Raw genomic sequence first — 461,373 nt, 5'->3', positions numbered from 1 at the left:
CGGTCGGATTGGTATTCAGCCCGACGCTTTCGGCCAACTCGCCATCGCTCGGTTGCACCAGCGCCTGCCCGCCGGGGGTGATCACGACCGGACAGATGTTCGGATCGGCGCCAGCGGCCTCCAGCAGCCGTGCGCCTTCCGGCTCCTCGGCCAGGTACCAGCGGTAGGGCAGCTGATTGCGGGCCAGGAATTCGCGCACCTCCGACGATCGCGGGGACCAACGGTTGCCGACCACCTTGGTTTCGGTGACGGGTTTGTGGTCGTTGCTGCGCCAGGCCTCCAGCAGACCGTCGAGCACCGGATAGAGCTTCTCCTCCGGCGGATCCCACGGCTTGAGCAGATAGTGGTCCAGGTCGACGACATTGATCGCGTCGATCGCGGCACTGGTATCGGCGTAGGCGGTCAGCAGTACGCGGCGCGCGTACGGATGCAGGTCCATGGCCTGCTCGAGGAATTCGATGCCGTCCATACCCGGCATCCGATAATCGGCGATCAGCACCGCGACCGGTTGGCCGCGCAGCTTCATCTCACGCAGTGCGTCGAGCGCACCCGCGCCCGACTCCGCGCGCAGAATCCGGTACTCGGCCCCATAGCGGCGGCGCAGGTCGCGTACGACCGCGCGGGAAACGCCCGGATCGTCATCGACGCTGAGGATGGCCGGTTTCGTAGCAGCGGGTGCAGTCACCTATCGAGTATGGAACGCTCGTCAAACGCGATGCTCGCGCACCAAGTCGAGTTCGGTGGGCGTGAGCAGACGCTCGAGTTGTTCGTCTATGGGGTGGACCAAGCGCGGCGTGGAGATGTCTCGAATTGCGGGTGTCTCGGGTGCGATGGCGGGAAGCAGCGGAACCTGATCCAGGTGGCGCCGATGTAAGAGCGAGCGCAGTTTCACGGCCGATCACCTCACGCTTGATGGAAACGCTTGTGGCAGTGTCTGATGCTTCGTCTATCCGACATTGTGCGCGCGCCATTACACGGCCGGGTGATCAAATCGCGAAAAAGTGACACATTTGTCTTCCAACAGCCGCCGACTAGGCTGTTTGCCAAACCGACAAGACGTGCTAGTCGGACATCCGTCACACAGTTCCCCGGAGGCAGCTTTGCCGAAAAATATCGAAGCCACGATCGAGATCGCGGCACCGCCGGAACAGGTCTGGGCCGTTGTCGCCGATCTCGAGCGGATGTCGGAGTTCAGCCCGCAGTGCGTACGGATGCTCGCGCTCGGCACCCCGAAGGCGGGCACCTGGACCATCAACCTCAATACCGACGGCAAGAAGTACTGGCCGACCACCGCACGCATCGTGCGCTATGAGCCCAACCAGGCCTTCGCATTTCGGATCAACGAGAACCGCAGCATCTGGAGCTACACGCTGGAGCCGACCGACACCGGCACCCGGCTGATCGAACGCCGCGATGTGCCCAACGGCACCAGCTGGTTCTCCCGCAAGTCCATCGATGCCGCGATGGGCGGCGAGGCGCTGTTCGAGGAAGAGCTCGAGCGCGGGATGAAAGTGACGCTCGACAAGATCAAGTCCGCGGTCGAGGCGGCCGCATAGGCCTGCGTTGCGTCCACGGCTCGGGCCCGTCAATCGTTGCCCTCGCACACCTTTCGTGCACCTCGCACACCGACTCACCCCACGAAACGCCGCGTCCCAACCACGAAGGTATGCGAGAAGTAGCTCCCTGGCAGGTCGACTCGATCATTCGTGCCAGCTGGGAAGGGGCACCCGCCGGTGAAGGTGGGTTACTGCCAGTTGGGCAGCGTCACGACCTGCGCGGCGTAGGAAAGGCCCGCACCGAAGGCGATCAGCAGCGCGGTATCGCCCGGCTTCGACTCGCCCTTGCGCAGCAGCGCCTCCATGGCCAGCGGAATCGAGGCGGCCGAGGTATTTCCGGTCTCCTCGATATCGTTGGCGAGCGCGCAGTGCTCGGGCAGCTTGAGCACCCTGGCCATGATCTCGATGATCCGGCCGTTGGCCTGGTGCGGGATCATCGCGTCCAGGTCGTCGGTGGATAGGCCCGCGCGATCAATGGCATCGCGGCAGACCTTCTCCAAGGAATGCGCGGCCCAGCGGAACACCGCCGTACCCTCCATGGCGAGGTAGGGCCGTACCGCGTCCAGGCCCTTTTCCTCGATTTCGGCGAAGAATTCCATCCAGTCCTTGTCCTGGCGGATCGCGTGGTGCTGCGTGCCGTCCGACCCCCAGACCGTGGGTCCAATGCGCTGCTCCTCGGACGGTCCGACCACGACCGCGCCCGCGCCGTCGGCGAACAGGAAGGCGGTCGCGCGGTCCTTCGGATTGACGGTGTTGGTCAATTTCTCCACGCCGATCACCAGCACATGTCCGGCGGTTCCGGCGCGAACGAGATCCGAGGCGAGCGCGAGCGCGTGACAGAAGCCCGCGCATCCGGCCGAAATATCGAACGCCGCCGTGCCGTTCATGCCCAGTTCGGTCGCGATCTGCGGCGCGGCCGCCGGAGTCAGCAAGAGGTGGGTGGAGGTGGCGACGATGACGCAGTCGACCTGATCGACCTCGACTCCCGCGGATTCGAGCGCGCCGCGAGAGGCCGCGACGCTCATGCTCTGAATCGTCTCCTCCTCCGAGGCGAAGCGCCGCGTTTTGATTCCGGAACGGGTGCGGATCCACTCGTCGCTCGAGTCGATGGGTCCGGCGACCTCGTCGTTGGTGACGATTCGAGCGGGGCGGTAAACGCCGAGCCCGAGGATCGCCGTGTGCTCAGCCCCTGTTGTCTGGGCGATTCGAGCAGCCATGATGCGTCTCCTATGTACCTGCGGCGGCGCCGCCGGGTTGTACCCCGAAAGCAACGAAATGAGTCCCTCATCGGCCGGCCGCCTACGTCACCGTAGACATGAGGCCCCCTCATATTAGCCCGAGTTGGGCACGTTGGGCGTGCGTATTCTCACATTTGGCGGGTATATCCACGAAGCACGCCCTGTGGTGCGGCGCTGCTCCAACTAGTGATTCGAGGTCACCATGCTCGGACTCGGGATTATCGGGTGGATCATCATCGGAGGTCTGGCCGGCTGGATTGCCAGCAAGATCATGAAGACGGATGCGCAACAAGGCATTCTCCTCAACATCGTGGTCGGCGTGGTCGGCGGCCTCCTAGGTGGATTCCTACTCAAGGTGCTCGGCGTGGATGTCGAGGGCGGCGGACTATGGTTCAGCTTCTTCACCTGCCTTGGTGGCGCGGTGATTCTGCTGTTCCTCGTGCGCTTGTTCACCGGGCGAAAAGCCATGAGCTGACCGCTGTGTCGCCAGGTGCGGCGTTTGCGGGCCCTACGGGCCCTACGTGGGCTACCAGGCTCCCGCGGGCCTGACGCAAACGCCGCCGTGCCACAGACTCGGTTCCCGTAAGGTGTGAACGCTTGCGCCGACCTATCGTTGAGGGGCGCAAACCGTCTGCATCGAGCACGAAAGAGGAGCCTGTGGCACGCCGTCCCACCCCGCCCGGCACGCCCGAAACGACCGGAGTCGGCCATGTCGTCGATCTGGTCCGGGCCGCGATTCCCCCACTGCATCCCGCCGGGCTGCCCTTCGTCGCGGCACCGCTCGCGGTGGCGGTCATCGGGGGCAAGCGCAAGTGGGTGCGCCGTACGGGCCTGTTTGCCGCTGCGGCCTGCGCGACCTTCTTCCGGCATCCGAACCGGGTGCCGCCGAATCGGGCGGGCGTGGTCGTCGCACCGGCCGATGGTGAGATCGCCCTGGTCGATACCGCGACGCCGCCCGCCGAACTCGGCCTCGGCGATGCGCCGCTGCCGCGCGTGAGCATCTTCCTTTCAGTGCTCGATGTGCACGTGCAGCGCACACCCATTTCCGGCACCGTGCGTACCGTGCTGCACCAGTCCGGTCAGTTCCGTTCGGCGGATCTGCCCGAGGCCAGTGCGGTGAACGAGCGCAACAGCATGGTCATCGATACCCCCGGTGGCGCGCAGCTCGTGGTCGTACAGATCGCGGGCCTGCTGGCGCGGCGCATCGTCTGCGACGCGCAGGTCGGTGACAAACTGACCATTGGCGACACCTACGGCCTGATCCGTTTCGGGTCCCGAGTCGACACATACTTCCCGGCGGGTACCGAATTACTCGTCGAACCCGGACAGCGCACGATCGGGGGCGAGACCGTGCTGGCCGTACTTGCCACCGACTCATGATGGAGCAGGCCCTGCCGACACCACAGCGAAGGCGCCGCAGCATCCGGCTGTTGCCGAGCATCGTGACAATCCTGGCGCTGTGCGCCGGATTGTCCGCGGTGAAGTTCGCCTTGGACGACAAGCTCGACATCTCCTTGGCGATGGTCGGCGCGGCGGCCGTACTGGACACCCTCGACGGTCGGCTGGCCAGAATGCTCGACGCCACCACCAAGATCGGCGCCGAACTCGATTCGCTCTCCGACGCCATCTCCTTCGGTGTCGCGCCCGGTCTGGTGCTCTACATCGCGCTGCTGGACAGCAATAGCGCGGGCTGGATCATCGCGCTGGTTTTCGCGGTGAGCATCGTGCTGCGCCTGGCCAGGTTCAACACCCTGCTCGACGACGACACTCGACCGGAATGGTCGCGCGAGTACTTCGTCGGCGTCCCCGCCCCGGCAGCGGCGCTGATCGCGCTGGTGCCGATCGGGCTGTACGTGCAGTTCGGTGATGGCTGGTGGGTCGGCTATTACGAGGTCGCGGCCTGGACGATCTTCGCGGCGGCCTTGGCGGTCAGCACGATTCCGACGCTGGCCATGAAGTCGGTATCGGTGGCGCCGCAGGCCGCGGCCGGACTGCTGGTGTTGACCGCGCTCGCGGCGGCGGCGCTGGTCACCTATCCGATCGTGCTGCTGTTGGTGCTGGTCGCGCTGTATCTCGGACATATCCCGTTCGCCTGGCATTCGCAGCGCTGGGTCGCCGCGCGTCCGGAAACCTGGCAGCACAAGCCATCCGAACGGCGGGCCCAGCGGCGGGCGCAGCGGCGACGGCCCGCACTGCGGCGTCCGGCGATCCGCGGGGCGAGCCGGCTGCGGCTGCGCAGTCCGGGCAAGGAACGTCGGGTGGACGACCTGCAACTCTGAGCCGTTGCGGTTCGCCAGGTATTCCTTAAGGAATCATCTAGGTGCCGCGGGAATGCTGCGGTTATGAGCGGCGTTGCGGCACTTGGTGGTTTGGGATTCTGGGGATTCGACCTCGGTCGGGTTTTCGGTGGCGAGCCGACCATCGGATCGGCGGGCGAACTCTCGAAGGCCGGGAGGTTCGCGACCGGTACCGTCATCTTCGGCGGCCGAGCACGGAAGAAGGTGGCGGTGGAACCGGACGGACTGCGCGAATTCCAGGCGCATCGCCCGCGCCTGTTCGCGCTCGCCTATCGGATGCTCGGCTCCGCGACCGAGGCCGAGGACGCGGTGCAGGAGACCTACCTGCGCTGGGACGGCACCGACCGCTGCACGATTCGCTCTGCCGAGGCGTGGTTGACCACCACGGTCGTGAATCTCTGCCGCACCTGGCTGGTTTCGGCGCGGGCCCGCCGCGAAACCTATGTCGGCCCCTGGTTGCCCGAGCCGGTGCCGACCGCGCGCGGTGAGCTCGGACCGCTCGAGACAGTGGAGGAGCGCGAGCTGGTATCGCTGGCGCTGCTGACGGCATTGGAACCGCTGAGCCCGATCGAGCGGGCGGTTTTCGTACTGCGCGAGGCGTTCGGATATGCCCACCGGGAGATCGCGGACATGCTCGCGGTATCCGAGGCCAATTCGCAGCAGATTTTCCGCCGGGCCGGTATCCGGGTGCGCGAGGGGCGACCGCGCTTCGATGTTCCGGCCGATCAGGCCCGTGAACTAATCGAACGCTTCCTGAAGGCGGCGCGGATCGGCGATATCGAGGCGTTGGAGCGGATGCTCGCGGACGATGTCGTCTCGACCGCGGATGGCGGCGGTCAGGTCACCGCGGCGCGGCGGCCGGTTGTCGGGGCTCCCGCGGTCGCGCGGTATGTGGCCGGACTGTTCCGCTGGGAAGTGCCGGGGATGGTGATGGCGCTGGAGGAGATCAACGGCGCGCTCGCGGTCGTCGTCCGGTTGGCGGGCGAGCCCGCACTCGTTGTCGGCGTGGACACCCTCGACGATGCGGTGACCGCGCTGCGCTTGATCGTCAATCCGGAGAAGCTGACCCGTATCGGGCGGGAGTGACGCGGGTCATTATCCGAGGCTGTCATGGATCGCGGGGCTGTCCAGTCCGAGGGGTGTCGGCCGATCGAAAGGTAGGGCCACATCATGACGGACAGCATCGAATCGTCGTTCTGGGCGCCGGATACGCGGGGTTGGCGGCGGCCCGCAGGTTGGCGCGCACCGCCCGCGACGCCCATATCACCGTTGTCGACGCCCGGGCGAGCTTCATCGAACGGGTGCGGTTGCACCAATAGGGTGCGGGGCAGTCGATTCCGGAATGGGATCCGCGAGAGAGTCTCGGTCGCCGCGATGGCGTCATCCAGTTTCTGCACGCGGACGACTCGCCGGGACGGACCGTGCTCACCGGGCGGACGGCGGCCTGGGTCAAGGAGCGGATCGGTGCGTGGCGCGGCCGGAGCGGCGCGTCCCTAACTATCGTCAACTAGTGGTTGACGAAGCCGAATCGTCAACTTATGGTTGACGCATGACAATCAACGTACGACTCGACGACCTGATCGAGGGCATCAAAAAGGCACGTCCGGACAATGTGCTCGACCAACTCTCCGATGCCGTGGTCACGGCCGGGCATTTCGGCGAAGTGGCCGATCATCTGATCGGTCACTTCGTGGATCAGGCCCGCCGCTCCGGCGCCTCGTGGACCGATATCGGCGCGAGCATGGGTGTCACCAAACAGGCGGCGCAGAAGCGGTTCGTGCCGAAGGGGCCTGGTGATCCGGCGGAGGCCGCGGCCATGGATCCCAGTGCGGGTTTCGCGAAGTTCACCCCGCGCGCACGGCAGATTGTGGTGGCCTCCCAGGAGGCGGCGCGCAACTCCGGTCATCCGGAGATCGCCGTCGGGCATCTGGTGCTTGCCCTGCTGTCCCAATCGGAAGGCCTCGGCGCCAGGGAGATCGTCGCCCAAGGGGTGGAACTCGACGCGGTCCGGGATGCGGCGACAGCCGCCATCGCCCAAAAACCCGCCGACCCGGCGAATCTGCCCGCACTCATTCCGTTCGGGCCCGAGACCAAGAAGGTGCTGGAACTGACCTTCCGTGAGGCACTTCGCTTGGGACACAACTACATCGGGACCGAGCATGTTCTGCTCGCACTGCTCGAACAGGAGAACGGTTCTGGGATCCTGTCCGAGCTCGGCGTCGATAAGGCGAAAGCCGAAGCCGAGCTGGCCGAACTGCTGTCGGTGATCGCCGCCGAGAAGTCATGAACGCCTGGGCCGCGTTCGTCGCCGGACGACGTGGAATTGCCTGGATGGTCCTCGGCATCCGATGCGCACACGCGGCCAGGGCACGGCAGCGGCGGGCCATCCGATCGCGGGGGACGTCGGCGCCGCGCGGCTCACGGATACCGCTCGAATACCGTGAGCCCGTTGCGGCGTGACGGCGGTTCAGTGCGGTGGCACGTTGCGGGCGAGTTCGTCCAACCAGGCGGCGGCGGAGGCATCGCTCGGCGCACGCCAGTCGCCGCGGGGTGAAAGTGAGCCGCCCGAACCGACTTTCGGGGCATTGGGCAGGGTGGAGCGCTTGAACTGGCTGGTCTGGATGAAGCGGCGCAGGAATTCGGCCAGCCAGTGTTTGATGGTCGGAAGGTCGTAGGCGTTGCGCTGGTCGGCCGGAATGAGGTCCGGCCAGCTGCCACGGTCGCGCTCGGACCAAGCGTGTCGAGCCAGATAGGCGACTCGGCTCGGGCGATAGCCGAAGCGCAGCAGGTAGTAGAGGTGGAAGTCCTGCAGTTCATAGGGGCCGACGGTGGCCTCGGAGCTCTGGCCCGGGGTGGTCGAATCGTGGCTGGGCACCAGCTCCGGCGAGATCTCGGTCTGCAGGATCGATGAGAGCACCCGGCCTGCCTCGGGGCCGAACTGATGGGTGTCGACCGCCCAGGCGATCAGATATTTGATCAGTGTTTTGGGGACGGAGGCGTTCACGCTGTAATGCGCCATATGGTCGCCGACGCCGAAAGTGCACCAGCCCAGTGCGAGTTCACTGAGATCGCCGGTGCCGACCACGAGTGCGTTGTGCTGGTTGGCGAGGCGGAACAGATGCGAGGTGCGCTCACCTGCCTGCACATTCTCGTAGGTCACGTCGTACTGCGGAATACCTTCGGCGGCAGGGTGATTCAGGTCGCGCAGCATCTGGGTCGCGGACGGCCGGATATCGATCTCCTGCGCGGTCACGCCGAGCGCGTCCATCAGCGCGTGCGCGTCGGTGCGGGTTCGGGAGCTGGTCGCGAAGCCGGGCATGGTGTAGGCCAGCACATTCGTGCGCGGCAGTCCGAGCCGGTCCATGGTTTTGGCCGCGACGATCAGCGCCTGGGTGGAGTCCAATCCGCCGGAGACGCCGATGACCAACCGCTGACTGCCGGTCGCGCGCAACCGGGTACTCAGGCCCTCGACCTGGATGTGATGTACCTCGGCACAGCGTTCGTTGCGGGCGGCCGCATCGCTGGGAACATAGGGGAAGCGCTGGATTTCGCGGCGCAGGGCGATGGCGTTCGCCGGAACCGGCAACTGCACCTCGATGCGCCGCATTCGCATCAGGCGATCGCGGTGATCATGCACATTGTCGGCGAAACTGGTGGTGCGGATGCGGTCCGCGGCCAGCCGCTGCAGATCGAGATCGGCGGTGATCAACTGGGGATGGTCGCAAAACCGCTCGCCCTCGGCGAGCAGGTCGCCGTTCTCACATACCAGTGCCTGCCCGTCCCAGGCCATATCGGTGGTCGATTCACCATGTCCCGCAGCCGAATACAGATATGCGGCCAGATACCGTGCGGAATGCGAGGTGCACAGCGCGCGCCGGTAGTCGGCCTTGCCGATGACGATATTGCTCGCCGACAGATTGACCAGCACGGTCGCACCGGCCAGCGCGGCATATCCGCTGGGCGGCAACGGAACCCAGCCGTCTTCACAGATCTCCAGGTGGAATACGAAGCCGTCGAGATTGGTCGCGGTGAACAACAGGTCGGAACCGAACGGCACACGCTGACCCGCGATCGTGATGTGGTCGTCCAATGTCTCGCGCCCCGCCGCGAACTGGCGCTTCTCGTAGAACTCGCGATAGTTCGGCAGATAGCTCTTCGGCGCGGCCCCGAGTACTTTGCCGCGGCAAACCGCGATTCCGCAGTTGAAAAGCCGACCCTGGGTCCGCACCGGCGCACCGACCAATAGCACCGTGTCGATTTCCGTGCTCGCCGCGACTATCCGCTCGATCGCCGCGCCGACCGCATCATCGAGCGCATCCTGGTGGAACAGATCGTCGGCGGTGTAGCTGGCGAGTCCGAGTTCGGGAAACACCGTCAGCACAACGCCGTCGGCGGCCGCTTGCCGGGCGAGCTCGAGTGTCTGCTCGACATTGAACGCGGGATCGGCCACGCGGATCCGCGGCACCGCGACCGCCACCCGTGCGAACCCATGCCGATAGAGCGAATCGAACGGCAGTGCGGGCACGGGCTTCCCCTTTCGGGATGGTTGATCTTCCTCCGCTTCGAAACTACGCCCGCCCACGCAGCCCGCCGCCCCAGCGCGGCCATTTCGCCTTGGTCTTCGGCTCCTCCATCAGCGGTCCGCGCCCGATATCGGTGACCAACAGCGGCAGCCGTGGCGCGAGTTCGTCGAGCACGGCCTGGGTGTGCCCGCCCTGCGCGGTCCGGTACTCCGGCATGGTCAGGCCGACGATCTGGAGGAACTGCACGCGCCCGTGTGGTGTGTCTATGGTGCCGAGCTCCGGGTCGGCGGTGAAGGCAACGGCCTGGATATCCGAATCCGGATGGTCCGCCGCGATGGGGCCGTTGGGCTTGATGGTGTGGCCGGGTTCGAACCAATTCCCGGACTGGAACACATACCGGGCCAGATTCTGCAGGAAGTTCGCGGGCCAGACCGGCGGCTTCTCATCGGCCGGGGCGCGCAGCAGCCGGAAGGTGAATTCGAATCCCCAGCCCGATTCGTCCGGGTTATCCCATTCCTTCTCGTACAGCTCGGTCATGCCATAGCTGATGTAGTGCCAGTGCGGGACCGGTTCGGTGCGCGGATAAGCGCTGATGCCGTCCAGTGGATCGGGCCCGCCGAGCGACCAGGGGACGCCCGTCCCCCAATGGCTGGGTGCGGTGTCGTGGTACAGCTGTTCCAACGCCGCGTCGATAGCGTTCCAGCCGGGACTTTCACTCACCTGGACACCATAAGGTCGGCGTCGATCATGCGTCGCGCCACACGGATAGTCATTGGCGGGCAGCCCTTTGCTGGTCGCGCGATCCGGGTCGGCGCCGCGGGTTCCGGACTGGGCGGCCTGTCGGGAAAGGGCTGCTCCGCCGCACCGGTAAGCTATAGCAATGGCGGATGACACGGATTCCGACCTGGTTGCGGGGGAACGACGCGCTGATCTCGAGCGCGCGCTGACCTATGTCTCCACCGAGTCGCAGCCCGACGGCAGCTACATCATCAACGGCGACCTGCCGCCCGATGTCGCGCCACCGTTCATTCGGGCGATCATGCGGGTGGAGGCGGAGTTGCTGCTGAACGACGCGGAACTCGTAACGGTCGATGAGGGTGAACCACGCACGCCCGAGGAGCGCCGGGCCGATGCGTTCGTGGCATTGATACTCCGGGTGGACGACCGCAGCTCGGCCTGAGCTGCGCGGCGGACCTTGCACTCGATACCCCTGAGTGCTAAAAAGGGCTTGGCACTCTCGACGTGTGAGTGCCAGGTCGGGACGGTGAGACCGGGTTCCATCGACACCCTCGGTCGTCCGTCGCGGGCACCGAACCTGGCCAGCGTAAATGGGGCGATCCAACCTGCGATCGTCCTGTGTGTCAGCCATATACATGTGGAGGATCTCAACGCAATGGCCAAGACAATTGCGTACGACGAAGAGGCCCGTCGCGGCCTCGAGCGGGGCCTCAACGCCCTCGCCGACGCGGTCAAGGTGACGCTGGGGCCCAAGGGTCGCAACGTTGTCCTGGAGAAGAAGTGGGGCGCCCCCACGATCACCAACGATGGTGTTTCCATCGCCAAGGAGATCGAACTGGAGGACCCGTACGAGAAGATCGGCGCCGAGCTGGTCAAGGAAGTCGCCAAGAAGACCGACGACGTCGCGGGCGACGGCACCACCACCGCTACCGTGCTCGCCCAGGCGCTCGTACGTGAGGGTCTGCGCAACGTGGCGGCCGGCGCCAACCCTCTCGGCCTCAAGCGCGGCATCGAGAAGGCCGTCGAGGCCGTCACCACCAAGCTCCTCGCCACCGCCAAGGAGATCGACACCAAGGAGCAGATCGCTGCTACCGCTGGTATCTCCGCGGGCGACTCGTCCATCGGTGAGCTCATCGCCGAGGCCATGGACAAGGTCGGCAAGGAAGGCGTCATCACCGTCGAGGAGAGCAACACCTTCGGGCTCCAGCTGGAGCTCACCGAGGGTATGCGCTTCGACAAGGGCTACATCTCCGGTTACTTCGTGACCGACCCGGAGCGTCAGGAAGCGGTCCTCGAGGACCCGTACATCCTGCTCGTCGGTTCCAAGGTTTCCACCGTCAAGGACCTGCTGCCGCTGCTGGAGAAGGTCATCCAGGCCGGTAAGCCGCTGCTGATCATCGCCGAGGACGTCGAGGGCGAGGCCCTGTCGACCCTGGTCGTGAACAAGATCCGCGGCACCTTCAAGTCCGTTGCCGTCAAGGCGCCGGGCTTCGGTGACCGTCGCAAGGCGCAGCTCGCCGATATCGCCATCCTGACCGGTGGCGAGGTCATCAGCGAAGAGGTCGGTCTGTCCCTGGAGACCGCCGGCATCGAGCTGCTCGGCCAGGCCCGCAAGGTCGTCATCACCAAGGACGAGACCACCATCGTCGAGGGCGCGGGTGACGCGGAGGCCATCAAGGGCCGCGTCGCGCAGATCCGCACCGAGATCGAGAACTCGGACTCGGACTACGACCGGGAGAAGCTGCAGGAGCGTCTGGCCAAGCTGGCCGGCGGTGTTGCGGTGATCAAGGCCGGTGCCGCGACCGAGGTCGAGCTCAAGGAGCGCAAGCACCGCATCGAGGATGCCGTGCGCAACGCCAAGGCCGCCGTCGAGGAGGGCATCGTCGCCGGTGGTGGCGTGGCTCTGCTGCAGTCGGCTCCGGCCCTGGACGACCTGAAGCTCACCGGTGACGAGGCGACCGGCGCGAACATCGTGCGCGTCGCGCTGTCGGCTCCGCTGAAGCAGATCGCCTTCAACGCGGGCCTCGAGCCCGGCGTTGTCGCCGAGAAGGTCTCGAACCTGCCGGCGGGTCACGGCCTGAACGCCGACTCGGGCGAGTACCAGGACCTGCTGGCCGCTGGTGTCGCCGACCCGGTCAAGGTCACCCGTTCGGCCCTGCAGAACGCGGCCTCCATCGCGGCCCTGTTCCTCACCACCGAGGCCGTTGTCGCCGACAAGCCGGAGAAGGCCGCCGCTCCCGCCGGCGACCCGACCGGTGGCATGGGCGGTATGGACTTCTGAGTCCCGCCTCCCACTTCTAGACCCGAAGGCCGGTCCACCATTGGTGGACCGGCCTTCGGTCTATTTTGGTCTGGTGGGTTTTCAAGGGGCGCAATGGGTTTGCTATCGATTGTGCGTCGGCCGTTATCGGAGGGGAGATTTCGGTATCACGGCTTTGCTGATCGAGCGGGTTGAACGGAATGTCGAAGCGAGTGGGTCAAAGCTTTGTAGCGACTGATTCGGTGGAAGTTGTTGGGGCGGGGGTTATTTCGATGCTGCGATCGGCTGTTTTGGTGGTGCCGTTGGTCGCTGGGGTTGGGGATTCGATTCGTTGATCGGCGGTTGCCGCGGGGGCACTGTCGACCATCGGATCCGCGTCGAGACCCGGCGTGCGTGGATCGGATTCGGCGGCGGCCGGTGTGATGGTGCGCAGTTCGGGTTCCGCTGGTTCGATCGCGGCTGATTCGGCGGCGGATTCTGCTGCGGCGGCCAGGCGTAGGCGTTCGGCGAGCTCGTTGAAGATATAGAAGTTGGGGATCTGGCCGACGGGGGTGAGCGAGACCCAGTTGCCGTCTACCTTCATGCGGACCAAACCGCTTCGGGCGTCGATCAATTGGATCTGTTCCCAGGCGTAGGCCCGGCTGCGGAAATAGAGTGCGGCCAGGTCGAGGGCGATTTCGCCGAAATGGACGGTCGCGCCGTCATCGATGGCGGCCACGGCGCGGGGGAGTTGGGCCAGGGTGACGGCCGACTGGATGGCCCTGCCCCATTCGCGCGCCTCGCCGAACAGGGTGTCGTCGAATGCGGCCTCGGCGCCGTCGGGGCCCGACATCCGCAGTGAGTACTCGGTGTGGGCGGAATTCTGGAAAGGGATGACCTGTTGGCGCACTTCGGCACTGTTCCAGCGGAATCCGGCCACCTGCTCCCCGGAGCGATACACGGTCATGCCGAATTCGAATAGGTCGAGCCGCGCCGTGCGGTGCCGACGATTGCGCCGCCCGCGAAAGAATGCCAATGACGTGGGCACCAGGGCGAGCAGACCGATCGCGAGCGCACCGGGATATGCCCCGACCGTCACACAGATAACTCCGACTGCCGCGAACCCGCCCGCGACGATCCCATAGCCGCGCACGAGGCTGTCGCTCGCCGGCGCCGGTAGAAACGTCTGTCGGTGCGTGCCGAGCTTCTGATATTCGGCCATCAGGTGGATCAGCTGCGACAGTGGAACCTTTTGTGGCCCGCCGGTTCCGACATCGCCATGGCTCGGAGTGGTCAATTGTCCCTCCATGAGGCGGTTTTCCTCCGCGGCGAAGCGTATGACACTCGCCCGAAGGTCGCCACCCCAGCCGCGTGCCCGGTTAGTCGGCCGAGCTTACGCCATCGCGACGACATACCCGCGATGGGTGCGGGCGTTTCGTCGTGATTTAGACCAAGTTGTCATGCCGCGAATAGGCCGATGGCCGGTCCGCTGAACGGATCGGCCACGCGGCGGTATCAGATTCCGTCGACCATCAGAACGGCGAAAGGCATGGTGGGGGTGCCGGGCCCCATCGGCCCGCCCTTATCGAATTGGGAAGAGACGACCAGTGTTCGATCACTGCTGCGCACCAATGTGGTGGGAATTCGCAGGGATTCATCGGTGACCTTGCGGTCCAGCTCGACGGTCGCGCCATCGTCGCTGATCTTCCAGCGGGTAATGGTGTTGCTGGAATTCTGGGCCGCCCACAGCGTGCTGCCGTGCAATTCCAGTCCGTCACCGTATTTCAGGTCGGCGCCGCGCATGGTCACCTTGCGAATCGAATCCGGCGAATTCGCCGCGGTCGCAACGCGATACAGCTCGCCCGAGTTCATATCCACGATCAACAGATAGCGGCCGGAATCGTCGGAGGCGATGCCGTTCAAGGTGAATGCGTCCGGCGCATGCGGGCTGATGGTGGTGCTCAGGTCGAATCGTACGGTCAGATCCGCCTTGCCGCCGTGGGCCGCGGTGACCTGCTCCGGGGTGACCCGGTAGACGACCGGTCGCAGGCTGTCGGTCAGGTACGCGCTGCCGTCCGGTGTGATGGCCAGATCATTGACCAGCCTCGGTCCAGTGTCGGCGATATCGAAGCGGGCGATCAGCGCACGGCTGCCGGTGTCGTACACCGCGACTCCGACCGTCGAATCGATAACCCACAGTCGCCCCGCCGCATCGACTTTCAGCCCATTGGCGGTCTTGCGGCCGTCGGCCCCCTCGGGCAGGAAGATTTCGGCCCGTGCCGCGCCGGGTGTCGCGCGGTAGACGGCGCCGTTGGCGTAGGAGCCGACGTAGGTGTCACCGGTGCGCGGATCGACCGCGATGCCCTCCGGATAGACCCGATCACCGGGCAGTTCGTAGGCGGTGCTGATGCGGATGGTCGGTTGGCTCACGGCCTCGGTCGCCGTGCCGCATGCCGCGACTGCGGTGCAGGCAATGGCGATGGCCATGGTCGAGATGGTGCGGAACATGCTCGCGGCTCCTGATAGTCGAACATCCAGATGCATTCACATCTTGAAACGTGCACTAATGTAGATTAGAGCTCTAATCGACATCAAGAGTCTAACGAGCAGACGGGCAGTTACCATGCGGATATGACGTCCATGCACTCCTCCGAGCGCCTCGGCTCGTATCTCAAGCGCGCCGAACAGGCCCTCAACTCGGCGAAGAGCGCGGCGCTCAAACCGGCGGGGCTCACCGTTCCTCAGTACGGGGCCTTGCTGTTCCTCATCGAAAACCCAGGCATCAATGCCGCCGCGCTGGCCCGGCTCTGCGGGGTGACCCCGCCGACCATGAATACGATCCTGACCAATCTCCAGGATCGCGGCCTCATCGAGCGCACCCCGCACGCCTGGCACAAGAACGTCCTGGAGACTCGGCTCACCGAAGCGGGCGCGGCGCTCGCGCAAGAGGCGGACGTGAGTGCTGTGCACGTGGAACGCGCGTTGGCCGACGAGTTCACCGAGGCCGAACACGCCGCGCTACGCGAACTGCTCACCCGCTGCGCCGACCTACTCGACTCCATTCGTCCCGAATCCGCGCCGAAAAAATAGCTCCCGAGAATCCGGGAGCTATTGGAGTGCTGGCGATTTCACGCCGGGGCGACCACCGCTGTTTCGATGCGAGACGGTCTGCGCAGTGTCGCGACGCCGAGCGCGAGGGCGAGGAAGCCGACCGCGGCCGAGGTCCACGGCAGCCAGCTCGCGCCCGACGAATCCAGCACCGTGCCGCCCAGCAGTGAACCGATGCCGCTGCCGAGGTAGATGGCCGAGCCATTGAGTCCGAGCGCGACGGTCGGCGCGTCGTGCGCGATGGCGAAGAGCCGGAACTGTTGCGGGATGAGGATCGCGGATCCGAAGAGACCGGTCAGGCCGAGTACCGCGAAGACCGCCCAGTTGGCGTGGGTGGCCGGGCCGAGCAGGAGTAGGCCGATGAGGCTGCCGACGAGTCCCACGGTCAGCGTGCGCGCCGGGCCGAAGCTGTCTACCGCGCGGCCCGCCTGCGAGTTGCCGACGACCTGACCGATGCCCATGACCAGCAGCAGCCACGCGAGTTGCCCCTGCGGCACCGATGGCGCGATGACGACCGGCAGATAAACGACGGTCGTATAGACCGCGGTCATCTGCAGCGTCGTCACCAGCAGGACCCGTAGTACGGCGGGCCGGGCCAGTACGCCGACGCGTTCGCGCAATCCGGTGCTCGGCAACGTGACGCGCGGCAGCAACACCACGAGCGCGGCCGCGATGGCGCCGCCCGCGGCAATCGCCCAGAGCACGCCGCGCCACCCGATCCAGCGCTCCACGAAGATGCCGATCGGCACGCCCGCGACGGCCGACAGCGTGATTCCGGCGGTGACGACCGATAGTGCCCGGCCGCGGTGCGCATCGTCGGCGACTACCCCGGCCACGGCGAAGGCATTGGCCTGGAACGCCGCCGCGCCGATGGCGGCAATGGTGCGCGCCCCGGCCATCACTGAAAAGTCCTGCGCCGCAGCCTGTCCGATCATGCCGAGGACGAAAAGAACCGCACCGCCGCCCAATACCCAGCGCCGGTCCCAGGATCCGGTGGCAGCCGCGATGATCGGTGAGGCGATGGCGTAAGTCCAGGCGAACATGGTGGTGAGCTGGCCAGCGGTGGCCACCGACACGTCCAGGTCGCGGGCGATGAGCGGGAGCATGCCATTGAGGACGAAACCGTCGGTACCCAGCACGAAGGTGCCTACGGCGAGCGGAATAAGGGACCGATACAGATCATTCGATGGTTGTCGAAGCATCTTATGATGCTGAGATATAATTCGATGGTTGTCAAACGATCGGAGGATGAACGTGCGTCAGCTACCGCAGCCGAGCACCGGCGACCTGGATCTGATCCGGGTGCTCAGCGCCATCGCCGATCCGATCCGGCTGGAGCTGATTCGTGCGCTCGCGGGGGTCCGCGAACCGCTCAGTTGCGCCATCGACAAATTCGATGTCGAAATCACCGCCGCGACCGCATCGCATCACTGGAAGGTGCTGCGCGACGCGGGTGTCACGACCACCTACGTCTCCGGCCGCAACCGGCTCGTCGAACTGCGGCGCGACGATCTGGACGAGCGTTTTCCCGGCCTGCTCGATGCGATCATCAACGGCGCGCAATCCTGACCCGGCAATCGTTCACCCATATCTGGTCTCGGTGAACCGGCGTACCCGCTGAGTGCCGTCCGTTGAGCGGTTCAAAAGCCCCAAAAGTACTGGCTTTACACGCGGTCCCGTAGCGGGTGCACTTGGTGTGAGGACTCGAACGTCACTCAGGGGTGGGGACAATGGACGGAATCTTTGTCGTGATCGGTTTCCTGGTGCTGTACGGCACGATCACGATCATCCATTACGCGAACCGCGGCAGTCGGGGGCGCCGCAACCACCGCAGACGAAATCGATGGGCCGCGGGCAGCGGTGGCGATGGCGGCGGCGGTGGTTGCGGCGGCGGCTCGAGTTGTGGTGGTGGATCCAGCTGCGGTGGCGGCTCGGGCTGTGGTGGTGGCGGTGGTTGTGGCGGTGGCAGCTGAGTCAACGTCGTTTCGGCAGGAGACTCTCGAATGCGCTGTCCACCAATGCTCTTCGCTGCGCTTCCGTGGTGGGGATCCTGTCGGGGGAAACGCGGGACAGTTGGTTGAAGCCGTGGTAAATGCTCACGGCGACAACCGCTCTGGTCCGCGCCTGCCCGGCGGTCAGCCCCAGTTCACACAGCAGTTCCGCGACGTATTCGATGCGTCGGTCCGCGACTCGGCGCAATGTCGCGGCGACCGATGGCTGGTCTGCCGAGGCCAGTAGCGCCAATTCGATGCGTCCGGTGGCCGCGTAATCGATGACCTGGCCGAAAAGTCGATGCAGCCGCTCGGCCGGGTCTGTCTCGACGGCGATCTCGGCGATCACATCGTCGGTGCTGCGCTGCTCCCAGCGCACCAGCGCCGCATCGATGAGGGCCGCGCGGTCCTTGAAATGCCAATAGAAGCTGCCCTTGGTGGTGCCGAGCCGCTTGGCGATGGGCTCGACGGCCACCGCCGCCAGGCCGCCCTCTGCCAGCGCGTCCAGCGCGGCCTGTGCCCAATCGTCGGCGCTGAGCCGTGCCTTCGCATCCCCTTGTGCCATTCCCGTACGCTACCGTATGGTTATTCCATACGCTCCCGTAAGGGTTATCGGAGGAATGCGATGCCGACTTATGAGATTCCCGAACGAGCCACCCTCGCGCGCTCGTCGGAAATCGATTGGGATTACATCGATTCTTATGAAAAAGCGTTGCCGTCCGGCGCTCCTGTTGATCCGCGGGAATGGACTCGAAAGATTTTCTTCGGCAAGCCTTTTCCTGATCGCGAAAGCGACGAGCATGAGCACGTGACCGCCGATGCGATGGCGGTCCTCGACTTTGTCGTCTCTGTTCTGGTCGTCGACGGTACGGTCACCATCACGTCTCTGGTCAAGTATCGAAATCGCTGGGGTAGAAGGTATTTCGCCATTGTGCGACCATTCCACCGTCGGCTCGTGCCATGGATGCTCGAGCGAGCCGCCCGCGGTTTCACCCGCTGACGCGCGATATCGAACGGATGCGGCGGACGACTCGACGGTCGTAGGCTGAACCCATGTCTGGCGACATACGCGGTGTGCTCTACGACATCGACGGCGTGCTGGTGACCTCATGGCGCGAGATCGATGGTGCGGTCGAAGCCGTGCGCCGCGTGCGTGAAAGTGGTTTGCGCCGAAGATTTCTCATCAATACCACTTCCCGCACCTGCGATGAGATCGCCGAGCGGCTGCGGGACGCCGGATTCGATGTCGATACCGCGGAGATCGTCACCGCCGCCCGGCTCACCGGCGAATACGTGGGCCACCGCTACCCGAATGCGGCGGTGTGGGTGCTCAATCATGGCGATATCGCGGCCGATCTCGCCGAGCTGACTCTCGAAGACGACAATCCGGACGTCATCGTAATCGGTGGTGCCGGTGCGGAATTCACGCACGACGCACTGAGCCGGGTGGCCGAGCTGATGCTCGACGGTATACCGGTCGTCGCGATGCACAGCGGCCTGGCCTGGGCTACCGATACCGGGCTCCGCATCGATGCGGGCGCATACCTGCCGGGTCTGGAGGCGGCGGGCAATGCCGAGATCACGGTGGTCGGTAAGCCTGCGGCGGCCGGATTTCGAACCTGTGCGGACCTCATGGGCCTCGATCCGGTCGAGGTGCTGATGATCGGCGACGATCTGCATTCCGATGTACTCGCCGCCCAACGGGTCGGTATGACCGGAGTTCTGGTGCGCACCGGCAAATTCCGGCCCGCCGTTCTGGCGACGGCTTCGGCCACACCGGATCACGTCATCGATTCCGTCGCGGAACTGCCCGCGTTGATGAAAGGTCTGTCGAAAGAATAATTCTAAAAAAGTCCTTCAAAATACTTTCGGCGCGCCGAACGTCTCGGCATCCTCTGGTGTGGCAAACAATCAGTGACAACCACCGCATGGGCAGCTAGATCGGAGAGTGGCCTACCGTAAGCGCAATAGCAACCGCCCGGCCAACTTTCGGCTAACGCCTGTTTCGTCGAACGTTGAGACGAACAGCCCGATCCATGACGAGGGGTTCGGGCCCTTCGGTATTGTCTGCCCCAATGTCACAGGATGCGAATACGGGACGAATGTATGCCGGGCAACCCGTAGAGGACCGGCAACGTCAGCGGCGTGCGCGTTTTCTGGAATCAGGCCTTACGGTCTTTGCGCGCGACGGCTACGCCAATAGTTCGGTCGGCGCTATCTGTAAGGACGCCGGACTCTCCTCGAGGCAGTTCTATGAGGAGTTCACCGGTCGCGAATCCCTCCTACTCGAGCTCTACGAGCAGATCGATAAGGAATCGCGCGAAGCGGTGACCGCCGCCCTGGAGAAGAAATCCGATGCGACCGCGCTGGAGAGCATCGTTGCCGCGGTGCGCGCCTACGTCGAATCCATCGGCTCCGATCCGCGCAAGGCGCGGGTGGCGCTGGTAGAGGTCGTCGGCGCCGGGCCGAAGGTGGAGAAGTTCCGGCTGGAGCTACGTCGCGTCTGGGGTTCGCTACTCGCCAGCGCCGCGGAGGATGCCGCCTTGCACGGCGAAATCCCAACGGGCGACTACGAGATGCGGGTGCTGGCCATAATCGGCGCGGTCAACTACGTGGTGGATTCGTGGAGCGGTTCCGATCCGCGACCACCACTAGACGACGTGATCCGAGTGCTCAGCCGCGTGATCATGGGCGCGGTCGGCGCGTAGTTCCGCCAGCCGTCGGCTAGCGTGCGCTCTATGGAGACCGTTCCGATCCAGATGCCGGACGGCACCACCGTGCCGGTGCGGCTGTTCGCGGCGACCGGTGCGCATCGGCATCCGGTGCGCCCGGATGCGCCGCGTCCGGTGGTGGTGATGGTGCCCGGTCTCGGTGTTCCGGCCGGGTACTACGAACTGTTCGCCCAGGGGCTGGCCGAGCGCGGCTTCGATGTCGCGATCGGTGAGCTGCGCGGTGTGGGTGACAGTCGTCCGCGTCCGAGCGCCGCGAGCACGTTCGGCTACCACGAACTGGTCTCGGTCGACTTCCCGGCGATCTTCTCGGTGGTGCGCGACAGGTTCCCGGACAGCACCCCGTATCTGCTGGGCCACAGTATGGGCGGCCAGCTCGCGGTGCTGTACGCGTCGCGGATCCGCGGGCGCTTGGGCGGGCTGATCCTGATCGCCTCCGGCACCCCGTATCACCGTGGGTTCCGCGGCATTTCGGGTCCGGGCATGCTTGTCGGCACCGTGGCCATGTCGCTGACGGCCAATCTGACCGGCTTCTGGCCCGGCGACCGGATCTCGCTCGGCGGCTTCGGACGCCAGTCGAAGGTGCTGATGTCGGACTGGGCGCGGCTGGCCCGTACCGGCCGCTTCGCGCCGGTCGATGCGGATATCGACTACGAGGAGCGGATCGCCAGACTGAAGCTGCCGGTGCTGTCGATCACCATGACCGGCGACGATCTCGCGCCGAGCAGTTCGGCCGCGCACCTGCTGGCGAAGATGCCGAAGGCCGAGGTGACCACCTGGGTGCAACCGGAACCGTTGGGGCACAACGGTTGGATCCGTCAGTGCGGCAGCACGGTCGATCAAATCGAGAAGTGGCTGCGGGACCGCTAGACGGCGACGTCTGCGCTACGACGAGGCGTAATCGCGCAACCCGTCATAGGCTGGTGTGCGTGTCGAATGAGCAACGGCGGCAACTACATCTGGATGTCATCGCGGAATTCCGCGCCAATGCGGGAAAGGTCGGCGGACAGTTCGCGAACATACCGCCGCTCCTGCTGACCACCACCGGTGCCCGCACCGGCGAACCCCGCACCTGGCCGCTGGCATATCAGCGCGACGGTGACCGGGTAGTGGTCTACGCCGCCAACGGTGGGCGGCCGAATCGTCCGGGGTGGTACCACAATCTGATGGCGGATCCCGAAGCCGTCGTCGAGGTCGGAATCGAATCTCGGCCCGTGACCGCATCCTTCGCGGAAGGTGAAGAACGTTGTTGAAATGACTCATGCGACCAACCCTGTGGCAACAGAAGCATTGCGCGCCCAGCTGGCCCAGTGGCGACCTGACAACTTCAAGCTGCCTTTGTATATGGTGCGCCCGATTTCTAACTGACGGGCAAATGAGAAGCTCCAAAGTCCTTGGTGGACAGTGTATTCGAGAGTCTGCTGCTGAAAGGGCAGTGAATCAGCTGCGACCTTCGGAAGGTCGGCGATTTCGCCGAGATGGTTGCTGAAGCCGCCAAGCATCGCCGTGAGGCCGATATCGAAGTGGTCGGAGTCGGCGGCGGCGAGGGTGTTGTAGTCGGGGGCGTTCGAGGTGAGTTTTCGGCTGCGCTGGGATGGTACGGCGGTGGCCTACAGCGTAGACATACCGCCGCGAGAATTCGGCCCGGTGCGGGATGCACCGGGCCCGGTTGTACGTGATTACCGCTCCATCAACATCTGCGTGAAGAACTCGTAGATGAGTCCGGCCTGGAATGCCGACTGCTTGTTGTCGGCCGCGCCGCCGTGGCCACCTTCGATGTTCTCGTGGTACCAGACGGTGTGCCCCTGCTCCTCGAGCAGCGCGGCCATCTTGCGGGCGTGGCCAGGGTGGACTCGGTCGTCGCGGGTGGAGGTGGTCAGCAGGATCGGGGGGTAGGCCGCGTCGGCGCGGACGTTCTGGTAGGGCGAGTACTTGCTGATGTATTCCCACTCTTCCGGCTTATCCGGATCGCCGTATTCGGCCACCCAGGACGCACCGGCCAGCAACAGGTGATATCGCTGCATATCGAGCAATGGGACCTGGCAGACGATGGCGCCGAACAGTTCCGGATAGCGGGTCAGCATGACACCCATGAGTAGGCCGCCATTGCTGCCGCCGACCGCGCCCAGCTGTTCATGTGTGGTGATGCCGCGGGCCACCAGATCCTTGGCGATCGAGGAGAAGTCCTCATAGACCTTGTGCCGGTTGGCCTTCTGCACCGAGGTGTGCCATTGCGGGCCGTATTCACCGCCGCCGCGGATATTGGTCATCACCCAGGTTCCGCCGCGTTCCAGCCAGCCCATCCCGGAGGCACCGCTGTAGGCCGGGGTGCGGGATACCTCGAAGCCGCCGTAGCCGGACATCACCGTGGGGCCGGGGGTGCCCTTGCGGTCGCGGTGGCGGATTACGAAGTACGGCACCATGGTTCCGTCGTCGGAGTGCGCGAAGAACTGCTCGGTCTCGATGCCCTCGGCATCGAAGAATCCGGGTTCCTGCTTGAGTTGTTCGGTCCGGCCGCCGACCGCGCTGGCGAGCAGGGTGGCCGGAGTGGTGAATCCGCTTGTGGTCAGCATGAATTCGTCGCCGCCCTCGAGCGGGTCGAGATTCATTACGCTGGTGGTCGCCATCGGCGGGGTATCGGCGAGCGGCTCCTTGTGCCAGCCATCCGGGCCGGGCGTGAGGACGTAGAGCTTGGTCTGCACGTCCTCGAGGGTGATCAGCAGCAGATGGTTCTCGGTCCAGCCGTAGCCGTGCAGCGAGGTGTGCTCGTCGGGGGTGAAGATCACCTCGAATTGCCGTGCACCGGAAAGGAATTTCTCGAAGTCGAGGGCCAGCAGCGCGCCGGCGGGGTAGGTCCTGCCGCCGATCTCCCACGGCGACTTCAGTCGCACCAGGAACCAATCCTTGTACCAGGATTCACTCGCGTCGGTCGGTACATCGAGATGCCGCAGACTGCCGTCGTTTTCGAGCAGGTACACCTCTTCATTGAAGAAGTCGGTGGCGCGGCCGACGAAATGCCGTTCATAGCCGGGAGTCCGGTCGTATCCGGCGGAGACCGCGACATCGCCTGCCTCGCCCTCGAATACCGTTTCTGCCTCGGCGAGCGGCGTGCCGCGCCGCCAGCGCTTGGCGATTCGCGGATAGCCGGAATCGGTGAGCGAACCGGGACCGAAGTCGGTGCCGACATACACCGAGTCGATATCGATCCAGCGCATCTCGGATTTCGCCTCGGGCAGGAAGTAGCCGTCGTCGGCGGAATCGATGAATTCTCTTGTCTCGAGATCGAATTCGCGCACGACCTTGGCATCCGCGCCGCCGCGGGACAGGCTGATGAGTGCACGCGACTGCTCCGGCCGCAGCACCGCGGCACCGCCCCACACCCAGTTCTCGCCCTCCGCGGCGCCGAGCGCGTCCAGGTCGATCAGCACGTCCCAGTCCGGCGCTTGCTCGGCGTATTCGGCGAAGGTGGTGCGCCGCCACAGCCCGCGCGGATGTTCGGCATCGCGCCAGAAGTTGTAGAGCCAGCGGCCGCGCCGACTCGGGTAGGCGATCTTGGTATCGGTGTCGAGCATGTCCAGGATGCGGCGCTCGAGCTCGGTGAACCGATCGGAGCTGGCGAAACGCTCGACAACCACCTCGTTGTGCGCGCGGGCGAAGTCGAGGGCCCGCTCATCGGTCACTTCTTCGAGCCACAGGTAGGGATCGGTCACAGTTTGCTCAACGCCCGTCATGTCCACATTGTTGCCGAGAGGCTTCAAAGGTGAGATATCACTCGGTGAATCGGGCAATTCGGGCGCGCTGTTACTCGACATCGAGTCAAGGTCTGACATCCGTACCGGTCGGCTCAGTAGGATCGCTGCTCCGATATCGAAGCGAGGCGGAAGGTGGCCGGTTTGCCACAGTTTCTCTGGGAGCAGCACTGCTGCCTGCCATTACTGCATTCCGCGCGGATCGCGGACCTGGCCCGCTATCCGCTCGGGTCGTATTTATCGGTGAACGTCGGATATTCGCGCCAGTCGACCGAGGATTCGCTGGCGCTGCTACACAAGTTCCGCCGCGATGCGCTGGATGATGGCCGTTTCCGGTTGATCGAGCGGTTCGCCGATATCGTTGCGGACGATACCATTTCGCTGGCCTTCGACCTGGAGGACTCCGGGCCGCTGGGCGGCGACCCGGAGAACCTCGAAATCTTCTACGAACTGGGCGTTCGTTCAATGCTGCCGACCTACAACCACGCCAATGCGGCCGGTTGCGGTTGTCTGGATACCGATGACACCGGACTCACCGCCTACGGCCGAGACCTGGTGCGCAAACAGAACGAGGTCGGCATATTCGTCGATGGTTCGCACTGCTCCCGGCGCACCGGACTCGACTTGGCCGAATGCACCGAAGTTCCGATGATCTACAGCCATTCCAATTTCGCCGCACTGTGGGCGCATCCGCGCAATATCACCGATGAACAGGCGCTGGCCTGTGCGCGGACCGGCGGGGTTATCGGTATCAATGGCGTGGGCATCTTCCTGGGGCAGAACGCGATCGATGGCCGAGCCGAGCGGGTCGCGGCAATGGCCGCGCATATCGAATACGGTGCGGAACTCGTTGGAATCGAACATCTCGGCATCGGGTCGGACTACTCCTTCGATGCCGAGGATTTCAATGACATGCTCACCCAGGATCCCGGGGCGTTTTCCGACGCGTATACGGAGTGGGGACCGCTGCAATGGGTGCCGCCGGAGGATTTGCTCGGACTCAACGAACTGCCCGGACTGGATGCCGAGCTCGCCGATCGTGGTTTCAGTTCCGGGGACCGGGCGGCGGTATTCGGTGGCAACTTCGCCCGGATCGCACAGCAGGTCTGGCGTGACTAGCGCGGTGCCTCAGTCACCGAGGTGCGCGGCGGCGACGCGCTTGGGGACGACCATGCGCCACGCCTCGATGACCAGTTCCGTCAACTCCGTCACGTCGATGGCATCGAGCCGCACCCGGACCCAGTTGTATCGCTCGTCGCGCGGCAGCGGCATCAGGAACTTATCGGGCTCACCCGCGACCAGTGCCGCCCGCTCTTGCTTGGGAAAAGCGAAACCCATGCGGGTCTCGTCCGTGGACAGCGCCAGGTACACGATGCGGCCCACCCGGAACTTCACCCGATCTCGCACCAGCGCCTCGGTCGTTCGCGGCAGGCTCAGCGCGATCCGGCGTACGTCATCGGAGGTCACCACCGGACCGATTATCGTCAGCCGAGCCGAATCGGCTAGGGCCGCCGTCGTGTAAATAATGTTCACCGGACCGACGCTTCGGTCTGGTGCGCGCACCGATGGGTGCCTATCCGGCTCGAGAGCCGATGCCTATCAATGCTGATGGCCGGCCCGAGGGGTTTAGTTCATCGCTGCCGTGTGCCGCAGCCGCCAGCCGAGGTATCGCAGCCCCGCGCAGCTGCCTGGTCGCACGAAAGTCGCGGCACCGTGTGGCGCGCATCTCATAGTTGCGGGGGGACGGTGGGTGAAGTTCGCCCGACAGAGATAGGCTCGACGTCGTGACTTCCCATTACGACGTTGTCGTTCTCGGTGCCGGTCCTGGCGGTTATGTCGCCGCCATCCGCGCGGCACAACTTGGCCTCCGTACCGCGATCGTCGAGCAGAAGTATTGGGGTGGTGTCTGCCTCAACGTGGGCTGCATCCCTTCCAAGGCGCTGCTGCGCAACGCGGAACTCGCGCATATCTTCACTAAGGAAGCCAAGACGTTCGGCATCTCCGGCGACGTGAGCTTCGACTTCGGTGTCGCGTTCGACCGCAGCCGCAAGGTCGCCGACGGCCGGGTCAAGGGCGTCCACTTCCTGATGAAAAAGAACAAGATCGACGAGTTCGACGGTAAGGGCACCTTCACCGACGCGAACACCCTCTCGGTCGCCCTGTCCAGCGGCGGCACCGAGACGATCACCTTCGGCAATGTCATCATCGCCGCGGGCACCGTCACCAAGCTGCTGCCGGGCACCTCGCTCAGCGCGAATGTGGTGACCTACGAGGAGCAGATTCTTACCCGCGAGCTGCCCGGCTCGATCCTGATCGTCGGCGCCGGCGCGATCGGCATGGAGTTCGGCTACGTCCTGAAGAACTACGGCGTCGACGTGCGCATCGTGGAGTTCCTGGACCGCGCGCTACCGAACGAGGACGCCGACGTCTCCAAGGAGATCACCAAGCAGTACAAGAAGCTCGGCATCACCATCACCACCGGTGCGGCCGTGCAGTCGATCGACGACGACGGTTCGAAGGTCACCGTGTCGATCAAGGACAACAAGACCGGCAACCTGGAGACGGTCACCGTCGACAAGGTGTTGCAGGCCGTCGGCTTCGCGCCGCGGGTGGAGGGCTACGGCCTGGAGAACACCGGTGTCGCGCTCGAACGTGGCGCCATCGTCATCGACGACAACATGCGCACCAATGTGCCGCACATCTACGCCATCGGTGACGTGACCGCGAAGCTGCAGCTCGCCCATGTTGCGGAGGCCCAGGGCGTCGTAGCCGCGGAGACCATCGCCGGAGCGCCGACGGTCACCCTCGGCGACTACCGGATGATGCCGCGCGCCACCTTCTGCCAGCCGCAGGTCGCCAGCTTCGGCCTCACCGAGCAGCAGGCCCGCGACGAGGGCTACGACGTGAAGGTCGCCACCTTCCCGTTCACCGCCAATGGCAAGGCGCACGGCCTCGGCGATCCGACCGGTTTCGTCAAGCTGGTCGCCGACGCCAAGTACGGCGAACTGCTCGGCGGCCACCTCATCGGTCCGGACGTTTCCGAGCTGCTGCCCGAGCTGACCCTGGCCCAGAAGTGGGACCTGACCGTCAATGAGCTGACCCGCAACGTCCACACCCACCCGACGTTGAGCGAAGCCCTGCAGGAAGCGTTCCACGGCCTCGCGGGCCATATGATCAACTTCTGATCCGTGTCGAAGTCGGTGGTGTTCGGGCCGTAAGGTCCGGGCGCCACCTTTTTCATTGGAGCGCAATGATGCGACGCAAGTGGTTGATCGGTGGTGCGCTGGTACTCGTGGTGGTGTTGGCGCTGGCGGTCGGCGGCTATTACCTGATGAACTCACGCATCTTCCAACTGGCGGGGCGGTTGGTGAACCGGGTCGATACGACCGACAAGGTGGTCGCGTTGACCCTGGATGACGGTCCGACCGACAAAGCGCCCGAAGTGCTGAAAGTTCTTGCCGAAGCCGGGATTCCGGCCACCTTCTATCTCATGGGCCGTGACCTGGCCGCGCATCCCGAATACGGCAGGGCAATCGCGCAGGCCGGTCACGAAATCGGTAATCACACCTACAACCACCGCCGCATGGTGCTCGTCTCCGGCGATACCGTCCGCGACGAGGTCGAACGAACCGACGCGGAAATCACGAAAACCGGTTACCAGGGCCCGGTCACCTTTCGCCCGCCCTACGGCAAGAAGCTCTGGGCCCTGCCGAAGTACCTGTCCGACCACGACCGCACGACGATCACCTGGGATGTGGAACCCGATTCGGGCAAACATATGAGCGCCGACGCCATCGTCACCGAAACCGTGGCCAAGGTCCGGCCGGGCTCCATTGTCCTACTGCACGTCATGGGGGAGTGGAACGAATCCCTGGCCGCCATTCCGCGCATCGTCAGCGAACTCCGTTCCGCCGGTTATCAATTCGTCACCGTGTCGGAGTTGCTGAAGCGCTGAGCTCGTCAGAGCATGCCGTAGGCGTTGGTGGGTGTCAGACGGACGAGGGCACGGCGGTCGGTGACCATGGCCTTGCGGTATTCGTCCCAGTCGGGGTGCTCGCCTGAGGCCGCTCGGTAGTAGGCGACCAGTTCGTCGACGGTCTGATCGTGCGGGTCGGCGGCCACTGGCGTCAGGTCGACGGTGCCCTCGATGACGGCGTAGGCGAAGAAGTCGTCGCGGGTGACGTGGATCGCGGCCCACGGATCGCGCACCAGGTTGTGGTACTTGGCCCGGTCGGCGGTGATGGAGATGCGGATGATCCCGTCGTCACCGACGACATGCAGCACATTGGACAGCTGTGGGCGACCATTACGCCGAATCGTGGTGAGCACGGACCGCTTGGTGGTCCGCGCGAAATCGACAGCCGAGGAAATTTCCATACCCACACCAACCCCCCACAACCTTCCGACCTTCCCGCTGGCCAGTTGAGCACTATGTGGTTGCGGCATCGGCCGAGAGATCAGTGCACGATGATCTTCGCGTCTGGTCAGTCGCGATGGTAGCTGGCTTGGGCCTCGTGGACTCGGGGCATGTTGATCTCGATGATCTGGATGAGGTCTTCGAGGCGTTCGGCGACTTGGGCACCGAGGTCGGTCAGGGTGTATTCGACTCGCGGGGGGATGGTTTCCTGCACCTCGCGGTGGACCATGCCGTCGCGTTCGAGGGCCTGGAGGGTTTGGGAGAGCATGCGCTCGCTCACACCGTCGACGCGGCGGCGCAGGGCGCTGAACCGGTACGGCCCCTCGCGCAGCGCGACCAGGGCGAGGGTGCCCCAGCGGCTGACCACATTCTGCAGCACCGGACGTGACGTGCAGTTTCGGGCGAATACGTCGGCTTCCAGCGTCGGATCGTCGGTATCCACCAACGGGGTGCGCTGAGTGGTCATGGGATCGATAGTACCCAACTTGACCAAAGTGGGTTAGGAATGCATAGTACTTACTAATAGTTAGTGCTTGATGAACCGTATGAACCGTGGAGGTAAGTCATGACCGTCGCCGTAACCGGAGCAACTGGGCAGTTGGGCCGTCTCGTTATCGAGGCGCTGCTGCGCGATGGGACCACGCCGGTGGTCGCGATCGTGCGTGATCCGCAGAAGGTCGCCGATCTGGCCGAGCGGGGCGTCGAGGTCCGACAGGCCTCTTATGACGACGCGGAAGCGCTCGACCGCGCCTTGGCCGGTGTCGACCGGGTGCTGCTGGTCTCCGGTAACGAATTCGGTGCGCGAGTCGCTCAGCACACCAACGTAATTCGGGCCGCCGAGCGCGCGGGTGTGAAACTGCTCGCCTACACCAGCATTCCGCGCGCCACCGAGAACCCGCTCATCCTGGCCCAGGAGCACCGCGGCACCGAGGAGGCGCTCGCGAAATCGACTGTCCCGCATACACTCCTGCGCAACGGTTGGTACTGGGAGAACTACTTCGGTGCGCTCGGGCACACGGTCGAGTCCGGCGTGCTGCACGGCGCCGCGGGCACCGGCCGGGTCGCCGGTGCCGCGCGCGCCGACTACGCCGAGGCGGCCGCCAAGGTGCTGACCACCGACGGTCACGCTGGTCGGATCTACGAACTCGGCGGCGATGAGCGCCTCACCTATGCCGAACTCGCCCAGGTGATTTCGCAGGCATCCGGCAAGCCGGTGCGTTACGAGAACCTGTCCGAGCAGGACTACAGCGCGGCGCTCGAGCAGGCCGGTCTACCCAGCGACTACGCTGCCGTACTCGCTGATGCGGACGCTGGAGTCGGGGACGGCATCCTCGATGTGGACTCCGGCGACCTCCAGAAACTGCTCGGCCGTCCGTCCACTCCAGCGGCAGAGGTCTTCCGCGCCGCCCTCGCCTGACGCATTCGAGGGGGAGTTCAACGGGCTTGCGCGCCGCAGCCGCACCATAGGGATGCGGCGTGCAATCCCGTCGTACTTCGAAGAACTGGCTAGTGACACGTCCAGATAGGTTGCCGCGCTATCAGTTCCGGCTCACTCGGCGAGCGCAGTCGAAACGCGGCACGACACGCCCCACGGGCACCGCTATATGACTGCGCTCGACGGATCTCAGTGACCTCAGAAGCTATCTGGACGCGGCACCAGCCGACGTGCCGAGACCGCACGCCGCCGCGGAGTGACACATCTAAGGGGAAGCCCACGCTTGCACGCCGCGGCCACGAAAGTTGCCACGGCGTGCAATGCGTAGGGTGCGGCGCCCGAGGTCGCATGCCGTGCTTACGGACCTGCGACCTCGATCCGTATCAGACCCACTGCACCAGCTGCAGGATGATGCCGTTCGGATCGGCCGTCTGGAAGTAGCGCTCACCCCAGGGCTCGGTTTCGATCGGGGTGACGATCGGTACGCCCTCGCGCTGGAGCCGTTCGTACTCGGCATCGATATCGTCCACGACGAATGCGACGAGTAGGCCCTCGCCCGCGCTCCCGGCCTTATCTTTCGGCTTGAAGCTGTCGAGACCGGTGCGCAGGTAGCACAGGGTGAAACCGGCATCGGGGCGGGCGACCGAGACGAAACCGTCGGCCGACATCTGCTCGGTGAAGCCGAGGTGGTCGATGGCGAACTTCGCCGAGGCCTGCGGATCGGCGACATTGAGCGAGATGGCGGAAGCGGTGATGTGCACAAGGTCCTCCTCTGGAGCCGGATTCAAATACTATACAAAGTACTGTGTACTTTGTATAGTGATATCTGACCGGACGCACTGCCGCGCGTATCGCGCCGATACGATCGGCTTTCGCATACGGAACGAGGAGGCGGCATGGCCAAGCAGTCGCGGGACCGCAGCAGCGCGGGCGATCCCGTGCGCACCTTGGAACTGCTGTGGCGAGTGCCTGTGGCGTCGGTCCGTGGACCGAAGCAGCGCAGCAGTGTGGATGCCGTGGTCGCGGCGGCCATCGAAATCGCGGATGCGGATGGGATCGGCGCGCTCACCATGCGAGCCGTCGCCACCGAACTGGGGCTGACACCCATGGCCACTTACACCTACGTACCGGGCAAGGCGGAACTCGTCGACCTCATGCTCGATGCGGTCTACCAGCAGATGCCGCGTGCCGATCTGGCCGAACTGCCCTGGCGTGATCGCGTGGCGAAGATCGCCGCCGAGAATCGCGCCATGCTGGTCCGCCACCCGTGGGTCGCCTACCTGCCGACCACGCGGCCGCCGCTCGGTCCGGGTATCGCCGCCAAATATGAACACGAGCTGCGTGCCTTCGACGGCCTCGGCCTCGATGATCTCGAGATGGACGCCGCCGTCACCTACGTCCTCGGCTTCGTCACCTCGGTGGCGCGCATCGCCATCGACACCGAACGTGCCGCCGCCGATAGCGCCATGTCCGACCGGCAATGGTGGGAGCGCGCGGCCCCGCTACTGGCCCAATTCTTCGATGCCGAGCGCTACCCGCTCGCCGCCCGCATCGGCGCGGTCGCGGGGCAAGCGCACGACTCCGCCTACAGCGCCGACCACGCCTACGAATTCGGCCTGGCGCGAGTCCTGGACGGACTGGCACAGATCATCGAAAACCGCTGAGTCGCAAGGCTACTGATCGCCGGTCTCATTGTGCGATTTCGGATGCCGTGCGGCGTCCGGACTGTCGGGAAGCATGAAGCTGGTGATCACGATGGATAGAAGGATGAATCCCGCCACGATCAACACGAGGCTGACGGTCATGACGGCCCCTTTCTCCTGTCGAGCCGACAGCTAATTGTCAGCTAGCTTGATGGAGGGGTTTCCGATCCTGGTGCCGCCACGCTATGGCATGCGACACACATCGGTCATTGTCTCGAAAGCTGAGGTTGCGGAATGACGACCGTCACGAGAGCCGTCATTCTGTGCGTGTCGCGTTTCAGTTTAGGGGCCATCGATGGCGATCGCTCTGGAATTGCTAAATCGAGAGCTGACGGCAGTGGCCAGGGAAGAACTGTGCGCCCGACGCCGCGGTCGGTCAGATTCCGTCGCGCTGGATCCGCAGCGCGGTTATGGTCGCGGCCAGTCCCTCGTACTGATTGATGAGCAGCACGATTTCGATCAGAGTGCGCTCGTCGTAATGCCCGGCAAGTGCGGTCCAGGTGGCGTCGTCGATATCGCGGGTTTCGACGAGTTCGTCGACCGCGGTGAGCAGCGCTCGATGTTTGCCCGACCATCCGTCGGCGGCGGGGCCGGTGCGAACCCGCTCCAGAATCTCCGGCGTGACGCCCGCTCGCCTGCCGAGGCGAATGTGATGGTCCATCTCGTAGGCGCAGTCACGCAGTTGGGCGACGCGCAGGATCACCAGCTCCGATTCGTGCCTGGGCAGTCGGCCACCGGGCATCAACCGTCCGGAGAAATGCAGCCAGCCCCGGAATAGTCCCCTGGTGCGGCCAAGAGTGCTGAACAGGTGCGCGTCGTCCGTTCCCGCCGCACGCGAAAGTATCTGCCAGACAACCCAATTGACGGGCCCGAGCTCTCGGAGCCGACCGGGTGAAATGCGTGGTTGCAACGCCGAAACCATGCCTATGCCTCCTTGTCCACTGCCGGTGGCGGGATTCGTCTTCCCGGACCGAATCCGAGCGTACTAGTGGGTAGGTCCGCGATCGGCGGGTCGGCGGCACCGAGTTGGGCTTTTCGGTGGTCTTCGTCGCGACGGCGGGTCATCATCAGTACCGGCGCGGTGGATGTGGGGCGCCGGGGTGAACCGGATGAGGGTAGGGAATACGCGATGCTGGTGAAGATCAAGACCGGAGCGAATCTGTCCGGGGCCGAACAGGAGTTCGTGGAATGCCTGCGGTTATATCCGACGACCGCTGTCGCATTGGTCGGCATGGAGATCGGCGACCATGGATCCCGTCGGGTCGACGCGGTCATCCTGACCCCGCGCGGCATTACCGTGGCCGATATCAAGGGCTTCCGACGCCGCCAGAGCGGGATTCTGAATATCGCGGGCGACGGTCGATGGACGATCAGCGCGGAGCCTGCCGACCTGGACGAGGAGATCTCCGGCAATCCGGTCGATCAGCTGGAACACAGCGTGCATGCGGTGAAGACCCGGCTGGAGCGGGCGCTGATCGATCCGGGCCACATCTGCGGCGCCGTCGTACTCGTGCCGTTCCGCGGGGTCGCGGTGCGGCCCGCGCGGACCAACCTGCGTCCGGGTATGGACATCCTCGTCTCGAATGCCCGTGACGCGACCGAACTCCGCATCTATCTCGAGGGCTTTTCCGCCGGACCGCGCAGCTGGACCGCGGATCGGATCGTCGCCGCCTGTGACGCACTCGGCATCACCGAAAAGCCTTCGCGCGCCGAGCTACTCGCCGATGGCTTCGACGAGGTGCAGCCGAAAGCGCCGTCGCCATCGGCGCGGGAGCTGCGCCAGCACGTCATCCCCGCGCCGCTGCCGCCGAGCAGGCGCCAGACGGCGGCGGGGTGGACGGTCTTCGCGGTTGCCCTGATCGGAATGGTCGTGGTCCTCATCGTGATCGCGAGTTCGCTCGCCAACGATTCGGCCGATCCGGCCCGCGAACCGGATACCTCGACAACGAGCGTAAAGCCCTCGCCGCCGCCGTACCGTCCGACTGAGTGCTGGCCCCTGCAGACCAACTGCTGATTCAGAACGCGGCTTCGTCCAGCTCCATGATGTCGTTGTCGATCGCGGCGATGATGTTCTTGACCGCGGTCAATTCCGGTAATGCGTTCTTCGCGAAAAAGCTTGCGACAGCGACCTTTCCGGAATAGAACGCCCGATCCTTCGCCGGTGCTTCAGCGGCCGATGCGGCAGCCGCGATCTCGGCCTGCACCAGCAGTCGCCAGGCGATGAGCAGATCGCCGACCGCGAGCAGGAAGCGCACCGAACCGAGTCCGACCTTGTACAACTGCTTCGGATCCTGTTGGGAGCCCATCAGATAGCCGGTCAGCGTGGCGGCCATCGCCTGCACATCCTCGACCGCGGTGGCCAGCAGCGCCCGCTCGGTCTCGAAGCGGCCGGTCTTCGCCTCCAGGAAGGCGGCGATCTGCCCGTTGACGTGCGCGAGCGCCACACCCTTATCCCGAATGATCTTGCGGAAGAAGAAGTCCTGCGCCTGGATCGCGGTCGTGCCCTCATAGAGCGAGTCGATCTTCGCGTCGCGGATGTACTGCTCGATCGGGTAATCCTGCAGATAGCCCGAACCGCCGAGTGTCTGCAGCGATTCGGTCAGGTACTGGTAGGCCCGCTCGGAACCGACACCCTTGACGATCGGCAGCAGTAGATCGTCTACCCGGTGCGCCAATTCGGCGTCCGCGCCCGAAACCAGTTGTGCCACGTCGGCATTCTGATGGGCTGCGGTGTAAAGGTAGACCGCGCGCAGACCTTCGGCGTAGGCCTTCTGCATCGCCAGCGAACGGCGCACATCCGGGTGGTGGGTAATGGCGACGCGCGGGGCGGCCTTATCCGTCATCTGGGTCAGGTCCGCGCCCTGCACGCGCTGTTTGGCGTAGTCGAGCGCGTTGAGGTATCCGGTGGACAGGGTGCCGGCGGATTTGATGCCGACCACCATGCGGGCGTTCTCGATCACCTGAAACATCTGCGCGATGCCGTTGTGCACCTCGCCGACCAGCCAGCCTTTGGCGGGCACATCGGTCGCGCCGAAGGTCAGCTCGCAGGTGGGCGAGGACTTCAGACCCATCTTGTGCTCGACGCCGGTCACGTAGACGCCGTTGCGGTCGCCCAGCTCCAGCGTCTCGTGATCGAACAGGAATTTCGGCACGTAGAACAGCGACAGGCCCTTGGTGCCGGGACCGGCGCCTTCCGGACGAGCCAGTACCAGGTGGAAGACGTTCTCGGCGGTCTCGCCGACATCACCGCCGGAGATGAAGCGCTTGACGCCCTCGATATGCCAGGAGCCATCCTCCTGCTCGAGCGCCTTGGTGCGTCCCGCGCCGACATCGGAACCGGCGTCGGGTTCGGTCAGCACCATGGTGCCCGCCCAGCCCCGGTCGTACCCCTTCGTTGCCCATTGCTTCTGCTGTTCGGTGCCGACGTTGAACAGCACCGAGGACATCACCGGGCCCATATTGAAGAAGCTCGCCGACGGATTGGCACAGGTGAGCATCTCATTGATCGACCAGACCACCGCGGCGGGAGCGGGCGTGCCGCCCATCCCCTCCGGCATGCCGAGCCGACTCCAGTCGGCCTCGTGCACGGCCTGGACGGTCTTGCGTAGCGGCTCGGGCACCGAAATCGAGAAGGTGGCCGGATCGTAGACGACTGGGTCGCGGTCGGCCGCTGTGAAGGATTCCGCCACCGGCCCCTCGGCCAGCCGCTTCACCTCGGCCAGGATCTCGCGCACGGTTTCCGAATCGAGATCGCCATAGGCACCCGTATCAAGGAGTTTGTCCAGTCCCAACACCTCGAACAGGTTGAACTCGATATCCCGAACGTTCGCCTTGTAGTGACCCACCGGTCCTCCTCGGACTCACGCCTCCGCGACCGGGCAGCCGCGGAATCGGCGTTTTGACGTTGTACAAAAAGAGCGTGCCGTACCGCTGTCTTGCTACGCAACCGTAGGCAGGACGGGGGCCTCACGGCAGTTTGCCGAGCGATTTCGGCGAACGTTCACACTGACGAAACGTGCGCAACGGACTCGTCACCGAGAGATATTCCGGCGCAACAACTCCTGTCTAACGTTCGCACCACGAATACAGCCGCTGTATACAACCCGGTCTACAGCCGTGACCGGGGGAAGGCGGGCGTATTCGGCGCGGCGCACGCAGCGCCGCCGAATACCTGATGAAGTGAGAAGGGTGGCGCTCCATGCCAGAATCCCGTGATATCCCTCGATCGCGTTCGCGCCGCGTCAGCAAGGCGCTGGTCGCGCCGACGGCCGTCGCACTCGCCGGTCTGTTGCTGACCGGCTGCGGCGCCAAGGATGACGCGTCTAGCAGCGGCTCCAACGCCTCGTCCTGCGTCGACACCTCGAAGGACTCGATCAAGATCGGCTCGCTGCACTCGCTATCGGGCACCATGGCGATTTCCGAAGTCACGGTGGCCAATTCGACCAAACTGGCGGTCGACCAGATCAATGCCGCGGGCGGTGTTCTCGGCAAGAAGCTCGACCTGGTCCTCGAGGACGGCGCCTCGGATCCGAAGACGTTCGCGGAGAAGGCCGAGAAGCTGATCAGCTCCGACTGTGTGGCCGCGGTATTCGGCGGCTGGACCTCGTCGAGCCGCAAGGCCATGAAGCCGAAGTTCGAGAGCCTGAACTCACTGCTCTATTACCCGGTCCAGTACGAGGGCCTGGAGGACAGCAAGAACATCTTCTACACCGGCGCGACCACCAACCAGCAGATCCTGCCCGCGCTGGATTATCTGAAGCAGAAGGGCATCAAGTCCCTCTACCTGGTCGGCTCGGACTATGTCTTCCCGCAGACCGCCAATCGCGAGATCAAGGCCTACGCGGCGGCGAACGGCATCGAGATCAAGGGTGAGGACTACACCCCGCTGGGCTCCACGGACTTCTCCACAATTGTCAACAAGGTCCGTAATGCCAAGGCGGGCGCGGTATTCAACACCCTCAATGGCGATTCGAATGTGGCGTTCTTCCGCGAGTACACCAATGCGGGTCTGAAAGCCGCTGATATGCCGGTGGTCTCGGTATCGATCGCCGAGGAAGAGGTCGCCGGTATCGGCGCGCAGAATATCGCAGGACAGCTGACCGCGTGGAATTACTACCAGACGGTCGATACTCCGGTTAACAAGAAGTTCGTCGCGGACTACAAGGCCGCATTCGGTGCCGACAAGCCGACCTCGGACCCGATGGAGGCCGCCTACACTTCGGTCTTCCTGTGGAAGAACACCGTCGAAAAGGCGAAGTCGTTCAAGGTGGCCGACATTCAGGCCGCGGCCGACGGCGTGAGCTTCGATGCTCCGGAGGGCTCGGTCACCATCGACGGTTCCAACCACCACATCACCAAGACCGCCCGCATCGGCGAAATCCGCCCGGATGGCCTGATCTACACGGTGTGGGACTCGGGCAAGCCGGTGACGCCGGACCCGTACCTGACGTCCTACGAGTGGGCCAAGGGCCTGAAGTAGTCGACTAGCGCCGGATGCGGGCTCTACGAGGGGGAGCCCGCATCCGGCAAACCCCGTTAGGAATCCAAATATGGACGTGTTGATCGGCCAGCTCTTCACCGGGCTGAGTCTGGGATCCATACTTCTGCTTGCGGCGCTGGGCCTTTCGCTGACCTTCGGTCAGATGGGCGTGATCAACATGGCGCACGGCGAATTCATCATGGCCGGGTGCTACACGACCTATGTTGTGCAGAAGGTCATCTCGTCGACCGGGGTATCGCTGGTCGTTTCCCTGCTTGTCGGTTTCCTGGTCGGCGGACTGCTCGGGGCGGCTCTGGAAATGGGTCTGATCCGGTGGATGTACGACCGGCCGCTGGACACCCTGCTCGTCACCTTCGGTGTGGGACTCGTGCTGCAGCAGGCCGCGCGTGACATCTTCGGCGCGCCCGCCAAGAACGTGCTCGCACCCGATTGGCTCAGCGGCGGTGTCACGATCGTCGGTGCGGTGGTGCCGAAGACCCGCATCTTCATTCTCGTGCTCGCGGTCGTCGCGGTGACCGCGCTGGCCACCGTGCTCAAGACCACCCCGCTCGGTCGGCGCGTTCGCGCGGTCGTGCAGAACCGTGGTCTGGCCGAGACCAGCGGCGTCTCCAGCCGCGTCACCGATATCAGCACCTTCTTCATCGGCTCCGGCCTGGCCGGGGTCGCGGGCGTCGCGCTGACGCTGATCGGTTCGACCAGCCCGACCATCGGACAGAGCTATCTGATCGATGCCTTCCTGGTCGTCGTGATCGGCGGGCTCGGGCAGATCAAGGGCACCGTGATCGCGGCCTTCGCGCTCGGCCTGCTGAATTCGTATATCGAATACTCGACGACGGCCTCGATCGCGAAGGTGATTGTCTTCGTCATCATCGTTATTTTCCTGCAGGTTCGTCCGCAGGGGCTATTCACCGTTCGGACGAGGAGCCTGGCATGACCACACTCGGACAACGTTGGCGCGCAAATTCTTCCGTGACCGCGTGGGGCGGCTTCATCGTCGCCGCGATCTTGCTGTTCGCGGTCGCGCCCGCCGTGCTCAGTGACTTCCGGCTCAACCTGCTGGCCAAATTCCTGTGCTTCGCGATCGTGGCGGCGGGCATCGGATTGGCGTGGGGCCGTGGCGGAATGCTTACGCTCGGGCAAGGTGTGTTCTTCGGCATCGGCGCATACATCATGGCGATGCATCTGCAGATGGCTGATGCGGCCCGGTTGCACAATGAGGTGCCCGAGTTCATGGAAATTGCCGGAATCCGTGAATTGCCGTCGTTCTGGCGGCCTTTCGCGTCGGCTCCGGTCGCCCTCATCGGCATTCTGGTGCTACCCGCGCTGATCGCGGCGGCACTCGGTTACGGCGTGTTCAAGCGCCGGGTCAAGGGCACGTATTTCGCGATCCTGAGCCAGGCTTTGGCCGCGGCGCTCGCGATCCTGCTGACCGGACAGCAGAAGATCGGCGGATTCACCGGACTTTCGGACTTCCGCGCCTTCTTCGGCTTCAAACTCTCCGATCCGGTGAACCGGCAGATGCTGTTCTTCATCGCGGCGGGCACCTTACTGCTGGTAGTCGCAGCGGTCCGCCAGCTCATGCACAGCCGCTACGGCGAATTGCTTGTCGCCGTGCGCGATCAGGAGGAGCGGGTGCGCTTCCTCGGCTACGATCCGGCCAATATCAAGATCGTGGCGTATGTGGTCGCAGCATTCTTCGCTGGCATCGCGGGTGCGCTGTTCACCCCGATCGTTGGTATCATCTCGCCCGCCGATATCGGCGTGGTGCCGTCCATCGCATTCATTATCGGTGTGGCGATCGGCGGGCGGACGACACTGCTCGGTCCGGTACTCGGCGCGATCGGTGTCGCCTGGGCGCAGACCGCGCTCTCGGAAGAGTTCCCTTCCAGCTGGACCTATCTGCAAGGCGTGCTGTTCATCGTGGTCGTCGGGTTCATTCCGGCGGGTCTGGCGGGGGTGTGGCCGATGGTGCAGGGGTGGCTGGGCAGTAAGTTTCGTGCGGCCCCCGCGCATGCTCGGGCAGTTGTGGATGAAACGCTGCCCGAAGTCGTGACCGAGGAGAAGGTGGAATCGCGATGAGCGCACACGACCCGAAGCCGGGCGGCAACGCGGGTATGTCCAGTGAGTACCTCGAAATCCGCGGTCTCTCGGTGAGCTTCGACGGGTTCAACGCGGTATCGGATGTGGATCTCACTGTGCTGCAAGGTGATCTGCGATTCTTGATCGGTCCCAATGGCGCAGGTAAGACCACGCTCATCGATGCGATCACCGGCCTGGTGCCCGCTACCGGATCGGCACAGAAGTCCGGCGTCGAATTCCTCGGCAAGAAGGTGCATCAGATCGCCAGGCTCGGCATCGGCCGAACCTTCCAGACGGCAAGCGTTTTCGAGCAACTCAGTGTGCTGCAGAATCTCGATATCGCGGCGGGTGCGGGGCGTTCGGCGCTGACGCTGTTGCGCCGGAGAAAGTCGGTCTTGCCGAGTATCGAAGAGGCGCTGGAGATCACCGGTCTCGGCGAGCTGCGCGACAAGCCCGCCGGTGTGCTGGCGCACGGGCAGAAGCAGTGGCTGGAAATCGGCATGCTGCTGGTGCAGAACGCCTCGGTGTTGCTGCTCGACGAACCGGTGGCGGGGATGAGCGCCGAAGAGCGCGAGGAAACCGGAAATCTGTTGCGGCGCATCGGCGGTGAGCGCATCGTCCTGGTGGTCGAGCACGATATGGATTTCATGCGTTCCTTCGCGAGCTCGGTGACCGTGCTTGCCGCGGGCAAGGTACTCAGTGAGGGCACCGTGGAACAGGTGCAGGCCGATCCGAAGGTACAAGAGGTCTATCTCGGCACCGCCGCTGCCATCGGCACCGAACTCGAAGACGCGCAGAGCGCGCAGGAGCTGACCGCAAAGGAGTCCGCCGATGCTTGAACTCATCGACATCCATTCGGGTTACGGCCGGACCGAGGTGATCCACGGCGTCTCGATCACCGTCGCGGATGACAGCGTGGTGGCGATCATGGGCCACAACGGCGCGGGCAAAACCACGCTGTTGCGCACGGCCGTCGGTCTGATCGGCAGCAAATCCGGACAGATCAACTTCAACGGTGAGGCGATCACCAAAATGTCGCCGTCGCGTCGGGTCAAACGCGGTATCGCGTATGTGCCGCAGGGGCAACAGAGTTTCCCGCAGCTCACCACCGCCGAGAATCTGCAGGTCGTCGCCGACGGCCGTAAATGCGGTAAGGCCTTGATCGACGAATCGCTCGATCTGTTTCCGGCATTGCGTGAACTGTTGAATCGCAAGGCGGGCCTGCTATCCGGCGGTCAACGACAGCAATTGGCGATCGCGAGGGCGCTGATCACCGAGCCGAAGCTGCTGATTCTCGATGAGCCGACCGAGGGCATCCAGCCGTCCGTCGTGGCCGAAATCGAGCGCATCATCATCGAATTGACCGGTCGTGGCGGACTCAGCGTGCTGCTGGTGGAACAGCACATCGGCTTCGCACTGCAAGCGGCGCAACGCTATTACGTGCTGCAGTCCGGCCGTGTGACATCCACCGGTGAAGGCGGAGCGGGCGCGGAGACCTCGGTTCGCTCGGCGATGGCGATCTGAGCTGGCCGCCATGACGCGCAGGGGGCGGGTGCCGCTCAGCGAGCGGGTTTACGAATCGCTGCGGCGGGACCTGGCCACGGGGTCGATCGTGCCCACCGAACGGCTCGGCGAGGAACGCCTCGCCGAGACCTACGGGGTTTCGCGCACCCCCGTGCGGGAAGCACTCGCCCGGCTGCAGGCCGACGGGCTGGTGGAGCGGCACGCCGACGGGCTCTACCCGTATCGACCGCGATTGGAGGAGCTGGGCAATCTCTACGAGCTACGGATTGTTTTGGAGACCAGGGGAATTCAGCGCGTCATCGGTATCGTCGGCGAACCAGCACCAATGCACGACTCGTCGCTGGTGCGTGCGGAACTCGATGTCTGGCGCGGATTTCGCGACGATCCGCCCGAGCCGGGACCCGCGCTGGTCGCCGCGGACGAACAGTTCCACACGAGTCTGCTCGCGGCGGCGGGCAATGCGGCGCTGGCGGACGCACTGACCGGCGTGTACGTCCGGGTCCGCCCGGTCCGCACCCTGGACCTGCCGACGCCGGAGCGGATCGCCACCATGACCGCCGAGCACATCGCTATCGCCGAACACCTGCTCGCGGGTGATCCGAATGCCGCGCTGCGCACCCTCACCGCACACATCGGAAGCTCGCGAACGCACGTACTCGCGCGTGCCCAGCAGGCGATCGAGTTCACGAAACTCTCACGTGCCGTGCGGGATTGACTCTTCGGTCAGTAAGCATTTCACGATCGGCGCGAGCGCGTAGCGCGACCGCGACATGAGGCCGCCGATGATCACGGCGGGTTCGCCGAAGTCGGGTGAGGTGTTCGCCACGATCGCGATCGAAACCCGCCGCGCGGCCCAGGCGACCATCCCGTACACCAGTGCTAGGAGGGTGGCTTTGAAGCCGAGTTGTCGCAGGTATGGCCAGATCGGAAATGCGATCAGTCGGCTAGAAGCTTCAGGACGACAGGGCGGGACAGGGTGCCCGAGACCTGACGGGCGAGTTGGTTGGCGCTGGTGCCTTCGGCGTGGGCGTCGCGCAGTGCGGCGGCGAGTTCGTCGCGGGCCGCATCGGCGGCGGCCTGGGCCGCGCGTAGCCGTTGCGCCGCGCGGTCTACGGGATCGACGCCCGTGGCAGCGCCGTCAACCCCGCTGTCCGATTCGGTGGTCAACTCATTGACCGGCTCGCGGTGCGGGACCGACTTATCCGTTCGCATCGCCGCCCTGGCGAACTCCATCATGAATTCGCGGGTCGCACCCTGATTCTCGGCATCCGCGCCGAGCAGCAGCCGGGTGGTCTGCGGGACCGCGAGGCTCCAGTTGGACAGGCCGCACAGGGCCAGCAGCAGGCGGCCCGCGTGACTGGCGTCGACATCGAACTGCTCCTTGGCGCGGTCGAATTTCCGCAGGTAGTGCTGGGCGCGCCAGCCGTCGATATCGTGCGCGTCGGTGCCGCGGTGCAGTCCCTCCCAGAGCAGAAGCCTGAGTAATTGCGGATTTTCGCGGTGATAGTCGAACAGCTTGCCCACATACTCGCCGGGTTCGGTCTCGGCAAGGGGTTGGACCACATCCAGGAATTCGCGCATGGTGTCGATCAGGATGACGTCGAAGAGTTTGTCCTTGCTGCCGAACAGGCCGTAGATGCGCTCCTTGTTCACCCCGGCCGCTTCGGCGATCCGGTCCACCCGCGCGCCGGCCAGGCCGTATTCGGCGAATTCGTCGCGCGCGGCGCGCAGCAAGGCCTGCTTGGTCGCGTCGCTGCGTTTCATGGTGACCGTCATGACCGCGACTTTACCATCCCATTAAACCAACTATTTGGTTGACAACCACCGTGTCATGGGCCTAACTTCGTCCACATGGCAACGCCGACTCTTCAGCTTCCGGCCGATATCCCGGCTCGGGCACGCACTCGCAGCGCGTCACCACGCGCGCACACCGGGCGCACCCTCCCTGTTTTCGTTCTGTCCGCTCTGCTGGCCACCGGCCAGATGTACATCCCGATTCCCCTGTTCACGGCGATGAAGGCCGACTGGAATGTGGGCGCGGGCGTAATGACCTGGATCATCAGCGCCTTCGCCTTCGGCTATGCGGGCGGCTTCGTGCTGTTCGGTCCGCTCTCGGATCGGTATGGCCACCGTCGGGTACTGGTCACTGGCATGATCGTCGCTGCGGTGGTCACGCTATTGACCGGCTTATCGGTCAGTGCGCCGATCGCGGTCGGTCTGCGCGTCGCACAGGGACTTGTCGTCGGTTCGATACCGCCCGCGATCATGGCCTATATCGCCACCCGCATCGCACCGACGCATCGCGCGGTAGTCACCATGTCGGTGGCCACCTCGTTCCTGGCCGCCACGGTGCTGGCGCAGATCGCCTCGCAGGCCGTCGTCGCCGCGTTCCCGTGGCGCACCATGTTCATCGGTTCGGCGGTCGTGTTCGTGGCGCTCGCATTCGTGCTGCGTGCGGTCATGCTCGATGACGCTCCGACCGGCCGCGACAAGCCACTCGTGCACAGTTACGCCGCGATTCCGGCCGTGCTGCGCATCAAGGCGCTGCTGCCGATGCTGGCCGCGGGCGCGCTGGCCATGGCGGTCATGGTCGGTGTCTACACCGGCATCGAAATCACTGGATTGGTCAGGGGTTCCGGTGAACTGCTCGCACTGCGTGCGGGTGCGCTGCCGGTGATGTTCGCACTGCCGCTGTTGGCCATCCCGCTTTCGCGCCTGACCAAGCCGGGCCAGATGGTGCTCGGCGTGTTGGTCGCAGCGACCGCCATGGTGATCGCCACTTTCGAAGGCACCCACCTCGCGGTCCTCACCATCCTGCTCGCCGTGCTGGTCGGCGGGCTCGGCGTCATCGCGCCCGCGGTCTTGCAGTCGGCGGGGGAGCTGGGCGGTGAGGCTCGCGCCGCCGCTTCCTCGGTCGCCATGTTCAGCTTCTACGTCGGTGCCACCGCCGGACCGCTGGTGGCCGCGGCCGCCGCGCCCCACGGCTTTTCGGTGCTGGCGTGGACCCTGGCCACCCTGCTGGTCGCGGCGCTCGGCCTGACTCTGTTCGGGGTACGGATCCAGCGTTCGTCGCCGCCTGCTTAGTCGAATGCGCTCGGCCGACATCGGATTCGCCGATGTCGGCCGAGCGCTCGCCGCGCCGCCTCCGCCTGGTATGCCGGACCGCGAGGGTTCCGATACCGCGTAGGCGGCACCGCCTCACTTGAGGACGTACGGGGAAACCGAGCTTCGATGCTCGCTGATATCGAGGACTTTGCCCAGCGGCGGGAACGCACGCTGCGGGCAATTGGCGCGTTCGCAGACCCGGCAGCCCGCACCGATCGGCGTTGCCTTCGCCTCGTCCAGATCGATGCCGTCGGCGTATACGACGCGACCAGCGTGGCGCAGCTCGCAACCCAGTCCGATCGCAAAGGTCTTGCTGGCCTGCCCGTATCGGGTCGCGCGGCGTTCGACGGTGCGGGCGACCCACAGGTACTTGCGCCCGTCGGGCATCTGGGCGATCTGCGTCATGATCTTGCCCGGATAGGCGAAGGTCTCGTAGACATTCCACAGCGGGCAGGTGCCACCGCTGGAGGAGAAGTGGAAACCGGTGGCGGACTGGCGTTTCGACATATTCCCCGCGCGGTCCACGCGCACGAAGGAGAACGGCACGCCGCGCAGTTTGGGCCGCTGCAGGGTCGATAGGCGATGGCAGATGGTCTCGTAACTCTGGGTGAAGAAGGCCGACAGGCGCTCGATGTCGTACCGGAAATCCTCGGCGACCTCGTGAAAGTGTGTGTAGGGCAATACGGTTGCCGCGGCGAAATAGTTCGCTAGTCCGAGCATGGCCAGCTTGCGGGTGTCCTCGGTGGCGAAATTGCCCTCCTCCACCAGCTTTTCGAGCAGATCCCCGCATTCGAAGTAGGCGAGTTCCGCGGCGAGTTTGAAGGTGCGCTGGCCGCCGGACAGGTGTGGCGCGATTTCGAGGCGCTGGGTCTGTGGGTCGTAGCGGTGCAAGACGCCCTCGCCGAGATCTATGCGCTCGACAATGCTCACATCGTGGGCGCGCAGCAGGCGGGCGATCTCACTGTTCACATCCCCGCCGTGTAAGCGGATGCGGGCGGTGAGTTCCTCTGCGGCGGTATCCAATTCGTGGATGTAGTTCTGTCGCTGGTAGAAGAAGTCGCGTACTTCCTCGTGCGGTTTGCTGATCGCCGCGCTGCCGGAGCCGTCGGCGAAGCGGTCCTCGGTGGCGGCGGCCAACTGCGCGGAAGTGTTGCGGTACCGGTTGTGCATATTGACCAGTGCGCGCGCCATGCTCGGATGTGCGGAGACCATATCCGCGATTTCCTGGGTATCGGCCTCGATGCCGAGCTCCTGGTCCATGACGACCTCTTGAAGTTCGGCAATGAGCCGGGTGTCGTCCTGGGAAGAGAAAAAGGTCGCGTCGACGCCGAACACTTCGCTGATCCGCAGCAGTACCGGTACGGTGAGCGGGCGCACATCGTGTTCGATCTGGTTGAGGTAACTCGCCGAGATCTCCAGCTTCTGGGCGAGTGAGACCTGGCTCAGCCCGCGTTCGGTCCGCAGCTGACGAAGCCGCGCCCCGACGTAAGTCTTGGCCATATGTCCAGTTTATGAGGGATTCGCAAACCTGCCAATGGGTAATTAGCAGCAGAGCTGAGCGATATGTCACAGGGGCGGGTTACCTTCGAGTGATGCTGTTCTCGGATGTCGTGCAGGCCTCGGAGACCGTCCGGGCGACCCGGTCCCGCAAGACGAAGATCGCGACGCTGGCCGCGCTGTTGTCCGCCGCTGCCCCGGATGAGCTGGAGCCAGTGGTCGCATGGGTTTCCGGTGAACTACGGCAGGGGCGCATCGGCACCGGCTGGCGCACCCTTACCGCACTCGAATGCGAGCCGAGTGAGCTTGCGACGCTGACGGTTTCGTCGGTGGACAACACACTCAGCGAATTGGCCACTACCTCAGGCCCCGGCTCGACGAACCGGCGCAGGGCATTGCTGCGCGGTTTGTGGACCGCCGCGACCGCCGACCAGCAGGCCTTCCTGATGCGGCTGCTCGGCGGTGAGCTGCGCCAAGGCGCGCTGACCGCAATCGTCGCCGAGGCGGTCGCGGTGGCCGCTGCGGTCCCGATCGAGCTGGTCCGCCGGGCGTACATGCTGTCGGGGCAGCTGCCGGTCACGGCCGTCGCCGCGCTGACCGGTGGGGCCGAGGCACTGAGCGAATTCCGGCTCGAGATCGGCCGCCCGATCCAACCCATGCTCGCCTCGCCCGGTGCGACGCTGGACGAGGCGATGGCCGAATTCGGTGACGAGGTGAGCGTCGAGCACAAACTGGACGGCGCGCGTATCCAGGTGCACCGCGAGGGCTCGCGGGTATGGGTATTCACCAGGACGCTGCGCGATATCACCGCCGGTGTGCCGGAACTGGTCGATCTGGTCGCTCAGCTCAATTGCGCGAGTGTGGTGCTGGACGGAGAAACGTTGGCGCTCAACGATTCCGGAAGGCCGCGTCCGTTCCAGGAAACGATGAGCCGCTTCGCCGAGGTCAGCTCGACCAGGGAATTGCTGCTGCATCCGTACTTCTTCGACTGTCTGCATCTCAACGGCGAGGATCTGCTCGACGCCCCGCTGCACAAGCGCCGTACAGCGCTGACCAGTGTGGCGGCCGCGCACAGCATCCCGGCGCTGATCCGACCCGACGCCGAGGCGGCCGCGGAATACTTCGACGGCGCGCTGGCCGCCGGACACGAGGGCGTCATGGTCAAGTCGTTGAGCGCAAACTATGCCGCGGGCCGCCGCGGCCGGTCCTGGCTGAAGATCAAGCCGACACACACCCTCGACCTGCTTGTGCTCGGCGCGGAATGGGGTTACGGCCGTCGCACCGGATATCTGTCGAATCTGCATCTCGGCGCGCGTGATCCGGAGACCGGCGATCCGGTGATGGTCGGCAAGACTTTCAAGGGCCTCACCGATGCGCTACTGCAGTGGCAGACCGCGGAATTCCCGAGGCACGAGCGTGCCCGCGACGAATACACCGTCTACCTCTGGCCGGAACTCGTGGTGGAGATCGCTCTCGACGGCGTCCAGGTGAGTCCGCGCTATCCGGGCGGCGTCGCACTGCGCTTCGCCCGCGTCGTGCGCTATCGACCGGATAAATCCGCCGCCGATGCCGACACCATCGAAACGGTCCGCGCGCTCCTGCCGTAACCGAATCGGCCTCGTAGCCGCCCGTCCGCCGAGTTGCCGGATCCGAACTCGGGCGGATTGTGTGGCACCCGAGCACCATCGCGTCGGGCGCAGTCGAAACGCGGTGCCGGACGGCGCGACGAGACGCGTTTCGACTGCGCTCGGCGCGCAGCCGGAGCTGATAGCGAAGCAACCTCTCTGGACGGGGCACCGATGGTTGTTCGGTCGAGTGTCCGCCGCCAACAGAATTGTTATGCCGACCGTGCCGTCCGGTTCCCGGTGTTCGAGCTGGTCATAGGCCAGACTGGCTCCGGTTCAGTCCGGTACACGCGCGGAAACGGGGACTCGGCGTTGCTCGGTACAGCACGAAAACAAGAGACGGGGTCGGCCATCGGTCGGCCGATGCGGAAGGTCCTCGGTGCGGTGACTTGTATCGGGGTGGTAGCGGCGGTCGGTATGGCGGCGCCGGGAACGGCTGCGGCGGACCCGAACCCGACGGCCGATTTCCTGCATCCCGCGCGTGATCCCGCCTCGGTCATGCCCACCCCGCTGGATGATCCCTTCTACACACCGCCGCGGGGTTTCGAAAACCTGCGTCCTGGCGCGGTGGCCGCGGCCCGTGTCGTCGATATCGGGTTGAAGCCGACGCCGCTCACCGCCACCGAACTGCTGATCCGATCGACCGATGCCAAGGGCCGTCCGGTGCCGGTGGTCGCCACCTTGCTCGTGCCATCGACACCGTGGCAGGGTTCGGGACCCCGCCCGCTCGTCGCCAACAATGTGCCGATCGATTCACTCGGCAACCTCTGTGCGCCGTCGCAGCAGCTCAAGATGGGACTGGCGGCCGGTCTGCGCTCGGTGCAGGTGCCGCTGTCGAAGAACTACGCGGTGATCGTGCCCGATCACCAGGGCCCGCGACAGGCATATGCGGCAGGTCGCATGGCCGGACATGCCGTGCTGGACTCGATACGCGCTGCCGTGCAGACGCAGGAGTTGGGGCTGTCGCCCGATGCGCCCACTATCGTGGCCGGGTACTCCGGCGGTGCCATCGCCTCGGGCTGGGCGGCGCAACTCGCACCGGTGTACGCGGGCGAGCTGAATCTCGTCGGTGCGGTGGTCGGTGGCGTGCCCGCCGACTTCGGCATGTTGATCGACACGATGAACGGCGCCAATGCCGCCACCGGTGTATTCCTGGCCGCAACCCTCGGGCTGGCCAGGGAGTATCCGGAGATGATGGCACTGTTCAACGACAACGGTTGGCGGCTCTCGCACTTCGCGAAGGATCTCTGCTTTCTCGACGCCGCATTGCTCGGTGCGCTCGCGCCGATACCCGCGGAAACACTCACCGACGTGCCGCACCCGACGAAACTGCCGATGATCAGGGAGATCCTGGCCGAGAACCGCCTCGGCACTGCCGCACCGCGGGTGCCGGTCTTCCTGTATCACGGCATCAACGAGTTCTGGCTGCCATTCGCCGGGGCCGAGCACCTCTACGACGACTGGTGCCGGTTGGGGGTTGCGGTGCGCTTCGAGGCCTATCCCGGCGAGCATCTGATCGTCGGCAATGTCGGGGCTCGGGCCGCCGATTCCTGGATCGATCAACGCTTCGCGGGTGCGCCCGCCGCGGTCGGCTGCTCGAAGATCAACAGGTAGAGCGAAGATTCACGGTAACCGATCGGAAATGCGTCCCGACAAGCGGCAACCGCATGGCAATCCGGATCGCGAGTGCCGCACACTGGAGGGGTGAGCGCGGACCTCTTGGTACTCCTTATCGTCATCGTCACGGCACTCGCATTCGATTTCACCAACGGCTTCCACGACACCGCCAATGCCATGGCGACCTCGATCGCCACCGGCGCGCTGCGGCCACGGATCGCGGTCGCGGTATCCGCGGTGCTGAATCTGCTCGGCGCATTCCTGTCGGTCGCCGTCGCCGCGACGGTGGCCAAGGGCATCGTCCGGCTCGATGCGGTGCAGGGCGAAGCGCTGCTCATCATCGTGTTCGCTGGTCTGGTCGGCGGCATTCTGTGGAATCTGCTGACGTGGCTGTTCGGCTTGCCGTCGAGTTCCTCGCACGCATTGTTCGGCGGCCTGATCGGCGCCACCATCGCCGCACTGGGCTGGGGCGGGGTGATCTGGGCGCACGGCGCGGACGGCGTGCTGACCAAGATCGTGTTGCCCGCCCTGCTCGCGCCGATCGTGGCCGCACTGGTCTCCGCCATCGGCACCTGGGGCATCTACCGGATCACCGGAAAGTCCGATCCCGACAAGGTGAACGAGGGCTTCCGCTGGGGCCAGATCGGTTCGGCGTCACTGGTCTCGCTGGCGCACGGCACCAATGACGCACAGAAGACCATGGGCGTGATCTTCCTGGCACTTGTCGCGCACGGCACATTGACCAAGAACGACGAAATGCCGCTGTGGGTGATGGCGGCCTGTGCCGTCGCCATCGCGGCGGGCACCTACCTCGGCGGCTGGCGGATCATCCGCACCCTCGGCAAAGGGCTGGTCGAAATCGACTCGCCGCAGGGGCTGGCCGCCGAATCCTCCTCCGCCGCCATCATCCTCACCTCGGCTCACTTCGGCCTGCCGCTGTCGACCACGCAGACCGCGACCGGATCCATTCTCGGCACCGGGCTCGGCAAGGGTGCGGAGGTGCGCTGGGGTGTGATGGGCCGGATGACGGTCGCCTGGCTGTTGACGTTGCCGCTCGCCGGTGTGGCCGGTGCCATCTGCTGGGCGATCGCGCATTTCATCGGCGGATTGCCCGGTGTGCTGGTGGTATTCGCACTCCTGATCGCGCTGTCGCTGGTGATGTATCTGCGGTCGCGGCGGGATCCGGTGGACACCACCAATGTCAACGAGTGGCCGGGCGACACGCCGGACTCCGGCACCGAGGTCGCCAAGGACACCGCGCCGGTCGCGCAAGACGGGCGCTCGCCGCGAGGCGGATCGCCCGCGCAGGGAACCGATGCGACCGCGCAGGGGCACAACGCGACCGCGCCGGGACCCAATAGTCGTTCGGCGCAGGTCTGAGGAGCCATATCGTGCACACACTCGTCACGAATCTGAACGCGCTGTGGAAGGTGACCGTCGCGGGTCTGGTGCTCGGTGCCGGTCTGCCGATCGTCTTCGCCGTCGGGGTTCGGCTCTGGTCGGTTGCCGAGACCGTGCCCGCGGAAGGTGGTGGCGCCCAACGCCATTATCCGGCACTGGCCGGTGCCTACGCCTGCTTCGCGCTGATCGTCGTCGCGATCGTCACTGGAATTCTTTACACCGCGAAGGCATTCCTTGCGGCAAAATTCGGTATTCATCTGTTCGGCGCATGAGGAGGGCGAATCGTGACTGATCCAGCGAAATCCGCTCAGGTCCGGCCGAATCTACTCGGCCGGGTCATCGGCTGGCTGCGCGCCGGTTATCCACAGGGGATTCCGCGGTCGGACTATGTCGCCCTGTTCGCGGTGCTGCACCGCCATCTGACCGACTACGAGGTGGTGGCGATCGCCGAGGAGCTGGTGGACTCCAATCCGGACAGCGAGATCAGCCATGCCGATATCGAAGCGGCGATAGCGCGGATGGCGAAGGAACAGCCGGATGCGCACGATATCGCCAGGGTCGCGTCACATCTGGCGGCGGGCGGCTGGCCGCTGGCCACCCCACTGACCGATCCCGAAACCGCCGATTAGCGCAAGGGCAGCCGAGTCGCGGGCACACCCGTCAACCGGCGGGGTGATCGGTTCCCAGCCGATTCACAGCTGGATTGCCAGCATTCTCGAGGTGATCGGAGCAGGATGATCGGTGTCGGCGAATGAGAAGCGGCTTCCAGTGAATAAGGGGCCTACCCCACGGCTTCCAATTCGCTCGACCCCGGCGGTTCACTGCTCGGACCGTCTTCCCGCCGACCGGCGGCGCCCACCCCTCGCTCGCGCCGCCGGTCCGGGAACTCCTCGTCGGGCGGCTGCGCAGCGGTCGGCCGGAGCGGAATCAGCCAGACGATGGCGGCGATCAGCGCGATGGTGGCGAGCAGGGCATACGAATCACCGAGCAGGAATTGCCATAGTGTCCAACGGAATTCGCGGCCCTCGGTTTGCGGTACCTGCCAGATCAGCCCCTGCGGCAGCAGTGGCAGGTCCGGATCCCATGCGCCGAACCGGTCGGACCGCAGCGGCCAGGCGAATACGAACAGATAGATGAGCGCGGGTACGGCGATCCGGACGGCGAGCCGACGATGGCGCAGCACGTGGATAACCCACAGCAGGGCGGGCGCGATCCACACCCAGTAGTGGGTCCAGGAAATCGGCGAGACCAGCAGCATTACCGTGGCCGCGAGCAGTACGCCGAGCAATTCGTCACCGCGCAGGTGGGCGATCCGCGCCGCCGCCATTCCGGCCAGCCCGAGCAGTCCGGCGCAGACGAACGAGGATGTGGTGTCGTTCCAGGTCGACCATTCCAGGCGGCCGAACATGCCGTTGATCGACTGATTCTGCACATAGGCGAAGCCGATTCTGCTCTGCGAGGTCGTGGTCGTGGTCCAGAACTGCAGCGCCTGGGTCGGCCGATACCAGAAGCCGATCGCCACCGTGGCGCCGAAGGTCGCGGCGGCCATCGCGGCGGCCCGGAACTGGCGGGTGATGAGCAGATAGACGATGAAGACCGCCGGGGTCAGCTTCAGTCCGGTCGCGATGCCGATGAGGATGCCCCGATATCGGCTCTGCTTGGGCATGGCGAGATCCGCCAGGACCAAGGCCATGAGGATCGCGCTGAGTTGACCGAATCGGAATGTCTGCTGGACGGGCTCCAACCAGATCGCGGCGCCGGTGACGGCGATGCTCAATGCCAGCAAACCGGTTCCACGGCGGATCCGCTGAAGTCTGGCGGCGCTCCAGACGCTCACGAACAGGGACACCATGGTGAGCACCGTGACGCCGGTCCCGATGTAGTTGATCGGGAATCGCGACAGTTCGGCACAGATCCACGCGGCGAAGACGGGATACAGGAAGGGCAGGCCGAGCGGTCCGCGGCCGTCGTACAGCAGCGCGGGATGAGTCGCCGCGGCCGCACCGCCCCACATATAGACCTGGAGATCGACTTGGTGCCAGTACATCTGCCAGTTGGGCCGCAGAAATAGCAGCCAGGCGCCGATGGACAGGGAGGCGAATACGATTGCGGCACTGAGCGTTGAATTGTGCGAGACCTTGGGTTGCGTCCCCGCACCGGCAGCGCGCTGTTCTCCTGTTTGCAGGATGACAGCCATGGAGTTGTTATTCCTTCATCAGGTGATACAGCTCTAGCGGACAGCAAATCCTTAGCTAAACTAAAGGCAATCCATCGTATCATCGCCGCCCAACAACGGCTGCCCATAATTTTCGGGGTCGGCGAGAACTACCCGGCCAGCACTCGCAGCAGATGTTCGACCTCGGACTGGATCGCATCGCGGGCGGACCGCAGGTACCTGCGCGGATCGGCAATGGTGGGACTGTCCGCGAGCACGGTCCGGATCGCCTCGGTGGCAAGGACATTCAGCCTGGTGGCGATATTGATTTTGGTCATGCCCTGCGCGACTGCGGCGCGCAGACCCGCATCGGGGACGCCGGAGGAGCCGTGCAGCACAAGGGGGACGGGAACTTTCGCGGCCAGTCGGGCAATCAGGTCGTTATCGAGTTCGGCCGTGCGGGTTTGCATGGCGTGCGAGGAGCCGACGGCCACGGCGAGGGCGTCAACGCCGGTGGCCGCGACGAATTCGACGGCCTCGTCCGGATCGGTGCGCACACCGGGGGCGTGTGCACCGTCCTTACCGCCCACCTCGCCGAGCTCGGCCTCGACGAAGACATCGCGGTCATGGCACCAACTGACGATATCCGCGGTGGCGGCGACATTTTCGGCGTAGTCGAGAGTGGAGCCGTCGTACATTACCGAGCCGATGCCGAGATCGACCGCGGTGCGGATGAGTTCGAACGAGGTGGCATGGTCCAGGTGTACGGCGATATCCGCGCTGCTGTCAGCGGCAATACGTAGGCAGGCCAACGTGATCGGGGCCAGATTGCCGTGGTAGTGCACCGTATTCTGCGAAAGTTGAAGCAGTACGGGCCGTTTCGCCGTCTCGGCGGCCGCGGCGATGGCTTCGGCATGTTCGATGGTGATCACATTGAAGGCGCCGAGACCTCCCGGACTGGCGGCCGCGATAAGGTCCGCGACGGTTCTAGAGGTCATGGTGCGGTCTCCTGCGGGGTAGCTAGTCGTTCGACGATCACCGTCGGTGCGATCTGGGTGCGCACCCGGCGATCGATTTCACCGGCGACTGGGATGACCACCGCGGCGGCCGAGGTCGCGACGGCGTCGACGAGCACGTCGGACCAGTCCGGGGTGTCTTTCGCATCCGAGAGTGCCGCGATCACCGCGGCGGTCGCTGAATCACCCGCGCCGGTCGGATTTCCGGCGAGCGGTTCGGGCAGCGCCGCCGACCACGCGCCATCGGCGGTCACCACGACCATGCCCTCGGCGCCGCGGGTGGCGATGATCGCGCGCACTCCCCGTTCGATGAGCGGCAGTGCGGCCGTGACGACTTCGTCCGGCGTCACCGGAACCCGTCCGGTGAGCCGTTCCAGCTCTTCGGTATTCGGCATCAGCACGATGCCGGGTACTTGCGCGGCCAAGCGCAATGCCTCGCCGTCGACATCACAGATGGTCGGGACACCGGCGGCGATGGCGGTGCGCGCGATGTCGGCCGGCAGGCCGTGGGCGATACCGCCCGGCAGTGATCCGGAGATGACCAGGCCGTTGATATCGGGCAGCATGCCCGACACACGGACCGAGAGCTGCTCGGCGGCATGTGGATTCGAGACGCGCGCTCCGGGCTCCCACAGTGCGGTCGCGGTTCCGTCACTGGATTCGCTGATCACCACCGTGCGCCGGACCCATGGCAGTGCGTGCACGAAGTCGACCGGCATTTCCAGCTCCGCGGCGGCGGCGAAGGCATGGTCGGAGAAACCTGTTGCCCTGGCGTATTTTCCGATCTGATTGAGCACCCGCGTCACATTGATGCCCTTGCCGCCGATGCGCTGCTCGACCGAACGGACCCGATGGGCCTGGCCGCGCTCGAAATGCTCTACCCGGTAGGTCATGTCGTAGGCGGGATTCATTGTCACGGTGAGGATCACGTCAACAACTGTCCACGTCTGAGCACCCGGCGCAACTCTAGGTTGTCATCGACTATCAGCAGGTCGGCGAAATGGTCGGCCCTGAGGTCGCCAACATCGGTCAGTCCGGCCGCCGCGGCGGGCACGGACGTGGCGGCAAGCACGGCCTCGCGCAATGGCACACCGCATTCTCTGACCGCCCAGGCGAGGCATCGCAGCAGGTTGGCGGTGCCGCCCGCGATGGATCCATTGGATATCCTGGCCACGCCATCGACGACGTGGACGACTTGCGGACCGAGCTGATACTCGCCATCAGGCATACCCGCGGCCTGCATCGCATCGGTAATCAGCGCGACCTGTCCAGGTGCGGTCGCGAAAACCAATGCGCCGAAACCGGAGTCGATATGCACTCCGTCGCCGATCAGCTCCACGACGACCTGACGCCGCGCCGCGGCGACGAGTCCGGCGGCCACCGGGCCTGGCGTTCGGTGATGCAGTGGCGGCATTCCATTCGCCAAATGCGTGACCAGACTGCCGAATCCGTTGGGTCGCAGTGCCTGCTGGAACCGGGTGAAGTCGGTGTCGCTGTGGCCGAGCGACACCACCACATCATGTTCGGAAAGACGTTGGGCGACTGTATCGAATCCAGGCAGCTCCGGGGCGAGCGTCATGACCCGCAGATGGCCGTCGGCGGCGGCGAGCAGGCGTTCGGTCAGCTCGAGATCGGGATCGCGCAGATATCGGGGGTCCTGCGCACCACATCGTGCGGCGGCCAGGAATGGTCCCTCGGCATGGATCCCGGCGACGATGCCGTCCGCGGCCAACGCACGCAGCGTCGCGACCTGCGCGATCATATCGGTCGCGGGGCCGGTGACAACGCTGGCGAGCACGGTGGTGGAGCCGCGTCGGTGATGAAACTCCGCGGCCGCACGGGCTTCCTCAGCGTCGACGGTGTCGAAGCGGTGGCCGAATCCGCCGTGGTTGTGAATATCGACGAGGCCGGGCAGTACGGTGCCGGAAAAGGGTGGCACGGTCGAATCCGGATGCGCGACAGTCCAGTCCGTCAGCGACCGCACCCGCTCGATCCGGCCTGCCCGTACGGACACGACGCCGTCGTCGAAGATGGATGTCGCCGATACGATCCGTCCGCGAATCTCGAGACTCATGCGGGCACCCTCGCATGGGTCAGCCCCACCTCGCCGATGCGCGTTTCGTAGCGTGCGACCGAACCCATCGGCTGAACGCATTGACCTGCACTCGTTTCGACGCGAGTCATATGAGCCCGCCCTGTCTGGCGAACAGGGCCGCGCCCATGACCCCCGCACGGGCACCGAACTCGCCGAGCACCACTCGCGGTGCGGGCACCACGCGCAGGCGTTCGGCAATGGTGTGGTGCAGGGGCTCGGTAAGAGCTGGCCCGGCCCCGGCCAGGCCACCGCCAAGGATGATCAGTTCGGGACACGCCGCGTGGATCAGGCCGAGCAGCCCGTCGGCGAGTGCGCTGATCGCTTCGTCGACCACGGCTTTGGCATCGGAATCGGTATCGAGTATCGCGAAAACATCGGCTGCGCTGGCTGTTTCGCGTCCCGTGCGTTTCGCGTAGGCCCGGGCGATGGACGCACCCGATGCCACGGTCTCCACGCAGCCGATATTGCCGCAGGGACAGCGCAATCCGTCCGCATGCCGAACCGGAATGTGTCCGTATTCGCCGGTCTGTCCATAGGCGCTGCGCATCAAACGGCCGCCGACGGAAAGGGTGCCGCTGATGCCGGTGCCCAGAATGACCACGCAGACGTCATCGTGACCGCGACCGGCGCCGAACCGCCATTCGGCCCAGCCTGCCACCGCGACGTCGTGCTCGATCAGCACCGGCATACCCCACCGTCTGGTGAACCGATCACCGATGTGCACATCGCGCCAACCGACATTGCTGCTGAATACCGCGATCGAACGGACCGGATCGACAATGCCCGGCAGCAGAACCGCCGCGCGTGCGACGCGATCGCGCTGGTCATCGGTCAATTCGGCGAGCAACTGATCACCGAGTGCGCCCATGGTTTCGAAGGCCGCCTCGCCCTGCGGTGTGGCCACCACACCCGCGGCGAGCACCGTGCCCGCGGCATCGGTGACCTCGCCCTTCATCGTCGTGCCGCCGACATCGAGGCCGAGTACCAGCAGATCATCGGTCAATGCCGTGACCGGCTGCTGTTCCGTTCCCATATCCGCACAGTAGTTCCTGGTAGCGACCGGTCACCGATCCAGAACGACGGAACGGTTCAGGTTGCGCGGATGGTCCGGGTCCAGTCCTTGGTCGGCGGCGCGCAGCACGCAGAGCTGGTGCACGCGGACCAGGTCGGCCATCGGATCGATATCGCGGTGTTCGAAATGCGCGCCGGTGACGGCCACATCCTCGGCGAAATGGGGGACCAGCGGCCCGAACGCCCAGACGGCGCGGCCGGGGGTGGAGATACTGATCGGACCGTGCCGGTATTCGGTCTGCAGATACGACTCGGTCCAGGATTGGCAGGATTCGCGCAGCTTGAGCCCCGCCTCCTCGGCGATCGCGGCCGCGAACCCCATCCCGACGAAGCTGATCTGCTCGGCACGACGCACGTCGGCCAGTGCCGTCGCCGGGTCTTCGGCGAGTACGGCCCTTGCCTGCTCGATGGCCGGGCGCAGCTCCTGGCCAAGATGCCAGCGCAGGATCGCGAGCGCGGTGGTGGCGAAACGGGTCTGCACCACCGACTGCTCGTCGACCTCCTCGATCAGGATCGGATCGCCCAGGTCGAGCACCGGGGTGCCCGGACTGCTGCAGATGACGGTGCGCGGAATCCGTGCCGGTATCGCCCGCATGGCATCGACCACCTCGGTGGTGGTGCCGGAGCGGCAGATGACGAGGTAGCGGTCGTAGTCGCGACTGGCGCGGACCTCACTCGCGGGCCAGGCGTCGGTAATGCCGTGACCCGAGCTCTCGCGCAGTGCCGCGATGGCCCTGGACATGAACAGCGAGGTGCCGCAGCCGATGACGGCGACGCGCTCGCCTAGTTGGGGCAGTACGGCGCGGTGTTCGGCGGCGGTGGTCTCGGCGCGCATCCAGTCGTCCGGCTGGGTGGCGACTTCGGCGGCCAGATGAGTCACGGGGGCGGGGTGAGCGGAGATCGGCACAACAACAGAATCACCCCAGGTGATCGTTCATGTCAAATTTACGATCAAATCAGTCACATATGATCACGATTGGGTCTAGCCTGTTGGACAAGCGATTCGTTCGCTCCATCATCGGCGCTTCGGTAGCGCCCGGAGTGAAAATTTGAAAGGTTCTGCTCGTGAAAAGACCCCTCCATGGCGTCCTCGCGGGGATAGCGCTGGTCACCGGCCTCGCGCTCGCCGTCACGTCCTGTGGTTTCGGCTCCAAGGATTCGGCCGACTCCGATAAAACGATCAACTTCCTGGCTCCTACCTACAGCGACGGTGCCAATGGCACGAAGGCGCTATGGGACCGGATCATCGACGACTTCCAGAAGCAGAATCCGGACTACAAGGTCAATCTGCAGATGGAATCCTGGGAGTCGATCAACGATGTGGTGAAGACCAAACTGCAGTCCAAGTCCACCACCCCGGACCTGCTGAATATCGATGCCTACGCCAGCTTCGCCGGTGACGGCATGCTCTATCCGGTCTCCGAGGTCGTCTCCCCGAACGTGCTGGCGGACGTGCAGCCCGGCTTCGCCAAGAATGCCTCGCTGAACGGCACGCAGTATGCGATGCCGCTGTTCGCCTCCACTCGCACCCTGTTCTACAACACCGACCTCTTCGCGAAGGCCGGGGTGAGCACGCCACCCAAGACCTGGGCCGAGCTGACCGATGCCGCCAAGAAGATCCAGGCGCTCGGTGGCGGTGTTTCCGGCTATGGTCTGCCGCTGGGCAGTGAGGAATCGCAGGCCGAAACGTCGCTGTGGACCTTCGGTGCGGGCGGCAACTGGTCCGATGGCGACAAGATCACCGTGGATACTCCGCAGAACCTGGAGGGGGTCAAGGCCATGCGGGAGATCTTCGACGCCGGTGTCACCCAGCCGAATCCGGGTGCGACCAACCGCAAGGACGTCATCAATTCCTTCATCCAGGGCAAGATTGGGATGATCGAGGGTCTGCCGCCCACCATCGCCCAGATCGCCGATAAGAATCCGGGTCTTAAGTACGCCACCGCGCCCACGCCGACCAAGGACGGTGCGCCGGTCACGCTGGGCGTTGCCGATCACCTGATGGCCTTCAAGAAGGACGGTACGAAGGCCGAGACGATCAAGAAGTTCCTCGACTTCTTCTACTCGGCGAATGTGTACTCGAACTTCGTCAAGAACGAGCACTTCATCCCGATCACTACCAGTGCGACCGCGGTGCTCGCCGACGATCCGGTGACCAAGGCCTTCGCGGCGACCCTGCCGGTGGCCAAGTTCTATCCGAGCAATAACCCGAAATGGGCAGCGGCGCAGGGCGCCATGCATCAGCAGATGGGCACCATCGCGCAGGGTGCGGACCCGGCTCAAGTGTTGCAGCGGATTCAGGAAGCAGCGAAATAGCGTGGGGCGCACAGGTACCCGGGTACTCGTGGGGAAGAATTCGGCACTGCGGGCCGTGCCTTGGATCGGGCCGTCCCTGGTGCTGATCGCGGCCATCGTCGCGTTCCCGGTCGGCTACATGGTCTGGACCAGCACCCGGGACCTGAGCGCCTACGGCCAGGACCGCGGTCCCGCTGGGCTGGCCAATTACCGAAACCTGTTCGACATCAGCGAACTGGGATCGGTATTGGCGCACACCGTCGTCTGGGTGATCAGCGTCGTGCTGATCACCCTGGTGCTCTCCGCGGGACTCGCGCAGTTCCTGAACAAGGATTTCCCGGGACGCACCGCGGTGCGCATGGCGATTCTGGTGCCGTGGGCGGCCTCGGTCGTGATGACGACGACCATCTTCTATTACATGCTCGATCCCGATGTCGGCATCGCCAACCGATTCCTGGTCGATATCGGGCTGCTGGATCGGGGCTACGGTTTCACCAAACAACCGACGCCCGCATTCCTGGTGGCGATCGGTGTCGCGGTCTTCGTCTCGATCCCATTCACGACCTACACGATTCTGGCTGGCCTGCAATCGATTCCGGCCGAGATCGATGAGGCGGGCCGGGTGGACGGCGCCAGTGCGTGGCAGCGCTATCGGTATCTCACACTGCCGCAATTGCGTCCGGCGATCGCGGTCGCCACCATCATCAACATCATCAACGTGTTCAACTCGCTGCCCATTCTGCAGGTGATCACCGGCAGCATCGCGGGCTTCGGTGCGGATACGACAACGACATTGACCTTCAAGCTGATTCGGCAGAATCAACAGCTCGACACCGCCGCTGCCATGAGCGTTTTGAACTTCGCGCTGATCGTGGTCATCATCGCGATCTATGTGAAGATCATCAAGCCGACTCAGCAGGTGGACGCATGACCACACAGGCCGACATCCACATCGAGGGTGTGGAAATCCCGCCGGACACCACGGTTGTCGAAGCCCCGAGCGGGCGACCTCGGCGACGGCGTTGGGAGCTCACCGCGGTAGGTGTGGTGCTTGCCGTCATCTTCCTGACCCCGTTCGTAGTGATGGTGCTCGGCTCGCTGAAGAGCCGCGCCGAAATCCTGCGCATCCCACCGACCTATCTGCCCGAAACCTGGCATCCGGACAACTACGCCACCATGTGGGACACCCCGGAGACGCCGCTGCCCTACAACCTGGCGAGCACGATCATCATCTCGTTGTGTGCCACCTTGCTGGTGCTCTTCGTGGCCATCCCGGCCGCGTATTACACAGCGCGGCACAAGTTTCCCGGACGCGCGGTATTCCTGGCATTGGTGCTGGTCACCCAGATGTTGCAGCCGACGGTATTGGTGACCGGTTTGATCCGGGAGTTCTTCACCCTCGGCATCAATGACACCTGGCTGGCCATGATTCTGGTGAATGCCGCGTTCAACCTCTCGTTCGCGGTATGGATCCTGCACAGCTTCTTCGCCGCCATTCCGGTGGAGATCGAGGAGGCCGCGCAACTCGATGGTCTGAGTCGCTGGCAGATCCTGGTCCGGGTGAGTCTGCCGTTGATCTGGCCGGGCATTGTCACCGCGACGATCTTCGTGGTGGTGGCCTGCTGGAACGAATTCGCCGCGAGCCTGGTGGTATTGACCACTCCCGAGAATCAGCCGCTGTCGGTGGCGCTGACCAAATTCGTCGGGCAATACGACACGGCGTGGCAGTACGTCTTCGCGATCTCCACGGTCGGCATCGTTCCGGTGGTCATCCTGTTCGCGTTCATCGAGAAGCGCTTGGTCGCGGGGCTCACCGCAGGCAGCGTCAAGTAATCGCCGACAGCGACGGGTGGCTGTGTGTCACCCGCTCTCCGAACTGTTGCCGCCCTTGGCGCAAGCCCCTGGTCGGACAGGCTGTCGGCGCGCGGAAGCAGCGGTCATTCAAATGTCCGTGCCCCGGGGTAGTCGCTTCCGGCCGGTAGCATCGAATCCGTGGCACGGCAGGATGACGAAACCAAGGAGGGCCGCAATTACGGCGGGCTGTCCAAACAACAGCGGGTAGCCCAGCGGCAGGCGCGACTCATCGATGCCGCGCTGGAATTATTCGGTACCCAGGGCTATGCGGCCACCTCGATCGAACGGCTGTGTGCCGTCGCGAATGTTTCCACGCGTAGCTTCTACGAGGATATGGGAAGCCGCGAGGCATTGTTGATCGCGCTGGTCAATCGCATTACCTCGCATGCGGTCGAACGCGCGCTGGAAAGTATGGCAAAGACCGCGGGACAACCGCTTTCCATACGGGTCATCGATGCTTTCCGCGCCTATCTCGAGGTGACCTGTGCCGATCACCGTTCGGCGCGGGTGTGTTATGTCGAAGTCGTCGGCGTCAGTTCGGCAGTAGAGGATTGGCGTAGGCAGCAGCGCCGCCTGCTGTCATCGCTGCTGATCAGCGAGGCGGAGCGAGCCGTCGAGCGCGGTGAGACCAAGGCGCGCCGGTTCGATCTATTCGCACTCGCGGTAATCGGCGCGGTGAATTCACTGGCCCAGGAGTTGGTGCGGACCACACATCCCGATACCGAGGTGTCGCTGGATGAAATATGCGAGGAAATAGCATATTTCGTGAATTCTGGACTGGCGTTGAACTGATCAGCCAACCAAAATGGTTCGGGCCCAACCGCTATGGTGAGAGCAATGGTGTTCGAGGGATTCGTCGGGTTCGATATCGAGACCGCCGAGGGTCGCGTGCATGGGCGGCGCGGTGGTGACGGGCCGCCCGTCTTGTTACTGCACGGGATACCCGAGACGCACCTCATGTGGCATAAGGTCGCGTCGCGGTTGGTCGAGCGATTCACCATCGTGGCAACGGATCTGCGGGGATTCGGCGACAGCGCCTCGCCGCCGAGTCGGCCGGACCACAGTCCGCACAGCATGCGGGCCATCGCCGCCGAACAGGTCGAGGTGATGGCGAGCCTCGGCCATGATCGGTTCAGCGTGGTCGGTCATGATCGTGGCGCGCGGTGCGCGTATCGGATGGCGCTGGATCATCCGGAAATAGTTACGCGGCTGGCGGTTCTGGATATCGTGCCGACCGCTGACAGCTTCCGTGCGGCGGATATGGACTTCAGCCTCGGATTCTGGGTGTGGTCCTTCCTCGCCGCACCGGCACCGATTCCGGAACGACTCATTGCCGGTGATCCGGCGATTCTGGTGAATCATATGCTCGATAGCTGGGCCGAGGATCCCGATGTTTTCTCGGATGAAATCCGCACGGAATACATCGAGAAATTCCGCGACCCGGATACCGTGCATGCGATTTGCGAGGAATATCGGGCCGCCGCGACCCTCGATTACGCGCATGACGAGGCTGACCGCGGGCAACGGCGGATCGAATGCCCGCTGCTCGTATTGTGGAGTGTCACAGGCGCTGTCGGCAGTTGGCATAGGCCGCTGGAGGTATGGCGCCGCTGGGCCGACGATGTCCGTGGTGGTCCGCTCGACGTCGGACATTTCCTGCCGGAGGAAGCCCCGGAGCAGACCGCTCGCCACCTCCTGGCGTTCCTCTGACGCCTATTCGGGACTTCGAAGTCCCCGCCGCGCTAAACCACGTCCACTCGAACCCCGGCAGCTCGAATCGTCGCCACCGCGGCCGGATCCGCATCCGAATCCGTCACCAGCACATCGACCTGCTCGATCCCGCAGATCCGGGCCAGCGCTGAGCGCTCCAGTTTGTCCGCGGTGGCGACGACCATCACCTGACCGGACCGCCGGACCATCTCGGTGGTCACCCCGGCTTCGTCGATATGCCGACACTGCGCGCCGCCCTCGGCGGAAATCGCATTGACCCCGAGAACCAGTGCGTCCAAACGCAATTCGGCCAGTGCTCGCTCGGCCAACGGACCATGCAACTCATAGGACTCCCGGCGCGCCACCCCGCCGAGCACGATTGTGCGCATATGTGGCCGCAACACCATCTCGCCCGCGATATTGAGCGCGTTGGTGACGATGGTCAGTGGGTCACCGGCGGCATTGGCCAAATCGGTTCGTCCGGCCAATGCGCGTGCTACGGCGGTCGTCGTTGTGCCACCGTTCATTCCGACTACCGCACTCGGTTCGATAAGTCCCGCAGCGTGTTCGGCGATCCGCTGTTTCGGCTCATCCGCGCCCTGCCGGTAGCGCGCGGGTAGGTCGTAGGCGACCGAAGTCGCGACCACACCGCCGTGTGTCCTGGTCGCCAACTGCTGTTCGGCGAGTGCGGTGAAGTCGCGGCGTACCGTCGCCGGGGAAACCCCGAGGCGTTCGGCGGCCTCCTCTACCGAAAGCCGCCCGGTGTCGGCGAGCAGTTCCAGCAGTCGGTTCCAACGCTGCGGCCGGTCCGTCGGTCCGGTCATGTCAAGCCTTCCCGTCCACGCGAGCGACCTGCTGGTTTTCCATGCACGCGAACAATCTGAGCACAGGCACGTGCCGACCGTAGAGATTCGGCCGCCGTATTACCAAGTCGGACACCTTCATCACCGCGCCCGCAATCCATCGAGCACGAGATCGACCACCCGACGGACCGCGTCCGCATACGACTCACCGGCCCGGGTGTAGATCTGCATGGTCATCAGGCTGGCCACCTCGCCGGGCTCGATATCGGCGCGCATGGCTCCGGCCTGCTGCGCCTGCCTGGTCATCCGCGAGACCGATTCGACAATCCGCCCGCGCACCTCGTGCAACCGCGGATCGGCCTGTATCTCGGCGTGCAGATTCGGCTCGATCGCCGATGCGAGCGCCCCGACCCGTCGCTGCGCACATTCGTGCAGAAACCGCGCAAGCGCGGGCCACGCCGCCTCCTCCTGCTCCAATGCGGTCGCCGCCATCTGGGCCAGCTCCGCGAGGTAGGACTGGGCAGTCTCGGCGATCAACGCATCCCGATCCGGGAAGTGCCGATACAGCGTGCCGACACCCACACCCGCCCGATCCGCGATCTCCTTCATCGGCACATCGACGCCTTGCTCACGGAAGGTCACCAGCGTCGCGGCAATGATCTGATCCCGGTTGTTCCTGGCATCAGCCCTCTTCGGACCGGTCGTCGCCCTCACCTCCGAGTTCAAGTGGACGAAATCCTTCCGCTTACTGTACGCTCTCTTTAACCGGACGAAATTCGTCCACTTAGCCAAAGGTGTTGTCATGAACGAGACGGTCCTGATCTCCGGCGCGGGCATCGGCGGTGCGACCCTGGCGTACTGGCTGGCCGACCGCGGCTTCCAGGTCACGGTGGTCGAGCGGGCGACAGGCCAACGCTCCAGTGGAAATCCGGTCGACGTAAAGGGACCCGCCATCGATGTGGCCGAGCGCATGGGCCTCATGCCGCAACTGCGCGCCGCGAATTCGGCTGTGTCCCAGATGAATTTCGTCAACGCGAGCGGCCGCCGCATCGCCGGGGTCGATCTGAAGGCCTTCCAGGGATCGGCGGGCGACCGCGAGGTCGAGATCCCCCGAGCCGATCTCGCCACGATCCTGCTCGACGCCAGCCGCGACAGCGCCGACTTCCTGTGGGGCGACACCATTACCGGCCTGTCACAGCACACCGACGGCGTCGATGTCACCTTCGAACATGCCGATCCGCGCCGCTTCGACTTCGTGATCGGCGCGGACGGCCTGCATTCGGTGGTGCGCCGCCTGACCTTCGGCGATGAATCCGAATTCGTCCGGCATATGGGCATCTACATCGCGACTATCCGAATCGATGAGCCATTCGGCAGCGACCGCGAAGTCCTCATCTACAACACGCCGGGACGGGCACTGTCGGTGCACCCGTCGAAGGGCCGCGCCCTCGCGGCATTCATGTTCCGGCACAAGGGTGTTCCCAGTTTCGACCATCGCGACATCGAACTGCACAAGCGCCTGGTCATCGAGGCCTTCACCGACCAGGGCTGGCGGGTTCCCGAATTGCTGGACCGCGTCCGCGACACCGACGACCTGTTCTTCGACGCCGTCAGCAAGGGCGAACTCCCGCGCTGGTCGCACGGACGCATCGCGCTGCTCGGTGATGCCGCATCCTGCGTCTCACTGTTCGGCGACGGCTCCACCCTCGCGATCGCCGGGGCGTACACGTTGGCGGAGGAACTGGCCAGCGCACCGGAGGACCACCAGGCCGCGTTCCAGCGCTACGAGACCCGGCACCGGGTGCTGGTCGATCCCAAACTCAATGGCGTGGCCACTGCGGCATCGATGCTCATACCGGCGACGAAGGCCGGAATCGCACTGCGCAATACCGCAACTCGCGTCCTTCCCGCTGTCACGGCACTCCGCGATCGGGCCAGGTGCGCCGCTTGAAAGGCGCCGTTCGCCACTGGCGATACCACCGCAAATTTCGGCATCCGGTCGCGGAGAACAGGCTCGGCGTTGTCCCTTCGCCTCCCTGTTCAGAGGGTGCTAGGGAGCCCGAAGCCAGGGAAGAGGGTGGCGTCGAGGAAGACCGTGATTCGGTCGATGGCTTCGTCGCGGAGGGTGAGTAGGTGGATGGAATGTGCCTGGTAGGTGTCGTTTTGGTCGCGGCGGTAGTAGGCGATGGCGGGTTGGGTGTTGGCGGAGGTGGGGATTGCGCGCCAGAGGTCGGGGGTGGAACCACATCTGTCGGTGAAGAAGGCGACGACGTGGGCGCGTCCGGCGAACCAGAGCAGGGCGGGTGGCATTTCGAGGACTACATCGTCGCGCAGGAGTTTGGCGAAAGCAGCCATGTCGGCGTTGCCGAAGGTGGTTACGTAGCGGTCGATCATCGCGCGTTCGTCCGGGCTCAACGATTCCGATACGTGGTCGAGCATGGGGGCGTCTTTCTCCAATTGGGCGTGCGCGCGTTGCAGTGCGCTATTGACTGCGGCGGTGGAGGTTTCGAGTAGGTCGGCGACTTCGGCCGCGGACCAGGCGAGTACGTCGCGCAGGATCAGGACCGCGCGCTGTCGGGCGGGTAGGTATTGCAGTGCCGCGATGAATGCGAGTCGGATGCCGCTTCGGGCGGCGACCACGGTCGCCGGATCATCGGACGCGGTGCCGAGCAGTGCACCGGGAATCGGTTCCAGCCAAGGGATTTCGGGATGCCGCCGCGGTTTGGTGACCAGGGTATCGCTCGGTCCGACCAGTCCGGTCGGCAGCGCCCGCCTGCCGCGCTGTTCGAGCGCGGTCAGGCAGACATTGGTGGCGATTCGATACAGCCAAGTGCGCAGCGACGCGCGGTCCGCGTCATAACGGTCGGCCGAGCGCCATGCCCGCAGCATCGTCTCCTGCACCAGATCCTCGGCATCGTGGATCGAGCCGAGCATCCGATAGCAGTGCGCGAGCAGTTCGGGCCGGTAGGGCGCGGTGCGCGCCGCGAAATCCGCACTGACCGTCATGGGTGCCAAACCTACCGAGGATGTGCTGGTCATGCCTGCACCCCGCTGCGGTCGTCGCCCGCTGCCGAGGCGGCCATCCCAGCGCCCGGTCTGCCCGCAGGGCCGGCCGCAACCGGCTCGGTGGCGTTGGGCGCACCGGCCGGAATCAGCAGGCCGATCGCGGCACCGAGCAGCGCGAGCACGGCAGCGGTGGCGATGGCGGCCGCGAAACCGTCACTGAAGGCCCGTGCGCTGGCGAAGCCGCCAACGGCAGCGAAAACCGCTGCGGGGACGGCGATTCCAAAGGCTCCACCGAGTTGGCGCAGGGTGTTGTAGGTGCCCGATGCGGCCCCGACAGCGGGCATCGGAACGGCCCGAAGTACCGCGCTCTGCGCGGCGGGAATCGCCATCGACACACCGACGCCGGAGATGATGAAGGGCGCGATCATCGGCGCATACGACAGGTCCGGTCCGGCGGTGAGGGCGATCCACCCGTAGCCGATGGCCTGCATGAGCAAACCGGTGACAACCAGCGGACGCTCACCGAACCGGTTGACCTGCTTACCCGCGATCGGTGCCACCAGGAACAGCGTTACCGTCCACGGCGCCAAACGCAGTCCGGCGCCGAGCGGGCCCTGCTGCTGCACGATCTGCAGGAACTGAGCGAAGAAGAACGCACCACTGAAAATCGAGGCGGCCAACAGGAACCCGACCGCATTGCCGGCGGAGAAGGCGCGAGAGGCAAAGAAACGCATCGGAATCAGCGGAGCCGTCGTGCGCAGCTCCCAGCGCACGAATCCCACTGCGGCCACCGCGCCGATCAGCAATGCGGAGACGACTTCCGGACTGGCCCAACCGGATTCATTGCCCCGAATCAGACCCCAGACGATCCCGAAGGCGGCGGAGCTCACCAACACGATCCCGGGAAAGTCCAATCTGCGTGCCTCGCCCACACTTTCGGCCAGTCGCGTGCGCGCCAGCGGGATCAGCACTGCGCCGATCGGCAGGTTCAACCAGAAGATCCACTGCCAAGCCAGGCCCTGCACCACCGCACCGCCGACGAGCGGTCCGCCGAGGGTGGCCAATCCGGTGGCCGCCGCGAATAATCCGAGCGCCTTGGTCCGCTGCTCCGGCTGGAACGCCGCCGAGAGCAAAGCCACCGCAACGGGCATGATGGCGGCGGCCCCGATGCCCTGTGCCGTCCTGGCGGCGATCAACAGACCGAGATTCGGTGCCAGCGCACATCCGGCCGAGGCCGCGCTGAACAGTGCCAGCCCAGCGACGAGCACCCGTCTGCGTCCGTAGCGGTCACCGAGCGCCGCGCCCGCCATCAGCAGCACGGCGAAACTCAGGTTGTAGGCGTTGATCGTCCATTCCAACTCGCCGATCGATGCGCGCAGATCCAGCTGGATCGCATGCATCGCGGTGGTGACGACCAGTGCGTCGAGCACGATCATCAAGCCCGCCAGTGATGTCAGCGCCAGCACCCAGCGCTGCCCCGTGGTCATCTTCATTGCATTCCTCCGATGGGTTGTGCGGGTACATACCGGCGCCGCCGCGCGGATTCATCGGAGGTTGCGAAAAAAGTTTCTAGGAACGCGAAGGCACGAGATCAGCGACGACAGGGGCTTTGCGCAGGGTGCGCACCCAGACGGCGAAGCCCCACGCGACGAAGCCCGCATAGATCAGATACAGCGTCGCCGACGGGTAATAGCCCGCCTGCAACAGCAATGGCACGCCGACGAGGTCGACGGCGATCCAGATCAGCCAGAATTCGGCGAGCCCGCGCGCCATCCCGTAGGTCGCCAGCACCGATCCGGTGAAGATCCATGCCTCCGCCCACGGTCCATAGGAACCGATCAACGCGAACAATCGAGCGAATGCGGCCGTGCCGACCAACATGGTCGCCACCAGCACCAGCCGCTCACGCCCGCTTGCCCAGCGCGGCATGACGCCGCGGTGCTCGAGTCCGGTTTCGGCGTGGGCATGCTGATACCAACTCCACCAGCCGTACACGCTGACCGCGATGAACATCAGCTGACGACCGGCCTGCCCGGCCATATTCAAATGCTGTGGCGTATGGAAGATTCCGCCGACGAAAACGGTGAACAACAGCGCATTGCCCGCGATCCCGATCGGCCATGCCCACACCCGCCGTCGCATTCCGCCGACCGCGGAGGCCAGCCCGAAGCCATTGCCGATGATCTCGCGCCAGAGGATCTCCGAGCCCGCGATATGCAGCTTCGCGTCGAGCAGCGCGAAAAATGGGTTCACCTTCGCTTCAACCCGAGCACCTCGACTTCTCATCCCACAGTGCTCGCGGTGTCTCACGCATACCTTCGCGTTTCGGCGACGGCGTTTCGTGCGGCGGGTCGGTGTGCGAGGTATGAGAAAGGTCTGCGACGCGGGTGTGCGTAACGATTGCGCAATCTGGGGTGGCGATTCGCAATATCCGCGCAACGACCTGCTCCTAGTGTTTTGGTCATGACGGCGAGCGGTACCGAGGAGCCCATCGGCGGGACGGGCATCCACATCAGCGGTTTGACGAAGACATTCCGGGTCGGCCGGAAGACGGTGCAGGCGCTGGATGAAGTGGAGCTGCATACTGAACAGGGCGCGTTCTTATCCCTGCTCGGCCCCTCGGGCTGCGGCAAATCGACGGTGCTGCGCATCCTGGCCGGACTGGAGACACCGACGGCGGGCAAGGCGCTCATCGACGGTGAAACCCCCGCCCAACTGCGCAGCCGCCACGAACTCGGCATCGCCTTCCAGGATTCGGCACTGTTGCCGTGGCGTTCGGTGGAATCCAATATCAAGCTGCCGCTGCAGGTCGCGGGCATCTCACCGGATCCGGGACTGATCGCGGATCTGGTCCGGCTGGTTGGCCTCGACGGCTTCGAGAAGGCCAAACCGGCGCAGCTGTCCGGTGGCATGCGCCAGCGTGTTTCGATCGCGCGCGCCCTGGTCGTCAAGCCGACCGTGTTGCTGCTCGACGAGCCGTTCGGCGCACTCGACGATATGACCAGGCAGCGGCTGAATCTGGAATTGCTGCGGATTTGGACTGAGAAGCCAGCGACCACACTGATGGTCACGCACGGCATCGCGGAGGCCGTATTTCTTTCCGATGTCGTCGCGGTGATGAGTCCGCGGCCGGGCCGGGTGCTGGAACTGGTGAAGATCGATCTGCCGCGCCCGCGCACGCCGGAGATGATGCGCACACCGGAATTCCACAAGTTGCACGATTACCTCTCCGAGCTGTTGTTCGGAAAGTCCGGCAAGGGCGGTGTCGCATGAGCGAGCGAATCATAGTGTCGCGCAGCTTCGGAACGGTCCGCGAGGTACGGCGATGAATGACAATCGCGAGCCGCGCTCGCATGAGGTGACCAGATGCCTGTCTCGCGCGCGCCAGGGGTACCAGCAGGTCAGCGGACAGGATCAGCCGCGACCGTCGGTGGCATGCCGCCGCCGTCGAGGGGATGCGGCATGAAACGGATCGGCGGACTGATCGGCGTACTCGGATTGATCGCGATCTGGTGGCTGCTGGCGGCACTGGAGGTCGCGGGTGGCACGATCCCGAGTCCGTGGACTGTCCTGCACACCATGTACAGCGACGGTTGGGATCTGTACGGACCCAACTTCCGGATCACGGCGCTCGGCGCGCTGAAGGGATTCATCTGGGGTAATGCGCTGGCCATCGGTCTGGCGTTCCTGATCGTGCTGATCCCGTGGATCGAACCGCTCGCGACCCAGCTGGCCATCCTCAGCTACTGCATCCCACTGCTCGCGCTCGGGCCGATCATTCTGGTGGTCTTCGGCGGACGCACCCCGACGGTATTCCTCGCGGCGATGTACTGCTTCTTCACCACCATGGTCGGCACGGTCACCGGACTCCGCTCGGCCGATGTCACCAGCCTCGATCTGGTGCGGGCCTACGGCGGCGGCCGCTGGCAACAGCTCTACCGGGTGCAGGCGATCGCCGCGCTGCCGAATATGTTCGCGGCGTTGAAGATCGCCGCGCCGTCCGCTGTGCTCGGCGCGATCATCGGTGAATACCTCGGTGGTGTCGACAGCGGCATCGGCGTCGCGCTGACCGCCGCGCAGAGCGCCTACAACGTGCCGCGTACCTGGGGGATGGCACTGGCCGCCGCCGCACTCGCCGGGCTCGGCTACGCGATTGTCGCCCTGGTCGCCCGATTGGTCGCCCCTTGGACCGCGCAGGAGCCGACATGAGTTGCGCCTCTCATGCAGACAGCTTGCTCGCCGAGGGTAGTGATAGGGCGGTCGAATGCGGCATTGGCGACCACCATTCGACTCCGCTCGGGGGAACTGGCTGGGGCCGGGCTCGACACGGCCGAAGCTATCGCGGCACTCGACGTCCGCGTGCGCAGTCGCCCGATAGCGTGCGGCGAGTTGGTGTGCGTCGGGCAAAGCAGTGCGCGTCGGGCGTGTCCGCGCGCGGCCGGGTTGGAGGAGTGCGATGACTGACGAACTTGTGCCGATGGACAACATGACCGCCGCCGGGCCGCCGCCTGTGGAGGTGAGCACGCGGCCCCAGCGCAGCGCGGCCGCCGGAATGCTCAATGTCCTCACCCGCATCGGCCGCTTCCTGTTCCCCCTGGTCACCGCGTTATTGCTGATGCTGGTGATCTGGTACGTCTTCCTCCATGCCTTCCCCCAGGTCGGGCCGCGAGTAGGCAAAACACCCAGCGACATCTGGAAGTACCTGTTCAGCTCCTCCGGCGCACACACCGCACGTCAGGCCATCTTCGACGACCTACAGATCACCCTGCGCGACGCCGCGATCGGCTTCGGCGTCGGTATGCTCGCGGCACTCGTCGTCGCGGCGCTGTTCGTCTCGTTCTCCGCGGTGGAACAGACATTCATGCCGGTCGCCATGCTGTTGCGTTCGGTGCCCCTGGTAGCGCTGACCCCGATCATCGTGCTGGTGTTCGGGCGCGGACTCGCCGGTGTGACGGTGCTCGCGGCGATCGTGGTGTTCTTCCCGGCACTGGTCATGATCATGGCCGGTCTGCGCAATGCACCGCGGCAGGCGATGGACCTGGTGGCCGCGTACGGCGGCTCCCGGTGGACAGGACTGCGCATGGTCGCCGTGCCCGCCGCCCTGCCCTCGGTCTTCGCGGCGGCGCGAATTTCGGTGCCCGGTGCGCTGATCGGCGCATTACTCGGTGAATGGTTGGGTAGTGGAACCGGATTGGGGGCCAGTCTGATTCGCGCTATCCCGACCTTCCAATACAGCAAGCTGTGGGCCTCGATCGTGATCGTGACCATCGTCTCGGTGCTGCTGTACGCGATTGTCGGGGTCATCGAGAATCTGGTGCTGGCCCGCTTCGGGCCCGAGGCGGGCCGCCGCTGACCGGTCAGTTTTCGCAAAATCAATGCTCGGAACGCCAAAGTAAAGAAATCGAAACGGAATCCCCCTAGATTCGGCCCATGAACCCCGTACAACGCTCTTCGTTCGGGCCGAACCTGAACCGGCGATCCCTGCTTCGTTACTCCGCGCTGGCCGGCGCCGCATTGGGCGGCGCGAGCCTGTTGGCCGCATGTGGCGATGATTCGAAAGACTCGTCGGGCGGGTCGGTGGCGGACGGATCCAAGTACGGTTCCGTCGCGGTCCAGCTGTCCTGGCTCAAGAACATCGAATTCGCGGGCGAGTACTTCGCCGATTCCAAGGGCTACTACAAGGAGGCCGGATTCGGTTCGGTGAATTTGATCGCCGGTGGCGCGGCGAGCACCTCGGTCGAGGCGGGACTGGATACCGGCAAGGTCTGGCTCGGCACCTCGGCCCCGCAGACCACCGCGCCCGCGATCCTGGAGGGACTACCCGCCAAGATCGTCGCGACCACCTATCAGAAGAACCCGTTCTGCATCGTCAGCTCCGCCGCCAAGCCGATCAAGACCCCGCAGGATATGAAGGGTCGCAAGATCGGCGTCCAGGACACCAATCAGCTGATCTTCAACGCACTGTTGAATGCCAATGGCATGAAGCCGAGCGATGTGACCATCGTGCCGGCGCAATACGATCCGACCCCGCTGGCCAACGGTGAGGTCGACGGCTGGGTCAGCTATGTGACCAATGAGCCGATCACGTTGACCGCCAAGGGATTCCCGAATACCAACTTCCTCTTCGCCGACTACAACCTGCCGCTGGTGGCCGAGACCCTGACGGTCAAGCAGTCCACCATCGATAAGGAACGCGACAAGCTGAAGGCATTCCTGATCGCCGAGATCAAGGGCTGGAAGGATGCGGTCGCGAATCCGGCCGAATCGGCGCGTCTGGCGGTCGAGGTATACGGCAAGGATCAGAAACTCGATCTGAATGAACAAACCCAGGAGGCGACCGCGCAGAACGGCCTCGTCGTTTCGGCTGATTCGACCGCCAATGGTTTGCTGACCATGACCGATCAGTTGATCGAGCAGAATATCGCCGCGCTGCGCAATGCCAAGATCGATATCAAGGCCGACCAGCTTTTCGACCTCTCGGTGCTGCGCGAGGTGTACGCGGAGAACCCGGGCCTGAAGTAGAGCTAGAGCGCCACCGGGGCGTTGGCCGGTAATTCCCTGAATTGTGGTTCGGCGCTCCGGTTTTCGGAGATCCGCTGCCCGGCTCCGGATCGGGCGACAAGCAGTTCCGCGGCGATCGAAACCGCTACCTCGGCGGCGGTGCGTGCCCCGATATCGAGACCGGCGGGGGAATGCAGGCGGGCCAGCGTCGCGTCGTCGAAACCGCCCGCTCTCAGGTCTTCGATGCGTCTCAGATGTGCGGACCATGAGCCGTTTGCGGCGAGGTAACCCAGTTCGGGTAGTCGCAGTGCCACAGTGAGCAGCGGGATTTCGAACGTCGGATCGTGCCCGAGTACGACAATCGCCGTGCTGCTATCGATTTCGCCCGCCGCCGAGAGGGTGTTCAGGTATCGGTGCGGCCAGTCGACGACCACCTCGGCGCCCGGGAAGGCATCCGGCGTTGCGAAGGTGTCGCGGGAGTCGCAGATGGTGACGCGGTAGCCGAGCAGTTTGGCCTGTACGGACAGGGCTGCGGCAAAGGCGTTGGCGCCGAAGATGATCAGCCGCGGCGGCGGTGGGAACGAGGCCACGAACACGTCGGATTCGGGCAGCGCGACCAGTTCCGTCGCATGTCGCTGCGGGGTGATCAGATGCTGTCCGATCAGATCCGGGTCCGGGTTCCACACCACGGTGAACAGGGTAACCCTGCGGTGCGCGGCGATTTCCGCGGCGATGGACGGGAATTCCGGGAAGTCCCGGCGTGAGAACGGCTCGACGAAAACATCGACCATGCCGCCGGAGTCCAATCCGGGCTCGCCCGGCGGGACGCCCAAGCGGTGCAGTCCGCGTCGACCGCTGCGCGCGGCATCGGCGGCCGCCTCGATCACGGTCGTTTCGACGCTGCCGCCGAGGAGCGAACCATAGACCGCGCCATTGGCATCTACCAGGATCGATGTCCCCACCGGCAGTGGCCCGGAACCAACAGTTCGCACGACGGTGGCCAGTCCACCTGTCCGGCCCGAATGCCACACCCGCAATAGGTCCTCGACGATGTCCCGCATCTGTTCAGCTCCGCTCACGCGTGCGGCGCGGCCGGGAAGTCACGATCATCGCCTGTCGCCAAATCGTCGCACGTGACGCACACCATATCCTTATTGCCGACCAAATAGGTGCGCCCCCCGGAATCTCTAACGGCTGCTTGATACACCGAGGTCCAATGCTTGTGGGACATCACAACCGGATGCCCTGGTGTGTTGTGGAACACAGCTCTCGCGAGGCCGCTCGGTGCCGCGGCGGCCGCGCCGAGTACCCGGGCGACCACATCAGCTCCGACATCGGGGGTGTCCACCGGCATGATCGCGGCGTACTCGGCGGGCGTGCGCGCGACGGCTCGCAAACCCGCCCGCACCGAGGCCCCGAGTCCGGTCGCCCAGTCGGCTGCCCACACATGATCGACACCCTCAGGTAGGTCGACCGCGGCCGGTGCCGGACCGGTCGCGCCGAGCACCACGATCACCGGATCGCAGCCGCCGTCGCGCAGTGCCGCCACCGCCGACCGCAGCCAGGCGCCGCCCTCGGCCAATGCCTTGGGCATCCCGTAGCGCGTCCCGGCTCCCGCGGCCAGGAGGATGCCCGCGCAGACCGGTTCGGGCGATGCAGCCATGAAAAGACGGTAGCCCGGTCACGTAGCCGGTGGGTTACGGAAGAATGCTGTGACGTCGACAGTCGGACGCTGACGACACGCCGGAAGTGATCTATCCCTTTCGACTGGCGACCGGGTCGGTCGTATTCGATGCTGGTTCGATGACAGACGACGGGTTGAGCCTCGCGGAATTCAACGCGTTGCCCGAAGCGGAGGCGAATGCGGCCTTGCTCGCGTGTTGCTCGTCGCCGGAATGGGCGCGTGCGCTGGTCGCCGGGCGGCCGTACCCGAATATCGATGCCCTCTTCGATGCTGCCGACGCGGTGCTGGCGGAGTTGTCCGAGGCGGAGATCGATCGCGCACTCGATGGACATCCCCGTATCGGTGCCCGACCCGATACTGCGGCATCGGTGCGCGAGCAGGCGGGGGTGGCCAGGGCCGGGGATGCGGTGCGGGTGGGATTGGCCAATGGCAATCTGGCCTATGAGGAGAAGTTCGGCCATATCTATCTGGTGTGCGCGACCGGTAAGTCCGGAGACGAGCTGCTCGATTTGCTCACCGCCCGGCTCGGAAATGATCCGAAGACCGAAAGGCGGGTTATGCGAACGGAATTGGCGAAGATAAATCGGATTCGGTTGGCACGGCTGCAGTCATGAGCACGCTCGGTACACATGTGCTCGACGCTGTCGCGGGTGCGCCGGCGGCCGGTATCGCGGTGGTGCTCTATCGAGATAGCGAGGTGCTCGGTTCCGGAACCACCGATGATGATGGCCGGATCGCCTCGCTCGGTGCGGCATTGTCACCCGGCACCTATCGGCTGGTGTTCGACACCGGCGCATATTTCGCCGCGCGCGAGGTCGAATCGTTCTATCCGGAGGTCTGCGTCACCTTCGTCGTCATCGAAGAGCGGCACTATCACGTGCCATTGTTGTTGTCGCCCTTCGCCTTTTCCACTTACCGAGGGAGCTGAGCCATTCATGGAGCTGACCGGGCCGATCGTGCTGTCCGACAACCGGTATGGAAAGGCGGAGAACCGTATCGTCCGGATCTACCGGGACCAGCCGCGTCACGAGATCCGCGATGTGAACGTCTCCACGGTGCTGCGTGGCGATTTCGCCGACGCATATGTCGCCGGTGACCAGTCGAAGGTGCTGCCTACCGACAGCCAGAAGCAGACCGCCTATGCGTACGCGAAGAAACCTGGGCTGCAACCGATCGAGGACTATGCGCTCACGCTCGCCGCACATTTCGTCGACGAGATCGCACCGGTCGACAGCGCGCGCGTCGAGGTCGAGGAGTATGCCTGGCAGCGGGTTACCGTCGACGGCAGCGAGCACGATCACACCTGGGTGCGGCAGGGGTCGGAGGTGCGGACCGCGACGGTAACGGTGTCGGGTAAGGGCGAGCGGCAGCAGGCCTGGGTGATCGGCGGGGTCAAGGATCTGGTGATTCTCAAGTCGACCGGCTCGGAGTTCGCCGACTTCCTCTCCGACGACTTCACCGTGCTCGCGCCGACGCATGACCGGATGCTCGCGACCTCCCTCGTCGCGCAGTGGCGTTTCGCCGCCGCGACCGGTGTGAACTGGGATGCGGTATATGCCGGGGTCCGGCAGCGGATGATCGAGGTCTTCGCGACGCTGCATTCCAGGGCTATGCAGCAGACGCTGTTCGAAATGGGCAAGGCCGCGCTCGAGGCATTTCCTGTGCTCGCCGAAATCCGGCTGACCGCTCCGAATAAGCATCATTTCGACTACGACCTCGCTCGATTCGGCATCGAGAACCACGGCGAGGTCTTCCACGCCGACGACCGGCCCTACGGACTCATCCATGCCACTGTGCAGCGCGAAGATGCCCCGGAAGCCGGACCCGCATGGCTACCGTAGGTGCCATGACGACAACGACGGTCATCGACGGGTGCGCCGTGGCGACCGTCGATCCGAACGGCACCGAATACCGTCGCGGGCATGTGACGGTGCAGGGCAACCGGATCACCGCGGTCGGTGCGGGTGCTGCGCCCGATCTCGGCGCGGATGCGCACCGCATCGATGGCCGTGGCTGCCTGCTCACGCCCGGATTGGTCAACACCCATCACCATCTCTACCAGTGGATCAGCCGAGGGCTGGCCGCGGACAACACGCTTTTCGAATGGCTCACCACGCTCTATCCGATCTGGGCGGGCATCGATGAAGACGCGGTTCGCATTGCCGCGACCGGTGCGCTCAGCGCGCTGGCTCGTACCGGTTGCACCACGTCCACCGACCATCACTATGTATTCCCGCGCGAAGGCGGTGACCTGCTCGGCGCGGAAATCGCCGCGGCCGCCGAGGTCGGCTTGCGATTCCATCCGACGCGCGGCTCGATGGATCTCGGCCGGAGTTCGGGCGGGCTGCCGCCCGATGAGGTGGTGGAGACTCTCGACGCCATTCTCGCCGCGAGCGCGGATGCCGTTGCGCGCTGGCATGATCCGTCCTTCGATTCGATGCTGCGGATCGCACTCGCACCATGTTCACCGTTCTCGGTGACCACCGAGTTGCTCCGCGAATCCGCCGTGCTGGCACGTGATCTCGGCGTACGGCTGCATACGCACCTGGCCGAGACGATCGATGAAGCGGAGTTCTGTGCGGATAAATTCGGCTGCACACCAGCGCAGTACATGGAGCACCTCGGCTGGCTGGGCACGGATGTCTGGTACGCCCATGGCATCCACCTCGACGATGTCGCCATCGAGACCATGGCGAAAACCGGTACCGGAGTGGCACATTGCCCAACTTCGAATGCGCGGATCGGCGCGGGTACAGCGCGCACGGCGGAGCTCGTCGCGGCGGGGGTGCCGGTAGGGCTCGGCGTGGACGGTGCGGCGAGCAATGAATCCAGTTCGATGATCGAGGAGCCGCGCAATGCGCTGCTCTATGCCAGGGCCAAGGGCGGACCGCGCGCGATCAGTACTCGAAAAGCCTTGGAGCTGGCCACTATCGGTGGTGCGCGGGTGCTGGGGCGAGCAGCCGAAATCGGGTCGATCGAACCCGGCAAGCTTGCCGATCTCGCTTTGTGGCGGCTCGATACGCCCGCCCACGCGGGCATCGATGACCCGGTGACGGCATTGATTCTCGGTTCGGCGCCGCCGCTGGCGGCGTTGATGGTCAACGGGCGCATCGTTGTTCGGGATGCTGAGGTGCGCACGGTCGACGAGGAGAAAGTCGGCGGCGAGGTCGCGCGGGCGCAGGCGGCGCTGGTCGCGAAGGCGGGCTGAGTCGCGGTCCGGGCCCAACGCCGCTCGAGCAGTTCGGAGCCCGCGGCGAGCAGCGGGCTGGTTGCCCGCTCGTATCCCCGCTGTCGATTGGCCTTCTTCGCGGCCGCGGATGTTCGCCGATCGGACGGTCCGAGGAGTAAACGGCTTGTCCGGCGGGGCCGCAAGTTGCCGCGGATCAAGGCGAATGACCTGATCAGGCGGATTTGCTGAATACTGGAACAGAGATGTCTCGGACTGTGCGGATCCGCGGGCACGGGATGCTCGGTTCAGCGGGTAACGACCGCGCAACCTGGGGCGGTTGTCGCGCAACATCGCGGCAACCCACGGCTTCTACTGTGTCGGCAGCGGTAGTGGAGCGAGGTGTGGCGTGGATCTGGACACGATTCGGGATGTGGTTGTGGCTCGGGGGCGGGCTGACCTGGCTTTTGTCGGTGGGAGTTGTGGAGTTCTCGCTGGGGGGACGTTTTTGTTTTCCGAGCCGCAGGACGGGTTGGAGCGGCTGGTCGATATCACTGGGCTCGGGTGGGCGGCGTTGACTGTGACGGGGGAGGGCTTGGAGATCGCGGCCACCTGCACACTGGCGGAGTTGGCGGGGGCTGGCGTGGGGCGGGAGTTGGGGGTGGAGGTATTGCGGGCGCAGTGGCCGGGGACCGCGTTGTTCGCGCGGGCGTGTCGGGCGTTGGTGGCCTCGCACAAGATATGGCGGACGGCGACGGTGGGTGGGAACGTGTGTTTGTCGTTGCCCGCCGGGGCGGTGTTGGGGGCACTGGTGGCGTTGGACGGTGTAGCGCTGGTGTGGGCGTCGGATGGTTCAGATCGTCGGATCCCGTTGCGTGAGTTCGTGCTCGGGCCGGGACGTAATGTGCTCGGCTCGGGTGATGTGTTGCGGTCGATTACTATCCCGACTCGAAGTCTGCACGCACACACGGCATTTCGGAAGATCTCGCTTGCTCCGCTCGGCCGTTCCGGTGCGGTTGTCATGGGTCGGCGGGCGGCTGACGGTCGCACCGCGCTGACCATAACCGCGGCGACGACCCGTCCGATCGTGCTGGATTTCGCTGCCATACCAGATGATGCCGAGGTGCGGGGCGCGGTGGCCGCGATCGACCCGACGCTCTGGTTCGACGATCCGCATGGCGCATCGGACTGGCGTCGCCATATCGCCGGTGTGCTCGCTCGTGAGGTCGCGACCGAGCTCCGCGAAGCCGGTGATGGGCAATGAGATTCGAGATCGACGGCCAGTCGGTGCAGGCCGAACCGCGTCCTGGCCAATGCCTGCGCACGTTATTGCGCGAACACGGCCATTTCGCGGTGAAGAAGGGTTGTGATGCGGGCGATTGCGGTGCGTGCACCGTGCAACTCGACGGAATCCCCGTGCACTCGTGCATCATTCCCGCCTACCGTGCCGCCGACCGCACCATAACCACCGCATCCGGTCTCGGCACCGCTGAAGAGCCGCACGCTGTCCAGCAACGTTTCGTCGATTCCGCCGCCTTCCAATGCGGCTTCTGCACCGCGGGCATGGTGGTCACGGCCGCGGGCCTCGGCTGCGGCGGCCCTACCGCCCCGGATCCCGAGGCGCTACCGGAGCTCATGAAGGGAAATCTCTGCCGCTGCACCGGATACCGCGCGATCGCCGATGCGCTCGGCGCGGCTTCCCACACAGACCCGGATGTCGTCTCGGCGTGTGGTGCGACCGCATCCCTGAACCCGGTTTCGGCGCCGAGCGAACGTGCGACTTCTGGTCCCGAATCGCCGAGCGACCAACTCCGCGCCAATGGAGATAGGTCACAGGCCAGCGCCGAGGACTTGGGCGCGGATCCTGATGCCATCTCGGCGCGTGATGCGGACGCAACCGCATGTCCGAGCCTCGACAGTATGGATGGGAAGCAGGTCGACTCCAATGCTCGGCACATCTCATCGGACGAGGCCGCCGGACGAGCGGGCACCGGTGCCGGCGCACCTGCCGGACCCCGAATTGTCACGGGCACAGAGCCCTTCACCTTCGACGTCGGCACCGAGGGCGGGGACGCACCGCCCACGACCCCCCTGCATATCGCAGTGCTACCGAGCCCACACCCCCACGCGCGAATCGTATCCATCGACACCTCCGCCGCCGAAAACCTACCGGGCGTGCACGCAGTGCTCACCTACGCCGACGCTCCCGATATCGCCTTTTCCACCGCACGTCACGAAATTCGGGCCGACGATCCGGACGACACCTACGTGCTGGATCGCACGGTGCGATTCATCGGACAGCGGGTCGCCGCAGTAGTGGCGGAGAGCCTGGATATCGCCCGCGCGGGTTGCCGAGCACTAAAGGTCGAATACGAAATCCTGCCAGCGGTATTCGATCCGGCCGAGGCATTACTGCCGGAAGCGCCGAAACTGCATGACGGTAAACCGGATACGGCTCGCATCGCCGATCGCGAACGCAATCTGATCGCCGAGATCAATGGCGAGGTCGGTGACGTCGAGGCGGGCCTCGCGGCAGCGGCGAAGGTGGTCAGTGGTGTCTGGCATTCGCCGCGCGCCCAGCACGTACACCTGGAAACCCACGGCGGTATCGGCTGGTTGGACGCGGACGGCAGGCTGGTCATCCGCTGCAGCACGCAGGTACCGTTCCTGGTGCGCGACGAACTGTGCCAGATATTCGGAATGCCGCGTGAACGGGTCCGCGTATTCGCCAAGCGTGTCGGCGGCGGATTCGGCGCCAAACAGGAGATGCTGGCCGAGGATCTGATAGCGCTGGCGGTCCTGCGCACCGGCCGTCCCGCACAATACGAATTCACCCGCTCCGACGAATTCACCAGTGCCACTTGCCGTCATCCGATGCGGGTAGCGGTGACCGCGGGCGCGAATGCCGATGGCGTATTGACCGCACTGTCGATCGACGTGCTCGCCGATGCCGGTGCCTACGGCAATCACAGTGCGGGCGTGCTGTTTCACGGCGTCGGTGAATCCATCGAGGTCTACCGCTGCGCGAATAAGCGCGTCGAGGCGAAGACGGTCTACACCAACAACATTCCCTCCGGCGCATTCCGCGGCTACGGCCTCGGACAGATCATCTTCGGCATCGAATCGGCGATGGATGAACTGGCGCGCGCACTCGATATCGACGCGTTCGAATTCCGCCGCCGCAATGTCATCGTCCCCGGCGACGCATTCGTCGGCGCGCAAGTGGGCGACAGTGATCTGGACTTCGGCAGCTACGGCCTCGATCAGTGTCTCGACCTCGCGGAACGTGCACTACTGCGCGGCAATGCGGTTCGCGCGCCAGGGCCGGAATGGCGGGTCGGCACCGGTATGGCGCTGGCCATGATCGCCACCATCCCACCGCGCGGCCACCGCTCCGAGGCAACCGTCACCCTGCTTCCCGACGGACGCTACGAACTCCGCGTCGGCACAGTCGAATTCGGCAACGGCACCACAACGGTGCACGCCCAACTCGCGGCAACGGCACTGCACACCGACGTGCGCCGGATAGTAATCCTGCAATCGGACACCGATATCGTCGGCCACGACACCGGTGCCTTCGGATCCACCGGCCTCACCGTCGCGGGCAAGGCCGCCTATGCCGCGGCCGTGGCATTGCGCGAGCACATCCTGGTTCGGGCCGCCAAACTGACGGGTCGCGCCGAAGCGGAATGTGTCCTGGTGGCCGATGGCGTCCGCTGCGGCGATCGACTGATCGGCGCCACCGAGCTCTTGGCCGACGGCGAGTTGTCCGGACACGGCGCACACGCGGGCAGCCCGCGCTCGGTCAGCTTCAACGTGCAGGCATTCCGGGTGGCCGTGCAGCCCGAGACCGGGTTGGTGCGCATCCTGCAATCCGTCCAGGCCGCCGACGCGGGCACGGTGCTCAATCCGGTCCAGTGCCGCGGTCAAGTGGTCGGCGGCGTCGCACAGGCCATCGGCACCGCACTCTACGAGGACATGCGATCGGCACAAGGCGAGGTAACCACGCGAACGCTGCGGCACTATCACATCCCACAGTTCGCCGACCTCCCACACACCGAGGTCTACTTCGCCGAAACCGCTGATGACCTGGGCCCACTCGGCGCCAAGTCGATGAGCGAATCCCCGTACAACCCCGTCGCGCCCGCACTGGCGAACGCCATCCGCGATGCTGTGGGGGTACGACAGACCAGTTTGCCGATGACGGCGGACCGGATCTGGCGCGCCCTTCAGGAAGGAGACCGGGTGTGAGCACCCAGCGTCGTGAGCATCGGGCCCGGAGGAGGCAGCGTGCGTAACCACGGAGGGCCGGGGAGCGGCGCGAATCGAACACAGCTACCCGAGAATGTCCGCGCCCGCATCGAAGCGATGCTCGACACGGTCGATGCCGAGTTGCGGACCCGGTACCCGGGCACGGGCGGTCGAGTCCAGCCGATCCACACCGCCTACGTGCCCGCCGACCGGGCAACCGCCGCGACCCCCGCCGAATGGGGTGCGGCGGCGCTGGAGCTGTTCGATCGCCACCACGAACTCCTCGCCGGAATCGACGGCACCGACGAGCTGCCCGCCGTGCGCAACCAACTCGAGCAGCGGCCGATTCAGGATCTGCGCATCGACTTCGAGGACGGTTACGGATTCCGCGCCGACGCCGAGGAGGACCGGGCCGCCGCCAATGCGGGTGCGGCACTCGCCGAGTGGGCGCGGCAACCCGGTGGGCCGACCAGCTTCGGCATCCGGATGAAGGGTTTGGCGGGTATCGAACGCGGTCGCGCCATACGCACCCTGGAGTTGGTGTTGGATGGCGCGGGCGGTGTGCCGCCGGGTTTCGTCTTCACCGTCCCGAAAATCCGTGCGGCGGAACAGGCTTCGGCGTTGGCAGTGCTGTGCGACGGACTGGAGCGCGGCTCCGGACTCGATGCGGGCACCCTGCGATTCGAACTGCAGATCGAGAGCCCGCAGGCGATTATCGCCGCCGACGGCAGCGCCACGGTCGCCAGGATGCTTCACCTATCCGAAGGCCGTTGCAGCGCTTTGCACTTCGGCACCTATGACTACACCGCCGCGTGCGGTATCGCCGCGCCCGATCAGGCGCTCGACCATCCGGCGGCGGATTACGCGAAGTCGATCATGCAGGTGGCCGCTGCCCAAACCGGGGTGTGGATCTGTGACGGCTCCACCCAGATCGTGCCGGACCGCGATCCGGAATCGGCACTGCGCAACCATCATCGGCTCGTCGGCCGGGCGTTGCGCCTGGGTTACTACCAGGGCTGGGATATGCATCCGGGCCACCTGATCACCCGCTGGCTGGCCACCTACGAATTCTTCCGTCGCGCCATCGATGTCGCGGTACCGCGTCTGGTCGCCTACCTCGACCGGCGTTCCAGCAGCGTCATGGACGAGCCCGCTACCGCCGAAGCCCTGGCTGCCACCGTGCTACGCGGCGTGAACTGCGGCGCGCGCACCGCCGACGAACTGCGCGCGCTCGCGCCGGTACTGACGCCGGAGGTGCTGCGGGCACTCGTCGCGCGCGAGCCGATTCCGCAGGAGACGTTGTGAACGACTACGCAGGAGGTGTCATGAGCGGAAGCGATTCCGTGGACGGTGCTGGTCGGGCGACGGGTGGGCTCGACCCCACGGATTTCACCCTGCTGCCCGACCTTGCCGTCCGACCGCTCGGCGGCTCGGTCATCTGGGCCGACGACGAATTCTTCGCCGAGAAGGAGAATTTGATCAATCCCGGCCCTTCGGAATACCGGCCGTCGACCTTCGGGCACAAGGGTCAGATCTACGACGGCTGGGAAACGCGCAGGCACCGCGGCCGCCCCGGTGACGATTCCGCCATAGTTCGCTTGGGCGTACCCGGCGTCATCCGCGGCATCGTGGTGGACACCGCGTGGTTCAAGGGCAACTATCCGCCCGCGGTTTCGGTCTCCACACTCGAGATCGACGGCTATCCACCCGCGGAAACCATTGCCGAGCGCGACGATTGGGTGCCCCTGATCGACCATGCCCCGGTAACCGGCGACAGCCGCAACCGATTCCCGATCGAGAACGAAAACCGTTGGACCCACGTGAAACTGACCATGCACCCGGACGGCGGCGTCGCCCGGCTGCGGGTACACGGCGAGGGCAGGCCCGACCCGAATCTGCTCGGTCTGGGCCCGCTGGACCTGGCCGCACTGGAAAACGGCGCCCTGGTGCTCGACTGCTCCAACCGCTTCTACAGTTCGCCGAACCAGCTGCTCTATCCGGGTCTGGCAGGAAAAATGGGTGACGGCTGGGAAACCGCCCGCCGCCGCGACGACGGCAACGACTGGGTGCGGATCCGACTGGCCGGACCCGGGCTCATCCGCCTCGCCGAGATCGATACGTCGTACTTCCTCGGCAATAGCCCGGGTTCGGCCCGGCTCACCGGCCGTACCACCGACGGCACCGAACTCGAATTGCTTGCGCGCATCGACCTGCTGCCCGATACCAGGCATCGCTTCGCGATCGCGCCGATGGCGGCCTCGGTCGAGGAGGTTCGCCTCGATATCTACCCGGACGGTGGGCTGGCACGACTGCGCCTCTACGGCGAACTCGGGGGCTGAGCGGCATGGGCGACCGAGATTTCGTCGGCTACGGCGCGACGCCACCGGATCCGCAGTGGCCCGATGCTGCGAAGATCGCGGTCCAGTTCGTCCTCAATTATGAAGAGGGCGCGGAGAACAATGTGCTCGACGGCGATCCGTATTCGGAGACGTTTCTCTCGGAAATGACTCCCGCGCAAGCGTTTCCGAATCGGCACATGAGCATGGAATCGCTCTACGAATACGGCTCCCGCGCCGGACTGTGGCGGGTGCTGCGCGTCTTCGAACGCCGTGACCTACCGCTGACCATTTTCGCCGTCGCCCGTGCCATGCAGCGAAATCCGGAGGCGGTGGCCGCCTTTGTCGAACTCGGTCACGAAATCGCCAGCCACGGCCTGCGCTGGCAGTCCTACCAACTCACCGACCGCGACACCGAGCGCGCGCATATGGCCGAGGCCGTGCGCATCCTCACCGAACTCACCGGCGCGGCCCCGCTCGGGTGGTACACCGGCCGCGACTCCCCGCACACCAGGGAATTGGTGGTCGAACATGGCGGTTTCGTCTACGACTCCGACTCTTACGCCGACGATCTTCCGTACTGGGTCACCGTGCACGGCCGAAACCACCTGGTCGTCCCGTACACCCTCGACACCAATGACATGCGCTTCGCCTCGCCCGCGGGCTTCCCCAGCGGCGAACAATTCTTCGCCCACCTCCGCGACGCCTTCGACGTGCTCTATCGCGAAGGGGCGGAGGGGAATCCGAAGATGCTGTCGATCGGTCTGCACTGTCGTCTCGTCGGCCGTCCGGCTCGATTGGCCTCACTGGAGCGCTTCCTCGACCACGTCCAGTCGCATGGCGACGTGTGGGTCGCGCGTCGCATCGATATCGCCGAACACTGGCGACGGGTGCATCCGGCGGTCGGCTAGGCGAAAAGATTCCGCACGAACGGCAGCGAATCCGGCAGCGACCCATTGACCGCTCCGCTGTGATCATCCGGATAGACATGCAATGTGACCGGCTGCCGATTGACCGCAAGCACTGCCGCGAACCGCAGCGTCTCCGGCGTGACCACATCGGTGTCGAGCAGTCCCTGACCCAGGAACAGCGGCTTGTCGTAACCGGATTCGGGCAGGCCGAGGTAGCGGGTCAGCAACCCGTGCAGATCCGGGATCTGTAGCAGCGGACGCGCGAACAGGTCACCGGCGACCACGCCATGGGCCGTGAGTTCGTCGCGCAGCGGGGTGACGCAGGCCTCGCGGGCCCGCGCGAGCCAGTCACGACCCGAATCGTTCAGGTACGACTCGATGTCCAGGTCCGGGTAGGTGGTGCGCAGGCCATTGAGGATGTACAGCACATAAGCGGTGGTGTAATCCGACAGCCGCACCGGCGGCACATGCGGCCCGAGCAGGGGCACGACATCCTCGACATAGGCAGGCACACCGGTGGCGACCGCGCCCCGGTAGTCGAGTTCAGGTCCGCCGAACTCGGTCGCGTAGCGCGCGGTGTAGACGGCCGCACCGCCGCCCTGTGACTGTCCGACGACCGCCCAGCGCTTCGCCAGCGTGGCGTATTGCCCGGTGGCGGCCTTGACCGCGTCCACGATGTTGTGCGCTTCCACGAGCCCGTTGATGTAGGGGTGTTCGCCCGCCGAGCCGAGTCCGGCATAGTCCGCCGCCACGATCGCATACCCCTGCCGCAGCCAGGTCCCGAGATAGGCCCAGTCCCGCTCGACCGCGCTCGGCCCGGCGATGCTGTATGCGCAGTCGTCGCCGAGTCCGACCGTGCCGTGCGCCCACGCGATCACCGGCCAACCACCCACGGGGGCTTCCCCGGGCGGGAAGTAGACCGCGGCGCTGGCTACCGTCGGCACATCGTTCGCGGTCGACGTCGTGTAGAGGATACGGCTGGAATTCACCGCACCCGGCAGCGTCGCCGCCGTGGCCAGCGGCGCGACGGATTCCACCGTGCCCGGATCGGCGCTCGCCGCGGGCAACCGCAGGCCGAGACCACAGACGACGGCGACGGTGAACCACATTTTCCGCATAAAAGCTCCTACTCGGACGCTGAACGTCTGTCCGCGATGACTCGGTCCGTCAATCGAACCATCGGCGCCCAGCCGAGGTGGCGGAGACCACACAGACGGTTGTGAAGGTGCTCACAACCCGGAATGTCCGGCGCCGCGGATGGTGACCCAGGGGGTGATCACAAACAGTACGAGCGTTACGCTAAAACCGCATGTCAGGGCTACCGGCGGGTAGGTTGCATCCTTGCAATTTGCGGGCAAATTTCGCAGAGTTAGCAAAGACGGTTCGAAAGCTAGCTCGGATTCACACTTGCAACAGGTAGACGGCTATTTCCTGGTGTGCCATCGTGTGGAAGTACACCCCATGGGCCTAGCAAGCCTGCAAATTGCCGCCACAGCAGTCCGAGCGATGCTCGACCGTGGGGCATCGAAACGAAGAAGTGGAGTCAGAGATGTCGAACGCCGGCACCCCGAAGACCGCTGCGGAGATCCAGCAGGACTGGGACACCAACCCGCGCTGGAAGGGCGTCACCCGCAACTACACCGCCGACCAGGTGTCGAAGCTGCAGGGCACCGTCGTCGAAGAGGCCACCCTCGCCCGTCGTGGCTCGGAGATCCTCTGGGATCTGGTCAACAACGAGGACTACATCAACTCCCTCGGTGCCCTCACCGGTAACCAGGCGGTCCAGCAGGTCCGCGCCGGCCTGAAGGCCATCTACCTGTCCGGTTGGCAGGTCGCCGGTGACGCGAACCTGTCCGGCCACACCTACCCGGACCAGTCGCTGTACCCGGCCAACTCGGTCCCGTCCGTGGTGCGCCGCATCAACAACGCGCTGCTGCGCGCCGACGAGATCGCCAAGGTCGAGGGCGACACCTCGGTGTCCAACTGGCTGGCCCCGATCGTCGCCGACGCCGAGGCCGGCTTCGGTGGCGCACTGAATGCCTACGAACTGCAGAAGGCCATGATCGCCGCCGGCGCCGCCGGTGTGCACTGGGAGGACCAGCTGGCCTCCGAGAAGAAGTGTGGCCACCTGGGCGGCAAGGTGCTGATCCCGACCCAGCAGCACATCCGCACCCTGACCTCGGCTCGCCTCGCGGCCGACGTCGCCGACGTGCCTTCGGTCATCATCGCCCGCACCGACGCCGAGGCCGCCACCCTGATCACCTCGGACGTGGACGAGCGCGACCGTGAGTTCCTGGACGGCACCCGCACCGCCGAGGGCTTCTTCGGTGTGAAGAACGGCATCGAGCCCTGCATCGCGCGTGCCAAGGCCTACGCCCCCTACGCCGACCTGATCTGGATGGAGACCGGCGTGCCGGACCTCGAGGTCGCGCGCAAGTTCGCCGAGTCCGTCCGCGGCGAGTTCCCGGACCAGCTGCTGGCCTACAACTGCTCGCCGTCCTTCAACTGGAAGGCGCACCTGGACGACGCGACCATCGCGAAGTTCCAGCGTGAGCTCGGCGCGATGGGCTTCAAGTTCCAGTTCATCACCCTGGCCGGCTTCCACTCGCTCAACTACGGCATGTTCGACCTGGCCTACGGCTACGCCCGCGAGGGTATGACCGCCTTCGTCGACCTGCAGGAGCGCGAGTTCAAGGCCGCCGCCGAGCGTGGCTTCACCGCCATCAAGCACCAGCGTGAGGTCGGTGCCGGCTACTTCGACACCATCGCCACCACCGTGGACCCGAACACCTCGACGGCGGCCCTGAAGGGCTCCACCGAAGAGGGTCAGTTCCACTGATACATGGCGGCGCTCCGCGCCGCGTGTTCGCGGCCCCCAAGGCTCGCTTCCGAGCACTCGAGACTCGCGCCTTCGGCGCATGCGCTTCGAGTACTCGGAAGCGAGCCGGCCGCGAACGGGCTCGTCGTGCTCGCCCCGTACGGGGTTGCGAAAGCACTCGATGTCGCCACACCGTGTTCGCAGAGGGAATGAGGTTCCCGACGTGAATACCGCTAATCCTCTACTCCAGTAGGGGTGTACCGCCCTCCTGGTTGAACAGCCCCAGCCGGGAGGGCATCCCTATACCTTGGACCCTCGAAGGTCGGCTCTTATCGGAGCACCCTTCCATCAGCCACCCGACAGCCAGACCAAACAGCAGGAGCGGGACGTGAGCAGCGACAAGATTCAGCGCGTCGGCATTATCGGTGCCGGCCAGATGGGTGCCGGCATCGCCGAGGTGTGTGCGCGGGCGCATATCGACGTGCTCGTCTACGAACAGACCCGGGAGCTAGCCGCCGCAGGTCGCGCCCGCATCCTGCGCTCGCTCGACCGCGGCGTGAGCAGCGGCAAGATCACCGAGCGCGAACGCGAACAGGCCGCGTGGCGGCTGCGGTTCACCTCCGACCTCGGCGATTTCGCTGACCGCCAATTGGTGGTCGAGGCGGTGCTCGAGGACGAGAAGGTGAAAACGGCCATCTTCGCCGAACTCGACAAGGTCGTCACCGATCCGGACGCCGTGCTGGCCTCCAACACCTCCTCCATCCCGATCATGAAGATCGCCGTCGCCACCGCCAACCCCGAGCGCGTCGTCGGCATGCACTTCTTCAACCCGGTGCCGGTGCTGCCGCTGGTCGAGCTGGTCACCACGCTGAAGACCAGCGAGGCGGTGTCCGGGCGGGCCGAGGCCTTCGCCGGCGATGTGCTCGGCAAGCAGGTCGTGCGTTCGGCCGACCGTTCCGGTTTCGTGGTGAACGCGCTGCTGGTGCCGTACCTGCTCTCGGCCATCCGGATGGTCGAATCCGGCTTCGCCACCAAGGAAGACGTCGACAAGGCGATGGTGCTCGGCTGCGCCCACCCGATGGGTCCGCTGGCGCTGACCGACCTGGTCGGGCTCGACACCGTGAAGTCCATTGCCGACTCCATGTACCAGGAGTTCAAGGAGCCGCTGTACTCGGCGCCGCCGCTGCTGATGCGCATGGTCGAGGCTGGTCTGCTCGGCAAGAAGACCGGCGCAGGCTTCTACCAGTACAAGGTCTGATATCTGTGTTTAATGGCCGCGCCTTCGGCGCGGCGTGTTCGCGGCCCCTGGTGTCTCGCGTCCGAGCCGTCGAGACTCGCGCCTGCGGCGCATGCGCTTCGACGGCTCGGACGCGAGACGGGCCGCGAACGTCGCTCGTAAGACTCGCTCCGTGGTGGTTGCTCAGGTGTCAACGGTCACCTGAGCGCTGGAGTCTTACCCTGCCGATGCTGTCAGCGGCATAGGCTGCAAAGAAGGTCGGGCCGTGACCAGCGGCTCGGCCGGAATACCGAGAGCGCAGCGCTGCTGCGGAGTCTGTGTCGAGGACTCCGCGCAGGTGATCGAAAGGGAGTGGCCCCGCTCATGGTCAATGTTCACGACGGTTACGGATCCAGCATTCTCGGCTATCCGAGGATCGGGCCGCACCGCGAACTCAAGCGGGCCCTCGAGGGGTATTGGCGTGGTGGGGTCTCCCGCGACGAACTGCTCGCGGTCGGGCGCGATATCCAGCAGCGGCAGTACAGCGGGCTGGCCGCCACCGGTCTGACCCAGGTGCCGGGCAACACCTTCTCCTTCTACGACCACATTCTCGACAATGCGCTGCTGTTCGGTGCGGTGCCCGCGCGATTCAAGCCCTACCAGGACGAGCTGCATCCGCTGGACTTCTACTTTCTGATGGCGCGCGGTCGTCCGGATCTGCCGCCGCTGGAGCTGGTGCGGTTCTTCGGGACGAATTACCACTACCGCCAGCCCGAACTCGATGAGAACACCGAGTTCTCGCTGCACCCGGAGGCATTGCTCGACGAATGGGACCGCGCCAAGGCCAGTGATATCGAGCTGCGCCCGGTGGTGCTGGGACCGGTGTCATTGCTGCTGCTGTCCAAGGCGGGCCACATACCGGGTGAGGCAGGTGGTTTCGACACCCTCAGTCTGCTGGACAAGCTGCTTCCGGTCTATGAAGAGCTGTTCGAGATCCTCGCCAAGCGCGGGTCCACCTGCGTGCAGTTGGACGAACCGTGCTTCACCGGTGAGCGCACTGCGGCCGAGTTGGGCGCGTTCGAGCGTGCCTACCAACGACTTTCGACCTCGGCGCTGCGGCCGCGCATGCTGGTCACCGGGCAGTACGGCGATTTCGGTGAGGTGTTGCGCATTCTGGCCGAAACCAATGTCGAGGCAATCGGGTTGGATCTGGCCAGCTATCGGATCCAGCCCGAAGAGCTCGCGGAGATTCCGGGCATTCGACGTAAGCGCTTGTACGCGGGCGTGATCAGTGGTCTCAATGTGTGGCGCGCGGATCGCTACGTGACGCTGGAATACCTGAACGAGCTGGCCAAGGTGTGCCCCGACCTCGTGGTGTCCACCGGCACGACACTGCTGCACGTGCCCTATGACGTGCTCGCCGAGTACGACATCGAGGGCAATGTCGCCGACCGCCTCGCCTTCGCGCAGCAGAAGGTGGGCGAGGTTGTTTCGCTCGCCAAGGCACTCACCGAGGGTCCCTCGGACAAGTGGCGCAAGCGGCCGACCGAGGTGCACTTCAAGCAGAAACATGCGGTGCGGCAACGGGTTTACGCGATCACGCCCGGTATGCGCTCGCGCGAGCCGTACGAGGCGCGGCGAGAAGCTCAGCAGCGCAAGCTGAATCTGCCGCCGGTGCCCGCGACCACGCTGGGTTCCTTCCCGCAGACGAATAAGATTCGTCAGGCCCGCTACGACCTCGGCGAGGGCAAACTGTCCTACGACGAGTACCGCAAGAAGATCGAGGCCGAGATCGAGGCCACGATCCGCCTGCAGGAGGACATCGGCCTCGATGTCCTCGTGCACGGTGAGCACGAGCGCAACGACATGATCCAGTACTTCGCCGAGCTGCTCGACGGCTTCGCGACCACGCACTTCGGCTGGGTGCAGGTGTACGGATCCCGTTGTGTGCGACCGCCCATCATCTACGGTGATGTGTCGCGGCCCGCGCCGATGTCGGTCGAGTGGATCAGCTATGCCCAGTCGTTGACCGATAAGCCGGTCAAGGGCATGGTCACCGGTCCGGTCACCATGATCGCGCGTTCCTTCGTGCGCCAGGATCAGCCGCTGTACGAGACCGCCGATCAGGTCGCGCTGGCCATTCGCGATGAGGTCGTGGATCTGGAACGGGCCGGGATTTCGATCATCCAGGTCGACGAGCCCGCGATCCGCGAGCTGCTACCCATGCGTCCGCAGGGACGCGCCGAATATCTGCGGTGGGCGGTCGCGGCATTCCGCCTGGCCACCTCCGGTGTGCAGCCGGAGACCCAGATCCACACGCATATCGGTTATTCCGGTCGCACCGAGGTGGTCGATGCGATCGAGGAGCTCGACGCCGATGTCACCGCGATCGTGGCGACGCGCTCGATCGAATGGGTGCTCAAGGCGCTCAAAGAGGACTCCGGGTCCGGTCACGGCCTGAGTCACGGTGTCGGTCCTGGTGTCTACGAGAGTCGTTCTGCGCGGATTCCGGATATCGATGAGCTCGACGAATTGCTCACGGCCGCAGCCGAAGCCATCAGTCCGGAACGCCTGTGGGCGAATCCGGACGGCGGGCTGAAGACCCGGCACTACTGGCAGCTGGAGCCCTCGCTGCGCAATTTGGTCGCGGCCGCGCGCCGCGTTCGTCGGCGGGCCACGCCGACGGAGTAATACCCGAAGACGAAGGCCGCCGCCATGTCTCGGATGTGGCGGCGGTCTTTTGCGGCTCGGGCGATGGATGCCATATTAAATCGGTACAGTGCGTACTGTATCGTTGAGGCATGGCTGAGCAGACATGGCCCGAGTCGTTGCCGGTGGCCCAGGTTCGAATTGCCAGGCCCACCGATCGGTTGGTAGAGGTCGTGCGGTTCTACGTCGAGGGGTTGGGACTGCGCGAGCTCTACCGATTCGAAAATCACGCGGGCTACGACGGGGTAATGCTCGGACTGCCGGGCACCGGATATCATCTGGAGTTCACCACCCACGTGGACGGCAGTCCCGGCGACGCGCCGAGCGCGGAAAACCTACTGGTGCTCTACTTTTCGACCGAAACCCAGATGTACGACGTGGCACAGCGACTCGGTGAATTCGGTGTGGAGCCGGTCCCTGCCGAGAATCCGTACTGGGCGGCCAACGGTGGCTTGACCTTTCCGGATCCGGATGGTTGGCGAGTCGTGTTGATGCCACGTCCGGTCTTCTGATGCCGGGACGCACCCGCGAGGACCGCATTGATATCGCGGTGCTCGCCGCGGCGCGAGAGCTGTTGGACGAGAACGGTTATGCCGAACTGTCCATCGGCCAGGTCGCGGCCCGAGCCGGTCTGCACCGCCCGGCGATCTATCGCCGCTGGCCCTCCAAACGCCACCTGGTTGTCGATGTCGTCGCCGAGCTGCTCGGTTCGCAACCGACACCGAATACCGGCGACCTGCGCGCCGACCTGACCATCGCAATGCGCAATCTGGTTGCCGCACTGCGCGATACCTCGCTGAACCACGCACTACCCGCCCTCGTAGCGGATCTCGCCAACGATCCTGAACTGCGCGCACATTTCCTGGCAACGGTTTTCGAACCACGCAGGCGAACCACCGCGATCGCCCTGGAGTCGGCCATCCAGCGCGGCGAGATCGATCCCGGTCTCGATCTCGGTTTCGTCCTCGACGCGATCGCCGCCCCGATCTACTACCGCGCCCTCTTCGGCCATCTACCCCTGACCGACCCGCTGGCCGATCAGTCCGTCGATGCCGTCCTGCGCGCGATCGCTTGTTGACCACCCGACTGCGCGCCAGAATCGTCGAGCGACTCCCGGTGAGATCCGATCGACCGGGCACCCCGTCCATCAGCCAGGCACCCGCCTGGTGAACAGAGGGAGTGCCCGGCGTCACCTCCGTCAGGAACAACGGAATCGGGAGTCGATGCCATGCCCTTGGGGAAGTAGTCGGCGAGCGGAGCGGCCCTCGGGTCTCTCGCGCCGCACCGATTGTGGCCGGACAGTGCATTCGAACTCTAAGGAGGAGCTGTCGGCTGACGCTGTCTGGTCGTCAACTGAGGGCGGACACGGCGAGCATGAATGTCGCGCCGGTGACCGTGCAAGCGAGGGTCAGGCGGGACGGGTGTTCGGCGTGGGCCTCGGGGAGGATATCGGCGGTGGCGAGGTAGAGCAGGAATCCGGCGAAGTAGCCGAGGTAGAGGCCGACGGTCCCGGCCGGAACCCGGATGACGGTGCCGATCACCGCACCGGCGACCGGGGCGATGGCGTCCATGGCTAGCAGGGTCAACGCGCGTCTGTGGGCTGAGCCGTAGAGCGTGGTGATGGTGAAAGTGTTGAAGCCGTCGGCGAAGTCGTGGCAGATGACGGCGATGGCGACCGCGATGCCGACGGTGGCTCCGGCTTGGAAACCCAATCCGATGCCGAGACCGTCGAGGGTGCTGTGGAAGATCAACCCGGCCGCCGCGACCAGCCCGACGGATTCGAAACCGTGCTTGTGTGCACCGAATTCGCCTTCATGGCCGGTGTGGATCGCGACCGCGCGCTCGATGACGTGGATGGTGACAAAGCCGACCACGGTGGCGATGAGTGCCGCCGGGACGCCGAGCACGATATCCCCCGACTGCTCCAGTGCCTCCGGTAGCAGGTCGAAGAACACCACCCCCAACATGACGCCGGCCGCCAGCCCGAGCACCAGATGTTTGCGGTCGCCGATCCGCACCGCCACGAGCCCGCCGACCAAGGTCGAGCACATCGATACCAGCGCCAGCAGAATCGCCATCGGTCCAGCATCTGTCACTTGTCGCCAGCGCGAAGCGATTTCCGGGCAGTACGTTGCTGTCTATTCGCGATGCTAGGGCGTGCGGTCATCGGCAGCGGACGTATTCGGGCGCGCAGAGCGCGTTACGCCTGCCTAGCGGACCGGGATGCGTAGCCGAGCGGTACCCGGGCGCGGGGAAGCGGCGGCCGAGCGGATTCCGCGCGCCGCCGAGTTGCGCAGGCAAGCGACTGCGGTGCCGTCCGCACGTGCGGAGTTCGGGATACAGCGCACTGAGGTGAGCGCCCCGGGCGGCCCGGGCGCGCGGAAGCATGCCAGAGCGACCATCCGGCGGCTATATCCCGCTGTCAGCTGGGAGCAATGCGCCGAGAGTGCGCAGGCCTGTGGTGATATCGGCAGCGGTAGGGGCATTTTCTGGGTCGACCAGGTGTTGGATCAGCAGCCCGCCGATCATGGTTTGCAGAACGGCACCTAGTTGCGGGTGCCGCGCGCCAGGCCCGAAGAAGTCGGACAGTTCGGTGCGCGCGCGCTCCTGGGCGGAGCCCAGTTCGGCACGTAGTTCGGGGGAGTGCAGTGCCTGGGCCAGACTTTCGCCATTGGCGGTCCACAGGGCGTGATCCTCGGTGAACGAGGTGATCAGCTGCTGTAAGAAGTCGTGCAGTCGCGCGGCCGGATCCGCCGCGTCGCGGGCGGGGAGTGAATCGAGAATCCGCTGGACCGCATCCGCGCTCGACTCCATCATCGCCTGGTTGAGGAGCTTGTCGCGGGTGCCGAAGTGGTAGTTGATGGCGGCCAGATTGGTGCCGGAGGCGGCCACGATATCCCGCACGGTGGTGCGTGCGTATCCGCGTTCGGCCAGGCACTGCTTGGCCGCCGCGAGCAGATCATCTCGTGTTCCCACCCTCGCACCTTATCAGCGCGGCATACGACTGTTTGTGACAAATGTTTCAAACGCCAGTCTGTGACAAGTGTTTGAAACGTATGTATGTTGAGGGCGTAGCCCGCTCCGCCACACGGAAGTACGAGACGACCATGACCGCACAGCGACCGCTTTCTTCCTTCGAGCTCATCTACTTCGGCTCCGAAACCCATCTCGGCAGCGTGCCGACCGGCGGTATGCCGCTGTTCATCGGTTCCACCGTGCACGGCCTGCTGGATGTCGAAATTCTGCGCCGGGTACTCGACGAACTGGCGGCCCAGCATCCACTGCTGCGCAGTAGGCCAGTGGCCGATGCCGACGGCACGCTCTATTTCCGCCGGGACGACGCCTACCGGCCGCGCCTGGAAATCGCCGATGGCGGTGAAGCCGAGTACCTGGATCTGGTGAACGCACCGCAAGGTTGGCACGACGGGCTGTTCCGCGCCCATCTGCTCCGCGACGGTGACCGCGATCGAATCGTCCTGGTCATCCATCACGGAATCGCCGATGGCAGATCGGCTTTCGCGCTACTCGCGCAGCTGTGGCAGCGCTACACCGCACATGCGACCGGAACCGCACTGCCACAGCCGGATTCCGATCAGGAACTGCCGGAGGCCATCGATATCCAACTCGCCGAGGTCGTCTCGGATGCGGAGGTCGCCGGGTGGCTCGACCAGATCCGGGCCGGGGCCGCGATGATGGGTCCGGAATCGGCTCCGCGGACCTTACCGCTGGACGGGATCGATAACGATCCACTCGGCCGGTTCGCGGTGCAGCGAATCGAGTTGGATACCAACGAGACCCAGAACCTCGTCGACACCGCTCGCGCGCAGGGACTTTCGGTCAACAGCCTGCTCAGCGGCGCCGCACTCGTCGCCGTCCGCTCCCAACTCGAACCCGCGACGGGAAAGCTCCCGATGTTCTGCGGCCACGCCGTCGATCTGCGCTCCGAGCTGAACCTGCCCGCTCACACGATGCTGAATTGCGCTTCCGGCGTGGGCACCTTCGCGCTCGTCCCCGAGAGCGCGAAGCTGATCGATACCGCACACGAGGTGGCCGCGGGCATGCTGGCCGCGAAGGAGCAGCGCGAAGCCCCCATATTCCTGCTCGCCGCGCAGCGCGTCCAGGACGAGGTGACCGCCGCGATCCTCGCGGCCGCACCGACCGTCGCCATCTCCAATATCGGTCGCCTGCCAGCACATTCGACTCCAGACGGTATCCGCCACATCCGCGACGACATCTACGCCATGGGCCCCGGCATGCCGCCGAAGCTGACCGTCTTCACGATCGGAGACCGCCTGACCATCCAGGTCGAATACGATACGGCCCGGCACAGCCGCACCAGGATGGGCAAGGTCAGCCTGGCGCTGATCGATGCACTGCGGGGCACTGCCTGATCACTGCGGTGGCCGACCGCTGCCGCTGAGGCGAATGGTCAACTGGCGCGTCCATTTTCGATATTTCTTCGGCGGCCGCTCGGCCTTGTCGGTATCGCTGTCGGTGACCTCGTAGCGACGGATGTACGCACCCGCGAAGGCCTGTGTCGTCGCGGTGACCGGAATCGCCAACAGCGCACCGGTCGGGCCGAGTATCGCCGCACCCGCTATGACCGCGCCGAATGCGACGGCCGGATGCATATCCAGCGTGGTCGCGGTGATTCTCGGTTGCAGCACATAGTTTTCGAACTGCTGATACATCACGATGAAGCCCAGAATCCACAGCGCGGTGGACGGTCCGTGCACCAGCGCGACGAGCACGGGCAGCGCACCGGCGAGATAGGTGCCGACGGTAGGTATGAACTGGGAGACAACACCGACCCACAGCGCGAGTGCGAATGCCGATGGCACATCGAGGATGCGCAACGCGACATAGTGCGCGATCGTCGAGCACAGCGCGAGCAGTCCGCGCGAATAGATATAGCCGCCGGTCTTGTCGACGGCGATATCCCAGGCGCGCAATACATGTCGCTGGTGGCGCGGCGGCAGCAGCGAGCAGACCGCGTTGCGGAAGCGCGGTCCGTCGGCGGCGAAGTAGTAGGTGAACAACACCACGCCGAGGGACTGGAAGATGGCCCCGATCGCGGCGGTGCCGACACCCCAGGCATTACCCGCCAGCCCGACCAGATAGCGGTCGATCGTGGAACTCCACTCACCGAGGTACTTCCGCAGATCATTGCCGGACAGATCCGTCTCGAAGTTGCGATTGACCCAGTCGACGGCCTGATCCGCATTTGCGGGCGCGTTCTCGACCAGCGTGGTGACTTGGTCGACCAGCAGCGCGCCGAGCGTCCACACGAATGCGACGGTGCCGACGGTCAATACCAGGAACACCAAACCGGTCGCCAGTCCGCGCCGAACCCCGCGCGCGGCAAGCCAATTCACCGCTGGCTCGATGGCAAAGGCAAGGAACAGCGAAACCAGCAGCACCAGCAGGAAACCCTGCAATTTCTGCAGAATCCAGAAGCCGCACACCAGTCCGGCCACCGTCGCCGCCGCGAGCAAAAAAGCTCGCAACAGCCACGGCGGCGGCCCCGCGGTCACATCGGCGGTGACCACCGCGGTTTCGGCGGGTGGGGATTGCTCTTCATCCGCGGACACATCGCCAAGCTAGCGAACCGGCGACGAATCGGCGCAACGACACGAACTAGATCGTCGAGGCGTCGATCACGAACCGGTACCGCACATCGCTGGCGACGACCCGGTCATAGGCACCATCGATTTCATCCGCCGAGATCAGCTCGATCTCCGCACCGATTCCGTGGTTGGCGCAGAAGTTCAGCATCTCCTGGGTCTGCGCGATACCACCGATCATCGACCCCGCCAGCGCCCGCCGGTATCCGGCGATGGTGAAAGGCCTGATGCTCATCGGGTTCTCGGGCATGCCGAGGATCACCAGGGTGCCGTCCAGCCTCAGCAGGCGCAGATAGCTGTCGATCGGCAGATCGGCCGAGACGGTATTGAGGATCAGATCGAACCGGTTGCGCAGATCGCGGAAGGTTTGCTTATCGGCGGTCGCGTAGTAGTGGTGCGCGCCGAAGCGTTTGCCGTCGTCCTGCTTGCTGAGCGAATGACTCAGCACGGTGACCTCGGCCCCCATCGCCGCGGCGATCTTCACCCCGACGTGTCCGAGTCCACCCATGCCGATGATCGCGACCTTCTTACCCGGTCCGGCATTCCAGTGCCGCAGCGGGGAGAACACCGTGATGCCCGCGCAAAGCAGCGGTGCCGCGACATCGAGTCCGATGCCCTCCGGAATCGACAGAACGAAGTTCTCGGTCACCACGACCTGGCTCGAATAGCCGCCCATGGTGTGCCCACCCGGCTGGATGGACGCGTCCACCGGGGTGTTGTAGGTCATGGTTGCGCCGTTGTCGCAGTACTGTTCCTCATTGGCCAGACAGGGACCGCAGACGCCGCAGGAATCGACCATGCAGCCGACGCCGACGCGATCGCCGACCCGATGCTTGGTCACCTCCGGACCGACCGCCGCGACAATGCCCGCGATCTCGTGTCCGGGGACGCACGGGTATTTGGCGCCGCCCCATTCGTCGCGGGCCGTGTGGATATCGGAATGGCAGATGCCCGCGTATTCGACATCTATCAGCACATCGCGCCGTCCGAGCTCGCGCCGCTCGATCGTGAGCTTCTCGAAATGCCCATCGGGCGCGGACATCGCATACGCAGCAGCAACGCTCATGCCCGCGCCTCGCTGGCGCTCGGCTTCGGCCTGCGCGTTGGGCGCCACGCCATAATTCGCTCACTGCGTTCGCTCATGCGTACATGCCTACCGCCGCAGCGCAGGTTTGCCAAACGCACCGCCGAATATTGATCTCCGGCCACAATGGAATTGGTCAAGGGCCCAGCCGGAGGCGGGAGAGCGGCATGGACGACGAGCGGCACCGCATGCCCGAGGAGCAGCGAGGCGGTGGCGGGCGAGCGTTGGCCCTGTTCGCGGCCATCCTGCTCGCCGTCGCCGCATTCTTCGGCTTCCGCGGTGAACTGCCCGACTGGTCGTCGCCCTCGGGTGCGGACAACTTCCAGCCCGCCCTGCTCGAGCCACTGCCACCGCTGGATCCGATGGCGGTCGCCCAGGCCGTGGAACCGGCACTGGTGAATATCAGCACGTCCTCGCGGCCGTTCGGACTCGGCGCGGCCGGATCCGGGATCGTGCTCACCACCGACGGGCAGGTGCTGACCAGTCACCATGTGGTCAAGGGCGCCGAAACCGTGACGGTCACCGATGTCGGCAACGGCGCCGTCTACGACGCGAAGGTGCTCGGCTACGACGCCGGCGCCGATATCGCGCTGCTCGAACTCACCGGCGCCGCCGATCTGACGATCGCGCGCATCGGCCGCTCCGCCGAATTGCGTGTGCACGAGGATGTGCTCGCCATCGGCAATGCGGGCGGTGCGGGCGGGACGCCGACCTCGATCCAGGGCAATATCACCGATCTGAACAGCTCGATCGTCGCCCTCAATTCCTCCGATCTGACCCGCAAAGCGCTGACCGGAATGGTGGAGATCGCGGCGCCGGTCACTGCGGGGCAGTCCGGCGGTGCGCTCGCCGATCCCGGTGGCACGGTGGTCGGCGTGATCACCGCCGCATCGGGCGAGACCGCACGCGAGGTCGGGCGCACGCCCAACGGCTATGCGGTGCCGATCGACACCGCGATGCGGGTGGTCGGCCAGATTCGTTCCGGCACGCCCACCGAAACCGTGCACATCGGGCCGACCGCGACGCTCGGCGTATTGATCTCCGATGCGAAACCGAGCGGGGCACGAGTCGATGTCGCACTGTACGGATTACCGGCCTACACCGCCGGGCTCGTCGATGGCGATGTGATCACCTCGATCGACGGCCGTGACATCACCACCGCGACGGCATTGCGAGCCGCGATCAATGTGCACAAACCCGACGACACCGTGCGACTGGGTGTCCTCGGTGTCGGCGGAATGCAGCGCACAGTCACCGTCGTGCTCGCGCTGGGCACACCGAACTAGACCAGCGACAGCCAGTAATCCTGGAACTTCAGGAAGATCAGCAGCAGCACCACCGCGTAGAACACCGCGACGAAGGTCCAACGCCACTCGACGACGATCCGCATCGGCCCGCGCGCACCCGCCCACACCTGCTCGGTGGCCACCGCAAGCAGCGGCGTGATGATCGCCCACACCACCATGCAGTACGGACACAGCGCGCCGATCCGGTACAGGCTCTGGAAGATCAGCCAGCAGATGAAGACCGTGCCGAGCACGGTCCCCACCCACAGCCCGACCCAGATCCAGCGCGGAAAGCGCACATTGGCGACAGCGAGCACCGCGAGTGTGACGACCACCGAGAAGCCGACGATGCCGATGATCGGATTGGGAAATCCGAATCTGGCGGCCTGTTCGGTGGTCATTACGCTGCCGCAGGACAAAATCGGGTTGATGCTGCACGAGGGCCGGTAGCTCGGATCGGTGAACAGCTTGAACCGCTCGATGGTCAACGTGACCGAGGCGAGCCACCCGGCCAGCCCGCCGATCAGCAGTACCCAGGCGGCCCTGGATGTCGCGGTGTTCACTGGCCCGCGGCGGCGGCGATCGCGGGTGCGAGGCCGCCGGGGACCATCAGTTCCTGGCTGGACTGCAGCTGCTTGCCATTGACGAAGACCGTCGGGGTGGATTGGATTCCGCTGGTCAGCATGTCCTTGGTCTTGGCCCCGATGTACTTGTTGTAGCTGTTGTCCTTGATGCACTGCCCGACCGAATCGGGAAGGCCGACGCCCTTCGCGATGGTGATCAGCTGGTCATCGCTCAGACCCGCGCTGCCCTCGGCGGGCTGCTGCTCGAACATGGTGGACAACCAGCCGAGGTACTTCGACGGATCCGCCTCGGCGACGCAGTAGGCCGCATTGGCCGCGCGCGAGGAGTACTTCGTAGTGGAGGCCTTGTCCAGGAACGAAATAATGTTGTATTCGACGATGGCCGTGCCCTTGTCGACGGCATCCTTGATGACCTGGGCATTGGCGGCTTCGAATGCCTTGCAGGCCGGGCACTGCAGGTCGGCGACGACACGGACGGTCACCTTCGCGTCCGGCTTGCCGATGCGGACCGCGCCATTATCGGTGATGGTCGCGGCGGCCCCATTGGGCAGCTGGCTCGCGGCGGCGGCGATGGACGGGGTGGCACCGAGATCGTTCTTGTCGGCATTCTTCACCGCGATACCGATGCCGATCGCCGCGATGAGCCCGACAAGCACGACGGCCACGCCCACCTGGATGAGGATCTTGCGGTTGCGGTCGGCGCGCTCCGCCGCCGCGAGCGGATTCGTTTTACCACCCGGTTTTTTGCTCACCGTGCGTTCACCACGCCTTTCGCTTGCCTGCCGGTTTCCTGCCGCCACGATGGTAGATCCGGAACACCCCCGGGGCGTGGACGGGCACGGCCACATCATCCGTGCTCAACCTGAGAGGAACCTTGGTCAGGCTCGCGTGAGGCGACGCTGCTGCTCCTCGACGTCGAATTGGGCCGGTGGCCAGTCGAGTTTCAGCCCCTCCAGCGCATCGATGAGCAGTTCGGTGACCGCGAGACGGGTGAACCACTTGTGATCGGCCGGAATCACATGCCATGGGGCGTGGTCGGTCGAGGTGCGGTCCAGCACCACCTGGTAGGCCTCCTGATAGGCGGGCCAGTAACTGCGTTCATCGATATCTGCGGGATTGAACTTCCAGTATTTGTCCGGGCGATTCAGCCGTTCGCGCAGCCGTTTCTTCTGCTCGTCGAGCGAGACGAACATGGCGACCTTCACCAATGTGGTGCCCTGGTCGACCAGTTCCCGCTCGAAGACGTTGATCTCGTCATAGCGCGGCTCCCAGACCTGCGGCGGCACCAGATCGTGCACCCGCACGACCAGCACATCCTCATAATGCGACCGGTCGAAGACACCGAGTTGACCGGCACGCGGCAGTGCCTTGCGGATGCGCCACAGGAAGTGGTTGCTCTTCTCCTCCTCCGTCGGGACGCCGAAGGAGGCATGGTCGACGCCCTGCGGATCCACCGAACCGATGACGTGGCGGACGATACCGCCCTTGCCCGCGGTATCCATCCCCTGCAGCACCAGCAGCACGTTACGGGTATCGCCGGAACGGCCGTTGGCATAAAGCTTTTCCTGCAGATCCGACAGCACCGCGGTGCGTTCGGCGAGCAACTTCTGGCCCTGCCTCTTGTCACCTTCGAATCCGGGCGTACCGGAGGTGTCGAGATCAGCGATGCGCAAGCCATCGGCCCGCAGGGCCTCGACGGCTGGCAGAGACCATTTCTTCGCCATCGATATATCTTAATGTGGCTGTGTCTGATTGCGGCGCCTGCGGCGCCGCGGGTTCGCGGCCCCCTGTGTCTCGCGTCCGAGCCGTCGAGACTGGCGACTTCGTCGCATGCGCTTCGACGACTCGGACGCGAGACGGGCCGCGAACGGTCGCTCGTAAGACTCGCTCCGTGGTGGTTGGGGGTGGCGGGGGCGTTCGGCACTTGGTGCGCGCATGCGGGAAGGGTGAATCCCGCGCCTTGCGGGCGCATGCACTACGACGGCTCGGAAGCGAGACGGGCCGCGAACGGTCGCTCGTAAGACTCGCTCCGTGGTGGTTGGGTTTGGCGGGGCGTTCGGCACTTGTGCGCGCATGTGGGAAGGGTGAGTTCCGTGCCTGTGTCGCATGCGCTTCGACGGCTCGGACGCGAGACGGAGCCGCGAATTCCTCGCTCGTAGGGCTCGCTCCGTTGGGGGCGCGGATGCTGCGACCGCCACTGCCTGGCGGCGGGGTCAGCGGATCTGGGCTAGGCGGAGCAGTTGGTCGGCGAATTCCTCGTCGGTGACCGGGGTCAGGGTCAGTTCGTGCGAGGTGGTGAGCAGATAGCGTCCGTCGCCGGTGAAATCGAGCCAGCTGCGGTGGCGGGTGGGCGGCGACATCGGGTTTTCCGGTTCCACGGTTACGGTGATGAAGCCGCGACCGTCCACCGGTTTTCGTAGGGTCTGGCGGAACCGAGCCGCACGGCGATGGCCGTTGGTCGCGCTGTCGCCTTCGTCGGAATTCAGCACCGCGTCCTGCGGCTCCCCCATGGGCGCCAGTTTGCCCGGCTGGGTCGAGCCGATGATGTCGACCAGAATTTTGCCGAGGTTGCGGGCATGGGACATGCGCACCGTCACCTTGTCGATGTCGGCGATCAGAATGCCCGCGTGGTTGTGCACCACCGCGGCGAAAACAAGGATCCGCTTGGCCCCCGACTCACCGGAGACGGTGATGGTAGTGGCGTCGGTGCGTGCGCACAGCATGAGCGCCGCGGCCAGATCGGCATCGGCCTGGCGGGCGAAGCGCTGGGGTAGTCGCAGTGCAGCGTATTCGGATTCGGTGCGGACGGTGGCGGCGGGCGCCAGATTGACCGGGTACGGGCGGCGGTCCAGACTCGTTTCGTTCTCCCAGACATGTGTGAATTCGTCCAGGGTGAATACCCATTTCACCGTGCGCCCCCGGCATCGGCCCGCGCGATCTGTGGCCCATCGGGCGGTGGGGTGAATCGGGGGACACGGTCGCCGGATGCGGGCATGATCGGGGTGTAGACATAGGTCATCGTGTCCTGGACATCGGCCTGCGCCGTAGCAGCGGCCATATCGTGGTCCATCCTGCGTTGTCCGCCGTGGATCGCCTCGGCGGCCGGATCTTCCAGAGCACGATACTGCGGCGGCGGCGGAATTGCCGCTCGGATGGTCTGTGCCGCATCGGAATTGAGCTCCATCAGGCGCTGTACCGCGCGGCAGATATCCTGCGCCTCGGTACCAGCACGGACGAATTCGCGGGTTGCGCGCAGTGCGGCATCGGCGGAACGGCCTGACCAGTGCGCGAATTCGCGATTGGTGGCATCGGAAAAGGCCTGGAATGCCTCCGCGACCGCGGTGGCATTGGCGCGCCAGGCATCGGCGACCCGGCCGAGGGCGGCTGGATCGATGACCTCGTGCACCAGATCCCAGATCTCCTGGTGCGTGTAGGCGCCGAATAATTCGCGCTCAGGTGCATACGGGGGATCGGTTCCGCCGCTTGCCGATCCGGCGGAGGCGGCGACGGCACGCTGCTGGACCCGGATGGCATCCGCGGCTGCCCTGGTGACGGAATCGGCCATGGCTCAGCGGTTTCCGTCGGCCTGTTCGTCGCGCGGCGACTCCAGGTAGTTGGTGATCAACTGTAGCGCGGCGCGGTTGGCGGCCTCGGCATCCTCGAAACGTTTACCCGCGGCCAGATAGGCGGCCTTGTACAGCAGGGCGGTTTCCTGGAATGCGGTGACGGTGTCGAGGAATTGAGTGCCCTTGTCGCCGAAGCCTTTTGCCAGGCGGTGGCCCGTCGGTAGGTTGGGAAATCCGGTTACCTCGGTGACGAGATGTCCGGTGGCCGTGGCCTTTTGCAGATCATCGACGAGCTTGTCGCAGGCGGCGGCCAGGTTTTCGGCGACATCCTCGGCTAATTCGAAGGGTTCGCCGCCGCTGGTTCCGGTGGCGGCCGCATACAACTGTCTGGCCATCCGCTGACCGGTATCCGGTACCGCCATCTGGGTCGCCCCCTCACGTTCGGTCCACCCACCGCTTGCGGGAACTTTACCGTTCGGCTCCCACCGGTGTAAGCCGCTTGTGCTCGTCCACGACGTCGCGCCGATGTGATGTGGCGCACGACAGTGTGGGGACTAGAGCGGCCGAGTGGCGCTGATGTACTGCAGGAGGCGATGGACCTGTTGATCTATATCGATCAGCCCCGCTTCGGCGAACAGCTTCGGGAAGGTTTCGTCATCGAACACGCGCAGACCGCTCCACCCGCCGACGACCCTGCTCGCGTGGCCGAACGGATTGTCGCCACGGTGACTTGTGGTGATGGCGATACGGCCACCAGGGGCGAGTACGCGGATCATTTCGCGGGTCGCCGCGATCGGGTCCGGAATCAGGTAGAGCGCGCCGAAGCAGCAGACAGCGTCGAAGGTGCCCTCGGCGAAGGGCAGGGTGCGCGCGTCGCCGCGAAGATAGCCGACGCGCGGGCCCGCGTTATCGCTGACGGCTCGGGCCAGCATCGGTTCGGAGTAGTCGAGACCGATGGCATAGCCGTCGCCATCGAGGGCATTACTCAGATAGCGAGTGAAGTTGCCTGGGCCGCAAGCGATATCGAGCACCTTCTTGGATCCGCCGAGTCGCAACGTGGTGATGGCGTCACGGCGGTCCGCGGAAGTGGTGCGCCCACTGGCCAGGTAGAACAATGCGGGCCGCCAAGCCTTTTCGTAGATCGCAGCGAGCGCGGGGGCGTTCATCGTGCGTCGAGCGAGGTTCACCACACCGTCCTCGCTACCTCGGAACCCCGCCCGACTCCTCCAATTGGCCAACTCATTCGCGCTCCTCATCATTGCGGAGTTCCGACCACGTCGAGCACTAGGTCTCGCAGAGCTTCGTGTTCCTGATGCGGTGTGTCGCGCGGAGAGTCGATGTGCGAGGACTGCAAAAGGTCTGCGGCGTGCGTGCGGAAGGTAGGTAGGTAGGTAGGTAGGTAGGTAGGTAGGTAGGTAGGTAGGGCGGCGGCCGGATGGACGCCGCCGTGTGGTCGCTACGTGCGCTCGACCTCGATGGTCATGCCCGCGGCGCGCAACCGGTCGGTGAGCGCATCGCCCATCGCGGACGCGGGGGTGAGGATGCCCGCCAATTCGGGCTGCTTCGCAGCGTCGAATGCCAGGCACAGTCCGGCCTGTCCGAGCATGACGGCCGTGGCCTGGTAACCGGGATCGCCGGTACCGGAGAAGGTCGCCACGTATTTCGCGCCCGAAGATGTGCGCGCGTAGGTCTTCATGGTGAACCAGCCACTGGTGCGTGCCTGTTCGCTCGGTCCCGTGCCGGGCTTGGGCACGATCCGGTCGAGCAGCTTGCGCCCCACCGAGATCCGAGACAGCAGCGCGCCAGCGGCCATCGTCGCCACGATGCCGCCCGCCATACCGGCGGCCACCAGCGGTGCCGTTGCCGACTTACCCGCGTTCATCACCTCGCGGTAGCGGAAATTCTTGCCGTAGACCCAGCCGAGCAGGCCATTGGTGCGACGCACGATCTTGGTGTTGTGCGCGGCCATGACGAAGGTGCCGACCCACCCGTCCAGGCTGGGGTCGATGGTGCTGGCCCGCTGCAGCGCCTGATCGGTCTGACGGCCGACATCGGGTTCCATCGACTTATCCGGGCTGAGTGAGTACGGGTGGCTCATCACCGAACCCTTGGCCGGATCGGCCGCGATGGCCTCCATCATGGCCCGGCCCGAGTCGATGGTGCCGCCGCTCACCCCGCCCTTCAGCGATGCGATCAGCGTGGTGTCCTCGAGCTCGCCGGTATTGTCCGCGACCGTGCGCTTGTAGAGCTGGTACACGCTCAGATCCGACGGAATCGAGTCGTAGCCACAGGAATTCACGATCTTCGCGCCGGTCTGCACGGCCTGCTCGTGATACTGGTCGATCGCGTCCCGGATGAACAGCGGTTCACCGGTGAGGTCGGCGTAGTGGGTCCCGGCCTTGGCGCACGCGGCGACCAGCGGCAGGCCGTAGCGCAGGTACGGGCCGACCGTGGTCACCACGACAGTGGTGCGTGCGGCCAGTTCGTCGAGCGCGGCCTGGTCGGTCGAGTCGGCGACCACCAGACCCCAATTCGCGGCGGCTGGGCCGAGTTCGGCGCGGACCGTGGTCAATTTGTCGAGCGAGCGACCCGCCAATGCGATGCGCGCCTCGGCGGGCGCCGCGCCGAGCAGGTATTCCGCGGTGAGCTTGCCGACGAAACCCGTTGCGCCGAACAGCACTAGGTCGAATTCTCGATTGTCTGCCATGGTCTTCCGTTCGATAGCTGCGGTGATGGACTATTTGGTGCCGGAGCCAGGCGTGCTCGGTTTCTTCGCCCGAGCCCGCGGTTTCTTGGTTGGGGTCGGCTTGCGCTCGATCAACCACTCCCGATGCGCCTTACCCAAATCGGTGACCGGCTCCTCGCCGTAGAGCCATTCGCGGGCGATCTTGTGCCAGTTCGCGGTGCATTCGAGCTGGCCGAGCATGCCGAAGGTGAGGAAGTCGGCGCGCCGGGAGAACAGGTGCTCCGGCGGCAGATTCTGTTGCTTCATCCCGGCGAATTCACTGGCCCGCGGATCTACTGCGAGCAGAAACGCACCACTGGCCAGCTCCGGGGTAATGGTCAGTTCCTCGTCGAGCAGACACCATTCCGAGGCGGAGAGCACATACTCCAGGCATTCTTCGGCACCGATCTCATCCGGCGAATCGATCACACCGCGCTGGATCATCAACTGCCGCAGGTCTTCTGCCCGATCCTCGGCCGCCGCGCGCAGACAGATCGTCTCGAACCGCACATGTTCGGCATCCATCCGGTTGAACAGGCCGAAATCGAGGAAGCCGACCCGACCGTCGTCGGCCAGCAACACATTTCCCGGATGCGGGTCACCGCAGAATTCGTTGAAGCTGAACAGCGAACCGATATAGAAGCGATAGATGATCTCGCCCATCCGATTGCGTTCGGCCGCGGGCAGCCGACGGATCTCCTCGAATCCCCTGCCCGCCACATATTCACTGACCAGCACCCGCGTGGTACTGAGTTCAGGCAGTGAGCGCGGCACCATGATGAACGGATGTCCGGCGTAGAGTTCGGCGATCTGGAGTTGGGTATCGGCCTCGGCGTGATAGTCGAGTTCGCTCTCCATATTCAGCCGCAACTCATCGAGTACCGCGGGCGTCACCCACGGCATCGCCGATTGCAGTACGCGCCGGAACATGGCCAGATTCTTGAGATCGGCGCGGACCGCCGCATCGATGCCCGGGTACTGCACCTTCACCGCGACCTGACGTCCGTCGTGCAGCCGCCCCAGGTACACCTGCCCGATCGAGGCTGCCGCAATGGGCTCCGGCTGGAATTCGGCGAATACCGCGTCCAGGCGCTGCCCGAAGTCCTCCTCGATCACCTGTCGCATCGATTCGAACGACACCGTCGGCGCGGCATTGCGCAGCACGGCGAGTCGTTTCTGGAAGCGTTCGCGATGGCTCTCGGGCACCAGATCCAAATCGAGCACCGACATCATCTGGCCGAGCTTCATGGCCACGCCCTTCATGGTCCCGAGGACCGTGACCACCTGCTCGGTAGTGCGGATCATGGACTCCTCGGCCATCTTTGCCCGTACTGCCTCGGATCTGCCCCGCATCGATAGGCGTGTGCGCTGGGTTCGGATTACCGAACTGGCTGCCACCGCACCCAGCTTGGTGCCACGAGCAAGCCGAGAAGTCGGCACTTGCTTCGCCATCGAGGTACCTCCATTGGTGCCAGCGGTCGGCGCGCCGGGCGCGCAGGCGGTAGCTTGCGTAACCACGTAGTGACCCGCGCGGACCGCCATCCGGCGGAGCGTGGTGACGTGGGACACCCGCGTACCGCTGGGCTTCAGAGTAGCCAACCTCGCGGCAATGTCGAGACCGCCGTCACTATTTCAGCTAGCGGCCCAGCTAGCGGCCTGTTAGCGCGTGAAGTCGGGCGATTGATCGCCTCGGCGCCCACGAGCTAGCGCTCAGGCGCCGGCCTGCGGAGGGGTAGGCAGGATGTGCGGCTGGGCGTTGAAGATCTCCCGGGAGCCGCCCGCGCGGGCCATGCCCTCGATGGCGCTCCATGCCATCATGGTCAGATAGTCGATGACTTCCTCGCGCCCCATCGCCTTATCGGTGGTCCACCAGTGCGTCGCCAACTGGATGCCGCCGACCAGCACGTATGACCACAGCAGCGCACCCTCGGTTTCGAAGCCGTGCTCGGCGCCGCGATCGATGATGACCGTGGTGACGACTTCGGCGAAGAGCTTCTCGAATTCGGCAAGCGAGGACTGATCGGTCGAGCCGTTGCCCATGATGAACCGGTAGACCTCCGGGTCCTCGTCGACCGTGCCGACGTAGGCGGCCAGGGCCGAACGGACCAGGTGGTACTCGTCCGCGTCGAGGCTGATCGCCTCGTATACCCGCGGCATCAGGGTGGTCTCGATGAATCGCTGCATGGTCGCGTGGACCAAGTCGTTCTTATCCGAGAAGTAACGGTAGAGCACGGTTTTGGAGACGCCGATCTCCGCGGCGATCTCGTCCATGCCCGCATTGCTGCCGCGCGTGCGAATAGCCGCGAGGGTGCCATCGACCAGCTCTTCGCGGCGGTCGATCTTGTGCTGCCGCCATCGGCGCTTGCGGCCGTCCGTCCGGCCGGTGCGCACCGCCGCCGGTCGTTCGGCAAGCTCGCCGACATCGACAAGGTCATCGGTGGACAGCGTGAGCTCCCTCGTTTGTATGGGTTCGTGGACCACCAGCTTAGGTCCAGGCAACGACCCACATGCGCGTTTGGGTGTCGGTTGCGACAGGTTGCACATAATCGGGCCATTCGGCGTCGGTTGCGTGTCGCTCGAGATCGCCCCGAGGGGTCGGTCGGTAACACACAGCAGAATGGGTGTCATGGAGAAAGCTCCCGGCAACACGGCGGCGCGAGCGACGGGCCAGGAGGCGGTAGCGGAGCGTAACCACGAAGGGCCCCGCGAACGCCACCGATCCGATGCGGCGGTGCTGGATGCGCCCGCGGCACCGACGAGTTTCGCGGCCTTCGTCGACGAGGCGGGCAAGCGCCGCGATCTGTTCAAGATGAAGGCGCTGGCCACCGGATTGTTGGCGTTCGCGACGGTGATCTATCTGTTCTGCCGCTGGCTGGAATCACGCGGGGCGGGCGATGATTGGGTCGGTTACCTGCGGGCAGCATCCGAGGCGGGCATGGTCGGCGCACTCGCCGACTGGTTCGCCGTGACCGCGCTTTTCCGCCATCCACTCGGCCTGCCGATCCCGCATACCGCGATCATCAGGAGGAAGAAGGATCAGCTCGGCGCCAGTCTCGGTGCCTTCGTCGGTTCGAACTTCCTTGCTCCGGACGTGGTCTCGGCGAAGGTGAATTCGGCGCAGGTTTCCTGGCGGGTCGGGCGCTGGATGGCCGATCCCGGACATGCGGGCCGGGTGGCGCAGGAGAGTTCGACCATTCTGCGTGCGGTGGTCGGGGTGCTGCGGGACGAGGATGTCGAGCAGGTGATCGACAACACCATCGTCAAGCGGATCGCGGAACCGCTGTGGGGTCCGCCGATCGGTCGGGTGCTTGCCGAACTGCTTGCCGACAATCGGCAGTTGCCGCTGCTCGACATGCTTGCCGAGCGCGCGCATCAGTGGGCGCTCGGTTCGCAGGAAACGATCGATCGGATCGTTTTGCGAGACGCGCCGCAGTGGGCTCCAAAATTCGTAAACATTCTGCTTTCAGAAAGGATCTATCGGGAACTCGTCGAGTTCACCTGGAAGGTGCGCTCGAATCCGGAGCACGAGGTGCGGCTCGCGGCGAATCGGTTCCTCGAGGAATTCGCCTTCGACCTCCAGCACGACGACGCCATGATCAAAAAGGCCGAGCGGATCAAAGCGCAGATCATGGGCCGCGAAGAGATCACCGGCATGGCCGAGGCGACGTGGCGCGCGGCCAAGCGATTGATCCTGGAATCGGCCGACGATCCGAACTCCACGCTGCGGCGCAAGGTCGCCGAGAATGTGCAGCAGCTCGGGGAGCGGCTGCGTGACGATGCCGAGATGCGTGCCAAAGTCGACGATTGGATCGATCGCGGCGCGCGGTATCTGGTGGAAAACTATGCGGGGGAGATCACCACTCTGGTCACGGATACGGTTGCCAGGTGGGATGCCGAGGAAGCTAGCAAGAAGATCGAATTGCAGGTTGGGCGTGATCTGCAATTCATTCGCATCAACGGCACGGTCGTAGGATCGCTGGCAGGGCTGGTGATCTACACGATTTCGCAATTGATGTTCGGCGGCTGACCGCAACGCCGCTGAATGTTTGCTGGAAGAGTGCTTACAGCGTGCTTGCAATAGCTAGCACCCTGCTTTAGAATCGGAAACGTACAACCGCCAGAAGGTGAGTGATGGCAGACCAGCCCGAAGGTTCCGCCGAGTACACCGACGAGTCGCAGGAGAGATCCAGCGGCGTCGGCGAAAAGGCGGCGCGTGTGGCCAACGCGGCACACGACATCGGAGGTTTCATCAGGGCACAGCGAGAAGCCGCGCAAGTCTCGTTGCGTCAGCTCGCCACCCTGGCGGGAGTGAGCAATCCATACCTCAGCCAGATCGAGCGCGGATTGCGCAATCCGTCCGCCGAAGTGCTCGCGCAGATCGCCAAGGCACTGCGGGTCTCTTCGGAGGTGTTGTACGTACGGGCTGGCTATCTCGAGCAACGGCCGCACAGTCCGGTCCGGGATGCCCTGCTTGCCGATACGTCGATCAGCGAGCGGCAGAAGCAGGTGCTGCTGGAAATCTATGAATCGTTTCGCCGGGAAAACGGAGGAAGCGAACCAGGGGGGAACGAGTGGGACAGCGACGTTCCGAGCACACCACCAACTCCGCCACGCCAGGAGAACGAAGAATGACCGAAAACGCAACCATCAAGCCACTGTTCGCAACTGTCGGTGCCGGTGACGCCGTGTACGCCGCGGTTGTCGACGCCGTCAGCCAGGTGCGTGAGCGCGCCGCCAGCGCCGATGTCAGCGGTCGCGTCGACGAGGCCCGCGAGCGGTTCGCCAATGTGCCCGCCGATGTCCGGGCCCAGTTCGAGACGCTGCGCGAGCGGCTGTCCGGACTGCCTTCGGAGCTGCCGGAGGACCTCGCCGAACTGCGCGAGAAGTTCACCGCGGAGGAGCTCAAGGCGCTCGCCGAGAAGTACTACACCCAGGTGCTCGACCTGTACGCGGACCTGGCCGTGCGCGGTGAGGAGACCGTCGAGCGGCTGCGCGCCAACCACCTGGTCGAGGATCAGATCGAGCGCGTCGAGACACTGTACAAGGATGCGGCCAGCCGCGCCGAGGACGCCCTCACCAAGGTCAATGAGCTGATCGGTCGTCCGGCGAAGGAAGAAGAGCTCGCGGCCGATGTCGAGCCGGTCGTCGAGGCCGAGGTCGTCGATGTGACCACCGAGACCGCGCCCGCAACCAATGGCGCCGCCCCCAAGAAGGCTCCGGCCAAGAAGGCGCCCGCCGCCAAGAAGGCTCCGGCGAAGAAGGCAGCCCCCAAGAAGGCCTGACGCCTGCACCTTCCCACGCTGACGACCCCGCACACGCGACGTGTGCGGGGTCGTTGCTTCTATGATGGGCTGGTGGACACAGCGCACGGATTGGCCAGCTGGATCTTGTACGGGCTGCGGCTCTTGGCGCTCGGCGCGACGATTTTCGCGCTCATCCACGCCATCCGTCAGCGCCCCGACGCCTTCACCGCAGTGGACAAGCTGACCAAACCGATCTGGATCGCGATCCTCGGTGCGGCGCTGCTGTTCCTCTTGCTCTCACTGAGCGTCACGAGTTTGCTTGCGCTGGTGTCGATTATCGCCACCGGCGTATACCTGGCCGATGTGCGGCCGAAGGTGGACGAGGTTCAGCGCGGGCCGCGCTGGTAACAGCGGTTCGCCGACTACTCTCCGGAACGAATGATCTCATCGATATTGCGCTCGGCCAGCGCACTGATCGTCAACGATGGGTTCACGGTTCCGGTGCTGCCCGGCACAGCTGCGCCGTCCATCACATACAGGCCTCGATAACCACGCACCCGACCGTATTGATCCGTTGCGCGTCCGATCACCGCTCCACCCAACGGATGTGAGGTGAATGAGGCGTCTGCCTCCAAGGCCGGTTGTGCGAGGGACGGGCAGTCGCAGGTCGCCTTGTTGTTGACTTCCCGCGCTCGGGCGAGGTAGCCGGCAGCGCCGTCGGGTGGCCACTGCAGTTCAACGCTCCCATCGGTCGGGTTGTAGACGAACCGGCCGCGGGTGTCGTCGAGCACTATGCCCAACGACGCGACAATGCCGATGTCGAAGGGCGTCGTGCCAGGGACGAACCAGTTCTCCAGCGACACGGGTGCGCCCGCCTCGTCCAGAATCCGGCTCGCGGATGGCGTGCCCTGCGTACCGATCTCGAACGAGCTGGCGGGCCGTGCCAATGCGACATCCCCGTTGCTGCCCCAGCCTTCGCCGATGTGCTCGTTCAGGTTCGGCAGCGCGCCCGTCGCCCGCGCGCGCACCAGCAGTTCGGCGGTACCGACCGATCCCGCGCCGAGGAACAGCTTGTCGCAGGTCAGCGTGCGGATGCCGAGCACCTCGCCGGTGGGCGCGAGTTTGGTCACGGCGACGGTATAGCGCCCCGAGGCTCCCGCTTCCTTGCCGATGGCGTCCACGCGATGGCCGGGAAAGATTCGGGCACAGCCGGTGTCCTCGGCATAACGCAGGTAGTTCTGGTTCAGATCGAACTTCGCGCCGTTGGAATTGCCGAGATTCGAGCAGCCGATCGTCGCCGAGGGCAACGATCGTCCGGTCAGCTCGTCGCGGATGACGTCCCAATTCCAACTACCGTCGGTGCGCTGCGGTGTATAGCCGGCCGCACGGAACTGTTCGTCCCAGCCGCGCGAGTGGGCGAACGCGACGGAGTTGTAGATATCGTTCGGTATCGGACTCAGCCGCAACATATTTCGGGCTTTGGGGTAGTAGACGTGGTGCATCTCGCGGTAGTCGACCACACCCTGGAACACGTAGTCGAAGAACCGCTGCTCTGGCTCGATCATCACTCCGGTGAACACCACCGAGCCACCGCCGACACACGCACCGCGCCATACGTCCAAGCCCGGGTAACTGGAAACGTCGAGAACTCCGCCGAACGGATCGATCTGCGCCGGAATCCTGTTCACGCCGGTAAAGGTGGTGCGATGCCAGAAGCCGCGGCCATCCGGAAGTGTGTCGACCGCGAAGATGTTGCGCCACGGATCGTTCGGCCAGCGCGAACCCCGCTCGAGCACCGCAACCTGGATCCCGGACTGCGCAAGGCGCAGCGCGGTGATCGAGGCCCCGAATCCGGATCCGATGACGATCGCGGGCAGATGATCGGCCGGATCCGGCAACGGCGCGAAGATCTCCGGCACCAGCGTGCGGTATATCGGGGATCTCGGGCTCGGGCTGTATTCGTCGGCCCACGCCGCAAGTGTGCTTTCACTAGCAAAGCTCAGCATCGCCGCCAGGGCAGCGCCCTTGACGAAACCGCGCCTGTCCATGGTGCCTCTCAGCTGATCAGGAAGCCGCCCCAATATCGCCCATAGCGACTATCTATCATATGTAAGGATGAAGGGGGAGGTGGCAAACATGCGGATACGTGTATGGATCCGATGGCTGATGATGCATGGCGTGCCACGGTTCTACCTTCTGTGGGCGGCGCGTCGGGGAAATCCCCTCGGGCAGATCGCGGTCGGTCCGGATCGTTTGCTCGGCTCGTCGCGGTACATCGAGGAGATCCGCCGGCGGGGCCGGATACCCAAGGTGTCGGGTCTGCACGTGACCGCGGATTACGAACTGTGCCGACTCATCCTGCGAGACCGTCGCTTCAGCGTTGTCACGCCTAACCATTCGACCTTGCCGAAGCCCGTCCGCTGGGTGATGACCAAAACGGATCCGGAGCTTCCCAACCTCGCGGAGCCGCCCTCGATGCTGGTGACCGATCCGCCCGACCACACCCGGTACCGACGTCTGGTCGGGCAGGCATTCACCCCCAAGGCGATCGCCAAACTGCGGGAGCGGGTTGTCGAAGTGACCGATGACCTGCTCGAACGCCTGGAATCGAAGCCGCGACCGGATCTGATCGTCGAGTTTTCCGCCCAGTTGCCGGTCGCGATCATCGCCGAGATTCTCGGTTTGCCCGCGCATATGCATTCGACCCTGCTGAAGTGGGGAGATTCCGGTGCACCGCTGCTCGAACGCGGCCTCAGTTGGGGCACCTACCGCCACGCCATCGACGACTTGGCCGAAGTTCAGCGGTACTTCGACCAACACCTCGACGGACTCACCGCCCAACCGGGCGACGATGTGCTCAGCATGCTGGTGATGGGTGGCGAGCTGACTCGCCGCGAGCAGATGGCCAATGCGGCGCTGCTGCTGGACGCCGGATTCTTGACGACGGTGAATATGCTCGGCAACGGAATCGCCCTGCTGACAAGCCATCGTGACCAACTGGAACTGCTGGCGGCGCGGCCGGAGCTGTGGCCACGTGCGGTCGAGGAAATCCTGCGCTACGACGGACCGGTGCGGATGACGGGCCGAGTCACGAACTGCGAGGTCTACCTCGCTGATCAGCGCGTCGAATCCGGATCCCTGGTCCTGCTGTCATTGGCGGGTGCGAATTACGACCCGGCAGTCTTCCCTGATCCCGATAGATTCGATGTGACCAGGGCCAACGCAGCGGATCATCTCGCGTTCGGCGGCGGCGTGCACGGCTGCCTGGGCGCCACGCTGGCCCGGTTGGAAGGCTCCATCGCGCTGCGAGCCCTCTTCGAGCGGTACCCGGATCTGTCCCTGGACGGTCCGCCGATCCCGCACCCTCTCCGCAATCTGCACGCATACCGTTCCATGCCCGTCAAACTGCGTGCTTGAGGCGGGCGCGGCTGCGGTTGGGGGCGACGTGATGCCGATCGAGCGCTTGCGGTCTGCGTGCGCTGGTCGGCTGGGCGGGAGATTCGGCTGGGTCCCGAGGTAGCTTCTTGCTATTGACGGCAGGTTCGGCTCTTCGATCGCTTGGGTGGATGGCCCGGATTTGTGATCGGTCACAGGAGGGCGGAGAGAAGTTCGGATAACTTCTGGGGTGCTTGCACTAGCAAGCACGGCGGTTTCTAGTTAGTGTATCGGGGAGTAACACAAAGGAGTGTCCGATGCGTGCAATGCCGCCTGCGCTGGTGGGCTTCCCTGGGCGGGTCCGGGGGTTGCTTCACACACGCCGCGCCAACCTCCGGTCGCGTACCTATGCGACCGCGGCGTTCAATCCGCCAGCCGGGCCGTATGAGGTCGTTCCGGTGGTCACTCGGGATGGCGCGCGTTTGCGCGTACACGTCTACGGACCGGCCGACGCGCAGACGATTGTGCTGGTACACGGCTGGACCTGCGCCATCGAATACTGGAATGCGCAGATCAACGAATTCGCCGATCGGTACCGCGTTGTCGTCTACGACATGCGCGGCCACGGCGAGAGCGAACTCGGCTCCAGCCCGTTGACCGCCGATCTGCTCGCCGACGATCTGGCCACTGTGCTCGATGCCACACTGCGCCCGCGCCAGCGGGCGGTTGTGGTCGGCCACAGCCTCGGTGGCATGACCCTGCAGGCATGGGCCGGACGCTATCCGGACCGAGTCGCGAAGCAGGCGTGCGCAGTGCTGTTGACCAATACCGCGGCGGGGCAACTGATCGCCGAGACGACCGTCCTTCCGCTACTCAATGCGCCACTCCCATTGCTGAATTGGCGCATCGCGCTGCCGTACGCACTCGGCCGCCTCGGTCTGGGCGCCGCGCTCGTCTTCCCGCCGATCGCCCCGGTGAAATGGGCTTTCACCCGCCAGATCATGAGCTTGCGCTCCACCGGCGATGTTGTCGATTACAGCCTCGCGGTCGTGCGCTCCTGCCCCGCTCGCGTCCGTGGGAAATTCGGAATCCTGCTCGCCGAACTGGATCTCGGCGAATCGGCCCGCAACTTCGTCGTACCGACCACAGTCCTGGCCGGCGAATTCGACGATATGACCCCGCCGGTGCATGCCGAGCGAATCGCCGAAATGCTCAGGGAGACCGGCAGCTTGGTCAAATACGAGGTGCTCCCGCAGGGACATTTGGGAAACATCGAGATGTACGAGCGGTTCAACGAGGAACTGGCTTCGATCCTCGATTCGGTGCGTCAGCCCGCCAAAGCAGTCGGGTAAGTCCCTAGGAGAAGACCACGGTTCGGCGTCCGTGGACCAGGACGCGGCCCTCGAGGTGCCAGCGAAGGCCGCGGGCCAGGACGACGCGTTCGATATCGCGGCCCTGGCGGACCATATCGCGGACCTCGTCGGCGTGGTCGATGCGGATCACGTCTTGTTCGATGATGGGACCGGCGTCGAGTTCGGCGGTGACGTAGTGGCAGGTCGCACCGATCAGTTTGACGCCGCGGGCGAAGGCTTGGTGATACGGGCGGGCGCCGACGAACGAGGGCAGGAAACTGTGGTGGATATTGATCGCCTTGCCTGCCCAGTGTTCGCACAGCTCGGCGGGCAGTACCTGCATGAAGCGGGCCAGGACGACGGCGTGCGGGTCGTGGGCATCGACCAGCGCGCGGACCACCTCGAAGGCCGGGCCGCGTTCGGCCGGATCCTTCGGGAAGGGCACGTGGTGAAACTTCACGCCGTGCGCCTCGGTCATGCCCGCGAGGTCCGGGTGATTGCCGATGACCGCTTCGATAGTGGCGGGCAGTTCACCGCTCGCGGCACGGCCGAGCAGGTCGTGCAAGCAGTGGCCGTCCTTGCTGACCAGTAGTACAGCCCGGCGACGCTCACCGGAGTCGAGCAGCTGCCACTCTGTCTCCGTGCCGAAGTCGGCCGCGACGCCGGCGAACCGGTCGCGCAGTTCCGCGATGCCGAACGGCACCGTCGACGCCTTGATCGCCTGACGAGTGAAGAACCAGCCGATATCCGGATCGGAGTGATAGCCCGCTTCCACAATGGACCCCCCGAACTCGGCGATGAAGGAGGTGATCCTGGCAATGATGCCGGGACGGTCCGGGCACCCGAGGGTGAGCACGAAGCGTCGGTCGTCCGAGACAGGTGGAGCGGAACTCATGGGCTCATCCTCCCAGGTCGACTATGTGCTATTCGCACCACCTGCGGCCCCAGGTGTTGAGCAAGTGTGGTGCGGAAGCCGACAATAGGGATGTGACGCGGGTGAAGTTCATACGACAGCTCGACGGGCTGACGTACGAATTCGTGCGCGAGGGCTGGGCCTACGGCTACCCGTCGTACAAGCGAATCGACCGCGATCTCTGGTGCCGCCGCCTCCCGGACTTCGGCTGGTCCATCTGCACCGACTCCGGCGAAGTCGTGAGCCGCCCCTTCGACGACCCCGGCCAAGGCAACCTGCCTCCAGAAGGCGCCTGGGTCTCCCGCAAACACGAACGCTCCTACGTCTACACCATGCTCCACCACTCCTGACCCGGCGCGCCCCGACCTTGCCCGAAGCTCCCCGAAGCGCGGCCTACAACTCGTAAAACGGCTCCGCATAACGGAATTCACCAGTGATCTGCGAGTCATACGCCGACAACCTGCGAACCTGGAAGTGGGAGACCCAGGCCGGTTCATCCGGCGTTATGCCGAGGCGGGCGGCGGGGAGGAAGCCGAACTGGGGGTAGTAGTCGAGGTGGCCGAGCAGGCCTATCAGGGGTTCATCGAGAGCGTCGGCGGCGCCGAGGGCGGCATGCATCATGGCCGCGCCGACGCCATTGCCTTGATGTTCTGCCAGGACGCCGATCGGACCGAGGGCGAGCACCGGGAACGGGCCGACACCCGCCCGAGTGAGGCAGACATGCCCGATGACGGTGTCGTGTTCCACCGCGACCATCGACAGGGTCGGGATCCAACCGGAGTCGCTGCGCAACCGGGTGACGAGGTCGACCTCGGGTGGATCATCGGCGAGTTGGGCCGTCTCCCTGTCGTTATCGGCGTTCGCGTACTGCGATCCGAAGGCGCTGCGGTGGACGGCCGCGATCGCGGCGGCATCGTCGGCACGTTCACGACGGATCAGCACGGTGTCGTCTCCTCCTGAACGATTGGGCTATCCGCGACTGCGCAACACCTCGGCCGTGCAGTCGCAAGCGCTGTCTAGCTCCACCGATAGTATCGAGTGTGCGCGATGTGTCCGAGGCACGCAACGGAATTCGCCACCGGTGTGCCAGACTCTCACCTTGTGGCAAATTCCGCGTCGCTGACCAGGGCCGAAGTGGCCGCCATGATCGATCACACGCTACTGGCGCCGGAAGCGACGGCCGCACAGGTGGACGCGTTGGTCGCGGAAGCACGCGAACTCGGCGTGTACGCGATCTGCGTATCGCCGTCCATGCTGCCGATTCGGGCATCCGCAGTGGTGGTCGCGACGGTCGCCGGATTCCCTTCTGGGAAGCATCATTCGCTCGTCAAGGGCGCCGAGGCGCGGCTCGCGGTCGAGCAGGGCGCGGCCGAGGTCGACATGGTGATCGATGTCGGAGCCGCGCGCGCAGGCGATTACGGCGCGGTGCTGTCCGATATCGTGACGGTGCGTGAGGCGATAGAGGATCGTGCGGTGCTCAAGGTGATCATCGAATCGGCGGCGCTGTCCGATGCCGCGATTGTGGAGGTCTGCCGCGCCGCCGAACGTGCCGGCGCCGATTTCGTGAAGACCTCCACCGGATTTCACCCCACTGGTGGTGCCAGCGTGCACGCGGTCCAGCTGATGGCCGAGACTGTCGGCGGACGCCTCGGTGTGAAGGCCAGCGGTGGCATCCGCACCTGCGAGGCCGCCGCCGAACTGATCGCCGCTGGCGCGACCCGTCTCGGACTCTCGAAATCCCGTGCCGTGCTGGAGGGATTCCCGGCCTGATGCCGAGCCCGTCGTCGGAGCATGCCGAACGTGCGGGCTGATTCCGCTTCCGGCACAACGCGCCCACCCGATACAACGAGTGTCGCGCCTGTGCCGCCTCAGCAGCTGACGTCGCCGTTTTGCGCGGGCAGTTCGGTCCGCCCACCAGCCAACTTCACCACCACACCGTTATCGGTGACCTTGACGTCGGTGGCCTTCAGGCCTAGCGGGTAGCTCTGCAGACTCTGTGTGAACACTTCGACGATGCCCGACACCACGTCGGTCGGTATCCCCATGCCGAGCAGCGCCGCCGACTTCGTCTCGATCTGCACGGTGCCGTCCTTGATCACCGGCTTCACCTGCAACTGCGCGAGTCCGCCGAGCACATCCAGGGTCAGCATCCCGGTCGATGATGCGGACGACACGCCGCTGACCAGGCCGCCGAGCGTCTCCCGGATACCGTCGTTGCCCCAGGTGACATCGGCCGAGGAGCTGCCGATGGTGCTGCCGCTGTTATTGCTGACCTCGAGATCGTTGAACTTGGCGTGCACCACCATGCCGACAGCCGGACCGAATTTGGAATCGTCGCTGTTCACCTTCACCTGATCGACCTTCCCGTCGATCCAGGTGATCAGCATCGGCTTGGCTCCGAAGCTCACATCGATCTTCGAACCCATATCCTTCTCGAACTGTGAACTGATGCACCGGGAAACCTGGTGCCGCGCGTATGCCTCCCCACCGACCAGCACGGTAGCGAGCAGAATCGTGACCACGACGAGGGCGATCACGAGTGCCCGCCGGTTGCCCCGGGGTGGTGGGCGCTTCGTAGCTGCGTTGATCTCGCTGGGCTGGCTCATGCGCTCGATTCTTCCCGACCTTTCTGTGCTCGCTCTGAGGGCGCGGTGAGGGGTTCGATTGTGACATCTGACACAGAGTTCGAGCGTAGCCTGGTCGACATGGCTGGCGATGCGGCGGGCCGCGCACACGATTCCGCCGAGCACGGGTGGCGTGTACTGCGGCGATTGGCCGGGCGCCATGCCGGGTTCTTCACCACCAGACAGGTGCTGCGCGCCGGATGTGAGACGCACGTTCGCGCCGGTCTCAGTGACGGCTCGGTGACGCGAGCCGGGGTCGGGCTGTTGCGGTTGGCCGATTGGCCCACCGGCCCACTCGACGAATACGCCATGTGGGCGGCCTGGTTCGACGGGGCCGCCGCGGTATCGCATCAGAGTGCTGCGGAATTGCACGGCCTCGGTCGACTGCGGCCGCGATTCCTGCATATGTCGGTGGGTTCGGGACGGCCGCCGGTCACCCCCCGATTGGTGGTGCTGCGTCGCCCGCTGATTCCGGCCGATCTGGAATCCGCGGGCGCATTTCTGGTGACCACGCCGGTGCGCACGGTGCTCGATCTGGCCGAGGCCGATATCGGGCAATCCGCATTGGATGAGGTGGTCGGCGATGCGGTAGCCATCCATCGCTGCGAGAGCGAGGAAATCCGTTCCGCGAGTGTGCGACTACCCCCGCGTGCGGCGGCCCGGGTGCGCCGGGCCCTCACCGCCGCGTGATCGGCGCGGTGAAGTCGCGAATGATCCGATTCGGCTATCAATTCGCTCGATCTCCGGTTTTGCCCGGCGCGCAATCATGGCAGGGTGACTGACCATGGGGACGGTAGGTCAGGGCAAGTGGGATCTCGTCTTTCCGTCCGGAGCGCCGGAGCGCATCGGCGATATGTTCGCCACCGCCGTGGTCGCCGACGCGGTCCGCAGATATGACGCCGACCTCGCACAACAGGTCGAGACCTGCCGGGACTGGCACTGCGGCTACCGTGGCATCTTCCGCGGCCTGACCGCGCTGGCCGCGAGCTCGTCAGCGGTGTCGGTGGGGATCGCGACCGACGGTTTGCGGGCCGCACGCCAGCTGCTGTGTTTCGTGACCGGGCACACGACCGCACCGCTGCACAGCGTCGACATCGATGCGATCGCCACACCCGATGGACTCCGAACCGGCCGAATCGACGGTACTGCGAGACCGGCACCTCGACTCGAAATCCCGTTCCGTGGAGAACTATTGGCCGAAGAGGCGCTGGGGCAGCAGCTGACCGACTGGTGTCGCCGCGGCATAATCGAGCCCGCCTTCGCCGCAGCGGTGGAGCGGGTGATCGATCATCCAGAGTGGTTGTCGCTTCCCGGTTTTCGGATAATCGTGACCGGTGCGGCGGCCGAACTCGGTCCGCTGCGGCCGCTATTGCGTTGGGGCGCTGATGTTCTCGCGATCGACCTACCCGGACCGCATCGATGGCACGAGATTTCGGATATCGCGAGGGCGGGAGCGGGTCGGCTGCGCTATCCCCTCACTGCCGAGCCCGGCGCGGATATCACCAGGCAGTTCCCGGCATTGCTGCACTGGATTCGCGCGCAGTTCGACCACGACGCCCTTCCGGTATTCGGCCTGTACGCGAATGCTCCCGGACCACAAGGAGTTCGGCTTGCCGCCGCGCTGGATGTCCTCGTCGAGGATCTGCTCGAGCACCGCGACGACGCGGCCGTCGCATATCTCGGCTCGCCGACCGACTGCTATGCCGTCCCAGAGGACGTCATCGCGGACGCCCACGCCCGCCTGCGTGAGCGCGGCGTCGGCCCGCACCTGTTGCGCATGCTCACCGCATCGGCGCTGTACCGGCCCAACTACCGCACCACGAATCCCGATCACCTCGGCGCGACCTGGAGCGTCGCCGACGCATTGCTCCCAGCCCAGGGCCCGAACCACGCACTGGCCCAACGCCTGCTGCGCTGGCGCACGGTCCTCGCGCACACCGCGGGCCGCACGGTCTCATGCGTCGTCGCCCCACCGGCCACGACGAAAGCCCTACGCGCCCAACGCTCCCTCGCCGCCTCTTACCGCGGCGCCCGCCACTTCGGCATCGAAGTCTTCGCCCCCGACACCGCCCGAACCCTCTTGGCAGCCAAGCTCGTCGCCGACCTCTTCGCCCCACCCGAACCCGACCCGAACCCCGAGGGCATCTTCGTCGCCGGTGCCGCCCACGGCGGCCTCTGGCGTCACCCCTTCGAACCAACCTCGATCCTCCCCCTCGCAGCCCTAACCGGCCACTTCCAAGCCCTACTCACCCGCCCCTGACCACCGCACAGCGCCCCACCGCCCCCGCCCCCACCACACCCCAAACCAACCACCAGTCGGCGCGTGCCATAACCCCGATTTCAAGATCAGGTGGCAACTATGGCGGCATCGCTCGAAAAGCCCCGCCACCAGTGCCACCTGATCTTGATCTAAGGCCTTGGGTTGGGGGCGACGGTCGGCCAGGGGACCGAGAGCACGCAGTCGCGCATGCGGCGGCGGTAGATGTGGATTGGGAGACCCTCTTGGCGGAGGTGGTCGGCGGCTGCTCGCCAGCGCGCTCGTGGGCCGAAGGGGGCGAGTGGTGCGGCGCGGGACCATGCGCGATCGGCGGCCGTCAGCAGGGCATGGATCGGTTCGCCGGGGATGTTGCGGTGGATCAATACCTTCGGCAGGCGCTCGGCGAGGTCGGATGGACGGTCGACCGTGAACGGGTCCCATGCCAGGGTGAGCGAGCGCGGTCCGGACCGATCCAACAGCACCCAAGCGCAACGTCTGCCCAGCTCGTCGCATGTGCCGTCGACGAGTAAACCAGCTGGATCCATCCCGGACAGAATGGTGGCCCAGGCATCGGGCACGGCCGACTCGGGATATTGCCGCAGCACGTTGAACGCCCGCACCAGCACCGGCCGCAGTCCGGCCAATTCGAAGCCGCCGCGCGCGAAGGTGACGCCGGCGCGGCCGGGCACCACCCGTTCCGGATCGATCTCGAGCCCGACCACCCGCACGTCCGCGCGGACGGTGCGCAGCCGGGCCGCCAACTCCAGCGTGGTCCACGGACTCGCCCCATAGCCGAGATCGACGACCAGCGGATCGGCCGCGTCACGTAGGCGCCCGGCGACCAACTCGTCGTGGATCAGCCAGCGGTCGCTGCGTCGCAATCGGTTGACGCCGGTGGTGCCCCTGGTGATGGTGCCGACCGGCCTCAGCGGGTCGGGTTTTGCTCTTCCAGCCACTTCACGGTCTGCTCAGCCTCGCCGCGGAACAGGTCGACCAGGTTGACCAGCATCAGCTGTTCGAGTCGCGGGCCGACCATCGGGATGAACACCTTGGCCTCGGAGGAGAATCGCATGGTGCAGCCGGTATCGGTGGGGAACAGCCGAATGGTGCCGCCGAGGCTGCCCGGCCCGGCCGGAATGGAGGCCGAGAACTTGCCGACGGACTCGTTCTCGTCGAACGGCCCCCAGCTCTCCTTGCGGGTGATGACCATGTCCTTGCGCATAACCGTCTGCGCGATCTCCGGCAGCATGTCGCGCGGCAGGATGTGGTTGAGCACGATATCGATACCGGAGTCGTTGACCTCGAGGCTGACGATTTCGTTACCGGGCGCTAATTTCGACATCTCCGCGCACCGGTCTTCCCAGTACTCCCGGGTCGACAGCGCCGCGTACAGTTCCTTGGTGGTGTGCAGCGGAAAGCGGGCTGAATAGTCCAGTCGGCGAGCCATGAGGGGTTACGTTACCGGGACCGCTCCCTGCCGCATCGTTCGGCGGTGGGTCTGGGGATCCGCCACAACCCCACGCCAACGCCACGCGGAATCCACACATCGTCGCGAGACGACAGCGGTGCATGGTCGCATGAACAGTTCCGATCAGCCTCGGTGCTTGCCGATCCAGCTGTTGGTGAACTCTTCCTCGTTCGCCAGCAGTTCGGTCAACCGTTCGGCGATCGCGGCCTCGATCTTCCCGCCGAACAGCGGAATCTTTACCTCGATGGTGCCCTTCGTCTGCGCTACCGAACCGGCGCCATCGGCCGTGAGTACGATGGTTCCGTGGACCTCGGCGGGCGCACCCTCGACCCGCGCGGTGAAGGCGGCCGAATCGCCGGTCCAACTCTCGGTGCGCGGGATGAGCAGATCGCCTGGTCGCACCGCGGTGATCGCGGGCGGCAGCAGCTCAGCGGCGATGACCTGCACCATCTCCACCTTGACCTGGTCGCCGTCGACGGTGACCGAATCCAGCCGGGCATTATCGCCACCCACCTCGGCGACGCGGTCCTTCCAATACTGCTCATCGGCGAAGGCCGCGCGTACGGCGGCAACCGGAGACGAGTAGCGAGCCGTATACGCCAGGGGTGTAGCCATGGTCGAACAGGCTACCGTCTGGGGCGTGCGAACTTCACGGGTGGTGTCGGCGGACCAGCTGCGCGAACTGCTGGTCGATAGCGGTGCGCGGCTGCGCGAATCGGTCCGGCTGGCCGAGCTGACCACATTGCGGGTCGGCGGTCCGGCCACGGTCGCGGAGTGCGCGACGACCGAAGCGCTGGTCGCGACGGTGCGGACGCTGGACGCCGCGGGCATTCCACTACTGCTACTCGCGGGCGGATCGAACCTGCTCATCGGCGACGACGGCTTCGATGGTGTCGTGGTCCTGGTGCGCAACGAGACAGTCGAGATCGGCGCGGGCAGTGTGGCTGCCGAGGCAGGTGCGAACTGGGACGCGGTGGTCGCGGCCACGATCGAGGCCGGTCTCGGCGGGCTGGAATGCCTGTCCGGCATCCCCGGATCCGCCGGTGCGACGCCGGTACAGAACGTTGGCGCGTACGGCGTGGAGGTCGAGAGCCTGCTGCGCCGGGTGCGCCTGCTGGATCGCGCGAGCGGTGAGATCCGCTGGGTCGAGCCGGCCGAACTCGGCTTCGGCTACCGCACCAGCGCACTCAAGCATCGCGATACCGCCGTGGTGCTCGAGGTGGACTTCGACCTCAATCCCGACGGTTCGAGCGCACCGCTGCGCTACGGCGAACTCGCGAACGCACTCGGCGCGGGCAACGGTGACTCCCGTCCCGCCGATCAGGTCCGGGCGGCGGTGCTGAAGTTGCGCGCGGGCAAGGGCATGGTGCTCGATCCGGCGGATAACGACACCTGGAGTGCGGGCTCGTTTTTCACTAATCCGGTCGTTGCGAACCATCGTGTCGAGGAAGTGAAGGCTGCGATCATCGCCCATGTGGGCGACGTCACGATCCCGACCTATCCGGCGCCCGACGGGGTGAAATTCTCGGCGGGCTGGCTTATCGAGCGAGCGGGTTTCGCCAAGGGATTTCCGGGCCCGCACGCCCCGGCCCGGCTGTCCACGAAACATACGCTGGCCTTGACCAACCGCGGTAGCGCGAGCGCCGCCGATCTGGTCGCACTGGCACGCACGGTCCGTGACGGTGTCGCCGAGCGATTCGGCATCCGGCTGGAACCGGAGCCGGTACCCATCGGGGTGGCTCTTTAAACGGGTGAAACGGACACCACACTCTTCGCTGGGCGGTCGACCGGTTTTCCCCGCGTAAATTCGATGAAGTGAGCCATCGTCCAGTCATTCTCAGACCGGCCGCCGCCGTTTCCGCTGTGCTGCTCGTGGTAGTCGCGCTGGTGGCCGGATGCACGTCCGACAAAGGCGGTAAGAGTGACTCCGCCGAAGACAACGCCCCCGTCGCGAAGGTCACGCTGGCACCTGCCGGCGACGCCAAGAACGTCAATCCGACCGCACCGATCTCGGTTACCGTCACCGACGGCACCATCGATCAGATCGCGCTGACCAATGCCAACGGCAAGCAGGTCGCCGGTGAACTCGCCGCGGACAAGCACAGCTACCGGGCGACCGAACCACTCGGCTACGACGCCAAATACACCTGGTCCGGCACTGCGGTCGGCCCCGACCACAAGCCGGTCCCGATCGAGGGCACCTTCACCACCCTGGCGCCGAAGAACTCCTTCCCCGCGACGCTCAATATCGCCGATAACCAGGAAGTCGGCATCGCCGCGCCGATCATCTTGCAGTTCAAGGGATCTGTGCAGAACAAGGCCGCGGTGGAGAAGGCGCTCACCGTCACCACCAATCCGCCGACCGAGGGCGCTTGGGCCTGGTTCCCGGACGACAACGGCGGCTCGCGTGTGCATTGGCGGCCGAAGGAGTACTGGGCACCCGGCACCACTGTGCACGTCGCCGCGAAGCTCTACGGTCTGGATCTCGGCGGCGGAAACTACGGATATTCCGATCTGACTTCGGATTTCCGCATCGGCCGCAGCCAGATCGTCAAGGCCAACGCACCGAGCCATCGTATGCAGGTCGTTCGCGATGGACAGGTCGTCTTGGACTTCGCGGTCAGCTACGGCCAGGGCAATGAAGCGCGTAACGTCACCCGTTCCGGTGTGCACGTCGTCACCGAGAAGTACGAAGACTTCATGATGTCGAATCCGCCGTTCTACACCAACGTTCGCGAACGCTGGGCCGTACGCATCTCGAATAATGGCGAATTCATTCACGCCAACCCGGAATCCCTCTCGGCACAGGGCTCTTCGAATGTCACCAACGGCTGCATCAACCTGTCACCGACCGATGCGCAGGCCTTCTTCCCGACCGCTCTCTACGGCGATCCGGTCGAGGTAACCGGCACATCGATCGCGCTGTCGGCCGCCGACGGCGATCTCTACGACTGGACCATCGATTGGAATACCTGGACGGGGCTGTCGGCATTGCAGGGCGAGCCCAAGAATCCGGTATCCGCGACACCCGTGCCGCCGCTGCCGGCCGGTGGTCGCTGAGCTAGGCAAACTCAGCGCGACATGCGACGATCGGTCAGGTGACCAGCAAACCAGCCACGGAGGACCACCTACGCGAGCTCGCGCGCCTGCGTCGCATCCGTGACCGGATCGACCGGGAATACGACCAGCCGCTCGATGTCGAGCGGCTGGCTCGCGACGAGCACATATCGGCCGGTCACCTGAGCCGCCAGTTCAAGCTCGCCTACGGCGAGTCGCCGTACTCCTACCTGATGACGCGGCGCATCGAGCGCGCGATGTCGCTGTTGCGGCGCGGCGATCTCAGCGTGACCGAGGTCTGTTTCGCGGTCGGCTGCCAGTCGCTGGGGACCTTCAGCACGCGGTTCACCGAGCTGGTCGGGATGCCGCCCAGCGCCTACCGGGAGCAGGCCGAACACGCCACGGTGGACCTGCCGACGCTGGTCGTCAAACGGGTGACCAGACCGATCAGGAATCGAGAAGCGCGGGTCACCTAGCAGCAATTAGCGTGAAAGCCATGGACATCACCATTCAAGCGAGCTTCCTTCCACAGGACGACCCGGAGGCCGCCCTGACCTTCTACCGCGACGCCCTCGGCTTCGAGCTGCGCAAAGACGTCGGATTCAACGGAATGCGCTGGCTCACCGTCGGCCCGGTCGACCAGCCCGGCACATCCATTGTCCTGCACCCACCGGCCGCCGATCCGGGCATCACCGATGAGGAGCGCCGCACCATCGCCGAGATGATGGCCAAGGGCACCTACGCCAGCATCCTGTTGGCTACCAAAGATGTCGACGCTACCTTCGAGAAGGTGCAGGCCACCAATGCCGAGGTCGTCCAGGAGCCGACCGATCAGCCATACGGGGTCCGCGACTGCGCCTTCCGCGATCCCGCCGGAAATATGGTCCGTATCCAGCAGTTGAGCTGAGTGCGATCGCCGCGCTCGACACCGGTGACTACCGCGGGTCACCGGCGTCGAGCCAACGGCAAGCCAATTGCCACGACTCCCGCCGTAGAAGAACCGAAACGCACTGCTCGAAGCTGATTAGATCGAGCCAGTGGACTCCGACGGAGACCGCGCAGGCGGCCCGCGCAACCAGATGGAGAACCGATCGGCATGGCCAAGAAGACGGACACGCAACCCCACGCTGCCGACAGCCACGATCTGATCCGCGTGCTCGGCGCACGCGTGAACAACCTCAAAGACATCAGCATCGAAATCCCGAAGCGCCGGCTGACGGTGTTCACCGGTGTATCCGGCTCGGGCAAGAGTTCGCTGGTATTCGATACCATCGCCGCCGAGTCGCAGCGGCTGATCAACGAGACCTACAGCAGCTTCGTGCAGGGCTTCATGCCCACACTGGCGCGGCCCGAGGTCGACGTGCTCGACGGGCTGACCACCGCGATCATCGTCGACCAGCAGCGCATGGGCGTCGACCCGCGCTCCACCGTCGGCACCGCCACCGATGCCAATGCCATGCTGCGCATCCTGTTCAGCCGACTCGGCAAGCCGCATATCGGCTCGCCGCAGGCCTTCTCGTTCAATGTCGCCTCTATCAGCGGCGCGGGTGCGGTCGCGATCGAGCGCGCCGGGAAGACGGTCAAGGAGCGCCGCAGCTTCAGCATCACCGGCGGCATGTGTCCGCGCTGTGAGGGCCGTGGTGCGGTCAATGACATCGACCTGACCCAGCTCTACGACGACACCAAATCGTTGAACGAGGGCGCGCTCACCATCCCCGGCTACAGCATGGACGGCTGGTTCGGCCGCATCTTCACCGGTTGCGGTTTCTTCGATCCGGACAAGCCGCTCGAGAAGTACAACAAGCGCGAACTCAACGATCTGCTCTACAAGGAACCGACCAAGATCAAGGTCGACGGCATCAACCTGACCTATGAGGGCCTGATCCCGCGGATCCGCAAGTCGATGCTGTCCAAAGACGTCGACGCGCTGCAGCCGCATATCCGCGCGTTCGTGGAGCGGGCGGTCACCTTCCAGACCTGTCCTGAATGCGATGGCACCCGGCTCAGTGAGTTGGCGCGATCGTCGAAGATCAAGGGGATCAGCATCGCCGACGCCTGCGCCATGCAGATCAGCGATCTGGCCGAATGGGTCAGCGGGTTGCGGGAACCGTCGGTGGCGCCACTGCTGACCTCGCTGCGGCACACCCTCGACTCGTTCGTGGAGATCGGGCTCGGCTACCTCTCGCTGGAACGGCCCGCGGGCACGCTGTCCGGTGGTGAGGCGCAACGGGTAAAGATGATCCGCCACCTCGGCTCCTCGCTCACCGACGTCACCTATGTATTCGACGAGCCCACCGCCGGTCTGCATCCGCATGACATCCAGCGGATGAACGAACTGCTGCTGCGGCTGCGGGATAAGGGCAATACGGTGCTAGTGGTCGAGCACAAACCGGAGACGATCGTCATCGCCGACCACATCGTCGACCTGGGTCCCGGTGCGGGTACCGGCGGTGGCACCGTCTGCTTCGAGGGCAGCGTCGATGGGCTGCGCGACAGCGGCACCATTACCGGCCGCCACTTCGACGACCGGGCCGCGCTGAAGGAGACGGTGCGCAAGCCCAACGGCGCGTTGGAGATTCGTGGGGCATCGACGAACAACCTGCGTGATGTCGATGTAGACATTCCGCTCGGCGTGCTCGCCGTCATCACCGGTGTCGCTGGCTCGGGTAAGAGCTCACTTGTGCATGGTTCCATTCCGGCTGGCGCCGATGTGGTGTCGGTCGATCAGGGCCAGATCCGCGGTTCGCGGCGGAGCAACCCCGCGACCTACACCGGTCTGCTCGACCCGATCCGCAAGGCATTCGCAAAGGAAAACGGCGTCAAACCAGCGCTTTTCAGTGCCAACTCCGAGGGCGCATGCCCCAATTGCAACGGCGCGGGCGTCATCTACACCGATCTGGCGGTCATGGCCGGTGTCGCGACCACCTGTGAGGAGTGCGAGGGCAAGCGGTTCCAGGCCGCGGTGCTCGAGTACCACCTCGGTGGCCGCGATATCAGCGAGGTGCTCGCGATGTCGGTGACCGAGGCGCAGGGGTTCTTCAGCGACGGCCCGGCGCGCACACCGGCCGCGGAGAAGATTCTCGACCGGCTCGCCGATGTCGGGCTCGGCTACCTCACGCTGGGCCAGCCGCTCACCACGCTGTCCGGCGGTGAGCGGCAGCGGCTCAAGCTGGCCACCCATATGGCGGAGAAGGGCGGCATCTACGTCCTCGACGAGCCGACGACCGGGCTGCACCTCGCCGATGTCGAACAACTGCTCGGCCTGCTCGACCGGTTGGTCGATTCCGGTAAGTCGGTGATCGTCATCGAGCACCACCAGGCGGTCATGGCACATGCCGACTGGATCATCGACCTCGGCCCCGGCGCGGGCCACGACGGCGGCAAGATCGTCTTCGAGGGCACGCCCGCCGACCTGGTCGCCGAGCGCGCCACCCTGACCGGCGAACATCTGGCGGCATACGTCGGCGCATAAACGAAAATCGCCCCCGCTCGGACCAACGTGCGGGGGCGAACTCGGGGCGATTACCGCGCATTCTCCTTGACGAGCGAACCGTCCTTACCGAACGATTCGGCGTCGAGCACCGAGTCCTTCTGCTGTTTGGCGAGCAGATCGCGAATCTCGATGAGCAATTCGATCTCGGTGGGCTCGGCCACCTTCGCGGTGCCGAAACGATTCTTCAGCGTCTTCATCGGCACCATCAGCACGAAGTACAGCACACCGGCGACCAGCATGAAGTCGATGAGTGCGGTGATGATCGGCCCGATCGCGATGAAGGTGGCCGGTTTACCGGAGACCAGCTGAACGCCGAGTCCCAGCTCATTGGTCTTTCCCAATACCGCGAGCAGCGGATTGATGATTCCCTTTGTCACCGCCGTCACCACCGCGGTGAACGAGGTACCCATGACGACCGCGACAGCGAGATCGATAACGTTCCCGCGCATCAGGAAATCTTTGAAACCTTTGAGCATGAGCCGAGCTACTCCAATCTGGGCTTGTCCGCCTCCCGGCGCCTTTGCCAGTAGTCGGGGCCACTCGAGTTCATATCCGGGTCGGCGGCCTTATGTCAGCTAGGTTGTCGGCGTACCCGGTGAGTAACCCATGTACTCGGGAAATCGGTTGTCGCCTCGTCGGAGACTACCGATGCCGATCCCGTCAGCTACGGCGAGCGAAGCGACCCGGACCGGCCTGATCACGGGGCTTGACGATGATCTGGTCCAGATTCACATGTGACGGTCGCGACGCCACGAACCCGATGATCTCCGCGATATCCTGCGCGACCAGCGGATCGATACCCTCGTACACCTTGGCCGCACGCTCCTCGTCCCCGGCGAACCGCACCAGCGAGAACTCGGTTTCCACTGCGCCGGGCGCGATTTCGGTGAGCCGCACCGGCTCGCCGAGCAGTTCGCCGCGCAATGTGCGGTGCAGTACGGCCTGTGCGTGCTTGGCCGAGGTGTAGCCGGAGCCATTGTCATAGGCCTCGAAGGCGGCGACCGAGGTGATGGTGACGATGAGTCCATCACCCGAGGCGATCAGCTTCGACAGCAACGCCTTGGTTACCCGCAGCGTACCGAGCACATTGGTTTCCCACATCCAGCGCCAGTCGTCCAGCTCCGCCTCGGTCACCGGGGCCAGACCCTTCGCGCCACCCGCATTATTGACGAGCACATCGACGTTCTCGATCGCATCGGTGCACGCGCGCACGGAATCTTCCGAGGTCACATCGAGTTCGAGTGCGGTGCCGCCGATTTCGTCGGCGAGGCGCCGCAGCCGATCGAGCCTGCGCGCGCCGACGACCACGTGATAGCCCTGCTTGGCGAGTTCCCGTGCGGTGGCTTCCCCGATTCCCGAACTGGCTCCGGTGACGACGGCAGTGCGAATGCTCATAGTGCGATCGTAAATGCACAGAATTTGCCGAAGACCGCGGCCGTGTGCGACGCAAGCGCTGATCGCGCGCGGACTTGGGTAACTCGCCGGGTACGTCCAGAAGCCAGCCGGGCGCTGACCGCCGGACCGCTACGGGAAGTCAGTGCGCCTACGACCAGCACGGGAGGCGGACTAGCCTCGGTGACATGGCTATTCGGGAAGCGGTCAGTGCGGACGGAACGAACATCGTCTATCGGGTCAGCGGCCCGGCCGATGGCAGGCCGCTGGTGCTGGTGCACGGTTGGTCGGCCAATCTGCAGTGCTGGGGCGCGGCCGCGGACGAGCTGGCCGAGCGCTTCCAGGTGCTCGCCGTCGACCTGCGCGGCCACGGCTACTCCGGCGCTCCGGAGACCGGCTACGACGATCCGAAGAATTGGGCCGCAGATATCGCCGCCGTGCTCGCCGCCGAGGGCATCGAATCCGGTGCGGTGCTGCTCGGCTGGTCCTACGGCGGCATCGTGATCAGCGACTACCTGACCGCCTATGGCACGGGATCAGTCGCGGGCGTCATCTACTCGGGATCGATGGCCAATATCGGTCGCGCACCCGGCGCGGAGACCGGTTCGGCCATGCAGGAGGCCATTCCCGGTGTCTTCGAGGAGAGTGCGGGGCGTGCCCTGCGCGCATTCGGCGCCTTCGGCAATGCCAATACCGGACCCGGTCCGGATAAGGGCGTTGACGCGCAGCGCATCTTCGGCGCGAGCCTCGGCACGCCGCCTCGCGTGCGCAAGGCGCTGTTCTACCGGACCGTCGACAATACCGAAACGCTGCGGACCCTGGACATTCCGGTGCTTGTCCTGCACGGAACCAAGGATCCGGTCGTGCCGATCGAGAACGGTCGCTACATCCTCGACGTGGTGTCCGACGGCCGCGGCTCGTTCTGGGAGGACGCGCAGCATGGGCTGTTCATCGAGGATCGCGCCCGGTTCGTCGCCGAGGTCAGCGCATTCATCGAAGGTCTGGATTAGACGTCCGAAATTCGCTGGCGCCATACGCTCGGCTCGAGCAGACTTGGCGTATCTCGGCGGATAGTGCACCGCGCGTGAGAACCCTCACGAAACTGCTGTGACGACTGTCACTTGGCCCGGTTACGGCGTCTGGGTTGGGCAATTCAACGTGCACTATGGATGGTGTGAGTCAACGCCCGGACCTACGGCCGAATCGGATCGCCGTGTTATCGGTGCACACCTCACCACTTGCTCAACCGGGCACCGGTGATGCGGGCGGCATGAACGTCTATGTGCTGCAAACCGCCATTCAGCTGGCCCGGCGCGGCACCGAGGTCGAGATTTTCACCCGCGCCACCTCCTCGAACGTACCGCCGGTCCAGGAGGCGGCCCCGGGAGTCCTGGTGCGCAATGTGGTGGCGGGCCCGTTCGAGGGCTTGGACAAGCACGACCTGCCGACCCAGCTGTGCCCGTTCACCGCCGAGGTGCTGCGCCAAGAGGCCAGACATCTGCCCGGTCACTACGACCTGGTCCATTCGCACTACTGGCTCTCCGGGCAGGTCGGCTGGCTGGCGCGCGACCGCTGGCGGGTGCCGCTGGTGCACACCGCGCACACCTTGGCAGCGGTGAAGAACGCGGCGCTGGCCGAGGGCGACTGCCCCGAACCCGCGACCCGCGAGATCGGCGAGAAGCAGGTGATCGCCGAGGCCGATCGGATGGTCGCCAATACCGCGGAGGAGGCGCGCCAGCTCATCGAGCTGTACGGCGCCGATCCCGAGCGCATCGATGTGGTGCCGCCCGGCGCGGATCTGACTCGCTACTGTCCCGGTGAAAAGGCCGTGGCCCGAGCCGAATTGGGTCTGGCGACCGACGAGCGGATCGTCGCGTTCATCGGCCGCATCCAGCCGCTGAAGGCCCCGGATGTCCTGGTCCGCGCGGCCGCGGAGCTGCTCTACCGCGACCCGTCGCGCAAGCTGCGGGTGCTCATTGTCGGCGGACCGTCCGGCACCGGACTGGAGCGCCCCGACGCATTGATCGAACTCGCGGCCGCACTCGGCATCGCCGACCACGTCACCTTCTTGCCGCCGCAGCCGCCGGACCGCCTTGTGCAGGTGTATCGGGCCGCCGACCTGGTCGCGGTGCCCAGCTACAACGAATCGTTCGGTCTGGTCGCCATCGAGGCGCAGGCCAGCGGCACCCCGGTGCTCGCGGCCGATGTGGGTGGGCTCGGCACCGCCGTGCGGCACGGTGAGACCGGCCTGCTCGTCCCTGGACATCGGACTCCGGATTGGGCCGATGCCCTCGGCCACCTATTCGACGACGGTGACCGACTACGTCGGATGGGGGTGCGCGCCGTCGAGCACGCCGGACATTTCTCCTGGGAGCACACCGCGGACGGATTGCTCGCCAGTTATTCGGCGGCACTGGCCGATTTCCGTGCGCTTCGTGCCGATCTCGGTGCGGGCCGGCGCAAGGTCTTCGAGGCCGCACGGGCCGAGTCGCCCGGGGAACGCGCTAGCCTCACCGGGGAACGCAGTGCTGTTCTCCTCGGCGAGATCAGCCAGGCCAGATCGCGGGCGCTGTGGCGGCGCCGGACGGGAGCGCACCGATGAGCACGGCAGCCGCGACCGCACAGCTGATCGACGAAACGCTGCGCGAGCGCGAAATCGAGTACACCCATCCCAGCCAGGAGACCTTCGTGGTCATCCTGCCCGGTGAGCGCAAACTCAAGACCACCGTGATGCTCACCGTCGGCAAGCACGGATTGCGAATCGAATCGTTCGTCTGCCGCAAGCCCGACGAGAACTTCGAGGGCGTCTACAAATTCCTGCTGCGCCGCAACCGCCGCCTCTACGCCGTGGCCTACACCCTGGACCGCGTGGGCGATATCTACTTGGTCGGCCGCATCGCCACCCCCGCCGTAACCCCCGACGAACTGGACCGGATCTTCGGCCAGATCCTCGAGGCCGTCGACGCCGACTTCAATACGCTGCTGGAACTCGGCTTCGCCGAATCCATTCGCCGGGAATGGAAGTGGCGTGTCTCGCGCGGGGAATCCCTGCAGAACCTGCGCGCTTTCGAGCATCTGGTGGAAACCGCCGACCAACCCTGAGCTCGTCCCCGTGCGCGCGTGCAGACCTGCCGTCGCGAGCCTGGGATTGTGGGTGCAGTGGGGTACAGGCCTTGGACCGGATCCGAGCAGGGGTTCGTTGCGGTCGATCCGACACCGGCGGGCCCGCCGTAGGCAACAATCGCGCTGTGGAATGGGGCCGCAAGGTACAGGAGGGACCCCGGCGATGATGGTTCTTGCTCTGGACATCGGTGCGACGAAATTCGCCGCCGGGGTGGTGTACGGGGGCCGGAAGGTACGCGATGTGCGACGCGTCGATGTGCCTCGGGAATCGGTGTGGGCCGCATGCCGCGAGCTGTTGCTGGAAGTGGCCGGCGGCGCGATGGTTTCGGCGATCGGGATCGGTTCGGCCGGACCGGTCGATGTACGAACCGGTGTCACCAGGCCGCTGAACATTGCGGAATGGAAGCCGGGTTTTCCGATCGTCGCCGAGGTGCAGCGGCTGTTCCCTACCGCCGCAGTGCGGTTCGCTATCGACGGAGCCTGCCTCGCACTGGCCGAACATCACGTCGGCGCGCTGCGCGGCATTCCGAACGGCCTGGCCATGACGGTTTCCTCGGGCATCGGCGGTGGCATAATCGCCGACGGTCGGGTGGTTCTCGGGCGCACCGGCAATGCCGGACACGTCGGCCACATCGTGGTGCCGGGTTGGGATGTGCCGTGTGAATGCGGCGGCGTCGGGTGTGTCGAGGCGATCGCGAGCGGCATGTCATCGGTGCGTTGGGCACGCGAACAGGGTTGGCGTGGCGAGACCGGCGCGGGACTGGCGAAGGCCGCGCACACCGGCGATGAGATCGCACTCGCCGCGCTGCACCGGGCCGGAACCGCACTGGGCACGGCCATCGCCTCCGCGGCCGCGGCGCTCGATATCGATCGGGTGGTGATCGGCGGCGGCTTCGCACAATCGGGCGAACTCCTGTGGGAACCGCTGCGCGCGGCGGTGATCCGGCACGCTGGTTTGGACTTCCTGCGTGAGCTGCGGGTGGTCCCGTCGCGAATCACCAATGGCGCCACCCTGGTTGGCGCCGGCGTGCTCGCAGCGGGCCACGATACGGCCGATGTCATCTCCTGAGCAGTGGGAACGGATGCGAGCCCGGTTCGGGTACATGCCAGAATGGCCTGCATGACGTACACCCTCGTGTTGCTGCGCCACGGCGAGAGCGAATGGAATGCCATGAACCTTTTCACCGGTTGGGTGGATGTGCACCTGACCGATAAGGGCATCGCCGAGGGCAAGCGCGCCGGGGAACTGCTGGCCGAACACGGCATCCTGCCGGATATCGTCTACACCTCGGTGCTGCGTCGGGCGATCAGCACCGCGAATATCGCCCTGGACGCCGCCGACCGGCACTGGATCCCGGTCGTGCGCGACTGGCGCCTCAACGAGCGCCACTACGGCGATCTGCAGGGCAAGAACAAGGCGCAGGTTCGCGACCAGTACGGCGACGAGCAGTTCATGCTGTGGCGGCGTAGCTACGACACCCCGCCGCCGCCCATCGACCCGGCCAATGAGTACAGCCAGGACAGCGACCCGCGCTACGACGGCATCGACGTCCCCAAGACCGAATGCCTGCTCGACGTGGTGAACCGGATGGTGCCGTACTGGGAGTCGACCATCTCCAAGGACTTGCTCTCGGGTAAGACCGTTCTCGTTGCGGCACATGGCAATTCGCTGCGCGCGCTGGTCAAGCACCTGGACGGGATCTCCGATGACGATATCGCCGGGCTGAATATTCCCACCGGTATCCCGCTGCGCTACGAGCTGGACGAGAACCTGCGCCCGGTTCGTCCGCGTGAATACCTGGACCCCGAGGCCGCCGCCGCGGGTGCCGCGGCCGTCGCCAGTCAGGGCGGCAAGTAAGCAACAGATCGACGCGCCGCGACCGGCTTCGGTCGCGGCGTTGCTGTTTCCGGCGGTGACCCGCCGTTTGCCTCGATCGGAATCGGAACTGGGGCGCGAGTCGCGATCGGTTAGCTGCCCGACCCTGGGTTAGTGTTCATTCTGCAGGTGGGCGTGGATTTCTCCCGTCTTGCGCAGGCGTTATGTGGTGCCGGTTGCTTTATGTGAACCAACATTCGACCCGCAATTGGTGTAACCCAGAGTTCGAACCTACTCGTCGGTATGTAAGCTCTGGTCGTTCGACCAGTCCGAGAGGCGGATCACCCCTGATGCAGAGAATGTTGCGTGCCACAGTGGCGGCAGTCGCCACGGCGGTGCTCATTCCATTCGTCACCCAGAGCGCGATCGCCGCGCCGGAGCCTTCCGGACCCGACGGTGGCGCGGCCGGTGCCGCATGGGTCGCGGCCGAGGACGGTCCCCAGCAGTTTCCGAATGTGAACATCCAGTGGGATGTCCCGATCACCATGAGCGACGGCACCGTCCTCAAAGGCAATGTGTACCGTCCGGCGGATGCGGCGGGGCGCCCGATCGACACCCCGACACCCACGGTGGTCAACCTGACTCCGTACACCAAGCTGGTCTCCAACATCGCCGACAGCGCGATGTCCATTCCGGGTTTTTCCGATGCGCTCATCGAACTGTTCCGACAGATCGACCTCAGCGGCACCCCGCTCTCCGGCGTCACCGATCTGACCAAATCCTTCGGCGGCGGCGAACTACGCAATTTCGCGGTCGACCGCCAGCTCATCAAGAGCGGTTACACCCAGGTCGTGGTCGACGTGCGCGGCACCGGATTCTCTCAGGGCATCTGGGACATGCTGCGCCAGCGCGAACAGCAGGACACCTATGAGGTGATCGACTGGGTCGCGAATCAGCCGTGGTCCAACGGACGCATCGGTATGAACGGACTGTCGTATTCGGGCATCAACCAACTCCAGGTGGCCGCGATGCGACCGCCCGCGCTGCAAGCGATCTTTCCGGTGGTGCCCGGTAGTGACCTGGTCAATGATGTGCTCGCACCCGGCGGCGGCTTCGGGTTCAACTTCATTCCGCTGTGGTTGACCGCCATCAACGGCCTCAAGCTGGTTCCGGATGTCGCGTCGATACTCAACGGACAGTTCGATATGAAGTGGCTCGCGGATCGGGCAAAGGATCCGTTCACCTTCATGGATGTGCTGCTCAATGTCTACAGCACCACCCGGATCGAGGACTTGGACCCGCGGGCCAAGGAATTGTTGACCGCTTCGTCGACCTCGCGCGCGGCCTGGCTCGGTGATCCGGGCAAGATTCAGGTCCCCACCTTCGTCACCGGGGGCTGGCACGATCTGTTCACTTACTCGGAATCCAAGATCTACAACGAGATTCCACTGCCCGCGGGCCAGAAGCAGCTGTTGATGGGCAATACCTACCACGTCGGCTCCGGCAACGAATACGGTAAGCCCGGTCTGCCGCCGCGTCTGGACGTGCTGCAGCGCGCGTGGTTCGACAAGTGGCTCAAGGGCATTGACAACGGTATCGATCAGTACGGCCCGATCACCCTGCGTCAGCAGGGCGGCGGCTGGATCACCACCGACTCGTTCGCTGATCCGCGGACCGGATCCCAGGATGCCGAATATCGCCGGATGTATCTGTCCGCCAACCGAAGTGGCACCGCGAACAGCCGGTACGACGGATCGTTGCTCGCCGCGGCGAGCCCGGACTCGGCGCGGCTCACGGTCGCGCCAGGCCTGACTACCCTGTGCTCCAACGACGCAGCGCAGGGTAGCGCGGGTTTCCTCTCGATCATCGATGGCTGTGCCAAGGACTCACGGGTCGCGGAACTCAACGGGCTGACCTTCACCAGCGACCCGGTCGCGGAGCCGACCACCATCTCCGGGCGAATCGCCGCGCACCTCAATACCGTTCAGGATGCGACCGACGGCTACTGGGTGGTCACGCTGAACGATGTCGCGCCGGACGGCCAGTCCACGGTGCTCTCCTCGGGCCAATTGATGGCGTCGCTGCGGCAGGTCGACGAGGCGAACAGCACCCGTTCCGCCGGTGGCGATTACACCGACCCGCGTGCCTGCACCTCGCTGGACCTGCGGCAGCCGACCGTGCCGGGGGAGGAGACGACCCTGGATATCGCTTTGCCCGCCACGGAGGCGATGCTGCGGCCGGGCCATCGTCTGCGCGTGGATGTCTTCGCGGGCAATTTCCCCAAGGGCCTGCCGGTGCTGCCGATGCTGATCGATACGGGTCTGAATCCGCAGCACATCCAGTTGGATCCGGATCGGCCGAGCTTCGTCAACATTCCGGTGCGGGGCAGGCCTGGATGGTGAAGCTGATCTGACAGCAGAGTTGGGCTACCCGCTCGGGTAGCGGCGCCGCCTCGGCTTTATCCGAACGCGCCGAGTTTCGTGAATAACGAGTGCGGACGAACGCGGGCTGGTAAGCCGTATCCGGCCCGAGCGTGCACCTCTCGCGCATTCATGCTCGAACCCGCGGGGTATGGGCGATTGGTGCACGCTCGGACCGTTCTCACCGGCTAGTCGGCCACGGCGAACGCCGCGTCCAATGGCGGGAAGATCGCGCGGGCGTCCGCGCCGGAGAACCAGAGACCGACGGTGAATACCGAGGTGGCCTCCAGGTACTTGGCGCGATGCAGGCCGCCCGCCGAAATCGGTTGGAGTTTCAGATCTTGCGCCAGCGCCGCGACCTGTTCGACGGCGGCAGCGTCGTCACCGCAGATCGGCACCGCCAGCCTGTGGTCCTCGAAGACACGAGTCTCCGATTCCCAGACCTCGGCCGCGCAGACATTGAACGCTTTCACCACATGCGCCTGGGGAACCGTCGCCGCGATGCGAGCGGCGACCGCCTCCTCGGATAGCACGAATGCCGGAACTCCTTCCGGCGCGGCCTCGTCCGGCAGGAACGCATTGGTGCAGTCGATGACCGTCCGCCCGGCGAGTCTTCCGCCGATTTCACCCAGTACCTCGTCAAGGGCGCTTACTGGAAGCGCTAACAGCACGACCGCACCGAATTCGGCAGCCGCGCCGATGCTTCCGGCTCGCGCTCCGTATCCGATGGTCGCTGCCAGCGCATCCGCGCGGGACCGTGCGCCGATGAGGACCTCGTGCCCGGCCGCGGCCCAGCCACCGCCGAGTGCCTTCGCCATCGCGCCCGCCCCGATGATTCCGATTCGCATATCAAACTCCTAGCTCGGATGTATTCGGCACCGACGCTAGGGATTTCGATAGGCACCCGAAGGTGCGCGATGAAGATGGCAGGCTGATGGCATGACGGCCGAACATGCCGAACCGGTGGAATTCGCGCCCTATGGCGACTACGAGGCCGACTGTCCGGCCCGCCTCGGCGTCGATCTATTCGGCAACCGCTGGCTCGCGGTCATCGTCTACATGCTGCGCGACGGCCCGATGCGCCCCGGCGACCTGCGCGCCGCAATCGGCGGCGTCAGCCAGAAGATGCTCACGCAAACGCTGCGCCGGATGCAGACGATGACACTCATCGAGCGCCACCGCTACGCCGAGGCCCCGCCACGCGTCGAATACGAACTGACCGAAGCCGGGCGCGATCTGCTCATTCCGATCTATGCCCTCGGCGAATGGGCCGACCGCCACGGCGACTCGGTGCGGTCGGCAATGTGGGATTCCCAGGAGTGAAAGCGATCCGGACGCTGGTGCGCGAACAACGCGTAAACAAGTGGCTAACGGGCCTGGAAGTGCCCATGACCTGCGCGAAACTTCGCATACCCCGAGTTGGGTTGTCAGTTGGCGACCGTACGATTCAAGTGTGAGTGTTCCCCAGGCCGTGCTGCTGGCAGTCCTCGCGGCTGTCGTCGGCCTGGCCGTCGGCGGGCTACTGATCCCGTTCATGAACGCCAGGCAGGCCGCCCGCAGACAGGCAGATTCCGGTCTCACCATGTCGCAGGTGCTCGACCTGATCGTGCTCGCCTCCGAGAGCGGAATCGCGGTCGTCGACGAATACCGCGATGTGGTGCTGGTCAATCCGCGCGCCGAAGAACTAGGCCTGGTCCGCAACCGGCTGCTCGATGAACGCGCCTGGGCCGCGGTGGAGAAGGTGCTCGCCACCGGCGAATCCACCGAATTCGATCTCACCGCGAAAAACCCGATGCCCGGCCGCAGCCGGATAGCGGTGCGCGGGGTGGCCAGACAGCTATCGCGCGAAGAGACCAGTTTCACCGTGCTGTTCGCCGACGACGACTCCGAGCAGGCCCGTATGGAGGCCACGCGACGCGATTTCGTCGCCAATGTCAGTCATGAACTCAAGACCCCCGTAGGCGCGATGAGCTTGCTGGCCGAAGCCATGCTGGAATCCGCCGAGGACCCCGAGGCCGTTCGGCACTTCGGTCAGCGCGTGCTCGGTGAATCCAGGCGCCTGGGCAAGATGGTCACCGAGTTGATCGCCCTGTCGCGACTACAGGGCGCCGAAAAGCTACCCGAGCTCGAGGTGGTCGACGTCGACACCGTGGTCATGCAGGCGGTCGATCGCTCGCGCACCGCTGCCGAGGCCGCGGGCATCACCGTCAGCACCGACCGCCCGAGCGGACTCGAGGTGCTCGGCGATGAAACCCTGCTCGTCACCGCACTGTCCAACCTGGTGGAGAACGCCATCGCGTACTCACCCGCCGGTTCCCACGTTTCGGTGAGCCGCTCACTGCGCGGCGATCATATCGCGATGGCCGTGACCGATCGCGGCATCGGCATCGCCAAAGAAGACCAGGAGCGCGTCTTCGAACGATTCTTCCGATCCGATAAGGCGCGCTCGCGCGCCACCGGAGGTACCGGACTCGGCCTGGCTATCGTCAAGCATGTGGCGGCCAACCACAACGGTGAGATCACGCTGTGGAGCAAGCTCGGCACCGGATCGACGTTCACCCTGCGAATACCTGCCCATCACGAATCCGGCGGCGAAGAAGAGGTCGACGGTTCCGCAGTGAGTATGAGAGAAACACACCCGCGTCCCTCGGGGCCGGGCAGACCCAACGGTGTGGAGGCACGCAGATGACGAGTGTTCTGATCGTCGAAGATGAGGAGTCGCTGGCCGATCCGCTCGCGTTCCTGCTGCGCAAGGAGGGCTTCGAGGTCACCGTCGTTGGTGACGGACCATCCGCGCTCGCCGAATTCGACCGCTCCGGCGCCGATATCGTGCTCCTCGACCTGATGCTGCCCGGTATGAGCGGCACCGATGTGTGCAAACAGCTGCGCACCCGCAGCGGCGTCCCGGTGATCATGGTTACCGCGCGCGACAGCGAGATCGACAAGGTGGTGGGCCTGGAGCTCGGCGCCGACGACTACGTCACCAAGCCGTACTCGGCGCGCGAACTGATCGCCCGCATCCGGGCCGTACTGCGCCGCGGCGCCGGCGATGAACTGGACGGCGGCAATGAGAGCGGTGTGCTCGAGGCCGGACCGGTCCGGATGGATGTCGACCGCCACACCGTGCATGTCAATGGCAGGCAGGTCACCCTGCCGCTGAAGGAATTCGACCTGCTCGAATATCTGCTGCGCAATTCCGGACGAGTGCTCACCCGCGGCCAGCTGATCGACCGGGTCTGGGGCGCCGACTACGTCGGCGACACCAAGACCCTCGACGTGCACGTCAAGCGGTTGCGCTCGAAGATCGAGGGCGATCCGGCCAAGCCGGAGCACCTCGTCACCGTCCGCGGCCTCGGCTACAAGCTCGAGGCTTGACCGTCTGCCCGAATAGGATTCGCAGCCGCCGAGGCCCCGACAACCTCGGCGTCTGCTGCGTGCGTCCGGATCAGGGCAGGTAGACCCAGGTGGGGCCGAGGCCGGGGACGTCCTGCTTGTGCAGGGTGATCCAGCCGAGATCGTCTTCCTGCATGCATTCGTAGACATCGGCCGCGCTGGTGCCGCGGCAGGCGATGGTGCGCGAGACGCCGTACGGGCTCATGATCAGGTTCTTGCCGTTGGCCTGGGCGTTGATTGCCTCGGGGGTGTTGGCGGGCAGGAAGTCGGCGGTGAAATCGGCGTATTTTGCCGGGTCACCATTGGGCTCGGCGTGCGCGGCGCCGGTCAGCGCGGCGGTGGCGCCGAGCGCGATGGCGGTCAGAGTCAGGGCTTTCTTCAACATGACCGCACATCCAACCGCATCCGAGTAAAGCCTGCATGGCGAGCAGGTGAATCACCCGCTATGCAAACCTCACCGCTCGTCCGCCGATAGGTCACGCCGACTGGTCTGCGACGTGGTCGTCGGATCTCATTCGATTCGCATGCACGGTCGCCGGATGGATCGCGATGAGGCCGAGTCCTTCGCGACGCTTGCAGTGTCTGGCCAGTTCTTCGTAGGCGGGCGCGCCGAGCAATTCCCGCAGTTCGGGAGCGTAGGACTGCCACACCGGACGGGCGCCGACATGGGCGTCGGGCGAGCCCGAGCAGTACCAATCCAGATCCTCGCCGCCGGGGCCCCAGCCGCGTCGGTCGTATTCGGTGATGGTGGTCTTCAGGATCTGCGCGCCGTCCGGGCGCTCCACCCAGTCCTGGGTCCGCCGGATCGGCAGCTGCCAGCACACATCCGGCTTCACCTCGAGCGGCTCGATGCCCTTGCGCAGCGCCATGGTGTGCAGCGCGCAGCCGACGCCGCCCGCGAAGCCGGGGCGGTTCAGGAAAATGCAGGCGCCGTCGAAGCGACGGGTGCGCAGCGCGGGCTCGTCCTCCAACTCGTCGAGCTCGAGATAGCCCTTCTTGGGGATCTTGCCGTCGGCGTCGGTCGCTTCGTCCATCAGCTGCCAGTCGCTCGGTGTGAGCATTTTCACAGCATTGGTCAGACGTTTGCGGTCGTCCTTGTCGGAGAGGAACGCGCCGTGCGAGCAGCAGCCGTCATCGGGGCGGTCGCTCAGAATTCCCTGACAGGCCGGCGTCCCGAAAACACACGTCCAGCGCGACAGCAGCCAGGTCAAATCCGCGACGATCACATGCTCGTCGTTTGCTGGATCCACGAACTCGATCCATTCACGCGGAAAGTCGAGATCGACCTCCGGTGCCGGATCGATCTTCCCCGCTGGTCGGGGCCTCGTGGAGCCGCTGTCCGTTGCGCCTACCGTCACACTTGAGGACGCTAACAGTTCAGTCGCCTAGCCTAAAGGGCCGGTGCACCCAGTACCGTATTCATGTGCGGCTTGGGGTACTCGATGTCGGAAGCAATACCGTCCACCTGCTTGTGGTGGACGCCCATCGCGGTGGTCACCCGATGCCGATGAGCTCGACGAAGGCCACTCTCCGGCTATCGGAGAATATGGATTCCGATGGTTGCATCACCGTTCAGGGGGCCGAGCGGCTGATCGCGACGGTCGCCGAATTCGCCAGCATCGCCGAGACTTCCCGCTGCGTCGAGTTGATGCCATTCGCGACCTCCGCGCTGCGTGAAGCCGCCAACTCCGATGAGGTACTCGCCAGAGTCCGCGCCGAAACCGGTGTCGAACTGCAGGTGCTCTCCGGTGTCGACGAGGCCCGGCTGACCTTCCTCGCCGTGCGCCGGTGGTACGGCTGGAGCGCGGGCCGGATCCTCAATCTCGATATCGGCGGCGGCTCACTGGAAATGACCATCGGCGGCGACGAGGAACCCGATCTCGCGGTCTCGCTGCAACTCGGCGCCGGACGGTTGACCAGAGAGTGGCTGCGCGAGGATCCACCGGGCAAACGCCGCATCGCGGTGCTGCGCGATTGGCTCGACGCGGAACTCGTCGCACCCGCGAAACAGCTGCTGGACGTCGGTAAACCGGATCTGGCGGTCGGTACCTCGAAGACATTTCGATCGCTTGCCCGGTTGACCGGAGCGGCACCCTCTTCGGCCGGGCTGCGGGTGCGCCGTACACTCACCAGCTCAGGTCTGCGCCAACTGATTGCCTTCATCTCGAGAATGACGGCAGCGGACCGTGCAGAATTGGAAGGCGTAAGTTCCGATCGGTCACAGCAATTGGTGGCTGGCGCATTGGTCGCGGAGGCGAGTATGCGGGCACTATCGCTGGATACCCTCGAGATTTGTCCGTGGGCACTGCGCGAGGGGCTCATCCTGCGCAAACTGGATACCGATATGAACGGTGGACCGAGGGCTACGGCATTGCCGGGTGTCGTGGTGGAAACGAGCGGTAAGCCGGTGCCCGGCAGCGGTCTATCGGGCCCGATCGAAACGGTGTCGTCATGAGTGAGGATTCCAAGCAGCTATCGGTTGCCGAGCTGCTGGCACGCAATGGCCAGCAGGGCGCATCCGCCGGTGGCGGCGGACGGCGTCGGCGCGGCGGTCGCGGCATCTCGGTGGCCGAGCTGACCGGTGATCTGCCCGCCATTCCGGCCGGCGGCGGCGGTGGCCATTCGGCGCACGCCGCACCCGAGGACGACGAACCGGCGTACGAACCACCCGCATACGAAGCCAACGGGTACGACGCATCGGGTTACCAACCTTCCGGTTTCCAGTCGGGGGGGTATGCGGCCGGTCTCGAAACACCTGCGCCGGAACCCAGTTCGTATGCCGCGCCGGACCCGGCGCCCTACGCCGCACCCGACTTACCCAACTACTCGCCGATGTCGGGGCCGATCACCCGATACGACCCACTCTCGGCCTACGCCGCTCCGGAAGCACCGGCCGATCCGCTGGCCGCGCCGGGATATTCGAGCCGGATCATGCCGGGGCGGGAAATGCCGGGCGCGGACTCGTCGCGGCATGCCGCGCCCGCGGCTCCGCTGTCCGCGCCGATTCCGGATCTGTATGCTCCGGCGTCCGACCCGTACGCTCCCGCGTCCGACCCGTACGCTCCGGCGCCCGACCCGTACGCTCCGGCACCGGATCCGTACACGAGGGATCCGCTGGCCGATGGGGTGGCCGGCTCCGGACGCACCGGCCGCCGACATCGGCACGCCGAACCGGCGGAGGAGACCACCGACGTACGGCCGCTGCGCGATCTCGGCCACAACATGGGTGCCCCGCCCGAAAGCCCACCGAACGGATCGAGATCCGGCGGTCGGGCCGCCCGGCGACGTGCGGCGGAGGCAGCCGAAGCCGAGGCCAACAATGCTGGACCATCGACCGCGCCATGGTCGCCGTCCACCAATGGCTTCGCACCGGAATCCGCGCCGTTGCCGATGTCCCCGCTGCCGGACGGTCCCGCGCACGGCGCCCGTCCCGAGCCGGCGGACCAGCGAAGATCCGCACGGCGCGATGGCCAGGCCGACGGCGCTCTGCCCGCTTGGTCGGCGCGAAGAAACGTACCGCCCAAGAATGGCGTGCCCGAATCCGAGAGCGTCCCCACCGCCGCGTGGTCACTGGCCAGCCAGGATCAGCAGCTCGTCTCCGGTCAGACCGTCGCGGGCGACCTATTGCGCGACGAAGTCGAACGCGCCGAGGCCCAGCGGGCGAACGGCCGAGCAGCCGAGCGCAACGGTCGTGGTCGCCGTGGCCGATCAAAGCTCGAGCCGGATGATGTGTACGACGGTCTGACCGACGTGTACGAACCGTTCCCGACCGGCGATGTCCTCGACGACGAGGAGGATTTCGACGGCGACGATGTCGATTCGGACCATTCGTTCGCCTCCCGCCTTTCGCCGAGACGCGCTCGCTCGCGGATCGCACGCGGGTCCGAGTACGACGCCAATCGCCGCCAGTGGATGATTCTCGGCGGTCAGAGCACCGGCGCCGCGGTCGCCGGAATGTTGCTGTTCAAGGGCTTCGAGCGCATGTGGGAAATGCTGCCCTGGGTGGCGCTGTGCCTGGCGATGATCGTGATCCTGGGCTTGGTGGCGCTCGTGCGAATATTGCGGCGCACCGATGACATCCTCAGCACGGTGATAGCCGTCGTCGTCGGCATCTTCGTCACCCTGGGCCCGCTAGCCTTTCTACTCAGTACGAACTGAGCAGGGAGCGGCTGTGGGGAATATCGGGCAGGCGGACGACACCAGGACGGCGAGCGCGGCCAGCGGACGCGCTCCCGATCCCGACGTGCGCACCGAACCCCATTCGCCGGTCGAATCGACCGGTGGACCCGGCGGTCAACAGATCCTCGTCGGCCTCTCGACAGCGTCGGTATATCCGCAGAACACCGAGTCGGCCTTCCGCTACGCGGCCGAAATCGGTTACGACGGTATCGAATTGATGGTGTGGGCCGAACCGGCCAGCCAGAGTATCGCAGCGGTCCAGGCCTATTCCCGCAAATACGGTGTGCCGGTGCTGGCGATCCACGCACCCTGCCTGCTGATCTCGCAGCGGGTGTGGGGTTCGGATCCGGTGGCCAAACTCGAGCGCAGTGTGCGCACCGCCGAGGCGCTCGGTGCCGGGACCGTGGTGGTGCATCCGCCGTTCCGCTGGCAGCGCAGATATGCGCAGGGCTTCGCCGATCAGGTGGCCGAGTTGGAGGAGCACAGTCACGTCATCATCGCGGTGGAGAATATGTTTCCCATGCGCGCGGACACTCTCTTCGGCCGCAAGACCGGCTCGGCGAAGCGGCTGGAGCGCCGCGGCGGACCCGGTCCCGGTTTGACCGCGTTCAGTCCGTCCTACGATCCGACCGATACCGGATTCCGGCACTACACCCTCGATATCTCACACACCGCGACCGCGGGCGCCGATCCGCTGGCGCTAGCCGCTCGGATGGGTCGAGGCCTCGCGCACCTGCATCTCGCCGACGGTCGCGGCGCGGCGCACGACGAGCATCTGGTGCCGGGCGAGGGCACCCAGCCCTGTGTCGAGCTGTGTGCGGCATTGCTGCGGTCGGGTTTCGTCGGTCATGCGGTCGCCGAGATCAATACCCAGAACGCGCGCACCACCCAGGGCCGCACGGACATGTTGAACCGCACGCTCGAATTCGCCAGGACACACCTCAACGCGCCTGCACCAGCCCCGACGCACGCGAATCCGGTGTGATGCTGCACCGCTCGGCCGGCAGAGGGGAATTCCGACCCCGAATCGCGTCGTTCTACGCTGTACGAACGCCGCATCTCGCCGACGCGGCCGACCGACGACAGGAGTGACGATGCCGGAGCTGACCGCCGAACTCGAGCAGGCCATCACGACGGGCGCACCCTTCAGCCGGGTGTGCACACTGACCGAACTGCTGTCGGCCAACCCGGATAGCGGCCGCTACCTGGGCATCATCGACAAAATCTGGACCATCGGGCCGAAGGTGCACGGTGGCACCATGGTCGCGACCAGTGCCGCCGCGGCCACCCGCTGGCTGCGCGCCTCCGATCCGGCCCTGGTGGCCATGGCGCCCATCGCGGCGAGTTCCGATTTCCTCGGTGCACCGGAGCCGGGCGAGGTGGAGTACGAGGTGCACATCCGCAAGGTCGGTCGCCAGATCTGCCTGGTCGATGTGAATCTGATCCAGAACGGGCGCACGCTGGTGCGCACCGCGTTCACCTTCGGTCACCTCGACGATGCCGAACCGATCTACGCGCAGCAGCATGCTGAAATGTCGATCGAACCGCCCGCCGACGCCGTCGGTTACCGGGATTCATCGATGGGCAAGGTCGTCCATGTGGCACGTGGCGCCGAACTGTTCATCGACCGGGAGTGGGCCCGATTCCTCGACGGTGCGAAAGGTGAACCGCGCCTGCGTCTTTGGATGCGCCCGTTCGAGGGCGACCAGCAGGATCCGGATATCGCCATGTACTTCGCGATCATGTCCGCCGATATGAGCCCGCCGGTTCCGGCGAACCTCGGTCAGACCGGTTGGGCCCCGACCGTTCAGATGACCACCTACCTGCGCCGCCGCCCGGCCCCCGGTTGGCTGCGGATCATCGCGACCAGCCACGAGGTCGGCGAGCGCATGTTCGACGAGGACCAGCTGGTTCTCGACTCCACCGGTGCCGTCGTAGCGCAGAGCCGCCAATTGGCCCTTGTACCGCAGCGCTGAAGAAATCGTCCAGTACCACGACCGCCGGCCCGCGATGCAGAGTTGCGTGGCACCTGCGGCCGACAAAAGGCGCGGGGAGGCGGGCTAGCCTTGAGCCCATGACGAGAGTTGCGGTGATCGGTGGCGGTCGCATCGGGGAGGCGTTGATCGCCGGATTGCTCGAATCCGGACGTGCGGTGAAGGATCTGGTGGTCGTCGAGACGCATGCCGATCGGGCCGAACTCATCGGTGATCGCTTCGGCGTGCGGGTCACCGATTCGATCGCGGATGCGATCGTCGGTGCGGATGTCCTGGTCATCGCCGTCAAGCCCGGTGATGTGGATACGGTCCTGACCCAGCTCGGCAAGGCCGAACTCGACGCCGATCGGGATCAGATCCTGGTATCGCTGGCGGCGGGTGTGCCGACGGCGCGGCTGGAGAACAAGCTGCCCGCCGGTTTCCCGGTGGTGCGGGTGATGCCGAATACCCCGATGCTGGTCGGCCAGGGCATGAGTGTGCTCGCACCCGGCCGCTACGCCCGCTCCGAACAGCTGGCCCAGGTGACCGAGCTGCTCGCCGCCGTCGGCAAGGTGGCGACCGTGACCGAGGCGCAGATGGATGCGGTGACCGCGGTATCGGGTTCCGGACCCGCGTACTTCTTCCTGGTGGTCGAGGCCATGGTCGATGCCGGTGTCGGACTCGGGCTGACCCGCGACGTCGCCACCGAACTGGTGGTGCAGACCATGCTCGGCTCGGCTGCCCTGCTGGAGAGCTCCGGACAGACCGCCGCCGAGCTGCGTGCCGCCGTCACCTCCCCGGCCGGCACAACGGCCGCCGCGGTGCGTGAATTGGAGCGTGGCGGGGTGCGCTCGGCCTTCCTCGAGGCATTGCATGCGGCGAAGCACCGATCCGCCGAACAGGGTGCCAACGACGGTACGGGCGGCAGCGGTTCCTGAGGTGATCTTGGACGGTTGTTCATCAAACACCGTGCGTCTACAGGGTGACCGGTCGGTTCCCTGCGTGTAAACCGGATTTCTCACACCCGTCGCAGTAATCCCACTGGTCCCGCTAAGCTTCAAGGAGCACGTGCGTGTCTGTTCCGCCGGTGGGGAAGCTGGCGGCGCGGACGTGCCGGAGGTCAGTGGTGCGATGATGTCTAACAAGATGTCTGCAAATAGTTCAGGGACGTCGCCAGGAAGTTCTGGACCATCGGGTGGCCGGGCTAATTCCCGGACGCAAGGCGGTTCGGCGACTCCGACGCAGTCGGTGCTCGGTGGAGGTACTCAGTTCCTCACCGTCGCCGAGGTTGCCAATCTCATGCGGGTATCCAAGATGACGGTCTATCGACTGGTGCACTCGGGTGAGTTGCCCGCCGTGCGGGTCGGTCGCTCGTTCCGGGTGCATGCCAAGGCGGTGCACGACTATTTGGAGACGTCGTACTTCGACGCTGGATGAGGCGGTTTCATCAGCTCGAGGGTGTCCCGGTAGGATGAGCCCTCGGTTCGTGTGCGCCTGTCGGCGGCACCGCTTTGTGGTGTCCGGTGCCAGCTGGCGGCGCGGACGCTGAAATAGGCGTACGTGATTGGCGTGCGCGCCGAGTAGAGAGAACGCGAGGACAACCCTATGGGTTCTGTGATCAAGAAGCGCCGCAAGCGCATGTCGAAGAAGAAGCACCGCAAGCTGCTTCGCCGCACGCGTGTTCAGCGGCGCAAACTCGGCAAGTGAGTCGCTGCGCGTTAGCTGAGAGGCCCGTCACCGATTGGTGGCGGGCTTTTCTTTTTGAAACAGCGAATTTTGAAAGTTGCTCATGTATCAGGTGACTGAAGTCATCGTTAGAACCTGGTTAATACCCTCTGCGCATCGCGGTCGAGCGGCTACTCTGATACCGCGGTAAACAGAATTGGGGGCTGTCACAGTTGGGATCCGGTGCGGTGGGTTCTGAGATAAGGGATAGACATACACCCAAAGTGGTTATGGTGACCGGTGCCAGCCGATTCTTCGGCGGCAACGTGGTCGCCCGTTTGGTCCAGGATCAGAACATCGAACGCATCCTGGCCGTCGACACCATGACCCCCAGTCGTGAACTGCAACGGCGCATGGGCCGTGCCGAATTCGTCCGCGCCGATATTCGAAATCCCTTGATTCGCAAAGTAATCGGCGGCAACGAGGTCGATACCGTTGTCCATGCCGCGATGCTCACCCATCCACCGTCCGGCGGCGGCCGGGCGGTGATGAAGGACCTCAATGTCCTCGGCACGATGCAGCTGCTCGCCGTCTGCCAGAAATCGCCTTCGGTGCGGCGCGTGGTGGTGCGCTCGACCTCCGCGGTATACGGATGCAGTGCGAAGGATCCCGCCAAATTCACCGAAGAAATGAGCGCGCGAACCCCACCGAGTGGTTGGTTTGCTCGCGACATGATCGAAATCGAAGGTTTCGTCCGCGGACTCGCTCGGCGGCGTCCCGATATCGCCGCTTCGATTTTGCGTTTGGCGCCCATTGTCGGCCCGCGATTGGCCCGGCGCGGTGTGCAGTATCTGCGTTCACCGGTCGCGCCGACCGTCCTCGGTCGCGATGCCAGACTGCAGTTGCTGCATGAGGAGGACGCCATCGCCGCGATGGCCCACGCGGCACGGCAGGCGCCCGGCGGCACCTACAACATCGCCGGAGACGGCGCGCTGGCGCTATCGCAGGCGATCCGGCGTGCCGGCCGGATCGAGCTGCCGATTCCGTGGTTGGTCTTCCGCACCGCGGGCCGCGCGATCATGGGCCCGATCATGCGTGATTTCACCAGTGAGCAGATCGACTATTTCCATTTCGGCTGTGGCCTCGACACCACCCGCATGCGCACCGAACTCGGGTTCGTCCCGCGCTGGACGACGGTGCAGGCATTCGACGACTTCATTGGGGGCGCAGCGTCGCGGCCCGTCATCGATCCAGCATGGATCGATGCCGCAGAACATAAACTGCTCGGCCTGCTCGGGGCCGGTACGGGAGCACATACATGAATGACGTAGCGAAAGTCATCCAACTCCACGACTTGAACATCGAAACACGCCAGCGGACCACGCCGCGCCGCTGGCCGGAGCCGCTGACCGGCGAGGCCACGCCAAGTCAGGTGGTGACGTCGCTGACCGAACGTCTCGCGGCCGCTGAACCCCCGCCGCCTCGTTCGGTGTCGGATATGGTGCGCGGCGCCATCGGCAAGCAGATCCGCACTACCGCGGATTTCGCGCGCCGTCGGCTCACCGGCGACTATCAGATCGACGAATTCGGCTTCGATGAACATCTGCTCGAATCGCTGATCCTGCCCGCGCTGCGGCCGCTCTCGGATTATTGGTTCCGGGTGCAGGTCAACGGGATCGAGAACATTCCGGAAGCCGGCGGTGCGCTGATCGTCGCCAACCACGCGGGCACCATCCCGCTCGACGGACTGATGCTGCAACTGGCCATTCACGACCGCCATTCGAAGCAACGCGCGCTGCGCCTGCTAGCCGCCGATCTCGTGTTCGAAACGCCGGTGCTCGGTGTGCTCGCCCGCAAGGCCGGACACACCCTGGCCTGCCATCCGGATGCCGAAAGGCTTTTGCGCGCAGGCGAATTGACCGGTGTATTTCCGGAGGGCTTCAAGGGCGTCGGTAAGCAGTTCACCGACCGCTACAAGCTGCAGCGCTTCGGTCGCGGCGGATTCGTCGCGGCGGCGGTGCGCACCGGTACGCCCATCATCCCGTGCTCGATCGTCGGCTCGGAGGAGATCTATCCGAAGCTGGCCGATATCAAGCCGCTGGCCCGGCTGCTCAATCTGCCGTACTTCCCGGTGACGCCGCTGTTCCCGCATCTGGGTCCGCTCGGTGCGCTGCCGCTGCCGTCGAAGTGGTACATCGAATTCGGCGAGCCGATCGCGACCACCGGTTACGAGGCCGAGGACGCGGACGATCCGATGACCATGTTCGAGGTCACCGACCAGGTTCGCGAAACCATTCAGCAGACCCTCTACAAGCTGCTCACCAAGCGCCGCAACCCGTTCACTGGCTAGTGCTCGCGGCGCCGGGTGACCGCCGCGGCGACCGCGCCACCGGCGGCGCCCAGTGCCAGCGCGGTCGGCACGCCGATCTTGGCTGCCTTGCGTCCGGTGCGGAAATCGCGGATCTCCCAGCCGCGATTCTTGGCCACTTCGCGTAGGTCGGAATCCGGATTGATCGCCACCGCGGTGCCGACCAGTGACAGCATCGGCACATCGTTGTGGCTGTCGGAGTAGGCCGTACAACGCTTGAGGTTCAAGCCTTCTCGGATCGCCAACGTGCGGACCGCATGCGCCTTGCCGAGGCCGTGCAGGATATCGCCGACCAGTCGCCCGGTGAACTTTCCGTCCACGCTCTCGGCGACCGTGCCGAGCGCACCGGTCAGCCCGAGCCGCTTCGCGATGACCTGCGCCAGCTCGACCGGCGTCGCGGTCACCAGCCACACCTGCTGTCCGGCGTCCAGGTGCATCTGCGCCAAAGCCCTTGTGCCGGGCCAGATCTTGTCGGCGATGATCTCGTCGTAGATCTCCTCGCCGAGGGCGGCGAGCTCCGCGGTGGGGCGGCCGGCGATGAATGCCAGCGCCTTCTCCCGGCCCGCGGCCATATCGGTGCTGTTCTCCTTGCCGGTGACCCGGAATTTCACCTGCTTCCAGGCGACGTCCACCAGATCGGATGTCTTGAAGTATTTGCGCGCGGCCAAGCCGCGGGCGAAATGCACGATCGAGGCGCCCTGCACCATGGTGTTGTCGACATCGAAGAATGCCGCCGCGGTCAGATCCCGCGGCACCTCGGGCCCGATGGCCTCGATATCGGCTTCGGCGAGTTCGGCATCGTGCAGCGACAGTGCCGCCTCAGCACTGGCCTCGCCGGCCAGATTGGCCCGCAGCTCTTCCTCGCTCGGGCCGAACGGGCTGCGAGAGATGCGCGCGAGCTGGTCCTGCAGACCCTGGCCGAGTCGACCATGATTCCACCGCACCGGAAACTCACCGAATCGTCCCGCGATGAAACCTGCCCTTGCCACCTTCGATCGTTCCGGCACCAGTACCTCCGCCCGTCGCGCGAACCACAACCACATTAGCTGGCCGCGGTGACAGTTAAGGCACTACTGCGCGCTCCGATCGGGGCGTGGCGAGGGGATTTAATATCGGCCATGACCAATCCCACACATTCGGTGACACTGCTGACGAGATCGGGCTGCGGACTCTGCGTCACCGCGTTCGAGCAACTCCGGGCGATCTGCGCCGATTTCGATATCGAGCCGTCCACCGTCGATGTCGACGAAGCCGCCGGAACCGACCCTGGCCTGCGCGCGGAGTACGGCGATCGGCTTCCCGTTGTGCTTTTGGACGGCCGTGAACACAGCTATTTCGATGTCGACGAGCCCCGATTGCGGGCCGACTTGACTCGCTGAGGGATTGCTGATCCGGCCTGATTCCGCCGCGCTGCTGGTCGCGGCGGAAAATGAGGTCAAATTCACCGACTTTGTGAAGGGCTGCACAAGCGGTTACGGTGGTGGCACGCGACCCGCTCGCCGAGGCTGCGGATCCACCGCGTAATGAACCCAGCATTCCGAATACTTCGACCATGGCACCGGACCGCCCCGAGCCCGAGGTCGAACGACGAACCGGACCTCGCCGGAGGCCGGAACGAGGAGCCGACGACGTGACAGAGCAGCATGAGGCGCCGAGTGGCGTCTCCGGCAGGGCTCTGCAGAAGGACATCCCCCAGGCCACCGTGGCGCGGTTGGCCACCTATCTCCGGGTCTTGGCCATGTTGGCCGACGACGGTGTTGCCATCGTATCGAGTGAGGAACTGGCTGTCGCGGCGGGTGTCAATTCGGCCAAGTTGCGCAAGGACCTTTCGTTCCTCGGCCCCAATGGTGTTCGGGGTGTCGGCTATGACGTCGCCAAGTTGCGTACCAGGATCGAGGATGTGCTCGGGCTGTCGCAGGGACATCGGGTGGTGCTGGTCGGCGCGGGAAATCTGGGCCGGGCTCTGGTGGGCTACGGGGGGTTCCGGCGGCGCGGGTTCACAGTCGTCGGCATGTTCGACAACCATCCCGAGGTGATCGGCCGCTCGGTCGCCGGTCTGGAGGTGCGCGATGTCGCCGATCTGGCACCGGCGGTCGACGCGTTGAAGCCGACCATCGCGGTGCTCGCGGTGCCCGACGACGCGGCACAGGACGTTTGCGATCTGCTGGTCGCATCCGGGTTGCAGTCGATTCTGAGCTTTGCCCCGTGTGAGCTGACCGCACCGGAGACGGTGGAGGTGCGCCGGGTCGATCTGGCGGTCGAGTTGCAGATGCTGTCGTTCGAGACCGCACGCAATGCCCCGCCGCTGCCCGAGGTAGTGCACGCCGTTTCCGGTCGCATCGCCCACCGCGCGCCCGCGCACACTGCTGCCGGACATCCGGCACTCAAGCACTCGACGACCTCGCATTCGGCAACGGAGCCATCCAGCAAGGGATCGGTGGTTACACCATGAGAGAGCGCAGCGATCGAATCATGTGCCAGCGCGCCATACGCATGACAGGGCCGAGCGCTAGCGAGGCGCGGTCATGAGCATTCTTTTAGTCGGTATTTCGCATCGGAGCGCGCCCGTCTCCATTCTGGAGAAGGTCGCGATCACCGATGCGGACCGGCCGAAATTGATCGATCGACTGCTCACGTCCAGCCACGTGTCCGAGGCGATGATCGTCTCCACCTGCAATCGCGTCGAGGTGTACACCGTGGTGGACGCCTTCCACGGCGGTCTCGCCGAGGTGGGCGAACTGCTCACCAAACATTCCGGACTGCCGCTGCCGGATCTGACCAAGCACGCCTATGTCCGCTACAGCGAGGCGGCCGCCGAACACCTGTTCGCGGTGGCCAGCGGCCTGGATTCGATGGTGATCGGCGAGCAGCAGGTGCTCAGCCAGATCCGCGGCGCCTACGCCTCCGCCGATGCCCAGCAGGCCGTCGGGCGAACCCTGCACGAACTCGCACAGCACGCACTGCGCGTCGGCAAGCGGGTGCATTCGGAGACCGGTATCGACCGGGCCGGTGCGTCGGTGGTTTCGGTCGCCCTGGATCGGTCGCAGCAGGTGCTCGGCCCGCTCGCCGGGCAGACGGCCGTGGTGCTCGGAGCCGGGGCGATGGGCGGACTCGCGGTAGCGCATCTGTCGCGGGCGGGCATCGGCCGCATCATCGTGGTGAATCGCACGTCGTCCCGAGCCAAGCGGCTCGCCGCGACCGCGCGCAGTCACGGTGTCGAGGCGCATTCGATGGAACTGTCGCGCCTGACCGAAGCCATGGCGGCCGCCGATGTCGTCATCACCTGTACCGGCGCGGTCGGCGCGGTGGTGACGCTGGCCGATACCCACCGCGCACTCGCCGAACGCGAGCGCGCCAGCCAGGTGGAACGGCCGCTGGTGTTCTGCGATCTCGGTCTGCCGCGCGATGTGGAACACGCCGTTGCCGGACTGCCCGGCGTCACCGTTATCGATATCGAGACATTGCAGCGCGATCCGGCGGCCGGTGCGGCCGCCGACGATACCGCGGCCGCTCGCTCGATCGTCGCCGACGAACTCGCGAAATACCTTGCGGGTCAGCGCATGGCGGAGGTCACCCCGACCGTCGCCGCCCTGCGCCAGCGCGCGGCCGAGGTGGTCGAGGCCGAATTGCTGCGCCTGGATTCCCGACTGCCCGGACTGGCCGATCCAGAACGTGACGAGGTGGCGCGCACCGTCCGGCGCGTGGTGGACAAGTTGCTCCACGCGCCGACGGTGCGCGTCAAACAGTTGGCCTCCACCCCGGGCGGCGATACCTATGCCGAGGCGCTGCGGGAATTGTTCGAGCTCAAACCCGGTGCGGCGCAAGCGGTTGCGGCTCCGATGGAGCTGAGTTCGATCAGCGACGAGCACACCGCGATTCGCTTCCTCGCCGATGTTTCGGTCGACCCGCAAGCGATCGTCGGCGGCAGCGAGATCGCGCTGGCCGACGACTTCACCGCCGGACACCGCGGCGAAGAACAGGGGCAGACGGCATGACAGTCGTGCAGGAAGAGGAAAACGTGACCGCAGGCAGCATTCGCGTGCCATGGCGGATAGGCACCAGAGGCAGTTTGCTCGCCCTCACCCAGGCGGGCACCATCCGCGACAACCTGATCGCGGCCGGACACGAGGCGGAGCTGGTGGTCGTCAAGACCCCGGGCGATCTGTCCTCGGATCCGGTGCAGCAGATCGGTGTGGGCGTTTTCACCTCGGCACTGCGCGACGAACTAGCTGCCGGAAATATCGATATCGCGGTGCATTCGTACAAAGACCTGCCGACCGCACAGGATCCGCGTTTCACCATTGCCGCGATCCCGCCGCGCGAGGATCCGCGCGACGCACTGGTCGCGCGCGACGGTCTGGTACTCGGTGAACTGCCTGCCGGCGCCAAGGTCGGCACCTCGGCGCCGCGCCGTGCGGCCCAGCTGCGTGCCCTCGGACTCGGCTTGGACATCGTGCCGCTGCGCGGCAATCTCGACACCCGGCTGCGCAAGGTCAGCGAGGGCGAGTTGGACGCGGTTGTGGTGGCCAGGGCCGGACTGGCCAGAATCGGTCGGCTCGACGTGGTCACCGAGGCGCTCGAGCCGGTGCAGATGTTGCCCGCGCCCGCACAGGGTGCGTTGGCGGTCGAATGCCGCACCGAAGACAGCGAACTGATCAAGGTGCTGACCGACGAACTAGACGACGCCGCGACCCGTGCGTCCGTCATTGCCGAACGGTCGCTGCTGGCCGAACTGGAGGCGGGTTGCACCGTGCCGATCGGCGCGATCGCCGAGGTCGTCGAATCACTCGACGATGACGGCAGAATTGTCGATGAACTCTCGCTGCGCGGTTGCGCGGCGGCCGTCGACGGCTCCGATGTATTGCGAGCCTCCGTGGTCGGCGCTCCGGAGCGCGCCGCGGAGCTCGGCCGCGAGTTGGCCAGGGAACTGCTCGATCTGGGCGCCCGTGAGTTGCTCAGCACGCCGGAAGCAGCGGATAACCCGCGCACTGACTTTTCCAATTCCAGCCCAATGGAGAAAAACCAATGAGCGAGCGCAGCGAGCGAATCAAGAGCACAGCGCCTTCGGGCATGCCCGTGCCGAGCGCTAGCGAGGTACGGGCATGAGCCGAGCGCACAAGAAGCATCCAGGTCGGATCCTGTTTGTCGGGTCGGGGCCCGGCGACGCGGCACTGCTGACAGTGCGTGCGCGCGAGGTGCTGGCGCGGGCGACATTGGCATTCACCGATCCCGATGTCGACAAGGGCGTACTCGCCCTGATCGGTATCGCGGTCGAACCGGGCGAGGACGGTGAGCGTCCGGTGGACGTACGGCCCGCGCTCGGCGATCCCGCTGAGGTGGCCAAGACGCTGATCGCCGAGGCCCGAAGTGGCCACGACGTGGTCCGGGTAGTCGCGGGTGATCCGCTGACCACCGATTCGGTGATCGCCGAGGTCAATGCGGTGACGCGCTCGCATATGGTCTTCGAGGTGCTGCCGGGGCTGCCCAATGGTTCCGCGGTGCCGAGTTTCGCCGGTATCGCGCTCGGCTCCGGACACACCGAGGCCGATGTGCGCGGTGAGGTCGATTGGGCCGCACTGGCCGCCGCGCCCGGACCGCTGGTGCTGTCGGCGACCTCGGGTCATCTGGCCGAAACCGCGAGTGCACTGGTCGAACACGGTATGGCGCCGCAGACCCCGGTCGCGGTGACGGTGCGCGGCACCACCCGCCAGCAGCGCACCATCGAGGCCACCCTGGCCACGCTCAATAGCGCGGCCTCCGAATTGGTTGGCCCGCTGGTGGTGACGATCGGCAAGGTGGTCGCACAGCGGTCGAAGATGTCGTGGTGGGAGTCGCGGGCACTGTACGGCTGGACTGTGCTGGTGCCGCGCACCAAGGATCAGGCCGCCGAGATGAGCGAGCGGCTGGTCACCCATGGCGCCATCCCGATGGAGGTGCCGACCATCGCGGTGGAGCCGCCGCGCAGTCCGGCGCAGATGGAGCGCGCGGTCAAGGGGCTGGTCGACGGTCGCTACCAGTGGGTGGTGTTCACCTCCACCAATGCGGTGCGAGCGGTTTGGGAGAAGTTCGCCGAATTCGGTCTGGACGCACGGGCCTTCTCCGGTGTGAAGATCGCCTGCGTCGGTGAAGCCACCGCGGATAAGGTGCGCTCGTTCGGCATCAACCCGGAGCTGGTGCCGAGCGGCGAACAGTCCTCCGAGGGTCTGCTCGCCGACTTCCCGCCCTACGACGATGTTTTCGACCCGGTGAACCGAGTCCTGTTGCCGCGCGCGGACATTGCCACCGAAACCCTGGCCGAAGGCCTGCGCGACCGCGGCTGGGAAATCGATGACGTAACGGCCTACCGCACCGTGCGCGCCTCGCCGCCGCCCGCGGAGACCCGCGAGATGATCAAGACCGGTGGCTTCGACGCGGTGCTGTTCACTTCGTCCTCCACGGTCCGCAATTTGGTCGGTATCGCGGGTAAACCGCATGCGCGCACCATCGTTGCGTGCATCGGCCCGAAGACCGCCGAGACGGCCATCGAATTCGGGCTGCGCGTGGATGTGCAGCCGGAGGTCGCCCAGGTCGGCCCGCTGGTCGAGGCGCTGGCCGAGCACGCGGCTCGACTGCGCGCCGAGGGTCTGCTGCCCCCGCCGCGCAAGAAGAGCCGCCGCAGCCGCTAGATATCCGTGGCATACCTGGTTGGGCGGCGAGGGCAGGCTTTCCACGCGACCTGCAAGCAGTCGCTAGCTGATCTTTTCGAGCGACCTGCAAGCAGTCGCTAGCTGATCTTTTCGAGCGACCTGCAAGCAGTCGCTAGCTGATCTTTTCGAGCGACCTGCAAGCAGTCGCTAGCGGCGGCCCCTCGCCGCACAACCGGAGCCGCCGCAACCGCCGAGCTCCGTTGGTCAGCGGCTGTAGCGCATCAGGGTCCGCACCAACCGGCAGGTGGTGTCGGACGGCGGGCGGATTTCGATGAGTTCGGCTGTGCGCCGGATCCTTTCGTTACTGGCCTGGCTCGGCAGATAGATGCCGGAGTCCAGCAGGGCGATGGTCAGCCGCATGGCCTTGAGCCGCCGATTGTGCGAGATGTACCACTTGCGCGGTCGCCCGGCGGGCAGCGGCCGCTTCTGCAGCGGAACATAGGGCCGATCAATAACCTTCGACTTCGGTGCGGTGTTTGGCACGTTGGCGTCCTCCCGTCGCGATCGGGAACCGGAGCGATCCCCTCGAACACACCTTCGATTTTACTCCCACCCACCGACAAAAACGCCCGCTCACAAGGGCTTTCGGACGCTGCGGTCAACTGCGGTGATTCCGGTACCCTGCGTTCGAGCCGGGCACCTCGGGGTATGGGGTGCCCGCCTGTGAGACGGGTGGTACTCGGCGGCGAGATGGTGTGCCCGGCAGTGCGATGCGGTGCTCAGCTGTGCGATGCAGTGCCCTGCGGCGAGATGGTGTGCTCGGCTGTGCGATGCGGCGCTCGGCTGTGCAATGCGGTGCCCTGCGGTCAGATGGTCTGCTCGGCTGTGAGAGTGCGCATGGCCGTTGCGCTTCCGGCGCGCACCGCGCGCTCGTACCAGTGCCGCGCCTCATTGTCGACACCGCGACGACTCGCGACAACGCCCATATTGCACAGCGCTTCCGGCAGCCCGTCCTCGGCCGCTGGCAGGAACCACAGCTCGGCGGCGTCGAGATTCCCGCGTTCCAAATACAACGTGCCCAACTGCTGATCCGCCCCTGGACAACCCGCCGCGATCGCGAACTCGAGCCAGCGAATCGCATCCGAGATCCGGCCATCGGCGGCGAGCAATGCGCCTAGGCCCGCCATGGCCGGTCCGCTGCCGTGAGCGGCTGCGCGTCGGAACCATTGCTCGGCCTCGGCCGTGTCACCCGCCTCGGATAGCCGCTGCGCCAACTGCAGAATCACCCCCGGATCCCCGCCGCGCGCCAGTCTGCGTAGACCCTCCCAATCGGTGGGTCGCCGCGGTGGCATCGCGAATTCGGTCATCACGTACTCCTGGAACAAGACCGGCCACTCCCCACCATCATCCGCCCCTCGCACCGCACTCTTCGAGCATCGGTAAATCACCGGCGACCACCGGGTGGTCCGCAGTGTCGCGCAGCGGGCTTATCGAAGCCTCGACACATCCTTAACGTGGATGATGTGGCGTCCTCTGATCGGCCGCTTGCGACTCGCATTCGCGCCGGGCGTATCGTGCGGTTATGACCGGATTGGACCGCCCGCGGCGGTTGCGCCGCACCCCCGCCCTGCGTCGTCTCGTGGCCGAAACAACTCTCGAGCCACGGCAATTGGTGCTGCCGATGTTCGTCGCCGATGGACTGGAGGAGCCGCGTGAGATCGGCTCCATGCCCGGCGTGCAGCAGCATTCGATGGATTCGCTGCGCAAGGCGGCGGTCGAGGCGGTCACCGCGGGTGTGGGCGGGCTCATGCTCTTCGGTGTGCCGCTGCCCGAGGACAAGGACGCCACCGGCAGCAAAGCCAGCGATCCCGATGGGATTCTCAACCGGGGTCTGCGCGCACTCGCGGACGAGGTCGGCGATTCGACCGTGGTCATGGCCGATACCTGTCTGGACGAATTCACCGATCACGGGCACTGCGGCGTGCTGTCCGCGGACGGTGCCGTCGATAACGACGCAACCCTGCATCGGTACGTGGAGATGGCGCTCGCGCAGGCCGAAGCCGGTGCGGATCTGCTCGGTACCAGCGGCATGATGGACGGTCAGGTCAGCGCGATCCGGCGCGGGCTGGACGCGGTCGGGCGCATCGATACCGGCATCCTCGCTTACGCGGCGAAGTACGCCTCGGCGTTCTACGGTCCGTTCCGTGAGGCGGTCGCCTCCTCGCTGGAAGGGGATCGGCGCAGTTACCAGCAGGATCCGGCGAATCGCCGCGAGGCGATCCGGGAACTGCAGTTGGATCTGGCCGAGGGCGCGGACATCGTGATGGTCAAGCCCGCGATGTCGTATCTGGATATCCTGCGCGATGTCGCCGACCATTCGACGGTGCCGGTCGCCGCGTATCAGATCTCGGGCGAATACGCGATGATCACCGCCGCCGCCGAGCGCGGCTGGATCGACCGCCGCGCCGCCATCCTGGAATCGCTGATCGGCATCCGCCGGGCCGGCGCGGATATGGTGCTCACCTACTGGGCGACCGAGGCCGCGCACTGGCTGTCGTGACGAATTCGTCCAGACCCGAGGCTCCGGAGTCGGAGTCCGGCAGTCCGAAGTCTTTGGAGTCGGAGTCGGCGCCGCAGTCATCCTCCGAGCCGGGTGGTTCGAATTCGCCGGAGCGTGCGTCGGGCCGGGCGAAGTCGCCCGGTGCGAATCCGCAAGGGGCGGATGCTCCCGGGCTCGATCCTGCGGAGTCCGTTCCGGAGGGTGCGCTCTCGGCTGGGACGTATCGGTCCGGGCTGCGAGGTGCTGAGTCGGGTGAGGCGTTGTCGCAGGGCGCCGATGCGCCCGGGCCCGGAGTGGATGCGCCGGGGATCGATCGTGCTGCGTCACCTCCCGAGGGTGCGCATTCGGCCGGGACGTATCCGTCTAGGCCGCAGGGTGCTGGGTCCTCGCAGGATGCCGGATCGGCCGGGCATGGGGAGCCTGATTCGAACCCGCCCGGTCCGAGGCCGATGGGAGCGGATCCGCACGGTTCGGGTCCGGCTCGAATGCATCCGCCCGGTCCGGGGGTGCACCCGCACGATCCGGCGGAGGCGGATCCGTACGGCCCTGGTTCCGCGAGAGCGTATCCGCCTGGGCCGCAGCCACAGGGTGCGATTCCGCCGGGGGCGTATCCACCTATGCCGTACCCGCCTGGGATGTATCCACCGGGACCGTACCCGAGCGGGCCAATTGTCGGGCCGCCGCGGCTGCGGCCAGAACCGCCGGAGGATATTCGGACGGCGCGGCAATTGTGGTGGGGCGTAATCGGGTTCGGCGTTCTGCAGATGATCGGGTCGGTCGTCGCGGCGTTTCAGCAGCGCAAGGATTTCGCGCAGAAGATGTTCGACCAGGTGCATGTCAGCGATCCGAATTTCACGATGGCCAATGCCGAGCTGATGGTTTCGTTGGCCTTTGTGGTCGCCGTGGTGCTCGGGTTGGCGCTGGCCGCATTCGCTTTGTTGTTCGTGCACCAGCTCGTGCGTGGAAAGCTATGGGCGCGCACGCTGCTGAATGCCGTCGGCGTCTGGCTCGTGTTGGTCGCGGTGGGCACGCTGTTCGCGCTGGAAGCGGTGACCGGAGCGGCCTCACTGCTGGCCGGTGGTGCGGCGATCGTGCAGGGCGTGCTGGCGGCGGGTGCGGTGTATCTGAGTCATCGTCCGGACTCGACCGCGTACTTCCAGATGAATCGCAGGTGAACGGCGGCTGGAGTGGTCCGCGAGTTTGTCAAGAAATCGGCAGCATGTATCGTGAGGGTTGTCACAGAGGACATGGGAACCGGAAGTCATTTGTTACGCGTTGTCTTACGTTTTGTAAGTAAGTCGAGCAGATGGCTCCGGGAGATCGGAGGCATCGATGCGAGTGGTGATCCAACAGCCGCAGAGCATTCGACGAGATCTGCTCGTGCTGAGCCTGCTGGTCCTGTTCGCATTGGTCACCGTCGCCGTGCTGCTGTTGCCCGGCGCGGTCGGCTGATCAGGAGCCGGATGTCGATTCCCGTCGCCGCGCTCGGCGCGACCGGGGGCATGTTGTGACGGCTTCTGGAGCTGGCGCGACCATCTTGTTCGCCGAACCGGGCGCGCGCTGGCGTTCCGTGGCCTACGGGCCGTTGTTGTGCCTGATCGTGTTGATTCTGGAATTGGTGACCGCTGACCAGGTGCACTGGTTCGCCCTCATTTTCTGTGCCGCGCTGATCGCGGGTTTCGTTGTCCTGCAGGTGATCGCGGGGCAGCGGCACGTGAGCGTCGAGTTGACCCCCGAGACGCTGCGCGAGGGCACCGAGGCTCTGCCGCTGGCGTCCATCGACGCGGTGCTGCCGGAGCGGGACGAGGACTCCTGGGATGATGAGGACTGGGAATCGGCGCGTTCGCTCGGCGAACTGAGTGGAGTGCCACGCCGACGCAAGGGGATCGGGCTGCGGCTCATCGGTGGTGAACTGGTGCAGGCGTGGGCGAAGGACCACCGCGGATTGCGGGCCGCGCTCACCGAAGCACTCGGCGGGACCGAAGTCGATCCGTCCACGCGGACCGCGGAAATCGAAGACAGCGAGAACGGAGCGGAGCGTTGACGCGCTTGATCGCGATCGGTGATCGGATGCTTGCGGCATTGGTCGAATTGACGCTCGCGCTCGGGTGTGCGGTCCTCGCGGTGGTGAGCTGGCGCAACGGGCTGATCACCACCACCTTCGCGCCGTCGGGTGAGGTGCCCGGCTTCGACTCCACCCGCTACAGTGCGCCGTGGTTGGTGCTGGCCACTTTCCTGATGATGGTGGCTGGTGCGCTCGCGATCGATGCCGTCGCGCGCACGGTGCGTGCCGCGGGTTCGCGCTGAATCAGGGCAATCACCGGCGATCCAGATCGCCGCGCCTGTTCGGGCGCGAATTTTGCGGGATGATCGCGGGCATGATGCCTACAATCCCATCGTTTTCGCTACTCAATCTGCTGCCTGTCCCGTTGGCATGTCTGCTGACAACCGGCTTCGCCTTGTTCTGCATCGGCGTCACCGCGTAGCGCCGTATCACGCTCGGGCGCAACGGCCGGTACGAGACGTGCCCTGGCGCATCGGCGGCGACTGCACTACCGTGCAAGTGCCGCAGCCGCAAGGTGCATCGGTCGGCATTCAGTGAATACTGTTGTGGCCGTTTTGCTTTCGGCCGGTATCCGAATGGTGTCGACTGGGAGAAATGCTTGTGATTCGTTTTGCCGGGAAAGTGTGCGCTGCGGTCGTGGTGGCAGCCGCGATCGGGGCGGCGCCCGCATGGGCCGCGCCGGGACTGCCGCTGGAGCCTGCCGCCCAGACCGACACTCAGACCGAGGTGTCCCAACTCGCGCCGATCTTCGTGCCCGATTCGGGTTCGGCGGGTGTGTACAACAACTTCATGTGCCAGCTGCACACCATCTCGGCTTCGGCGCCGTGCATGTACACCTGAGTTCCCGCTAATTCCAGCTCTGATAAATGTCGAGCGTGCGGCCGTCCTTCGTGCCCGGCGCATTGAGGTACAGGGTGACGGTGCCGTCGGGATGGCTGGCCGCCTCCATGATGACCTCGCGCAATGAGGCGTGCACTCCGCCGTTCTCGTCGCGGTAGATCTCGGTGTCGCTCTCGAGTCCGGCGCCGATCCGGTTGAGCGGCACCACCATGGTGATCAATGCGGGCACTGGTCCATCGCCGAGGGCCGCGGTCTCCTCGTGATTCAGATGCAGCCCGATCCGGTCGGGCTGGCTGACCGGATCCGCGGCGGCCGCGGTCCCGGCGCCGAAGGCGACGGCGGCGGTGAGCGCGGCGAAGAGCGTGGCGCTGATGACGGCGAACCGCATTGGACCCTCCCGATGGGCTAGATGGTGCGAAGACCCACCGAGATTACGCATCAGTAATCGGTCGGCGACCGATATCGGCCCCAACCATGATCGGCGTGTTGCACTGAAGAGGCTGCAGTGCGTGCGGTCTGCGTCACTCGACTACACCCTGTCGTCGACTCGTTCCCATCGGGCTGAGACACTGGACGTCGTGAGTTCTTCTCCGCGCGCGACCAGGGCATCGGTGCCGGTCTCGGCTCAGCTCTTCGACCGGGCCGCTTCGGTGATTCCGGGTGGTGTGAATTCGCCGGTGCGGGCCTTCAAGTCCGTCGGCGGCACACCACGATTCATCGCATCGGCCAAGGGCTACACCCTTACCGATGTCGACGGCAACGAATATGTCGACCTGGTGTGTTCCTGGGGGCCGATGATCCTCGGCCACGCGCATCCCGAGGTGGTCGAGGCGGTGCAGCGCGCGGCCGTCGGCGGACTATCCTTCGGCGCGCCGACCGAGGCCGAGATCGAACTGGCCGAGTTGATCGCCGAACGGGTGGCGCCGGTCGATCGGGTCCGCCTGGTCAACTCCGGCACCGAGGCGACCATGAGCGCGGTCCGATTGGCCCGCGGCTACACCGGTCGCGCCAAGATCATCAAGTTTTCCGGTTGCTACCACGGCCATGTGGACGCTTTGCTCGCTGATGCCGGTTCCGGTGTTGCGACGCTCGGCCTGCCGACCTCCCCGGGTGTCACCGGCGCGCAGGCCGGCGACACCATCGTGCTGCCGTACAACGACATCGATGCCGTTGCCGCCGCACTCGCCGCGCATCCGGGTGAAATCGCCTGTGTGATCACCGAGGCGGCCGCGGGCAATATGGGTGCGGTCGCGCCGCTGCCCGGGTTCAACGAGGGCCTGCGCAAGCTGACCGCCGAAGCCGGCGCGCTGCTGATCATGGACGAGGTGATGACCGGATTCCGGGTGAGCCGGTCCGGCTGGTTCGGCCGCGACGGTGTCGCCGGTGATCTCTACACCTTCGGCAAGGTGATGAGCGGTGGTTTGCCTGCCGCCGCATTCGGCGGGCGCGCCGAGATCATGAATCACCTTGCGCCGCTTGGTCCGGTGTATCAGGCGGGCACCCTGTCCGGGAACCCGGTCGCCGTCGCCGCTGGGCTCGCTTCGCTGCGTGCCGCCGATGACGCGGTGTACGCGGCGCTCGATCGCAATGCCGAGCGACTGGGCGGCTTGTTCACCGAGGCACTCGGTGCCGCGGGGGTCGAGCATCAGGTCCAGTTCGCGGGCAATATGGTGAGCGTGTTCTTCGCCGACCGTCCGGTCACCGACTACGCCACCGCCAAAGCCAGCCAGACCTGGCGTTTCCCCGCCTTCTTCCACGCACTGCTCGACGGCGGTGTGTACGCGCCGCCGAGCGCGTTCGAGGCATGGTTCGTCTCCGCGGCGCTCGACGAGGACGCATTCGACCGTATCGCCGCTGCCCTGCCCGCCGCCGCACATGCGGCCGCGGCCGCCACCCCCGAAGGATCCCGCGCGTGAGTTCCGACCAGCCAGATTCAGAAATGCGCGAACTACCAGATATCGCCGTCGACAACGCGGAAGCCACTGTCGCGTCCCATGCCGGTGCGTCCGAGCAGTCGAGCGCTATCGTCGAATCCGGCCTTGCCGCGCAGCCCGGCGACGCTGCCGCATCCGGTGTCACCGCCGAGGCCGTCGGCCGGCCTGATTCCGACGAGACCGAAGAGTCTGTCGCCGTCGCGTCGCCGCGTACCTCCGGCACCGTCACCCGTCCGCGCGGTGCGGAGTCGGTCCACGCGGTCGATGACGATTCAGTCGAGACCATCGTGCATGTGCTGCGACACGGCGAGGTACACAACCCGAATGGCATTCTCTACGGTCGCCTGCCCGGGTTCAGCCTGTCGGTGACCGGTCGGTCGCAGGCCGGTGCGGTCGCGCGGTCGCTGGCCGATCACGACATCGCACTGGTGATCGCCTCGCCGCTGCAGCGTGCGCAGGAGACCGCCGAGCCGATCGCGCGCCAGCACGGGCTGCTCGTGCGCACCGACGAGAACCTGATCGAGGCCGGTAATACTTTCGAGGGTCTGCGGGTTTCGGTCGGTGACGGTGCGCTGCGCAAGCCGAGGCACTGGTGGAAGCTGCGCGATCCGTTCACCCCGTCCTGGGGCGAACCGTATCTGCAGATCGCGCACCGCATGCTGGCCGCGGTCAATAAGGCCAGGGTCGAGGCGGCCGGGCACGAGGCGGTGCTGGTTTCGCATCAGTTGCCGGTCTGGACGCTTCGGCGGTTCCTGCAGGGGCAGCGGCTCTGGCACGATCCGCGGCACCGGCAGTGCTCGCTCGCCTCGCTGACCTCGCTGGTCTACCAGGGCGACACCCTCGTCGACATCGTCTACTCCGAGCCCGCCGGCGGTTCGGATCCCGCGGTGCACGGCGCATGAGAACTTCTTCCCGGCCGTCGGCCCGGCGTTTCGCGCCGGTCCTGCTCTCGTGCGTGGCCCTGGTCGCCGCGCTCGTGGGTTGTTCGACCGGGAAGGATGCGGTGGCCTCCGGCGGAACGTTCGAATTCGTCTCGCCCGGCGGCAAAACCGATATTTTCTATGATCCGCCCGCCGCGCGTGGCACCATCGGCAAGCTCGCCGGGCCGGATCTGATGACCTCGGGCAAGACCACTTCGGTCGCCGACTTCCCGGACAAGGTAGTCGTGCTCAATCTGTGGGGGCAGTGGTGCGGGCCGTGCCGCGCCGAGGCGCCCGCGCTCGAAAAGGTCTACGAGGCAACCAAGGACAGGGGCGTCGTCTTTCTCGGCATCAATGTCCGTGATTTCCAGCAGGACAAGGCGCAGGACTTCGTCGTCGACAACAAGGTCGGTTATCCGTCCGTCTACGACCCGTCCATGCGCACCCTGCTCGCGCTCGGCGGCAACTTCCCGACCAGTGTCATTCCCACCACGCTGGTGCTGGATCGGCAACATCGGGTCGCCGCTGTCTTCCTCCGCTCGCTCTTGGCGGAAGACCTCCAACCAGTTGTCGAACGCATTGCGGCGGAAGGTTCGCAGTGACTCGTTCGGCCCCATGCCGTAATTACGTCCCGCTCGATAGCGAGCGGTAGGAAGGTGCAATCGTGAATCGCGATCGCCGTACTCGTAGCCCGCGTGCCTGTCGCCCGCGGCAGGCCGCCCGTCTCGTTCGCGGTGTCTGGACGGTCGATGACCGGTGGGTCGGCGTTGCCGCCGTACCGCGCAGCGCCGCAGCCGATTCCATGATGGACTTCGCACCGGAAGCCGCACCGGTGCCCGAGCGAGCTGATCGACCCCCGGTGGAGTCCGACTGATGGTGCTTGCCGCAGTTGGTGATTCGTTCCAGCAGACGGCGGCGACGGGGCCGCTGTTATTGGCGCTCGGTGCGTGCGTACTGGCCGGACTGGTCTCGTTCGCTTCGCCGTGTGTGGTGCCGCTGGTACCGGGTTACCTGTCCTATCTGGCCGGGCTGGTCGGCGCCGAAGCGCCGCCCGCCACCGCTGCGCAGGCCAAAAGCCTTGGTGGCACAGCGGTTTCGGTGGATAGGGCTGCGGCAGGTACGGGTCGGATCCGAGTGGCCGGTGCGGCCGGTCTGTTCGTCGCGGGCTTCACCGTGGTGTTCGTGCTCGCCACCGCAACGGTTTTCGGCGTCATCCAGACCTTGAACGTGAATCGAGAACTGCTGCAACGGGTCGGCGGTGTGGTCACCATCCTGATGGGTCTGGTGTTCATCGGTCTGGTCCCCGCGTTGCAGCGCGATACCCGGATGGAGCCGCGCAGGCTCACCGGTATTCTGGGCGCTCCGCTGCTCGGTGCGGTCTTCGCGCTCGGTTGGACGCCGTGTCTCGGGCCGACGCTGTCCGGGGTGATGGCGGTTTCGGCCGGGACCGAGGGTACGACGGCCGTGCGTGGAGTGGCGCTGATCGTCGCCTACTGCCTCGGCCTCGGCCTGCCGTTCGTGATCCTGGCCTTCGGGTCGGCGAGCGCGTTGCGCGGGGTCGGTTGGCTGCGGCGCAATTCGCGCACCATTCAGATCATCGGGGGCATATTGCTCGTCGCGGTCGGGATCGCGCTGGTCACCGGCGCGTGGGACCAGTTCGTGGCCTGGGTGCGCGACGCATTCGTTTCCGAGGTGACCCTGCCGATATGACCGTGCTCGACAAACCCGAGGCGCCGGTGACGCCGCCGAAGCAGTCCCTGCTCGGGCGTGCCTGGGCGCTCGTGCGCAATGCCTGGCGTGGGCTGACCAGTATGCGTACCGCTCTGGTGCTGCTGTTCCTGCTTGCCTTGGGCGCGATCCCGGGTGCACTGCTGCCGCAGCGAAATCTCAACGAGGGCAAGGTCGATCAGTACATCGCCGACCGCCCGACGCTCGGGCCGTGGATGGACCGGTTCCAGCTGTTCGACGTGTTCTCCAGCTTCTGGTTCACCGCAATCTATGCGCTGCTGTTCATTTCGCTCGTCGGTTGCATTCTGCCGCGCTGTCTCGACCACTATCGCGCACTGCGCACGCCGCCGGTTCGAGTGCCGCGCAACCTGTCGCGGCTGCCGCACCATTACTCCGAGACGATCGACGGCACCCCGGATGTCGTGCTCGAGCATGCGCGCAAGGAGTTGCGCGGCTGGCGGACGGAGGTGCGCGAAGGCACTCGCGACGGTGAGATAACCCTCTCCGCGGAGAAGGGGTACACCCGGGAACTCGGCAACCTCGTCTTCCACCTGGCCCTGGTCGGGCTGCTCGTCGCGATCGCGGTCGGCAAGTTGTTCGGTTACGAGGGCAGCGTGATCGTCATCGCGAACAACGGTCCCGGCTTCTGCACAACCTCGCCCGCCGTCTTCGACTCGTTCAAGGCGGGCAATATCAACGACGGCACCGGTATGACGCCATTGTGCGTACGCGTCAAGGACTTCAACGCCGACTATCTGCAGAACGGCCAGGCCGAGATGTTCACCTCGCATATCGAATATCAGGCCGGAGGCGATCTGCAGAGCGACACCTGGCGCGATGCGCAGATCCAGGTGAACCATCCGCTGCGCGTCGCGGGGGACCGGTTGTACCTGCAGGGTCACGGTTTCGCGCCGACGTTCACCGTGACCTTCCCGAACGGGCGGACCCGAACCGAATCGGTGCAGTGGCGGCCCGATAATGCGCAGACCTTCCTGTCCAGCGGTGTGCTGCGGATCGATCCGCCCGGTGGCATGTACGCGACCGACGAAGAGCGCCGCAAGAACCAGATCGCCATCGAGGGCCTGTTCGCGCCGACCGCGCTATTGCACGGGAGCCTGCTCACCTCGTCGTTCCCGACGATGAACGATCCGGCCGTCGCGGTGGACATCTATCGCGGCGACACCGGTCTCGATACCGGTAAGCCGCAGTCGCTGTTCGCGCTGGATCCCGAACAGGTCAAGCAGGGGCGACTGACCAAGGAGGCCAGGGTCAACCTGCGTCCCGGCGAGTCGACGACGCTGCCGAATGGCACCAAGGTCACCTTCGACGGCGCGCAGGAATTCGTGAATCTGCAGGTATCGCACGATCCGGCGCAGCAGTGGGTGCTGGTGAGTGCGCTGGCCATGATGGCCGGGTTGCTGGTGTCGCTGCTGGTGAAGCGGCGACGCGTCTGGATCCGCGGCTACCCGGCCGATGGCGAAGCAGGTACCGTTGACAAACGACGCACTGTAGTAGAGATGGGCGGGCTCGCCAGAACCGATCAGGCGGGCTGGGGCAGCGAATTCGATCGCCTGCGCAAACGCCTGCTCGATGACCGATCCGCCACGGGAGAGTGACCATGCCGATCGACGAGACCATCGCCCAGTACAGCGATCTCGCCTTCAAATCGGCGATCGTCGTGTACGCGCTGGTGCTGGTGCTGCTGATCGTGCAGTACGCGGCGGCGCGCACGCAGAAGGTCGTCGCGCGTGAACTGGTGACCGCGGGTGGTGGTTCCGATCGCCCGGCCGGGCCCGGCCGGGTCGAGCCGCCGCAGGCCAAACCGTTCGCCGAACGCGCTGGCAATATGGCGTTCTCGGTGCTGTTCGTCGCCATCGTCCTGCATGTGACCTCGATCGTGTTGCGCGGCTTCGCGACCCACCGCTTCCCGCTCGGCAACATGTATGAATTCGTCACCATGGCAACCGCTGCGGCCGCGGTGGTCGGCATGGTGTTCCTGCGCGAACAGCGCTACCGCTCGATGTGGGTCTTCCTGCTCGTCCCGATTCTGATCCTGCTGTTCCTTGCCGGCACCGTGCTCTACGCCGACGCGGCACCCGTCGTGCCCGCACTGAAGTCGTTCTGGCTGCCCATCCACGTCACCATCGTGAGTATCGGCAGCGGCGTCTTCCTCGTCTCCGGCATCGCCAGCCTGCTGTTCCTCTATCGCCTGCGCCAGCCGGAAGGCGCCGAATCCGACAACATCCTCGGCACCATCGCCCGCCGCCTTCCCGATGCCCGCACCCTCGACCGCCTCGCCTACAAGACCACCATCATCGGCTTCCCCCTCTTCGGCGCCGGCGTAATCCTCGGTGCCATTTGGGCCGAAGCCGCCTGGGGCCGCTTCTGGGGCTGGGACCCGAAGGAAACTTGCTCCTTCATAGCCTGGGTGTTGTACGCCGCCTACCTCCACGCCCGCGCCACATCCGGTTGGCGCGACACCAAAGCCGCGTACATCAACGTCGCCGGCTTCGTCGCGATGCTCTTCAACCTCTTCATCATCAATATCGTGATCAGCGGTTTGCACTCGTATGCGGGGCTGAACTAGTGCTTGAACTGCGGAAACGCCTTGGCAGCAGAGCCGCTGCTCGCCTACCTGATCGAGTTGAGGGAGCCCGTCGGCATCGCTGACAGCTGTTTGCTCACGACAGTCCCGAGACCGCCGTGTCATTGCTGCTCGCAGGAGCTGTCGATGATTCGCCTCAGCAGTTCGAGCTGCACATTTGCCGAATCGGCAAATCTATGGCTGGGCCCTGAGCGGTGCGCGACACGCCCCGCAGCCTGAACGAGCCGGGCCGGTATCCCACCTATGCTTGCCAAATATTAGCTACGTGGGTCTGTTCATGCGATTTGGCCGCCGCTGGTGTACATCCGATTCGGAACGGGATCAGATATGCGACCTCGATTAGTTGTTATTGCGACCGGTGTGGTCGCGGCCGTGCTGGCTGTGGTTGTGTGGCCCGGCGCCGAGCCGAGCCACGCCCAACCGCCCGGTGCGGATGTAGCTGGTGCCGGGGTTCATGTGACGACATCGGTGGAGAACGTCAAAGTGGACCCGCCGGGCGACCGGATGCCGAACTTCCTCATGACGTTCGCGCATGCCGCGCAGCTATCCGGTGACTACACGCTGAATGTGGAGGGCGATGGAATAACGTCCGGACAGGCCGTCGCAGGGTTTCTCCTCGGCTGCGCGCTCAATGTGGACAACGGGTTCACCATCGGAATCGATCCGAATCAAGGGCTGTTGGCCAGTATTTCCCCCGAATTCAGCCAGTCGAACATTGCCGCCACACTGCCGAATACGGCGCTGACGCCGGCGCCAACATCGACGCCTGCCACCAGCACTTCCCGGAGTCCGGTTACCACTTCCCCGAGTCCCGTTACCACGTCCCCGAGCGCCGCCGCTAGTCGCCCGAGTCCCGTTACCACGTCCCCGAGCGCCGCCGCTACTCGCCGGAGTCCCGTTACCACTTCCGCGAGCGCTGCCACCACTTCCCAGATTCCCGCTACCACTTCCCAGAGCGCCGCTACCACCTCCACTCCGAGCGTTGACCTCACAACCCCGAGCGTTGAGGCCACAACCCCGAGCGTTGAGGTCACAACCCCCAGCGTTGAGGCCACAACCCCGAGTGCCTCGGTCCCCAGCGCGAGCCTCGGACCGACCGTCGGCGGGACCCTGGGCTTGGCGCAGGTCCTGGAAGCCACCTTGGCGCCGGGGCAAATCACCACCGTCACGACAGTGACGACCAACCTGGACAACAACACGGTGTTTCCGTACCACTTCATTGTCAACAATGCCGCGTTGAACGTCGGCCAGTGTGCCTCACCGGTATCGGCGGTCCCGTTCATCACCGCCACGGTGAGTACCGCGGTGGAGACGGTGCAGACCTCCGCCTACGGCAGCCAGTTCACCTTTTGATCCGATTAGGAATCTGACCCGGAATCGCCACACAAGACGGCCTTGTCAGCGTTCCTCCCGTCCCCGAAACCCCCTCGAATTCAGCAGGCTCCTAGCCGGTACGCGGAGAGTGCGCAGCATCTCAGCCCGCACCCGACGCCGGAATCGTCCACATCGGCTAAAGGCTCTGGTAAATGGGTCTTCCTCGGTGCGCTACCTCTGGTGGCTCAGCTCGCGCGGCAGGGCGCGCTCAGGGCGGTAGGCAAATCGAGTGGGCGGGCAGCGATTTCGGGCACGTAGCTACCGGGCGAGCTATGGGTACAGCGCTGCGGTGGTGGGGTGCTTGGCCGACGGATGGGCCACAACAGCGGGCGGATGGCTGGTGGGCGATGCGTAGCCCTCAAATTCATGTGCGAAACCGAACAGGCCATGGGATTATTCGCGCTACGTCTGCGGCGGGCACAGGTTACACATCAACTGATTAGGCTGACTTATCGGGTCGAGGTCGGTGATATCGAGCTGAATCGAGTGTTCGACTTCAGCTATTCAAAGCGGTTGCATTGCGCGATATGCGTTACATAGTTTCGGCGCTGAATTTGCGTGAAAATCTTATACCGCGCAAGCATGGGATTGCAGAATTTGCACCTGGAGGCGTTCGGCTACTCGATAATCTGATGGTTGCTCATCGCGATTTCGCGCAATACGCGATGATGACAAATGAACTCCCTGGTATAGCAATTGATCTCAGCAATCACTGCTCTACCGGGAGTTCACTCGAATCTCGGCAGTCGCACAGTCAACACCGGAGTTGTCAGCTGCTCACTCAGATGCACCAGACGACACTACCGAGGGGGAAGCACCACGTAGCTGAACCGAATGATCCGTCGACCGGAGCGGTGGAGGACGACGGAGACGCCGCGGCAGTCGAATCGGCAGTGGCTGCGGGCGCCGCGAAGACGAGTAGGGGCGCGGCAATAATAGTTGCGGCTAGGGTTTTAACGATCTTGCTAGACATTTTGCTTCCTTACACGAGCTTTACTGGGTCCGCGTAGTAGGCCGCGCTGCCGAGCTACCGGACCGGGGCTGCGAGTGCGTTACGTGCCGAATCTACTTTGCGGCACGCGATTCGTTACTTGGTGAAGTACATGATGCATCCCGACAGGAACGCGCATTCAGGCTGGCCGACAGCTACAGCATCGACCGGGACGAACAAGACTTCATTTGGTACCGCGGAAGGCATCAACAACAGTTTACCGCTGGCTACCAGGTGATTCGGCCGGACCGAGCATATTTATAGAAGATTATCTTTCCTGTTTTAAGTGAGCGCCGTCGAATTGTGTCGATGCGGGCACGTCGGCGTGACATAACGGCGATCCTGGCGATGTAGACGATGGCGTCGCTCGTGGTGGTCGGGTTCCGTGGCAGAACTGGCCGCTCGGTACCCGTCGTGCTGTACGCACCCGTGCCAGGTGGGTGCTGTCACCCGGGTTCGCCGCTTGTCGGTGCTGCTCACCGAGGGTCGTTACGCCCCTGGCCACCGAACCGGGGGGCGTCGAAGGATGGAGGCGGTCGCCGTGCTGTTCGCCAATCAAACTTTGCTCAGCCTTCCGCCCGTGGGCGAACCGGTCCGCAAGCTCTCGCGGTGGGTCCTACCGTGCTGTCTGAGGACGCGCTGCGCGAGCCGCAGGACGACGGGCGGCACCGCGAGCGGTTCCCAATGGGGACGGGCTTGGCGCGCGCTGCTCGACAATCTCCGGCTCACGCTAGAGAGGTAACCTGCCGGACGCGCAAGTAATCGGGAATCCTTGAGGCGCAGGGGCTTCCGGTGTTGCCGAGCGCCCGGCTATCGCTACAAGCGGTGGACGCAGACTACGAATTGGCGTTGTTGATAGACGATTCCGCTGTCGCTGGAGGAGCAGATGTTCACGTTCGTGGTGTTTTGTTTGATGTCCATAACGCGGACGGCGTTGGGGACGCCTTTTGTGTTGCAGTCGAGGCGTTTGGGGTTGTCTTTGTTCGGGTCCATGCAGCCGCCGATTACCCAGTCGATGTCCAGGCAGAGCGCGGCGCGGTTGATGCCGCGCAGGGTGTCGTTGAGGGCGCGGTCGGCGTCGGTGGGGCAGCCGGCGTTTTCGGGCGCCTTGTCGATGACCTTGTAGTTGGAGGTCGCACTGCCGCAAGCGGACTTGCCGAGGGTGGGGTTGTCGCCGCTGCCGCCGATCTCGATGCAGTCACCGATATCGATCTTCAGGCCGCGCGCGATCTTGTCGAAGGTGCTGCGGATGGCGGAGGTGGTCGGTGGCGCCTCTGGGGTGGTCAGCGGCAGTTCGGGGAACGGTTCCGGCGAGGTGGTCGGCGCGACATCGTTCTGAGCCGCGGGCGAGGGGCTGCTGCTGGTCGACCTGTCGTTGCTCAGCGACATCGCCGCCACCGCGACTACGGCTGCGGCCAACGCGGTTACGGCTATGAAGACCGTCAAGGTGAGACCCGCACGGACACGTTGACGCGACACCTGTGACGTCCTCCAGGGCTGTTCGAACTCGCCGCCGAGATACGAAGTTGAAAGTTGCAATGGTGAGAGATCACGTCATGCCTACACCATCAGGTGCGTGCGCGTCGAGTTGCGTATTTTCGAGGATAAAAAGGATACTTGTGTGAAATGATCATAGGTCGGATGATGCGGTAACAATCGAATAACAATGGCCGTTTGGGGTTTCCAAATGTCGTGCGGGGCAACAAGCTACGTGGCGCTAGACGCGTCAACCGGCTACCGGGGCCGGTGCTTGTCAGAAGGAAACCTTGATGAAGTTCGGCACGTTCGCCGTCACCCTCGTGTCCATCGCCGCTGTGGGAATCGCGGCGGGAACCGCGAATGCGAAGCCAGCGGAAGTTGCCAAAGAGGTGTCGGCCTCCGGCGTCGAGCAGGGAATCGGCTACCACACAGTGGCTTCCGAAATCTCGGACGGGCACCGGGACCGCGTTCTCACCACCGAGGTGGACAGCGGCAAGTTCGAACTCGCCGACAACGGCACCAAGGTCTTGCTGAAGTCCGATTCCGGCGCTGTCGTGACGGAAGTCCCCTTGACCTACGAGCTCTCCGGCACGAAGGTCGCGGTCGATCAGACGATCTCCGATAACGGCCGAACCCTCGCTCTCACACCGAAATTGAGCGCCAAGAACATCGGCGAGATGCAGCCGGTCAATTCCATGGCCCGACTGACCGACGAAATCAACAAGAACATCGTCGGCGTGGTCCTCGGTGGCGTCCTCGGCCTCATCATCGGCGCCATCGTCGGCGTCTTCTTCTTCAGCATCATCACCGGTCCGATCGGCGCGGTAATCGGCGCGATCGCCGGCGGTTACATCATGGGCGGGCAGTCCTTCATGGACGCCCTGATGGCTGTCATCAACGGCGAGCCGTGATCGGTTGAAGCGCCGAACGGTACGCTGAGGATCATGACGGCGGCCTTCGATGACATGAATTTCCACGACCTCGTCGGCCTGTTGACCGAAGAGGAACAGGAGGATCTGCGGCCGGTTGTATTCCGCTTGGTTGCCAGCCATGGTCGGTCGGCCGCGGATCGAGAAGCGGCAGCTGTGCCTCGGCGGCGTCTCTCGTTTGCGGGGACCGTCGAGGCCGAGCCTGACTTCGCTTCCACATCCCAGGAAATGCTGTGGCGCGACCTCGGTGGTCGTGAGTGATCATTTGCGAAACTGGGCCATGCTGGCGGTCGCCAACAAGCACGATAGTGAGCATGACGCTTGTTTCGTGGTACTGAGCGAAGAGCCGGGCCCATTAATCGTCCCGGCGATCGTCGTCACCGAAGTCTGCTGCATGCTCGCCAAGCTCGGCGCGCAGTCCGAGGCGGCGTTCCTCCGCTCGTTGGCAGCTGAAGAGCTTCGGGTCGAGCCCACTTATGCCCGCTGACTATGCGCGCATGGCTGATCTGGTCGTCCAGTACGGCGACTTCCCTCTCGGCGCGGCTGACGCATCTGTTATTGCGGTCGCGGAACGCCTGGGGATCACAAGGATTTCGACACTCGATCACCGCCATTTTCGTCAAGTGGTTCCGAAGCATTGTGGTGCTTTCGACCTCGTGCCGGGCGAAGAGAAACTGAGCAGGCGTCGGCGCTAGCAATCCCATCATGTGCGCAGCAAAAATGACGCCCGGGTCAATATGGTTGCGCGGCTGAGGGAGTCGCGTTCGCCTGCCGGAAACACCTGGCGAACCAGGCACAGTCCATTCAGCGCTCGGCAGACCCGTCACCGTCACGATGCTGACGCGAAATGCGCCAGAGGAATTCGGGGTCGTCGTCAGGCCCCATGATTCGTTTGCGTTGCGGTGAATGCGTGGGCGGTCCGGCTGTCTTCTCGGGGCCGAACGCCTTCCAGCACAACACCGCGACTGCCACGACCGCGATGAGTGCCAACAGGTACGTCACGTCGCTCACCTCCTGCTAACGAGGGTAGTCGCGTGCGTAGCCTTCGCACACCGCAGACACGAAATTGGTGGGGCGCGGGCCCCTAGACAGGGAGATCGAACTCACAGCTACGGGCCCGCGGACCATGATCAGCGCGCGGTGGCCTCGGTGGTCAGCGACTTCAGCAGTTGGAGTACTTCGGATTCGCGGAACCGGCGGTGCCCACCCGGGGTGCGCAGCGAGCCCAGGCGCCCGGCGTGCGCCCAGCGGGTTACGGTCTTTGGATCGACGTGGAACATGGCGGCTACTTGGCCGGGTGTCAGCAGGGTGTCCTGGCCGCCGACGGTGATCGCAGTCATAGCAAACCTCTCCGTTCTCGACAGTTCCCTCATCAGATGGCGCCATCGTCGCACTGCAACCCCTAGGTACTCGAACCACCTACAGTTGGTAAAGGGGAAGTAATAGACAAAACGGATACGCGCCCTCTCCTCGGCAGCAGGTATCGCCGAGGCGGCCATAGCTTCGCATAGGCTGGACCGCGTGAGTGAGGCAACTCCACCGAAGGGTGAACCCGAACAGCAAACCGCTGGCATCGGCGCGCGGCTGGCCCGCAATCTGGCGCTGTACACGCTCGCCAGGCTCGGTCTGGTCGTCGTCATCACCGCCGTGATCGTCGGCGTCGCCCGGCTCGTCTCGGTGGAGATCCCAGTGGTGGTCGCCGCCCTGTTCGCCTTGATCATCGCGATGCCGCTGTCGCTGACGCTGTTCAAGAAGTTGCGCGCTCGGGTCAACGAGGACATCGCGGTCGTGGATGCGAAGCGCCGCCAGGACAAGGCGCAGTTGCGTGCCCGGCTGCGTGGTGAGGACAACTCGTCCGGAACGTCCTCGTGAAGTACTGCGATCGCAGTACGCCACGCGCCTGGGTCGACAATGCCGTGCGGCTCATCGAGGCCGATACACAGCGCAGCGCCGACACCCACCTGATCCGGTACCCGCTGCCCGCCTCCTGGGGCGTACAGCTGTACCTCAAGGACGAGTCGACCCACATCACCGGCAGCCTCAAGCACCGGCTGGCACGGTCGCTGTTCCTGTACGCGATCTGCAATGGCTGGGTCACCGAGGGCACGACGGTGGTCGAGGCGTCCTCGGGGTCGACCGCGGTCAGCGAGGCGTACTTCGCCAAATTGCTCGGCCTGGATTTCGTCGCGGTGATGCCGGCGAGCACCTCGCCGCGGAAGATCGAGTTGATCGAAGCCCACGGCGGCCGTTGTCATTTCGTGCAGCGACCACCGGATATGTACACCGAGGCGGCGCGGCTGGCCGCCGAATGCGGTGGGCACTTCATGGATCAGTTCACCCATGCCGAGCGCGCCACCGACTGGCGCGGCAATAACAACATCGCCGAATCCATCTTCCAGCAAATGGAATTGGAGGCGCATCCGGTGCCGGACTGGATCGTGGTCGGTGCGGGTACCGGCGGCACCAGCGCCACCATCGGCCGTTACATCCGGTATCACCACTTCCCGTCGAAACTGGCCGTGGTCGACCCGGAGAACTCCGCGTTCTATGGCGGCTACGAAACCGGCGACGCCGGATATCAGACCGGAATGCCTTCGCGCATAGAGGGAATCGGTCGTCCCCGGGTCGAGCCGTCGTTCATCGGTCAGGTGGTGGATCGGATGATCGAGGTCCCCGATGCCGCATCGATCGCCACCGCGCGGCTCGCGAGTCGGGTAATCGGCCGCCGCGTGGGCGGTTCCACCGGAACCAACCTTTGGGGTGCGTTCGCGCTCATCGCCGAAATGATCTCCGCCGGTCGCCCGGGCAGTGTGGTCACGCTGCTGTGCGACGGCGGGGATCGTTATGCCGGAACATATTTCGATGACGCGTGGGTCGAGGCGAAGGGTATGAACCTTACCGAGCCCGCCGCGATCCTGGAGAAGTTCGCCGCGACCGGAATCTGGTCCGGCTAGCGAGCGATATCGCAACCCCGGCCGCAGCGCCGGGGTTTTCTTCGGCGCATGTCGTCAATTTTTGTTGACAACCGAAGACTTCGTCAATCAAAATTGACGACGTGACTGAAGCAACCACACTGGCGGCCGCCGCGGGCAGTCCCGACCCCAAGGTCGGGCTGCGCGCCGTGCTCGCGCTGCGTCGGCTGCTCGAACGGCTGGAAGCGATCCAGGTGACCAATGCCCGCGAACAGGGCTGGTCCTGGCAGGCGATCGCGGAGGCGCTCGAGGTCAGCAAGCAGGCGGTCCACCAGAAATACAACCGGAGAGGCGGGAACCGCTGATGTTCGAACGGTTCAGCAGGTCGGCGCGGACGGTGATCGTCATCGCCCAGGAAGACGCGCGCGAGCTGCGCGCATCCAGGATCGAGGTCGAGCATGTACTGCTTGGCCTGTTGTCACAGGGCGAGCCGGAGTTGAAGACGCTGCTCGAGGAGGCGGGGCTCACCCACCGAGACGTGCTGGAGAGCCTCGGCCAACAGGCCGAAGGGCAGCCGCTCGGTGCGGAGGACGCCGAGGCGCTGCGCTCTATCGGCATCGATCTGGACGCGGTGCGCGAGAGCTTGGAGGCCACCTTCGGTGAGGATGCGCTGGAGCGGGCCGTGCCCGAGGAGCGGTCCAGATTCGGCCGCGGCCGCGATCGGAACTGGGGTCACATTCCGTTCACCAGGGATGCCAAGAAGGTATTGGAGCTGGGACTGCGCGAAGCCCTGGCCCGTAAGGACAGGTCCATCGAATCCGGGCATCTGCTGCTCGGCATTCTGCGCGCGCCCAATGCGACCACAACCCGCATCCTGGGCGGTCCGAAGGCGATCGACGCGCTCCGACCGAAGGTGCACGCGCTGCTCGACCGTGCCGCGTAAGAGGTTGGGCATGTGCGCGCCCCCCGATTCGTGGTTTGGGGCAGCACATGCCCGCCGGTCGGGCCTAGCATCAAGCCATGCAGCTTCTGATTCGCTTGATCATCAACGCCGTTGCCATCTGGCTGGCGGCAGCCTGGGTCGACAAGATCGAGATTTGGAGTCCCGAGGACAAGGGCAATGGCGGCAAAGTCATTGTCATCCTGGCCGTCGCCGTGGTCTTCACCGTGGTGAACGCCCTGGTCAAGCCGATCGTGAAACTTCTATCGTTGCCGCTGGTGATCGTCACCCTCGGCCTGTTTCTGCTGGTGATCAACGCGCTCATGTTGTGGCTCACCGCCAAGATCACCGAGACCACCGACTACGGCCTGCGTATCGACGGCTTCTGGGCGGCTGTGTGGGGCGGCATCATTGTCGCGGTGGTCAACTGGATCCTCGGCGTCCTGGTTCCGGACGGCGACGACTAGCAGCCGCCTGGCGCGCTCACCGCTCACTCGAAGGCGGAATGGGTCCGAGCGTGCACTCTTTGCGCGAACGAGGTGGAAATTGCCGAATTCGGCCGGAAAGTGCATGCTCGGCTCCGCCAGCGCTGACAGGGTGCCGCGCTTCGCGGTCCCTAACCCGCGATACCGAGCGCCAATGCGGTAACTGCCGACCACACCAACAGCGCCAACCCCGAATCGCGCAGCGCCGGAATCAATTCCAGCCCGCCCCTACCGGAGCGCACCGGTGCATTGGCGCGTACCGCCAGCGGCACGGCGACCAGTCCGACCAGTGCCCATGGCGTGCGGACGACCAACAGCAGCGTCGCGATGAACGGCACCGCGAGCAGCATCAAGTGCAGCGTGCGAGTCCGCGGGTCGCCGAGTTTGACCGCGAGGGTGACCTTCCCGGATTCGGTATCGGTCGGAATATCGCGCAGGTTATTGGCGACAAGCACCGCGCTGGAGAACGCCCCGACCCCGATCGCGAGCACCAGTCCTGCCCATTCGACCCGCTCGGCCTGTACGAATTCGGTACCGAGCACACCGATCAGACCGAAGAAGACGAAGACCGCCACCTCACCGAACCCGCTGTAGCCATACGGCTTGCTGCCGCCGGTGTAGAACCAGGCACCGGCCAGGCAGGCCGCACCGACCAGCAGCAACCACCACGCCGTGACAATGACCAGCACCAGTCCGAAGACCGCGCCGATGGCCAGGCTGATGATCGCGGCATTCTTGACCGCCGCGGGCGAGGCGAGCTGCTGTCCGACCAGCCGCAGCGGACCGACCCGAACGTCATCGGTGCCGCGGATACCGTCGGAGTAGTCGTTGGCGTAGTTGACCCCGATGATCAGGGCCAGCGAAACCAGCAGCGCGAGAACCGCTTTCCACCACACCGCGCCATCGATGGAGGCGGCGGCACCGGTTCCGGCAAGGACAGGGGCGATCGCGTTCGGCAGGGTACGGGGCCGTGCGCCCTCGATCCATTGCGCTGCAGTAGCCATATTCGCAGCCTAATGCGCGGCCGCGGTTCGGTCCGCTCGGGCGGTTCAGTTGGCTTCGGCGGCGCTCTTCAGTCGGTCGAGGCCCTTTTCGAAGTCTTTGCCGATCATATTGTCGATTGGGAATACCTTCCCGATCACGCCCATCAGGCCCTTGTGCTGCCCGGTCATCCGCCACACCACCTCGGTGCCGCCCTCGACCGGGTTCAGCTCGAAGATCGTTTTATTAGTGGCCTTGAAGGGCTTCTCGAAGGCCAGACGGATACCGATTTCCCGGTCGTCACTGGAGGTGATCTCCATGCTCCCGCGACCGGCCCTACGGTTGCCGTCCCAGGCGTATCGGGCTCCGACTCCAGCGTCCGGGCCGGAGTACTTCCGCTGCAGTCGCGGATCGAGGTCCTCCCACGGCGACCACTTGGTCCACTCGTGGAAGTTATCGATCAGCCCGTGAATGCGCGCGGGATCGGCCGTGATCACGGTCTGCCGAACGATTTCGAACTCAGCCATGCGCACAGCGTAGGCGACTTACCGGTCCGAACAGGGGCGAAAAACCATGTCATCCCAGCAGGCAGCATTCGATTGCGGCGCTCCCGGGTCCCTCCGTGGTCACGCGGCGCTGCCGCCTGTGGGCCCGTCGCTCGCGCCGCGGCTCGCATACGATAACGACGGAATGTTTCCCGATCAGAGCGGCCCGAACGGCCGAAGTCAAACCTTGACGACGCCCGCAGGCGCATCGGTCGTAGTGGCCCTGCTGGGCGAAATCGCGCTACGCCGAGACGGGACGCTCGCAGCGCTACCCGGGGCACGGTCGCGGCTGCTGCTCGCCGCGCTTGCCCTGCGTCCCGGCCGCAGCCGCAGTGCTCAGGCGCTGATCGATGAGGTGTGGGGTGAGCAGCCGCCGCGCGCGCCGATGAACGCGCTGCACACCCAGGTGTCGCGGCTGCGCGCGGCGCTACCGGATGCGGCGCTGGAGATCGGCCCGGCGGGCTACCGCCTCACACTGACCGGCGATCAGGTCGATTTGACCTTCGCGGATGGTCTGTTGCGGGCGGCCCGCGCCAAACAGGCCGATGGTGACCACACTGGATGTCTCGAGGTGCTGACCCAGGCCAGATCGCTTTGGCGTGGCGAGCCCGGTGCCGACCTCCCCGCTGGCGACCTCGCCGAGGAACTGCGCACCGCGGCCGCGCACCGCTGGTCCGAACTGGAGGCGATCGAGGTCGCCGCCCGAGTCGCCAGCGGCGATCTCGACACGGCGGTGGCGATCGCGCGCCGCACCGCGGCCGCCAATCCGCTCGATGAGGCCGCGCACGCCACCCTGATGCGATTGCTCGCCGCGGCCGGTCGGCCGAACGAGGCCCTCGATGTCTTCGCATCGATCCGCGGGCGACTTGTCGAAGAACTCGGCGCGGATCCAGGTCCGGCGCTGGTGGAGCTGAATACCGCGATCCTGCGCGGTGATCCGGTGCCCGGATTCGCGTCGCGGATCGATCATGCTGGGCTGGTTCCGCATCCGATACGTCCGACGCGCGGTGCCACTCAGACCACTCCAGGTGCTCCGGCCGTCCACGATTCGACCGTGCGCGATCCGGCTGGGCTGGCCTCTACTGATCGCAATTCCAGTGAGCGGGTGTCGGATTCGACACCCGCCGCATCGCCGAGTGCCCACTCCACGATCGGCCTGCGCGCAGCTCCCAATGCCCTGCTCGGCCGCGCCGCCGATCTGGACGCACTCGAGCAACTGCTGCGCCGCTCCCGGGTGACCACCGTCCTCGGTCCCGGGGGCACCGGAAAGACCAGGGTGGCCAACGAATTGGGCGCACGGGTCGCGCGCAGCGAATCCGTGGTGCTGGTGGAGCTGGCGTCGGTGCGGGCAGATACGGCCGCCGATGCCGATCCGCGCACCGATATCGAGGCCGCGATCAGCACCACGCTCGGCCTCGGCGAGATCGTCCGGGAGACGGCGTGGCGGCGCTCGACCGGCTACAGCGATGCCGGTCGCCGACTGCGCGATGCGCTCGCCGCCCGCCCGACACTCTTGATCCTGGACAATTGTGAGCATCTGATCGACGCGGTCGCCGAGGTGGTCGCCGATCTGGTCGGCAGCTGCGACCAGCTGAGCGTGCTCACCACCAGCCGTGCGCCGCTGGCGATCACCGCGGAAACGGTCTATCCGCTGGCGCCGTTGGCAATCGATGCGGCCGGATCGCCCGCCACCGAGTTGTTCATGGCCAGAGCGCGTGCGGTGCGCCCGACAGTGCGTCTGGATCCCGAGGTGGTGGCCCGGCTGTGCACCACACTCGACGGGCTGCCGCTGGCCATCGAACTCGCGGCCGCCCGCGTGCGGACCATGAGTGTCGAGGAAATCGAAACCCGTCTGGAACACCGATTCGCCCTGCTGCGCAGCGGCGATCGCTCCTCACCTGAACGACATCGCACCTTGCACGCGGTGATCGCATGGAGCTGGAATCTGCTCGAAGAGCCGCAACAGATCGCGTTGCGCAGGCTGTGCCGCTTTCCGGCCGGGTTCGCCCTCGATGCCGCCGAAGTGGTAGCGGGCGGCCCGGATGTCGATGACGTGCCAACGGCCGTGGACGGACTGGTCAGCCAATCGCTGCTCACCGTCCTGGACGACGACGAGGGCCTGATCGGAACCCGCTACCGGATGCTGGAAACGGTCCGCGAATTCGGTGAGGAACAGCTCGCGCTGACCGGATCCGATGCCGCGGCGGGCATTTCGGGTGCGGTCGACGAGCGTCCCGTGGTGATGGATCGCATGTCGCGCTGGGCCCGTGATTATTCGATCGCCGCGGTGCACCGATATGTGTCCGACGAGCAGGTGGCCACCGTGCTCTCGGTCGCTGCGGAACTCGACAACCTGGTGACGGTGCTGCGATACGCGTTGGAGCGCAGGGACGCCCGCACGGTATACCGGGTCTTCCCGATTGTCGGCACGCTATGGGTGATGCGTGGCGCGCATATGGAGCTGGGCGGTTGGGCGCGCCGGATTCTGCCCCTGGCACCCGAACCCGGTCCGGTGCGCGGTTCGGTCGCCGATCTGCAGATGCTCGCGCACCTGCAGATCGGAATGCACATGGTGTTCCTGAACGCTGGTCTGCGGGAGGTGGCGACCACGCGGGCGCGCATTCGTCGATTGCTCAGCACCGCAATTGATCTCAATAGTGGAGCGCGCTTTCTCGGCGTCATGGCCTGCGGGAATCCCTCGGGTTCGGACGCGCCGAGGTTGTTCGCCGATGGTGCCCGGTCACCAGACCCGTTGGTGCGCGCCGCAGCGGTATTCATGCGTGCGAATATCCGGGAGAACGCCGGTGATGTCTACGGCTCCACTCTGGACGCGAAGGCCGCCCTGCAGCTGATCGAGGGCACCGATGTCTGGGGCACGGCGATGGTCACCCAACACCTCGGACAGCTCGCCGGACAGACCGCGCACTATGCCGATGCGGTGGAGTACTACCGCCGGGCGGCGGAACTGTTGCGGGAGTTGCGTGCTCATGAAGAAGCCGTCGAGATGCGCAGCTATCTCGCGGTATCGCTGATCGGCACGGGTCGGCTCGCGCAAGCGCGGCGGGAGCTGGGCTTCGCGCTCGGTGCTGCTGATGGTGATCCGGCACACGGCACCGCAGTAGACGATCCGCACATCCGACGCAACCATCGTCTGGCACCGGTTGTCATCGGAATGGCGGAACTGGATCTGGCCGAGGGCCATATCGACGCCGGGCTGCGCCATTACCGTCGGGCACTGGACCTGTACGGCTGGCCCGATGACGAACCAATGCCCGGCCCGGGCATTCTGATGACCGCGAGTGCGGCGATGGACGCGTATGTGCTGCATGGGCGGGCGGCGGAGGCCGACGATATCGCGCGCACACTGCTGCGGCTCGCGTCGGGCCGACTCGGGCAGTTCTATGACCTGCCGCAGATCGGCGCCGTCGGCAATGCCGTCGGGACATTCTATCTCGCGATTGGCCGCCATTCGGAGATCGGCTTGGAGCTGGTCTCACTGGCCACGAAAGTGGTGGCGCGCCAGGACAATCCGTCGGCCGAATTGCGACGTCACGCCGCACTGCACCGAACCACGGTGGGGGACGAACGCTTCGATTGCGCCTTGGCCCGTGTCGCGGGGATACGTCGGCGACAAGCGGCGGCGCAAATCCTCGAACTTCTGCAGGAACTGTCCTGCGACGACGAAAGTCGCGGTGGGTGACTCACCCACCGCGACTTTCGGGTAGCGGTCAGACCTGAGTGGTCAAGCCCGGCGCATGTAAGCCCGGACCGCGAGCGGCGCGAAGATCACGATCACGACCACCGAGCCGACCAGTGACCAGACCAGATCGCTGCTGTAGACGTTGCCGTTCATCAACTCTCGGGCGGCATTGACCATGTAGTAGATCGGGTTCGCGTGGTTGATCCCCTGCAGCCAACCCGGCATCGTGCTGACCTGCGCGAACGCGCCGGACATAAAGGTCAGCGGGAACATGATCATCATCGAGATGCCCTGCACGCCAGCGGCGCTCTTACCCGTGACGCCCACCAGCGCCCAGATCCAGCTCACTGCGAACGAGCAGAAAATCACCACCAGACCGGCGACCACGACCCCGACGAAACCGCCGCCGGGACGGTAGCCGAGGCACAGACCGACGACCACGGTGAGCACGGTCGCGAGACTGTAGCGCACCATATCGGCGATCAATGCGCCCGCCAGCGCCGAAACGCGGGAAATGGGCAGGGATTTGAATCGGTCGAAGACGCCCTTGTCCATATCCTCACGCAGCTGTGTACCGGTGACGACGGAGGTGAGGACCACGGTCTGCACGAGGATGCCCGGAATCAGGATCGGCAGGTAGTCGTGCACGTTGTGCGAAATCGCGCCGCCGAAGATATAGGCGAACAGTGCGGTGAACAGGATCGGCTGAATCGTCACATCGAACAGCTGTTCCGGATTGTGCTTGATCTTCAGAATGCCGCGGTAGGCCATCGTGAACGAGGTCTCGACGGTCTGGCGAAGGCTGACCTTGTTGCTGGCCTCCGGGATTGCGGTCGGCGCGGCGTGGCGCGCCTGGGTTGGTGCGGTAATAGTGGTCATGCCGCGCTCCGTTCGGAATCGTCGTCGTCGGCCGGGTGGCCGGTGATGGTAAGGAAGACCTCGTCGAGGCTGGGCTTGGTGACGGTGATCTCGTCGATCGCGATCTCCCACTCGCGCAGGCGGATCAGCAAATCGGCGGTCATGCCCGCGTCCTGCAGCGGTGCGGTGAGCCGTCCGGCCTCCGGGGTGATCTGGGCCTCGGCGCCGAGGAAGTCGCCGACAATGCGGCGGGCCTCGTCGAGTTGGGCGCGATCGACCAGGGTCAGGTGCAGTGCGGAGCCGCCCACCGAGGACTTGAGTTCGTCGGCGGTACCGTCGGCGATCACCTTGCCGTGGTCGATAACGGCGATCCGGTCGGCGAGCTGATCGGCCTCATCCAGGTATTGCGTCGTGAGCAGCACCGTCGCGCCCTCGCGGACCAAGCGGCGGATGGTTTCCCACATCTGGGCGCGGGTGCGCGGATCGAGTCCGGTCGTCGGCTCGTCCAGGAACAGCAGCGGCGGTGTCGCGATCAGGCTGGCGGCCAGGTCGAGACGGCGTCGCATACCGCCGGAGAAGTTCTTCAGCGGCTTGCTCGCCGCCTCGGTGAGGTCGAACTCCTCCAGCAGTTCGACCGACTTGCGCCGGGCATCGATGCGGCTGAGGCCGAGCAGACGGGAGAAGATGATCAGATTTTCGGTGGCGGTGAGGTCCTCGTCGACCGAGGCGTACTGCCCGGTGACGCCGACCAGGGATCGGACCGCCGTCGGTTCCGCGACGACGTCACGGCCGAAGATGCGGGCGCTGCCGCCGTCGGGGCGCAGCAGGGTGGCCAGCATGCGGATGGTTGTGGTCTTGCCTGCGCCGTTCGGGCCGAGCACGCCGTAAACCGAGCCCTGCGGAACCGCCAGGCTCACACCGTCGACGGCGCGCTGTTCCCCGAACACCTTGACCAGGCGGTCCGCCTCGACGGCGAGCGCTGAAGTGGGTGCGAAAGAAGTCATGCCCAAGACTTTGCGGCCCGCGTCTTGCACGGTCCTTGCATCGCGGTGTCACCGCACTCTTGCACCCGCTTGCATGCTCGGCCGTATGTGGGCCGTGCGCGTCGTGCGCCCCCGAGTCGGTTGGGTGTGGTTCCGCGGTCGTCTGCTTTATACGGTGCCCGGCTCGAACCGTTGATATCGATCGTCGACAGCAGCGGTCCCCACGGATTCGGCCGCGGGACCCGGCCTCAGTGCGCCGATTCCGCGAGGAGATGCTCACGGAGCGTGGCTCGGTCCGGCTTGCCCGGTCCGCGCAGCGGGAGCTCGTCGAGGATTGCCAGCTCGCGCGGTGCGGCGATGGAATCTAGTTCGCGCACGACGTGATCGCGCAGTTCATCGAGGGTCGGGGTGGCGCCGGGGGCGGGAACCACCGCGACCGCGACCCGCTGGCCGAGCCGATCGTCGGGCAGGCCGAGCACCACGCATTCGCTGATGCCGGGATGGGTGATCAGCACGGCCTCGACGACCTGCGGGATGACGAGCAGTCCGCCGGTCATGATCGCCTCGTCGAGACGTCCGGTGATGCTGAGGACGCCGTTGTCGTAGGTGCCCGCGTCTTCGGTGCGGAACCAGCCGGGTTCGGCGAATGCCGGATGGTCGGGCTGACCGCGGTAGCCTTCGGCGATCATCGCGCCGCCGAGCACCACGCGACCGTCCTCGATGCGAATCTCGGTGCCGTCGAGCGGAACTCCGTCGTATACACAGCCGCCGCAGGTTTCGCTCATGCCGTAGGTGCGAACCACGTTGATACCCGCGGCTTTCGCGCGCTCGTAGATCGGCGCGGGAGTGGCCGCACCCCCGACGAGCACCCCGTCCAGCTGGGCGAGGGCCGCAGCGGCGGTGGGCGCCTCCAGCGCCTTGATCAGCTGGGTCGGTACCAGCGCGGTATAGCGGCGTTCACCGCGCATACCGGAAATCGCACCGGCCAGCGCCTCGGGTAGGAAGCCGCCGGAAACATCGAGCACGCTGGGTTCGGTACCGGCCAGAATGCTGCGCAGCAATACCTGGATGCCCGCGATGTGATGGGTCGGCAGGGCGAGCAGCCAGGTGCCGGGACCACCGAGTCGATCGTGTGTCGCGGTCCCGCTGGCCCGCAGCGCGGCCGAACTGAGCATCGCGCCCTTCGGCACTCCGGTGGTGCCGGAGGTGGTCACCACGAGCGCTACCTCGTCATCGATCGGCTCGCCGGGCGACAGTGCGTCGCTCAGTCGCCGGGCCTCCCGACGGTCGCTGGTCGGTATCGGCAACCACGCGGGGCCGTTGCCCTCCAACACTTCTCGCAGATGCGGCATGACATCGCCGAGCCCCGATCCGGTCGGCATCGGCAGCGTCCGCAGAGTGCGGCTCATGCTCGCGCCTCGCTAGCGCTCGGCACGGTCATGCCCGAAGGCGCTGCGCTGTTGATTCGCTCGCTGGGCTCGCTCATGGATTTCGCCCCCATCATGTGCGACCGCACCTTGCTGGTGCTCGGCGCCGTCGTGCGCAGGCGCGCTGTGTTCATGGTTCGCTCGCTGCGCTCCCTCACGAGTCTGATCGTGTCATGTCAGCGTGACCGCATGCGGCAGGGGTCGGTTTGCTGGGGCGGCGCGCTGGGGGTTCGGCCGCGTCAAGAGAAGAGAAGTCAGGTACGCCGGACATCGAGACTGCGATTCACTCGGAGGACGGTACTCGGCGGTGGTTGCCCGGACGTCGGCGGTCGGGCGGCCATCCGTGGTTATCGTCCTCGCCGGCGTCGGCATTGGCAACTCGAGCCGGCGCGCCCGCACCGCCGCTGTCGCCCTGATCAGTCTGGTGACCAGCGCGAATCCCGTCGGATCGGATGCGCGGGGGGAACTTCGACCAAAACGACCGGCACACCGTCCGGATCGCGCACCCACATCTCGATCAGTCCCCACGGCTCGCGCACCGGTTCGCGTTCGATCCGAATCCCCTTCAGCGCGCACTCTGCCGCCGCGTCCGAAATGTCGCGAACCTGCAGCCAGAGCGCGCCTTCGAAGGTGGTCGATTTGCCCGATCCGCCGTGCGCGGCCACCTCGATCAGCGACTGTCCAGCGAAGAAAACCGTGCCGCCCGGATACTCGCGTGCGATCGCCAGTCCGAGTCCGTCGCGGTAGAACGTGAGGGTTGCCTGGTAGTCGGCGGGCCGCAAGATGACCCGGCTGCTGAGGATGTCCATCAGAAGTACCAGGGGTAGGGGGTCCAGTCCGGCTTGCGCTTTTCCAGGAAGGCGTCGCGGCCCTCGACCGCCTCATCGGTCATATAGGCCATCCGGGTGGCCTCGCCCGCGAACAGCTGTTGGCCGACCAGACCGTCGTCGAGCAGATTGAACGCGTACTTCAACATGCGCTGGGCCTGCGGGGATTTGCCGTTGATATCGGCGGTCCACTCCAACGCGACGTTTTCCAGTTCGGCGTGATCGACGACCTTGTTCACCGCGCCCATCTGATGCATTTCCTCCGCGGTGTAGGGACGGCCGAGGAAGAAGATTTCGCGCGCGAATTTCTGGCCCACCATTTTCGCCAGATACGCGCTGCCGTAACCGCCGTCGAAGCTGCCGACATCGGCGTCGGTCTGCTTGAACCTGGCGTGCTCGCGGCTGGCCAGGGTCAGATCGCAGACCACATGCAGGCTGTGCCCGCCGCCCGCGGCCCAGCCGTTGACCAGCGCGATGACCACCTTCGGCATGAACCGGATCAGCCGCTGTACCTCGAGGATGTGCAGGCGGCCCGCGCGCGCCTGGTCGACGGTGTCCGCGGTCTCGCCATCGGCGTACTGGTAGCCGCTGCGACCGCGAATACGCTGGTCGCCGCCGGAGCAGAAGGCCCAGCCGCCGTCCTTGGGGCTGGGGCCGTTGCCGGTGATCAGCACGGCGCCGACGTCCGGGGTCATCCTGGCGTGGTCGAGCGCGCGGTAGAGCTCATCGACCGTATGGGGGCGGAACGCATTGCGCACCTCCGGCCGATCGAAGGCCACCCGGACGGTGCCCTGTTCGATATGCCGGTGATAGGTGATGTCGGTCAGGTTCTCGAATCCCGGAACGGGCCGCCACAGCTTCGGATTGAACGTCACCCCTGTGATTATTGCCCCCACACGTGTTTCGGATGCCAGCGACTTCCATGCGCACTTCTATGGTGTCGATTCCATTACCCGGCGGTACGACTTGACGGTGTAAAACAACGCGATACCGTGCAAGTGTGAGTAGAGCATCGCGAAGCGAGTCGACGGGCGGCGGCGGTCGGGCGACGGGAGGGCTTGCGGATGGGCGGTCGGGTCCGCGCATCGACAACAGCGCGGTGGACGACACCCGGTACGAAATGCACGGCGGCTTCCCCAAGGTCTCCCGCGCGCGAGTCGGCGCCAACTTCGGGCCGTTCGTCGAGGCCCTGCGCACGCTGCAGGATCTGGCCGTCTCCGTGGACGCCCCCGACGAGATCTACGGCGCGGCGCTCGACCGCACCCGCGAACTCATCGATCTGCTCGAGCCGTATCGCGCACCCGAACTCCAGGGACCGGCGGGCCGCGCGGTCGAATTGCCCGGGCGCGGCAGCCTTTTGCTGCTGCCGTGGCAGGTGGTCGAGGCCGGACCCGACGGCATCGTGATGACCGGTGAATTCCGCCGCTTCCATCTCGGCGGCAACGGCGCGGCACACGGCGGCGTGCTCCCGCTGCTGTTCGACGATCTGCTCGGCATGATCGTGCACTACGCCGGGCGACCGATCAGCCGCACCGCCTATTTGCATGTGAACTACCGGAAGATCACTCCGTTGCAGACGCCGCTGACCGTGCGGGGACGTGTCGATCGCATCGAAGGGCGCAAAACGTACATCACCGCCGAACTGGTCGATGAGCAGGGCAATGTCCTCGCGGATTGTGAAGGACTGATGGTCCAGTTACTGCCGTGGCAGCCGTAGCCGGATGAGTGCCGTGTGACTCCGCGCACCAGTGCGTATAGTGACGTGCGCTCGTTCATCGACATCTATTCCGGAGGAACCTGAAAGTGGTTGCAGCACTGTCTGAATCCCTGCTCGACGACGCGAAGCGCGCGGCCTTCCTTGCCGATGCCAAGGAGGTTCTGGACGCCGAGGTGTCGGACAAGGGTGGTGCGTCGGGCCTGGCCGTCAAGGGTGGCTACGCGGCGGTCAAGAAAATCAGCCCGTCCATCGTGCCGGACGCGCTGGAGTCCTTGGCCCCCAAGCTCGTAGCGCAGCTGGAGCCGTTTTGGCAGGAATACACGGCGACCGGGTCCGGCAAGTTCGCCGACCTGCTGGTCGCCAAGTCCGATGAGGTCGCCGAGGCTTTGCTCTCCGTGACCGACGCACGTGCCCAGGCCTCGACGCGCCCGGCCCTGCAGAAGGTCTACTCGTCGATGCGTTCCTCGGCCAAGAAGAACGTCATCGAAGCCCTGCCCCGGCTGGGTGACCTCGTGCAGCGGCACGCCTGAGCTGTGACATTTGCAGCGCCTGCGGCGCTGCGTGTTCGCGGCCCCCTGGTGTCTCGCGTCCGAGCCGTCGAGACTCGCGCCTGCGGCGCATGCGCTTCGACGGCTCGGACGCGAGACGGGCCGCGAACGTCGCTCGTAAGACTCGCTCCGTGGTGGTTGCTGGTGGCGGGGCGTTCGGCATCTCGTGTACGCGGCTGGATGGTCGAGACTTCGAGTTCGTCGCAAGCGTTTCGACGGCTTGGAGGCGAGATGGGCCGCGAACTCCTCGCTCGTAAGACTCACTCCCTCGAGGTTGTGATAGCGGGGTGTTCGGGGCGTGGTGCATGGGTGCTGGATGGTTGAGACTCGCGCTCGGCGCTTGTGCTTCGACGGCTCTTCGCGAGGCGGGGCGCCAACGGGTTGCTTTTAAGGCTCACTCCGTTGAGGTTGTGATGGCGGGGTGTTCGGGGCGTGGTGCACGGGTGCTGGATCGTTGAGACTCGCGCTTGCGTGGTGTGCTTCGACGGCTCGAATGCGAGGCGGGCCGCGAAGGTCGCTCGTACGACTCGCTCCGCGCGGAGTGATCGGGCGGTAACGTGGCACCGCAAATCGATTCGCTGTGCTGATGCGGATCATGGATATGCGGCGCATGCCAGCCGCCCGCGTCCGGTGGTGGACGCGGGCGGCAAAATCCCAATCGAAGACATCTGTCGTGCGGGAGCGCAGCGAGTGAACCAATGGCACAGCGCCCACTGGGCACAATGGTGCCGAGCGCTAACGAGGTGCCGATGTGAGCAGGGTGACGAAGACGTCGAAGGAACTGTCTGAGAGGCTGGAGGCGTGAATCCGTCTACAGCGCAGGCGCAAGTGGTCGTTGACGAACTCGCGCGTGGGGGTGTGCGGGATGTCGTGCTGTGCCCAGGGTCGAGAAACGCGCCCCTGGCATTCGCACTGCAGGCGGCCGATGCGGCGGGCCGACTCCGCCTGCATATGCGCATCGATGAGCGAACCGCTGGCTTCCTGGCCATCGGTCTCGCTATCGCCAGTCGGCTGCCGGTACCGGTGGTGATGACTTCCGGGACCGCGGTAGCCAATCTGGGCCCAGCGGTGCTGGAGGCGAACTACGCCCGGGTTCCGCTGGTGGTGCTCAGCGCCAACCGGCCCTACGAAATGCTCGGTTCCGGCGCCAATCAGACCGTTGAACAGCTCGGGCTGTTCGGTAGCCAGGTCCGTGCCTCGATCAGCCTCGGACTCGCTGAGGAGGAATCCGCTACCGACGGCGGCGTGCCCTACGGCCAGCAGAACAGCCAGTGGCGTTCGGCGGTCTGCCGGGTACTCGCCGCTGCCCGCGGCACCCGTTCCGGCAATGCGGGGCCGGTGCATTTCGACATCCCCCTGCGCGAACCGCTGGTGCCGGATCACATGCCGGACGAATGGGCACCCCAGGGCCGCCCCGGCGGCGAGGCATGGACGAGCACCCGGTACGCGACCCTCGATGTGCCGCTCGAACTCGACCTGACGCCCGACACCGTCGTCATCTCCGGCCACGGCGCCGGCTTGCGGCCGGAACTGGCCGAACTGCCGACGGTGGCCGAACCAACCGCCCCGATGCACGGTCCGTCCCTGCATCCGCTGGCCTTGCCGCTGCTGAAGCCGCGCCAGGCGATCATTACCGGGCGGCCGACGCTACATCGTCAAGTCGCCAAGGTGCTGGCCGATCCGGCTGTCACCGTGTACGCGCTCACCACAGGTCCGCGCTGGCCCGATGTCTCCGGCAATGTGGTCGGCACCGGAACCAGAGCGGTGACCACGGGCGCACCGAGTGCGGACTGGCTCGCGCAATGCCGTGAACTCGATGCGAAGGCCGGTCAGGTCGTGCGCGCGGAACTGGCGAACCATCCCAAGCCGACCGGGCTGCATGTGGCCGCGGTGGTGATGGACGCACTGCGCGAGGGCGATCAGCTGCTGCTCGGCGCATCCAATCCGGTGCGCGACGCGGCCCTGGTCGCACAGCCGCGGCCCGGTGTTCAGGTGCTGTCCAATCGCGGTGTGGCCGGAATCGACGGCACAGTTTCCACGGCCGTCGGTGCGGCACTGCACCACACCGGCCGCACCATCGCCCTGATCGGTGACCTCACCTTCTTGCACGACGCCTCTGGCCTGCTCATCGGCCGCGGTGAACCCCGCCCCGCCGATCTGACCATCGTGGTAGCCAATGACGACGGCGGCGGCATCTTCGAACTCCTGGAGCAGGGCGATCCGCAGTACGCCGGTGTTTTCGAGCGGGTGTTCGGTACGCCGCACGGGATGGATCTGGCCGCGCTGTGCGCCGCCTACCGTATTCCGCACAAGCAGGTCGATACCGAGCAGTTGGCGGTCGAGTTGGCTGGGCATGCGCACGGATTGCGGGTGCTAGAGGTCGCGACCGAGCGTTCCAGTCTCCGCGAGCTGCACGCGACGGTGCGGGCCAAGATCGCGCCGTGAGCGAGTACCAGCGAGTGAGCCACGCACAGCGCGCCAAGCGCGCGGTGGAGCAGAGCGCTGGTGAGGCCGGTGTGCGTGAGTGAACTTCAGGCACAACGCGGGCGGTGGGGCGTGGCGCTGGTGAGGTGTAGCCGGTAGGCGCGAGTGAATCTCAGGTGCAGCGCGTCGCGGCGTATGGGGGTCGAGTGCTGGTGAAGTGTGGCCGTGAGCGAGCGTCAGCGCGTGAGTCTTGGGCGCAGTACGCCACGGCGCACGGCTGGGCCAAGCGCTGGCGCGGCGCAGCCGTGGGCCGAGATCGGCTCAGTGGGCACCCGTCGGGCTCTGCGGCGTCAATCGTCCAGGCCGAAGCCGACTCCGATGGCTCGCACCGACTTCAGCCAGCGTGCGATCGCTCCTGCCGTACTTTTAGGTGCCGGCGAGCCTCTCGAGATCGAGCCCGATCAATACTCCGGCTCGGAATCGCGATCGTCATCCAGCGGCACCGGGATCGACTGTTCGACGACATCGGCCGGATTAGCTTCGAAGGCATCTCGGTCGACCGCCGCCGCGAGATCGCGTTCGGCGCTGTCGTCGGCCGTGTCATCGGCGATCTCGTCGTAGGCGGGGACGTTCTGCTCGACGTAGTCGGCTTCCGGAACCGCGTCGACGGTGCGGGAAGTGCTTGGATCGGTCATCGTTCATTCCTCTCCGCGCGTGCTTTTCGGCTGGGTACCCGATGCGCCGCCGAACGAACTCCAGGTGCCGCGGGAATCACAGCGCAGGCGGACAGCAGTCCAACACTGTTGAGAATGCACCTAGTCGGCCCGTGCGGCAACCCATCCGCTACTCGCCATCGACCGGACCCGAACCATTCGCCGGGAATTCGACGAGCGCCAATGTGCGCCCCGCCATGAACCGTGCCGTCCGCACGGCGACGCCCGTTCGCGTGACTTCGCTTACCTCGACCACCCCACGCGCGATGCGCACCTCGACCTTGCGCCCGGCCCGCGTCGCGGCCACTTCATAACTGCGAGACCCGTCGCCGAAATCGACGACGATCTCCACTCGATCGCCCTTCATCTACCAATTCTCCGCTTTTCCAGCACCTTTCGCCGCTACGACTTGGTTGCGATGGGTGGTGACCGGAAGATTGCGCGCAGTGCTGCGGCGCCCCGGGAGCGGTCGGTAGTGGCGGGAATGCTCCGTGCGGTGACGGGGCAACCAGTGTGGTCGTCGGCGGGAAGGTCTGAGGTGGCGGAGCGGCCAGTGGTCGTCGGGCGGGAAGCCACGTGAGATGGCGGGGAGGCCGGGTGTGGTCGGTGGTGGTGGGAAGGTCTCGTGCGGTGTCGGAGTGGCCGAATGTGGTCGGTGGTGGCGGGAATGCTCCGTGCGGTGGCGGGGCGACCAGTGTGGTCGCCGGGCGGGAAGCCACGTGAGATGGCGGGGAGGCCGGGTGTGGTCGGTGGTGGTGGGAAGGTCTCGTGCGGTGTCGGAGTGGCCGAGTGTGGTCGGTGGTGGCGGGAATGCTCCGTGCGGTGGCGGGGCGACTAGTGGTTGTCGGGCGGGAAGCTCTGAGGTAGCGGAGCGACCAGTGGTCGTCGGGAGGGAAGCCTCGTGCGGTGGTGGCGACCGGATGTGGTCGGCGGGCGCGGGAATGCTCCGTGCGGTGGCGGGGCAGCCAGTGGTCGTTGGGAGGGAAGCCACGTGCGGTGGTGGCGACCGGATGTGATCGGCGGTGGACGGGAGCGTGGCACCGATGAATTCCGTTGGCGCGCGCCGTCTCAATCGACGACGTCCGTTGCCGAGGAGGACCCGATGCACCCGAATTTCGATCTCGAACCGGCCGCCACCGCCTTGGAGGCGGTGGTCGGCGCCATTACCGATGATCAGCTCACCGCGCCCACGCCCTGCACCGACACCAGCGTGCGTGACCTGCTCGCCCATGTCATCGGACTGACCGAGGCCTTCCGGCAGGCCGCGACCAAGGAGGCGGTCGGCCGCTCGGTCCCGCCCGCCGTCGGCCCGGACAGCGACCTGCCTGCCGACTGGCGCTCCCGCATTCCGGCTCAGCTGAAGGCACTAGTCGCGGCCTGGCGCGAGCCGTCGGCTTGGGACGGCGAAACCGAAGCGGGCGGTGTGACCGCTCCGGCGGCCGTCATGGCCACGATCGCCCTGGACGAAATCGTGGTCCACACTTGGGATCTCGCCCGCGCAATCGGTCGGCAACCGGCCGTCGACCCCACCCATCTGACCATCCTGCTCGAATTCCTCAGGGACACACCGCCCGAGGGCACCCCGGGCATGTTCGGCCCGGTCGTTCGAGTTCCGGACACCGCCCCATTGCTGGACCGCATCGTCGGACTCACCGGCCGCGACCCGGCATGTGGGGTCCAATGAGGTGTGCCGTGACCGGTCGGAAGGACTGACCGTCGGACAGGCACGGGCGCTGCCCATGCGGGGCGTGCGGCTGCTGGACCCATATGTCGACGCTCGTCGGTCCGTCGCGCAGTTCATCGGCGACCTGGCCGAAGAACATCACCTCGACCCCATTGCGGTCCTGCGGGCCCTGCTGTTCACGTCCGAGCAACAGCTTTCGCGTGCTCTCCGACATAATTTTCGGCGCTTGGTTTCCCTGTGTGGGCTGTGGGATGGCGATATTCTCACCGTGTGCGATCTCGTCAGGGTGTGAGTGGGCGCACTCGTGCGGACGCGTCGGTATGCTGAGAACAGCCTGAGAGGACGCTGATGGTCTGGTCCCGTGCCGCTGCAGTGCGAGCGGTCGCCGACCGGATACTCGCGCTACCTGAACCCTTCGATGTTGAAACGGTATCGGGGGCTTGTGCCGCAGAGCTGCACGAGATCGGATGCCCTAACATTCATGCGCGTGAGTTCGAGGGTTATCCACAGGTCGGCCCCTTCGAAGTAGTCACGCTGCGGGTGCCGCGATCCGCTTCTCCGACGTCGATTCGGCTGCTGGCATTGACCACTCGGGCGGCCGCCGCGGTGCATGAGGCCGAACTGCGGGAGTTTTTCACGTTGTCCCGGCAGGACGTCGACATCAACCCGCACATACCACCAGAGGGAATGATTTCTTTCCGAGAAGTGGTTGGCGACAGAACATTGTTTCTGCAATTCACCGCACGATCGAGAGCGCTCACTGCTATCGCCGTCCACGAAGACGTCCGGCCCTCGCCACAGTACGGCTCGTGATCTGACCCTCGGTGCTCGGCTGCGACGCGGACCGGTGGCGACCGGCCCCACCGCCGCAAGACCGTGAATCATGATGGACCTTCCGAACCGTTTCGGTAGTTGCGCTCAAAGGCGTCCAAGCCCATTTCTGTGAAATCTTTGTTGTAGATCTCCTCGTAGTAGGACCGGTAGTTCTGTCCCCCACCGCTTCTCGATTCATCCGCATACCACCGGGCGCACTGTTGCCGCGCCTCGTCTCGGGTCAGCTCCCCGCGCATGTGCCGTTCGTAGATGTCCTCGTACTGGGCTCCGTATCTGCCGGAAACCCGAAGCCGGGGGCCGCCTGCCTCGGCTATCTCGCGCGCGACCTGTGCTTCCACGAGCGCTGCTTCGCCCTCGTCTCGCAAGTGCTCGAAAACGCTCTCGCGTACCCACATTTCACGCGACTGCCCCTCGTATCGCACTGGCCTCGGCCGATACGCTGCCCGACGAGCGTGGCCCACCTCGTGAGCCAATGCTCTGACCACCGGGCCCGGATCTCCGTCCCGCATGCGATTGTCGAAGACGATTTCTCTGCGCTGGCGATTCGAATAGGCGCCACCACCGATGTCGTCATACCGAATCGTCCAGCCATCGCTCAGGATCTCGCGTACGTCGGCACTCAAGGTTGGTGAGAGAGTGGTCAACTCCTCTACCTGGCTCCCGAGGCCGGTTCGTTCCGGCGTTGCTTCCGACGGATGCGGAATGCGAGGTATAGGTCCGGTCGCCTCGTTGTCGGGATGAGAAAATTTGGGGCTGCGAATCTCCGCCGCACCGCGCAGGTCGCCCGATACGAAGCGTTCGGACGCCTCGCGCAGCTCCCCGGCTTTGTGACGGTACCCTCGCTCGATAGCCTTGGCGCCGTTGGACATCGCGCTTCTGGTGGCGTGGAGCGCATCCCGCAGGATCCGCGCGACGCTATTGGTCATGCCGCCCCGTTACCTCGTACATGCGGCGTCCCGACGCGGTCGCGGCTACGCTGCCACGCGACCGTCCTCGCGCACGCACGACCAGGATATCGCCGTCACCAGTGCCCCACACGACGAATCGTTCAGCCTGTCGTCGGTGCGGCCGAACTCGTGGCGTGTGGTATTTCGCGCGACATCAATGACTTTGGTCGCAGCACTGCCTCAGGCCGACGAGACGTTCTTCTACCGGGTCCTGACCACCGACAGCTTCGGCCCCGACCCCTAAGCGCGACTTTTCGCGTCACTGGACGCTATGTGCCGACCCCTCTTGGGGCAACTGATCACCTGCCGAGGCCAAGCTTGCGCGCGATACGGGCCATCAGCTGAGACATCATGGCGGGGAACGAATCCGGGGCCGGAACCGTGACCGGTCGTACGCGGCCGTTGTGAATCGCGGTGATCCGCCACCCAGCGGGGGTCCGCACCAGCACCACGGTCTGCCGCGACAGACGGCGTTCGGGCAGCTTCGACCGCCACGGCATCAGCACCGACGCGGTGCCGTGCAGGATCGCGACATCCGGCGTCACGTACCGGATCGACTCCAATTCCCCGACCAGGGCCGAACCGGCGAGCACACCGCGAAAGAGTTTGTCGTGGTTGGCCTGGTGTTCTGTGCGGCCGATCGCCCGGGTGCCGTCATAGGACACGTAGTCGGAGTCCTCGGTGAACAGCGCGCCGAATGCCGCGGCATCGTTATCGGTCCAGGTCTGCATGAGCTGCTGGAAAACCGCGCTGAGTTGTGCGTCGTCGGTGCTGGCGCGATCGAGGGTCTCGTTCATGGTGCTGATCTCTTTCCGTGCTATCATTTCGAGGAACGAAATATACGATAACAGAAAGCTTCGAATGTCGAAAGATGAAATTATCGCCGAGATCGGGATGCAACTGCGCCTGCTGCAGGAGAGCTTCGATGCCTTCGATGAGGCCGTCGCCGCCCGCCTCGGCCTCAATCGCACCGATACCCGCTGCCTCGACATCGTGCTCGGTCGCGGCCCACTCGCCGCTGGCGAGCTGAGTGTCCAGCTGAAGCTGAGCCCCGCCGCGACCACCACCGTCATCGATCGACTCGTCCGCGCCGGATTCGTCACCCGCAACCAGGACCCAGCCAACCGTCGCCGCGTCCTGATCGAAGCCACCGAAACCGCCCAGTCAACCGCAGCCGAAATCTTCACCCCCGTCGGCCAGGCCGGCGCAAAAGCCCTGGCCCGCTACAACCCCACCCAACTGCACACCATCCTCGACTTCCTACGCACCGCCCTCGAAGTCCATCAAGCCCACACCAACACCTGATCAAGATCAGGTGGCATCCATGGTGGCGTCGCCCGAGAAGCTCCCGCAGTCAGTTCCACCTGATCTTGATCGAAGGCCGGGTTTGGCCTCGCGATGCTCGCGGCTGGGCCTCAGGCGCTGTGTGGCGCTTTTGGTTGGGCTGTGAAGATTCCCGCTGACGCTGCCGTCGCGGCTGCTGCGGCGGCGGTGCGGGCGGCTGTGTCGTCGATTGGGTCGCCGCTGGCCAAGAGGCGGTAGTAGAGAGGGGAGGAGACGGCGGTGAGGACGGCGCGGGCGTCGGTGTTGTCGGGGATTTCGCCGCGGGCGATGGCGGCTTCGATGCAGGGGGTCCATTCGGTGAGGCGGATGTCGTAGAAGCGACGCAGGGCGGCTGCGGCGGTCTCGTCGCAGGTGGCCGCGGCGATGACGGCCTGGAAGAGCTTGCCTTGGCGGGGGTCGGTCAGGGTTTTGGCGACCAGGCGGGCGTTGGCGGTGAGATCGCCGAGTAGGGAGCCGGTATCGGCGTGTGGCAGCGATTGTTCGGCCATATCGACGAGCAAATCGGTGACGAGTCCGGTGGCGTTGCGCCAGCGGCGGTAGGCCGTCGTCTTGCCGACCTCCGCGCGCGCCGCGACCTCGGTCAGGTCCAGGTGCGCGAATCCGCGCTCGGCGAGCAGATCGCCCGCCGCCTGGAGCACCGCCTCGCGGACGCGGGCAGTACGCCCGCCTGGGCGAATCGAGCCAGGAACGGCGTCAGACTCCATAACAGAACTCCAGTTTCATTTACGGTGCGACGGGTGTATGGTTCGAACCATTAACGGAACTATAGACCCTTTAGGAGTCACCATGGAGTACCGTCGGCTCGGTGCATCAGGTCTGACCGTCCCGGCGCTGAGCTTCGGCGCGGGCACCTTCGGTGGGCGTGGCGAACTGTTCAGCGCATGGGGTGATACCGATGCCGAGCAGGCGCGTCGACTGGTCGATATCAGTCTGGATGCGGGCGTCACGATGTTCGATACGGCCGATGTCTATTCCGACGGCGCCTCCGAAGAGGTGCTCGGTGCGGCCATCAAGGGCCGGCGCGACCAACTGCTGCTGTCCACCAAGGCGAGTCTGCCGACCGGTCCAGGTCCGCTCGACGCCGGTTCCGGCCGTTCGCGCTTGATCAACGCGGTCGAGGGTTCACTGCGCAGGCTCGGCACCGACTACATCGACCTGTTCCAACTGCACGCCTTCGACGCGCACACCCCGGTCGAGGAAGTCCTCGCGGCACTGGACGATCTGGTGCACGCGGGCAAGATCCGCTATCTCGGCGCCTCCAACTTCGCGGGCTGGCAGCTGATGAAATCCCTTGCCGCGGCGGACCGGCACGGCCTGACTCGCTACGTCGCGCACCAGGTCTACTACTCACTCGTAGGCCGCGACTACGAATGGGAGCTCATGCCGCTCGGCCAGGATCAGGGCGTCGGTGCGGTGGTCTGGAGTCCGCTCGGTTGGGGCAGGCTGACCGGGAAAATCCGTCGCGGCCAACCGCTTCCGGAGGGCAGCCGCTTGCATCAGACCGCCGAGGCGGGTCCGCCGGTCGATGACGAAAAGCTCTATGACGTGGTCGACACCCTCGACGAACTCGCCGCCGAGACCGGCAGAACCGTTCCGCAGATCGCGCTCAACTGGCTGCTGCGGCGTCCAACGGTATCGACTGTCATCGTCGGCGCACGCAATGCGGACCAGCTGCGCCAGAACCTCGGCGCGATCGGCTGGGAACTCGATGCCGAGCAGATCGCGCGCCTCGACAAGGCCAGCGCGACTACCCCGGCCTATCCCTACTATCCGTATTACCGGCTGCCGGATTTCGCTCGGTTGAGTGCTCCCGCGGTGTGATGTGATCGGCCGCTAGTGCAGGATCGAAACGGGAATTCAGGCCAACCCCTCAGTACACGTCGCGAACGTACCGCTTCTCGGCGACCAACTGCTTCCGGAATGCCAGCGCCCCGTCCTCGTCGAGCTTGCCGTGGATCCTGGCAATGGCTAGAAGGGTGTCGTCGACATCCTTGGCCATGCGCGCGGCATCACCGCACACATAGAAGTGCGCGCCGTCGCGCAGCCAGGACCACAGCTTGGCCCCGTGCTCGATCATCCGGTGCTGCACGTAGATCCGCTCGCGCTGGTCGCGGGAGAAGGCCAGATCGAGGCGGGTGAGGAAGCCCGAGCGGAACATATCCTCCAATTCCGCTCGGTAGTAGAAATTCTGGGCGGCATGCTGATCGCCGAAAAACAGCCAGTTGCGGCCGCTGCAGCCGAGGGCACGGCGTTCCTGCAGGAAGCCGCGGAACGGCGCGATGCCGGTGCCAGGGCCGACCATGATCATCGGGGTCGTCGGATCCAGCGGCGGCCGGAAATGCGGTGCACGCTGCAGGAAGATCGGCACCGCGGATTCGGTGGTGTCGGCACGGTCGGCGAGGAAGGTCGAGCACACCCCACCGCGGCGCACGGCCGATCCGGTCGCGGCCGGATCGCCGTATCGGACGACACCCACGGTGAGCTGCACCTCGTCGGGACTGACCAGCGGACTCGACGAAATCGAATACTGGCGCGGCTGTAGCTTTTTCAGCGTGCCGAGCCATTCGACCAGATCGGCGCGCACTGGAAAATCGCGCAGCACATCCACGGCCTGCCGGTCCCACAGGTAGTTGTCGAGCTCATTGCGATTATCGCGGCGCAGTAGTTTCGCCAGCCGATTATTGGGATTGCGTTCGGCGATGAAGGTGAGCAGATCGTGGCTGACCTTCGTAATGTCGTAGCGGGTCCGCAGCGCCTGCGCCAGCGGCAATTCCTGGTTGTCGACTTCGACCATCCGGCGACCGTCCAACCTGGTCGCGCCGAGCCATTCGGCGACCATCGAATCGGCATTCGTCGGCCAGACCCCGAGTGAATCGCCGACCTCGTAGCCCGCTTTCAGTCCACGCAGGTCGAAGCCGAACTGACGCACTTCCTTCTGCGATCCGACGTTCGACAACGGCTCATTGCGCACCAACGGTGCGGTCACCGGGGCGTTGCGGGTGAACGGCGCTGGTCCGGCGGTCTGGGTTCCGACGGACGGTGCCGTACGGGTCAGCACCATCGTGGCGCCGGTGGACCGTTCGGGCGGCCGAGGTCCGCCGTGACCGGATGAATTCGGTTCGGCTGCACCGCCGTCGAGTACGGTGAGCACCTCGTCGAGCCAGCGCGCCGCCGCCTCCTCGTAATCGGGTTCGCTGTCGACGCGCGGGAGGAGACGGGTGGCCCCGCGCTCGGTCAGTTTCGCGTCCAGTTTGCGTCCGTGACCGCAGAAGTCGTCATAGGAGGAATCGCCGAGTGCGAATACCGCGTACCGCATGCCGGTCAATCGGATCACGCTATCGTCCAGGCGTTCCCAGAAGTCGGTGCCGTTATCCGGCGGACCACCGTCGCCGAAGGTACTGCTGATCACTAGCACATCACCGGTGAGTTCGTGGAGTTCGCACGAGTCCATATCGAGCAGCCGCGGCGCGAAACCGGATTCGGTCAGGCGCGCGGCCGTCGTCGCCGCGAACTCTTCGGCCGTGCCGGTCTGTGAGGCCCACAACACGGTGATCGGACGGGCGGGTTGGCTGGGGGCCATATCGGCGGGCGCGGATTCTATTGCCGCACTTCGCGAATACATACCGGCCAAAAGCCCATCGATCCACAGCCGACTGTTCTTGGCCAGCGGTGCGGATTCGGGCAGCACCGGCTGACCGGTTACCGGAATGGATTGCAGCGCTGAAAGATATCCGGCGAGATAGATCCGCTCGGTCTCACTGAGCGTAGGGGCAGTGCCCACGTCGAGCCCCAGCATGACCGCCAACGGGTGCGAGCCGTGATTTGTGACGGTTTCCGGTACCGAAGGAGTTTCGGTCGCTTTCGGCATCACCGCGACCCGCCGCAACGAAACCGCGCACGCCTTGAATTCGGGCTGCAACGAGTCCGGATCGACCGCATCGTTGGTCACGGCATTGATCGTCAGATATTCGCCCTGCTCGTCATTCCAATGAAACGGCGCGAAGCAATCGCCGGGCCGCACCCGCTCGCTGATCTGCACCGGCAGCACCGCTCGCCCACGCCGGGAAGCTATTTCGAGCTGGTCACCCGGTTCGACCCCGAGCCGCTCGGCATCATCGGGATGCACCTCGACGAACGGCTGCCCGGTCAACTTGGTCAGCTTGTCGATCTTGCCGGTCTTGGTCATGGTGTGCCACTGATGCTGCAAGCGGCCGGTATTCAGCATGAACGGGTAGTCGTCGTCGGGCATTTCCGCCGGCGACATGTGCGGGCGCGGCCAGAACACCGCGCGACGGCTCGGTGTCGCGAACACCAACCGGGGCTGGCGCCCGGTGTCGTCGACGAAAAGCGCCTGGCTGACACCGTCATTGAGGTAGCGGATCGGGTTGCGCGTGCGGTCGGGCTCGGCGCACGGCCACTGCATCGGCCCCTCGCGCAACCGCTCGTAGCTCATTCCCCGCAGGTCGTATCCGGTGCTCGGATTGGCGAACTGCTTGATCTCGTCGAAAACCTCGGCACTGGAGCGGTATTCGAAACCTTCGAAACCCATCGCGGTGGCGACCTGCGCGATCAACAGCCAGTCCGGCCGGGCATCGCCGATCGGATCCATCGAGCGCTGCAGCAGCGTGACATTGCGCTCCGAATTCACCATCACCGCATCGGCTTCGGCCCACAGCGTGGCGGGCAGCAGTATGTCGGCGTAGGAATTGGTGGCGGTATCGGTGTAGGCATCCTGCACAATGACCAGCTCGGCCGCCTCCAGCCCACCGATGACCGTCTTGCGGTTGGCGACGGTGGCAACGGGATTGGTGCAGATGATCCAGGCCGCCTTGATCTGCCCCTCGGACAGCTCGCGGAACATCTCGATCGTGCCCGGTCCGGCCTCGGTGCGCAGCGTGCCGGGTTCGACACCCCACGCCGTCTCCACGAAGCTGCGGTCGGCGGGGGAGAGCAGGCTGCGCTGGCCGGGCAAACCCGGTCCCATATAACCCATTTCGCGCCCGCCCATGGCATTCGGCTGGCCGGTCAGCGAGAACGGCCCGCTGCCGGGACGACAAATGGCCCCGGTAGCGAGGTGCAGGTTGCAGAGTGCGTTGGTGTTCCAGGTGCCGTGGGTGGACTGGTTGAGTCCCATGGTCCACAGCGACATCCATGCACCGGATTCGCCGATCCAGCGCGCGGCCCTGCGGATATCGGCCTCGGCGAGCCCGGTGATCGCGGCGACCTTGTCCGGTGGGTAATCGGCGAGGAAGTCCGGCATCGCGGCCCATCCCTCGGTGTGCTCGGCGATGAAGTCCGCATCGATATCACCGTTGTCGACGAGCAGGTGCAGCAGCCCGTTCAGCAGCGCTAGGTCGGTACCCGGTGCGATCTGCAGGAACAGATCAGCTCGCGCCGCGGTATCGGTGCGCCGCGGATCAACCACGATCAGCTTCGCCCCGGCCTTGACCCGGTCGATCATGCGCAGATACAGGATCGGATGGCAGTCGGCCATATTCGCGCCGATCACGAAGAACAGATCGGCGTGTTCGAAGTCGTCATAGGAGCCGGGCGGCCCGTCCGCGCCGAGTGACTGCTTGTAGCCGGTCCCGGCACTGGCCATGCACAGCCGGGAATTGGCCTCGATGTGCTTGGTCCGCAGATATCCCTTGGCCAACTTGGTCGCGAGGTACTGCGCCTCCAGGGACATCTGCCCGGAGACATACAGCGCAATGGCGTCCGGTCCATGTTCGTCCAGAATCGTCCGCAGCCGGGTGGCGACCTCGTGCACCGCCTCGTCGACAGGCACGGGGACCGGCACCTGACCGCGCTCGGGCCGTCGGTATGCGGTCTCCATCCGCCCCGGCGCCGCCATCAACTCCTGGTGGGTAGCACCCTTGGTGCACAGCCGGCCAGCATTCGTCGGATGCAGTTTGTCACCGCGCACCTTGGCGATGACCGGCGCGCCGTCGGCACCCGCGCGGGTCTCGACCACGATGCCGCAGCCGACGCCGCAGTACGAACACGCCGTGGTGGCGGTGCTCGCGCGGTCGATGCCTGCATCGGTCATGCCACCGATCATGCGCACCGCCGGTTGCGGCCGATTTACCCAACGTTATCGGCAGGTGACAATTAACCTCACCGCACCAGATTTCCCTCGTGAGGTGTGGCGTGCGCCACGAAAATATGCCGCGGCCAGGTGCGCGGTCCGGTTCGGCGGTCAGCCCAATTTGTAAGCGCGGTGCAGTGCGACGATGCCGCCGGTCAGATTGCGCCATTTCACCGACGACCAGCCCGCATCGGCGAGCCGCAGCGCCAACTGCCGCTGATTCGGCCAGGCCCGGATGGATTCGGCGAGGTAGACGTAGGCATCCGGATTACTGCTCACCGCCACCGCGACCTTCGGCAGCGCCTTCATCAGGTACTCCAGATAAATGGTGCTGAACACCGGCACGATCGGCGTGGAGAATTCGCAGATCACCATCCGCCCGCCCGGCTTGGTGACCCGCAGCATTTCGCGCAGCGCGGTATCGGTTTCGGAGATATTGCGCAGACCGTAGGAGATGGTCACCGCGTCGAACGAATCGTCGGCGAAGGGCAGCGCGGTCGCATCAGCGGCCACCTTCGGCACATCGCGGGATTTACCCGCGGCGAGCATGCCCTGGGAGAAGTCGGCCGCCAGGCACCAGGCACCGGATTTCGCCAGGTCCAGCGTGGAAATGCCGGTGCCCGCGGCGAGGTCGAGCACCCGCTCACCCGGCCGCGGCGCGACGGCCTTGCGCACCGCCCAGCGCCAATATCGGTCCTGCCCCAAGGAGATGACGGTGTTGGTCAGGTCGTACCGCTTCGCGACCCCGTCGAACATCGACGCGACCTCGTGCGGCTGCTTGTCCAGCGAAGCCCGAACCGGTTCCCGCTGCTCTGTTTTCGCCACACCCCCGAACCTACCGCGCGTAACACATGAGGGGCGAGACTCCCGCGCCGAGCTGGCCCAGACAATCTGTCCTATCCGTCGGACCCGCCTGCCTTTTTCGTGGTCACACCCTTTCCGAGGTCGCGAAACTCACATGTGAACGCCTCACGCGCTGTGCGGCAACCGGGTCCGAATCCCCGTGACGTCGGCGTAGTGGCCCATCAACTCGGTGCAGATGGCGGGCCAGGTCCGGTGCAGCACGGACTTGCGGGCGGCCGCGGCGAATCGCGCGCGCGAGACCGGATCACGTAGCGCCGCAACCGCGCTGGGCAGCAGCTCGGCGAAGCGATCCACCGGCAGCAGGTAGCCGTTGCGGCAGTGCGCGATCAGATCGCGCGGTCCGCCCGCATCCGGCCCGATCACCGGTACCCCGGCGGCGAGTGCCTCCTGCACGCCCTGACAGAACGTCTCGTGCTCACCCGCGTGCACCATCACATCCAGGCTCGCGTACGCCTGTGCGAGGTCGTCACCGCCGAGCTCACCGGTGAAGATGGCGGTAGGCAGCATCCGTGCCAACCGGGTCCGCTCGGGCCCGTCCCCGACGATCACCAGCTGGATCGCCGGATCACTTCCCAGCACCGCGAGCCGCTCCACATGCTTCTCCGGGGCCAGTCGCCCGACAAACCCGACCAGCAACGTGTCCTGGCCACGCGACCAGGAGCCCCGCAGCTCCGGCCGCTTCGCCGACGGCGTGAACCGACCGATATCGACACCGCGGCCCCAGCGGTGCACCCGCGGAATCCCGTGCCGCCGCAAATCCTCGGCCGCCGCGCGTGACGGTGCCAATGTCCGTGTCGCGCCCTCATGAATCCGGCGGGTCCAGGCCCAGGCCGCCCGACTGGCCAGCCCGAGGCCGTAACTTTTCGCGAATCCGGCCACATCGGTCTGATAAATCGCGACCGTCGGCAGATCCAGCCGCATCGCCGCACCGAGACCACCCGCGCCGAGTAGGAAGGGTGAGGCCAGATGCACCACATCCGCGTCGAATTCGTCGATCGCGGCGGTGATGCCGGGTTGCGGCAGGCCCACCGGAAGTGAGCTGACTTTCGGCACCATCACCGCTGGTACCAGATGCACCGGGAACCTTTTGTAGACCCGTGGAGCGGCGGGCAGCCCGTGCGGGGTGTCCGGCGCGATCACCAGCGCCTCGTGCCCGTGCTGGTCCAGGTGGTCCAGCACCCGGAGCACGGAATTGACGACGCCGTTCATATTCGGCAGGAACGACTCCGAAACGATGGCTACACGCACCATCCCAGGTTGACCCGCGCAACGCGCCACGCCGTCACGTCGACATGACCGATACGCAAAGATCCGGCGAACTGTCGGGGCTGCTCGCCTCAGGCGGCGCCAGCCGCCGCGCGCGGTCCGTTCACCGGGCCCGGCGTGCGGCGCTGTGCCCGCAGCAGCAGCCACATCGCGGGCACCGCGACCGCCCACACCACCAGAATCACCGACAGCGCGGGCTGAATCGCGACCCGCGCGTCGCGCCCGGCCACCCGGACCAGATCCGGATCCTTGCGGCTGTATTCCACATTGATCCGCTCACCGGCGGTGAGGTTGGTCGGATAGAGCACCCCGACCTTCGGATTGTGCGTCTTCCCGTCCGGTGTGACATAGATGACCGCCGAACGCAGCCGCCCGGCCGAGAGCACCTCGGCGGAGGTCACACCCTTGTCGGAGCTGATCAGATAGTCGTTGCGCCAGGCGGCGAGCACCAGCAGCACGACGAGGGCGCTGAGGAAGACCGCCGCCGTCAGCACCCCGATCCTGGCCCGCCGCAGGCGGTTCGAACGCCTTTCAGACTGGCTGGTTTCCGACACCACAACAGGCTACTTGCCGCCTCCGATACCGTGGGCGGCCATGTCCCGAAAATTCAGCTTCACCGTGCCCTACGCCGTCCCGGTCGAAGATCTTCACCGGGCACTCACCACCGATGACCTCTGGCAGTCCCGCTTCGCCCGCGCGGAGACCGCCACGCTCGACTTATCGCATCCGGACGGGGCGGGCACCATCCGCATTCATATGACCGAAAAGGCAAGCGGTGACAAGGTTCCCGGCATCGTGAGCAAGGTGCTCAAGAGCGAATTGGTGCTCTCGCGCACCGATGATTGGCAGGCATTGGACGGCGAAATCGCCAAGGGCACCTTCGAGGGCGCCACCGGCGGCATCAGCTCCGAAATGTCGGGCACCTACGAACTGCGACCGACCGCCGAGGGGGCCGAGGTCGAGGTGGTCGGCACCGTGCAGGTGAAGGTTCGGCTGGTCGGCGGTGCCATCGAAGCGCTCGCCGAGCAGTTGCATCACCGGGTGCTCGAGAGCGAGCGCAAACATATCGAGAAGTGGGTCGCCGCGCAGGCGAGCGCCTGACTTGTTCCGCACGCCCCGGCGAAAGCCGGGGCGTATCGGGCTCGGCGGCTATCCGGCGAAATCCTGCGGGCTGAATTCCTTGGGCTCCACCAGCACCAGCCAGTTGCCGGAGTTGTCCCGGATGATCGCCTCGGTCCCATAGGGGCGTTCGGCGGGCGGCTGGACGAACTCCACACCCTTGGCGGTCAATTCCTCGAACGTCTTCTGGCAGTCGTCGGTCTTCAGGCCGAGCGCGCCGTTGGTGCCATTGGCAAGAGCACGGCGGATGGCCTCTGCGAGATTCTCGTCCAGCGGCGGTCCCGGAATCATCAGGGTGATCTCGAGTTCCGGATGATCGGGATGTGCGACGCTGACCCAGCGGAATCCGTTGTCGCCCATCGCCACATCGCTGGACTCGACGAACCCCAGCTTTTCGGTGTACCACTGCTTGGCCGCATCCTGGTCGGTGACGTACACGGTGACCAGCGAGACATTCGTAATAGTCATGCCCAAAGGCTAGGAAACGCGTCGACCCGGACGCTTCTCCGAAATTGCTGAGCTCTGCGAACCGCTCAACTGCGCGGCTTGCGGTCCGATAGTCCATGCATGAACACATAACAGCCTGGAATCCGTGGCGCGCCGTCCGCGAATTTTGCCTGATACTCCGACGGCGTCACCCCGACCAACTGCCGGAACTTACTGCTGAACGATCCGAGACTGCTGTAGCCGACCAGCATGCAGACCTCGGTCACGGTCAGGTTGGTGGCCCGCAGATAGTCTTGCGCCCGCTCGATCCGTCGCTCCGCCAGATACGCCGCGGGCGTCACGCCGTACACGGCCGCGAATGCGCGCAGGAAGTGATACTTCGAAACCCCCGCGGCAGCGGCCAATTCGTCCAGATTCAACGGCTCGGCATAGCTGCGATCGGCAAGGTCCCGCGCCCGCCGCAGATGCGGAAGTAGGTAGAGCGCGGGTAATCCGGTCATCAGGTGAAGGGGGCGAGTTCGTCGAACCGGTAGGACGCGCGGCCCGCGGCCCGCCAGGCCCTTGCCGTCAGATCCAGATCCTCATCGGTGACCAGATTGCCCATTACCCGAACGGCGGTGCGCTGTAGATACTTCGACCGCATCACCGGCGGCCCGCCCATCGGCACCATCCGCGGGTGGGTCGCCAAACCGGCGATGCGCCGCGCGACCGAGAACGTCCGCCCGTAGCGGGCACGCAATAGTTCCGGCCACACCGTCGTGAGATCCGGTTCGTCCAGCAGTCCGGCGAGCATGTGCCCGCCCTCGAGTCCGTAGTCGATGCCCTCGCCGTTCAACGGATTCACGCAGCCCGCCGCATCGCCGATGAGCACCCAATTGCGTCCCGCGATATTCGATACCGCCCCGCCCATCGGCAGCAGCGCGGAGGCGACCGCCCGCAGCGAACCCTCGAGCTGCCACTCCTCGCGGCGCGACGAGGTGTAGTGCTCCAGCAGCGGTTTCAGTGCGATATGCGAGGGCCGACGCTCGGTGGCCAGCGAGCCGACGCCGATATTCACCTCGCCATTGCCCAGCGGGAACACCCAGCCGTAGCCCGGCACCAACTCACCGTCGGCATTGCGCAGCTCCAGATGCGAAGTGATCCACTGGTCGTCGCTGCGCGCGGATTTGATGTAGGCGCGGGCCGCGGTGCCATAGGCATACCGCCGATGCCAGGTGCGCCCGAGCAGTTTGCCGATCGGAGAGCGGACACCGTCGGCGACGACGAGCGTCTTGCAGCGGATCGAATGGGAGCCCTGCGCTGTCTGCACCGTCACACCGGTGACGCGATCACCCTCCCGGATGACATCGATCACTTTCGTGCCATCCAGCATCCTGGCCCCGGACTTCACGGCTGTCTCACGCAGTTTGTCGTCGAGTTCGGTTCGGGGAACGGCACTTCCGTACGTAGGAAAGGAACCGCCCGGCCACGGCAGCAGCGCCTCGCGACCGAAACCCGTCATCCGCAGGCCGTGGTTCACCGTGTGCGCGCGCAGCCAAGGCCCGAGCCCGAGGTGCTCCAATTCGGCGGTCGCACGAGGGGTGAGTCCATCGCCGCAGGTCTTGTCACGTGGGAAAACGGCGGAATCGGTGAGTAGAACATCGCGACCGGCCCGCGCGGTCCATGCGGCGGCGGCCGATCCGGCCGGTCCGGCACCGACCACGAGCACTTCGGTCTGTGTGGGAATCGCGCTCTGCGTCTCCCCGTCCCCGCCCGCGGGGGTGACATCCGGTGAACCCATGCGCTCAATACTCGCAGGAGCATTCCGTTCATGTCGATGGAGCCTGCCCGTGGCACAGACGATGCGATCGATGTGGTCGGAAAACACTATGGAAAGGTGTCTGATACACCCGCATAGTGACGGTGTTCATGGGCCGCGCGGCGGGGACACGCTAGGTTCTCTACCGTGGGGTCGGACGCATCGCTGGGAGAAGAGATGAGCACATCGGCTGTGAGTGATGAGAGCACGGTGGTGGCCGGAGTCGATCTCGGTGATACCGAGCTCGCACAGACCGTGCGCAACGGCCTCATCGATGTCGAAAAGCTCCTGATCGACGAGCTGTCCGACGGCGAGCTGTTCCTACAGGAGGCGGCGCTGCATCTGGCCAAGGCCGGAGGTAAGCGATTCCGGCCGCTGTTCACCATTCTCACCGGCCAGCTCGGTCCGCGCCCCACCGATCCGGCGCTGATCACGGCGGGCACCGTGGTGGAGCTGGTCCACCTGGCGACCCTCTACCACGACGACGTCATGGACGAGGCCCCCATGCGTCGCGGCGCGGCGAGCGTGAATTCACGCTGGGGCAACAGCATCGCCATCCTCGCCGGCGACTACCTGTTCGCGCACGCGTCACGGCTCACCTCGACTTTGGGTCCCGATGCGGTGCGGATCATCGCCGAAACCTTCGCCGAGCTGGTCACCGGTCAGATGCGGGAAACCATGGGCGCGCGCGAATCCCAGGATCCGGTCGAGCATTACCTGCGCGTGGTCTGGGAGAAGACCGGTTCGCTCATCGCCGCCGCCGGGCGTTTCGGCGGCACATTCTCCGGCGCCGATGCCGAACACGTCGAGCGGCTGGCCCGCCTCGGCGATGCGGTCGGCACCGCCTTCCAGATCTCCGACGACATCATCGATATTTCCTCGGCCGCCGAACAATCCGGTAAGACGCCGGGAACCGACCTGCGTGAGGGCGTGCACACCCTGCCGGTGCTGTACGCGCTGCGCGATGAGGGCGCCGAAGGCGACCGCCTGCGCAAACTGCTCGCCCATCCGCTGCAGACCGACGACGAGGTCGAGGAGGCGCTGTCGCTGCTCGCCCACTCCCGTGGCATGGTGCTGGCCAAGGACAAGCTGCAGAGCTACGCCGATATCGCGCACGCCGAACTCTCCGCGTTGCCATCGGGCCCGGCCAATGACGCGCTGGAGCGCCTGGTCCGCTACACCATCGAACGCGTCGGCTAGTTGGCACGGAGCTCACATTTCGATCAGGAACCTTCGCTCGGCTCTCTGCGTTGACCTGGTGTAATGCCTTGTATGGCCTGAATACGCGGAGAGGCGGACATGCACGGGTATGCGAATGGGCTGAAGACGTTCGGGCTCATGGTCGGCCTCTCGGCCTTGATCGTGTTCGCGGGGGCGATGTTCCGCAGCCCGATGATTCTCTTCTTCGCGATCCTGATCGCGGTCGGCATGAATGCCTACGCCTATTTCTACAGCGACAGGATCGCGCTGAAGGCCATGCACGCGCAGCCGGTCAGCGAGCTGGAGGCGCCGGTCATCTACCGCATCGTGCGCGAACTCGCGACCACCGCGCGTCAGCCGATGCCGCAGCTCTATATCAGTCCGACCAACGCCCCCAACGCCTTCGCGACCGGACGCAATCCGCGACACGCCGCGGTCTGTTGCACCAGCGGCATCCTGCAGATCCTCGACGAGCGCGAACTACGCGCCGTACTCGGCCACGAGCTATCGCACGTCTACAACCGCGACATTCTGATCTCCTCGATCGCGGGCGCACTGGCCGCGGTCATCTCCGGTCTGGCCAACCTGGCCTTTTTCGCCTCGATGTTCGGTGGCAACCGCAATGGTGATGGCCCCAATATCGTCGGCATGATCCTGGTGACGCTGCTCGGCCCGATCGCCGCGACCCTGGTCAAATTGGCTGTCTCCCGCTCTCGCGAATATCAAGCCGACCAATCAGGGGCCGAGCTGACCGGTGACCCGCTCGCCCTTGCCTCGGCGCTGCGCAAGCTGGAACGCGGGGTACAGGCTGCCCCGCTGCCCCCCGAGCCGCAGCTGACGGCCCAGTCGCATCTGATGATCGCCAACCCGTTCCGGGCCGGTGAACGTGCGGCACGGCTGTTCTCCACCCACCCGCCGATGGCCGATCGCATCGCCCGCCTCGAAGAGATGGCGGGCGGGCCCCGCAACTACTGATCGCTGGCCCGACTCCCGGCGCGCTCAATCATGTTCGACCGCGAGTTGCTGTTCGTAGGCCCGTAGCGTCTCCACGAACATCTGTCGTTGCTCGGCATTCAACGGCTCGAGCACTTTCCGCCACGCCCGCGCACTGCCCCCGAGCCACGCGTTGACCGAGTTCTCGTGCGCCGCCGCGATCGCGACGATGGTGCGACGGCGATCCGCGGCATCCGAGCGCCGCTCCAGCACTCCCTGACGGCTCAGATCGCCAACCATCAGGCTGACCGTCGTCGGCGCGACTTCCAGTCGCGCGGCCAGCTCATTCACCGTCATCGGCCCATCGAACACCAGATTCGCCAGCAGTGACAGATGGCGTGGCGCGAGCGAAAACGATTGCAGCTCTTCGGGAACGCGCATCTTCTTGGCCCTTCCCACCACCCGAGGCATGAGCAGCAGCAGACTCCGAATGCCCTCGTCCACCCCGATGCCACGCGCACCCGTTGACATCCCGCACACCTCCAAATAGCCTTTGGTTACAAAATAATTTTGCTTGCAAAGCAAAATCGAACCGCTCTCGCAAGGCTAGTACCAGCGATCGCCGGTCCGCCCGGCGATCCGGAAGGGCGCAGGACATGACAGATGCACAGCCGACTTCGGCGGCGGATTTCAATGCGGCGATCATCGAGGAGTTCCGCGCCAACGCGGGGACGGTCGGCGCGATGTTCGAGGGTGTGCCGCTCATCCTGCTGACCACGGTCGGCGCGAAAAGCGGACGCCAGCACACGACGCCGCTCGTCTATCACCGAGACGGCGATCGTCTACTGGTCTTCGGCTCGAACGGCGGCGCCGACACCGATCCGGCGTGGTTCTACAACGTGCAGCGGAATCCGGCCGTCACTGTGGAAATCGGCGAAGCGGCCGGCGTCGAGACTTTTCGGGCGACCGCAACCGTGCTGGCGGGTGCCGAGCGCGATCAGCGCTACGCCGAGCGGGCCGAGCGCGATCCGGCGTTTGCCGCATATCAAGCGGGAACCTCGAGAGTCATACCGGTGATCGCGCTGTCCCGGGAACAGCGGTCCGCGATCGGCCGCCGCGGCGTGATCGCCGGTGCGGCGGTCGCCGCGGCCGCTGTGGCGGGCGTTTCCGCCGCGATCGTCGGCTCAGGGGATGTGGCCCCGCAGCAGGCCGTTCCACGCGCAGCCGCCATCGGTGACCATCTGCGGACCGTGCACGAGCAATTGCGGCGCGATCTCGTGACGGTTCGCACGCAATTCGAACGGCTGGATGACTCGAGTGAAACGCTGAGCCTGCCTACGGATCTGCGCAGCCACTGTGTCGCATTCTGTGGTGCGCTGCATGAGCATCACACCAATGAGGACGGTGTCTTTCCGGCGCTGGCTCGCCAGCATCCCGAATTGGCTCCGGTGATCGAGCGCCTGCAGCGTGAGCATGGTGTGGTCGCGACGGCACTCACCGAACTTCAACTGTTGCTGAACAGTGCCGACCGAGTTCGTTTGCGTACCGAATTCGACCGTCTCGCGAACGAATTGGAAACCCATTTCAGCTACGAAGAGGACGAACTCGTCGCGACCCTGAATGCGACCGACCCGGCGACACTTCGGCAGCGGTAAATGCGCGCACAAAGAGAAACCCCCGCCGATCGTGATGATCGGCGGGGGTTTTCGGTGGCAGGTGTAGGATTCGAACCTACGTAGGCTTTCACCGACAGATTTACAGTCTGCTCCCATTGGCCGCTCGGGCAACCTGCCGTCGCGCTTCTCGGCGCGCAGTGCAGCTTACAACGAACCCGCACCCAGAATGCAAACCGGCTGGCCATCGGCCCTGCGACGGGACTACGGTCAGGCTCCGGGGTAGAACTGACGGTGACCGGAAACCGGTCGCTAGCGACTGATTGCAGGTCGCTCGAAAGGGTCAGCAGACCCCGTTGGACCGTCAGGACAGGAGCGAAGTGTGGCCGATTCGTCTTTCGATGTTGTCAGCAAGGTCGACCGTCAGGAGGTCGACAACGCGCTGCATCAGGCGGAGAAGGAGCTGAACACCCGCTACGACTTCCGTGGCACGGGCGCGAGTATCGAATGGTCCGGTGAGGACAAGATCGTGCTCAGCGCCGAGGCGGAGGAGCGGGTCAAGGCGGCGCTCGAGGTATTCAAAGAAAAGCTGATCCGCCGCGATATCTCGCTCAAGGCCTTCGATGCCGGTGAACCCGCGGCCTCCGGCAAGACCTACAAAATCACCGGCACGCTGGTGCAGGGCATCGACACCGAGCACGCGAAGAAAATTTCCAAGAAGATCCGCGACGAGGGCCCCAAGGGGATAAAGGCGCAGATCCAGGGCGATGAACTGCGCGTTTCCAGTAAGAAGCGCGACGATCTGCAGGCGGTGATCGCACTGCTCAAAGGTCAGGACTTCGGTATCGCGCTGCAGTTCGTCAATTACCGGTAGTCGTTGTGGCGGCCCGCCGCGTGTGGCCGCAAAAACCGCTCTGACCACCCGGTTTGGAGGTGCGACCGATAAGTGTGTAACCTCGTTCAAGACTTCGCCGCGCCGGAGTCCTGAGCGTAGGTCACGGTGCGGAGCTAGTCATGCCCCCTTAGCTCAGTCGGCAGAGCGTTTCCATGGTAAGGAAAAGGTCAACGGTTCGATTCCGTTAGGGGGCTCGCCGGATTGCCGGTGGTGACCGACTCGGCATCGCTACAACCCCCACTCTGTGGGGCCGGGCGCGGCATCACCAGCAATGCGACCCCGTGGCGGTGTAGCTCAGTCGGTAGAGCAAACGACTCATAATCGTTGTGTCGCCGGTTCAAGTCCGGCCATCGCTACCAAAGACCGATCAGACCATCTGGTTGACCCGAAAGAAGGAATATCGTGGCCGCGAAGTCCACCGATGTCCGGCCAAAGATCACCTTGGCCTGCGAGCAGTGCAAGCACCGCAACTACATCACCAAGAAAAACCGGCGCAACGACCCGGACCGGCTGGAGCTGAAGAAGTTCTGCCCGAACTGCGGTACCCACCGGGCGCACCGCGAATCCCGCTAGTCCACACGCGTGCCGCTGCCGCGTTGATTGGCTTCCGGGTTCTTCCCGGATTATCGGGTCGTGACACTTGCGAGGGCCGGACATATGTCCGGCCCTGACGTGTTTCACGACTCGAGTGCGGTGGTTGAACGCTCCGTCGACTCCGGGGCCTCGGGGTCAGATAGGTACAGTCCTCCCGTGACAATCAACACCGGTACAGACGAAGCGGTCGCAATGGACGAAGCACTCGATCCCGCGGCGCATGCCGCGGCGATGGTCGGTCATCACTACCGCGTCGACGACTACTACGAGGTCGGCCGTGAGAAGGTGCGTGAATATGCCCGCGCCGTGCAGGATTATCACCCCGTGCACTGGGACAAGGATGCGGCGCAGGAGTACGGCTACGACGACCTGCTCGCCCCGCCCACCTTCATCTCCCTGGTCGGAATTCTGGCTCAGAGCAAACTCTTCGAGCAGATCGTCACGGGCTACGACCTGAGCCAGATCATGCAGACCGATCAGATCCTGGAATTCCACCGGCCCATCAAGGTCGGCGACCAGCTGGTCTGCGATGTCTACCTGCACTCGTTCCGGCAGGCCTTCGGCGGCGACATCATCGTCACCAAGAACATCGTCACCGCGCAGAACGGCGAGGTGGTACTCACCACCTACACCACGCTGATCGGGCGCAGCGGCGGCGATATCGATCCGAACCTGCAGGGCGCGGTCCGCAACGTGCTCATGCACGGCATCGGCGATGAGGCCCCCAGTTACCCTCCGCGCACCCCGGCCGCGCCCGTGGCAACCGTGCCCACGGTGCCCGCGATCGCGCCGAGCAAGCATGCGATCAAGTTCGAGGACGTCGCCGTCGGCGACGAGCTGCCCCCGCGCATCGTCCAACTCACCCGCGGTGATCTGGTGAACTACGCCGGTGTCTCCGGCGATGCGAATCCGATCCACTGGAGTGACGAGGTCGTCAAACTGGTCGGGCTGGACAATGTGGTCGCGCACGGCATGCTCACCATGGGCCTCGGCGGGGGATTCGTCACTTCCTGGCTCGGCGATCCCGGTGCGGTCAAGGAGTACAACGTCCGCTTCACCAGTCCGGTTTACGTCGGCTCCGAGGAGCCCGCGGAGGTCGAGTTCACGGGTAAGGTGAAGTCGGTGGATCCGGAGACCCGGGCCGCGGTCGTCGCCATCGTGGCGAAGTCGGCGGGCAAGAAGATCTTCGGACGCGCCACCGCGACGGTCCAACTGGCCTGACCTGGTCGAGCGACCCTGATTGGCATATGCCGCAGGCGGTAACGTACACTCAGATTTCTGGGGTCACCAGCCGCTGCGCGCTGCTCTGCAAGGGCTGGTTCCAGGTGAGTCCGCGAGGATTCGCCGACGGGGCCGGCAACTGCCGGAGTGGCGCGCGTGTTGTGTGACACCGGATAGAAGAACGACAACTGAATACCGAACAGTGGTTGGACAGCTGGATCGTTCAACCGAAGGGGCGTAGCTCAATTGGCAGAGCAGCGGTCTCCAAAACCGCAGGTTGCAGGTTCAAGTCCTGTCGCCCCTGCCCTGGATGCCAGCGACGAAAGGATCGACGTGGTCGACGAGCGGGATACTCGCCGCGGCGCGCATGCCGAGGACGACGACACCGCCGCCGTGGCTCGGCCGAGCGGTAAGCGGTCCGCGCGGCGCAGTCGCAATGCCGATTCGGGCTCGGTCGCCACGATCGATCGGCCCACATCGGCCAAGGCAGCCAAGAAGACCGATCGGGCCGAACGCAAGAAGACGGGTAACCCGTTCAAGCGTTTGATCAAGTTCCTGCGCGAAGTAGTCGCGGAACTGCGCAAGGTGATCTGGCCCAACCGGAAGCAGATGGTCACCTATACGAGCGTTGTTCTGGTGTTCGTGATCTTCATGGTCGCGTTCATCAGCGGGTTGGATCTGGCGTTCATCAAGGGTGTCAACTGGCTGTTCGGCTAGCTGATCGCCGCCGACGCCGGTAGCCATCCCGGGCGGCGCGTTACAGCGCGCCAGGCCCGGTACGCAAAGGATGTACGTGACGACACAGGAAGCGAGTGCCCCAGTGAGCACCCCGGAGAACGACACAACCGACGAGTTCCCGGTCGACGACGCGGTGCAGACCGTCGAGGAGTCCGCTGCCGTCGAGGAAGCTGTTGTCGACGAATCCGACGCCGCTGACGCCGAAGTTGTCGAGGCCGCTCCTGTCGATGCCGAACCCGCCGATCCGGTCGCCGAAATGAAGGCCGCGCTGCGACGCGCCCCCGGCGATTGGTACGTGATTCACTCGTACGCCGGTTACGAGAACAAGGTGAAGGCCAACCTCGAAACCCGCGTGCAGAACCTGGACCTCGAGGATTACATCTTCCAGGTCGAGGTGCCGACCGAAGAGGTCACCGAGATCAAGAACGGCCAGCGCAAGCACGTCAACCGCAAGGTGCTGCCCGGTTACATCCTGGTCCGGATGGAGCTCAACGACGAGTCGTGGGGCGCGGTGCGCAATACCCCCGGTGTCACCGGTTTCGTCGGTGCCACCTCGCGGCCGTCGCCGCTTTCCATCGACGATGTGGTGAAGTTCCTGGTCCCCGCCGCGCAGCAGCAGAAGAAGCCCGCTGCCGAGGCCGCCGCCGCGACTGCCGCCGCCACCGATATCGCGCCAAAGCCGGTCATCGAGGTCGACTTCGAGGTCGGCGAGTCGGTGACCGTGATGGACGGCCCGTTCGCGACGTTGCCCGCCAGCATTTCCGAGGTCAATGCCGAGCAGCAGAAGCTCAAGGTGCTCGTGTCGATCTTCGGTCGCGAGACTCCGGTCGAGCTGGCGTTCACCCAGGTCGCGAAGATCTAGTTCCGCGGTTTCGGCTCCGGCTGGGATCGCGGGATGAATCGGCCCGGTGCACGGGTTGATTCACCAGGCTTGCAAAGAGCAAGGACACCAAAACCCTAGGAAAGAAAGATGCCCCCCAAGAAGAAGAAGCTCGCCGGGATCATCAAGCTTCAGATCCAGGCCGGCCAGGCGAACCCGGCCCCTCCGGTCGGCCCCGCGCTCGGTCAGCACGGCGTCAACATCATGGAGTTCTGCAAGGCGTACAACGCCGCGACCGAGTCGCAGCGTGGCAACGTCATTCCGGTCGAGATCTCGGTGTACGAGGACCGGTCCTTCGACTTCAAGCTGAAGACCCCGCCCGCCGCCAAGCTGCTGCTCAAGGCCGCCGGTGTGCAGAAGGGCTCGGCCGAGCCGCACAAGACCAAGGTCGCGAAGGTCACCATGGACCAGGTCCGGGAGATCGCCAAGACCAAGCAGGAAGATCTGAACGCCAAGGACATCGACCAGGCGGCCAAGATCATCGCGGGTACCGCGCGTTCGATGGGCATCACCGTCGAGGCGTGAGTTTCGCACTCGCAATCCCGGTGGGAGGGTCGGCCAGACCCGATAACCACTTCTGAACCACATTAAGGACAGACAATCATGGCAAAACGAAGCAAGGCGTATCTCGCCGCGGCCGAGAAGGTCGATCGCACTCAGCTCTACTCCCCGCTGGCCGCCGCGCGTCTGGCGAAGGAGACCGCTACCACCAAGACCGACGCGACCGTCGAGGTCGCCGTTCGTCTCGGTGTGGATCCCCGTAAGGCCGACCAGATGGTCCGTGGCACGGTCAACCTGCCGCACGGCACCGGTAAGACCGCCCGCGTCATCGTGTTCGCGGCCGGTGAGAAGGCCGCCGAGGCCGAGGCCGCCGGTGCGGACGCCGTCGGCGCCGAGGACCTGATCGAGCGGATCCAGGGCGGCTGGCTGGACTTCGACGCCGCGATCGCCACCCCGGACCAGATGGCCAAGGTTGGTCGGATCGCGCGCGTCCTCGGCCCGCGCGGCCTGATGCCGAACCCGAAGACGGGCACGGTCACCAACGATGTGACCAAGGCCGTCAACGACATCAAGGGCGGCAAGATCAACTTCCGCGTCGACAAGCAGGCCAACCTGCACTTCGTCATCGGCAAGGCGTCCTTCGACGATGCCAAGCTGGTGGAGAACTACGGCGCCGCGCTGGACGAGATCCTGCGTGCCAAGCCGTCGACCGCCAAGGGCCGCTACGTCAAGAAGGTGACGGTCTCGACGAACACCGGACCGGGCATCCCGGTGGACCCGAACCGCACCCGCAACCTCCTCGACGAGGATGCGTAAGTAGCACCCCGGCTCTTCGGTAGCCCAGCTCTTCGGAAGCTGAGCGTTATCGCAGGAAGCTGAGTTTTACCGCAAGGGCGGGAACGCGAATCGCGTTCCCGCCCTTTGCGCATTTCGGCAGGTTTCCTGGGGCGGCATATGGGCGCTCGCGGTGCGGTGCTGCGGACATATCGCGCACCGGACTAATTCCCGCGCGGCGACGGTTGGCCATGAGGTGACCGCCGTACTGCTCATCTCCGGAAGCACACGTAGTGCTTCCACCAATACCGCCGCACTGCGCACAGTCGCGGCGATCGCGCCGGAGGGTGTCGAGACCTTCTGGTACGAAGGTCTCGCCGAACTGCCTGCCTTCAGTCCGGATGACGACGGTACCGGTCACCCGTCGGTTGTCGCACTGCACGAACATATTTCGCGCGCCGATGCGGTCCTGCTCTGCACTCCCGAATACGCGGGCACCCTCCCCGGCAGCTTCAAGAACCTGCTCGACTGGACCGTCGGCACCGCCGATCTCTACGAAAAGCCGACTGCCTTCCTCAATGTCGCCGCCCAAGGCCGCGGCGAAGGCGCGGCCACCACCTTGACCACGGTGCTGGGCTACGTCGGTGCCATCGTCGATCCGGGCACTTGTGCCCGACTCCCGGTAGCCCGCGATGCCGTCGACACCAACGGCCTGGTCACCACCCCCGAATTCCGCACCGGGGCACTGAAAGCCCTCACCCGCCTGGTCCACCAGACCACCCTCGCCTGACCACCCGTCCAAGGGAGTCGAATGGTGGCTTTCGGTCCGGGACCGAGCCACCATTCGACTCGCCTCGATGGTCAGTTTTCCTTGGGCTCTGCGGATTTGCGCCAACCGAGTAGCACCGATTCGCCGTCCCGCACATCCCACGGTAGGAAGATGGCGACGATCAGCGCGCACACCACGACCGCGCCCGCGGCGACCAGCGATGCGGCGTGGGAACCCTGCAGTGCTGCCGTCTTCATTGCGGTGATCAGGTTTTCGCGCTGGACCTCGAAGAATGGTGCGAGTTCTCGTTTGCGAACCTCCAGCACGCTGAGCGGACTGGCCTTCACCAGACTGCGCTGGTCGGAGTTCATCATCCCGGCGGGCACCCGGTCGATCAGCGGCGAGACGCGAGTTGTGTAGTAGGAGGCCACGATCGAGCCGAGGACCGCGACGCCGAGGGTGCCGCCGATCTCGCGGGTGGTGTCGTTGACCGCGGATCCCGCGCCAGCTTCGTTCAGCGGTAGCGAACCCATGATCGATTCGGTCGCCGGGCCCTGCACGATGGCCAGGCCCAACGCCATCGAAACCATGGACGGCAGCACACCGATGACATAACTGCTGTCCACCGTCACCTGCCCACCGAGATACAGGCCGACCCCGGTGAGCAACAGCCCGAATACGATCACCGGCGTGGTGCCGACGCGGGTCGCCATGAGTGTCGCGATCGGTGCACCGATCGCCACCGAGAACGCGAACGGCAGTGAGGCGATGCCGAATTCGAGCGGCGTGTACTCCCGCACCCCTTGGAAGTACTGAGTAATGAGGAACAGGAATCCGAACATCGAGAAGTAGCCGACCGCAATCGCCAAGGCTGGCATGGAGAATCGGCGATTGCGGAACAGCCACATATCGAGAATCGGTGCGCTGGTACGCAATTCCCACGCAATGAAGACCGCGAGCAGTGCGATCCCGAGTGCGCCGACACCGAGCGTGGTGGTGGAAAGCCAGCCGTAGCGCGGCGCTTCGATAATGGCCCACACCAGCGCCGTGATGCCGATGACCGACAATCCGATGCCAGCCGGATCGAGCCGCCCCACCTGGGCGGATCGCGATTCGGGCACCCAGATCAGGGTGGCGGCCATGGCGAGCAGCGCCACTGGCACATTGATCCAGAAGACCGAATGCCAGGAAAAATGTTCCAGCAGCCAGCCGCCCGAAATCGGGCCGATCGCAATGGCGAAGCCGGCCATGGCAGTCCAGGCGGCGATAGCCAGTGCGCGCTCGCGTTTATCGGTGAAGATATTGATGATCAGCGCCAGGGTCGCCGGGAAGACGGCCGCGGCGAAGACACCCATGGCAGCGCGGGCGAGGATGACACTGCTCATGGATTCCGATAGCGCCCCGCCGATCGACATGAGGGCCACACCGACCAGGCCGATCATCATGACGCGGCGGCGTCCGTAGCGGTCGCCGAGATTGCCGAAGGACAGCAACAATCCGGCGAATGTCAGAGTGTACGCATCGACGACCCATTGCAGGCCACTGACACTAGTGGCCAACTCCACTCCGATGGAGGGTAGGGCCACATTCACGATGGTGTTGTCGAGGACGACCAGCAGCTCCGCCAGACAAATGACGGCGAGAGCGAGAAAGCGCCTGGTGCGTCGTTCCAACAGCACCGGTGGATCGACTATGGAGGTTGCCATAGTTCAGTAGTCAAACAGTAACTGTCACTATTGGTAACACCTTATTGTGGCGATATCCGCCACAACTGTCGTCGATTGTGATTGGCGACACGTCGCCGAAGTTATGGAGGCACTGGCGGATTCCGCGAGTGCATGGGTATCTCGTCGGCCGCACCAAAACCCGACGCCCGCATAGCCGCAGGTCCGCGATGTTCTCCCGGCCGGCACGCGCGACCGGCGAAAGCTCCGGGGAGCCTGGAAAGCGCCGTTTTGGCAGATGAGGGTGGGTTCGGCTACGCTGGACCGAAGTAATCGACGAGTTCGATGACTACCCAATCCGTTCTACCGAAGACCGTTGGTCGCTGCGCCCATTCGGGTGTGGTCGAAGGTCCGGCATCGAGCCGGCGGCCCACGCAGGGAGGACCGAGGCTGGGAATTGACCTGGGTCAAGCCTGGGTCGATCGCCTATCGCGCCCCGGAACGCTCTGCGTTCGGGGCGTTTGCTTTATCGCCGGCCCCTGGTACTCGGCAGTTCGAATACGAACCGACATCCAGAGAGGAGGCGAAGTATGGCAAAACCCGAGAAGGTCACCGCGGTCGAGGAGATCACGGAGCAGTTCAAGAGCTCGTCGGCCACCGTCATCACGGAATACCGTGGTCTGTCGGTCGGTAAGCTCACCGATCTGCGTCGCGCGCTCGGCGAAGGCGCTACCTACTCCGTCGCCAAGAACACCCTGGTCAAGCGGGCGGCCGCGGAAGCGGGCGTCGTTGGCCTGGACGACTTGTTCGTCGGACCGACCGCCATCGCCTTCATCAAGGGCGAGCCGGTCGACGCGGCGAAGGCCATCAAGACCTTCGCCAAGGAGAACAAGGCGCTCATCATCAAGGGCGGGTACATGGACGGCGCTACGCTGTCCGTTGCCGAGGTCGAGAAGATCGCCGACCTGGAGTCCCGCGAGGTGCTGCTGGCCAAGCTGGCCGGCGCGATGAAGGGCAACCTGGCGAAGGCCGCCGGTCTGTTCAACGCTCCCGCTTCGCAGGTGGCCCGCCTGGCTGCCGCGCTGCAGGAGAAGAAGCAGGCCGAAGAAGGCGGAGCTGCCGCCGAGTAACACCCCGTGCGGGTGGATCGCGTGCGGCTCGCCCACATAGACAACCAACTACCGAAAGGAAACAACAATGGCCAACGTTGACGAACTGCTCGAGACCTTCGGCAACATGACCCTGCTCGAGCTGTCGGACTTCGTCAAGAAGTTCGAGGAGAAGTTCGAGGTCACCGCGGCTGCTCCGGTCGCCGTCGCCGCCGTCGGTGGCGCTGCCGCTCCGGCCGAGGCCGTCGAGGAGCAGGACGAGTTCGACGTCATCCTCGAGGGTGCCGGCGACAAGAAGATCCAGGTCATCAAGGTGGTCCGCGAGATCGTCTCGGGCCTGGGCCTGAAGGAAGCCAAGGACCTCGTCGAGAGCGCCCCGAAGCCGATCCTGGAGAAGGTCGCCAAGGAGGCCGCCGAGGCTGCCAAGGCGAAGCTGGAAGAGGCCGGCGCCAAGGTCTCGGTCAAGTAATTCGCGAGTTACTCGCTGAACGGGCGGTCCCCATTGGGGGCCGCCCGTTTGCATTATCGCGACGCGTGCGACGGTAATGCGAATATTGCGAGTGATCCGGGGTTACTCTTCGGTCAGGTTAGGGTGTCCCGCGTCATGCTCATGGGATACAGTGACCGCACCCACTGTGACGCGACACACCGTGATACCGAATAGCGCGGTTCGCCGGTGGGTGGCTCGCTGAGAATTTGTGGAGGTTGGCGTGGGCGTCGAGGTCAGGACCGAGGGTGTTACCAAGTCCTTTGGTTCACAGCGAATTTGGCAGGATGTCTCACTGACGCTGCCTTCGGGTGAGGTCAGCGCGCTGCTCGGCCCCTCGGGTACCGGTAAATCCGTCTTTCTGAAGTCGCTGATCGGTCTGCTGCGTCCGGAGCGCGGTTCGATCTTCATCGACGGCACCGATATCACCACCTGCTCCAATAAGGAGCTCTACGAAATCCGCAAGCTCTTCGGTGTGCTGTTCCAGGATGGTGCGCTGTTCGGGTCGATGAATCTGTTCGACAATGTCGCGTTCCCATTGCGTGAGCACACCAAGAAGACCGAATCCGACATCAAGAAGATCGTGATGGAGAAGCTCGAGCTGACCGGTCTGCTCGGCGCGGAGGGCAAGCTCCCGGGTGAGATCTCCGGTGGTATGCGCAAGCGCGCCGGTCTGGCCCGCGCGCTGGTGTTGGACCCGCAGATCATCCTGGTCGACGAGCCCGACTCCGGTCTGGACCCGGTCCGTACCTCCTACCTGTCGCAGTTGCTGATCGACATCAACGCTCAGATCGACGCGACGATCCTGATCGTGACCCACAACATCAACCTGGCGCGTACGGTGCCCGACAACATCGGGATGTTGTTCCGTCGCTCGTTGGTGATGTTCGGTCCGCGCGAGGTCTTGTTGACCTCGGAGGAGCCGGTGGTCAAGCAGTTCCTCAACGGTCGCATGATCGGTCCGATCGGCATGTCCGAGGAGAAGGACGAGGCGCAGATGGCGCGCGAGCAGGCCCTCGTCGATGCCGGGCACCACCACGGTGGCGCCGAGGAGGTCGAGGGCATCATCCCGCAGATGCGGGCGACTCCCGGTATGCCGGTGCGCCAGGCCGTGATTCGCCGTCAGGCGCGCGTCCGCGAAATCATGCACACCCTGCCGCACGCGGCTCAGGTGGCTATCCGTGAGTCACTTGCGGAGAGCGACGACACGCAGGTGATGGCGTACCAGAACGGGGACCTGGGCGGATACCAGGGTGGGTCGTTCGACACTACCGTGCGCCACAACACAACTAACGGGTAACATCTGCGATCGTGAATTCCACCCTGGCGCGATTGCGGACTCCAGTAGAGTCGGGGTTTGGCCAGGCCGGCAACATCTTTGCGCTGCTCATCGACGTTATGCGCAAGACGTTCAAACGGCCTTTCCAGTTGCGCGAATTCGTCGAGCAGTCGTGGTTCATCGCGAGTGTCTCGATCTTGCCCAGCGCACTGGTCGCCATCCCGTTCGGTGCGGTTGTCGCGCTGCAGACCGGCTCTTTGATCAAACAACTAGGTGCCGAGTCTTTTACCGGCGCAACCAGCGTGCTGGCTACCGTCCAGCAGGCCGCTCCCGTTGTCACCGCGTTGATCATCGCGGGCGCGGCCGGCTCGGCGGTCGCCGCCGACCTCGGCGCGCGCAGCATCCGTGAGGAGATCGACGCGATGGAGGTGCTCGGCATCGACCCGGTGCAGCGACTGGTCGTGCCGCGCGTGCTCGGCATGATGCTGGTCGCGCTGCTGCTCAACGGTCTGGTGTCGGTGGTCGGCATCGCAGGCGGCTATTTCTTCAACGTCGGGCTGCAGGGCGGTACGCCCGGCGCCTACCTCGCTTCGTTCTCCGCACTGGCCCAGCTGCCGGACCTGTGGATCGGCGAGATAAAGGCCTTGGTATTCGGTCTGCTCGCAGGCGTGATCGCCGCGTACAAGGGGTTGCATCCCAAAGGGGGCCCGAAAGGAGTCGGAGACGCGGTGAACCAATCCGTGGTTATCACCTTCATGGTTCTGTTCTTTGTGAACTTGATCCTGACCTTGGTGTATTTGCAGGTCGTCCCCGCCAAGGGCGCCTGACCCGTGGCCACCTCGTACCGTCCCCCGGTGTTGGCGAAATCCGCCCGCCGGGCCCGTGAGATTGCACGTGTGCCCGTTAATGTCATCGATCGCGCGGGCGATCAGATGGCGTTCTATTCCAAGGCCATCGCCTGGATTCCGCGCACCGCGGTGCATTACCGCAAGGAGGTCATGCGGCTGCTCGCCGAGGTGACCTTCGGCAGTGGTGCGCTCGCCGTCATCGGCGGCACCATCGGCGTCATCGTGTTCATGTCCGGCTCGGTCGGCGTCGTCGTCGGCCTGCAGGGCTTCAAGGCCCTGGATGCGCTCGGCAGTTCGGTGCTGACCGGCTTCCTCACCGCCTATATCAATACCCGTGAGATCGCGCCGCTGGTCGCCGCGCTCGCGCTATCGGCAACGGTGGGCTGTGGTTTCACCGCCCAGCTCGGCGCGATGCGGATCTCCGAGGAGATCGACGCGCTCGAGGTGATGGCGGTGCCGGGTGTTCCGTTCCTGGTCACCACCCGCGTGATCGCGGGCTTCCTCGCGGTCATCCCGCTCTACATCGTCGGGCTGCTCGGCACATTCCTGGCGTCGCGAATGATCAGCATCTGGTTCAACGGACAATCCAGTGGTTCCTATGACCACTATTTCAGTCTCTTCCTGCCACCAGAAGACGTCTTGTATTCATTCGTCAAAGTGTTGGTGTTCGCATTCGTAATCATCATGGTGCATTGCTATTACGGCTTCAATGCCACCGGCGGACCGGCCGGTGTCGGCGTCGCGGTGGGTCGCGCGGTGCGCGCGGCGATCGTGCTCGTGAATGTGCTCGATTTCTTCTTGAGCCTCGCAATCTGGGGCACCACGACGACAGTTCGGGTTGCCGGATGAGCGCCCGCGTCATCGAAATGCGAAGCGGCAGTGAGGTGCCGTCATGAGTAATAGCGTGCAGATGTGGCGCGCGACCGAGAAATTGCGTGTCCGGCTGCTCGGTATCGCATTCTTCGTGGTCTGCGCACTATTCCTGGTCACAACGGTCGCGATCTACAACAAGGCGTTCGTCGACACCGTAAAGGTCCAATTGATCACCGACAGTGTGGGAAATGCGTTGACCCGCAATGCCGATGTCAAGGTGCGCGGCGTCAATGTCGGCGAGGTCAGATCCAGCCGGTCCGAGGGCGGCAAGGTGACCCTCGACCTCGCGATCGATCCCGGTAAAGCCGAGCAGATTCCGGTCAATGCGACGGCCCGGCTGCTGCCGAAAACGCTGTTCGGTGAGCGGTATGTGGATCTGGTCATTCCGGACGAGCCGAGTACGCAGCATCTGACCGAGGGCGTGACCCTGCATCAGGACATCAGCGGTAATGCCATCGAGATCAGCAAGCTGCTCGACGATGTGCTGCCGCTGCTGCAGGCGATTCCGCCGCAGGATCTCGCCTCGACGCTCGGCGCACTGTCCCAAGCGCTGTCGGGGCAAGGCGTGGCGCTCGGTGAGTCGGTGGAGAAGTTGGATCACATCTTCCGCGGGGTCAACGGAGTCATGCCGGATCTGAAGCAGGATCTGGTGAGCTTCGCCGATGTGGCCGCCACCTATTCCGACGCGCTGCCGCAGCTGGTCGACGCGTTCAACAACCTGCGCACCACCAACGCGACCATCGTGCAGCGCCGCCCGCAGATCGACACACTGCTGGCCACGCTGAACCCGACCGCGGCCACCACCGCGGACTTCCTGATCGCCAATCGCGACAACATCATCGATGTGGCCGCCGATTCGCGGCCCGCGCTGGAACAGCTGGCGACCTACTCGCCGAACTACGCCTGTGCGCTGGCGAACTTCGCCAAGATGAAGCCGCGCATCGACCAGATCATGGGCATGGGCACCCCGCGTCCCGGTTCGCGAGTCACCATCGAGCTGACCAACACCCGCGGCAAGTACCTGCCCAACCAGGACGAGCCGCGGTGGCTGGACACCCGCGGACCTTGGTGTGTGCCGGAATACCCGGTCTTCACCGATCCCGGTCAGTACACCGGCGGACCGAACAACGACGGTTCCTACGCCGTGCCGAGCCGCAATCCGGGTGACCAGGACAGCGGCAAGCTGTCGGCGCCGCAGTTCGGCATGTACCCGGCCGCGAATGTGCCGACCACGGTCGGTTCGCCGGCCGAACAGCGGACCCTCGGCGCGATCTACGGTGCGGCGAACGGTGTTTCGCCCGATCAGGTGCCCAGCTGGGTCACCCGGATCGGTGCACCCGCATTCCGTGGCAGCGAGGTGAGCGTGCGATGAAGGACACGATGCGCGGCCTCGGCGGGCCGCTGACCAAGCTCATCATCTTCGTCGTTGTCACGCTGTTGGCGACGACGATCCTCGGGCTCTCGATCGCCAACTACACCGGCGGCGGCACCGCATTCAAGGCGCGCTTCTCCGATGTCACCTCGCTCAATAAAGGTGACGAGGTGCGCATCGCCGGTGTCCGGGTCGGCAAGGTCACCAGCGTCAAGATCGTGGACAAGCGCCAGGCCGAGGTCGGATTCGAACTGACCGACCGCGATTGGCTGCCCGCCTCCACGACGGCGACCATCAAGTACCGCAACCTGGTCGGCCAGCGTTATATCGCGCTCGAACAGGGCACGGGGGAGCAGGGCCGCAAACTCAACAAGGGCGCGACCATCGGGCTCGAGCACACCAGGCCCGCGCTGAACCTGACCACCCTGTTCAACGGTTTCCGGCCGCTGTTCCAGACGCTGACCGCCGATGACGTGAACAAGCTGTCCTACGAGATCATCCAGGTCTTCCAGGGTGAGCAGGGCACCATCCACGATCTGGTGGCGACCACCGCGAACCTGACGAACAAGATCGCCGACAAGGACGCGGTCATCGGTGATCTGGTGCGGAATCTGACGGCCGTACTCAATGCGGTCAATGAGCGTGAAGGTCAGTTCGATCAGCTGATCGTCAATACCGAGGCGTTGGTCAGCGGACTGGCCGCCGAACGCGACACCATCGGCAGCTCGGTCACCTCGCTCGGCAATCTGGCCTCGGCCACCGCGGATCTGCTGGTGCCGACCCGCCCGACGCTGCAGGGCTCGATCGCCGGGCTCAGCCAGCTCACCGGCACCATCGACGAGCGCAAGGACGAAGTGAATACGTCGCTGACGAATTTGCCGATCAAGATGGAAAAGCTCGGCCGAGCCGGCAGTTACGGCTCCTGGTTCCAGTTCTATCTGTGCGGTATCGACATCGTGGTCGGACCGGGCGCGGTCGATGCGCCGCAGCTCAATCTCCCGGCCGGGCTGCCGACGGTCAACCAGCCGCTCTACACCAATGCCGCGCCGCGCTGCCAGGGGAAGGGTGGTCACTGATGGACGACCGGATCCTGCTCGGCAAGCGCAGCCCCGCGTTCATGGGTGTGCTCGGCGTCGCGATGGTGCTGCTCGTGACGGTCTCCGCATTCTTCCTGGACAGGTTGCCGATTATCGGCGCGGGCACCAAGTACACCGCGCAGTTCTCCGAGGCGGCGGGCCTCAAGAAGGGCAATGAGGTTCGCATCGCGGGTGTGAAGGTCGGTTCGGTATCCGATGTTCGGCTCGACGGCAATAAAGTGCTCGTCGACTTCCGCACCCAGGACGCCTGGATTGGCAACGAGACCACCGCCTCCATTCAGATCAAGACCGTACTCGGACAGAAGTATCTGGCACTGGATCCGAAGGGTTCCGACCCCGCCGATCCGAGCAAGGTGATTCCGTTGTCGCGCACGGTATCCCCGTACGACGTGGTGGACGCGTTCAGCGATGCGGCCAAGCAAATCGATCGGATCGACACCGCGCAGCTGGCCACCAGCATGCGGGTGCTCTCGGAGGCGTTCGAGACCACACCGCCGGAGATCCGCAACTCCATCGACGGTGTCGCCCGGCTCTCGGAAACCCTCGGCAAGCGCGATGAGGAACTGAAGAAGCTGTTCGCGGCGACCAGGCAGACCACCGGTGTGCTCGCCGACCGCAATCAGCAGTTCGAGCGCCTGCTGGCCAACGGCGGACAATTGTTGGCCGAGTTGAACATTCGTCAGCAGTCCATCGCGCAGCTGCTCACCGGTGCCAAGACGGTGTCGGCCGAGCTGAGCGCGCTGGTCGCCGATAACGAAAAGCAGATGGGTACGGCATTGACCAACCTCGACGCCGCCATCGATCTGTTGAACGAGAACCAGCAGAACATTTCCAAGACGCTGGAACTCGCGGCGCCGTTCTACGGCCTCTACGCCAATGTGCTCGGCACCGGTCGCTGGTTCGACGCGGTGATCGTGAACCTGCTCCCGCCCGGTCTGCCGGAGATTCCGGGCGACCGTCCGCCGGTGCGCACCATGGGAGGTAACTGACATGGGGGTGAACTGGCCTCGTAAGGAGCCGCTCACCGCGCTGCGCACCTCGCGTCGCGGCACCAAGGCGACCATTGTGATCGGCGTAATCGCGGCGCTGGTCCTGGCCGGTGCCCTCTGGTGGCTTTTCGACCGGATGACCACGACCAAGATCACCGCGTACTTCGACCGCTCCGTCGGCATATACGAGGGTTCGGATGTGCGCATCCTCGGTGTGCCGGTGGGCAAGGTTGATTCGGTTGAACCGCAAGGCGAGCAGGTCAAGGTGGTGATGAGCGTCGATCGCAGCTTCGACGTGCCCGCCGAGGCCAAGGCCGCGCAGATCACGCCATCGATCGTCTCCGACCGCTACATTCAGCTGACCCCGGCCTACACCGGCGGACCGAAAATGGCACGCAACGCGACCATCCCGCGCGATCGCACGGTCACTCCGGTCGAGGTCGATCAGCTGTACAAGAGCATCACCGAACTCTCGGATGCGTTGGGCCCCAACGGCGCCAACGCCCAAGGTGCGGTGAATCAACTGGTCCGCACCTCGGCCGCGAATCTGACGGGTAACGGAGAGGCGTTGGCCAACAGCATCACTCAGCTCTCGCGCGCGGCGCGGTACCTGGGTGATGCCCGCGGCGATATCTTCGACACCGTCAAGAATCTGCAGACCTTCGTCACCATGCTGGCCCAGAACGACCAGCAGGTGCGGCAATTCAATGCCCAGCTGGCGGATCTGTCGACCTTCCTCGCGGGGGAGCGCCAGGATCTCGGTGCGGCGTTGAACCTGCTTTCGGTCGCGCTCGGTGATGTCGCTCGATTCGTCGACGAGAACCGGGATCTGGTCCAGCAGAATGCCCAGGACCTGACCACGCTCACCGCGACGCTGGCCAAGCAGCGCGATGATCTGGCCGCGGCACTGCCGGTGCTGCCGCTGGCGCTGAGCAACCTGATCAATATCCACAATGCCGAATCCGGCACCCTCGATATGCGCGCCAACCTCACCGATCTGCAGGATCCGTTCGGCGCGGTGTGCAAGATGCTGGATCTGAGCAAGTTGATGCCGGGCGATCCGAAGTTCGAGGCCATCGGCAAGCAGATGCGCCCGATTCTGGAGCACTGCAAGGAGATCACCGACCAGATCACCGCCGGCGTGAAGACGCCGACGCTGAACCTGCCCTTCGGCATCCTCAGCAATGACAACCAGCAGCGTGACCCGGTGCCGGGCACGGTTCCCGGCACCCCGTCCGATCAACTTCCGCCCTCGCAGGGAGGTGGCCAGCGATGAACACGCGAATTCGTTCCGCGGCACGTACTCTCGCCGTAACGACCGCACGCAGGTCGCTCGAAAGGGTCGCCGTAGCGACTGGTCGCAGGTCGCTCGAAATGGTCAGCGCCGTGCTGGTGGTCGGTATGAGCACGGTCCTGGTGACGTCGTGCTCATCCGAGGGTATCTACGCGGTGCCGCTGCCCGGTGGCGCCGATGTCGGCGACCATCCGTTGACCATCGATATCCGGTTCGATGATGTGCTCGATCTGGTGCCGCAGTCGGCGATCAAGGTCGAGGGCGTGCCGGTCGGGCGCGTCGAGAAGATCGCCCTGGCACCGGACGGCTGGACCGCAAGCGTGCGCGCGCTGGTGAATTCCTCGGTCGATCTGCCCGCCAATGCGCGGGCCGAGGTGCGGCAGTCGAACCTGCTCGGTGAGAAGTTCATCGAGCTTTCCAAGCCCGCCGAGGAACCCGATAGCAAAAAGCTCGCCAATGGTGCGGTCATCCCGGCTGATCACACCCGGCACGCGACCGAGGTCGAGCAGGTGCTCGGTGCGCTGTCGTTGCTGCTCAACGGTGGTGGCGTCGCACAGTTACAGCCGATCGTCACGGAGTTGAACAAGACCCTGGGCGGGCGCGAGGAGCGAGTGCGTTCGCTGCTGGATCAGGCCAATATCCTGATCGGCGGGCTGAACGAGCAGGTCGACGACATCACCAAGGCCATCGACGGACTCGCCACACTGAGCAATCGGGTGAGTACCCAGACCGATCAGATCAGCCACATCATCGATGAGCTGCCACGAGGCATCAAGATCCTGGATGAGCAACGGCCGCAACTGATTTCGCTGCTGCAGCAGTTGGATCGGGTGGGGCAGGCCGGTTTCGATGTGTTGAACCACTCGAAGGACGATCTGATCAAGGATCTGACCTCGCTGCGTCCGACCCTGCAGGAACTCGGCAAGGCCGCACCCGATCTGATCACCGCGCTGCCGCTGGTGCCGACCTATCCGTTCCCGGACTCGACACTGGAGGGCACCTTCGGCGGTCAGGTGAACACCTGGCTCTCGGTGGATCAGCAGATCGGTGTCACGCTGAGCAATCTCGGTGTCGGCAAGGGGGATCCGGTCTACATCCCGCCGCCCTACGGTCCCGAGGTGCCGGTGAATCCGACCAACCCCTACTACGGCGGCAATGGTCCGCGCCCGGGTTGGCCGACGGTATCGCTGCTGCCGCTGCCGCCCAATATTCCTCGCTTCCCGGCCGGCCTGCCGCAGCTGCCGACCGATCCGCTCGGGGCGATTCTCGACCAGATCGGAGGTGGTCAGCGATGAGCCGTCTGGTGCGCTACCAGCTGATCGCGTTCGCCTTGATCGCGGTGCTCGGCGTGGTTTATGTCGGCGCCAAATATGTTCGGCTCGAGCACATGGTCGGCATCGGCGAATACAAGGTGAGGGTCGACGCCAAGCAGACCGGCGGCATCTACAAGGGTGCCGAGGTCACCTACCGCGGCGTTCCGGTCGGCCGGGTCGGCAGTCTCGAACTGACCGATTCGGGTGTGGCTATAGACCTGGTGCTCGATTCGAGCGCGCCGAAGGTTCCGGACTCGGCCAAGGCGGTGATCGCCAATCGCTCGGCCATCGGTGAGCAGTACGTCGATCTCCAGCCCGATGCCGACCACGGCCCGTATCTGCGTGACGGTTCGGTGATCCCAACGGCGACGACACCGATTTCGGTTGAGCAGCTGGTGACGAGCGTGGACACCTTCACCCGCTCGGTCGATCTCACCGCGCTCCACACCACTGTTACCGAACTCGGCAAGGCATTCGACGGCAAGGGCGACGACCTCAAGGTCTTCATCGATTCGTTGAACAAGTTCACCGCGACGTTCAACGAAACCCTGCCGCAGACGATCCAGCTGATCCGCGACGGTCGCATCGCACTGGGCACCCAGGCCGAGCAGTCCGGATACATCCGGCAGTTCAGCCAGGGTCTCGACGAACTCACCGCCCAGCTGCGCTCCAGCGATCCGGATATCCGGCGTCTCATCGGCACCGGCACCGATGCGGGCGAGCAGATCACCGCGCTGCTGAACGAGAGCGGCGGCGCCCTCACCGAGGATCTGACCAACCTGCGTCAGCTGCTGCTGTCCATCTCGCCGAAGTTCTACGCCCTGCGCCCGCTGCTGCAGATGCTGCCGCAGTTGTCCATCGGCGCATCGTCCACCGCGCCCGGCGACGGCACCAGCCACTTCGGTCTGGTGCTCGAGACGAACAATCCGCCCGCCTGCACCCAGGGCTACGAGGGCACCAAGGCCATCCTCGACCAGATGAAGCGGGAGAATCCGGACTTCGACGACACCCGCGACGAATTCCCGTTCAACAAGGACGCGAAATGCACTGTGCCGTTCGGTAATCCAACCGCGGTGCGCGGCGGAATGCGCGCCGATCTGGCGGATCCGAGCATTGTGCAGCCGTGGGATTCCAATCCCAAGACCGATCCCGAGAAGCTGAATCTGAACCCGATCGCCGTGCAGATGGCCACCCTGTTGGGGGTCACGCCCAAGCGGTGAGCAGGACCTATGCGGCTACCCCGCAGTAATAGAAGTTAGGGTGTCTGGCCGTGAGTGAGCGAAGCGAACGAACCAAGAACACTGCGCCCATGATGGGCACGACCGTGCCGAGCGCTAGCGAGGTAGGGTCGTGAGCATCGACATGTCCAAGGAAACGCCGGCGGTGACCGGCTCCGATTCCACGGAAGCTGATGCCGCAGCGCATGACGCGACGGCATCGGATCCCGTACGCCCGACGGTGGCGGCCGGGGACGCGCCCCGCGGACGGCTCGCGGTCACCATGGTCGCGGCGGCCGCGCTGGTCGTCGCGTTGATCGCCGCGCTCTGGTTCGGCACCGGCTGGGTGCGCGCGGCGTTCTTCACCGACGGTCCACGCGTCGAGGCCCGCGATACCGCGCTCGCCGATGCCAGGCAGGCCGCGATCAATCTGATGTCGCTGGATCCCAATGATGTCGACGGTTCGATCAAGCTGATCCAGTCGTCGATGACCGGATCGCTGCTCGACGACGCCACCAAGACCCAGGATCAGTTCCGTGAGCAGGCCAAACAGGCCAAGACCAGGCTGGAATCCAAGGTCATCGGCTCCTCGCTGACCGCGCTGAACTCCGAGCGCGACCACGCCTCCGCGCTCATCGTGCTGCAGACCACCCGGACCGCCCCGGATGTCGCGCCGTACTCCTACCGTCAGACCTGGACCCTTGATCTGGTCGAGCAGGGTGAGGTGTGGAAGGCCGAGAAGGCGAGTCCATTGAGTCAGCCCGTCCCCCTGAATCAGCCGACTGCCGGGCAGCCCGGTGCGACGCCGTCCGAGGGCGCTACGCCCAAGCCCGGATCGTAGGAGAACCCGTCATGGCATCTCGTCGACCAGTCAATCGGGTCACTCCCCGTAACCGTCCCACCGTTGGCCGTACCACGACGAATACCGGGTCCGCTACCGCACGTCGCGGCACCCGCTCGGCCGAGGAAGCGACCACCAAGCGCCGTGCGAAGGTCGCCGGTACCGCGGAATCGGTCCGGCCGGATCCGCGGTCTGCCGAACCGTCGCGGCCGTGGTCGCAGCGACTGCGTCCGCGCGCGGGGTGGGGCGTGGTCGCGGGGCTGCTGGTCGTGGCCGTGCTGCTCGGCGCGTTCGCAACCGTCGCGGCCTTCCGTCCCGGCATCGACGATTCCAACGAGGCCTATGTGGACAGCAAGGCCACCGAAGAGGTGACCGCGGCCGCCTCCCACGCGTTGAAGACCATCTACGCCTACGACGTGAACAAGCTCGACGGCTACAAGGACGCGGTGCACGGGGTCGTCACCGGGCAGATGCTGGCGGACTTCGACAAGTACGCCGATACCAATCTCGCCGCTCTGAAACAGGCGCAGACCAGCGCCGATGCCCTCCCCGACCCGATCGGGGTGACGTTGCTCACCGAGGATCGGGCCGAGTTGCTCGTGAACTTCGTGGTCAGCGCGAACAAGAACGGTGTCGCCCAGCAGAGCGCGTCCGGCCCGATCGTGCTGAAAATGCAGAAGGTCGACGGCAAGTGGCTGGCCGCGGCCATCGTCGATCAGTGATTTCACCTGGCATAAGCCCAGTGGGGCAGGGGATCTGGTCGATCGCCGGGTCGCTCCCGCCACTTGACGAGTTTCGCCGGACACGTCACGCTATTCACAACAGCGGCAGCTGTCACAGTGGCTTCATGGGCCCCGTGGCTACCCGGCGCAGCCAGCGATTCGGGTATGGCACACGGTCATAACGGTCGCGGCGTGCCGCCACGCGGCGGCTGGTTCGGGTGGTACTTTGACACCACCTTGCGTATGGGTGTACGGTTGGACGTTGCGCTGGCTGCCTCCTGTCCATACCTCAATTTGCACACGTAAGTTCCACCTTCCGGTGTTACTTCCGTTGTTGCCTGTTCGGGTTTCGTGCGGGTTGTATCCAGCGGAATTCGTAGCAGACAAGCGACGGTCGCGGACCACCACGCGACGCGCGTGAGGTGCTGGAAGGACGCATCTTGGCAGTCTCCACCCAGACCAAGGCAGTTGCCGGAATCCCCGGAGCCCCGTTGCGGGTGTCTTTCGCGAAGATCCGTGAACCCTTGGAGGTGCCCGGACTTCTCGATCTACAGACCGACTCATTTGCATGGTTGATCGGCTCGCCCTCGTGGCGTGAAAAAGCCGCGGCTCGCGGCGACGGCGGACTAACGGGCGGTCTGGAGGAGGTGCTCGAGGAGCTCTCGCCGATCGAGGACTTCTCCGGGTCGATGTCGCTTTCTTTCTCCGATCCTCGTTTCGAGGAGGTCAAGGCCTCCATCGACGAGTGCAAAGACAAGGACATGACCTACGCGGCGCCGTTGTTCGTGACCGCTGAGTTCATCAACAACAACACCGGTGAGATCAAGAGCCAGACGGTCTTCATGGGTGATTTCCCGATGATGACCGATAAGGGCACGTTCATCATCAACGGCACCGAGCGCGTCGTCGTTTCGCAGCTGGTGCGTTCGCCGGGTGTGTACTTCGATCACTCGGTCGACAAGGGCACCGAGAAGGATCTGCACAGTGTGCGGGTCATTCCGTCGCGTGGCGCGTGGCTGGAGTTCGATGTCGACAAGCGCGACACCGTCGGTGTGCGCATCGACCGCAAGCGCCGTCAGCCGGTCACCGTGCTGCTGAAGGCACTGGGTTGGACCACCGAGGAGATCGTCGAGCGCTTCGGCTTCTCCGAGATCATGATGTCGACCCTGGAGAAGGACAACACCGCCGGTCAGGACGAGGCGCTGCTGGACATCTACCGCAAGCTGCGTCCGGGTGAGCCGCCGACCAAGGAGTCCGCGCAGACCCTGCTGGAGAACCTGTTCTTCAAGGAGAAGCGCTACGACCTGGCGCGCGTCGGTCGCTACAAGATCAACAAGAAGCTCGGCATCCACCTCGGCGAGCCGATCACCGCATCGGTGCTCACCAAGGAAGACATCGTCACCACGATCGAGTACCTGGTGCGTCTGCACTCCGGTGATCGGGCGATGACCGCGCCGGGCGGCGAAGAGGTGCCGGTCGAGGTCGACGATATCGACCACTTCGGCAACCGTCGCCTGCGCACCGTTGGTGAGCTGATCCAGAACCAGATCCGGGTCGGCCTTTCTCGCATGGAGCGCGTGGTCCGTGAGCGGATGACCACCCAGGACGTCGAGGCCATCACGCCGCAGACCCTGATCAACATCCGTCCCGTGGTTGCCGCGATCAAGGAGTTCTTCGGGACCTCGCAGCTGTCGCAGTTCATGGACCAGAACAACCCGCTGTCGGGCCTGACCCACAAGCGTCGCCTCTCGGCGCTCGGCCCGGGTGGTCTGTCCCGTGAGCGCGCCGGTCTGGAAGTCCGCGACGTGCACACCTCGCACTACGGCCGCATGTGCCCGATCGAGACCCCGGAAGGCCCGAACATCGGCCTGATCGGTTCGCTGTCGGTGTACGCGCGGGTCAACCCGTTCGGCTTCATCGAGACGCCGTACCGCAAGGTGGTCGACGGCGTGGTCACCGATGAGGTCAAGTACCTCACCGCCGACGAAGAGGACCGCCACGTCCGTGCGCAGGCCAATTCGCCGGTCGACGCCGACGGCCGCTTCATCGAGGAGCGCGTGCTCTGCCGCCGGGGCAACGACGAGAACGAACTCGTCCCCGCCTCCGAGGTCGACTACATGGATGTCTCGCCGCGCCAGATGGTGTCGGTCGCGACCGCGATGATTCCGTTCCTCGAGCACGACGACGCCAACCGTGCCCTCATGGGTGCGAACATGCAGCGCCAGGCCGTGCCGCTGATCCGTTCCGAAGCCCCGATCGTGGGTACCGGTATGGAGCTGCGCGCCGCGGTCGACGCCGGTGACGTCGTGGTGAACGAGAAGTCCGGTGTGGTCGAAGAGGTTTCGGCCGATTACGTCACTGTGATGGCCGATGACGGCACCCGCAAGAGCTACCGGATGCGCAAGTTCGCCCGCTCGAACCAGGGCACCTGTGCGAACCAGCGGCCGATCGTCGACGAGGGTCAGCGCGTCGAGTCCGGCCAGGTACTCGCCGATGGTCCCTGCACCGAGAACGGTGAGATGGCGCTCGGCAAGAACCTGCTCGTGGCGATCATGCCGTGGGAGGGCCACAACTACGAGGACGCGATCATCCTGTCGCAGCGCCTCGTGGAAGAGGACGTGCTCACCTCGATCCACATCGAGGAGCATGAAATCGACGCCCGCGACACCAAGCTCGGTGCCGAGGAGATCACCCGGGACATCCCGAACGTCTCCGACGAGGTCCTCGCGGACCTGGACGAGCGCGGCATCGTGCGCATCGGCGCCGAGGTTCGCGACGGCGACATCCTGGTCGGCAAGGTCACCCCGAAGGGTGAGACCGAGCTGACCCCGGAAGAGCGGTTGCTGCGGGCGATCTTCGGTGAGAAGGCGCGCGAAGTGCGCGACACCTCGCTGAAGGTGCCGCACGGTGAGTCCGGCAAGGTCATCGGCATCCGCGTGTTCTCGCGGGAGGACGACGATGATCTGCCTCCGGGCGTCAACGAGCTGGTCCGGGTATACGTGGCGCAGAAGCGCAAGATCCAGGACGGCGACAAGCTGGCCGGCCGTCACGGCAACAAGGGTGTCATCGGCAAGATCCTCCCGACCGAGGACATGCCGTTCATGCCCGACGGCACCCCGGTGGACATCATCCTGAACACCCACGGTGTGCCGCGTCGTATGAACATCGGCCAGATCTTGGAGACCCACCTCGGGTGGATCGGCAAGGCGGGCTGGGACGTCGGCGCCGGTGCGGACGGTTCCCGTCCGGACTGGGCCAAGGCACTGCCGGAAGAGATGCTGGCGGCTCCGGCCGAGTCCAACATCGCCACCCCGGTGTTCGACGGTGCTCGTGAAGAGGAGCTGACCGGTCTGCTCGCCTCGACCCTGCCCAACCGCGACGGTGAGCGCATGGTCGACGACAACGGCAAGTCGACGCTGTTCGACGGACGTTCCGGTGAGCCCTTCCCGTACCCGGTGGCCGTCGGCTACATGTACATCCTGAAGCTGCATCACCTGGTCGACGACAAGATCCACGCCCGTTCGACCGGTCCGTACTCGATGATCACCCAGCAGCCGCTCGGTGGTAAGGCCCAGTTCGGTGGTCAGCGCTTCGGTGAGATGGAGTGCTGGGCCATGCAGGCCTACGGTGCCGCCTACACGCTGCAGGAACTGCTCACCATCAAATCCGACGACGTGGTCGGTCGCGTGAAGGTGTACGAGGCGATCGTCAAGGGCGAGAACATTCCGGAGCCGGGCATTCCGGAGTCGTTCAAGGTGCTCCTCAAGGAGCTCCAGTCGCTGTGCCTCAACGTCGAGGTGCTGTCTTCCGACGGCGCGGCGATCGAGATGCGCGACGGCGATGATGAGGATCTGGAGCGCGCGGCCGCGAACCTGGGCATCAACCTGTCCAGGAACGAAGCCGCGACCGTCGACGATCTGGCGAACTAGGCGGTAGGGCCGGATGTCGTGCACGCCGACGACATCCGGCCTCCGCGCTCGACCAACTAGTGAACTTTTTGCTCGAATTCGACCCGAATAGGGGAAAGGAAGTTACGTGCTAGACGTCAACTTCTTCGATGAACTCCGGATCGGTCTGGCCACCGCCGAAGACATCCGCCAGTGGTCCTACGGCGAGGTGAAAAAGCCGGAGACCATCAACTACCGCACGCTCAAGCCGGAGAAGGACGGCCTGTTCTGCGAGAAGATCTTCGGTCCCACCCGGGACTGGGAGTGCTACTGCGGTAAGTACAAGCGCGTCCGGTTCAAGGGCATCATCTGTGAGCGCTGTGGCGTCGAGGTGACTCGTGCCAAGGTGCGCCGTGAGCGGATGGGCCACATCGAGCTGGCTGCTCCGGTTACCCACATCTGGTACTTCAAGGGCGTGCCTTCGCGCCTCGGGTACCTGCTCGACCTGGCGCCGAAGGATCTGGAAAAGATCATCTACTTCGCCGCCTACGTCATCGTCGGCGTCGACGAGGAGCTGCGGCACAACGAGCTCTCCACGCTCGAGGCCGAGATGGAGGTCGAGAAGAAGGCGGTCGCCGATCAGCGCGACGCCGATCTCGAGGCCCGCGCCCAGAAGCTCGAGGCCGATCTGGCCGAGCTCGAGGCCGAGGGTGCCAAGTCCGATGTGCGTCGCAAGGTCAAGGACGGCGGCGAGCGCGAAATGCGTCAGCTGCGCGACCGCGCTCAGCGCGAGCTGGACCGGCTCGACGAGATCTGGAACACCTTCACCAAGCTGTCGGTCAAGCAGCTCATCGTCGATGAGGTGCTCTACCGCGAGCTGATCGACCGCTACGGCGAGTACTTCACCGGCGCCATGGGTGCGGAGTCCATCCAGAAGCTGATGGAGAACTTCGACATCGACGCCGAGGCCGAATCGCTGCGCGAGACCATCCGCAGCGGTAAGGGCCAGAAGAAGCTGCGCGCGCTCAAGCGGCTCAAGGTTGTCGCGGCCTTCCAGGCCAACGGCAACTCGCCCATGGGCATGGTGCTCGACGCCGTTCCGGTGATCCCGCCGGAGCTGCGGCCGATGGTTCAGCTCGACGGTGGCCGCTTCGCCACCTCCGATCTGAACGACCTGTACCGCCGCGTGATCAACCGCAACAACCGCCTCAAGCGACTGATCGATCTGGGCGCGCCCGAGATCATCGTCAACAACGAGAAGCGGATGCTGCAGGAGTCGGTGGACGCGCTGTTCGACAACGGCCGCCGCGGCCGCCCGGTCACCGGACCGGGTAACCGTCCGCTGAAGTCGCTGAGCGATCTGCTCAAGGGTAAGCAGGGGCGTTTCCGTCAGAACCTGCTCGGTAAGCGCGTCGACTACTCGGGCCGTTCGGTCATCGTGGTCGGTCCGCAGCTGAAGCTGCACCAGTGCGGTCTGCCCAAGCTGATGGCGCTGGAGCTGTTCAAGCCCTTCGTGATGAAGCGTCTGGTCGACCTCAACCACGCGCAGAACATCAAGTCCGCCAAGCGGATGGTCGAGCGGCAGCGGCCCCAGGTGTGGGATGTCCTCGAAGAGGTCATCGCCGAACACCCGGTGCTGCTGAACCGTGCGCCCACCCTGCACCGCCTCGGCATCCAGGCCTTCGAGCCGCAGCTGGTGGAAGGTAAGGCCATCCAGCTGCACCCGCTGGTCTGTGAGGCGTTCAACGCCGACTTCGACGGTGACCAGATGGCCGTGCACCTGCCGCTGTCCGCGGAGGCGCAGGCCGAGGCCCGCATCTTGATGCTGTCCTCGAACAACATCCTGTCGCCGGCGTCGGGTCGCCCGCTCGCCATGCCGCGTCTGGACATGGTGACCGGTCTGTACTACCTGACTCGCCTGGAAGAGGGCGCGCAGGGCGAGTACCAGGCCGCCACCAAGGACGGGCCGGAGCAGGGCGTGTACTCCTCGCCCGCCGAGGCGCAGATGGCGGTGGACCGCGGTGAGCTCACCGTGCGTTCGCTGATCAAGGTGCGGCTCACCGACCAGCGGCCGCCGAAGGCGGTCGAGACCGAGCTGTTCCCGGACGGCTGGAAGCGCGGCGACGCGTGGATCGCCGAGACGACCCTCGGTCGCGTGCTGTTCAATGAGCTGCTCCCGGCGGACTACGCGTTCATCAACGAGCAGATGCCGAAGAAGCGTCAGGCCACGATCATCAACGATCTGGCCGAGCGCTACCCGATGATCGTGGTCGCGCAGACCGTCGACAAGCTGAAGGACGCGGGCTTCTACTGGGCCACCCGTTCCGGTGTGACGGTCTCGATGTCGGACGTGCTCGTTCCGCCGGAGAAGACCGAGATCATGGAGCGCTACGAGGCGCAGTCCGATCAGATCGAGAAGAAGTACCAGCGTGGTGCTCTCGATCACCAGGAGCGCAACAACGCCCTGGTCAAGATCTGGCAGGAAGCGACCGAAGAGGTCGGTAAGGCGCTGCGTTCGCACTACCCGGCCGACAACCCGATCATTACGATCGTCGACTCGGGCGCGACCGGTAACTTCACCCAGACTCGTACCCTCGCCGGTATGAAGGGTCTGGTTACCAACCCGAAGGGTGAGTTCATCCCGCGGCCGATCAAGTCCTCCTTCCGTGAGGGCCTGACGGTGCTGGAGTACTTCATCAACACCCACGGTGCCCGTAAGGGTCTGGCCGACACCGCGCTTCGTACCGCTGACTCGGGTTACCTGACCCGTCGTCTGGTAGACGTCTCGCAGGACGTCATCGTGCGCGAGCACGACTGCGCCACCGAGCGCGGCATCGTGGTGCCGATCGCCGAGAAGCAGCCCGACGGCTCGCTCATCCGGGACGCGCACGTGGAAACCTCCGCGTACGCCCGGACGCTCGCCTCGGATGCGGTGGACGCCAAGGGCAACGTTGTCGTGGCGAAGGGCGCCGACCTCGGCGACCCGGCCATCGAGGCACTGCTCGACGCCGGTGTTACCGAGGTGAAGGTCCGCTCCGTGCTGACCTGCACCACCGGCACCGGCGTGTGCGCGACCTGCTACGGCCGCTCCATGGCGACCGGCAAGCTGGTCGACATCGGTGAGGCCGTCGGTATCGTCGCCGCACAGTCCATCGGTGAGCCCGGTACCCAGCTGACCATGCGTACCTTCCACCAGGGTGGTGTCGCGGGTGACGACATCACCGGCGGTCTGCCCCGCGTGCAGGAGCTCTTCGAGGCTCGTGTGCCGAAGGGCAAGGCGCCGATCGCGGAGGTCTCGGGTCGGGTGCGGCTCGAGGACGACGATCGCTTCTACAAGATCACCATCATCCCGGATGACGGTGGTGAAGAGGTTGTCTACGACAAGCTCTCGAAGCGTCAGCGTCTGCGTGTGTTCAAGCACGACGACGGCAGCGAGCGTCTGCTCTCCGACGGTGACCACGTCGAGGTCGGCCAGCAGCTGCTGGAAGGCGCGGCGGATCCGCATGAGGTGCTGCGCGTGATGGGCCCCCGTCAGGTGCAGATCCACTTGGTCCACGAGGTCCAGGAGGTCTACCGCTCGCAGGGTGTGTCGATCCACGACAAGCACATCGAGGTCATCGTGCGCCAGATGCTGCGTCGCGTGACGATCATCGATTCCGGTGCCACGGAGTTCCTGCCCGGTTCGCTCACCGAGCGTTCCGAGTTCGAGGCCTCCAACCGTCGCGTCGTCGCCGAGGGCAATGAGCCCGCGGCCGGTCGCCCGGTGCTGATGGGTATCACGAAGGCGTCGCTGGCGACCGATTCGTGGCTGTCGGCGGCATCCTTCCAGGAGACCACCCGAGTCCTGACCGACGCGGCCATCAACTGCCGCTCGGACAAGCTCATCGGTCTGAAGGAAAACGTGATCATCGGCAAGCTGATCCCGGCCGGTACCGGTATCAACCGTTACCGCAACATCCAGGTCCAGCCGACCGAAGAGGCTCGTGCCGCGGCGTACGCGGTGCCGTCCTACGACGACACCTACTACTCGCCGGACAGCTTCGGCGCCACCACCGGTGCCGCGGTTCCGCTCGACGATTACGGTTTCAGCGACTACCGGTAGTCGGTAATAGGCAATCGCCCCGCTCCAACAGGAGCGGGGCGATTGTCGTTCCACCCGTAGACGATGGCCGGCGGTCAGCCGGCAGATTTCTAGCGATCCCGATGACGCACTCGCGGACAGGTTTTGCCTGCGATGTGGCATTTCTCCTCGAAGCCAGCCGGTAGCCAGTTACCTGACTGCAAGAGAGGGTGGCTGGGGAACTGGGTGTGGGCCGCAAATGCGAAAATCAGTACGGCCCATGGGCTTTGGACCTGCAGTAGATGCGGATTGCCGTTTCGGTCCGGATAGCGGCAGACCATTCGGTCGGGACCGGGCATATCCACCATTTCCAGACCGGCCCAGTGCACCGAGAACGAATGATCGGCGTTGTAGCAGTACATCCGTCGGTCCGAAACCATCACTGTCCCAGGGCGTTCGGCCACCCAGCGCGGGCGCAGTCCGGCTTCGGCCTGGCGGCGGCGCGAGCGGTTCGCCATAGCATTGCCGAGATGGGCGGCGGCCACAAAGGATAACGATCCGACTGCGGTCACGCTGTTGCGATTCCAGGTACCGTCCCCGACCGCGCGCCACTGAAACCAGACTCCTGGTCCCTCTGCCAGCGGAATTTCGGCGGGTTCGGTTCGGACCATAGTCGCCCGGGGCGGCAGTTCGGCAAGTCGGTCGTGCAACAGGAAGTCGATGACACCGCAGGTGTACAGCAGATGGTCGTCGACCGTAGACCAACCCACCTGCTGCGCGATGATCCGATCGATATCGGCGGTCGGGTCGTACATCGGCCCTACCGTCCGATCGGCCGCAGACACATCGGCTTTCCCTCAACTCTCCGGGGCAACGCCGTCATGCAATATCCAATCGCGATAGATATGCCACCGTTGTCAATTGTGCCCAAGCCGAGCCGATCGCGCGATCATCCGCCGTCTGCACGAGTGCGCGAAAGGTTCGTAGGCTGGAACGGCCCGAAATGCGGGCCCGGCCGCCGACTTCGAGACGGGACTACACCCATGACGTACGGACAACAGCCCGGCTATGGCTATCCTCCAGCGCAGCCGCAGTTCGAGCCACCGGCGCATCTGGGCTTCGCGCTCGTCGCGACGATTATCGGCACGCTGACCTGTCTGGTGGGGACGGCACTGGGGCTGGTCGCGATCGTCTTCGGCGCGCAAGTGCACTCGAAGTGGATCGCGGGCGACGTCGCGGGGGCGACGGACGCGTCGAGGAAGGCGCGAGGCTGGGCGATCGGGGCCATGGTCGCGAATGTGGTGTGCGTAGTACTCGCAATCGGCTACCTGGCCGTCACGCTCACCCGATCGTCTTCCTACTGATCCATGGTGGACAACCGCCGTCCCACCAGGGTATGAAATTAGAACACGTTTCAGTTCAGTGGGAGATGCGATGGATGACGCGGCTATGGGCGATCTGGTGATGGCCGGATTTCAGAAGCTGGGATTTATCCAGTTCACCGGCATCGAAGGAGTGGAGTTCGGCTCAGGCCGCAATGTCGTGACGATCGCGCCGAAGCCCGAACATCTCAACCACAATGGTGATCTGCATGCCGCGGTGCTGTTCGGCCTGGCTGAGACCGCGGCGATGGGTGCGTCGATCTCGGGCATTGTCGATCTCATGGGTGAGACATTCATCGTCGCCCGTGACGGCCGGATCGAATACCTCGCGCGGGCCAAGGGGGAGGCGGGTCCATTCCTCGCGACCTCCGAGTTGACCGCCGAAACCTTGGAACAAGTGCGCGCCGATATCGCGGCGCGGGTCGATGTCGAACTCGAGGTGCCGGTGGAAATCACCGATAGCACTGGAAAACGTGTTGCCGCATCGGCATTCACGGCGGTCATTCGGCCACGTCGGAAGTGACAGATTGCCCGGCGTCGGGAGGGCGACCCGAACGCGCGCCCTCCCGTAAACCACGTCAGCGCTCGCTGTCGAGCAGCGCCATCTGCGCGGCCGCATAACGCTCGCCCGCGATCTGATCGGCCGGCACTGCGGCCGCGATGGTTGCCAGTTCGTCGGCGCTGAGCTGTATATCCACGGCCCCAAGCGATTCCGTCCAGCGCTGGCGAGTGCGCGCACCGAGGATCGGCACGATATCCGCGCCCCGGCTCAGCACCCAGGCAATGGCCAGTTGCGCGACCGAAACATCCTTCTCCGCAGCGATTTTCGCGAGCGCGTCGACCAATTTCAGGTTCTGATCGAGGTTTTCACCCTGGAAGCGCGGACTGTGCGCGCGGAAATCGGTCGGCGCGAAGGTTGCGCCCGGACGAACCGAATCGCTGAGCAGACCACGTGAGAGCACGCCGTAGGCGGTGATACCGATGCCGAGTTCCCTTACCGTGGGCAGGATTTCGGCCTCGATACTCCGGGAGATCAGCGAGTATTCGATCTGCAGATCCGCGATCGGGTGCACGGCAGCGGCCCGACGGATGGTTTCGACACCGACCTCGGACAGGCCGATGTGACGGATATAACCCGCTTCGACCAGTTCGGCCATGGCGCCGATCGTCTCCTCGATCGGTACATTCGGGTCCAAGCGCGCGGGGCGGTAGATATCGATGTAATCCACGCCGAGGCGCTGCAGGCTGTAGGTGAGGAAGTTGCGCAACGCGACGGGTCGATTGTCGGTGCCGCCCCAGGTGCCGCCCGGTCCACGCAGTGCGCCGAACTTCACGCTGAGCACCATGTCCTCGCGGGGGCGCTCGGCGATGGCCTTGCCGATCAGCATCTCGTTATGACCAGCGCCATAGAAATCGCCAGTGTCGATGAGGTTGGCGCCGGAGTCCAGTGCGGCGTGGATGGTGGCAATTGATTCGGCGTCGTCGGCGGTGCCGTACATGCCGGACATGCCCATGGCGCCGAGTCCGATGCGACTGACCGCCGGGCCGGTATTGCCGAGCTTGCTGCTGAGCTTCGATGTCGTCATGGGATCAGCTTGGACCCTGTCAGTGCGTGGCGGCAGAGATCGCTTATCGGGGGATCGGCGATCCCTGGCTGATCTGCGCGGATTGCGGGAAAGTGGTGCTATGGACCGATCCGAACTGGCTGATTTCCTGCGTAGGCGTCGCGAACAGTTGACGCCAGCGGATGTCGGGCTGCCTCCGGGGGTGCGCCGGCGCACACCGGGCCTGCGCCGTGACGAGGTGGCCATGCTGGCGGGCATGTCCACCGACTACTACACCCGCCTGGAGCAGTCCCGCGGCCCGCGCCCATCAACCCAGGTGCTGGCGTCGCTGGCGCGGGCACTGCGCTTCAGCAATGACGAGCGCGACCACCTGTATCACCTGTGCGAGCACGCGCCGCCTGGCGGTGAGTCCGCCGACAAACACGTCGGTCCCGGGATCATGCATGTGCTCGCGAAACTGGATGACACCGCGGCCACGGTCATCACCGACCTCGGCGAGGTGCTGGTACAGAACCGGATGCACACCCTGCTCGTCGGCGACCACGCGAATCGGCGCGGCTGGGATCGGTTCTATGCCTGGCGTTGGTTCACCGATCCGCACTCGCGTTCGATCTTCCCGGAGGACGACTGGGAGCGGTTGGGGCGCAACCACGTCGCGGATCTACGCGCCACCGCGGCGCGCCGATCAGGCGATGCCGACGTCACCGAATACGTGAGCCGATTGCGTGCCGCGAGTATGGAATTCGAATGGCTGTGGCACGAACACGAAGTGGCGGTGCGGACTTCGGATATCAAGCGAATCCTGCATCCGGAGGTCGGCGCGATCGATACGGTCTGCGAAACCATGCTCACACTGAATGCGGCACAGCGTCTGCTGGTCTATATGCCGCGTCCGGGCACCGATGCCGCGCAGAAGCTGGATCTCTTGCGCGTCATCGGGACACAGCGCCTGCTACCGCACGACGATATCGGCTCGCTCAGGGATTGAGATCGAAGTAGTCCATCGCCGCCTGAACGGCCGGTTCACCACCACCGGCGGACAGACCGGCGAACGCGCCGATGGTCCCGCCGACCACGGTCATGACCGGAACGGTGACGAAGTCGAAGACGAAAAGGCCGAGTGGGAAACCGAGGACGAATCCGATCGCGGCACCGATTGCGGCCCCGGTCAGTACCTGCGGCATGGACTTCTCGACCTGATCGAAGAAGCGCTCCTCGGTGCTCACCTCTCGCACCGGGTCATCGGTCGTGCTGATCGGTGTGAGTGAGAGCCGGGTGCCCGCCTCATCGATGGCCGGCACCAGATCTATCCGATGCCCGGCGATCTTCACTGCGGTCGGCAGCGCGGCGACCACCTGTCCATTGGGATCGGTCAGCGAGATGACCTTATTGTCGCGGACCAGATCCCAGCGGCCCTCGGAAATGGTCGTTACCACGGCGTGCCGGTTCTGCGTCGCCGCGACGTGGTAGCCGATGTGCTGGAAGAAACCCTGCAAATCGAGTGGTGCGTCGGCGGTCGAATCAGGCGCGGGCGCTGCGGGTTCGGCGTGTACGACGCTGGTGCCGATCGTGGTGGCCGCGAGCGCAAGCAGCGCCGTCGCGGTGATTCTGGAGATCCTCATCCTGCTCTTTCATCCGACCACCGGCATGGAATGTCCGGTTCGCTCCGGACGAAGATACCGTTTCGTGACCGAATGTTGAAGGGTTTCCTCCGCAATCCCAGGGGAGTCCCAATTGTTTTGGGGTGCTTGGTATTCAGGTCCTGGCCGAACCGACGCGACGCTTGCGCGGCTTCAGATGCAGACCGGGCAGCGGCGGTGCCGGAATGCGCTGTTGCGGTGTGTGACCCGCGATATCGGCGAAACGCTCGACAATGTGCTTTTCCCAATCGTTTCGCGCCTCGACGATGTCCTCATGGCTGCGGCCGACGAAGTTCCACCACATCACCAGTTCCTCGCCGAACGGCTCACCGCCGATGAGCGCGAAATGCGCGCCCTCGGTGCTGGTCAGCGGCAACTCATCGCGGCCGGCGCCCAGATAGAGCAGTGGGCCCGCGGCGATTTCGGTGCCATCGACGGTGACATTGCCCTCGACCACCATGAGCGCGTGCTCGAAATCGGGATCCAGGGCGATGGTGGTGTCGACGCCCGGTTCGATCCGCACATCCGCGCCGACGATCGGCGTGTACGCCTTGGCGGGCGAGGTGAGTCCGGCGAACGTGCCGATCAGCACGATGGCTCGCACTCCGGGAGCCTCGTAGACCGGCAGGTCACGATGCTGTTCGAAGTGCGGATCAATCCCGAGGCTATTGCCGGGCAACGCGATCCACAGTTGTAGGCCGTGCCCGGCTTGCGCCCCCGCGACGCCGTATTCGGAATGCGCGATGCCGCGTCCGGAGGTCATCAGATTCAGCTGTCCCGGCTCGATCTCCACATCGGAGCCGACCGAATCGCGATGGCGGATACGGCCGTCGAACGGCCAAGTCACCGTCTGCAATCCGATATGCGGATGCGGATCGATATCCGGTGACGCACCCGTCTTGGTGACCGTGGGCGAGCCGAAGTGATCGAGGAAGCACCAGGCACCGACGGTCGGCAGATCACGTTGCGGCAGTACGCGTTCCACGTAAACGCCGCGCACACCGCCGAGCGGGACCTCGCGCGCCGGATAGATCTCCGCGACCGGACCGCAAGCAGGGGTCGTCTCGCAGACCGCTTCCTCCGGATGCGGATCCAGGTCACTCATTCCTGCACCGCGCTGGCGCTCGGTTCCGGCATGACCGACCTTGTCGCTGTGCTGATGGTTCGCTCGCTCATCGGGTGATGCCCTTGCCCACCACATGTTCGTCGTACTGCGGATGCTTTTCCAGATAGGCCTTGATGAATGGGCACAGCGGTCGGATCACCCGGTCACGGGCGACCGCATCCTCCACCGCGTTCTTCGCCAGCACGGTGCCGAGGCCCTTACCGGAAAACGCGCCATCGATCTCGGTGTGGATGAACACCGTTTCATCGTCGCGCTCCTCGTACTCGGCGAATCCAGCCAGTTCGCCGCCGTAGAACACCTCGTAGCGCTGCTTCTCGTCGTTGCGAACGACCTTGCTCTCGGGCGTCGATTCGGTCATGGTCGACTTCTCCTTCGTCGGGCGTACCGGGTGCTTACTCAGGATCGATACGCGGTTGAACGCGCCGATCGTGGTGGCGACCCAGAGGATCGCCGAGACTTGCTCATCCGATAAATGCTCCCGCGCACGAGCGTACTCACGATCCATCGTGGCCTCGTCCGGCAGCGTGGTGGTGAGTTCGGCAAGTGCCAGTGCGGCCCGCTCCTGCGGCGCGTACAGCTCGGTGCGCCGCCACGCGGACAGTACGGCGAGTTCGCGCTCGGTGGCACCGGCCGCGATGGCGGCGCGATGGTGCACGTCCAGGCAGTAGGCGCAGCCGTTGATCTGCGAGACGCGCAGGTTGATCAGTTCGATGAGCCTGCGGTCGAGTCCGGCTTCGGCACCGGCGGCGCGGACCGCGCTTGCCGCGGTGTTCAGCGCTCGAAACGCTTCGGGTGTCTGCTTATCGATGAACACGCGTCTGCCGGATGACTCCATGGTCCGGATAGTAGAGCAGCACGGACCCGGACTGCGGTCCGGATGCCGTGCTGCGCTGGGCTCCTGAGATCAGGTGACCTCGTGGAACCGCCGGAGGTGGAACGGCTCGATCAGGATCTCGTTCAATATTGCCGCCGCTTCCTTCAGATGCGGGGTTTCGAAATGCGTCGCGAGTGCCGCCTCGTCCACCCACTCCTCGAGCAGCACGACCCGACTCGGATCGCTCGGGTGCAGATACAGCTCGTAGGCGATACAGCCCGCCTCGGCAAGTGTCGGCGCGACCAAATCCTCGAGCGTCTCGCGCAGTTCGGTCTCGTGCCCGGGCTTGGCGGCGAACCGGACATTGAGCGTCAGAGTGGACACCGATGACTCCTGATTCGGGTGACCGGTCATTCCCGGCCGGCGGGGGTGAAAGACATCTCTTCGCATGGTTTCGTGAGTGCGGCCGGCTTGACGGCGGCGGTTTTGCCCTCGTACAGGTCGATCTTGTAATCGAGCACCGATAGGGTCTGATGGAGTTCGTCGATCTTGGCGAGCACCTCCGCGCGGGTATTGCGGAACATCTGCAGCCGCTCGGGCACGGTGGATTCGCCCTCCCGCACCAATTCGGCATAGCGGACCATGTCCGCCACCGACATCCCGGTGGTGCGCAACCTGCCGATCAGCGCCAACCACTCCAGATCGCGATTGCTGAACCGCCGCTTCCCAGCGTGATCGCGCCCGATGTAATTCATCAGCCCGATCCGCTCGTACCAGCGCAGCGTGTCGCGACTCAGTCCCGACCGATCCGCCGCCTCGCCGATCGAATACTGCGGCTTCTCCCGATCCGGATCGACGACTTGCTGATTACCGACAACCCGACCTACGGCTCCACCCACTGCACTCGCCCTTCTCGATGAACAAAACCGACGTTAATAACCTGGAGTGCACTCCAAGCAAGTCCTCATTCTGCCGAACATCGGTTGTGCTTGCCGCCGAGCCAGCATCTTGCGTGGGACACTGCAGCCGACCCGGGTGGGGCGAGCACGACCACGTCACCGTGTCCACACAGGATCCGGCTCGATCAATTGGGCTGAGATCCTCAGCCGCGCTTGGGCAACTCCTGTACGGCCCACTTATTGCCGTCAGGGTCGGTGAAGAAGGTGAACAGGCCCCAGCCCATATCCTTTACCGGTGACGCCTCGACACCCGCGGCTACCAGCTGTTGATAGGCGGCCTCGGCGCTCGGGACGACCATCTGCATGCCTTCGACGCTGCCCGGTGCGGCTTCGGTGATGCCTTCGCCGAGACAGATGGAGCAGCCGGAGCCGGGTGGGGTGAGCTGGACGAAGCGCAGGCTCTCGTTGACGCGGTGGTCGTGGTCGGCATTGAAGCCGATCTTGGTGTAGAAGTCCTTGGCACGGTCCACATCGGTCACCGGAATCGCGACCAGTTCGATTTTCCAATCCATTCGCTGAGCATCCCATCGGCTCGACGGCGAGAACGGGTTTTCGCACCTACTCTGGTGACATGCCAGGTAAGGACATCGACCGGATCAGGGCCCGCTCGGCCTGGGCCACGGTCAAGGAAAGCCCCGTGATCACCGCCATTGCGGTGGCGCCGTTCGTGCTGGCGCTCGGCGTCGTGTGGTGGTTGCTCGGCGGATTCGCCGCGTTCGTGCTGCTCGTCGTCCTCGGCGTCGTCGTGGTCGTCGGCGGCAAACTACTGAACTGATCGAACCCGCGCTCAGCGCGGAATGTGGAAGTGCACCAGATCGCCGGTGCCCTCGTCCACCTGCGCCCACGGCCGGTCGAATTCGAGTACCGCGAGCGCCGACGTGGGGAATTTCCGGCTGAGCTCGATCGCCGGATCGGAATCGCGATTGTTCGCCAATTCCCATGCCGTCCATGGCATTCCGGGCGCATGCCCGATGACCAGCAGCGTCGTGACATCGTCATCGCTGAGCTGGACCAATTCGATCAGCGTGCGCGGCGACGCCTCGTAGATGCCCGCTTCGTAGACCACCGGTGCGGTCAGGTCGGTGGCGGCCAGCGTTTCCCGGGTGCGGATGGCGGTCGAGCAGCGTACCGCATCGATCGGCGGCTGGGTCTGGCGTAACCACTGACCGGCAAGTCCGGCCTCGCGCCGACCACGCGGAGCGAGCGGGCGCTCGTGATCGGAGATACCGTCGGGATAGGACGACTTACCGTGCCGCATGAGGATCAGAGTCCGCACCATGGAGATACCGTAAGCCCTCCGGAGGAGAGGCCTCTCACACACTCGAGGCAAACTGAAAGCGGCATCACAATCACGGCGCCTTACGGGGCACCCTCCGCCGGCACCGTGACGATGACGCTCCCGACCACTCCCGACCCCCTTGGGTGGCTATAGCCCAGGTACATTTTCGAGGATCAGCACAATATGGCCTACGTAATCACGCAGCGTTGTTGCAACGACGCCAGCTGCGTCACTGAGTGCCCGGTCGATTGCATCCGTCCCACCCCGGACCAGCCGGAATTCGCGACGACCGAGATGCTCTACATCGACCCCGACACCTGTATCGACTGCGGTGCCTGCGTCGACGCGTGCCCGGTGGAGGCCATCTTCTCCGAGGATGATCTGACCGCGTCGCTGGCCAGGTTCCGTGACATCAACGCCGCCTACTTCCAACGGCATCCACTCGAATCGAACTTCGATCCGATCGTCACGCCCGCGCGCCCGCCCAAGGAACTCGGCACGCTGCGCGTCGCGATCGTCGGCGCGGGACCGGCGGCCTGTTACGCGGCCGATGAACTGCTGCGCCGCTGCGATGTCGAGGTCGAGATGTTCGATCGGCTGCCCACGCCGTGGGGGCTGGTGCGCGCGGGCGTCGCCCCTGACCACCCGGGCACCAAGACGGTCTCCGGGCTGTTCGAGTCCGCCTTCCGGCGCGAGACGCTGCAGTACTACCTCAATGTGGAGGTCGGCTCGCACATCACCCACGAGGAACTGCTCGCCCATCATCACGCGGTCATCTACGCGGTGGGCGCGTCCTCGGACCGGCGACTCGGTGTGCCGGGCGAGGATCTGCCCGGCAGCCATTCGGCGACCGAATTCGTCGCCTGGTACAACGGCCATCCGGACTTTGCGGATCGCAAGTTCGACCTGTCCGGTGAGCGCGCGGTAATCGTCGGCAACGGCAATGTCGCCCTCGATGTCGCGCGCGTGCTGACGGTGGACCCGGACGAACTCGCCAAGACCGATATCGCCGACCACGCCCTGGATGCACTGCGCGGCAGCAATATCCGCGAGGTCGTCGTGCTCGGTCGGCGCGGTCCGCTGCAGGCGGCCTACACCTCGCCGGAGTTCCTGGCACTGACGCATCTGAAGGGCGTCGATGTCATCGTCGAAGAGGCCGACCTGGCGCTCGATCCGGGCAGCCAGGCGCTGCTGGACGATCCGGAGGTCGAGCCGTCGCTGGAGCTGAAGTACACCCTCGCCAAGGAGTACGCGTCAGGGCGTCGTGACCCGGCCAATAAGCGGATTGTCTTTCGCTACCTGGTCTCGCCGACGGCACTGCACGGTGCCGATCACGTCGAGTCGGTGGAGTTCGCGCACAACGAATTGGTCAGCGAGAACGGCCAATTGCTGGCGCGCACGACCGATCGCAGCGAAACCCTGGAAACCGGACTGGTTTTGCGTTCCATCGGCTACAAGGGCGAAGCGATCAAGGATCTCCCCTTCGACGAGCGCCGCGCTGTCGTCCCGAATGAGCACGGCCGTGTCATCGGCGAGGACGGTGTTCCGGTGCCCGGTGTGTATGTGAGCGGCTGGATCAAGCGCGGTCCGCGCGGTGTCATCGGCTCCAACCGCATCGACTCCGAGGAGACCGTCGAGCAGCTCCTGGCCGACTTCACCACGGGCAAACTCGGTGTGCCACAGGCCGATCGGGCCGCGCTGAAGGCACTGCTCGCACAGCGGCAGGCCGATCTGGTCGACCGTGAGGGCTGGAAGGCGATCGATACGGCGGAGAAGTCCGCGGGTAAGGCGTCAGGCCGGCCGCGGGTCAAGTTCACGACCCGTGAGGATCTGCTGAAGGCCGCGCGCGGTTGAACAAACGACCGGCTCCGTTCCCAGTGAACGGAGCCGGTTCTTCTTACAGGGGCATGATGCGCACGACGGTTGTGGTGGTACCGCCGACCACGAACCACAGCCGCAATACCGGTCGCCCGGAGCGGTCGCCCGGTTCATAGCGGCTGCGCACACTGACGTGTTGACGTGCCAGCACCGGCGCGACGTACTCGATCACCGCGCGATGCGGTCCCGCGACCAGCTTGGGGTATTCGACCAGGAACTGTTCCACTGCCTGCCAGTAACAAGCATTGTTGACGTGGTTGTACTGGTCGATATCGGTGGCCCGCACCGGGAACGGCATATCGGTATCCGATTCCGGCGGGGTGGCGTCGGTGAGATAGGGTCGCCAGCGCAGCCGGTGCTCGTTGGTGGTTTGCGCCAGATAGGACAAGCCCTCGTCGCTGATCCTGGCGGGCATATTGTTGGACTCGCTGATATTGATCCAGAAACCCTCGGTCTCGATCAATCCGCCGTTCGCGCTGGTGACGCGCACTCGCATATTCGTCCAGCGGGTGGACATGCTCGAACACCACCGCAGCAGCCGGACCTGGTCGGGCCACAGGATCGGCCGGATCACGTCGATGACCGTACGACGCACGATCCAACTCGGATCGGTCGTATGCAGGTTCGTCTGTTGCAGTTGCTCCCAGGCGATGTCCTGCAGATAACGTGCGACGGCGTCGAACCGCAAGCGGTTGTACGGATCTACATCGCCCGCCCGGATGGGCCACGCCGACGCAAACCCCATGCCCTCCTGGGGAAGCGGGGCGAGTGGCTGATCGAGTGACACTGGTGCTCCTCGCGCTGCACGGTGTGCCGCGTTCTTCTTACGCTGCTGTTCTGAGACGACTTTACGGGGCGCACGTCACACCCTCGCGTCGAGCCGTCCCTACTCACATCTGTCGGTCCTGGAGGGCAGTATGAGGCGATGCCCGACACCGACCTCCCCGCGAAACTCGGCAAACCGGCCGAGCGCGCCCTGGCCGCCGCCGGAATCCACCGACTGGCCGACCTGACCACCTGGACCGAACGCGATCTCGCCGCCCTCCACGGCGTCGGCCCCACGGCCATCGCCAAACTCCGCACCGCTCTCGCCGAACGCGACCAGAGCTTCGCCTGATCCCCCTTCACGCCGGACGCCCCGACCCCGCGCCGGTACTATCCCCAGCAAGTACTGAGGGGAGGGGTACGAGTGCAACCACTGGGGCCACACGATCCACTATCAGCGGGACGACACCGTTTGATCGCACTGATCGGCCAAGGTGCAATGGGACGAGTCCTACTCGGCCGCTCACCAGACGGACGGTTGGTCGCGGTGAAGATGATCCACCGCCACCTGGCGCGGAACCCGGAGTTTCGTGCTCGCTTCCGCATGGAAGTCCAATCGTCGCAGCGGGTGACCGGGGCGTACACCGCGGCGGTTATGGATGCCGACCCGGATGCCCCGGAGCCATGGCTCGCCTCGGTCTTCGTCGCCGGACCGTCGCTGCGCGAAGCCATCGATCAATCCGGGCCCATGCCACCGGGCGGACTCCGATTACTCACGGCCGGACTGGCTTCCGCGCTGATGGAGATCCATCGCGCGGGCATGGTGCACCGCGATCTCAAACCCAGCAACGTCCTGCTCACCGACGACGGCCCGAGCGTCATCGACTTCGGCATCGCCCGTGCCTTGGAAGGCGACACCCAACTCACCACCACCGGCTCCCTGGTCGGCTCCCCGGCCTTCATGTCCCCCGAACAAGCCGAAGGCCGCCCCCTGACCACCGCCAGCGACGTCTTCTCGGTCGGCGCCATGCTGCTACTCGCCGCCACCGGCGAGAGCCCCTTCCTCGGCGCATCGACGCCGCAGACGTTGTACAACGTGGTGCACAACCGAGCGGATACGAGCCGGGTGCCGCCGGTACTGCGCGCAGTGGTGGACGCATGTCTCGACAAGAATCCCGCCTACCGGCCGACGCCGCTCCAGTTGCTGGAATCGGTTGAAGCGGTGACTGCTCGGCCCGGCTGGTCGGGGGCAGTGCGCCAACAGATTGTGCAGGCGCGAGCAGATGCACAGCGGTGGGTGATGCTGGACGGGCGGATGCCCGAACCCGAAAAGCGAAGGCAGCCGGCTCGAGGGGCGGTCATCGCGGCCGCCGTGACATTGCTGGTGGCAGGCGGAGCAACGGCGGTACTGCTCACTCGCACCGAGTCCGCACCTGATCCACTCGCGAACAAGACCCTCGAATTGTCCGATGAGCAACTACGACTGGTCGATACCTGCCAACTGCTCGGTACCGACGTCGTCGGTACGCTCGGTCACTCGATCGAACCCATGCTCACGAATTCCTCGGTCTGTCATACGCAATTCATGACCGCTGATGGCAAGAAGCCCGATATGACGGTCAGCGTCGGAACGGTACTCGGTGGGCAGGCCAAGGAGTCGGGCATTTCGGTCGTTGGCAAACCGGTGCTGGATACAACGACTGAATCCCGATCGTGCGCCCGCGGTATCGCGCTGCGCGCCCAGCCGCGTATCGGCGTCGAGGTGAAGATCGGCCTGGCCGACGGCGATGTCTGCGAGTTGGCATCGACTGTGTTGCAGGCTGTTGTCACGCGATTGACCACCGATCTGCCGACCGTCAGCGTTCCGAAGCAGTCGGTTGTGCGACTCGACCCCTGCACGTCCGTCGATCCTGCGATCATCGAAACCGCGATGGGGGCGAAGGCCGATCCGTCGCCGGAAAATATCCACAGCTGCACGTGGAAGGTCAGTGGCCACGGCCTCGTCACCGTCCGGACAGCGGAGGAACCACGCGTCGATGACAATTCCAGGTACACCAATATCGTCGTGAACGGCGGCACGCTCGGCGACCTCGCCTCGACCCGCATCACCACCACCAGCGGTGTCTGCACGACCATTCACCTGGTACGACCGACCATCGAAGATCGCGGAGAATTGATCACAGTAATGGTCGTACGCGTAGGTCAAAATGACATCGAGGCTGCCTGTGCCGCAACCGAATCAGTACTCGGTGGAGTCGTCGACCGATTGAGGAAATACTGATGGTGACGCAACTGCGGCCCGGCGATCCCGCCCGCATCGGCAGGTATCGGCTCCTCGGCCAACTCGGTGCCGGTGGTATGGGACGGGTGTTGCTCGGGGTCGGACCCGACGGCCGCCTGGTCGCGATAAAGCAAGTGCACGCGCACCTGATCACTGAAGAGGACTTCCTGCCGCGATTCCGCCGTGAGGTGCAAACCTCGGCGCGGGTATCGGGTGCCTTCACCGCAGCGGTGATCGATTTCGATATCGAATCCGAAACACCTTGGCTCGCCTCAGTTTTCGTGCCCGGTGTGCCCTTGGACAAGGCGGTGCACGACTTCGGACCGCTACCGTCAGAGCAAGTGCGGACCCTCGCGGTCGGTCTCGCATCCGCGTTGCACGCGATTCACGGTGTCGGACTGATCCATCGAGACCTCAAGCCGGCCAACGTCATCCTCGACCAGGATGGTCCGCGCGTCATCGACTTCGGTATCGCCCGTGCCGCCGAAGGCCGATCCGAACTCACCCATACCGGTTCGATCATCGGATCGCCCGCGTTTATGTCTCCTGAGCAGGCGCAATCCGAGCCGCTCACGCCAGCCAGCGATATTTTCTCGCTCGGCACGGTGCTGGCGATGGCGTCCCATGGCAAGAGTCCGTTCGCAGGTTCATCGATGCCGCATACGCTCTACAACATCGTCCATACGGTTCCGGACCTCAGCCCATTGCCTCCCGAGGTTCGGCAGTTGGTCGAGCCGTGCCTGCGTAAGGATCCCGCCGGCCGTCCGACGCCGGCGGCGATCCTGGACTTCCTCGGTCCACTGCCGACGCAGCGGCAACCCTGGTCGGCTGCGATCCACGGCGCGATTCACCGGCAGTCCGAGGAACTTTCAGCCTTGCGATCCGACCCGGAGGCCACGCAAATCATCGGCGCGGATGAGACGACCGTCTCGTCGGAGAATGAGCTGACCTTCGATGAGAAACTTCGGCAGCTGTCGGCCGATTACCGCTCGGCGTCGTCGCAGTCGAGGCGCAAAAGAGTGTTGATCGGTGCGTTCGCAATGGTATTGATCCTCGCCGGCGGCGCCATCGCGGGAGCCGTCACACTAACCGGTGGCGACGATTCGTCGACCGGGCCGGTGCGGAATCCATTGGCCGGACTCAATCTGACCAAGGTGCGTTCGATCGACGTATGCGCCGCAATGCAGGAGCAACTAGTCGATTCGCTGGGAAAATGGGAAATGCCGAGGACCGCGGAATGGGGAGGCTGCTCTGCCGCCGCTCGCGGGTATCGGCTCCTACTCAAAATCGAGCGGCTCGAAGGATTCCGTGACACCGGGCGGACAAACGATGGCGTTCCGGTGCTCGAGAATGTATCGATCCCTGAGCGCAGCTGCGACAGGGCCTTGTCATTGGGGACTACCGACCCGCAATTCGGTCTCACGGTGCTGGTCGGGGCCCCAGACCAGCCGATCGAGAAGCGGTGCGCGATTGCGAACGAGGCGACGGCACAGCTCAGTCGGGTTCTTGTCGCCGGCCTACCGGTGGTGGCCGATTTCAAGAAATCGCTTGCCCGCCTCGATCCGTGCTCATTGGTCCCACCCACCAGCATCAAGCTTAATGTCGGACCGGAGGTGCAGGGAAAGGTGGACGATCTGTACTCGTGCCGCTGGGCCGGTCCCAATCAATTGACGGTGACCTTGGAGCAATCGAGTCCGCGTAGCGACAAGGACAAGCCGATCCACATCGAAATCGGTGGCGGCAAGGTGGTAGACGTCGATGCGGACGAGTTGAAGTCCTCCGAGTGCACTCGCAAGTACGAATATCGATCAATCGACTCGGTTAAATCGGAATTCGCTGTGGTTAAAATCCGGAGTAGCAACTCCGACCGTCCGGAGGCCAAATGCATTGCAGCACAGGATGTTCTGAACAGCGTGGTGCTCAGCCTGCCGCCAGTGGCGAAATGAGAACCGCGGTGGCTGCTGCTCGTGCAGTCTGCTCGGTTGCTGTCGGCGCATCACTGGTCGGCTGTGCCACAGTGATGCCAGGGGCGGGAGTCGCGGGTGAAGCCGATGTGCGTCAGTTCGATATCGGACCGTATCCGACGCAGCCGCCGTCACACCTGCCCGTGCTGAGTGGTCTCGGTTATGCGCAGTTGGAAGCGGCTCGAATGGCCGATGCGGTGCTCAGCCCACATGAGGTCGAATCGCGATTCAATGGTGGCGCCATCGCGCGTGCGCATACCGACGCAGGGTCGGTCACCGAATACCTCGCCGATGCGGTCGTGCCCGTGCTACAGAAGTACCGGTTCGTGTTGGGCTTTTCTGCCGGTGCCGCTGACGAGGTCGTCCCATTGAAGAGCGCGCAGACCGGAACTCACGGCCGCGACGGCGTCACGGTTACGCTGCTCCGATTCCCCGATGCCGACGCGGCCAAGAAGGCTGCCGCGGAGTTGGATGCCGCGGACTTCGGCGTCAGTCCGGACAATGTCGCGGTTCAGCTACCCAAGTATTCGGGTTCGTTCGCGCATTGGCGGCCTTCGGTTCCGACCTTGGGCAGTGTCACCCCGCACGGCGATTTCGTGATCAACGTGCTCGCCGACTCCCGGCAGGTCGATAAGGACATCCTGATCGACCGAACACAGAAGTATCTGGATGCCGAAATCCCGGTGCTCGACCAGTTCCGTGCCACTCCGATCGGGAAATTTCATTCGCTACAACAGGATCCGGACCGGATTCTGCGTCGAGTTCTGCACGACAGTGGCGAGATCGGACCCCCGGACGGTCAGGGCGAGGTCGTCTACACCGCGCGCGGATATCAGAATTATCTGCTGGATCAGGAAGGGCGCACTCGGGTGATACGGGATGCCGGTGTCGACCGGGTCGCTGTCACGGCCTCCGCTTACGTATTCCGTACTCGCGATGATGCGGCGGCTCGCAAGTTCGTTATCGACTCGGTGAACCTGGGAGACCCGTCGCGGCGTCGAGCAGTAGATCCACCGGACGGTGTTCCCGATGTAGCGTGCGTCGAGGACCAGAGCAATACGTCCACATTGCGATTCAGGTGCTTCACCGCCTACCACAGGTACGTGGGCTTCGTCCTCAGTGAGCAATTGTGGTCGGCGCAGCAACGTATCGCCGCGCAGTACGCATGGATGGTGAATGCTCAGTAGCGCCTTGGGTTCGGTTAGTAACCCTGGTAGGCCCCGCCGCTGTTTACGGCGGCCACGCCCGGAACATTGGACAGGGACCCATAACGGTCGATGGCGTAGCGAGTTCCGGCGATGATGTTGTCGACCGGGTCGTAGATATTGTCGTGGCCGGGCGCCTTATATGCGCTGAAGGTGCTGTCGATCGTCTGCATCAGTCCCTTTGATGGGTGGCCGGCCGCAGCATTGCTGTCCCAATCGTTGACGATCAAGGGGTTGCCACCGGACTCATGCTCGATGATCATGGCCAGGGCCCGCTCATCGATTTGATCGGGACTGTATCCCATTTCGATCAATTTGGCCTTGGCCTTCTTGATCCATTCCGCGACATCGCCGGTCGGCATCGGCCCGGTGGCATTATGCGTACCACCGGTGGCTCCGGAATATGAACTGCCGGAGGACGTCCCGGAGCCGCTGCCGTGGTGGCTGCTCGTCACATAGCTGGGCTTGCTTGTGGTCGAGGTAGTGGCGGTCGGCGTCGTGCTGGTGTTCTGCGTCTGTGACACACCGAGATTCGGGTCGCCGAGCTCGTTGAAGGCCGCCTGCAATTTCCCGACGGCACCGCGGATCCCGTCGCGGGCGGTGTTGGCTGCCGTCTCGGCGGCTTGCAATGCGAGGACGAGTTCCCACTGTCGACGCGCGGCTTCGAGTTCTTCGGACACGATCGCGGATTCCGCGCCACCCCTGCCTTCCCCCTCGGCTCGGCGGATTTCCGCGATGCGTGGTCCCGCACTGACGGTGCCATCGGCGGAAACCTCGAAGGGCGGATTCTGGTTTATGGCGTCGTTGCGCAGGCGCAGCACAGTGTCTTTTGCGCTCTGCAGGAGGTGTACCTGTTCGTTGAACGCGGTTTGGAGCGCGTTCAATTCAGTGCTCACCTTGCCAGCTCGGGACTTCTCGGTCTCCATCCGAGTGTTCGCCGCGTGGCCTGTGGCGCCGGACCAAGCCTTGGTGTCCTCGAGCGCCTTGGTGTCGGTGACACCTTTGCCGACAACGCCGTCGAGACCGTCGGCGACCTTCTTGGCCTGCTCGCCCGCGTCACCGAGCTTTTCCGGATACCAGTTGCTCACGTTGTCGATAGTGAGTGTCATGGCAGCTGCAGCCCGATCGTCTTCAGCTTGTTCGCGAACTCGTCCTCGGCCAACTCGTACTTACCGGCCGCGTTCTTCGTGTTGTCGGCAATCGTGGTCAGCCGCTCGCCGATGCGCTGCATGCAGCGATTCACCGTGTCGGTGACTTCCGGTATGACGGATCCGAAGTCGGTACCGGGCAATGCCGCAGCCGCGACCTGGAAGCCTTCACCGGCATTCAGCTTGCCGATTTCGCCCGCCTCGGTGCGCAGGTTGTCCGCGAATGCCTGCAGCGCGCCCGGGTCGACCCGCAGGGTCCCCGCGTCCATCTTCTCCACCACGAAAAACTCCCCCTTCGTCCCCACCTCAGGTCGCGGTCAGCATAGCAAAAACGGGTGGTGTGGACAGGGGACCGAGCGGGGGTGGTTAGGTTGGTCGGACATCGGTGATGTTGTGGGTGTCGCCGAGTGGACAGAGAGGTCGGCATATGCGTGCAGCCCAGGTCAGCAAGCTGGAGGGGCCGGAGGCGGTCGAGGTCGTCGAGATTCCCGAGCCTTCGGCATTTCCGGGGGGTGTGGTCATCGACGTGCACGCGGCGGGGGTGGCATTTCCCGATGTGCTGATGACACGGGGGCTGTACCAGATGAAGCCGGAGCTGCCGTTCGTCGTCGGCGGGGAGGTGGCGGGGATCGTGCGGGAGGCGCCGGAGGGGGCGCATGTCGCGGCGGGGGATCGGGTGGTCGCGCTGACGCTGCTCGGCAATGCCCTTGCCGAGGTTGCCGTGGTGCCGACGCAGATGGTCTTCCGTTTGCCGGACAACGTATCTCTGCAGGCCGGAGCGGGGATCCTGTTCAATGATCTGACCGTGCACTTCTGCCTGCGCAACCGCGGCAGGCTGGCCGCGGGGGAGACCGTGCTGGTGCACGGCGCCGCGGGTGGCATCGGCACCTCGACGCTGCGGATGGCGGTGGCGCTGGGGGCGGGGCGGGTCATCGCGGTGGTGAGCACCGAGGAGAAGGCGTCGGTGGCGCGCGCCAACGGCGCCACCGATGTGGTGCTGACCGACGGCTGGCTCGCGGCTGTCAAGGAGCTGACCGGTGGTCGCGGTGTGGATATCGTGCTCGATCCGGTCGGCGGCGACCGGTTCACCGACAGCATCCGCAGCCTCGCACCGGCGGGTCGCCTGCTGGTGGTCGGTTTCACCGCTGGTGAGATCCCGACGGTCAAGGTGAACCGGTTGCTGCTCAAGAACGTCGAGGTGATCGGGGCGGCCTGGGGCGAATGGGTGATGACCCATCCGGGTTATCTGACCGAGCAGTGGGAAGAGGTCGAGCCCCTGCTGGCCACCGGCAAGATCGCACCCCCCGAACCGGTGCTCTACCCGCTTGACCACGCCGCCGAGGCCGTGGCATCCCTCGACAATCGCACCGCCGCCGGCAAGGTCGTCGTCACCTTGCGCTGACCGTGGTCGCCGCGCACGAATCAGTACGCCGCGCACGAATTCCGCGACTATTCGATGCGCGGCGCGACAAATCACGCGCGCCGGTACGGTGATCTGATTATGGAGCGGATGTTGTCTGATCGGGTGTTGAATCGGACGTTGCTGGTACGGCAGCATTTGCTGGAGCGGTCGGCGTTGAGTGTGTTCGAGATGTGTGAGCACCTGGTCGGGTTGCAGGCTCAGGATTCGGCGCCGCCGTTCGTCGGATTGTGGAGCCGCATAGCGGATTTCGATCCCGCGACGGTTTCGGCGGCGCTGGAGGATCGCTCGTTGGTGCGAATCACCTTGATGCGCGGCACGATTCACATGGTCACGCCGCCGGATGCGTTGCGCATCGCACCGCATATCCAGCCCGAGCTCGAAAAGGTGCCCTTCCGAAAGGGTTTCAACTACGGCGCGATGGTCGGTTTGAATCCGGACGAGGTGCGCAAGCATGGTGAGGCCGCGCTCGGTGACGAGCCGATGTCGGCCGCGGACTTGCGCGCCAAGGCCGCGGCGATCTACCCGAATCGCGATGCCGGTGCGGTGCTGCAGACCTGGCTGTACCAACTGCCCGTGTTGCAGACTCCGCCGCGGGGCAGGTGGAAGGACAACAGCAGGCCGGTCTGGTCCCGCGTCGAACCCTGGCTCGGTGCACCGCTCGAGCCGGGATATCCGTTGGCGGAGTTGGTCTTTCGCTATCTGCGCGGCTTCGGACCTGCCAGCACCATGGATATGCAGACCTGGTCCAAGCTGACCGGCATGAAGGCCGCCGTCGAACAGCTCGGTGACCGGCTGCGTACCTACACCGATGAACGCGGCCGCACCCTCTACGACATCGCCGACGGCGAACTCGCCGATCCCGACCTGCCCGCCCCGGTGCGCCTGCTCGGCTGGTACGACAATGCGATCCTTTCGCACCAGGACCGAACCAGAATCGTCCCCGACGGCGCGGCCCCACCCTTGCGCGCCTTCGCCGCCGCGGTATCACCGGTCCTGGTCGACGGTTTCCTCGCGGGCTTCTACAAGATCTTCCCCGAGAAAGGTGTCGCCCGCCTGCGTATCACCCCGATCCGGAAGTGGTCGGCCATGGAATACGCGGCGGTGGATGCCGAAGCCAACGCACTCGTCGCATTCATGGAGGCCGATAAGCGGCCGAGTGTCGAAATCCTCGATGTGGGAGCGGATCTGCGTCCCTGAACTTATCGCGTACGGCGACGTCCGACTGGCACCGCGGGCAATGGCCGACCAGGTGGGCTCACCAGTTGCTCGGCCCGCGAAGACGAGGACCAGGTCGAAGAATAATTCCGCCCAGGTGGCGCGGGCATGGGGTGTTGCGGTGGTGGATTCGGCAGGCTCGCTCATCGAAATCTCGTACTCGGTGACACAGGAAGTACGAGCCTAGATGGGTTCAGGGCTGCGGGTTGTCCCGGTAGGCGGGTGCTTTCGTCGTTCCGGTGGGGGTGAGCGTCCGCAATAGCGGTAGCGTCCGGTGCGCGATCACTGTCGACAGCACGATCACACTGTGCGAGCGCACCACCGAACTCGTCCGGTCGATGCTCAATAGCGCCGCCTGCAGTCCGGCATGTGAATCCGCCCCGATTCGGCACAGCACATCGCCGGAGCCGGTGGTCGCATATGCCTCCAGCACGCCGGGAATCGCGTCGAGCTCGGCCGCCACCGTATCCAGCGCCCCCTGAGCGATCTCCAAGGTGACGAACGCCTGCACATCGAATCCCGCTGCGGTGACATCGATTTGCGGATCGTAGGAAGAGATGACGCCCGACTCCTCCATCCGCCCGATTCGCGACTGGACGGTGGCCCTGGCGACCCGGGTGCGCCGGGATAGTTCGAGAATGCCCGCCTTCTGATACTCGTGCATCGCGGTGAGGATGGCGAGATCGAGTTCATCCAGTTTCGCGGGCGTGCGCGACATGACGGCCTCCGTTCGGGGCGTGACCCGGCATGATGCGAGTCACGTGCAATGCTATTCAAATTGTCCAGCATCAGGGGTGACTTGCTAGCCGATTTCGCCATAGTGTCTAACCGAAATCGGTGATGTTGCCTATCCCAGGGGGTGGCGATTTCCTTGGATCATGACCATCGAGCATCTGCCGAATGCCCAGCGACGCAGTGGTCCGGCGCCCTCCGACGGTGAGTTGCGCCGGCTGATCGGGCTGGTCGATCACGACGACAGCATCGATCCGTTCCCGGTCATCGGCTGGGACGCACTGGTCTGGGTGGTCGGCAACGCGACCCAGACCGCGCACTTTTTGGAATCCGCCTTCGGCATGCGGCTCGAGGCCTACTCGGGCCCGGAGACCGGCAACCGTGATCACAAGGCGTATGTGTTGCGCAGCGGTGCGGCCAGATTCGTCGTCACCGGCGCGGTCGCCCCGGACAGCCCACTGGTCGCACACCACGATCGACACGGCGACGGCATTGTCGATATCGCGCTCGAGGTTCCGGATGTGGACCGCTGCGTCGAATGGGCGCGCACACACGGCGCGCGGGTCCTGGTCGAACCGCATGACGACACAGACGAATTCGGCACCGTCCGCTCGGCCGCTCTGGCCACCTACGGTGAGACCAGGCATACGCTGATCGATCGCTCCGAGTACTACGGGCCGTATCTGCCCGGATATGTCGCCCGCCGTTCCGCGTATCAGCCGCGCGCAGGCACCCCGACCAGGCTGTTCCAGGCCATCGACCATGTCGTCGGCAATGTCGAACTCGGCATGATGGACGAGTGGGTCGAGTTCTACCGCCGCGTCATGGGATTCACGAATATGGCCGAATTCGTCGGCGACGATATCGCCACGGAATACTCGGCGCTGATGAGCAAAGTGGTGGCCAATGGCAATCACCGGGTGAAGTTTCCACTCAACGAACCAGCGGTCGGTAAGAAGCGTTCCCAGATCGATGAATATTTGGAGTTCTATCGCGGCCCTGGGGTCCAGCACATCGCGCTCGCCACCAGCGACATCATCGAATGTGTCGACGTATTGCGCCGCGAGGGCGTCGAATTCCTCGAAACGCCCGACACCTACTACTCCGATCCCGAACTGCGCGCCCGCATCGGCCACGTCCGCGTCCCGGTGCGCGAACTCCAGCGCCGCGGCATTCTGGTCGACCGCGACGAAGACGGCTACCTGCTGCAGATCTTCACCAAACCACTCACCGATCGCCCAACCGTCTTCTTCGAACTCATCGAACGCCACGGCTCACTCGGCTTCGGCAAGGGCAACTTCAAGGCCCTGTTCCAGGCGATCGAACGCGAACAGGCAGCCCGCGGCAATCTTTGACCGCGCATCGGTCCGCGAAGTTACCGCCGCACCGAAACCACGGAGCGAGTCCTACGAGCGACCCGTTCGCGGCCTGCCTCGCGTTCGACCCGTTGAAGCGCATGTGCCGCAGGTGCGAGTCTCGTCTTTCCCGCATGCAGTGCGTCAGGTGCCGAACGTCCCGCCACTGCTGATCCCAACGGAGCGAGTTTTACGAGCGGCCCGTTCGCGGTCCGTCTCGTGTCCGAGTCGTCGAAGCGCATGTGCCGCAGGTGCGAGTCTCGTCTTTCCCGCATGCAGTGCGTCAGGTGCCGAACGTCCCGCCACTGCTGATCCCAACGGAGCGAGTTTTACGAGCGGCCCGTTCGCGGTCCGTCTCGTGTCCGAGTCGTCGAAGCGCATGTGCCGCAGGTGCGAGTCTCGTCTTTCCCGCATGCAGTGCGTCAGGTGCCGAACGTCCCGCCACTGCTGATCCCAACGGAGCGAGTTTTACGAGCGACCCGTTCGCGGTCCGTCTCGTGTCCGAGTCGTCGAAGCGCATGTGCCGCAGGTGCGAGTCTCGTCTTTCCCGCATGCAGTGCGTCAGGTGCCGAACGTCCCGCCACTGCTGATCCCAACGGAGCGAGTTTTACGAGCGACCCGTTCGCGGTCCGTCTCGCGTCCGAGTCGTCGAAGCGCATGCGACGAAGTCGCGAGTCTCGACGGCTCGGACGCGAGACCAAGGGGGCCGCGAACACGCAGCGCCGGAGGCGCTGCCAAATATTCAGTAGAGTTCACGGCATGCGGATCCCGTCGGCGATCATCACCGGTCTGGCCTTGGTATTGACGCTGTCGGCCTGCGGCTCGGATGGTGACTCCGATTCCTCGAATGCCCCGCTGCGCCCGCCGCCCAAGGTCGCGACGCTCGGCCCGTTCGTCGGTGAGTGCGGCCATGTCACCGATCAAGAGGTGCGCGATATCGCGGGTCTGAATCAACTGTCCAGGGTCAACCGGAATTCGGTCGGCTGCAGCTTCCAATCCGCCGGACTCGCTTCGCCGAGTGTGACTTTCGCGTCTTATCGGGGTAGTCCGATCGATCGCGAGAAGGCCTGGGTCTCCAATGTCGGCCGCGATCCGGAGACCATCGACGTCGGTGGCCGCAAGGGCTTCCAGGCGCTGGATCCCAGCGGTTCGGTCTGCGATCTGGCGGTGCAGCTCGATGACGATTTCTTCGAATGGTCGATGTCCTACGGGCTGTTCTCCGAGCAGGGCAATCCGTGTGACCGGACTCGCAAGCTGGCCGAGTTGACCGTGCAGCGGCTGCAGTGAGGGGAATGCGGATGAGTTCACGTCCTGGGCTGCGGGTCGCGGCTGTCGCCGCCGCGGTGCTCGCGGTCGCGGTGTCGGCTGGTGGCTGCGGTAAGACCGTCAAGGGTTCGGCGCATCCGGCCGGCGGCAGCGGCACCACCACGATCAATACCAATTTCGACAAGCTGCTGCGCGAATGCGAGGTGGTCGGGCTGGACCAGATCGGTGCGGCGGTCGGCAACGCGTCGGTCGTTTCCCCGTCGTTCAACGGCGCGGTGTGCATGTGGGATGTCGAAGACGCGCCGGGCGGCTCGGCCATGGTGACCCTCAATTGGTATGAGGAAGGTTCGCTCAACAACGAGAAGTCCAATAACGACAAGCTCGGCTACACCACCGAGAACATCACCGTGCAGGGGCGGCGCGGGCTGAAGACGACGCGTCCGAACGATCCCGACTCGTGTGGGGTGAGTGCGGGGGCCGCTGACACCGGCATTATCGGCTGGTGGATCAACTACCATCCCGGCGGCCATCCCGATCCGTGCGCGGGTGCGCAGAAATTGGTCGAGTTGACGCTGAATCTGGCGCGGTAGCCTGGTAGGTGGTAATGGCCCCTCGGGCGTGATGACCGACCCCACTTTGACCCTGTGTCGCGGTCACGAGTATCGTGGACCGCTGTGCCCGGAAGCATGCGGGCAAGTTCGTGCGCAAACGTAGGCCAGCGAGAGCGGCTGACCTTTCCGGCGTGCCCGGAATTCGGGATATGTCTTGCGTGCGACACGCCCGACCTCGGGACGCGAGAAACGCGGCCGGACGTGCGAGTGAAAGCTCGATTACAAAGACATGAAGTTCCAGACACCGCGTTAACTAATTAAGGAAAGCCGGTCTATGCCAACCATCAACCAGCTGGTCCGCAAGGGTCGTCGCGACAAGGTCGCCAAGACCAAGACTGCGGCCCTCAAGGGGAGCCCGCAGCGTCGTGGCGTGTGCACCCGCGTGTACACCACCACCCCGAAGAAGCCGAACTCCGCGCTGCGCAAGGTCGCGCGTGTTCGCCTGACCAGCGCGGTCGAGGTCACGGCCTACATCCCGGGTGAGGGCCACAACCTGCAGGAGCACTCGATGGTGCTCGTTCGCGGCGGTCGTGTGAAGGACCTTCCGGGTGTCCGCTACAAGATCATCCGTGGCTCGCTCGACACTCAGGGTGTGAAGAACCGCAAGCAGGCCCGCAGCCGTTACGGCGCCAAGAAGGAGAAGAGCTGATATGCCACGCAAGGGCCCCGCACCCAAGCGTCCGCTGATCAACGACCCGGTCTACGGTTCGCCGCTGGTTACTCAGCTGGTCAACAAGATCCTGCTGGACGGCAAGAAGTCCACGGCCGAGCGCATCGTCTACGGCGCGCTGGAGCAGGCGCGCGAGAAGACCGGCACCGATCCGGTTGTCACGCTCAAGCGCGCGCTCGACAATGTCAAGCCGTCCCTCGAGGTGAAGCCCCGCCGCGTCGGTGGCGCCACCTACCAGGTGCCGGTCGAGGTTCGTCCCGGCCGCGCCAACACCCTGGCGCTGCGCTGGCTGGTGAACTTCTCGCGCGCCCGTCGCGAGAAGACCATGGTCGAGCGCCTCGCCAACGAGCTGCTCGACGCCAGCAACGGCCTCGGCGCTTCGGTGAAGCGTCGTGAGGACACCCACAAGATGGCCGAATCCAACCGGGCCTTCGCGCACTACCGCTGGTGACGTCTACCCGGCCCGTCGTTTCTGGGTCGGGAGGCACAGTCGGAAAGCGGCACTTACCTGCCGCTTCCGGCGTTGACATAGAGACGACCACGCCGGTCGTCCCCGAGAATCCCAACTAGCTACGAGCGGGGAAGATTTCCGTGGCACAGGACGTGCTCACCGACCTGAACAAGGTCCGCAACATCGGCATCATGGCCCACATTGATGCGGGCAAGACGACCACAACTGAACGCATCCTCTTCTACACCGGCATCACCTACAAGATCGGTGAAGTCCACGATGGCGCCGCCACCATGGACTGGATGGAGCAGGAGCAGGAGCGTGGTATCACCATCACCTCCGCGGCCACCACATGCTTCTGGAACGACAACCAGATCAACATCATCGACACCCCCGGGCACGTCGACTTCACCGTTGAGGTGGAGCGGTCGCTGCGCGTGCTGGACGGCGCCGTTGCGGTGTTCGACGGCAAGGAAGGCGTCGAGCCGCAGTCCGAGCAGGTGTGGCGTCAGGCCGATAAGTACGGCGTGCCTCGGATCTGCTTCGTCAACAAGATGGACAAGCTCGGTGCGGACTTCTACTTCACCGTGCAGACCATCAAGGACCGCCTCGGCGCCAAGCCGTTGGTCATCCAGCTCCCGATCGGCGCCGAGGACACCTTCGAGGGTGTTGTCGACCTGGTCGAGATGCACGCCAAGGTCTGGAAGGGCGAGACCAAGCTCGGCGAGAAGTACGAGATCGAAGAGATCCCGGCCGATCTGAAGGAGAAGGCCGAGCAGTACCGCCAGGAGCTGCTCGAGACCGTCGCCGAATCGGACGAGGCGCTGCTGGAGAAGTTCTTCGGCGGCGAGGAGCTCTCGATCGAGGAGATCAAGGGCGCCATCCGCAAGCTGACGGTCAACTCCGAGCTCTACCCGATCCTGTGCGGTTCGGCGTTCAAGAACAAGGGCGTGCAGCCCATGCTCGACGCCGTGATCGACTACCTGCCGACCCCGCTGGACGATGGTGGCACCGACGGCCACGTCCCGGGCAAGGAAGAGGAGATCATCCACCGCGACGCGAACACCAGTGAGCCGTTCTCGGCGCTGGCATTCAAGATCGCCGTGCACCCCTTCTTCGGCAAGCTGACCTACGTCCGGGTGTACTCGGGCAAGGTCGACTCCGGCGCCCAGGTCATCAACTCGACCAAGGGTAAGAAGGAGCGTCTGGGCAAGTTGTTCCAGATGCACTCCAACAAGGAGAACCCGGTCACCGAGGCCGTCGCGGGCCACATCTACGCGGTCATCGGCCTGAAGGACACCACCACCGGTGACACCCTGTGCGATCCGCAGAACCAGATCGTGCTCGAGTCCATGACCTTCCCGGACCCGGTTATCGAGGTCTCCATCGAGCCCAAGACCAAGTCCGACCAGGAGAAGCTGGGCACCGCGATCCAGCGCCTCTCCGAAGAGGACCCGACCTTCTCGGTCAAGCTCGACCAGGAGACCGGCCAGACCGTCATCGGCGGTATGGGCGAGCTGCACCTCGACATCCTCGTCGACCGCATGCGCCGCGAGTTCAAGGTCGAGGCGAACGTCGGTAAGCCGCAGGTGGCCTACCGCGAGACGATCACCAAGCCGGTCGAGAAGCTCGAGTTCACCCACAAGAAGCAGACGGGTGGCTCCGGCCAGTTCGCGAAGGTCATCATCGCCGTGGAGCCGTTCGTCGGCGAGGACGGCGCGACCTACGAGTTCGAGAACAAGGTCACCGGTGGCCGCGTGCCCCGCGAATACATCCCTTCGGTGGACGCGGGCGCGCAGGATGCCATGCAGTACGGTGTGCTCGCGGGCTACCCGCTGGTGAACCTGAAGGTCACGCTGCTCGACGGCGCCTACCACGACGTCGACTCGTCGGAAATGGCCTTCAAGATCGCCGGCTCGCAGGCCCTGAAGGAAGCGGCCCGTAAGGCCGGTCCGGTGATCCTCGAACCGCTGATGGCGGTCGAGGTCATCACGCCCGAGGATTACATGGGCGATGTGATCGGCGACCTGAATTCCCGCCGTGGCCAGATCCAGGCCATGGAGGAACGCAGTGGTGCCCGTGTCGTCAAGGCGCTGGTTCCGCTCTCGGAGATGTTCGGTTACATCGGTGACCTGCGGTCGAAGACCCAGGGCCGGGCGAACTACTCCATGGTGTTCGATTCGTACGCGGAGGTTCCGGCCAACGTGTCGAAGGAGATCATCGCCAAGGCGACCGGCGAATAAGTCCGATGGGGGCAGGTGCAAGACTTGCCCTTATCAGCCGGGAGTCATGCACGACCCCCAATATGTAAACCGCACTGCTGCAACTGCACGCACCAACAAGTCCAGGAGGACACCAAGTGGCGAAGGCGAAGTTCGAGCGGACGAAGCCGCACGTCAACATCGGCACCATCGGTCACGTCGACCACGGCAAGACCACGCTGACCGCAGCGATCACCAAGGTGCTGGCTGACAAGTACCCGGATCTGAACGAGAGCTTTGCCTTCGATCAGATCGACAAGGCGCCTGAGGAGAAGGCTCGTGGTATCACGATCAACATCTCCCACGTCGAGTACCAGACGGAGAAGCGCCACTACGCACACGTCGACGCGCCGGGTCACGCCGACTACATCAAGAACATGATCACCGGTGCGGCGCAGATGGACGGTGCCATCCTCGTGGTCGCCGCCACCGACGGCCCGATGCCGCAGACCCGTGAGCACGTGCTGCTCGCCCGTCAGGTCGGCGTGCCCTACATCCTGGTCGCGCTGAACAAGTCGGACATGGTCGACGACGAGGAAATCCTCGAGCTCGTCGAGATGGAGGTCCGTGAACTGCTGGCCGCCCAGGAGTTCGACGAGGAAGCGCCGGTCGTGCGGGTTTCCGGTCTGAAGGCGCTCGAGGGTGACCCGAAGTGGACCGAGGCGATCGTCGAGCTGATGAACGCGGTCGACGAGTCCATCCCGGACCCGGTTCGTGAGACCGACAAGCCGTTCCTGATGCCGGTCGAGGACGTCTTCACGATTACCGGTCGTGGCACCGTCGTGACCGGTCGTGTCGAGCGCGGCATCGTCAACGTGAACGAGGAAGTCGAGATCGTCGGCATCCGCGAGAAGGTCACCAAGACCACCGTCACCGGTATCGAGATGTTCCGTAAGCTGCTCGACCAGGGCCAGGCCGGTGACAACGTCGGTCTGCTGGTTCGTGGTATCAAGCGCGAAGATGTCGAGCGTGGCCAGGTCGTCGTGAAGCCGGGCACCACCACCCCGCACACCGAGTTCGAGGGTCAGGCCTACATCCTGTCCAAGGACGAGGGTGGCCGCCACACCCCGTTCTTCAACAACTACCGTCCGCAGTTCTACTTCCGTACGACTGACGTGACGGGCGTTGTGACCCTGCCCGAGGGCACCGAGATGGTCATGCCCGGTGACAACACCGAGATGTCCGTCAAGCTGATCCAGCCGGTCGCCATGGACGAGGGTCTGCGCTTCGCGATCCGCGAGGGTGGCCGCACCGTCGGCGCCGGTCGCGTCACGAAGATCATCAAGTGATTCACTGAATCGCTTTCGAACGGCGTCGCTCCGAAAGGGGCGGCGCCGTTCGGCATTTCGGGGCATCGCCGCTGTGGTTAACGTCGGGCAAAAGGGGGTAAAGACCGGTTGATCGGAGGATGCTATGAGGAGTTCGGCGCTGGCCACCGCGCTCGAGGTCACCGAGGGGACCCTGACGCACGGAATGCCGTATCTCGCGCTCGGGGCCGGGCGGCCGCTGGTATTCCTGCGGTGGTTCACCCCGGATCATGCCAATCCGACCGGATGGATGCGTCAGTCCGAAATCAAGATGCTGGCGCCGCTGGCGGCGCATTTTCGGGTGTATGCGGTCAATCGTGCGCCCGGTATGGCCGAGGGGACGACGATGGCCGATATCGCCGCCGAGCATGCGGATGCGTTGCGGGCCGAATTCGGTGCGCCGGTCGATGTCCTCGGTGTCTCCTCGGGTGGATCGCTGGCGCTGCAACTGGCGGCGGATCATCCTGCCGCGGTACGTCGACTGATCATCGCCTCATCCGGCTACACCCTGGAAAATGCCACTCGCACAGCGCAATTGGCCTATGGCGAGGCGGCCTATGCGGGTAAGCGCGCACTGCACCATATGGCCGCCGTCGGCTCCACATCGCCGATCGCGCAGCGCATCGCAGCGGCGGGTATGTGGTTGGCAGATCCCCTTGCGCGCCCGAAGAACCCGGCCGACACGCTGGCCTTCATCCGTGCCGAGGACGGTTTCGATCTCTCCGGCCGACTCGGCGATATCGCCGCGCCGACCCTCGTTCTCGGCGGCGACCGCGACGGCGCCTACAGCACGCAGACCTTCCGCCGCACCGCGGACGGAATCCCGAATTCGCGCTTGATCATTTATCCGGAAACCACTCATATCGGGGTTGTGAAGCGCTTTGTCCCCGATGTCGTCGCCTTTCTGGCCGACTAGTAGTTGCTCGGTGCCGGATCGCCGCGGAAGCGTGCGGCGAGCCAGGACAGCACCGAGGGAATGCCGAGGATGGCGGCACTCAGATGTTCGGGGGAGTAGATGAGTTCGGCCTGCAACGGTACTCCGGCCGAACAGTAGCGGCTGTTGACATTGAGGATCGACTCGGTCGGGATGAGCGGATCACTGGGCGAATGCCATTCGAATATCGGTATGTTCGGGATTCCGTCCGGCTATGTGCCGCCGCTAGTTCGGGGACCCGGCGCACGGCGCGAATGCCGTCCAGGGTGATCTGGCTGCCGAGCCGGGCCGCACCGTAGGCGAAGGTCGGTCCGAGGTGATCGGGCAGCGCGGTACTCCACCCGCTCAGCAGCAGGGAGTTGAGCAATATCGCCTCGCGTACCTGCAGGTTCGGCTCGGAGGTGTACAGCACGCGGGAAATCGCGCACTTGGCCCCGAGGCCGTTGATGATGTGCTGATAGGACAGCACCTTCCCATCGGGTTGATGTGAGCGCGGGGTCAGCACCGTCATCGTGGCCGCGATCGGTCGGCCGGTGGAATTCGTCGAACGGAATTTGATCAGCGTGACGGTGGTATCCCTGCACCCGCATTGAGAAGGCGCGCCTTTCGGATTCGGTGCTCAGCCGAGTTGTGTCATACCCGCAGCGACGACCTGGGCGACATTGCAGATTTCATCCGCGGTCGGTAGCGACAGTCCATCGAGAGCATGCAGCCGATCGGTGCTGGCAATGGCGAACATCGCCGAAACCCAAGCCGCGGCGCACGCGCGCAGCGTGCCGGGCTGGACCGGGGCGGGCGCACTGGCCTGCAGCACCCGGGCGGTGACGTCGAGCAGTTGATCGCGCAGGCGGCGCAATTGGCGGCGGACGTCGGGATGGGTATCGGCCTCGCGCCACATGATCACCCGCAGCACCGACGAATGGTGATCGCGCAGATTCAGCGCGGCATCGAGATTGATCAGACTGGCCGCCGGATCGCCCGGTGCGACCACGGTGCCGATATCGGCGATCGCCTGGGCGGGCACCCGCTCGGCCATCAGTGCGGACAGGATCGAATCCTTGGTGGGGAAGTAGTAGAAGACCAGACCCTTGGGGACATCGGCGCTTTCGGCAATGGCCGCTGTCGCGGTCGCGTCGAATCCCTGTGCCGCGAAGAGTCGTTCCGCGGCATCGAGAATTAGCTGACGGGCGTCGCCGTCGACTTTGGCGCTACGACGACGCCCGACTCGCCGAGGTTTCGGCATCTGCATCAGTGATGCGGCGCCATGTCGTGCAACCGGTCCGACACCGTCGGCAGTGCCGCCACCGCGACCACTACCGTCACCACGCCCACTACCCATGCGGTCCAGGATGCGCCGCGGTAGTCGGTGTAGTCCATCGCCCACGGGGAGATGAACAGCAAAGCGCCGAACAGGCCCATCGCGTAGTCGGCGGCCGTCAGGGTCGCGCGGTACATCTGGGCCAGGCCGGTGAGGGCGATGAGCACGCCCAGCACGATCAGCGTCCACATGGCGTTGTCGTTGTGGGTCACCCACAGGGGTGACAGCGCGGTGAAGACGCCCAGCACAACGGCCAGGAGGTCCTGCGCTCGACTTTCGGTGAACATGGTGTGCCTCCTCAGGCTCTGAATTGTTCTCCTTACCCAGATCTAACTCTGATTGACCGCCCGATCAATATAGCTATGGATACGATTGCGCACCGATCGGTCGGATATGCCGGAGTGACGGCCATCACGGCGATTCGCGACCAAGCGAAGGTTAGGGTTAGCTGCGTCACCATCAGCGACGAATGCCAACTCGACCCGGCACCTGCCAGGCAGTTACCGAAGGGAGGCCGTGCGTGAGTGAGCGCAGCGAGCAATCCATAGACACAGCCGGCGCCCCGGTCATGCCGGAGCCGCGCTCCAGCGAGGTGGCCGCATGACCGGGCCGATCGTCATCATCGGAGCTGGCCTGGCCGGTTTGCGCACCGCGGAGGAATTGCGCCGCGCCGGTTACGAGGGTGAGCTGAGCCTGGTCGGCGAGGAATCGCGGCTGCCCTACGATCGCCCGCCGCTGTCCAAGCAGTTCGTGCGCGGTGAAACCGACGACACCACCCTGCGCCCCGCCGAATTCTTCGACGAGAAGCGGATCGACCTGCGGCTGAATACGGAGGCGGTCGGCGTCGACACCGATGCCCGCCGGGTGCGCCTGGCCGACGGCGCCACGCTCGACTACGACCAGCTGATCATCGCGACGGGTCTGCGGCCGCGGCGTTTGCCCGGGCTGCCGGATCTGCGCGGCGTGCACGTACTGCGCGGTTATGCCGACGCCGCCGCGCTGCGCGACGAATTGTCCCGCGCGAGTACCGCCCTGGTGGTCGGGGCCGGATTCATCGGCTGTGAACTCGCGGCGAGTTTTCGGGCCAGTGGTGTCGAGGTCGTACTCGTCGAACCGCAGCCGACGCCGCTGGCCTCCGTGCTCGGGGCCGAGATCGGTGCGCTGGTCGCGCGCATGCATCGTGCGGAGGGCGTCGATCTGCGCTGCGGAACCGGACTGGACACCTTCCTTTCCGATGATGATCGCGTACGCGGCGCCCGGCTCTCCGACGGCAGCGAGGTGGCCGCCGATCTGGTGGTCGTCGGTGTCGGTTCCCGGCCGGTGACCGAATGGCTCGCCGATTCCGGTATCGCACTGGCCGAACCGTCGGTAGGTGGCGGCGTACTCGCGGACGAGGTGGGACGCACCTCGGTCGAGGGTGTGTGGGCGGTCGGCGATGTGTCGGCCTGGCTGCACGAGACCGGGTTGCGCAAGCGCGTCGAGCACTGGACCAATGCCGGTGAGCAGGCGCGGCTGCTGGCGTGTGCGCTACTGGGCGCCGAACCGCCGACAGCGGCGCGGGTGCCCTACTTCTGGAGCGATCAGTACGACGTGAAGATCCAGGCGCTCGGCACCCCGAATGCCGACGACGAAATCCACATCGCCGCCGACGACGGCCGCAAGTTCCTGGCCTACTACTCTCAGCACGGCAATCTCACCGGCGTCGTCGGCGCGGGAAAGACCGCTCAGGTGATGAAGGCGCGCCCCAAGATCGCCGCGGGTGCGCCGGTCGCGGACCTGCTCGAGACGGCCCAGCCGTAGCGATTATTCCGTTGTAATACGGTGGTCGGGTGATCGTCGCGCTCATCGATTCCGGGCTGGGGTTGCTGCCCACGGCCGCCTGGCTGCGTAAGCTGCGGCCCGATGTCGACCTGCTCCTCCAGCTGGACCCGGATGGCGCGCCGTGGGGTCCCAAGCCGGAGCAGTGGGTGACCGACCGGGTGGTCGACGCGGCGCGCAGCTCGGTTCGGCTCGGCGCGGAAGTGCTCGTGCTGCCGTGCAATACGGCCAGCGTCACCGCCTTGGATGAGGTGCGCGCGGACGTCGGGACAGGGATTCCGGTAATCGGCACGGTCCCCGCGATCAAACCCGCCGCCGCGGTGTGCAAATCGGTCGCGGTGTGGGCCACCGCGGCGACGACAGTAAGTCGATACCAGGCCGATCTGATCGCCCGCTTCGGCGGCGATGCGAAGGTGGTCGGCATCGCCTGCCACGGTCTGGCGGATTCGATCGACCGCGGTGATCTGGTCGCGGCCCGTGATTCGATCGGGCGGGCGGCCGAACAGACGCCGGACGATGTCGAGGGTGTGGTGCTCGGCTGTACGCACTATCCGCTGGTCATCGATGCCATTGTGGCCGCGCTGCCGGACGGTGTGCGATTGTTCGACAGCGCGCAAGCCGTTGCGGCGCAGACGATTCGGCGCATGGATGCACTGGGCAGACCGACTACCGGCAATGGTGAGGTGCGGGTGTTCAACAGTGGGCGGCCGGGTGAATTGCCCACCAGTGCGGCGGCTTTCGAGTCGGGGCGGATTCTGGGAGCTCTGGGGTAGCACCGGCGATTCGCGAGGGTAGCCCCGTTGCTCCACTGTGTTGAATGACCTTGGTCTGCTCGACGATCGGAGGTTCACTGATGCCCGCAGCCCCACCGACCGCCGCCGATGTGCATGCGGCGCTCGCCGACGTCGCCGATCCAGCCGATGCCATTCATCTGCAGCGGTTCTTCAAGACCGGGCGCGGTGAGTACGGCGAGGGCGATGTCTTCCTCGGTGTGCGTGTGCCGGTAACCCGATCGATCGCGAAACGCTTTGCGGCACTTCCCCTCGATGAGATCGACAAACTGCTGGACAGTGCCGTGCACGAGGACCGGCTCGCCGCGCTGATTATCCTCAATGCCGAATTCGCTGCGGCGGCCGGACCGCGCACGCTCGATGTCGATGCGCAAGCGGCGATGGTCGATCTCTACCTCGCCGCGGTGCGCCGGGGCCGGGTGAACAATTGGGATCTGGTCGACGTATCCGCCGAAAACATCCTCGGCCCCTGGCTACTCGACCGACCCCGTGACGTGGTGTTCGAACTGGTACGCGCGGACTCGCTCTGGGAGCGTCGGGTGGCACTGCTGACGACGTTCGCGTTCATCAAGGCAGGCGATGCCTCGACCACCGTCGAACTCGCCGAACGACTCCTCGACGACCGCCGCGATCTGATCCAGAAAGCGCTCGGCTGGATGCTGCGCGAGGTCGGCAAGCGCATCGATGAGCGACTGCTCACCGGCTTCCTCGACGAGCATGCGGCGCGAATGGGCCGCACCGCACTGAGTTACGCGACCGAACGCTTCGATCCCGCTGTACGCGTCCATTACCGCGAGCTGTAAAGGGCTGCGCCGATCAGAATTGGATGCGCAGGTGATCGGTGACCGGGTGTGCCTGGCAGCCGAGGATATAGCCGTTCTCGATATCCTCGGGATCGAGGATTTCGGCATTGTCCATTTCGACCTTGCCCTCGAGTACCGTGCACGCACAGGAACCGCATTCGCCCTCCTGGCAGGAGTACGGCACATCCAGCCCCTTCGACAGCATGATGTCTACCAGGGTCTGCTTGCGCGGCCACTTCAGCTCGTGTACTTCACCGTCGAGTTCGACCTCGACGGTGGCCGCATCGGCCGCCTCCTCGTCGGTCACCTCGACCGGTGCCTGATCCGCGAACGGATCTCCGGCAAGGGAATTGAACACCTCGGCGTGGGTGCGTGAGCGCGGCACCTCGAGCTGGCCGAGTGCGTCGTGCACCCGGTCCATGAACGGCTTGGGACCGCACATGAAGGCGTGGTAGCTGGTGTACGGCTCGACCAGCGCGGCCAAACCGTCGGTGGTCGGCAGTCCCTGTAGGTGCTCGAGCCAGTGAATAACGGTGAGCCGCTGCGGATGCTTCTCGGCCAATTCGCGCAGCTCGCCCGCGAAGATCACCGACTCGTGATCGCGATTGGCGTAGATCAATACGATTCGGCCGCCGCCGCGGGCCAGCGCCGACTTCAGGATGGACATCACCGGTGTGATGCCGCTACCCGCGCCGAACAGCAGCAGATCGTCATCGAGATCCTTCGGCGTGAAAACGCCCGAGGGCGGCAGCACTTCGATCGTGTCGCCCGCTTTGACGTTGTCGCACACCCAGTTCGACCCGTAGCCGCCGATGGTCCGCTTGACGGTCACCTTGGGCTTGTCGTCGGTGTACGGCGAGCTGGCCAGCGAATAGCACCGCGCCACCGAGCCGGTCAGATCGCTCGGGATGCGCAGGGTGAGGAACTGGCCCGGCTGATAGCTGAAACGCTCGCGCAGCTCTTCCGGGACGTCGAAGACCAGCGAACAGGTGTCCGGCGTCTCGGCGATGACCGCGGCTACCCGCAGCACGACTGAACGCGAACCGTGTGGAACCTCGACGGTGGTCATCTCGTCCTCTCGAACCGCAACAAAACTAGAACGTGTTTCAGTTTCATCGTACGTCGGGATCGGGCTGACGGACAAGCTGGGCTTCCAGGCCCGCGATCAGCACCTCCATGCCGAAGTCGTAGGCATACTTTCCGCGCAGGTCGGGCATGTATCGGGTGGCTCGCGCCACCGACTCGGGCAGTGCGACATCGGCCAGCGGCTGCGGGTCTCTCGGGTTCACCCGGCGACGGCCGAACAGGTAAGTGTGGATGGTCGCGTACCCGGCGAGCACATTGCGATCGTTGAATCCGGCCTCGAACAGGATCTCCATGATCGCGGCGATCAGGTCGAGCTGTTTTCCCAACATCTGCTCGATCAGCACATCGCCGAGTCCGGGATGCTTGCGCAGCTTCTCATCGATCTGGTCGATCAGATCGCGCAGCCGCTGCTGCCACGGTCCGGAATCGGCCGGTGGCTTGCGAACTCCGGTCAGCGCCGCGGTGGCGACGAGATCGAGTAGTTCGCGTTTATCCGCGACGTAGTAGTACGGCGCCATCGGGGAAACGCCGAGCTCACGGGAGAGCCGCCGCATCGACAGCTTCTCCACGCCGTCCTCACGCACCACCCGCAACGCGGCCTCGACGATCTCGGACTCCGACAGTGTTCGATTTGCGGTGCTCCCAGGCCCTACGTGGTTACGCATGCTGCCGCCTCCGGCCCTCGAGCTCGCACCGCGGGGTTCGATTTGCGGTGCTCCCAGGGCTTACGTGGTTACGCAGCTGTCTCCGGCCCTCGAGCTGGCACCGCAGGGTCCTAATTGCGGTGCTCCCAGGCCCTACTTGGTTACGCAAGCCGCCGCCTCCGGGCCTCGAGCTCGCACCACGCGGTGTTGCCGCCCCCGCTCGTCTGCATTCGTCCGACTCCCATGCCACCTCTACCGCCGCGGGTCGAATCGCCCGTCACGTCCTGTTCAGCTGCTTGCCACCCGCAGTCTAGAGCGCGCGACTGTGACGCTGTCGGCGTGCGTCCGCGCGGGACCTACACATCACCTGTTCCATTTTGTCAGCTCGTGACGTTATTGTGTGATGACGGCTACACCTGTGGCCGCGGAACTCGGTTACATCTCGGAGGTAGGCATGCCGGAGTACGGATCCATCGGACACACCGATACCGACAACACCGGACGGATCGGGGCGGCCGAGTCCCGTTCGATCGAGGAAGCGCCGCTGGTCGAGGAGACCCTCATCGAAGAGGTCTCCATCGACGGTATGTGCGGCGTCTACTGACGGGCGCGGCGACCATGCTCGATCTCGATACCCGTTGGGAGCTGCATCCGCGGGTGGCGCTGCGGCCGGAGTCCTTCGGCGCGCTGCTCTATCATTTCGGCACCCGCAAGCTCTCATTTCTGAAGAGCCCGCGGATACTCGAGATCGTGCGGTCGCTGCCCGCGCACGTCTCGGCACGTGCGGCACTGCATGCCGCGGGCGTCACCGATGACCTGGCCGGACAGTATGTTCGGGCATTGGATCAGCTGGCCGACTCCGACATGATCAGGCAGGCCGCACCGGGCAGCGCTCCGATACCGGCAGTCGCGCCGCTGGCGCTTGCCGGGCAGCCGTCGACGGTCACGGGCGGGCGACTGATCGATAAGTTCGAAACCGGTTTGGCCGCACCGATCTGCCTGACATGGGAGTTGACCTATGCCTGCAATCTGTCGTGTGTGCATTGCCTGTCCTCCTCGGGCCGCCGCGATCCGCGCGAGCTGAGCACTGAACAGTGCAAGGCGCTCATCGACGAGTTCGAGCGCATGCAGATCTTCTACGTCAATATCGGCGGCGGGGAACCCACTGTGCGCCCGGACTTCTGGGAGCTGGTCGACTACGCGACCGCGCACCATGTCGGAGTGAAGTTCTCCACCAACGGCGTTCGCATCACGCCGGAGGTCGCCGCGCGCCTCGCCGCGAGTGACTATGTGGACGTACAGATTTCGTTGGATGGCGCGGACGCCGAGGTCAACGACGCGGTGCGTGGACCGGGGTCCTACGACATGGCGATCAGGGCGCTGGAGAATCTGGCGGACGCGGGATTCGCGGATGCGAAACTCTCCGTTGTCGCGACCCGGCACAATATCGCCCAGCTCGACGAGTTCAAGGCGATCGCCGACAAGTACGGTGCCACACTGCGTTTGACCCGCCTGCGGCCGTCGGGACGCGGAGCCGATGTGTGGGACGAACTGCATCCGCTGCCGGAACAGCAACGGGTGCTCTACGACTGGTTGGTGCGCAATGGCGAGGGCGTGCTCACCGGTGATTCGTTCTTCCATCTGTCCGCGTTCGGTCAGGCACTGCCCGGATTGAATATGTGCGGTGCGGGCCGAGTGGTCTGCCTGGTGGATCCGGTCGGTGATGTGTATGCCTGCCCCTTCGCCATCCACGACAAGTTCCTTGCCGGAAATGTCTTGGCGGACGGTGGTTTCCGCACCGTATGGCAGGAATCGGAGCTCTTCACCGAGCTGCGCGAGCCGAGCGGCGGCGGCGCGTGCTCCGGCTGCGCGCACTACGACTCCTGCCGCGGCGGGTGCATGGCGGCGAAGTTCTTCACCGGGCTGCCCGCCGACGGACCGGATCCGGAATGCGTTCAGGGCTACGGCGAGGCGGCGCTTGCCGATGCCGGGCGGATGGTCCCGCGCTCGTCGGTGGACCATTCCCGACGCATTGCGCCGAGCCGACCTGGCTCGCGTAAGTCGGGCCCGATTCCGCTGACGCTGTCGGTATCTCGGCCCGCCGCCGAGCGCCTGTCGCCGGATCGACGCCCTTCGCGGGCCTGTGACGAGAGCCCGCTGAACTGATGTCGGGCCGGTAGCCAGCCATGCGCTATCTCGTTGATCGACGATGGCTATCGAGCGGCAAATTAATGGTTGCTCTCATGTTGCTGGCTATCTTCGGCGAGTCGCTTGCGACCCGCCGAAGAACCGATTCGGCGGGAATTCTTGCGCCGCACGGGCGGATTCGCGCGGAATTCCGTCCTTTTTTCCGGACTGATGGTGCCAATGCGCGAATCACCGCCTAACATGCCAGGAATGCGCCACGATCGCCTGCCCGACGGATTCGGGGTGCGGATCGATCCACGGGTACGCGCATACTCCGGGGGACGCATCCTGATCGGGGGTTCGCCCGCCCGATTGCTGCGACTTGCCCCGGAGGCCGCCGAGATGATCGGCGACGGGTACCTCGAGGTCACCGGCCCGAAGTCCGCCGTTGTTGCCAGACGGCTGCTCGACTCCGGCGTCGGCAATCCGCGCCCCCGGTTACTGCCGTCCCTCGACGATGTGACCGTGATCGTGCCACTACACAACAATGCCGACGGCCTTGCCCGATTGCTCGCGGCATTGCGTGGACACAATGTGATCGTCGTCGACGACGGTTCGGATCAGCCTGTGGAGATCCCGCGCAACCGCGGCACCCGCTGCCGGGTGACCGTGCTGCGCCACGACCGCAAACAGGGCCCGGCCGCCGCGCGCAATGCCGGGTTGCGGGCCGCGACAACCGACTTCGTCGCCTTTCTGGACTCCGATGTCGTCCCGCGCAGCGGGTGGCTCGAGGTGATGCTCGGACATTTCAGCGATCCGGAGGTCGCGCTGGTCGCGCCGCGGATCGTCGCGCTGGATCCGGAGTCCAACGCGCTGGCGCGCTATGAACACACCCGCTCCTCGCTCGATCTCGGACGGCGCGAATCGGCCGTGCAGTCGCGCGGCCTGGTCTCCTATGTGCCGAGCGCGGCCATGCTGGTGCGGCGCAGGGCGCTGCTCGCGCAGGACGGGTTCGACGAGACGATGCAGGTGGCCGAGGACGTCGATCTGTGCTGGCGGCTGGAGCAGGCGGGCTGGCGGCTGCGCTATGAGCCTGCGGCGCACGTCGCACACGATCATCGAATCTCATTCCGCGCGTGGTTCGGTCGCAAGCTGTTCTACGGCACCGGTGCCGCGCCGCTGGGCGAGCGGCACGCTGGCATGGTGACGCCGCTGTCGGTGCCCTTCTGGACGGTGGTCGCGACCATGTTGTTCGCCACGCTGACGAAGTGGGGACTGCTCGGCGGACTCATCACCCTGGTGACCGCGCTGGCCCGACTACGCCGGGTGTTCACCGGGCTTGACAACTCGACCAGGATCGCGGCGATCTATCTGGCGCGTGGCTATTTCGCGGGTATCTGGCGGCTGGCCTCGGCGATGTGCCGACACTATTGGCCGGTCACCATGTTGGCGATGATTCTGTCCCGGCGGGTACGGCGCATCGCGATCACCATGGCGGTCGCGGACGGTCTGGCCGACTGGTTCACTCATCGTGACGCGGGCGGGCTCGACCCGTTCCGCTACGTGGCCTATAAGCGGATGGACGATATCGCCTACGGAACCGGCTTGTGGCTGGGCGCATTCCGCGCGCGCAGCCTGGAATCGCTCAAGCCGAGTACGCCCCGGAGCTGAATCGAACGTGTAATGGCTGTACTACCCGATGAGCTGATGTAGATGATCGACACGCTGATCATCGGTGGTGGTACGGCCGGGTGTGTACTGGCGGCCCGGCTGAGTGCGGAGCCGGACCATCGAGTGCGGCTGGTGGAGGCGGGTCCGGTGTCGACCGATCCGGCGGTACTGCTCGATGCGACGCGGATGCCGATCGGACCCGAATCGCCCTGGGTGTGGCGGTATCCCGTGACATTGGCCGGTGCGGTCACCGGAAATATCGTGCGCGGCAGGGTGATCGGCGGATCGGGTGCGGTCAACGGCGGCTACTTCGTGCGGGCGACGGCCCCGGATTTCGCCGCGTGGAGCAAGGAACTCGACGGCTGGTCCTACGATGCGGTCCTGCCCACCTATCGTCGACTCGAACGCGACCACGATTTCGGCGACCAGCCGGGACACGGCGCGACCGGTCCGATACCGGTGCGTCGTGCCACTGTGCCCGCTCCTGTGAGCTTCGAATTCGCTTCGGCCTGCGCGGCGCTCGGCCTTGCGCTGATACCTGATCTGAACGCACTGCCCGACGCGGGTTCGGCCGATGGATTCGGGCCGGTGCCGTGCAATATCGAAGACGGCAGGCGGGTCGACACGGCAACGGCCTATCTCGCGCCCGCGCTCGCGCGCCCGAATCTCACAGTGACCGCTGCAATGCTGGTGACCCGCATCCGTTTCCACGGCACGCGCGCCATAGGAGTGGACTACGTGCACGAAGGTAGGACGGGCGCACTCGATGCGGATCGCATCGTGTTGTGCGCGGGCGCGATCGAATCTGCCGCGCTGCTGCTGCGCTCGGGTATCGGCGATCCGGAACAGCTTCGGGCGCTGGATATTCCGGTGGTGCATCCCGCGCCCGTCGGCGCGGGGTTCAGCGATCACCCCGAACTCGGCATCGACTACCGCTTCGAGCCGTCGGACCCGACTGTCGGGGGCATCCCACTGGAATATGTGCTGGAACTCGCCGATGTCGAAATCCGTCCGTACGCCGTAACATTTACCCCGTATACCCGACGGCTGGGTGTGGCGCTCATGCGCCCGCATTCCGAAGGCGTGCTCCGACTTCGCTCCGCTGATCCGACCGTGCCGCCGCACATCGATTACCGCTACTTATCGGAGGCAGCGGATCGGATTCGATTACAGGAAGGGGTTGGCGCGGCACGCGAGATATTGCACGCGATACCGACGGTGCGCCCGCCGGATTCGATACCGGATGAGGGGTGGCAGTTCGCGAATCTGGCTACCTCGCAACATCTGTCGGGAACCTGCCGAATGGGCCGTGCCGATGATGAGCGTGCGGTGGTCGATGAGCAGTGCCGGGTGCACGGCACGAGCGGTTTATCCGTGGTGGATCTTTCCGTTGTTCCGGTGCCGCTCAGTCGCGGTCCGCAGGCGACGACGGTACTGATTGCCGAACGCGTCGCCGAATACCTCGCGCGGTGATCTCCGAAGATGAGTAGGTCACATTTGTACGAGGTGTGAACGTGATGTGAGCTGGCGGACAAACGCAGGCAACGCCCGTGCCCGGGTTGTGAGCGCCGGTACAGTTTGGGTCGGAAAGAAAGGCAAATGGTCAGCAATCTTGCAGGTGGGCGGCCCCCACGGCACGGCGTCGAACCCGGCACTCAGCTCGGCGCACTGGAAGCCTATGCCGCACAAGCGCACGGATATCTTAGCGCGGGTGGCGAGCAGCTGTCGCAGCTTGCCGGTCTGCTGCGTCCCGTCGTGCTCGAATCCTGGTTGCGCAGTGTAGGTGGCGGTGTCGATCCGATGGATCCGCTCGACGGGCGCGGGCTGCGTGGTGCGGATCTGCAGCGCTACCGCGACGCGCATCCGATTGCCGCATTGATGCCGCTGATCGACAAATTGCTCGTACAGGACACGGCCAGAACGAGTTTGATCGTCACGGTCGCCGATCAGTTCGGTCGGGTGCTGTGGGTGCACGGCAATTCCGATCAGATCGATGCCGCGGCCGAAATCGGGCTGCGCGCGGGCGATGATCTGAGCGAACGCCGCATCGGCACGAATGCCGTCGGCCTGGTGGTGCGCACCGGGCGGGCCGCGTGGATCCATGGGCCCGAACACTTTCTGCACCGGATGCATCAGATCACCGGTGCCGCCGCGCCGGTGCACGATCCCGACGGCAGGTTGGTCGGGGTGCTGATGATCGCCGGGGGCGTGCGGGTGGCCAAGCCGGAGATTCTGGCATTGGTGAAGGCGACATCGACTGCCGCGGAAATGGATTTGCTGCTCACCGCGATGCGTGCGGGTCAGCGCCCGACGGTGAGTTCGACCGATGACATCGCGGCGGCGCGGTTGGGTCTGGATGTACTCGGGCTCGGACAACCGCTGCTGACCGTCGCGGGTGATCGAGTTCCGTTGTCGCAGCGGCACGCCGAGATACTGCTGCTGCTCGCCGAACATCCGGAGGGGCTGGGCGCGGATCATCTCGCCCTGCTGCTCGATGACACGGATCTGGACAACGGCACCATCCGCGCCGCCATGTCGCGGTTGCGTGCGGTGGTCGGCCCGACCGTATTCGGTTCGCGCCCATATCGATTGCGGGTGCATATCGCAACCGATATCGAGGCCCTACGCGCCGCACTCGATTCCGGTGATGTCGATACCGCATTACGGCTGTACGCGGGTCCGGTGCTGCCGCGCTCGACCGCGCCGGGAATTGTTGATATTCGCGATGAACTTCGGGTCCGGTTGCGTGCCGCGGTGCTCGGTTCCGGTGAAGCCGCGGTGTTGCGCCGGTGGACCGCATGTGCGGAGGGGCGCGACGATGCGGCGGCCTGGGGCGCGTATCGGGCGACCGTAGATCGCGATTCGCCGCTCTATGCGCAGATCGAGGCCAAGATTCGAGTGCTCGATCGGCGGCTGGGCGCCGATGCAACGCGGATGCAACGTTCGCGCTCATAGTCTGCACATCCAACAGTGCTGTGGCTCACATTCGCGATCTAGTTGTGGTCGCGAACACCGCTTTGTCCAGCTGCGTCGGCGCAGCTGAGCGCGTTGGACAGTCGACCAACTTTTTTTAGTGCAAAAAGTTCCTTTTTATTAACGAAGCGCCTAGTCTTCGCAATGCGGATCACATCCGTGTGATGTAGCTGACACCGCCGCGGCGCCCGCACCGCGGCAGCGACGTTGGAGGAGCGATCAAGAGCTAGGCGCGAGCGGGGCGCAATCTGTTTCGATCCCGCGCGGGTGTCGTCTTGCCCCGCGCATTCGCCGAATCGTCTTGTGGTGGCGTCCAAGCCATGTGACAACGCTGAACCGTGTTGCCGCAGCGGCTTATTCGTGCTGCCTGGAATCGTTCGGCCAGCTGTTTTACGCCGAACAAGGAGGCTCTGGTGCACGGTACGGAGTTGGGTGGGGCGCGACCGGACGGGGCCGCGCGCTTGGCGAGTGACTGCCCACCGGAGGCTTCGGGCAACCAGCCGTTTGCGCTCGCACCAGCGCAGTTGGGGGTCTGGTATGCGCAATTGCTCGAACCCGAGGTGCCGATCAATGTGGCCCAATACGTCGATGTGCCTGGCGTGCTGGATACCGCGATCCTGCAGGAAGCGACGGTCATCGCGGCGCGCGAATACGAATCGGTGCTGCTGCGCCTCGGCGAATCCGACGGTGTGCCGTACCAGTGCGTCGATCCGGCGAATTCCGTGGATATCCAGATGGTCGACCTGCGTGAATACCCCGATTCGGTGGCCACGGCGCACGAATGGATGCGTGCGGATGCAAGCGCGCCGGTCGATCTGCTGACCGATCGGCTGTTCGCCGGTGCCGTGCTGCGAATCGCCGATCAGCGGTGTTTCTGGTATCTGCGGGCGCATCACATCGTGCTCGACGGATACGGGGCGCTGACCAATACGCAGCGAGTTGCGCAGTTGTATACGGCCAGGGTGCTCGGCAGTGAGCCGCGGGCGGTGCAGCCGGGAACACTGACCGAGCTGGTCGATGGTGAACTCGCCTATCGGGACAGCCCGCGCTTCGAAACCGACCGGGCGCACTGGGCCGCGCGGGTCACCGGACTCGACGGCGCGACCAGCCTGGACGGGCGGAGCGCGCCGCGTTCGGCGACCAATCTGATCGCTGGCCGGGTATTGCCGGATGCGCTGGTCGAGCGGATGAATTCGCTTGCCGAGCACCAGGATTCGACACTCGCGGTGGTGCTGGTCGCGGCCTTCGCCGGATATCTCGGGCGGTTCACCGATCGGAACGAGGCGGTGTTGAGTCTGCCGGTGACGGCGCGCACCAATGCGCTCATGCGGCGGTCGGCCGCGATGCTGTCCAATATCGTGCCGCTGCGGCTCCCGGTCCACGGCTCCTGGGGGGATCTGCTGCGTGTCACGCGGGTGGAGGTGGCGGGTGCGCTGCGACACCAACGGTATCGGCACGAGGACATCCGCCGCGATGCCGAACACGACGGGCGGCCCGCGCGCCGTGCGCTGTTCGGTCCGCTGGTCAACATCATGTTGTTCGGCAGCGATTTGACGCTGGGCGATACGGTCGGGCGGTACCACGTTTTGTCCACCGGGCCGGTGGAGGATCTGAGCCTCAATGTCTATTACGGCGAGCGCGACAGCGTGCACGTCGATTTCGAGGCGAATCCCAATCTCTATGGCCCCGACGACATTGCGCGCCATCAGCGGCGGTTCGTGCGGTATCTGGAACGGTTGGTGGCTACCGAGGTCGATACGCCGATGGCGGCGGTGGCGGTGGCGACCGAACTGGAACTCGAGGTCAGCACCCGGATATGGAATGCGACCGGCTTCGATGTGCCCGCGGCGGTCGCCGGTGCGCCGACACTGGTTTCGATGTTCGACGCGCAGGTCGCACGGACGGCGGATGCGGTCGCGGTGCGATTCGCGGGTGTGCCGGACCTGACATATCGGGAACTCGCGGCACGCAGCAATCGGCTGGCACGGCATTTGATAGGCCTCGGCGTCGGACCGGAGACGCTGGTCGCACTCGATATCCGTCGGTCGCCGGAACTGGTGATCGCCATTTACGCCGTGCTCGCCGCGGGGGCGGCGTATGTGCCGCTGGATCCGGAGCATCCGGCCGAGCGGACCGCGCACATTCTGGCGACCGCGCGACCGGCATGCGCGCTGACGACTGAGGCCACAGACCTTTCCGGAGTGCCGGTGATTCGTCTGGATGGGCTGGATCTCGCCGATTATGCGGATGGTCCGGTCTGGGACCGGGAACGCACCGCCGCGCTGCGGCCGGGGCAGCCCGCCTACGTGATCTTCACCTCAGGGTCGACCGGACGGCCGAAGGGGGTCGCGGTCACCCACGAGGCGATCGTGAATCGGCTGGTTTGGATGCAGCAGCAGTACCGGTTGTCGGCCGATGATGTGGTGCTGCAGAAGACGCCCGCCACCTTCGATGTGTCGGTGTGGGAGTTCTTCTGGCCGTTGCAGATCGGTGCGCAGTTGGTGGTGGCCGAGCACGACGGTCATCGTGATCCCACCTATCTGCGGACATTGATCGCCGAGTATGGCGTGACGACAGCGCATTTCGTGCCGTCGATGCTGGAAGTCTTTCTGGCGCAGCCGGAATTCGACGGTTGCCCCGCACTGCGAACCGTCTTCGCCTCCGGTGAGGCGCTGCCCGCCGCGCTGGCGCAGCGGCTGCGGGCGCTGACCGGTGTGCGGCTGCACAACCTGTACGGTCCCACGGAGGCGGCGGTCGACGTCACCTTCCATGAAGTGACCGATACCGATACCCTCTCGGTGCCGATCGGCGCGCCGGTCTTCAATACCCGGCTCTATGTGCTCGATTCGCGGCTGCGGCCGGTACCGGTCGGGGCTGCGGGCGAGCTGTATCTGTCGGGGGTACAGCTCGCCCGTGGTTATATCGGCCGCCCCGGACTCACCGCGGAGCGGTTCGTCGCGGACCCCGGCGGGTCGGCTACCCGGATGTATCGCACCGGTGACCTGGTGCGCTGGACCACCCATGGTGAGCTGGAGTACCTGGGCCGCACCGATTTCCAGGTGAAGTTGCGTGGGCTACGGATCGAGCTCGGTGAGATCGAAGCCATGCTCGGGACTGTCGATTCGGTGGTGCGCGCGGTGGTCGTACTGCGCGATGACGCCGGGGTGGGCGAACAGTTGGTCGGGTATGTGGTCGAGTCCGAGCCCGGCACCGTGTCCGCAGACCGACTGCGCGCCGCGGCGGTGCGCGCATTGCCCGCGTACATGGTTCCTGCCGCGTTCGTGGTGCTGGATGCGCTGCCGGTGAACGCATCGGGCAAATGGGATCGTACGGCGCTACCCGCGCCTGAGCGGCTCGAATACGCCGAGGTCACGACGCCGGTGGAGGCTGCGGTCGCGCGGGTATTCGGTGCGGTGCTCGGACACGATCGGGTCGGGCGCGATGACGATTTCTTCGCGCTCGGCGGCAATAGTTTGGTGGCCACCCAGGTCGCGGCGCGGTTGGGCGCCGAACTGGGCTGTCGGCTCGGGGTTCGCGAATTGTTCACCGCTACCACGGTGTCCGCACTCGCCGAACTCATCGAGCGGGCGGGTGGATCCAGTGGCGTGCCGGTGCTCGCGCAGCTGCGGGCGCGACACCGGCCGCCGCTGGTTCCGCCATCTCCGGCGCAGCAGCGGATCTGGTTCCTGAACCGGTTCGACCCTTCCGGCGCCGGTTACAACATGCCGTTCGTGGTGCGGTTACGTGGGGCGGTCGATATTTCGGCGCTGCGACAGGCCCTGGCCGATCTGGTCGATCGGCATGAGGTGCTGCGCACGATCTTTCCCGCGGTATCGGATGGCGTGGCGGCCAAGCAGGTGGTGTTGTCCACCGACGCGGTTGTCGTCGTGGGCGAGCCGGAATCGCTCGGTGCGGACGAACTGGACGACGAGCTGGCTCGGTTCGCGGCGCGCGGATTCGACCTGGAGCGCGAAATACCTATTCGGGCACGGATCTTGCTGGTCGACGACGACAGCTGCGCGCTGGCGCTGGTGCTGCACCACATTGCCGCGGACGGCATTTCGCTGCGAGTATTGGCCAGAGATGTGATGTCCGCGTATGGATCACGGCATGCGGGCGATGTGCCGAACTGGCTGCCGCTGTCGGTGCAGTACGCGGATTACAGCCTCTGGCAGCATGCATTGCTCGGCTCCGCGTCGGATCCGAACGCCGCGTTGGCCCGGCAACTGGGGTTCTGGACGGCCACGCTCGCCGGTGCGCCCGATCTGATCGAACTGCCCGCCGATCGATCCCGGCCCGCCATCGCATCCGGACGGGGTGCGGTCTTCGGTTTCGAAATTCCGGGCGAGGTGCACGCCGAGGTCGTGAAACTTGCCCGTGACCAGGGTGTTTCGAACTTCATGGTGTTGCATGCCGCGCTCGCCGTGCTGCTGTCGCGGGTGTCGGGCAGCGACGACATTGTGATCGGCACGCCGGTGGCCGGGCGTGGTGAACGGGAGCTGGACGATCTCATCGGCATGTTCGTCAACACTCTGGCGTTGCGCACCGTAATCGATGCGGCCGCTGCGTTTTCTACGCTGCTCGCGCGGGTGCGCGAGGCCGATCTGGCCGCCTTCGGTCATGCCGAATTGCCATTCGAGCAGTTGGTCGATGCCATCAACCCGCCGCGCTCGCAGGCGCGGCACCCGCTGTTCCAGGTATTGCTCGCTTTCGACAATGCCGCGGACACCGCCTTCGAACTCCCAGATTTGTCGGCCTGCACCAGTAGGCTGGACACTGGAGTGACCAAATTCGATCTCCAGCTCACGGTCACTGAAGGCTTCGCCGGTGCCGGACTCGGGGAAGGTCCGGCACCGGCGGGGATTCGGGCGGAGTTCACCTACGCCACCGATCTATTCGATGAATCCACCATCGCCGACTATGCGCAGTGGTTGGTTCGGTTGCTGCGGGCAATCGTTATCGATGCCGAGCTGGCGGTGGGGGACCTGCCGCTGCTGGATGTGGCAGGTCGGCAGCGTGCGATCGAATGCGGAATCGCCGAGTCGTCGAGTCGTGTTGCGACACTGCTGGCCTCGTTCGAGACGCAGGTGCGGCGCGACCCCGATGCCGTCGCACTGGTCGACGCGGAGCGGGCGCTGACGTATGCGGAGTTCTCGAGGCGGGTGAATCGGCTTGCTCGCCGGCTGATTGCCGCCGGGGTCGGGCCCGAGACGCTTGTCGTGCTCGATATGCGGCGCTCGGTGGAGTTCGTTGTCGCGGTCTATGCCGTATTGACCGCGGGCGGTGGGTATGTGCCGGTGGATCCGGATCAACCAGCGGCGCGGCGTGCGCAAGTGGTGGCCTCGGCTCAGCCGGTCTGTGTGCTGACTCGGGCGGGTGACGGGTGGCCTGTCGGACCTTCGGTCCCAGTGGTCGACGTGCTGGATTGCTCCGGCTATTCGGATGCGCCGGTACTGGATTCGGATCGGCTGCGTCCCTTGCGGGCGACGAATACGGCCTACGTCATCTACACCTCCGGATCCACCGGAACGCCGAAAGGTGTTGCGGTGCAGCATGCCTCCGTGGTCAACCAGATCGACTGGATTGCCGACGAATACGGCATCGGGGCCGACGATGTGGTGCTGTTCAAGACTCCGGCGACCTTCGATGTGTCGGTGTGGGAGCTGTTCGCGCCATTGGCGCGCGGTGGGCGCATGGTCGTCGCCGCGCATGACGGGCATCGGGACAGTGCTTATCTCGCGGCGACCATTGCCGCGCACCGGGTGACGATGACCTCGTTCGTGCCATCGATGCTGCGGGTATTCGCAGAATCTACCGGAATTGCCGAGATTGCCTCGTTGCGGATGGTTTTCGTGGCGGGTGAGGCGATGACCGGTGCGGCCGCGGGTAGCTTTGCCGCCGTTTGCCGCGCCGAGCTGCACAACCTTTATGGCCCAACGGAATTCACGGTGCACGCCACCTATGCGCCGGTCGATGCGGCGGTGTCGGGACCGGTGCCGATCGGTCGGCCGGTGCGTTCGAGTCAGGTGTTGGTGCTCGACGCGCGGTTGCGGCCGGTGCCGGACCTGGTCGTCGGCGAGCTGTACCTGTCGGGGGTTCAGATGGCCCGTGGGTATCACGGGCGGGCGGATTCGAGCGCCGAGCGGTTTGTGGCCAATCCGTACGGACCGGCCGGAGCCCGGATGTATCGGACCGGTGATCTGGTTCGGCGCAATCGTTCCGGTGATCTGGAATATCTGGGGCGCAGTGACTTCCAGGTCAAGCTGCGGGGGCAGCGGATCGAGCTCGGTGAGATCGAGGCGGCGCTCGTCGCCGCCGCCGATGTGCGTTCGGCAGCTGTTCGGGTATTCGCGCACGCCGCGGGTGAGCTGCTGGTTGCCTATGTGGTCGCCACGATCGCGGAGGCGGAATTGACCGAGGTGCTGGCGGAGCGGCTGCGCGCCGTGCTGCCCTCGTACATGGTGCCGACGGCCTTTGTCGGATTGGCGGAAATGCCGCTGACCAGCTCGGGCAAGTTGGATCGTAAGGCATTGCCCGATCCGGTGCTGACCGCAGGAACATTTCGTGTACCTGTCAGCGCTGCCGAGCATGCGGTTGCCGAGGTGTTCGCGGCGGTGCTCGGTCTCGCGCGGGTCGGGCTGGACGATGACTTCTTCGCCCTCGGCGGAAATTCCCTGGTGGCCACGCAGATTGCGGCACGGATCGGGACTGCGGTCGATGCCGATATTCCGGTGCGGCTGTTGTTCGAGCATTCGACCGTGGCCGCGTTGGCCGCGCATCTGCCCGGTTCGGGGACCGCGCGACGGGCGTTGGTCGCGCAGGCCCGCCCTGATGTCGTCCCGCTTTCCTATGCGCAGCAGCGGATGTGGTTCCTCAGTCAGTTCGATGCCGCTTCGGTGGCGAATAATCTGACCGCCGCGGTGCGATTGGTTGGTGTGCTCGATCTCGGCGCACTGACGGATGCGGTTGCCGATGTCATCGCCAGACATGAGGCGCTGCGTACGAGATATCCAGCGGTTGACGGTATTCCGCGTCAGGAAGTGCTGCCGGTGGATGCGGTTTCGCTGGTGCCGGAGCCGGTTGACGTCACGGAGCTCGCCGATCGGATCCGAGCGGTGGCGGCGATGCCGTTCGCGGTCGACCGGGAGCCGCCGGTTCGGCTCACACTGCTGCGCACGGGGACCGAGCACGTGCTGGTTGTTTCCATCCATCACATCAGTGCGGACGGTTGGTCCATCGCGCCGCTTACTCGGGATCTGATGGTCGCGTATGCCGCACGTCGCGTGGGTTCGGAGCCGAACTGGATGCCGCTGCCGGTGCAGTACGCCGATTACACGCTGTGGCAGCGGAAAACGCTCGGTGCGCAAGACGATCCGGAATCGCTGATCTCAGAACAGATCCGGTATTGGTCGACCGAATTGGCCGATCTGCCGGATGTGTTGGCACTGCCAGGAGATCGGCCGCGTCCGGCGGACGCGTCGGGACGCGGTGCACGCTACGGCTTCACTATCGATGCCGCGACTCATCAACGGCTGCGTGAGGTGGCCGAGGGCGCGAACGCCTCCCTGTTCATGGTGCTGCACGCGGCATTCGCCACGCTGTTGGCGAAACTGGCCGGACAGCAGGATATCGCGATCGGGACGCCGGTCGCCGGACGCGGTGTGGCCGAGCTGGATGGGCTTGTCGGCATGTTCGTCAACACCCTGGTGCTGCGGATCGATGTGCGGCCCGAACTGACTTTCGCCGAGCTGATCGCCGCGGTTCGCGACGGTGATCTGCGCGCCCTCGCACATGCCGATGTGCCGTTCGAGCGACTGGTCGAGGTACTGAATCCGGAGCGTATCGCGGCACGTCATCCGCTGTTCCAGGTCATGCTCGACGTTCAGAACACCGCGCAGACCAGCCTGGAACTGGCCGGACTCGAAGCCTCCCTACTCGATATCGACACGCGGACCGCGAAATTCGATCTGCAACTCACGCTGACCGTCGACGCGGCCGGTATCGCGGCGACCTTCGAGTACGCCACCGACCTGTTCGACGCACGGACGATTGCCTCGTTCGCGACTCGACTGCAGCGTGTACTCGATGCGGTCGCCGATCCGCAGGTGCGGATCGGCGATATCGATCTGCTCGCCGATGACGAGCGGGCGCTGATTCTCGACGCCTGGAATTCGACAACGCATCCGGTGGATCCCGATGCGACGCTGGTATCGCTGTTCGAAGCGCAGGCCGCGCGGACACCGGATGCTATTGCGGTCAGCTGCGCGGGCGAGTCGCTGGCCCACCCGTCGCCCGACCACCACCCCTCATCGAGTCGCTGCGAGACGCTCACTTATGCGGAATTCGCGGGTCGGGTGAACCGGCTCGCGCGGCTGCTGGTGTCCATCGGGGTCGGTCCGGATAGCACGGTGGCCATCGGGATGCGGCGATCGGTGGATTTGGTCGTGGCCATATATGCGGTGCTCACGGCGGGCGGTGCGTATGTTCCGGTGGATCCGGAGCATCCGGCCGAGCGCGTTGGCCATTCGCTGCGGATGGCGCGTCCTTGCTGTGTGCTGACCCGCTCGGAGGATGGGCTGGACCTGGGCACCGACCCGGCGTGGGCGGTGCTCGATGTGGATCTGTTCGACACCTCCGACTATTCGGACGCACCGCTGACCGACGACGATCGGCTCGGCTCCTTGGTGCCCGGCAGTGCCGCGTACGTCATCTTCACTTCCGGCTCGACGGGGCTGCCGAAGGGGGTGGTGGTTTCGCACGCGGCGATCGTCAATCGTTTGGTGTGGATGCGGGAAACCTACGCGCTGACCGGCGACGATGTGGTGCTGCATAAGACACCCGCCACCTTCGATGTGTCGGTGTGGGAGTTCTTCTGGCCATTGCAGGTCGGGGCGCGTTTGGTGCTCGCGCGGCCGGATGGGCATCGCGATCCGGCGTATCTGGCGCGGGTTATTCGTCGCGAGCGAGTCAGTGTCGCGCATTTCGTGCCGTCGATGTTGGCGGTGTTCGTCGCGGAACCTGCTGTGGCTGAGTGTGATTCGCTGCGAATGGTATTCGCATCGGGGGAGGCGTTGGCCGCCAAGCCTGCTCATCGGTTGCGTGAGCTGACCGGTGCGGCAGTGCACAATCTGTACGGTCCGACCGAGGCAGCGGTGGATGTTACCGGCCATGAGGTCACGGATGCGGATGTGGATTCCGTGCCGATCGGTGGGCCGGTATTCAACACCCAGGTCCATGTGCTCGATGCGCGGTTGCGTCCGGTACCGGTCGGGGTCGCGGGCGAGTTGTATTTAGCTGGTGCGCAATTGGCGCGCGGGTATATCGGGCGGCCGGATCTGACGAGTGATCGGTTCGTCGCGAATCCGTTCCGCGATGGTGCGCGGATGTATCGCACCGGAGATCTCGTGACCTGGCGTGCGGACGGGGTGCTCGAGTATGTGGGGCGCACCGATTTCCAGGTCAAGCTGCGTGGTCTGCGGATCGAGCTCGGTGAGATCGAAGCCGCCCTCACCGCATTGGATCCGATTGCGCAGGCGGTGGTTGTGTTGCGGGACGAGCAGCAACTGGTCGCATATGTCGTCGCCGAGACGCAGGTCGATTCCGATGCGCTGAAAGCTGCTCTGAGCAGGCAACTGCCCGCGTATATGGTGCCGTCGGCTTTTGTCGTGCTCGACGAATTCCCGCTGAATCCCTCCGGGAAGCTGGATCGAAAGGCCCTGCCAGCGCCGGTATTCGAGGCCGCTGTTTTCCGAGCGCCCGTCACCGCGACCCAGGAAATCGTCGCGCGGACCTTCGCCGAGGTGCTGGATGTCGAGCTCGTCGGCCTCGACGATGACTTCTTCGCCCTCGGGGGCAATTCGCTGAATGCCACCCAGGTCGTTGCTCGGTTGGGGGCGGCGCTGGATATGCGGCTGCCGGTGCGGATGCTGTTCGAGGCTTCAACGGTTGTGGCATTGGCGGCCGCGACCGAAGCGCATGAGGGGCTGGGGTATGTCGCGTTGAGCGTGCGGCCGCGCCCTGCGCGGATTCCGCTTTCACCGGCTCAGCAGCGCATGTGGTTCCTCAACCGGTTCCTCGCCGACGGTTCGGGTGACGCCATGGACAACATTCCGGTGGCGCTGCGGCTCATCGGCGATCTCGATGTGGCGGCATTGTCGGCCGCGCTGGCGGATGTGGTCACTCGGCACGAGACGCTGCGGACGGTCTACCCGGACGGCCCCGATGGCGCGGAGCAAGTGATCATCCCTGCGGCGCAGGCTGTTCCGGTATTGCGACCGGAGCCGATTACCGAAGCGGAACTCGAGCCGCACCTCTCCGCATTCGCGGCGACTGTCTTCGATCTGACCACAGCGGCGCCACTGCGGGCCCGACTGTTCACCGTTGGCGACGAACACGTGCTTGCGCTTGTGCTGCACCATATTTCGGCCGACGGATTCTCGCTCGGACCGCTCGCGAGCGATCTCATGACCGCCTACGGCGCGCGTCGCGATGGCACCGCGCCCGCATGGGCGGCATTGCCCGTGCACTACGTCGACTACACGCTGTGGCAGGCCGAAACGCTGGGCGAGGAAGCCGACCCGGAGTCGCAGGCGCACCGGCAGCTCGCCTTCTGGCGGCGTGCGCTGGCGGGTCTGCCTGAACAACTCGAGCTGCCCACCGACCGGCCACGACCTGCCGTCTCCTCGTATCGCGGTGCCACCCACCGGCTGCGCATCGACTCCGATCTGCACAGTGAATTGCGCGAACTGGCCCGTAAGCGGGAAACGACGCTGTTCAGCACGGTGCATGCGGCGCTCGCGGTGTTGTTGTCGCGCTTGTCCGTCAGTGCGGACATCGCGATCGGCACACCGGTCGCCGGTCGCGGTGATGCCGCGCTGGATGGGCTCGTCGGGATGTTCGTCAACACCCTGGTACTGCGCACTCATATCGACACCAGGGCGCGCTTCGAGACGGTGCTGGATACCGTGCGCGCGCAGGATATCGAGGCGCTGTCGCACGCGGATATGCCTTTCGAGCGGCTGGTCGAGGTCATCGCCGCGAAGCGGGCGCAGAATCGGAATCCGCTGTTCCAGGTGGCGCTGACCTTCCAGAATTTCGGGCTTCCTGCGCTCGAGCTCGCCGAGTTGCAGGTGCGGCCGGTCGAATTCACCGCGGCGGCAGCCAAATTCGATGTGCAGTTCACGGTGGTCGAATCCGATGACGCCGATGGCCGTGCCGATGGCATGGATATCGAGATCACCTACGCGACCGACCTTTTCGATGCGGGCACCATCGCGATATTGGGTCGTCGGTTCTCGCAGGTGCTGGCCGCCGTCGCCGCGGATGCCACGGTGGTGGTCGGCGACATTCAATTGCTCAGCGCTGAGGAACAGCATCGCGCGCTGCACGAATGGTCCACTCCGACCGAGACTCATGTCACCGAGACGGCCACGCTGGCCGATCGGTTCGCGCTGGCCGCCGCGATCGATCCGACAGCCGTCGCGGTACGGGCAGGTACTCGATCGCTGACCTATGCCGAACTCGACGCCTGGTCGAATCGGCTGGCGCGGCGGCTCATCACGGCTGGAGTCGGACCGGAGGCGCTGGTGGCGGTGGCGCTGCCGCGGTCGGCGGAATTGGTCGTCGCGTTGGTCGCGGTGATCAAGGCGGGTGCCGGTTATCTGCCGATCGATCCGAATTACCCGGCGGATCGGATCGAATACGTACTCGATGACGCCGGGCCGATCTGCGCGATAACCAGCGCCGCGACCGAATTGGCACCCGGCTGGTTCGGCGGGCCGGTGATCGATATCGCAGCAGCGAACCAGGATTCGACCGCGATCACTCAGGCGCAGCGCCGCAGGCCGCTGAATCCGGCGCATACGGCCTATGTCATCTACACCTCCGGATCCACCGGACAACCGAAGGGCGTAGTCATCCCGCATCGCAATGTGTTGCGGCTGCTGGATAACACCCAGTGTCACTTCGAGTTCGGTCCTGCGGATGTCTGGACACTGTTCCACTCCTACGCTTTCGACTTCTCGGTATGGGAGCTGTGGGGTGCGCTGCTGCATGGCGGCACGCTCGTGGTGGTCGACTACTACACCTCCCGCTCACCGGAGCAGTTCGTCGAGTTGCTGGCCGCGCAACGGGTGACGGTGCTGAACCAGACGCCGTCGGCGTTCTATCAACTGATTGCCGCGCCGCCCGCCGAACTCGGTTTGCGCTATGTGATTTTCGGTGGCGAAGCGCTGGAACCGCAGCGGCTCGGTGACTGGTTCGCCAGGTATCCGCGCTCGCCGCGACTGGTGAACATGTACGGCATCACCGAGACCACCGTGCATGTGTCCTACCGGCCGATTCAGGCGGGAACCGGTTCGGCGAGTGTGATCGGCGGGCCCATACCCGGACTGGTCGTGCGGGTGCTCGATGCGCGGCTGCGGCCGGTACCGGTCGGTGTGCCCGGCGAGATCTATGTTTCGGGTGGTCAGTTGGCGCGCGGCTATCTCGGACGGCCCGCGCTCACCGCGAGCCGGTTCGTCGCCGATCCCTACGCAGGGCACGGCGCCCTGGCATATCGGTCCGGTGATCTCGCACGATGGACCGCTGACGGTGAGTTGGAGTATCTGGGCCGGGCCGACCAGCAGGTGAACCTGCGCGGGTTCCGCGTCGAGCTGGGGGAGATCGAGGCGGCGCTATTGGATGCGAGCGCCGCCGTGCGCGAGGTCGCGGTGGTCGTGCGCAGCGATCTGGTGGATGAGCGGCGCGTTGTCGCCTACGTGGTCGGCTTCGAAGCGATCGACACCGACACCGCGCAGCTGCGACAACAACTCGTGCGGCGGCTGCCCGAGCATATGGTGCCCGCCGCGATCGTGGTGGTGGATCGAATTCCACTGACCGTCAACGGGAAGCTGGATCGGGCCGCGCTACCCGCGCCGGAGTTCGAGGTGGCGCCGTACCGCAAGCCGGGGACGGTCGTCGAGGAAATTGTCGCGGGAGTCTTCGCGGACGTGCTGGGAATGCACTGTCTGGTCGGTGCGGATGACGACTTCTTCGCCCTCGGCGGTTCCTCCCTGCTCGCCGCGAAGGCCGCGGCCCGCATCGGCGCCGTGCTCGGGCGCACCGTCGGAGTGCGTGCGCTGTTCGAATCGCCGCGGGTCGCCGACCTCGCCGCCGTGGTCAGCGCGAGCGATACCGCCGCGACCAGGCCCGCGCTGGTGGCGGGGGCACGTCCGGACCGGATTCCGCTTTCCCCGGCGCAGCAGCGGATGTGGTTGCTCCATCGATTCGACCGGCACTCCATTGCCTACAACATTCCGCTGGCGCTGCGGCTCATCGGCGCATTGGATATCGCGGCGCTACAGGCCGCGGTCGCGGATCTAGTCGGGCGGCACGAATCACTGCGGACCCGGTACCCCGAGCTGGACGGTGCCGTGACTCAGCTGATCGTGCCCGTCGCGGAGGCGATCCCGTCGCTGTATCCGATCGATCTCACCGAAGAAGAACTGTCGGAGCGGATTCGGGAACTGGCGGCCACCACATTCGACGTGACCGTCGAAATTCCGGTGCGGATGCGGTTGTTCCGGATCGCGGGTCGTGCGGAGTTCGTATTGGCCGCGGTGCTGCATCACATCGCCGCGGACGGATCCTCGCTCGGGCCGTTTGTCCGTGATCTGATGTCGGCCTACAGCGCGCGCTTGAATGACAGTGCGCCCGGCTGGACGCCGCCCGCCATGCAGTATGCGGATTACGCGCTGTGGCAGCGTGAACTGCTCGGCAGCGAGGATGTGCCCGAGTCGCTCGCGGCACAGCAGATCGCGTTCTGGACCCGGACGCTGGCTGGGCTGCCGGATCAGCTGGCCCTGCCGACCGATCACCCACGGCCCGCGCGGCAGAGTTTGCGTGGCGCGAAGGTGGAGTTCGCCATCGATGCGCGGTTGCACAGCGCGCTCGTCGAGTTCGGACGACGCAGTGGCGCAACGTTGTTCATGGTTGTCCATGCCGCATTCGCCGCCCTGCTCGCTCGGCTGTCCGGCAGCTCGGATATCGCGGTCGGGACGCCGATCGCGGGGCGGGGGGATGCCGAACTCGACGATGTCATCGGCATGTTCGTGAACACGCTGGTGCTGCGGACATGGGTCGATGGCGGTGCGAGTTTCGATGCATTGCTCGAGCAAGCGAGGGCAGCCGATATTGCCGCCTTCTCTCATGCGGATATGCCGTTCGAGCGCTTGGTGGAGGTGTTGAATCCGCGACGATCGACAGCGCGGCATCCGTTGTTCCAGGTTGGGCTCTCGTTCCAGAATCACGAGCGCGGCGAACTGAAGCTACCGGGGCTCGAAGTGAGCGAGGTCGAATTCGACAGTGGGGTAGCGCAATTCGATCTGCATTTGTTCGCAGTCGATCACTACGGTGCCGATGGTGCGGCCGCGGGAATCGATCTCGCGCTCGGGTACGCGACCGACCTGTTCGAGCGAACTAGTGCCCAGCGGTTCAGTGCGCAACTGATGCGGTTGTTCGAGACGGTTGTGGCTCAGTCGGATACGGCTGTCGGTGAGTTGGACCTGCTGGGTGCGGATCGTGCGCTGTTACTCGAGGAGTGGAATCGGACCGCGCATCCGGTGGCCGCGGCGACGTTGGCGGATCTCATCGATGCTCAGGTGGCAATGACGCCTGAGGGCGTCGCGTTGATCGATGCGAGTTCCGAATCAACGCTCACCTATGCCGAATTCGACGCTGCGGTCAATAGGTTGGCGCGCAAGTTGATTGCGGACGGGGTCGGGCCGGAAGCGACCGTCGTGCTCGCCATGCGACGCTCGATCGAATTGGTTGTCGCCATGTACGCGGTGGTGCGAGCCGGTGGGGCATATGTGCCCGTCGATCCGGATCATCCGGCTGACCGGATCGCGTATGTCACCGAGACTGCCGCGCCGATCTGTGTGCTCACCACGTCACGCGATGGACTGCCCATCGAAACATCCATTCCAGCAATGGAACTGGATCAACTCGAGCTGTCGAACTACGCGGCGACTCCGATTGCCGATGGCGAACGCGTGCGACCGTTGCGGCCCGAGCATCCGGCCTATGTGATCTTCACGTCCGGGTCGACCGGACTGCCCAAGGGCGTCACCATTTCGCATGCGGCGATCGTCAACCAATTGGCCTGGCTTCGTGACCAATTCGCGCTCGGGCGGCACGAGTGTGCGCTTCTCAAGGCTCCAGCGACCTTCGACCTGTCGGTGTGGGAGTTCTGGTCGGTCCTGACGACGGGTGGTCGCCTGGTGGTGACCGAGCCCGGCGCCGAGCGCGATCCCGACCGGCTGTTGGCCTTGATCGAACGGCATGCGGTGACAGTGCTGCACGCCGTGCCGTCGCTGCTCGGCATGCTGCTCGCGGTATCGGCTGCGCCGCTATCGAATTCACTGCGGCAGGTGCTCGCCATCGGTGAGGCACTGCCGCCTGCCACCGCGATCGAATTCCGCCGTCGGGCTGGCGCGCGACTGTTCAACCTGTACGGTCCGACCGAGGCGGCGGTCTCGGTCACGGCCTTCGAAGTCGATGCGGATCCGATCCATATCGTGCCGATCGGCGCGCCCGCCTGGAACAGCCGGGTCTACGTGCTCGACGCACGGTTACAGCCGGTGCCGGTGGGTGTGCCGGGCGAGTTGTATTTGGCCGGTGCGCAATTGGCGCGCGGCTATCAACGCAGGCCCGCACTGACCGCGGACCGTTTCATCGCGGATCCCTTCGTCATAGGTACCACGATGTACCGGACCGGCGATATCGTCCGCTGGGGTCCGGACGGCGCGCTGGAATACCTGGAGCGGGCGGACTTCCAGGTCAAGATCGGTGGCTTCCGAATCGAGCTCGGCGAGGTGGAGGCCGCGCTGCTGCGGCTGCCCGAGGTGCGGGCCGCGGTCGCGGTCGCGCGCGCCGACGATCATGCCGGAGCTCGCCTCGTCGCCTATGTGGCGGTGCCGGACGCGACGGCGGATTCGGCCGGTGCGTTGCGTGCGGCGGTGGCTACCGAGTTGCCCACCTACATGGTTCCTGCCGCGCTTGTGGTGCTGGAGTCGTTGCCGCTCAATGCCAATGGCAAGGTCGATCGGGCCGCACTGCCCGAGCCGGTGTTCACCGCGCCCGCATTCCGCGCACCGGTCAGTGAGCTGCAGCGATTGGTCGCGGCCACCTTTGTCGAGGTAGTCGGAGCAGCGGAGCAGGTCGGGCTGGATACCGATTTCTTCGCGCTCGGGGGCAATTCGCTGCTGGCGACCCGGTTGGCGGCGCAGCTGGGTTCGATGCTCGGCGTGCGAGTTCCGGTGGCGGCGGTATTCGATGCACCGACCGTCGGGCTGCTCACAGCGCGACTGGCCGAGCTCGGGGACGCTAGGCCCGCCCTTACCCGACGTACCGGTACCGCCCCGGCCCCGCTATCGCTGGCACAGCAGCGGATGTGGGTGGTCAACCGGCTGGCCCCGGACTCTTCGGCCTACAACATCCCCGCAGCGATGCGGCTGACCGGCGCCCTGGATATCGCTGCTCTGCGCGCGGCCATCCAGGATGTGATCGCACGTCACGAAACCCTGCGCACTCGGTATCCGGATGCCGAACCCGAACCGGTGCAGCAGGTGCTGGACGTCGCCGAGGTCGATCTGGCACCGATTCTGTCGACACAGGACGATATCGACGCACGCATCGCTGCATTCGTCGCCGCCGGTTTCGATATCACCGCGGCGCCGCCGGTGCGCGCGGCACTGTTCCGTACCGACGTCGATGAGCACGTGCTCGTCGTGGTGCTGCACCACATCAGCGCCGACGGCTATTCGGTTGCACCCATGACGCGAGATCTCATGCGTGCCTACGTCAGCCGGATTGCGGCCAATGCACCCGACTGGGAGCCGTTGTCGATCCAGTACGCCGATTACAGCGTGTGGCAACGTGCGATGCTCGGCTCCCACCGCGATCCGAGCAGCGTGCTGTCCCGGCAACTCGGCTATTGGACAACGGAATTGGCGGGCCTGCCCGAGGTGCTGCCATTGCCGACCGATAGACCGCGTCGGGCGCGCCGGGATATGCGCGGTGCCACAGTCGGTTTCGAAGTCGATGCGGTACTTGCCGCTCGGTTGGCGGCGGTCGCCCGTGCGCACGGCACAACGCTGTTCACCCTCATCCACAGTGCGTTCGCAGTCCTGCTCGCCAAGCTGTCCGGCACACCGGATATTGCCATCGGCGCACCGGTCGCGGGACGCGGCGAAACTGCGCTCGATGATCTGATCGGCATGTTCGTCAATACCGTTGTGCTGCGGACGGAGATCGACGCGCGCACCGGCTTCGCGGATCTGCTTCGGCAGGCCAGGGACCGTGATATCGCGGCCATGTCACATGCCGATGTGCCGTTCGAGCGGGTCGTCGATGCCGTTGGCCGGACCAGGTCCAGTGCCTATACGCCGCTGTTCCAGGTGATGTTCACGTTCCAGAACATGCCGTCCGGTCGAGTGACGCTGCCCGGGCTCGAGGTCGAGGTGCTCGATCTCGCGCTTGCCGAGGCCAAATACGACCTGCAGCTCATCGGCATCGAGTTGTTCGATGCGGCCGGTGACCCGGCCGGATTGGATATGCGATTCGATTACCCGACCGATATTTTCGATGCCACAACGATTCGGCTGTTCGCCGAGCGGCTACTGCGCATCTTCGTGGTAGTCGCGCAAGATCCGAACGTCGCGATCCGCGCCATCGACATTCGCGGTATCGGCGAACAGTCAGGTGGCGAACGGTCGGTCAGTCCAGCGGATCTGCCCGCGCTGATTACCGCTGCCGCCGAAATCAACCCCGGTGCCGTTGCTTTCACCCACGATGCGCACACGGTGACCTTCGGGGAGCTGGCAGCCAAGCTCGCGATGGTCGCCAAGGCCATGGGCGCGACGGCGAAACCGGAAGCACTCATCGATGTCGCCCTCGCCGGGCTGGTGCCCGGCCTTTTGGCCACCCTCGGCGGCAGTGGTCTCGCCGCGGTCCTGCGGACCCTGCGCGGCGAGGCGCTCGCCGTGCTCGCCAACTCTGGTTCGGAAATCGATTCGGAAGGAATTAGCTGATGTCCCAGGCAGAATCGGTCGCATCCAGCAAACTCGGCAATCACATTGCCGCCTACGATCATTCGGCACTGCGTCGGGCGTACGGAACCGACGATTTGCCCATCCTGATCGATAAGGTCGCCGAAGTGGACCCGGAGCGGATCGCCCTGCGGCACGACGGGACCACCATCACCTACGCTGCGCTGGCCACCGAGATTATGGGGCTGGACGAGGCGATGGGCGGCGGTCTCGGTGCCGACGCGCTGGTTTCGGTCGTCGTCTCGAGTCAACTGCCCGCCCTGCTGGAGTCCGGGGACGGTGCACTCGGCAGGATGCTCGAGCAACTGCTCGATGATGCCCTGACGGCGGCAGCCCATGTGCTGCCGTCGATATTCGCGCCGATCGAGACCCTGGTCAGCGTATTCGAGGAGCAGGTGCGTCGGACACCGGATGCGGTCGCCCTGGAATTCGCGGGTGCGACGCTGGCCCATCGGTCGCCCGAGCACCACCCCGCATCGCGTCACCACGCGACGCTGACATATGCGGAGTTCGACGGCCGGGTGAATGCCCTCGCCCGGCGGTTGGTCGAGCTGGGTGTCGGTCCGGACAGCTTGGTGGGGCTTGCCGTGCGACGTTCGTTCGATCTGCTGGTCGGCATGTATGCGATCTTGAAGGCGGGCGGTGCGTATGTGCCGATCGACCCGGAGCATCCGGCCGAACGCATCGGTTACGTGCTCGAGGTCGCCGCACCGGTCCTGGTACTGACCACGAGCCACGACCAGCCCGCGCTCGGGCCGAATATCCGGGTGCTGCGGATCGACGAATTCGACTATGTCGAGGCGGAGTCGTCGGTCGAGGAGCGCCCGCGGCCGTCGGCGGACAATACGGCCTACGTCATCTTCACCTCCGGCTCGACGGGGCGCCCGAAAGGCGTTGCGGTATCGCATCGTTCGATCCTGGCCAACCTGCGGTGGCGACAGCGCATGTATCGACTACGCGGCGACGATCGGGTATTGCAGAAGACGCCGTTCACCTTCGACGTCTCGGTGTGGGAGTTCTTCTGGCCGTTGCAGGTCGGTGCACGGCTGGTGATCGCGGCACCGGGTGGTCATCGTGATCCGGCATATCTGGCGCGTACGATCGCCGAACGCGGCGTCACGGTCGCACATTTCGTGCCCTCGATGCTCGCGGTATTCGTGGCCGAACCGGAGATCGAAAGTGCGGCACGGGCACTACGCCTGGTATTCGCCTCCGGTGAGGCGCTACCAGCGGCTACCGCAGCCGCCTTCCGCGCAATCAGTGGCGCGACGCTGCACAATCTGTACGGCCCCACCGAGGCCGCCGTCGATGTCACCGCGCACGAAGTAACCGCCGCCGACAGCACTACCGTGCCGATCGGTGCGCCCGCCGATGACACCGATCTGCTGGTGCTCGACGACAATCTGCGTCCGGTCGCCCCTGGCGTCGTCGGTGAGCTGTATCTCGCCGGTGTGCAGTTGGCCCGCGGTTATGTGGCCCGTCCTGGCCTGACGGCTGACCGGTTCGTGGCCAATCCCGAGGGCGCGCCTGGCGACCGCATGTATCGCACCGGCGACCTGGTCCGGTGGCGCACCGATGGTGACGGCGGTCCGGACGAACTGGAATATCTGGGCCGCATCGATTTCCAGGTCAAACTGCGTGGGCTGCGCATCGAACTCGGCGAGGTCGAGGCGGCACTGCTGCGCAATGAACAGGTGGCGCAGGCCGCGGTGGTGCTGCATCGGCACGCGGGCGGCGATCATCTGGTCGCATATGTGGTCGCCCCTCATGGTGGCACCGTCGATCCGGCCACCGTGCTGGAATCCACGCGCCGGGACCTACCGGACTACATGGTGCCGTCGCTGGTGGTTGTCCTCGATGAAATGCCGATCAATGCCAATGGCAAGCTCGACCGGCGTGCACTGCCGCAACCGGTGTTCGGATCAGCCGCATACCGGGTACCGTCGACCGAGGCGGAGGTGGCCGTCGCCGAGATCTTCGGTGAACTGCTGGAGACGGAGCGAGTCGGTGCCGACGACGATTTCTTCGCGCTCGGTGGCAACTCGCTCGTTGCCACCCGCGCCACTGCCCGAATCGGGGCCGCGCTCGGCATTACCGTCGATGTCCGGGATTTTTTCGACCGCCCGACGGTAGCGGCGCTGGCCGGGCTGGCACGGACCGGAGCCGCACGACCAGCCATTACGGCAGCCGCACGACCGCGACACATTCCGCTGTCCCCGGCGCAGCGGCGCATGTGGTTTCTCAACCGGTTCGGCACGTACACCGAATCCGCCTACGTCTTCGATACCGCGGCGGTGGACAATATTCCGGTCGCCCTGCGGCTACGCGGTCCACTCGAGGTCACCGCCCTGTCCGCGGCGATTACCGATCTCGTTGCCAGGCACGAGATCCTGCGCACCGTCTACCCGCAGACCGCCGACGGTCCGGCTCAGGTGGTGCGTCCTGTGCATGCCGTGTTCGAGCTGTCGCCGAGCGATACTCCCGAGGCCGAACTCGCCGCCGCCGTTTTGGCGAGCGCGGTCCAGGGATTCGATGTCGCCGAGGAGATCCCGGTCCGGGTGCGGTTGCTGCGCAGCGGACCAGAGGACCACACATTGGTCCTGGTGGTGCACCACATTGCCGCCGACGGTGTCTCGATGGGGCCGCTGATGCGTGATCTCGTCACCGCCTATACGGCCCGTCGCGCCGGACGCCGACCGGACTGGCCGCCGCTGCCCGTGCAGTACGCGGACTACGCGCTGTGGCAGCAGCGGGTGCTCGGCGACGAGAACGATTCGGAATCGGTGGCCGCGCGTCAACTCGGTTTCTGGGCCGCCGAATTGGCCGACCTGCCCGCACAGCTGGATCTGCCCACCGATCGGCCCCGCCCGCCTGTCGCGTCCCATCGTGGGGCGACCCATGAGTTCGCCATCGACGCGGAGTCGCGTCAAGCGATCGACCGGATTGCCGCCCGCAGCCGCGCCACGCCCTTCATGGTGGTCCATGCCGCATTCGCCGTCCTGCTCGCGCGACTGTCGGGCGCCGCCGATATCGCCATCGGCGCACCGGTCGCGGGCCGCGGCGATCGCGCCCTGGACGATCTCGTCGGCATGTTCGTCAATACGCTCGTACTGCGTACCGAGGTACGGGGCGAACTGAGCTTCGCCGACCTCGTCGCTAATGCGCGTAATCGCGATCTGAATGCCTTCGCGCACAGCGATATTCCTTTCGAACGGCTGGTCGAGGTGGTGAATCCGGCTCGTTCCCAGGGCAGGCATCCGCTGTTCCAGGTTGCGCTGTTCATGCAAAACATCGGGCCGATCGCGTTGACTATGCCCGGCTTGGACGCGGAGCTGGTCGATTTCGATCCCGGATTCGCCAAATTCGATCTGCAGCTGACACTTTCCGATACCGAGTCCGGCTATCGCGCCGAATTCACCTATGCCACAGACCTGTTCGATACCGCAACCATGCGTGAGTTCGGTGTCAAATTTCTTCGCGTACTGCGCGCGGCGACCGCCGATCCGGATATCGCGGTCGGTGATATCGAACTCCTGGACGCGGGTGAGCTCGACTACGTCACCGCCAGCTGGAATGCCAGCGGGCACAAAATCGCCGATCGGTTGCTGCACGAAGGTTTCGACAGCCAGGTTCGTCGCACGCCGAATGCCGTCGCTCTGATTTCCGATACCACCGAGCTCACCTATAGCGAACTGTCCGAACAAGCCAATCGCCTCGCGCGCCTGTTGATCAGCACGGGCGTCGGCCCGGAATCGCTGGTGGTGCTTGCGATGCCGCGCTCGATCGAGCTGGTGGTCGCGATGTACGCGGTGCTGCGTGCCGGTGGCGCCTATGTGCCGGTGGATCCCGAGCATCCAGCCGAACGCATCTGGCACATCCTCGATACCGCCCGCCCGCATTCGGTCCTCACCACCCGCGGCACCGGTTTCACTCTCCCCGCGACCGTGCCCCCGAGCGTGCACGTGCACCGAATCGATGAACTGGACTTGTCCGGGTACTCGGCGGCAAAGATCGCCGATCGCGAGCGCCGTGCGGTGCTGCGGCCCGAGCACCCCGCCTACGTAATCTTCACCTCCGGCTCGACGGGCCGACCGAAGGGCGTATCGGTCGAGCACCGCGCCATTGCCAACCAACTCGCCTGGATGCACGCCGAATATCGGCCGCGCGTCGGCGATGTCTATCTGCAGAAGACCGCGACCACCTTCGACGTTGCGCTGTGGGGCTACTTCCTACCGCTGCGCGCGGGCGCGACCCTGCTCCTCGCCGCTTCCGACGGCCACCGCGATCCGCGCTACCTCGCGGAAACCATTGCCCGCCACGGTGTCACACTGACCGACTTCGTGCCATCCATGCTCGCGGTATTCGCCGCCAACGCCGAAGCGAACGAACTCGATTCGCTGCGCGATGTTTTCGTCATCGGCGAGGCTTTGCCGCCGGAGACCGTCGCGGCATTCCATGCGGTGAGCGATGCCGCGCTGCACAACCTGTACGGCCCGACCGAGGCGGCCGTATCCATCACCTACCGTGAGGTCACGGTCGACGACGAGGTGGTGCCGATCGGCGAACCGGAGTGGAACTCCCAGGTCTACGTGCTGGATGCACGACTGCATCCGGTGCCGATCGGGGTACCGGGCGAATTGTATTTGGCCGGTGACCAGCTCGCCCGCGGCTATCACGGCCGGGTCGACCTGACCGCGGACCGCTTCGTGGCCAACCCCTTCGGCAGAGCGGGTGCGCGAATGTATCGCACTGGGGACCTGGTGCGCTGGAGCGCCGAGGGGGAACTCGTCTACCTCGGCCGGATCGACTCCCAGGTGAAGTTCCGCGGTCAGCGCATCGAGCTAGCCGAGATCGAATCCGCGCTCCTCGCTGTGCCCGAGGTGAGTCAGGCCGCGGTACGGCTGATCGCTGGCGACTATCTCGCGGGTTACGTGATTCGCATGCCGGGCAGCGCTTTGGATCTGGATGCCGTCAAGGCCGGACTGGCCCGGCGTCTGCCCGGATATATGGTGCCGACCGCGCTGGTCGAGCTGTCGGAATTCCCGCTGAATACCAGCGGCAAGCTGGACCGCAAGGCGTTGCCGGTGCCGATGCTGCGGCAACAGAGCTTCCGAGCACCGACCACTGCGGCACAACGGCTGGTCGCCGCGGTATTCGCCGAGGTACTGCGGGTAGAACGCGTCGGCCTCGACGACGACTTCTTCGCGCTTGGTGGCAGTTCCCTCGATGCCACCCAGGTGACCGCGCGGGCGGGGGAGGCCATCGGCACGCGCATCCCGGTGCGCGCCCTATTCGACGCCTCGACGGTCGAGGGATTCGCCGCGGCCGTCGACGAACTCAGCAGGGCAGGGGCGCCCGCGCGACCGCTGGTGCGCCGCGAGCGTCCGGCCCGCATTCCGCTCTCACCCGCTCAGCAGCGGCTGTGGTTTCTCAACCGGATCGAAGCCCAGGACGGCGCCGCCGGCGTGTACAACCTCCCGGTCGTGCTCCGGCTCACCGGCAGACTCGATGTCGGAGCGCTCGAGCGTGCGGTGCTCGATGTGCTGTCCAGACACGAATCACTGCGCACCATCTACCCGGACAGTGAATCGGGTCCGTACCAGTCGATTCTCGTCCCAGCCGAGATCGGCCTGACGCTCAATCCGGTACCTGTCGAACGTGCCGATCTGACCGCTGCCATCAACGCGATCACGACCGCCGGATTCGATGTGACGACCGAACTGCCCTCGCGCGTAGCACTATTGAGCGTCGACCGGGTCGACGACCGGCGCGGCATTCCCGGTGACGAATACGTGCTTGTTTTCGTCATCCACCACATCGGCGCCGACGCACTATCGATGACGCCGCTGATCACCGATCTGGTACACGCCTACCTCGCGCGATTGACAAGCCGGAAACCGGATTGGCACGAGCTGGCGGTCCAGTACGCCGATTACAGCATTTGGCATCGCGAACTGCTCGGATCCGAGGATCAGCCGGGCGATCCGGCATATCAGCAGTTGCGATTCTGGCGTGCCGCCCTCGACGGCATGCCGACCCAACTCGCACTGCCGACCGACCGGCCACGCCCGGCGCTGCCCTGCCATCGCGGTGCCGCAGTGGATTTCGATGTCGAGCCCGAATTGGCCGCCGCCCTGCGCGTACTCGCACATCGTTGCGGCGCGACACTGTTCATGGTGGTGCACGCGGCCTTCGCGGCGACGATCGCAAGGCTCAGCGGGGCAGATGACGTGGTGATCGGCTCGCCCGTCGGGGGTCGCGGCGAGCGCCGACTCGACGCGCTCATCGGCATGTTCGTCAACACCGTGGTGCTGCGGACTCCGATCGATGCCGACGCTACCTTCACCGAACTCCTCGCAGGCGTGCGTGATTGCGATCTCGCCGCCTTCGCCAATGCGGATCTACCGTTCGAGCGGCTCGTCGATGCCATGGCGGTGGACCGGAGTACCGGTGCGCATCCGCTGTTCCAGGTGATGTTCAGCTTCGGTACGACGCCGCGAATCGTCGCGGGCAGCCGGTCACTCGAGGTGCCGTGGTTGACGGTGGAACCGCTCGAATCGCCGGATTACACAGCGAAATTCGATCTGCACTTGGTGATGAACGAACGTGCCGGTGATCACGGGCTCACCGGAAGTCTGCGCTATGCCACCGAGCTATTCGATGCTGCGACCATCGCCGCATTTGTCGCCCGGTTCCGCCGGGTCCTGGCGACCGTGTCGGGTGCTCCACAGATCCGCATCGGCGATATCGAGCTCTTGGCTGCCGACGAGCGGTCTGTGTTGGACCGCTGGAACGATACAACGCATTCCTTCGACGACACCCAGACACTCGCGTCGCTATTCATTGCGCAGGCGGCGCGAACCCCGCGAGCGCCCGCACTAACTTACGAGGGGACAACGCTGTCCTATGCCGATTTCGCCGGACGGGTGAACCGGTTGGCGCGATGGCTGATCGAGCAAGGCGTGGGACCGGATTCCCTTGTCGCACTGGGTATGCGCCGTTGCGTAGATCTGGTGGTCGGCATGTACGCGATCACCGTGGCGGGCGGCGGCTATGTACCACTGGATCCGGACCATCCGGCCGAACGCACCGGCCACATCCTCGATACCGCCGCTCCGCTCTGCGTGCTGACCTCGGGCATGGATCTGGATATCGCCGCCGAGCAGGTCCGTATCGACCGACTAGACCTTTCCCGGTACTCGGCCGCGCCGATCACCGATGCGGATCGGAACGCGCCGCTGCGCGCCGCCAATACCGCCTACGTCATCTTCACCTCGGGCTCCACCGGTCGGCCCAAGGGCGTCGCGATGAGTCATCGCGGCATTGTGAACCGGCTGTCGTGGATGCAGTCGGCGCATGTCGCGCTCGACGGCACGGATGCGCTGCTGCAGAAGACGCCGGTGACCTTCGATGTTTCGGTGCCGGAGTTCTTCTGGCCGTTGCAGGTCGGCGCCCGGCTGGTGCTGGCCCGCCCGGATGGTCATCAGGATCCGGTGTATCTGGCGGAGCTGATTCGGCGCGAGTCGATTACGGTCGCGCATTTCGTGCCGTCCATGCTCGCGGTCTTCGTCGTGGAGGATATCGACGTGCCCACATTGCGGCACGTCTTCTGCTCGGGTGAGGCGCTGCCCGCGACAATCGCGCAACGAGCACGGGCTGTGACGGGCGCGTGTGTGCACAACATGTACGGACCCACCGAGACGGCGGTCGAGGTCAGTGCCTACGAGGTGACCGATGCCGATAACGGTCCACTGCCGATGGGCGGGCCGATCTGGAATACCCGGGCGTATGTGTTGGATGCGCGGTTACGTCAGGTGCCTGTCGGTGTCCCCGGGGAGCTGTATCTGGCCGGAGCGCAGTTGGCTCGCGGCTATCTCGGTCGGGCCGATCTGACCGGGGAGCGGTTCGTGGCCGATCCGCTCGGTCCGGCGGGTACCCGGATGTATCGCACCGGCGATCTGGTCGTCTGGCGGGATCGAGGTGTGCTGGAATTCCTGGGTCGCACCGACTTCCAGGTGAAGGTCCGCGGCCTGCGGATCGAACTCGGTGAGATCGAGTCGGCATTGCTCTCGGTTGCCGGAATCGCGCAGGCGGTCGTCCTGGTTCGAGACGACCATGGTGACCAACTGGTCGCCTACCTGGTGGCGGACGGTGAACTGGATACCGACGGCGTTCGAGCCGCACTCGCGCGTCGGCTGCCCGCCTATATGGTCCCGTCCGCCTTTGTACTGCTGGAAGAATTCCCGATCGCGGCCTCCGGCAAGCTGGACCGAAAAGCATTGCCCGCACCGGCATTTGCCGATACCGAATTCCGTGCGCCGGGCGATCTTGCGGAAACGCTTGTCGCCGACACCTTCACCGCGCTACTGGGCGTCGACCCCGTCGGTGCGGATGACGACTTCTTCGCCCTCGGCGGTAATTCCCTCATCGCCACGCAACTCGCGGCCAGGTTGACCAAGGCGACCGGCGCGCAGGTACCCGTGCGCACTGTCTTCGACGCCTCGACAGTGCGCGAGCTGGCACGTCGGATCACGGTCGAGCAGGAGTCGGCGCCTCCGGCCTTGCCGCCATTGACGGTTCAGGATCGGACCGAGCCGATTCCGCTGTCGATCGCTCAGCAGCGCATGTGGTTCCTGAACCGATTCGACGCCGCGAGCGGCGGATACAACATCCCGTTCGCACTGCGCCTCACCGGTGTGCTGAATGTGCCCGCGCTGGAACGTGCGATCGCCGATGTCATCGCCAAGCACGAGACCCTGCGCACCATCTATCCCGAACACGACGGGGCCGCGACACAGGTCGTGCTGCCCGCAGGGACCAGGTTGGTGGAACTCGTCGCTCGTGCGGTGTCGCCGGCGGAGTTGCCCCAACTCATTGCCGCGGCGGCCGAGACCGGATTCGATGTCACGACCGAAGTTCCGCTGCGCGTCCGACTACTCCGGCTCGACGACGGTGACTCCGGCATCAGCTCCCGGCGACAGGTGTACGTGCTGCTGTTCGTCGTACACCACATCGCCGCCGACGGCTGGTCGTTCGCGCCACTGACCAGGGATTTGGCTACCGCCTACGTCGCCCGCTGCGCGGATGTCGCCCCTTCGTGGAGTCCGCTGAGCCTGCAGTACGCGGACTTCGCGATCTGGCAGCGCAAGGCATTGGGTCGCGCCGAGGACGAGGGTTCGCTGCTGGCTCATCAGCTGCGGTATTGGACCGGACGGCTCGCGGGTGTTCCCGAGGTGTCGACGTTGCCAACGGACCGGCCACGGCCCGCGATCGCCGCCAACCGAGGCGGTGCCATTACCGGCCATCTGGATCGGGTATTGCACCGGGGCATCCAGGAGTTGGCGGCCGCGCATCGCGTGACCCTATTCATGGTGCTGCACGCCGCGCTTGCGGTACTACTGAGCCGCCTGAGCGCGAGCGGCGATATCGTCATCGGTACGCCGGTCGCCGGTCGCGGTGACGAGGCCCTGGACGAGCTCGTCGGCATGTTCGTCAATACCTTGGTACTGCGTACCGAGGTGCGCGCCGATGCCACTCTCGGTGAGCTCCTGGCCACCATCCGTACCGCGGATCTGGGTGCCTTCGAGCACGCCGCCGTGCCGTTCGAGCAGCTCGTCGATGTCGTGAACCCGGTTCGCTCGCAGGCACATGCGCCGCTGTACCAGGTGGCGATGACCTTGCAGAACCAGGCCGAGCCGGACTTCCAACTGCACCGTTTGAATATTGCCGCACTCGATATCGGCCCCGCGCCGATCCAGCTGGATCTGGACTGGACCCTGACCGACCGCTACGACGGCGACGGTGCGGCCGATGGCATTGATGTGCATGTGCATTACGCGCTGGACCTTTTCGACAAGGCGACCGTTGACGGGTTCCTGGCGGGGTTCGAGCGGGTGCTGCGCGCCATGGTTCGTGACATGTGCACCCTTGTCGGCAATGTCGAGTTGATGTCGGTGGCCGAACGCGGACTCCTGCTGTCGGATCGCAATGCCACCGCCAGGCAGCTGCCTGCGGAGACCCTCGACGATCTGCTGTCGGCCAGAGTGGCTGCGACACCCGATGCGGTCGCGGCGATCTTCGAAGGCGACTCGGTGACTTACACGGAACTCGAAGCCAGGGTGAATCATCTTGCACGCTGGCTCATTTCGGCGGGTGTCGGGCCGGAAACCATCGTCGGTCTCGCCGCGCTGCGGTCGATCGACATGCTCGTGGCCATCTTCGCGATCGTCCGCGCGGGCGGTGCTTACCTGCCATTGGATCCGACCCATCCCGCCGATCGACTCGCGCAGGTGATCGACAGTGCCGCACCGGCTCTGGTGTTGACTGTCGGTGGCGCGGTACTACCGAAACTCGGTGACATCCGCGTTGTGGATCTCGCCGAGCTCAGCGGTTTCGACGCCCCGCCGATCGCTACAGCACCGCTGCGCCGAGACAACACGGCCTACGTGCTGTTCACATCCGGCTCGACCGGGCGAGCGAAGGGCGTCGCGGTTACCCACCGCGCCATCATGAACCAGCTGCGCTGGCTCGAATTTCGCTACCGCGTCACCGCGGCCGACCGCATCCTGCAGCGTGCTCCGCTGACCTTCGATGTCTCGGTGTGGGAGTGTTTCCTACCGATCGCGGTCGGTGCACCGCTGGTAATCGCCCGCCCGAGTGGTCACCTCGACCTGGCGTACTTCGCCGGATTGCTGCGCGAACACGGCATCACCATCGCCGAATACGTGCCGTCGGTACTCGCGGCGCTCATCGGCGAAGGTATGGGTGACGCGCTGCGCTCCTTTCGCCATCTGCACTGCGGCGGTGAGGCGCTCACCCCGGACCTGCTCGCGACAATCCGCGAACATGTCGGCGGCGCGGTGCACAACGCTTACGGCCCGACCGAGGCGGCGATCTCGGCGATCTATCACGAATTCACCGACGCCGACGGCGGTGATGTCGCCATCGGACGGCCGTGCTGGAATACCCGCGCCTATCTCCTGGACGCACGATTGCGGCCGGTCCCGATCGGTGTCACGGGCGAGCTGTATCTCGCCGGTGACCAACTGGCACGCGGCTACCACGGACGCCCCGCACTGACCGCCGAGCGCTTTGTGGCCGATCCATTCGGGGTGCCAGGGCGGTTGATGTATCGCACCGGCGACCTGGTGCGCTGGAACCGCGGCGGCGATCTGGTCTATTTGGGCCGCAATGATTTCCAGATCAAGCTGCGTGGTCAGCGCATCGAACTCGGGGAGATCGAGTCGGCGCTGGCCGCGGTGGCGGGCGTGACGAATGCCGCGGTGACATCGACCCGCGACACCGCCGGCTACGACTGCCTGGTCGGCTACATCAGTGGTACGGAGCTATCTGCGGATGCGGTACTCACGCAGGTGCGGCGGCAGCTGCCGGGGTACATGGTGCCCGCGCATCTCGTGGTACTCGACGAGATGCCGCTCACCACGGTCGGCAAGCTCGATCGTGCGGCGCTGCCAGCGGTCGAAGTCGCGGGTACCGCAGTGGAATTCCGTGCGCCGCAGGAAGGTACCGAATCGGTACTCGCCGCATTGATGGCCGATCTGATCGGTGGCGCGCGGATCGGTGCGGACGACGATTTCTTCGCGCGTGGCGGCAATTCGCTATCGGCCATGCGGCTGGTCGCACGGGCGAACGGTGCCTTCGGTAGTGCGCTGAGCGTGCGCGAGGTCTTCGAAGCACCGACGGTGGCCGCATTGGCACAGCGGGTAGCCCGTGCTGATGTCGTGCGCCCCGCGCTGGCGGCACGCGACCGTCCGGTCCGTATTCCGTTGTCACTGGCGCAAACTCGGATGTGGCTGCTGAACAGGCTCGATCCGGATTCGGCCGTCTACAACATTCCGATCACCATCCGCCTGACCGGTACGTTGGATGTAGCCGCCTTGCGCGCCGCGCTCAGCGATGTTGTCACTCGGCACGAGGCGCTGCGCACCGTATTCCCTGCCGACAGCATCGGTCCCGCGCAGGTGGTGACCGAGTCGATCGAATTGGAGCTGCGGCAGGTCGATATCATCGAATCCGACCTCGCCGCAGCGGTTGTCGGCTTCGCGGGTGTCGGATTCGACCTGCGCACCCGGATACCGGTGCGCGCCGAGTTGTTCCGGATCGCGCCCAACGACCATGTGCTCGTCGTGGTGGTGCACCACATCGCCGCCGACGGTGTCTCCACGGCCCCGCTGGCGCGGGACCTGATGGTGGCATACAGCGCCCGCGCCGAAGGCAAGGCACCGCAGTGGCAGCCACTGCCGGTCCAGTACGCGGACTTCACACTGTGGCAGCACGAAGTGCTCGGCTCGGCCGACGATCCGGACTCCGTACTGGCCCGCCAGATCGCGCATTGGCGCACCGAACTCGACGGACTCGCCCCGGTGCTGGAATTGCCCGCCGACCGGCCGCGCCCCGCCGTGGCATCCGGTCGTGGCGCCGCGGTCGAGTTCGCCATCACCTCGGAGCTGACCGCCGCGATCACGGGTCTGGCACGCAAACACGGGGTGTCGTCGTTCATGGTGGCGCACGCCGCCTACGCGGCACTGCTGGCCCGCCTGGCCAGGGTTGACGATATCGCGATCGGCACGCCCGTCGCGGGCCGGGCCGAGGCGGCGCTCGACGATCTGGTCGGCATGTTCGTCAACACGTTGGTGCTGCGCACCGAGGTGGCGGCCGAGGTAACCTTCGCCGAATTGCTCGGGCAGGTGCGTACCACCGACGTACGGGCCTTCGCACATGCCGATCTGCCGTTCGAGCGGCTGGTCGATGAGCTGAATCCGGTTCGCTCACCAGCACATTCGCCGATCGTGCAGACGTTGCTCACCTTCGAGCACCGCGACGATACGGTGCTGCGCCTGCCCGGTCTCGAGGTAGCCGCATATCCGATCGATAACCAGGTCGCGCAGTTCGACCTCGCGTTGGAGCTCGCGGAGGGCGACGGTGCCGCACTGCGTGCGGTCATGCGCTATGCGACGGATCTGTTCGAGCGGGTGACCATCGAATCGTTCGCGGCTCGCTTCGTTCGCCTCCTCGAGGCGGTGGTGGCCGATCCAGGCATACGTGTCGGCGATATCGAGCTACTGGATCGCAACGAGCGGTCTCTGCTCGATCGATGGAACGACACCTCGTTCGCGATAAATGGCTCGCGGACTCTGGTTTCACTGTTCGAGGAACAGGTGCTGCGCACGCCCCACGCAACCGCGGTGAAATTCGAGGGGGACCATTCGCCCGACAGTCGCTACGCGACGCTGACATATGCCGAGTTCGCCAGCCGCGTTCATCGGCTTGCGCGATGGCTCGTCGGTCACGGTGTCGGCCCGGATTCGGTTGTCGCCTTGGGTATACGGCGCTCGCTCGACCTGGTGGTCGGCATGTACGCGGTCACTGTCGCCGGTGGTGCGTACCTGCCGCTGGATCCCGACCATCCGGCCGACCGGATCGGATACGTGCTGGAGACAGCGCGTCCGATGTGGGTGCTGACCTCGGATACTGATCTGGAAAGCGTTGCGGCACGCCAGGTTCGGATCGACCGGCTCGAGCTGTCGAGATATTCCCCCGCACCGCTGACCGACAGGGATCGACTCGGCGTGCTGTTGCCGGGCCACACCGCGTATGTCATGTTCACTTCGGGCTCGACCGGCCGTCCCAAGGGCGTCGCGGTATCGCATGCCGCGGTTGTCAACCGGCTGGTGTGGATGCAGTCCGAGTATGGGCTCCACGCGCACGACGCGGTACTGCAGAAGACGCCGGCGACCTTCGATGTCTCGGTGTGGGAGTTCTTCTGGCCGTTGCAGGTCGGCGCGCGGCTGATACTCGCGCGGCCCGACGGTCATCGAGATCCGGCCTATCTGGCGCGGTTGATCATCGATGAAGGAATTACGGTCGCGCATTTCGTACCTTCGATGCTCGCGGTATTCCTTGCGGAACCGCAGGCGCGTGAATGTGTCACGCTGCGCGCGTTATTCGCCTCCGGTGAGGCGCTGCCCGCAGCCATCGCGCAGCGGGCACGTGAGCTGATCGGTGCCCGTGTGCACAATTTGTACGGGCCGACCGAGGCGGCGGTCGATGTCACCTTCCACGAGGTGACCGATGCCGATGTGGCGTCGGTGCCGATCGGCCGGCCGGTATTCAATACCCGATTGCTGGTGCTGGATTCCCGGATGCGCCTGGTGCCGGTAGGTGTGCCCGGTGAATTGTACCTTGCCGGTGCGCAGTTGGCGCTCGGCTATGTGCGACGGCCGGAGTTGACCGCGCAACGTTTCGTCGCGAATCCATTCGGCGACGTGGGGGAGCGGATGTATCGCACCGGCGACCTCGCCCGGTGGACTGCGGCCGGTGCGCTGGAATATCTGGGGCGCACCGACTTCCAGGTAAAGCTGCGCGGTCTGCGCATCGAGCTCGGCGAGATCGAATCCGCGCTCACCACAGTGGATGGTGTCGATCAGGCCGTCGTCACATTGCGCACCGATGAGCGCGTCGGCGATCAGCTGGTGGCCTATCTGGTGGTCGGCCCTGCCGTCGATATCGATGACGTGCGCATGGAACTCGATGACGCACTGCCCGCCTATATGGTGCCGTCGGCCTTTGTTGTGCTGGATGGATTCCCGCTCAATGCCGCTGGCAAGCTCGATCGCACCGCGCTGCCCGCACCCGTATTCGAGACCGTCACCTACCGTGCTCCCGCGACCGAGACCGAACTAACCATCGCCGAGATCATGGGTGAGCTACTCGGCTTCGAGCGAATCGGTGCCGACGACAACTTCTTCACACTGGGCGGAAACTCATTGATCGCCACCCGAATGGCCGCCCGGCTCGGGGCGGAGTTGAACGCCGAAGTCCCTGTGCGAATGGTCTTCGAGGCACCGACCGTCGCAGGATTGGCGACCCGAGCTGCTCGGATCATCGCGACCGGCGGTCGCCCGGAGCTCGCCGCGCGGCAACGCCCCGACCTGATTCCGCTTTCGCCAGCCCAGCAACGAATGTGGTTCCTCAACCGCTTCGATCCCGGCGAAACGGTGAACAATATTCCGATCGCGATCCAGCTCACCGGGGATATCGACACCGAGGCGCTTGCTGCCGCGTTGGCCGACGTCGTCGCCAGGCATGAAACCCTGCGCACCGTGTACCCGGATGTCGATGGCACCGGCTACCAGCGGATTCTCGACGCGACGCAGGTGCCCGAAATCGTAGAACTGGATTCGTCGGCCCTGGTGGACCTAGTTGCCACGCCTTTCGATGTCACCACTGAAATACCGCTGCGGGTCGGACTGGCCACAGTGTCTGATCGTGCGTACCTACTCGCCATCGTGGTACATCACATCGCGGCGGACGGGTTCTCGATGGCCCCACTGGCCCGCGACATCGCGACCGCATACGCGGCACGCGCCACCGGTGCCGAACCGACGTGGACGGACCTGCGCGTGCAGTACGCGGATTACGCCCTCTGGCAGCGCGAAATCCTCGGAGCCGAGAACGACCCGGAATCGGTGGCGGCACAGCAACTGCGCTATTGGTGCCGCGTACTCGGTGGGTTGCCCGCTCAGCTCGATCTGCCCTCGGATCGGCCTCGCCCAGCCATTGCCAGCTACGCCGCCGCGAGCACCACCATTGGACTCGACGCCGCGGTCCGCGACGGCGTTGCCACCATCGCCGCGCGATACGACCTCAGTCCGTTCATGGTCGTCCATGCCGCGCTGGCGACCTTGCTCGCTCGATTGTCCGGTATGGCTGACATTGCCATCGGCGCGCCGATCGCGGGCCGCGGTGCCGCCGCGCTCGACGATCTCGTCGGCATGTTCGTCAACACGCTGGTGCTGCGCACCGAAGTGGCTGGCTCGGACTCCTTCGCCGCCGTACTGCGCCGTGTCCGCGATGCTGACCTGGACGCCTTCGCCAACGCCGATGTGCCGTTCGAACGGCTGGTGGAGGTAGTGGATCCGCCGCGTTCCGAGGCGCGGCATCCGCTGTTCCAGATCGCGCTGTTCTTCCAGAATCTCGTACCCGTATCGGTGGAGCTGCCCGGCATTACCGTCACCGAATACGAGATAGATTACGAGACAACACGATTCGATCTGCAACTGACCGTCGCCGACAACGCACTGCGCTTCACCTATGCCACCGACCTGTTCGACGAGTCGACCATCGCGACATTCGGTGCGCGCTTCATCCGACTGCTCACCGCGGTGATCGGTGATCCAGAACAGGTGGTCGGCGATATCGACCTGTTCGAGACCGGTGAGCTGGAACGAGTGGTGACCGCGTGGAACGACTCCGCGCACACCGCATTCGTCGCGGAAATGCTGCTCGACGAATTCGAGCAACAGGCCGCCGCGACACCGGACGATATCGCCCTGGTCTTCGACGCGACCACCATGACCTACGGCGAACTGGACCGCAGGACCAACCAGCTGGCCAGACATTTGCTCGCGAGCAGTGTAGGCCCGGAGTCATTGGTGGCATTGGCGATTCGACGTTCGCCCGATCTGGTGGTCGCGATGTACGCGGTGCTCAAGGCGGGGGGCGCCTATGTCCCGATCGACCCGAACCATCCGGCACAGCGCATCGCCCACATCATCGACACCGCCGCACCTATCGCACTGCTCACCACCGAGGCTGATCGTCAGAACTTCGGATATGCCGGTGCGACAGTGTGTGTCGATGCCGTCGAGCTGGCTCGGTATGCCGACGATCCGATCGCGGTGAACGAACGAAGTGCGGCGATACATCCGCAGAACCCGGCCTATGTGATCTTCACATCCGGTTCGACCGGAAAACCCAAGGGTGTCAGCGTTTCCCACGCGGCGATCGTCAACCAGATGACCTGGATGCAGTCGGAGTACCGGCTGAGCGCCGAGGACGTATACCTGCAGAAGACGGCAACCACCTTCGATGTCTCGCTGTGGGGCTACTTCCTGCCACTGCGCATCGGTGCGACGCTGGTGCTGGCAACTCCGGACGGCCACCGTGATCCCGGCTACCTTGCCGGCGTGATCGCCGAAAACGGCGTCACTGTCACCGATTTCGTGCCGTCGATGTTGAGTGAGTTCGCGGGACATGTGGAAACGGCCGACCTCGACACATTGCGCACGGTGTTCGTCATCGGCGAGGCACTGCGCGCCGAGACCGTCCGTGCCTTCGGCGCGGTGAGCTTCGCCCGCCTGCACAACCTGTACGGCCCGACCGAGGCCGCGGTGAGCATCACCTATCGTGACGTGACGGGCGAAATCGACCGCAGCGTCATGCCGATCGGCAATCCCGAATGGAACAGCCGCTTATACGTGCTGGATTCCCGGCTGCGACCGACGTTGCCCGGCGTCGCGGGCGAGTTGTACCTCGCGGGCACCCAACTCGCCCGTGGCTATCACGGCAGGCCCGATCTGACGGCGGATCGCTTCGTGGCCAACCCATTCGGACCTCCGGGTGCGCGCATGTACCGCACCGGCGATTCGGTTCGCTGGGACACCAGTGGTGCGAGCCCGGAACTCGTGTACCTGGGCCGCACCGACTTCCAAGTGAAGGTCCGCGGCCAGCGCATCGAGCTCGGCGAGATCGAGGGCGTACTCGCCGGCGTACCCGGTGTTTCACAGGCCGCCGCCAGCGTGGTCACCACGCATACCGGCGACCAACTCGTCGGCTATGTCGTCAGCGATGCACAGGATGAAAGCGACCTGCGCGCGGCGGTTTCGGCGGCCGCAATGGGTGCATTGCCGTCGTATATGGTTCCGTCGGCGATTGTCGTGCTGGCAGCCTTCCCGCTCAATACCTCCGGCAAATTGGATCGGAAGGCACTGCCGGAGCCGGTATTCGACCGGGTCGCCTACCGTGCGCCCGTCACTGCGGCTGAGCGGCTGGTGATCGAGGCATTCGAGGCGGTACTGGCACGGTCGCCGATCGGTGCCGATGACAATTTCTTCGACCTGGGCGGCAATTCGCTGATCGCCACCCGGGTGCTGGCGCGGATCGGCGAGCGAATCGGTCGGGTGCCCGTGCGGTTGCTGTTCGAGGCGCCCACCGTGCACGCTTTCGCGGCACGCGTGACCGCCCGAGCACGTGACCAGGTCGTACCGCTGATCGCCTGGCCGCGCCCGGAGCGCATTCCGCTGGCGCCGGTGCAACGCGGCATGTGGTTCCTCAACCGGCTCGACCCGGACTCGGCCGCCCACAATATCCCGGTCGCGGTGCGCATCAGCGGCGTGTTGGACGAGGCGGCGCTGTGTGCCGCGTTCACAGATGTGATCGCACGTCACGAGGCATTGCGCACGATGTATCCGGCCGATGCGGATGGCATCGGATATCAAGTGATTTTGCCTGCCGAATCGGCCCCGATATCCCTGCTGGTCGAGACCCCCGGCTCGGTGAACGAGCGCATAGCCGAATTCCTCGGTACGGGTTTCGATGCCACCATCGAGGTGCCGGTGCGCGCGATTCTGCTGCGGGAAAACGCGACCAGCCATGTGCTCGTCGCCGTGCTGCACCACATCGCGGCGGACGGCTATTCGATGGGCCCACTGCTGCGAGACCTGTTGTCGGCTTATCTGTCCCGGGTGCTCGGTGGTGCCCCGGTCTGGCCGGAACTCGCCGCACAGTATGCCGATTACGCGCTGTGGCAGACGGCCGAGCTGGATTCGGTCGCGGCCGAACAGCTCACCTACTGGACCGAAGCGCTGCGGGACCTGCCGGAAGAATTGGCATTGCCCACCGATCGGCCGCGCCCTGCCATCGCCACCACGCGTGGCGGCACGGTGCGCGCCCGTATCGGCAGTGGTGCCGGTATCCACGAACTCGCCGCGCGTCACAATGCGACACCGTTCATGGTGGTGCACGCCGCACTCGCCGTATTGCTGTCGCGGTTGTCGGGCTCCGCCGATATCGCCATCGGCACCCCGGTCGCGGGCCGCGGCGCGGCAGCACTCGACGACCTGGTCGGCATGTTCGTGAACACCTTGGTGCTGCGCACACACCCGGATCCGGCCCGCTCGTTCACCGATCTGCTCGATGAGACCCGAACGAACGATCTGGCCGCATTCGCCCATGCGACGGTCCCGTTCGAGCGCGTCGTCGATGAACTCGGCATCGAGCGCTCGCAGTCCAGGCATCCGCTGTTCACCGTCGCGCTGAGCTATCCGAATACCGGCGCTGCTGAGTTCACCCTGCCGGGGTTGGAACTCACGGCTGTCGAATTCGACGAACCGGTGGCGCGCTTCGACCTCCAGTTCACCGTCGCGGCAGAACTCGACGCCGACGGTCACCTGGCGATCGAACTCGACTACGCGACAGATCTTTTCCACGCAGCCACGGCTGCCGGACTGCTGCGCCGGTTCGGTCGTGTCCTCGGCGCACTCATCGCGGATCCGTCCGCGCCGATCGGCGCCATCGATGTGCTCACTCCTGCCGAACGCAGCGAACTGCTGGGCAGGCGCGGGGATGAACCGGTGCCACCGCATACCCTCGCTGAGCTGATGGCCGCTGCCGTCGCACTGCAACCCGATGCACTAGCGCTGATTTCGGATGACCGTGAGCTGACCTATCGTGCGCTGGACGAACAGTCGTCCCGGCTGGCCAGAATGCTGATCGGACATGGTATCGGCGCCGAAGACTTCGTCGCCGTGGCCATCCCGCGTTCCGCCGAATCCATACTCGCGGTCTGGGCGATAGCCAAGACCGGAGCGGCCTTCGTACCCGTCGACCCGATGTATCCGGCGGACCGCATCGCCCACATGCTGTCGGATTCCGGTGCCGCCATCGGCCTGACGCTCACCACATGCCGCGACGCATTGCCAGGGACGGCCGAATGGCTGGTACTGGACGCACCGGCCACGGCGGCCCGCATGCGGCATTCGAGCGCGGCACCCCTTGCGCCCGATGAGCTGACGCGTCCGATGCGCGTGGCCAATCCCGCATGGATGATCTACACCTCCGGTTCAACCGGCACACCGAAGGGCGTAGTAGTCACCCACGGCGGACTCGCGGGAGTGGCGCGTGCACAGCGAGATCGCTACCAGGTCACCGCGACATCCCGCGTACTGCATGTGGCATCGCCCAGTTTCGACGCCGCCATGCTCGAGCTCTTGTTCGCGCTGTCCGCGGGCGCCGCACTGGTCATCGCGCCCGTAGATATCTACGGCGGCGCGGAATTGACCGCATTCATCCGGGATCAGCGGGTCACCCACGCCTTCATCACCCCGGCGGTGCTGCGAACGCTGGATCCGAACGAACTCCCCGAACTCACCCACCTCACCGTCGGCGGCGAGTCGTACGGTCCCGACGTGGTGCGGCGCTGGGGAACCGGGCGAGCATTCCACAACACCTACGGCCCGACCGAGACCACGATCATCACCAATATCAGCGCGCCGCTGCGACCTGGCGAATTCGATGTGGGCGGCACCATTCACGGCATGTCCGCGGTGGTGCTCGATAGCAGATTGCAACCCATCCCGGATGGGGTGACCGGCGAACTGTACTTGCGCGGCCCGGGTCTGGCTCGCGGATACCACGCTCGGGCGGCACTGACGGCGGATCGCTTCGTCGCCGATCCTTGCGGTCCGGCGGGCGGGCGGCTCTACCGGACCGGCGATCTCGTGCGCTGGACCCCATCCGGCGCTATCCAGTACGTCGGACGGGCCGACCATCAGGTGAAGGTGCGCGGTCTGCGTATCGAACTCGGTGAGATCGACGCAGTGCTGTCGGCCCATGAGAGCGTCGAGTTCGCGGTGACCGTCGGGCACACCGATGCCACTGGCTCCGTTTCGCTGGTCGCGTATGTCGTCGCTAACGAGGCGATCGACACCGCTGAGCTCACGGCCTTCGCGGCGCGCTCCCTGGCCGCCTATATGGTGCCCGCCGCCATAATGGTCCTCGATGAAATCCCGCTGACCCCGGTCGGCAAACTGGACCGCAAGGCGCTGCCCGCACCCGAGTTCCGCACCGCGACCTTCCGCGCGCCGCAGACGGCCGCCGAGCGAATCGTGGCCGAGGTCTTCGCCGAGGTGCTCGGGCTGGCAGCGGTCGGCCTCGATGACGACTTCTTCTCCGCCGGCGGAAACTCGCTGACCGCAACTCAATTGGCCGCACGCCTGGCCGCACGCCTGGGCGCGCGATCGGGCACGACGGTCGGCGTGCGACTCGTCTTCGAGAACTCGACCGTCTCGGCCTTGGCCGCCGCCCTCGACACCGCCGCGACGCGCACGCGTCCGGCCCTGACCCGACGCACCGACACCGATCCGATTCCCCTTTCGCTGGCACAGCAGCGCATGTGGTTCCTCAATCGCCTCGACCGCCAGTCCACCGCTTACAACATCCCACTGGCAGTGCGGCTCACCGGCCACCTCGATATCACCGCACTCAATGCGGCCATTACCGACGTGGTCGAACGCCACGAAGTGCTGCGCACGGTATACCCGCAGCACGAAAGCGGTCCGGTACAGGTGATCTTGCCGGTGGCCGATGCGGGCGCGCCGATGCTGGCCCCGATTCCGGTGCCGGTCGACGATCTGACCACGGCGGTCGCGGACTTCGTTGGCGGCGGATTCGATGTCACCGACTCGGTTCCGTTGCGCGCCCGGTTGTTTCGTCCGGTCACGGGTACGACCGACTTCGATGAACATGTGCTGGTTGTGGTCGTCCATCACATCGCCGCGGACGGCTCGTCCTTGGTCCCGCTGGCACGCGACGTGATGACCGCCTACGCCGCACGTAAGCACGGCCTGCCGCCGGAATGGACCCCACTGCCGGTGCAATACGCGGATTTCAGCCGCTGGCAACGAGATCTGCTGGGCAGCGAAGACGACCCGGATTCGCTGATCTCCCAGCAACTCGGGTTCTGGATCGAAACCCTCACGGAACTGCCCGCGCAGCTCGCTCTCCCGACCGACCGTCCGAGACCCGCTATCGTCTCCACCCGCGGTCGCCATGTCGATTTCAGCATCGACGCCGACCTGCAGGCGAGGCTGGCGGATCTGGGCCGTAACAGCGCGGCGACACTGTTCATGGTCGTGCACGCCGCCTTCGCGGTGCTGTTGGCCCGCCTGTCGGGAACCGCTGACATCGCCGTCGGTACCCCTGTCGCGGGCCGTGGCGCCGCCGAGCTCGACAACGTGGTCGGCATGTTCGTCAATACCCTGGTGCTGCGGACCCAGGTGGACGCGGCTGCCGGCTTCACCGAACTCCTGGATCGGGTACGTGCCGCGGACCTGGCCGCCTTCTCCCATGCCGACGTACCGTTCGAGCGGCTGGTCGAGGTGTTGAATCCGGAGCGCTCGACCGCGCGGCATCCGCTGTTCCAGGTCGGCTTCTCCTTCCACAACCAGGCGGAGGCGGAATTCGGGCTGGACGGTTCGACCGCCACCGCAGTCGATTTCGACTCCGAGATCTCGCAATTCGACCTACATTTGGTCGTCACCGATCGCTACGATTCGGATGGGCATGCGGCAGGCATGGCCGCATCCATCACCTACGCGACCGCGCTTTTCGACGAAGCCACGGTCGCCGGTCTCGCCGGACGGCTGCGGCGTCTGCTGTCGGCCATCTGCGCCGAACCGCAGCTGCCTGTCGGTGATCTACCGCTACTGGACACCGCCGAACGCGATCGGATGCTGGTGTCCTGGAATCGGACCGAACACGAATTCCCTCCAGCCACGCTCATTGCCGCCTTCGAAGCACAGGCCGTCGAGACACCCGATGCGGTGGCAATCGTCGATGACGGCGTAACGGTCACCTACGGCCGATTCGCCGCGCGAGTGAACCGGCTCGCCCGCGCTCTCATCGGCCGGGGCATCGGCCCGGATTCGCTGGTGGCCCTGGCCATTCCGCGTAGTGTCGACCTACTCGTCGCCATGTACGCGGTGGTAACGGCAGGCGGTGCGTATGTCCCACTCGATCCGACCCATCCGCTCGACCGGACCACGAGCGTACTAGCCGCCGCCAACCCGGCACTGGTGCTGACCTCGGCCGAACGGCCGATGCTGCCCGAATCGGTGGCGGACAACGATGTGGTGCTGGATATCTCGGTTGCCGCGGGTGTTCTCGACAACAGTCCGATTCGTGCTGAGGAGCGGTTGTCCACACTGACTCCAGCGCACACCGTATATCTCATCTTCACCTCGGGATCGACGGGAACCCCCAAGGGCGTCGCGGTCACGCACTCGGCTGTCACACACCAATTGGATTGGCTGCAAACCGAATACGAACTGCACGCCGATGATGCCACGCTACTGATGACCTCGGCGGCCTTCGATCTCTCGGTCTGGGAGTTCTGGTGGGCATTGCGCACCGGTGCGCGAGTAGTACTGGCACCGCGAGGCGCACAACGTGACCCGGCCGGCGTGGTGGATCTGATTCGACGCGCCTCGGTCACCACGGTGACGCTGGTGCCATCGCTGCTGGCCATGCTGGCGGAGGTCAGTGGTGATCAGCGACTGCCGAGATCGCTGCGGCGACTGCTCGTCATCGGGGAGGCGCTGCCCGCCGCGACCGTCGACCGGATCGGCGCACTCACCACCGCCCGTATCGACAACCTGTACGGGCCCACCGAGGCAGCGGTCTCGGTGACTCGATTCCGCACCGGCGAGGGTTTCCGCCAGCCGGTGGTCCCGATCGGCACACCGGAATCCGGAAACCAGGTCTATGTGCTCGACGACCGACTGCACCCGGTGCCGGCGGGCGTGGCGGGTGAGCTGTACCTGGGCGGCGCGCAACTGGCGCGCGGCTACTACGGCAGGCCGGATCTGAGCGCGGAACGGTTCGTGGCCAACCCATTCGGCGCATCGGGTGCCCGGATGTATCGAACCGGCGATCTGGTCCGCTGGGGTTCGGACGGCAATCTCGACTACGTCGAGCGCCGCGACTTCCAGGTGAAAGTACGCGGCTACCGCATCGAACTCGCCGAAATCGAGCACGCGCTACGCGCACGTCCGGCGGTCACCGAGGCCGTCGTCATCGCCCATCACGGTGATCTGCTGGTCGGGTATTTCACCGCCACCGAGGCGATCGATCCGAATGCGCTGCGATCCGCGCTGACCGAGACGCTGCCGAGCTACCTGGTTCCGACGGTGCTGATCCAACTGAATGCCCTGCCGCTCAACGCCAACGGCAAGGTCGACCGGTCCGCACTGCCCGCACCCGAATTGGGCGCACGAGAATTCCGGGCTCCGGAAACGGAGCTGGAGCTGCTGGTCTGCACCGTCTTCGCGGAGGCGCTGGAGGTCGAACGAATCGGCATGGACGACAACTTCTTCGAACGCGGCGGCAATTCACTGCTGGCGACTCGACTGGCGACCCGGCTGAGCACAGCACTGGCCGAACGGATCCCGGTGGTGTGGTTGTTCACCGCTCCGACACCCGCGGATCTGATCGCCCAACTGGAACTGCACCGCTGCGGCCGAGGCCGCGTGCAGGTGCAAGCCGCCTTCGATGTCCTACTGCCTTTGCGTCCCGGTGGTTCTCGCGAACCGCTGTTCTGCATCCACCCGGTCGGCGGTGTCGCCTGGTCGTTCGCGGGTCTGGCCGCACATATCGATCCGGAACGTGGCATCTATGGCCTCCAGTCTCCGGTGCTGAATTCGGCGGCGGCGCTGCCGGATTCCATCGAGAACTGGGCCGGACACTATGTCCGCGAAATCCGCGCGGTACAGCCCGAGGGGCCCTACCACCTGCTCGGCTGGTCACTCGGCGGTGTACTCGCACACGCCATCGCGAACCAATTGCGAGACCAGGGCCAACATGTCGCGCTGCTGGCCATGATGGACAGCCCGCTGCGCACAACGGTGGACGATACGGCAACCGTCCCGGTGGCGGATCTGCTCGGCGGCCTGCTCGGCGAACAAGCCGACGATATCGATACCGAACTGGGCCGCACCCAACTCGCCCGCCGCATCGCCGAACTTCCGGAACCGTTCACATCCTTCGGATTCGACCGGCTCGCCCGTCTGCTGGACGCGGGCACGCACGCACTGGAGCTCATCACCCGCTACCGCCCGCGGCCCTATAAGGGCAACCTCGTCTACTTCACCGCCGCGCTCGACGACCCCACCGGGGCCACCGGCGCGGCCAGCTGGTCCGACGCGGTCGACGGCACGGTGCACAACCACGCTGTCCAGGCCACGCACTGGCGCATGACCTCCGAACCCGCCCTCGCCCGCATCGGCCACGTCCTGACCAATCTCTTGACGCACACCGAGCTGGCCTGAACGTCCCAACCAGGAAGGCCGATCAATGCCCAACCCATTCGATGACGATGACGCCCAGTTCTACGTCCTGATCAATGCCGAGGGCCAGCACTCCCTGTGGCCGATCTTCGCTGCCGTCCCCGGCGGCTGGACCGTCGCCTACGGCGCGGCCACGCGCCGCTCCTGCCTGAAGTACGTCGAATCCAACTGGCTGGATATGCGTCCCAATTCGCTCATTACCGCGACGCGGCCCGAAGCCAACTGAATAGGTAGGGCGCGCCGGTTCGTACACCCCCCTGCCGACCGGCGCGCCCTATCGCCTCATGCCCTGGTGCGTGGCGTATCGACGACCATCCGAGCCTGCTCGCGCCAATCGGCGACGGCACGCCCCCGGAAACCCGACAGCGCGGTATCGAACTGTTTGGCGCGCTTGGTGACGGTGAGGCCGACGTAGGTGTGGCCATTGGTGATCGCCCGGGTAGCCACCGCGCACGCCTCGTCCACCTCGCCCGAGGCCAGCAACGCGGTGGCGTGTTCGAACCGGACCAGCGCGGGTTCCATGGTCTCGCTGGGGTCGTAGAGCCCGATAGCTCGCTCGGATGCCAGGGCGGTCTGCTCGGGGCGGCCCAAGCGGGAGTAGCCGATCGCCTGATAGAAGGCGAGCTTCTCCGGCCGGAAGGAAAAGATGCCGATCGAGAGTTGTTCCGTGGGCACATTTTCCAGCGCCTGCTCGGATTTGAAGATGCAGCGGGTGAAGCCTTCGAAATTGCCGAGGCTGGCGTGCGCACGGGCGGCCATTCCCCACAACCACGCCGCTGCCGGACCGTGGCCCGGATTTTCTTCGAGGCGCGGGCTGAGTAGGTTCAAAACTTCCTTCGGGTTATCGCTATAGGTGGGTAAATATGCCAATCCCGCCAGTGCGATGTCCTCCGAATAGCGATCTCCGATGTCCTGGGCGGCATGAATTGCGGTGGTGTACCACAATCGGGCCTGACCGAAATGTCCCTCGTTGAACAGAATTTCGCCGACCACATTCGCCAGTCGGCCGGCCGTACGGACCAGTCGGATTTGATGATGGGTCGCCTGTCGCTCCGCGAGACAGCCGCGCACTGCCCGGAATTGGTCGAGCGTGGTATGCAGCAACTCGTGCGGCGGGACCTGCACGACGCGGGTGCCGAGCGCCTCGACGGATTGCTCGAGCAGGCCGAGCCGTCGTTCGCTCATCGAACCCGCATCCAGGGTGGCGAGCATCTTCTCCGGTTCGCTCGTGACCATCTCGGCCGCCTGACCGGCCACGCCCGCGCCGATGCAGGCCAATAACAATCGCCTTCTCACGTCGTCATCCTCGACTTCCTTGTCGAGCCCGATGTCCCTACCGAGCTGTATCCGATCGAGCGCCGCGCTCGTATCTTCGGTATCGCGGGCCGCCGTCGGGCCCGTGATCGCGCGCTCGAATCGCGCGACGACGACCGAATCGGCCTCCGATAGCACTCGATCGAGCAAACGCCTGCTTGCGGCATGCATCCGGGTTGTCCGGCCGTTCTCCCACAAGATCACGGTGCGCGGGGTGACGCCCACCAGGCGTGCGAACTCATAGCGACTTCGCTTCATCGCCACGCGAAGAGCGAGTACGTCTTCGCCGGTCCAGTCGACCTCAACCATAGGTCCCCGCTCCCTTGTACGGCTGAATCAATCGGAAATTACTCGCATTTACCGCATTCGGCTCTGTTATCCACCGAATCGCAACGTGCACGCTGAAGCGGTACCCGGCACCGGGTTTGTGCCCCAAACCCTTTCGGGGGTGCCGGCTCCGGCGGAGCTCGACTCACGGTCCCGACGCTGTCCGATCCACAGCGTTGCAGGCGGGTTCCGGTGGGGCCGCCGGTGCTGGGTGCACTTATCTCTTCAGCGGAGGTGAACAATGGACGTTTTGCATTCGGACATACGGGAATTGTGGCTCGTGCAGAGCCGCGACTGCAATCAAGAGCCGGTGGGTCTGACCGATGACCGAGCGCGTTTCGTACTGTCCGTTCACGCCGGCCACGGCGCCCACTGCCGACAGTATCTGGCCGCCTCCGCGCACTGCTTCCGGCGCGCCGCCGAAAAGTAGCCGATGCTCGGATGAGGGGTCTCGGTGCGACGCTGGGTTACCCAGCGTCGCAACGGGTTAGAGCGTTCAGTGCCGCGCACGCTCAGTGAAAACGTTGCGTGCCACGGTGATTGCGTTGAGCGCCGCCGGAAACCCGGCATAACCCGCCATCTGCGTGATGATTTCGACGACCTCGGTCTCGGTGCCGCCGACATTCAGCAGGCCGTGGATGTGTACACCCAGTTGCGGCGCCACGGTGCCGAGTGCGGTGCACATGGCGACGGTGACCATTTCACGAGTCTTCAGATCAAGGCCGGGACGCGAATACACATCGCCGAAGGAGTATTCGATGATGTAGCGCCCCAGATCCGGTGCGATATCGCGCAGCGAGGCGATGACCTGTTCGCCTGCGTGCCCGTCGATCTCGGCGAGCTTGGCGCTCCCGCGCTCGAACCGGTCACCGGTCGGTGCCGGTGTCGGTTCGGCCGGTGCGGGGAGATCGGTACGGGCTTCGAACACTTCGCGCGCCGCACCCAGTCCGTTCAGCGCGGCAGGGAACCCGGCATACACGCTGACGTGGATCAGCGTCTCCACGATCTCCTCCCGGGTGCACCCGACATTCAGCGCCCCGTCGATATGGAACCGCAACTGTGGCGCGGCATTTCCCATCGCAGCCAGCGCCGACACCGTCGCCAACTGCCGCTGCCGCAACGTCAACCCCGGCCGCGAGAGAATGTCGCCGTACCCGAATTCGACGGTCAGCCGCCCGAGGTCCGGTGCGATATCCGCGAGACTGTCCAGCACCGCGGGCCGCTCCTGCCCACCGACCTGCCGAAGCAGCTCCAGTCCGCGCTCGAAACGATCATTGCTGGCAGAGGCCTGTGTGTTGGTCATGCCCCGAACTCTAGAAGTTGGAGTGTGCTCCAACACAAGCACTGATCCCCCATGAGCTGTGACACAGGTGCGGTCATCACCCACCGAAACCGCGTGGCCGGGTCTCGGGGTCGAAGGCTGTCGCATAACCAGTGACCACCGCGCACAAGTTGCGTGGCTGTTGCCGAATTCGCCGCCGGGCGGCTATTCCGTCACATCATCGTCACACACTCGGGGGATCAAATCACGTCCGGCTCAGCATGATTGCGCGGCTGCCGACGAAATAGCGACGTGATTGTGTCACGGCCAAAATACGCCACAATTCGGCAACAGGCACCGCAGCCGCTGCGAGGCGGTCAATGCCTCTGCGACAACAAATTCCGCCGCGAGCACAACACCGCCAGCACCACGGTCGCCGGTCGCACCCCCCCACCCGAGACTCGGCTGCCGCAGAAGTAGCGAGCACCGCACATAAGGCGCAGCCCCTGCGAGGCGGTCAATGCCTCTGCGACAGCAAATTCCGCCGCGAGCACAACACCGCCAGCACCACGGTCGCCGGTCGCACCTCCCACCCGAGACTCGGCTGCCGCAGAAGTAGCGAGCACCGCACATAGGGTGCAGAGCCTGTTGCCGAATGCGCCGCCTGGGCGGCTGTTCCGCCCACTCGGCAGATCAAATCACTTCCGGCTCAGCGCGATTGCTCGGCGACCGCCGAAATAGCGACATGCCCTGCGTCCTGGCCAAATACACAACAATTCGGCAACAGGTACTGCAACGTATGCGAGGTATGCATTCGATGTGGGTGAACCTCGATCCGATGGACACAGCGGGTGGGTGTTGGCGAGAGACCATCACCCGCTGGTGCTAGGGGCTCGCACCAGGCAGATCTCAGGGGATGTCCCGGATGTGTGGGGTGGAGGAACTTCCTAGCGTCGAGTCATGCGCATTCTGACCTTAGGTATTGCTGCTGGTGTGGTCGTCCTACTCGCGGGATGTGCGAAGGATGCGGAACCGGCTGTGCCGGTTGGGGTTTCGGTGGACCGGATTCGGGTGGTCCAGGGAGATATCGATCGGGCGGTCGAGGGTGGGGTCACGGGGATGATCGCGACATTGACCGAGAACGGGCAGACGGTCACCCTGACAAGTGGAGTGGCCGATATCGGTACTCGTGCGCCGATTCCGGTCGCGCCGCCGCAGCGGGTGCGGATCGGCAGTATCAGCAAGACGTTCACCAGTTCGGTGGTGTTGCAGTTGGCGGCGGAGGGCAAGATTCGGCTCGATGAGCCGGTGGATACTTATCTGCCGGGGCTGTTGCGGGGCGAGGGGATCGATGGCCGGGCGATTACCGTGCGTCAGATCCTGCGGCACCAAAGCGGTTTGCCGGAGCTCACCGATGATCCGCGCGTCGACGAGTATGCGGCGGCGCTGGCGGGACGGATCATGACACCGGCCGAGCAGATCGCGATAATCCTCAGCAGGCCAGCGGATTTCGCGCCCGGGGCGCGCTTCGAGTACAGCAACTCGAACTACATCGTTGCGGATGTGCTGGTCGAGCGGGTCACGGGTGCGGCATATGTAGACGAGTTGAATCAGCGGATCCTGAAGCCGTTGGGGCTCGACGACACCTACCTGCCCGCGCCGGGCGAGCTCGATATCCGGGGGCCGCATCCCAAGGGGTACGCCGATATCGATGGTGTGGTCACCGATGTGTCACGTATCGAACCTTCGGTGCCGTGGGGTGCGGGCGGAATGGTCTCCACCGGTAGCGATTTGAACCGCTTCTATCAGGCGCTGCTGGCCGGGCAGGTCGTTCCGGCCGCCGAACTGCGGGAGATGCGGACCGGTGTGCCGATGGGGCAGGCGGATATGAACTACGGACTCGGTATCGGCTCCACTCACCTGCCCTGTGGCGCAGAATATGTCGGGCACACCGGCGGCATATACGGATTCGTCACGGTCTCCGGCGCGACACCGGATGGTCGGGCGGTGACCTACGCCTACACGAAGTCGCCGAAAACCATGCCCGATCTGACGCCCCTACTCTCACACGCCCTCTGTCGATAAGCGGTAGAAACATTGTGGCGGCGGTGAATCGGGTGATCTTCGACATCGCCGCTACCCGATCCGATTGCCGACCAGGGCCTTCCATAGGCTCGCGCGATGCGCGTACTTGTCACGGGAGCGGCCGGTTACCTCGGCCGAGCTGTCGTTTCGGCCTTGACGGAGGCCGGTCACGACGCTGTCGCCATGGTGCACACTGCGCGACCGAACATCGTGCAGGCGAAAGAGATTCGCTGTGCCGATTTGTTCGACTCCGTCGCACTGCGACGGGCCGTGGACGGCGTGGATGCGGTGTGTCACCTGGCCGGGCGGACCCGGGTGCGCGAGTCGATGGCCGACCCGCTCCGGTATTTCGGGGTCAACACCGTCGGGACCATCGCCGTGCTCGATGCGATGGCGACCGCCGGGGTGCCCCGGCTCGTATTCGCCTCGACCGGCGCGATCTACGGCGATGTCAGCGGACGGCCGATCACCGAGGATCTGCACGATAACCCGCCCCATCCGTACGCAAGTAGCAAACTGGCGGCCGAATCGGCCCTCGAAGCCCACGACGTCGCCGCTGTTGTACTTCGACTGTTGAATGTGGCCGGGGGCCGCGATCCGGACCCCACCCGGCTCATTCCCCGGGTGCTCAGTGCCGCGGTACGGAATGAACCGTTGGAGATCAATGGCGACGGCACAGCGGTCCGTGACTATGTGCACGTTTCCGATGCCGCGAATGCGTTCGTAGCCGGGCTCGAACACCTGCCACCGCCGGGCGCGATCGAAAGGTACGTCATCGGTAGCGGACGGGGCACGAGCGTCGGTCAGGTAGTTGCCTGCGTCGAAAACATATCGGGCCGTCGTATGGCGCTCACCCATCGCCCCGCGGTGCCGGAGCCGAGTTCGCTGGTCGGCGATCCGTCCAAGGCCTTGGCTCAATTGGGTTGGGTGCCAGAGCATTCCGATATCGATGCGATCGTCGAGCAGATGTGGCACGCCTACTCGGACTAGGGTGTCTCGGGCTCGGATCACCGTTCCTGCGGATGCGGCGCAGCGCGGCCATCGGTCCGGTGGTAATCGGCCGAACCAGCACGAGCATGGGCACCCAGGGCAAGCCGCCCCAGCCAACTATCCATGGTGATGCGCCTGGAAAAGGTGGACGCCCGCTGGCTGGTAAACAAGGTGAACTCCCCCCACGCCGGGCCTAACTGACACTGCGCATCCGACGATGTGGACCTGTTCGCATCGAGCAGCAGCGATATCTAGATGTTTGCCACAGGTGTCGTCGTGCGCCCGATTCGACCGATGCTGCTCGGGTGGCGGTGCCATTTTCGATGTATTGTGCTCACCCCGCGGTCTGTCGCTGTAAATTTGCCAACCGTTGGCGCTTGAATGCACCGACTAGTCGATGGATGCCCCGCACAACTCGTGGAGGTAGAGATCGTGACTCGTCTTTTTCTTCCCTTTCTCCGCGGCAGGAGACGCCGCTGGTCCCGTGTCCTCAGTGCATTCGGCGGTGTGGCACTCGCGCTGTCACTGGCGCCGATGGCCACTGCGGAACCGCTGTATCCGCTGCCCGATCCCGATCCGTTCTACGCCGCCCCGGTGGATCTGGGCGCGCACGGCCCCGGTGACGTGCTCGACGTTCGGGCATTGCCGCCGGTGCCCCTCTTCCCCGGAGCCACGGCCACACTGGTCAAGTTCCGGTCCACCGACTCGCACGGTGGGCCGATCGCGGCGACCACCACTGTCATCACCCCGCCTTTCCATCAGCCCGACGCGCCGTTGCTGTCGTATCAGCACTTCATCAATGCACTCGGTACGCACTGCGGGGTATCGCACACGCTGTACAGCGGCGATCTGAATCTGGGGGCGACGGTGTCGATGTTGAATGCGGTGCTGCAGCGGGGTTGGAGTATCTCGCTGCCGGATCATCTCGGACCGCTGTTCGCCCTCGGAGCAGGGCGTTTGGGTGGCCAGATCGTATTGGACAGCATCCGGGCGGTGAAACGGCAGCCCGAATTCGCCGTCCAGCACAGCCCGGTAGCGCTGGCCGGCTACTCCGGTGGCGGATTGGCCACCGGATGGGCGGCCGTGCTGCAGCCGTCGTACGCATCCGAGCTGCAGCTGCAGGGCGCGGCCATTGGTGGTGTCCCGGAGAACCTGGTGACGATGGCGCAGCAGCTGGGCCTCGAGCCGCACCCGGGCTTCGGACTGGCTATGGCAGCGGCGATCGGTCTGGAGCGAGAGTACCCGGATCAAATACATACCAGCGCATATCTCAACCCACGTGGCCTCGCGCTCCGTGGCGCCATGGCCAACAGCTGCACCAACGAAATTCTCGCCATGGGCGCCAACGGCAGCGCTCGCGAGTTCGTCACCAGTACGTCGTTCATCGATAGTCGTGAGGCGCGGTCGGTGGTGGAGGAGAACAGTCTGGAACTCTATCCCGGGGTGCCGGAAATCCCGATATTCGAATGGCATTCGCCGTCCGACCCGCTTGTTCCGGTCGGCTCCATCGGCAACACCGACCGCCGGTGGTGCAGTACCGGGGTGCGGTTGCGGACGATGGAGGTGTCGGCGCCCGAGCATTTGTCCGCGGGGGTACAGGGTGCCCCCGAGGTACTGCAGTGGCTCGAGGGTCGGATGCGCGGCGAGCCCGCGCCGGTGGCCTGCTGAGATGGACCTCGGCAACTGAACCGCGATCAGCGGCCGAATAGGATGACTCGCATCAGGTGTGCGATGCGCTGCTGTGAGCAGAGGGGGTTATCGGGGCCCAGCCACTGGCCGAGGTCGACTACCAATGCCAGTGCGGCATGCACCAGCACCCGCGCCTCGGCAACGGAGAGCTCCGGTCGGACCCCGATGAGCAGCTTGGCCCACTCTTCGACATTGAGCCGCTGGATATTTCGCAGTACGGTGCGGCTCTCCGGCGGTACGTTGCTGATCTCCGCGTAGTACACGAAGGTCAGCTCACGCTCGGCGAAAGATCCCTGCACGTACAGCTCGATCAGGGTGCTCAGCGCCTGTTCCGGCGTATCCGATGCGGCGATGGCGGGTCCGATGGCCGCCGAAACTCGGTCCGCCGCACGGCGAAACGCGGCCGCGAGCAGGTCGCCCTTGCTGCGGTAGAAGCGGTACACCGCCGAGGAGGCGGGCAGGCCCGCCGCATTGGCGATCTCCTCCACGCTCACATTGGGATACCCGTGCTCGTGAAACAGTTCGATGGCCCGCACCAGCAACAGCTCGTGCTTGAAGGTCAGCGGAACCTCCTTCGCACCAAGGGATTCGGTCGCCTCGCCTGGTGCGGGCAGATCACATGCGGTCACCGCATGACAGGCCGAGCGAAGCAAGGCCGCCAAAGCGCGCGCGGGCACTGCGACATGATGATCGGAGATGCTGCCGATAACGCTCATCGCGGCGGCCGAGAGCACCGCTCGATCCTCGTCGGGCAACTCGGGACGAGTCTCTGCGAGCAGTTCGCGGGCGACCGAATCGGTGGCGATCAGGTTATCGATGAGGATCTGACGATCGGCATCTTCCAGATAGCGGTTCTGCCAGCGCAGTAGGGCGGCGCCGCGGCGATTCGCGATGGAGGCCGCGATCAGCGCATCGAGGATGTGGTCGAGGCGTTCGGCGGCGGGCCGGTCGCGCAGTTGTTCGGGCAGGCGCACCGCCTCGGTGCTCAGCCCGGCCAGCCGCAGTGCCTCCTCGCGGAACAGGGCGTATTTGCTCGGATAGTGGCGATACAACGCGGTGGAGCTGATATCTAGGCGCGAGGCGATGTCCTCCATGCTCACGCCGTGGTAGCCGAATGCGCCGAAGGCCTCCGCTGAGGCAGCGGCGATCTGCGCCCGTCGGTTGCGCGGGCGGCGTCGCACCGCGCGCGGTTGCGTGGTGCGGCCCGCGGTCGCGTCCTCCGTCGCGCGAGGATCCTCGGCATCCATCCCGCGATGTTAGCCCAAACGGACGCTTGCTAGACGTCTCTTCCCAGGGCTGAAAGGGGGCGAACGATCGATTACAGAAAGTGATATTTACGTGGGCCGCCACCGTAAATCCTGTGCAGAATGATAACTAACATACATGGTTCGGCGACGGTCAGCCTGTCCAAGCGCGGTGTGCAGACTACGAGCGGGCGGGACGGCCGAACAGGACCAACTGCATGAGCAATCGAACCCGGGCGGGGGACGCGATCGGTTCGGTGCTGAAGGTGCGCCCCAGATCGACCACCAACGCGAAGGCCGCGTGGATCAGGAACCGGGCCTCGGCAGGTGAGAGCTCCGGTCGCACCTCGCGCAGCAGCCGCGCCCACTCTTCCACACTGAGCCGCTGGATATTTCGCAGCACCGTGCGCTCGTCGCTCGGAACATGCTGGAACTCCGTGTAATACACAAAGGTCAACGCGCGCTCGGAGAACGAACCCGCGACGTACTGTTCGATCAGTGTGATCAGCGCCGCTTCGGCGTCGGCTGCCGCGGCCACCGCCGGGCCGATCGCACCCGAAACCCGATCGGCGGCCCGTCGGAACGCGGCCGCGAGCAGATCACTCTTGCCCCGATAGAACCGGTACACCGCCGACGCGGCGGAAAGTCCTGCGGCAGTGGCGATTTCCTCGACACTGACATTCGGATAGCCGCGATCGTGGAAGAGTTCGACGGCCTTGCGCAGCAACAGCTCGTGCTTGAAAGAATCCGGAATCTCCGCCGCCACTGGCAGTTCGGCATCCGCTTCCAGCGCGGGCAGCTCGGCGGGCACGAGCGACCAGCAGGCCGAACTCAACAGCCGAGCAAGAGATTTCGCCGGCAGGCTGGCATGGTGATCGGCAATGCTGGTGACCGCGCTGAGCAGGGCGGCTCGCAGCACCCGCAACTCGTCCTCGGCGAGTTCCGGTCGCAATGCGGCCAATTGCGCACCGATCGCACCCACGACGGCGAGTTGTTGGTCGGTGAGAACCGTCAGATCCTCCGGTTCGAGATAGCGACCCTCCCAGCGCACCAGGGTGACGGTCGGCCGATTCTCGATCGTGACGCCGATCAGAGCGTCGAGCACCTGGCGCAGCCGCTGCTCGGGAGTCCTGCGTTCACCCACCCCGCCGATTTCGTCGGCTGCCATCCCCGGGCCCTGCGCCGCCTCTGGCAGCTCTACCGATTCCGTCATGGCCCGGCCCACCCGCAGCAATTCCTCCCGGAACAGCGCGTACTTGCTCGGATAGTGCCGATACAGCGCCGCCGAGCTGATCCCGAGCCCGGACGCGATGTCCTCCATGCTCACACCGTGGTAGCCCAGCGCGCCGAATGCGGCCGCCGACGCCGCCGCGATCTGGGCCCGCCGATTCTTCGGCCTGCGCCGAATCTCGCGCGGTGCCGAGTCGCCGCTGACCGCCTTGCGCGCCGTACGGCGATTGTCGACACTCATGCCGCCATGGTATCGACAACTTCGCCACCGTCAGCTGTCCAGGTCGGTCTGATTTGCCCAGGTGGGGGAGCTCGGCCCTATTTTGGGGTCAGCGCCCGCATTCAGGCGGTTTCATCGGGCGCATTCGTGTCGAAGGTGGCCAACCCCAACGATTTCCACGCATCGAGGAGGCGCTTGTCGCCCGCTGCGACGACAAGATCGGTGTCCTCCAATTGTTCTGCCGAAGCGCAGTGGATGGCGTCGTACCCGCGCAATGCGAGCAGGTCGGTGAGCTCCGCCGCCCGCCGGACGAGTGCCTCATCCACTTCGGTGATCTCGAGCTGTGGCCAGAGCTGGTCCAGCAGCCGTCGGCATGACGTATACGCATTGTCGTCCAGGCGCACCATACGGTGCGCCTGTGCGAGTGCGGCCGCGGTCTCCACATACAGCAGTCTGCTCGACACAACGGCGTCCGCGTCATCCCAGAATCGGCGACACGCTTCACTGCTCGGCTCGCTGACCAGCAGCGGTACGAACGCCGACGTATCGAGATAGCCGATCACCGCCGCTGCTCCTCGATGAGCTCGCTGACTATGCCCTCGCCACGAATCGGCTCGGGCGCGGGCTGCTTCTTCTTGCGGGCGGGCTGCACACGCCCTTCGGCGCGAAGTTGCTCCAGCCGCGTCGGTTGCCCGACAGGCACGAGGCGGGCGACCGGTCGGCCGTGGTCTGTGACGGTCACCGTGCGTCCGGAGCGAACCTCGGCCAGATGGCGACTGAGGTTATCGCGCAGTTCTCGAATGCCGACGTCCATGCTGCTCTCCCTAACGTGGCTATTTCTCTTGATGGCATTGTAGCCACATACCGACGGGCTCCCCGTCAGCTCCGGCTCAGCGTCTTGTCGGCGGGGTGTTGGGGACTGGCAGGGCGAAGGCGAGCCCGATGGCGTTGGCGGCTGCCCGCCGGTTCAGTTCTGGGCTGGGCGGACGGCGGAGTACCAATCGAGCAGGTCCGGGTTGTCGACGGCGCTGCGTTCGACGACGCGCGTCGGGTCGGCGCCTTGGAAGAGCTTTTTGATCGGGACCTCGAGTTTTTTGCCGGTGCGGGTGTGCGGGATGCCGGGGGCGACGATGATTTCGTCGGGGACGTGGCGAGGGGAGACCTCGGTGCGGATGGTGGTTTCGATGCGGGTTTTCAGGTCGTCGGTGAGGTCTGTGCCGGGGGTGAGGGTGACGAATAGCGGCATCCAGTAGCCGCCGTCGGGTTGTTCGGCGCCGATGACGAGGGCCTCGGTGATTTCGGGGAGGCGTTCGACCGATTGGTAGATATCGGCGCTGCCCATGCGGATGCCGTGCCGGTTGAGGGTGGAGTCGGAGCGGCCGTGCACCACGATGCTGCCCCGTTCGGTGATGGTGATCCAGTCGCCGTGCCGCCAGATCCCGGGGAACATGTCGAAATAGGCGTCGTGGTAACGGCTTCCGTCCGGATCGTTCCAGAAGCGTACCGGCATGGATGGCATGGGTTTGGTGATGACGAGTTCGCCGACCTCGTCGCGGACCGGCTTGCCGTCGGCGTCGAAGGCTTCCAGCGCGACACCGAGGTAGGGCGCGGAAAGCTCACCGGGCCAGGTCGGCACGGTCCGTGCGCCGCCGATGAAGGCGGAGACCACATCGGTGCCGCCGCTGATCGAGGCGACCTGCACGTGGTCACCGACATTCTCGCTCAACCACACCGCCGATGCGGGCGGCAATGACGAGCCGGTGATGCCGACCTGTCGCAGCGCGGTGAGATCGTGGTCGGTGCGCGGTACCGCAGCCGCCTTGATGCAGGCGAGCACATAGCCCGGACTGGTACCGAGGACGGTCGCGCCGACCTGGGATGCGATGTGCCACAGCGCGTCCGGAGCCGGATAGGTGGGACTGCCGTCGTAGCAGACGATGGTCGCACCGACCAGCAGTCCGGCGACCTGGAAGTTCCACATCATCCAACTCGGGCTGGTGTACCACAAGAAGGTGTCATCGGAACCGATATCAGCTTGCAGCGCAACGGCTTTGAGATGTTCGAGCACAACGCCGCCGTGCCCGTGCACGATGCCCTTGGGTAGACCCGTTGTGCCGGAGGAGAAGACGATCCACAGCGGATGGTCGAAATCGACCGTCTCGGTTTCGATCACAACGGCCTCGGTATTGGTGGCCGCGTCGGTCCAGGTCAGTGCGTCCGGAACCGGCAGGCCCAGCTGTGAGACGGCGACCGTTGTCCGCACGGTGTCGAGTCCGGCCCGCAGTGCCGCGATGTCCTCGCGCTTGTCATGGGTCTTGCCGCCGAACCGGTAGCCGTCGGCTGTTATCAGCACGGTGGGTTCGAGCTGGCCGAGCCGGTCCAACGCTGCCTTCGCCGAATAGTCCTGACCGCAGGCGCTCCACACCGCGCCAATGCTCGCGGTCGCCAGAAAGGCGATCACCGCCTCCGGAATATTCGGCAAGTATCCGGCGACTCGATCACCCGGCTGTACCCCGAGTGAACGCAGCGTGCGCGCGAATGCCGCAGTGCTGTCGATCAATTCGCTCCAGGACACCTCCCGCGCCGGTGCGTCCTCGGCAACGCCGATGATGGCGGGCCGGTCGGTACGGAACTGCCGTACCACCTGATCGACATAGTTCAGCCGGGTGCCAGGAAACCACTGCGCGCCAGGCATTTCGGCGCTTGCCAGCACCTCGCCCGCGATCGGACCGAGCTCGAAGTAATCCCACAGCGCACCCCAGAAGCCGGGCAGATCATCGACCGACCACTGCCACAGCGTCCGGTATTCCGGCGCGGACTGCCCGGTGCGTGCGGCCACGAACCGGGCGAAGTCGGTGATGCGCGCCTCGGCGATATCGGATTCGGTCGGCACCCATTGTGGTTGCACCGCATTACCTCCTGGGGATGATCTTCGGAAATCAGGTCTGGTTCGCGCGCCGCACGATCTGCTCGGCATGGCGCAGTACCGGGGCATCGACCATGCCGCCCTCGAATGCGAAGACGCCCCGATGGTTCGCGACTTCGGCGAGTACCCTGCGAGCCCAATCGATGTCGTCATCCGACGGCGCGTAGGCCGCCCGGATGACCGGCACCTGGCTCGGATGGATCGCCACCTTGGCGTCGAAGCCGCTCGCGACCGCGTCCACCGCTTCGGTGCGCAACCCGTCGAGATCGCGGATATTCAGATACACCGAGTCGAGCGCGAACTTGCCGTACGCCTTGGCCGCGAGCAGCGTGGTCGATCGAACATGGCGTGCCACATCGCGATAGCCGCCATCGGCATGCCGACTGGAATTGCCGCCGAGCCCGGCGACCAGATCCTCCGCACCCCACATGGCCCCGATGGCATTGCGTGCCGATACCGCTTGCCCGACCGATATCGCGCCGAGCGGCGATTCGATCAGCGCGATCACCTCGTAGTCGGCGAGTGTGTCGAGCTGTTCGGCGGATTCGGCTTTCGGCAGCATGATCCGCCGGTAGGCGGTCCGCGCCAAGGCATCGAGATCCGGTTCGTGTTCATCGGTGCCGACAGCATTGATCCGCACCACGGTGGTCGCGGGATCCAGTGGGGTCGCCACGAGTGCCTTGCGCGCGGACGCTTTATCCCCGGCCGCGACTCCGTCCTCGAGATCGATGATCACCACATCGGCTGCCGCGGCCGCCTTCTCGTAGCGTTCGGGGCGGTCGGCGGGGCAGAACAGCCAGGCCGGTCCCGGCATGTGCCAACTCATGTGGGCTCCTTGCGTACCAATGTCTTGCGTACCGCAGTCGCCACGATATCGCCATGCTGATTGCGAGCGGTGTGCGCGAAGGTGAGGATGCCCTCGCCAGGACGGCTCTTGGATTCGCGCTTATCGGTGACCGTCGTCTCGGCATACATGGTGTCGCCGTGGAACAGCGGCTTCGGGAAGGCGACCTCGGAGAAGCCAAGGTTGGCCACGATCGTGCCCTGCGTCAGCTGCGCGACCGAGAGACCGATCAGGGTGGAGAGGGTGAACATCGAATTCACCAGGCGCTGGTGGAACGGCGGCAGCTGATCGCTGAAGGCCGCGTCCAGGTGCAGTGCCTGGGTATTCATGGTCAGCGTGGTGAACAGGACGTTATCGGCCTCGGTAATGGTTCGGCCCGGCCGGTGCTCGTACACCACACCGATCTCGAACTCCTCGAACCACAGTCCGCGCTGCACCACCCGCCGTGGCGCGTCTGTCTCGCTCACAAGCCCAGCTCCCGTCCGATCAGCATCAACTGCACCTCCGTTGTGCCCTCGCCGATCTCCAGGATCTTGCTGTCGCGATAGTGCCTGGCCACAGCGTATTCGTTCATGAAGCCGTAGCCGCCGAAGATCTGGGTGGCGTCGCGGGCATTGTCCATGGCCGCCTCGCTGGCCACCAGCTTCGCGATGGAGGCTTCCTTCTTGAATGGTTTGCCCGCGAGCATGAGTGCGGCGGCGTCGTAGTAGGCGGTGCGCGCGGCGTGGGCGCGCGCCTCCATCCGGGCGATCTTGAAGGCGACGGCCTGGTTGCGGCCGATAGCCTGACCGAAGGCCTCGCGCTCCTTGGCATAGCGCACACTCTCGTCGACGCAGCCCTGGGCCGCGCCGACCGACAGCGCCGCGATGGCGATGCGGCCCTCGTCGAGGATGCGCAGGAAGTTGGCGTAGCCACGACCGCGCTCGCCGAGCAGGTTCTCCTGCGGCACCCGGACGTCGGTGAAGCTCAGCGGATGGGTATCCGAGGCATTCCAGCCGACCTTGTTATAGGCGGGCTCGGCCACGAAACCGGGGGTGTCGGTGGGCACGAGGATGGTCGATATCTCCTTCTTGCCACCCGACTGTCCGGTCACCGCGGTCACCGTCACCAGTTTGGTGATATCGGTGCCGGAGTTGGTGATGAACTGCTTGCTGCCATTGATGACCCATTCGGCGCCATCGGCGATGGCGGTGGTCCTGGTGCCGCCCGCATCGCTGCCCGCACCTGGTTCGGTGAGGCCGAAGGCGGCGAGATTGCGGCCACTCGTCAATTGCGGCAGCCATTCCTGCTTCTGCTTATCGTTGCCGAAGCGGTAGATGGGCATCGCCCCCAGCGAGACACCGGCCTCGAGCGTGATCGCCACACTCTGATCGACCTTGCCGAGTTCCTCCAGCGCCAGGCACAGCGCGAAGTAGTCGCCGCCCATACCGCCGTACTCCTCCGGGAACGGCAGGCCGAACAGGCCCATATCGGCCATGCCCGCGACGACCTTGTATGGAAACGTATGGTTCGCATCGTGTTCGGCGGCTACAGGGGCGACCACCGACTTGGCGAAATCGCGCACCGTCAGTGCGAGGTCGCGATAGTCCTCGGGCAGTGTGCCGGTGGACAGGTAGTCGGTCATCCGGAAATTCCTTCTTGTTCAGCGGTTTCGGGTTCGGCGGGAGCGGCGGCGATGCGTACGAGCGGCTGGTCGAGGCGGACCTGGGCGCCCGGTTCGACCAGGACTTCGACGCTGCCCGCAACCGGTGCGGTGAGCGTGTGCTCCATCTTCATGGCCTCGACCACGACGACCGGCGTGCCAACGGCGACGGTGGCACCGTTCGCGACCGGGATCGCGATCACCGAACCGGGCATGGGACTACGGATTTCGGCGTCACCAACGTGTTCGGCGCCGCCGCGGACATTCACCTCGGCCACTTCGCGCAGCACCGCGACGCCGGACGGCCCGGCCACCCAGAGCTGTCCGTCGTGCTCGGCGACGCGGTAATCCCGGCGCAGACCGTCGAGCGTCACGACCAGCCTGCCGTCGATGAAAGCAGCAGTGAGCGAGGCTGATTCACTGCTGTTGAGGTGCACTTCGGCGGCGTCGGGCGAGCCGGTCAGGTAGATGTGCTCGGTGCGGTCGCCGTTGGCGAGCCTGATGGTGGTCGGCGCGGGTGTGCCGATGCGCCACCCGGACGGGATATCCCACGGATCGCTCGCCGCCGCAGGCCAGCGCCGCAGCCAGTGATAGGCGGCCGCGGCGATGAATTCCTCGTCCCCGACGGCGGCGGGTCGGAAGTCGCCGACGCGACGATCCAGCAGTCCGGTATCGAGCTTGCCCGCGGCCACATCCTGGTCGGCCAGCAGGAAGCGCAGGAACTCGATATTGCTGGTGACGCCCAGCAGGACGGTATCGCTGAGCGCCCGATCGAGTTTCGCGAGCGCGGTAGGGCGATCGGCCGCGTGCACGATGACCTTCGAGAGCATCGGATCGTAATCGCTGCCGACGACGGTGCCGATGCGCAGGCCCGAATCCACGCGCACGCCAGCACCTTCCGGCTCGGACAGGTCGAGCACCGTGCCGCCGGTGGGCAGGAAGCCGCGACCCGGGTCCTCGGCATAAACGCGTGCCTCGATCGCATGTCCGACGAGCCGCAGCTCGTCCTGGTCCACCGCGAGCTTCTGTCCGGCCGCGACGCGCACCTGGCACTCCACCAGGTCGACCCCGGTGACCAACTCGGTGACCGGATGCTCAACTTGCAGCCGGGTATTCATCTCCATGAAGAAGAACTCGTCCGGCCGATCGGCGGACACGATGAATTCGACCGTGCCCGCACCGACATAGTCGACACTGCGTGCGGTATTGCAGGCGGCGGCGCCGATGCGCGCCCTGGTCGCGGCATCCAGCAGCGGTGAGGGCGCCTCTTCGATGACCTTCTGATGCCGCCGCTGCAGGCTGCATTCGCGTTCACCGAGGTGGATCACGTGGCCGAATTGATCGGCGAGAATCTGCACCTCGATATGGCGCGGCCGGGTGACGAATCGCTCCAGGAACAGCGTGTCGTCACCGAAGGCCGCGCCCGCCTCACGCCGAGCACTGGCCAGTGCGGCGGGCAATGCCGATGGCTCCTCGACGAGTCGCATACCCTTACCGCCGCCACCAGCGGATGGCTTGACCAGTACCGGATAGCCGATATCGGCTGCGGCGTCGATCAATTCGGCATCGGTGAGGCCGGGCCGAGCGATACCGGGGACGACGGGCACATCGAACGCGGCGACGGTGTTCTTCGCCGCGATCTTGTCGCCCATGATCTCGATCGCCTTGGCGGGCGGTCCGAGGAATACAATGCCCGCCTCGGCCAGTGCTGAAGCGAAAGCCGCATTCTCGGAAAGGAATCCGTAACCGGGATGCACGGCCTTCGCGCCGGTGCGCACCGCCGCGTCGACCACCTTCTCGATGTCGAGATAGCTCTCCCGGGCCGGAGCCGGGCCGAGGCGCACCGCGGTATCGGCCTCGCGCACATGCCTGGCCTGCACGTCCGCGTCGCTGTACACCGCGACCGAGCGAATACCCATGGCGCGCAAGGTCCGAATGACCCGCACCGCGATCTCGCCGCGATTGGCGACGAGCACGGTGTCGAAATCGATGGGATGGGATTTGTTCATCATCGCGATCACATCCGGAAGACGCCGTAGGAAACGGGTTCGAGCGGTGCCTGCGCACACACCGAAAGGGCAAGTCCGAGTATGGTTCTGGTATCGGCGGGGTCGATCACACCGTCATCCCATAGCCGCGCGGTCGAGTAGTACGGGTTGCCCTGATGTTCGTACTGTTCCCGAATCGGCGCTTTGAATGCCTCCTCGTCCGCGGGCGACCACGGTGCTCCGCTGCTATCGAGTTGATCCCCGCGCACCGTCGACAGGACCGAGGCGGCCTGCTCTCCACCCATTACCGAAATTCGCGCATTGGGCCACATCCACAGGAAACGCGGTGAATACGCGCGCCCGCACATCGAATAATTGCCCGCGCCGTACGATCCGCCGATCACCACCGTGAGTTTCGGCACCCGCGCGCACGCCACCGCGGTCACCATCTTGGCGCCGTGCTTGGCGATACCGCCCGCCTCGTAATCGCGCCCGACCATGAAACCGGTGATGTTCTGCAGGAAAAGCAGCGGAATCTTGCGCTTATCGCACAGTTCGATGAAATGCGCACCCTTCATGGCGGATTCACTGAACAGCACACCGTTATTGGCGATGATGCCGACCGGATGGCCGTGTATGCGGGCGAATCCGGTGACGAGCGTCTTGCCGTATTCGGCCTTGAATTCGTGGAATCCATCGCCACCGTCGACCAACCGGTGGATGACATCGCGGACGTCATACGGCGTGCGCAGATCGACCGGAACAACGTCGTACAGGTCGGACTCCGGCTTCGCGGTCGCGACGGTCGGCGTCACTTCCCACGGGCTGGCCGGACGCGGGCCGAGGGTGGCCACGATGCGGCGCACAATGCGCAGCGCGTCCTGGTCATCCTCGGCCAGATGATCGGTCACTCCCGACGTGCGCGAATGCAATTCGCCGCCGCCCAGTTCCTCGGCGGTGACCACCTCACCGGTCGCGGCCTTCACCAGCGGTGGTCCGCCGAGGAAGATCGTGCCCTGATTGCGCACGATCACCGCCTCGTCGCTCATCGCTGGCACGTAAGCGCCACCGGCGGTGCAGGAACCGAGTACCGCGGCGATCTGTGGAATTCCCTTGGCGCTCATGGTCGCCTGGTTGTAGAAGATGCGCCCGAAATGCTCTCGGTCCGGGAACACCTCGTCCTGGCGCGGCAGGAACGCACCGCCGGAGTCGACGAGGTACACGCACGGCAACTGGTTCTGCAATGCGACCTCTTGGGCGCGCAGATGCTTCTTCACCGTCATCGGGTAGTAGGTGCCGCCCTTGACCGTGGCGTCATTGGCCACGATCACGCATTCCCGCCCGGAGATCCGGCCGATGCCGGTGATGATCCCGGCACCGGGACATTCGTCGTCGTACATGCCGGTCGCGGCCAGCGGCGAGAGCTCGAGGAACGGACTGCCCGGGTCGAGCAGCTGATCCACCCGCTGCCGGGGGAGCAGCTTGCCGCGGGCCACATGCCGCTCGCGCGCCTTCGCGGGCCCGCCGAGCGCCGCGGCGGCCAGCCGGGCCCGCAGATCCTCCAGTAGCGCCTCATGTGCCGCGCGGTTGTCGACCCCGACCTGTTCGGTCACCGTCATCACGCCGTCCTGCCATCCAGTTAGTCGCCGATAACTGGAATTCAGGTTAATATTGATTAACCGAGATGTCCAGATGTGCTGAAAGGAGCCCGTGTGACCAGCACAGACACCGCCTCGCTCACCCGCAGGGAACAACTGAAGATGCAGCGAAGGGCGCAGCTGCTCGATGCGGGTGCCCGGCTCATCGCCGATCGTGGGTTTCTCGGCATGCGCCTGGAAGACCTCGGCGCGGCCGTCGGGATCAGCGGGCCCGCGGTCTACCGGCACTTCCCGAATAAGGACGCGCTGCTGGTGGAGCTGCTGGTCGGGGTCAGTCAGCGGTTGCTCGACGGCGGGAAGGCGGTGGTGGCGCGGACCGGGTCGGCGCGAGAGGCGCTGGACGGGCTGGTCGATTTCCATCTGGACTTCGCGCTCGGCGAGCCCGAACTCATCCGAATCCAGGACCGCGACCTCGACAACGTTCCGGCCGGCCCCAGACGCGAACTGCGGCGCACCCAGCGTCAGTACGTCGAGATCTGGGTGACGGTGCTGCGGGAGTTGCATCCGGAACTGCCGGAGGAGACCGCGCGGGTGCAGGCCCACGCGGGCTTCGGCTTGATGAACTCCACGCCGCACAGCGCCACCGATGCCACCGCCACTCGGGCCCGGCCCGTGCTGCGACAGATGGCGCTGTCGGCATTGGGCTAGGCCCGCCGGAATCACCGTGCGGTCCACCCGCCATCCATGGTGTAGGACGCGCCCGTGACCATGCCCGCATTCGGCGAGGCGAGCCAACCCACCAGCGAGGCGACCTCTTGCGGCTCCACGAGGCGTTTGATCGCACTCTCGGTGAGCAGCACCCGTTCCAGCACCTCCTGCTCGGCTATCCCGTGTGCCTTGGCCTGATCGGCAATCTGCTTGTCCACCAAAGGTGTTCGGACATATCCGGGGTTGACGCAATTGCTGGTGACGCCGTGCCGGCCGCCTTCGAGTGCGGTCACCTTGGACAGACCCTCGAGCGCATGCTTGGCCGTCACGTATGCGACCTTGTATTCGGACGCGCGCAATCCATGTACCGAGGACAGATTGATGATCCGGCCGAAGCCGCGCCGATACATCTGCGGCAGTGCCGCACGGATCAGCAGGAACGGCGCTTCGACCATGAGGGTCATCAGGTTCCGGAATCGCTCCGGCGGAAAATCCTCGATCGGGTTGATGCTCTGCACACCGGCGTTGTTCACCAGGATGTCCACGTCCAGGGTGAGGTGTTCCAGTGCCGCGATGTCGAGAAGGTCTATGGCCCAGGCTTTTCCGTCGATTTCGCTGGCGAGTGCCTTCGCGCCGACGTCATCGATATCGGCGATGGTGACGGTAGCGCCGCGCGCGGCGAGTTCTCTGGCGCAGGCGGCGCCGATGCCGCTGGCGCCCCCGGTGATCATGGCCGAACGTCCGGTCAGGTCACTCATGCCCGCACCTCGCTGGCGCTCGGTCCCGGCGCCGCAGGGGCCTGTGCGGCAAGGGTTTCCGCGTCGGCGGTGTCGATGCTCTCCAGTGTTATGCCCTTGGTTTCGCGAGCGAACAGGACGGCGATCGCGGTAATCGCCGCGGCCGCGGCCAAATACACGGCGATCGGTACCGCGGACCCATAGGTATTGAGCAAGCGCACGGCGATGATCGGAGCGAGCGATCCGGCCACGATCGAGGTGACCTGATAACCCAGGGAGACACCGGAATACCGCATCCGGGTCGGGAACATCTCGGCCATGATCGCGGGCTGGCCCGCATACATGAAGGCGTGGAATATCAGACCGATAATGATCGCGGACATGATGATCGCGTTGTGGCCGCTGTCCATCATGGGAAAGGCGAAGAAACCCCAGGTGCCCGCGGTGAGCGCGCCGACCAGATACACCGGTCGCCGGCCGAAGCGGTCGGAGAGGTTGCCCGCCAACGGGATCATGAACAAGTGCACGGCATGTGCGGCCAGCAGCCACCAGAGGATGACCTTGGTGTCGACGTGCACATGCACCTTGAGATAGGTGATGGTGAAGGTGACCACCAGGTAGTAGAGGATGTTCTCGCCGAAACGCAGCCCCATGGCGGTGAATACGCCGCGCGGGTAGCGCCGCAGCACCTCGACCACACTGAGGGAATTGGCCTTGATCTGTTCGATTTCCTGCTGTGCCGCAACGAAAATGGGCGCGTCGGTGACCTTGGTGCGAATGTAGTAGCCGACCAGCACGACCACCGCGGACAACCAGAATGCCACGCGCCAACCCCAGCTCAGGAAGGCGGCGTCGGACAGCGTGGAGGTCAATGCCAGCAGCGCGACCGTCGCCAACATATTGCCCACCGGCACCCCGGCCTGTGGCCAGCTCGCCCAGAAGCCACGACTGCGGTTCGGACTGTGTTCGGCCACGAGCAGCACCGCGCCACCCCATTCGCCACCGACCGCGAAGCCCTGAATGAATCGCAGGACGACCAGCAATGCCGGTGCCCAGTAGCCGATTTGGGCGAAGGTCGGTAGACAGCCCATCAGGAAGGTCGCGCTGCCGACCAGCACCAGACTGAATTGCAGCAGCTTCTTGCGGCCGTATTTGTCACCGAAATGTCCGAAGACGACACCGCCCAACGGGCGTGCGGCGAAACCGACGGCGTAGGTGATGAAGGCGGCGAGGATCGCGTCGAGATCGCTGGTGCCCTTGGCGAAGAAGACCTTGCTGAAGACGAGCGTCGCGGCCGTGCCGTAGAGGAAGAACTCGTACCACTCGACGACGGTGCCCGCCATGGACGCGGCCACCACCCGCCTCAGTCCGGCCGGTACCCCGCCTGGATCGTTTCCCATCGGCCGCATTGCATCGCGCACGCTCATCGAACATCTCCTTCGTGACCGGGGGCACATCTGGCACGAAGATGTGACGGCCCCCACATTTCGTGGTCAGGACGAGTATTCGTGCACATATCTTCGGCCGCAATGACCAGTTGTGCAGTGCGCATCTGCAAGAATGCAGATATGAGTTCGGCCGCCTCGGGTGCCAGCCGCCCCAGCGCGGATGATCTGCTGGTTCTGCTCGCCGTGGGGCGCTCGGGGCGCTTCGTGTCGGCTGCCGAGGAACTCGGGATCAACCACACCACCATCTCGCGCCGCATTGCCGCGCTGGAGCAGACGCTGGGTGGGCGGGTACTCACCAGGGCGACCGGTGGTTGGGAGTTGACCGATCTCGGGCGCGAGGCGTTGGCGGCGGCCGAAGCGGTGGAATCGGCGGTCAAGTCATTGGCTACCGATGCCGATGGCATGCGGGTGCTAGAGGGCGTGGTCCGGATTTCGGCGACCGACGGATTCAGCGCCTATGTGGCGGCACCGGCCGCCGCGGAGGTGCAGCGGCGGCATCCGAAGATCTCGGTGGAGATCGTCGCGGCGACCCGGCGGGCGTCTCAGCAGCGCTCGGGTCTGGATATCGAAGTTGTGGTGGGTGAGCCCCAGGTGCATCGCGCCAGGGCTGTGCGGTTGGCCGACTACTGTCTCGGGCTCTACGGTTCGCGCGAATATCTTCGTGAACACGGAACGCCGACAACCGTAGGGGATCTCGCGCGCCACTCGTTGGTCTACTTCATCGATTCCATGTTGCAAGTGGACGACTTGGACCTGGCTTCCAGCTTCGCGCCCGCCATGCGTGAATCAGTCACCTCCACCAATGTTTTCGTGCACGTCGAAGCGACCCGCGCGGCCGCGGGTATCGGATTACTGCCATGCTTCATGGCCGATCGTCACGACGACTTGATCCGAGTGCTTCGCAAGGAAGTCTCCGTTCGACTCACCTATTGGCTGGTTACTCGGACCGAGACATTGCGCAGGCCCGAGGTGGCGGCGGTGGTCGATGCGATTCAGGTTCGGGTGCGGGAACAGCGGAATGTTCTGCTCGGCTTATCGGCGTAATCACTGACGAGCAGGATCGCGGGGTTTCAGGTGCTCAGAGTGAGCGTGCCGTCGGTCATGCGGTAGACGGAGTTCATCTGATGTAGGTGGGTTCGGTCGTGGGTTACCAGCAGGGTGGCCGCGTTTTGGGCGCGGGCTACGGTGAGGATCAGGTCGATTATGGCGGCGCCGCGTTCGGTATCGAGGGCGCTGGTTGGTTCGTCGATGACCAGGAGGGACGGCTCGTTCATCAGGGCGCGGGCTATGTTGACGCGTTGGCGTTGGCCGCCGGAGAGTTGCGCGGGGCGTTTGGCGTGCTGGTCGGCTAGGCCAACGGCATCGAGTAATTCCATTGCCTTGGTGTAGGTTTCGCGGCGTCGGGTAGGGGAGGTGAACAGGTGCTGGCCGAGGTGGGACATGGCCACTAGTTGTTCGACGGCGGTAAGGGCGGGGATGAGGTTGGGCTGTTGGAAGACGATGCCGATGGATGAGCGGCGCAGGGCCGCGGCTTCGCGGCGGGTGAGGGTGGCGAGATCTACTGTGTCATCCGGTGTTTGGAGCGTTATGCGGCCTGAATCGGGCCGGATCAGGGTGGAGACTACGGCGAGAAGGCTTGATTTGCCCGAGCCGGAGGGGCCGGTGATCGCGGCGATGGTGCCGCCCGTGACGTGCAGGTTCACCTGATTCAGTGCGGTGAGGCGGCCGGTGCCGTCCAGGTAGGTGAGGGTTGTTTCGCTCACGGTGAGAGCGGTTTTCGTAGTGGTTGCGGTGGTCATGCGGATCTCCGGAGGTCAGCGGGTCGCACCCAGTGCGGTCAGCGGGTCGGTGGTGAACAGGAAGCGCAGGGCGAAGGCCGCTCCCAGCAGGCCGAGCAGTATGAGGGCCGCTGCGGGGAACAGGGTTGTCGAAAGATCGAGCACGAAGGGCAGTGCGTCACCGATGAATGTTGCTGCCACGATGGTGATTCCGAGTCCCGCTGCGACACCGGCGGCCAACACGATCGCCGCTTGGGCGATGGCGTCGCGGACCAATGATCCTGATGTCGCGCCGAGTGCCTTCAAGGTCGCGATATCTGCCATGCGCTGCACCGTCCACACGGTGAAGAATGCGCCGATCACCAGCGCCGAGATGGCGAAGAGCAGCACCGACATCAGTGTCAGCGAACCGTTTTCGGCTTGGTAGGAACTCAATGCCGACAGTGATCCGGAGACGCTGGTCGAGGTCGTGTGCGCGGATGCGTTGCTGGAGGCGGCATTCGGGATATCGGATACCGCGAGCACCGTGGCGGCGCCGCCGCGTGGGCTCACCGATTGCCAGTCGGCGAGTGTCATCCAGACGACGGGGGTGTGGCTGTACCAATCGTCGCCCTCGATTGTGGTGACTCGGAAGGTTTGCGCGCCGAGCGTGACGGTGTCACCGATGATCGCATCGAGGGCCTTGGCCGCCCCGGTGCTGAGCACGACGGCGCCGGAATCGGTCGCGATGCGGTTGCCGAATGCGCTTCCGGCGGTGCCGAACAGCGCGACCTGGGCGGGTTTGGTCGCACCCCGCCCCGATACCGCACCCTGCGCCCGGCTGATGCCGATCGGGTTCACCGCGCCCGCGCCCGCCTGCCAGGCCTCGACCTGCCGCTCGGTCAGCGCGGAAGTGTCGAAGGACGGATCCGCGTTGTTATCGGCGAAGACAATGGCATCGGCGTGGATCGCCTCGATGGCTGAGATGTTCTGGTGCGCGAGTCCGGCGGTGAGACCGCTCAGGAAACTCACCAGCAACGCCACCAGCGTGACGACCAGGGTGATGAGCAGAAAACGGCCGCGTGCGGCCCGCAGATCCCGGAGTGCGACGAACATGCCACCACCCTGCCGCGCGGCGATGCCCCCGCCATCGCGCATGCGGAGGTATGCGCCCCGATCGAAGGTTGGTCGGTGTTTTACGCCTTTCGATGGATGCCGCCCGGATAGCCGCACATAAGCTGACAACGTGCATTCGTCGCCGTTCACCCCGGTCTTCACCGCATTGCGGTTGGGGCTGCATGTGCTGGTGACGGCGCTGGCCGTGGTGGTCGCGGTGCGTGCACTGCTACCGGGTGCCGGACATCCGCTCGGCGTCGTCACGCTGACCGTGGCGTTGTTGGCCGTGTACTTCGCCGGTGCGCTGGTCGGTCGCCACCCGGTGGGCATCCGCATCTGGTTGGCGGCGCTGACGCTGCTGTGGCTCGGCCTCGTGGTGCTCGCGCCCGATGCCGGATACCTCGCATTCGGCGTGTACTTCCTCTACCTGCACCTGCTGCCGCGACCGTGGAGTCTGCTCGCGGTTGGCGCGGCCACGGCGGTGGCGGTGATCGGTTTCGGGGTGCACCGCGGCTGGTCCGTGCCGGGCGTGATCGGGCCGGTGCTCGGCGCGGGCGTTGCGGTGGGGATCGGGCTCGGCTACCAGGCGCTATTCCGTGAATCCGCGCAACGTCAGCGCCTGATCGACGAATTGCTCGATACCCGAGCGACTCTCGCCGAACAGGAGCGCACCGCGGGTAAGTTGGCCGAGCGTGAACGGCTGGCGCAGGAGATCCACGACACCGTCGCGCAGGGTTTGAGCAGCATCCAGTTGCTGCTGCACGCCGCGGAACGGTCCGCGCCGAAGCATCCTGCGCTGCAACAGATTCGACTTGCCCGCGAGACCGCGGCGGAGAGTCTGGCCGAGACGCGAAGGCTGATAGCGGAATTGACCCCTGCCGCCCTGGAGGCGCAGAGCCTCGCGCAGGCGCTGGAACGCATCTGTCAACGCGCCGAGGCGCCGGGACTGCTCACCCAGATGGCCGTCGAGGGCACGCCGGAGCGCCTGCCGATGCCCGTCGAGGCGGCACTGGTTCGGATCGCGCAGGGGGCGGTCTCGAACGTGGTGCGCCACGCGGGCGCGAGCCGAATGCGATTGACCCTGACCTACGCCGATACCGATGTGTACCTCGACGTGGTAGACGACGGCACGGGCATCGATCCATCGGTGCTCGACCGCGCCCCAGCGGGCACCTTCGGGCTAGCCGCCATCCGCAGTCGCGTCGAACAGCAGGGCGGCACAATGGCGGTCGAGTCCGAACCCGGCCACACCGCGGTCACCGTCTCGTTTCCACTGGAGACCGCGTCCCCGGAATCCCGCTCTGATTTCGGGGGTGTTTCGCCCGATTCGGGCCTACCCGCCGTGAAAACGACCCCTGCGAAATCCGAACCTCCGCGGAACTACCCCCAACTGCCCGCCCTGGCGCAGCGTGCAACGGAGCCCGTCGCTGCGCCGAGCGATTCCGAACTGTCCGCGGTGGTGCAGGGTGCAGCGGAGCCCGTCGCGGCGCCGAGCGATTCCGAACTGTCCGCAGTGGTGCAGCGTGCGGCGGAATCCGAGACCGCGCCGAATGACTGCGGCGGGTCCGCGGCGAGGCAGACAACGTCGGAACCGGTCGCCGTGTCGAGCGAATCGGAACTGCCCGCCCTGGTGTGGCGTGCGGCGGAATCCGAGACTGCGCAGAACGAAACCACTGGGCCCGCAGCGGATTCCGGTTCGCGGCCAGGCGAACCCGCGCCGGGCATACCAAAGGCAACCGGCCGGAAGACCCGCACATGATCCGTCTGCTCCTGGCCGACGACCACGCCATCGTGCGCGCGGGCCTGCGCGCACTACTGGAGAGCAATCCGGATATCGCCGTCGTCGGCGACGCACCGACCGCCGAGGCCGCCGTCGCGTTCTGCACCACCACCCCGGTCGATCTGGTGCTGATGGATCTGAGTTTCGGCCCCGGCCGCTCCGGCGTCGATGCGACCGCCCAACTGCGTGCGCTCGAAAAGCCGCCCCATGTTCTGGTCGTCACCAACTACGACACCGACGCCGACATCCTCAGCGCCATCGAGGCCGGGGCCTGCGGGTACATCCTCAAGGACACCCCACCGACCGAACTGCTCGCGGCGGTGCGTTCGGCGGCCGCCGGGGAGAGTGTGCTCTCGCCCGCGGTGGCCTCCAAGCTGATGATCCGCGTGCGCCGGGCCGACACCACCCTGAGTCCCCGCGAAATCGAGGTACTGCGCCTGGTCGCCAACGGCAGCTCGAACCGAGAGATCGCCAAGGACCTGTTCCTCAGCGAAACCACCATCAAATCCCACCTGGTCCACATCTACGCCAAACTCGGCGTCCGCTCCCGCACCTCCGCCGTCGCCCGCGCCCGCGAACAAGGCGCCATCTAGCCAGCGATCAAGATCAGGTGGCAGTGGGGGGCGGAGACTTCTCGCGTTTTGCCGCCATAGTTTCCCCATGATCATCGGCCCAGTGCCTAGGGTGGGGGGATGGGCTCAGGTTTGGATTCCAAGGTGCGGGGGTTTTTGAGTTATGGGAGGCGGACTGGGAAGGTGGCGTTTGTGGCTGCTGATGGGCGGCCGGTGGTGACGCCGGTGTGGTTTGTGCTCGAGGGGGACGAGCTGGTGTTCAATACCGGTAAGGCCACGAGTAAGGGGAGGGCCTTTGCTCGCGATCCGCGCGTCGCGGTGGTGGTCGACCTCGAGGAGGAGCCGTACTCCTCCATTCAGATCCAGGGCACGGTGACCCTGTCCGAGGATCCCGACGAACTCCTGCGTACCGCGACCGAGATCGCCGGTCGCTATATGGGCGCGGATCGCGCCGAGGAATTCGGCAAGCGCAACGGCGTCCCGGGCGAACTGGTGGTGCGGGTGCGCCCGGACAAGGTGATCGCCCACTTCGACGCGACGGCCTAGCCCTAAACTCACCCGTATGACCGTGCACTTCATCGGGGCCGGGCCGGGCGCCGCGGACCTGCTGACCGTCCGCGCGGTCGAGTTGCTGCGCACCGCTGCGGTCTGCCTCTACCCGGGCACCTACCTGGATCCCGAGGTGCTCGCGCACTGCGCCCCCGGTACCGAACTGATCGACACCCAACACCTGGACATCGACCAGATCACCGAGCATCTGGTGCGCGCGCACCGCTGCGGAAACGATGTCGCCCGCCTGTGCTCCGGCGACCCCTCCATATATTCGGCCCTCACCGAACAAACCCGCCGCCTCGACGCCGCGGACGTGCCGTGGGACATCACCCCCGGCGTCCCCGCCTATGCCGCCGCGGCCGCCGTGCTGGGTACCGAGTTGACCGTCCCGGAGGTGGTCCAGTCGGTGGTACTCACCCGCACCCGGGCCCGATCGACCGCCATGCCCGAATCCGAGGCACTGACGAACTTCGCCCGGACCCAGGCCACGCTGGTGCTGCATCTGGCCATTACCCGAATCCGTCCCCTGGCGGCCGAGCTGACCGCGGCCTACGGCGCCGATTGCCCGACCGCCGTGGTCTATCGAGCCAGCCAACCCGACCAACTGGTCCTGCGCGGTACCCTCACCGATATCGCTGACCAGGTCGAATCCGCGGGTCTGCGCCAAGCCGCCGTCATTCTCGTCGGCCGCGCCCTCACCCCGAATCTGACCTGCACCCAGTCCCATCTCTATGACCCCGCCCGTGACCGTCACCGACCTTCGCAAGCAGTGTGAGATCGGTGACAGGTGCCCAGCAAACTTGCGATGATCGCGCTGCCAGGGGTGATGTTTTCCAGCTATGGGAGCTGATTGGTCGGGTGGCGACGACGACGGTAGATTGTTTCGGTGATCTGCATTGAACTTCCCGGCGGAGCCGGTCGGTGGGTGGCGGGCATGGTCGCGCCCATGTAACAAGGTCGGCCTGGCGGGCAGATAGTGCCAATGAACATTTTTTGCTTGATTGATGAGAACTGAACGCGGGAACACAGACGCCCACGCTGGCCTAGGTGCGCGTCCACATCCCGGTGTTCATCGGGGAGCGCTCGTGTGGTGTTCCGGAAGCGAGGTTACGGTTGGACCGGCTGGATTTCGGCGGAAACGGCGAAACTGGTGGCGAACGAGCGCACGCTGCCTCGAGGGAGTCGAGTGAGCCGTTCCCGCTGTCTCCGGCGCAGCTGGGTATCTGGTACGCCCAGCACGTCGACCCGCAGGTGCCGATCAACATCGCGCAGTACGTCGACCTGCACGGCGACCTCGACCTCGAGGTCCTGCGCGAGGCGCTGATCAGCTCCGGGCAGGAGCGCGGCTCCGGCATGCTCTGCATCACCGAGATCGATGGCCAGCCGTATCAGTGGATCGACTACACGATTCCGGACCGGGACAAGGTCTACTACGTCGACTTCCGCGGTGAGGACGATCCCGAGGCCGCCGCCATGGCGTGGATGCGCGCCGAGTACAGCGCCCCGCTGAACCTGCTCGAGGATCGGCTGCTGCGCTTCGCGGGCCTGCAGGTGGGCGATCACCACTGGTACCTGTACCTGCGCGCGCACCACATCGTGCTGGACGGCTTCGGCGCGGTGACCAACCTGTCCAGGGTGGCCGAGTGGTACACCGCCCTGTTGAACGGCACCGAGCCCGCACCGGCCAATGCCGCGCACCTGCGCACGCTCCTCGAGCAGGAGATGGCCTACCGGGACAGCTCCCGGTTCCAGTCGGACAAGAAGTACTGGGCCGAGCGGGTCGCCGGTGTCGAGGACGGCACCAGCCTGGTCGGCCGGTCCGCGGGGCCTGCGCCGATCAACACCCTCAGCAGTGTGCTGCTCTCGGACGAGCAGAACGCGGTGCTCGACGCGGCTGTGACGCGCCATGATTCGTCGCCGGCCGGGTTGCTGCTCGCCGCGTTCGCCGGATATCTGGCGCAGTGGACCAGTTCCGAGGACGTGATCCTGAGTCTGCCGGTGACCGCGCGGACCACCGCCGTGATGCGCCGCTCCGGCGGCGTCTCGTCCAATATCGTGCCGCTGCGGCTGCGGATCGGGCACGAGACCACCGTGGCCGACGTGCTCAAGCAGGTCCAGGTCGAGGTGACCGGCGCACTGCGGCACCAGCGCTACCGGCATGAGGACATCCGCCGCGACGCGGCCGGTGAGGGAGTGGTGACCAGGGAGTTCTTCGGTCCTTGGATCAACATCATGCTGTTCCAGGACAAGATCAGCATGGGCTCCATGGTCGGCACCATGGTGGTGCTGTCCACCGGAAGCATCGAGGATCTCGGCGTCAACTTCTATCAGTCCGAGGGCGGCTCGCGCGCGCGCATCGACTTCGAGACGAACCCGAACCTGTACTCCGAGGCGGAGACGCGGCGTCAGCACGAACGCTTCCTCGAATTCTTCGACCGCTTCCTGCGGGCCGAGGCGGATGCGCCGGTCTGGGGCCTCGAGCTGACCACGGCCGCGGAGCGGGAGCTGACCGTCGCGGAGTGGAACGACTCCGAGCAGGACGTCCCGGCAACCACCCTGGCGACCCTGCTGGATGCGCAAATTCAGCTGACCCCGGACAACGTTGCCCTCGATTTCGAGGACGCCACGCTGACCTATGCGGAATTCGCCGCGCGGGTCAACCGGCTGGCCCGCTTCCTGATCGCCGACGGTGTCGGCCCGGAATCCCTTGTCGCACTTGGCATGCGACGTTCGCTCGAGCTCGTCGTCGGCATGCACGCGGTGCTCAAGGCCGGTGGCGCGTATGTGCCGATCGATCCGGATCATCCCGCCGATCGCACCGCCTACATCCTCGAGTCCGCGGCACCGGTCTGTGTGCTGACCGTCTCTACCGACGAACTCGAGCTGCCGGAATCGGTGCGCCGGGTCGAGATCGACACTCTCGATGTATCGGCGTACGACGCTGCGCCGGTGGCGGATTCGGAGCGGCTCGCACCGCTGCGGCCGGACAACACCGCCTATGTGATCTACACCTCGGGTTCGACCGGACGCCCGAAAGGTGTTGCGGTAACCCATCATGCGATCGTCAACCAGCAGCTGTGGATGCTCGATGAGTACCGGCTGACCGCTGACGATGTGTACCTGCAGAAGACCGCGACCACCTTCGACGTTTCGCTGTGGGGTTACTTCCTGCCGCTGATGGTCGGCGCGAAACTTGTTGTCGCGACCCCGGACGGGCACCGCGATCCGCTGTATGTCGCCGAGATGATCGAGCGGCACAAGGTCACCGTCACCGACTTCGTGCCGTCCATGCTGACGGTCTTCGTCGCCCACGCCACCGCCGCCCAATGTGCCACGCTGCGTGCGGTTTTCGTGATCGGTGAGGCGCTTCCGCCGGAGACCGCCGCGAAATTCAGGGAGATCACCACTGATTTCTCCGGTCGCTCCGCAGGCTCCGCTCCCGCCGGACTGCACAACCTCTACGGCCCCACCGAGGCCGCGGTCTCGGTTACCTACTGGGAGGCCACCGCCGCCGACACCGTCACGGTGCCGATCGGCATTCCCGAGTGGAATGTCCAGGTCTACGTGCTGGATTCGCGGCTGCGTCCGGCGGCCGTTGGCGCACCGGGTGAGCTTTATCTGGGTGGACGTCAGCTGGCGCGCGGTTACCGTGGTCGTCCGGATCTGACCTCGGACCGATTCGTCGCCAACCCGTTCGGTACCGATGGCGAGCGCATGTACCGCACCGGTGACCTGGTGCGCTGGAGTGTCGCGGGCACCCTGGAATACATCGGCCGCACCGACTTCCAGGTCAAATTCCGTGGTCAGCGCATCGAGCTCGGTGAGATCGAAACCGATCTGCTCGCTCACCCCGCCGTCAGCCAGGCCGCGGTGCTCGTGGTCGATACCGCGACCGGTCAGCAGCTGGTCGCCTATGTCGTACCCGCGCCGGGGCAGTCGATCGAACCGATCGAGCTCACCCGGTTCGTCGCGGAAAAGCTGCCGAGCTACATGGTGCCCGCGGCGATCATGGTGCTGGACGCGTTCCCGCTCAACACCTCCGGCAAGCTGGATCGCAAGGCCCTGCCGGAGCCGGTATTCAGTGCGGACGCGGCTGTCTTCCGCGCGCCGCGCACCCCGGCCGAGCAGATCGTGGCGGCCATCTTCGCCGATGTGCTCAGCCAGGAACGCATCGGTATCGATGACAACTTCTTCGATCTTGGCGGCAACTCGCTGGTCGCCACCCAGGTGGTGGCGCGGATCGGCGCGGCATTCGGCACCCGCATCGGGGTGCGCGCGCTGTTCGAAACCCCGACCGTGGCAGGTCTGGCCGCACGCGCCGAATCGGCCCCGCCCACCGAGCGGCCACGTCCGGCCCTGGTGGCCCAGGAGCTGCCCGAGCAGGTGCCGCTGTCGCTGGCTCAGCAGCGCATGTGGTTCATCAACCAATTCGACTCCACGCTGCCGACCTACAACCTGCCGTTCGTGGTGCGGCTGGGCGGTCGCGTCGATCTCGACGCGATGCGGGCCGCGCTCACCGATGTGCTGACCCGTCAGGAATCGCTGCGCACCATTTTCCCCAACTCGGGCGACGGTGCCTATCAGCAGGTGCTGCCGATCGAAGAGGTCGACCTCAGCATCACCGTGCAGCCGATCGAGGCGGCCGAACTCCTCGAGGTGCTGACCGAATTCGCCTCCGCTGGCTTCGATGTCTCCACCGAACTGCCCATCCGGGTGCGCCTGTATCAGATCACCGATGCGTCCTCCGATCACACCGCCGACTACGCGCTCGCGTTCGTCGTGCACCACATCGCAGCGGACGGCGTCTCGTTCGGACCGCTCGCGCGCGATGTCACGACCGCGTACCTGGCCCGCGCGGCCGGGCAAGCGCCAGCCTGGGCACCCCTGCCGGTGCAGTACCGCGACTACACCCTGTGGCAGCGCGAATTGCTCGGCGCCGAAAGCGATCCCGACTCCATGGCCGCCCGCGAGATCGCCTACTGGCGGGACGCGCTGGCCGGGCTGCCGGATCAGCTGGATCTGCCCACCGATCGGCAGCGTCCGCCGGTGCAGAGCTTCCGCGGCGCACAGTTCAATTTCGATATCGATGCCGAACTGCACACCCGGCTGAGCGCATTGGCCCGTGCCGAGGGCGCGACCCCGTTCATGGTGCTGCACGCCGCGCTCGCGGTGCTGCTGGCCCGGCTGTCCGGCACCACCGATATCGCCATCGGCACCCCCATCGCCGGACGCGGCGAACAGGCCCTCGACGACCTGATCGGCATGTTCGCCAACACGCTCGTGCTGCGCTCGGAGGTCGATCCGGGTCGGTCCTTCACCGAATTCCTCGCCCGCACCAGGGAAATCGACCTCGCGGCATTCGCGTACAGCGATGTTCCGTTCGAGCGTCTCGTCGAGGTGGTCAACCCGACGCGGTCGCAGGCGCGGCATCCGCTGTTCCAGGTGATGCTGTCGTTCCAGGAGATGTCGCACGGCACGCTGGAACTGCCCGGACTGTCGGTGTCGGCGGCCGAGGTCGAAGTCAATATCGCCAAATTCGATCTGCTCTGGACACTGACCGAACATCGCGGCAATCAGGGCGAGCCCGCGGGCGTTTCGGTCGCCGTCTCCTACGCCACCGACCTGTTCGACCAGGCGACGGTGTCCTCGTTCGCCGATCGGCTGGTGCGGATCCTGCGCGGTGTGACCGTGGATCCGGCGGCGATTGTCGGCGATGTCGATCTGCTCGACGAGCGCGAGATCGAGCTGGCCCGTGACGGCTGGCATGGCACACCGCGTGCGATCGAGGCGGCCGGGACGGTCAGCGATCTGTTCATCCGTCAGGCGGCCGCGACACCGGATGCGGTCGCTGTTGTCGACCGCTCCGTGGACGGCTTCACCCCGGCCGTCGGCGCTTCGCTGGCCCACCCGTCGCCCGACCACCACCCCTCATCGAGTCGCTCCGCGACGCTGACGTATGCCGAGTTCGGGGCTCGGGTGCACGCGCTCGCGCGCTGGCTGATCCAGGCGGGCGTCGGTCCGGATGTACCGGTCGCGCTCGGTATGCGGCGCTCGCTCGAGCTGATGATCGCGATCCACGCGGTGCTCGAGGCCGGTGGCACCTACGTGCCGCTCGATCTCGATCAGCCGGCCGAACGCATCGCCCATGTGCTCGATACCGCGGCCCCGGCCTATGTGCTGACCAATTCTCGTGACCGCTTCGCGCCGGAGGGCATGGAGTCGCTCGTTGTCGACGAGCTCGATCTGTCCGGGATCTCCGATACTCCGGTGACCGATGCCGAGCGCGTCTCGCCATTGCGCCCAGAGCATTTGGCGTACGCGATCTTCACCTCGGGCTCCACCGGGCGTCCGAAGGGCGTCGGCGTATCGCATGCCGCGCTGGTGCACCAGATGCGCTGGCTCATCAGCGAATTCGGGATCGACGCCGAGGACGTCGCGCTGTACAAGACGCCCGCCACCTTCGACGCGTCGGTGTGGGAGCCGTTGGCGCCCTTGCTGACCGGTGGCCGGACCGTCATCGCCACCCACGACGGCTACCGCGACACCCAATATCTGACCGAGGTCATCGCCGCCGAACAGGTCACCATCACCTCGTTCGTGCCGTCATTGCTGACTGTATTCGCCGGTACCGTCGATCCGGTGGCACTGAGCTCGGTGCGCATGCTGCTGGTCGGTGGTGAGGCATTCACCGGCGAGGCGGTAGAGGCGTTCCGCAAGCTCGGTCGCCCCGACATCACCCTGATCAACCTTTACGGCCCAACGGAATTCACCGTCAACGCGACCCACGCGGTCGTCCGCGAGGTGGTGCGCGGCGCGGTGCCGATCGGTGCGCCGGTCTGGAACACCCAGGCATACATCCTGGACGCGCGGTTGCATCCGGTGCCGCCGGGTGTCGCGGGTGAGCTGTACCTGTCGGGACCCCAGCTGGCGCGCGGATATCTCACACGTGCGGATATGACGGCCGATCGCTTCGTCGCGAATCCGTTCGGCCCCAGCGGTTCTCGCATGTACCGCACCGGTGACCTGGTGACCCGCGATGCGGCGGGACAGATCGTCTACAGCGGTCGCACCGACTTCCAGGTGAAACTGCGCGGTGTCCGGATCGAGCTCGGCGAGATCGAAGCCGCCTTGCGCGCCCATCCTTCGGTGGCGCAGGCAGTCGCGCTGGTCCGTTCCGACAGCAGGCTCGGCGACCAGTTGGTCGCCTATGTGGTGCCGACCGAGGCCGAGCCGGAAGCCGGATTCGATGTCGCGCTGCGCACGCATCTGTCCGCCATGGTGCCCACCTACATGGTGCCCGCGGCTTTCGTGACGCTCGAGGCCATGCCGCTCAATGCGAACGGCAAACTCGATCGGCGCGCCCTGCCCAAGCCGGTCTTCGAGGTGCACACCTTCCGTGCGCCGAGCACGCCGATCGAGGAGATCGTCGCCCAGATCTTCGGCGAGGTGCTCGACCTGCCGCGCGTCGGCGTGGACGACGACTTCTTCGACCTCGGCGGCAACTCGCTGATCGCCACCCAGGTCGCCTCCCGCATCGGCACCGCACTCGATACCCGAGTGCCGGTGCGGATGGTGTTCGAGGCCTCCACCGTGGCCGCGCTGGCGGCTCGGGTGGAATCACACGCCGGTGCGGGTGCCCGCAGCGCGCTGGTCGCCCGGGAACGCCCGGAAGCAGTGCCGCTGTCGCTCGCGCAGCAGCGGATGTGGTTCCTCAACCGCTTCGATACCGCCTCCGCGGTCAATAACATTCCGGTCGCCATCCGGCTCTCCGGTGATCTCGATGTCGCCGCATTGCAGGTCGCGGTCATCGACGTGATCGACCGGCACGAATCGCTGCGCACCGTCTTCCCGGAGACCAAGAGCGGTCCGGTTCAGGTCGTGCTCGACGCCGCGCAGATCGTGCCCGATCTGACGCCGTACCGGGTCACCGAGGAGACCCTGGTCGAGCATCTGATCGACCTGGCCTCCATGGCCTTCGACGTCACCGACGAAGTGCCGTTGCACGCAAGGCTTTTCGAGATCAGCGAATCCGAGTTCGTACTCGGCATGGTGGTACACCATATTTCGGCCGACGGTTGGTCGATGGGGCCGCTGGCGCGCGATGTCATGGTGGCGTACGCGGCACGCACCTCGTGGGAGTCGCCCGCTTGGGCGGCGTTGCCGGTGCAGTACGCGGACTACGCGCTGTGGCAGCGTGAGGTGCTCGGCTCCGAGGACGATCCGAATTCGCTGATCTCCAGCCAGATCCGATACTGGACCGAACAACTCGCGGATCTGCCCGACGAACTGGTGCTGCCCTCGGACCGCCCGCGTCCGGCGATCGCCTCCTACCGGGGCGGTACCTACGCGTTCGTGATCTCCGCCGAGACCCAGCGTGCGCTCATCGATCTGGGCCGCAAGCACAATTCGTCGCTGTTCATGGTCATGCACAGTGCGCTCGCGGTGTTGCTGGCGCGCGCCAGCGGTACCAGCGATATCGCCATCGGCACCCCGGCGGCCGGTCGTGGTGAGGCCGCGTTGGACGACCTGATCGGCATGTTCGTCAATACGCTCGTATTGCGCACCGATGTCGCGGGTTCGGCGAGTTTCGCCGATCTGCTCGCCCTGGCGCGGGAAACCGACCTGCAGGCGTTCGCGCATGCGGATCTGCCGTTCGAGCGCCTTGTCGAAATTCTCAACCCGGCCCGCTCGCAGGCGCGCAATCCGCTGTTCCAGGTGATGCTGGCGTTCCAGAACGTCAAGCAGGCCAACCTCGAACTGCCCGGGCTCTCGGTCAACGGCATCGATTACGACGCGCGGCTGGCCAAATTCGATCTGCAGCTGACCCTGCAGGAGACCCAGGAATCCGGCGAGGCCGCCGGTATGTCGGCCGAAATCTCCTATGCCCTCGATCTTTTCGACGAGGACACGGTATCCGCCTTCGCGCGCCGCCTGGATCGAATTCTGGCGGCCATCATCGCCGATCCGACCGTGCCGGTCGGCGATATCCAGCTGCTCGACGATGAAGAAACCGCACTGGCGGTCCTCGGCTGGAACGACACCGAGCACGATGTGCTGCCGCGCCGTCAGCCCGGTCGCACCCCGCGTCGGTCCGGTGCTCACCGAACTGGTGGGCTCACCCTGGTCGGCGAGTTCGCCTCGCAGGCCGCGGCCACACCGGATGCGGTCGCGATCGTGGACCCGGCGACCGGAACCTCCCTGACCTATGCCGAATTCGGTGCGCGCGTGCACCGGTTGGCGCGGCGGCTGATCGAGGCCGGTGTCGGGCCGGAAAAGCTTGTCGCCCTCGGTCTGCGGCGTTCGGTCGACCTCGTGGTCGCGGCCTATGCCGTGCAGGAGGCCGGTGGTGGCTATGTGCCGCTGGACCTGGATCAGCCCACTGAGCGGATCAGCTATGTGCTCGAGTCGGCGGCACCGGTCTGCGTGCTGACGACCTCGCGCGACGACTTCGAAAGCGGCGGGCTGCCGACGCTTTCCATCGATGAGCTCGAGCTCTCCGCGTACTCGGATGCGCCGGTTACCGATGAGCAGCGGATTGCGCCACTGCGGCCGGAGAACACCGCCTATGTGATCTTCACGTCGGGTTCGACGGGTCGGCCGAAGGGTGTGGCGGTGCCGCACGCGGCCGTCGTCAACCAGATCCGTTGGATCACCGGCGAATACGGTATCGGTGCCGATGACGTCGTGTTGTTCAAGACTCCGGCGACATTCGACGTGTCGGTGTGGGAGCTGTTCGGCCCGTTGAGCACCGGTGGCCGGATCGTCGTCGCGAGCCCGGATGGTCATCGCGACCCGCGGTACCTCATGGAAGTCATTGCGGCCGAACGGGTCACGATGACCTCCTTCGTGCCATCGATGCTGACCGTCTTCGCGGGCAGTGTGGATGCCGCCGGTGGTGCGGCGTTGGAATCGTTGCGCGCATTGCTCGTCGCGGGTGAAGCCTTCACCGGTGACACCGTCGCCGCGATTCGCAAGGTCAGCTCCGCTGAGCTCTACAACCTCTACGGCCCGACCGAATTCGCGGTGCACGCGACGCACGGCCCGGTGGCGCAGGGGCTGGTCGGCGCGGTGCCGATCGGTCTGCCGGTCTGGAACGCCCAGGCGTATGTGCTCGATGCTCGTCTGCATCCGGTCGCGCCGGGTGTCGCGGGTGAGTTGTATCTGGCCGGTGCGCAGTTGGCGCGCGGCTACTTCGGGCGTACCGATCTGACCGCGGATCGCTTCGTCGCCAACCCGTTCGGCGTCTCCGGATCCCGGATGTACCGCACCGGCGACCTGGTGACCCGCAATGCCGACGGTGCGATCGTGTACCTCGGCCGCACGGACTTCCAGGTGAAGCTGCGTGGTCTGCGCATCGAGCTGGGGGAGATCGAAACCGCGCTCACCGCACACGATTCGGTGGCCCAGGCGGTCGCGCTGGTGCGCGCGGATGCGCGGACCGGTGATCAGCTGGTCGCCTATGTGGTGCCCGCCAGCGGGGGCGCGGTCGACCTCGACGAGCTGCGCGCGCACCTGACCGAGCAGCTGCCGTCCTATATGGTCCCCGCCGCGATCGTGGTGCTCGACGCGATGCCGTTGAACCCCAACGGCAAGCTGGATCGCCGCGCGCTGCCCGAGCCGGTCTTCGAGGCCAAGGAATTCCGCGCACCGTCGACCCCGATCGAAGAGATCGTCGTCGACATCTTCAGCGATGTGCTCAGCCACGAGCGCATCGGCATCGACGACAACTTCTTCGATCTCGGTGGCAACTCGCTGGTCGCGACCCAGGTGGTGGCGCGGCTCGGTGCGGCACTGAATACCCAGGTTCCGGTGCGACTGCTGTTCGAGGCGCCGACCGTCGCCGCACTCGCCGCGCGCGTGGAGGCCAGTGCCGGGGCCGGCGCCCGCCAAGCGCTGACCGTGCGCCCGCGACCGGAGTATCCGCCGCTGTCGCTGGCCCAGCAGCGGATGTGGTTCCTCAACCGCTTCGACGCCGATTCGGCTGCCGATAATATTCCGGCGGCGGTGCGCCTGCACGGGCATCTGGATCTGCCCGCCCTGCGTGGCGCCATCGCCGATGTGATCACCCGGCACGAATCGCTGCGCACGATCTACCCGTCCCATGAGGGCGTCGCCTACCAGCAGGTGCTTCCGGCCGCGCAGGCGATTCCGGAGCTGGAGATCGTCCCCGTCGCCGAAAGCGAATTGGGCAGTGCCCTTTACGAATTCATCGGTCGCGGTTTCGATATCACCACCGAATCCGTGCTGCGGATTCGGCTCTACCAGGTAGAGCGTGCGCCGCTGAGTAGTAAGAAGTGGCGCGACAACACGCAGAACCATGTGCTCGCGGTCGTGGTGCATCACATCGCTGCCGACGGCTTCTCGATGCGTCCGCTGGTCCGCGATCTGATGTCGGCCTATATCGCGCGCAGTTCGGAATCCGCGCCGGTGTGGCCGCCATTGGCGGTGCAGTACGTGGATTACGCACTGTGGCAGCGCGAAACTCTCGGCTCCGAGGACGATCCGACCTCGCTGATCTCCGAACAGCTCGGCTACTGGCGCGAAACCCTGGCCGGACTGCCGGAGGAACTGCGCCTGTCGCCCAAGCCGCGGCCGGTCGTCGCGTCGTATCAAGCGCGTACGCACCGATTCCAGCTGCCCGGTGCACTCGTGGAGGCGCTGAACCGTGTCGCGCACGAGCACAACACCACGCTGTTCATGGTGGTGCACAGCGCATTCGCGACCCTGCTCGCGCGGCTGAGCGGTTCGGATGACATCGCCATCGGCATCCCGGTGGCCGGTCGTGGTGAGCAGGTCCTCGACGACCTGGTCGGCATGTTCGTCAACACCTTGGTGCTGCGCACCCAGATCGATCCGACCCAAGCGTTCACCGATCTGCTCGCCCAGGTGCGCGAACGCGATCTGCAGGCCTTCGCACATGCCGATGTGCCGTTCGAGCGGCTGGTCGAGGTGCTCAACCCGGCCCGTTCGCAGGCGCGGCATCCGCTGTTCCAGGTGATGCTGTCTTTCCAGAACCTCGGGCGCACCTCGCTGGAGCTGCCCGGACTCGCGGTTTCCGAACTCGGCATCGATCCGCCGACGGCCAAGGTCGACCTGCAGCTCACGCTGAGCGAGGGCGAGGAATCGGAGATGGCCGCCGAACTCGTCTATGCCATCGATCTTTTCGACGATCGGTTCGCGCAGGCGTTCGCCGAGCGGTTCGTCCGGGTGCTGCACGGAATCACCGCCGCGCCGGCGATCGTGGTCGGCGATATCGATCTGCTCGACGATACCGAGCGGGCCCAGGTGCTCGACCGGTGGAACGAGACCGAATTCCCGGTGGACGCGGCGCTGACCTCCCCGGTCGGCGATGCGGCCGCCACCTTGGTTTCGCTGTTCGAGGCGCAGGTGCTGCGCACCCCGGACGCCTACGCGGTCAGCTACGAGGGGACAACTCTGTCCTATGCCGAGTTCGCCGCCCGGGTGCACCGTTTGGCGCGCTGGCTCAAGCAGAACGGGGTCGGCCCGGAATCGTATGTGGCCCTTGGCATGCGGCGCTCGATCGAGCTGGTCGTCGGTATGTACGCGATCAATGCCGCCGGTGGCGCCTACGTGCCGCTGGATCCGGATCATCCGGCCGAGCGCATCGATTACATCCTGGAGACCGCACGGCCGGTCTGTGTGCTGACCGCGGGCACCGATCTGGAGACCACGGTGTCGCGCCAGGTCCGCATCGATGAACTCGACCTGTCGGAGTTCTCGGATGAACCGCTGACCGACGCGGATCGGCATCGGCCGCTGCGTCCGGGCAATACCGCGTACGTGATCTTCACCTCGGGTTCGACCGGCCGGCCCAAGGGTGTCGCGGTCTCGCACGCCGCGATCGTCAACCGCCTGGTGTGGATGCACGCCGAATACGGTCTGTCCGCCGAAGACGTTGTGCTGCAGAAGACTCCGGCGACCTTCGACGTATCGGTGTGGGAGTTCTTCTGGCCGCTACAGGTCGGCGCACGCCTGGTCGTCGCCAAGCCGGACGGCCACCGCGATCCGGCCTATATGGCGCGGCTCATCGTCGACGAGCAGGTCACCACGGTGCACTTCGTGCCGTCCATGCTCTCGGTGTTCGTCGCCGAGGACCGCGCGGCCGAATGCAGGAGTCTGCGTAATGTTTTCGCCTCCGGTGAGGCGCTGCCCGCCGGGGCCGCGCAGCGCCTTCGGCAGCTGACCGGCGCGCGTTTGCACAATCTGTACGGCCCGACCGAGGCCGCGGTCGACGTCACCTTCCACGAGGTGACCGATGCCGATATCAGCTCGGTGCCGATCGGCGCCCCGGTGTTCAACACCCAGGTCTACGTGCTGGATTCGCGGTTGCGTCCGGTGCCGGCGGGCGTCCCGGGTGAGCTGTATCTGGCGGGCGCGCAGTTGGCGCACGGCTATGTCGGCCGCCCGGACCTGACCACCGAACGATTCATCGCGAACCCGTTCGGTGCCGCGGCGCGCATGTACCGCACCGGTGACCTCGTGATGTGGACACCACGTGGTGAACTGGAGTACCTGGGCCGCACCGACTTCCAGGTGAAGCTGCGCGGTCTGCGCATCGAACTCGGTGAGATCGAATCGGCGCTCACCGCCCAGGACGCGGTGGCGCAGGCGGTCGTGCTGGTGCACTCCGATGAGCGGACCGGCGATCAGCTGGTCGCCTACCTGGTCGCGAATCCGGACCGGGCCATCGATATCGAGACCGTCAAGAACACCCTCGGCGTGCAGTTGCCCGCCTACATGGTGCCCGCGGCCTGCCTGGTGCTCGACGAGTTCCCGCTCAACGCCTCCGGCAAGCTGGATCGCAAGGCGCTGCCCGCACCGACCTTCGCGGCCAAGGTATTCCGCGCGCCCACCACCCCGGTGGAGGAGATCGTCGCGGGCACCTTCGCGGAAGTACTCGGTCTGCAGGGCGTCGGACACGGCGTCGGCCTGGACGACGACTTCTTCGAACTCGGCGGCAACTCGCTGATCGCCACCCAGGTGGCCGCACGACTCGGCGCGGCGCTGGACACCCAGATCCCGGTGCGCGCGCTGTTCGAGGCCTCGAATGTGGCGGCACTGGCCGCGCTGGTGGAATCGGCCGCCGGCGAAGGTGGTCGGGCACCGCTGACCCCGCAGCCGCGCCCCGAGCTGGTCCCGCTATCGCTGGCCCAGCAGCGGATGTGGTTCCTCAACCGCTTCGACAATCGCACCGCGGTCAACAACATTCCGGTCGCCGTGCGGCTCACCGGCGAGGTCGATATCGTCGCGCTGAATGCCGCCATCGGCGATGTGCTGGCCAGGCACGAGGCGTTGCGCACCATCTACCCGGAGGTCGAAGGCACCGGTTACCAGCATGTGCTGCACACCGACGAGGTGCGCTTCGAGCTGGCGACCGAGACCATCGCCCCCGGCGCGGTGCCAGCGCGCATCGTCGAGCTGGCCAGTGTGTACTTCGATGTGACCAGCGAGGTGCCGTTCCGGGCCAACCTGCTCAGCATCGATGAGCACACCCATGTCGCGGTGCTCGTCATGCATCACATCAGTGGTGACGGTTTCTCGCTGCGTCCGCTGCTGCGTGACGTGGTGCTGGCCTACACCGAGCGCGGTCGCGGTGCGGTGCCCACGTGGGCGCCGCTGGAAGTCCAGTACGCCGACTACGCGCTGTGGCAGCGCGCGGTGCTCGGCAGCGAGGACGATCCGGAATCGGTCGCGGCACAGCAGCTCGCGTACTGGACCGAGCAGCTGGCCGATCTGCCCGATCAGATCGAGCTGCCCGCCGATCGCTCGCGGCCCGAGGTCGCCTCCAATACCGGTGGCACCCATGGCTTCTCGATCGATGCCGAATTGCATGCCGCACTGGCCGAACTCGCGCGCGCCCGCGGCGTCACGCTCTTCATGGTCATGCACGCGGCACTGGCGGCCTGGGCGGCCCGGCTGTCCAATAGCACCGATATCGCCATCGGCACCCCGATCGCGGGCCGCGGTGAACGCGCGCTCGACGATCTGGTCGGCATGTTCGTCAATACGCTGGTGCTGCGCAATGAGGTCGAGCCGAGCGCCAAGTTCAGCGAGCTGCTCGCGCAGGTGCGCCGCACCGATCTGGCGGCCTTCGCCAATGCCGATGTGCCGTTCGAGCGGCTCGTCGACGTCATCAGCCCGGCGCGATCGCAGGCGCACCACCCGCTGTTCCAGGTGGCATTGACCTTCGAGGCCGCCTCGGCCGCGGAAATGGGCACCATCGCGCTGCCGGGTGTGGAACTGTCGGTGGTCGAATTCGACCCTGGCACAGCTAAATTCGACGTCCAGCTGACCGTCGGTGAGACCGCCGATGGTGCGCTCGGCCTGTCGTGGAACTACGCCACCGAACTGTTCGATCCGGAGACGGTGGCGTCGTTCGCCGATCGCCTGGTCCGGATTCTGCAGAGTGTGGTCGAGGATCCCGAGGTCGTCATCGGCGATATCGATCTGCTCGGTGAGGCCGAGCGACTCAATGTGTCGCAGCGCTGGGTGTCCTCCGGATTCGACAGCCTGGCGCGCGCGACGGGCCAGGAAGCGGCAGCCCGCGTGACCACGCAGGGCGGCGGGAATCGGCACAGCACAGCGCGATTCAATGCCCCCGGTGCCACCCTGGTCGATCTGTTCGAGCAGGCGGTGGCGGCGCATCCGGACAATACCGCGGCCAAATTCGGCATCGAATCGCTGACGTACGCGGAGCTGGACCGGCGCGCGAATGTCTTGGCGCGCAGGCTGATCGCCGACGGTGCTGGTCCCGAGTCGCTGGTCGCGGTGATCCTGCCGCGCTCGCTCGACCTCGTGGTCGCGCTGCTCGCGGTGGTGAAGACCGGTGCGGGCTATGTGCCGGTCGATCCGACCTACCCGGCCGACCGCATCGCCTACGTGCTCACGGATTCACGTCCGACCAGCGTGATCCTCGATTCCACGGTCCAGGTGACGGTGCCCGACGAGCTGGCGACCGTGGTGCTCGACGGATTCGCGGTGGAGACCGGCAATGTCGAGGACGCCGACGACGCCCCGATCACCGACGCCGACCGTATCGCGGCGCTCACCCCGGACAATGTCGCGTATGTGATCTACACCTCCGGTTCGACCGGACGCCCGAAGGGTGTGGCGGTCGCGCACCGGAATGTGGTGCGGCTGTTCGCCAATACCGATCGCGACTTCGGCTTCGGCCCCCGCGATGTGTGGACGCTGTTCCACTCCTACGCCTTCGACTTCTCGGTGTGGGAGCTGTGGGGTCCGCTGCTGTTCGGCGGCACCCTGGTGGTCGTCGACTACTACACCTCGCGCTCGCCCGAACAGTTCCTGGAACTGCTGCGGGTGGAACAGGTGACGGTGCTCAACCAGACGCCCTCCGCGTTCTACCAACTGGCCGAGGCGGATCGCAATGCCGCACCGGATGCCGACCCGCTGGCCTTGCGCTACGTCGTGTTCGGCGGTGAAGCCCTGGAACTGCGTCGACTCTCGGATTGGGTCGCCCGACACGGCGACGGTGCCGATCGACGCTCCGCTCCGCTGCTGGTCAATATGTACGGCATCACCGAGACCACGGTGCACGTGTCCTACCGTGCGCTGGACGCCGCGACCATCGCCGCCGCCTCCGGCAGTGTGGTCGGGCGTGCCATCGCGGGTCTGCGCGTGTACGTCCTCGATAACCGGCTGCGGCCGGTTCCGGTCGGTGTCGCGGGCGAAATGTATGTCGCCGGACCGCAATTGGCCCGCGGCTACCTCGGGCGCGCGGACCTGACCACCACCCGCTTCGTCGCGAACCCGCTCGCCGACGCGGAGGCCGCGGGCACCCGCCTGTACCGCTCCGGCGACCTCGCGCGCTGGAACCGCTTCGGCGAACTCGAATACCTCGGCCGCGCCGACGACCAGGTCAAGGTGCGCGGCTTCCGCATCGAACTCGGCGAGATCGAATCCGCCATCCTGGCCCAGCCCGGCATTGCCCAGGCCGCGGTCATCGTGCGCGAGGATCAGCCCGGCGATCAGCGGATCGTGGCCTATGTGGTCGCCGAACCGGATGTGATCCCGGACCTGGACGTGGTGCGCAGCGGTGCGGCGCAACGACTGCCGTCCTACATGGTGCCCGCCGCGCTGGTGCGGCTCGAGTGGATTCCGTTGACCGTCAACGGCAAGCTGGACCGCCGCGCACTGCCCGCACCCGCGGTGCAGGCCAAGGCCTTCCGCGCCCCGGTGACACCGGTCCAGGAGACCGTCGCCGCGGTCTTCGCCGATGTGCTCGACCTGCCGAGGGTCGGTGTCGACGACGACTTCTTCGACCTCGGCGGCAACTCGCTCATCGCGACCAGGGTCGTCGCCCGTATCGGCGCGGCACTGGGCACCACCGTCCCGGTGCGCGCGCTGTTCGAGGCATCCACCGTGGAAGCGCTCGCGGCTCGGGTGGAATCGCATGCCGACGGCGCCGCGCGCGCCCGGCTGGTCGCCCGTCCGCGCAAGGCCGACGAACTCGTGCCGCTGTCGTTCGCACAGCAGCGCATGTGGTTCCTGAACAAGTACGACACCGCATCCGCGGCCTACAACCTTCCCGTCGCCATTCGGTTGACCGGTGCGCTCGATATCGAGGCACTGCGGCTTGCGGTGGCGGACGTGGTGCGCAGGCACGAATCGCTGCGCACCCGCTACCCGGAGCACGGCGGCACCCCGGTCCAGGTGATCGTGCCCGCCGACGCGATCGCGCTCGACCTGCAGCCGGTTTCGGTCGATCCGGCCGAGCTGACCGCGGTGGTCACCGAATTCGTGACCACCGGCTTCGATGTGTCCGAACAGGTTCCGCTGCGGACCAGGCTCTTCGCCGCCGGTGCCGACGAGCATGTGCTGGTCGTCGTGGTGCACCACATCGCGGCCGACGGCTTCTCCATCGGCCCGCTGACCCGCGACGTGATGCTGGCCTACACGGCGCGCGCTCAGGACGCCGCGCCCGGCTGGGCGCCACTGCCGGTGCAGTACGCGGACTTCGCCATCTGGCAGCGCGAAGTCCTCGGCAGCGAGGATGATCCGACTTCGCTGATGGCGCGTCAGGTGGTGCACTGGAAGCGCGCGCTCGACGGTGTCCCGGACGAACTGCCGCTGCCCACCGACCGCCCGCGGCCCGCGATCGCCTCGTACCGCGGTGCGACGGTGCAGACCGAACTGTCCGCCGAACTCATCGCGGCGCTGGAAGGTATCGCGCGCCAACGCGGTGCCTCGCTGTTCATGGTCATGCACAGCGCGCTCACGGTGCTGCTGGCCCGACTGTCGGGCACCGACGATATCGCCGTCGGTTCGCCGATCGCGGGACGCGGTGAGCAGGCGCTCGACGATCTGGTCGGCATGTTCGTCAACACCCTCGTGCTGCGCACCGGCATCGATCAGTCGGAGCCGTTCACGGCGCTGCTGGACCGGGTGCGCTCGACCGACCTGGATGCCTTCGGCAATGCCGACGTGCCGTTCGAACGGCTGGTGGAACTGCTCGCCCCGGAACGCTCGCAGGCGCGCAACCCGCTGTTCCAGGTGATGCTCGCATTCCAGAACCTGGAGCGCACCGCACTCGAATTGCCGGGTCTCTCGGTGTCCGCACTGGACCTCGACGAGAATGTGGCCCGCTTCGACCTGCAGTTCACGCTGTCGGAAACTGGTTCCGCCGGAATGACTTTGGCGCTCACCTACGCTACCGAGCTGTTCGACGAGTCGACCGCCGAGCTGATCACGCAGCGTTGGCGGCGGGTGCTAGAGGCCATCGCCGCCGACCCGACCGTCACGGTCGGTGCCATCGATGTGCTCGACGCGCGGGAGCGCACCGATCTGATCGCCCGCACCGGTGCGCCCGCGGTGCCCGCGCGCACCCTGCCCGAGCTGCTGGCCGAGGCCGCCGCGATGGATCCGAACGCGACCGCCGTGGTGTTCCAGGGGACACGTGTCTCCTATGGCGACCTCGATGAGCGGTCGAATCGGTTGGCGCGCTTGCTCATTGCCGAGGGCATCGGTACCGAGGATCTGGTCGCCGTCGGCGTGCCGCGGTCCGCGGATTCGGTGTTCGCCGCTTGGGCGGTATCGAAGACGGGTGCGGCATTCGTGCCCGTCGACCCGAACTACCCGGCCGAGCGCATCGCGCACATGGTCACCGATTCCGGTTCACCGGTCGGGCTCACCGTCGCGGCGGTCCGCGACGGCCTGCCGGATTCGGTGCGCTGGCTGGTGCTCGACGAACTCGACCTGGACGGATTCGACGGCGGTGCGATCACCGACGCCGACCGGGTCCGCCCGCTGCGCCCAGCGCATCCGGCCTACGTCATCTACACCTCGGGCTCCACCGGTGTGCCCAAGGGTGTGGTGGTCACCCATGCCGGTCTCGCGAACTTCAGCGTCGAGCAGATCGTGCGCTACGACCTCGATTCCGGTTCGCGCGCATTGCATTTCGCCTCGCCCAGCTTCGATGCCTCGATCCTGGAACTGCTGCTCGCGGTCGGCGCGGGCGGTGCGCTGGTGGTGACGCCGCCCGGCGTGTACGGCGGTGAGGAACTGTCCGAGCTGATCCGCTCCGAGCGGGTTACGCACGCGTTCATCACCCCCGCCGCGCTGGCCACCTTCGATCCGACCGGCCTGGACTCGCTGCGCGTACTGGTCGCCGGCGGTGAGGCGGTTCCGGCGGATCTGGTCGCGAAGTGGGCGGTGCCGCTGGAGAACGGGTCCGTCCGCAGCTTCCACAACGGTTACGGTCCGACCGAGACCACCATCATGACCAATATCAGCGATCCGCTGGTGGCCGGTGACACAGTGGTGATCGGTGCGCCGATCCGCGGTATGCAGTCGCTGATCCTGGACGCCCAGCTGCGGCCGGTGCCGGTGGGTGTCGCGGGTGAGCTGTATCTGTCGGGCATCCAGTTGGCGCGCGGTTATCACGCCCGCGCCGGACTGAGCGCCGAACGCTTCGTGGCCAACCCGTATGTCGCGGGTGCGCGCATGTACCGCACCGGTGACGTGGTCAGATGGGTGCCTGCATCGCGCAGCGATTCCATGAGGGGTGGTGGTCGGGCGACGGGTGGGCCTCGTACCGGTGAGGTCGAGTATGTGGGCCGCTCCGACTTCCAGGTCAAGGTGCGCGGCTTCCGCATCGAACTCGGTGAGATCGACGCGGCGCTGGCATCGCACCAGACCGTCGATTTCGCGGTCACCATCGGCCACAAGGGCGCGGCGGGTGCGACCTCGCTGGTGTCGTATGTGGTTGCGGCACCGGGGCATTCGATCGATGTCGCCGAGCTGACCGCGCACGTCGAGCAACGCCTGCCCGCGTACATGGTGCCGTCTTCGGTGATGGTGATCGACCATATCCCGCTGACCCCGGTCGGCAAGCTGGACCGTAAGGCCCTGCCGGAGCCGGTCTTCGCGACAGAGGTGGTCTTCCGCGCACCGCGTACGCCGATCGAACACACCATTGCCGAGGTCTTCGCCGAGGTGCTCGGCGTCGAGCGCGTCGGTGTCGACGATTCGTTCTTCGCCCTCGGCGGCGACAGCATCGTGTCCATCCAGCTGGTTTCGCGGGCCAAGGCACGCGGTGTGGTCTTCAGCCCGCGGCACGTCTTCGAGCAGCGCACCGTTGCCGGACTCGCCGCGGTCGCCGAAACCGCGGACAGCACCGAAACCGCCGTCGCGGCGCTGGCCGAGCTGCCCGGTGGCGGCATCGGCGCCATGCCGCTGACCCCGGTGGTCCGGTTCATGGCGCAGCGGCAGGGTTCGTTCGGCCGGTTCAACCAGACCATGGCACTCGAATTGCCGGTGGGCATCGACCGCGCTGGCATCGGGAAAACCGTTGCCGCGGTGGTCGACCGCCACGACATGCTGCGCGCACGGCTGTACCGCGCGGATGACGACTGGATCCTCGAAACCGCCGAATCGGGCACCGTCGATGTGGACGCGCTGATCGATCGCACCGAATTCGATGCGAATATCGACGATGCCGGACTGTTCGACATCGCTTCCGCCGCGCTGGATGCCACGCTGGATCGACTCGATCCGGCTGCGGGCGTGGTGATTCGGTTCGTCTGGCTGGAACCCTCGGACGGCAGCCGCGGCGGTCGCCTCATCGTGGCCGCCCATCACCTCGTGGTGGATGGTGTTTCCTGGCGCATCCTGGTGCCGGACTTCGTCGCCGCCTGGGGCCAGCTCACCGCGGGTCAGGAACCGCAGCTCGTCGCGCCCGCGACCTCGATGCGGGCTTGGGCGCACGCATTGCGGCGCGAGGCCGAAAGCGCTGAGCGGGTGGCCGAACTCGACTACTGGCGTTCGGTGGTCGCTACGGCGGATCCGTTGCTGACCGTGCGTGCGCTGGATCCGACCGTGGATACCTCGGGCGGCATCGAGAAGCTGCAGGTCGAGGTGTCCGCCGAGGTCACCAAGGCGCTGCTGACCACCGTGCCCGCGCTGTTCCACGGCGGCGTCAACGACGGTCTGCTCACCGCGCTCGCCCTGGCGACCGCGAAGTGGCGCGCGGGCCGCACCACCGCTCGCACCGACGACGCGCTGCTGATCCGCCTGGAGGGCCACGGCCGCGAAGAGGGCATCGTGCCCGGTGCGGATCTCTCGCGCACCGTCGGCTGGTTCACCGCGATCTTCCCGGTCCGCTTCGACCTGTCCGGCATCGATATCGATGCCGCGCTGGCCGGTGGTCCTGCGCTCGGCAAGGCCGTCAAGGCGGTCAAGGAGCAGTTGCTCGCGGTGCCGGACAAGGGCATCGGCTACGGCCTGCTGCGCTACATGAACGAGGCAACCGCCTCGGAACTGCCCGTCGAACAGCCGGGCCAGGTGAGCTTCAATTACCTGGGCCGCGTCTCCGAGGGCGATGTGCCCGAGGCGCTGCGCGGCTTCGGCTGGATCCCGGCCGCCGAACTCGGTGCGCTCGGTGGCGCCTACGACGCGGATATGCCCGCGATGGCGCCGCTGGATATCAATGCCATCGTGGTCGGCGACAAGCTGACCGCCAATATCGGCTATCCGAGCACCCTGCTCGATGCCGCGCAGGTCCGCGAATTCGGCGAGCTGTGGACCACCGCACTGGAAGCGGTTGCCCGGCACGCCAATTCGAATGGCGCTGGTGGGCACACCCCGTCCGACTTCTCGCTGGTGCGCTCGACCCAGCGCGATATCGACAACTGGGAGCAGCGCTACCCGGCACTGGCCGATATCTGGCCGCTGTCGGCACTGCAGGCCGGTCTGCTGTTCCACGCGCGCCTGGCCGCCACCTCGGTGGACGTCTACACCGCGCAGGCCGTGCTGACGCTCACCGGCCGGGTGGATGCGACCCGATTGCGTTCGGCCGCACAGGCTCTGGTGGATCGCTATGAGAACCTGCGCACCGCATTCGTCACCGATAACGACGGCAACCCGGTGCAGGTCGTTCTCGACAGCGCCCGGATGGCCTGGGCCGAGCACGACCGGACCGAATCCGGCGAGGCCGCCGATATCATTGCCGCCGATCGCATGCAGCGCTTCGATCTGACCGAGCCGCCGCTGGTCCGCTTCACGCTGATCCACATCGACACAGACCGTTGGCAGTTCGTGGTCGCGAACCATCACATCCTGCTCGACGGCTGGTCCATGCCGCTGCTCATGCGAGATCTGCTGGTGCTGTACGCGGCGCACGCCGATGCCAATGTGCTGCCCGCGGCGCGCTCCTACCGGCACTTCCTGGAATGGACCCGGCAGCAGGATCATGCGGCTTCGGTGGCCGCGTGGAGCACCGCACTGCGCGGTGTCAGTGAACCGACGCTGCTGTCGCGTCCTGATGCCGGGCGCGAGATCACCGCGCTGTCCGGCGAGTACTCCTTCGAGCTGGACGAGCAGGCGACCGCGCGCCTCACCGCACTGGCGGCCTCGCTCGGCGTCACGCCGAATACCGTGCTGCAGGTCGCCTGGGGCGTTCTCATCGGCCGGATGACCAGCCGTGACGATGTGCTCTTCGGTACCACGGTGTCCGGCCGTCCGGCGCAGCTGTCCGGCGTCGAATCGATGGTCGGTCTGTTCATCAATACCGTCCCGGTGCGGGTGCGCTTCGATCCGTCGGAATCGGTGCAGCAGTTGCTCACCCGGACCCAGGGCGAGCAGGCGGATCTGCTCGATCACCACTACGTCGGCCTGGCCGATATCCAGTCCGCCGCCGGTATCGGCGGGCTGTTCGACACGCTGGTGGTCTTCGAGTCCTACCCGGTCGATGCCGAGGGCATCCGGGCGCAGGCCGCCGATATCGATGGCATGGCCGTGGTCGATATGCAGGCCGCAGATGCCACGCACTATCCGTTGACCCTGATCGCGCAGTTGGACTCCCAGTTGCGGATTCGCGCGGGCTACCTGCGCGACCTGTTCGACGAGCCGACGGTGCGCCGCATCGCCGATCGCCTGGTGCGGGTACTCGCGGCGATCACCACCGAACCGGCGGCGCCGGTCGGCGATATCGAACTGCTCGATACCGCCGAGCGCGAGCTCGTGGTATCGGGCTGGAACGACACCGCACACGACGTAGACGCTGTGTTGTCGGCTCGCTCCGCAGGCTCCGCTCACGGGGCCACGCTGGTCTCGATGTTCGAGGCCCAGCTCACCGCGACTCCGGACGCGACCGCGCTGACATTCGAGGGGACGAGTCTGACCTACGCCGAGTTCGGCGCCCGGGTCTACAGCCTGGCGCGCTGGCTGATCGAACGCGGTGTCGGCCCGGAATCATATGTGGCCCTCGGTATGCGCCGCTCCATCGATCTGGTGGTAGGCATGTACGCGGTGGCCGTCGCCGGTGGCGCGTATGTGCCGCTGGATCCGGATCATCCGGCCGAGCGCACCGAATACATCCTCGCCACCGCCGATCCGGTCTGTGTGCTGACCTCCGGTGACGATCTGAAGATCGATACCGCCCAGGTGCGCATCGATCTGCTCGACCTGTTCGGTCTTCCGGATGAGCCGGTGACCGAGGCGGAACGGCGTGCGCCGCTGCGCCCGTCGAATACCGCGTACGTGATCTTCACCTCGGGTTCGACCGGTCGTCCGAAGGGTGTGGCGGTCAGTCATGCCGCGATCGTGAACCGGCTGGTGTGGATGCAGTCGGCCTACGGGCTGACCAGCGCCGACGCCGTCCTGCAGAAGACGCCCGCCACCTTCGACGTTTCGGTGTGGGAATTCTTCTGGCCCTTGCAGATCGGTGCGCGGCTGGTCATCGCGAAGCCGGACGGGCATCGCGATCCGGCCTACCTCGCCGAGATCATTACCGCGGAGCGGGTCACCGTCACCCACTTCGTGCCGTCCATGCTGTCGGTCTTCGTGGCCGATGCCGCCGCGGCGCGGTGTGATTCGCTGCGGCTGGTCTTCGCCTCCGGTGAGGCGCTGCCGCCCAAGCCCGCGCATCGCCTGCGCGAGTTGACCGGTGCGGCGCTGCACAACCTGTACGGCCCGACCGAGGCCGCGGTCGACGTCACCTTCCACGAGGTGGTCGCGACCGATACCGACACCGTGCCGATCGGTGCGCCGGTCTTCAATACCCAGGTCTACGTGCTGGATTCGCGACTGCGCCCGGTTCCGGTCGGTGTCGCGGGTGAGCTGTACCTCGCGGGCACCCAGTTGGCGCGCGGCTATGTCGCACGTCCGGATCTGACCAGCGATCGGTTCGTGGCGAATCCGTTCGCCGCCGATGGCGCGCGCATGTACCGCACCGGCGACCTGGTCGCCTGGACGGCCGAGGGTGAGCTGGATTACCTGGGCCGCACCGACTTCCAGGTGAAGCTGCGTGGTCTGCGCATCGAGCTCGGCGAGATCGAGCAGGCGCTCACCGCGCTGGACGAGATCGCCCAAGCCGTCGTCGTGGTGCGCGGTGATCAGCACACCGGCGACCAGCTCGTCGCGTATGTCATCGCGACGCCGAACCTGCGGCTCGATATCGAGACGGTGCGCGAGGATCTGGCGCGGCAGTTGCCCGCGTACATGGTCCCGTCGGTGGTCATCGTGCTCGACGCCTTCCCGCTCAACGCCTCCGGCAAGCTGGATCGCAAGGCCTTGCCCGCACCGGTATTCGAGGCCGCGGTATTCCGCGCGCCGACCACGCCGGTCGAGGAGATCATCGCGGCCACCTACGCCGATGTCCTCGGCTTGGAGCGCGTCGGCCTCGACGACGACTTCTTCGCACTCGGCGGCAACTCGCTGAGCGCCACCCAGGTCGCCGCCCGGCTCTCGGCCGCATTGGATACCGATCTCGGTGTCCGCGAACTGTTCGAGGCCTCCACGGTGGCCGCACTCGCGGCCCGCGCGGAGTCCCGTGCGGGTGCCGGTGGTCGTACCGCCCTGGTCCCGCAGCCGCGCCCCGAGCGGGTGCCGCTGTCGCTGGCCCAGCAGCGCATGTGGTTCCTCAACCGCTTCGATCCGGAATCGGCCGTGGACAATATCCCGGCCGCGGTGCGCCTGTCCGGTCTGCTCGACCGGCAGGCACTGCAGATCGCGGTCGCCGATGTGCTGGCCCGCCACGAGTCGCTGCGCACCTACTACCCGGAGTACGACGGCACCGCCTACCAGCAGACCGTCTCCACAGCACGGGTCATCCCGGATCTGACGCCGATCGATGTCACCGAAGCCGAACTGCCGCAGCGGGTTGCCGATGTCATCCTGACCGGCTTCGACGTCACCGCCGAAGTTCCGTTCCGGGCCAAGCTCTTCGAGATCAGCCCGACCGAACATGTGCTCGCCCTGGTGGTGCACCACATTTCGGCCGACGGCTTCTCGATGGGCCCACTCACCCGCGACGTCATGACGGCCTACGCCGCCCGCGTCGAGGGCGGCGAGCCCTCGTGGCGTCCGCTCGAGGTGCAGTACGCCGACTTCGCGCTGTGGCAGCGCGCGGTGCTCGGCGCCGAATCGGACCCGGAATCGGTGATTTCGGCGCAGATCGAGTTCTGGTCCAAGACCCTGCGCGGGCTGCCCGAACAGCTCGACCTGCCCGCCGACCGGCCGCGTCCGGCGGTGGCATCGGGCCGTGGTGCCACGCATATGTTCGAGATCGATGCCGAAACCCACGGCAAGCTCACCGAACTCGCGCGCACCAGGGGGACGACGCTGTTCATGGTCGCGCACACCGCGTTGGCCGTGCTGTTGTCACGTTTGTCCGGCGAGGAAGACATCGCGATCGGTACGCCGATCGCCGGACGTGGTGAGCGCGCGCTCGACGATCTGATCGGCATGTTCGTCAACACCCTGGTGCTGCGGACGCCGATCGACGGCGAGGCCACCTTCACCGAACTGCTGCGCACCGTGCGTGCCATCGATATCGGCGCGTTCGGACATGCCGATCTGCCGTTCGAGCGGTTGGTGGAGATCCTGAACCCGGTCCGTTCGCAGGCGCGCCATCCGCTGTTCCAGGTGATGCTGTCGTTCCAGAACACCGGCCAGAACAGTCTGGAACTGCCCGGACTCACGGTCAGCGGTGTCGAGCTGCCGATCGATGTGGCCAAATTCGATCTGCAGCTGGTCCTTTCCGAACAGACCGCGATCCCGATCAGCACCTCGAACGGTGCCGGTGCCAACACCGCGGTCGCACCATCGGGCATCACGGCCGAATTGATCTACGCCACTGATCTTTTCGACGCCGACACCATGACGGCATTCGGACAGCGGTTCAACCGACTGCTGCAGGCCGTTGCGACCGAACCGGATCGGGCAATCGGCGATATCGAACTGCTCGATGCGTCCGAAGCCGAACTGGCACTGCGTGGTTGGAACGACACCGAGCGCGATCTCGGTACGGTCGCGACGCTGGTCGACGAATTCGCCAGGCAGGCGGCGACGACGCCGGATGCGGTCGCGATCGTGGATCCGGCGACGGGTGATTCGCTCACCTATGCCGAATTCGGTGCTCGCGTGCACCGGTTGGCACGACGCCTCATCGCGGACGGAGTCGGCCCGGAGAGCCTGGTGGCCCTCGGTCTCCGGCGCTCGGTCGACCTCGTTGTCGCGGCCTACGCCGTGCAGGAGGCAGGTGGCGGTTATGTGCCGCTGGACCTCGATCAGCCCGCCGAGCGGATCGGCTATGTGCTCGACTCGGCCGCGCCGGTGTGCGTGCTGACCACCTCGCGCGACGACTTCGACGGCGCCGGTCTGTCCACACTCGTTATTGATGACCTGGATCTGTCCGAGTACTCGGACGAGCCGGTTACCGATGCGGAGCGGATCGCCCCGCTGCGGCCGCGCAATCCCGCGTACGTCATCTTCACGTCCGGTTCGACGGGTCGGCCGAAGGGTGTGGCGGTGTCGCACGCTGCCGTCGTCAACCAGATCCGTTGGATCACCGGTCAATACGGTATCGGTGCCGATGATGTCGTGTTGTTCAAGACTCCGGCGACATTCGACGTGTCGGTGTGGGAACTGTTCGGCCCGCTCTCGACCGGTGGCCGGATCGTGGTAGCCAGCCCCGACGGCCATCGTGACCCGCAGTACCTGGCCGACGTGATCGCGGCCGAGCGGGTGACCATGACCTCGTTCGTGCCATCGATGCTGAGCGTCTTCGCTGGCAGCGTGGACGCGGCCGTCGGCAGCGCGGCATTGGTATCGCTGCGCGCACTCCTCATCGCGGGTGAGGCCTTCACCGCCGATGCCGCGACCGCCATTCGCCGGGTCAGCTCGGCCGAGCTCTACAACCTGTACGGCCCGACCGAATTCACCGTCCACGCGACGCACGGCCCGGTGGCCGACAAGGTCGAAGGCGCGGTGCCGATCGGCCTGCCGGTGTGGAATTCACAGGCGTATGTCTTGGATTCGCGGCTGCATCCGGTCGCACCGGGTGTCGCGGGTGAGTTGTATCTGGCCGGTGCGCAGTTGGCGCGCGGCTACTTCGGGCGTACCGATCTGACCGCGGATCGCTTCGTGGCCAACCCGTTCGGCGCGCCTGGCGCTCGCATGTACCGCACCGGCGACCTGGTCACCCGCAAGGCAGACGGTTCGATCGAATACCTCGGCCGGACCGACTTCCAGGTCAAGCTGCGTGGTCTGCGCATCGAGCTGGGGGAGATCGAAACCGCCCTCACCGCACACGACTCGGTGGCACAGGCCGTGGCACTGGTGCGTTCGGATGTCAGGACCGGCGACCAGCTGGTCGGCTACGTGGTACCCGCGAACGGCGCGACCGTCGACGTCGACGAGCTGCGCAGGCACCTGACCGCACAACTGCCGTCCTACATGGTCCCCGCGGCACTCATGGTGCTCGACGCCATGCCGCTGAACCCCAACGGCAAGCTCGATCGCCGCGCGCTGCCCGAACCCGCCTTCGAGGCCAAGGAATTCCGCGCACCGTCGACCCCGATCGAGCAGATCGTGGCCGATACCTTCGCCGAGGTGCTCGGTCTGTCGAGTGCGGACGGCGCGCGTCCGGTCGGACTCGACGACGACTTCTTCGACCTCGGCGGCAACTCGCTGATCGCCACCCAGGTGGTCGCCCGCCTCGGCGCCGCACTCGACACCCGCGTCCCGGTGCGGCTGCTGTTCGAGGCGCCGAATGTGGCCGCGCTCGCCGCGCGGATGGAGGGGCAGCAGGGCACCGGCGGACGTCGGGAACTGACCGCAGGACCACGGCCGGAACAGATTCCGCTCTCGCTGGCCCAGCAGCGGATGTGGTTCCTCAACCGCTTCGACAACCAGACCGCGGTCAACAACATCCCGCTGGCGGTCCGGCTCACCGGCGCACTCGACACCGATGCGCTGCGCATGGCCGTCGCCGATGTGATGGACCGGCACGAGGTGCTGCGCACCGTCTACCCGGAGACCACAGACGGTCAGGGCGTGCAGGTCGTGCTGCCCACCGGCCAGGTCCACCTCGACCTGACCCCGGTCGTGGTGTCGGAGGCCGATATTCGTGATCGCATCAGCGAACTGGTGCTGACCGGCTTCGACGTGACCGCGGCGGTTCCGGTGCGCGCCAAGCTGTTCCGGCTCGAGGCGCCGGCGGGAGCGGAGCCCGCGCAGCGACCAGAAAATGCGGGAGCCGAGCCTGCGCAGCGACCAGAAAATACAGACGGCTCGTCGACTGAAACCCACGTGCTGGTCTTCGTGGTGCACCACATCTCCGGTGACGGCTGGTCGGTGCGTCCGCTGGCCCGCGATGTGATGGTCGCCTACGCGGCCCGCAACCGCGGCGAATCGCCCGCATGGGCGCCGCTGCCGGTGCAGTACGCCGACTTCGCGCTCTGGCAGCGCGACACCCTCGGCTCCGAGGACGATCCGGAATCGCTGATCGCCCAGCAGGTCGCGTACTGGTCGCGGAATCTGGCCGGACTGCCCGATCAGCTGGATCTGCCCTCGGATCGCTCGCGTCCGGCTGTCGCGTCCAACCGCGGTGATGTCTACGAATTCGGCATCGACGCGCAGTTGCTTGCCGAGCTCAACGCACTGGCCCGTGCGAACGGTGCGAGCCTGTTCATGGTGGTGCACGCGGCGTTCGCGGCACTGCTCGCGCGCCTGTCGGGCAGCGAGGATATCGCCATCGGCACCGCGGTCGCGGGTCGTGGCGAGGCCGTGCTCGACGATGCGATCGGCATGTTCGTCAATACGCTCGTGCTGCGCACGCCGGTCGATGCGGGTGCGTCCTTCGCCGCGTTGGTCGCGCGGGCACGCGAAACCGATCTGGCCGCCTTCGGCCACGCCGACCTGCCGTTCGAGCGCCTGGTCGACATCCTCAACCCGGCCCGTTCGCAGGCGCGCCATCCCCTGTTCCAGGTGATGTTGTCGTTCCAGAACACCGGTGAGGCATCGTTCGAGCTGCCCGGTCTCGAGGTGGCCGGTGTGCCGCTCGATGTGGTGACCGCGAAATTCGATCTGCACCTGAACCTCGCCGACCGGCTCGACGCGGCCGGGAATGCGAACGGCATGACCGCCGAATTCGCCTACGCGACGGATATGTTCGACGCGAAGACGATCGCCGGTGTCGCGCAGCGCCTGGTCCGCCTGCTGCACGCGGTGGTCGCGGATCCGGCCGTCGCCGTTGGTGATGTCGATCTGCTCGATGCCGCCGAGCGCACCTTGGTGCTCGAAAAGTGGAACGAGACGGCCTATGTCGTCGATGCCCAGGCCACCCTTGTCTCGATGTTCGAGGAGCAGGCCGCCCGGAGCCCGAAGTCGACCGCGCTGACATTCGAGGGGACGAGTCTTTCCTACGACGAATTCACCGCTCGGGTGAATCGCCTTGCCCGGCACCTGGTTTCGCTGGGTGTCGGCCCCGATTCGATGGTCGCGCTCGGCATGCGTCGCTCCTTCGAGCTGGTGATCGGCATGTACGCGGTGAGCGTGGCTGGTGGCGCGTATGTGCCGCTGGATCCGGATCATCCGGCCGAGCGCACTCGGTATGTGCTCGACACCGCCGATCCGGTCTGTGTCCTGACCACGGCCGCCGACGAGTTCGACGCGGGCATGACGCCGACGCTGGATATCTCGGCACTGGATCTCGCGGCATACTCCGGTGAGCCGCTGATCGATGCCGAACGCCTTGCGCCGCTGCGGCCTTCGCATACCGCATACGTGATCTTCACCTCGGGTTCGACCGGCCGTCCGAAGGGCGTCGCGGTCAGCCATGCCGCGATCGTCAACCGTCTGGTCTGGATGCAGGCCGAATACGGGCTCGATCGCGGCGATGTGGTGCTGCAGAAGACGCCCGCCACCTTCGATGTGTCGGTATGGGAATTCTGGTGGCCGCTGCAGGTCGGCGCGCGCCTGGTCATCGCGAAGCCGGATGGCCATCGCGATCCGGCCTACCTGGTCCAGACCATCGCGCAGGAGCAGGTCACCACGGTGCACTTCGTGCCGTCCATGCTGTCGGTGTTCGTGGCCGACGACCGGGCGGGCGAATGCTTCGATCTGCGCAATGTCTTCGCCTCCGGTGAGGCGCTGCCCGCGGTGACCGCGCAGCGGTTGCGCGAGCTGACCGGCGTCTGGCTGCACAACCTGTACGGCCCGACCGAGGCCGCGGTCGACGTCACCTATCACGAGGTGACCGACGCCGATACGGTCTCCGTGCCGATCGGCGCGCCGGTATTCAACACCCAGGTGTACGTCCTGGATTCGCGCCTGCACCCGGTTCCGGTCGGTGTCGCGGGTGAGCTGTATCTCGCGGGCGCCCAGTTGGCGCGCGGGTATGTGGCGCGTCCGGATCTGACCGCGGATCGCTTCGTTGCCAACCCGTTCGGCACCGGCGAGCGCATGTACCGCACTGGTGACCTGGTCACCTGGACAGCGAATGGTGAGCTGGAATACCTGGGCCGCACCGACTTCCAGGTGAAGCTGCGCGGTCTGCGCATCGAACTCGGCGAGATCGAATCGGCGCTCACCGCGCTGGAACCGATCGCGCAGGCCACCGTTGTGGTCCGCTCCGACGACCGCCTCGGCGATCAGCTGGTCGGATATGTGATCGCGGCGGCGAATCGTTCGATCGATATCGACCAGGTGCGCGCCGAACTCGCTGGCGAGTTGCCCGCGTACATGGTGCCGACGGCCTTCGTCGTCCTGGATGCGTTCCCGCTCAACGCCTCCGGCAAGTTGGATCGCAAGGCGCTGCCCGCGCCGGTATTCGAGGCGAAGGTGTTCCGCGCACCGTCCACTCCGATCGAGGAGATCGTGGCGGGCGTGTTCAGCGACGTGCTCGGTGTCGCGCGGGTCGGCCTGGACGACGACTTCTTCCAACTCGGCGGCAACTCGCTGCTGGCCACCCAGGTGACCGCGCGCATCGGCGCGGCGCTGGATACCCAGCTCGCGGTCCGCGACCTGTTCGAGGCGTCGACGGTCGCCGCGCTGGCGGCCAAGGCCGAACACAATGCCGGTTCCGGCCGCAGTCGGCCGCGGCTGGTGGCGGGGGAGCGCCCGGCCCGGATTCCGCTCTCGCCCGCGCAGCAGCGCTACTGGTTCCTCAACCAGTTCGATACCACCACCTCGGCCGTGGACAACATCCCGCTCGCCGTGCGGTTGTCCGGTGCGCTGGATGTGGCGGCGCTGGAGCAGGCGCTCGGCGATGTGTTCGCCAGGCACGAGGTGCTGCGCACCACCTACCCGAGTTCGGCCAGTGGCCCACACCAGGTGATCCTGCCCGCCGAACAGGCCGTGCCGGAGCTGACCGTCACCGATATCTCGGAGTCGGACCTGGTCGCCGCGGTGATCGAATTCGCGCTCACCACCTTCGATGTCACCGTGCAGGTGCCGTTGAAGGTGGGGCTGTTCCGGCTCGCCGAACAGGAGCACGTGCTGGCCTTCACGGTGCACCATGTCGCGGCCGACGGTTCGTCGATGGGTCCGCTGGCCCGCGATGTCATGGCGGCGTATGTGGCACGGGCCCAGGGGGAGATCCCGCAGTGGCAGCCGCTGCCGGTGCAGTACGCCGACTACGCGCTGTGGCAGCGTGCGGTGCTCGGCTCCGAGGAGGATCCGGAATCGCTTGCGGCACAGCAGGTCGCCTACTGGCAGTCCGCACTCGCGGGCATGCCCGATCAGCTGGAGTTGCCCGCCGACCGGCCGCGCCCGCGCGCGCAGTCGTTCCAGGGCAAGGCGATTCGCTTCGAGATCGCACCGGATAAGCACGCCAAGCTGCACGAGCTGGCGCGGGCCAATAACGCCTCGCTGTTCATGGTCACCCATGCCGCGCTGGCCGTACTGCTTTCGCGACTGTCGGGTACCGACGACATCGCGGTCGGCACCCCGATCGCGGGTCGTGGTGAACGCGAACTCGACGATCTGATCGGTATGTTCGTCAACACCCTGGTGTTCCGGACCATCATCGAGCCCGGTGACAGCTTCGCCGACCTGCTCACCGATGTGCGCGAGCGGGACCTGGAGGCATTCGCGAACGCCGATGTGCCGTTCGAGCGACTGGTCGAGGTGCTCAACCCGGAGCGTTCGACGGCGCGCAACCCGCTGTTCCAGGTCGGACTCTCGTTCCAGAACCTGGCCGAGACCACCTTCACGCTGCCCGGCCTGTCGGTGAGCGCGGTGAACTTCGATTCGCAGCTGGCCAAGACCGATCTGCACGTCACGCTGTACGACCGCTACGCCGAGGACGGTACGCCCGCCCAGATCGTCGCCGAATTCGGTTATGCGACCGACCTGTTCGACGAGGCGACGGTGCAGGGCTTCGCCGACCGCTTCGTCTTGGTGCTCGATGCCGTACTGGCCGATCCGGACGTGCCGGTCGGCGAGATCGATCTGCTCTCTCCCGCCGAGAGCACGCGAATTCTGCGTGCCTGGAACGACACCGCGCACTCGCTCGACATCGACGCCGCGACCACGCTGACGTCGCTGCTGGACGCCACGGTCGCGGCGCACCCGGATGCGGTGGCGCTGGTGGCCGAGGACACGACGCTCACCTACGCCGAGTTGGACAACCGGGTCAACCGCCTGGCGCGGCACCTGATCACGCTCGGTGTCGGCGCGGAGGACCGGGTGGCGCTGGCCATCCGGCGCTCGGTGGATCTCGTGGTCGCGATGTACGCGGTGGCGAAGTCGGGTGCGGCGTATGTGCCGATCGATCCCGATCAGCCCGCCGAGCGCACCGACTACATCCTGCGCACCGCGGCACCGGTCTGCGTGCTGAGCACCGGTCGCGATGATTTCGGCAGCACCGTTGCCGAAGTGGTGTCGATCGACGAGCTGGATCTGTCCGGCGTGGCGGACGATCCGATCTCCGACGGTGACCGGCTGCGGCCGCTGGCGGCGGCTAATACCGCGTACGTGATCTTCACGTCGGGCTCCACCGGCCAGCCGAAGGGCGTTGCGGTGCCGCATGCGGCGATCGTCAACCAGTTGCTGTGGAAGACGGCGGAATTCGGCCTCGGTACCGACGACGCCGTGCTGCTCAAGACCGCGGCGAGCTTCGACCTGTCGGTGTGGGAGTTCTGGTCGGCCGCCGTCTGCGGTGGCCGGTTGGTCATCGCCGATGCCGATGGTCACCGTGATCCCGCATACCTCAACGAGCTGATGCGCTCCACCGGCGTCACGACGCTGCACGTGGTGCCGTCGATGCTGGACGCGCTGCTCACCGAATCCGCTCGCCGTCTGCCGCAGTCGCTGCGGCGGGTGCTGGCGATCGGTGAGGCGCTGCCGGCGACGACGGCGCAGCGATTCCGGCGGGACAACGCGGCCGAGCTGTTCAATCTGTACGGCCCCACCGAAGCCGCGGTGTCGATCACCGCGCACACCGTCACCGATGCCGACACCGTTTCGGTGCCGATCGGTGCGCCGGAGTGGAACAGCCAGGTGTACGTGCTGGATTCGCGGCTGCGTCCGGTGCCGGTCGGTGTCTCCGGTGAGTTGTATCTGGCCGGTGCGCAGTTGGCGCGCGGTTACTTCGGACGCGTTGACCTGACCGCGGATCGCTTCGTGGCCAACCCGTACCGCACCGGTGAGCGCATGTACCGCACCGGTGACCTGGTGGCCTGGAACAGCGACGGCGGACTGGAGTATCGCGGTCGCACCGACTTCCAGGTGAAGATCCGCGGTTTCCGGATCGAGCTCGGTGAGATCGAGGCGGCGCTGCTGCGCCAGCCCGAGGTTTCGGCCACCGCGGTGCTCGCACACACCGACCCGAACCTGGGTGACCGGCTGGTCGCCTACGTGGTCCCCGAAGTCGATGAGCTCGACAACGTGCGGCTGCAAGCGGCATTGGCCGCCGAGCTGCCGTCCTATATGGTGCCGTCGGTCTTCCTCACCCTCGATGCGCTGCCGTTGAATGCCAACGGCAAGCTGGATCGAAAGGCCTTGCCGGAGCCCACCTTCGAGAAGGCGGTCTTCCGCGCGCCGGTGACTCCGATCGAGGAGATCGTCGCGAAAACCTTCGCCGAGGTGCTGCATCTCGGTTCCGGAGAGCAGGCGCAGCGGCTCGGTCTCGATGACGACTTCTTCGCCTGGGGCGGTAACTCACTGCTCGCGACACAGGTCGCGGCCCGCCTCGGCGCGGCGCTGAATACCCGTGTTCCCGTTCGACTGCTGTTCGAGGCCCCGACCGTCGGCGCACTGGCTATCCGGGTGGAACAGCAGGCCGACGGGCGCGGACGGCACGCGCTGGTCGCCGGTCCACGGCCGGAACGCATTCCGCTGTCGCTGGCGCAGCAGCGGATGTGGTTCCTCAACCGCTTCGACACCCAGTCCGCCGCCTACAACGTCCCGATCGCGGTGCGGTTGACCGGCGCGCTCGATGTGGCCGCACTGCGCGCCGCCATCGCGGATCTGGTGCGCAGGCACGAGGTGCTGCGCACCATCTACCCCGAGACCGAGTCGGGTGCGGTGCAGCTGATTCTGCCGGTGGGACAGGCGATTCCGGAGCTCGACGTCCGGACGGTCACGCCCGATCAGGTCGAATCCGCCGTTGTCGAGTTGATTTCGGCGCCGTTCGATGTCACCGCCGAGGTGCCGGTGCGGGTGCGGTTGTTCGAGATCGACACCGACAGTTCGGCTCCCGAATACGTGATCGCGATGGTCGTGCACCACATCGCCGGTGACGGTTCCTCGATGGGACCGTTGACGCGTGATCTGATGACGGCGTACGCGGCGCGCTCGGCCGGTGTGGCACCCAACTGGGCGCCGCTGGAGGTCCAGTACGCGGATTACAGCATCTGGCAGCGCGAACTGCTCGGCAGCGAGGACGATCCGGATTCGCTGATGTCCAAGCAGGTCGCCTACTGGCGCGGCGCGCTGGCCGATCTGCCGGAGCAGCTGGATCTGCCCGCCGATCGTCCGCGGCCCGCGGTGCAGTCCTTCGCCGGTGGCACCGTCGAGGTGCGCGTCGACGCCGATACCCACCGCGGTCTCAGCGGTGTGGCACAGGCCGAGGGCGCGACGCTGTTCATGATCGTGCACACGGCACTGGCCGTGCTGTTGTCGCGACTGTCCGGCACGGACGACATCGCGATCGGTACGCCGATGGCGGGCCGGGGTGAGGCAGCGCTGAACGATCTGATCGGCACGTTCATCAACACGTTGGTGTTCCGTACCCGGCTGAATTCGGCCGAGCCGTTCGCGGACCTGCTCAGGCGGCAGCGCGAAACCGACATCCAGGCATTCGCCAATGCCGATGTGCCGTTCGAGCGGTTGGTCGAGGTGCTGAACCCCGCGCGGTCGCAGGCGCGCCATCCGCTGTTCCAGGTGGGTCTGTCGTTCCAGAACCTGGCCCAGACGACCTTGGAATTGCCGGATCTCACGGTCTCGGGTGTGGATTTCGATACCCACATCTCCCAGTTCGATCTGCACCTGATTCTTTCCGACCTCTACGACGAGTCCGGGGCGCCCGCCGGCATCGCTGGCGTCTTCACCTACGCCACCGACCTCTTCGACCGGAGCACGATCGAAGGATTCGCGGACCGGTTCACCAGACTGCTCGGCGAGATCATCAACGCGCCGCGTGCGGCGGTGGGCGATCTCGAACTGCTCACCGCGGTCGAGCGGGAACGGATGCTGGATGGCTGGAACGCCACCGCGCATCCGGTGCGGCCCGAGCTGTTGCTCGACGGGTACCGGCGCGCCGCAGCGGCGCATCCGGACGCCGTCGCGGTGGCGTTCGAAGGTGCCGAACTGGCCCACCCGTCGCCCGAGGAAGACCCCGCATCGAGTCGCTCCGCGACGCTGACATATCGCGAATTCGACGAGCGGGTGAACAGGCTTGCCCGCCTGTTGATTTCGCAGGGCGTCGGTGCCGAGTCGCTGGTCGGCCTCGCCGTTCGGCGGTCGCTGGATCTGGTTGTCGGCATGTACGCGATCGTCGCGGCCGGTGGCGCGTATGTGCCGTTGGATCCGGATCATCCGGCGGAGCGGATCGCGCACATCCTGGACACCGCCCAGCCCACGTGTGTGGTGACTACCGCGTCCGACGCCGTGCCGGTGCCCGCGGACATTCCGGTGCTGCAACTGGATTCGCTGGAGCTGGACGGGTTCTCCTCCGCTCCGATCGAACCCGGTGAGTTGCTGCGCCCGGTCACCCGGGACAACCCGGCTTACGTCATCTTCACCTCGGGTTCGACCGGTCGCCCCAAGGGCGTCGCGGTATCGCACGCGGCGATCAACAACCAAATCGAGTGGATGCTCGCGCAGTACCCGCTCGGCCCGGATGACGTGTACCTGCAGAAGACCGCGACCACATTCGACGTGTCGCTGTGGGGCTACTTCATGCCGCTGCGCGCGGGCGCGAAGCTGGTAGTCGCCACCCACGACGGCCATCGCGACCCCGCCTACGTGGCGGATGCGATTGCCGCGCACGGGGTTACGGTCACCGACTTCGTGCCGTCCATGCTGACGGTATTCACCGCACAGCTGGCAGCGGGCTCGCTGCCGACGCTGCGGGACGTGTTCGTGATCGGTGAGGCACTGCCGCCGGAAACGGTGACGGCCTGGCGCGCCGTGTCGGATGCGGTGCTGCACAACCTGTACGGCCCGACCGAGGCCGCGGTGTCGGTGACCTACTGGCCCGCGGGCGAGACGGATGTGCGCACCGTGCCGATCGGCTTGCCACAGTGGAACACTCAGGTGTTCGTGCTGGATTCGCGGCTGCGTCCGGTGCCCGCCGGTGTGGCCGGTGAGCTGTACCTCGCTGGCGATCAGCTGGCCCGCGGTTATGTCGCGCGTCCGGATCTGACCTCGGATCGCTTCGTGGCCAACCCCTTCGCGCCCGGTGCGCGGATGTACCGCACCGGCGACCTGGTGGTCTGGCGCGAACCCGCCGATGCGGGTCATCGCCTGGAATACCTGGGGCGTACCGACTTCCAGGTGAAGTTCCGCGGTCAGCGGATCGAGCTCGGCGAGATCGAGACGGCACTGCTGGCACATGCCGCGGTGAGCCAGGCGGTGGCGCTGGTGGCCGCGTCGGCACTCGGCGACCAGTTGGTCGCGTACGTGGTGCCCGCACCGGGTCAGTCGATCGACCAGCGCACACTGCTGGCCGAGGTCTCGGATGTGCTTCCGGGCTATATGGTTCCGGCGGCCATCGTCGTGCTCGATGCCTTCCCGCTGAATTCCAGCGGCAAGCTCGACCGCAAGGCGCTGCCCGAACCAACGTTCACCACTCGCGAATTCCGTGCCCCGGCAACGCCGGTAGAGGAGATCGTGGCGGGTGTCTTCGGCGATGTGCTCGGTATCGAGCGCGTGGGCGCCGACGACGACTTCTTCGCCCTCGGCGGCAACTCGCTGGTGGCCACCCAGGTGGTCGGCCGCCTGAGTGCCGCGATCGGCGGCCGGGTGCCGGTGCGCGCGCTGTTCGAGGCGCCGACCGTGGCGGCCCTGGCGGTGAAGCTGGAGCAGTTGTCCGGCGTTGGCGAGCGGCGGCCGCTGGTCGCCGGTCCTCGGCCGGATCCGGTGCCGTTGTCGCTGGCACAGCAGCGGATGTGGTTCCTCAACCGCTTCGACACCGAGTCGGCGGCCTACAACCTGCCCATCGCGGTCCGGTTGACCGGTGCGCTGGATGTCGACGCGCTGCGGGCGGCCATGGCGGATCTGGTCGGCAGGCACGAGATCCTGCGGACGGTGTACCCGGAGACCGCGGGTGCCCCGGCACAGGTGATTCTGCCGGTGGCGCAGGCTGTTCCGGCGCTGGCGCTGCGGCCGATCGCGGCCGCGGAGCTGGAATCCACGGTGATCGCGGTGATGGCGGCGCCGTTCGACGTCACCGCCGAGGTGCCGGTGCGGGTCGAGCTGTTCCAGGTGACCGACGCACCCACCGCTGTGTCCTCGGGTCGCTCCGCAGGCTCCTCTCCTGCCCCGAATGAGTTCGTGCTGGTGCTGGTCGTGCACCATATCGCCGGTGACGGTTCGTCGATGGGCCCGCTGACCCGGGATCTGATGACGGCGTACGCGGCCCGCTCGGTCGGCGAAGCCCCGACGTGGACGCCGCTGCCGGTGCAGTACGCGGACTACTCCATCTGGCAGCGTGAGCTGCTCGGCAGCGAGGACGATCCGGAGTCGCTGGCGGCCAAGCAGATCGCCTACTGGCAGTCGGCGTTGGCGGATGTGCCGGATCAGCTGGATCTGCCCTCGGATCGCCCGCGTCCGGCCGTGCAGTCCTTCACGGGCGGCAAGGTCGAACTGAGCATCGACGCGCAAACGCATCGTGAGCTGGTCGCTTTGGCCCGGGCCGAGGGTGCGACGCTGTTCATGGTCGTGCACACCGCATTCGCGGTACTGCTCTCGCGGCTCTCGGGCACCGATGACATCGCGATCGGTACGCCGATGGCAGGCCGCGGTGAGGCCGTGCTCGACGATCTGATCGGCATGTTCGTCAACACCCTGGTGTTCCGTACCCAGCTGGATCGCGGCGAGCCGTTCACCGAGCTGCTCGGACGCCAGCGCGAGACGGATATCCAGGCGTTCGCGCATGCGGATGTGCCGTTCGAGCGGTTGGTCGAGGTGCTGAACCCGGTCCGGTCGCAGGCGCGCCATCCGCTGTTCCAGGTGGGTCTTTCGTTCCAGAACCTGGCGCGTACCACGCTGGAACTGCCCGGACTCACCGTGGCCGGATTCGATATCGACACCCAGCTCTCGCAGTTCGATCTGCATCTGATCGTCGCGGACAGCTACGACGAGGACGGAATTCCGTCCGGTATCGGTGGGTACTTCACCTACGCCACCGACCTGTTCGACCCGGATACCGTCCGTGGCTTCGCCGACCGCTTCGCACGCGTGCTCGCCGAGATCATCGCGGCGCCGCGCGCGGCCGTCGGTGATCTCGAGATCATGGCCGTGGACGAGCGCCGCGAACTGGTCTCCGGTTGGAATGCGACGGCGCAGCAGGTGGATTCGTCCGCGACGCTGGCCTCGCTGCTGGACCGAACCGTGGCGACCACGCCGGACGCGGTGGCGCTGGTCGGCGACGACGGCACCGCCATAACCTATGGCGAACTCGGCTCTCGGGTGAATCAGCTTGCCCGGCACCTGATTTCGCTGGGTGTCGGACCGGAGGCACGGGTGGCGCTGGCACTGCGCCGCTCGGTGGACCTGGTGGTCGCGATGTACGCGGTGACCCAGGCCGGTGGCGCGTACGTGCCGCTGGATCCGGATCAGACCGGTGAGCGGACCGACTACATTCTCGACACCGCTCGGCCACTGTGTGTGCTCACCAACGCCGACACCGATTTCCAGACCTCGGTGACCGACGTCGTTCGGATGGACGCACTCGCCGACCTCGCGGACGCGCCGATCGCCGACGTGGAGCGGATCGCGCCACTGCGTCCGGCGAATACCGCATACGTGATCTTCACCTCGGGTTCGACCGGTCGTCCCAAGGGTGTCGCGGTGCCGCATGCGGCAATCGTCAACCAGTTGCTGTGGAAGACGAGCGAATTCGATCTCGGTGCTGATGACGCGGTCGTGCTCAAGACCGCGGCCACCTTCGACCTCTCGGTGTGGGAGTTCTGGTCGGCGGCGGTTTCCGGTGGCCGACTGGTCATCGCGTCCGCCGACGGACATCGCGATCCGACCTACCTCAATACGCTGATGCGCGATACCGCCGTCACCACCTTGCATGTGGTGCCGTCGATGTTGGATGCCCTGCTGATCGAATCGGACGGGCAGCTGCCCGAGTCGTTGCGTCGGGTACTCGCCATCGGTGAGGCGCTGCCCGCCGCGACGGCGCAGCGGTTCCGGGAGTCGAACGCGGCTACTCTGTTCAACCTCTACGGTCCGACCGAGGCCGCGGTCTCGATCACCAACCACGAGGTGACCGATGCCGATACCGGCTCGGTGTCGATCGGTGCCCCGGAGTGGAACAGCCGGGTGTATGTGCTGGATTCGCGGTTGCGTCCGGTGCCGGCGGGTGTTTCGGGTGAGTTGTATCTGGCCGGTGCGCAATTGGCACGCGGTTACTTCGGGCGCGTGGATCTGACCGCGGAGCGGTTCGTGGCCGATCCGTTCGAATCCGGTGCTCGGATGTACCGCACCGGTGACCTGGTGGCCTGGAACGCCGCCGGTGAGCTGGAGTACCGCGGTCGTACCGATTTCCAGGTGAAGATCCGCGGTTTCCGCATCGAACTCGGCGAGATCGAGGCGGCGCTGCTTCGCCAGACCTCGATCAGCTCGGCCGCGGTGCTCGCGCATACCGATCCGGCCCTCGGTGACCGCCTGGTCGCCTATGTGGTTGCGACCACCGGTGAACTCGATAAGGACGCGCTGCAGTCGGCGTTGGCCGCGGAGCTGCCGTCGTACATGGTGCCGAGCGCCTTCCTGGCGCTGGACGCCTTGCCGCTCAACGCGAACGGCAAGCTCGATCGAAACGCCTTGCCGCAGCCCACCTTCGAACAGGCCGCATTCCGCGCGCCGGTCACCCCGGTCGAGCAGATCGTGGCCGGTGTGTTCGCCGATGTGCTCGGTATCGAACGAATCGGCGCCGACGACGACTTCTTCGCACTCGGCGGTAACAGCATCCTGTCGATCCAGCTGGTATCGCGGGCCAAGACGGCCGGAGTGGTGTTCTCCGTGCGCGACGTCTTCGACCAGCGCAGCGTCGCCGGCCTCGCCGCCATCGCGACCTCGGCCGCGGATCTGCGGCAGGCGATTATGGCGGAGCTGCCCGGCGGTGGGATCGGTGAGATCCCGCTGCCGCCGAGCATCGCCGCGGTGCTGGCGAACGGCCCTGCCTATCAGCGCTTCTCCTACGAGACGGCGGTGGCACTGCCGAGCGAACTCGACGGAGATCGGCTGCGCGCGGCGATCGCCGCACTGGTGGACCGGCACGATGCGCTGCGCACTCGGTTGCGCCGGGTCGATCAGGTCTGGGAATTCGAAGCGCTCGAGCGCGGTGCCGTCGATATCGATGCGCTGGTGCACGAGGTCGCTTTCGATACCGACCTCGATGACGACTACGGCTATGACGAGCTCATGCGGCGCGCCGACAACGAACGCGCGGCCGCCGCGGATCGCCTCGATCCGGCCAACGGTGTGATGGCGCAGTTCGTGCGCTGCACCGCCGAACGGCTCGACGGCGGCAACTTCATGCTGGTCGTGGTGCACGGGTTCGCGGCCGATCCGAAGTCCCTCGGCATCCTGACCGGCGATCTGCTCGATCTGATCGCCGACGAGCAGGTCGCCCTGCCGGAGGTCGGTACCTCGCTGCGGCGTTGGGCCTACGGCCTGACCGAGCAGGCGAATAGCCACGCCGCCGAACTGCCGTTCTGGCAGGAGGTTTCGGCCACACCCGAGCCGCTGCTCGGCGCGCGGGCCTTCGATCCTGCGCTGGATACCGTCGCCACCACGCGACGGGTGCGCATCGAGGTGCCGACGGATATCTCCGAGGTACTGCTCACCACGGTTCCGGCGCGGTTCCACGGTCGGGTGCCGGACGGGCTGCTGTCGGCATTGGCCATGGCGCTGGTGCGCTGGCGCGGCGAAGAGCACGGATCGGATGTGTTGATCCGGCTCGACGGTGACGGTCGGGCCGCGGTGCCCGGTGCCGAATTGTCACGCACAGTCGGTGCTTTCACAGCCGTCTACCCGGCCCGGCTCGCGCTGGGCGGGATCGATCTGGCCGAGGCGTTCGACGGCGGCGCTGCCGCGGGTGCGCTCATCAAGTCGGTGAAGGAACAGCTGCTCGCAGTGCCCGATCAGGGCGTCGGCCACGGTCTGCTGCTCAGGGGGATGGCCGTCGGCGGAGCCGACGGGGTGGGTGCACAACTGCCGCCGGCGGGTCAGGTGGGCTTCCGGTACCAGGAAGCGGCGATCAAGATCGAGCGCGATGCCACCATGCCCGCGAACGGGGCGCTCGATATCGCGGTCACCGTAGGCGATGAGGACGATGGTCCGCGGCTGCTCGCCACCTTCGAGTTCCCGGTCGGGCTGCTGTCCCCGGAGCAGGTGCAGGAGTTGGCGGAGCTGTGGATTGCCGCGCTCACCGCGCTGGCCGAGCACGCGCAGCGGCCGAATGCCGGTGGTCATACGCCGTCGGATCTGCCCCTGGTGCGGGTCGGCCAGGCCGATATCGAACTGTGGGAGCAGACCTACCCGGGCCTCGACGATGTCTGGCCGGTCTCGCCGCTGCAGTCCGGTCTGCTCTTCCACGCGCTGATGACCACGGCCACCCTGGACGTCTACACCATTCAGGCGGTGGTGCGGCTGGCCGGAACGGTGGATGTGGCACGGCTGAACGCGGCCGCGCAGGCGATCCTGGATCGGTACCCGAATCTGCGCACCGCATTCGTCACCGACTCCACCGGACAGGTGCGGCAGGTCGTGCTCGATCGGGTCGAAGTGCCATGGCGCGTCGTAGACCTCACCGAACTGCCGGAGGCGGAGCGGGCCGAGGAACTGCGTCGCCGGATCGAGGCCGACCACGCCGAGCGCTTCGATATGGCCACCCCGCCGCTGGTGCGCTACACGCTGCTGCGCACCGCGGCCGAGGAATGGTCGCTGGCGATCACCACGCACCATGTGCTGCTCGACGGTTGGTCGATGCCGCTGCTGATGCGGGATCTGCTGGTGCTCTACGCGACGCGTGGCGATCAGTCGGCACTGCCGCAGGTCTCCTCCTACCGCGACTTCCTGGACTGGCTCGCCACCCGCGATCAGGACGCGTCGTTGCGGGTCTGGGCCGATGCCTTCGACGGTGCGACCGAACCGACCGAATTGGCCGCGCCCGCACGGTCGGTCGAGACCTACGAGACCGCCAAACTGATCACCCAGATCGACGCCGACCGCACCCGCCAGCTGACCAAGCACTGTGCCGAACTCGGCATCACGGTCAACACCCTGGTGCAGGCGGCCTGGGGCATCCTGCTCGGCAGGCTCACCGGCCGCGCCGATGTGGTGTTCGGCGCCACCGTGTCGGGTCGGCCCGCCGAACTCACCGGCGTGGAGTCGATGGTCGGTCTGTTCATCAATACGCTTCCGGTGCGGGTGCGCATCGATGACCGCGCGTCGATCGACGATCAGCTCGCGAAGTTGCAACGCGATCAGGCCGAGCTGCTCGATCACCACTACGTCGGCCTGTCCGATATCCAGCGGGCCGCCGGAATCGCCTCGCACTTCGACACGCTGTTGGTGTTCGAGTCGTACCCGATCGATCGGGAGGCGATCGCCGCGGCGAGTTCGATCGACGGCATGGCGGTGACCGATGTCGGTGTGGACAGTGCGACGCACTATCCGCTCACCCTGCAGGTGACCGCGGAGTCCACCCTCGAATTCACGTTCGAGTACCTCATCAGCCGGTTCAGCGCCGATGAGGTGGAAACCCTGTCCACCAGGCTGATTCGGGTGCTGGAAGCCCTGATCGGCGATCCGGCCGGGCTGGTCGGCGATATCGATATCCTCGATACCGATGAGCGGGCCCGCCTGCTCGTCGAATCCGGTATCGCGGCAACGGCGCCCGCCCCGGAACCGGTGGGCCGGGTCGGTGCGCGCACGGTGTCGAAGGTGCTCGCCGAGGTGGTCGAGGCGGATCCCGAGGCGCCCGCGCTGCTGGCGGACGGTGACGAAATCGCCTACCACGTCCTGGATCGCCGTTCCTCGCAACTGGCCCGGGTGCTCATCGCACACGGTGCAGGACCAGGCGATGTGGTGGCCCTGGCGCTGCCGCGTTCGGTCGATGCGGTGGTCGCGGTCTGGGCCATCCAGAAGGCCGGTGCCGCATGCCTGTTCGCCGGTGACCTGTCCACCGCCGAAATGGCCACCGCCGGAGCCGTTTTCGGTATCACCCTGGAACCGACCGACGGCGCGATCAACTGGCTGGTCCCGAGCGATCCGACAGTCCGAGCCGAACTGGCCGCCGCCGCATCGCACCCGGTCTCCTACGCCGATCGGGTCCGCCCGCTCGCCGAGGAACACCCGGCCTTCGTAGTCCTCGCGGCCGACGGCACGACCCATGCCTTCAGCCAAACCGAGGCACTCGAGCAGGCCGAACAGGTCCGCTCGGAATACGACATCGACTACGAATCGACAACCTTCACCACCGCCATCTCCGGCCGAGCCGCCCTGCTCGAGTTCCTGACCGCGGCAATATCCGGTGCACTGTCAGTGCTGCCCGGCGCGGACGAGATCGCGGACGACCTGGCCGACGGAGAGGTCAGCCATTGGTTCGTCACCGTGGGCGAGTCGACCGAGGCGGCGGACGAGGACGTGCGGATCGTGGTCATCGAGTAACCGAGACCGCTCTGCGCGGTACACGAAGGCAAGGGCCCCGAACCTCGAACAGATGAAGGTTCGGGGCTCTTGCACGTGCATAGCGTCGGGATAGTCCAAAGCGTCAGGCGCACGGTGCGTTCGGTCGCGGCGGGGAAGGGACTGCCGAATCGGATGCGGCTCAGCTCCACGCAGGCTGCCATCCCGAGACTTTCGACCACGCACAGATCGCGGCCGTCGCCGCAGCCAGATCGGCGATCCAGGAATGCTTCCCGGCTGCCGAACGACAGTGCGGCGACCCTGACCACTGCCACGTTCGTATAAGAGCATCTGTTGCAGGTGTTTCGGGGCAATTGCGACGGCGCGGTCTTGACGTGATCGCCGTTCGAGACGAGACGAACGCTGCGTTCACCGGCTCAGACGAGGGCGGATCGGCAGACAGTCTGCCGCGCCGGAATCACCGGACGGAACCTCGCCGCTTTGGCGGGCTAGACTCGGACGGGACCGAGCGGACGTCGTTCGCTCCCGTTCGATGAGGTTGGAGGTGGTTCCATTGGCAATGCCCGCTCCTCGGTCCGACCATTGGACGGCCGCGGACCTCGATCACATTCCCGAAGACGGATTGCGGTACGAGGTGCTGAATGGCCAGCTCGTCGTGAACGCTGCTCCTAAGCCGCGGCATCAGTGGCTGATCAAATGGCTGGTGCGCGCTCTCGACGACGTACTGCCTCCCGGATACGTAGTGCTGGAAGGCGTGGGAGTGCTGATCGGCGACGACGAGCCCATTCCCGACCTCATGGTGGCGGCTGGCGCGATCGACTGGGACGACCGCGGGATCGCCGCCGAACAGGTGAAGCTGGTCGTCGAAGTTGTCTCCAAATCGACGACTATGCAGGATCGCATGGTCAAGCCCGTGCTCTATGCCGCAGCCGGAATTCCAAACTACTGGCGCGTCGAGATCAACCCGTTCAAAGGCCAGCTCACCGACGAAAAGTTGCCGGTCCTGTTCGCGCATGCGCTCGGGCCGGAGGGCACCTACGAACGGACGCACCGGGTGGCGGCTGGGGAGTCCGTCACCCTGCGCAGTCCCTTCGAATTCACCGTGGATCCGGCCTCACTGATGCCCTGAGCCGTATTTATCGTTCGACGATCGCATGCTCCTCGGCGAAGACCTTGCGGCAGACCGGGGCACAGAAGGCGTAGTCGGTGCCCTCGTGAATCAGGGTGATCTGGGCGGTGGCCCATTCGACAGTCATGCCGCAGACCGGATCGATCGTGTAACCCTTCGGTGCTTCGGGTCGCACGCCGGAGTCCCGGAAGTCCTGTGTCATCAGCCGGGTGATGTCGGTGGCGGTCATGGAGCGGCCCAGCGCACCGATCGCGTGTTCGCGGACGCCGACGATCTGCACGATGCAATGCGGACGACGCAGGAGCCGGTCCGGATCCGCTTCGGTATCGGCGATCGCACGGGTGACCATCGGGATGATGTGGTCGCCGAATTCGCGGTTGTTGCTCCATGATCCGGGAACCGTGATCCGCACGAGATAGCGCGGTTCGGCCATGATGTTCGGTCCGCCGGTAGCCCAGACCTGCGGCTTGTGCACTACTACATGCGTCAATTCGCGCGCCATATCGAGCACCGAGTCCGGCGCGGATTCGCCGGTGGTCAGCTCGTGTAGTACCCGGTCGGCCAGCTGTTGCTGCCGTTCGACGCTCATCGTCTCCTCGGAGACGAACAATTCGACGGTCATCATGATCGGGATTCCTTCGGCAGGTTCATCGTTGCGTCGGCGGAGGCCAGGGCGAGAAGTTCGTCGACCGACCACTGATCGTCGGCGTGCTTGCCGAGTTTGCTTGCCAGGATGCGGCCATCGGAGGCGATGAGGAAGTCGCCGGGCAGACCGAGGCGTCCACCCTCGGGTTTGCCCGGGGGAGTGGGCTGCTGCTTGCGCAGTACGGCCACCGTCGCCCGGGTCGCGGCGCGGACGATGGTCGGCCAGGCGCGCGGGTCGAGCAGGGCGCGCGGTGCCGATTCGATACCGAACTCGCGGTACAGGATTCGCGCGGGATCGGCGACCAGGTCGAAGGGCAGATCGCCCTCATAGGTGCGCAATTCGGCTGCGCTGGAATGGAATACGACAACCTCACGGATGTTCGCGCCCAAGATTTCGGCGTGTCGTACGGCGAACGAGCGCAGGTGCAGATTGCACACCGGACAGCCCGCGAAACGTCGAAACTGCAGGTGTATCAGGCAATCCGGATCGGGGACCGGAATCTCGGCGTCGGCAATGGTGAGCAGCGTCCGGTCGGTGACGGTGCGCGGCAATGGCATGGGGACTCCTTCTCGTAGGTGTACAAGGTACGCCTACAGCCAGTATGCGCGTACCTTGTACGCTGTCAACCCGTGCCCCGCCCTCGCTCGCTGACCAGCCCCGCCATCGCGGCCGCCGCCGTCGCGGTGCTCGACCGCGACGGCCTGTCCGGCTTGACCATGCGCGCGGTCGCGAAGGAACTCCGCATCGCCACCATGGGCCTCTACCGCTACGTCGCCGACCGCGACGAACTCGAGCTGCTGGTCGTAGACCATCTCCTGGCCGATATCGACCTCGCGCCACCGACCGCCCCGGACTGGCGCGACCGCGCCGCGGCGCTACTCGACCGCATGCGCACGACGGTATCCGCCCATCCGACAACGGTCCCGCTGGTCGTGCGTCACCGCCAGTCCGCCCCCAATAGCCTGCGCTGGATCGAGGCGATGCTGACCATCCTCACCGATGCGGGCTTCACCGGCATCGGCCGAGTCCTGGCCCAACGCACTCTCCTGGCCTTCCTACTCGGCCACCTCCAGAACGAGCACTACGGCCCACTCTCCGGCGCAGGCACCGCCGCCATGACCCGCATCCCCCCAGCCGACTATCCACTCCTCGTCGAAACCGCCACCGAGGCCCGAAATGTAGACGCCAACACCGAATTCCACCTCGGCATCGAAATCGTCCTCCGCGGCCTGTCCCCCTGAGTCCCGCCAACTGCCCCAGAGCTGTTGCCGCGCATCGATTCGCGCGCCGCGCACGTTTTCGCCCGGCGAATTCGTGCGCGGCGCGAGAAAATGTGCGCGGCGTCATTGGGCGGCGCTAGTTGGTGAGGCCGGGGATGGACATGGTTGTTCCCATGATGTGGTGACCTGCGTCGTTCAAGTGGAGGCCGTCGCCGCTGTTCAGGGCGGGGTGGATGAAGTCGGGGTCGTTCGGGTCTTCGACGGCGGCGGCGACGTCGAACACGGCATCGAAAACGCGGGTGGTGCGCAGCCATTCGTTGACCGCGCGGCGTACTACTCGGCCCTCTTCGACATTGAGGTCCGGATAGATGACGCCGGCGAAGGGGCCGATGGTGTTGGCGTACACCGCGAGTCCGGCCGCATGCGCACGCCCGGCCAATTGCCGGAAACCGGCGATGAGTGCATCGGCCGATGACGTGCTGTTGTCGAGGATCAGATCGTTGATACCGAAGTTCAGGACAACATGGGTGACGCCGGGAACCCCGAGTACATCGCGGTCGAAACGGGCCAGACCATGTTCGCCGATCTGGTCGGTCAGCAAACGGGTCCCGCCGATGCCCTGATTGAGCACCCAACCGCTGGTGAGACGTTCGTTGAGGACGTCGACGGAACGATGGTTGGCGCCGGGTGTGGACCCGACGCCTTCGAACCAGGAGTCGCCGAACGCGACGATGATCGGCCCATTCGTCGGGGTGAGCACGTCGACACCGGTCACATAGAAGCGCGAGGTCGTCTCCTCGGCCCCGGATAGCGCGAGTGCGGTGACCTGATCACCGGCGGCCACGAAACCGGATTCCATCGGCAGGTGCGAAAAGGGTGCCAGGCCGGTCTCTTTCGGCAAGTAGATACTCAGCACCAGATCGGTACCGGCAGTCGTCGCGAAATCGACTGGGTCACTAACGATATCGGCTCCCGCCGGAATGGAAACCGAAGCCTCGCCGTCGAAACGCAGCTCGGTATCGGTCTCCGCGATGATCTCGGCCCCGGACTTGCGCGTCGCGATCCGTGCCGCGCCGATGGTCACCGGCGTCGAACCATAGCGGTTCGTCAGCCGCACCCGCAGCTGCTCGCCGCTCCCGACCAGGTGCAGCACCTGACGCACCGTCTCATCGGCGAAGCCGCGCGGCTCGGCCAAACGAATCCGCTCGGCGGGGTCGACCAGCGGGGAACGGAAACCAGCGACCCAGCGCGAAGAGGTAGTCATCGGAATCTCCATTTAGTTGCGGTGAGGAATATTGCGATGACAACAACTTAGCGCATATGTTCCGCACGTCAACTATCCCCGCCGCAACTATCTGGGCTAAGCTCGCCACCGTGGACGCAGAACCCTTCGACGATCCCAGGCTCACCACCATGGGCCTGCTCTACGAGGCGTACGACGGCCTGACCCGCAAGTTGGAACCGACCTGGAAGAAACACGGTCTGTCCGGCCTGGACGTCAACGCGCTCATGCGCCTGAGCCGCTCACCGGACCGTCGCCTGCGGATGACCGACCTCGCCGCCCAAACCAACCTGTCCACCAGCGGCGTCACCCGACTGGTCGACCGTCTGCAGCGCAACGGTTTCGTGCGCCGCGAACTCGACTCGGTGGACCGCCGCAGTTCCTACGCCGTGCTCACCGCCGCCGGTGCGACCCGCTTGGCCCGCGTACTCCCCGACTACCTCGAGGTCATCGAGCGCTGGTTCACCGGTCTGCTGCCGCCCGACCAACTCGATGCCTTCGTCGCCGGTCTGCGCACCATTCGCGATCAGGTGAACCCGGAGGCCACTGCGCGCGAAGCCGACTAGAACACCCGGCATCGAATCGCACGACATCACCGTCGCCGAGGCGACGGACTCGCCGCTTCCGGCAGCCGTACCGGAGGCGGCGAGGTGGCATCACTCGACGGCGGCCGAGCGATTGCTCATCGATCCGGAGACCGATCTGCTGTCGCGTCGGCTGGTCGCTGAGGAAGTGCCCGGCACCATATTGGCCGAGATCCGGCGCGCGGTATTCGCTGGAAGCAAGCTGCGCATCCACTACGCCGCTGTCGACCAGACCCCGAAGTGGCGCACGGTGGACCCTATCGGCCTGGTCATCGTTCGCGAGCAGGGCTACTTGCTGGCCACGAGATCTGGCGCGGACCGTACCTATCGGCTGTCGCGGGCCGCAGAGGCACTCCCCGAACCGGCACAGCGACCAGCTCGGGTCGATCTGGACCAGGCCTGGCAGGAACGCAGCAAACAATTTCGCACCAGCGGCGATCAGATCGCCGTGCTGGTACAGGTGAACCCGGCGCGGCGGGAGGAGCTGGTGAGCACCGCACTGGCCGTCCACACCGAGGAGCCCGACACAAACGGCTGGCTGCGCCTGGAGGTGACCTTCCAAGATTCACGACACGCCGAATGGGCGCTGTGGCAGCTCACCACGGAAGCGGAGGCCCTTGCCCCGCAGTCGTTGCGCACATCCCTGCACAACCGCGCCGCCGCGATTGCCACTCGCTACGCAGAGTCATCCTGAGAGTTGTCGCCGGGTGCCAGGTCGTCGCCGACGCGATTCGGACCACTCCACACTGGGTGGGTACAAGCCCGGCGAAACGACGCGTGCGCAACGCGCAGCGCTGCCTGGCGTTGGGGACTGTCACCAACGTCGCGCCCCGCACCAGCTAGTCGATCGCCGCGGTGAGGCGATTGGTGAGTTCGCGGACGTGGGCGATCAACTCGGGAGGTTCGTGGATTCGGCAGGCGAAGCCGAAAGTCGCTATATAGACGGCGAGTTCGTCCAGCGAGTTGGACCCCGTGCGGAGTAGGCAGCTTCGATCGTCGATGGCCTCGATGACGCCGACGGTCGGGGCAATGCGTTCGGCTGCGACCTGGGCCGGTACATACAGCGTCACGCGGGCGGCATAGCGATAGGGGGAAGTTGTTGTGCCGCTGGTGATGTAGTGCGCCAGGTCGGTTTCGGGTGGCTCGCGCGGGGTGCAGCGGGGACCGGTGGGAACGCGGGGTTGTAGGCGGTCGACGCGATAGGTGCGCCAGTCCGCGCGGTCGATATCCCAGCCAATGAGATACCAGTGCCGACCGGTGTGCGCCAAACGATGCGGTTCGACGGTACGCAATGATGTTGTTCCACTGTGGGTTCGGTAGTCGAAGCGCACGCGGTGATTGTCGCGGATAGCACCCGCGACCGCGGTCAGCACGTCGGGATCGACGGTCGGTCCAGCGGAAGGCACTGTGACAGTCACTGATTGCAGCAGACTGACCCTATGCCGCAGCCGCGACGGCAGCACCTGCTCCAGTTTGGTGAGCGCGCGCAACGAACTGTCCTCGATGCCCGCGATGGTGCCACCCGCCGCGGTACGCAGTCCGACGGCAACAGCCACCGCCTCGTCATCGTCGAGCAGCAGCGGCGGCAGTTTCGCACCCGCCCCGAGGCGGTACCCCGCAACACCGGCGGTCGCATCGACCGGATAGCCGAGGTGGCGCAACTTGTCGATATCGCGGCGCACCGTGCGCACATCGACCTCGAGGCGTTCGGCGAGGTCGGTACCGGTCCAGTCCCGAGGCGTCTGCAAGAGCGACAGCAATCGCAGCAGGCGCGCGGAGGTTTCCAACATGATGAAAAGTCTGCCCCAACGCTAGGGCGGAAGCTGTCCTAAGCGGCTCATAGCGTGGTTTTCATGAACACAGAAATCACTCCGTTCCGCATCGAAATCCCGCAGCAGCAGCTCGATGACCTGCGCAATCGTCTCGATAATGCGCGCTGGCCCGCACCGCTGCCCGGCGACGGCTGGGATATCGGCGTGCCGACCACCTGGCTGCGCGATCTGGTCGACTACTGGCGTACCGGCTACGACTGGCGCGCCGCGGAGGCCCAGCTCAACGCCTATCCGCAATTCACCACCCAGATCGACGGACAGCGCATCCACTTCCTGCACGTCCGCTCACCCGAGTCCGATGCCCTGCCACTGCTGATGACGCACGGTTGGCCGGGTTCGGTCGTCGAATTCCTCGACGTGATCGGACCGCTCACCGACCCGCGCGCCCACGGCGGCGATCCCGGCGATGCCTTCCACCTGGTCATTCCATCGCTGCCGGGATTCGGCTTCTCCGGACCCGTCAGCGAAGCGGGCTGGACCAGCGCGAAGATCGGCGACACCTGGGCCGAACTCATGCGCCGACTCGGCTACGAGCGCTATGGCACACAGGGCGGGGATATCGGCGCCGCGGTGAGTCCGGAGGTGGCCAGGAGCGCGCCGAAAAATGTGGTGGGCGTCCACACCAACGGTGGCCCGGATCCGATTGCTACCCATCAACTCTCCGAGGACGAGTTGGCCAGCTTGACCGACCTCGAGCGCGACCGGATCGATCGCATCCAGGCATTCCTGCGCGAGGAGATGGGCTATATCGCGATTCAATCCACCCGACCGCAGACCCTGGCCTACGGACTGGTCGATTCGCCGATCGGTCAGCTCTCCTGGATCATGGACAAATTCCGGGAATGGACCTATCCGCGAAATGTGGACCCGGACAAGGTCATCGACCGCGACCGGCTGCTGACCAATGTGATGATCTACTGGCTCAACGGTACCGCGGGTTCGGCCGCCTTCGTCGGCTACGCGCAGCGCGCCGGCTGGGGTACGAACAAGTCGAATTCCGGAGTGCCCACCGCGGCAATCGTTTTTGCTATGGACGTGGGAATTCGACGTTATTGCGAGACCCAGCACACGATGACTCGCTGGGTCGATGTGGACCGCGGCGGACATTTCGCGGCGCTGGAGGAGCCCGTGCTGCTGCTGAACGACATCCGCGAGTTCTTCCGCGACCTGCGCTGAAAACGTGGGCCGGTTCCGGCATGTCGCGGTGGGGACAGGCTCACAATCAATGGCAGCAGGACGGTGGCAATGCAGAGGTGAGCCGAACGACGCCATATCGAGGAACTCTGGGATGACGAGTCCATCGATATGGCGGAGTTGTTCGGCTGGTAGATCAGGCGGTGAGTTCACCTGCCTGCCGCCACGAGTCGCGTTCGGCGGCGAAGGCTTCGGCCTGTACGCCGCGGAATTCCTTGATGGATTCGGCATTGTCGGATAGGAACTTCCGATAGTCGGCGAGCGCGAACTCACCGTCCTCGGCCCGTACCTCGACCTTGCCCGCCGCGAAATCCGCACGTAGGTCGAGGAGTTCATCGGCTTCGACCGGATACCAGCGGATCCGGTCGAAATAGCGCAGTAGCCACGGGGATTCGTCGCTGACGTTACTGTGGTCCCAGACTTGGGTCGTGCGGCCGACGAATTGGTAACCGCCGGGACCTTCCATCCCGTAGATACACAGGTAGGCTCCGCCGATGCCGACGGCATTTTCGGGAGTCCAGGTTCGGGCCGGGTTGTACTTCGTGGTGACCAGCCGGTGGCGCGGATCGGTCGGGGTCGCGACCGGTGCGCCGAGGTAGACATCACCGAGACCGAGGACCAGGTATTCGGCACCGAAGACGGTGTCGTAGACCTCCTGTACCGAAGCCAAACCGTTCATGCGCCGGATGAATTCGATATTCCACGGGCACCAGGGCGCGTCCGCACGCACACCGTGCATATAGCGGGTGATCGCCTCCCGCGTGGCCGGGTCGTCCCAGGACAGCGGTAGGTGCACGGTGCGGCTCGGCACCACGAGTTGGTCGGCGGCGGGGATCTGCTGTTCGGCCTCGGTCAGCAGATCGAGCAGGACGGGGACCGGCAGCACCGTCGGATCGACTCGGATCTGCAGCGAACGGACACCGGGCGTCAGTTCCGTCACGCCGCGCACGCCGGCCGCGAGCAGGTGCTGATGCAATGCGTGCACGCGGGCACGCAGACCGAGATCCAGTGTCATGGAGCCGTATTCGACGAGTACGCCGTCGTCACCTTGACGGCGGTAGGTCACCCCGGTCTCGTCGTCGACATCGGTGCGGTGCAGTACACCGTCATCCCCGTCGCCGCCAGGGGAGAGGACCGTGGGCCAGGCGGCGCGGCGAGCCAGACCGAGTTCGCGAACCGAAGCGGCGCGCTCACTGCGGATCGGGATGAAGCGCACGGTATCGCCGGGGGTGAGCTGGCCGAGTTTCCATCGGTCGGCGGCGACCACCGTCACCGGGCAGACGAATCCGCCGAGGCTGGGTCCGTCGGGCCCGAGCAGGATGGGCGTATCGCCGGTAAAGTCCAGTGCCCCAATCGAGTACGGCGTGTCGTGGATGTTGGACGGGTGTAGTCCCGCCTCGCCGCCGTCGGTTCTGGCCCATTCGGGTTTCGGGCCGATCAGCCGCACTCCGGTGCGATCGGAATTGAAATGCACCTCGTAGTCGGTGCCGAGAATCGTGTCGAAGTCATGGCGAGTGAAGAACTCCGGTGCGCCGTGCGGACCTTCGGTGACGGCCAATTCCCACCGACGCGTCAGGACCGGCTGCTGCTCCATCGGCACCGCGGCCGCCACCCGGCCTTGCTGTGCGCCGAGGGGAAGCATTTCACCGGCACGCACTGCGTTCCCCGTACTGCCGCCGAACCGGCCGAGCGTGAATGTGGCGGCGCTACCCAAATATTCGGGCAGCTGAATACCGCCGGCGATCAGCACATAGCAGCGCATGCCCGGTCCATGTACCGCACCGATATCCAGCGTCGCGTCCGCCGGAACAAGCACCGTTCGCCACTGCTGGACGCGGCTTCCGTTCACGGTCACATCGGCCGGAGCGCCGGTGACACACACCCAGGTGGGCGCGGAGAACTTCAGCGCGGGACCGGCGAGTGTGCATTCGAGGCCCGCCGCGCCGTCGGGATTGCCGAGCACTCGGTTGCCGAGCCGGAACGACAGATCGTCCATCGGGCCCGAAGGCGGAACTCCGACGTGCCAATATCCGATGCGGCCCGGCCAATCCTGCACCGTGGTGAGCATTCCCGGTCGTACCACCCGCACCATCTGGTCGGGACCGAGGGCGCGCCTACTCTCGGCCTCGTCGATCGCACCCCCGCTGGAGCTCGCGACAACCGCTAGGTCGGCAACGGTCATCGGGTCACCATCATCCGCACGGGAGTCGGATCGAATCCGTTGCAGGGGTTGTTGATCTGCGGACAGTTCGATACCAGCACCAACGTGTCGACCTCGGCGCGCAACGTGACTTTCTTTCCCGGAGCCGATAATCCGTCGACAATGCCGAGGGTGCCGTCGGCCTCGATCGGGACATTCATGAACCAGTTGATATTCGACACCAGATCACGTTTGCCCAGTCCCCATTTCAGCGCCTCGGTGAGGAAGTTCTCCACACACGCGTGCTGCTGGCGGGTGTGGTGGCCGTAGCGCAGCGTATTGGACTCCTGGGAGCAAGCCCCCGCGATGGTGTCGTGGTTGCCGACATCGTCGGCGAGCACGGTCATGAGCGCGGTGCCCGCATCGCTGCGCAGCACACTTCCGGTGCCGAGGAAGATGTTGCGCTGTGCGGTAATGGTGGCCTGCGCGCTGTAGCGGTCGGTGTGGTCCGCGGCCGAATACAGCAGACAGTCCACCGCCTGATTGCCGTGCAGGTCGATGATTTCGAGTTGCTCGCCCGCGCGGACCACGGTCGACCACGGCGCGCATGCTGGCACGGTTTCGTCGAGCACGATGGTGCGGGTCGGTGCCGAGATCATGCCCCTACCTCCAGAGTCGCGGCCGTCCAGGCCTGTTCGGTGTTCTCGACGGCTCGCAGATATTCCGGGTCGGCATTGTGCTGCCCGGCAAGCTCGTCCGGTGCTGCCCAGGCGACGATGTCGAGATCCGATGCGGGCCGATCATCGAGCGGGTGTGTGGTGTCAGCGACGAGCAGGATCACCGGCAGATGGATGAGCAGGTCGACCGAGGAACCCGCCGCGGCGCTGCCGGTGGCGCTCAGCGCACCATCGGATTCGACGCGGACGCCGCGGAAGAAGGACACGGTCGGCCCGATATCCCGTGGCTCGAGACCCTGCTTTGCGCCCGCGAGTCGCAGCAGTGCACGGCCTGCGGGCGTCGGCCCGCACAGGGCGTCGTGCTGGTCGGACGTGTCGGCGACAATCGTGGCCAGCACCCGGCCCTGATCCGACAGCAGTGGATGTCCGATGCTCAGATACGCCTGCCACGGCACCTTCACGGTATCGGCCACATTGAGTCGCTCCCACGGTGCGTCGGCACGCAGCAGCAACACGTGCGCGCATGCGGCTCCGGCGGGATCGCGCAAACGCAGTCTGGTCCCGCGACCGAGTACGACATTCGCGTAACCACCGGCCGGAATGCGTTGAGCGAAGGTTATTCTCGCCGCCGCGACGTCATCCGGTAACTCCGGTCCGGCGATGGTCGCGGTGGCCGCTTGAGACCTCGCGTGCGCGCGAGCTCCGAGAGCGGAGGCGGTGCTGGTCATCGGTGGTTCCTAAGATCGTAGGTGTCTGCGTGCCGGTGCTTTGAATGCCGAGGGTGGCGGGGTGTGCCTGATCGGTGGTCGCCTGTGCTGAGGCGCGGTCAGCAGGTGCGCCACTCGGCCGGTCGGTGTGCGGTGGTGGTGTCGAGACCACCACCGCACCCCTCATCAGGCGGGTTGGACCGCGGGTTCGAGGCTTTCAGTGCTCGGCTTCGCATTGACGATTCGATGCACGACAACACCGACGGCGACCACGATCACCACGAAAAGCGGTGCGGCCCAAAGCATCCACCAGCTGCCGCCATTCGGCGTATAGACTTCGGCACGCGGCCAGGCCAGATTCACCGCCATCGCGATGCCCCAGACGACGGCGAGTGCGTTGATCGGGATTCCGAAGCGCCCCAAGCTGAACAACCCGGCGTCCCCGCTGTCCCAGCCTCTGATCCGCCGGATCAGCAGCGGCACCGTGACCAGCAGATATGCCAGGTAGAGCGTCACGATGCAAACACTGGCCAGGGTGGCGAAGATCGCCGCATTGCCGAGATTGAGCACCAGCAGACCAATCCCGAGTACACCGATGATCACCGCGGGCAGCACCGGTGTGCCGAAGCGCGGATGCACCACGGCCAGGCGACGGGCGAAGGGCAACTTGCCGTCTCGCGCCATCGAGAACATCAGCCGCGAGCCTGCGGTCTGAATTGCCAAGGTGCACACCGTAATCGCCACCGCGACACAGCCGAGCAGCACCGTGCCCGCCGGACTGTCCAGCTTCGAGGTGAGTACATAGGCCAGGCCCTCGGTGCCCAATGAACCGTCATCCAGACTCGGTGCCGCCATCAGCGCACCGAGCAGCAGCAGTCCACCGCCCAGTGCGGAGACAGTGAGTGCGGTCAGAATGGTGCGCGGCGCCACCCGGCGCGGGTTCTTGGTTTCCTCGGAAAGCTCTCCGGCGGAATCGAATCCGACCATCACATAGGCCGCCATCAAACCGGAGACGAGGAACGCGGCCCAATACGGTCCGGGCGCGGCCTGATCGGTGTGCAGCACCACGCCCGGTCCGCGCTCGGCGTGGGTGAAGAACAGCGCGATGATGGCCAGCACGCCGATGATCTCCACGGTGACGCCGATCGAATTGATCCGTGCCATCAGGTCGATGCCGATCACATTGATCACCGTGGTGAGCGCCAGCAGGATGCTGCCGAGCAGTACCGCATTGGTGGCGCCGGAGGTCGAGGTGAGTGCGGTGTCCTCGCCGACGATCTGGAATCCGCTCCAGATCGATGGCAGCACCACCTGCAGCGCGATCGCCGCCGCGGCGGCCGTCACGATCTGCGCGATGACCATCATCCACCCGGCGAACCAACCGACAACCTCGCCGCCGAGCCGACGCGACCACTGGTAGATGCAGCCCGAAATCGGGTAGCGCGCGGCCAGTTCGGCGAAGTTCAGCGCGACCAGGAACTGGCCGACGAACACGATCGGCCAGGTCCAGAAGAACGCGGCCGCACCGAACGAATAGCCGAAGCCGAAGAACTGGAAGATCGTGGTGAGGATGGAGACGAAGGAGAATCCGGCCGCGAATGAGGCATAGCGACCGAGTTTGCGGTGTAGCACCGGCTGATAGCCGAAGCCGGCCAGGTCGGCGTTGTCCTGGTTGTCTGGCGGTGGGAGGACGGGGGCGGGGGAATCGACTTTGGTGGCCATGGGGGTTTCCCTAAGTTTGTAGGTGTCTGGGGTTGGTGCCCTGGATGCCCAGGGCGGTGGGGTGTAGCTGATGGGGTTTTGTCTCTGTTGAGGCTCCGAAGGACTGGCTGCCCCACCGTGCTGGACGCTCCGGCTGCTGATTGAGAGCTTGTTGCGGTCGTCGCTGGTTAGGGATCTGTCGGCGGGGTTGTCCATGGGCTGAAGCTGCGAGGTCAGGAGCACGTGGGTGACAACTCGCCCTCAGATCTGGGTCGGGATCGATGTCGGCAAGCACGCGCATCATGCGTGCGCGGTGGACGAGACCGGAAAAACGGTGTTCAGCCAGAAGTTCGGCAACGACGAGGCTGCGATCGAGGCGTTGATCGCACGCGCTGGTCAGGCTGGCGAGCGGGTGCACTGGGCGATCGATCTGACCAGTCCGATGGCGTTGCTGCTGATCACGGTGCTGTTGGCCGCTGATCAGCCGGTGACGTATGTGCCGGGCCGGGTGGTGAATTCGATGACCGGCAGTTTCCGCGGCGAGGGCAAGACCGATGCCAAGGACGCGCGGGTGATCGCCCAGAGTGCCCGCCTGCGTGAGGATCTCAACCAGGTTGTGATGCCTGATGAGCTCGTGGTCGGGCTGACTCAGCTGACCAGCTACCGCACCGATCTGATGGCGGATTGGGTGGCCGGGGTCAACCGGTTGCGCGCGCTGCTCGGGTCGATCTTTCCCGCGTTGGAGGCCGCGTTCGACTTCGCGAACCGGACCCCGCTGATCCTTGTCGCCGGAATGTGCACCCCCGCAGAGATCCGGTCGTACGGAATCGACGGTGTCACAACGTATCTCACCAACAACGGCGCGTGGAAGCCGGGCATCGCCAAGGCGGCCGCTGCCGCGGTCGAGGCCGCCGGACGCCAGAGCGTGGCCCTGCCCGGTGAGGCCGACACCGCGATGCTGGTCAAACGCATCGCGCGCAAGCTCCTGGATCTGGACCGGGAGATCAAGGACACCGACAAACTCATCACGACCCGATTCCGGGAACACCCGTGGGCGCGCATCATCGAATCCCTGCCCGGCATGGGTCCCGGATTGGGGGCGGAGTTCCTCGTCGGCACCGGCGGTGACCTGGCCAACTTCGCCAGCGCTGGCCGCTTGGCCTCCTATGCCGGCCTCGTCCCGGTTCCCCGGGACTCGGGCCGGGTCAGCGGCAACCTGCACCGCCCGAAACGCTACAACCGGCGCATGCGGCGCGTGTTCTTCATGGCCGCCTTGTCGAGCCTGCGCTACGAAAACGGGCCCTCGCGGCGGTTCTACGACAGAAAACGCGGTGAGCGACTCATTCATACCCAAGCCCTCCTAGCCCTGGCCCGGCGCCTGGTCGACGTGTTGTGGGCACTGCTGCGAGACGGACGTGAATTCAGCTTCGACACACCTGCCCCGACCGCTGCTGCGGCTTGACACGGTCATTGAGAGTCCTTCGCGAGCGGCCAATACCTATCGAATGACAGTTTTGCGTTCGCGATCGCGCTTTCGGTGTCCCTGGTGTATCGCTTCCGCGATCGCCGGTAACTTCTGCGTTGCCTGGATTTCTATCGAATGACAGAAACCTCACGCCTGGGCAATCGTGCTGGAAACATCAGATCGGTCTGGTCGCTGTGGCGGCGGTCGGCCGTACCGGACGCGGTGTCAGAATGACGGCGTGGCAAATCTCGGTCCCGGCCGTCCCCGTCTCGACCAGCGCCCCCGGCGCGGTCGGACGCCACGCGCCGAGATCCTCGACGCCGCCGGAGAACTGTTCACCACCAATGGCTATGCCAATACCTCGACGCGCGCGGTAGCGGATGCGGTCGGTATCCGGCAGGCCTCGCTTTACCACCACTTCGCGTCCAAGGACGACATCCTCGACGCTCTGCTCGCCGAAACCATCGCAGGCCCCTTGGATCTCGCCGAGCGCCTCCGTGCGGTGTCGGAGCCCGCCCACATCCGGCTATACGCGCTGGCCTGGTTCGATGTGCGCCAGCTGTGCGCATCGCAGCGGAATCTCGGTGCGCTGTATCTACTTCCGGAACTGCGCACCGAACGCTTCGCCGCCTTTCGATTACGCCGCGACGAATTACGCGGGCACTACGAAACTTTGGCCGCGACAGTCGCTGCCGATGCGGGGGTGCCGGGGGCGGAGGGCCTGCCGTTCCGGCTCGTGGAGACGGTGATCAATATCCGCTCGGACGAGGGCAGCGCCCCCGCCCACGCCGAACGCGCCATTCCCGACGCGATTATGCGAATGCTCGGCTGGCGCGGTGATCTGGACGGCCTTCACGCCGAGGCGACTGCCCTCCTCGAGCGTCTGACGTTCTGAATCGCCTGCGCGTCAGGACTTTCCGTCGACGGCCACCCATTCCACCCCAGCCGTACGCCAGCTCGACGCCCTGGTTGAGGAAGATCGACGGATCGGTCGGACGCGGCAGGAATACCCCCTCACGGCGCACCCCAGCTCACCATTGATGATGAGCGCCAGCACCATGCGCCGCGAATCATTAGTGCAACCGTCGACGCTCATCTCGATCGGCGGAGCATCCACCGGATACAGCGTTGCGGTGGCCCGCCACGCCGCGGACCCGTGCCCTGCCGGAACGGCGGGGCTGATGCGCGGCCAGCCATGGCACGGTCGAGCGTTAATTGTGACCTGCGTCACCTCGCTTCACGGTGCGCAAGGGCTGTCTCGTCTTGTGGTCGACAGTGATTGCGAGAAGGGATAGGCAAATGCACAAGATGGTGATCCTGGGTGCGGGATACGCGGGCATGTCGGCGGCCACGAGCTTGGCGGCGCGCACCAAGCGACGCGACGATGTGGAGATCGTCCTCGTCAATGCGACCGAGCGGTTCACCGAGCGGCTGCGGTTGCACCAGACGGCGTCCGGACAGAACCTGGCCGAGTTCGATATTCCGGCATTGCTCGAGGGCACCGGCGTGGAGTTCGTCTGTGGCTGGGTCACCGGCATCGACGCGGCCGCACGCACCGTCCGCATCGACGACGAGCGGGTGCTCGAGTACGACACACTGGTCTACGGGTTGGGCGGGGTCGCCGACACCGCCGCGGTCCCTGGCGTCGACGACAACGCCTACACACTGAACAGCATGCACGACGCCGAGTTGCTGGCGCAGCGACTGGCCGGGCTCGGCGCCGGGACCGTTGCGGTCTGCGGCAGCGGCTTGACCGGCGTGGAGACCGCTGCCGAGCTCGCCGAGCGGTACCCGGATCTGGACGTTGTATTGCTGGGTCGCCACGAGCCGGGATCGACGCTGGGCGCGCGGGCCAAGGCCTATGTGAACGACGCTCTGGCGCGGCTCGGGGTACAGGTGCGCTGCGGTGTGGAGATCGTCAAGGTACTGCCGGACACTGTGGAACTCGCCGGCGGAGAGAGCATTGCGGTCGACGCCGTGCTGTGGACGAGCGGGGTGCGGGTGTCCCCGATGGCGGCTGCGGCGGGGCTTGCCGTCGACGAGCACGGCCGGATCGTCACCGACGCCGCGCTGCGGTCGGTGTCGCATCCGAACGTCTACGCCATCGGGGACGCGGCCGCGGTCGAACAGGGCTACGGCGTGATGCACGGCACCTGCCAGAGCGGTATGCCGACCGGCGTGCACGCGGCGGTATCGATCGTGCGGGAGCTGAAAGGCAAGCAGCCCAAACCGTTCCGGTTCGGCTACTACCACACCCCGGTGAGCCTGGGCCGCCACGACGCGGTGGTCCAGTTCACCAAGCCGGACAACAGCCCCCGCAGGCTGCGGCTGACCGGCCGGCGCGCCGTCTGGTACAAGGAGACGGTGAGTGCAGCGCCCTGGCCGACCTTCGGTCGGATTCTCTCGTTCCCCACTTCCGGTGCGGTGTGGCCGCAGGGCGGGCGGTACACCCGGTGACCGCTGCGTCCGCCACGGTTGCGGTGTTCACCGAGCACCGCAACCTGCTGTTCTCCGTCGCGTACCGCATCCTCGGCACCGCAGCCGACGCCGAGGACGCGGTGCAGGACGCCTGGATCAAATGGTCCGCTGCCGATCGTTCCCAGGTGAGCGACCCGAAGGCCTACCTGGTACGAATCGTGTCGAACCTGGCGATGGATCGGCTGCGGTCGGCCACCAGCCGCCGCGAGACCTACATCGGCCCCTGGCTTCCCGAACCGATCCTCACCGGCACCGCCGACGACGCGACCGCCGCCGAATCGGTGTCGATGGCCCTGCTGGTGGTGCTGGAGACGTTGACGCCGCTCGAACGGGCCGTCTTCGTCTTGAAGGAGGCGTTCGGGTTCAGCTACGTCGAAATCGCCGACGCCGTAGAGCGTTCCGAAGCTACGGTGCGCCAAGCCGCGCAGCGAGCGCGGAGCCATGTGCAGGCGCGGCGCCTCGGTTCCAGGCCGATCGCGAACGCCAACGCGAGGTCAGCGCGCGGTTCTTCGCCGCCGCGATGGGCGGTGACATCAACACCTTGATGCAACTGCTCGCGCCGGACGTGACGCTGTGGACCGACGGCGGCGGCAAGGTGCGCCAGGCGCTGCTCCCCGTCATCGGCGCGGATACGGTCGCATCCTGGTTCGCGTCCATGGGCACGCGCACCTACCAGGGCATCGAGCCAGCCGACATGACCGCTGAGATGGTCGAGATCAACGGCGGGCTCGGGGTCGTGTTCAGTGGCGGCGGGCGCGTCATCGCCACCGTCACCCTCGATGTCGACGCCACGGACCGGATCACCGCGATCCACAATGTCGCCAATCCCGACAAGCTGCAGGCGATTGCCACCCGGACCGTCCATCCGACCTGAATCCGCCTGCCCGCGTGGTGGCGGTGGGTAAGCGCCCGATGATGTGGCGGAGTCGATCCTCGGCGCAGCACATCCGGGATGAAATCAATCACCTAACGTTTGCCGCGGGTGGCTTTGAACTCGAAGCCCCAGTTGTACATGCGTGCGATTTCGCGGACTCCGCCACCGGGTTGCCCTGAGGGCGGCCGGACGAAGGTGCCGTCGCGACGAACGATGAACTCGCCGTTGACATTCTCGATATGGGCGAGGATCACATCGCGCGAATTGTCCTGGCAGCCGCTGATGATCATTTCGATCGGCGGCGAGTTCACTGGATACAGCGTGGCGGTGGACTGCACGCCCTGGAAGTTGTTCGCGCCCTCGTAGATCGAGGCGAAGACCAGAATCCGGCGGAACTGCGCGGTGTAGTCGAGATTGATATCCAGATTCTCACCGGCCGTGCTACTACCGGTGCGGTCGTCCTGGTCGAGCCGGATGAACGGCGGGCGATCCAGCGCGCCGAACGAACGGTCCAGGGCGCGAACGGATCCGATCCGCCCGTCGGCCAGTTCGAAGAAGCAGCAGAGATCGAGGTCGACTGTATTGGCGCGTTTGCGGCCGAACAGGCCACCACCGCCGCTCTGCGGGGTCGTCCAATTCAGGTTGACCCGCATGGTTCCCGAGGTGGCGCCGTGCTTGGTCAGCGAGACCGTGGGTGCTTCCTTCGTCAGCGAAACCTTGCTGAGATCAACCGGCGCGCCAGGACCGGCAGCAGGCGGCGCGAATTGGTTGGCCCCGGTCGGCGGCGCATAAGACCGCGGCGGTTGATTCGGCGGCGCATAAGGTTGCGCTGGCTGATTCGGCGGATAAGGGTTCTGCGACGTCGGGCTCGCCGGATACGGCTGCGCCGGATTCGGCGGGAACCCAGGCGGTGTCGCAGGCGGATAGGGCGGAGGTGCACCGAACTGCTGGGGCGCGGGTGGCGGCGTGTGCTGCTGCGGTGCGGGCGGTGCCCCGAGCTGCGGTGGCGTCGGCGGTGTTGTGTATTGCTGCGGAGCTGGTGATGGTGTGTGCTGCTGCGACGTTGGCGTTGGTGTGTCCTGCTGTGGCGCTGGTGCTGGCGTGAACTGCTGTGGCGTGGGAGGTGCGTACTGCTGCGGCGGCGTGAACTGCTGTGGAACGGGCGGCGGCGTGAACTGCTGCGGCGCTGGCGCTGGTGTGTGCTGCTGTGGCGCTGGCGTGAACTGCTGTGGCGTGGGTGTGTACTGCTGCTGCGGTGGCGTATACGGCTGTGCTGGCGGCGGAGTGTAAGCCGATTGCGCGTTCTGCTGCGCCTGCGTCGCAGGCGTCTGCCCAGCTCCCGGATCATCAACGGAGATCCCGAAATCGGTGGCCAGCCCGGCCAGCCCGGTCGCATACCCCTGGCCGACCGCCCGGAACTTCCACGCCCCCTGCCGTCGATACAACTCCCCGAGGACGAACGCGGTCTCGGTAGTCGCACCGATGCTGTCGAATCGCGCGGCTTGCGCACCGCTCACCGCATCGAGCACCCGCACATAGAGCCCATGGAACTGCCCGAACGTGCCACCATCCGCCGAAGCCGCGATAACAATCGTGTCGATCTGAGCTTCGACCTGCGCCAGATCCACCGACAACGTGTCGATGACCGTCGGTCCCGGCCGCTTACCTTCGTGTCGCACCGCACCGGAGGGATGATTCGGCTGGTTGTAGAAGACGAAGTCGTTATCCGACCGCACTTTCCCGGAGACGAGTAGCAGCGCGGAGGCATCCGCATCCGGAACCCCTTGACCTGACTGCCACCCCAGCTCGACGCGGACTGAAGACATCGGCACCGCGACATTGGCACCCTTCATCATCGACACATCTGCCAAGGTATACGACCTGAGCGCGCCCTGTCTCGGTCACCGCGGCCCCGGCTATCAGCGGGTGGGCGGCGCTATCTGCCAATGTTGTTGCAGCGCACCGGCGATCTCCGGCAGCACCGTGACGGGCACGCGCTTGCGCCGCAACATGGCCCGAATCTCGTTGACCTGCTCGCGTTTGCGCATGTCGTACGCCCCGGCGACGGGGCGTAGCACCGGCGGGATGGACAGCAGCACGAGTTCGCCGTGCCGCTCGTCGCCGCCGATCAGATCCAGTGCGAGTGACCAGCGGGCCCGCTCGTCGAGTGCGAACCGTCCGGCCACCACCCGCTCCCAGTCGATACTGGATTCCCGCCACGGGGTGCGCTGGTAGATCGCGCCCTCGGTGAGCACGACGACATCGCGCCCGAATAGCGCGATAAGCAATGCGATTCCGGCGACCGCACCGGCCAGCAGTCCGGTGAAGATCCGATTGACCCCGAATCCGGCCACGATCGCACCGCAGACCAGCACGGTGACCGCGATCCCGAGTATCCCGTACAGCATTGCCCGCCCGGTCGGCACCACACCCGCGCGCACCATCGTCATCTCGACCTCCTGCATACCGGACCTCAACCTAGTCGGGTCGGTTTACCGCTGGCTTCCCGATGCGGGCGAGTCGACGATCAGGACGCCAGCGCCACGGCCGCCTCGCCGGTGTAGACGAGGAATTGCAGACTCTGCTGGAAATACAGCTGCACTGATTGCGCATCATGGGTCAGGTAGCCGATGGACAGGTCCTGGCCGAGCTGCAAATCGAAGTCGCCGCCGCGCGTAGTCAGCACGAACGCACCGTCGATGGCCGGTGCCCAGATGATCTCGCCTTCCGGGATGAGGCGCTCGATATGGGTGCGGATCGGGTGACCGTGATCGGAGGTCTCGCTGACCGCCGTGTACAGATCCGCACTCAACAGCACCGAATACGGGCCGTCGACGCCCGCCAACCGCAGCGCGCTCAACGCCTGCGCGACGGACTCGGGCACCAGCCGCGGATCGCTGGGCAGGGTGATCGGGGAATTGGACGAACTCGCCCGAATGCCGGTGATATTCGCGGCCTGATAGCCCTCGAAGATGGCCCGGTCCTCGGCGAACGCGATCTTGCGCGCGGCTTCCTTGACCGCATCCAGATCGGTGTCCTGCGCGCCGCGCTCGACATCGTCGAGTTCCTCGCGCGATAACGTGAACGGGACCCGCAACTCGACCAGCGGCGCGACCACCCGTTGCCGGGCCTGCACACCCTCATCCGGTGCGGTGATGACTGTGGTGCGACCGAGACCGACCGCGGAGTAATCGGTGCCGTGCGGCCCGGACAGATCGACCACCCGGCGACCGGCGATATGACGCTTGAAGGTGCGCGTCGCCTCTTGCTCGATGGCGGTCCATGCCTCGGCGGTGATCGGCGCGAGTTCGCGATGGAGGTTGTTCATGATTGCATGCTCCTTTTCAACGTGCCGATACCCAGAGAACCGCTACTGCCAACACCATTCGGCGATAAAGATTCCTCGAGCGCTGTCGCCGCCGCCCCCGGTGCGTCGGGGAGGTCGTCGAAGAAGTCGAGTGACGGTGCGAAGAACAGCGTGCCGGTCACCGCGATGGAGAAGTCCAGGATCCGGTCATAGGCCGCCTCCTCCGTCCCGATGAACATCCGGGACAGCATGGTTTCGGTGACGCTCGGCGTGGCCGCGTAGGCGACGTAATAGGTGCCGAATTCGCCATCCTTGATGCTGGCGAAGGGCATATTGGCGCGCAGGATCTTTCGCTCGTTGCCCTCGTCATCGGTGACGGTGTTCACCGCGACATGCGAATTCGCGGGCTTATCCGCATCGGAGAGCTCGAAATCGTCGAGTTTGGTTCGTCCGATCACCCGCTCCTGCTCCTCGACCGACAGCGCTCGCCACTGCGCCATGGTGTGCAGATACTTCTGCACGATGACATAACTGCCGCCGGTGAAGTCCGGATCCCCATCGCCGACGAACGCCGCGCTGTAGGCCGTGGTGCCCTCCGGATTCTCCGTGCCGTCCACGAAGCCGAGCAGATCGCGCTGCTCGAAATACCGGAATCCGACGGTCTGATCGACGATGGTGACCGCGCCGTCGAGCCGGTCGGCGAGCGTCATCGCCAATTCGAAGCAGGCGTCCTGGAATTCGGACTTGATGTGGAACAGCAGATCGCCCGGCGTGGTCGGGGCGCTGTGGTGTTCGCCGACGAATTCGGGCAGCACATGCAGTTCGGCCGGGCGCCGGCCCGTGAAAAGGCGATCCCACGCCTCGGAACCGATCGATGCGACGCAGGTGAGCCCGGCGCCGGGCAGGCGAAAACCGACCGAACGACGTAATCCGGCGAGATCGGCGAGCAGCTCGCGCACCACCGCCTCGCCACCCTCGTCGATCGTGGTGACGAGGAAGATCGCGGACGGTGTGAGCGGTTCGAGGATCGGCTGCGGCTCACCCATGCGCTCCACCCTAAAGGGCGGCGCCGACAAACCGGCCGAGTGGTACGCCCCCTCGGCTACGACTTGGCGACTGTCAGCAGGAAGGCGACGTCGTCGACGGCCTTGACGCTGTGCCGTGCCTTCGGCACGACCAGCAGGTCTCCCGCCGATCCCTTCCATTCGTTGGCGCCGCTGATCAAGGTGAGTGTGCCACTGAGCACCAGCAGGGTGGACTCGCCCGCATTGTCGTGTTCGGCCAGGCTCTGGCCCGCCGACAGACCGACCACGGTCTGCCGCAGCGCATTGGCATGACCGCCGTAGATGGTTTGCGAACTGCGCCCGCTCGTGGCGGTGCTGGCCAACTTGAGCTGTTGGCGCGCGACCGCAGTCAGCGATTTCTTGTCCATGGACCACCTTCCGCAGATGCAATCAGCCGGATCAGGGCTGGTGACACGGGCTGATATCCAGGAGTATGCCCGACCGACGGGTGACGTGTGTCCGGTTTGGTCGCCGCGCCGGTCTGCGGCGTGTTCGCCCCCGGTCGGTGTGCGACGAGTGCTGCGCAGTCCTGAATGTGTGATGCGGAAGGTTTGCCGACGGGCTGGCTTACTGACGGGTGTAGCGACGAATCCGGAAGCGCAGGCCCGATTTCGACTCGTGCCATGGCTCGGTATCGTCGGTATGCCATTCGGGGCCGACAACGGGCGCGTAAGCATCACCGTCGACGGTGGTTTGCACCTCGGTTACCAGCAGGTCGGTCGCGAAATCCATAGCGGCTCGGTAGATTTCGCCGCCACCGATGATCCAGACGTCCTCCGGTGCGGTCGCGGCGAGTGCGTCGGACAGCGATGCGGCGCGTTCGGCGCCCGTGCCCGACCAGTCGGGCTGCCGGGTGACCACGACGTTGCGGCGGCCATCGAGCGGGCGGAATCGAGGCGGCAGGGAATCCCAGGTGCGACGGCCCATGATGACCGGGTGCCCCATGGTGACGGCCTTGAAATTCGCCATATCCTCGGGCACGCGCCAAGGGATGGTGTTCTCGAAGCCGATCACCCCATCCAGAGTCTGCGCCCAGATCAGACCGATGACGCGGTCACCCGCTCCCGTCGCCGCGTCGCCGTCCCGCACCGAATCGCTACGCGAAGCTGCGTTCACACCGCCACCGGCGCCTTGATCGCCGGATGATGTTGGTAGCCGACCACTTCCACATCTTCGTAGACGTAATCGAACAAAGTCGGCGCGGGCCGCAGGTTCAGCATCGGGAACGGGTAGGGCTGCCTGCTCAGCTGCTCGGTGACCTGCGCGACATGGTTGTCGTAGATATGGCAATCGCCGCCGGTCCAGATGAAATCACCGGGTTCCAGCTCGGTCTGCTGCGCGATCATGTGCGTCAGCAGGGCATAACTGGCGATATTGAACGGCACGCCGAGGAACAGATCCGCACTGCGCTGGTAGAGCTGACACGACAGCTTGCCATCGGCTACATAGAACTGGAAGAACGCGTGACACGGCGCCAATGCCATCTTGTCGAGGTCGGCCACATTCCAGGCCGAGACGATGATGCGCCGGGAATCCGGATTGGTGCGCAGGGTGTGCAGTACTTCGGCGATCTGGTCGATATGGGTGCCGTTGGGGGTGGGCCATGATCGCCACTGCACGCCGTAGACCGGGCCGAGTTCGCCGTGCCGATCGGCCCATTCGTCCCAGATGGTGACGCCGTGTTCGTGCAGCCAGGCCACATTGGAATCACCGCGCAGGAACCACAGCAATTCGTAGACGATCGACTTCAGATGCACCTTTTTGGTGGTGATCAGCGGAAAGCCCGCGCCGAGGTCGTAGCGCAGCTGATGGCCGAAGATACTGCGGGTGCCGGTGCCGGTGCGATCCGCCTTCGCGGTACCGGACTCCAGGACCAGTCGCAGCAGGTCCTCGTACTGGGTATCAGCATTGTTGGCCACGCCTGGCGAGCTTACCCATGTCGTGCAATGGCAAGCTCGAGCCATGCGCAAGCTCTACGTGATCGGCATCGGTGCCGGGGATCCGGACCAGGTGACGGTCCAGGCGATCAAGGCAATGCGGCAGGTCGAGGTGTTTTTCGTGATCGGCAAGGGCGCCGAGAAGCAGGAACTGGTCGACGTGCGCACGTCGATTCTCACCGAACACCTCGATCACCCGTACCGCATCGTGGAGATCGCCGATCCGACGCGGGACCGGGATCCCGCCGATTACCAGGGCGTTGTCGAGGACTGGCACGATCGCCGTTCGGCGCTGCTGGAGGATGCGTTCGCGCAGGTCGACGGGGTCGGTGGCATTCTCGTCTGGGGCGATCCGTCGCTCTACGACAGCACACTGCGCATGATCGAACGGGTGCTCGCTCGTGGTGGCCAGAGCTTCGATTACGAGGTGATCCCGGGCGTCACCAGTGTGCAGGCCTTGGCCGCTCGGCATCGGATGGTGCTGCATCGCATCGGCGAGCCGGTGCACATCACCACCGGGCGTCGGCTGCGCGAGGACGGGCTCAGCGGCTCGACCCTAGTGATGCTGGATGCTGACTGTTCGTTCACGGAGGTGCCCTGCGACGACGTGCACATCTGGTGGGGGGCGTATCTGGGAATGCCCGATGAGACGTTGATCGAGGGGCCGCTGCGCGCGGTCGAGCAGGAGATCGTCGAGCGGCGCACTCGGTTGCGCGCAGAAAAGGGTTGGATCTTCGACGTCTATCTCCTGCGTCCGGGTGGGTGACGTGCGACCGCCTTCACGGTGACGAGGACGGGCGTGGTCTCCAAGGTATGGATGGCCTCGAACGCGCCGAGTCGCTGGGTCAGATAGTGGTGCAGGGCCTCGGGATCCGAGCACATGGCTTGGGCGACAAGGTTTGTCGGGCCCGTAGTGGCCGCGACGAAAGCCAATTCCTCGTGCTCGGCCAGCGCGGTCGCGACACGGTCGAGCTGTGATGGTGCCACCGACATCCACAGCAGCGCTTGGGTAGTCGCGCCGAAGACAGCGTCATCGAGTTCGACATCGAAGAAGATCGCCTGTGCCGCTCGCAGTTCCGCGAGCCGTCGGGTGACGGTGGCGTGGGACCAGCCGGTCGCCGTGGCGAGTTGGGCCGAGCTCGCGCGGCCGTCTTGTTGCAGGGCATTCAATAGCGCGGCATCGGTATCCGCGAGGGCGCGACGGTGGGTGGGCCCGAATCGGTTCGGCTCCAGTCGTTTTCGCTGCTGTTCGTGCAGTGCGGTGATGTGTCCGCGCCATGCGGTCGGTCCCCCGAGGTAGGTGTGCAGCACGTAATGCGCGGAGACGGCAGTGATGCCTGCGGCTCGGGGGAGGTCGCGCAGCAGTATCGAGCGAGAGGTATCGCCGCGTGGAATGCTCACCACCAGAAGGATTTCCGTGCCACCGGAGATGATTTTCACCCATGACGTGTCGGGGCGGCGGGCCAGCGAATTCGCGAGGTTCTGGCCGCTGGCCGTGGTGGTGGTGAGGCGCACGAGCCACTGGGTGTATCCGGCGTGGCTCGGATCGGCGAGGCCGACCACTCGCAGTCCGGTGGCGGCGCGCAGGCGTTGGTAGCGGCGGGTGACGGTTTGCGTCGAGACGTCCAGAACCGTCGCGATCTTGCTGAACGGTGCGCGGCCGTCGATGTGCAGTGCATGGATCAGTCCGCGATCAACGTCATCGATCATGGAAATATCTTTCAACCTCACGCTAGATATGGAAAGTATCCGCTGATCTTCGTCGATTGATGGTGCATTCAGGCATGTCTGCCGAAGGTGGACTTCGCCTCGGGCCGCTCGGCCCGGCAGCTCGACGAAGGAGAAGTTGATGATTCTGGTGACCGGAGCGACCGGGACCGTAGGCCGCGAGTTGGTCGGCCGGTTGCTGGGACGAGGGGTTCCGATGCGGGCCGTGGCGCGGCGGCCCGAACTCGCCGGACTGTCCGACGGCATCGAGGTGGTGCGTGCGGACCTCAGTGATCCGGACAGCCTCACCGATGCGGTGCGAGGTGTCGATCGGGTGTTCCTCTTGTCCAGCGGCCCCGAAATCCCCACTCATGACGCGAATCTCGGACAGGCGGCAGCGCGTGCGGGCGTCCGGCACATCGTCAAGCTGTCATCCGGCCGCACCGGTGACGACACCGCGACAGATCCGATTCCCACCTGGCATCGCGCCGGTGAACAGGCGGTCCGCGACAGCGGAGTCCCGTGGACGATGGTGCGCCCCTTGGGATTCATGGCCAACGCGCTGCACTGGGCCGGTTCGATTCGCGATCACGGCGCGGTCTACGCGCCCTTCGGCCAGGGCCGCATCGCCGTTGTCGACCCGCACGACATCGCCGCCGTCGCCGCGACAGCACTCACCACCGAAGGCCACGAGGGCGAGATCTACACATTGAGCGGCCCACAGCCGTTGTCCCCCGGCGAGCAAACCGAAATCCTCGCCGACGTACTGGGCCGCCCGCTCCGCTATGTCGAAGTGGAACCCGCCGTCGCCCGCCAGTCGATCATCGACCACGGCGTGCCCGACGAGATGGCCGACGCGATCATGGCCCTACGCGCCACCGCCTTGGAGGCGTTCACCTCGGTCGTCCACCCCACCGTCGAGCACATCACCGGAACCCCACCCCGCCCCTTCCGCACCTGGGCCGAAAACCACCGCACCCACTTCACCTCGGCCCCCTAGCCCGCCCCGCCCATATAGGTTGTCGCGCTATCAGGTCCGGCTAGCTCGCCGAGCGCAGTCGAAACGCCGCACCATACGCCCCGCGGCACCGCCATATGACTGCACTCAACGGATCTCGATACCTCACAAGCCATCTGGACCCGGCACAGGCGCCCCACTCTTGCCCAAGCGAGCGTCCCTGCTGCCTTGCTCCCCTGCTGTCCTCCTGCCCTGCTGCGGCCCGCCCGCGCCAGCCCAGGCGTGCCGACTGCTCGCCGCCCGTCGTCGCCTACCCGGCGATCAAGATCAGGTGGCATCCACGGCGGCATCGGCCGAGACGCCCCCGCCGTCATGTCCACCTGATCTTGATCCTGAACTGCGCCGATGTCGGTGAGGGGAGGTAGCCTGAGGGGCGTGCCTGAGCTACCGGAGGTGGAGGCGTTGGCGCAGTTCCTGCGGGAGCATGCGGTCGGCGCGGTGGTGGGGCGTGTCGATGTGGCGGCATTGAGTGCGGTCAAGACGTTCGATCCGCCGGTTACGGCGCTGTCCGGGCGGGATGTGAGTGGGGCGGGTCGGTGGGGGAAATTTCTGGGGATGGAGTGCGACGGGCTCTGGTTGATCACCCATCTGTCCCGCGGCGGGTGGTTGCGGTGGGTCGACGAGCCCAGCCAGACACCACCCAAACCGGGCGGCAAGAGCCCGCTCGCACTGCGGGTGCACTTCTTCACCCCCGAGGGGATGACGCCCGCATTCGACCTGACCGAGGCGGGCACCAAGAAGCGGCTCGCGGTGTACATCGTCGACGATCCGAAACTCGTCCCCGGCATCGCGCGCCTCGGCCCGGACGCACTCGAGGTGACCGAGGAGCAATTCGGCGAGATCCTGCACGGCGCATCACAACGCATCAAGACCGCGATCGTGGACCAGTCGCTGCTGGCCGGAATCGGCAATGCTTACTCCGACGAGATCCTGCACACCGCCAAGGTCTCACCCTTCGCCAACACGAAAACCATGTCGGCGGAGACCATTTCGGTGCTGTACGACGCCATGCGTTCGGTGCTCACCGACGCCGTGCAGCGCTCGGTGGGACAGGACGCCGCTCGCCTCAAGGGCGAAAAGCGCTCCGGCATGCGGGTACACGCTCGCACCGGCCTGCCGTGCCCCGTGTGTGGCGATACCGTCCGCGAGGTCTCCTACGCCGAGCGTTCGTTCCAGTACTGTCCGACCTGCCAGACCGGCGGGAAGGTACTCGCCGACCGCCGCATGTCGCGGCTGCTGAAGTAGGTCAGATCAACGTCGGTACCCGGATTCCTTGCCAGGCGATACGTTTGGCCTTGTCCGGATCGTTCTCCAGCCGGGTGATCTCATCGATGATCAGTGTGGTGCGCCGGTCCTCGGTATAGGCGGGCCAGGAGGGGAGTGGTCGCCCGGTCCGCGCGAATGCGAGCCAATTGTCCTGGAACTGCCGGGTGACCGAGAGCATCCCACGTCGCCCGCCCGCCGCGGTGAAGGTCCGGCCGATCGGCGAATTGGCCGCGCCGAAGACCGGGATGAGTTCCGTGGCATGGGTCGCGCCGACCCCCGCGAGACGCAGTGCGCGCGGGGCGAAGTCGTAACGGTAGGAATAGGTCGGTGCGTAGCGACTGTGCCCGGTCGCGACGGTGACCGATGGCCGCCAGAACACATAATCACCACCGGCACGAACGGCGGCCTTCGCATCCGGATAGCCGGGATAGGCCGCGATGACCCGGGATTCGAGTTCCGCACCGCCGTCTCGGGTGAGCAGGGCATGCAGGCGGTCCGGGGTGGTCGGCAGTTCATCGGCGAACTTGGCGAACAGGGTGCCTTCATCGCGATTGGTGCCGATGATGAGCGGAACCTGGTGTGCGGCACCGCTGGTAATCGCATCGATCGGGGATTGCCGCAGATATTCACCATCCACGACCGGCGCGATGGGGAACAGTCCTGGGCGCTCCCGCAAGACCTGATCGCTGGTCTTGTCGACCGCACGTCGAATGTCGTTGGCACCGGCGGTGATCAGCGCTTTGGCCGCGGTATCCGGTGTGGCGCCCAGGGCGTCTATACATCGGCGGCCGAAAGCGCGTCCGTCCTCGGCGCTCATACCCCAATCGGCGGGCGGACTCTGTGCGATGCCGCGATGGAACAGTCCCTTGGCCGCGGGCGTAGCCAACAGCGCGAGTACCGCATGGGCACCGGCGGATTCGCCGAAAATGGTGACATTGCCGGGGTCTCCGCCGAACGCGGCGATATTGCGCTGCACCCACTCCAGTGCCGCGACCTGATCGCGCAGGCCCAGGTTGCTGTCGAAAGGTCGCTCGGGCGTGCCGAATTCACTGAAATCGACATAGCCGAACGCGCCGAGCCGATAGTTCAGCGATACCACGATCACATCGCCGCCGATCACCAGTCGCGCACCGGAATACAGACCGAGCGCCGAGGTGCCGATCAGATATCCGCCGCCATGGATGAAAACCAGCACCGGCCGGGGTGTCGAGGATGGTTCGATCGGTGCGACGACATTGAGTGTGAGGGCGTCTTCACTGGTCGGCTGATACCGGCGCGGACCGATCCTGGCACCGGAGCGATGCTGCATCGCGGCGAACCCGAACGCGGTGGCCTCGCGCACGCCAGCCCACGGCGCCACCGGCTGCGGCGCTCGAAATCGCAAGTCGCCGACCGGTGGCGCGGCATAGGGCAGCGAGCGCCAGCGCAGTACATGACGGCCGCGGTAACCGCGGACAACTCCGTCGGCGGTCGTGATATCGGACATCTTTCCGATGGTAACTAGGAGCGGCGGGCCTCCAACAGACGCAACCAGAGCTCGCTCACCGTCGGATAGGCCGGCACCGCATGCCACAGCGTCGCCAGCGGAACCTTGCCGACCACGGCAACGGTCGCCGCGTGGATCAGCTCGCCAACCTCCGGTCCGACGAAAGTGGCCCCGAGCAGCGTGTCGGTCGCGGTATCGATGACGATTTTCGCCCGTCCCGCGTAATCGTCACGTGCCAGCGACGATCCGGCGATCGCGATATCGAGTTCCACGGTTTCGACCGCATAGCCCGCTTTACGCGCCGCCGCCTCGGTCTGTCCGACGGACGCGACTTCCGGTGCGGTGAATACCACCTGCGGCACCTGCCCGTGGTCGGCCGTCGCCGCGTATCGGGCATCCGCCAACGCACGCCCCTCAGCCCGCGCGGCAATCACATCACCGCACACCCTGGCCTGGTATTTCCCCATATGCGTAAGTGCCGCACGGTGATTCACATCGCCGACCGCATACAGCCAGTCGCCGCCGACACCGCGCACCGTCAACCGGTCGTCCACCTCGACATAGCCGTCCGCGAGCCCGACGGAAGCCAATCCGAGTTCTGCTGTCGCCGGCCCGCGCCCGGCGGCGACCACGATCTCGTCGGCCTCGATCTCGCTATCACCGATCTCGACGCTCACCACACCGCCGTGAATCCAGCCTTCACCGGAGTCCTTCGCGTCGGGGCGCGTCACCCGTGTGGGTTGGGCGCCGAACCGAACACGAACACCGGAATCGGACAGCGCAGCGGCCACACGTTCCCCCGCGAAGGGCTCGGCATTGCCGAGCAATGCATTGCCGCGGACCAACATGGTGATCTCATTCGCGCCGAGCGCGGCGAGCCAGGTGGCCGCCTCGCACGCGACCACGCCGCCGCCGATGATCACCACCCGGTTCGGAACCTCGCGCAGATTGGTCGCATCCCGGGAAGTCCACGGCAGCGCATCGCGCAATCCGGGCACATCGGGAACCGTGGCCTTGGTACCGGTGGCCAGCACCACCGCGTGGCGCGCGCGCAGCTGTCGGCCGTCGACCTCGACGAGTCGCTCGCCCGCGAGGCGTCCCGTCCCGCGGACGACCTCGATGCGATTGTCGCCGGCCCAGTCGACCTGCGAGCTGTCATCGTGCTTATGCGTGAAGGCATCGCGCCGCTTCAATACCGCGTCGACGTCGAGCCCGCTCGCGGTGATTCCGGCCATGGCCTGTGCCCCGGAGAGCACATGTGCCGGTCGCAGCAGCGCCTTGCTCGGCATGCACGCCCAATACGAACATTCACCGCCGACCAGTTCCCGCTCCACGATCACGGCCGTGCGCTCGCTGTCCGCGATGGCGTAGGCGGCGGCGTTCTCGCCCGCCGGCCCCCCACCGATCACGATGACGTCGTATTCGGCGGCGGAATTCGAGGTCACTGCAGATAACCCTCGACCTGACGGGCCGGGTTCTCCTGCGCCTCCTCGGGCGTGGCACCGGCGTCGATGCGCGCCCGGCGCTGGCGCAGCAGATCCCACGCCTGATCGAGCATTACCTCGAGTTCGGCGAGCTGCTGCCGCTCCTTCACCGGATCGACCGCACCGGCCGTCGCCTTGGACCGCAACTCGTGCTCACGATCGACCAGATTCTTGATACGCGCCAGGATGTCCTGTTCGGTCATGGGGACCATGCTACGACCGCGTCGGCGCGGTCACGGTCCTTCGGGAATCGACCCTGGCCCGATCGGCTCGTGAGCGACTGGTTCTGCGGGCACGAAAAGGCCCGATCCGAATGCTGCGGACCGGGCCTGATGCTCTAGTTCTCGCGGACTACGCGGGGTCGAACTCGCCGTCGGAGACGCCTGCGGTGAAGGCGTCCCATTCACCGGGTGTGAAGACAAGTACGGGGCCAGCTGGGTTCTTCGAATCCCGGAGCCCGACCGTGCCTCTATCGAGGAATGCGACCTCGACGCACTCCGAGTTCCCGGCACTGCGGGTGCTCTTGAACCAGAGCGCTCCGGACAGGTCGACACTCACCGGTCGAATTCGCCATCGTGCACGCCAGCGGTGAACGCATCCCACTGGGAAGGGCTGAAGACTAGTGCCGGGCCGGTCGGATTCTTGGAGTCGCGGACCCCGACCTGGTCGCCGTCGAGGAATGCGATCTCAACGCACTCTTGGCCTCCCGCGCTACGGCTGCTCTTGAACCAGCGCGCACTGGACAGATCGACACTCACCGGTCGAATTCGCCGCCGTGCACGCCAGCGGTGAACGCATCCCACTGGGAAGGGCTGAAGACTAGTGCCGGGCCGGTCGGATTCTTGGAGTCGCGGACCCCGACCTGGTCGCCGTCGAGGAATGCGACCTCGACGCACTCTTTGCCTCCCGAGCTACGAGTGCTCTTGAACCAGCGCGCACCGGACAAATCAACGGTCACCCGAAAACTCCTTCGCTATCTGCCGCAACATATTTCTACTTGCCACAGCGTCCAACGCGGCGTGCTGGATCGTTGCAGATGCCCTACGGTACGTCGTCAGGTCCACTTCCTTCTCAAAGTACATATCCCCGGTCAAGTTCTCGACGTAGACCACGGTCGGCTCCATAACCCCCTCGGCGTCCGGCGCGAAGTCCAATATCACGAACGGGCCGATCGGAATGCCGACCGGGAGTCCTGCCGAGAACGGCAGCACCCGAATACTGAGATTGGGACGGGTGCTCATGTCGGCAAGGTGGCGCAGCTGACCCGCCATCGTCGCGGAGCTGCCGACCACAGTGCGAAGCGCCGACTCATGCAGTACTACCTCGACGCGGGTTGGCTTGGTTCTGCGGGTGAGGATGGCTTGTCGTTGCATCCGCAGTCGAATGCGGCGCTCCTGCTCTTCCTCGGAGTCGTGCGGAAAGTAGATTCGATCCAGTGCGCGGGCATATGCGGCGGTCTGCAACAGACCCGGAACCAGGTCCGGCCGAAAGATAGTCATCTGATGGGCGGTCGACTCCAGGTCGACGTACATCACGAAACCTTCGGGGATGAGATCGCCGAACGCGTGCCACCAGTTCTTCACGTCAGCTTGTTGAGCGAGACCGACCATGACGGCGGTTCGGTCCGCGTCGAAGCCGAGGATGCCACACAGTTGCGTGACATCGGCGATCCGTAGCTTGCCCTCTTCCCCTCGCTCGATTCGGCCGAGTTTGCTTATGCTCCATTCCATCGGAGCTGCTACATCAGCCAGCTTCAACCCCTGGCTGTTGCGTTGGTCGCGAAGGTATCGACCAAGCGCACGGCGGGGCAATGCCTTTCGTGCTGTGCTCTCTGCCAACTCCAGCTCCTGAGGCGTGTTCAGTTTGGTGGGGTGCGATTGCCACTCTGGTCATGCTCGACTGCCAGTTTGGCATCCACGCTGGGGATTTAGATCAGTTTCAAGATAAATCCATTGTGGCAATGTCAGTTTGGGTCCGCAGTGCTGTTCTTAGAGAGCGCCCGGAGAGACGACTCTTCCTTTCGTTAACAGGGAGTTTGCTCAGGGGCTGGGCGCATCCAAACAGCCATCGATGCACGGAGGTCGGTATATGCCGAGCCGAGATCTTCCGAAGCGAGCCAAGTTTCAAGGGCCACAGCCCGCGGTCTACTGCGATGTGCCGACCGAGGTGCTCGAGCGCTACCTCGAAGCCCTCCTGATGTGGGCTCCTCCCGAACGACACAGTGGCGCAGCGACATCGGGTGTGAGGTGGCGATGAACCCGAATCTGTTGCGTACCACGCAGATACCGGCAGGGAAGGTCGCGGTGTGGCAACTGGTCAACCGTGCTGCCCGCATACTGCGTGTTCAGCTCACCGGCGAGTCGTTCCCCGCATACCGCATGCCGTCGCGAGCGCCGCTGCCCGGTGTGCAGCCCGGAACAATCATCTTCGACGCGGATCCCGATCTGGTCGACGCCCGGGAGTTGCTGCCTCAGCACGGCGATTTGTGGGACGCGGTTCGCGAGGAGTACTGGGCCGTTCTGCTGAACACGGCGAACGGTCCGGCCTCACGATCGGGGATGTGATCGCCGTGTTCGAACTTCGGCCATGGCGTGGCGAGATAGCGCCGTCGGTAAGGGATCTCCTCGCGGTATTCCACAATGACACGCCGCGAAAGCTCGAACTTGCCCCGACGGACAGCGCACCGAAACTCCACACATCAGACGGCAAGGTTCTCGCGATCGCCCCAGAGGGATGGCCCAACGACTACGGGCAAAACTAACCGCGCGCAGATCGCCCAGCTGGCATGGTCCCAACCCTCCGCGCAGTACACCAGCACCGCGCCGTCCCTGGCGGCGATCGTCTTGGCGGCGCGCACCTTTTCGCACGCCACGCACGAATTTGTGGGGGATACCGTACGCGGCGCGCGAATCGCTGCGCAGCGCCAGTAGGGCGCGCAGTGCACCGGTACGGCGCCGTCGTTGGTGGCGGGGCCAACCCTCCGCGCAGTGCACCGGTATCGCGCCGTCCCTGGCGGCGATCGTCATGGCGGCGCGCACCTTTTCGCACGCCACGCACGAATTCGCGGGAGATACCCTGCGCGGCGCGCGAATCGGTGCGCGGCGCCAGTAGGGCGCCCGCGGCGGATGGCTCGCACGGTCACGGTCCCGGATTCGGGGGTGGAGACGCCCGGCGGTGACGGCTGGGGGTTCGTGCCGAGGACGGGCAGACCACCGGATGGCAGGGTTTGCAACCTGGGGGCGAGGCGCTATGGGTGTGTAAGGCATTCTCCGGCAATCCGAATCGCGGTACGCAGCTCAGCCCAGTTCAGTGCTGTGTAGCCCAGCGCGATACCGAAGGTGTGCGGACCAACTGCCGCTGCGAGTGGATGTTGTTGTGCCACAACGTGATGGCGGGACAGTCCATCCAGCGCCACACCGCGCCTTCGGCCCACCGTCACGGCATGCTGTTCGGCTTCGCCTGAACCCAGTGGCACCACCACGTGTGAACCCGCGTCGTCGCCGAGTACTTCGAGTCCACGGCGGCGCAGCTCGTCCACGACCAGGGCGCGACGTGGCGGGACCGCGCGGCGTAATCGGCGCAGGTGTCGGGCGAGATCGCCGTGACGGGCGAATTCGGCGAGTACGCGCTGGCCCGCCGGACTCGGGCCGGTGCCGGTTCGTTCACGATGCGCGACAACGGCTTCGGTGATATCCGGGGCGGCTACGAGCCAGCCGACCCCCAAGGTCGGCGACAGGATCTTGCTCGTGGTGCCGAGATGGATGACGACGTCCGGAGCCATTGCGGCCAGCAGCGGCAAAGGGGCGCTGTCGTAGCGCAATTCGCCGTCGTAGTCGTCCTCGATGACGAGTAGGCCCGCGCGCCTGGCGAATTCGACGAGCTGTACGCGACGGGACGCCTGCATGCGGGTGCCGAGTGGAAATTGATGTGCCGGGGTGCAATACACGGCCTTTATGCCATTGGGCACCCGGTCGACGCACAGGCCGTCGGCATCGATCGGCACCGGTAGTACCCGGACACCGGCCGCGACGAATGCGCCCGCGGCCCGCTGGTAGCCGGGGTCTTCCATGGCGACGGCGTCGCCGGGGCGCAGTAGCGCGGCCGCGAGTTCGCCGACAGCCGAGCTGGTTCCGGCCGTCGCGAGCACCACGGACTTGCAACCCGCACCGAGGCCGCGGTGGCGCAGCAAGTGTTCGGCGACCGCCGCGCGGTATTCCGGTTCGCCGCGGCGATCCTTGCGGATGATGGGAGGTTCGTCGGCGGCCGCGCGCCAGGCACGTCGCCAGGCTGCCTGGTCGAGGGCCTCGATGCAGGGCGCGCCGGGGCCGAGATCGAGCAGATCCGGCGCGTGCTCGGCGGTGCTGTGTGTACTCGGGCGGGCGGGCGGTTCGGCAGGGGCTGTCGTCAGGTAGGTGCCCGAGCCGCGGCGGCCCGCGATCCAGCCCTCGGCGTGCAGTTGGTCGTAGGCCGCGGCGACCACCGTGCGACTCACGCCGAGGCGCTGGGCCAGTGCTCGCGACGAGGGGAGTCGATCATCCGCACGCAGCAGCCCATTGCTCGCCGCGGCGCGCAGGCCTTCCGCGACTTGAACCGATAATGGCTGGTCAGCATCGCGGTCGAGGACGAGCGGAAGTTCCTCCAGCATCGCGCACCTCTCGAATTGGACTGTTCGAATTTCGGTGAATTGGCTATTTCGGAATGCCACTTCTGGGACCACGCTAAAGGTATGACGAACTCTCGGCCGCCGCTTTCGCCTACCCCACGTACCACCCTGACACGTTCCAAGGAGCGCGGCCGGACCGATCGTGCCGAATTGGATGCGGTCCTCGACGCCGGGCTGGTCTGCCATCTGGGCGTGGTGCTCGGCGACAGTCCGGTGGTGCTCCCGACCGTCTACGGCCGCGATGGCGACACGCTGTACCTGCACGGCTCAACCGGCGCCGGAAACCTGCGGGCGGCGCTGACCGGCGATATCTCCATCGCCGTCACCCTGGTCGACGGCATCGTCTACGCCCGCTCGGCCATGCACTTCTCCGCCAACTTCCGCTCGGCCGTGGTGCGCGGCCGCGCCGTGGAACTCACCGACCCCGATGAGCGCATGCACGCGCTGCGGGTCATCGTCGAACACTCCGCACCGGGTGCGTGGGATCGCGTGCGGCGGCCGAACAAAAAGGAAATGGCCGCCACCATGGTCCTCGCTCTCGACCTGACCGAGGCATCGGTGAAGGTCCGAACCGGTGCCCCCAAGGACGACGCCGCCGATATCGAAACCGGCGGCGTCTGGGCAGGCGTCCTGCCCTTGCGTCAGGTCTGGGACGCCCCGATCCCCTCGGACGATCTCGAGCCGGGCATCGAGGTACCACAGGAAGTACTCGATCGAACCGATATGGCCTCGGTCCCCGCCCGTTGACCCAACCTGTCCACTGAAATCGGCACGCACTCAGTCGATTCGCCATGCCGACGCCCTTACTCGGTATATGGCTCGACCGGCAGATGTACGGACTCGACAACCGAGGTGAACGCCACACGGCACTCGATTGGTCACCTCCGCGAACTGGCGCGAGGACCACGTCATTCTGCTCACCGCCACCCACGGCCGAGCCGTGGTGCTCGCCGAATAGTTCGACGAGAATTGGCAGTCGAACCGAGATCGACTGTCGGACAGCCGGTTACCACGATTCGATCAGTGGTGCATCATGCTCGCGCCGCTGCCATTCCTCGGTGAGGCGACCGAGACGGTCTGGGGCGGCGATGCCGCGCACACCTGCGATCTTGTCGTCACGGATCTCCAGGACCACGACGCCCGCGACCCGGTCGTCGAGCGTGGCGAGCATGGCCGGGCAGCCGTTGACCACGACGGCATGGATCGAGGGCGAGCCACCGGCGAGTCGCCGCTTGGCCGGAGACGGTTTGAAGCCGGCCCGCACGGCGCTGGCGATCCGCTCCGGGGTCGCGTACCGGATCAGCTTCCCGGCCAGCCCCAGCCCGGCGCTGTCGGAAACGCCGGTCGCATCGTCGGTCAGCAGCGCGACCAGCCGTTCGGTCCGGCCCGAGGAGGCGGCGTCGACGAACGCCTCGACAATTCGACGCGCGGAGGCATGGTCGATGTCAGTGCCGTTGCCAGCGGCGGCGATTCGACGCCGGGCTCGGTGGGCATGTTGCTGACTCGCGGACTCGGTGATGCCGAGAATCTCGGCTATCTCGGCGTGGCTGTACGCAAAGGCCTCGCGCAGCACATAAACGGCCCGTTCGACCGGTGACAAACGCTCCATCAGCGTCAGCACCGCCAGGGTCACCGATTCGCGCTGCTCGACGGTATCGGCCGGGCCCAGCATCGGGTCGCCGTCGAGGAGCGGTTCGGGCATCCAGGCGCCGACCGCGCGTTCGCGCCGCACCTTCGCCGAACGGAGCCGGTCTAGCGCCAGGTTGGTGACGATCTTGGTCAGCCATGCCTCGGGCACCTCGACGTACTCCCGGTCGGCGGACTGCCACCGCAGGAACGCGTCCTGCACCGTGTCCTCGGCGTCGGCGGCCGAGCCGAGCAGACGGTAGGCGAGCGAGGCCAGCCGATTCCGGCTGGCCTCGAAACGCGCCACGGTGGCAGTGTCCATGAGCCCGACCCTATGCGGCGACCACGTCGGCCGAGTGTTCTCGGGTGGTGGCCAAGCGGTACTTGTGAGTCGGCCTGCCGAAGGTCGGGTGGCTGATGGCCCAGCCGCTGGCCGCCACGATTGCCGACTTGACGTGCGCCGCCGACCGTCCGCACAGGGCCCCGGACTTCGACCGAGCGTCACCGTCGACCAGCTGGAAGATCCCGTCCTCGCGTCCGAGGCTGATGTGGTTGCCGAAGTATGTCAGCGCGGTCGCCTTGATCTTGCGTCCGGTCCGGTCCCCGACGATCGCGGCCGTCGCCTGCATGCCGGTATACCCCGCGGAAGCGCAGGACATCGGCAGGGGCCGACCGTTGTCGCCGATGACGAAGGCACTGTCACCGGCAACGTAGACATCCGGGTGCGAGACCGACCGCATCTGACGATCGACCGTGATCTGGCCGTTGGGTGCCACCTCGAGGCCGCTGGCGGCGGCAATCGGGTGGAGGGCGAAGCCGGCGGCCCATACGGTCGCGTCGGAGGCGAAAGCGGTGCCGTCGGCGGCGAGCGCCGCCGCCTCCTCGAGGCGCTCGATGGTGGTGTGCTCGTGCACAGTGATACCGAAACGATCGAAGGCACGCAGAAGGTGACGGCGGGCCTTCGTGCCCAGCCAGCCGCCCAGTTCGCCGCTGGTGGCGAGGCTGACCCGAAGTTCTGGACGGAATTCGGCGATCTCGGTGGCGGCCTCGATCGCGGTCAGGTTACCGCCGACTACCAGCACCTTCCCGCCCTCGCCCAGCTCATCCAGGCGTGCGCGTAGGCGCAGCGCGGACGGCCGCGCCGCCACGGGGAAGGCGTGCTCGTCGACGCCCGCGACGCCGTGGTCGGCGGCGGTGCTGCCGAGCGCGTAGAGGAGGGTGTCGTATTCGAGCCGGTCGACCCCCTCGTCGTCGGCGACTGTGACAGTCCGGTGCTCGACGTCGACATTGGTTACCCGCGCCAGTCGCAACCGGATGCCGGTGCCCGCGAAGACCTCCGCCAGCGGCCGGTGCCGCAGATCCCGCCCGGCGGCGAGCTGATGCAGGCGCAGCCGCTCGACGAAATCGGGTGCGGCGTTGACCACGGTGATCTCGAAGTCGTCGTGGTGGAGTTGGCGGGCCAGGTACCCGGCGGAGAAGGCTCCGGCGTATCCGGCCCCGAGGACGACGATGCGGTGCTTCATGGTTCGCTCCTGTCTGGTTCGCGTGCTTCCTGAACGAGACAGCCCCCGAATTCCTGACAGCACTATCCAGTGACGTGTATCACTCTCGAAGGCTGGAGGTAGTCAAGGGATATGCGGGACTTCGGGGTCGGCGGTCACCAGAGTGTGATCGGGAGGCCGAGGGCGGTTGCGGTTTCGTGTGCCAGGGTGTGGAGGGTTTCGGGGGTATCGATGTGGGCGAGGCTGACGATGGCGAGGGTGTAGGTGTCCGCGATGCGGCAGAGATAGCCGGATAGTCGGGTGCGAGGGAGGCGGTCCGCGGTGAGGCCTGGGTGGATGGCGCGGGCGGCGACGCCGATGCAGCGGTGTGGGCCGAGGGTGCGCAGGGAGTCGGGAAGTGTTCCGATGTTGGAGCACAGGATGTCTCGTTCACCGGCACCCTTGGACAAGGCATAGGCCCAGCGGTCCGGAATCACCTGCAGCAGTTCCTCCGGCATCCCGCCGGGGCTGGACATGCGCCGCTCGTAGGCGATTCGGGCTTTCTCGCGAATGGCGGCCGGAGTATCGGTGCGCTCGATGGTGATCTCGGTCATCGCGAGGTCATTGTCGACGCGCGGCTCGGCGCGGGTGTCGACCGGAAGGCTGGCATCGATCGTTTCACCGGGAAACCCACTGGCCCACAACATCTTCGCGATCAGCGTGATGAAGAGACTATTGGCAGTACCGCCCTGCGCCGCAGCTGCCGACTCCCACTCCGAAGCTGGACACTGCAGTACGACGCCGAAGGTCGACGCGCTATCCACACTTTCGCGTCCGGCGATCGACCTGCGTTCACGGGTCGACAACCCAGCTTCGCGAGTCGATGTCGTCCGGGCGGGACGTTCAGGAATCCCGTGACGAAGCGCGCCGAACGTGCCGCGCACAACAATCGACCACTGTCGCCAAGCGTCGGACCAATCCGATACTGGATCTCGGGCTGCCCGGTTACGTGACCAGGCATCCGGAGGACGCATTCCCCGCACCGGCGATGTGGTCGAGCCCGAGCCGCCCAGCGCATCATCGACCGCCAGCACAAGGGCTCTCCCGTCAGCGAGCGCGTGTGAGCAGGTCAGCGACACAATCGATCCACCGTCATCCAAGGCCGCGGTGGACAATCGCCACCCTGGACCGTATTCGGGATCGAGGTCCACGCCCTGCTGGTCGGCCCAACCGAGCAGGTCCCCAGCGGCGATCGTGCCGTCGGTGAACTCGAGCGGATGCGCCCTAATGTTCGCTCGCCAACTACGACGTGCACCCGGCACCCGAGGACGAATCACCCTGCGCCCCAACGGTCCGACCCGCAGTGCCGCGTGTACCTGCCGCAGTAACTCCGGCTCGACGCGATCGGCGGTGCGCCACAGACCCTGGAGCGCGATCGGGGTGCCCAGCCCGCGATGCGTGCGCAGGAAGATGTCGTCGACGACGCTCGAGCGTCGGCCAGGCGCCATTGTCAGGTACGCGTACCGTGACGGCCCGCACCGGCGGCGAACCGTTGCGCGCCGTCCAGCGCTCCGTCGGCCAGAGCCTTCAGACCGTGTCGGTATTCATTGAGCAGTGCCGCCTCCTCGTCCATACCGTCCTGCTCCAGCAGCGACATGCGGTCCGAGCGCAGACAGGTCTGCGGCAGTGCGGCCAGTTCGGCGGCGAGTTGTTCGGCGGCGCTACGGGATTCGCCATTCGGCACGACCCGATTGATCAGCCCGATCTGTAATGCCTCCGTGGCGGCGACGGCGCGACCGGTGAGCACCATATCCATCGCACGGCCGGTGCCGATAATGCGCGGCAACCGAATCGTGCCACCGTCGATCAGCGGCACACCCCAGCGGCGACAGAACACGCCGAACGCGCTGTCCTGCTCGGCAACTCGCATATCGCACCACAGGGCCAGCTCCAGTCCACCCGCGACCGCATATCCCGAGACCGCGGCGATCACCGGTTTGGACAGCCGCATTCGGGTTGGTCCCATCGGGCCGTCACCGTCCTCGGTGACCCGATTGGAGCGCTCGGTGCCCAGCGCCTTCAGGTCCGCGCCCGCGCAGAAGGTGCCGCCCTCACCCCACAGCACAGCGACCGCCGCATCCCGATCGGCGTCGAATTCGCGGAATGCGTCGACCAGGGCCGCGGCGGTCGGACCATCGACGGCGTTGCGTGCCTCGGGGCGGTGCAGGATCACAGTGGTCACGGGCCCATTGCGTTCGATTCGCACAGTCACGAGCACGACCATACGCCGTCGGAAGTACCCTTGTGTGAAGAAATGAATTTGTGGTTCACTTCTTGTATGGCCTACCGCAGAACCCCTGCTGTGCAGGCCCGCCTCGATGCCCAGGCGGGTCTGATCGTGCAGGCTGCGACCAAGGTGCTGTCTCGCGCGGGCTATGCCGGACTATCCATGGCAGCCGTCGCCGCCGAGGCCGGCGTGGCGACCGGGACGGTCTATAAGAACTTCAGCGGCAAGGCAGACCTGGTGAGCGCGGTATTCCGGAAGGTGGTCGCACACGAGGTGGCGGCGGTGGTCTCCGCGAGTGCCGCCGGAACCGCCGTGGAGCGGGTCACCGCGGCGGTGGAGACCTTCGCGGGCCGGGCGCTGAAGAATCCGAAACTCGCCTACGTCCTGCTCGTCGAACCCGTCGATACCGTGGTCGACACCGAGCGTCTGCGTTTCCGCCGTGCCTTCGCCGAAGCCTTCGAATCCGCTGTCGCGGAAGGTGTTTCGCGTGGTGAACTGCCCGCGCAGGATGCCAAGACCAGCGCGGCCGCGCTCGTCGGCGCGATCGGCGAGGTCCTGGTCGGCCCGCTGGCCGACGCACCGCACAGCGAAGCCGTTGTGCCCGAACTCATCAGTTTCGCGTTACGCGCACTCGGTGTGCGCGATGAATCCGACTCAGGAGTGTCCGATGCCGACGCATGAAGTCTTCAACCAGGTTCCCGATATCGTGCCCTTCGATGTCGCACGCAACCCCGCCCTGCTCGAGGGACTGCACCGCGAAGGCGCGGGCTGGGCCGAACCGGAAGTGCGCGAACTCGGCACGCTCGCAGGCGGATTCGAAGCGCAGCAGTGGGGCCGCCTCGCCAACGAGTACCCGCCCGTCCTGCACACGCACGACCGCTACGGCAATCGCATCGACGAGGTCGAATTCCATCCGTACTGGCACGAGCTGATGAAAGTCGCTGTCGCGCACGGACTCCACGGCTCGCCCTGGCTCGACGACCGGCCAGGCACCCATGTCGCTCGCGCGGCCAAGTTCTACACCTGGGGTGTGGCCGACGCCGGGCACATGTGTCCGATCTCGATGACCTATGCCGTCGTGCCCGCGCTGCGCCACAATTCGGAACTCGCGGCCAAGTACGAACCGCTACTCGGTTCCCGCACTTACGATTTCGGCCTGCGCGAACCGTCGACCAAGGCGGGTCTGATCGCGGGCATGTCGATGACGGAGAAGCAGGGTGGCTCCGACGTCCGCGCCAATACCACTACCGCCACACCGCAACCCGATGGCACCTACCGCATCGTGGGCCACAAGTGGTTCACCTCGGCCCCCATGTCGGATATGTTCCTCACGCTGGCCCAGGCACCCGGCGGCTTGTCCTGCTTCCTGCTGCCACGCGTCCTCCCGGACGACACCCGCAACCCCATCCGGATCCAACGCCTCAAGGACAAGCTCGGCAACAAGTCGAACGCGTCCTCGGAGATCGAATACGAGAACGCCACCGGCTGGCTCGTCGGCGCGGAAGGGGCGGGCGTCAAGACCATCATCGAAATGGTCAATATGACCCGCCTGGACTGCGTCATCGGCTCCGCCACCGGCATGCGTGTCGGCGCCGTCTACGCCGCCCACCATGCGCGGTACCGAGAAGCATTCGGGGCCAAGCTGATCGACCAACCCGCGATGCGCAATGTGCTCGCCGATCTGGTGATCGAATCCGACGCCGCCACCACGGTCATGATGCGTCTGGCCGGGGCGACCGACCGCGCGGGCACCGATCCCGCCGAAGCCGCGCTGCGCCGAATCGCCTTGGCGGTCACCAAGTATTGGGTGTGCAAGCGCGCCCCCGCGCATGCGGCCGAGGCCCTGGAATGTTTCGGCGGCAATGGTTATGCCGAGGAATCCGGTATGCCACGGCTCTACCGCGAGGCCCCGCTCATGTCCATCTGGGAAGGCTCCGGCAATGTCGCGGCGCTGGATGCCTTGCGCGCCATGGGTCGACAGCCCGAAACCGTGGAGGCCTTCTTCAACGAAGTCTCCCTCGCCGCAGGCGCCGACCCCCGCCTCGACGATGCCATCGCCCGCCTCGGCAAGGAACTATCCGACCTCGACGAAATCGAATACCGCGCCCGCCGCGTCGTCGAACTCATGGCCTTGGTCTTGCAGGGCGCGCAACTGGTCCGCCACGGCCACCCCGCTGTAGCGGACGCCTTCTGCGCCACCCGCCTCGGCGACGACTGGGGCATCGCCTTCGGTACCCTCCCCACCGGCGTGAACACCACCGACATCATCGCCCGCGCCCTCACCTGACCCCGGCCGCTCCCGGTCATCCGTATGGGCACCGACGACGGTGCTGCAGCGCGCTACGGGCTACACGCGCCCTCGTCAGCGCGCTGTGAGTGCTGGTGTCGGCCGTTGTGGCGCTCGCGTCAGCCCCCTACAGGGTGCCTGCGCTCGTGCCAGCCCGCTGCGGCCCCCCGCGTCAGCGTGCGAGGGACGCGGGCTGGGCGCGCCACTGTCGCGGTGACAGGTCGTTGTTGCGTCGGAACAAGCGGGTGAAATAGCCCGCGTCCGGAATTCCGACCCGTCGGGCAATCTCGCCCACCGGCAGGTCCGTCTCGGCCAAGAGACGGCGCGCCTCGGTCATTCGCCGCTCGGTAATCCACGCCTGCACTGTGCGTCCGGTGCGGCGGCGCACCACAGTGGTCAGATGCCCCGGCGTCATGCCGACCGCATCCGCCACGTCGCGCAACGACAGCGGCGCGGTGTGCCGCTGGTCTATCACGTCGAAGACCTCGGCGAGCAACGGCTCACCGCTGCGCCGCAGATCACCAACCACATCGGCGGCCAGCCGCGCGAGGTCGATGAGCAGGAGCGTCAGATGTGCCGACGCCGCTTGGCGATATCCCTCCTGCCGCTGTGCCAGCTCGGCCTCGATAGCGGCAATCGCGCTGTCCCACAAGGGTCTTCGGTCCACCGGGACCGCCAACTCCAGCACCCCACCCGAATGCTCGTGCAAGAACGGGAACAACAACGGATGCGCCCGCCACGCGGGCCAGGGCGCCCGCCCGGCATCACCGAGTGCCGCGGGATCGAAGAACACCCCTACTGCACCTTCGAACCGATGCGGGGGCGCCGCCTCGATGACCTGACCTGCCGCGATGACGTACACCACACCGACCGACTGGACATACAGCAACACCGGAAAGTTGTGAATATGCGGACGGTGCCCGCGTTCGGCATGTCGATCGAACCGTAGCAGTGACACCGGCGGCGTGACCTGATCGCTCCGATAGTCGTACACCGGAACGCCACGGCGGTGTCGGACCATCCGGGTAGCCTCGATCATGACACCGAAAATAGTCCAAATCATGCCGAGAATCACCCAATTATACGTTCGGATCTGCGGGCACCATGAGAATCATGACCAAAGATCATCCACATTCCGTAGTCAAAGCCATGGGCAATCGGCACGACTACCTGCCCGCGGCGGGTCGTGACGCACTGCTGCCCACCTACGATCTGCTCACCCGCCTGCTCGGCATGGACAAACTCCACGAAACCCTGATCGCGCAGGCCGAACTGACACCCGGCCATCGTGTACTGGAAATAGGTTGCGGCACAGGCAATCTCACCCTTAAAGCCAAACGAACCCAACCTGCCGCGGAGGTGATCGGCTCCGATCCCGACCCGCTCGCGCTCGCCCGAGCCGAGCGAAAGGCACACGGGTTGAACGGAATCCGCTTCGAACGCGCCTACGCGCAGGAATTGCCCTATCCGGACAATGAATTCGACCGGGTGCTGTCATCGATGATGCTGCACCACCTCGATACCGATATCAAAACCGCCGCACTGGCCGAGGTGCTGCGCGTACTGCGCCCCGGCGGCAGCCTGCACATCGTCGATATCGGCGGCGAGGTGACCACGGACGACGGCCTGATGGCCCGGATGCTGCTGCACACCCACCACACCCAGGATCACCTCGGCGACGGCATCCCTCAACTCCTGCGCGCCGTCGGCTTCGAGTGTGCCGTGGTCGCCTCGCAGCGCCATCGTCGCCTCGGTCGTGTCACCTTCTACCGCGGCACCCGCCCGAACTAGCCACCGACACGCTGGAGTACCCGCTCGACCAGCGCGGTATCGCAATGCTCGATCACCTCGGTGAGCCGACCGTTCGCGATCCGGAAGATGAAACAGTATGTCTGCTCGTACGGCTCACCGTCGGCGGTGATGCCGTGCCCGCGGACCTGGGCGACGACCCGGTCGTCTTCGGCGATCACGAAGTCGGCCGCGCTGCGGTACTCGGTGAACTGGGCCATCAGGGGCCGCAGAAGTTCGTTCAACACAACCGTTTTCGGCTCCCAGGTGCCGGACCAGGACCAGTTCCCCGGAAAGATCCAGCGGAAATCCTCGGCCATGGCCGCACTCATCGCCCGGGTATCGCCCTGGGCCATCTGGTCGAAGATGTGCTCGATCAGTTTCTTGTTCGCCGCTGCGCTCATGCCCACACCTCGCGGGCGCTCGGCTCGGCCGCATTGGCAGCCGTGTTGATAATTCGCTCGCTTCGCTTACTCATACCCACGACGCTAGGTACGGCCGACATATGCGACAAGCGAGACTCTCGCATATTTGGTATGAGTAAATAGCATGGGTGAGTTCACGATCGTCGGATTGCGGGTGGTCCGGGAGGCCGCACGGAGCGGATCGTTCTCGACCGCCGCGGAGAATCTGGGCTACACGCAATCGGCGGTATCCCGGCAAATCGCCCTCATGGAGCAGGCGGCTGGCCGGGCCTTGTTCGAGCGGCACGCGCGCGGCGTACAGGCCACCGACGCCGGACGGATCCTGCTGCGCCATGCCGAAACGGTGCTCGGCGGACTCGGCTCCGCGCGGCAGGAACTCGACGAACTCACCGCGCGCCCGCCCGCCACGCTCCGGGTAGGCGCATTCTCGACGGCCATGGCCGCACTGGTGCCGAGGGCTATCGCCGCCACCGCCCCGCGACTCGCGCGAGTACCGCTGCGCGAAGGAGCCAGTCCGCGATTGGTATCCGCTGTGGCGCGGGGGAGGCTGGATCTGGCGGTGGTGACCGAGACGCGAAACCTGCCTGCCGATACCGAAATCGAGCCACTCCTGGACGACCCACTGCTCATCGCGGTCCCACCGGACCATGCCCTCGCGGGCCACAGCAGCGTCACGCCCGCACAGCTGCGCGGTGAGCGCTGGATCGCGGGCAGCGCCGAGGTGAGCAGCACCCTGCTCGGCGCATGGCGCGATGCCACTGGGGAACCGGAGATCGCCTTCGTCGCCCGCGACTGGTTCGCCAAGCTCGGGCTGGTCGCGGCCGGTATGGGAAGCACCGTGGTACCCGGAATCGCGGTCCCGGTGCTGCCGCCGGGCATCGCATTGGTCCGCATCGACCATCCCGCCGCGATTCGTACGACATCTGTCGTCCATCGCGGCGCGGACTCGGCCGGACAGGTCTTCATCGAGGCACTTCGCGACGCCGCGGCCGACCTCGCCGCCGAAGTCCGGCACCGACTTCGATAGCCGACTTACATAGCCACACGCCCAAATTCGCGGCGGACCGACTCAGGCTGAGTACTGTGATTTCGATGACACGGACTTCCGTCGAAATGCCGTTGCGCTCGCTGGTCGAGCACCTGCGGATCCGGGCGGCGGGTTGCGCCCGACGGTACGTGCTAGGTATCGCGGGCCCGCCGGGTGCGGGTAAATCCACGCTGTCCAAGGCCATTCGCGAGGATCTGAACCACCGAGCCGGTGACCGAATCGCCGAGATCGCACCGATGGACGGCTTCCATCTGCCCAACGCGGTACTGCGCGCGACGGCGAATCTGGAGCGCAAGGGCGAACCGCACACCTTCGACGTCGCCGCCTTCCTGGAAACCCTGCGCCGCCTGCGCGATACCCCACTCGGCGAGCCGGTGCCGTGGCCGACCTTCGACCGCGCCATCGAGGAACCGACTCCGGCCGGTGTCGTCTTCGATCGGCAGGAGATCGCCATTACCGAGGGCAACTATCTGCTGCTGTCCGACGGCGCCTGGTCGGGCGCGCGCGAACTCCTCGACGAGGTCTGGTATCTGGACGTGACCCGCGATGTGCTCGAACAACGCCTGCTGCGCCGCCACATTCGCGGTGGTCGCACCCCCGAGGCCGCGAAGATCAAGGTGCACAACAGCGATCTGCCCAATGCCGACCTGATCGCCGAGACCAGGCTCCGTGCCGACCTCGTGCTGCGCCAGCGCGGTGGCCGCTACTACGCTGCCTAGCGTGCACGGGGCCAGGCGAATCGCCGGTCGCGCGCACGCCGTGCGGAATGCGGCCACTGATCAAGACGGCGCTAGCGCTGGGCTGATGCTCACCGGTTGTCGCGATACCAGCCGATCAGAGCGTCGGTGGAGGAGTCCCCTTGCGGCTGCGGCTCGTCCGGAGACGTCAGCAAGGGGGCCAGCTCCAGTGCCTGCTGCTTGCCGAGTTCCACGCCCCACTGGTCGAAACTGTCGATGCCCCAGATGGTGCCCTCGACGAATACCTGGTGTTCGTAGAGTGCGATCAACTGGCCGACCACCGACGGTGTCAGTTGCGGCGCGAGAATCGTCGTGCTCGGCCGATTGCCCGGCATCACCTTGTGCGGCACGACCTTCGGATCGGCGCCCTCGGCCGCGATCTCCTCGGCGGTCTTGCCGAAGGCGAGCACCTTGGTCTGCGCGAACAGGTTGCTCATCAGGATGTCGTGCATGCTGCCGGTGCCGTCGCGGGTCGGCAGGTCATCGGTGGGACGGGCGAAGCCGATGAAATCGGCCGGAATCAGCCGGGTGCCTTGGTGTAGCAACTGGTAGAAGGCGTGCTGGCCGTTGGTTCCCGGTTCGCCCCAGAAGATTTCGCCGGTCGAGGTGGTGACCGGGGTGCCGTCGGCGCGCACCGATTTGCCGTTGGATTCCATGGTCAGCTGCTGCAGATAGGCCGGGAAGCGCGCCAGATCATCCGCATACGGCAGTACCGCCCGCGATTCCGCGCCGAAGAAGTTCGAATACCAGATGCCGAGCAGACCGAGCAGTACCGGCCCGTTCCGGTCCAGCGGCTCGGTCGCGAAATGTCGGTCGACGGCGTGCATTCCGGCCAGGAATTCGGCGAAGCGCTCCTTACCGATGGTCGCCATCACCGAAAGGCCGATGGCCGAATCCACCGAGTAGCGGCCGCCCACCCAATCCCAGAAACCGAACATATTCGCGGTGTCGATGCCGAATTCGGCGACCCGCTCGGCATTCGTCGAAACGGCCACGAAATGCTTGGCGACCGCATCTTCACCGAGCGCGGCGACCAGCCAGCGCCGGGCGGCGGTGGCATTGGTCAGCGTTTCCAGCGTCGAAAACGTCTTGGAGGCAACGATGAACAGTGTGGTGGCCGGATCGAGTCCGTCGAGTTTCGCGAGCAGATCGGCCGGGTCGACATTCGAGACGAACCGGGCGCCGATCCCGGCATCGGCATAGTGCCGCAGCGCGCGGTGCACCATATCCGGGCCGAGATCCGAACCGCCGATGCCGATATTCACCACGGTCTCGATGCGTTCGCCGGTCGCGCCGCGCCAGGCGCCCGAGCGCACGGCGTCGGTGAATTCGCCCATCCGCCGCAGCACCTCGTGTACCTCGCCACCCGCGTCCGCACCGTCCACGATGAGCGACTCGCCCTCGGGCAGGCGCAGCGCGATATGTTCGACCGCACGGTTCTCCGAGGTATTGATGTGGTCGCCGCGGTACATCGCATTACGCCGCTCGCTCACCCCGGCCTCATGCGCCAATTCGACCAGCAGATGCAGGGTTTCCCGGCTGACGCGGTGCTTGCTGTAGTCGATGTGCAGGTCTGCGACTTGCACGATCAACTCGCGGCCGCGGTCGGGATCCTCGGCGAAGAATTCACGCAGATGTCGTCCGGCGACGGCGCTGTGGTGCTCGTGCAGTTTCCGCCAGGCCGCCGATGCGGTGATGTCGCTGCTCACGTCCGCGAGGTTACAAGCACTCGTTCGGGCGCGCAGGCAAGGACGACCTACTTTCGCCCATGTTGTCCTGACGGTTACCCGTGTCGATGGTTCGCGTGCCGCTCGAACAGGGCGGTGGCGAGCGCGTGCGGACCGGTCGAAAAGCTCGGTGATTTTGGATCGATGAGTCGAGGGTGATGTGCGAGCGCGCGGCTTAGGCTGGGGTACATGGTGTCCGAACGTGAACTACTCGAATCCGTGCCGACGCAGCTGTGGATCGGCGGTCCCGTCGACGCCACCGGGGGCGCCACCTTCCCGGTGCACAATCCGGCCGACGGGCAGGTGCTGACCGAGGTTGCCGACGCCACGCCGGAAGATGCCGTGCGCGCGCTCGACGCGGCCGTCGCGGTGCAGACCGAATGGGCGGCGACACCGTCGCGTGAACGCGGCGAGATCCTGCGGCGCGTCTTCGAACAGCTGACCGCACGCGCCGAGGAATTCGCGCTGCTGATGACCCTGGAGATGGGCAAGGCGCTGCCGGAGAGCCGCAATGAGGTGCGCTACGGGGCCGAATTCTTCCGCTGGTTCAGTGAGGAGGCGGTGCGGGTACACGGACGCTATCTGCACGCGCCGTCCGGCACCGGGCGGATCATGGTGCACAAACAGCCCGTGGGGCCGTGTCTGGCCATTACGCCGTGGAACTTCCCGCTCGCCATGGGCACCCGCAAAATCGGACCCGCGCTGGCCGCTGGCTGCACGATGATCGTCAAGCCCGCATCGGCGACCCCACTGACCATGTTGGCGCTGGCGAAACTGTGCAGTGAAGCGGGCCTGCCGGACGGGGTGCTGTCGGTGATCACCTCCAGCCGTTCCGGCGCCGTCACTCAGCCGCTGCTCGACGATCCGCGCCTGCGCAAGCTCACCTTCACCGGATCCACCGAGGTCGGCAAGAAGCTGGTGGAGAAGTCGGCGAACGGTCTGTTGCGCACCTCGATGGAGCTCGGCGGCAACGCACCGTTCGTGGTCTTCGACGATGCCGATATCGACGCCGCCGTACAGGGCGCGATGCTGGCCAAACTGCGCAATGGCGGTGAGGCGTGCACGGCCGCCAACCGCTTCCACGTGCAGAACGGTGTGTTGGAGGAGTTCACCACCAAACTCGTCGAGGCGATGTCGAATACGGTCACCCTCGGACCGGGCACCGACCCGAACACCACGCTCGGCCCGCTGATCAACGAAGAGCAGCTCAATACCGTCAGCGAATTGGTAGACGACGCGGTGGCGGTGGGCGCGCGGGTCCGTCTCGGCGGCAAGGCGCCCGGTGGGCCAGGCTGGTTCTACCCGGCGACCATCCTCAGCGAGGTCCCGGCGAATGCTCGGATCCTGCGCGAGGAGGTCTTCGGCCCCGTCGCACCCGTCGTCGGCTTCGGAACCGAGGAAGAGGGGCTGGCCGCCGCGAACAACACCGAATTCGGCCTGGTCAGCTACGTCTATACCCGCGATCTCGACCGCGCCCTGCGCATTGCCGAGGGCATCGAATCCGGCATGGTCGGCATCAACCGCGGCGTGATCTCCGATCCCGCAGCACCTTTCGGCGGCGTCAAGGCCTCCGGCTTCGGTCGTGAAGGCGGTATCGAGGGTATCGAGGAGTACCTGTCCACCAAGTACATCGCCCTCACCTGACCCGCAGACATGAAACGACCGCCCCGGGTGAAATACACCCGGGGCGGTCTTGTGGAATGCGGCGATCTTGCGAACGTCGCTCAGTTCGGCCGGGCCGCCAGTGGCGGCCGGAAGACAGTCAGTGGCCGAGTCGGCCGCGACCGAGGCGCAGCAACAGCATGGCGAGGGTGTGGCCCTCCTGGCCGAGTTCGCTGAAGCGCTCGAGCACCTTCATCTCACGACTGTGCACGAGGCGGGGGCCGCCGGAGGCCATGCGCGTGCGACCGATGATCCGCGAGATCTCGGTGCGGCGCTTGATGGCGGCCAGGATTTCCGCGTCGAGCTGGTCGATCTCCTTGCGGAGCTTGTCGATCTCGGCCTCGGTGTGAGGCAGAGCCGAATCGGACCCGGTCGTCGTGGCGGGGGTGCTCATCATTCATCTCCTCGTGTCAGAACATGGATCGGCCGTTGAGCCGAGCTCGTTACCGATCGGTTCTTTCACTGTGCAAAACAAACCTGGTAGGTATTGCAATCCTCCCCCCAGGCAGCGCGCTCAGGTACAAAGTCCGCGATCACAGTATCCGGCCGTTAGCCGAATCGGATGCTTCGCGGCGGTCGCGCAGGTCATATTGGCCAGTCTGCCACGGGGCCGAAGCAATGCAAAACACTTCATTTTGTGAATCTCCGTAGAAGGCTCGCACGATGCGACGCCCCTGTCGACCCGGGGCGGTTCATCAGCCGTTGGCCGAATGGACACCGATGTCGACCGGGACTTCATCTCTGTCGGTGCCCGCCGGTAGCGTGGATGGGCGATGGACATCACGGTGGCTCCCAAGACGCAGGCCGGGCGGACTCGGCACCCGGATTCAGCCCAGAAACCGCAGGTCGATGCTGCTCACACGGAGGAGATGGGCAACTCTGCCGTGCCCGCCGCGGCGGGAGTCCCGCATTCGGTCGTCGATGACGCGTCGCGGCGTGTCGTGGACGACAAGCACCGTGTCGAACAGGAAAAGCGTCGCGCCGAACGTGAGCAACGTCGCGCCGAGGAGGCCGAGCGATTGCTCGACGGTCTCAACCCGCAACAGCGCGCCGCCGTGGTGCACACCGGTGCGCCGCTGCTGATCGTCGCGGGCGCGGGTTCGGGCAAGACCGCCGTGCTCACCCGGCGCATCGCCTATTTGCTGGCCGCCCGCGGTGTGACCCCCGGCCAGATTCTGGCCATCACCTTCACCAATAAGGCTGCCGCCGAAATGCGTGAGCGGGTGAGCGGGCTGGTCGGACCCCGTGCGAACAACATGTGGGTCTCGACCTTCCACTCCAGCTGCGTGCGCATCCTGCGCATGCAGGCCGCGCTGCTGCCCGGTATGAATTCGAATTTCTCCATCTACGACGCCGACGATTCCCGGCGGTTGCTCACCATGATCAGCCGCGACTTCGATATCGACGTCAAGAAATATTCGGCGCGACTGCTGGCCACCGCCATCTCGAATTTGAAGAACGAGCTCATCGGCCCGGAGCAGGCCACCGCCGATGCCGAAACCGACGAAACCGAACTGCCCGGACTCGTCTCCCGCGTGTACACCGAGTATCAGCGCCGGTTGCGGTCGGCGAACGCCCTCGACTTCGACGACCTGATCGGCGAGACGGTAGCACTGCTGCAGAACCATCCGCAGGTCGCCGAATACTATCGCCGCCGGTTCCGGCATGTGCTGGTCGACGAGTACCAGGACACCAACCACGCCCAGTACATCCTGGTCCGCGAGTTGGTCGGGCATCATGCGCAGGAGCAGGCCGAAGACGCGGTCGCGCCGAGCGAACTGTGCGTGGTCGGTGACGCGGACCAGTCCATCTATGCCTTCCGCGGCGCGACCATCCGCAATATCGAGGAATTCGAGCGCGACTTCCCGGATGCGGAAACCATTCTGCTGGAACAGAATTACCGCTCCACCCAGAACATCCTGTCCGCCGCCAACGCGGTGATATCGCGCAATGAGAAGCGCCGGGACAAGCGGTTGTGGACCGATTCCGGCGAAGGCGATCTGATCACCGGCTATGTCGCCGACAATGAGCACGACGAGGCCTCGTTCGTGGCGCGCGAGATCGACCGGCTGGTGGACGCGGGCGATGCCAACTACAGCGATGTCGCGGTCTTCTACCGCACCAACAACAACTCCCGTGCGCTGGAAGAAATCTTCATTCGCATGGGACTGCCCTACAAAGTTGTCGGCGGCGTGCGCTTCTACGAGCGCAAGGAGGTGCGCGATATCGTCGCGTACCTGCGCGTGCTCGACAATCCGGATGACACGGTGAGCCTGCGCCGCATCCTCAATACCCCACGCCGCGGCATCGGCAACCGGGCCGAGGCCTGTGTCGCGGTGCACGCCGAACAGCGCGGCATCGGTTTCGCCCAGGCACTGCGCGATGCGGCCGATGGCAAAGTCGCGCTGCTCAATACGCGAGCGCACCGCGCGATCGCCGGATTCCTCGACCTGCTCGACGAGGTGCGGGCGGCCGGTGCGCAGGCGGATCAGGACTTCCCCGACCTCGGCAATATGGTCGAAGCGGTACTCGACCGCACCGGCTACCGGGCCGAGTTGGAGGGCTCCGACGATCCGCAGGACGGCGCGCGGCTCGACAACCTGAACGAATTGGTGAGCGTCGCGCGGGAATTCAGCTCCGAGGCATACAACAATGCCGAGGCCGCCCGGCAAGAGGGGCTGGTGCCGGAGGTGGCCGAGGGCGAACCCGATCCGGGTTCACTCGCCGCCTTCCTGGAGCGTGTCTCGCTGGTGGCCGATAGTGACCAGCTGCCCGAGGAGGGGTCCGGCGTGGTCACCATGATGACGTTGCACACCGCCAAGGGCCTGGAATTCCCGGTGGTCTTCGTGACGGGCTGGGAGGACGGCCAATTCCCGCATATGCGCGCGCTCGGCGATCCCACCGAACTGGCCGAGGAACGCCGACTCGCCTATGTCGGCATCACCAGGGCGCGGCAACGGCTCTACGTCACCCGCGCGGTGGTGCGTTCCGGTTGGGGACAGCCGGTCTCGAATCCGGAATCCCGATTTCTGCAAGAGATTCCGGCCCACCTCGTCGACTGGAAGCGGTTGGAGCCGAAGGGCTCGCCGCTCACCCGCGGTATCCGCCGCCGCGGTGACGACGATGGCCTGGAACATGACTGGACCCGCGACGGCTGGAATCAACGGCCGGGTGTCAACGATCGCGGGCCACGCCGTCCCGCACCCGGCGGCGCCAGCCGCAACAATGCCAATCTGGTACTGGCGGTTGGCGATCGAGTCAGCGATGACAAGTACGGCCTCGGCCGTGTGGTGGCCGCCGAAGGCTTCGGGCCCCTGGCGACCGTCACCATCGACTTCGGCACCGCGGGCAAGATCCGGCTCATACCGCAATACAGCCGAACTCTCGTCAAGCTCTGATAGGGCCTTCGACCCTGACCTATCGTTGGTGGTGTCGGTAGCGTGCGCGACATGGAAACCGTCGCGCAATATCTGCTGTGGATGCTTCCGATGCTGTGGCTCGGCATGGTGCTGGCCATCTCGTTCCTGGAAGCGCCGCTGAAATTCCGGGCACCGGGAATCACCGTGCCGCTCGGCCTCGGCATCGGACGGCTGGTATTTCGTGCGCTGAATATCGTGGAGACTGTCCTCGCCGTGCTGTTGGTCGTGGCGGCTCTGGTAGTCGCACCCAGTGGTGCTGTTCGGGTCTGGCTCGGTGTCGCCGCCGCGGTCCTTGCCAGCCAACTCCTCGCGGTCCGTCCACTGCTGACTCGTCGCTCGGATCGGGTGCTCGCGGGTGCCGAGGTGCCGCGCTCCCACGCGCACTACTGGTATGTGGGCTTGGAAGTGGTCAAGGTCGTGAGCTTGATCGGACTGGCGATCTCCGCCGCGCCGTAGCCCGGCCTTCAGTGCCTGACCGTTCCGCCGCAGACGAGCACTTCACCGTCACCGGAGCGGTAGCTGTGTTCGCCGCGCGAGGCATCCAGCGCCGTGCTGCCGTAACTGCAGGCGGATGCGTCCGCCGTTGGCACCGCCGCGCTTGTCGCTGCCATGAGTAGCGATAATCCCCATTGCGCTGACCGCCCGGGGGTTGGCGGCCTGTTCGACGGCTGAGGCGCCGCCGAGGCGGACACGCGAATGGCAGTGTTCGGGCGTACTGGTCAGCTGTTCACTCATGCGCTGTTGGCGTGGGCTTCTCGGGTCGACCGATGCCGCAGCCAGCGCATGGTGAGCAGCTGTGGGGTTGGGTAGGGCGGGTCAGTCGCGTTCGGAGCCGAGGCTGATGCCGCGGGTGGCGAGCCAGGGGAGCGGGTCGATGCGGTCGGTGCCATTGAGCCAGACCTCGAAGTGGCAGTGCGGACCGGTGGATTCGCCGCGATTGCCGACGGTCGCGATCTCGTCGCCCGCGAGAACGTGCTGGCCTGCCGAGACCAGTGTGGTGTTGACGTGGCCGTACACCGTGACGGTGCCGTCGTCGCCGCGTATCCGTACCCACATGCCGAAACCGGCGGCCGGTCCAGCGTCGATGACGGTGCCGTCCTCGACCGCGTAGATCGGTGTGCCGATCGGGGCGGCGATGTCGACACCGGGATGCAGCACGCCCCAGCGCGCGCCGTATCCGGAAGTGAAGGCGCCCGAGGCGAACTTGGTGAACAGCGGCCGCAGCGTCGCCTCCACCTGCTCCTCCAAGTCCTGCGCGAACTTATCGCCGTTCTCCAGCACATCGGAGAACTGCCCGAGATTCGTCGGTGTCGCGGTATCGAGCAACTCCGGTGTCGTCGGCAGCTCACCACTCACCGGCTGCAACGCCTGCTGCTGACCGACGGCCTGCAATTCGGCTGTCGGCGGCGACTTCTCACCACCCGCCGCCAAATTCTGCCCAGCGGCAACAATCGCCCCCGCCGCCACCGCGATAACCGCGGCCCGCCCCTTCAACGCCCGCGGCGGCACAGGCACCCGATGCGCACCTCGCCGCTTCGGCCGCCCCACCGAATCGACAGCAGCACCTACCCGCCCTGTCCCCGCCAACCGCTCGACATCCCGAGCACCGCCGAAATCGCGACCACCTGAAGCCGCACCACCATCCCGCGACTTGTCGCGGCGAGCATCCTCGCGATTCTCGTGCGCAACGCCACCCCAGCCCACGCGCTCATCGAACCCGTACCAACGACCATCGCCCTGGCCGTAATCCAGACTGTCGCCGTCATCGGCGCCGACGCCATAGTTCTGCTCTGCGTCGCGGCCCGGGCTTGCATCACGGCTCGGGCGTCCGTCG

General features: G+C 65.5%; 375 protein-coding genes, 4 tRNA genes and 3 pseudogenes (2 of these 382 cut by a window edge). 223 read left to right on the top strand and 159 right to left on the bottom strand.

The window, feature by feature from the left end:
- Both ACQP2U_RS38895 and ACQP2U_RS38890 read right to left on the bottom strand, forming a co-directional pair.
- Positions 1-685 carry the start of an FAD-dependent oxidoreductase gene (locus tag ACQP2U_RS38895; protein WP_433712147.1) on the bottom strand. Its footprint begins 983 nt before the window's first position, so only the first 685 of its 1,668 coding nucleotides appear in the window; the start codon lies at positions 683-685; its stop codon lies beyond the left edge, outside the window.
- Positions 686-706: 21 nt separating this feature from the next.
- Positions 707-892 (bottom strand): hypothetical protein, encoded by a 186-nt coding sequence (locus ACQP2U_RS38890; RefSeq protein WP_433712146.1) that lies wholly within the window; start codon positions 890-892, stop codon positions 707-709.
- A 208-nt stretch (positions 893-1,100) separates the two neighbouring features.
- Between ACQP2U_RS38890 and ACQP2U_RS38885 the strand changes: the two genes are divergently transcribed.
- On the top strand, positions 1,101-1,556 hold the full coding sequence (locus ACQP2U_RS38885) for an SRPBCC family protein (protein ID WP_433712144.1): 456 nt from the start codon (positions 1,101-1,103) through the stop codon (positions 1,554-1,556).
- Positions 1,557-1,744: 188 nt separating this feature from the next.
- Here the strand turns inward: ACQP2U_RS38885 and ACQP2U_RS38880 are convergent, their stop codons facing one another.
- A complete protein-coding gene (locus tag ACQP2U_RS38880; RefSeq protein WP_433712143.1) occupies positions 1,745-2,773 on the bottom strand; it encodes a beta-ketoacyl-ACP synthase III in 1,029 nt (342 codons plus the stop codon).
- Between the two features lie 223 nt (positions 2,774-2,996).
- Between ACQP2U_RS38880 and ACQP2U_RS38875 the strand changes: the two genes are divergently transcribed.
- The 6 genes from ACQP2U_RS38875 (at position 2,997) to ACQP2U_RS38850 (ending at position 7,378) form a co-directional block, all read left to right on the top strand.
- Positions 2,997-3,269 carry a GlsB/YeaQ/YmgE family stress response membrane protein gene (locus tag ACQP2U_RS38875; RefSeq protein ID WP_364353653.1) on the top strand — a complete coding sequence of 91 codons (273 nt, stop codon included), beginning with the start codon at positions 2,997-2,999 and terminating at the stop codon, positions 3,267-3,269.
- 182 nt (positions 3,270-3,451) lie between these two features.
- Positions 3,452-4,174 carry a phosphatidylserine decarboxylase gene (locus tag ACQP2U_RS38870; RefSeq protein WP_433712142.1) on the top strand — a complete coding sequence of 241 codons (723 nt, stop codon included), beginning with the start codon at positions 3,452-3,454 and terminating at the stop codon, positions 4,172-4,174.
- Positions 4,171-5,073 carry a CDP-alcohol phosphatidyltransferase family protein gene (locus tag ACQP2U_RS38865; RefSeq protein ID WP_397033729.1) on the top strand — a complete coding sequence of 301 codons (903 nt, stop codon included), beginning with the start codon at positions 4,171-4,173 and terminating at the stop codon, positions 5,071-5,073. The genes ACQP2U_RS38870 and ACQP2U_RS38865 overlap by 4 nt, the downstream gene beginning before the upstream one ends.
- Positions 5,074-5,136: 63 nt before the next feature.
- Positions 5,137-6,177, top strand: a complete 1,041-nt coding sequence (locus ACQP2U_RS38860; RefSeq protein ID WP_433712141.1) for an RNA polymerase sigma-70 factor — start codon at positions 5,137-5,139, stop codon at positions 6,175-6,177.
- 53 nt (positions 6,178-6,230) lie between these two features.
- Positions 6,231-6,410 carry an NAD(P)-binding protein gene (locus ACQP2U_RS38855; RefSeq protein ID WP_433712140.1) on the top strand — a complete coding sequence of 60 codons (180 nt, stop codon included), beginning with the start codon at positions 6,231-6,233 and terminating at the stop codon, positions 6,408-6,410.
- A 230-nt stretch (positions 6,411-6,640) separates the two neighbouring features.
- Entirely contained in the window at positions 6,641-7,378 is a 738-nt protein-coding gene (locus ACQP2U_RS38850) for a Clp protease N-terminal domain-containing protein (RefSeq protein ID WP_433712139.1), read from the top strand.
- A gap of 180 nt (positions 7,379-7,558) precedes the next feature.
- On the opposite strand, the gene ACQP2U_RS38845 is transcribed toward ACQP2U_RS38850, so the two are convergent.
- Both ACQP2U_RS38845 and ACQP2U_RS38840 read right to left on the bottom strand, forming a co-directional pair.
- Positions 7,559-9,616, bottom strand: coding sequence for an NAD(+) synthase (locus tag ACQP2U_RS38845; protein ID WP_433712138.1), 2,058 nt, complete (start codon positions 9,614-9,616; stop codon positions 7,559-7,561).
- Between the two features lie 43 nt (positions 9,617-9,659).
- On the bottom strand, positions 9,660-10,334 hold the full coding sequence (locus ACQP2U_RS38840; RefSeq protein ID WP_433712137.1) for a suppressor of fused domain protein: 675 nt from the start codon (positions 10,332-10,334) through the stop codon (positions 9,660-9,662).
- Between the two features lie 160 nt (positions 10,335-10,494).
- On the opposite strand from ACQP2U_RS38840, the gene ACQP2U_RS38835 reads away from it, so the two are divergent.
- Positions 10,495-10,794, top strand: coding sequence for a hypothetical protein (locus ACQP2U_RS38835; RefSeq protein WP_397033719.1), 300 nt, complete (start codon positions 10,495-10,497; stop codon positions 10,792-10,794).
- Positions 10,795-11,007: 213 nt separating this feature from the next.
- Positions 11,008-12,633 carry a chaperonin GroEL gene (gene groL / locus ACQP2U_RS38830; RefSeq protein ID WP_062983560.1) on the top strand — a complete coding sequence of 542 codons (1,626 nt, stop codon included), beginning with the start codon at positions 11,008-11,010 and terminating at the stop codon, positions 12,631-12,633.
- Positions 12,634-12,829: 196 nt separating this feature from the next.
- Here groL and ACQP2U_RS38825 read toward each other — a convergent pair whose 3' ends face one another.
- Together ACQP2U_RS38825 and ACQP2U_RS38820 are read right to left on the bottom strand one after the other, a co-directional pair.
- A complete protein-coding gene (locus tag ACQP2U_RS38825) occupies positions 12,830-13,888 on the bottom strand; it encodes a DUF6585 family protein (protein ID WP_433712135.1) in 1,059 nt (352 codons plus the stop codon).
- A gap of 218 nt (positions 13,889-14,106) precedes the next feature.
- Positions 14,107-15,099 (bottom strand): SMP-30/gluconolactonase/LRE family protein, encoded by a 993-nt coding sequence (locus ACQP2U_RS38820; protein WP_433712133.1) that lies wholly within the window; start codon positions 15,097-15,099, stop codon positions 14,107-14,109.
- 123 nt (positions 15,100-15,222) lie between these two features.
- Here ACQP2U_RS38820 and ACQP2U_RS38815 point away from each other — a divergent pair, with 123 nt between their 5' ends.
- A complete protein-coding gene (locus tag ACQP2U_RS38815; RefSeq protein WP_433712132.1) occupies positions 15,223-15,681 on the top strand; it encodes a MarR family winged helix-turn-helix transcriptional regulator in 459 nt (152 codons plus the stop codon).
- A gap of 38 nt (positions 15,682-15,719) precedes the next feature.
- On the opposite strand, the gene ACQP2U_RS38810 is transcribed toward ACQP2U_RS38815, so the two are convergent.
- The gene (locus tag ACQP2U_RS38810; protein WP_433712131.1) at positions 15,720-16,901 is read right to left on the bottom strand and encodes an MFS transporter; all 1,182 of its coding nucleotides are present in this window, start codon (positions 16,899-16,901) and stop codon (positions 15,720-15,722) included.
- Positions 16,902-16,947: 46 nt separating this feature from the next.
- Between ACQP2U_RS38810 and ACQP2U_RS38805 the strand changes: the two genes are divergently transcribed.
- The gene (locus ACQP2U_RS38805) at positions 16,948-17,268 is read left to right on the top strand and encodes an ArsR/SmtB family transcription factor (protein WP_397033712.1); all 321 of its coding nucleotides are present in this window, start codon (positions 16,948-16,950) and stop codon (positions 17,266-17,268) included.
- Between the two features lie 405 nt (positions 17,269-17,673).
- Here ACQP2U_RS38805 and ACQP2U_RS38800 read toward each other — a convergent pair whose 3' ends face one another.
- A complete protein-coding gene (locus ACQP2U_RS38800) occupies positions 17,674-18,255 on the bottom strand; it encodes a TetR/AcrR family transcriptional regulator (protein ID WP_433712130.1) in 582 nt (193 codons plus the stop codon).
- A 60-nt stretch (positions 18,256-18,315) separates the two neighbouring features.
- On the opposite strand from ACQP2U_RS38800, the gene ACQP2U_RS38795 reads away from it, so the two are divergent.
- The 5 genes from ACQP2U_RS38795 (at position 18,316) to ACQP2U_RS38775 (ending at position 21,672) form a co-directional block, all read left to right on the top strand.
- Positions 18,316-18,690, top strand: coding sequence for a DUF2867 domain-containing protein (locus tag ACQP2U_RS38795; protein WP_433712129.1), 375 nt, complete (start codon positions 18,316-18,318; stop codon positions 18,688-18,690).
- Between the two features lie 53 nt (positions 18,691-18,743).
- A complete protein-coding gene (locus tag ACQP2U_RS38790; RefSeq protein WP_433712127.1) occupies positions 18,744-19,532 on the top strand; it encodes an HAD-IIA family hydrolase in 789 nt (262 codons plus the stop codon).
- A 233-nt stretch (positions 19,533-19,765) separates the two neighbouring features.
- Positions 19,766-20,398, top strand: coding sequence for a TetR/AcrR family transcriptional regulator (locus ACQP2U_RS38785; protein WP_433712125.1), 633 nt, complete (start codon positions 19,766-19,768; stop codon positions 20,396-20,398).
- Between the two features lie 30 nt (positions 20,399-20,428).
- Positions 20,429-21,289, top strand: a complete 861-nt coding sequence (locus ACQP2U_RS38780) for an alpha/beta hydrolase family protein (RefSeq protein WP_433712124.1) — start codon at positions 20,429-20,431, stop codon at positions 21,287-21,289.
- 59 nt (positions 21,290-21,348) lie between these two features.
- Positions 21,349-21,672 carry a nitroreductase/quinone reductase family protein gene (locus ACQP2U_RS38775; RefSeq protein WP_433712123.1) on the top strand — a complete coding sequence of 108 codons (324 nt, stop codon included), beginning with the start codon at positions 21,349-21,351 and terminating at the stop codon, positions 21,670-21,672.
- Positions 21,673-22,098: 426 nt separating this feature from the next.
- Here the strand turns inward: ACQP2U_RS38775 and ACQP2U_RS38770 are convergent, their stop codons facing one another.
- Positions 22,099-24,150 (bottom strand): prolyl oligopeptidase family serine peptidase, encoded by a 2,052-nt coding sequence (locus ACQP2U_RS38770; protein WP_433712122.1) that lies wholly within the window; start codon positions 24,148-24,150, stop codon positions 22,099-22,101.
- Positions 24,151-24,312: 162 nt separating this feature from the next.
- Here ACQP2U_RS38770 and ACQP2U_RS38765 point away from each other — a divergent pair, with 162 nt between their 5' ends.
- On the top strand, positions 24,313-25,287 hold the full coding sequence (locus ACQP2U_RS38765) for a dipeptidase (RefSeq protein WP_433712121.1): 975 nt from the start codon (positions 24,313-24,315) through the stop codon (positions 25,285-25,287).
- 9 nt (positions 25,288-25,296) lie between these two features.
- Here ACQP2U_RS38765 and ACQP2U_RS38760 read toward each other — a convergent pair whose 3' ends face one another.
- Positions 25,297-25,695, bottom strand: a complete 399-nt coding sequence (locus tag ACQP2U_RS38760; protein WP_433716730.1) for an MmcQ/YjbR family DNA-binding protein — start codon at positions 25,693-25,695, stop codon at positions 25,297-25,299.
- Between the two features lie 257 nt (positions 25,696-25,952).
- Here ACQP2U_RS38760 and lpdA point away from each other — a divergent pair, with 257 nt between their 5' ends.
- Together lpdA and ACQP2U_RS38750 are read left to right on the top strand one after the other, a co-directional pair.
- The gene (gene lpdA, locus ACQP2U_RS38755) at positions 25,953-27,353 is read left to right on the top strand and encodes a dihydrolipoyl dehydrogenase (RefSeq protein ID WP_433712120.1); all 1,401 of its coding nucleotides are present in this window, start codon (positions 25,953-25,955) and stop codon (positions 27,351-27,353) included.
- A 65-nt stretch (positions 27,354-27,418) separates the two neighbouring features.
- Positions 27,419-28,123, top strand: a complete 705-nt coding sequence (locus tag ACQP2U_RS38750; protein ID WP_433712119.1) for a polysaccharide deacetylase family protein — start codon at positions 27,419-27,421, stop codon at positions 28,121-28,123.
- 5 nt (positions 28,124-28,128) lie between these two features.
- Here the strand turns inward: ACQP2U_RS38750 and ACQP2U_RS38745 are convergent, their stop codons facing one another.
- Positions 28,129-28,545 carry a PPOX class F420-dependent oxidoreductase gene (locus ACQP2U_RS38745; protein WP_433712118.1) on the bottom strand — a complete coding sequence of 139 codons (417 nt, stop codon included), beginning with the start codon at positions 28,543-28,545 and terminating at the stop codon, positions 28,129-28,131.
- Positions 28,546-28,652: 107 nt separating this feature from the next.
- Positions 28,653-29,051 carry a winged helix-turn-helix transcriptional regulator gene (locus ACQP2U_RS38740; protein WP_433712117.1) on the bottom strand — a complete coding sequence of 133 codons (399 nt, stop codon included), beginning with the start codon at positions 29,049-29,051 and terminating at the stop codon, positions 28,653-28,655.
- A 99-nt stretch (positions 29,052-29,150) separates the two neighbouring features.
- Between ACQP2U_RS38740 and ACQP2U_RS38735 the strand changes: the two genes are divergently transcribed.
- Entirely contained in the window at positions 29,151-30,002 is an 852-nt protein-coding gene (locus ACQP2U_RS38735) for an SDR family oxidoreductase (RefSeq protein WP_433712116.1), read from the top strand.
- Positions 30,003-30,403: 401 nt separating this feature from the next.
- Here ACQP2U_RS38735 and ACQP2U_RS38730 read toward each other — a convergent pair whose 3' ends face one another.
- Complete coding sequence (locus tag ACQP2U_RS38730) at positions 30,404-30,781, bottom strand: VOC family protein (protein WP_397033688.1); 378 nt, start codon at positions 30,779-30,781, stop codon at positions 30,404-30,406.
- Between the two features lie 135 nt (positions 30,782-30,916).
- Between ACQP2U_RS38730 and ACQP2U_RS38725 the strand changes: the two genes are divergently transcribed.
- Positions 30,917-31,684 carry a TetR/AcrR family transcriptional regulator C-terminal domain-containing protein gene (locus tag ACQP2U_RS38725; protein WP_433712115.1) on the top strand — a complete coding sequence of 256 codons (768 nt, stop codon included), beginning with the start codon at positions 30,917-30,919 and terminating at the stop codon, positions 31,682-31,684.
- Between the two features lie 9 nt (positions 31,685-31,693).
- On the opposite strand, the gene ACQP2U_RS38720 is transcribed toward ACQP2U_RS38725, so the two are convergent.
- Entirely contained in the window at positions 31,694-31,825 is a 132-nt protein-coding gene (locus tag ACQP2U_RS38720; RefSeq protein ID WP_433712113.1) for a hypothetical protein, read from the bottom strand.
- A gap of 274 nt (positions 31,826-32,099) precedes the next feature.
- Positions 32,100-32,633, bottom strand: coding sequence for a carboxymuconolactone decarboxylase family protein (locus ACQP2U_RS38715; RefSeq protein ID WP_433716729.1), 534 nt, complete (start codon positions 32,631-32,633; stop codon positions 32,100-32,102).
- A gap of 219 nt (positions 32,634-32,852) precedes the next feature.
- Between ACQP2U_RS38715 and ACQP2U_RS38710 the strand changes: the two genes are divergently transcribed.
- A complete protein-coding gene (locus ACQP2U_RS38710; protein ID WP_433712112.1) occupies positions 32,853-33,737 on the top strand; it encodes a nuclease-related domain-containing protein in 885 nt (294 codons plus the stop codon).
- A gap of 1 nt (position 33,738) precedes the next feature.
- Here ACQP2U_RS38710 and ACQP2U_RS38705 read toward each other — a convergent pair whose 3' ends face one another.
- Positions 33,739-35,568: an acyl-CoA dehydrogenase gene (locus ACQP2U_RS38705; RefSeq protein WP_433712111.1), complete on the bottom strand. Its 1,830-nt coding sequence runs from the start codon at positions 35,566-35,568 to the stop codon at positions 33,739-33,741.
- A gap of 353 nt (positions 35,569-35,921) precedes the next feature.
- Here ACQP2U_RS38705 and urtA point away from each other — a divergent pair, with 353 nt between their 5' ends.
- The 6 genes from urtA to ACQP2U_RS38675 all read left to right on the top strand — a co-directional run bounded on the left by urtA (position 35,922) and on the right by ACQP2U_RS38675 (position 41,541).
- A complete protein-coding gene (gene urtA, locus ACQP2U_RS38700; RefSeq protein WP_433712109.1) occupies positions 35,922-37,202 on the top strand; it encodes an urea ABC transporter substrate-binding protein in 1,281 nt (426 codons plus the stop codon).
- Between the two features lie 70 nt (positions 37,203-37,272).
- Positions 37,273-38,157: an urea ABC transporter permease subunit UrtB gene (urtB, locus tag ACQP2U_RS38695; RefSeq protein WP_397033677.1), complete on the top strand. Its 885-nt coding sequence runs from the start codon at positions 37,273-37,275 to the stop codon at positions 38,155-38,157.
- A complete protein-coding gene (gene urtC / locus ACQP2U_RS38690) occupies positions 38,154-39,302 on the top strand; it encodes an urea ABC transporter permease subunit UrtC (protein WP_433712108.1) in 1,149 nt (382 codons plus the stop codon). Before urtB ends, urtC begins: the two co-directional genes overlap by 4 nt.
- Positions 39,299-40,141 carry an urea ABC transporter ATP-binding protein UrtD gene (gene urtD, locus ACQP2U_RS38685; protein WP_433712107.1) on the top strand — a complete coding sequence of 281 codons (843 nt, stop codon included), beginning with the start codon at positions 39,299-39,301 and terminating at the stop codon, positions 40,139-40,141. The genes urtC and urtD overlap by 4 nt, the downstream gene beginning before the upstream one ends.
- Positions 40,134-40,826, top strand: a complete 693-nt coding sequence (urtE, locus tag ACQP2U_RS38680) for an urea ABC transporter ATP-binding subunit UrtE (protein ID WP_433712105.1) — start codon at positions 40,134-40,136, stop codon at positions 40,824-40,826. The genes urtD and urtE overlap by 8 nt, the downstream gene beginning before the upstream one ends.
- A 10-nt stretch (positions 40,827-40,836) precedes the next feature.
- Entirely contained in the window at positions 40,837-41,541 is a 705-nt protein-coding gene (locus ACQP2U_RS38675) for a GntR family transcriptional regulator (RefSeq protein WP_433712104.1), read from the top strand.
- Here the strand turns inward: ACQP2U_RS38675 and ACQP2U_RS38670 are convergent.
- Entirely contained in the window at positions 41,521-41,691 is a 171-nt protein-coding gene (locus tag ACQP2U_RS38670; protein WP_433712103.1) for a hypothetical protein, read from the bottom strand. The two genes, ACQP2U_RS38675 and ACQP2U_RS38670, sit on opposite strands and share 21 nt — an antisense overlap.
- 71 nt (positions 41,692-41,762) lie before the next feature.
- Positions 41,763-42,602, bottom strand: coding sequence for a TetR/AcrR family transcriptional regulator (locus ACQP2U_RS38665; protein ID WP_433712102.1), 840 nt, complete (start codon positions 42,600-42,602; stop codon positions 41,763-41,765).
- Between the two features lie 75 nt (positions 42,603-42,677).
- Between ACQP2U_RS38665 and ACQP2U_RS38660 the strand changes: the two genes are divergently transcribed.
- The gene (locus tag ACQP2U_RS38660; RefSeq protein WP_433712100.1) at positions 42,678-43,910 is read left to right on the top strand and encodes an MFS transporter; all 1,233 of its coding nucleotides are present in this window, start codon (positions 42,678-42,680) and stop codon (positions 43,908-43,910) included.
- 114 nt (positions 43,911-44,024) lie between these two features.
- Here the strand turns inward: ACQP2U_RS38660 and ramB are convergent, their stop codons facing one another.
- The gene (gene ramB, locus ACQP2U_RS38655) at positions 44,025-45,431 is read right to left on the bottom strand and encodes an acetate metabolism transcriptional regulator RamB (protein WP_433712098.1); all 1,407 of its coding nucleotides are present in this window, start codon (positions 45,429-45,431) and stop codon (positions 44,025-44,027) included.
- 92 nt (positions 45,432-45,523) lie between these two features.
- Between ramB and ACQP2U_RS38650 the strand changes: the two genes are divergently transcribed.
- The 5 genes from ACQP2U_RS38650 to ACQP2U_RS38630 all read left to right on the top strand — a co-directional run bounded on the left by ACQP2U_RS38650 (position 45,524) and on the right by ACQP2U_RS38630 (position 50,700).
- Entirely contained in the window at positions 45,524-47,035 is a 1,512-nt protein-coding gene (locus ACQP2U_RS38650) for an ATP-dependent DNA ligase (protein ID WP_433712096.1), read from the top strand.
- 402 nt (positions 47,036-47,437) lie between these two features.
- On the top strand, positions 47,438-48,667 hold the full coding sequence (locus ACQP2U_RS38645) for a lipase family protein (protein WP_433712095.1): 1,230 nt from the start codon (positions 47,438-47,440) through the stop codon (positions 48,665-48,667).
- 90 nt (positions 48,668-48,757) lie between these two features.
- Positions 48,758-50,050, top strand: coding sequence for an anion permease (locus ACQP2U_RS38640; protein WP_433712093.1), 1,293 nt, complete (start codon positions 48,758-48,760; stop codon positions 50,048-50,050).
- An 11-nt stretch (positions 50,051-50,061) separates the two neighbouring features.
- Positions 50,062-50,343, top strand: coding sequence for a hypothetical protein (locus tag ACQP2U_RS38635; protein ID WP_433712092.1), 282 nt, complete (start codon positions 50,062-50,064; stop codon positions 50,341-50,343).
- A gap of 12 nt (positions 50,344-50,355) precedes the next feature.
- On the top strand, positions 50,356-50,700 hold the full coding sequence (locus ACQP2U_RS38630) for a DUF3349 domain-containing protein (RefSeq protein WP_433712091.1): 345 nt from the start codon (positions 50,356-50,358) through the stop codon (positions 50,698-50,700).
- A gap of 152 nt (positions 50,701-50,852) precedes the next feature.
- On the opposite strand, the gene ACQP2U_RS38625 is transcribed toward ACQP2U_RS38630, so the two are convergent.
- The 6 genes from ACQP2U_RS38625 to ACQP2U_RS38600 all read right to left on the bottom strand — a co-directional run bounded on the left by ACQP2U_RS38625 (position 50,853) and on the right by ACQP2U_RS38600 (position 57,315).
- Positions 50,853-52,268, bottom strand: a complete 1,416-nt coding sequence (locus ACQP2U_RS38625) for a glycosyltransferase 87 family protein (RefSeq protein WP_433712089.1) — start codon at positions 52,266-52,268, stop codon at positions 50,853-50,855.
- Positions 52,269-52,396: 128 nt separating this feature from the next.
- Positions 52,397-53,224 (bottom strand): class II fructose-bisphosphate aldolase, encoded by an 828-nt coding sequence (locus ACQP2U_RS38620; protein WP_433712087.1) that lies wholly within the window; start codon positions 53,222-53,224, stop codon positions 52,397-52,399.
- Positions 53,221-54,171 carry a hexose kinase gene (locus tag ACQP2U_RS38615; protein WP_433712085.1) on the bottom strand — a complete coding sequence of 317 codons (951 nt, stop codon included), beginning with the start codon at positions 54,169-54,171 and terminating at the stop codon, positions 53,221-53,223. Before ACQP2U_RS38615 ends, ACQP2U_RS38620 begins: the two co-directional genes overlap by 4 nt.
- The gene (locus ACQP2U_RS38610; RefSeq protein ID WP_433712083.1) at positions 54,168-55,316 is read right to left on the bottom strand and encodes an N-acetylglucosamine-6-phosphate deacetylase; all 1,149 of its coding nucleotides are present in this window, start codon (positions 55,314-55,316) and stop codon (positions 54,168-54,170) included. The genes ACQP2U_RS38615 and ACQP2U_RS38610 overlap by 4 nt, the downstream gene beginning before the upstream one ends.
- Positions 55,317-55,422: 106 nt before the next feature.
- Positions 55,423-56,370 (bottom strand): ROK family protein, encoded by a 948-nt coding sequence (locus tag ACQP2U_RS38605; RefSeq protein WP_433712082.1) that lies wholly within the window; start codon positions 56,368-56,370, stop codon positions 55,423-55,425.
- A gap of 30 nt (positions 56,371-56,400) precedes the next feature.
- A complete protein-coding gene (locus ACQP2U_RS38600) occupies positions 56,401-57,315 on the bottom strand; it encodes an SIS domain-containing protein (protein WP_433712080.1) in 915 nt (304 codons plus the stop codon).
- 158 nt (positions 57,316-57,473) lie between these two features.
- Here ACQP2U_RS38600 and ACQP2U_RS38595 point away from each other — a divergent pair, with 158 nt between their 5' ends.
- The 5 genes from ACQP2U_RS38595 (at position 57,474) to ACQP2U_RS38575 (ending at position 62,267) form a co-directional block, all read left to right on the top strand.
- On the top strand, positions 57,474-58,724 hold the full coding sequence (locus tag ACQP2U_RS38595) for an extracellular solute-binding protein (RefSeq protein ID WP_433712078.1): 1,251 nt from the start codon (positions 57,474-57,476) through the stop codon (positions 58,722-58,724).
- A gap of 28 nt (positions 58,725-58,752) precedes the next feature.
- A complete protein-coding gene (locus tag ACQP2U_RS38590; RefSeq protein ID WP_433712076.1) occupies positions 58,753-59,634 on the top strand; it encodes a carbohydrate ABC transporter permease in 882 nt (293 codons plus the stop codon).
- Positions 59,631-60,536 (top strand): carbohydrate ABC transporter permease, encoded by a 906-nt coding sequence (locus ACQP2U_RS38585; protein ID WP_433712075.1) that lies wholly within the window; start codon positions 59,631-59,633, stop codon positions 60,534-60,536. The genes ACQP2U_RS38590 and ACQP2U_RS38585 overlap by 4 nt, the downstream gene beginning before the upstream one ends.
- Positions 60,537-60,695: 159 nt before the next feature.
- Positions 60,696-61,349 carry a TetR/AcrR family transcriptional regulator gene (locus ACQP2U_RS38580; protein WP_433712074.1) on the top strand — a complete coding sequence of 218 codons (654 nt, stop codon included), beginning with the start codon at positions 60,696-60,698 and terminating at the stop codon, positions 61,347-61,349.
- Positions 61,350-61,394: 45 nt separating this feature from the next.
- Positions 61,395-62,267 carry an alpha/beta fold hydrolase gene (locus tag ACQP2U_RS38575; RefSeq protein WP_433712072.1) on the top strand — a complete coding sequence of 291 codons (873 nt, stop codon included), beginning with the start codon at positions 61,395-61,397 and terminating at the stop codon, positions 62,265-62,267.
- A 32-nt stretch (positions 62,268-62,299) separates the two neighbouring features.
- Here ACQP2U_RS38575 and ACQP2U_RS38570 read toward each other — a convergent pair whose 3' ends face one another.
- Both ACQP2U_RS38570 and ACQP2U_RS38565 read right to left on the bottom strand, forming a co-directional pair.
- Entirely contained in the window at positions 62,300-63,091 is a 792-nt protein-coding gene (locus tag ACQP2U_RS38570) for a DeoR/GlpR family DNA-binding transcription regulator (RefSeq protein WP_433712071.1), read from the bottom strand.
- A gap of 120 nt (positions 63,092-63,211) precedes the next feature.
- Positions 63,212-63,796, bottom strand: a complete 585-nt coding sequence (locus tag ACQP2U_RS38565; RefSeq protein ID WP_433712070.1) for a TetR/AcrR family transcriptional regulator — start codon at positions 63,794-63,796, stop codon at positions 63,212-63,214.
- Positions 63,797-63,872: 76 nt separating this feature from the next.
- Between ACQP2U_RS38565 and ACQP2U_RS38560 the strand changes: the two genes are divergently transcribed.
- Positions 63,873-65,021 (top strand): FAD-dependent monooxygenase, encoded by a 1,149-nt coding sequence (locus ACQP2U_RS38560; protein WP_433712068.1) that lies wholly within the window; start codon positions 63,873-63,875, stop codon positions 65,019-65,021.
- 89 nt (positions 65,022-65,110) lie between these two features.
- On the opposite strand, the gene ACQP2U_RS38555 is transcribed toward ACQP2U_RS38560, so the two are convergent.
- The 3 genes from ACQP2U_RS38555 to pnuC form a co-directional block, all read right to left on the bottom strand.
- Positions 65,111-66,076: a sigma-70 family RNA polymerase sigma factor gene (locus ACQP2U_RS38555; protein WP_433716728.1), complete on the bottom strand. Its 966-nt coding sequence runs from the start codon at positions 66,074-66,076 to the stop codon at positions 65,111-65,113.
- Between the two features lie 29 nt (positions 66,077-66,105).
- Positions 66,106-67,569 (bottom strand): DHA2 family efflux MFS transporter permease subunit, encoded by a 1,464-nt coding sequence (locus ACQP2U_RS38550; RefSeq protein WP_433712067.1) that lies wholly within the window; start codon positions 67,567-67,569, stop codon positions 66,106-66,108.
- A gap of 76 nt (positions 67,570-67,645) precedes the next feature.
- The gene (gene pnuC / locus ACQP2U_RS38545; RefSeq protein ID WP_433712066.1) at positions 67,646-68,362 is read right to left on the bottom strand and encodes a nicotinamide riboside transporter PnuC; all 717 of its coding nucleotides are present in this window, start codon (positions 68,360-68,362) and stop codon (positions 67,646-67,648) included.
- A 177-nt stretch (positions 68,363-68,539) separates the two neighbouring features.
- On the opposite strand from pnuC, the gene ACQP2U_RS38540 reads away from it, so the two are divergent.
- The 4 genes from ACQP2U_RS38540 (at position 68,540) to ACQP2U_RS38525 (ending at position 72,598) form a co-directional block, all read left to right on the top strand.
- Positions 68,540-69,349 (top strand): ABC transporter ATP-binding protein, encoded by an 810-nt coding sequence (locus ACQP2U_RS38540; RefSeq protein ID WP_433712065.1) that lies wholly within the window; start codon positions 68,540-68,542, stop codon positions 69,347-69,349.
- Positions 69,350-69,538: 189 nt separating this feature from the next.
- Positions 69,539-70,285 carry an ABC transporter permease gene (locus ACQP2U_RS38535; RefSeq protein ID WP_433712064.1) on the top strand — a complete coding sequence of 249 codons (747 nt, stop codon included), beginning with the start codon at positions 69,539-69,541 and terminating at the stop codon, positions 70,283-70,285.
- A 343-nt stretch (positions 70,286-70,628) separates the two neighbouring features.
- Entirely contained in the window at positions 70,629-71,429 is an 801-nt protein-coding gene (locus ACQP2U_RS38530) for an ABC transporter permease (protein ID WP_433716727.1), read from the top strand.
- A gap of 77 nt (positions 71,430-71,506) precedes the next feature.
- Complete coding sequence (locus ACQP2U_RS38525) at positions 71,507-72,598, top strand: ABC transporter substrate-binding protein (protein ID WP_433712063.1); 1,092 nt, start codon at positions 71,507-71,509, stop codon at positions 72,596-72,598.
- Between the two features lie 2 nt (positions 72,599-72,600).
- Here ACQP2U_RS38525 and ACQP2U_RS38520 read toward each other — a convergent pair whose 3' ends face one another.
- Positions 72,601-73,638: an XdhC family protein gene (locus ACQP2U_RS38520; RefSeq protein WP_433712062.1), complete on the bottom strand. Its 1,038-nt coding sequence runs from the start codon at positions 73,636-73,638 to the stop codon at positions 72,601-72,603.
- A 14-nt stretch (positions 73,639-73,652) separates the two neighbouring features.
- A complete protein-coding gene (locus ACQP2U_RS38515; RefSeq protein ID WP_433712061.1) occupies positions 73,653-74,240 on the bottom strand; it encodes a nucleotidyltransferase family protein in 588 nt (195 codons plus the stop codon).
- Between the two features lie 140 nt (positions 74,241-74,380).
- Here ACQP2U_RS38515 and uraD point away from each other — a divergent pair, with 140 nt between their 5' ends.
- From uraD to puuE, 9 genes are all read left to right on the top strand, one after another.
- Positions 74,381-74,875, top strand: coding sequence for a 2-oxo-4-hydroxy-4-carboxy-5-ureidoimidazoline decarboxylase (gene uraD / locus ACQP2U_RS38510; protein ID WP_433712060.1), 495 nt, complete (start codon positions 74,381-74,383; stop codon positions 74,873-74,875).
- On the top strand, positions 74,872-75,189 hold the full coding sequence (uraH, locus tag ACQP2U_RS38505) for a hydroxyisourate hydrolase (RefSeq protein ID WP_397033619.1): 318 nt from the start codon (positions 74,872-74,874) through the stop codon (positions 75,187-75,189). The genes uraD and uraH overlap by 4 nt, the downstream gene beginning before the upstream one ends.
- 7 nt (positions 75,190-75,196) lie before the next feature.
- Positions 75,197-76,102 (top strand): factor-independent urate hydroxylase, encoded by a 906-nt coding sequence (gene pucL / locus ACQP2U_RS38500; RefSeq protein ID WP_433712059.1) that lies wholly within the window; start codon positions 75,197-75,199, stop codon positions 76,100-76,102.
- 5 nt (positions 76,103-76,107) lie between these two features.
- Complete coding sequence (locus tag ACQP2U_RS38495; protein ID WP_433712058.1) at positions 76,108-77,469, top strand: 8-oxoguanine deaminase; 1,362 nt, start codon at positions 76,108-76,110, stop codon at positions 77,467-77,469.
- Between the two features lie 367 nt (positions 77,470-77,836).
- Positions 77,837-78,691 carry an FAD binding domain-containing protein gene (locus ACQP2U_RS38490; RefSeq protein WP_433712057.1) on the top strand — a complete coding sequence of 285 codons (855 nt, stop codon included), beginning with the start codon at positions 77,837-77,839 and terminating at the stop codon, positions 78,689-78,691.
- A complete protein-coding gene (locus tag ACQP2U_RS38485; protein ID WP_433712056.1) occupies positions 78,688-81,678 on the top strand; it encodes a molybdopterin-dependent oxidoreductase in 2,991 nt (996 codons plus the stop codon). Before ACQP2U_RS38490 ends, ACQP2U_RS38485 begins: the two co-directional genes overlap by 4 nt.
- Positions 81,679-81,795: 117 nt before the next feature.
- A complete protein-coding gene (locus ACQP2U_RS38480) occupies positions 81,796-82,983 on the top strand; it encodes a DUF6986 family protein (RefSeq protein ID WP_433716726.1) in 1,188 nt (395 codons plus the stop codon).
- A 20-nt stretch (positions 82,984-83,003) separates the two neighbouring features.
- Complete coding sequence (alc, locus tag ACQP2U_RS38475; protein ID WP_433712055.1) at positions 83,004-84,017, top strand: allantoicase; 1,014 nt, start codon at positions 83,004-83,006, stop codon at positions 84,015-84,017.
- A gap of 5 nt (positions 84,018-84,022) precedes the next feature.
- Positions 84,023-84,925 (top strand): allantoinase PuuE, encoded by a 903-nt coding sequence (puuE, locus tag ACQP2U_RS38470; RefSeq protein WP_433712053.1) that lies wholly within the window; start codon positions 84,023-84,025, stop codon positions 84,923-84,925.
- On the opposite strand, the gene ACQP2U_RS38465 is transcribed toward puuE, so the two are convergent.
- Complete coding sequence (locus ACQP2U_RS38465; RefSeq protein ID WP_433712052.1) at positions 84,922-86,043, bottom strand: lipase family protein; 1,122 nt, start codon at positions 86,041-86,043, stop codon at positions 84,922-84,924. The two genes, puuE and ACQP2U_RS38465, sit on opposite strands and share 4 nt — an antisense overlap.
- Before the next feature lie 431 nt (positions 86,044-86,474).
- Here ACQP2U_RS38465 and aceA point away from each other — a divergent pair, with 431 nt between their 5' ends.
- From aceA to ACQP2U_RS38440, 5 genes are all read left to right on the top strand, one after another.
- The gene (gene aceA / locus ACQP2U_RS38460; protein ID WP_433712051.1) at positions 86,475-87,764 is read left to right on the top strand and encodes an isocitrate lyase; all 1,290 of its coding nucleotides are present in this window, start codon (positions 86,475-86,477) and stop codon (positions 87,762-87,764) included.
- A gap of 367 nt (positions 87,765-88,131) precedes the next feature.
- The gene (locus ACQP2U_RS38455) at positions 88,132-89,001 is read left to right on the top strand and encodes a 3-hydroxybutyryl-CoA dehydrogenase (RefSeq protein WP_433712050.1); all 870 of its coding nucleotides are present in this window, start codon (positions 88,132-88,134) and stop codon (positions 88,999-89,001) included.
- Positions 89,002-89,343: 342 nt separating this feature from the next.
- Positions 89,344-91,650, top strand: coding sequence for a 5-methyltetrahydropteroyltriglutamate--homocysteine S-methyltransferase (gene metE, locus ACQP2U_RS38450; protein ID WP_433712048.1), 2,307 nt, complete (start codon positions 89,344-89,346; stop codon positions 91,648-91,650).
- 110 nt (positions 91,651-91,760) lie between these two features.
- Complete coding sequence (locus ACQP2U_RS38445; RefSeq protein WP_040696382.1) at positions 91,761-92,180, top strand: VOC family protein; 420 nt, start codon at positions 91,761-91,763, stop codon at positions 92,178-92,180.
- A complete protein-coding gene (locus ACQP2U_RS38440) occupies positions 92,180-92,746 on the top strand; it encodes a TetR/AcrR family transcriptional regulator (RefSeq protein WP_433712046.1) in 567 nt (188 codons plus the stop codon). Before ACQP2U_RS38445 ends, ACQP2U_RS38440 begins: the two co-directional genes overlap by 1 nt.
- Positions 92,747-93,017: 271 nt before the next feature.
- Here the strand turns inward: ACQP2U_RS38440 and ACQP2U_RS38435 are convergent, their stop codons facing one another.
- Together ACQP2U_RS38435 and ACQP2U_RS38430 are read right to left on the bottom strand one after the other, a co-directional pair.
- On the bottom strand, positions 93,018-93,746 hold the full coding sequence (locus tag ACQP2U_RS38435; RefSeq protein ID WP_397033594.1) for a ZIP family metal transporter: 729 nt from the start codon (positions 93,744-93,746) through the stop codon (positions 93,018-93,020).
- Between the two features lie 331 nt (positions 93,747-94,077).
- Positions 94,078-94,644 (bottom strand): TetR/AcrR family transcriptional regulator, encoded by a 567-nt coding sequence (locus tag ACQP2U_RS38430; RefSeq protein WP_433712045.1) that lies wholly within the window; start codon positions 94,642-94,644, stop codon positions 94,078-94,080.
- 131 nt (positions 94,645-94,775) lie between these two features.
- Here ACQP2U_RS38430 and ACQP2U_RS38425 point away from each other — a divergent pair, with 131 nt between their 5' ends.
- Positions 94,776-96,059: a phthiocerol/phthiodiolone dimycocerosyl transferase family protein gene (locus ACQP2U_RS38425; protein ID WP_433712044.1), complete on the top strand. Its 1,284-nt coding sequence runs from the start codon at positions 94,776-94,778 to the stop codon at positions 96,057-96,059.
- Here ACQP2U_RS38425 and ACQP2U_RS38420 read toward each other — a convergent pair whose 3' ends face one another.
- Both ACQP2U_RS38420 and ACQP2U_RS38415 read right to left on the bottom strand, forming a co-directional pair.
- On the bottom strand, positions 96,060-97,259 hold the full coding sequence (locus tag ACQP2U_RS38420) for an AI-2E family transporter (RefSeq protein WP_433712043.1): 1,200 nt from the start codon (positions 97,257-97,259) through the stop codon (positions 96,060-96,062).
- Between the two features lie 46 nt (positions 97,260-97,305).
- Entirely contained in the window at positions 97,306-98,358 is a 1,053-nt protein-coding gene (locus tag ACQP2U_RS38415; protein ID WP_433712042.1) for an NAD(P)-dependent alcohol dehydrogenase, read from the bottom strand.
- 185 nt (positions 98,359-98,543) lie between these two features.
- On the opposite strand from ACQP2U_RS38415, the gene ACQP2U_RS38410 reads away from it, so the two are divergent.
- The gene (locus tag ACQP2U_RS38410) at positions 98,544-99,662 is read left to right on the top strand and encodes a S1C family serine protease (RefSeq protein WP_433712041.1); all 1,119 of its coding nucleotides are present in this window, start codon (positions 98,544-98,546) and stop codon (positions 99,660-99,662) included.
- On the opposite strand, the gene ACQP2U_RS38405 is transcribed toward ACQP2U_RS38410, so the two are convergent.
- The 10 genes from ACQP2U_RS38405 to ACQP2U_RS38360 all read right to left on the bottom strand — a co-directional run bounded on the left by ACQP2U_RS38405 (position 99,659) and on the right by ACQP2U_RS38360 (position 108,928).
- Positions 99,659-100,225 carry a vitamin K epoxide reductase family protein gene (locus ACQP2U_RS38405; protein WP_433712040.1) on the bottom strand — a complete coding sequence of 189 codons (567 nt, stop codon included), beginning with the start codon at positions 100,223-100,225 and terminating at the stop codon, positions 99,659-99,661. The two genes, ACQP2U_RS38410 and ACQP2U_RS38405, sit on opposite strands and share 4 nt — an antisense overlap.
- Complete coding sequence (locus ACQP2U_RS38400) at positions 100,222-100,998, bottom strand: DsbA family protein (RefSeq protein ID WP_433712039.1); 777 nt, start codon at positions 100,996-100,998, stop codon at positions 100,222-100,224. The genes ACQP2U_RS38405 and ACQP2U_RS38400 overlap by 4 nt, the downstream gene beginning before the upstream one ends.
- A gap of 126 nt (positions 100,999-101,124) precedes the next feature.
- Positions 101,125-101,970, bottom strand: coding sequence for a polyphosphate kinase 2 family protein (locus ACQP2U_RS38395; protein ID WP_433712038.1), 846 nt, complete (start codon positions 101,968-101,970; stop codon positions 101,125-101,127).
- A 489-nt stretch (positions 101,971-102,459) separates the two neighbouring features.
- Positions 102,460-103,155: an ESX secretion-associated protein EspG gene (locus tag ACQP2U_RS38390; RefSeq protein WP_433712037.1), complete on the bottom strand. Its 696-nt coding sequence runs from the start codon at positions 103,153-103,155 to the stop codon at positions 102,460-102,462.
- Positions 103,152-103,811 (bottom strand): hypothetical protein, encoded by a 660-nt coding sequence (locus tag ACQP2U_RS38385; protein ID WP_433712036.1) that lies wholly within the window; start codon positions 103,809-103,811, stop codon positions 103,152-103,154. Before ACQP2U_RS38385 ends, ACQP2U_RS38390 begins: the two co-directional genes overlap by 4 nt.
- A 3-nt stretch (positions 103,812-103,814) precedes the next feature.
- Positions 103,815-104,234: a hypothetical protein gene (locus ACQP2U_RS38380; RefSeq protein ID WP_433712035.1), complete on the bottom strand. Its 420-nt coding sequence runs from the start codon at positions 104,232-104,234 to the stop codon at positions 103,815-103,817.
- Between the two features lie 132 nt (positions 104,235-104,366).
- Positions 104,367-104,999 carry a class I SAM-dependent methyltransferase gene (locus ACQP2U_RS38375; RefSeq protein WP_433712033.1) on the bottom strand — a complete coding sequence of 211 codons (633 nt, stop codon included), beginning with the start codon at positions 104,997-104,999 and terminating at the stop codon, positions 104,367-104,369.
- Between the two features lie 269 nt (positions 105,000-105,268).
- The gene (locus tag ACQP2U_RS38370) at positions 105,269-106,519 is read right to left on the bottom strand and encodes a saccharopine dehydrogenase family protein (RefSeq protein ID WP_433712032.1); all 1,251 of its coding nucleotides are present in this window, start codon (positions 106,517-106,519) and stop codon (positions 105,269-105,271) included.
- Between the two features lie 30 nt (positions 106,520-106,549).
- Complete coding sequence (locus tag ACQP2U_RS38365) at positions 106,550-107,989, bottom strand: ABC1 kinase family protein (protein WP_433712031.1); 1,440 nt, start codon at positions 107,987-107,989, stop codon at positions 106,550-106,552.
- A 258-nt stretch (positions 107,990-108,247) separates the two neighbouring features.
- Entirely contained in the window at positions 108,248-108,928 is a 681-nt protein-coding gene (locus ACQP2U_RS38360; RefSeq protein WP_397034071.1) for a TetR/AcrR family transcriptional regulator, read from the bottom strand.
- A gap of 235 nt (positions 108,929-109,163) precedes the next feature.
- On the opposite strand from ACQP2U_RS38360, the gene ACQP2U_RS38355 reads away from it, so the two are divergent.
- The 4 genes from ACQP2U_RS38355 to ACQP2U_RS38340 all read left to right on the top strand — a co-directional run bounded on the left by ACQP2U_RS38355 (position 109,164) and on the right by ACQP2U_RS38340 (position 112,188).
- On the top strand, positions 109,164-110,564 hold the full coding sequence (locus ACQP2U_RS38355; protein WP_433712030.1) for a DUF445 domain-containing protein: 1,401 nt from the start codon (positions 109,164-109,166) through the stop codon (positions 110,562-110,564).
- A 104-nt stretch (positions 110,565-110,668) separates the two neighbouring features.
- Positions 110,669-111,169: a helix-turn-helix domain-containing protein gene (locus tag ACQP2U_RS38350; protein WP_433712028.1), complete on the top strand. Its 501-nt coding sequence runs from the start codon at positions 110,669-110,671 to the stop codon at positions 111,167-111,169.
- On the top strand, positions 111,166-111,819 hold the full coding sequence (locus ACQP2U_RS38345; protein WP_397033563.1) for a heparin-binding hemagglutinin: 654 nt from the start codon (positions 111,166-111,168) through the stop codon (positions 111,817-111,819). The genes ACQP2U_RS38350 and ACQP2U_RS38345 overlap by 4 nt, the downstream gene beginning before the upstream one ends.
- Before the next feature lie 72 nt (positions 111,820-111,891).
- Complete coding sequence (locus ACQP2U_RS38340) at positions 111,892-112,188, top strand: DUF2516 family protein (protein WP_396958282.1); 297 nt, start codon at positions 111,892-111,894, stop codon at positions 112,186-112,188.
- A gap of 14 nt (positions 112,189-112,202) precedes the next feature.
- Here ACQP2U_RS38340 and ACQP2U_RS38335 read toward each other — a convergent pair whose 3' ends face one another.
- Positions 112,203-113,828 (bottom strand): GMC oxidoreductase, encoded by a 1,626-nt coding sequence (locus ACQP2U_RS38335; protein WP_433712027.1) that lies wholly within the window; start codon positions 113,826-113,828, stop codon positions 112,203-112,205.
- 88 nt (positions 113,829-113,916) lie between these two features.
- On the opposite strand from ACQP2U_RS38335, the gene ACQP2U_RS38330 reads away from it, so the two are divergent.
- Together ACQP2U_RS38330 and ACQP2U_RS38325 are read left to right on the top strand one after the other, a co-directional pair.
- Positions 113,917-115,197, top strand: a complete 1,281-nt coding sequence (locus tag ACQP2U_RS38330) for a cytochrome P450 (protein WP_433712026.1) — start codon at positions 113,917-113,919, stop codon at positions 115,195-115,197.
- 275 nt (positions 115,198-115,472) lie between these two features.
- Positions 115,473-116,507: an alpha/beta fold hydrolase gene (locus ACQP2U_RS38325; RefSeq protein ID WP_433712025.1), complete on the top strand. Its 1,035-nt coding sequence runs from the start codon at positions 115,473-115,475 to the stop codon at positions 116,505-116,507.
- Positions 116,508-116,511: 4 nt separating this feature from the next.
- Here ACQP2U_RS38325 and purU read toward each other — a convergent pair whose 3' ends face one another.
- On the bottom strand, positions 116,512-117,402 hold the full coding sequence (purU, locus tag ACQP2U_RS38320; RefSeq protein WP_433712024.1) for a formyltetrahydrofolate deformylase: 891 nt from the start codon (positions 117,400-117,402) through the stop codon (positions 116,512-116,514).
- Positions 117,403-117,494: 92 nt separating this feature from the next.
- Between purU and ACQP2U_RS38315 the strand changes: the two genes are divergently transcribed.
- Complete coding sequence (locus ACQP2U_RS38315) at positions 117,495-117,770, top strand: hypothetical protein (protein ID WP_433712022.1); 276 nt, start codon at positions 117,495-117,497, stop codon at positions 117,768-117,770.
- Positions 117,771-117,813: 43 nt separating this feature from the next.
- On the opposite strand, the gene ACQP2U_RS38310 is transcribed toward ACQP2U_RS38315, so the two are convergent.
- Positions 117,814-118,362, bottom strand: coding sequence for a GNAT family N-acetyltransferase (locus tag ACQP2U_RS38310; RefSeq protein WP_433712021.1), 549 nt, complete (start codon positions 118,360-118,362; stop codon positions 117,814-117,816).
- A gap of 201 nt (positions 118,363-118,563) precedes the next feature.
- Between ACQP2U_RS38310 and deoC the strand changes: the two genes are divergently transcribed.
- Positions 118,564-119,190 (top strand): deoxyribose-phosphate aldolase, encoded by a 627-nt coding sequence (deoC, locus tag ACQP2U_RS38305; RefSeq protein WP_433716725.1) that lies wholly within the window; start codon positions 118,564-118,566, stop codon positions 119,188-119,190.
- 98 nt (positions 119,191-119,288) lie between these two features.
- Here deoC and ACQP2U_RS38300 read toward each other — a convergent pair whose 3' ends face one another.
- Positions 119,289-120,026 carry an LmeA family phospholipid-binding protein gene (locus ACQP2U_RS38300; protein ID WP_433712019.1) on the bottom strand — a complete coding sequence of 246 codons (738 nt, stop codon included), beginning with the start codon at positions 120,024-120,026 and terminating at the stop codon, positions 119,289-119,291.
- A gap of 99 nt (positions 120,027-120,125) precedes the next feature.
- On the opposite strand from ACQP2U_RS38300, the gene ACQP2U_RS38295 reads away from it, so the two are divergent.
- Both ACQP2U_RS38295 and ACQP2U_RS38290 read left to right on the top strand, forming a co-directional pair.
- A complete protein-coding gene (locus ACQP2U_RS38295) occupies positions 120,126-120,734 on the top strand; it encodes a hypothetical protein (RefSeq protein WP_433712018.1) in 609 nt (202 codons plus the stop codon).
- A 94-nt stretch (positions 120,735-120,828) separates the two neighbouring features.
- Entirely contained in the window at positions 120,829-122,304 is a 1,476-nt protein-coding gene (locus tag ACQP2U_RS38290; protein ID WP_433712017.1) for a hypothetical protein, read from the top strand.
- 149 nt (positions 122,305-122,453) lie between these two features.
- Here ACQP2U_RS38290 and ACQP2U_RS38285 read toward each other — a convergent pair whose 3' ends face one another.
- The 3 genes from ACQP2U_RS38285 to ACQP2U_RS38275 form a co-directional block, all read right to left on the bottom strand.
- Complete coding sequence (locus tag ACQP2U_RS38285; protein WP_433712016.1) at positions 122,454-123,257, bottom strand: class I SAM-dependent methyltransferase; 804 nt, start codon at positions 123,255-123,257, stop codon at positions 122,454-122,456.
- Complete coding sequence (locus ACQP2U_RS38280; protein WP_433712014.1) at positions 123,227-123,748, bottom strand: DUF2505 domain-containing protein; 522 nt, start codon at positions 123,746-123,748, stop codon at positions 123,227-123,229. Before ACQP2U_RS38280 ends, ACQP2U_RS38285 begins: the two co-directional genes overlap by 31 nt.
- Before the next feature lie 144 nt (positions 123,749-123,892).
- Positions 123,893-124,384 carry a DUF2505 domain-containing protein gene (locus tag ACQP2U_RS38275; RefSeq protein WP_433712013.1) on the bottom strand — a complete coding sequence of 164 codons (492 nt, stop codon included), beginning with the start codon at positions 124,382-124,384 and terminating at the stop codon, positions 123,893-123,895.
- 40 nt (positions 124,385-124,424) lie between these two features.
- On the opposite strand from ACQP2U_RS38275, the gene ACQP2U_RS38270 reads away from it, so the two are divergent.
- The 5 genes from ACQP2U_RS38270 (at position 124,425) to ACQP2U_RS38250 (ending at position 130,298) form a co-directional block, all read left to right on the top strand.
- Positions 124,425-125,516 (top strand): UDP-N-acetylmuramate dehydrogenase, encoded by a 1,092-nt coding sequence (locus ACQP2U_RS38270; RefSeq protein ID WP_433716724.1) that lies wholly within the window; start codon positions 124,425-124,427, stop codon positions 125,514-125,516.
- Positions 125,517-125,584: 68 nt separating this feature from the next.
- Positions 125,585-126,829 carry a L,D-transpeptidase gene (locus ACQP2U_RS38265; RefSeq protein ID WP_433712012.1) on the top strand — a complete coding sequence of 415 codons (1,245 nt, stop codon included), beginning with the start codon at positions 125,585-125,587 and terminating at the stop codon, positions 126,827-126,829.
- Positions 126,830-126,867: 38 nt separating this feature from the next.
- A complete protein-coding gene (locus tag ACQP2U_RS38260; protein ID WP_397033542.1) occupies positions 126,868-127,302 on the top strand; it encodes a helix-turn-helix transcriptional regulator in 435 nt (144 codons plus the stop codon).
- Between the two features lie 20 nt (positions 127,303-127,322).
- On the top strand, positions 127,323-127,733 hold the full coding sequence (locus ACQP2U_RS38255) for a VOC family protein (protein WP_397033540.1): 411 nt from the start codon (positions 127,323-127,325) through the stop codon (positions 127,731-127,733).
- Between the two features lie 189 nt (positions 127,734-127,922).
- Positions 127,923-130,298 (top strand): ATP-binding cassette domain-containing protein, encoded by a 2,376-nt coding sequence (locus ACQP2U_RS38250; protein ID WP_433712011.1) that lies wholly within the window; start codon positions 127,923-127,925, stop codon positions 130,296-130,298.
- A gap of 50 nt (positions 130,299-130,348) precedes the next feature.
- Here ACQP2U_RS38250 and mscL read toward each other — a convergent pair whose 3' ends face one another.
- Together mscL and ACQP2U_RS38240 are read right to left on the bottom strand one after the other, a co-directional pair.
- Positions 130,349-130,795, bottom strand: coding sequence for a large conductance mechanosensitive channel protein MscL (gene mscL, locus ACQP2U_RS38245; protein WP_433712010.1), 447 nt, complete (start codon positions 130,793-130,795; stop codon positions 130,349-130,351).
- 184 nt (positions 130,796-130,979) lie between these two features.
- Entirely contained in the window at positions 130,980-131,714 is a 735-nt protein-coding gene (locus tag ACQP2U_RS38240; protein WP_433712009.1) for an SDR family NAD(P)-dependent oxidoreductase, read from the bottom strand.
- Between the two features lie 185 nt (positions 131,715-131,899).
- Here ACQP2U_RS38240 and ACQP2U_RS38235 point away from each other — a divergent pair, with 185 nt between their 5' ends.
- The 6 genes from ACQP2U_RS38235 to ACQP2U_RS38210 all read left to right on the top strand — a co-directional run bounded on the left by ACQP2U_RS38235 (position 131,900) and on the right by ACQP2U_RS38210 (position 139,052).
- A complete protein-coding gene (locus ACQP2U_RS38235) occupies positions 131,900-132,721 on the top strand; it encodes an alpha/beta fold hydrolase (RefSeq protein ID WP_433712008.1) in 822 nt (273 codons plus the stop codon).
- Between the two features lie 155 nt (positions 132,722-132,876).
- The gene (mshA, locus tag ACQP2U_RS38230; RefSeq protein ID WP_433712007.1) at positions 132,877-134,313 is read left to right on the top strand and encodes a D-inositol-3-phosphate glycosyltransferase; all 1,437 of its coding nucleotides are present in this window, start codon (positions 132,877-132,879) and stop codon (positions 134,311-134,313) included.
- Positions 134,310-134,813, top strand: coding sequence for a YbjN domain-containing protein (locus ACQP2U_RS38225; RefSeq protein ID WP_433712006.1), 504 nt, complete (start codon positions 134,310-134,312; stop codon positions 134,811-134,813). Before mshA ends, ACQP2U_RS38225 begins: the two co-directional genes overlap by 4 nt.
- Positions 134,814-134,997: 184 nt before the next feature.
- Positions 134,998-135,903 (top strand): ROK family protein, encoded by a 906-nt coding sequence (locus ACQP2U_RS38220; RefSeq protein WP_433712004.1) that lies wholly within the window; start codon positions 134,998-135,000, stop codon positions 135,901-135,903.
- A gap of 51 nt (positions 135,904-135,954) precedes the next feature.
- A complete protein-coding gene (locus ACQP2U_RS38215) occupies positions 135,955-136,692 on the top strand; it encodes a phosphoglyceromutase (RefSeq protein ID WP_397033529.1) in 738 nt (245 codons plus the stop codon).
- 308 nt (positions 136,693-137,000) lie between these two features.
- Positions 137,001-139,052: a CocE/NonD family hydrolase gene (locus tag ACQP2U_RS38210; protein WP_433712001.1), complete on the top strand. Its 2,052-nt coding sequence runs from the start codon at positions 137,001-137,003 to the stop codon at positions 139,050-139,052.
- Positions 139,053-139,258: 206 nt separating this feature from the next.
- Here ACQP2U_RS38210 and ACQP2U_RS38205 read toward each other — a convergent pair whose 3' ends face one another.
- Entirely contained in the window at positions 139,259-139,918 is a 660-nt protein-coding gene (locus ACQP2U_RS38205; protein WP_433712000.1) for an NADPH-dependent F420 reductase, read from the bottom strand.
- Positions 139,919-140,009: 91 nt separating this feature from the next.
- On the opposite strand from ACQP2U_RS38205, the gene ACQP2U_RS38200 reads away from it, so the two are divergent.
- The 3 genes from ACQP2U_RS38200 to ACQP2U_RS38190 all read left to right on the top strand — a co-directional run bounded on the left by ACQP2U_RS38200 (position 140,010) and on the right by ACQP2U_RS38190 (position 142,445).
- Positions 140,010-140,393: a winged helix-turn-helix transcriptional regulator gene (locus ACQP2U_RS38200; RefSeq protein WP_397033525.1), complete on the top strand. Its 384-nt coding sequence runs from the start codon at positions 140,010-140,012 to the stop codon at positions 140,391-140,393.
- A gap of 130 nt (positions 140,394-140,523) precedes the next feature.
- On the top strand, positions 140,524-141,759 hold the full coding sequence (locus ACQP2U_RS38195) for a sensor histidine kinase (protein WP_433711999.1): 1,236 nt from the start codon (positions 140,524-140,526) through the stop codon (positions 141,757-141,759).
- Positions 141,756-142,445, top strand: a complete 690-nt coding sequence (locus ACQP2U_RS38190) for a response regulator transcription factor (protein ID WP_040696229.1) — start codon at positions 141,756-141,758, stop codon at positions 142,443-142,445. The genes ACQP2U_RS38195 and ACQP2U_RS38190 overlap by 4 nt, the downstream gene beginning before the upstream one ends.
- A gap of 70 nt (positions 142,446-142,515) precedes the next feature.
- Here the strand turns inward: ACQP2U_RS38190 and ACQP2U_RS38185 are convergent, their stop codons facing one another.
- Positions 142,516-142,848 carry a hypothetical protein gene (locus ACQP2U_RS38185; RefSeq protein WP_397033520.1) on the bottom strand — a complete coding sequence of 111 codons (333 nt, stop codon included), beginning with the start codon at positions 142,846-142,848 and terminating at the stop codon, positions 142,516-142,518.
- A gap of 91 nt (positions 142,849-142,939) precedes the next feature.
- The gene (locus tag ACQP2U_RS38180; RefSeq protein WP_433711997.1) at positions 142,940-143,821 is read right to left on the bottom strand and encodes a hypothetical protein; all 882 of its coding nucleotides are present in this window, start codon (positions 143,819-143,821) and stop codon (positions 142,940-142,942) included.
- A 65-nt stretch (positions 143,822-143,886) separates the two neighbouring features.
- Here ACQP2U_RS38180 and ACQP2U_RS38175 point away from each other — a divergent pair, with 65 nt between their 5' ends.
- From ACQP2U_RS38175 to ACQP2U_RS38135, 9 genes are all read left to right on the top strand, one after another.
- Entirely contained in the window at positions 143,887-144,918 is a 1,032-nt protein-coding gene (locus ACQP2U_RS38175) for a hypothetical protein (protein ID WP_397033517.1), read from the top strand.
- Positions 144,915-146,621, top strand: coding sequence for a hypothetical protein (locus ACQP2U_RS38170; protein WP_433711995.1), 1,707 nt, complete (start codon positions 144,915-144,917; stop codon positions 146,619-146,621). Before ACQP2U_RS38175 ends, ACQP2U_RS38170 begins: the two co-directional genes overlap by 4 nt.
- A 142-nt stretch (positions 146,622-146,763) precedes the next feature.
- Positions 146,764-147,627 (top strand): sugar phosphate isomerase/epimerase family protein, encoded by an 864-nt coding sequence (locus ACQP2U_RS38165; RefSeq protein WP_433716723.1) that lies wholly within the window; start codon positions 146,764-146,766, stop codon positions 147,625-147,627.
- Between the two features lie 109 nt (positions 147,628-147,736).
- On the top strand, positions 147,737-148,618 hold the full coding sequence (locus tag ACQP2U_RS38160; RefSeq protein ID WP_433711993.1) for a thioesterase family protein: 882 nt from the start codon (positions 147,737-147,739) through the stop codon (positions 148,616-148,618).
- Between the two features lie 98 nt (positions 148,619-148,716).
- Positions 148,717-149,553, top strand: a complete 837-nt coding sequence (proC, locus tag ACQP2U_RS38155) for a pyrroline-5-carboxylate reductase (RefSeq protein ID WP_433711992.1) — start codon at positions 148,717-148,719, stop codon at positions 149,551-149,553.
- A gap of 208 nt (positions 149,554-149,761) precedes the next feature.
- Positions 149,762-150,052 carry a helix-turn-helix domain-containing protein gene (locus ACQP2U_RS38150; protein WP_433711991.1) on the top strand — a complete coding sequence of 97 codons (291 nt, stop codon included), beginning with the start codon at positions 149,762-149,764 and terminating at the stop codon, positions 150,050-150,052.
- A gap of 168 nt (positions 150,053-150,220) precedes the next feature.
- Entirely contained in the window at positions 150,221-150,322 is a 102-nt protein-coding gene (locus ACQP2U_RS38145; RefSeq protein ID WP_003402602.1) for a 30S ribosomal protein bS22, read from the top strand.
- A gap of 248 nt (positions 150,323-150,570) precedes the next feature.
- Positions 150,571-151,602, top strand: coding sequence for an NAD-dependent epimerase/dehydratase family protein (locus ACQP2U_RS38140; RefSeq protein WP_433716722.1), 1,032 nt, complete (start codon positions 150,571-150,573; stop codon positions 151,600-151,602).
- Positions 151,599-152,630 carry a lysophospholipid acyltransferase family protein gene (locus ACQP2U_RS38135; protein WP_433711990.1) on the top strand — a complete coding sequence of 344 codons (1,032 nt, stop codon included), beginning with the start codon at positions 151,599-151,601 and terminating at the stop codon, positions 152,628-152,630. The genes ACQP2U_RS38140 and ACQP2U_RS38135 overlap by 4 nt, the downstream gene beginning before the upstream one ends.
- Here ACQP2U_RS38135 and ACQP2U_RS38130 read toward each other — a convergent pair.
- Positions 152,627-153,637, bottom strand: a complete 1,011-nt coding sequence (locus ACQP2U_RS38130) for an HAD family hydrolase (RefSeq protein ID WP_433716721.1) — start codon at positions 153,635-153,637, stop codon at positions 152,627-152,629. The genes ACQP2U_RS38135 and ACQP2U_RS38130 overlap by 4 nt on opposite strands.
- A gap of 129 nt (positions 153,638-153,766) precedes the next feature.
- Between ACQP2U_RS38130 and ACQP2U_RS38125 the strand changes: the two genes are divergently transcribed.
- The 5 genes from ACQP2U_RS38125 (at position 153,767) to ACQP2U_RS38105 (ending at position 159,313) form a co-directional block, all read left to right on the top strand.
- On the top strand, positions 153,767-154,027 hold the full coding sequence (locus ACQP2U_RS38125) for a glutaredoxin family protein (protein ID WP_063045342.1): 261 nt from the start codon (positions 153,767-153,769) through the stop codon (positions 154,025-154,027).
- Between the two features lie 251 nt (positions 154,028-154,278).
- The gene (locus ACQP2U_RS38120) at positions 154,279-155,100 is read left to right on the top strand and encodes a redox-sensing transcriptional repressor Rex (RefSeq protein ID WP_433711989.1); all 822 of its coding nucleotides are present in this window, start codon (positions 154,279-154,281) and stop codon (positions 155,098-155,100) included.
- Between the two features lie 73 nt (positions 155,101-155,173).
- On the top strand, positions 155,174-156,643 hold the full coding sequence (locus tag ACQP2U_RS38115; protein ID WP_433711987.1) for a glutamyl-tRNA reductase: 1,470 nt from the start codon (positions 155,174-155,176) through the stop codon (positions 156,641-156,643).
- A complete protein-coding gene (hemC, locus tag ACQP2U_RS38110; RefSeq protein WP_433711986.1) occupies positions 156,640-157,677 on the top strand; it encodes a hydroxymethylbilane synthase in 1,038 nt (345 codons plus the stop codon). The genes ACQP2U_RS38115 and hemC overlap by 4 nt, the downstream gene beginning before the upstream one ends.
- A 73-nt stretch (positions 157,678-157,750) precedes the next feature.
- Entirely contained in the window at positions 157,751-159,313 is a 1,563-nt protein-coding gene (locus ACQP2U_RS38105) for a uroporphyrinogen-III synthase (protein WP_433711985.1), read from the top strand.
- 225 nt (positions 159,314-159,538) lie between these two features.
- Here the strand turns inward: ACQP2U_RS38105 and ACQP2U_RS38100 are convergent, their stop codons facing one another.
- Both ACQP2U_RS38100 and ACQP2U_RS38095 read right to left on the bottom strand, forming a co-directional pair.
- Positions 159,539-159,817 (bottom strand): hypothetical protein, encoded by a 279-nt coding sequence (locus ACQP2U_RS38100; protein ID WP_433711983.1) that lies wholly within the window; start codon positions 159,815-159,817, stop codon positions 159,539-159,541.
- Positions 159,818-160,140: 323 nt separating this feature from the next.
- Entirely contained in the window at positions 160,141-160,641 is a 501-nt protein-coding gene (locus ACQP2U_RS38095; protein WP_433711981.1) for a tetratricopeptide repeat protein, read from the bottom strand.
- Between the two features lie 215 nt (positions 160,642-160,856).
- Here ACQP2U_RS38095 and hemB point away from each other — a divergent pair, with 215 nt between their 5' ends.
- The 5 genes from hemB to ACQP2U_RS38070 all read left to right on the top strand — a co-directional run bounded on the left by hemB (position 160,857) and on the right by ACQP2U_RS38070 (position 164,739).
- Complete coding sequence (gene hemB / locus ACQP2U_RS38090) at positions 160,857-161,834, top strand: porphobilinogen synthase (RefSeq protein WP_433711980.1); 978 nt, start codon at positions 160,857-160,859, stop codon at positions 161,832-161,834.
- 764 nt (positions 161,835-162,598) lie between these two features.
- Positions 162,599-163,009, top strand: coding sequence for a hypothetical protein (locus tag ACQP2U_RS38085; protein WP_433711979.1), 411 nt, complete (start codon positions 162,599-162,601; stop codon positions 163,007-163,009).
- Between the two features lie 332 nt (positions 163,010-163,341).
- Positions 163,342-163,878: a hypothetical protein gene (locus ACQP2U_RS38080; RefSeq protein WP_433711978.1), complete on the top strand. Its 537-nt coding sequence runs from the start codon at positions 163,342-163,344 to the stop codon at positions 163,876-163,878.
- On the top strand, positions 163,875-164,141 hold the full coding sequence (locus tag ACQP2U_RS38075; RefSeq protein WP_433711976.1) for a hypothetical protein: 267 nt from the start codon (positions 163,875-163,877) through the stop codon (positions 164,139-164,141). Before ACQP2U_RS38080 ends, ACQP2U_RS38075 begins: the two co-directional genes overlap by 4 nt.
- A 394-nt stretch (positions 164,142-164,535) precedes the next feature.
- Positions 164,536-164,739: a hypothetical protein gene (locus tag ACQP2U_RS38070; RefSeq protein WP_433711975.1), complete on the top strand. Its 204-nt coding sequence runs from the start codon at positions 164,536-164,538 to the stop codon at positions 164,737-164,739.
- A gap of 7 nt (positions 164,740-164,746) precedes the next feature.
- Here the strand turns inward: ACQP2U_RS38070 and ACQP2U_RS38065 are convergent, their stop codons facing one another.
- On the bottom strand, positions 164,747-165,127 hold the full coding sequence (locus ACQP2U_RS38065; protein ID WP_433711974.1) for a hypothetical protein: 381 nt from the start codon (positions 165,125-165,127) through the stop codon (positions 164,747-164,749).
- Between the two features lie 190 nt (positions 165,128-165,317).
- On the opposite strand from ACQP2U_RS38065, the gene hemL reads away from it, so the two are divergent.
- The 8 genes from hemL to ACQP2U_RS38025 all read left to right on the top strand — a co-directional run bounded on the left by hemL (position 165,318) and on the right by ACQP2U_RS38025 (position 173,279).
- The gene (gene hemL / locus ACQP2U_RS38060) at positions 165,318-166,655 is read left to right on the top strand and encodes a glutamate-1-semialdehyde 2,1-aminomutase (RefSeq protein ID WP_433711972.1); all 1,338 of its coding nucleotides are present in this window, start codon (positions 165,318-165,320) and stop codon (positions 166,653-166,655) included.
- Positions 166,656-166,957: 302 nt separating this feature from the next.
- A complete protein-coding gene (locus ACQP2U_RS38055) occupies positions 166,958-167,575 on the top strand; it encodes a histidine phosphatase family protein (protein ID WP_433716720.1) in 618 nt (205 codons plus the stop codon).
- The gene (locus ACQP2U_RS38050; RefSeq protein WP_397033482.1) at positions 167,572-168,195 is read left to right on the top strand and encodes a TlpA disulfide reductase family protein; all 624 of its coding nucleotides are present in this window, start codon (positions 167,572-167,574) and stop codon (positions 168,193-168,195) included. The genes ACQP2U_RS38055 and ACQP2U_RS38050 overlap by 4 nt, the downstream gene beginning before the upstream one ends.
- Before the next feature lie 62 nt (positions 168,196-168,257).
- Entirely contained in the window at positions 168,258-168,467 is a 210-nt protein-coding gene (locus ACQP2U_RS38045; protein WP_397033480.1) for a hypothetical protein, read from the top strand.
- A complete protein-coding gene (locus ACQP2U_RS38040) occupies positions 168,467-169,303 on the top strand; it encodes a cytochrome c biogenesis CcdA family protein (RefSeq protein ID WP_433711971.1) in 837 nt (278 codons plus the stop codon). The genes ACQP2U_RS38045 and ACQP2U_RS38040 overlap by 1 nt, the downstream gene beginning before the upstream one ends.
- A complete protein-coding gene (resB, locus tag ACQP2U_RS38035) occupies positions 169,300-170,937 on the top strand; it encodes a cytochrome c biogenesis protein ResB (protein WP_433711970.1) in 1,638 nt (545 codons plus the stop codon). Before ACQP2U_RS38040 ends, resB begins: the two co-directional genes overlap by 4 nt.
- 2 nt (positions 170,938-170,939) lie before the next feature.
- Positions 170,940-171,908: a c-type cytochrome biogenesis protein CcsB gene (gene ccsB / locus ACQP2U_RS38030; RefSeq protein ID WP_433711968.1), complete on the top strand. Its 969-nt coding sequence runs from the start codon at positions 170,940-170,942 to the stop codon at positions 171,906-171,908.
- A gap of 345 nt (positions 171,909-172,253) precedes the next feature.
- Complete coding sequence (locus tag ACQP2U_RS38025; protein WP_433711967.1) at positions 172,254-173,279, top strand: MspA family porin; 1,026 nt, start codon at positions 172,254-172,256, stop codon at positions 173,277-173,279.
- 1,828 nt (positions 173,280-175,107) lie between these two features.
- On the opposite strand, the gene lppU is transcribed toward ACQP2U_RS38025, so the two are convergent.
- The gene (gene lppU, locus ACQP2U_RS38020; protein WP_433711966.1) at positions 175,108-175,770 is read right to left on the bottom strand and encodes an LppU family putative lipoprotein; all 663 of its coding nucleotides are present in this window, start codon (positions 175,768-175,770) and stop codon (positions 175,108-175,110) included.
- A gap of 290 nt (positions 175,771-176,060) precedes the next feature.
- On the opposite strand from lppU, the gene ACQP2U_RS38015 reads away from it, so the two are divergent.
- Genes ACQP2U_RS38015 through ACQP2U_RS38000 form a run of 4 tightly spaced genes read left to right on the top strand, consistent with a single transcriptional unit; the run spans position 176,061 to position 177,394 of the window.
- On the top strand, positions 176,061-176,681 hold the full coding sequence (locus ACQP2U_RS38015) for a hypothetical protein (protein ID WP_433711965.1): 621 nt from the start codon (positions 176,061-176,063) through the stop codon (positions 176,679-176,681).
- A 33-nt stretch (positions 176,682-176,714) separates the two neighbouring features.
- Entirely contained in the window at positions 176,715-176,960 is a 246-nt protein-coding gene (locus tag ACQP2U_RS38010) for a hypothetical protein (protein WP_433711964.1), read from the top strand.
- Positions 176,953-177,186, top strand: coding sequence for a hypothetical protein (locus ACQP2U_RS38005; RefSeq protein ID WP_433711963.1), 234 nt, complete (start codon positions 176,953-176,955; stop codon positions 177,184-177,186). The genes ACQP2U_RS38010 and ACQP2U_RS38005 overlap by 8 nt, the downstream gene beginning before the upstream one ends.
- Positions 177,176-177,394, top strand: a complete 219-nt coding sequence (locus ACQP2U_RS38000) for a PIN domain-containing protein (protein ID WP_433711962.1) — start codon at positions 177,176-177,178, stop codon at positions 177,392-177,394. Before ACQP2U_RS38005 ends, ACQP2U_RS38000 begins: the two co-directional genes overlap by 11 nt.
- Positions 177,395-177,503: 109 nt before the next feature.
- On the opposite strand, the gene ACQP2U_RS37995 is transcribed toward ACQP2U_RS38000, so the two are convergent.
- Both ACQP2U_RS37995 and ACQP2U_RS37990 read right to left on the bottom strand, forming a co-directional pair.
- Positions 177,504-177,701 carry a hypothetical protein gene (locus tag ACQP2U_RS37995; RefSeq protein WP_433711961.1) on the bottom strand — a complete coding sequence of 66 codons (198 nt, stop codon included), beginning with the start codon at positions 177,699-177,701 and terminating at the stop codon, positions 177,504-177,506.
- 128 nt (positions 177,702-177,829) lie between these two features.
- Complete coding sequence (locus tag ACQP2U_RS37990) at positions 177,830-178,039, bottom strand: BldC family transcriptional regulator (protein ID WP_062983746.1); 210 nt, start codon at positions 178,037-178,039, stop codon at positions 177,830-177,832.
- 181 nt (positions 178,040-178,220) lie between these two features.
- Between ACQP2U_RS37990 and ACQP2U_RS37985 the strand changes: the two genes are divergently transcribed.
- From ACQP2U_RS37985 to ACQP2U_RS37965, 5 genes are all read left to right on the top strand, one after another.
- Entirely contained in the window at positions 178,221-178,571 is a 351-nt protein-coding gene (locus tag ACQP2U_RS37985; RefSeq protein WP_433711960.1) for a DUF4229 domain-containing protein, read from the top strand.
- Positions 178,568-179,653, top strand: a complete 1,086-nt coding sequence (locus tag ACQP2U_RS37980) for a PLP-dependent cysteine synthase family protein (protein ID WP_433711959.1) — start codon at positions 178,568-178,570, stop codon at positions 179,651-179,653. Before ACQP2U_RS37985 ends, ACQP2U_RS37980 begins: the two co-directional genes overlap by 4 nt.
- Positions 179,654-179,754: 101 nt before the next feature.
- On the top strand, positions 179,755-179,976 hold the full coding sequence (locus ACQP2U_RS37975; RefSeq protein ID WP_040696163.1) for a hypothetical protein: 222 nt from the start codon (positions 179,755-179,757) through the stop codon (positions 179,974-179,976).
- Entirely contained in the window at positions 179,976-180,554 is a 579-nt protein-coding gene (locus ACQP2U_RS37970) for a Clp protease N-terminal domain-containing protein (RefSeq protein WP_433711958.1), read from the top strand. Before ACQP2U_RS37975 ends, ACQP2U_RS37970 begins: the two co-directional genes overlap by 1 nt.
- Before the next feature lie 77 nt (positions 180,555-180,631).
- Entirely contained in the window at positions 180,632-181,018 is a 387-nt protein-coding gene (locus tag ACQP2U_RS37965; RefSeq protein ID WP_040696159.1) for a phage holin family protein, read from the top strand.
- A 149-nt stretch (positions 181,019-181,167) separates the two neighbouring features.
- Here the strand turns inward: ACQP2U_RS37965 and ACQP2U_RS37960 are convergent, their stop codons facing one another.
- Both ACQP2U_RS37960 and ACQP2U_RS37955 read right to left on the bottom strand, forming a co-directional pair.
- Positions 181,168-182,040 carry a 1,4-dihydroxy-2-naphthoate polyprenyltransferase gene (locus ACQP2U_RS37960; RefSeq protein WP_433711957.1) on the bottom strand — a complete coding sequence of 291 codons (873 nt, stop codon included), beginning with the start codon at positions 182,038-182,040 and terminating at the stop codon, positions 181,168-181,170.
- 45 nt (positions 182,041-182,085) lie between these two features.
- Positions 182,086-182,544: an SRPBCC family protein gene (locus ACQP2U_RS37955; protein WP_433711956.1), complete on the bottom strand. Its 459-nt coding sequence runs from the start codon at positions 182,542-182,544 to the stop codon at positions 182,086-182,088.
- 205 nt (positions 182,545-182,749) lie between these two features.
- Between ACQP2U_RS37955 and ACQP2U_RS37950 the strand changes: the two genes are divergently transcribed.
- Positions 182,750-186,262: an AfsR/SARP family transcriptional regulator gene (locus ACQP2U_RS37950; protein WP_433711955.1), complete on the top strand. Its 3,513-nt coding sequence runs from the start codon at positions 182,750-182,752 to the stop codon at positions 186,260-186,262.
- Between the two features lie 42 nt (positions 186,263-186,304).
- On the opposite strand, the gene ACQP2U_RS37945 is transcribed toward ACQP2U_RS37950, so the two are convergent.
- The 5 genes from ACQP2U_RS37945 to ACQP2U_RS37925 form a co-directional block, all read right to left on the bottom strand.
- Positions 186,305-187,141 (bottom strand): ABC transporter permease, encoded by an 837-nt coding sequence (locus ACQP2U_RS37945; RefSeq protein WP_397033442.1) that lies wholly within the window; start codon positions 187,139-187,141, stop codon positions 186,305-186,307.
- Positions 187,138-188,124: an ATP-binding cassette domain-containing protein gene (locus tag ACQP2U_RS37940; protein WP_433711954.1), complete on the bottom strand. Its 987-nt coding sequence runs from the start codon at positions 188,122-188,124 to the stop codon at positions 187,138-187,140. Before ACQP2U_RS37940 ends, ACQP2U_RS37945 begins: the two co-directional genes overlap by 4 nt.
- 227 nt (positions 188,125-188,351) lie before the next feature.
- The gene (gene menE, locus ACQP2U_RS37935; RefSeq protein WP_433711953.1) at positions 188,352-189,512 is read right to left on the bottom strand and encodes an o-succinylbenzoate--CoA ligase; all 1,161 of its coding nucleotides are present in this window, start codon (positions 189,510-189,512) and stop codon (positions 188,352-188,354) included.
- A 434-nt stretch (positions 189,513-189,946) separates the two neighbouring features.
- Positions 189,947-190,339: a VOC family protein gene (locus tag ACQP2U_RS37930; RefSeq protein WP_433711952.1), complete on the bottom strand. Its 393-nt coding sequence runs from the start codon at positions 190,337-190,339 to the stop codon at positions 189,947-189,949.
- Positions 190,339-191,232 (bottom strand): 1,4-dihydroxy-2-naphthoyl-CoA synthase, encoded by an 894-nt coding sequence (locus ACQP2U_RS37925; protein ID WP_040696142.1) that lies wholly within the window; start codon positions 191,230-191,232, stop codon positions 190,339-190,341. Before ACQP2U_RS37925 ends, ACQP2U_RS37930 begins: the two co-directional genes overlap by 1 nt.
- Before the next feature lie 245 nt (positions 191,233-191,477).
- Between ACQP2U_RS37925 and ACQP2U_RS37920 the strand changes: the two genes are divergently transcribed.
- The 3 genes from ACQP2U_RS37920 to menD all read left to right on the top strand — a co-directional run bounded on the left by ACQP2U_RS37920 (position 191,478) and on the right by menD (position 195,067).
- Entirely contained in the window at positions 191,478-192,074 is a 597-nt protein-coding gene (locus ACQP2U_RS37920) for a PaaI family thioesterase (protein WP_433716719.1), read from the top strand.
- An 86-nt stretch (positions 192,075-192,160) separates the two neighbouring features.
- Positions 192,161-192,604 (top strand): DUF6918 family protein, encoded by a 444-nt coding sequence (locus ACQP2U_RS37915; protein WP_397033432.1) that lies wholly within the window; start codon positions 192,161-192,163, stop codon positions 192,602-192,604.
- Between the two features lie 819 nt (positions 192,605-193,423).
- Positions 193,424-195,067 carry a 2-succinyl-5-enolpyruvyl-6-hydroxy-3-cyclohexene-1-carboxylic-acid synthase gene (gene menD, locus ACQP2U_RS37910; protein WP_433711951.1) on the top strand — a complete coding sequence of 548 codons (1,644 nt, stop codon included), beginning with the start codon at positions 193,424-193,426 and terminating at the stop codon, positions 195,065-195,067.
- Positions 195,068-195,507: 440 nt separating this feature from the next.
- Here menD and ACQP2U_RS37905 read toward each other — a convergent pair whose 3' ends face one another.
- Both ACQP2U_RS37905 and ACQP2U_RS37900 read right to left on the bottom strand, forming a co-directional pair.
- Complete coding sequence (locus tag ACQP2U_RS37905) at positions 195,508-195,741, bottom strand: hypothetical protein (protein WP_433711950.1); 234 nt, start codon at positions 195,739-195,741, stop codon at positions 195,508-195,510.
- A gap of 148 nt (positions 195,742-195,889) precedes the next feature.
- The gene (locus ACQP2U_RS37900; protein ID WP_062983773.1) at positions 195,890-196,126 is read right to left on the bottom strand and encodes a hypothetical protein; all 237 of its coding nucleotides are present in this window, start codon (positions 196,124-196,126) and stop codon (positions 195,890-195,892) included.
- A gap of 735 nt (positions 196,127-196,861) precedes the next feature.
- Here ACQP2U_RS37900 and ACQP2U_RS37895 point away from each other — a divergent pair.
- The 3 genes from ACQP2U_RS37895 to ACQP2U_RS37885 all read left to right on the top strand — a co-directional run bounded on the left by ACQP2U_RS37895 (position 196,862) and on the right by ACQP2U_RS37885 (position 198,256).
- Positions 196,862-197,443: a TIGR03086 family metal-binding protein gene (locus ACQP2U_RS37895; protein ID WP_433711949.1), complete on the top strand. Its 582-nt coding sequence runs from the start codon at positions 196,862-196,864 to the stop codon at positions 197,441-197,443.
- Between the two features lie 55 nt (positions 197,444-197,498).
- Positions 197,499-197,735 (top strand): hypothetical protein, encoded by a 237-nt coding sequence (locus ACQP2U_RS37890; RefSeq protein WP_433711948.1) that lies wholly within the window; start codon positions 197,499-197,501, stop codon positions 197,733-197,735.
- 80 nt (positions 197,736-197,815) lie between these two features.
- Complete coding sequence (locus tag ACQP2U_RS37885; protein ID WP_433711947.1) at positions 197,816-198,256, top strand: hypothetical protein; 441 nt, start codon at positions 197,816-197,818, stop codon at positions 198,254-198,256.
- Positions 198,257-198,324: 68 nt separating this feature from the next.
- Here ACQP2U_RS37885 and ACQP2U_RS37880 read toward each other — a convergent pair whose 3' ends face one another.
- Positions 198,325-199,203, bottom strand: coding sequence for a hypothetical protein (locus tag ACQP2U_RS37880; protein ID WP_433711946.1), 879 nt, complete (start codon positions 199,201-199,203; stop codon positions 198,325-198,327).
- On the opposite strand from ACQP2U_RS37880, the gene ACQP2U_RS37875 reads away from it, so the two are divergent.
- Positions 199,202-199,468, top strand: coding sequence for a hypothetical protein (locus ACQP2U_RS37875; protein ID WP_433711945.1), 267 nt, complete (start codon positions 199,202-199,204; stop codon positions 199,466-199,468). The genes ACQP2U_RS37880 and ACQP2U_RS37875 overlap by 2 nt on opposite strands.
- Positions 199,469-199,523: 55 nt before the next feature.
- On the opposite strand, the gene ACQP2U_RS37870 is transcribed toward ACQP2U_RS37875, so the two are convergent.
- Positions 199,524-200,021: an SgcJ/EcaC family oxidoreductase gene (locus ACQP2U_RS37870; RefSeq protein WP_433711944.1), complete on the bottom strand. Its 498-nt coding sequence runs from the start codon at positions 200,019-200,021 to the stop codon at positions 199,524-199,526.
- Positions 200,022-200,085: 64 nt separating this feature from the next.
- Between ACQP2U_RS37870 and ACQP2U_RS37865 the strand changes: the two genes are divergently transcribed.
- Positions 200,086-200,529 carry a MarR family winged helix-turn-helix transcriptional regulator gene (locus ACQP2U_RS37865; RefSeq protein WP_433711943.1) on the top strand — a complete coding sequence of 148 codons (444 nt, stop codon included), beginning with the start codon at positions 200,086-200,088 and terminating at the stop codon, positions 200,527-200,529.
- A 110-nt stretch (positions 200,530-200,639) separates the two neighbouring features.
- On the opposite strand, the gene ACQP2U_RS37860 is transcribed toward ACQP2U_RS37865, so the two are convergent.
- Positions 200,640-201,272, bottom strand: a complete 633-nt coding sequence (locus ACQP2U_RS37860) for a TetR/AcrR family transcriptional regulator C-terminal ligand-binding domain-containing protein (RefSeq protein WP_433711942.1) — start codon at positions 201,270-201,272, stop codon at positions 200,640-200,642.
- Positions 201,273-201,354: 82 nt separating this feature from the next.
- Here ACQP2U_RS37860 and ACQP2U_RS37855 point away from each other — a divergent pair, with 82 nt between their 5' ends.
- Positions 201,355-202,389 (top strand): aldo/keto reductase, encoded by a 1,035-nt coding sequence (locus ACQP2U_RS37855; RefSeq protein ID WP_433711941.1) that lies wholly within the window; start codon positions 201,355-201,357, stop codon positions 202,387-202,389.
- A 49-nt stretch (positions 202,390-202,438) separates the two neighbouring features.
- Here ACQP2U_RS37855 and ACQP2U_RS37850 read toward each other — a convergent pair whose 3' ends face one another.
- The 4 genes from ACQP2U_RS37850 to ACQP2U_RS37835 form a co-directional block, all read right to left on the bottom strand.
- Entirely contained in the window at positions 202,439-206,629 is a 4,191-nt protein-coding gene (locus ACQP2U_RS37850; protein WP_433711940.1) for a molybdopterin-dependent oxidoreductase, read from the bottom strand.
- Between the two features lie 138 nt (positions 206,630-206,767).
- On the bottom strand, positions 206,768-207,481 hold the full coding sequence (locus tag ACQP2U_RS37845) for a demethylmenaquinone methyltransferase (RefSeq protein WP_433711939.1): 714 nt from the start codon (positions 207,479-207,481) through the stop codon (positions 206,768-206,770).
- A gap of 144 nt (positions 207,482-207,625) precedes the next feature.
- A complete protein-coding gene (locus ACQP2U_RS37840) occupies positions 207,626-208,768 on the bottom strand; it encodes a glycosyltransferase family 4 protein (protein WP_433716718.1) in 1,143 nt (380 codons plus the stop codon).
- 89 nt (positions 208,769-208,857) lie between these two features.
- Positions 208,858-209,340 carry a DUF3592 domain-containing protein gene (locus ACQP2U_RS37835; RefSeq protein ID WP_433711938.1) on the bottom strand — a complete coding sequence of 161 codons (483 nt, stop codon included), beginning with the start codon at positions 209,338-209,340 and terminating at the stop codon, positions 208,858-208,860.
- Positions 209,341-209,380: 40 nt separating this feature from the next.
- Between ACQP2U_RS37835 and ACQP2U_RS37830 the strand changes: the two genes are divergently transcribed.
- Positions 209,381-209,887: a DUF2505 domain-containing protein gene (locus ACQP2U_RS37830; RefSeq protein ID WP_433711937.1), complete on the top strand. Its 507-nt coding sequence runs from the start codon at positions 209,381-209,383 to the stop codon at positions 209,885-209,887.
- Between the two features lie 48 nt (positions 209,888-209,935).
- Here ACQP2U_RS37830 and ACQP2U_RS37825 read toward each other — a convergent pair whose 3' ends face one another.
- From ACQP2U_RS37825 to ACQP2U_RS37815, 3 genes are all read right to left on the bottom strand, one after another.
- Positions 209,936-210,373 carry a VOC family protein gene (locus ACQP2U_RS37825; protein WP_433711936.1) on the bottom strand — a complete coding sequence of 146 codons (438 nt, stop codon included), beginning with the start codon at positions 210,371-210,373 and terminating at the stop codon, positions 209,936-209,938.
- Between the two features lie 65 nt (positions 210,374-210,438).
- Positions 210,439-210,852, bottom strand: a complete 414-nt coding sequence (locus ACQP2U_RS37820) for a helix-turn-helix transcriptional regulator (RefSeq protein ID WP_397040430.1) — start codon at positions 210,850-210,852, stop codon at positions 210,439-210,441.
- Entirely contained in the window at positions 210,852-212,132 is a 1,281-nt protein-coding gene (locus tag ACQP2U_RS37815) for a geranylgeranyl reductase family protein (RefSeq protein WP_433711935.1), read from the bottom strand. The genes ACQP2U_RS37820 and ACQP2U_RS37815 overlap by 1 nt, the downstream gene beginning before the upstream one ends.
- A 195-nt stretch (positions 212,133-212,327) precedes the next feature.
- On the opposite strand from ACQP2U_RS37815, the gene ACQP2U_RS37810 reads away from it, so the two are divergent.
- Positions 212,328-213,350 (top strand): polyprenyl synthetase family protein, encoded by a 1,023-nt coding sequence (locus ACQP2U_RS37810; RefSeq protein ID WP_397040426.1) that lies wholly within the window; start codon positions 212,328-212,330, stop codon positions 213,348-213,350.
- Positions 213,351-213,449: 99 nt separating this feature from the next.
- Positions 213,450-214,325: a zinc metalloprotease HtpX gene (htpX, locus tag ACQP2U_RS37805; protein WP_397040424.1), complete on the top strand. Its 876-nt coding sequence runs from the start codon at positions 213,450-213,452 to the stop codon at positions 214,323-214,325.
- 24 nt (positions 214,326-214,349) lie between these two features.
- On the opposite strand, the gene ACQP2U_RS37800 is transcribed toward htpX, so the two are convergent.
- Entirely contained in the window at positions 214,350-214,814 is a 465-nt protein-coding gene (locus ACQP2U_RS37800; RefSeq protein WP_433711934.1) for a MarR family transcriptional regulator, read from the bottom strand.
- A 125-nt stretch (positions 214,815-214,939) separates the two neighbouring features.
- Here ACQP2U_RS37800 and ACQP2U_RS37795 point away from each other — a divergent pair, with 125 nt between their 5' ends.
- Positions 214,940-215,938 (top strand): nitroreductase/quinone reductase family protein, encoded by a 999-nt coding sequence (locus ACQP2U_RS37795; protein WP_433711933.1) that lies wholly within the window; start codon positions 214,940-214,942, stop codon positions 215,936-215,938.
- Positions 215,939-215,993: 55 nt separating this feature from the next.
- On the opposite strand, the gene ACQP2U_RS37790 is transcribed toward ACQP2U_RS37795, so the two are convergent.
- Positions 215,994-216,076 (bottom strand) — tRNA-Tyr (locus ACQP2U_RS37790).
- Positions 216,077-216,278: 202 nt separating this feature from the next.
- Here ACQP2U_RS37790 and ACQP2U_RS37785 point away from each other — a divergent pair.
- The 11 genes from ACQP2U_RS37785 to ACQP2U_RS37735 all read left to right on the top strand — a co-directional run bounded on the left by ACQP2U_RS37785 (position 216,279) and on the right by ACQP2U_RS37735 (position 222,289).
- Complete coding sequence (locus ACQP2U_RS37785; RefSeq protein WP_433711932.1) at positions 216,279-216,770, top strand: YajQ family cyclic di-GMP-binding protein; 492 nt, start codon at positions 216,279-216,281, stop codon at positions 216,768-216,770.
- Positions 216,771-216,912: 142 nt separating this feature from the next.
- Positions 216,913-216,985: transfer RNA gene (locus ACQP2U_RS37780), tRNA-Thr, on the top strand.
- Between the two features lie 89 nt (positions 216,986-217,074).
- Positions 217,075-217,150 (top strand) — tRNA-Met (locus tag ACQP2U_RS37775).
- A gap of 43 nt (positions 217,151-217,193) precedes the next feature.
- Positions 217,194-217,364, top strand: a complete 171-nt coding sequence (rpmG, locus tag ACQP2U_RS37770) for a 50S ribosomal protein L33 (protein ID WP_011211653.1) — start codon at positions 217,194-217,196, stop codon at positions 217,362-217,364.
- A gap of 183 nt (positions 217,365-217,547) precedes the next feature.
- On the top strand, positions 217,548-218,606 hold the full coding sequence (locus ACQP2U_RS37765; protein ID WP_433716717.1) for a fused (3R)-hydroxyacyl-ACP dehydratase subunits HadA/HadB: 1,059 nt from the start codon (positions 217,548-217,550) through the stop codon (positions 218,604-218,606).
- Positions 218,607-218,837: 231 nt separating this feature from the next.
- Positions 218,838-218,910, top strand: a tRNA-Trp gene (locus ACQP2U_RS37760).
- A 29-nt stretch (positions 218,911-218,939) separates the two neighbouring features.
- A complete protein-coding gene (gene secE / locus ACQP2U_RS37755; protein WP_433711931.1) occupies positions 218,940-219,323 on the top strand; it encodes a preprotein translocase subunit SecE in 384 nt (127 codons plus the stop codon).
- 103 nt (positions 219,324-219,426) lie between these two features.
- Entirely contained in the window at positions 219,427-220,206 is a 780-nt protein-coding gene (gene nusG, locus ACQP2U_RS37750; RefSeq protein WP_433685531.1) for a transcription termination/antitermination protein NusG, read from the top strand.
- Positions 220,207-220,314: 108 nt separating this feature from the next.
- A complete protein-coding gene (gene rplK, locus ACQP2U_RS37745) occupies positions 220,315-220,749 on the top strand; it encodes a 50S ribosomal protein L11 (RefSeq protein ID WP_062983809.1) in 435 nt (144 codons plus the stop codon).
- A gap of 78 nt (positions 220,750-220,827) precedes the next feature.
- Positions 220,828-221,541, top strand: a complete 714-nt coding sequence (gene rplA / locus ACQP2U_RS37740; RefSeq protein WP_354960268.1) for a 50S ribosomal protein L1 — start codon at positions 220,828-220,830, stop codon at positions 221,539-221,541.
- A gap of 214 nt (positions 221,542-221,755) precedes the next feature.
- Positions 221,756-222,289 carry an NADPH-dependent FMN reductase gene (locus tag ACQP2U_RS37735; RefSeq protein WP_433711930.1) on the top strand — a complete coding sequence of 178 codons (534 nt, stop codon included), beginning with the start codon at positions 221,756-221,758 and terminating at the stop codon, positions 222,287-222,289.
- A 71-nt stretch (positions 222,290-222,360) separates the two neighbouring features.
- Here ACQP2U_RS37735 and ACQP2U_RS37730 read toward each other — a convergent pair whose 3' ends face one another.
- Positions 222,361-223,974, bottom strand: coding sequence for an MFS transporter (locus tag ACQP2U_RS37730; protein ID WP_433711929.1), 1,614 nt, complete (start codon positions 223,972-223,974; stop codon positions 222,361-222,363).
- A 548-nt stretch (positions 223,975-224,522) separates the two neighbouring features.
- Between ACQP2U_RS37730 and rplJ the strand changes: the two genes are divergently transcribed.
- The 15 genes from rplJ (at position 224,523) to ACQP2U_RS37655 (ending at position 245,362) form a co-directional block, all read left to right on the top strand.
- The gene (gene rplJ, locus ACQP2U_RS37725; protein ID WP_433711928.1) at positions 224,523-225,062 is read left to right on the top strand and encodes a 50S ribosomal protein L10; all 540 of its coding nucleotides are present in this window, start codon (positions 224,523-224,525) and stop codon (positions 225,060-225,062) included.
- 67 nt (positions 225,063-225,129) lie between these two features.
- Positions 225,130-225,510 (top strand): 50S ribosomal protein L7/L12, encoded by a 381-nt coding sequence (gene rplL / locus ACQP2U_RS37720; RefSeq protein ID WP_397040412.1) that lies wholly within the window; start codon positions 225,130-225,132, stop codon positions 225,508-225,510.
- Between the two features lie 241 nt (positions 225,511-225,751).
- Entirely contained in the window at positions 225,752-226,828 is a 1,077-nt protein-coding gene (locus ACQP2U_RS37715) for an ABC transporter ATP-binding protein (RefSeq protein WP_433711927.1), read from the top strand.
- A 98-nt stretch (positions 226,829-226,926) separates the two neighbouring features.
- Positions 226,927-227,634 carry an MlaE family ABC transporter permease gene (locus ACQP2U_RS37710; protein WP_397040457.1) on the top strand — a complete coding sequence of 236 codons (708 nt, stop codon included), beginning with the start codon at positions 226,927-226,929 and terminating at the stop codon, positions 227,632-227,634.
- Positions 227,635-227,739: 105 nt separating this feature from the next.
- Entirely contained in the window at positions 227,740-228,504 is a 765-nt protein-coding gene (locus tag ACQP2U_RS37705; RefSeq protein ID WP_433716716.1) for an ABC transporter permease, read from the top strand.
- A 43-nt stretch (positions 228,505-228,547) separates the two neighbouring features.
- Positions 228,548-229,900, top strand: a complete 1,353-nt coding sequence (locus ACQP2U_RS37700) for an MCE family protein (RefSeq protein WP_433711926.1) — start codon at positions 228,548-228,550, stop codon at positions 229,898-229,900.
- An 8-nt stretch (positions 229,901-229,908) separates the two neighbouring features.
- Positions 229,909-230,976 carry an MCE family protein gene (locus tag ACQP2U_RS37695; RefSeq protein ID WP_397040454.1) on the top strand — a complete coding sequence of 356 codons (1,068 nt, stop codon included), beginning with the start codon at positions 229,909-229,911 and terminating at the stop codon, positions 230,974-230,976.
- Positions 230,976-231,986 (top strand): MCE family protein, encoded by a 1,011-nt coding sequence (locus tag ACQP2U_RS37690; RefSeq protein ID WP_433711925.1) that lies wholly within the window; start codon positions 230,976-230,978, stop codon positions 231,984-231,986. The genes ACQP2U_RS37695 and ACQP2U_RS37690 overlap by 1 nt, the downstream gene beginning before the upstream one ends.
- Before the next feature lies 1 nt (position 231,987).
- The gene (locus tag ACQP2U_RS37685) at positions 231,988-233,262 is read left to right on the top strand and encodes an MCE family protein (protein WP_433711924.1); all 1,275 of its coding nucleotides are present in this window, start codon (positions 231,988-231,990) and stop codon (positions 233,260-233,262) included.
- Between the two features lie 98 nt (positions 233,263-233,360).
- Entirely contained in the window at positions 233,361-234,575 is a 1,215-nt protein-coding gene (locus tag ACQP2U_RS37680; RefSeq protein WP_433711922.1) for an MCE family protein, read from the top strand.
- Positions 234,572-235,813: an MCE family protein gene (locus ACQP2U_RS37675; protein WP_433711921.1), complete on the top strand. Its 1,242-nt coding sequence runs from the start codon at positions 234,572-234,574 to the stop codon at positions 235,811-235,813. Before ACQP2U_RS37680 ends, ACQP2U_RS37675 begins: the two co-directional genes overlap by 4 nt.
- Positions 235,814-235,943: 130 nt before the next feature.
- Positions 235,944-236,651, top strand: coding sequence for a hypothetical protein (locus ACQP2U_RS37670; protein ID WP_433711920.1), 708 nt, complete (start codon positions 235,944-235,946; stop codon positions 236,649-236,651).
- An 11-nt stretch (positions 236,652-236,662) separates the two neighbouring features.
- Positions 236,663-237,373 (top strand): hypothetical protein, encoded by a 711-nt coding sequence (locus ACQP2U_RS37665; RefSeq protein ID WP_433711919.1) that lies wholly within the window; start codon positions 236,663-236,665, stop codon positions 237,371-237,373.
- Between the two features lie 422 nt (positions 237,374-237,795).
- Positions 237,796-241,302 carry a DNA-directed RNA polymerase subunit beta gene (locus tag ACQP2U_RS37660; protein WP_433711918.1) on the top strand — a complete coding sequence of 1,169 codons (3,507 nt, stop codon included), beginning with the start codon at positions 237,796-237,798 and terminating at the stop codon, positions 241,300-241,302.
- Positions 241,303-241,408: 106 nt separating this feature from the next.
- Positions 241,409-245,362 (top strand): DNA-directed RNA polymerase subunit beta', encoded by a 3,954-nt coding sequence (locus ACQP2U_RS37655; RefSeq protein WP_433711917.1) that lies wholly within the window; start codon positions 241,409-241,411, stop codon positions 245,360-245,362.
- An 89-nt stretch (positions 245,363-245,451) separates the two neighbouring features.
- On the opposite strand, the gene ACQP2U_RS37650 is transcribed toward ACQP2U_RS37655, so the two are convergent.
- Positions 245,452-246,135 (bottom strand): hypothetical protein, encoded by a 684-nt coding sequence (locus tag ACQP2U_RS37650; protein ID WP_433711916.1) that lies wholly within the window; start codon positions 246,133-246,135, stop codon positions 245,452-245,454.
- A 228-nt stretch (positions 246,136-246,363) separates the two neighbouring features.
- On the opposite strand from ACQP2U_RS37650, the gene ACQP2U_RS37645 reads away from it, so the two are divergent.
- Together ACQP2U_RS37645 and ACQP2U_RS37640 are read left to right on the top strand one after the other, a co-directional pair.
- On the top strand, positions 246,364-246,684 hold the full coding sequence (locus ACQP2U_RS37645) for a CD225/dispanin family protein (RefSeq protein ID WP_433711915.1): 321 nt from the start codon (positions 246,364-246,366) through the stop codon (positions 246,682-246,684).
- Between the two features lie 70 nt (positions 246,685-246,754).
- Positions 246,755-247,225: a PaaI family thioesterase gene (locus tag ACQP2U_RS37640; RefSeq protein ID WP_433711914.1), complete on the top strand. Its 471-nt coding sequence runs from the start codon at positions 246,755-246,757 to the stop codon at positions 247,223-247,225.
- Positions 247,226-247,280: 55 nt separating this feature from the next.
- Here ACQP2U_RS37640 and ACQP2U_RS37635 read toward each other — a convergent pair whose 3' ends face one another.
- Positions 247,281-248,288: an aldo/keto reductase gene (locus ACQP2U_RS37635; RefSeq protein ID WP_433711912.1), complete on the bottom strand. Its 1,008-nt coding sequence runs from the start codon at positions 248,286-248,288 to the stop codon at positions 247,281-247,283.
- Positions 248,289-248,388: 100 nt separating this feature from the next.
- Between ACQP2U_RS37635 and ACQP2U_RS37630 the strand changes: the two genes are divergently transcribed.
- Complete coding sequence (locus ACQP2U_RS37630; RefSeq protein ID WP_433711911.1) at positions 248,389-249,255, top strand: helix-turn-helix transcriptional regulator; 867 nt, start codon at positions 248,389-248,391, stop codon at positions 249,253-249,255.
- On the opposite strand, the gene ACQP2U_RS37625 is transcribed toward ACQP2U_RS37630, so the two are convergent.
- The 7 genes and pseudogenes from ACQP2U_RS37625 to ACQP2U_RS37595 all read right to left on the bottom strand — a co-directional run bounded on the left by ACQP2U_RS37625 (position 249,245) and on the right by ACQP2U_RS37595 (position 253,318).
- Positions 249,245-249,889: a hypothetical protein gene (locus ACQP2U_RS37625; protein WP_397040903.1), complete on the bottom strand. Its 645-nt coding sequence runs from the start codon at positions 249,887-249,889 to the stop codon at positions 249,245-249,247. The two genes, ACQP2U_RS37630 and ACQP2U_RS37625, sit on opposite strands and share 11 nt — an antisense overlap.
- Positions 249,890-250,022: 133 nt before the next feature.
- Complete coding sequence (locus tag ACQP2U_RS37620; RefSeq protein WP_433711910.1) at positions 250,023-251,012, bottom strand: pirin family protein; 990 nt, start codon at positions 251,010-251,012, stop codon at positions 250,023-250,025.
- 67 nt (positions 251,013-251,079) lie between these two features.
- A complete protein-coding gene (locus tag ACQP2U_RS37615) occupies positions 251,080-251,391 on the bottom strand; it encodes a GNAT family N-acetyltransferase (protein ID WP_364358203.1) in 312 nt (103 codons plus the stop codon).
- 18 nt (positions 251,392-251,409) lie between these two features.
- Positions 251,410-251,868 (bottom strand): annotated as a pseudogene (locus ACQP2U_RS37610) (carboxymuconolactone decarboxylase family protein); the annotation flags it as partial.
- Positions 251,869-251,937: 69 nt separating this feature from the next.
- A complete protein-coding gene (locus ACQP2U_RS37605; RefSeq protein ID WP_433711909.1) occupies positions 251,938-252,231 on the bottom strand; it encodes a putative quinol monooxygenase in 294 nt (97 codons plus the stop codon).
- 26 nt (positions 252,232-252,257) lie between these two features.
- On the bottom strand, positions 252,258-252,746 hold the full coding sequence (locus tag ACQP2U_RS37600; RefSeq protein WP_433711908.1) for a MerR family transcriptional regulator: 489 nt from the start codon (positions 252,744-252,746) through the stop codon (positions 252,258-252,260).
- Positions 252,747-252,949: 203 nt separating this feature from the next.
- Positions 252,950-253,318, bottom strand: coding sequence for a VOC family protein (locus ACQP2U_RS37595; RefSeq protein WP_433711907.1), 369 nt, complete (start codon positions 253,316-253,318; stop codon positions 252,950-252,952).
- A gap of 59 nt (positions 253,319-253,377) precedes the next feature.
- Here ACQP2U_RS37595 and ACQP2U_RS37590 point away from each other — a divergent pair, with 59 nt between their 5' ends.
- Positions 253,378-253,581, top strand: coding sequence for a hypothetical protein (locus ACQP2U_RS37590; protein ID WP_397040891.1), 204 nt, complete (start codon positions 253,378-253,380; stop codon positions 253,579-253,581).
- A 12-nt stretch (positions 253,582-253,593) separates the two neighbouring features.
- Here the strand turns inward: ACQP2U_RS37590 and ACQP2U_RS37585 are convergent, their stop codons facing one another.
- Positions 253,594-254,085 carry a SixA phosphatase family protein gene (locus tag ACQP2U_RS37585; protein WP_433711906.1) on the bottom strand — a complete coding sequence of 164 codons (492 nt, stop codon included), beginning with the start codon at positions 254,083-254,085 and terminating at the stop codon, positions 253,594-253,596.
- A 183-nt stretch (positions 254,086-254,268) separates the two neighbouring features.
- On the opposite strand from ACQP2U_RS37585, the gene ACQP2U_RS37580 reads away from it, so the two are divergent.
- Complete coding sequence (locus tag ACQP2U_RS37580) at positions 254,269-255,939, top strand: FAD-dependent oxidoreductase (protein ID WP_433711905.1); 1,671 nt, start codon at positions 254,269-254,271, stop codon at positions 255,937-255,939.
- A 43-nt stretch (positions 255,940-255,982) separates the two neighbouring features.
- Here the strand turns inward: ACQP2U_RS37580 and ACQP2U_RS37575 are convergent, their stop codons facing one another.
- Positions 255,983-256,750 (bottom strand): acyl-[acyl-carrier-protein] thioesterase, encoded by a 768-nt coding sequence (locus ACQP2U_RS37575; RefSeq protein WP_433711904.1) that lies wholly within the window; start codon positions 256,748-256,750, stop codon positions 255,983-255,985.
- 138 nt (positions 256,751-256,888) lie between these two features.
- Here ACQP2U_RS37575 and ACQP2U_RS37570 point away from each other — a divergent pair, with 138 nt between their 5' ends.
- The 4 genes from ACQP2U_RS37570 (at position 256,889) to ACQP2U_RS37555 (ending at position 262,160) form a co-directional block, all read left to right on the top strand.
- Positions 256,889-257,080: a DNA-binding protein gene (locus tag ACQP2U_RS37570; protein ID WP_397040883.1), complete on the top strand. Its 192-nt coding sequence runs from the start codon at positions 256,889-256,891 to the stop codon at positions 257,078-257,080.
- A gap of 72 nt (positions 257,081-257,152) precedes the next feature.
- A complete protein-coding gene (locus ACQP2U_RS37565) occupies positions 257,153-259,009 on the top strand; it encodes a serine/threonine-protein kinase (RefSeq protein WP_433711903.1) in 1,857 nt (618 codons plus the stop codon).
- Complete coding sequence (locus tag ACQP2U_RS37560; protein WP_433711901.1) at positions 259,009-260,955, top strand: serine/threonine-protein kinase; 1,947 nt, start codon at positions 259,009-259,011, stop codon at positions 260,953-260,955. Before ACQP2U_RS37565 ends, ACQP2U_RS37560 begins: the two co-directional genes overlap by 1 nt.
- An 8-nt stretch (positions 260,956-260,963) precedes the next feature.
- Positions 260,964-262,160, top strand: a complete 1,197-nt coding sequence (locus ACQP2U_RS37555; protein ID WP_433711900.1) for a DUF7373 family lipoprotein — start codon at positions 260,964-260,966, stop codon at positions 262,158-262,160.
- A 14-nt stretch (positions 262,161-262,174) separates the two neighbouring features.
- Here ACQP2U_RS37555 and ACQP2U_RS37550 read toward each other — a convergent pair whose 3' ends face one another.
- Positions 262,175-263,287: a transglycosylase SLT domain-containing protein gene (locus tag ACQP2U_RS37550; protein WP_433711899.1), complete on the bottom strand. Its 1,113-nt coding sequence runs from the start codon at positions 263,285-263,287 to the stop codon at positions 262,175-262,177.
- Positions 263,284-263,607 (bottom strand): type VII secretion target, encoded by a 324-nt coding sequence (locus ACQP2U_RS37545; protein WP_433711897.1) that lies wholly within the window; start codon positions 263,605-263,607, stop codon positions 263,284-263,286. The genes ACQP2U_RS37550 and ACQP2U_RS37545 overlap by 4 nt, the downstream gene beginning before the upstream one ends.
- A 146-nt stretch (positions 263,608-263,753) precedes the next feature.
- Here ACQP2U_RS37545 and ACQP2U_RS37540 point away from each other — a divergent pair, with 146 nt between their 5' ends.
- The gene (locus ACQP2U_RS37540) at positions 263,754-264,728 is read left to right on the top strand and encodes an NADPH:quinone oxidoreductase family protein (protein WP_433711896.1); all 975 of its coding nucleotides are present in this window, start codon (positions 263,754-263,756) and stop codon (positions 264,726-264,728) included.
- A gap of 108 nt (positions 264,729-264,836) precedes the next feature.
- Positions 264,837-265,946: a winged helix DNA-binding domain-containing protein gene (locus ACQP2U_RS37535; protein ID WP_433711895.1), complete on the top strand. Its 1,110-nt coding sequence runs from the start codon at positions 264,837-264,839 to the stop codon at positions 265,944-265,946.
- Positions 265,947-266,157: 211 nt separating this feature from the next.
- Here the strand turns inward: ACQP2U_RS37535 and ACQP2U_RS37530 are convergent, their stop codons facing one another.
- The gene (locus ACQP2U_RS37530; protein WP_397040874.1) at positions 266,158-266,682 is read right to left on the bottom strand and encodes an Lrp/AsnC family transcriptional regulator; all 525 of its coding nucleotides are present in this window, start codon (positions 266,680-266,682) and stop codon (positions 266,158-266,160) included.
- A 160-nt stretch (positions 266,683-266,842) separates the two neighbouring features.
- Here ACQP2U_RS37530 and hppD point away from each other — a divergent pair, with 160 nt between their 5' ends.
- From hppD to ACQP2U_RS37490, 8 genes are all read left to right on the top strand, one after another.
- Positions 266,843-268,051: a 4-hydroxyphenylpyruvate dioxygenase gene (gene hppD, locus ACQP2U_RS37525; protein WP_433711892.1), complete on the top strand. Its 1,209-nt coding sequence runs from the start codon at positions 266,843-266,845 to the stop codon at positions 268,049-268,051.
- A 759-nt stretch (positions 268,052-268,810) separates the two neighbouring features.
- A complete protein-coding gene (locus ACQP2U_RS37520) occupies positions 268,811-269,338 on the top strand; it encodes a DUF3558 domain-containing protein (protein ID WP_433711891.1) in 528 nt (175 codons plus the stop codon).
- Positions 269,339-269,349: 11 nt separating this feature from the next.
- Entirely contained in the window at positions 269,350-269,907 is a 558-nt protein-coding gene (locus tag ACQP2U_RS37515) for a DUF3558 domain-containing protein (protein WP_433711889.1), read from the top strand.
- Positions 269,908-270,202: 295 nt separating this feature from the next.
- Positions 270,203-270,577 carry a 30S ribosomal protein S12 gene (gene rpsL, locus ACQP2U_RS37510; RefSeq protein WP_014353064.1) on the top strand — a complete coding sequence of 125 codons (375 nt, stop codon included), beginning with the start codon at positions 270,203-270,205 and terminating at the stop codon, positions 270,575-270,577.
- A 1-nt stretch (position 270,578) separates the two neighbouring features.
- Complete coding sequence (gene rpsG, locus ACQP2U_RS37505) at positions 270,579-271,049, top strand: 30S ribosomal protein S7 (protein ID WP_014353063.1); 471 nt, start codon at positions 270,579-270,581, stop codon at positions 271,047-271,049.
- Positions 271,050-271,189: 140 nt separating this feature from the next.
- Entirely contained in the window at positions 271,190-273,292 is a 2,103-nt protein-coding gene (gene fusA / locus ACQP2U_RS37500) for an elongation factor G (RefSeq protein WP_397037486.1), read from the top strand.
- A gap of 116 nt (positions 273,293-273,408) precedes the next feature.
- Complete coding sequence (tuf, locus tag ACQP2U_RS37495; RefSeq protein WP_364358176.1) at positions 273,409-274,599, top strand: elongation factor Tu; 1,191 nt, start codon at positions 273,409-273,411, stop codon at positions 274,597-274,599.
- A 124-nt stretch (positions 274,600-274,723) separates the two neighbouring features.
- Entirely contained in the window at positions 274,724-275,533 is an 810-nt protein-coding gene (locus tag ACQP2U_RS37490; RefSeq protein WP_397037483.1) for an alpha/beta fold hydrolase, read from the top strand.
- Here ACQP2U_RS37490 and ACQP2U_RS37485 read toward each other — a convergent pair.
- From ACQP2U_RS37485 to ACQP2U_RS37475, 3 genes and pseudogenes are all read right to left on the bottom strand, one after another.
- Positions 275,530-276,125: pseudogene (locus ACQP2U_RS37485) on the bottom strand (lipase family protein); the annotation flags it as partial. The gene ACQP2U_RS37490 and the pseudogene ACQP2U_RS37485 sit on opposite strands and share 4 nt — an antisense overlap.
- Before the next feature lie 45 nt (positions 276,126-276,170).
- Complete coding sequence (locus tag ACQP2U_RS37480) at positions 276,171-276,794, bottom strand: TetR/AcrR family transcriptional regulator (RefSeq protein WP_433711887.1); 624 nt, start codon at positions 276,792-276,794, stop codon at positions 276,171-276,173.
- Positions 276,795-276,799: 5 nt separating this feature from the next.
- Entirely contained in the window at positions 276,800-277,156 is a 357-nt protein-coding gene (locus tag ACQP2U_RS37475; protein WP_397037475.1) for an SPW repeat domain-containing protein, read from the bottom strand.
- 313 nt (positions 277,157-277,469) lie between these two features.
- On the opposite strand from ACQP2U_RS37475, the gene ACQP2U_RS37470 reads away from it, so the two are divergent.
- The 3 genes from ACQP2U_RS37470 (at position 277,470) to ACQP2U_RS37460 (ending at position 280,281) form a co-directional block, all read left to right on the top strand.
- Positions 277,470-278,669 (top strand): NAD(P)/FAD-dependent oxidoreductase, encoded by a 1,200-nt coding sequence (locus ACQP2U_RS37470; protein WP_433711885.1) that lies wholly within the window; start codon positions 277,470-277,472, stop codon positions 278,667-278,669.
- A 29-nt stretch (positions 278,670-278,698) separates the two neighbouring features.
- Positions 278,699-279,460, top strand: coding sequence for a glutamate racemase (locus ACQP2U_RS37465; RefSeq protein ID WP_433711884.1), 762 nt, complete (start codon positions 278,699-278,701; stop codon positions 279,458-279,460).
- An 80-nt stretch (positions 279,461-279,540) separates the two neighbouring features.
- Complete coding sequence (locus tag ACQP2U_RS37460) at positions 279,541-280,281, top strand: DNA alkylation repair protein (protein WP_433711883.1); 741 nt, start codon at positions 279,541-279,543, stop codon at positions 280,279-280,281.
- A 13-nt stretch (positions 280,282-280,294) separates the two neighbouring features.
- On the opposite strand, the gene ACQP2U_RS37455 is transcribed toward ACQP2U_RS37460, so the two are convergent.
- Both ACQP2U_RS37455 and mftR2 read right to left on the bottom strand, forming a co-directional pair.
- Positions 280,295-281,350, bottom strand: coding sequence for a 2Fe-2S iron-sulfur cluster-binding protein (locus tag ACQP2U_RS37455; protein ID WP_433711882.1), 1,056 nt, complete (start codon positions 281,348-281,350; stop codon positions 280,295-280,297).
- Between the two features lie 43 nt (positions 281,351-281,393).
- Complete coding sequence (gene mftR2, locus ACQP2U_RS37450; RefSeq protein ID WP_433711880.1) at positions 281,394-282,032, bottom strand: mycofactocin system transcriptional regulator MftR2; 639 nt, start codon at positions 282,030-282,032, stop codon at positions 281,394-281,396.
- A 508-nt stretch (positions 282,033-282,540) separates the two neighbouring features.
- Between mftR2 and mftA the strand changes: the two genes are divergently transcribed.
- The 8 genes from mftA (at position 282,541) to ACQP2U_RS37410 (ending at position 332,299) form a co-directional block, all read left to right on the top strand.
- The gene (mftA, locus tag ACQP2U_RS37445; RefSeq protein ID WP_245720762.1) at positions 282,541-282,615 is read left to right on the top strand and encodes a mycofactocin precursor MftA; all 75 of its coding nucleotides are present in this window, start codon (positions 282,541-282,543) and stop codon (positions 282,613-282,615) included.
- A gap of 14 nt (positions 282,616-282,629) precedes the next feature.
- Entirely contained in the window at positions 282,630-284,177 is a 1,548-nt protein-coding gene (gene mftC, locus ACQP2U_RS37440) for a mycofactocin radical SAM maturase (RefSeq protein ID WP_433716715.1), read from the top strand.
- 231 nt (positions 284,178-284,408) lie between these two features.
- The gene (gene mftF / locus ACQP2U_RS37435; RefSeq protein ID WP_433711879.1) at positions 284,409-285,809 is read left to right on the top strand and encodes a mycofactocin biosynthesis glycosyltransferase MftF; all 1,401 of its coding nucleotides are present in this window, start codon (positions 284,409-284,411) and stop codon (positions 285,807-285,809) included.
- A gap of 42 nt (positions 285,810-285,851) precedes the next feature.
- Positions 285,852-287,282: a mycofactocin dehydrogenase MftG gene (mftG, locus tag ACQP2U_RS37430; protein WP_433711878.1), complete on the top strand. Its 1,431-nt coding sequence runs from the start codon at positions 285,852-285,854 to the stop codon at positions 287,280-287,282.
- A gap of 126 nt (positions 287,283-287,408) precedes the next feature.
- Positions 287,409-288,764, top strand: coding sequence for a GAF domain-containing protein (locus ACQP2U_RS37425; RefSeq protein ID WP_433711877.1), 1,356 nt, complete (start codon positions 287,409-287,411; stop codon positions 288,762-288,764).
- Positions 288,765-289,195: 431 nt separating this feature from the next.
- Positions 289,196-306,853, top strand: coding sequence for a non-ribosomal peptide synthase/polyketide synthase (locus ACQP2U_RS37420; RefSeq protein ID WP_433711876.1), 17,658 nt, complete (start codon positions 289,196-289,198; stop codon positions 306,851-306,853).
- Positions 306,853-332,055: a non-ribosomal peptide synthase/polyketide synthase gene (locus ACQP2U_RS37415; protein WP_433711875.1), complete on the top strand. Its 25,203-nt coding sequence runs from the start codon at positions 306,853-306,855 to the stop codon at positions 332,053-332,055. Before ACQP2U_RS37420 ends, ACQP2U_RS37415 begins: the two co-directional genes overlap by 1 nt.
- A gap of 25 nt (positions 332,056-332,080) precedes the next feature.
- Positions 332,081-332,299 carry an MbtH family protein gene (locus ACQP2U_RS37410; protein WP_433711874.1) on the top strand — a complete coding sequence of 73 codons (219 nt, stop codon included), beginning with the start codon at positions 332,081-332,083 and terminating at the stop codon, positions 332,297-332,299.
- A 56-nt stretch (positions 332,300-332,355) separates the two neighbouring features.
- Here the strand turns inward: ACQP2U_RS37410 and ACQP2U_RS37405 are convergent, their stop codons facing one another.
- Together ACQP2U_RS37405 and ACQP2U_RS37400 are read right to left on the bottom strand one after the other, a co-directional pair.
- Positions 332,356-333,696, bottom strand: coding sequence for a helix-turn-helix domain-containing protein (locus ACQP2U_RS37405; protein ID WP_433711873.1), 1,341 nt, complete (start codon positions 333,694-333,696; stop codon positions 332,356-332,358).
- Positions 333,697-334,210: 514 nt separating this feature from the next.
- On the bottom strand, positions 334,211-335,017 hold the full coding sequence (locus tag ACQP2U_RS37400) for a carboxymuconolactone decarboxylase family protein (RefSeq protein ID WP_433711872.1): 807 nt from the start codon (positions 335,015-335,017) through the stop codon (positions 334,211-334,213).
- Positions 335,018-335,935: 918 nt separating this feature from the next.
- Between ACQP2U_RS37400 and ACQP2U_RS37395 the strand changes: the two genes are divergently transcribed.
- The 3 genes from ACQP2U_RS37395 to ACQP2U_RS37385 all read left to right on the top strand — a co-directional run bounded on the left by ACQP2U_RS37395 (position 335,936) and on the right by ACQP2U_RS37385 (position 339,718).
- Positions 335,936-337,060, top strand: a complete 1,125-nt coding sequence (locus ACQP2U_RS37395; protein ID WP_433711871.1) for a serine hydrolase domain-containing protein — start codon at positions 335,936-335,938, stop codon at positions 337,058-337,060.
- Between the two features lie 96 nt (positions 337,061-337,156).
- Positions 337,157-338,050 carry an NAD-dependent epimerase/dehydratase family protein gene (locus tag ACQP2U_RS37390; RefSeq protein WP_433711869.1) on the top strand — a complete coding sequence of 298 codons (894 nt, stop codon included), beginning with the start codon at positions 337,157-337,159 and terminating at the stop codon, positions 338,048-338,050.
- 534 nt (positions 338,051-338,584) lie between these two features.
- The gene (locus ACQP2U_RS37385; protein WP_433711868.1) at positions 338,585-339,718 is read left to right on the top strand and encodes a lipase family protein; all 1,134 of its coding nucleotides are present in this window, start codon (positions 338,585-338,587) and stop codon (positions 339,716-339,718) included.
- Between the two features lie 26 nt (positions 339,719-339,744).
- Here ACQP2U_RS37385 and ACQP2U_RS37380 read toward each other — a convergent pair whose 3' ends face one another.
- The 10 genes from ACQP2U_RS37380 to ACQP2U_RS37335 all read right to left on the bottom strand — a co-directional run bounded on the left by ACQP2U_RS37380 (position 339,745) and on the right by ACQP2U_RS37335 (position 351,452).
- Positions 339,745-340,986 (bottom strand): TetR/AcrR family transcriptional regulator, encoded by a 1,242-nt coding sequence (locus ACQP2U_RS37380; protein ID WP_433711867.1) that lies wholly within the window; start codon positions 340,984-340,986, stop codon positions 339,745-339,747.
- Between the two features lie 178 nt (positions 340,987-341,164).
- Complete coding sequence (locus ACQP2U_RS37375) at positions 341,165-342,454, bottom strand: TetR/AcrR family transcriptional regulator (RefSeq protein ID WP_433711866.1); 1,290 nt, start codon at positions 342,452-342,454, stop codon at positions 341,165-341,167.
- Between the two features lie 101 nt (positions 342,455-342,555).
- Complete coding sequence (locus ACQP2U_RS37370; protein ID WP_433711865.1) at positions 342,556-342,996, bottom strand: type II toxin-antitoxin system VapC family toxin; 441 nt, start codon at positions 342,994-342,996, stop codon at positions 342,556-342,558.
- The gene (locus tag ACQP2U_RS37365) at positions 342,993-343,247 is read right to left on the bottom strand and encodes a type II toxin-antitoxin system Phd/YefM family antitoxin (protein WP_397037435.1); all 255 of its coding nucleotides are present in this window, start codon (positions 343,245-343,247) and stop codon (positions 342,993-342,995) included. The genes ACQP2U_RS37370 and ACQP2U_RS37365 overlap by 4 nt, the downstream gene beginning before the upstream one ends.
- A gap of 153 nt (positions 343,248-343,400) precedes the next feature.
- The gene (locus tag ACQP2U_RS37360; protein ID WP_433711864.1) at positions 343,401-345,341 is read right to left on the bottom strand and encodes an acetoacetate--CoA ligase; all 1,941 of its coding nucleotides are present in this window, start codon (positions 345,339-345,341) and stop codon (positions 343,401-343,403) included.
- 31 nt (positions 345,342-345,372) lie between these two features.
- Positions 345,373-346,185: an HpcH/HpaI aldolase/citrate lyase family protein gene (locus ACQP2U_RS37355; protein ID WP_433711863.1), complete on the bottom strand. Its 813-nt coding sequence runs from the start codon at positions 346,183-346,185 to the stop codon at positions 345,373-345,375.
- Positions 346,182-346,670, bottom strand: a complete 489-nt coding sequence (locus ACQP2U_RS37350; protein WP_397037429.1) for a MaoC family dehydratase — start codon at positions 346,668-346,670, stop codon at positions 346,182-346,184. The genes ACQP2U_RS37355 and ACQP2U_RS37350 overlap by 4 nt, the downstream gene beginning before the upstream one ends.
- The gene (locus ACQP2U_RS37345) at positions 346,667-347,827 is read right to left on the bottom strand and encodes an acyl-CoA dehydrogenase family protein (RefSeq protein ID WP_433711862.1); all 1,161 of its coding nucleotides are present in this window, start codon (positions 347,825-347,827) and stop codon (positions 346,667-346,669) included. Before ACQP2U_RS37345 ends, ACQP2U_RS37350 begins: the two co-directional genes overlap by 4 nt.
- A complete protein-coding gene (locus ACQP2U_RS37340; protein WP_433711861.1) occupies positions 347,824-349,857 on the bottom strand; it encodes a biotin carboxylase N-terminal domain-containing protein in 2,034 nt (677 codons plus the stop codon). The genes ACQP2U_RS37345 and ACQP2U_RS37340 overlap by 4 nt, the downstream gene beginning before the upstream one ends.
- Before the next feature lie 5 nt (positions 349,858-349,862).
- On the bottom strand, positions 349,863-351,452 hold the full coding sequence (locus ACQP2U_RS37335; protein WP_433711860.1) for a carboxyl transferase domain-containing protein: 1,590 nt from the start codon (positions 351,450-351,452) through the stop codon (positions 349,863-349,865).
- Between the two features lie 93 nt (positions 351,453-351,545).
- On the opposite strand from ACQP2U_RS37335, the gene ACQP2U_RS37330 reads away from it, so the two are divergent.
- A complete protein-coding gene (locus ACQP2U_RS37330; protein ID WP_433711859.1) occupies positions 351,546-352,139 on the top strand; it encodes an SACE_7040 family transcriptional regulator in 594 nt (197 codons plus the stop codon).
- An 11-nt stretch (positions 352,140-352,150) separates the two neighbouring features.
- Here ACQP2U_RS37330 and ACQP2U_RS37325 read toward each other — a convergent pair whose 3' ends face one another.
- The gene (locus tag ACQP2U_RS37325) at positions 352,151-352,897 is read right to left on the bottom strand and encodes a 3-hydroxybutyrate dehydrogenase (RefSeq protein WP_433711858.1); all 747 of its coding nucleotides are present in this window, start codon (positions 352,895-352,897) and stop codon (positions 352,151-352,153) included.
- The gene (locus ACQP2U_RS37320; RefSeq protein WP_433711856.1) at positions 352,894-354,303 is read right to left on the bottom strand and encodes an MFS transporter; all 1,410 of its coding nucleotides are present in this window, start codon (positions 354,301-354,303) and stop codon (positions 352,894-352,896) included. Before ACQP2U_RS37320 ends, ACQP2U_RS37325 begins: the two co-directional genes overlap by 4 nt.
- A gap of 141 nt (positions 354,304-354,444) precedes the next feature.
- On the opposite strand from ACQP2U_RS37320, the gene ACQP2U_RS37315 reads away from it, so the two are divergent.
- A complete protein-coding gene (locus ACQP2U_RS37315; RefSeq protein WP_397037417.1) occupies positions 354,445-355,368 on the top strand; it encodes a LysR family transcriptional regulator in 924 nt (307 codons plus the stop codon).
- Positions 355,369-355,394: 26 nt separating this feature from the next.
- Here ACQP2U_RS37315 and ACQP2U_RS37310 read toward each other — a convergent pair whose 3' ends face one another.
- Positions 355,395-356,123, bottom strand: a complete 729-nt coding sequence (locus ACQP2U_RS37310) for an ABC transporter ATP-binding protein (protein ID WP_433711855.1) — start codon at positions 356,121-356,123, stop codon at positions 355,395-355,397.
- A gap of 15 nt (positions 356,124-356,138) precedes the next feature.
- A complete protein-coding gene (locus tag ACQP2U_RS37305) occupies positions 356,139-357,197 on the bottom strand; it encodes an ABC transporter permease (RefSeq protein ID WP_433711854.1) in 1,059 nt (352 codons plus the stop codon).
- A gap of 130 nt (positions 357,198-357,327) precedes the next feature.
- Between ACQP2U_RS37305 and ACQP2U_RS37300 the strand changes: the two are divergent.
- The 6 genes and pseudogenes from ACQP2U_RS37300 to ACQP2U_RS37275 form a co-directional block, all read left to right on the top strand.
- Positions 357,328-358,485 (top strand): annotated as a pseudogene (locus tag ACQP2U_RS37300) (sensor histidine kinase); the annotation flags it as partial.
- Positions 358,486-358,952: 467 nt separating this feature from the next.
- A complete protein-coding gene (locus ACQP2U_RS37295) occupies positions 358,953-359,570 on the top strand; it encodes a response regulator (protein ID WP_433711852.1) in 618 nt (205 codons plus the stop codon).
- A 99-nt stretch (positions 359,571-359,669) separates the two neighbouring features.
- Positions 359,670-360,095, top strand: a complete 426-nt coding sequence (locus ACQP2U_RS37290; protein WP_433711851.1) for a PPOX class F420-dependent oxidoreductase — start codon at positions 359,670-359,672, stop codon at positions 360,093-360,095.
- A 16-nt stretch (positions 360,096-360,111) separates the two neighbouring features.
- Positions 360,112-360,876: a precorrin-4 C(11)-methyltransferase gene (gene cobM / locus ACQP2U_RS37285; RefSeq protein ID WP_433711850.1), complete on the top strand. Its 765-nt coding sequence runs from the start codon at positions 360,112-360,114 to the stop codon at positions 360,874-360,876.
- Between the two features lie 338 nt (positions 360,877-361,214).
- Positions 361,215-405,212 carry a non-ribosomal peptide synthase/polyketide synthase gene (locus ACQP2U_RS37280; protein WP_433716714.1) on the top strand — a complete coding sequence of 14,666 codons (43,998 nt, stop codon included), beginning with the start codon at positions 361,215-361,217 and terminating at the stop codon, positions 405,210-405,212.
- A gap of 538 nt (positions 405,213-405,750) precedes the next feature.
- Positions 405,751-406,320: a Uma2 family endonuclease gene (locus tag ACQP2U_RS37275; RefSeq protein WP_433711849.1), complete on the top strand. Its 570-nt coding sequence runs from the start codon at positions 405,751-405,753 to the stop codon at positions 406,318-406,320.
- Positions 406,321-406,327: 7 nt separating this feature from the next.
- Here ACQP2U_RS37275 and ACQP2U_RS37270 read toward each other — a convergent pair whose 3' ends face one another.
- Both ACQP2U_RS37270 and ACQP2U_RS37265 read right to left on the bottom strand, forming a co-directional pair.
- Positions 406,328-406,945 carry an ATPase gene (locus ACQP2U_RS37270; RefSeq protein WP_433711847.1) on the bottom strand — a complete coding sequence of 206 codons (618 nt, stop codon included), beginning with the start codon at positions 406,943-406,945 and terminating at the stop codon, positions 406,328-406,330.
- Positions 406,942-407,523: a peroxiredoxin-like family protein gene (locus tag ACQP2U_RS37265; protein WP_433711846.1), complete on the bottom strand. Its 582-nt coding sequence runs from the start codon at positions 407,521-407,523 to the stop codon at positions 406,942-406,944. Before ACQP2U_RS37265 ends, ACQP2U_RS37270 begins: the two co-directional genes overlap by 4 nt.
- A 72-nt stretch (positions 407,524-407,595) precedes the next feature.
- Between ACQP2U_RS37265 and ACQP2U_RS37260 the strand changes: the two genes are divergently transcribed.
- Positions 407,596-408,207: a TetR/AcrR family transcriptional regulator gene (locus tag ACQP2U_RS37260; protein ID WP_433711845.1), complete on the top strand. Its 612-nt coding sequence runs from the start codon at positions 407,596-407,598 to the stop codon at positions 408,205-408,207.
- Positions 408,208-408,322: 115 nt separating this feature from the next.
- On the opposite strand, the gene ACQP2U_RS37255 is transcribed toward ACQP2U_RS37260, so the two are convergent.
- Positions 408,323-409,450, bottom strand: a complete 1,128-nt coding sequence (locus tag ACQP2U_RS37255; RefSeq protein ID WP_433711844.1) for a GDSL-type esterase/lipase family protein — start codon at positions 409,448-409,450, stop codon at positions 408,323-408,325.
- A gap of 110 nt (positions 409,451-409,560) precedes the next feature.
- Between ACQP2U_RS37255 and ACQP2U_RS37250 the strand changes: the two genes are divergently transcribed.
- Both ACQP2U_RS37250 and ACQP2U_RS37245 read left to right on the top strand, forming a co-directional pair.
- On the top strand, positions 409,561-410,034 hold the full coding sequence (locus ACQP2U_RS37250; protein WP_433711843.1) for a MarR family winged helix-turn-helix transcriptional regulator: 474 nt from the start codon (positions 409,561-409,563) through the stop codon (positions 410,032-410,034).
- 112 nt (positions 410,035-410,146) lie between these two features.
- Positions 410,147-410,746 (top strand): helix-turn-helix transcriptional regulator, encoded by a 600-nt coding sequence (locus ACQP2U_RS37245; RefSeq protein WP_433711841.1) that lies wholly within the window; start codon positions 410,147-410,149, stop codon positions 410,744-410,746.
- 145 nt (positions 410,747-410,891) lie between these two features.
- On the opposite strand, the gene ACQP2U_RS37240 is transcribed toward ACQP2U_RS37245, so the two are convergent.
- The gene (locus ACQP2U_RS37240) at positions 410,892-411,842 is read right to left on the bottom strand and encodes a helix-turn-helix transcriptional regulator (protein WP_433711839.1); all 951 of its coding nucleotides are present in this window, start codon (positions 411,840-411,842) and stop codon (positions 410,892-410,894) included.
- Between the two features lie 63 nt (positions 411,843-411,905).
- Here ACQP2U_RS37240 and ACQP2U_RS37235 point away from each other — a divergent pair, with 63 nt between their 5' ends.
- Positions 411,906-413,060, top strand: a complete 1,155-nt coding sequence (locus ACQP2U_RS37235; RefSeq protein WP_433711837.1) for an epoxide hydrolase family protein — start codon at positions 411,906-411,908, stop codon at positions 413,058-413,060.
- 154 nt (positions 413,061-413,214) lie between these two features.
- Here the strand turns inward: ACQP2U_RS37235 and ACQP2U_RS37230 are convergent, their stop codons facing one another.
- From ACQP2U_RS37230 to ACQP2U_RS37215, 4 genes are all read right to left on the bottom strand, one after another.
- Positions 413,215-415,170 (bottom strand): 5-oxoprolinase/urea amidolyase family protein, encoded by a 1,956-nt coding sequence (locus tag ACQP2U_RS37230; RefSeq protein WP_433716713.1) that lies wholly within the window; start codon positions 415,168-415,170, stop codon positions 413,215-413,217.
- 86 nt (positions 415,171-415,256) lie between these two features.
- Positions 415,257-415,877 carry an urea amidolyase associated protein UAAP2 gene (locus ACQP2U_RS37225; protein WP_433711836.1) on the bottom strand — a complete coding sequence of 207 codons (621 nt, stop codon included), beginning with the start codon at positions 415,875-415,877 and terminating at the stop codon, positions 415,257-415,259.
- Positions 415,874-416,623, bottom strand: coding sequence for a DUF1989 domain-containing protein (locus tag ACQP2U_RS37220; protein ID WP_433711835.1), 750 nt, complete (start codon positions 416,621-416,623; stop codon positions 415,874-415,876). The genes ACQP2U_RS37225 and ACQP2U_RS37220 overlap by 4 nt, the downstream gene beginning before the upstream one ends.
- Positions 416,624-416,788: 165 nt before the next feature.
- A complete protein-coding gene (locus ACQP2U_RS37215) occupies positions 416,789-418,324 on the bottom strand; it encodes an amino acid permease (protein ID WP_433711834.1) in 1,536 nt (511 codons plus the stop codon).
- Between the two features lie 226 nt (positions 418,325-418,550).
- Between ACQP2U_RS37215 and ACQP2U_RS37210 the strand changes: the two genes are divergently transcribed.
- The 5 genes from ACQP2U_RS37210 (at position 418,551) to ACQP2U_RS37190 (ending at position 423,120) form a co-directional block, all read left to right on the top strand.
- Positions 418,551-419,765, top strand: coding sequence for an IS110 family transposase (locus ACQP2U_RS37210; protein WP_433711833.1), 1,215 nt, complete (start codon positions 418,551-418,553; stop codon positions 419,763-419,765).
- A 241-nt stretch (positions 419,766-420,006) separates the two neighbouring features.
- The gene (locus ACQP2U_RS37205; protein ID WP_433711832.1) at positions 420,007-420,663 is read left to right on the top strand and encodes a TetR/AcrR family transcriptional regulator; all 657 of its coding nucleotides are present in this window, start codon (positions 420,007-420,009) and stop codon (positions 420,661-420,663) included.
- Between the two features lie 404 nt (positions 420,664-421,067).
- The gene (locus tag ACQP2U_RS37200) at positions 421,068-422,225 is read left to right on the top strand and encodes an NAD(P)/FAD-dependent oxidoreductase (protein ID WP_433711830.1); all 1,158 of its coding nucleotides are present in this window, start codon (positions 421,068-421,070) and stop codon (positions 422,223-422,225) included.
- A complete protein-coding gene (locus ACQP2U_RS37195; protein WP_433711829.1) occupies positions 422,222-422,791 on the top strand; it encodes a sigma-70 family RNA polymerase sigma factor in 570 nt (189 codons plus the stop codon). The genes ACQP2U_RS37200 and ACQP2U_RS37195 overlap by 4 nt, the downstream gene beginning before the upstream one ends.
- Positions 422,767-423,120 carry a hypothetical protein gene (locus tag ACQP2U_RS37190; protein ID WP_433711828.1) on the top strand — a complete coding sequence of 118 codons (354 nt, stop codon included), beginning with the start codon at positions 422,767-422,769 and terminating at the stop codon, positions 423,118-423,120. Before ACQP2U_RS37195 ends, ACQP2U_RS37190 begins: the two co-directional genes overlap by 25 nt.
- A 92-nt stretch (positions 423,121-423,212) precedes the next feature.
- On the opposite strand, the gene ACQP2U_RS37185 is transcribed toward ACQP2U_RS37190, so the two are convergent.
- The 7 genes from ACQP2U_RS37185 to ACQP2U_RS37155 all read right to left on the bottom strand — a co-directional run bounded on the left by ACQP2U_RS37185 (position 423,213) and on the right by ACQP2U_RS37155 (position 429,455).
- A complete protein-coding gene (locus ACQP2U_RS37185; protein WP_433716712.1) occupies positions 423,213-424,976 on the bottom strand; it encodes a TerD family protein in 1,764 nt (587 codons plus the stop codon).
- A gap of 63 nt (positions 424,977-425,039) precedes the next feature.
- A complete protein-coding gene (locus ACQP2U_RS37180; RefSeq protein WP_433711827.1) occupies positions 425,040-425,570 on the bottom strand; it encodes a hypothetical protein in 531 nt (176 codons plus the stop codon).
- A 77-nt stretch (positions 425,571-425,647) separates the two neighbouring features.
- On the bottom strand, positions 425,648-426,448 hold the full coding sequence (locus ACQP2U_RS37175) for a family 1 encapsulin nanocompartment shell protein (protein WP_364340869.1): 801 nt from the start codon (positions 426,446-426,448) through the stop codon (positions 425,648-425,650).
- Positions 426,445-427,473, bottom strand: a complete 1,029-nt coding sequence (locus ACQP2U_RS37170) for a Dyp-type peroxidase (RefSeq protein WP_433711826.1) — start codon at positions 427,471-427,473, stop codon at positions 426,445-426,447. The genes ACQP2U_RS37175 and ACQP2U_RS37170 overlap by 4 nt, the downstream gene beginning before the upstream one ends.
- A 56-nt stretch (positions 427,474-427,529) precedes the next feature.
- On the bottom strand, positions 427,530-427,859 hold the full coding sequence (locus ACQP2U_RS37165; protein ID WP_062993312.1) for a cupin domain-containing protein: 330 nt from the start codon (positions 427,857-427,859) through the stop codon (positions 427,530-427,532).
- Positions 427,860-428,058: 199 nt separating this feature from the next.
- Positions 428,059-428,580: a dihydrofolate reductase gene (locus tag ACQP2U_RS37160; protein ID WP_433716711.1), complete on the bottom strand. Its 522-nt coding sequence runs from the start codon at positions 428,578-428,580 to the stop codon at positions 428,059-428,061.
- A gap of 23 nt (positions 428,581-428,603) precedes the next feature.
- Positions 428,604-429,455: a thymidylate synthase gene (locus ACQP2U_RS37155; RefSeq protein WP_433711825.1), complete on the bottom strand. Its 852-nt coding sequence runs from the start codon at positions 429,453-429,455 to the stop codon at positions 428,604-428,606.
- Here ACQP2U_RS37155 and cobF point away from each other — a divergent pair.
- Positions 429,454-430,194 carry a precorrin-6A synthase (deacetylating) gene (cobF, locus tag ACQP2U_RS37150; RefSeq protein WP_433711823.1) on the top strand — a complete coding sequence of 247 codons (741 nt, stop codon included), beginning with the start codon at positions 429,454-429,456 and terminating at the stop codon, positions 430,192-430,194. The two genes, ACQP2U_RS37155 and cobF, sit on opposite strands and share 2 nt — an antisense overlap.
- Here the strand turns inward: cobF and ACQP2U_RS37145 are convergent.
- A complete protein-coding gene (locus ACQP2U_RS37145) occupies positions 430,170-431,138 on the bottom strand; it encodes an Lrp/AsnC family transcriptional regulator (protein ID WP_433711822.1) in 969 nt (322 codons plus the stop codon). The genes cobF and ACQP2U_RS37145 overlap by 25 nt on opposite strands.
- Before the next feature lie 139 nt (positions 431,139-431,277).
- On the opposite strand from ACQP2U_RS37145, the gene ACQP2U_RS37140 reads away from it, so the two are divergent.
- Positions 431,278-432,135 (top strand): NAD(P)H-binding protein, encoded by an 858-nt coding sequence (locus ACQP2U_RS37140; RefSeq protein WP_433711820.1) that lies wholly within the window; start codon positions 431,278-431,280, stop codon positions 432,133-432,135.
- 393 nt (positions 432,136-432,528) lie between these two features.
- Positions 432,529-433,398: an Fpg/Nei family DNA glycosylase gene (locus ACQP2U_RS37135; RefSeq protein ID WP_433711819.1), complete on the top strand. Its 870-nt coding sequence runs from the start codon at positions 432,529-432,531 to the stop codon at positions 433,396-433,398.
- A gap of 1 nt (position 433,399) precedes the next feature.
- Here the strand turns inward: ACQP2U_RS37135 and ACQP2U_RS37130 are convergent, their stop codons facing one another.
- From ACQP2U_RS37130 to ACQP2U_RS37100, 7 genes are all read right to left on the bottom strand, one after another.
- A complete protein-coding gene (locus ACQP2U_RS37130; RefSeq protein WP_433711818.1) occupies positions 433,400-434,905 on the bottom strand; it encodes a carboxylesterase/lipase family protein in 1,506 nt (501 codons plus the stop codon).
- A gap of 14 nt (positions 434,906-434,919) precedes the next feature.
- Positions 434,920-436,350, bottom strand: a complete 1,431-nt coding sequence (locus ACQP2U_RS37125; RefSeq protein ID WP_433711817.1) for a dihydrolipoyl dehydrogenase family protein — start codon at positions 436,348-436,350, stop codon at positions 434,920-434,922.
- Positions 436,347-436,592 carry a DUF2630 family protein gene (locus ACQP2U_RS37120; RefSeq protein ID WP_364340887.1) on the bottom strand — a complete coding sequence of 82 codons (246 nt, stop codon included), beginning with the start codon at positions 436,590-436,592 and terminating at the stop codon, positions 436,347-436,349. The genes ACQP2U_RS37125 and ACQP2U_RS37120 overlap by 4 nt, the downstream gene beginning before the upstream one ends.
- Positions 436,593-436,740: 148 nt before the next feature.
- Positions 436,741-436,947 (bottom strand): DUF397 domain-containing protein, encoded by a 207-nt coding sequence (locus ACQP2U_RS37115; protein ID WP_433711816.1) that lies wholly within the window; start codon positions 436,945-436,947, stop codon positions 436,741-436,743.
- Positions 436,944-437,147, bottom strand: coding sequence for a DUF397 domain-containing protein (locus tag ACQP2U_RS37110; RefSeq protein ID WP_433711815.1), 204 nt, complete (start codon positions 437,145-437,147; stop codon positions 436,944-436,946). The genes ACQP2U_RS37115 and ACQP2U_RS37110 overlap by 4 nt, the downstream gene beginning before the upstream one ends.
- Positions 437,144-437,347 carry a DUF397 domain-containing protein gene (locus tag ACQP2U_RS37105; protein WP_433711814.1) on the bottom strand — a complete coding sequence of 68 codons (204 nt, stop codon included), beginning with the start codon at positions 437,345-437,347 and terminating at the stop codon, positions 437,144-437,146. Before ACQP2U_RS37105 ends, ACQP2U_RS37110 begins: the two co-directional genes overlap by 4 nt.
- Positions 437,337-438,200, bottom strand: a complete 864-nt coding sequence (locus tag ACQP2U_RS37100) for a helix-turn-helix domain-containing protein (protein ID WP_433716710.1) — start codon at positions 438,198-438,200, stop codon at positions 437,337-437,339. Before ACQP2U_RS37100 ends, ACQP2U_RS37105 begins: the two co-directional genes overlap by 11 nt.
- 441 nt (positions 438,201-438,641) lie before the next feature.
- Here ACQP2U_RS37100 and ACQP2U_RS37095 point away from each other — a divergent pair, with 441 nt between their 5' ends.
- Positions 438,642-438,953: a hypothetical protein gene (locus tag ACQP2U_RS37095; protein WP_433711813.1), complete on the top strand. Its 312-nt coding sequence runs from the start codon at positions 438,642-438,644 to the stop codon at positions 438,951-438,953.
- Between the two features lie 134 nt (positions 438,954-439,087).
- On the opposite strand, the gene ACQP2U_RS37090 is transcribed toward ACQP2U_RS37095, so the two are convergent.
- Together ACQP2U_RS37090 and ACQP2U_RS37085 are read right to left on the bottom strand one after the other, a co-directional pair.
- Entirely contained in the window at positions 439,088-439,261 is a 174-nt protein-coding gene (locus ACQP2U_RS37090) for a hypothetical protein (protein ID WP_433711812.1), read from the bottom strand.
- A gap of 375 nt (positions 439,262-439,636) precedes the next feature.
- On the bottom strand, positions 439,637-441,034 hold the full coding sequence (locus tag ACQP2U_RS37085) for a PLP-dependent aminotransferase family protein (RefSeq protein WP_433711811.1): 1,398 nt from the start codon (positions 441,032-441,034) through the stop codon (positions 439,637-439,639).
- Positions 441,035-441,115: 81 nt separating this feature from the next.
- Here ACQP2U_RS37085 and ACQP2U_RS37080 point away from each other — a divergent pair, with 81 nt between their 5' ends.
- Complete coding sequence (locus tag ACQP2U_RS37080) at positions 441,116-441,799, top strand: pyridoxamine 5'-phosphate oxidase family protein (RefSeq protein ID WP_433711810.1); 684 nt, start codon at positions 441,116-441,118, stop codon at positions 441,797-441,799.
- A 259-nt stretch (positions 441,800-442,058) separates the two neighbouring features.
- Here the strand turns inward: ACQP2U_RS37080 and ACQP2U_RS37075 are convergent, their stop codons facing one another.
- The 4 genes from ACQP2U_RS37075 to ACQP2U_RS37060 form a co-directional block, all read right to left on the bottom strand.
- Positions 442,059-443,000 carry a sigma-70 family RNA polymerase sigma factor gene (locus ACQP2U_RS37075; RefSeq protein WP_433711809.1) on the bottom strand — a complete coding sequence of 314 codons (942 nt, stop codon included), beginning with the start codon at positions 442,998-443,000 and terminating at the stop codon, positions 442,059-442,061.
- 10 nt (positions 443,001-443,010) lie between these two features.
- Positions 443,011-444,201: an NAD(P)/FAD-dependent oxidoreductase gene (locus ACQP2U_RS37070; RefSeq protein ID WP_433711808.1), complete on the bottom strand. Its 1,191-nt coding sequence runs from the start codon at positions 444,199-444,201 to the stop codon at positions 443,011-443,013.
- Positions 444,202-444,335: 134 nt separating this feature from the next.
- A complete protein-coding gene (locus ACQP2U_RS37065; RefSeq protein WP_433711807.1) occupies positions 444,336-445,667 on the bottom strand; it encodes a hypothetical protein in 1,332 nt (443 codons plus the stop codon).
- Between the two features lie 2 nt (positions 445,668-445,669).
- Complete coding sequence (locus tag ACQP2U_RS37060; RefSeq protein ID WP_433711806.1) at positions 445,670-446,431, bottom strand: crotonase/enoyl-CoA hydratase family protein; 762 nt, start codon at positions 446,429-446,431, stop codon at positions 445,670-445,672.
- Between the two features lie 66 nt (positions 446,432-446,497).
- Between ACQP2U_RS37060 and ACQP2U_RS37055 the strand changes: the two genes are divergently transcribed.
- Both ACQP2U_RS37055 and ACQP2U_RS37050 read left to right on the top strand, forming a co-directional pair.
- The gene (locus ACQP2U_RS37055) at positions 446,498-447,127 is read left to right on the top strand and encodes a TetR/AcrR family transcriptional regulator (RefSeq protein WP_397037340.1); all 630 of its coding nucleotides are present in this window, start codon (positions 446,498-446,500) and stop codon (positions 447,125-447,127) included.
- The gene (locus tag ACQP2U_RS37050; RefSeq protein WP_433711805.1) at positions 447,114-448,733 is read left to right on the top strand and encodes an acyl-CoA dehydrogenase family protein; all 1,620 of its coding nucleotides are present in this window, start codon (positions 447,114-447,116) and stop codon (positions 448,731-448,733) included. The genes ACQP2U_RS37055 and ACQP2U_RS37050 overlap by 14 nt, the downstream gene beginning before the upstream one ends.
- Before the next feature lie 172 nt (positions 448,734-448,905).
- Here ACQP2U_RS37050 and ACQP2U_RS37045 read toward each other — a convergent pair whose 3' ends face one another.
- Positions 448,906-449,772 carry a helix-turn-helix transcriptional regulator gene (locus ACQP2U_RS37045; protein ID WP_397037337.1) on the bottom strand — a complete coding sequence of 289 codons (867 nt, stop codon included), beginning with the start codon at positions 449,770-449,772 and terminating at the stop codon, positions 448,906-448,908.
- Between the two features lie 74 nt (positions 449,773-449,846).
- On the opposite strand from ACQP2U_RS37045, the gene ACQP2U_RS37040 reads away from it, so the two are divergent.
- Positions 449,847-450,524, top strand: coding sequence for a class I SAM-dependent methyltransferase (locus tag ACQP2U_RS37040; RefSeq protein ID WP_433711804.1), 678 nt, complete (start codon positions 449,847-449,849; stop codon positions 450,522-450,524).
- Here ACQP2U_RS37040 and ACQP2U_RS37035 read toward each other — a convergent pair.
- Positions 450,521-450,925 (bottom strand): nuclear transport factor 2 family protein, encoded by a 405-nt coding sequence (locus ACQP2U_RS37035; protein WP_433711803.1) that lies wholly within the window; start codon positions 450,923-450,925, stop codon positions 450,521-450,523. The genes ACQP2U_RS37040 and ACQP2U_RS37035 overlap by 4 nt on opposite strands.
- A gap of 145 nt (positions 450,926-451,070) precedes the next feature.
- Here ACQP2U_RS37035 and ACQP2U_RS37030 point away from each other — a divergent pair, with 145 nt between their 5' ends.
- Together ACQP2U_RS37030 and ACQP2U_RS37025 are read left to right on the top strand one after the other, a co-directional pair.
- The gene (locus tag ACQP2U_RS37030) at positions 451,071-451,973 is read left to right on the top strand and encodes a LysR family transcriptional regulator (RefSeq protein WP_433711802.1); all 903 of its coding nucleotides are present in this window, start codon (positions 451,071-451,073) and stop codon (positions 451,971-451,973) included.
- Positions 451,974-452,038: 65 nt separating this feature from the next.
- Positions 452,039-452,713, top strand: a complete 675-nt coding sequence (locus ACQP2U_RS37025; protein ID WP_433711801.1) for a nucleoside/nucleotide kinase family protein — start codon at positions 452,039-452,041, stop codon at positions 452,711-452,713.
- An 89-nt stretch (positions 452,714-452,802) separates the two neighbouring features.
- Here the strand turns inward: ACQP2U_RS37025 and pgi are convergent, their stop codons facing one another.
- On the bottom strand, positions 452,803-454,440 hold the full coding sequence (gene pgi / locus ACQP2U_RS37020) for a glucose-6-phosphate isomerase (protein ID WP_433711800.1): 1,638 nt from the start codon (positions 454,438-454,440) through the stop codon (positions 452,803-452,805).
- Between the two features lie 207 nt (positions 454,441-454,647).
- Here pgi and ACQP2U_RS37015 point away from each other — a divergent pair, with 207 nt between their 5' ends.
- The gene (locus tag ACQP2U_RS37015; RefSeq protein WP_433711799.1) at positions 454,648-456,102 is read left to right on the top strand and encodes an NAD-dependent succinate-semialdehyde dehydrogenase; all 1,455 of its coding nucleotides are present in this window, start codon (positions 454,648-454,650) and stop codon (positions 456,100-456,102) included.
- A 118-nt stretch (positions 456,103-456,220) separates the two neighbouring features.
- On the opposite strand, the gene ACQP2U_RS37010 is transcribed toward ACQP2U_RS37015, so the two are convergent.
- Complete coding sequence (locus ACQP2U_RS37010; RefSeq protein ID WP_327093861.1) at positions 456,221-456,514, bottom strand: chorismate mutase; 294 nt, start codon at positions 456,512-456,514, stop codon at positions 456,221-456,223.
- Positions 456,515-456,893: 379 nt separating this feature from the next.
- On the opposite strand from ACQP2U_RS37010, the gene pcrA reads away from it, so the two are divergent.
- Together pcrA and ACQP2U_RS37000 are read left to right on the top strand one after the other, a co-directional pair.
- Entirely contained in the window at positions 456,894-459,518 is a 2,625-nt protein-coding gene (pcrA, locus tag ACQP2U_RS37005) for a DNA helicase PcrA (protein WP_433711798.1), read from the top strand.
- Positions 459,519-459,569: 51 nt separating this feature from the next.
- Complete coding sequence (locus ACQP2U_RS37000) at positions 459,570-459,995, top strand: hypothetical protein (RefSeq protein WP_433711796.1); 426 nt, start codon at positions 459,570-459,572, stop codon at positions 459,993-459,995.
- Positions 459,996-460,003: 8 nt separating this feature from the next.
- Here the strand turns inward: ACQP2U_RS37000 and ACQP2U_RS36995 are convergent, their stop codons facing one another.
- Both ACQP2U_RS36995 and ACQP2U_RS36990 read right to left on the bottom strand, forming a co-directional pair.
- On the bottom strand, positions 460,004-460,150 hold the full coding sequence (locus tag ACQP2U_RS36995) for a hypothetical protein (protein ID WP_433711795.1): 147 nt from the start codon (positions 460,148-460,150) through the stop codon (positions 460,004-460,006).
- A 205-nt stretch (positions 460,151-460,355) separates the two neighbouring features.
- Positions 460,356-461,373, bottom strand: the 3' portion of a protein-coding gene (locus ACQP2U_RS36990; RefSeq protein ID WP_433711793.1) for a peptidoglycan DD-metalloendopeptidase family protein. Its footprint extends 788 nt past the window's final position; the window shows 1,018 of its 1,806 coding nt (coding positions 789-1,806); its start codon lies beyond the right edge, outside the window — the gene reads right to left on this strand; it ends in the stop codon at positions 460,356-460,358.

This window comes from Nocardia sp. CA-084685 (assembly GCF_050955785.1).
Classification (GTDB): domain Bacteria; phylum Actinomycetota; class Actinomycetes; order Mycobacteriales; family Mycobacteriaceae; genus Nocardia.
Note: the sequence above shows the minus strand (reverse complement) of the source record. Positions and strands in the feature narration are given on the sequence as shown.

What these genes read in the sequence shown, in the direction of transcription:
- ACQP2U_RS37990 (WP_062983746.1), bottom strand. Translation starts at nt 178,039, where the DNA reads ATGACTGCGATCACCGTCGGCGGCCAGGACACCCTGCTGACACCCGGC.
- puuE (WP_433712053.1), top strand. Translation starts at nt 84,023, where the DNA reads ATGGGCGACCGAGATTTCGTCGGCTACGGCGCGACGCCACCGGATCCG.
- ACQP2U_RS38520 (WP_433712062.1), bottom strand. Translation starts at nt 73,638, where the DNA reads ATGCGGGACATCGTCGAGGACCTATTGCGGGTGTGGCATTCGGGCCGG.
- ACQP2U_RS38015 (WP_433711965.1), top strand. Translation starts at nt 176,061, where the DNA reads ATGAAGTTCGGCACGTTCGCCGTCACCCTCGTGTCCATCGCCGCTGTG.
- cobM (WP_433711850.1), top strand. Translation starts at nt 360,112, where the DNA reads ATGACCGTGCACTTCATCGGGGCCGGGCCGGGCGCCGCGGACCTGCTG.
- ACQP2U_RS38445 (WP_040696382.1), top strand. Translation starts at nt 91,761, where the DNA reads ATGGCTGAGCAGACATGGCCCGAGTCGTTGCCGGTGGCCCAGGTTCGA.
- ACQP2U_RS38160 (WP_433711993.1), top strand. Translation starts at nt 147,737, where the DNA reads ATGCCGGAGCTGACCGCCGAACTCGAGCAGGCCATCACGACGGGCGCA.
- ACQP2U_RS38485 (WP_433712056.1), top strand. Translation starts at nt 78,688, where the DNA reads ATGAGATTCGAGATCGACGGCCAGTCGGTGCAGGCCGAACCGCGTCCT.
- ACQP2U_RS37190 (WP_433711828.1), top strand. Translation starts at nt 422,767, where the DNA reads ATGGGCGGTGACATCAACACCTTGATGCAACTGCTCGCGCCGGACGTG.
- ACQP2U_RS38660 (WP_433712100.1), top strand. Translation starts at nt 42,678, where the DNA reads ATGGCAACGCCGACTCTTCAGCTTCCGGCCGATATCCCGGCTCGGGCA.
- ACQP2U_RS37050 (WP_433711805.1), top strand. Translation starts at nt 447,114, where the DNA reads ATGCCGACGCATGAAGTCTTCAACCAGGTTCCCGATATCGTGCCCTTC.
- ACQP2U_RS37320 (WP_433711856.1), bottom strand. Translation starts at nt 354,303, where the DNA reads ATGAGCGTGCGCGATGCAATGCGGCCGATGGGAAACGATCCAGGCGGG.
- ACQP2U_RS37665 (WP_433711919.1), top strand. Translation starts at nt 236,663, where the DNA reads ATGGCATCTCGTCGACCAGTCAATCGGGTCACTCCCCGTAACCGTCCC.
- ACQP2U_RS37045 (WP_397037337.1), bottom strand. Translation starts at nt 449,772, where the DNA reads ATGATCGAGGCTACCCGGATGGTCCGACACCGCCGTGGCGTTCCGGTG.
- ACQP2U_RS37820 (WP_397040430.1), bottom strand. Translation starts at nt 210,852, where the DNA reads ATGACCGGATTACCCGCGCTCTACCTACTTCCGCATCTGCGGCGGGCG.
- ACQP2U_RS37865 (WP_433711943.1), top strand. Translation starts at nt 200,086, where the DNA reads ATGTCGAAAGATGAAATTATCGCCGAGATCGGGATGCAACTGCGCCTG.
- metE (WP_433712048.1), top strand. Translation starts at nt 89,344, where the DNA reads ATGGTCAATGTTCACGACGGTTACGGATCCAGCATTCTCGGCTATCCG.
- ACQP2U_RS37340 (WP_433711861.1), bottom strand. Translation starts at nt 349,857, where the DNA reads ATGATGAACAAATCCCATCCCATCGATTTCGACACCGTGCTCGTCGCC.
- ACQP2U_RS38880 (WP_433712143.1), bottom strand. Translation starts at nt 2,773, where the DNA reads ATGGCTGCTCGAATCGCCCAGACAACAGGGGCTGAGCACACGGCGATC.
- ACQP2U_RS38800 (WP_433712130.1), bottom strand. Translation starts at nt 18,255, where the DNA reads ATGGCACAAGGGGATGCGAAGGCACGGCTCAGCGCCGACGATTGGGCA.
- ACQP2U_RS37180 (WP_433711827.1), bottom strand. Translation starts at nt 425,570, where the DNA reads ATGACGATGGTGCGCGCGGGTGTGGTGCCGACCGGGCGGGCAATGCTG.
- ACQP2U_RS37425 (WP_433711877.1), top strand. Translation starts at nt 287,409, where the DNA reads ATGGTCAGCAATCTTGCAGGTGGGCGGCCCCCACGGCACGGCGTCGAA.
- ACQP2U_RS37365 (WP_397037435.1), bottom strand. Translation starts at nt 343,247, where the DNA reads ATGGACGTCGGCATTCGAGAACTGCGCGATAACCTCAGTCGCCATCTG.
- ACQP2U_RS37085 (WP_433711811.1), bottom strand. Translation starts at nt 441,034, where the DNA reads ATGCTGGAGGAACTTCCGCTCGTCCTCGACCGCGATGCTGACCAGCCA.
- ACQP2U_RS38345 (WP_397033563.1), top strand. Translation starts at nt 111,166, where the DNA reads ATGACCGAAAACGCAACCATCAAGCCACTGTTCGCAACTGTCGGTGCC.
- ACQP2U_RS37145 (WP_433711822.1), bottom strand. Translation starts at nt 431,138, where the DNA reads ATGATCGATGACGTTGATCGCGGACTGATCCATGCACTGCACATCGAC.
- ACQP2U_RS37930 (WP_433711952.1), bottom strand. Translation starts at nt 190,339, where the DNA reads ATGGACATCCTCAGCAGCCGGGTCATCTTGCGGCCCGCCGACTACCAG.
- ACQP2U_RS37095 (WP_433711813.1), top strand. Translation starts at nt 438,642, where the DNA reads ATGAACCCGAATCTGTTGCGTACCACGCAGATACCGGCAGGGAAGGTC.
- rpsG (WP_014353063.1), top strand. Translation starts at nt 270,579, where the DNA reads ATGCCACGCAAGGGCCCCGCACCCAAGCGTCCGCTGATCAACGACCCG.
- ACQP2U_RS38725 (WP_433712115.1), top strand. Translation starts at nt 30,917, where the DNA reads ATGGCCAAGCAGTCGCGGGACCGCAGCAGCGCGGGCGATCCCGTGCGC.
- ACQP2U_RS37200 (WP_433711830.1), top strand. Translation starts at nt 421,068, where the DNA reads ATGCACAAGATGGTGATCCTGGGTGCGGGATACGCGGGCATGTCGGCG.
- ACQP2U_RS38515 (WP_433712061.1), bottom strand. Translation starts at nt 74,240, where the DNA reads ATGGCTGCATCGCCCGAACCGGTCTGCGCGGGCATCCTCCTGGCCGCG.
- ACQP2U_RS37690 (WP_433711925.1), top strand. Translation starts at nt 230,976, where the DNA reads ATGGACGACCGGATCCTGCTCGGCAAGCGCAGCCCCGCGTTCATGGGT.
- ACQP2U_RS37560 (WP_433711901.1), top strand. Translation starts at nt 259,009, where the DNA reads ATGGTGACGCAACTGCGGCCCGGCGATCCCGCCCGCATCGGCAGGTAT.
- ACQP2U_RS38185 (WP_397033520.1), bottom strand. Translation starts at nt 142,848, where the DNA reads ATGTTGAAGAAAGCCCTGACTCTGACCGCCATCGCGCTCGGCGCCACC.
- proC (WP_433711992.1), top strand. Translation starts at nt 148,717, where the DNA reads ATGACGAGAGTTGCGGTGATCGGTGGCGGTCGCATCGGGGAGGCGTTG.
- ACQP2U_RS38065 (WP_433711974.1), bottom strand. Translation starts at nt 165,127, where the DNA reads ATGCGGTTCGCCGTCATCAGCGCCACGCTCTTCGCCGCGCTCACCGCC.
- ACQP2U_RS37615 (WP_364358203.1), bottom strand. Translation starts at nt 251,391, where the DNA reads ATGACCGAATCGACGCCCGAGAGCAAGGTCGTTCGCAACGACGAGAAG.
- ACQP2U_RS37315 (WP_397037417.1), top strand. Translation starts at nt 354,445, where the DNA reads ATGAGTTCGGCCGCCTCGGGTGCCAGCCGCCCCAGCGCGGATGATCTG.
- ACQP2U_RS38575 (WP_433712072.1), top strand. Translation starts at nt 61,395, where the DNA reads ATGGTGTTCGAGGGATTCGTCGGGTTCGATATCGAGACCGCCGAGGGT.
- ACQP2U_RS38135 (WP_433711990.1), top strand. Translation starts at nt 151,599, where the DNA reads ATGAATGACGTAGCGAAAGTCATCCAACTCCACGACTTGAACATCGAA.
- ACQP2U_RS37625 (WP_397040903.1), bottom strand. Translation starts at nt 249,889, where the DNA reads ATGAGGATCTCCAGAATCACCGCGACGGCGCTGCTTGCGCTCGCGGCC.
- ACQP2U_RS37405 (WP_433711873.1), bottom strand. Translation starts at nt 333,696, where the DNA reads ATGGTTGAGGTCGACTGGACCGGCGAAGACGTACTCGCTCTTCGCGTG.
- ACQP2U_RS38750 (WP_433712119.1), top strand. Translation starts at nt 27,419, where the DNA reads ATGATGCGACGCAAGTGGTTGATCGGTGGTGCGCTGGTACTCGTGGTG.
- ACQP2U_RS37870 (WP_433711944.1), bottom strand. Translation starts at nt 200,021, where the DNA reads ATGAACGAGACCCTCGATCGCGCCAGCACCGACGACGCACAACTCAGC.
- ramB (WP_433712098.1), bottom strand. Translation starts at nt 45,431, where the DNA reads ATGGCCAAGACTTACGTCGGGGCGCGGCTTCGTCAGCTGCGGACCGAA.
- deoC (WP_433716725.1), top strand. Translation starts at nt 118,564, where the DNA reads ATGATCGATCACACGCTACTGGCGCCGGAAGCGACGGCCGCACAGGTG.
- ACQP2U_RS38675 (WP_433712104.1), top strand. Translation starts at nt 40,837, where the DNA reads ATGACGCGCAGGGGGCGGGTGCCGCTCAGCGAGCGGGTTTACGAATCG.
- ACQP2U_RS38355 (WP_433712030.1), top strand. Translation starts at nt 109,164, where the DNA reads ATGGAGAAAGCTCCCGGCAACACGGCGGCGCGAGCGACGGGCCAGGAG.
- ACQP2U_RS37385 (WP_433711868.1), top strand. Translation starts at nt 338,585, where the DNA reads ATGGCCACTGCGGAACCGCTGTATCCGCTGCCCGATCCCGATCCGTTC.
- ACQP2U_RS37305 (WP_433711854.1), bottom strand. Translation starts at nt 357,197, where the DNA reads ATGTTCGTCGCACTCCGGGATCTGCGGGCCGCACGCGGCCGTTTTCTG.
- ACQP2U_RS37815 (WP_433711935.1), bottom strand. Translation starts at nt 212,132, where the DNA reads ATGGGTTCACCGGATGTCACCCCCGCGGGCGGGGACGGGGAGACGCAG.
- rplK (WP_062983809.1), top strand. Translation starts at nt 220,315, where the DNA reads ATGCCCCCCAAGAAGAAGAAGCTCGCCGGGATCATCAAGCTTCAGATC.
- ACQP2U_RS37400 (WP_433711872.1), bottom strand. Translation starts at nt 335,017, where the DNA reads ATGACCAACACACAGGCCTCTGCCAGCAATGATCGTTTCGAGCGCGGA.
- ACQP2U_RS38865 (WP_397033729.1), top strand. Translation starts at nt 4,171, where the DNA reads ATGATGGAGCAGGCCCTGCCGACACCACAGCGAAGGCGCCGCAGCATC.
- ACQP2U_RS37700 (WP_433711926.1), top strand. Translation starts at nt 228,548, where the DNA reads ATGAGTAATAGCGTGCAGATGTGGCGCGCGACCGAGAAATTGCGTGTC.
- ACQP2U_RS37215 (WP_433711834.1), bottom strand. Translation starts at nt 418,324, where the DNA reads ATGGCCACCAAAGTCGATTCCCCCGCCCCCGTCCTCCCACCGCCAGAC.
- hemB (WP_433711980.1), top strand. Translation starts at nt 160,857, where the DNA reads ATGACCGGATTGGACCGCCCGCGGCGGTTGCGCCGCACCCCCGCCCTG.
- ACQP2U_RS37275 (WP_433711849.1), top strand. Translation starts at nt 405,751, where the DNA reads ATGCCCGCTCCTCGGTCCGACCATTGGACGGCCGCGGACCTCGATCAC.
- ACQP2U_RS38280 (WP_433712014.1), bottom strand. Translation starts at nt 123,748, where the DNA reads ATGGCTCGCCGACTGGACTATTCAGCCCGCTTTCCGCTGCACACCACC.
- ACQP2U_RS38040 (WP_433711971.1), top strand. Translation starts at nt 168,467, where the DNA reads ATGGTGCTTGCCGCAGTTGGTGATTCGTTCCAGCAGACGGCGGCGACG.
- ACQP2U_RS37065 (WP_433711807.1), bottom strand. Translation starts at nt 445,667, where the DNA reads ATGGCGCCTGGCCGACGCTCGAGCGTCGTCGACGACATCTTCCTGCGC.
- pcrA (WP_433711798.1), top strand. Translation starts at nt 456,894, where the DNA reads ATGGACATCACGGTGGCTCCCAAGACGCAGGCCGGGCGGACTCGGCAC.
- ACQP2U_RS38735 (WP_433712116.1), top strand. Translation starts at nt 29,151, where the DNA reads ATGACCGTCGCCGTAACCGGAGCAACTGGGCAGTTGGGCCGTCTCGTT.
- ACQP2U_RS38350 (WP_433712028.1), top strand. Translation starts at nt 110,669, where the DNA reads ATGGCAGACCAGCCCGAAGGTTCCGCCGAGTACACCGACGAGTCGCAG.
- ACQP2U_RS38665 (WP_433712102.1), bottom strand. Translation starts at nt 42,602, where the DNA reads ATGACGGTCACCATGAAACGCAGCGACGCGACCAAGCAGGCCTTGCTG.
- ACQP2U_RS37570 (WP_397040883.1), top strand. Translation starts at nt 256,889, where the DNA reads ATGCCCGACACCGACCTCCCCGCGAAACTCGGCAAACCGGCCGAGCGC.
- mftG (WP_433711878.1), top strand. Translation starts at nt 285,852, where the DNA reads ATGATCGACACGCTGATCATCGGTGGTGGTACGGCCGGGTGTGTACTG.
- ACQP2U_RS37170 (WP_433711826.1), bottom strand. Translation starts at nt 427,473, where the DNA reads ATGGGTGAGCCGCAGCCGATCCTCGAACCGCTCACACCGTCCGCGATC.
- ACQP2U_RS37290 (WP_433711851.1), top strand. Translation starts at nt 359,670, where the DNA reads ATGGGCTCAGGTTTGGATTCCAAGGTGCGGGGGTTTTTGAGTTATGGG.
- htpX (WP_397040424.1), top strand. Translation starts at nt 213,450, where the DNA reads ATGCACGGGTATGCGAATGGGCTGAAGACGTTCGGGCTCATGGTCGGC.
- ACQP2U_RS38105 (WP_433711985.1), top strand. Translation starts at nt 157,751, where the DNA reads ATGAGCCGAGCGCACAAGAAGCATCCAGGTCGGATCCTGTTTGTCGGG.
- ACQP2U_RS37585 (WP_433711906.1), bottom strand. Translation starts at nt 254,085, where the DNA reads ATGGTGCGGACTCTGATCCTCATGCGGCACGGTAAGTCGTCCTATCCC.
- ACQP2U_RS37015 (WP_433711799.1), top strand. Translation starts at nt 454,648, where the DNA reads ATGGTGTCCGAACGTGAACTACTCGAATCCGTGCCGACGCAGCTGTGG.
- ACQP2U_RS38710 (WP_433712112.1), top strand. Translation starts at nt 32,853, where the DNA reads ATGCTGGTGAAGATCAAGACCGGAGCGAATCTGTCCGGGGCCGAACAG.
- ACQP2U_RS37490 (WP_397037483.1), top strand. Translation starts at nt 274,724, where the DNA reads ATGAGGAGTTCGGCGCTGGCCACCGCGCTCGAGGTCACCGAGGGGACC.
- ACQP2U_RS38205 (WP_433712000.1), bottom strand. Translation starts at nt 139,918, where the DNA reads ATGCGAATCGGAATCATCGGGGCGGGCGCGATGGCGAAGGCACTCGGC.
- cobF (WP_433711823.1), top strand. Translation starts at nt 429,454, where the DNA reads ATGCGCAAGCTCTACGTGATCGGCATCGGTGCCGGGGATCCGGACCAG.
- ACQP2U_RS38780 (WP_433712124.1), top strand. Translation starts at nt 20,429, where the DNA reads ATGGAGACCGTTCCGATCCAGATGCCGGACGGCACCACCGTGCCGGTG.
- ACQP2U_RS38625 (WP_433712089.1), bottom strand. Translation starts at nt 52,268, where the DNA reads ATGGCTGTCATCCTGCAAACAGGAGAACAGCGCGCTGCCGGTGCGGGG.
- ACQP2U_RS37595 (WP_433711907.1), bottom strand. Translation starts at nt 253,318, where the DNA reads ATGGATTGGAAAATCGAACTGGTCGCGATTCCGGTGACCGATGTGGAC.
- resB (WP_433711970.1), top strand. Translation starts at nt 169,300, where the DNA reads ATGACCGTGCTCGACAAACCCGAGGCGCCGGTGACGCCGCCGAAGCAG.
- ACQP2U_RS37480 (WP_433711887.1), bottom strand. Translation starts at nt 276,794, where the DNA reads ATGCCGAAACCTCGGCGAGTCGGGCGTCGTCGTAGCGCCAAAGTCGAC.
- ACQP2U_RS37810 (WP_397040426.1), top strand. Translation starts at nt 212,328, where the DNA reads ATGAGCACATCGGCTGTGAGTGATGAGAGCACGGTGGTGGCCGGAGTC.
- ACQP2U_RS38815 (WP_433712132.1), top strand. Translation starts at nt 15,223, where the DNA reads ATGACGTCCATGCACTCCTCCGAGCGCCTCGGCTCGTATCTCAAGCGC.
- ACQP2U_RS38860 (WP_433712141.1), top strand. Translation starts at nt 5,137, where the DNA reads ATGAGCGGCGTTGCGGCACTTGGTGGTTTGGGATTCTGGGGATTCGAC.
- ACQP2U_RS37310 (WP_433711855.1), bottom strand. Translation starts at nt 356,123, where the DNA reads ATGACCACCGCAACCACTACGAAAACCGCTCTCACCGTGAGCGAAACA.
- ACQP2U_RS37335 (WP_433711860.1), bottom strand. Translation starts at nt 351,452, where the DNA reads ATGACGGTGACCGAACAGGTCGGGGTCGACAACCGCGCGGCACATGAG.
- ACQP2U_RS38330 (WP_433712026.1), top strand. Translation starts at nt 113,917, where the DNA reads ATGCGGATACGTGTATGGATCCGATGGCTGATGATGCATGGCGTGCCA.
- ACQP2U_RS37380 (WP_433711867.1), bottom strand. Translation starts at nt 340,986, where the DNA reads ATGGATGCCGAGGATCCTCGCGCGACGGAGGACGCGACCGCGGGCCGC.
- uraD (WP_433712060.1), top strand. Translation starts at nt 74,381, where the DNA reads ATGACAGACGACGGGTTGAGCCTCGCGGAATTCAACGCGTTGCCCGAA.
- ACQP2U_RS37890 (WP_433711948.1), top strand. Translation starts at nt 197,499, where the DNA reads ATGCGGGGCGTGCGGCTGCTGGACCCATATGTCGACGCTCGTCGGTCC.
- ACQP2U_RS37075 (WP_433711809.1), bottom strand. Translation starts at nt 443,000, where the DNA reads ATGGACACTGCCACCGTGGCGCGTTTCGAGGCCAGCCGGAATCGGCTG.
- ACQP2U_RS38465 (WP_433712052.1), bottom strand. Translation starts at nt 86,043, where the DNA reads ATGCGGAAAATGTGGTTCACCGTCGCCGTCGTCTGTGGTCTCGGCCTG.
- ACQP2U_RS37000 (WP_433711796.1), top strand. Translation starts at nt 459,570, where the DNA reads ATGGAAACCGTCGCGCAATATCTGCTGTGGATGCTTCCGATGCTGTGG.
- urtE (WP_433712105.1), top strand. Translation starts at nt 40,134, where the DNA reads ATGCTTGAACTCATCGACATCCATTCGGGTTACGGCCGGACCGAGGTG.
- ACQP2U_RS37880 (WP_433711946.1), bottom strand. Translation starts at nt 199,203, where the DNA reads ATGACCAATAGCGTCGCGCGGATCCTGCGGGATGCGCTCCACGCCACC.
- hppD (WP_433711892.1), top strand. Translation starts at nt 266,843, where the DNA reads ATGACCATCGAGCATCTGCCGAATGCCCAGCGACGCAGTGGTCCGGCG.
- ACQP2U_RS38250 (WP_433712011.1), top strand. Translation starts at nt 127,923, where the DNA reads ATGGCCAAGAAGACGGACACGCAACCCCACGCTGCCGACAGCCACGAT.
- ACQP2U_RS37070 (WP_433711808.1), bottom strand. Translation starts at nt 444,201, where the DNA reads ATGAAGCACCGCATCGTCGTCCTCGGGGCCGGATACGCCGGAGCCTTC.
- ACQP2U_RS38370 (WP_433712032.1), bottom strand. Translation starts at nt 106,519, where the DNA reads ATGGCAGACAATCGAGAATTCGACCTAGTGCTGTTCGGCGCAACGGGT.
- ACQP2U_RS37345 (WP_433711862.1), bottom strand. Translation starts at nt 347,827, where the DNA reads ATGACCGACTACCTGTCCACCGGCACACTGCCCGAGGACTATCGCGAC.
- ACQP2U_RS37395 (WP_433711871.1), top strand. Translation starts at nt 335,936, where the DNA reads ATGCGCATTCTGACCTTAGGTATTGCTGCTGGTGTGGTCGTCCTACTC.
- ACQP2U_RS37855 (WP_433711941.1), top strand. Translation starts at nt 201,355, where the DNA reads ATGGAGTACCGTCGGCTCGGTGCATCAGGTCTGACCGTCCCGGCGCTG.
- ACQP2U_RS38540 (WP_433712065.1), top strand. Translation starts at nt 68,540, where the DNA reads ATGACGGCGAGCGGTACCGAGGAGCCCATCGGCGGGACGGGCATCCAC.
- ACQP2U_RS37620 (WP_433711910.1), bottom strand. Translation starts at nt 251,012, where the DNA reads ATGAGTGACCTGGATCCGCATCCGGAGGAAGCGGTCTGCGAGACGACC.
- mftC (WP_433716715.1), top strand. Translation starts at nt 282,630, where the DNA reads ATGCTCGATCTCGATACCCGTTGGGAGCTGCATCCGCGGGTGGCGCTG.
- ACQP2U_RS38325 (WP_433712025.1), top strand. Translation starts at nt 115,473, where the DNA reads ATGCGTGCAATGCCGCCTGCGCTGGTGGGCTTCCCTGGGCGGGTCCGG.
- purU (WP_433712024.1), bottom strand. Translation starts at nt 117,402, where the DNA reads ATGAGTTCCGCTCCACCTGTCTCGGACGACCGACGCTTCGTGCTCACC.
- ACQP2U_RS37470 (WP_433711885.1), top strand. Translation starts at nt 277,470, where the DNA reads ATGACCGGGCCGATCGTCATCATCGGAGCTGGCCTGGCCGGTTTGCGC.
- ACQP2U_RS38000 (WP_433711962.1), top strand. Translation starts at nt 177,176, where the DNA reads ATGCCCGCTGACTATGCGCGCATGGCTGATCTGGTCGTCCAGTACGGC.
- ACQP2U_RS37960 (WP_433711957.1), bottom strand. Translation starts at nt 182,040, where the DNA reads ATGGCTACTGCAGCGCAATGGATCGAGGGCGCACGGCCCCGTACCCTG.
- ACQP2U_RS38290 (WP_433712017.1), top strand. Translation starts at nt 120,829, where the DNA reads ATGGGGACGGTAGGTCAGGGCAAGTGGGATCTCGTCTTTCCGTCCGGA.
- ACQP2U_RS38570 (WP_433712071.1), bottom strand. Translation starts at nt 63,091, where the DNA reads ATGACCGGACCGACGGACCGGCCGCAGCGTTGGAACCGACTGCTGGAA.
- ACQP2U_RS37390 (WP_433711869.1), top strand. Translation starts at nt 337,157, where the DNA reads ATGCGCGTACTTGTCACGGGAGCGGCCGGTTACCTCGGCCGAGCTGTC.
- ACQP2U_RS37265 (WP_433711846.1), bottom strand. Translation starts at nt 407,523, where the DNA reads ATGCCATTGCCGCGCACCGTCACCGACCGGACGCTGCTCACCATTGCC.
- ACQP2U_RS38610 (WP_433712083.1), bottom strand. Translation starts at nt 55,316, where the DNA reads ATGAGTCTCGAGATTCGCGGACGGATCGTATCGGCGACATCCATCTTC.
- ACQP2U_RS36995 (WP_433711795.1), bottom strand. Translation starts at nt 460,150, where the DNA reads ATGGCAGCGACAAGCGCGGCGGTGCCAACGGCGGACGCATCCGCCTGC.
- ACQP2U_RS38295 (WP_433712018.1), top strand. Translation starts at nt 120,126, where the DNA reads ATGGCTGGCGATGCGGCGGGCCGCGCACACGATTCCGCCGAGCACGGG.
- ACQP2U_RS38050 (WP_397033482.1), top strand. Translation starts at nt 167,572, where the DNA reads ATGAGAACTTCTTCCCGGCCGTCGGCCCGGCGTTTCGCGCCGGTCCTG.
- ACQP2U_RS37230 (WP_433716713.1), bottom strand. Translation starts at nt 415,170, where the DNA reads ATGGTGCGGGTGGTACGACCGGGAATGCTCACCACGGTGCAGGATTGG.
- ACQP2U_RS38225 (WP_433712006.1), top strand. Translation starts at nt 134,310, where the DNA reads ATGAGCACGGCAGCCGCGACCGCACAGCTGATCGACGAAACGCTGCGC.
- ACQP2U_RS38300 (WP_433712019.1), bottom strand. Translation starts at nt 120,026, where the DNA reads ATGAGCCAGCCCAGCGAGATCAACGCAGCTACGAAGCGCCCACCACCC.
- ACQP2U_RS37270 (WP_433711847.1), bottom strand. Translation starts at nt 406,945, where the DNA reads ATGATGACCGTCGAATTGTTCGTCTCCGAGGAGACGATGAGCGTCGAA.
- ACQP2U_RS37800 (WP_433711934.1), bottom strand. Translation starts at nt 214,814, where the DNA reads ATGTCAACGGGTGCGCGTGGCATCGGGGTGGACGAGGGCATTCGGAGT.
- ACQP2U_RS38605 (WP_433712082.1), bottom strand. Translation starts at nt 56,370, where the DNA reads ATGGGAACGGAACAGCAGCCGGTCACGGCATTGACCGATGATCTGCTG.
- ACQP2U_RS38255 (WP_397033540.1), top strand. Translation starts at nt 127,323, where the DNA reads ATGGACATCACCATTCAAGCGAGCTTCCTTCCACAGGACGACCCGGAG.
- ACQP2U_RS37895 (WP_433711949.1), top strand. Translation starts at nt 196,862, where the DNA reads ATGCACCCGAATTTCGATCTCGAACCGGCCGCCACCGCCTTGGAGGCG.
- ACQP2U_RS38335 (WP_433712027.1), bottom strand. Translation starts at nt 113,828, where the DNA reads ATGGACAGGCGCGGTTTCGTCAAGGGCGCTGCCCTGGCGGCGATGCTG.
- ACQP2U_RS37695 (WP_397040454.1), top strand. Translation starts at nt 229,909, where the DNA reads ATGCGCGGCCTCGGCGGGCCGCTGACCAAGCTCATCATCTTCGTCGTT.
- ACQP2U_RS37710 (WP_397040457.1), top strand. Translation starts at nt 226,927, where the DNA reads ATGCGCAAGACGTTCAAACGGCCTTTCCAGTTGCGCGAATTCGTCGAG.
- ACQP2U_RS37645 (WP_433711915.1), top strand. Translation starts at nt 246,364, where the DNA reads ATGACGTACGGACAACAGCCCGGCTATGGCTATCCTCCAGCGCAGCCG.
- ACQP2U_RS38145 (WP_003402602.1), top strand. Translation starts at nt 150,221, where the DNA reads ATGGGTTCTGTGATCAAGAAGCGCCGCAAGCGCATGTCGAAGAAGAAG.
- ACQP2U_RS37540 (WP_433711896.1), top strand. Translation starts at nt 263,754, where the DNA reads ATGCGTGCAGCCCAGGTCAGCAAGCTGGAGGGGCCGGAGGCGGTCGAG.
- ACQP2U_RS37220 (WP_433711835.1), bottom strand. Translation starts at nt 416,623, where the DNA reads ATGACCAGCACCGCCTCCGCTCTCGGAGCTCGCGCGCACGCGAGGTCT.
- ACQP2U_RS37185 (WP_433716712.1), bottom strand. Translation starts at nt 424,976, where the DNA reads ATGATGAAGGGTGCCAATGTCGCGGTGCCGATGTCTTCAGTCCGCGTC.
- ACQP2U_RS38480 (WP_433716726.1), top strand. Translation starts at nt 81,796, where the DNA reads ATGCTCGACACGGTCGATGCCGAGTTGCGGACCCGGTACCCGGGCACG.
- ACQP2U_RS37460 (WP_433711883.1), top strand. Translation starts at nt 279,541, where the DNA reads ATGCCCGCAGCCCCACCGACCGCCGCCGATGTGCATGCGGCGCTCGCC.
- ACQP2U_RS38835 (WP_397033719.1), top strand. Translation starts at nt 10,495, where the DNA reads ATGGCGGATGACACGGATTCCGACCTGGTTGCGGGGGAACGACGCGCT.
- ACQP2U_RS37730 (WP_433711929.1), bottom strand. Translation starts at nt 223,974, where the DNA reads ATGGCAACCTCCATAGTCGATCCACCGGTGCTGTTGGAACGACGCACC.
- alc (WP_433712055.1), top strand. Translation starts at nt 83,004, where the DNA reads ATGAGCGGAAGCGATTCCGTGGACGGTGCTGGTCGGGCGACGGGTGGG.
- ACQP2U_RS37685 (WP_433711924.1), top strand. Translation starts at nt 231,988, where the DNA reads ATGGGGGTGAACTGGCCTCGTAAGGAGCCGCTCACCGCGCTGCGCACC.
- pnuC (WP_433712066.1), bottom strand. Translation starts at nt 68,362, where the DNA reads ATGAGAAGTCGAGGTGCTCGGGTTGAAGCGAAGGTGAACCCATTTTTC.
- ACQP2U_RS37455 (WP_433711882.1), bottom strand. Translation starts at nt 281,350, where the DNA reads ATGACCACCGTCGAGGTTCCACACGGTTCGCGTTCAGTCGTGCTGCGG.
- ACQP2U_RS38240 (WP_433712009.1), bottom strand. Translation starts at nt 131,714, where the DNA reads ATGAGCATTCGCACTGCCGTCGTCACCGGAGCCAGTTCGGGAATCGGG.
- ACQP2U_RS38745 (WP_433712118.1), bottom strand. Translation starts at nt 28,545, where the DNA reads ATGGAAATTTCCTCGGCTGTCGATTTCGCGCGGACCACCAAGCGGTCC.
- mftR2 (WP_433711880.1), bottom strand. Translation starts at nt 282,032, where the DNA reads ATGCGTAACCACGTAGGGCCTGGGAGCACCGCAAATCGAACACTGTCG.
- ACQP2U_RS38440 (WP_433712046.1), top strand. Translation starts at nt 92,180, where the DNA reads ATGCCGGGACGCACCCGCGAGGACCGCATTGATATCGCGGTGCTCGCC.
- rplL (WP_397040412.1), top strand. Translation starts at nt 225,130, where the DNA reads ATGGCCAACGTTGACGAACTGCTCGAGACCTTCGGCAACATGACCCTG.
- menE (WP_433711953.1), bottom strand. Translation starts at nt 189,512, where the DNA reads ATGAGCCGCACTCTGCGGACGCTGCCGATGCCGACCGGATCGGGGCTC.
- ACQP2U_RS37850 (WP_433711940.1), bottom strand. Translation starts at nt 206,629, where the DNA reads ATGATCGGTGGCATGACCGATGCAGGCATCGACCGCGCGAGCACCGCC.
- ACQP2U_RS38555 (WP_433716728.1), bottom strand. Translation starts at nt 66,076, where the DNA reads ATGACGGTCAGTGCGGATTTCGCGGCGCGCACCGCGCCCTACCGGCCC.
- ACQP2U_RS37680 (WP_433711922.1), top strand. Translation starts at nt 233,361, where the DNA reads ATGGTCAGCGCCGTGCTGGTGGTCGGTATGAGCACGGTCCTGGTGACG.
- aceA (WP_433712051.1), top strand. Translation starts at nt 86,475, where the DNA reads ATGTCGAACGCCGGCACCCCGAAGACCGCTGCGGAGATCCAGCAGGAC.
- ACQP2U_RS38115 (WP_433711987.1), top strand. Translation starts at nt 155,174, where the DNA reads ATGAGCATTCTTTTAGTCGGTATTTCGCATCGGAGCGCGCCCGTCTCC.
- ACQP2U_RS37035 (WP_433711803.1), bottom strand. Translation starts at nt 450,925, where the DNA reads ATGAGCGCAGCGGCGAACAAGAAACTGATCGAGCACATCTTCGACCAG.
- ACQP2U_RS37520 (WP_433711891.1), top strand. Translation starts at nt 268,811, where the DNA reads ATGCGGATCCCGTCGGCGATCATCACCGGTCTGGCCTTGGTATTGACG.
- ACQP2U_RS37530 (WP_397040874.1), bottom strand. Translation starts at nt 266,682, where the DNA reads ATGTCGCGCACGCCCGCGAAACTGGATGAACTCGATCTCGCCATCCTC.
- ACQP2U_RS37235 (WP_433711837.1), top strand. Translation starts at nt 411,906, where the DNA reads ATGAACACAGAAATCACTCCGTTCCGCATCGAAATCCCGCAGCAGCAG.
- ACQP2U_RS37825 (WP_433711936.1), bottom strand. Translation starts at nt 210,373, where the DNA reads ATGACTATTACGAATGTCTCGCTGGTCACCGTGTACGTCACCGACCAG.
- ACQP2U_RS37040 (WP_433711804.1), top strand. Translation starts at nt 449,847, where the DNA reads ATGACCAAAGATCATCCACATTCCGTAGTCAAAGCCATGGGCAATCGG.
- ACQP2U_RS38560 (WP_433712068.1), top strand. Translation starts at nt 63,873, where the DNA reads ATGAACGAGACGGTCCTGATCTCCGGCGCGGGCATCGGCGGTGCGACC.
- ACQP2U_RS38620 (WP_433712087.1), bottom strand. Translation starts at nt 53,224, where the DNA reads ATGACCTCTAGAACCGTCGCGGACCTTATCGCGGCCGCCAGTCCGGGA.
- ACQP2U_RS37945 (WP_397033442.1), bottom strand. Translation starts at nt 187,141, where the DNA reads ATGACCACTATTACCGCACCAACCCAGGCGCGCCACGCCGCGCCGACC.
- rplA (WP_354960268.1), top strand. Translation starts at nt 220,828, where the DNA reads ATGGCAAAACGAAGCAAGGCGTATCTCGCCGCGGCCGAGAAGGTCGAT.
- rplJ (WP_433711928.1), top strand. Translation starts at nt 224,523, where the DNA reads ATGGCAAAACCCGAGAAGGTCACCGCGGTCGAGGAGATCACGGAGCAG.
- ACQP2U_RS37970 (WP_433711958.1), top strand. Translation starts at nt 179,976, where the DNA reads ATGTTCGAACGGTTCAGCAGGTCGGCGCGGACGGTGATCGTCATCGCC.
- ACQP2U_RS38125 (WP_063045342.1), top strand. Translation starts at nt 153,767, where the DNA reads ATGACCAATCCCACACATTCGGTGACACTGCTGACGAGATCGGGCTGC.
- ACQP2U_RS38275 (WP_433712013.1), bottom strand. Translation starts at nt 124,384, where the DNA reads ATGGCTACACCCCTGGCGTATACGGCTCGCTACTCGTCTCCGGTTGCC.
- ACQP2U_RS38790 (WP_433712127.1), top strand. Translation starts at nt 18,744, where the DNA reads ATGTCTGGCGACATACGCGGTGTGCTCTACGACATCGACGGCGTGCTG.
- ACQP2U_RS38550 (WP_433712067.1), bottom strand. Translation starts at nt 67,569, where the DNA reads ATGAAGATGACCACGGGGCAGCGCTGGGTGCTGGCGCTGACATCACTG.
- ACQP2U_RS38820 (WP_433712133.1), bottom strand. Translation starts at nt 15,099, where the DNA reads ATGTTCCGCACCATCTCGACCATGGCCATCGCCATTGCCTGCACCGCA.
- ACQP2U_RS38770 (WP_433712122.1), bottom strand. Translation starts at nt 24,150, where the DNA reads ATGACGGGCGTTGAGCAAACTGTGACCGATCCCTACCTGTGGCTCGAA.
- ACQP2U_RS38190 (WP_040696229.1), top strand. Translation starts at nt 141,756, where the DNA reads ATGACGAGTGTTCTGATCGTCGAAGATGAGGAGTCGCTGGCCGATCCG.
- ACQP2U_RS38875 (WP_364353653.1), top strand. Translation starts at nt 2,997, where the DNA reads ATGCTCGGACTCGGGATTATCGGGTGGATCATCATCGGAGGTCTGGCC.
- ACQP2U_RS38720 (WP_433712113.1), bottom strand. Translation starts at nt 31,825, where the DNA reads ATGACCGTCAGCCTCGTGTTGATCGTGGCGGGATTCATCCTTCTATCC.
- urtA (WP_433712109.1), top strand. Translation starts at nt 35,922, where the DNA reads ATGCCAGAATCCCGTGATATCCCTCGATCGCGTTCGCGCCGCGTCAGC.
- ACQP2U_RS37965 (WP_040696159.1), top strand. Translation starts at nt 180,632, where the DNA reads ATGCAGCTTCTGATTCGCTTGATCATCAACGCCGTTGCCATCTGGCTG.
- ACQP2U_RS37240 (WP_433711839.1), bottom strand. Translation starts at nt 411,842, where the DNA reads ATGTTGGAAACCTCCGCGCGCCTGCTGCGATTGCTGTCGCTCTTGCAG.
- ACQP2U_RS37375 (WP_433711866.1), bottom strand. Translation starts at nt 342,454, where the DNA reads ATGAGTGTCGACAATCGCCGTACGGCGCGCAAGGCGGTCAGCGGCGAC.
- ACQP2U_RS37475 (WP_397037475.1), bottom strand. Translation starts at nt 277,156, where the DNA reads ATGTTCACCGAAAGTCGAGCGCAGGACCTCCTGGCCGTTGTGCTGGGC.
- ACQP2U_RS37155 (WP_433711825.1), bottom strand. Translation starts at nt 429,455, where the DNA reads ATGGCTCGAGCTTGCCATTGCACGACATGGGTAAGCTCGCCAGGCGTG.
- ACQP2U_RS37025 (WP_433711801.1), top strand. Translation starts at nt 452,039, where the DNA reads ATGACACGGACTTCCGTCGAAATGCCGTTGCGCTCGCTGGTCGAGCAC.
- ccsB (WP_433711968.1), top strand. Translation starts at nt 170,940, where the DNA reads ATGCCGATCGACGAGACCATCGCCCAGTACAGCGATCTCGCCTTCAAA.
- pucL (WP_433712059.1), top strand. Translation starts at nt 75,197, where the DNA reads ATGGAGCTGACCGGGCCGATCGTGCTGTCCGACAACCGGTATGGAAAG.
- ACQP2U_RS38365 (WP_433712031.1), bottom strand. Translation starts at nt 107,989, where the DNA reads ATGGCGAAGCAAGTGCCGACTTCTCGGCTTGCTCGTGGCACCAAGCTG.
- ACQP2U_RS37580 (WP_433711905.1), top strand. Translation starts at nt 254,269, where the DNA reads ATGGCCTACGTAATCACGCAGCGTTGTTGCAACGACGCCAGCTGCGTC.
- uraH (WP_397033619.1), top strand. Translation starts at nt 74,872, where the DNA reads ATGAGCACGCTCGGTACACATGTGCTCGACGCTGTCGCGGGTGCGCCG.
- ACQP2U_RS37650 (WP_433711916.1), bottom strand. Translation starts at nt 246,135, where the DNA reads ATGTACGACCCGACCGCCGATATCGATCGGATCATCGCGCAGCAGGTG.
- ACQP2U_RS38085 (WP_433711979.1), top strand. Translation starts at nt 162,599, where the DNA reads ATGATCGGGTCGGTCGTCGCGGCGTTTCAGCAGCGCAAGGATTTCGCG.
- ACQP2U_RS37675 (WP_433711921.1), top strand. Translation starts at nt 234,572, where the DNA reads ATGAGCCGTCTGGTGCGCTACCAGCTGATCGCGTTCGCCTTGATCGCG.
- ACQP2U_RS38535 (WP_433712064.1), top strand. Translation starts at nt 69,539, where the DNA reads ATGAAACGGATCGGCGGACTGATCGGCGTACTCGGATTGATCGCGATC.
- ACQP2U_RS37295 (WP_433711852.1), top strand. Translation starts at nt 358,953, where the DNA reads ATGATCCGTCTGCTCCTGGCCGACGACCACGCCATCGTGCGCGCGGGC.
- ACQP2U_RS37535 (WP_433711895.1), top strand. Translation starts at nt 264,837, where the DNA reads ATGTTGTCTGATCGGGTGTTGAATCGGACGTTGCTGGTACGGCAGCAT.
- ACQP2U_RS38140 (WP_433716722.1), top strand. Translation starts at nt 150,571, where the DNA reads ATGGTGACCGGTGCCAGCCGATTCTTCGGCGGCAACGTGGTCGCCCGT.
- ACQP2U_RS38585 (WP_433712075.1), top strand. Translation starts at nt 59,631, where the DNA reads ATGACCACACAGGCCGACATCCACATCGAGGGTGTGGAAATCCCGCCG.
- ACQP2U_RS38415 (WP_433712042.1), bottom strand. Translation starts at nt 98,358, where the DNA reads ATGAGCGTTGCTGCTGCGTATGCGATGTCCGCGCCCGATGGGCATTTC.
- urtD (WP_433712107.1), top strand. Translation starts at nt 39,299, where the DNA reads ATGAGCGCACACGACCCGAAGCCGGGCGGCAACGCGGGTATGTCCAGT.
- ACQP2U_RS37550 (WP_433711899.1), bottom strand. Translation starts at nt 263,287, where the DNA reads ATGACACTCACTATCGACAACGTGAGCAACTGGTATCCGGAAAAGCTC.
- ACQP2U_RS37255 (WP_433711844.1), bottom strand. Translation starts at nt 409,450, where the DNA reads ATGACTACCTCTTCGCGCTGGGTCGCTGGTTTCCGTTCCCCGCTGGTC.
- urtB (WP_397033677.1), top strand. Translation starts at nt 37,273, where the DNA reads ATGGACGTGTTGATCGGCCAGCTCTTCACCGGGCTGAGTCTGGGATCC.
- ACQP2U_RS37635 (WP_433711912.1), bottom strand. Translation starts at nt 248,288, where the DNA reads ATGACGACATCGAAGCTCAGCAGCAAGCTCGGCAATACCGGCCCGGCG.
- ACQP2U_RS37955 (WP_433711956.1), bottom strand. Translation starts at nt 182,544, where the DNA reads ATGGCTGAGTTCGAAATCGTTCGGCAGACCGTGATCACGGCCGATCCC.
- ACQP2U_RS37515 (WP_433711889.1), top strand. Translation starts at nt 269,350, where the DNA reads ATGAGTTCACGTCCTGGGCTGCGGGTCGCGGCTGTCGCCGCCGCGGTG.
- ACQP2U_RS37080 (WP_433711810.1), top strand. Translation starts at nt 441,116, where the DNA reads ATGACGAACTCTCGGCCGCCGCTTTCGCCTACCCCACGTACCACCCTG.
- ACQP2U_RS37010 (WP_327093861.1), bottom strand. Translation starts at nt 456,514, where the DNA reads ATGAGCACCCCCGCCACGACGACCGGGTCCGATTCGGCTCTGCCTCAC.
- ACQP2U_RS37705 (WP_433716716.1), top strand. Translation starts at nt 227,740, where the DNA reads ATGGCGTTCTATTCCAAGGCCATCGCCTGGATTCCGCGCACCGCGGTG.
- urtC (WP_433712108.1), top strand. Translation starts at nt 38,154, where the DNA reads ATGACCACACTCGGACAACGTTGGCGCGCAAATTCTTCCGTGACCGCG.
- ACQP2U_RS37225 (WP_433711836.1), bottom strand. Translation starts at nt 415,877, where the DNA reads ATGATCTCGGCACCGACCCGCACCATCGTGCTCGACGAAACCGTGCCA.
- ACQP2U_RS37860 (WP_433711942.1), bottom strand. Translation starts at nt 201,272, where the DNA reads ATGGAGTCTGACGCCGTTCCTGGCTCGATTCGCCCAGGCGGGCGTACT.
- rpsL (WP_014353064.1), top strand. Translation starts at nt 270,203, where the DNA reads ATGCCAACCATCAACCAGCTGGTCCGCAAGGGTCGTCGCGACAAGGTC.
- ACQP2U_RS38425 (WP_433712044.1), top strand. Translation starts at nt 94,776, where the DNA reads ATGACCGCACAGCGACCGCTTTCTTCCTTCGAGCTCATCTACTTCGGC.
- ACQP2U_RS38530 (WP_433716727.1), top strand. Translation starts at nt 70,629, where the DNA reads ATGCTCAATGTCCTCACCCGCATCGGCCGCTTCCTGTTCCCCCTGGTC.
- ACQP2U_RS38795 (WP_433712129.1), top strand. Translation starts at nt 18,316, where the DNA reads ATGCCGACTTATGAGATTCCCGAACGAGCCACCCTCGCGCGCTCGTCG.
- ACQP2U_RS37140 (WP_433711820.1), top strand. Translation starts at nt 431,278, where the DNA reads ATGATTCTGGTGACCGGAGCGACCGGGACCGTAGGCCGCGAGTTGGTC.
- groL (WP_062983560.1), top strand. Translation starts at nt 11,008, where the DNA reads ATGGCCAAGACAATTGCGTACGACGAAGAGGCCCGTCGCGGCCTCGAG.
- ACQP2U_RS38850 (WP_433712139.1), top strand. Translation starts at nt 6,641, where the DNA reads ATGACAATCAACGTACGACTCGACGACCTGATCGAGGGCATCAAAAAG.
- ACQP2U_RS38810 (WP_433712131.1), bottom strand. Translation starts at nt 16,901, where the DNA reads ATGCTTCGACAACCATCGAATGATCTGTATCGGTCCCTTATTCCGCTC.
- ACQP2U_RS38785 (WP_433712125.1), top strand. Translation starts at nt 19,766, where the DNA reads ATGTCACAGGATGCGAATACGGGACGAATGTATGCCGGGCAACCCGTA.
- ACQP2U_RS38650 (WP_433712096.1), top strand. Translation starts at nt 45,524, where the DNA reads ATGCTGTTCTCGGATGTCGTGCAGGCCTCGGAGACCGTCCGGGCGACC.
- mscL (WP_433712010.1), bottom strand. Translation starts at nt 130,795, where the DNA reads ATGCTCAAAGGTTTCAAAGATTTCCTGATGCGCGGGAACGTTATCGAT.
- ACQP2U_RS38805 (WP_397033712.1), top strand. Translation starts at nt 16,948, where the DNA reads ATGAACGTGCGTCAGCTACCGCAGCCGAGCACCGGCGACCTGGATCTG.
- ACQP2U_RS38215 (WP_397033529.1), top strand. Translation starts at nt 135,955, where the DNA reads ATGACGTACACCCTCGTGTTGCTGCGCCACGGCGAGAGCGAATGGAAT.
- ACQP2U_RS38235 (WP_433712008.1), top strand. Translation starts at nt 131,900, where the DNA reads ATGGCTATTCGGGAAGCGGTCAGTGCGGACGGAACGAACATCGTCTAT.
- ACQP2U_RS38095 (WP_433711981.1), bottom strand. Translation starts at nt 160,641, where the DNA reads ATGACCGAATTCGCGATGCCACCGCGGCGACCCACCGATTGGGAGGGT.
- ACQP2U_RS38525 (WP_433712063.1), top strand. Translation starts at nt 71,507, where the DNA reads ATGAACCCCGTACAACGCTCTTCGTTCGGGCCGAACCTGAACCGGCGA.
- ACQP2U_RS38495 (WP_433712058.1), top strand. Translation starts at nt 76,108, where the DNA reads ATGACGACAACGACGGTCATCGACGGGTGCGCCGTGGCGACCGTCGAT.
- ACQP2U_RS38385 (WP_433712036.1), bottom strand. Translation starts at nt 103,811, where the DNA reads ATGGCCGATTCCGTCACCAGGGCAGCCGCGGATGCCATCCGGGTCCAG.
- ACQP2U_RS38170 (WP_433711995.1), top strand. Translation starts at nt 144,915, where the DNA reads ATGAGTGAGGATTCCAAGCAGCTATCGGTTGCCGAGCTGCTGGCACGC.
- ACQP2U_RS37920 (WP_433716719.1), top strand. Translation starts at nt 191,478, where the DNA reads ATGCACGGCGGCTTCCCCAAGGTCTCCCGCGCGCGAGTCGGCGCCAAC.
- ACQP2U_RS38380 (WP_433712035.1), bottom strand. Translation starts at nt 104,234, where the DNA reads ATGGCGGTACCGGATACCGGTCAGCGGATGGCCAGACAGTTGTATGCG.
- ACQP2U_RS37830 (WP_433711937.1), top strand. Translation starts at nt 209,381, where the DNA reads ATGTCCCGAAAATTCAGCTTCACCGTGCCCTACGCCGTCCCGGTCGAA.
- ACQP2U_RS37940 (WP_433711954.1), bottom strand. Translation starts at nt 188,124, where the DNA reads ATGACTTCTTTCGCACCCACTTCAGCGCTCGCCGTCGAGGCGGACCGC.
- ACQP2U_RS37120 (WP_364340887.1), bottom strand. Translation starts at nt 436,592, where the DNA reads ATGACCGAACAGGACATCCTGGCGCGTATCAAGAATCTGGTCGATCGT.
- ACQP2U_RS38740 (WP_433712117.1), bottom strand. Translation starts at nt 29,051, where the DNA reads ATGACCACTCAGCGCACCCCGTTGGTGGATACCGACGATCCGACGCTG.
- ACQP2U_RS37175 (WP_364340869.1), bottom strand. Translation starts at nt 426,448, where the DNA reads ATGAACAACCTCCATCGCGAACTCGCGCCGATCACCGCCGAGGCATGG.
- ACQP2U_RS37030 (WP_433711802.1), top strand. Translation starts at nt 451,071, where the DNA reads ATGGGTGAGTTCACGATCGTCGGATTGCGGGTGGTCCGGGAGGCCGCA.
- ACQP2U_RS38210 (WP_433712001.1), top strand. Translation starts at nt 137,001, where the DNA reads ATGCAGAGAATGTTGCGTGCCACAGTGGCGGCAGTCGCCACGGCGGTG.
- ACQP2U_RS38395 (WP_433712038.1), bottom strand. Translation starts at nt 101,970, where the DNA reads ATGGCGAAGAAATGGTCTCTGCCAGCCGTCGAGGCCCTGCGGGCCGAT.
- ACQP2U_RS38200 (WP_397033525.1), top strand. Translation starts at nt 140,010, where the DNA reads ATGACGGCCGAACATGCCGAACCGGTGGAATTCGCGCCCTATGGCGAC.
- ACQP2U_RS37905 (WP_433711950.1), bottom strand. Translation starts at nt 195,741, where the DNA reads ATGACCGATCCAAGCACTTCCCGCACCGTCGACGCGGTTCCGGAAGCC.
- ACQP2U_RS38435 (WP_397033594.1), bottom strand. Translation starts at nt 93,746, where the DNA reads ATGGCGATTCTGCTGGCGCTGGTATCGATGTGCTCGACCTTGGTCGGC.
- ACQP2U_RS38150 (WP_433711991.1), top strand. Translation starts at nt 149,762, where the DNA reads ATGTCTGCAAATAGTTCAGGGACGTCGCCAGGAAGTTCTGGACCATCG.
- hemC (WP_433711986.1), top strand. Translation starts at nt 156,640, where the DNA reads ATGACAGTCGTGCAGGAAGAGGAAAACGTGACCGCAGGCAGCATTCGC.
- ACQP2U_RS37640 (WP_433711914.1), top strand. Translation starts at nt 246,755, where the DNA reads ATGGATGACGCGGCTATGGGCGATCTGGTGATGGCCGGATTTCAGAAG.
- ACQP2U_RS37415 (WP_433711875.1), top strand. Translation starts at nt 306,853, where the DNA reads ATGTCCCAGGCAGAATCGGTCGCATCCAGCAAACTCGGCAATCACATT.
- ACQP2U_RS37130 (WP_433711818.1), bottom strand. Translation starts at nt 434,905, where the DNA reads ATGTCCGATATCACGACCGCCGACGGAGTTGTCCGCGGTTACCGCGGC.
- ACQP2U_RS37900 (WP_062983773.1), bottom strand. Translation starts at nt 196,126, where the DNA reads ATGAAGGGCGATCGAGTGGAGATCGTCGTCGATTTCGGCGACGGGTCT.
- ACQP2U_RS38670 (WP_433712103.1), bottom strand. Translation starts at nt 41,691, where the DNA reads ATGGTCGCCTGGGCCGCGCGGCGGGTTTCGATCGCGATCGTGGCGAAC.
- mftF (WP_433711879.1), top strand. Translation starts at nt 284,409, where the DNA reads ATGCGCCACGATCGCCTGCCCGACGGATTCGGGGTGCGGATCGATCCA.
- ACQP2U_RS37875 (WP_433711945.1), top strand. Translation starts at nt 199,202, where the DNA reads ATGCCGCCCCGTTACCTCGTACATGCGGCGTCCCGACGCGGTCGCGGC.
- ACQP2U_RS37055 (WP_397037340.1), top strand. Translation starts at nt 446,498, where the DNA reads ATGGCCTACCGCAGAACCCCTGCTGTGCAGGCCCGCCTCGATGCCCAG.
- ACQP2U_RS38410 (WP_433712041.1), top strand. Translation starts at nt 98,544, where the DNA reads ATGGACGACGAGCGGCACCGCATGCCCGAGGAGCAGCGAGGCGGTGGC.
- ACQP2U_RS37630 (WP_433711911.1), top strand. Translation starts at nt 248,389, where the DNA reads ATGGACCGATCCGAACTGGCTGATTTCCTGCGTAGGCGTCGCGAACAG.
- ACQP2U_RS37165 (WP_062993312.1), bottom strand. Translation starts at nt 427,859, where the DNA reads ATGGACAAGAAATCGCTGACTGCGGTCGCGCGCCAACAGCTCAAGTTG.
- ACQP2U_RS37590 (WP_397040891.1), top strand. Translation starts at nt 253,378, where the DNA reads ATGCCAGGTAAGGACATCGACCGGATCAGGGCCCGCTCGGCCTGGGCC.
- ACQP2U_RS37325 (WP_433711858.1), bottom strand. Translation starts at nt 352,897, where the DNA reads ATGAGTGACCTGACCGGACGTTCGGCCATGATCACCGGGGGCGCCAGC.
- ACQP2U_RS38220 (WP_433712004.1), top strand. Translation starts at nt 134,998, where the DNA reads ATGATGGTTCTTGCTCTGGACATCGGTGCGACGAAATTCGCCGCCGGG.
- ACQP2U_RS38025 (WP_433711967.1), top strand. Translation starts at nt 172,254, where the DNA reads ATGCGACCTCGATTAGTTGTTATTGCGACCGGTGTGGTCGCGGCCGTG.
- ACQP2U_RS37410 (WP_433711874.1), top strand. Translation starts at nt 332,081, where the DNA reads ATGCCCAACCCATTCGATGACGATGACGCCCAGTTCTACGTCCTGATC.
- mshA (WP_433712007.1), top strand. Translation starts at nt 132,877, where the DNA reads ATGGATGGTGTGAGTCAACGCCCGGACCTACGGCCGAATCGGATCGCC.
- ACQP2U_RS37355 (WP_433711863.1), bottom strand. Translation starts at nt 346,185, where the DNA reads ATGAGTTGGCACATGCCGGGACCGGCCTGGCTGTTCTGCCCCGCCGAC.
- ACQP2U_RS37795 (WP_433711933.1), top strand. Translation starts at nt 214,940, where the DNA reads ATGACAGATGCACAGCCGACTTCGGCGGCGGATTTCAATGCGGCGATC.
- ACQP2U_RS38010 (WP_433711964.1), top strand. Translation starts at nt 176,715, where the DNA reads ATGACGGCGGCCTTCGATGACATGAATTTCCACGACCTCGTCGGCCTG.